A 461,373-nucleotide genomic window follows, 5' to 3' on the forward strand; every position below is an offset into this window, starting at 1 on the left:
GCGAACTCTGTTTACTGATACCTTTTAATATTTCTGGTTTCCAACGTCTGGCTAATTCTTTAATCGTACTAACATCTAGATAACGGTAATGAAAATACTTCTCTAAATTTGGCATGTAATTAAATAGAAAACGGCGATCTTGACCAATGGTATTACCACAGATTGGTGAACAGTTTTCAGGCACCCATTGTTTTAAAAATTCAATGGTTTGTTGTTCTGCTTGTTGTTCGCAAATGGTACTTTGACGTACACGATCAATTAATCCGGATTTGCCATGCGTTCTTTGATTCCAATCATCCATAAGCGCAAGTTGTTCATCTGATTGATGGATAGCAATGACTGGGCCTTCAGCGAGGATATTTAAATTAGAATCAGTTACGATGGTAGCGATTTCGATAATCCGATCGCTATTTGGATCAAGACCTGTCATTTCAAGGTCAATCCAGATAAGATTATTACTGTTTATATTTGATTGTGTAGTCATAATTTGTGGTATTAATTTTCTTTTTAATGCCGAGTAGTGTAGCATAAGTACTAAATCGTTTGAGCAAAAAATTAGTTATTGTGGCAAAAAAACAACTTTCAAAAAATCAACAAAGGCGTATGGCCGCTAAACATCAAAAGCGTTTGGAAACAAAGCTAGATGAGAATCTGTCTAATTTCTCTGCGCCACAAGAAGGAGTGGTGATTAGTCGCTTTGGCAAATCTGCTGATGTTGAAGATAACGCAGGGATTATTTATCGCTGTAGTATTCGTCGTACTTTACCATCATTAGTGACCGGCGATAAAGTATTGTGGCGTGAAAGTTTAGAACCGAATACTAATGGTATTATAGAAGCCGTTCATCCTCGTCATTCCGAGTTAGTACGACCTGATTTTTATGATGGGGTTAAACCTGTTGCCGCTAATGTCGATCAAATTGTTATTATTTCAGCGGTGTTACCTGAATTATCATTTAATATCATCGATCGTTATTTAGTTGCATGTGAAGCGACTAAAATTACACCGATTATCGTATTGAATAAAATCGATTTGCTTGATGAACAAAAAAAACAAGAAATTGAGCAACAGTTTCTTATTTACAGCAAAATTGGTTATCAAGTTTTATATGTCTCTTGCCAATCACAGCAGGGTATTGCGCCTTTGCAGCAGGTATTAGATGGCAAAATATCTATTTTAGTTGGGCAATCAGGTGTTGGTAAATCGAGTATTATCAATTTGCTATTACCTCATGACCAAGCTACGCTAACTGGCGAAGTGTCTGAAATATCGGGGCTTGGCCAACATACCACAACTTCAACTCGACTTTACCATTTACCTAATGGCGGCGATATTATTGATTCACCGGGAATTCGGGAATTCGGTTTATGGCATTTAGAGCCAGAGCAAGTTATTGGTGGTTTTGTTGAGTTTGATGATTATTTAGGGGGGTGCCAATTTCGGGATTGTAATCATTTAGATACCCCAGGTTGTTTATTGCAAAAAGCGGTTAGCGAAGGAGCGATAGCGCCATCAAGATTAGCTAATTATCATCGAATTTTGCAATCAATGCGTGAGGTTAAAGCGAAAACCAATAAGAGTTATAAATAGCCATTAATGATTAGCTGATTTTTATTTTTTATATGTAGTACAGTATTGCTCACAAGCTGTGTTGTGAGCAATAAAATTAGTTATCACACCTTAGTGATTTTTTAATGCGAAACCAATAGCAATATAGGCAAAACCTTGGAAAACTAGATCGATACCTAAAAACATTCCTAAAACCCAAACGCTATCATATGGCCAGCCAGCTATTAGCATAAATCCTAAAATGATGTTAATAATCCCAGAAAAAACGACCCATCCCCAACGAGGTATGTTGCGGTTACTCATTGCAGCAAAAATTTGGGTAAATCCACTAATAGTCAGCAATAATGAAATCAGTAAAGTTAGTGCTGATGAGACGGCAATCGGTTGGAAAAAAGCCATACCACCAACAAAGATATATAAAATTCCCATGATTGCCCACAAAGCTGTTTGACCAAAACCTTTGATATTAAAAGCGTGTACAACTTGGATAATACCAGCAATAAACAGCAATGAACCAATAAAATAAACTGAAAAAACGGTAGCTATAAATTGATAACCCAATGCCAAGCAACCGAGAACAATTAAAATCACACCAATTACAATAAACCAATTTGCTTTATGTTTAACATCTTGAATAGTGTTTTCATTAGTTATCATATTAATTTCCTATTGTTAATGTAATGGATTAAACGAGCACTATCTTGCAAGGCTAATTTTACTTATATTCTTTTGGAAAAGGACAAGGTATATGGGTGGAGCAAAATACTCAGTGAAAATCAGAGAATCTATTTTCACTGAGTATAGTATTTAAGCAATATAATAAAACCAATTGAGCTATTAGATTTTATCTTTCAGTGCTTCATCTAAAGTTGAATAGAACATTAATTTGTTTGCAATAGGTACAATTCTTGCTCGCGCTAAGGTTTTTAATGGTTGAAATTGTAGTTCGCAAATAGATAGATCGACTTGCGGTGGTAATTCATCAATAAAATGGATCAGTGCATTTAAGCCACCAGCATCAAGAATAGGTACTGCATCCCACTGTAAAACGATATGCTGATAACCATTTATTTTTTGGTATAGCTCTAAGAATGTTCGTTCAGCCGCAGCGAAGAACAATGGACCATTAATACGTAGAACTAAGGTTTGTTCATTGCCATGATTCAATTCGACCAAGCGGGTCATACGAGCAATACGACGCATAAATAAGATTGAAGCTAATACAATGCCAAGTGTAATAGCAATAACCATATCGAATAATACCGTAAGTGACATGCAAATAAGCATGATGATAATGTCGTCTTTTGGTGCGCATTTAATAATGTAGATTACACGTTGAATAGCACTCATATTCCATGCAACAATCAACAATAATGCTGCCATTGCTGATAATGGGATAAATGATAAAAGCGGGGCAAAACAGATAAGAGCTAATAATACGATTAATGAATGCAATACTGCGGCAATTGGCGATGTTGCGCCTGCTTTAACATTTGCAGCAGAACGCGCAATGGCAGCGGTTGCTGAAATTCCACCAAAAAATGGTGCAACGATATTACCTAAGCCTTGCCCTATCAGTTCGCTATTGGAGTGATGTTTAGTATGCGTCATTTCATCTAACACGACTGCACATAGCAATGATTCAATTGCACATAACATTGCCATTGTTAGCGAAATAGGAATTAAAGCAGTTAATGTAGTCCAATCCCATGTAAAGTTGGCATGTTCCCATGGTAAAATAAATTCTGGTAAAACTGGTGGAATACCATGTCCAACAGTGTTATCGGCTAATGTATAAGTGAATCGTGAGCCAATTGTTTCTATTTCGTAGCCAAAATGATTGAATATCAACATGGTTAAAATGCCTGCAACTAATGATGGTAAATGGCCGGATATTTTTACCCGAAATTTGGGCCAAACAATTAGAATAATCAGTGTAACGAAACCAACAAGAGTATCTGCTATATTAATAGTTGGAAAAGTTTTAACCAGTTCAATAACTTTATTGATATAGCTTTCTGGCATATGCTCTAGCGTTAAGCCAAAGAAGTCTTTTATTTGCATGGTGGCAATGGTTATCGCAATACCGCAAGTAAAACCTAATACTACAGGTAGTGGAATGTATTCGATTAATCGCCCTAAACGAATCACACCCATTAGTATCAAAAAAACGCCGGAAAGTAGTGTGGCAATTAACAATCCGGATAAGCCAAATTGTGTAGAAACAGGATATAGAATTACCACAAATGCCGCAGTTGGCCCTGAAACGCTAAAACGTGAGCCACCAGTAAGGGCTATCACAAACCCGGCGATAATTGCAGTATAGAGGCCATGTTGAGGCGCAACACCACTCGCAATAGCTAAAGCCATAGCTAGCGGAATAGCAATAATACCAACGGTTATTCCGGCAATGAGATCTTTAAGAAAACGTGTTGTGTTGTAAGGAGTATTTATGCAGGCTGATATAAACGCACAGCTAATTTTAGTACCAGAAAGACCATATAATTTCATTATGTTTTAAATCAATTTAATGAGTTATAAAAAAGTAGCTAATAAGATAATCTTTTTTTTAAAAATTGAAAGAGTGTTATTAAAATAATTGCATGATTTTCAGTTAAATTATGTCATTAATAGTATAAAATGATCTAAAAAGTACTCATATTTTCCACTTATATAATTGATTATAGGTAGGAGTCATTATGTCTTTTATAAAACAATCTTTTTTTATCCAGTTTTTAACCGTAGCGATTATATTGCTGATATTTTCACCTTTGAGTTTGGCAAAAATGATGACATCTGGCTCAAAGACAGCGTATCAATATGTTAAACAACCTATTTCTGCACCAGATGGCTATCAAGCGTTTTATATTGATCATATCGGTCGCCATGGTTCACGTTATCTTAGTAAGTCTAAATATGAAGATATTGCTTATAGCGTATTAATTTTAGCTGAAAAAAATAATCAATTAACCGAAATGGGAAAATCATTATTTAAGCAAATTATTCATATTAACGCACTGAATAAAAATCATTATGGAGAGCTTACTGATCTTGGTCGAAAAGATATTAGTTTGATTAGTCAACGAATGTTAACCAACTATCCGACAGTTTTTAAAGGACAAAAAATCGAAGTAATATCATCAACCTCGCCGCGAGCGAAAGAAACGGCTGAAATTTTTGTTAAATCGTTTAAAACAAACTATCCTAATATCAACATTAATCAACAACCCGAAAATCAACAAACGTTATTACGTTTTTTTGAGTATTCTCCGGCATATAACGCTTATAAGAAGAGTAAAAGTATTAAAACCGCGTTAAAATCGTTAGAACGTGCAACTAAAACCGCGGATATGAGCCAAGATGTTGCTCGTTTGATATTCACTGCTGATTTTATTCATCAATTGAATAATGGTGTTGCTTTATCTGAAAAATCTTCAATTAAAACGGCAGATTTTGTTATTGCCATTTATCAACTTTATCAAGAATTATTATCGTTTTCGCCAGAAACGCTAGCTGGTTACCACCTTGATTTTAGTAATTATTTTACTCAAGATCAGCTAGTGTGGTTTAATACGGTAGTTACAGCTAAAAATTTTTTACAAATTGGTCCTGCTTTTAATGCAAAGGGGATTCAAGTTAAAATTGCTGCCCCATTATTGTTGGATATGTTAAAAACAGCTGATAAAGCAATAACGGATAAGAATGTCGATGCTAACTTACGCTTTGCGCATGCCGAAACCGTTTCGCCATTAGCGACATTGCTTGAACTTGAAGGTGCATACACTGCGGTTAATTCAGTGGAGGACTATCCTTCCGTTTGGCAAGCTGAAAAAATTATTCCTATGGGAGCCAATATTCAATGGATTTTTTACCAAAGTAATCAATCTAATCAATCTAATCAACCTATATTAATCAAAGTGATGTTAAATGAACGAGAAGTCCATCTCCCTTTGCAAACCAATAATTTTCCGTACTATCGATGGGATGAAGTTAAACAGTACTATAAAAATAAACTGCATAAGTTAGGTCTGACTGATGAGAGCGCCTCATTGGAATGGTTAAATAAGGTAAAATAAGTTATTAAACTTGTAGCCAAAAAGTCACTGGGCCATCATTAATTAGCGCTACCTGCATGTCAGCAGCGAATTGCCCTGTTTGTGTTTCAATATGCTGTTGACACTGTTTGACAAAAAACTGGTAAAGCTCATTAGCCATAGCAGGTGGTGCACCTTTTGTGAAACTTGGCCGCATACCTTTTTGAGTATCAGCGGCTAGTGTAAATTGTGAAACAACCAATAATTTGCCATTTATTTGCTGAATATTGAGGTTCATTTTGTCATTATCATCACTGAAAATACGATAACCAAGTACTTTTTCCCGCAAACGTATCGCTTTTTGTTCATTATCGCCTTGCTCAATACCAAGTAAAACAAGTAATCCCTGATCTATTTGACCAATAATTTGATTATCAACAGAAACTGATGCTTGTTTTACACGTTGAATTAGGGCAATCATAATTGATACTACTCCAGTTTAGGTGAGTACTTTAACAGTACTTTTCTTTGTTTATTAAAGTCAGTTAGGGTGGCTGCAAACTCAGCGCCAAATAGCACTATACACCACGAGCAATAGATCCAAACCAACATAATAGGAATTGAAGAAACTACGCCATAAATTAGTTGATAAGTTGGGAAAGAAGTAACATACAGCGCAAAAGCACGTTTACCAATTTCGAATAATATTGCGGCAACTAAAGCACCAATTGCCGCTTCTTTAAACGGTATTGATTCGGTAGGAATAATGCTATAAAGCAACCAGAATCCAACAACCGATATGATAAATGGTAAGGTACTTAGTAGTAAATCACCACTAGCTGCATTTGACAACCATTTTAGCGAGAATATATAAGAACTGATTGCAACACTCGATCCAGCTAAAATAGGACCTAATGTTAAAATTGTCCAATACATGGTTAAGTTATACATGAATGAACGTTTGCGTTTGGTTCGCCAAATACGGTTTAACGCATTATTAATTGAATTAATCAGTAGTAAAGATGTCACCATTAAGCCGATAATTCCGACAAAAGTCATTTTTTTGGTGTTGGCAATAAATTGTTCAAGGTAATTTTGAATGGTGTCACTCGCAGTAGGGACAAGATTACTATAAATGAGTTGTTTCAATGATTGACTAACTTCGTTAAACATAGGGAAGGCAGAGAGTAAAGAAAAAATAACGGTTGTTAGCGGGACTAATGCAAGTATAGTTGTATAAGCAAGTTCTGCCGATGATGTTGTTAAACGATCATGATTTATACGAGACCATAACATTATCAAAAAGGCCTGTATATGCTTAAGTATATTCATAATATACCTTATTTAATTAGAAATAATACAGTTATTAATCCCATTCGTTTTTAATGTGTTTAACGTCTTTTGCGCGTCGTCTTTATTTGTATATGGCCCAACTATGACTCGATATAATTGCTGACTTGAAGATATATTACCACTAATACCAGTCATTGCCAGTGATGCTTTTAATGTATCTGCATTAGTTTTATCTCTAAATGCGCCACACTGTAGTAACCATTTACGATTATCAGTATTTGCCGATGTAGTTGCTGTGGTTGGCTTATTATTCATAAAACTATCTAATATTTGTTGTCTTTCACTTGTTGCTACATTGGGATTACCACTATCGTTAGGTGTTTCTAACTCTTTAAGATAGGTCCAACGTTCTTGTGGTTTCTCTGGCAAAGTTGCTGTCGGTGATTCCGTTTTTTCTTTTGGTCGTTCAACTGGTTTTTCTGGAGAATTAGTTGAAATATAATATAAAATAGAAGAAAACAAAATAATAATGATGATCGCAAGGAATATCATTAAAGATTGGAATATTCGTGACTTGTTTTTTTTAGCTTTTCCTTTTGATTGGCTCTTTTTTCTTACATAATCACGCTGAACCACAATATGCTCTCTTTTTTTAATTCATATAAATTCAAATAATAGTATATAAATAAAAAAAGTGGCTTACACCACTTTTTTCAATTTTGTTTAATTCTATTGCCAACAGATTATAACATTAAGCTAATGCTTTAATCTGTTTAATTAAATTCGCTTTGTGACGTGCAGCTTTATTTTTGTGGATTAGGCCACGAGCCGCCTGACGGTCAACAATTGCTTGCATGTCTTTGAATGCTACTTCAGCTGTTTGTTTATCACCAGCTGCTACAGCTGCGTAAACTTTTTTAATATAAGTACGCATCATTGAACGGTTACTAGCATTATGTTTACGGCGTTTTTCGGACTGAACCGCACGCTTCTTAGCTGATTTGATATTAGCCAAAGTCAACTCCCAAGTTTAGATAAAAATACATATTAATAAGGCGGGGAAATATGCCTGATTTTCTTTCTATTGTCAATGCTGTTACATAAAAAAATTTGCTATCAAAATATAAATGAATAATTTAAAGTAAATGTTTACTATATAACCGATAATGATTGTAACCTAAAAAGAAATTTTATGTTAGAATAGCAAAAATTTTATTGTATATATATTTATAAAGAGGAAGTCTCATGTCTATCATTAGAATGCAAGATCTTGATCTAAAAGGAAAACGTTTATTTATTCGCTCAGATCTTAATGTGCCAGTCAAAAATGGTAAGGTTACTTCAGATGCGCGAATTAAAGCATCATTACCTACTATTGAAGAGGCCATCAAAAAAGGCGCTAAAGTAATGGTTACATCTCATATTGGCCGCCCTACTGAAGGTGAATATAACCCTGAGTTCTCTTTACAACCGGTGGTTGATTATTTAAAAGAACATGTTTCTTTCCCTGTTCGTCTAGTTAAAGATTATCTTAATGGTGTTGACGTTAAAGAAGGCGAACTTGTCGTTCTTGAAAACGTACGTTTTAATGTAGGTGAAGGTAAAGATGATGAAACTTTATCTAAAAAATATGCAGCACTTTGCGATATCTATGTAATGGATGCGTTTGGTACCGCTCATCGTGCTCAAGCTTCAACTCATGGTGCAGGTAAGTTTGCGCCAGTTGCTTGTGCTGGACCATTATTAGCAGCAGAACTTGATGCATTAGGTAAAGCACTTGATAATCCAGCCCGTCCGATGGTTGCAATTGTTGCAGGTTCTAAAGTATCAACTAAACTTACTGTCCTTGATTCACTTTCAAAAATCGCAGACCAAATTATTGTTGGTGGTGGCATCGCTAATACCTTCATCGCAGCTGAAGGTTATAATGTTGGTAAATCACTTTATGAAGCTGATTTAATTCCTGAAGCGAAAAAATTAATGGCTAACTGTGAAATTCCTGTTCCTACTGATGTTCGTGTAGCAACTGAATTTAGCGAAACAGCGACTGCAACTGAAAAATCAGTTAAAGATGTGAAAGAAAATGAACAAATTCTTGATTTAGGTGATAAGTCAGCAGAAGTGTTAGCTGAAATTATCAAAAACGCAAAAACCATTTTATGGAATGGTCCTGTTGGTGTGTTTGAGTTCCCTAATTTCCGTCGTGGTACTGAAATTGTCGCTAAAGCAATCGCTGATAGCCAAGGTTTCTCAATTGCAGGTGGTGGTGATACATTAGCGGCAATTGACTTATTTGGTATTGAAGATAAAATCTCTTATATTTCAACTGGTGGTGGTGCCTTCCTAGAGTTTGTTGAAGGTAAAAAACTACCTGCTGTTGCAATGCTAGAAGAGAGAGCAAAAGCATAATCTTTTTTGATATGAAGGATGAGTCAATTACTCATCCTTTAATTTTTATATAAATAAATCTATAGGTATTAAAATGGCTACAAAGATTTCTGATGTCGTGAAACCTGGTGTTGTAACCGGTGATGATGTTCAAAAAGTGTTTCAAGTTGCTCGTGAAAATAATTTTGCATTACCAGCTGTTAACTGTGTTGACACTAATACAATTAATGCAGTAATTGAAACTGCAGCTAAAGTTGGTTCTGCTGTTATTGTTCAATTCTCAAATGGCGGTGCACAATTTATTGCAGGTAAAGGGTTAAAATTAGATGGGCAAGAAGCTGCTGTTTTAGGTGCGGTTTCGGGCGCTAAACATGTTCACCTTATGGCTGAAAAATATGGCGTACCGGTTATTCTTCATACTGACCACTGTGCTAAAAAACTTCTTCCATGGGTCGATGGATTACTTGACGCTGGTGAAGCTCATTTTGCTAAAACAGGTAAACCTTTATTCTCTTCTCATATGATCGATCTTTCAGAAGAATCTTTAAAAGATAATATTGATATTTGTTGTCAATACCTTGCACGTATGTCGGCAATGAAAATGACATTAGAGCTAGAACTAGGTTGTACTGGTGGTGAAGAAGATGGTGTAGATAATAGCCATATGGATAGTTCTGCATTATATACACAACCAGAAGATGTTGCTTATGCTTATGAGCGTTTAAGCGAAATTAGCCCACGTTTTACTATTGCTGCATCATTCGGTAATGTTCACGGTGTTTACAAACCAGGTAACGTGAAATTAACGCCAAAAATTTTAGATAATTCTCAAAAATATGTATCTGAGAAATTCAATTTACCAGCTAAATCATTAAACTTCGTTTTCCATGGTGGTTCAGGTTCAACACAAGAAGAAATTGCTGAAGCAGTTAGCTATGGTGTTGTTAAAATGAATATTGATACTGATACTCAATGGGCAAACTGGGCTGGTGTTTTAGATTACTACAAAGCAAATGAAGCTTATCTTCAAGGTCAATTAGGTAATCCTGAAGGTGTTGATGCTCCAAATAAAAAATATTATGACCCACGCGTATGGTTACGTAAAGGTCAAGAGTCTTTAGTTGCTCGTTTAGAACTTGCCTTTAAAGAACTTAATGCGATCGACGTGCTTTAATATTTTCTTATTAAGCAAAAGCAGGGCTATCCCTGCTTTTACTTTATCCACTAATAAATAAGTCTTGCATTTTTGTATTAGCTGTAGGATAATTTCGCCCTCATTTAACTTAGGGGAGCTGTCTATTTATTAATAGTTATTATTAATAGAGGCGTTTGCACCCGAGAAAAGGAAACTAAAATGGCAAAAAAAGTACAAGCTTACATTAAGTTGCAAGTTGCAGCTGGTGCAGCAAATCCTAGTCCGCCAGTTGGTCCAGCACTTGGTCAACATGGTGTGAATATTATGGAATTCTGTAAAGCGTTTAACGCTAAAACAGAAAGCATGGAAAAAGGTTTACCTATTCCTGTTGTTATTACTGTATATTCTGATCGTTCATTCACTTTTGTAACTAAGACTCCTCCTGCTGCAGTATTATTAAAGAAAGCGGCTAAAATCAAGTCTGGTTCTGGTGAACCGAATAAGAAAAAAGTCGGTAAAGTAACTAGCGCTCAAATCCGCGAAATCGCTGAATTAAAAGCTGCTGATATGAATGGTGCAACCATTGAAACGATGATGAGTTCTATTGAAGGAACTGCACGTTCAATGGGCTTGGAAGTGGAGGGTTAATTCATGGCTAAATTATCTAAAAAAGCTAAACTTATCCGCGAAAAAGTAAACGCAACTAAACTATATGATATCAATGAAGCAATCGCTTTATTGAAAGAACTTGCCACAGCTAAATTTACTGAAAGCGTTGATGTTGCCGTTAATTTAGGTATCGATTCACGTAAATCAGATCAAAATGTACGTGGCGCTATCGTTCTTCCACATGGTACTGGACGTAGTGTTCGTGTTGCTGTATTTACTCAAGGTGCAAACGCTGATGCTGCTAAAGAAGCGGGTGCTGAATTAGTTGGTATGGATGATCTAGCAGATCAAATCAAAAAAGGCGAAATGGACTTTGATGTTGTTATCGCATCTCCAGACGCAATGCGTGTGGTCGGTCAACTCGGTCAAATTTTAGGACCTCGTGGCTTAATGCCAAACCCTAAAGTTGGTACTGTAACACCTAACGTTGCTGAAGCAGTTAAAAATGCTAAAGCAGGTCAAATTCGCTACCGTAATGATAAAAATGGTATTATCCATACTACTATCGGTAAAGCTGATTTTGATGCAGATAAACTTAAAGAGAATTTAGAAGCATTACTTGTTGCTTTAAAACGTGCAAAACCAGCCTCTTCAAAAGGCGTATTTGTGAAGAAAGTTAGCCTTTCTACTACAATGGGCGCTGGTGTTGCTATCGATCAAGCAACTTTAAATGCATCTGTTTAATTAACAATTAAACAAAGAATCGGTTGGTGTCTGGCCTTAACCAGACCCCGTCCAAGACCGTAGGTGTAATTGATATTTAATTACTTAATTTTCCTACGTAGACGGTGACAGAACCTGATAAGATATAATACAGGAATTCTGCTCATCGTGATTGTGCTAGCTACATTTGTAGTTAGTTAAAGTAATTCTAGGCTTTGCCTAGTTTAATCCAGGAGCAATACCAATGGCACTAAATCTTCAAAATAAACAAGAAATTGTTGCTGAAGTTAATGAAATCGCCAAAGGTGCGCTATCTGCAGTTGTTGCTGATTCTCGAGGCGTAACTGTAGAAAAAATGACTGCATTACGTAAATCTGCTCGTGAAGCTGGTGTTTATATGCGTGTTGTTCGTAACACCTTATTACGCCGTGTTGTTGAGGGAACTCAATACGAGTGCTTAAAAGATACGTTTGTTGGTCCAACTCTTATTGCGTTTTCAAATGAGCACCCAGGTGCTGCAGCGCGTATTTTTAAAGCGTTTGCAAAAGAAAATGATAATTTTGAGATTAAAGCCGCAGCCTTTGAAGGTGAGTTGATTACTGCAGCGAACATTGATCGCTTAGCAACATTACCTACTTATGAAGAAGCATTAGCTCGCTTGATGTCAACCATGAAAGAAGCCGCAGCTGGCAAATTGGTTCGTACTCTTGCAGCGGTTCGCGATCAAAAACAAGCTGCTTAATTGCGGTATGATTGTGAATTTTATTAATTAAAAAAATGTAAATTTGGGAAACTATATTATGTCTATCACTAAAGAACAAATTTTAGATGCAGTTGCTGAAATGTCTGTAATGGATGTTGTTGAACTTGTATCTATGATGGAAGAAAAATTTGGCGTTTCTGCAGCAGCCGCTGTAGCAGTTGCAGCAGTGGGTCCAGCTGAAGCAGCAGAAGAAAAATCTGAATTTGATGTAATCTTAAAAGATGTTGGTGCTAACAAAGTAGCTGTTATCAAAGCAGTTCGTGGTGCAACTGGTTTAGGCTTAAAAGAAGCTAAAGACCTTGTTGAATCAGCTCCAGCAACTGTTAAAGAAGGTGTTAGTAAAGCTGACGCAGACGAACTTAAAAAGGCACTTGAAGAATCTGGTGCAGTTGTCGAACTTAAGTAAGTTTATCGATAACAAGCTAACTGGCTGGGGGTTTTATACCTCCAGCCTTTTTGCGCTGTAATAAGTCAAAATTTTTTTGAAGATTATCAATAAAAGATAATAAAGAAATAATATATTTATTAAGCCTAATCAATTGATATTTATAGATATTTTCGATGAGGTGTCAGGCGTTATTATTTCGTAGTACCCTGATGAATATTTAATCATGCTAAAATAGCAGATAAGCAAGTTGAGGAACTAATGGTTTACTCTTATACCGAGAAAAAACGAATTCGTAAGAATTTTGGTAAGCGTCCACAAGTCTTGGATATACCGTATCTTCTTTCTATTCAACTTGATTCGTTCCAGAAGTTTATTGAGCAAGACCCAGAGGGTCAATATGGCTTAGAAGCCGCTTTTCGTTCAATATTTCCGATAAAAAGTTATAGTGGTAGCGCTGAGTTACAATACGTGAGCTTTAAAATGGGCGAACCTGTGTTTGATGTAAAAGAATGTCAAATTAGAGGGATCACTTACTCCGCACCATTGCGCGTTAAATTACGTTTAGTTATTTATGATAAAGATGCGCCAGAAGGAACAGTTAAAGATATTAAAGAGCAAGACGTCTACATGGGCGAAATTCCTTTGATGACTGACAATGGTACGTTTGTGATTAACGGTACAGAGCGTGTTATCGTTTCACAATTACACCGTAGTCCAGGTGTGTTCTTTGATAGTGATAAAGGTAAAACACACTCTTCTGGTAAAGTTTTATATAATGCTCGGATTATTCCTTATCGTGGCTCTTGGCTTGATTTCGAATTTGATCCAAAAGATAATCTTTTTGCTCGTATTGACCGTCGTCGTAAACTTCCTGCAACAATCATTTTGCGTGCGTTAGGTTATGAAACTGAAGAAATTTTAGATATGTTCTTCGAAAAAACGATTTTCGAAGTAGGCAAATCAAAATTAAAAATGGAGCTCCTGCCAGAGCGTTTACGTGGTGAAACAGCGCTATTTGATATTGAATCTAAAGGTAAAGTTTACGCAGAAAAAGGTCGTCGTATTACAGCTCGTCATATTCGTGAGCTTGAAAAAGATAAAGTCACTAAAATCGACGTTCCAGTTGAATACATTGTTAATAAAGTACTAGCGAAGAATTATATTGATGAAGAAACGGGTGAAGTAATTGCTTTTGCCAATACTCCAATCTCGTTAGAGCTATTGCTTGAATTAACCAATGCTGGCTATAAGAAAATCGAAACTTTATTCACTAATGATTTAGATCATGGTCCATTTATTTCTGAAACCTTAAATGTGGACTCTACTCGAGATCGATTAGGTGCATTAGTAGAAATTTATCGAATGATGCGTCCTGGTGAGCCGCCAACAAAAGAAGCAGCTGAAGCTTTATTTGATAACTTATTCTTCTCTGATGAGCGTTATGACTTATCAGCAGTAGGTCGTATGAAGTTTAACCGTTCTTTAGGACGTGACGATATTGAAGGCGAAAGTGTCTTAACTAAAACTGATATCGTTGATGTAATGAAGAAATTGATCGGCATTCGTAATGGTCACGGTGAAGTCGATGATATCGATCACTTAGGTAACCGTCGTATCCGTAGTGTTGGTGAAATGGCAGAAAACCAATTCCGTATTGGTTTAGTGCGTGTAGAGCGTGCGGTAAAAGAACGTTTATCATTAGGCGATCTAGATTCACTAATGCCACAAGATATGATTAATGCTAAACCAATTTCAGCGGCTATCCGCGAATTCTTTGGTTCAAGCCAATTATCTCAGTTTATGGATCAAAACAATCCATTATCTGAAATTACGCATAAACGTCGTATTTCTGCATTAGGTCCAGGTGGTTTAACCCGTGAACGAGCAGGCTTTGAAGTACGTGACGTACATCCTACCCATTATGGTCGTGTATGTCCGATTGAAACACCGGAAGGTCCGAACATCGGTTTGATTAACTCATTAGCGGTATATTCTCGTACTAATGAGTATGGATTCCTTGAGACGCCATATCGCCGAGTGGTTGATGGTGTGGTAACTGATGAAATTAACTATTTATCAGCAATTGACGAAAGTGAATTTGTTATTGCTCAGGCTAACTCAAATCTTGATGACGATGGTCGTTTTAAAGAAGATTTAGTGACTTGTCGTTTAAATGGCGAGTCTGGTTTATATAGCCCTGAACAAGTCCACTATATGGACGTATCAACTCAACAAATCGTATCGGTTGGTGCTTCATTAATTCCATTCTTAGAACATGATGATGCGAACCGTGCATTGATGGGTGCAAACATGCAACGTCAAGCGGTACCAACGTTAAAAGCAGAAAAACCATTTGTTGGTACTGGTATGGAACGTGCAGTAGCAGTTGACTCAGGTGTAACTGCAGTTGCTCGTCGTGGTGGTACAGTACAATATGTTGATGCTTCACGCATCGTAATTAATGTCAACGATGATGAAATGTATGCTGGTGAAACAGGGATTGATATTTATAATTTAACTAAATATACCCGTTCAAACCAAAATACTTGTATTAACCAAATTCCATGTGTGGAATTAGGTGAAAAAGTTGAGCGTGGTGATGTCCTTGCTGATGGTCCATCAACTGACTTAGGTGAGTTAGCTTTAGGTCAAAACATGCGTGTGGCATTCATGCCATGGAATGGTTATAACTTTGAGGATTCTATTTTAGTTTCTGAAAAAGTGGTACAAGATGACCGTTTCACTTCGATTCATATTCAAGAATTATCTTGTGTATCTCGTGATACTAAACTAGGTGCAGAAGAAATTACCGCAGATATTCCAAATGTGGGTGAAGCGGCTCTTTCTAAACTAGATGAATCAGGTATTGTTTATATTGGTGCTGAAGTTAAAGGTGGCGATATTCTGGTTGGTAAAGTAACACCAAAAGGTGAAACACAATTAACACCAGAAGAAAAATTACTACGCGCTATTTTTGGTGAAAAAGCGTCAGATGTTAAAGATACTTCACTTCGTGTACCAAATGGTGTTTCAGGTACAGTTATTGATGTTCAAGTCTTTACTCGTGATGGTGTACAGAAAGATAAACGTGCTCTTGAAATTGAAGAGATGCAACTTAAACAAGTTCGCAAAGACTTAACCGAAGAGCTTAAAATCCTTGAAGCCGCGTTATTTGCTCGTATCCGTGATGTATTAATTTCTGGTGGCATTAAAGCAGATAAATTAGATGCGTTACCACGTGAAAAATGGTTAACCATTGGTATTGCTAATGAGAGCAAACAAGCGCAATTAGAGCAATTAGCTGAACAACACGAAGAAATTAAAGCTGAGTTTAACAAAAAACTTGAAGCTAAACGCATGAAGATCACTCAAGGTGATGATTTACAACCTGGTGTTCTTAAAATTGTTAAAGTTTACTTAGCTGTTAAACGTCAAATTCAGCCTGGTGATAAGATGGCTGGTCGTCATGGTAACAAAGGGGTTATCTCTAAAATCAACCCAATTGAAGATATGCCATATGATGATAAAGGTCGCCCAGTAGATATCGTATTGAATCCTCTAGGTGTTCCTTCTCGTATGAATATCGGTCAGATTTTAGAAACTCACTTGGGTATGGCGGCGAAAGGTATTGGTCAGAAGATCGATGCAATGCTAAAAGAACAGCAAGAGTTAGCTAAATTACGTGATTTTATCCAAAAAGCTTATGACCTTGGTTTAGGTGCAGCGCAAAAAGTCAATGTTGCTGAATTTACCGATCAAGAAGTGATGACATTGGCGCAAAATTTACGTAATGGTATGCCACTTGCAACACCAGTATTTGATGGTGCAAAAGAGCAAGAAATTAAAGCATTACTTGAGCTTGGTGATTTACCAACTTCAGGTCAAATTACCTTGTTTGATGGCCGTACCGGTGAGCAATTTGAACGTCCAGTAACGGTAGGTTATATGTACATGCTTAAATTGAATCACTTAGTTGATGATAAGATGCATGCTCGTTCTACAGGCTCATATAGTCTGGTTACACAGCAACCGTTGGGTGGTAAAGCTCAATTTGGTGGTCAACGTTTCGGTGAGATGGAAGTGTGGGCACTTGAAGCATATGGTGCCGCTTATACTCTACAAGAAATGTTAACTGTTAAATCAGATGATGTGAACGGTCGTACTAAGATGTATAAAAATATTGTAGATGGTGATCATCGTATGGAACCTGCGATCCCTGAATCATTTAATGTATTGTTAAAAGAGATTCGTTCGTTAGGTATTAATATCGAGTTAGATGAAGAGTAATCTTAGCTAACTAATATGATTTCTATTTATGGGATAACTTATCAGTAATGATAAGTTATCTAATTGGTTTAACTCCATAGGAGTCAATTGTGAAAGACTTACTAAAGTTTCTAAAAGCACAAACAAAAACTGAAGATTTTGATGCTATCAAGATAGGCCTTGCCTCTCCTGATATGATTCGCTCATGGTCTTTTGGTGAAGTTAAAAAACCTGAAACAATTAACTATCGTACGTTTAAACCTGAACGCGATGGATTGTTTTGTGCGCGTATTTTCGGGCCAGTTAAAGATTATGAATGTTTGTGTGGAAAATATAAACGTTTAAAACACCGTGGTGTTATTTGTGAAAAATGTGGTGTAGAAGTCACACAAGCTAAAGTACGTCGCGAGCGTATGGGTCATATTGAACTTGCATCACCAACTGCACACATTTGGTTTTTAAAATCATTACCATCTCGTATTGGTTTATTACTCGATATGCCACTTCGTGATATTGAGCGTGTGCTTTATTTTGAATCATTTATGGTTCTTGATGGTGGTATGACAAATTTAGAACGTGGGCAAATCTTAACCGAAGAACAGTATTTAGATGCGTTAGAAGAGTTCGGTGATGAGTTTGATGCGCGTATGGGTGCAGAAGCTATTCAAGAATTATTACGTAATATTGATGTTCAAGCTGAATGTGAAGCATTACGTGATGAACTATCAACCACTAATTCTGAAACAAAACGTAAAAAGTTAACCAAAAGAATTAAGATCATTGAAGCATTTATTCAATCAGAAAATAAACCTGAATGGATGATCTTAAATGTGTTACCTGTGTTGCCACCTGATTTACGACCATTAGTACCACTTGATGGCGGTCGTTTTGCAACATCAGACTTAAATGATTTATATCGTCGTGTTATCAACCGTAATAATCGTTTAAAACGTTTATTAGATTTAGCTGCGCCAGATATTATTGTACGTAACGAAAAACGTATGTTACAAGAATCTGTAGACGCATTATTAGATAATGGTCGTCGTGGTCGTGCAATCACTGGTTCAAACAAACGTCCACTAAAATCACTTGCCGATATGATTAAAGGTAAGCAAGGTCGTTTCCGTCAAAACCTATTAGGTAAACGTGTAGACTATTCAGGCCGTTCAGTAATTACTGTAGGTCCATACTTACGTTTACATCAATGTGGTTTACCGAAAAAAATGGCGCTTGAGCTATTTAAACCATTTATTTACGGTAAATTAGAGCGTCGTGGTTATGCAACAACCATTAAAGCGGCGAAGAAGATGGTTGAACGTGAAGATGCCGTTGTTTGGGATATCTTAGATGAAGTTATCCGCGAACATCCGGTATTATTAAACCGTGCACCAACACTTCACAGACTAGGTATTCAGGCGTTTGAACCTATCTTAATTGAAGGTAAAGCGATCCAATTGCACCCATTAGTTTGTGCGGCATTCAATGCTGACTTCGATGGTGACCAAATGGCGGTTCACGTCCCATTAACGTTAGAAGCGCAATTAGAAGCACGTGCGTTAATGATGTCAACCAACAATATTCTTTCACCAGCAAGTGGTGAACCTATTATTGTTCCATCTCAGGACGTGGTATTAGGTCTTTACTATATGACTCGTGATAAAGTCAATGCTAAAGGTGAAGGCATGGTATTAACCGGCCCTAAAGAAGCAGAAAAACTGTATCGTTTAGGTCTAGTTGAATTACATGCTAAAGTTAAAGTACGTATAACTGAAAGCCATCGTAACAGTATTGGTGAATGGGAAGATACAACTTCTGTAATTGATACTACTGTTGGTCGTGCTATCTTATGGTTAATTATGCCTAAAGGTATGAGCTTCTCAGTTATCAATCAGCCGCTTGGTAAAAAAGCGATTTCACGAATTTTAAATATTTGTTATCGCCAATTAGGCATGAAAGAAACTGTTATTTTAGCTGACCAGGTTATGTATACCGGCTTTGCTTATGCAGCTCGTTCTGGTGTATCGGTTGGTATTGATGATATGGAAATTCCTGCTAAGAAATTACAAATTATCAATGAAGCTGAAATCGAAGTTGCAGAAATTCAAGAACAGTTCCAATCAGGTTTAGTAACTGCAGGTGAACGTTATAACAAAGTTATCGATATTTGGGCAGCAGCTAATGAGCGTGTTGCTAAAGCGATGATGGATAACCTATCAACTGAAAAAGTTATTAACCGTGAAGGTGAAGAAGAAGTTCAATCTTCATTTAATAGCATCTATATGATGGCCGACTCTGGTGCTCGTGGTTCTGCAGCTCAGATTCGTCAGTTAGCGGGTATGCGTGGTTTGATGGCAAAACCAGATGGTTCAATCATCGAAACACCAATTACCGCAAACTTCCGTGAAGGATTAAACGTACTTCAATACTTTATTTCGACCCACGGTGCGCGTAAAGGTCTTGCTGATACCGCATTGAAAACAGCGAACTCAGGTTACTTAACTCGTCGTTTAGTTGATGTGGCTCAAGATTTAGTTGTTATTGAAGATGACTGTGGCACGTTAGAAGGTGTGGTAATGACACCTGTGATTGAAGGTGGTGATGTTAAAGAACCATTACGTGAACGTGTATTAGGTCGTGTAACAGCTGAAGACGTATTAAAACCAGGTAGTGCGGATATTTTAATCCCTCGCAATACATTACTTGATGAAAATTATTGTGATCTACTTGAAGAAGAATCTGTAGATAGTGTTAAAGTTCGTTCAGTAGTTTCGTGTGATACTGATTTTGGTGTTTGTGCGAAATGTTATGGACGTGACTTAGCTCGTGGTCACTTAGTGAACAAAGGTGAAGCAATCGGTGTTATCGCTGCTCAATCAATCGGTGAGCCAGGTACACAGTTAACCATGCGTACGTTCCATATCGGTGGTGCGGCATCACGAGCAGCAGCAGAATCTAGTGTTCAAGTTAAAAACAAAGGTAGTATTAAACTAACTAATGCTAAATTTGTGACTAACCCAGATCAGAAACTAGTTATTACTTCACGTAATGCTGAATTAACTATTATTGATGAATTAGGTCGAATGAAAGAAACGTATAAAGTTCCTTATGGTTCGATTTTAACTAAAGGTAATGGTGCAGCGGTTGATGCTGGTGAAACGATAGCAAACTGGGATCCACATACAATGCCAGTTATTTCGGAAGCGAAAGGTTTTGTTCGTTTTGTTGATATGATCGATGGTCAAACTATTACTCGTCAAACTGATGAGTTAACAGGTTTATCCTCTATCGTGATCTTAGATGTAGCAGAACGTACTGGTGTTGGTAAAGATCTACGTCCAGCAATTAAAATTGTTGATGCTAAAGGTAATGATATTTTTGTGGCAGGTACAGAAATGCTTGCGCAGTACTTCTTACCTGGTAAAGCATTAGTACAATTAGAAGATGGTGCGGAAATTAATGTTGGTGATACACTTGCACGGATTCCACAAGCATCTGTAGGTACTAAAGATATCACCGGTGGTTTACCTCGAGTAGCTGATTTATTTGAAGCACGTAAACCTAAAGAGCCGGCAATTCTTGCTGAAATTGATGGTATTATCTCATTCGGTAAAGAAACTAAAGGTAAACGTCGCTTAATCATTACGCCACTAGATGGTAGTGAACCATATGAAGAGATGATTCCAAAATGGCGTCAACTTAACGTATTCGAAGGCGAACAAGTTGGCCGTGGTGATGTGATTTCTGATGGTCCTGAATCAGCACATGATATTTTACGTCTGCGAGGGGTTAATGCAGTAACTCGTTACATTGTGAATGAAGTTCAAGAAGTTTATCGTTTACAAGGTGTAAAAATTAACGATAAACATATTGAAGTTATTGTTCGTCAAATGTTACGTAAAGCAACTGTTATTCATCCTGGTGGTTCTCGTTTACTTGATGGTGAACAACTTGAAGTTTCACGCTTGAAGATTATTAATCGTGAGCTTGAAGCACAAGGTAAAGAACCAATTGTTTACTTGCATGATTTACTTGGTATTACTAAAGCATCACTTACTACTGAGTCATTTATTTCTGCGGCATCGTTCCAAGAAACGACTCGCGTATTAACTGAAGCAGCAGTTGCAGGTAAAAATGATGAACTTCGTGGCCTGAAAGAAAACGTTATTGTTGGTCGCTTAATTCCAGCTGGTACTGGTTATGCATATCATAAAGAGCGTTTGCGTAAACGCGCAATGCCATCTGATGATGCAATTCAACCAACAACTGTTTCAGCTGAGGAAGCTACAGCTAACTTAGCGGAATTATTGAATTCAGCAGAAGAAAATCAATAGATTTTAGATAAATCGACTAAAGTAGCACGTGTTATCACGTGCTATTTTTTTGTCGAGTGTATGGTATATGAAAGGAATATTATATGTATATTGTCATGAATCGGTTTAAAATTAAGTTAGGTAGTGAAGACACTTTTATTGAAATATGGCGTAATCGTGATAGCCATTTAAAAGAGATGAAAGGTTTTAGTCGTTTTTATTTCCTTAAAGGTAAAACTTATGAAGATTACACATTGTTTTCATCATATGCTGAATGGGAATCAAAACAAGATTTTGAAAATTGGGTTAATTCTGCTCATTTCAAACATACTCACCGTAATACCGATAGCCGCCCAAATAACGCAGATATCTATTTTGAACCTGCTCAACTTGAATGTTTTGAAGTTATTATCTAAGTAATTTTTAAACTAAAAAATCAAATTTTAAAATAAACATTGTGAGCAATACCAATAAAAAATTACCGATGATAATTCTTCGCAAATTGCATAAAAAAAGATATAATCAAATAAAGTTACATGGGCATTATTAAAGAACTCGATCAGTCCATGTAAATTAAATCTACTATCTTAAAGTCTCTTCTTTGTATTTTATAGTTCATAATTATTTTTATAAAAAGTTGTAAAAATATATTCCTTAATTAAGCATTATAAGTTTGTTTAGTAACAAAATTTTTAGGCTACTGGTTAGTATTTTCTAATTATCATTGCTTTTTTAAGCTATTTGAAAGTTTAACTATTTACAGGGGCTCGTCATGAAATCCAAATTACTATTGCTTATTCTTATTTTAATTATTGTTGGTGGATTTTTCTTTTTTAAAGACTATAACAGTATTCAAACTCAAGACGAAAAAGTAGCGGCTTCTTGGTCAGAAGTTGTTAATCAGTATAAACGTCGAGCAGATTTAGTTCCGAATCTAGTCAATACAGTAAAAGGATATGCAACTCATGAAAAAGACGTTTTTACTCAGGTAACAGATGCAAGAGCGAAAGTGGGTTCTATCCAAATTAATGCAGATCAACTTAGTGATCCCGCTTTATTCTCAAAATTTCAACAAGCTCAATCAGAATTAAGTTCCGCTTTAAGTCGCTTAATTGCTGTTAGTGAAAATTACCCAGAACTTAAAGCAAATACACTATATCAAGATTTAATGAGCCAACTTGAAGGTACTGAAAATCGGATAACGGTTGCTAGAGGTCGATATATAGAAACAGTACAATCATTTAATACTTATATTCGTCAATTACCAACTAAATGGATTGCAAATATTATAGGGGTACAACCAAAACAACAATTTACTGTTGAAAACGAACAACAAATTTCTAATCCACCAGCAGTCAATTTTGGACAATAAGCATAATGAAAAAATATTATCTGCTCTTTTGTTTACTGTTTTTTAGTGCGGTAAGTTATGCATTAACTGAGATTCCTACATTTGATCGCCGTGTTATTGATACATCAGATACTTTAGAACCATCACAAATAGATGATTTGGAATCAAGCTTGATTGCTTTTGAAAAGACGCGAACTGATGGTGCACAGATCGCGGTATTAATGATCTCCAAACTCGATAATGAAACGGTTGAACAGTATGCTGATCGGGTGTTTATACAGTGGAAAATAGGTAAAAAAGAGCAAGATAATGGCATTTTATTATTAATTGTTAAAGATGATAAGTTGATGCGAATTGAAGTTGGTTATGGTTTTGAAGGCATCATTACCGACTTAATTGCTAGTCATATCATTCGTGAACAATTAGCGCCACAATTTAGACAAAATAACTATTATCAAGGTATACATGATGCGCTTTCAGTTTTAATTAATAAGTTGAATGATCCTCAGCAGGTACCGGCGACTAATAGTGATCCAGATCTCAAAACGGTACTTGCTGGTGATTTTGGTGCCAATTTATTTAATTATGGATTAGCATCCTTTTTTATTTGTTTCACTATTGCCAGCTTATTTTCGATTACTTCCACTAAACGAAGTGCTAGCCGAAGTTTAGGTACTGGTTTACTAAATGGTATATCAGTTGGTGGTTTTACTTTGTTCAATGGTTATTCATTACATATTGTCCTACCTCTAATATTTTTAGCATTTGTTGCCAGTGCGATTTTAAGTGGAATTTTAACTATGAGTGGTGGTAGCGGACGTGGTGGTCGAGGAGGCGGTTTCGGTGGGGGTAATGGTGGTGGTTTTGGCGGAGGTTCATTCGGCGGATTTGGTGGTGGCGGCGGTGGACGTAGTGGCGGCGGCGGGGCTTCTGGTAACTGGTGATTTTTAAGATAATAAAGTAATACAAGGAACTAGTTATAGGTCTTTTAACCAATATTACTTAATACGTTTAAGGTTTACATCAAAAAAACAATCATCTTTTGATAAAAAAGTTGAGGAACGGGGTTTTTTTATATTAATTTACGTTTTTATTGATTAAATTTAAAAGTAATCTACTGAATTACTAACCATATATAACAAAACAATGCTTGTTAGTAACAGCATTAATCTATTATGACAATAAATTTCCTTTTGCAATAGGAAAAAGTCTCTCTCCACATTGATAGTTATTTCATTTAGGCTAAGTCTTCTTATAAATAAACAAGAGAATTAGAATGACTATGCCACAAATGGAATTCCGCATGATCGAAGATGATTTAGATACCGAAGTTGTAACTGAGCAAACGATAAAAATCATTAATCGTTGGTTAGCTGATCATCAAATAATCCAAAATGATGTACAAAAAGCGATGTTGTTATCACATGTCAAAGCGATGGTAGAAAGGGCAAAAACTTTACAAAAACTCCCCGACGTCGATCCCACCTTATTTGATCAACTATCAGAAAAAGCTTTAGTACTTGCACGTAACACGGTAAAACTATTCAATAATCTTCCAATAGAAGAGGCTTATTTATTAGCCGTGCATTATGAAGTGGCAATGGCAAATTAAACAAATTATTAGATATAAAAAACAATAATTAACAGGAGAACAATTATGGCTGAAGTGCTCATTGTAATCGGCGATAGAATGGGAAAAGGACAAAAAATTGCAGAGGGAATTAATTCTATTGACGGATGTCGTGCAATTGTCATTTCTGGTATGGCCGCAGATATGAAATTAGGCGATGTAATGAACCAAGAAAATGCAGATTTGGGACTTTCGTTTTGTGGAAGTGGTGGGGCTGGTGCAATAACTGCTCAAAATAAGTATGGTTACTCTCAGCGACATGGTATGCGTTCAATTGAAGAAGGCGAAACAGCTATTAATGACGGTTGTAAAGTACTTGGTTTTGGTTTTATGGATACGGTGGAACTTGGTCAACGTATAGCTCAAGCATTTTTAAAAAAATATCCACGTTTTTAAATTAGGTTCGAAACATGAGAAAAATTGAGCAGGTACAAGTAAGAGTAACCGGGCAAGGAGATTCAAAGCAGCGAGCACTCGCTATAGCACTAAATCAGGTGCAAAAGCAAATGCTTAAAAATACTAATAATGTCATGCTACGAATTGAACCGCTTGATGTTAGTGTTGTTTCTGCTACGGAAAAGATAACTACTGAACGTTTTTTATTTATCTTTCTACCAAGAAAAAAGACATTTTATGATATCACACTTGATGTATCAGTAAATGTTACGTTTCTCGATCTGAACGATATTAAATTTATCTCTAAATAACGTAAAAGGAAAGTCATGGAAATTCTAATTATAGCATTGAAGTCTATTGTGATTGGTGGACTGTGTGGATTTGGAGTAGGCGCTGGCGCAGCTCGTATGTTTCATGCCCCAACTTACCAAGGTATGGGAGCATTTCGTACCCTAGGTGAACTTAATTCTTGTGAAGGCGATCCTGCTGCACATTTTTCATTTGGTTTAGGATTCTTTTTTAATGCTTGGGCTTCATCAGTGGCTGCCGGTTCATTTACCCAAGATGTTGATCATCGCATCATTCCAAACTGGGGTGCTGCACTATTGATGATAAAAAACCGAAATTTGACAGAAACGTTACATGATCCTAAAAAAATGGCCTTTGCTTGTGCATTTATTGGGGTGATTGTCGTGTTGTTCCTAAATACAACAACATCAGTTATTCCCGATTCTTTAAAAATTACCGCAACTAAAGTTCTAGTTCCAGCAGCAAATTTACTTGTGGCAACCGTGATGCCAGTTATTTTCTGGTTAGCAGCTTTAGATGCAGGTAGAAGAAGTGGTTTTTGGGGCACACTGTTTGGTGGGCTTGCGCAATTAATTATGGGTAATGCAGTACCTGGTTTGGTATTAGGTATTTTGATTGGTAAAGGGGTGGATGATAGTGGTTGGAATCGAGTGATGAAAATCATGTTAGTTGCGGTGATTGTTTTATTTGTCATGAGCGGATATTTCCGTGGATTTGATATGAAAATGATTAATTCATTTCGAGATGGTTTGTCTTATTGGTTTAAATAATATAGGGAACAACACATTATGAATACTCAAACAACCATTAATAAAAGTTTTTGGTATGCCGATTGGTCATTCCCTATTCTTTGTGGCTTACTCTCTGCTGGTATTTTCGCTGGAACACATACTTTTTATGTATATGGAATTGGTGCTTTTAATGAAATAGCCTTTGTTGCCATGCTTAAGTCAGGCATGACGACAGGTGATTATGGCGCAGTAGCAGCTTTTGGTGCTAGCTTTTTATTTGCACGTGTCATTGAAGGATCATTAGTTGGAATACTTGATATTGGTGGTGCGTTACAAACAGGTATTGGTTTAGGCGTGCCAGCGTTGTTATTAGCTGGTGGCTATACATTGCCAATTGAAAACTTTTTTGTGGCGTTATTAACTGGTTTATTACTCGGTATGATAATCGGTTTACTTATTATCCTTATCCGTAAATTTACCGTTAATAGTGGTGGAGGTTCAACCTTTGGCGCTGATGTCATGATGGGGGCGGGAAATGCATCAGGTCGATTTCTTGGTCCAATGATTATTTTATCAGCTATGGTTGCATCTATTCCTATTGGTATAGGGTCCTTGCTTGGTGCACTATTATTTTATGTATGGAAAAAACCTATTACTGGTGGTGCAATCCTAGGTGCCATGATTTTTGGTGGTATCTTCCCAATTATATAATGTTATGTCCCCTCTATCATGACTATGGTCGAGGGGTTGGATTAAATTATGTATGATTTAATTATAAAAAATGCCAAACTCATCGATAATTCAATAACTGATATTGCCATTCAACATGGCAAAATTGTGGAAATTGGCAAAAATATAATCGCAACGTCAAATCAAGTGTTGGATCTAAAAAAACAGCACTATATAAGTGCCGGATGGATAGATTCCCATACTCATTGCTTTGCTCGTTCACCAATTTACCATGATGAACCCGATCTCATTGGTGTTGAGTCTGGCGTGACGGCAGTGGTTGATGCTGGTAGTGTTGGTGCACTTGATATTGACGAGTTTTATGATTTAGCGATGCAGGCTAAAACTCATGTTTATTCCTTCCTAAATATCTCAAAAATAGGCTTAGTAAGGCAAAGTGAGCTTGCTGATATGCAAGATGTTGATGTGCCGTTATTTGACCAAACTTTAGCTAAATATCCTAATTTTATTATTGGAATAAAAGTTAGGATGAGTCGTAGCGTTGTTGGTGAAAATGGCATTTTACCGTTAATCAAAGCGAAAGAGATGCAGAAAAAGACTGGATTGCCACTAATGATTCATGTAGGAAATAATCCGCCTGAACTTGATGAAATTGCAGATTTGTTAACTAAAGGCGATATTATTACTCACTGTTTTAATGGTAAGCCAAACCAAATATTTGATAAGCAAAATAATCTGCGTGATTCAATTAAACGCGCCATTGAACGTGGGGTGATTTTAGATATTGGTCATGGTGGTGAAAGTTTCAGTTTTGCGGTAGCTGAGCGAGCAAAATGTTTAGATGTTTATCCAAACACAATCAGTTCTGATATCTATTCTAAAAATCGTTTGCAAGGCCCTGTATTTAGCTTAGCAAATGTGATGAATAAATTTATCTCTCTAGGTTATAGCAAAACTAGAATTATTGATAGTGTCACTAAAAATGCGGCCCAAATTTTGCATTTAAACAATAAAGGGGAAATAGCTATTGGCTATGATGCCGATTTGACTATTTTTGATATAAAACAGCAAACCGTCTCTTTAACTGATTCAGAAGGTGAGCAGAGGGAATGCCATGAACAGTTTGTTCCTTTAGCCGCTATCGCAACAAATACAACCAAAAAAGTTACACACATTGAAATAACACAAGAAGGTAGTAAAAATGAGATCAGAATCTCAAACTGAAAAAGAAATATATAGTAAATACCACTTGAAAAAAGTGATTAACGCTTCGGGGCGAATGACTATTTTAGGTGTTTCAACACCTAGAGCAGAAGTGGTTGATACTGTATCCCATGGATTAAATGAATATTTTGAAATAAAAGATTTAGTTGATAAAACTGGTCAATACATTGCTAAATTACTTAATGTCGAAAATGCTGTGGTCGTATCATGTGCCTCGGCTGGCATTGCCCAAGCTGTCGCTGGCTTAATCGTTAAAGATGATCGTGATTTATTATTTAATTTACATCATTCTGATAAATGGATAGCTAGGGAAATTATTGTGCCAAAAGGACATAACGTAAATTTTGGTGCTCCTATTAGTACGATGGTTGCTTTAGGTGGTGGAATTGTGGTTGAAGCAGGTTATGCAAATGAGTGTAAACCAGAGCATATTGAATCATTAATTAATTCTGATACCGCGGCTATTTTATATGTTAAATCACATCATTGTGTACAAAAAAGTATGCTATCAGTTGCGCAAGCTGTAACAGTGGCCAAGAAATATAATATTCCATTAATTGTTGATGCTGCAGCAGAAGAGGATTTACAAACCTATTATCAACAAGGTGCTGATTTAGTTATTTATAGTGGTGCAAAAGCAATTGAAGGACCAACTAGTGGCTTAGTTATTGGCCGTCATCAAGCCATTGAGTGGCTTAAACTTCAGTCTCAAGGCATTGGACGACCAATGAAGGTTGGTAAAGAGGGTATTTTAGGCTTAACCAAGGCAATTGAGTTATATATTAATGATCCAAAACAAGAAACTGGACAAGAGATGGTTGCCAAAATGACACCATTTATCGAAAAGTTAAATTCTATTAATGGTATATCGGCAAAAGTTGTCTGGGATGGTGCTGGACGAGATATTGCACGCGCAGAAATATCATTTGATGTAAAGGTAATTGGTAAAACTGCTGTTGAAATGATAGATCTAATGAAGCAAGGCGAGATTGCAGTCTATTTTCGGGAATATAAAGCCAATGAAGGTAAAGTAGACGCAGATGTTCGTAGTGTAACGGCTGAACAGCTTGATATTGTTTATAACAAAATTATAAAAATTATCCAAGGAGTAAAATAATGCAATTGACACCAAATTATTTTAACGATCGTGTTTGTTTAAACGTATTAGCCAATTCAATTGATAATGCTAGTGCTATTTATGAAGCTGCACAAAGCTATGTTGTTGTGGGTGTGTTATCTAAAAATTATCCAGATAATCAACAAGCAATAGAAGATATGAAAAAATATGCGTTAGCCATTGACAATGCGATTTCAGTTGGTCTTGGTGCGGGTGATCCTAACCAATCTACTATGGTGTCAGAAATATCTGCAGTTCTACAACCTCAACATATTAATCAAGTTTTTACAGGGGTGGCAACAAGTCGTGCTTTATTAGGACAAAAAGAGACGGTAATCAATGGTCTTGTATCACCAACCGGGAAAGTAGGATTAGTTAATATAGCTACAGGGCCACTAAGCTCAAAATCACCTGCTGCTATCGTACCGATTGAAACTGCTATTGCTTTATTAAAAGATATGGGGGGAAGCTCAATTAAATATTTCCCTATGGGCGGTTTAAAACATATAGATGAATATGAGTATGTGGCTAAATGCTGTGCTGAACATGATTTTTACCTAGAGCCGACTGGAGGAATAGATTTAGACAATTATGAAGCTATTTTAAAAATTGCCTTAAATGCAGGAGTGAAAAAAGTTATTCCACATATTTACACCTCAATTATAGATAGAGCAACGGGTAAGACTAAGACTGAAGATGTTAGACAACTTTTAGCGATTACGCAAAAATTAGCAGGATGAGTAATGGCATCTAAATTGCTGTTCCCATATCAACGACTAACTTATATTTTTGATACGATAAAAAACGAATTGCTACCTCAAAAAGAGTTAGCAAATCGTTTTTCGGTATCGATAAGAACAATTCGTTCGGATATTTCTACTTTGAATGATGTGTTACAAGTCTATGGCGCGCGAGTTAATTATATTAAAAACGTTGGTTATCATCTTGTTATAACTGATCCGAACCTTTATGAAACAATACCTATTGTTCAGGAAATAGAACGGGTTCCTCGCACTAATAAAGAACGTATTTCCGCTTTACTTATTGCATTTTTAACTCAATCAAAATCGGTAAAACTGGATGATATTGCTGGTGAATGGTTTTTGAGTCGTAATACATTACAAAATGATGTTATTGAAGTTAAGCAGTATTTAGACAAATACCATTTATCACTCGATAGACGTCCTTATTCAGGTATGCGATTAGTCGGTGAAGAATCAGCTATTCGAGCTTGTTTAACTGACATTTTATGGCAACACTATATAACAGGGGATACGATTAACGTTAATCGGTTAATACAAGTAATATTATCTGATATTGATTTAGATTATCTTCAAAATGTATTGCAAGACCAGTTTGAACGTTTTGAATTAAAACTAACTTCGGAAGGACAAGGATATTTGCTTTATTGTTGTGCCGTCTCGATAACCAGAATTACACAAGGTCATGAATTAGTAGAATATAAAGTGGATCATATTGATTCGACAGTTATAAGTGCTGCGCGTGAAGTTTCTGAGAGTTTCTCCTATTTTTTAGGTAGCACTCTTTCCGATGCTGAATTTAACTATTTATGCGTGCAGATTATGTCACGCACGATTATGGAATCGCCTAATCAAGCTAAAAGCATAGAGTTATTTGAACATATTTTATCTTATATTAATGATTCTTATCACTATAATTTGAAACAAGATATGAAACTACGCCAAGATATGCTAATTCATATCTCATCGATGCTATCTCGTATAAAATATCAAATTCATACTTCCAATCCACTATTACGTGAAATTAAACAATATTATCCTTTTGCCTATGATATTACTTTATCGGCATTAGCAAATATTCATAAGTTTACTGATGTGAAAATGACTGAAGATGAAATCAGCTATTTAGCAATTCATATAGGAGTTGCATTAGAACGTAACTATAGCGCAGGATATGAAAGATTAGTGGAAATCTTGCTGGTTAGTGAATTAGGTAATGCAACATTGCGTATGATTGAATCAAAAATTAAACGCGTCTTTCCTCATATTTTAATTAATCGAACGCTTTCTTATCGAGAGTATGACCAGTTAACGCATATTGAGGAAGATTTTGTGGTATCTACCGTTCGTTTAACTGAAAAAGATAAGCAAATTGTGAAAATAGCACCATTCCCCACGCCTTATCAACTTGAACAATTAGGTCGATTATCTATGGTCGATCGCACTATGCCATATATTATTGAGCGTTTTTTTAATGAAAAATTTTTCCTCATTATTGACAATCCGATGACGCAAAATGAACTGTTCCAGATAGTTTGCCAGCGTCTTGAAGAATCCGGATATGTAGGGCAGGACTTTTATCCATCGGTAGTAGAGAGAGAAAGTATTGTTTCAACCTTAATCGGTGAAAATATTGCCATTCCTCATTCAGTTGGGTTGTTGGCCAAAAAGACAGTAGTTACCACTATTTTGGCTCCTCAAGGTATTGAATGGAATAAAAATGAAATTGCATATGTTATTTTCTTATTAGCAATTAGCAAAGATGAATATGAAGATGCGATGCGAATTTATAACTTAGTAGTCAATTTTGTTAAAGAGAGATCAACTAAGCGGTTGTTAAATAGTCGTAATTTCGATGATTTTCAAGCTATTGTAAAAGATAGTTTTGGGCGTTTATCGTAATAAACTCGATTTAATTTGCAATTAAGAAAGGGATTCAACTAAGCGAGTAACACAAGTTATTTAGCGATTAAATAAATAACAATTTTGAGCGCTAAAAAACCCTGTTCCTCAAAATTTTTTGTTAAGAAATAAGTAAAATAATAATTATAAATATTTAAGAAATAATCAACAATTAAAACAAATTATCATGTGCTTGCCCATTGACGAAATGGTGATTTAAAGGTATTATGCGCGCCTTATGGCTTTGTGTGGTTTTTAGCTGCACTTAATAATTTTTAAGGTAGGCATGCATATCTTATGCAAAATAAATTACCATTAACAATTGACCCAATCAAAGCAGCACAAAAAAGACTTGATTATGTTGGATATTATCCAGCTCAAAGTGCAACAAGGATTGAAAGTCCAAAAAGTGATATCGAATGTCATTTGTCTTTTGATTTTGATGAGCAAAGACTTTGCGTTATCACCATTGATGCAAAAATGACGCTAGAACAAATTTGCCAGCGTTGTTTTAAACCTTTTATCACTGAAGTTCATGTGATGAATAAATTTAGTCCTGTTAAGAGCGATGCTCAAGCAGAGACATTACCGGAACATTATGAGCCCGTTTTGGTTAACGAGTTTGGTGAAGTAGATATATTAGCGTTAATTGAAGACGAAATTATTCTCTCATTACCAATTGCGCCGGTGCATGATAGTAAACACTGCGAAGTGTCAGAGGCAGATATGGTATTTGGTGAAATTCCAACGGAAAATGAAAAACCAAATCCATTTGCAATTTTAGTTAGTTTAAAGAATAAGGGGTAAATCCATGGCTGTTCAACAGAATCGTAAAACTCGTGCAAAACGTGGTATGCGTCGTTCTCATGATGCATTAACTGTTGCGAATATCTCAGTTGATGAATCAGGTAAAACACATTTACGTCATCACGTAACCGCTGATGGTTATTATCGCGGTCGTAAAGTGATTTCTAAATAATTACCTAGTAATTAGAAATCTTCAGGTGACATTTTGGATAATCTAACCATTGCGTTAGATGCTATGAGCGGGGACTTCGGTCCTCGTATTGTTGTTCCTGCTGCAATTCAAGCATTACACCATTATCCAAACCTCTCTATCTTCCTTATCGGTGATTTAAAGGAAGTCAATACCTTTTTGTCTAAAGAAAATGCAAAGCTGGTTAGCCAATATCAAGAAAGTGGTCGTTTGATGATAACTGAATCTACTTCCATTATTACTAATGATATGAAGCCATCATATGCAATCAGGCATAGTCAAGGTTCCTCAATGAGGATTGCATTGGAGTTAGTTAAAAGTAATGAGGCTCAGGCTTGTGTCAGTGCTGGTAATACTGGTGCGCTGATGGGGTTATCTAAGTTGTTGTTGCATTCTTTAACAGGCATTGATCGACCAGCTTTAGTCGCCACCATTCCTGCGTTAAACAATCAAAATACTGTTGTGCTTGATTTAGGGGCGAATGCTGAATGTGATAGCGATATGCTGGTTCAATTTGCCATAATGGGGCAAATTCTAGCAAAGTCAGTCCTTCAGGTTAAAAATCCGCGCGTTGCTTTACTTAATATTGGTGAAGAAGATATTAAGGGATTAGATAGAATTCGTGCTGCGGCGTCTGTTTTAAAAGCTAATGATCAAATTAATTATATCGGTTATTTAGAGGGTAATGAACTGTTAACCGGTAAAACTGATGTGCTTATTTGTGATGGTTTTGTTGGTAATGTGACGCTGAAAACAGTAGAAGGATTAATCAAAATTTTTATGTCATCATTCAAAATGCTGTTGGGGCACAATTCGTTAATTATGAAATTTTTAAGTCAGTGGCTGCAACGAAAAATAGTAAAAAATTTTGGTTATTTAGATCCTGGACGATATAATGGTGCCTGTTTACTTGGACTTCAAAGTATTGTGATTAAAAGTCACGGTAGTGCCAATCAAAAATCATTTTATGCAGCAATTGAGCAAGCTATTTTAGCTATCGAAACAAATATACCTGAGAAGATTGCCAGCAGTCTTTCTTCCGCACTACCTAAGAGCGAATAATTCGATGTATACAAAGATATTAGGAACAGGAAGTTATCTTCCAAAACAAATAAGAACCAATGCCGATCTTGAAAAAATGGTTGATACTAGTGATGAATGGATAACAACTCGTACTGGTATTAAAGAAAGACGTATAGCCGCACCTGATGAAACAGTAACAAGTATGGCTTATGAAGCGGCTATTAATGCAATTGAAATGGCGGATATCGATAAACAAGAAATTGGTTTGATTATTGTTGCAACAGCCACATCGGTTAATGCTTTTCCTAGTTCAGCTACAGAATTACAAGCTAAATTAGATATCGGTGATGTGGTTGCCTTTGATGTGTCGGCAGCTTGTTCTGGATTTATTTATGCATTAGATATCGCTGATAAATATGTAAAAAGTGGTGTAATAAAATATGCCTTAGTTGTTGGTTCAGATATGTTAACCCGTGGTGTTGATCCAAATGATCGCGGTACAATTATCATTTTCGGTGATGGTGCTGGAGCGGTTGTAGTTGGTGCTTCTCAAGAGCCTGGTATTATTGCCTCTCATTTACATGCCGACGGCCGATATGGTGAATTATTAAAATACCCATATGTTGATCGCCGTTCTCTTAATGACCCTGTCTATATGACAATGCAAGGTAACGACGTATTCAAAATTGCAGTCAAAGAACTTTCTAATCTAGTTGATGAACTTTTAACCGAAAATGCCTTTAATAAATCTGATTTAGATTGGTTAGTGCCACATCAAGCTAATTTACGGATTATTTCAGCTACAGCCAAACGTCTTGATATGGATATGAGTAAGGTGATTGTTACGCTGGATAAACAAGGTAATACTTCTGCTGCATCTGTGCCTTGTGCATTAGATACCGGGGTACGAGATGGACGTATTAAACGTGGGCAACTAATTTTATTAGAAGCTTTCGGTGGCGGCTTTGTTTGGGGCTCAGCACTCGTTAGATTTTAATTTTATAAATTATTTAGGTAATCAAGGATTTCAAAATGACCAAATTTGCAATGGTATTTCCAGGACAAGGCTCACAAGCTGTTGGTATGTTAAAAGATCTTGCTGAAAATTATCCAGTTGTGAAATCAACTTTCGATGAAGCATCACAAGTATTAGGTTATGATTTATGGACTTTAGTTCAAGAGGGTCCAGCTGATGAATTAAATAAAACTTGGCAAACGCAACCGGCATTACTTGCTTCATCGGTTGCGATTTACCGAGTGTGGCAAAGTATTAATGGCCCTCAACCAGAATTTATGGCGGGTCATAGTTTGGGTGAATATTCAGCATTAGTATGTGCTGGTGTGATTGATTTTAAAGACGCTATTAAATTAGTCGAGTTACGTGGAAAATTAATGCAAGAGGCAGTGCCAAGTGGTACAGGCGCGATGTTCGCTATTATTGGTTTAGATAACGATTCAATCCGTAAGGCTTGTGAACAAGCGGCTCAAGGTCAAGTTGTCGCGCCAGTTAATTTTAATTCACCGGGCCAAGTTGTTATTGCCGGTAATAAAGAAGCGGTTGAACGTGCTGGTGCTATTTGTAAAGAGGCCGGCGCTAAACGTGCGTTACCATTGGCGGTAAGTGTTCCTTCGCATTGTGCATTAATGAAACCAGCCGCTGATAAACTAGCGACAGCTTTAAATAACATGACGTTCAATGCACCTAAATTTGCTGTGATTAATAACGTTGATGTTAAAGTTGAATCATCGGCAGATAATATTAAATCTGCGTTAATATCTCAGTTATATAGTCCGGTTCGTTGGACTGAAACGGTTGAAGAAATGGCGAAAGAAGGCGTAACACTGTTAGTTGAAATGGGGCCAGGTAAGGTTTTAACAGGCTTAACTAAACGAATAGTTGACTCATTATCGGCTTGTGCAGTTAATGATAAAGCGTCATTAGATGTTGCAATTGAAAATACTAAATAGAATACAAAAGAGGTAGTTATGAACCTATCAGGAAAAATTGCTTTAGTTACTGGTGCCAGCCGAGGAATCGGTAAAGCCATTGCAGAAAAATTAGTTGCATGTGGTGCAACTGTTATCGGTACTGCAACGACAGAAAAAGGTGCGCAGGCTATAAGTGAATATTTGGGCTCTAACGGAAAAGGTTTAGCGCTAAATGTGACCGACGAAGCATCTATTGAATCAGTTATTAATGCAATTAAAACGGAGTTTGGCGATATTGATATTTTAGTTAATAATGCCGGTATTACCCGTGATAATTTATTAATGCGAATGAAAGAAGATGAATGGCAAGATATATTAGATACTAATTTGACGTCTGTATTCCGTTTATCGAAGGCATTAATGCGTACTATGATGAAAAAACGTTATGGTCGAATCATTACTATAGGATCTGTTGTAGGGACTATGGGTAATGCTGGTCAGGCTAACTATGCAGCTGCAAAAGCAGGATTGATTGGCTTTAGTAAATCACTCGCTCGTGAAGTTGCGTCTCGAAATATTACGGTTAACGTGGTAGCGCCAGGATTTATTGCTACTGATATGACAGAGGCATTAACTGATGAACAAAAAGCCTTAACTTTAGCGCAAGTACCAGCAGGACGTTTAGGTGAACCGGCTGAGATTGCTAATGCGGTGGCATTTTTGGCTTCTGATGACGCATCTTACATCACAGGTGAAACTTTACATGTCAATGGTGGCATGTATATGGTGTAATTGATCAAAATAGTGTAAAATGAACCAATAATTTGACGTTTAGAATAAAAAATAAGCAATTGGGTTGAAAAATGATTGGCATCTTTTTCAACATTTTATAAACTTACATTCACCGCCACTTTCGGCGATATTTATAGGAAAAAAAAGAGTATGAGCACTATTGAAGAGCGAGTTAAGAAAATTATTGTTGAGCAACTTGGTGTGAAAGAGGACGAAGTTAAAAATGAATCTTCTTTCGTTGAAGATCTTGGCGCTGACTCTCTTGATACAGTTGAATTAGTTATGGCTTTAGAAGAAGAATTTGATACTGAAATTCCTGATGAAGAAGCTGAAAAAATTACAACTGTACAATCAGCAATTGATTATATTACTGCAAATCAATAAGGTTAGCAGAGTTTTCATAATAGGCGGTCAAATGATCGCCTAGTTTGTATTTGTGACTCTATTTTTTATAGAGTGAATTTAATATAAATTAATTCTGAAAACTCACAACAAAATTTTCAATGATTCAAATTTCATTTCAATCCTTTTCTGGAGGACAATGTGTCTAAACGCAGAGTTGTTGTTACTGGAATGGGCATGATATCTCCAGTAGGTAATACAGTTGATTCCACTTGGCAAGCTTTATTAGCAGGTCAAAGTGGTGTAGAACTTGTAGAGCACTTTGATACAGCCCCTTTTGCAACGCGCTTCGCAGCGATGGTTAAAGACTTTAATGGCGAAGATTATAATATTTCACGTAAAGATGCACGCAAAATGGATTATTTTATCCAATATGGTATTGCTGCAGGTATGCAAGCAATGCAAGATGCTGGCATTGAAATTACGGAAGAAAACGCAGAGCGCATCGGTTGTGCTATCGGTTCAGGTATTGGTGGACTAGGATTAATTGAAGAAAATCATAGTGCATTAGTTAATGGTGGACCACGTAAAATTAGTCCATTTTTTGTGCCATCAACAATCGTCAATATGATTGCTGGTCATTTATCCATTATTTATGGATTAAAAGGTCCAAGTATTACTATTGCTACTGCTTGCTCTTCTGGTGTACATAATATTGGTCATGCAGCTCGAATGATTGCTTATGGTGATGCTGATGCGATGTTAGCGGGTGGTGGTGAAAAAGCGAGTACTCCTCTTGGTATTGGCGGTTTTGGTGCAGCTCGGGCACTATCAACTAATAATGATAATCCAAAAGCTGCAAGTCGACCGTGGGATAGAGATCGTGATGGTTTTGTGCTTGGTGATGGTGCCGGTATTATGTTCCTAGAAGAATATGAACATGCCAAAAAGCGTGGTGCCAAGATTTATGCTGAAGTAGTGGGCTTTGGTATGAGTGGTGATGCTTATCATATGACTTCGCCACCAGCTGACGGTAGTGGAGCAGCATTAGCCATGAAATGTGCGATTCGTGATGCAGGTATAACGCCTGAACAAATTGGTTATATTAATGCGCACGGTACGTCAACTCCTGCTGGAGACAAAGCTGAAACCCAAGCAGTTAAGAGTATTTTCCAAGAAAATGCTAATAAAGTAATGGTAAGTTCAACTAAATCGATGATTGGGCATTTATTAGGTGCTGCTGGTGCTGTTGAGTCTATTTTTACGGTGCTTGCATTACGTGATCAAGCTGTTCCACCAACAATTAATCTTGATAACCCTGATGAGGGTTGTGATCTGGATTATGTTCCACATACTGCTCGTCAAGTGAAAAACTTACAATATGCGCTTTGTAATTCATTTGGTTTTGGTGGCACTAACGGTTCAGTCTTATTCAAGAAAATCTAATCTTTTTTTCCCCATCACAATTAAGTGATGGGAATCATCTATTCTATTATCTTTATTTTTTGATAACACACTTCACAGATTAAAAAATGTGGCATATACCTCATTTTTAAAAATATTTAGTAGCTTAATATTAATAAAAGCGTATGTTTTAACTTAATACATGGATAAAAAATATTTTTCTTAATAATGGTAATAAGATTTATCTATGCAAGATTTTTTAATTTTTAGGAGTTGTTATTATGATTACTACTGCACTTTTCCCTAATCGTTACATTCAAGGTTTTAATGCGATTGAAAATAGTTTAGGTCAAGAATTAGCAAGGCTTGGTAAAAAAGCGTTATTGCTTGAAAGCCCATCTGCCCACAAAAATTTATCTAAAATTATCGAAAAATCACTATCAGGTAATGTTGATAGTGTAGTTGATATTTTTAACCGAGAATGTAGTGATGAAGAGATTACAAGAATAATTGAGTTAGCTAAAGCTCAAAATATTGATGTGATTGTCGGTATAGGTGGAGGGAAGGTTGTTGATACCGCAAAAGCGGTAGCAGCAACTATTAATTATCCTTGCGTTGTAGTGCCAACGCTTGCTTCAACCGATGCTCCTTGTAGTGCTTTATCAGTAATTTATACCTCAACAGGTGAATTTAAACGTTATTTTGTGTTACCTAGAAATCCTGATGTTGTTTTAGTCGATTCAAAAGTTATTGCTAATGCTCCTGCAAGGTTTTTAGTTGCAGGTATGGGTGATGCTTTAGCAACCTGGTTTGAAGCTGAGGATTGTAGACAATCAAAAGCAGGGAATATGACTGGTCGACCTGGTCCAATCACTGCATTTGCACTAGCAAAATTTTGTTTTGAAATTTTGTTAAAATATGGTGTACAGGCTAAAAATGCTTGTGAACAAAAAGTAGTAACCTCTGCACTGGAACATGTGATTGAAGCTAATACGCTACTTTCTGGATTAGGATTTGAAAGTGGCGGGCTTTCAGCTGCTCATGCCATTCATAATGGATTTACGGCATTAGAAGCGACGCATCAGTATTGGCATGGTGAAAAAGTAGCGTTTGGTACCCTTGCTATGTTAATGTTAATTGATAGCGATCCGAAGATGATTGAAACTGTTTATAATTTTTGTCAGTCCGTTGGATTACCAACTACACTAGCAGAAATTGGCTTAGCTAATGTTAGCGATGATGATTTAATGCAAGTGGCAATTTTAGCTTGTGCGCAAGGTGAATCTATTCATAATTCTCCTGCTGAAATCTCTCCAGACACAGTATTTGCTGCCATAAAAGCCGCAAATGCAGAAGGGGTACGACGCAAATAACGTTTTGCATTTATCAACACTAATTCGATTAACGTCCGTTGTTTTATAACGGACGTTTTTATAATTGATTAGTTGGTATATTTTGCGATAAGCAAAGACAATAAGAATATTCATCTAGTTTATGCTATAATTGTAGCTAATTTTTTGTGTAATCATTTTGGTAAATATGACCGAACCTAAGTTTATTCATCTTCATTTGCATAGCGATTTTTCAATGGTTGACGGCATCGCTAAAGTTGGCGCCTTAGTCAATGAAATAAGCAAATTGCAAATGCCTGCTTTTGCGATTACTGATTTTACCAATCTTTGCGGACTCGTTAAGTTCTATGGTTCTGCTATGGGAAAAGGCATAAAACCCATTATTGGTGCTGACTTAGCAATTAAAAGTTCACAATTAAGTGATGATATTTATCGGTTAACTATATTAGCGGCTAATAATACTGGTTATCAAAATCTTACAATGCTAATTTCAAAAGCTTATCAACGAGGTTATATCGATGATATGCCAGTTGTTGATCAAGAATGGTTAACGTTACATCGAGAAGGTTTAATCATATTCGCTGGCCGTGAAAGTGATATTGGTATTGGTATTATTCGTGATAATCAAGCGATTATTGATGAGGCGGTCAATTATTATTTAGATAATTTTAATCAACATTTCTATTTTGAATTAGTTCGTACAAATCGTGCTAATGAAGAGTTATTTATTCATAGTGCTATTAAATTAGCTGAACAATATGCCTTACCCGTTGTGGCAACTAATGATGTACGTTTCTTGGCAGCGTCTGATTTTGAAGCGCATGAGATTCGAGTAGCTATTCATGATGGTAATACTCTTGAAGATCCAAGTAGACCAAAAAACTATTCATCCGAGCAATATCTGCGTTCAGAACAAGAAATGTGTAAATTGTTTTCTGATATTCCAGAAGCCTTGGAAAATAGTGTTGAAATAGCTAAACGATGTAATGTAACTATCCGGTTGGGTGAATATTTTTTACCTCAATTTCCTACTGGTGATATGTCAACTGAAGATTTTTTGGTGCATAAATCACGTGAAGGTTTAGAAGAACGTCTAGAGTTTCTTTTTCCTGATCCAGAAGTGCGAAAGCAGCGACGTCCTGAGTATGATGAACGACTGGAAACTGAATTAAACGTGATAAATCAAATGGGGTTCCCTGGTTACTTTCTAATCGTGATGGAATTTATCCAATGGTCAAAAGATAATGATATTCCTGTTGGACCAGGTCGTGGTTCAGGAGCAGGTTCATTAGTTGCTTACGCTTTAAAGATAACTGATTTAGATCCATTAGCATTTGACCTGCTTTTCGAACGTTTTTTAAACCCAGAACGGGTTTCAATGCCGGATTTTGATGTCGACTTTTGTATGGAAAAGCGTGATATGGTTATTGATCACGTAGCTGATATGTATGGTCGAGATGCTGTATCGCAAATTATTACCTTTGGTACTATGGCAGCTAAAGCGGTTATCCGTGATGTAGGGCGTGTACTTGGCCATCCTTATGGATTTGTCGATCGTATATCAAAATTAATTCCTCTTGATCCGGGGATGACCTTAGCTAAGGCGTTTGAAGCTGAACCACAATTACAAGAGCTTTATGATAATAATGAAGAAGTTAAGTCTCTTATTGATATCGCAAGACAATTGGAAGGTGTGACTCGAAATGCCGGTAAACATGCCGGAGGTGTAGTAATATCCCCGACTAAAATTACAGATTTTTCACCTATTTATTGTGATCCAGAAGGCCATCATCCTGTCACACAATTTGATAAAAATGATGTGGAATATGCAGGGCTTGTCAAATTTGACTTCTTAGGACTACGTACTTTAACCATTATTGATTGGGCGATTAAAATGATTAATCAGCGCCAGTTAAGGGATGGTAAGGCCGCAGTTGATATTACTCGTATTCCATTAGATGATGAAGAATCGTTCCAATTACTACTAAAAGCTGAAACAACCGCGGTCTTCCAATTGGAATCGCGTGGTATGAAGGACTTGATCAGACGCTTAAAACCTGACTGTTTTGAAGATATGATCGCCTTAGTTGCTTTATTCCGACCAGGTCCATTACAATCGGGTATGGTAGATAATTTTATTGATCGTAAACATGGACGAGAAGAAGTATCATACCCAGATATCAAACATCAACACGAATCTCTTAAACCAATATTAGAACCAACCTATGGCATAATTTTATATCAAGAACAAGTTATGCAAATTGCCCAAACACTATCTGGTTATACGCTAGGTGGTGCAGATTTGCTTCGACGAGCGATGGGTAAGAAAAAACCAGAAGAGATGGCTAAGCAGCGCTCGGTTTTTAAAGAAGGAGCGGAAAAACAAGGTGTTGATGGTGAACTGTCCATGCACATCTTCGATCTGGTTGAAAAGTTTGCTGGATATGGTTTTAATAAATCTCACTCCGCAGCTTATGCGCTTGTTTCCTACCAGACTTTATGGTTAAAAACCCATTATCCGGCTGAATTTATGGCTGCAGTAATGACAGCTGATATGGACAATACCGATAAAATTGTTGGTTTAGTTGATGAATGTCTAAGAATGGGATTGCAAGTAAATCCTCCTGATATTAATAGTGGTCTTTACCATTTTCATGTCAATGATAAAGGAGAAATTGTTTATGGCATAGGTGCAATAAAAGGTGTTGGTGAAGGACCCATTGAGGCTATTGTTGAAGCGCGTAATAGCGGAGGTTATTTTAAAAATATCTTTGAGCTTTGCGCTCGAACTGATATGAAGAAAATTAATCGGCGTGTATTAGAGAAATTAACTATGGCTGGCGCTTTTGATAAATTAGGGCCACATAGAGCGGCTATTTTACATAGTATTAATGATGCCATGCAAGCGGCCGATCAATACGCTAAAGCGCAAAATATTGGTCAAGAAGATATGTTCGGCGTCCTTGCTGAAGAGCCAGAACAAGTTGAACATGCATATGCTGCTGTACCTGAGTTACCAGCACAAGTTTTACTTGATGGTGAACGCGAAGCATTAGGACTTTATTTAACCGGCCATCCGGTTACCCAATATTTAAAAGAACTCAATCGATATTCAGGCGGCGTTCGTATTAGCGAGGCCGCACCTACTGGATGGGGAAAAATCGCTACTTTTGCCGGTATTGTTGTTGATGCCAGAGTTCGAATTACCAAAAAAGGTAATAAAATTGGATTATTTACTTTAGATGATAGGTCTGGGCGAATTGATGGCATGCTTTTTTCTGAAGCATTAGATAAATTCGATCATTTACTGGTAAAAGATAAAATTCTAATTGTTTCTGGGCAAGTAAGTCATGATGATTTCAATGGTGGCTTTAAATTATCTGTTCGTGATATTGTTGACTTAAAAGATGCTAGAGCTAAATTTGTTAAGGGATTAGCCATTACCTTAACCGATGTTGAAGTTAATCGTGCTAATTTACAACGATTACAACAAATTATAGAACCTTATCGGCATGGTAGTGTGCCGATTAATCTCTATTATCATCGGGAAGATTCTGTGGTACGTCTTCAATTTGGTACAACTTGGCGAATTGTACCGGAAGATTCACTGATAATTGAATTGAAAACATTATTAGGCAATGATCGAGTGGATTTTGAGTTTGATTAATTAAGACAGAATTTTTATTAGAGTTAACCAGTCAAAACTAATTATATCATTTGATATGTTGATGCTCATTAATAATAAATATTGGTGACTTCAATGACAATTACATAGTAAAATTGGCTTAATTTTATTTTAATAAATAGTCAGTATACTAAATTTAGTAATGTATTTTAGTAAAATACAAATAATACAAGAGGCAATCATAAGCGTTATGAATAATTTTTTGGAATTTGAAAAGCCGATAGCGGAATTAGAAGCAAAAATTAATTCCTTAAAGAATATTGATTCGCAACAAGTTGAATTAGATATCTCTTTAGATAAAGAGATTAAACAGTTGAATCAAAAAAGTCGTGAATTGACTAAAAAAATATTTTCAAATTTATCGCCTTGGGATGTTGCTCAATTAGCTCGACACCCTAATCGCCCCTACACATTAGACTACATTAATGAAATTTTTACCGATTTTGACGAGTTGGCTGGTGATCGAGCATACGCGGATGATAAAGCTATTGTTGGTGGGATAGCTCGTATTGATGAGCGCCCTGTTATGGTTATTGGCCATCAAAAAGGTCGTGAAACTAAACAAAAAATTTATCGTAATTTTGGTATGCCAGCGCCAGAAGGTTATCGTAAAGCATTAAGATTAATGCAAATGGCTGAGCGATTTAAGTTACCAATTATTACATTTATTGATACTCCAGGAGCCTATCCTGGAATTGGTGCAGAGGAAAGGGGACAAGCTGAAGCAATTGCCCGTAACCTACGTGAGATGTCACGATTAAATGTACCAACAATTTGTACTGTCATTGGTGAAGGAGGATCCGGAGGCGCACTTGCAATTGGTGTCGCAGATAAAGTTAATATGCTCCAATATAGTACTTATTCTGTTATTTCACCTGAAGGATGTGCGTCTATTCTTTGGAAGAGTGCGGATAAAGCACCAGTGGCTGCTGAGGCGATGAATATGACAGCAGATAAATTGATAAAACTAAAACTTATTGATGCTGTTATACCAGAACCCCTAGGTGGTGCACATCGTGATTATGCGGCTGTAGCTGCTTCACTTAAAAAGCAATTATTATCTGATCTTGATGAATTAGAAGGTTTGGAATTATCGGTATTACTTGAAAGGAGATTCCAGCGTCTTATGAATTATGGTTATGTACGATAATATGGTATATAAAGATGAATAAATTGACAGGTTTGCAACGCATCATCAATGCAACAAAATACTCTTTGAAGGGATTTAAGTCGGCAATAAAGTATGAAACTGCATTTCGCCAAGAATTGATTTTATTAGTAGCTGCTTATGTAACAGTTATGCTAATTAACTTTACAATCTATGAAAGAATTTTGTTGCTTGGTTCTATTGGGGTTGTAATGATTGTAGAGCTAATTAATAGCGCGATTGAATGTATTGTTGATAGAATTGGAAGTGAAAGACATGAATTATCTGGTCGAGCAAAGGATTATGGTTCGGCATCCGTTTTTCTGTCATTGCTTTTGGCATTAATATTATGGATTTATCTCTTTGCTTGTCACTTTTTTTCTTAATTTAGTTATTTTTCTAAATTCTCTATAAAAAATGCGAAAATATCTCGCATTTTTTAACTTTTAAAATAGATTAAATCATTCTGAAACTAACTCTTTGATAAGATAATTTCCTGTTTTTTCTGTATCAAGAATGTTTTTTAACCAAGGTATAATTGTTTGCATTTGTTCGTGTAACTTCCATGGCGGATTAATCACAATCATACCTGAAGCCGTCATTCCTTTCTGATTATTATCAGGTTTTACTCCAAATTCAAATTGTGAAATTCTTTTAATACCGGAATTAACTATTTGATCTATCATTTTCTGTGTTTGAGTTCGAGAGACAACTGGGTACCAAATTAAATAAACTCCTGTTGCAAAACGTTTATATGCTTCAACCAACGCTTTCGGAATTTTTTGGTAATCATCTTTTATTTCATATGATGGATCTATCAAAATAATACCACGTCGAGATTCTGGAGGTAATTTTGATTTCAATTGTGCAAAGCCATCTTCTCTTAATACTCTAGCTCGCTTATCTTTACTGAATTCTTGTCTCAATAATTGATAATCTGTTGAGTGAAGTTCGGTAAGATTAAGCTTGTCTTGCTCTCTTAATAATTGTTTGGCAATTAAAGGTGAACCAAGATAATATTTCAACTTATCTGAAGGATTATATTGCTTCAAAACCGATAAATACGTGTTGAGTAATTCCGGCGTATCAGATTGTTGCCAAATTAGGTTGATTCCAGATAAAAACTCACCAGTTTTTTCAGCATGCTCACTTTGTAGCAAATAACGACCGGCACCAGAATGTGTATCTAAATATAAAAAAGGTTTTTGTTTTTCTTTCAATGCATTAAAACATAATGTTAATACAATATGTTTTAATACATCGGCATGATTTCCTGCGTGGTAGCTATGACGATAGCTTAACATGTTCTGTTCAACCTCTTTTGTTCATTTTTTTGCATATAAAATGTTGTAAATGCAAGGCTTAAAAGACAAGGTATTTCCATTAATTCTTCAATAAGATCTTTTCGTTGAGGATCTAAAACCAAAAATTGGTAACCTAAACGGCGATGCTCAGCAGTGTCGGCAATTCCTAAAAACAAAAATGCAAAAAACAGATGCCAAACAGGAATTGTTTCATATTTATATCGTCTAGCTATCTCGCGGCGAATAGGGGGTAAAAATATAGATAGTATTGGTATTGCCATGATAATGCTGGCAATGATTTTGTAATAAAAACGAGAGACATCAGGGAAAAAGTCTCTTCCCCAGCTAATTCCTCGACCAAAAAGCATAAACCACCAAAAAATTGTCCAAATCCAAAATTTGTAAAGATTTGCATGATTCTTCACATTTTTAGCATAATAATATGTGTAACAACACATAAATAATAAAAATAGTGATTGTAGATGTTCGACTACGCTAACTGTTAATTTTCCGTACAACGGAATGTAAAAGTTACCTGTGATATATAGAGAAAAGCTTAAAATCACAATGAAAATAGAACTTTTGTAAAAATGGGTATCAAAATTAGGCATGGTTTATTTAAAAAATTAAATACAGTTTTTTAGTTTTAGTATAGTACCGCATTTACGGCATTGATAACTAGTTTTATTCTTTCTAATTTTGTTATGTCTTATTAGTGATAAATAATGTTCTTGGCAATCGCAAATATAGACATAGTCGTTACGTTTAATATTAAAATTATGGGTAACTATTGGTTTTTTCTTCATTATTTCAGACATGACATATTGCCATTCTTTGCCATGTGGTCTTACTTTACCAAAATATTGAAAAGTAATCAGATGAGCTAATTCATGAGGCACAACTTCCTTAATAAAACCATCTCTATTATCATATAGCATTGTGCTATTAAGTTGTATTTCCCAAAGGGTTAAAAATGCGCAGCCAGCAACTGTCCCTTTAGGTTTGTAACTGATTTTAGGTTCTTTATAATTGGTTTTCAATATTTGATTGGCTTGAATTAAGTGGTTTCTTAAACAAGCCAATACTTGATTATGTAGATAAATTGGTATGCGTTTATAATCCTGCTGCATCGCGAAGAATAGCTGCCTTATCGGTTTTTTCCCAAGGGAAGATATCTCGACCAAAATGGCCATAGCTAGCCGTTTTTTGATAAATTGGCTGGATAAGATCAAGCATCTGAATTAGTCCATAAGGACGTAAATCAAAAAATTCTTTTATTAATGAGATAATTTTATCATGAGCAATTTTTTCAGTGCCAAAAGTATTAACATAAATAGAAGTTGGATGAGCAACACCGATAGCGTAAGAAATTTGTAATTCACATTTATCAGCAAGTCCTGCGGCTACAATATTTTTGGCAACATATCTTGCTGCATAAGCTGCTGAGCGGTCTACTTTTGAAGGATCTTTGCCAGAAAATGCACCACCACCATGACGTGCTGCACCGCCATAGGTATCAACAATAATTTTTCGACCAGTTAAACCACAATCTCCCATAGGTCCACCAATAACAAAACGTCCTGTAGGGTTGATAAAATATTTTGTTCTTGAAGTTAACCACTCATTTGGTAACGTTGGTTTAATGATCTCTTCCATAACCGCTTCATGCAACGCTTTTTGTTCAATGCCTTCTGAATGTTGGGTCGATAAAACTACAGTATCGACTCCTTGGATTTTTCCATCTTGGTAAATCAATGTGACTTGGCTTTTGGCATCAGGTCTTAACCATGGGAGAGTACCATTTTTTCTTACTTCAGCTTGACGACGCATAAGATCATGAGCATAACTAATTGCCGCTGGCATTAAATTAGGCATTTCATTGGTAGCATAGCCAAACATAATACCTTGGTCACCAGCACCTTGCTCCAGTGGATTTTGACGATCAACACCTTGATTTATATCCGGCGATTGCTTACCAATTGCATTGAGAACTGCACAAGAGTTGGCATCAAAGCCCATTTCTGAACTAGTATAACCAATATCATTAATGGTTTTTCTGGTTAATTCTTCAATATCAACCCATGCAGAAGTTGTAATTTCTCCACCAACTAATGCCATACCGGTTTTTACGTAAGTTTCACAAGCGACTCGTGCTTTAGGATCTTGTTCTAAAATAGCATCTAATACAGCATCAGATATTTGATCGGCGATTTTATCTGGGTGACCTTCTGATACAGATTCTGAAGTAAATAGAAATTCTGACATGTTTTACCTTCTTTAACTTATTTAGTGCAATTCTCTAAATATAAAATAATTTTGAAAGATGCTTGTGTTTAGCAGTTTTACCATCTAGACGTCTATTTTAATGATTTATTCTGAAAAAAGCCAGCACTACTGCAAACAAAATTACTTGCATAAAATTTTAATCAATTTAGGATATGGTTCGTTTATATTTTTAACCTTCATTAACTATATATGAATATTGTAAAACAATCTCCCACAGTATTAGTTTTTGATTCGGGTATCGGTGGATTATCTATTTATAATGAAATCTATAGTAAAATGCCGAATCTACATTATATTTATGTCTTTGATAATGAAGGATTTCCCTATGGCGATAAATCATCTGAATATTTAATTGCTAGAGTGAATCGTATTATTGCTACCATTTTACAATCATACTCTATTGATTTAGCGGTGATTGCATGTAATACCGCTAGCACTATTTGTTTACCAAGTTTACGGACAAACTTTCCTTTTCCAATTGTCGGTGTTGTACCTGCAATTAAGCCTGCCAGCAAAGTTACTAAAAATAAATGTATAGGGTTATTAGCAACCAAAGCAACAATACAAAGAGCATATACCAGTAATTTAATTCAGGAGTTTGCTCCAGATTGTGATGTTAAATTGCTTGGTTTATCTGAATTAGCCCATATAGCAGAAAATAAATTACAAGGTATTGCTGTTGATATGCAGCAACTTGAGACACTATTGCAGCCATGGCTTAAGTTATCTGTCATTCCAGATACAATTGTACTTGGTTGTACTCATTATCCGTTTATTAAGGATGAGTTAAGAATACTTTTTCCTAATACAACTTTTATCGATTCAGGATATGCAATTGCATCAAGAGTTAATACATTACTTAATGATCAGTATGATCTAAATAGCTTAAATAAACTATCTACTTTAGATAATATTGTGATAAGTACATTGCATAATCAGCAAGTTGAAAAATTAACTAAAAAATTCACTGAATATAATCTTAATAAATATCATTGTATTAGCGTTTGTGCTGATTAAAGCTTATTCGAACAAATAAATAATTGCAATTTTTCACTTGCCAAAAAAAATGAAGTGCCTATAATGCGCATCCACTGACACGGCGTCAGCGACGAGCAGACAAAAATAGTGTTAGTGAGCAAGATCAAAAATTTTAAAAAAAGATCTTGACGAATAAAAAGGTGTAGCGTAGTATACGCAGCCCTTGAGACAGCAAACTGAAACAAGCAATTGTGAAGTAAATTAAAATGCTGTCAGCTCTTTAAAAAGAAGAAACAGACAATCTGTGTGGGCACTTGCGAGACGAAAAATTAAAAGTCTACGGACTAAAAAAAATTAAGTCTTGATAAGTGACACTGAAGATTCATTTGAATATGTCAGAGACAGTTATTGAGCATCAAACTTTAAATTGAAGAGTTTGATCATGGCTCAGATTGAACGCTGGCGGCAGGCTTAACACATGCAAGTCGAACGGTAACATGAGTGCTTGCACTTGATGACGAGTGGCGGACGGGTGAGTAAGGTATGGGGATCTGCCGAATGGAGGGGGACAACAGTTGGAAACGACTGCTAATACCGCATAATGTTGAGAGACCAAAGCATGGGACCTTCGGGCCATGCGCCATTTGATGAACCCATATGGGATTAGCTAGTTGGTAGGGTAAAGGCTTACCAAGGCGACGATCTCTAGCTGGTCTGAGAGGATGACCAGCCACACTGGAACTGAGACACGGTCCAGACTCCTACGGGAGGCAGCAGTGGGGAATATTGCACAATGGGGGAAACCCTGATGCAGCCATGCCGCGTGTATGAAGAAGGCCTTCGGGTTGTAAAGTACTTTCGGTAATGAGGAAGGTGTTGTATCTAATAGGTGCATCAATTGACGTTAATTACAGAAGAAGCACCGGCTAACTCCGTGCCAGCAGCCGCGGTAATACGGAGGGTGCGAGCGTTAATCGGAATGACTGGGCGTAAAGGGCATGTAGGCGGATAATTAAGTTAGGTGTGAAAGCCCTGGGCTCAACCTAGGAATTGCACTTAAAACTGGTTAACTAGAGTATTGTAGAGGAAGGTAGAATTCCACGTGTAGCGGTGAAATGCGTAGAGATGTGGAGGAATACCGGTGGCGAAGGCGGCCTTCTGGACAGATACTGACGCTGAGATGCGAAAGCGTGGGGAGCAAACAGGATTAGATACCCTGGTAGTCCACGCTGTAAACGATGTCGATTTGGAGTTTGTTGCCCTGAGTGATGGGCTCCGAAGCTAACGCGATAAATCGACCGCCTGGGGAGTACGGCCGCAAGGTTAAAACTCAAATGAATTGACGGGGGCCCGCACAAGCGGTGGAGCATGTGGTTTAATTCGATGCAACGCGAAGAACCTTACCTGGTCTTGACATCCACAGAATCTAGCAGAGATGCGAGAGTGCCTTCGGGAACTGTGAGACAGGTGCTGCATGGCTGTCGTCAGCTCGTGTTGTGAAATGTTGGGTTAAGTCCCGCAACGAGCGCAACCCTTATCCTTTGTTGCCAGCGATTCGGTCGGGAACTCAAAGGAGACTGCCGTTGATAAAGCGGAGGAAGGTGGGGACGACGTCAAGTCATCATGGCCCTTACGACCAGGGCTACACACGTGCTACAATGGCGTATACAAAGGGAGGCGACCTCGCGAGAGCAAGCGGACCTCACAAAGTACGTCTAAGTCCGGATTGGAGTCTGCAACTCGACTCCATGAAGTCGGAATCGCTAGTAATCGTGAATCAGAATGTCACGGTGAATACGTTCCCGGGCCTTGTACACACCGCCCGTCACACCATGGGAGTGGGTTGCACCAGAAGTAGATAGCTTAACCTTCGGGAGGGCGTTTACCACGGTGTGATTCATGACTGGGGTGAAGTCGTAACAAGGTAACCGTAGGGGAACCTGCGGTTGGATCACCTCCTTACGAAGCGCTCGTAAGTGTTCACACAGATTGTTTGTTTATCGAAAAATAGTTAAGTCCCCTTCGTCTAGAGGCCTAGGACATCGCCCTTTCACGGCGGTAACAGGGGTTCGAATCCCCTAGGGGACGCCATAAAATGTGATGAAGCTATTTTTCAAAAAAATTATGTTTGTATTTATTTGATATTCGAATGAATAGAAAGATAAAGCTCTTTAACAATTAGGAACAAGCTGAAAGAAACGAGTTCTCGTTTTTATGGCAAGCTGATATATGAAAATATGTTGGATTGAGATAAGAAAGAGAAAAAAGCGTAATTTAAACCAAGACAACTGTGAGTTGTAAGGTTAAGAAATTAAGCGTACACGGTGGATGCCTAGGCAATCAGAGGCGATGAAGGACGTGTTAATCTGCGAAAAGCGACGGTAAGCCGATAAAAGGCGCTATAACCGTTGATGTCCGAATGGGGAAACCCAGTGTAGGTGACTACACTATCATCTGATGAATCCATAGTCAGATGAGGCGAACCGGGAGAACTGAAACATCTAAGTACCCCGAGGAAAAGAAATCAACCGAGATTCCCTAAGTAGCGGCGAGCGAAAGGGGAGTAGCCCAAGCGGGTAGCATAATGTATTAGTGGAAGCGTCTGGAAAGTCGCACGATAGAGGGTGAAAGTCCCGTACACGAAGATGCGTTATGTGGAAGCTTATAGAGTAGGGCGGGACACGTGATATCCTGTCTGAAGATGGGGGGACCATCCTCCAAGGCTAAATACTCCTGATTGACCGATAGTGAACCAGTACCGTGAGGGAAAGGCGAAAAGAACCCCAGGAGGGGAGTGAAATAGACCCTGAAACCGTGTACGTACAATCAGTGGGAGCTGTTGCCGTTGGGTAATAGTGACTGCGTACCTTTTGTATAATGGGTCAGCGACTTATATTCTGTAGCAAGGTTAACCGAATAGGGGAGCCGAAGGGAAACCGAGTATTAACTGTGCGTAAAGTTGCAGGGTATAGACCCGAAACCCGGTGATCTAGCCATGGGCAGGTTGAAGGTTGGTTAACACTAACTGGAGGACCGAACCGACTAATGTTGAAAAATTAGCGGATGACCTGTGGCTGGGGGTGAAAGGCCAATCAAACCGGGAGATAGCTGGTTCTCCCCGAAAGCTATTTAGGTAGCGCCTCATGAGTAACTGTTGGGGGTAGAGCACTGTTTCGGCTAGGGGGCCATCCCGGCTTACCAACCCGATGCAAACTCCGAATACTGACAAGTTTAATCATGGGAGACACACGGCGGGTGCTAACGTTCGTCGTGAAGAGGGAAACAACCCAGACCGCCAGCTAAGGTCCCAAAGTCATAGTTAAGTGGGAAACGAAGTGGGAAGGCTTAGACAGCTAGGATGTTGGCTTAGAAGCAGCCATCATTTAAAGAAAGCGTAATAGCTCACTAGTCGAGTCGGCCTGCGCGGAAGATGTAACGGGGCTAAAACTATGCACCGAAGCTGCGGCAGCGTATGTAAATACGTTGGGTAGGGGAGCGTTCTGTAAGCCGTAGAAGGTGTATTGTGAGGTATGCTGGAGGTATCAGAAGTGCGAATGCTGACATAAGTAACGATAAAGCGGGTGAAAAGCCCGCTCGCCGGAAGACCAAGGGTTCCTGTCCAACGTTAATCGGGGCAGGGTGAGTCGACCCCTAAGGAGAGGCCGAAGGGCGTATCTGATGGGAAACGGGTTAATATTCCCGTACTGGCTATAACTGCGATGGGGGGACGAAGAAGGCTAGGTTTACCACCTATTGGATGGTGGGTTAAGCGTGTAGGGGTGTGATTAGGCAAATCCGGTCACTGAAACCCTGAGGCGTGATGACGAGGCACTAAGGTGCTGAAGTAATTGATGCCCTGCTTCCAGGAAAATCCTCTAAGCTTCAGGTTATAGTTAATCGTACCCGAAACCGACACAGGTGGTCAGGTAGAGAATACTAAGGCGCTTGAGAGAACTCGGGTGAAGGAACTAGGCAAAATGGTGCCGTAACTTCGGGAGAAGGCACGCTGATGGTAATTGAAGTCCCATGCGGATGGAGGTGAAATCAGTCGAAGATACCAGCTGGCTGCAACTGTTTAATAAAAACACAGCACTGTGCAAACACGAAAGTGGACGTATACGGTGTGACGCCTGCCCGGTGCTGGAAGGTTAATTGATGGGGTTATGCGCAAGCAGAAGCTCTTGATCGAAGCCCCAGTAAACGGCGGCCGTAACTATAACGGTCCTAAGGTAGCGAAATTCCTTGTCGGGTAAGTTCCGACCTGCACGAATGGCGTAATGATGGCCAGGCTGTCTCCACCCGAGACTCAGTGAAATTGAACTTGCCGTGAAGATGCGGTGTACCCGTGGCAAGACGGAAAGACCCCGTGAACCTTTACTATAGCTTGACAGTGAACATTGAGCCTTAATGTGTAGGATAGGTGGGAGACTAAGAAGCATGCACGCCAGTGTGTGTGGAGTCAACCTTGAAATACCACCCTTTAATGTTTGATGTTCTAACCTATACTTCTGAATCGAGGTAAGGGACACTGTCTGGTGGGTAGTTTGACTGGGGCGGTCTCCTCCCAAAGAGTAACGGAGGAGCACGAAGGTTAGCTAATCCTGGTCGGACATCAGGAGGTTAGTGCAATGGCAAAAGCTAGCTTGACTGCGAGAGTGACGGCTCGAGCAGGTACGAAAGTAGGTCATAGTGATCCGGTGGTTCTGAATGGAAGGGCCATCGCTCAACGGATAAAAGGTACTCCGGGGATAACAGGCTGATACCGCCCAAGAGTTCATATCGACGGCGGTGTTTGGCACCTCGATGTCGGCTCATCACATCCTGGGGCTGAAGTAGGTCCCAAGGGTACGGCTGTTCGCCGTTTAAAGTGGTACGCGAGCTGGGTTTAGAACGTCGTGAGACAGTTCGGTCCCTATCTGCCATGGGCGTAGGAAAATTGAGAGGGTTTGCTTCTAGTACGAGAGGACCGAAGTGAACGCACCGCTGGTGTACGGGTTGTGATGCCAATTGCATTGCCCGGTAGCTACGTGCGGAATAGATAAGTGCTGAAAGCATCTAAGTACGAAACTAGCCTCGAGATGAGTTTTCCCTGATGAGAATCAGTAAGGTCCGTTTGAGACTAAGACGTAGATAGGTCAGGTGTGTAAGTGTAGTGATACATTGAGCTAACTGATACTAATGAACCGAGGGTCTTAACCTTACAACTCGGAGTTGTTTTGGATACGCGAAGATTGATTATGAGATAATCGAACAGTTTGTTCCGGATTGAGGGATTGGTGTGGATATGAGATAATACGCATCAATTGAGATAAGAGAAGACAGAATATGTCTGGCGGTAATAGCGCGGTGGTCCCACCTGACCCCATGCCGAACTCAGAAGTGAAACGCCGTAGTGCCGATGGTAGTGTGGGTATTACCCATGTGAGAGTAGGGTGCCGCCAGACTTTTAAATATACGAGCCCAGCAGCGATGCTGGGCTTTTTTGCATCTCAGGATTAAAAAAAGCATGTTCGTATTATTCAGATCCATTTGTCTTAGGAGTAAACAATGGATAATTTAAACTTTTTATATCAATTTTTTGGCTCAGATTTTATTGAGAAATATACAACAGTCCCACAGCTAATTGGTATATTAGGTTATCTCGTTGGTGTTAGTGCTTTTTTACAACGTAATGATAATGCCTTTCGATGGCAATTAACTATTGTTAACATCATTATGACGCTACATTTTTATTTATTAGGCCCAGAATCTTATCCAGCAGCTATTCTCAATATTGTAAATATTTTTAGAAATGTGACTTCTACTTATACTAAAAATTTTTTAGCAATGTTTTTCTTTATTGCATTGATGTGGATATTTTACTTTTTCACAACACCTGATTGGAAGCAATTTATTCATTATTTTTCGGTTATTGGTACTACATTAGTAACCATTGCTCTATTTCGATTCAAACAACAAAAGATGCGATTACTTATATTATTAAGTAGTGCTTTATGGATCATTTATAGTTTATGGATAGGATCTTTAGGAAGCCTAGCAATAGAAGTTACATTTGCGATAATTAATATTATCACTATTATTAAATTATCCAAAAAATCGCCCATATAATATTAGATTTACTCGATTAATATCATTTTGCTATTTATTTATTGCTGTATGTGTGAAACAATTCAGTTATATAAAAAAATAAATTTTTGAGGTAGTCAGTGATCGATAATGATGGCTACCGTCCAAATGTAGGAATAGTTATTTGTAATAGGTATGGCCAAGTACTTTGGGCTCGGCGTTATGGGCAAAACTCTTGGCAATTTCCTCAGGGCGGAATAAAATTAAACGAAACGCCTGAACAGGCAATGTTTCGTGAACTTAATGAAGAGGTAGGCTTACAACCCAAAGATGTAAGAATTTTGTCGATTACTAATGGTTGGTTAAGATATAAACTACCTAAACGAATGATTCGTTGGGATAACCAGCCAGTATGTATTGGTCAAAAGCAAAAGTGGTTTTTATTAGAGTTAATTTCTGATACCTCGGTAATAAACCTAAATATGTCACCCACTCCAGAATTTGATGATTGGAAGTGGGTAAGTTATTGGTATCCTATAAGGCAAGTTATTGCTTTTAAGCGCGATGTCTACCGCAAAGCGATGAAAGAGTTTTCTTTGCCTGTATTTACTATACAATCTGAGATAGAAGAACCTGTTGCTAATCTTCCTAAGAAAAAACGGTTTAACTTCTTTGCTCACAAACGAAAAAATAAACAGCGTGTTAAAAAATGAATCAATTTTTACAATTTCCTAATTTCGATCCAATTGCTTTTTCAATCGGACCCGTTTCTTTACATTGGTATGGCGCAATGTATTTATTTGGTGTACTTGGTGCTTTATATTTAGCCAAGCGTCGAGCAAATAAACCTAATAGTAATTGGACATCACAACAAGTTGAGAACTTATTATTTTGGGGATTTTTAGGTCTCTGTATTGGTGCACGATTAGGTTATATATTATTTTATAACTTTGATGCATTAATTGATGATCCAGCTATTTTATTTAGAGTTTGGGAAGGCGGCATGTCTTTCCATGGTGGTTTAATTGGTGCAATTTGTGTTATTACCATATTTGCTAAAAAAAACCAAAAGACGTTTATGCAAGTTGCAGATTTCGTTGCCCCTTTAGTACCGATTGGCTTAATGTTTGGTCGATTTGGTAATTTTATTAACGGTGAGCTTTGGGGACGTGTAACCAACTCTTCAATCGGCATGTTATTCCCAACTTCAACCCATGCTGATTTTATGTTTGTGCAATCACATCCCGAGTGGTTTTCTTTATATAGCCAATTGAATGGCGTTTTGCCGAGACATCCATCGCAACTTTATGAAATGGTATTTGAAGGCATAGTATTATTTATTATATTAAACCTCTTTATTCGTAAACCTCGTCCAACTGGTGCTGTGTCGGGACTATTTTTGATTTGCTATGGAACATTTAGATTTATCATAGAATTTTTTAGACAACCTGATGAACAGTTAGGATTATTTCTGAATTTTATTAGTATGGGACAAATCCTTTGTCTACCAATGATTATTGGAGGTCTCTTGATCCTTTTATATGCATATAGATTTAATAATAAGGCTATCTCGAAATGAAACAATATTTAGCTCTAATGCAAAAAATTTTAGATGAAGGAACACCTAAATCAGATCGAACTGGAACGGGTACATTATCGATTTTTGGTCATCAAATGCGATTTAATTTGCAAGATGGTTTTCCATTAGTAACAACAAAAAAATGTCATTTACGCTCAATTATTTACGAATTGCTTTGGTTTCTTAAAGGTGATACCAATATTAATTATTTAAAAAATAATAAAGTAACTATATGGGATGAATGGGCGGATGAAAATGGCGATCTTGGTCCAGTCTATGGTAAACAATGGCGAGCATGGGGAGCTGCTGATGGCCGTCAGATTGATCAAATATCTCAACTCATTGAACAAATTAAAAATGAGCCTGACTCAAGGCGAATGATAGTTTCTGCCTGGAATGTTGGTGAACTTGATCAGATGGCATTGGCACCTTGCCATGCTCTTTTTCAGTTTTATGTTGCTCAAGGTGAACTTTCTTGTCAACTTTACCAACGTTCATGTGATGTATTTTTAGGGTTACCTTTTAACATTGCCAGTTATTCGTTACTCGTTCATATGATTGCTCAGCAGTGTAATTTAAACGTGGGTGATTTTGTTTGGACTGGTGGTGATACGCATCTTTATTCTAATCATATGGAACAGACACATTTACAATTAAGCCGTGATCCGAAACCATTACCTAAACTTGTCATTAAACGTAAACCACCTACAATTTTTGATTATGAATTTGAAGATTTTGAAATTGTTGGTTATGACCCATATCCTGGAATTAAGGCTCCGGTCGCAGTGTAAAAAAGTTGAGGAACGGTCTTTTTGAGCATGTTTCACTCACAAAATAAGTAAAAATAAATAATAGGGGATTGATCAATTTAATCCCTAACATCTTTTTTAAAATATCATCTTTTCAAATAATCTAGTAATAAAAAGATTTTCCATCATGCTTAATTATTTTATTTTTCTGCCGCTTAACTCAAGATTGGTATATAATGACTAACTTTGCTTAAATGGTTATGTAATCTTAATATGAGTCAAAATCAAGAAATTCATCCTATTTTTACAAAACGGTTACTACACCCTCGTTATTGGTTAACGTGGTTTGGTATTAGCATTTTATATCTCGTCGTTTTGTTGCCATACCCAATTATTTATCAATTAGGAAAAGGTTTGGGATTGCTTTCTATGAAATTAATCGGTAAACGTAAGGAAACAGCGCGGCAAAACCTAAAGTTATGCTTTCCTGAAAAAACAGATCAAGAACGCGACAAAATATTGAGAGATAATTTTATTTCAACCGGGCTGGCGATATTTGAAACGGGTATGGCTTGGTTTTGGTCAGACAAAAGACTGGCTAAACACGCTTCAATTGTGGGTGATTCACACATCACCCAGATACAACAATCAGGGCAGGGTGTCTTATTAATTGGGATTCATTTTTTAACATTAGAATTAGGTGCTCGTATTTTAGGCATGAGTCATCCTGGCGTTGGGGTTTATCGACCCAACGATAATCCAGTTATGGATTATATTCAATTAAAAGGACGTCTAAAATCAAACAAATATATGTTAGATCGCTATAACACTAAAGGTATGATTAGAGCATTAAAAAATGGTGAATTGTTATGGTATGCACCCGATCACGATTATGGTCCTAAAAATAGTGTATTTGCACCACTTTTTGCCGTCGAAAAAGCCGCAACCACAATTGGGACACGAATTTTAGTTAAATTAGGTCAACCAGCAATTATCCCTTTCACTCCTAAACGTGAAAAAAATGGACATTATACCGTTTATGTTACACCTGAACTTAAAGGCTATCCTATTAATGATGATGTTCAAGCAGCGACGTTTATGAATAAAGCTATTGAACGAGAAATTTTGCAAGTGCCAGAACAATATATGTGGTTACATCGACGATTTAAAACTCGTCCTAAAGGTGACGCGCCTTTATATACCGATAATGTTCAATCAGATTAATATAATAATTTCGATTGTGAAAAACGAAAAAATACGATATGCATAAACTAAATAAAATAATTTTGTATTGCCGTCCTGGATTTGAAAAAGAATGTGCAGCAGAAATAACTGATAGAGCCGCACAAAAAGAGATATTTGGATTTGCTAAAGTTAAAGAAAATAGCGGTTATGTGATATTTGAATGTTACCAAGATGGTGACGCTCAATTATTAATAAAGGAAATTCCATTTCGAACCCTTATTTTTGCTAGACAAATGTTTGTTGCTGGAGAGTTATTAGCTGATTTACCAACGCAAGACCGTATTACACCAATAATTGATGCTTTATCTGGTATTGTTGATAAAGCGGGTGATTTGAAAGTAGAAGTCGCAGATACAAATGAAGGTAAGCAATTAGCGGGATTTTGTCGAAAATTTACGGTTCCTCTTCGGCAAGCTTTACGAAATAACCGTATCCTTTTAAAAGTTCCAAACTCCTCGCGACCAGTAATTCATCTATTATTTATTAGCAATAATAGTTGTTATGTAGGGTATTCCTTAAGTCAAAATAATTCACCTTTTTATATGGGAATACCAAGATTAAAATTTCCTGCCGATGCGCCAAGCCGTTCAACGTTAAAATTGGAAGAGGCTTTTCATATTTTTATTCCTTATGAAGAGTGGGATGAACGATTAAAAGGTGGTTTAAACGCCGTTGATTTGGGAGCGTCCCCGGGAGGATGGACTTATCAATTAGTCAAAAGAAGCATGATGGTATATGCTATAGATAATGGCCCAATGAATGAAAAACTGATGGAAACAGGGCAAGTTAAACATTATCGAGAAGATGGCTTCAAATTTGTACCTAAAAAGCATAATATTTACTGGTTGGTATGTGATATGGTTGAAAAACCAGCCAAAGTAACAGAGTTAATAGCCAAATGGCTTGTTAATGGTTGGTGCCGAGAGACAATTTTTAATCTCAAATTACCAATGAAAAAACGTTATGAAGAAGTAAAACAAAATTTACAATTACTAATAGAAAAACTAAATAATAATCAAATTAATGTACAAATTCAGGCTAAGCAGCTTTATCATGATCGTGAAGAAGTGACCGTTCACGTACAACGAATTTGGGGATAAAAAATTATAAGAGAATGGGTATGAAATTAAAACAATCCTTTTATGCTATTGTTATTTTAGCATTATTTTCACTTTTAGTTGGGTGTCATCTTAGCTCATCAAAAAGTGATAAATATGATGAAACTAAAGATTCCAATTATTATTTGTCGCAAGCTCAATCAAGCTCAGGAAATGCTAAGATCGATTGGCAGTTATTAGCAGTGCGTGCCTTAATAAATGAGAATAAATTGTCACAAGCGAATAAATTGTTATCTGAGCTACCGACTAACCTTAATGCTGAACAACAAAAAGACCAATTGTTATCTTTAGGTGAAATAGCAACTAAAAAAGGACAATCATTTGATCTTAATCAGTTATCTACTGATAAACTAAGTGATTCTCAATTATATCGTTATTACTCAATAAAATTAGCTTTAGATCGTAAAGCTAGAAATATTAATGAACAAGCACATGACTATTTATTTTTACAAAAATTTGCTCCAGAAAAACACAAAAAACAAATATTAAATAATACTTGGAACTTCTTTAGCAAATTATCTGCAAGTCAAATAAGTCAAGTTTCAGCTCTTGATCATGAAGTAACATTAAAAGGTTGGATTGATTTAAGTTATACATATAAAACTAATAGTAATGAAGCATCTGATCAATCAAATGATAGTACCGAAGCCTTTGATGCAAAAGATAGTGGCCAAAGGGGGCAATTAAAACAGGCTATTGAAAATTGGTCATCAAGATACCCCAATCATCCTGCTCAAGGACTTATTTCGGTGCTAATAGGTGGTCAACAGCTATCGGTTGATAATGTAAACACCAAAACAGTAGCTTTATTATTACCCTTAAGTGGTTCTTCTCGTATATTCGGTGATACAATTCGTCAAGGTTATGTTGATGCAGTTAAATTCTATCCGCAAGAACCGCAACAAAATGTTATTGTTTTAGATACGACTTCATTACCAATGGAGAGCTTAATTGAACAAGCTCAAGCACAAAATGTTGAATTAATTATTGGTCCATTGTTAAAAGAAGAAGTAATTAAAATAAAACAGTTAGCACCATCAATTGCTGTTCTAGCTTTAAATAAGGTTGATGATGGTATAGTTCCCTCTAATAAGATGTGTTTCTTTGCACTGTCACCTGAGGATGAAGCAAAAGATGCTGCTGATCATATTTTTGCTCAAAATAAACAAAAGCCACTTTTAATTGTGCCACAAACCGATTTAGGTAGACGAGTCGCGAGGAGCTTTGCTAAACAATGGTCACAAATTGCTAATGGTTCTCAAGCTTATGTTCAATATGTCGGTAGTATCGGTACTTTAAGAGGCAATATCAATAATAATAGCGGGATAAGCTTAACTGGTCGTCCAATCACTTTTGAGGATGGAAGTGAGACGACATTATCAAGTTCTGCTGGTTTTGACGCGATTTATGTATATGCATCATATGATGAGTTAACGTTAATTAAACCTATGCTTGATTTGGGTGCCGGAAAAACAGTTGGTAATGAACCTTCCTCAATCACGCTTTATTCAAGTTCTAAAAGTCATGTAGCAAGTGCTTCTAATGATTTTAAGTATGATATGAATAACACTCAATATGCTGATATTCCATTGATTATTAATTCATCTGATAGAACGTCTTTTCTTATACCTGGCAATATTCAAAAAGATTATTCTTTGACTCGATTGTACGCTATGGGCGTTGATGCATGGAGACTCGCTAATCGATTTAATCAATTAGATTCTTATCAACCTAATTTTTTAGATGGTTTGACAGGTAAATTGTCAACAAGTAATCAATGTGAAGTTATTCGATCGCTTTCTTGGCAACAATATGTCTATGAAACATCTGAACCGTCCGAACAACAAAGTGAATAGTAAAAAAATTGGCAAGCATTATGAACAAATTGCTTGCCAATTTTTGATCGAGCAAGGACTGGTATTATTAGCACAAAATAGCCAATATCAATTGGGTGAAATTGATTTAGTAATGCGTGACAAAACATGCTTAGTATTCGTAGAAGTTAGATATCGAAAAAATGCTAATTTTGGTGAAGCAGAGATGACAATATCGTTTAATAAACAGACCAAAATTACACATGCAGCACAACTTTGGATGTTAGAGAATAATTTTAATATTGAAGATACCGAATTTAGATTTGATGTTTTTGCCATAACCGGAAAAAATCAACAATGGATAATTAATGCGTTTTAATAGTTAGGTGAAAAACGTGCAAGATTTAATAAAGAATTATTTTACTGAAAGTATTCAAACTCAAATTGTTATGGCCGAATCGCTAGGCTCTGCAGTTGAAAAAGCCGCTAATATTATTGTTGGTGGCTTACTTAATGGTAATAAAATTATGGGATGTGGTAATGGCACTGCAGCAGCCAATGTGCAAAGCTTTACTTCACGCTTAATTACTAGTCTTGATATTGAAAGACCAAGTATTCCTGCTATTGCTTTGGTTTCCGACAATGTATTGTTAAGTGCGATATCAAATCATGAAGAGATATATGCGCGCCAAATTCAAGCTTTAGGACAACAGGGGGATATTTTGATCATATCAACTTGTGAAGGTAATAGCCGTTCAATTATTCGAGCAGTCCAAGAGGCTGTGATTAAAGATATGAAAATTGTTGCATTAACCGCATTTGATGGGGGCGAAGTAATAGGTTTACTTGGTCGGAATGATATTGAAATTAGAATTCCATCTTACAAAAAGGTGATGGCCTACGAAATGCATGCAATGATTTTAAACTGCTTGTGCCAATTAATTGAAAATACATTATTTATTCATACTGAATAAGTTGAATAAAAAACAGTTTAGTTCTGCATTAATAGCGATTTTTGTGCTATAATTATAAGCTATTTTGAGATTTAAATTAATAAGAGAACCTGGTGTTATGACCGAACTAGCCAAAGAAATAACCCCCGTCAATATTGAAGACGAATTAAAATCCTCTTATCTTGATTATGCGATGTCTGTTATTGTCGGGCGAGCTTTACCTGATGTACGTGACGGACTAAAACCTGTCCACAGACGTGTTTTATTCGCTATGCATGAAGCTGGATATGATTGGAATAAACCTTACCGAAAATCTGCTCGTGTTGTTGGGGACGTAATCGGTAAATACCATCCACATGGTGATTCTGCTGTTTATGACACAATAGTTCGTATGGCACAACCATTCTCATTACGTTATATGCTTGTTGATGGTCAAGGTAACTTTGGTTCTGTTGACGGCGACTCTGCAGCGGCAATGCGTTATACCGAAATTCGTATGCAAAAATTTGCGGGTGCATTGTTGACGGATTTAGACAAAGAAACAGTAGATTTTTCGCCAAACTATGATGGATCAGAAATGATTCCTGATGTGCTGCCAACGCGTATTCCTAATTTGTTAATCAATGGGTCATCAGGTATTGCTGTTGGTATGGCAACCAATATTCCTCCGCATAATTTAGCTGAAGTGATTAATGGCTGTTTGGCATTTATTGAAGATGAATCTATTTCTGTTGATGGATTGATGGAACATATTCATGGTCCTGACTTTCCAACCGCAGCTTTAATCAATGGTCGCAAAGGTATCGAAAATGCTTATCGAACTGGTCGGGGTATCATTTACATTCGTTCTAAAGCAACGATTGAAGTTGATGATCATAGTGGCCGTGAAACGATTATTGTCAACGAAATTCCGTATCAAGTTAACAAGAAAAAACTGATTGAGAAGATTGCAGAGTTAGTTAAAGACAAAAAAATTGAAGGCATTTCAGCGCTGCGCGATGAATCAGATAAAGATGGTATGCGTATCGTTATTGAAATTAAACGTGATGCCGTTGGTGAAGTTGTTCTAAATAATCTTTTCTCATTAACTCAGCTACAAGTCTCTTTTGGTATTAATATGGTGGCCTTACATAAAGGTCAACCAAAACTATTAAACTTACGAGAAATGATCGAAGCGTTTGTTCTTCACCGTCGTGAAGTGGTAACGCGTCGAACTATTTATGAACTTCGTAAGGCGCGTGAACGAGCACATGTATTGGAAGGTTTGGCTATTGCATTAGCTAATATCGATCCTGTGATTGAATTAATCCGAGCTGCCGCGACACCTTCTGAAGCGAAAGCTAAATTATTATCGCAAGCATGGCAACTAGGTAATGTTGCGGCAATGCTTGAAAAAGCGGGTAATGATGCCGCTCGCCCTGAAGATTTAGCGCCAGAGTTTGGTATTCGTGATGGTCATTATTATCTTTCTGAAGCTCAAGCCCAAGCTATCTTAGATCTTCGCTTACATCGTTTGACAGGCCTTGAACACGAAAAAATTCTTGATGAGTACAAAGAACTATTAGTTCAAATTGCTGGTTTGTTACATATTTTAGCGAGTCCAGAAAGACTAATGGAAGTTATTCGTGAAGAGCTTGAAGCGGTTCGCGATCAATTCCAAGATGCAAGAAGAACAGAAATTACCGCAAGTAGCGCTGATATTAATATTGAAGACTTAATTGCTCAAGAAGATGTTGTCGTTACACTCTCTCATCAAGGTTATGTCAAATATCAACCACTCTCTGATTATGAAGCGCAACGTCGAGGTGGTAAAGGTAAATCAGCAACCAAAATTAAAGAAGAAGATTTTGTTGAGAAGTTATTAGTTGCTAATACTCATGATACTATCCTTTGTTTCTCTAGCCGTGGTAGATTATATTGGATGAAAGTGTATCAATTACCTGAAGCCAGCCGAGGTTCTCGAGGTCGTCCAATTATTAACTTGTTACCACTTGAGGCTGATGAACGCATTACGGCAATTTTACCTGTTCGTGAGTTTGATGATGAACATTGCGTATTTATGGCAACAGCGCAAGGTACGGTCAAGAAGACTTCACTAATTGAATTTAGTCGTCCGCGAAGTGGTGGCATTATCGCTATTAACCTGCGTGATGATGATGAGCTTATTGGCATTGATTTAACCAGTAATGAAACGTCTGATACCGTTGATGATGAAGAACTGAATGATGATGTCGTTGGTGATGAGACTGATAATGATGAAGAAGTCTCGCAAATCTCTAATACAGAAGACATTATGTTGTTCTCTGCTAATGGTAAAGTTGTTCGATTCCCAGCTAATAAAGTTCGCTCTATGGGACGTACTGCGACGGGTGTTCGAGGTATTAAGTTAGAAGGCGATGATAAAGTCGTGTCACTCATCGTTCCTCGAGGAAATGGCGCAATCTTAACTGCAACTCAAAATGGTTATGGTAAACGGACTGAACAAGAATTATATCCAACTAAATCACGCGCAACTAAAGGAGTAATTTCTATTAAAGTCAGTGAGCGCAATGGCGCAGTAGTTGGTGCAGTACAAGTTGAAGAAACCGACCAAATCATGCTGATTACCGATGCAGGTACCTTAGTACGAACTCGAGTATCAGAAGTTAGTATTGTTGGTCGAAACACTCAAGGTGTAACTTTGATTCGAACTGCCGAAAACGAAAAAGTTGTCGGATTACAACGAATCGCTGAAACGGAAGATGATGATGAATCGCAATTGTCCCAAGAAAATTATGACAGCGATGATTCCGCTCTAGAATCCGAAGAATAATTTTTAATTATAAAAAAGGATTAGCCATACAGACTAATCCTTTTTTATTTTCGAAAACAGTGAAAAGGAATAGAATTATATGTCTTTCTTGATAAAAAAAATCTTAACTAATCTTGCATGGCAAATATTAATTGCCTTGATTTTAGGTGTAGCTGTTGGTGCTTTTCTGTATGAACTTGCCGATCCTAATCATACGTTACATTCATATTACCAATTTTCAATTGTGAATATTTTCCAACCAGCTGGTGATATTTTTATTCGTTTAATTAAGATGATTGTTTTACCAATTATACTTAGCACATTGACATTAGGTATTGCTGGAATTGGTGGTTCTAAACGTTTAGGGACATTAGGATTTAAAACCATTCTATATTTCGAAATCATTACAACAATTGCTATATTATTAGGCCTTTTATGGGGCAATGTTTTCGCGCCAGGTGCAGGAATCGATTCTTCAACTTTAGCCACCGCTGATATTAGTAAATACACTAAAGCAGCCGAAGAGTTAAGTGGCAAACCTCATGGTTTGATTGTTATGATATTGGATATGATCCCAGCAAATATATTTAAAGCGATGACTGATGGTGCGGTTTTACCGGTTATTTTCTTTTGTGTATTTTTTGGTTTAGGTTTAATGTCTTTACCAGATAAACAACGTGAGCCATTTGTATTCTTCTTAAAAGTAGTATCAGATACTATGTTTAAAGTGACCAATATGATTATGCGTTATGCTCCAATTGGTGTATTTGCATTAATTACCGTAACTGTTGCTAAATATGGTTTTGCTTCTTTACTACCGCTATTAAAACTGATTCTAACTGTATATTCTGCAATGATCATTTTTACATTAGTGATATTAGGTGGAGTTTGTAAACTATGTAAATTCAACATCTTTACCTTATTAAAAATATTGAAGGAAGAATTAGTTATTGCTTTTTCTACAGCAAGTTCAGAAACAGCATTACCAAAAATCATTGAAAAGATGGAAGCCTATGGGGCACCAAAAGCAATCACAAGCTTTGTTATTCCTACTGGATATTCATTCAATCTTGATGGCTCAACATTATACCAAAGTATCACGGTTATCTTCTTAGCACAGTTATTTGGTATGGATTTAAGTATCTTAGATCAAATTATCATTGTAATTACATTAATGATTGCATCAAAAGGAATTGCTGGAGTACCAGGCGCTTCTATTTTAGTACTATCAGCAACACTTGGTAGTGTTGGTATTCCACTTGAAGGCATTGGTTATATTATGGGTGTTGAACGTATTTTAGATATGGGTAGAACAGTTGTTAATGTTGTTGGTAACGCATTAGCAGCGATTGTTATTGCGCGTTGGGAACATGTTTTTGATGATAAAAAAGCAAAAGCGTATGAGCAAGAATATTTAAAATAATTCTGTTGTTAACTAATGTTGTAATTATTATATTATAAAATATAAAACTACCTGTAATGACAGGTAGTTTTATAACTTGTTTTTAATAACTTATTTTTATAATTATTAGAAATATTTTGTCATATCAAATTCAATTCTTTCTCCATCAGGACCACTAATAAGAAAAAAGCTTACTTCACAATGCTCTCTTTTCTCATAAATTGGCCCCTCATTGATCTCGTAACCAAGCTCTTTTATCTTATTAAGCATTCCGTCAATATCATTAACTTCTAGTGCAAAATGTTCAATACCATTGTGAGTTTGAGTTAAATCGGTATAAATATTATCAGGTAATTGATACAGTTCTAATGTAAGCTTTGGTGAAGTTAAAAACTCTACGTGCACTTCGCCACTTTGAACTTTTTTGGAAAATTTTTCTGTAACTATAAAACCTAACGTTTGATAAAAAGATGAGGATTTATCAATGTCACTAACTTTTAAACCCAAATGGGCAATGCCTGTAATTAAATTATTCATGTTAGATACCTTTTTTCGAACAATAGTAACCATAAAATGCAACGTAGATAAAACAGCATAGAGGTGCGGTAAATGCTATTTGCATATTTCCCTGATTTAAATCAGAAATAATTCCCATAATTAGTGGAATAACTGCACCACCAATAATTGACATAACGACAATAGATCCTGCAGTTTGAGTATCTTTACCCATTCCTTTAATGGTTAATCCGAAATTAGTTGGCCATCCAGGCGCCATACAAAAACTAATGGTAGTTAATGTTGCAATGGCCATGATCCCAGAGCTCATTATTGCTATTGCTAATAAGATAACTGCCAGAATAGCAAAGATACTCAATAACTTAGCAGGACTTATTTTTTTCATTAAAAATGTAGATACAACTTTCCCTAATGCATAGAAAAGTAGAGATATAAGTAACCAATAAGTAGCATTATGTTCAGATGTGCCCGTTTCTACTTGTTGGACGAAGCGAATAGTAAAACTCCAGACGCCGACTTGCGCACCGACATATAAAAACTGAGAAATGATACCTAAAGTAAAACGAGGAATAGCAAAAAGTCGTTTTAAAGAATGAATTAAATTTTCATTTTCTTGGTTTTCTATCGAACTAGCTTTACATGCAGGAAATTTGACAAAAATAAATAGCAACGCAATTAAAACTAATATTGAACCGATCATTAAATAGGGGGTAACTACCTGTCCAACCATTTGATGCCTTGCTTCATCTGCCGCTTCTGGTGTCATTTGCAACAATTCAGCATGGCTAGGATCATTTTTACCAAATACTAATTGTTGACCGATTAGAACACCTAATATAACTCCAACGGAATTAAAAATTTGTGAGAAATTAATTCTTTGTGTTGATGTTTCTATGGGACCTAACAAGCTTGAATAGGTATTACAAGATGATTCAAGAAATGACAAACCACAAGCGATAATGCCTAAGCAACCAAGAAATGCATAATAGGTCATTGATGAGGCTGCTGGTATAAATAAAAAGCATCCAGTCGCATATAACATTAAACCAATAACAATTGCTAATTTGTAAGAAAATTTTTTAATTATAGCTGCTGCTGGTAGTGCAATAAAAAAGTATCCTAAAAAAAATACTGATTGTACTAAAGCAGTTTGTGTATCAGTAAGATCAAACCCTTTTTTAAACTGTGCAATTAAAATATCATTTAAATTAACAGCCATTCCCCAGAGTGCAAATAAACAACATACTAGAATAAATTTTGCCCATGGCGTTTTTGTTAAATAAGCACTACTATCTAAAGTAGATGATTTATTAGTCGTATTCATAATAAAACCTTAATATCTAAAAATAATTAGTAATAATTTATTAATTACTACTAAATCTGTTCATACGTTCAATTGCCTGCTGATAGGTAGTCATACATGCCGCTCCAATATATTCGACACTCACGGCTGCAAAAGCAGAACTAAATAACGCAGCTTGTTTAATATTTTGTCCATTAGCAATTTGAGCAGCTAAGGCTCCGTTGAAAGCATCTCCAGCACCAGTTGTATCAACAGGATTTGCTGGAAAGCAAGGGATCCAAGTTTTGGTTGAATGATCTGAAAGTAGTGAACCTTTTGCTCCCATAGTGATGATGATTTTCTTAACACCTTTTTGGTGTAGATAATCAGCAGCATATTCTGCACTTTCTTTATCAGTGATTTTTTGACCTGTGAGAAGATAAGCTTCTGTTTCATTGGGGGTTAACAAATCAACTTTTGATAATAACTTATCACTAACAGGTTGAAATGGTGCTGGATTTAAAATAGTAAATGCATTGCTATTATTAGCAATATCAATTACTTGATTGATAGCCGAAAGATTATTCTCAAGTTGGACTAATACTACATCTGCACATTTTATTGCTGGTTCACATTTTTTAATTTCTTCTTCTGTTACAATCATATTTGTACCAGGATCGACAGAAATCATATTTTCAGCATTTTTTCCAGCAACATAAATTAATGCATTGCCTGTAGCTCGCTCATTTGAACTTAATATTGTTACAGCATTAAACCCGACTTCTTTGAGATGACGGCGAGCAAAATAACCAAAATCATCTTCTCCGATTTTCCCTATATAATGTACGTTTGCCCCAGCTTTCAATGCTGCTGTGGCTTGATTAGCACCTTTTCCTCCTGCAGAAATCTTACTTGATCTGGCAACTAATGATTCACCTGGCATGGGAAAACGCTCTAAAAATGCAGTTATATCAAGATTAAAAGATCCGAAAACACAAACTTTTCCTTTCATTTAATTGTCCTTTTACTATTTGATAGTTTTAATAGCGTTATTGATATCAGTCGTCATTCTTTTCCAAGCTTCATCTAAAGAGAGATTCTTTTTAAATAGTCCTGAGCTTCCCATAATTAATACTTCAGCTCCTGATGAGAGCAGTTGATGATAAGTATTTGCATTACAAGAACCATCAACCTCAATTAGAAATTTAAAATTATTATGTTTTTTCAATTCAGAAAGTTTTTTTATTTTTTGTTGCATTTCTGGAATAAATGGTTGACCAGCATAGCCTGGATCAACAGTCATTATGGTAATTTTATCAAGTAGATGAATATATTCTGATATGTATTCAATAGGTGTTGCTGGGTTTATGACAATTCCCGCTTTTTTATTTAATTGATGAATATGATTAATTACCCTAAAAGCATTAGTATTAATTGTTTCTGCATGAGGACAGATAAAATCAGCACCAGCATTTGCCATTTGATCAATAAAATCCGTAGGGTGTTCCACCATTAAATGGACATCTATTGGTATAGACGTGTGAGGTTTAATTTGTTCAATGAAGAAAGCTGAAAGTGTGATATTTTTAACAAAATGGCCATCCATGATGTCGATATGCAAAAAGTCAGCATGTTGATTAAAAAATGTTAATTGATCTTTTATATTAATTAAATCCATACACATCAAAGATGGGGAAATTTTATACTGCATAATTATTCTCCTTATTACTAGAACCACATTTTTATCTAGTTAAGAAGAGATATTTAATTAAGCTAATACAACCTCGACGCTGTGCCAATCCATTTCTTTTTGTAATAATTTATCGATATTTTTATCGGTAATCAGTACATCAATATCGCCTAAGTTACATATTTTTGCGTAGGCATTTTGATTAAATTTGGTTGAATCAGCTAATACAATGATTTTTCTTGCTGTTAAAATCATCTGTTTTTTCAAATGAGCATGATATTCATTGTTGTCACTTAAACCATTATCAAAATCTAATCCATCGCAAGAAATAAATAATGTATCTATAGTAAATTCTGCCAACATTTTTTCGGTTAATGTCCCAACCATATCTTCATTTTTGGCAAAATAGGCACCACCTAAAACAAAAATTTGAATTTGACTTTTTGCTGCTAATGTCTGAACAACATTTATTGAATGAGTAATAACTGTCATATCAACATTTGGCAGTTGTCGAGCTAAAAACCAGCAAGAAGAACTACTATCTAAAGCGATACGATCTGCATTATTTACAAACTGCAATGCTTTTCGAGCGATGCGGGTTTTTACCTCTGTGTTAACTAAAATCCGTTGGCGAAATGAGCGATTATTATTTAATATGGAAGGCACTATAGGTTCACTAGAGATAGTTGAGGTGAGAACTGCGCCTCCATGGCTGCGACGAATTAAGTCCTTTTCCTCTAAAGCCCTTAAATCTCTACGTAGTGTTTCTTTAGATACGCAACAGATTTTTGCCATATCATTTACTGTCATACTAGTGTTTTGACTTAGTAATTGAATGATCATTTGTTGCCGTTCTAGTATTAACATAATATCTCCTTAACTGCCTTGTCATTTTAACTTTGTAAAAATTACCATTTTGTGTATGGAATCTGTTTTGTTATCTGTTTTGTTTTGTTAATAATAAAATGTGATAAAGCACACAATTACCTTATTGAATAGTTCAATATTTGCTCAACTTTATTCCTATTATTATCTGAATCAAAAGCAATCGGTCAAAATCGGTGTATAAAATCATGTTTGATTTTGACTGAATTTGACCGAATTTTTTTAATAAACTAATAGTAGTCTATTTTGAAAGGTAATGCTTCTTAGCTGGGATTATTTTTGCTAAATATGTAATTGAGGGACTTTTTATTTGGGTGGTGGGAAATGATTTATTTTAATTATAAAAAAACCCAGTTTAAGCTGGGCTTTTTTATTTTTGAGTAAAACTATTTAATTTTAGCTTCTTTATAAACAACATGCTGACGAACAACGGGATCGTATTTTTTGATCTCCATTTTTTCAGGCATGGTTCTTTTGTTTTTGCTAGTGGTATAAAAATGACCGGTACCAGCAGAAGAAACTAATCTAATTTTTTCACGTACACCTTTAGCCATGATATGGTTTCCTTATTAGTACTTTTCACCACGGGCACGAAGTTCAGCTAAAACTGCATCAATACCCTTTTTATCAATAGTACGCATACCTTTAGCTGATACACGTAATTTTACAAAACGTTTTTCACTCTCAATCCAAAAACGGTGAGTTTGAAGATTTGGTAGAAAACGACGTTTAGTAGCATTCATCGCATGAGAACGATTATTTCCCACTAAAGGACCTTTTCCTGTTACTTGGCATACTCGTGACATGTCAATAATTCTCCGAAATTTCTATGCTTAAGCCTTGGGCGTAATATGTTAATGGAATTAACCTCGTCAGGCTTTTAGTTTGCTGCAGTTCTATTTGAGAAGCAGTCTAACCTCTCACACTACACCCATAATAATGAGGTAGCGAAGTATACGCTTTTACTGGCAATTTCTCAAGCATTATCTTATCTAAGCTTGAAAATAAGTTTTTAATTGAAAAAAGATTAATAAGGCTATATTGGTTATTATGGCGAAATAATTATCGCATAATACGTATTGTTTTTGTTCAATATATAATGATTTAATCTTATAATAATGATGTTTTAATAGTATAGATTTTATCTATTAGCCTTAATTTACTAACTTTCAAGGAGATAGTATGAGTCAGTTTACGCCATATAGTATCTATGGCATTATCGGTTATCCTTTGGGTCATAGTATGAGCCCACTTATTCATACTACATCATTTCAAGATTATGGTATTCCAGCCGTACTTGTGCCTTTTCCAACACCACCAGAAGAAATTGCGACACTTTTTAAGTCAGTTCGATTACTTAATATTCGGGGTTTATGCGTTACCATTCCTCACAAGCAAACCATCATTCCTTATTTAGATGAAGTCACCGATCACGTTAAAAAAGCTGGTGCTGCCAATTTAGTTTATTGGGATGGTGATAAACTTTGCGGTGATAACACAGATATTATTGGTTTCATGCAACCATTAGTACAAAAGAAAGTACCAGATGAATATAAAAAAGTCTTAGTACTTGGTGCAGGAGGAGCGGCTCGCGCGGCGGTTGTTGGCTTACATGATCTTGGATATAGCGATATAACGGTTACCGATATTGTCACTGATCTACCAGAAGCGTTAGCGAAAGAGTTTAATCTCAAAATAGCAGCTTGGGAGGATAGAGATAAAGTTGAAGCACAAATTATCATTAACTCAACGCCATTAGGTATGCAAGGTAAATTTGAAGAGCAAACCCCTTATGAACAAGCGTGGTTCAAAGGTAAAGGTATTGCTTATGATATTGTGTATACACCATATAACACGAAGTTTAGACAAGAAGCAGAAAAAGCAGGATGGGAATCGATTTCTGGACGTGAGATGTTTATTGGTCAAGCAAATGCTCAATTTAAAATTTGGACAGGAAAAGATCTTTCTGATAGAGCAAAACAAGCAGTGATTGATGCTTTAGCAGGAAAATAAACGTTAAAGACATCCACCTCATTGAATTGAGGTGGAGTTAATCTTCATCTTAAGAATTTACTAAATCTATAAAAGTAGTAAGTGTGATTAGTAAATTTAAAATGTGATTAAAAAGGAGTATTTATGACTAATTTAGAGTTACAAGCATTTCGCCGTTTTCTAATGCTAAAAGTATCAGAAGCAAGTGAGTATATTGGTAAAACTGATGTGAAGACCTGGCACGATTGGGAAAATGGCACTTTACCTATTCCTGAAAATGTAGCAACAGCAATGAGAGAATTAAAAAACCTTCGTAGTGAAAAAATAAAACTGATTATTAATAGCATTAATGACCGTGTTGGCAGCAATACTATTCGTTATTTCATGACATACCAAGAGTTTAAAAAGGTTAATCCTGAACTTGATGTTATTCAATGGCGGTTACATCAATCAATTGCTACTGAACTTTACTTTCGAGGTTTAGAAAAGTTGTGTTGATTTTTATGCGCAACGCTAAATTTACTTTAAACAATATTATGTAAATTGTAATAATTTATTTACACTCTCACTTTTTATTATTATTCATTAAATCAAATAGATAGTGTGTAAATAAATCATTCTGTAAAAAAATATTGCAAAAACAAAAATGAATCACTAGCATAGGTAGCTTATATTGAGAGCGGTTTATCAAGAAGGACCCAAAATGAAGAACACAATTTTTTTAGTTGGTGCAAGAGCTGCCGGTAAAACCACAATGGGTAAAATGTTAGCCAATAAGTTATCATTTTCTTTTATTGATACAGATTGTCATTTACTTGAAACTACACAAAAAACCGTTGCTGAGATTGTTGAAAAAGAGGGTTGGGAAGGTTTTCGTGCTAGAGAAAGCCAAGTTCTTATTGATACAGCTAAGCCAAATAGAGTGATTGCAACTGGAGGTGGTATGGTGTTAGCCGAGCAAAATCGACAGTTTATGAAACAAAATGGTATCGTCATTTTTCTATCTGCTCCGGCTGCAACATTAGCGGCACGTTTGATGAAAGATCCTAACGTTGCTCAACGACCATCGTTAACTGGTTTGTCCATTTCCGATGAGATGGAAAAAGTGCTTGCTGAGCGTTTACCATTATATCATGATGCTGCTCATTATATTGTCGATGTTGATCAAGACGAAAATTTGATTCTAAATCAGATGATTGAAAAACTGAAAAGTCACTAACGGATCTCCTTTCATTTTCTTACATCAATTGTCCATTAAGCTATTTCTATAAATTAGTTTTTATCTAATTTTATCTTTTTGAATTTTTCAAAAAATACTTGCCATTAAATGAAAAATAAATAAAAATACAAAAAATATGAATAAATATTCATTTCGAGTGGTGATGCGATGAAAGAAAGAACAACTGAACTTGTTGATGGTTTAAGGCATTCTGTGCCTTATATTAATGCCCATCAAGGAAAAACCTTCGTTATTTTATTAACTGGTGCAGTTTTAAAAAGTAATAATTATGCAAGTATCATTAGTGATATTGGTTTATTACATAGTTTAGGTATTAAACTGGTTATTGTTAATGGTGCACGTAACCAAATAGATGAATCGCTGAAAAATCATAATATCCAACCTAAATATCATAAAAATACTCGAATAACCGATGCCTCAACGCTAGAGATTGTTAAACAAGTAACTGGATTATTACAACTCAATATTACCGCCAGTTTATCAATGAGCTTAAATAACACTCCGTTACAAGGTGCCCATATTAATGTGGTTAGTGGTAACTTTGTTATAGCCCAACCATTAGGCGTCGACGATGGTGTTGATTATTGTCATACCGGAAAAATTCGGCGAATTAATAACGAAGCGATCGATGAGCAATTAAATCGTGGCTCGATTGTATTATTAGGTCCGGTTGGTGTGTCGGTGACTGGTGAAAGTTTTAACTTATCGTCAGAAGATGTTGCAGCCGAAGTTGCCATTCGTCTTAAAGCCGATAAGCTAATAAGTTTTTGTGCAGAACAAGGTGTACTTGATGAACAAAATCAGGTGATTACTGATCTGTTCCCAGTTGATGCTGATAATTATGTTAATAACAAACAACAAAGTGGTAAGCATCTATCTAGTGAGGCTCGTTTTTTACGTGCGGCATCTAAAGCATGTCGTAATGGGGTACGCCGTAGCCATTTGGTTAGCTATTTAGTGGATGGCTCTATTTTGCAAGAACTTTTTTCGCGCGACGGTATTGGAACACAAGTTGCAATGGAACATTCAGAACAAGTTCGCTTGGCAACAATCAATGATATAGGTGGAATATTAGAGTTAATACGACCACTTGAAGAACAAGGCATTTTAGTAAAACGTTCAAGAGAACAGTTAGAAATTGAAATCGATAAATTTACTATTATTGAACGTGATAATATGACCATTGGTTGTGCAGCACTTTATCCATATCCAGAAGAAAAGATGGGAGAAATGGCTTGTCTAGCCATTCATCCACAATACCGAAACTCATCACGCGGTGACTTATTGTTAGAAAAAATTGCAGAAAGTGCTAATAATTTAGGATTGGAAAAAATCTTTGTGCTTACCACTCGCAGTATCCATTGGTTCCGAGAAAAAGGTTTCAATCCAGCCGAAGTGGATGATTTACCGATTAAAAAGAAACAACTTTATAATTATCAAAGAAATTCCAAAATCTTAATGTTCAATTTGATGTAAAAACTTATCGCCAAGAAAAGGCCCGTATTGTAACGGACTTTTCTATTTGGATTAACTAAAGAGCCTTACAATGAATTCGGTGATTAACGATAATGATGTGAAATCAGGATCGGCAAAAGTCACACCTTCAACACCTAAAAATGCAAAGAGAGGCAATGCAAGCGCTGGTAATACACATAAAAGTAAACCGTTAACGAAAGCTGCAATAATCGCCCCTCTTGCCCCACCAGTTGAGTTACCAAAGATTGCGGCTGTACCACCGGTGATGAAACTTGCCATTATTCCGGGAATGATAATTGGCAAACCAATAAAAGGAAAAACAACTACGCAGGCTATTTCAGTAAAGAAGCTAACGATAAAACCTACTAATACACAATTTGGTGCTTTATCAAATAATACCATCGGATCGACCGCGGGAACACAACCCGGTGCGACAACTTGTGCAAATCCTTTAAAAGCGGGGATTATTTCTTCTGTAAAAATAGCGACACCTTTTTTAGCAATATAGAGACCACCGGCAAAGATTGCTGATTGTTCCAATGCAAAAATAATGAATGTGTTATTTTTGAGAATATCTTTTAAATAATCAGCAGAAGAAAAAGCACCAGATAAACATAGTAAGACAAACATAGTAATAAATGTCGCCACATCAGACTGCCTTAAAAAACTAAAACGATCATTGATTTTAATATGCTCAATATTATTCTTTTTATTTCCGAGCCATTTACCTAAATAAGATCCTATCAAATATGAAATGGTTCCGGCATGGGCAATACAGTAATCATTATTGCCTATTATTGTGCGGCTAAATTTAGAGAGTAAAGTTGGAAATACCGCCATATAAAGGCCAATAATAATTGCGCCAGAAGCAACAATAGTGTAGCCATTATAGCCCATCCCTTGTAAAACAGCGGTGAATGAAAAAGCCATAAATAGCACTAAGTGTAAGGATAAATAAATCGATTTAAAGCGGGTAAATCTTGCTAATAGTAGATTAATTATCATCGCAAAAAAGAGAATAAAAGCAGCGCTAGTTCCAAGTGATTCCATCGTCAACGCGGTAATAGCTTCATTACTTGGTACTACCCCATGCATTTTAAATGCGTGAGTAAACATGTTACTAAACATAATTAACACGCCACCCAAGATTTTACCGCCGGTTTTAATTAACACAAAGCCAATAAATGAAAGTAAGGTACCGGTAATAATTTTAGAAATTTTTGCTCGCTGTAAAACCAGACCGATAAATGCAACTAGTGCAATAATGATCGCTGGTTGGCCAAATATATTTAGAAAAAGCTCCATAATTTCACCTCAAACGCAATAATAAAATAATGAATCATTATAAGTAAAACGTTATTTCATTTTGTGTTTTCGATCACAAATTAACAAATGAAATATACAAATAATCAATTAGTAGCAAATTATTTATATTAATTGCTGATGATTAATTAATCTTATTTTAAATAACGCTTTCTTAAGGTTATTGCAGTTATTTTGTAAAAATAATTGAGGAGTCTATACCGCGTTACTAGTTTTGAGTATAGGAAACGGGTTATAAAGCAAGTGGCAGTGGGTAAAAGTGATTTTAGTTACGAATTAATGAGATAGAGGAAAAAGTCAACTATGGTTAATGCCTATTTTAGGTTAAAATCAATCAAAATATGAGTGTTATCTATTTTGATATTAAGGCGTCTAATCGACAATCAAAACAGGTAACACTCTTTTTATAGACTCTTTATTAAATTGGATCTGAACTAATCAGTTAAATGACTATTTGTTAGTTATTTGGCTACCTTTTTCTTTAATAACCTCTGGTCCTTTTTCTACTTTAATTTCAGTTTTACTAAACTCTACCGAGGCATTACGAACTTTAAAACCATTTTCAGCTTCAATATTGATGTTAGAAAATTTAATCTGATTGAACGGTTTTTCTGGCGTTCCAATGATAAAGCCTGCGTAATTAGTATTACCTTTTACAGTAAGGTTATTGAAGTTAATGTTATTGAAGTAAGGAGTTTCGTCTTTTTTATACGCTTTTGGTTGCTCACTATCAGCAGGATAAATTTGATCGCCTAACATAAATCCACCAGCAAATTCACCCTCTTGCAACGCTTTGATTCGCGCATCTTTTGTGGTTGGGGCTCCTTTGTAATAAGCAGACAAGACAATTGGTGTTTTTACATTTATCATTGTTGTATTGTTATATTGAATATCTTTGACTTCTCCACCTTTACCTCTTGGCGATTTTATTCGAATACCATACATTGCATCGGTAAAGGTATTATTTTCAGCCATTAAATTGCTCACACCGCCATTGGTTTCTGAACCAATAGATAATCCGCGACCAAGCATAAAGTTATTATCTGCAATATAAAAATCATGGCTATGGTTGCTGATTGTCGATTTTATTGCGACGTGATCATCGCCAACACTAATGTTATTTTTGGTGATGCTAACTCTTCGACTATTCATCGGATCGATTGCATCCGTGTTTTGCCACCAAGCCGGAGCGAATATGGTTGTTTTGTTAATCGTGATGTCTTCAACATTATTAAAAACAATATGGAAACTTGGTGAATTTTGTATGGTGACGCCTTCAATTAAGATATTGCTCGCGTCTTTAAAAAATAGCAGACGCGGGCGATTTGTTGGTCCTTTTTTACCCGCTTTACGAGTTGCCGCGCGATATTTTTCTAAAAGCGTTGAACCTTGCCCATCAATAATACCTTCACCTGTAATGGCTACATTTTTTTCTTCTGCAATATTAATAAATGCAATCCATTTATCTGCTAATGGCCATAATTTAGAGGAGCCTGACCATTTTTGTTGTTCTTCTGTCGGATGATAAGCGCTTTCTTCAGCTGCAGCTTGTAACACAGCACCTTTTTCTAAATGAAATTCAATATTACTTTTTAAAAATAACGGTTCAGATAGGTAATAACCAGCAGGGACAATAACTTTACCGCCGCCACTTTGTGCACAATCATCAATAGCGGCTTGAAATGCTTTGGTATCATACCAAATACCAGTAGCCTCAGCGCCATAGTCTCTAATATTACATTGCTTAGACGCAATATTCAGTTTGTCTAAAGTGACAGGAGAAAATGAAGGGGACGCTAAAACAGTAAAACTGGCGGTAAGTGTGAGTAAACTGATAGATAATCCATTTTTTATAGTTAATTGATACATGTTTTTCCTTAATGAAGAATAAAAAGATGAAATAGTGAATATAAAAATGATTATCTTGGTTTATAACTTAAGAATCTGTTAATGGAGTCACAAATATGAAAATTAATTTATAAAAATTGAAATGTCATTTTAATTTGTGATGTGCTGTCTATATATCGATTTATTAATAGAATTAATTAACTAATTGATTAGCCAATTCATCACTAATGATTAATATATCGATATAATTTGCATTTAATGCAGCAATCAAACTATTGAGTTTTTGAGGATCACCGCTAGCACATATTTTTAGCGGGATTTTTTTTAGATTTTCTAATGTTATGCCAATAATTTGATCATGAAATGGGGTTTGTAATTCCTCACCATTTTTGTCATAAAATCGCGATAAAATATCACCGACAATTTTTCTATTGGTAATTTTTTGAAAAAGCTCACCATAAAAACCATACCAAATTGAGCTTTTGGATATAGCTGGGCAGCCAATACTAAATAAAGCAACCGTGATTTTATCCCACCAATTATTGAGCTCTTTCATATGGTGAGTTTTTTCAATTTCAGTTTTTAGATTAGCAGTATCAACGATCGCAGGGTAATCAATTAATATCGCTTTGCTTTTAAGTTTATCTGAAAGTTTATAAGCAATATTATTGACGTGGTATTTAGTTTCGATCTTGCCAGAAGGGCCACCGATCATTGGCACGATAGTAACGTTTTCGAATGTAGTATTATCATTTTTTAAGCTATTTACAATATAATTGATAGATCGGCCCCAAGACACACCAATTACATCGTTATCGGTGATATTTTTGAGTAGAACATTTGAAGCCACATTACAAACAATCTGGTTTTTGCTTTCATTGTCGATATCAAGATTGACTGGCACGACAATTACTTGTTTCAAATGGTATTTATTACAAATTTTTTCCTCTAACGCGATATCTGGTAACAGATTATAATTAATCGAAATTGAAACAATGCCTAGCTCTCGGATTGTTTTTAACATTCGACTAATGCTTGATCGATGTATATTAACGATTTTTGCTATTTCCGATTGTGTTTTATTTTCTTCATAATACAGTTGGGCAATTTTTATTAACATCTTATGTTGTTCAAGCTCATCGTTGCTAAAATTTTGATTAATCATAGTAGCGTTATCTTATTATCTTTAGTTAGTAAAAAAACTCCGTATTTTTATTCACATCAAGAAGTCATTTATTTATGACAACTTGAAGTGAATAGAGTATACCAAAAAATCAAGAATCAATATCGGGAAAATAAGTTAAAACATAATCCTCGGCCTCTTTTGACCAAATACCATGATTTTTAGATAGTATTGTTTGTAAAGTAACATCATCCGTATTTTCATTTATCGATTTTAAACTTTTAAGATCGAATTTTTTGTGCGTATAAACTAGTTTCTTTCCACCTTTAATTTGATCCTGGATTTGAGAGACTTTACTCGCTTGATCGATTCCCATAATATGCGATACGATTTTTGCCACATCGACTGATCGTGATTCAATGAGTTTTACTGCTTCACGCATATCATTGGTATTGCCGCCCGAAGTACCAACAATATGGGTAAAGTTATAATGGACATCATAGAAATTAATTTCGGCTGAAAAGTTCTTATCTTGTGGACCGGCAAAAAAGTTAAGGCAACCGTCAATCGCCAATAATTGCGAGGCAAGTTGAATCAACTCTTTAGAAGGTAAGAAAACAAAAACATCATCAAAACTTCCAGTGGTGGATTTATCTTTTAATAATGAGGCTTGATCATCGATATTGGAAATATCTACAAATTCTAATTCAATACCATTACGAGATTGGTAAAGGGTTTTTAGATGTGCTATTTTTTCCTTGCTGCGACCAGTTACAACAACTTTTTTTGGCGCGATAGGACCACCTAATGCATAATCTATAGCCAACATTCCCATAGGACCGGTACCACCTAAAATAATCAGATTACCATTGGGTTTTATACCCATGATGTGTTCATAACTATTTGGTTTTAGATGAAAGTTAGCATTGAATGCACCAATGATACACGATAATGGTTCAATTAACGCGCCTTCAAAATAAGTTTGTCCATCATAAGGAATCAAACAGTCTTGCTTCAGTACATCATGATTAATTATCATGTAAGTCGCACAACCACCTGTATAAGGATAGGAATAACCCACGCAGTATGGACTATCGGCAAGTTGCAAATTAGCTTGAACGACATATTTTTGACCCGGTTTAAATTTATGTTGCCATTTTTTCCCAACTTTTATAATTTCACCGCAACATTCATGCCCAATAATAATCGGGTTATTTTTTAAATCCGGTGGTGTTTTTTTATGATTTTCACCTTGATTAACTAATTTTAATGAAGACATACACATACTATCAACAATGACGGTTACTAGAATTTCATCATCAGTAATTTCTGGAAGTTGAAATGACTCTAATCGCAAATCATTTTTTCCATACAATCTAACTGCTTGAGTTCTCATATATTCCTCTTATTTTTCAATTTGATTAAATTGCTTAAATTTGTTTAGTGGAAAGGTTCAAAGCGTGTTTGTTTTTTAGCAATCAAATCACTATTACTAACGTATTAGGTAATTCTGAACCCTTTTATTAATTTTGGACGATTAATTATTTTCTTTCTTTTTTCTCTCCCTAATGTTAGGCAAGAATACCTAAACCATAGCCAATAATACCCACCGCAAATAAGATAAAGATTAATATTATTGGACTTATTTTTTTCCTTAACAAATTCATCATTAAAAGTGTTAATGCTAGAGGTAGTAGGCCTGGCACAAGATCGTTAAAGATGCCTTGTACTGTCATAGTGACTTCTTCACCATTGATTCCGACAGTTTGTGACACAATTAGTGGGACATTTATTGAGGTCCATTTGGTGACCAATACGCCCATGATAAATAGGCCTAAAATTGTTGCACCTTCAGTTAATTTTGGCAGAATATTGCCTGAAAGATCTTTAACGATACCAATCCCTTTAGATAATCCATAAGTTAATCCATACCATTTCATTGCCAATCGAATTAAGTTAAATAAGACAAAAAACAATAATGGACCAGCGATATTTCCACTCAGTGCTAATGATGCACCCAGCGCCGCCGTTATTGGCCGTAACGTTCCCCAAACTAATGGATCACCTACTCCAGCTAAAGGACCCATTAAACCAACTTTTAAACTGTTAATTGTGCCATCAGAGATATCCGCACCATTTGCTCTAGCTTCTTCCATTGCCATGGTGACGCCGATAACAGGGCCACACATTGCTGGAGTTGTATTAAAGAATGTTAGATGTCTTTTTAATGCTTCGCGTTGCTCCTCTTTTGTTTTGTATACTCGTTTGATGGTAGGAATCATGTCAACACAAAAGGCTAGGGCATGAATTCGTTCATAATTAAAAGATGCTTGTTGAAAATTAGATCGAATAAACGTGCTAACAATATCTTTCTTTTGAATGGTATTTAACATTTCTTTCATAATAAAATCCTTATTTATTAATCGTCTAACTCATCATCAGCAATGATTGAATTATTATTTGCCACAATATTTTTTTCATTATTTTTAGTTGTGTTAAATTTAGAATTTAATTGGACATAAATAATGGCAAAAATAACGCCTAAAATACCGAATGACAGTAAGCTAAAGTTTAGATAACCACCAAGAACAAAGCCTAAGTAGAAGAAAGGTGCAAGGTATTTAACCATCATCATGTTTAATACCATTGCATAACCTACGACAACAATAAATCCACCAGCAACGGTAAGTCCTCCAGTAACAATATCTGGCAACATGCTTAATAAGGTATTAACTGTATTTGCATCAACATAAATAGCGACTAGCGTTGCGGGTATTGCTACTCGTAACGCTTGTACAAACAGTGCACTGTAATGTAAAAGTTCTATTTTTTTGAATTGAACTTTCTCAGCAGCATTATCAGCTTCATGTTGGAAGACCACAGTGATAGTTCTAGCAAATACGGTTAAAACTTGTCCTGCAGCGGCAACGGGAAGGGCGATTGCGATTCCGGTTTGAATATCTTGTTTACCAACCACGACTAAAATTGTCGAGATGACACTAGCTAGTGCTGAATCAGGTGATTGGGCTGCGCCAATATTCATCCAACCTAATGCTATCAATTCAAGCGTACCACCTAGAATAATACCTGTTTTTATATCGCCCAATATTAAGCCTATTACCGTACAGGCGATTAGTGGGCGGTGAGTTTGAAATTCATCAAGTACACTTCCCATACCGGCTATACATGAAAAGATGAAAATTAATACAATTTGAAATAATGAAATCTCCATTTTTGCCTCCTTTTTATTCCTATTAATTAATAGGGAAATTCTTGTTCAAGTAGTTTGATAAAATCGACGTTAGGATCGGTAATTACAACTTTTAAACAAAGTTCAACTCCCATTTGGTGCATTTTTCTAAATGCTGATACGTCGTTTTCATCTACTGAAACGGCTTTAGTAATCTGCTTTTTTCCAGTTTTAAAGGACATACCACCAATATTGATACTTTTAATTGGCACACCTTGTTCTATTAGTCGCATCACATCGGTTGGATTAGTAAACAGATAAAATACGGTATCGTTTTCATATTTTGGGTTTTTATAAACCGCTGCTGCTTTTTCAATACTCACAACGGAAACTTTAATTCCAGGAGGGGCAGCTTGTTTAACTAAAGTTGAACGGATTTCGTCGTTAGCAACATCATCGCTAACCACAATTATTCTTTCCGCTTTTGCTTCTTTGGTCCAAACTGTCGTGACTTGACCATGGATTAAACGGTCATCAATACGAACTAGATTTATAATCATTTAAAACTCCTCTTCTTTAGCGATGTCTTTAGATATTTTTTTGAAAGATTTGATGAAATCTGATTTGATGTCGTTAAGTTGTTCAAAAGTTTCTTCAAAGCTAATTGAAGAGTAATCAAGATGTAATAACGCTAAGCAAAGGGGTAAAGATAAGCCACTAATGACTTCAATATTTCCTAATTGCATTGCTAACATTGCCGCTGCGTTATAAGGGCTGCCGGAAAAAATATCAGTGATAATAATGAATGGTTGCTCAGTTGATTGATTTATAATATTTAGATATTTGTCTTTTAAAGTCTCGATACCATCACCTAATTGAAAAGTGATAGCGTATACGTTTGGGTATTCGCCAGCTATCATTTCAATGCTATTTTTCATTTCTACGGCAATGTTTCCATGACCAGCTAATATAAAGTTCATATAACACCTCTTTCACAAATTCTCATGTTGCTTCACAAATGTTTAAATGAATTTATATGCGCAAATGATCAAAGTAAATCACTAATGTGGAAAAATGTGACGCAGATTTGATTTTCTTGCAAAATAAAAGAAAATATTTTTTTCTTAACGAAAAAAGGAGTATTTTGTAAGGCTAAAAAAAATTAAGGTGTGATGGTCATTTTTTCTTAATTAAAATTGGAATTTTGTAGAATCTGTAGAGTAAATGACTTTTTAAGGTAGAATCCTCTTGGACGAGTTAAAATAATCTCGCCATTTTCACCAATCGCTTCAGTTAACGCTCTTCCATTGGCTGCTTTAGGTCGGATTTGTAAATAAGTACCATAGCGTGCTGTAATCTTTTCAACTTGACCAAGCGCAATCATATCCATCAATTCTTGCCAATCTTGCTTAAGCTGTTGCTCTTGTTCAAAAGTTGGTGTCCACAGTATGGGGTGTCCAACCTTTCTTTCAGCTAAAGGAATACTTCTTTCACCTTCGATTGGGATCCAAAGCACTTTGCTGAGTTTGTATTTGACATGACTGGTTTCCCAAATTACACCATGATTTGCCATTAAGGGAATAACACTGACGAAGGTAGTTTCTAAAGGTTGGCCTTGTTTATTGATTGGAATGGTTTTTAATTCGATACCTAAATTGGCAAAATCACGCTCGGCTTTGCTCCCAGCATTCGCACCTAGATAAGTTTCAATAAGATTACCAACCCATCCCTTTTGTTTATTAAGGTTATCTGGAATAGGGATATTTACGTATTGAGCTATCTCAGCGAAGCTGTAACCTGCAGCTAGTTTGGCGCGATTCAATAACTCTTGTTCATTACTAGGATAGAAATTAGGCATCTGTTTGAAATAAATTAATAATATCCACAATCAATTATATTGGTTGTGGATACTAAAATAAATCATTATTAACTTAGCTTTTCAACCCAGCTAGCATAATTGTCAATAATTAGTGAAAGAAAAGGCCTGGTTTTTTCATTAATATTGCCATTTTCATCAAATGCGGTATTAATACTACCAACATACGCTTCTGGTTGTTGTAAAGTAGGCATATCGAGGAAAACGAGCGATTGTCTTAGCTGGTGATTGGCGCCAAAACCGCCAATAGCGCCTTGCGATACCGAAACAACAGCAGCTGGTTTTTTTGACCAAACACTTTTACCATAAGGGCGTGAACCTACATCAAGTGCATTTTTAATGACGGCAGGTAATCCTCGATTGTATTCTGGCGTAACAAAAATGACACCTTCACAACTTGCAATTGCTTGACGAAAACGATTATAGGATTGTGGTGGTGTATCAACATCAATATCTTCGTTATAAAAAGGTAAATCGCCTATTTCAATAATATTGAGTGAAAGTGAGGCTGGAGCAATTTGTTGAAACACTTTGGCTACTTTTAGATTGTAGGAATCTTTACGTAAACTACCAACAAGTACGGCAATTTTTTTACTCATTTGTAATTATCCTTAATCAAAAGAATCAAAAGAGAAAGAGACACAAGAATGTGTCTCTTAGTTGCAATAAATTATTATTAATAATTTAATTTTTTAGTGACCTGAAGAGTCCAGTTTACGGCTTGTTTCAAATAAGAACCAAGCACGTTTTTCTGTTTGATCTATCCATTCTTCAATTAAACTTGCTGTTGCTGAGTCATTATATTTATCACAAATATCATGAGCTACACGCATACGAGTGGTAAGTTTAATATTATCTTGGCAGAGTTCAGCAATCATATCTGATGGTTCAACAAAATCAGCATCGTTATCAGAGATACTCTGTAATTTTGAAATATGACCAATTGAACGTAGAGTTGTACCACCTAATTTACGTACCCGTTCGGCAATTGGATCGGTCATTGCAAATAATTCTTCACCATGATCATCTAACATTAAATGGTAGTCACGGAAATGAGGGCCACTTACATGCCAATGAAAGTTTTTCGTTTTCATATAGAGAGCAAATACATCTGCTAATACAGAATTCATTGCGCCAGAAATATCTTTCGATGCTTTTTGACCTAAATCAGTCGGAAATAAAATTGCAGATTGTTGTAATTTTTTGGCAGAACTTACATTTTTTAGACTTTTTGGCGTTGTTGCAGATTTCGAAGTAGTAGTGCTTTTTTTAGTAGTACTTTTAGCCATGTAATATTCTCCTATAGGTGAATTAATTGATTACTTAACTAACATCAAATTACGCCAACTCTTTATCAAAGTCCAATCAAAATGAGCTATTTTTAACTATTACTGCTATATCAACTATCTATGAATGGTTAATTACTCTATTTTTTCTATTTATTTAAAAATATCTTTCAAAATAAAAGAAAATGTTTCAAATTGTGATCTAGTTAAAGTTTTTTTAATTTCACAATTGTTATTATTTTTTTGCAATTTAACTCAATAGGAGAAAATATGATTGATACAATTTCATTTGGAGCCGAATGGTTTATCGGTTTATTCCAAGAAGGCGGTAAAGTGTTAGTCGGGATGGTCACCTCGATTTTACCTTTATTAATTTCATTATTAGTTGTTATGAATGCGGTGATTAAATTTATCGGGCAAGAGCGTATTGAACGTTTAGCACAAGCTTGCGCTGGTAATCCAGTTTCACGTTATTTACTACTTCCTTTAATTGGTACATTTGTGTTTTGTAATCCGATGACATTAAGTTTAGGTCGCTTTATGCCAGAATTTTACAAACCGAGCTATTATGCAGCATCTTCCTATAGCTGCCACTCAATGAATGGGTTATTTCCACACGTAAATCCAGGAGAACTTTTTGTTTACCTAGGGGTTGCCGCTGGGTTAACCACCTTAAATTTACCATTAGGTCCATTAGCTGTTAGTTATTTCCTTGTCGGTTTGATTACTAACTTCTTTAGAGGTTGGATCACTGACTTTTGTACAGCCATTTTCGAAAGAAAAATGGGAATTAAATTAGATAGAAAAGTTCACTTATAACAATTCATCTATCACGATAAAAGGAAAATAAAAATGGCTAACTATATTCGTATTGAAAAAGGTGAAGCAGGTTGGGGTGGTCCATTAGAACTACCAATTGTTGCAGGTAAAAAAATTGTTTATATTGCAGCAGGAACTAGACCGGCAATAGTGGATACCTTAGTTGAATTAACAGGTTGGGAAGCGATTGATGGTTTTAAAGAAGGCGAACCACCTAAAGAAGAAATTGGCGTCGCGGTGATTGACTGTGGTGGTACACTTCGTTGTGGTATTTATCCAAAAAATCGAATCCCAACTATTAATATCCATGCAACAGGTAAATCAGGACCACTTGCTCAATATATTGTCGAAGACATTTATGTTTCAGCAGTTAAGCCAAACAATATCACCGTGATTGAAAAAGATGGTGATGTGGTTAACGAAGTTGCAGCGCAACCATCTCAACAAAATGCTAAAGCATCAGAATTTAAAAATTATGACAGTAATAAAAAAATCACTGAACAAAGTGATGGCTTATTAGCCAAAATTGGTATCGGTATGGGTTCTGGTGTGGCGGTTTTCTTCCAAGCTGGCCGTGATACCATTGATACAGTTCTTAAAACAATTTTACCTTTCATGGCCTTTGTGTCTGCCTTGATCGGAATCATCATCGCATCAGGATTAGGTGACTTTATTGCTCATGGATTAGTTCCTTTAGCGGATAATCCACTTGGTCTAGTGATATTAGCACTAATCTGTTCTTTCCCATTACTGTCACCGTTCTTAGGACCAGGTGCTGTAATTGCACAAGTTATTGGTACATTAGTTGGTGTTCAAATTGGGTTAGGTAATATTCCTCCTCATTTAGCATTACCAGCACTGTTTGCCATAAATGCTCAAGCGGCATGTGACTTTATTCCTGTTGGGTTATCACTTGCGGAAGCGAAACAAGATACTGTTCGTGTAGGTGTTCCTTCAGTTTTAGTTAGTCGATTTTTAACTGGCGCTCCAACCGTATTAATCGCTTGGGCAGTGTCATTATTTATATACCAATAAATCATATTTAAGTATTTAGGGATGAATATCATCCCTCATTAGTAAATTGGCGAGACATGAGCTTTCGCCTTAATTAAAAAATTAGAGAAGGTTAACGATGTCGAATGTTATCTATCAATCAACAATTAATCAAATTGGTGAGTTTGCCTCAGATGCTTTAGCTGATGGCATGCTAATACTATTTAAAAACGGTGCACCCTCAGACTTAGCGGATTACTGTTTTGTACATAGTCATGATGATTTAAAACAAGATCTACAAGTAGGTCAAGTATTTCAAATTGGCAAAAATACTTATCAAATTACATCCGTTGGCGATGTCGCTAACACTAATTTTCGTGAGTTGGGGCATATCACATTAAGGTTTGATGGCAGTAGTCAAGCAGAATTACCGGGAACCATCCATGTAAAAGGTGACATTCCAAAAGAACTTTTTGTGGGTGACGAAATTAAAATTTTAACTAATTAAGGAACAAAGAATGAAAAAAGTTGCAGTTGTTGTAGGTGGCGGTCAAACTTTAGGTGAATTTTTATGTAAAGGTATTGCTGATGCTGGTTATAATGTTGCCGTTGCCGATTTAAATATTGATAATGCAAACAAAGTAGCCGATGCTATTAATCAGAAACATGGAGCCGGTACGGCAAAAGGGTTTGGTGTTGATGCAACTAATGAAGAGAGTGTGATTAAACTTGCGCAGGATGTTGATAATACATTCAATCGTACTGATTTAATGGTTTATAGTGCAGGTGTTGCTAAAGCTGCTCCTATAACCAATTTTGCCTTAAGTGATTTTCAATTATCTGTAAATGTCAATCTTACTGGTTACTTTTTATGTGCCCGTGAGTTTGCTAAATTAATGCTTAAACATAAAACAGCTGGCCGAATTATTCAAATAAATTCAAAATCAGGTAAAGTTGGTAGTAAACATAATTCTGGTTATAGTGCAGCTAAATTTGGTGGTGTTGGTTTAACCCAATCACTTGCTCTAGATCTTGCTGATTATGGTATTACGGTAAATTCATTAATGTTGGGTAATTTATTGAAGTCACCAATGTTCCAATCATTAATTCCTCAATATGCTAAAAAATTAGGTATTCCAGAAAACGAAGTTGAGCAAGTTTATATTGATAAAGTGCCACTAAAACGTGGTTGTGATTACCAAGATGTGCTTAATGTATTACTGTTTTATGCAAGTGATAAAGCCTCTTATTGTACTGGGCAATCAATCAATATTACTGGTGGACAAGTCATGTTCTAATTAAAATAAAATGCGGAAGTGTTAATTAACACTTCCGCATTTTATTTAACCTAAATTATTAATGGAGATAACCATGAATATGACGACAACTTTAATTATTTTTGCGCTTATGGCATGGTGTGTCCAAATCGTTTTTAGCTGGTTGCAAATCCGACGATTTAATCAAGCCTTTTTAGCGATGAAAAAAGGACGATATTTAGGTGTTGGCCGTAGCCAAACCAAATGGTTTAAGCCAAGAGTTTTGATTGCTATTTCTTTGGATGGAAACCAGAATGTAATTGATTCAGTAAGAATGAAAGGTATTACAGTATTTGCATTACCTAAACCTATACCTCAATTACAAGGGCTTAATGCAAAAGAAATTATACCTGAAACAATATACCCGAACGATCCTGCTTCGCAAAGTGCATTATCGGTTGCATTAACTGCGAGCAAATAAGTAATTAACTTTGATTTCGAAAAGTATTTCCTATACTATCTTGCAAAGTAAATGATCTTATTTGCTATGAAAATGATGGAATCTTGGCATGAAAGTTAAACAAAGGCAAACTGCAATTTTAGAATACCTACAAAATCATGGACAGGTAAGTGTAGACGAACTAGTCGCACATTTTCAAACTACAGGTACGACAATAAGGAAAGATCTGACGCAACTTAATGAGAGTGGCTTAGTCCTGCGGACTTATGGTGGGGCAATGTTAAATCGCGAAATCGGTGACCGAGCGATCGATCATAAAACCTACATTAATACCGCCGCGAAAAAAGCGATTGCTCAGGAAGCCGCTAAATTGATCCATGAAGGCGATTCAATTATTTTCGATGCAGGCAGTACTGTTGCCCAGATGATTCCTATGTTAGCTCAATTTAATAATTTAACTATTATGACCAACAGTTTACATATGGTTAATGAATTGGTGGCAAATGATAATGATCAAACTATTATTTTAACCGGCGGTACATTTCGTCGTAAATCAGCTTCCTTCCATAGTAACAATGCATCAGCAATCGCTGCTTTTGAATCTTATACTTTTGATAAGTTATTTATGGGGGCTGATGGTGTCGATGTTGTTGGTGGGGTAACTACATTTAATGAAAGTTATCATGGTAGTGTGGCAATGAGTAAAGCTGCTGCCAAATTAATTTTACTGGTTGATTCAACCAAATTTGGACGACGCAGCCCGAATGTGGTTTGTGATATACAATCAGTTGATACCATTATCACAGACAATAATTTAGATGATAAATACTCTGATGCATTAATTAAAAAAGGTATTAAAGTAATAAAAGTGAAACCGTTAGATAAGTAAGATACTTTTAAAATCTAGAAAAGTTGAGGAGCGGGGTTTTTGATGCCTAAAATTGGCTCATAAGCTTGATAATTAAACGTATATTCTGGTAATTTGATTGATATTAACAAACATTTTGAAACGCTTAAATAATTTCTGAACGTGTTATTCTACGTTCGGACGCCAATATAACCGCCCGAACGACTTAGATTGATTAAAACAATAATCTTGCTCGAATTGTACCCGCTACATTTTTTAATTTAACTAATAGCTCTTCCGCCTTATTTTGTTCTACTCTGTCAATATCAATAACCACATAACCAATTTTTGAATCAGTTTGTAAATACTGAGCTGAAATATTTAGGCCTTGTTCAGCAAATAGTGTATTTATTGCGGTCAATACACCTGGTTGATTATGGTGAATATTAATAAAGCGACTAGATCCTTTTGCTGGAATGGGTAATGATGCTTCTGGGAAGTTAACTGCCGAAAGAGTTGCCCCCGTATCTGAATATTTGGCTAATTTGGTTGCAACTTCAATGCCGATATTTTCTTGGGCTTCGCTGGTTGAACCACCGATATGTGGAGTTATAATCACATTATCGAATTTACACAGTGGTGATTCAAAAGGATCACTATTCGTTGCCGGTTCGCTAGGAAAAACGTCAATGGCTGCGCCACTAAGTTTGTTGCTTTCTAGTGCTTGAGTTAAGGCCTCAATATCTATCACACTACCTCGAGAGGCATTAATCAATATCGAACCTGATTTCATCATATCGATTTCTGTTTTGCCAATCATTTTAATTGTCGTCGAATTTTCAGGAACATGCATGCTGACAATATCACTCATGGCAAGCAACTCTTTCATGGTCGAAATTTGTTTGGCATTGCCTAATGGTAATTTAGTTTCGATATCATAAAAATAGACATTCATGCCTAATGATTCAGCCAATACGCTTAATTGACTACCAATATGACCATAACCAATGATACCTAAATTTTTGCCGCGTGCTTCATGAGAGCCAGTAGCTAATTTATTCCATTTACCTTGGTGAGCCTTAGCATTAGCTTCTGGTACACGGCGAAGTAATAAGATTGCTTCAGCTAATACTAGCTCAGCAACAGAACGGGTATTAGAAAATGGTGCGTTAAATACAGGAATTCCTTTAACTGTCGCCGCTTCAAGTTCAACCTGATTGGTTCCAATACAAAAACAGCCTATTCCTGCAAGTTTTGGGGCGGCATCGATGATATCTTTGGTTAGATGCGTTCTTGATCGAATGCCAATAAATCTTGCATCTTTTATTGCCGCTTCAAGTTCGGATTTGGATAGTGCACCTTTATGATATTCAATGTTGTTAAAGCCTGCTGATTTAAGTGTTTCAATCGCACTAGGGTGGACACCTTCAAGTAATAGAAACTTGTTTTCATCTTTGGTTAATGCTTGAACAACCATTTTTTCCTCTCTATTTTTAATCTTTAAAACAATTTATGATGCAAATTTAAAAACGCAATCTATTTTACTTCTTTCACACCAGAACTCGTGCCAATTAAAGCAATATCCGCTCCTTTATTCGCGAATAATCCTACAGTGACCACACCAGCGATGCTATTAATCCGATCTTCTAATTCCATAGGCTTAGCAATGACAAGGTCATGAACATCTAAAATGACATTACCATTGTCGGTAATTACGCCTTGCCGATAGATAGGTTTGCCACCAAGTTTAAATAATTCTCGAGCAACATAGGAACGCGCCATCGGAATCACTTCTACTGGCAGTGGAAATTTACCAAGCACATCTACTACTTTCGATTCATCAACAATACAGATAAACTGTTTTGCTAGAGCTGATACAATTTTTTCACGAGTTAAGGCGGCGCCACCACCTTTAATCATCTGCATATTATGATTAATTTCGTCAGCTCCATCGACATAGATATCCAAACAATCAATATCATTACAATCTAATACTGGAATGCCATAGCTTTTCAATTTTTGAGTTGACACTTCTGAACTTGAAACAGTTCCTTTTATCTGATCTTTTATTGTCGCTAAAGCATCAATAAAGTGTGCTGCGGTAGAGCCTGTGCCTACGCCTACTAATGAATCAGGTTTAACAAATTTCAGCGCTGACCAGCCCACTGCCTTTTTTAATTCATCTTGTGTCATGTTATCACCGTGTGTAAATATAATTTTGATCAAAAAAATTAAAATTTTAAAAGCAAAATAGTTTAAGATATGGCATAGTAACCAATTGGAAAGCAAAAATCATTAGTATTTTAAGAAAATCTATAAAGTTTTAGATCGATTTCAAATTTTTTGCAAAATTAAAATAGCTTGATTGACCAAGCGAAGATCAAATCATTAGTAAAGAGATTATGAAGCGTCCAGATTATAGAGCATTACAAGCGTTAGATGCAGTGATAAAAGAGCGAGGATTTGAACGAGCAGCCGATAAATTGTGTATTACACAACCAGCGGTTTCGCAACGTATTAAGCAATTGGAAAGCTTTTTTGGTCAGCAACTATTAGTAAGAACGATACCCCCAAAAGCCACCAAACAAGGTGAGCATCTTTTAGGATTATTGCATCAAGTTGAATTATTAGAACAACAATGGTTAGGTGATAATGAACAAAATACTACACCACTGTCATTATCAATCGCTATTAATGCCGACTCTTTAGCTACTTGGTTTTTACCTGCTTTAAAACCAGTGTTAGATAAAAATATTTTACGTTTTGATATCCAAGTTAAAGATGAAGAGCATACTTTGGAACTTCTACGCTTAGGTACAGTTGTTGCGGCAATTAGTATTCAACCGAATCCTTTACCGGGCTGTTTATCTGATTTATTAGGCGCATTGGACTATATTTTTGTTGCTTCCCCCGAGTTTGCTAAGAAATACTTTCCTAATGGCGTAACCCGTTCATCGCTGTTAAAAGCTCCTGCGGTGGCTTTTGACCATTTGGATGATATGCATCAAGCCTTTTTGCAAGAGAATTTCAACCTTACTCCAGGCAGTGTTATTTGCCATATTACTAGTTCATCTGAAGCTTTTGTCCAATTAGCTAAACAAGGTTCTGCTTGCTGTATGATTCCGATGCTACAAGTTGAGCAGGAATTAAAAAATGGCGAATTAGTTAATTTAACGGAAGGTTTATTCCAAAGACGCATGCTGTATTGGCATCGTTTTGCTCCAGAAAGTAGTGTAATGCAAAATATCTCTGAAACATTGATTCGTTATGCTCAACGCATATTGTCGCAACCTCAAGATCGGAAATGATTGTCCCTTTAGCTATTTTTAGCTAATTATAGAACTGTCCTATGTACTTTACCTCATAATTTATAGAGTTAGAAAAATGAGCCAATTGAAAAACGATCGTTATTTACGTGCATTGCAATGTTTACCTGTTGATTACACCCCAGTTTGGATGATGCGTCAAGCGGGTCGATACTTACCGGAATATCGACAACTTAGAGCTAAAGCGGGTGATTTTATGACAATGTGCCAAACGCCAGAATTTGCCTGTGAGGCGACCTTACAACCAATACGACGATTTGACCTTGACGCTGCTATTATTTTTTCAGATATTTTAACCATTCCCGATGCAATGGGGCTTGGTTTATATTTTGAAACAGGCGAGGGTCCGAAATTTAAAAAAACAATTTCTTGTTTAAACGATATAGTGCAATTGCCAATACCTGATCCAGAGCAATCGCTTACATACGTAATGGATGCTATTCGCATAACTAAGCAAGAGTTAAATGGAAAAGTGCCATTAATTGGTTTTTCTGGAAGTCCCTGGACACTAGCAACTTATATGGTTGAAGGTGGAAGCAGTAAAACATTTACTAAAATAAAAAAGCTACTTTATTGCGAACCAAAAGCACTACATTTGCTATTAGAAAAATTAGCTAACAGTGTGGCTCAGTATTTAAATGCTCAAATAGAAGCGGGCGCGCAATCAATTATGATATTTGATACTTGGGGCGGGGTTCTCAGTCATCAAAGTTATCGTACGTTTTCTTTGCATTATATGCAATTAATTATATCGCAATTAAAACGAGGCAAGAAAAGCCAGAATATTACCTCTTATGTCCCTGTGACATTATTTACAAAAGGGGGCGGTTTATGGCTTGATGTTATTTACAAATCAGGGAGTGATGCAATCGGTGTAGATTGGACAGTAGATTTGAATCAATTAAACCAAAAAGGTAAGATTGCTATACAAGGTAATTTAGATCCAGCAATATTATATGCCAGTCAAGAAACTATTGCGTCTAACGTAGAGTTAGTTTTGGCGGAATTTGGTCATCATAATGGTCATATTTTTAATTTAGGTCACGGTATTCATCAAGATATTCCGATTGAGCATGTACAATATTTAGTTGATGCAGTACACAAACAGTCAAAAAGGTTTCATTCATGATTAAAAATCCAGTTCAATTAAGGCTAGCAAAGTTGCCAGTCTGGAAGCAGCGCTTATTTATGGTTTGTTTATGTGAACGAATGTATCCTAACTTTATTTATTATTGCAATTTGCAACAAGACGAACAGTCGGCAGTTGGATATAAAAAAATTCTGGATCTTATATGGGAATCATTATTAGTTGAAAATGTAAAAATCAATTTTGATTTACAACTTGAAAAACTAGAATCACTCATTCCATTCATCAATGATGATAGCCCATATATGGTTTATCCCGCTATTGATGCTTGTCAGGCACTTAGTGAAATTCTTCATTCTTACATAAGTGGCGAAATAGAGGAACATTCCGCCAAAGTTAGTAGCATTTCGGCAACTACCGTGGCTGAATTTGAAATGACTAAAGAAAATATTGAACTTTCGGGAGCCGAACAGTTATTTTTGCCTTGTGTAATTGAAGAATTTGATTTACAGTGGGAAATATTTCGATTGTTAAGTGATGATGATAATGAAATGTACGACTTGATTCGCGGCCTTAAAATCGACATACGAACTGCTCGGATTAGTAATATAGGTGTTTTTTTGAGCAATTAAATCAGTTGAAGTGTGGTTTTTTTAATTTTCATTAAATTTTTCTTTAACATTGGGTAAATATAGACTACATTTAACAGCTACGTAATCTAAGTCACGTTTACAGAGGCAGGGTTAGGTTTCAACTTTGTTTATAATGTTAACTTTAACAATAAAATAAATATGTAAGGATATTCTATGAATAAAACAGAACTTGTAGATGCTATCGCTAGTAAAGCTGATATTACTAAAGTTGCCGCTAAAACAGCGTTAGAAGCAACTCTTGCTGCTATCACTGAATCACTAAAAGCTGGTGAGCCGGTTCAACTAGTTGGTTTTGGTACATTTAAAGTTAATGCTCGTAAAGCTCGTACTGGTCGTAATCCAAAAACTGGTAAAGAAATTAAAATTGCAGCAAGTAAAGTACCAGCTTTCGTTTCGGGTAAAAGCTTAAAAGAAGCAATCAAATAATATTATTGCTTTCTATAAGGGAACTCTTTAAGACCATAGCTAGTAAGTTATGGTCTTATTGTATTAAACAAGACTTTTTTGAATCTGATTTTAATCTGTAATTTTTAAAACTATTTTTTATCGTCTAAACCGTTAATTTAGCGAATTTAGCATTTAATTGATTAGCCAAATCTTGCGGTGATATTTCGATTTCTAACCCTCTTTTACCACCAGAAATCACCATGGTTGCATATTGTTCGGCACTAATATCAATAAGTGTGGGTAATAGTTGTTTTTGCCCTAAGGGACTTATACCACCTACTATATAGCCTGTTCTTTTTTGTGCTAAATGCGGATCGGCTAACTCTACTTTTTTACAAACTAGAATTTTAGCAGTTTGTTTAAGATCTAATGTACAATCGACTGGTAATACACAAACGGCTAAGGTTTTATTGTTACCGTTCATAGTTACAACTAAGGTTTTAAATATTTGACCAGCAATAATATTAAGTTCTAACCCAAGTTTATCTACAGCTTCTTGGCCATAATGGCTTTGATGGCTATCGTGTTGATATTGATGAATGTTGAATTTAATTTTATGCTTTTTAAGCAATCTAATGGCTGGTGTCATGATAGTAAACAATATTATACGTGAGGAATGATTAACCCCTATTAACTGTTTTTAATAGGGATTTATATGATTAAACTAAATTATATATACATTAAAGATTTAATTAAGAGATGAGTTGTTGGTTGTTTTGATTATTTTTTGTTAATTCAACATTATTATATACGCTGTATAAGCGGAAGAAGAAGCTATATACAAAGAAACTAAGAAACGTAGATAATACTGAATAAATAAGCATTACAACAATACTATCACCCAGCATTGAAGTAATGAAAAATAGTACCGCATTTATAACCCAACTAATTAAAACCATTAACAAAGGCGCTTTCAATTGTGTTACCGCTAATTTATGGCAATCAGCAAATTTTTGAAAAAATCCTTTTGAATTTGGACGGACTAATGAAGCACAAAAATAATATATAATGACACTTAAAAATAACCCAATTGTCGCACCTAATAATATTAATAAAAAGGAGGTTGCTCGTGATGGTAAGATAAAACCGATAATTGCAAAAATTAAAGAAACCACAATAGTTATTACAATTACTATAATAGAATAAATACAGGAAAAACCTAAAAGATTTAAAAATGCAGGTAATAGTCGTTCTAATACTAATTTCAGATCAAATTTATCACTAGCTGATAAATTATAAATAACACCAATCATTACTGAAGAAATTAAGATATATACAATAAACAAAAGAAGTAATACTCCAAATACTGCACTAACTGTAGATGGATCGCCGTAATATATCAAACTTGGTGTAACGGTTGCTGAACCTAAAATAAGATAATAGGTTAATAGTGAACTAGTTAACGCAATTACTACGCTAGAGATAGCAATTGTTGTGAATCGATTACGAATAAAGTTAACTGTTTGTTCAAAAGTAGTTGAAAATGATAAATTATTTTGTGAGTTCATCGTTTTTCCTTATGGGTGGTAATACATCTATTACCACGGTATAGAGATTTAATTCAATAGTTATGATTGTAGCAAAGAAATATCGGCAACTTTCAAAAATAAATTTTGTAGTTTCTTTAAAAGCGCCAATCGGTTTAGTTTAATTTTTTCGTCATCAACCATAACCATTACTTTTTCAAAAAATGTATCAATAGGTGCTTTAAGTGATGCTAATTCAATTAAGGCATCTTGATATCTACCTTCAGAAAAGTAAGGTGCTAACTTGTCTGTCAATATTGCTATTTGCATGGCTAGATCGCCTTCAGCACCCGCTTCAAGAATTGAAGCATTAATATTTTCAGGGATAGCGTTTTCGATTTTAGACAAAATATTTGATACACGTTTATTCGCTTCGGCTAACGAAGATGCTTCAGGTAACGTTCTAAAATGTGTTACTGCATTAACGCGTTTATCAAAATCTGCAGGCTTGGTTGGATTGATTGCCAAAACTGCCTGAATGGTATCTATTGCAAATCCTTTTTCTTGATACCATGCTCGGAATCGACCTTGCATAAAGTTAACAATGTCTTGAACGACATTGTTGTTGGTTAATTTGTCACCATATAATGATGCGGCAAAATTTGCTAGCTCAACTAAATCAAGGGGTAAGCTTTTTTCAACAATAATACGTAATATGCCAATAGCTGCACGGCGAAGTGCAAATGGGTCTTTATCACCTTTAGGGTGTTGGCCAATACCAAAAATACCCGCCAATGTATCCATTTTTTCAGCAATAGATACCGCGCTAGACACAGCAGTACTCGGTAATTCATCACCAGAAAAACGTGGTTTATATTGCTCTTCAATAGCGGTAGCAACTTCAATCGTTTCACCATCTTTAATCGCTATATAACGACCAATAATACCTTGCGTTTCAGGAAATTCAAATACTGTATTGGTAACTAAATCACATTTAGTTAGTTTCCCTGCTCGTTTTGCTTGTTCAATGTCAGCATCAATTTTTTCAGCAGTAAAGCCTGATAAGGCCTCAATACGAAGCGCTTTGTCTTTGACTGTACCAAGTTGTTGTTGGAATAGAACCGTTTCAAGGCGAGGAAGGCGATCTTCCAAACGTTGTTTTAAGTCTGTTTTATAAAAGAATTCGGCATCAGCTAAGCGTGGACGAACCACTTTTTCATTACCAGAAATAACTATTTGTGGATCTTTTGATTCGATATTGGCAACAAAAATGAAGTTTGGTAACAGTTTTCCTTGTTTATCATAAACAGGGAAATATTTTTGATCACCTTTCATGGTATAGACCAATGATTCAGCTGGAACTTCTAAAAATCTCTCTTCAAATTTTGCTGTTAACACTACAGGCCATTCAACTAATGATGAAACTTCTTCAAGTAAGCTTTCGGTTAAGTCTGCTTTACCATTAAGTTTAGCAGCTGCTTCTTCAGCTTGCTGTTTAATGATGGATTTTCGCTTGTCATAGTCAGCGACGACTTTACCACGCTGCTCAAGAATTTCTGGATATTGATCCGCATTATCAATAGTAAATTGTTGCTCACCCATAAAGCGGTGACCACGAATGATTCGGTTTGATTGAATATCTAAAATGATACCAGGTACTAGCTCATCACCATATAACATGGTTACTGTATGGCTAGGACGAATAAATTCAACTTGACGAGCAGCCCAGCGCATTGGTTTAGGGATCGGTAATTTATTTAAAGCATTTTTAACCATATCACAAAGTAAATTGACAACAGGTTGACCTTTTTGATTATGAGTATAAGATAACCATTCGCCTTTATCGGTTTGAATTCGTTCTGCTTGTGATATATCAATCCCACAACCACGAGCCCAACCTTCTGCTGCTTTTGTCGGACTACCATTTGCATCGAATGCTGCACTTACTGCTGGTCCCCGTTTAACAATTTGGCTATCTGGTTGAGTGTCATTCAAATTTAGAACTTTTAAAGCTAAACGGCGTGGTGATGCGTACCAAAGCACTTCACCATGTTCCAAATTAGCATTATCAAGTTGTTCAATAAAATTAGCTGCAAAGCTTTCAGCCAAAGTGCGGAGTGATTTCGGTGGTAACTCTTCAGTACCGATTTCTACTAGAAATGTTTTTTGCATAATATATCAATTCCTACTTTGATGCATTTTGGTTAGAACTTGAATTTTGGCACATTGGAAAACCAAGCGCTTCACGAGATGCGTAATATGCTTCAGCTACCATTTTGGTTAATGTTCTGATACGCAATATATAACGTTGTCGTTCAGTTACTGAAATCGCTTTGCGGGCATCAAGTAAATTAAAACAGTGAGCTGCTTTTAAAATACGTTCATAAGCAGGTAGTGGTAGAGGTTTTTCTAATTCAAGTAGCATTTTGGCTTCTTTTTCATGTTGTTCAAAACAATAAAATAAGAAATCAATATTAGCGTATTCGAAATTATAGGTGGATTGTTCAACTTCATTTTGGTGGAAGACATCACCATAAGTGGTCTTACCAAAGGCTCCATCACTCCAGATTAAATCATAAACGCTATCTACACCTTGTATATACATAGCAAGGCGTTCTAAACCATAAGTGATCTCACCTGTAACAGGTTTACATTCAAGACCACCAACTTGTTGGAAATAGGTAAATTGGGTAACTTCCATACCGTTTAACCAAACTTCCCAACCTAATCCCCATGCACCTAAAGTTGGATTTTCCCAATTATCTTCTACAAAACGTATATCATTAATTGTCGGATCAAGACCAAGCTCTTTTAATGATCCTAAGTAAAGTTCTTGGATGTTGTCTGGCGATGGTTTTAAGATAACTTGAAATTGGTAATAATGTTGTAACCTATTAGGGTTTTCACCATAACGACCATCAGTAGGGCGACGAGATGGTTGAACGTAAGCGGCATTAATTGGTTCTGGACCAAGTGCTCTTAAACAGGTCATTGGATGAGAAGTACCTGCACCGACTTCCATATCTAATGGCTGAATCACTGTACAACCTTGATTAGCCCAATAATCTTGTAACGTAAGTATTAACCCCTGAAAGGTTTTGACATTAAACTTTTGCATGATGTTATCTTTGTGGTTGAATTAATTTTTTCTACAAATTAAATAGTGATACATTTTATACTTTTTCTTGGTGCTTGTGAAATGTCTAATTACTTTATATTGATTAAGCCACATTAGATAGTTTCATTTTGCATCTTTACCCATTTGTAGGTATAGTTAAGTTATCTATATTGCTTGGTAATAAATCATAAATAAAAAGGCCATGTCTATTTATCAAAAACTGTTGATTATTTTATTTATTGGATTAATCAATACACATTTTGTGTATGCTAATGACAATCAACAATTGGAGTCATTGCGTCGTTCAATTGAAGAACAAGAAAAGCGTTTAGCTGAACAAACAAAAGAACGAACTCAATTGATCAATGATCTTAAAGACCAAGAAACTGAAATTGCAAATTTACTTACATCGATTGAAAAAAATGGTCTTATCCTAAAAAAGCTAGATGGGGAAATTACCAATTTAATCAAACAAATTAATGAACTAACCATTAAGCAACAGCAACAACAAAATGAATTATCAAAACAGTTAGAAAGTGCGTTTAAATTAGGAAAGAATACTACCTTTAAGCTGATCTTTGCTAGCGAACAAAGTGAGCGTAATGAACGCCTTATTACTTATTTTCGTTATATCAATGAAGCAAGACAACAACAAATAAATAAGCTTCGTGAAACTCAATTACAACTTAATGAAAAGAAAAACGCTTTGCTAAAAAAGCAAACTACTCAAAAAAACTTACATAATAAGCAAAAACAAGAGCAAATAGCTTTAGAAAAAAATCATCAAAAACGTCAAAAAACTATCAATTCTCTTGAATCATCAATGCAAAAGAATCAGCAAAAATTAGCTCAGCTTAAAGATAATGAAGCAAAATTACAGGCTAAAATTGCGCAAGCAGAAAGAGAAAGTCGTCGAATAGCTGAAGAAGAAGCAAGACAAGCTAAAAATATTGAAGAAAAACAAAAGAACACAAATTATACCCTTAACGCGGATGAACGAGCATTAATGGCTCGAGTTAGTGGTGTCGGCAAACCACAACATCAATTTGTTTGGCCTGTAAATGGCACTGTTGCTCATCGATTTGGGGAGGCTTTACAAGGCGAACTTCGTTGGAAGGGAATGGTAATTAATGCCAAAGATGGTACGCAAGTTAAAGCCATTACTGATGGGCGGGTTATTCTTGCCAGTTGGCTGCAAGGTTATGGATTTGTAGTCGCTCTTGAGCATGGTAAAGGCGATATGAGTTTATATGGCTATAACCAACGAGTTTTAGTTGAAGTCGGTAATAACGTTCAAACCAATCAGCCAATTGCAATTGTTGGTTCAAGCGGTGGTCAAAATACGCCTGGGCTTTACTTTGAAATTCGTCGAGATGGTAAAGCATTAGATCCAAGCGGCTGGTTAAAATGATAAAACACCTGTTAAAAGTAGGAGTATTATTTTTACTATTTAACACTAATAGTGTATTAGCAGCAAAATTAGCATTAGTCATTGATGATTTTGGTTATCGCCAGCGTAATGAAGAACAAATTATTTCATTCTCACCCAACATCACTATTGCCGTTTTACCTCATTCACCTAACGCTAGAAGGATTGCAACTATTGCCCATGAACACGGTAATGATGTGATTATTCACTTACCTATGGCTCCTTTGGGAAAACAACCTTTAGAGAAAGATACTCTATTTCCCTATATGAGTGAATTGGAAGTCAAAAGAATCATTGATGAGGCGGTCTCCCGTGTGCCATATTCTATTGGGGTTAATAATCATATGGGCAGTATGATGACCTCAAATTTGAATGGTATGCTTAATGTGATGAAGGCGTTGAGCCACTATTCAATCTTTTTCTTAGATAGTAAAACGATAGGTAAGACCCAAGTAAAAAACGCAGCAAGTGAATACAATATAGCGGTTATTGGACGCGATGTATTTTTAGATGATCAGCAAAAAGAATATGCTATCGCTCAGCAGTTTGATTTAGCAGTAAAAATTGCCCAAAAAAATGGTTATTCGATTGCTATTGGCCACCCTCATCCACAAACAGTTAATGTTTTACGTTCAAAATTAGCTAATTTACCTGAGGATATTGAATTAGTAAAGGTTAGTCAATTGATTACATCACTTCCAACTAAAACTAAACTTAAACCGACATTTAAAGATATATTTGAAAAATATAAAAAACGATTAACAGATCTATCAAATGTTAATCCTATTGAGCAACAGTAGTTATTGTTTTTCAAGTGTTCGATGACGAATTTGAACTTGTTTATTTTTTGCTTTAAAAAATTTGGCCAATTGTTCAGCAATAAAAACTGAGCGATGTTGCCCACCGGTACAACCAATGGCAATAGTTAAATAGCTACGATTGTTTTGTTCTAACATTGGTAACCATTGTTGTAAATAATTGGCTGTTTGATAAATAAAATTAGTAACTTCATCGTGTTTTAACAAAAAGTTTTTAACTGGTTCATCTAATCCAGTTAATGATCGTAAAGTGATGTCCCAGTGTGGGTTAGGTAAAAATCTTACATCAAATACAAAATCAGCATCGACAGGTAAACCATGCTTAAAGCCAAATGATTCGAAAATCATGGTCAATTCACGTTCCTTCTTTCCTAAAATTCGGGAACGAAGAATATTGGATAACTCATGAACGGAGAGGTTATCGGTATTTATCATTAAACTTGCGTGAGACTTTAAGGGCTCTAAATATTTTTCTTCAAGATCGATGGCTTCTTCTAATGAATATTTTTGATTGGTAAGCGGATGTATTCTTCTCGTTTCGCTATAACGTCGGATAAGTGTATTTCGACTGCAATCAAAGAAGATTATTTCTGGAGTAACTGAGCAAGGTAATCGCTGCAATATATCATGCTCAAAATTAAAATTAGCTGGTAAATTGCGAATATCAACACTAACCGCAACGGGCGTATTGTTATTTTTTAATGATTCTGCAAGTTGTGGTAATAAAGCGACGGGAATATTATCAACACAATAAAAACCCATGTCTTCAAGTGCACGTAATGCAATTGATTTTCCTGAACCGGAGCGACCACTCACTATCAACAATATCACAATTTTGACTCCAAAATAACTGATGCACTAGTATATACTGTTTAGGTAAACATGTGCAATTCATGAAAAGAAACAATAAGCTAAATAAATTAACTAATAGTCGGTTTTTATTTTAGCTATTAACTGTTTTAAAGCCTGTCCACGATGAGAAATTTGACTTTTATGCTCTTTAGTTAGCTCGGCTGCACTGCAATTAAGCTCAGGAACATAGAATAAAGGGTCATAGCCAAAACCACCACTTCCATGCGGTTCATTCAAAATTAATCCATTCCATTTACCTAAACAGATGATTGGTGTTGGATCATTTTCGTGTCGCATAAAAGCGAGTGCACAATAAAAGTGAGCAGTTCTTTTTTCTTTAGGTACATCTTTTAATTCAAACAGTAACTTTTCATTATTGCTTTTATCATTACCATGTTCCCCAGCATAACGAGCCGAGTAGATACCAGGTTGACCGTTGAGGGCTTGAACAACTAAACCTGAATCATCTGCTATTGCTGGTAATTGAGTCACTTTTGCCGTATGTCTTGCTTTTAAGATGGCATTTTCAATAAATGTTAAACCAGTTTCTTCGACATCAGGAACATTGAAGGAATTTTGGGCTACAACATCAAATCCAGCGTTGGCTAAAAGCGTTTGTAATTCACTGACTTTGCCTTGGTTATTCGTGGCTAAAACAATTTTTTGCATTTTATGACTCCATGACATTTCTTTTATATCGTAATTAGTAAATCGAATATTGCAAGTAGATATGCACTCAAATTTTAAAAATCAGGTTCACAACAAAACGTCATACTTTCATCTGTTTTAGGATGATTTATTGTTAGGTGTTGAGCATGTAACAATAACCTTTTTGACATCGAAAAAGCTTCTGGATGAGCATAAAATTTATCTCCTAAAATGGGATGACCAATAGCTTGCATATGTACTCTTAGTTGATGGGAGCGTCCTGTAAACGGAAACAATGCAAGCCGAGTGGTATTATCATTATTGCGGGAAATAACTTGATAATGAGTTAATGCATATTTGCCATTTTGGTGATCTACCATCTGCCTTGGACGATTAGGCCAATCACAAATTAATGGTAATTCGACTTGACCGGTGTCGTCTTTCATATGACCATGAACTACAGCAATATACGTTTTTTTAGGTATACGCTCTCTAAATTGTTTTTTAATTTCTCTATCTGCTAATTTTGATAAAGCAGCAACCATAATGCCACTCGTTGCCATATCTAGACGATGGACAGATTCAACATAACTATATTTTTGTTGCAAACGGTGAATAATACTATCGATAAATTGCGGTTTATTTCCTGAAACAGACAAAATACCGGGCTGTTTGTTGACCACAACAATATGATCATCTTGATATAAAATAGTTAACCAAGGATCAATCGGGGGATGATATTCCAAAAGCATTTATGTGTGTTAATTTGTAAAATTAAATTACCACACATTCTAGCAAACTCGGCAAAAAGTGCCAGCTGAAATAGGTTTATTTACTCCAGATTGACTTTTTATTAGATGGAAACAATTGGCAAAATAGTATGGTTAAACTAACAAAAAGATAGCAAGCAAAAATGATGATCATCCATTGCGACATTTCAATAGTTAAAAACGACCAAATTTTCTCTGAACAAGAACCATAAGCATTAAACATACTTGGTAACCATTCATTCAATGGTAACCAAGATGGAAATTGGACATTGATAGCGCAAGTATCACTTAAATTTGGCTCAAATTGCAAATGGGCATGGAAAATTGCCAATCCTAAACCTTTAAGTGCACTAAATAACCAGATTAATATGCCAGCTAATCGAAGTATTAATTTATTTGGTGCTATAAGTCCAACGATGCTACCAAACATAATACCGTAAATGGCACAACGTTGATAAATACATAAAGTGCAAGGTGCTAGGCCTAAACCATGTTGAAAATAAAGGGCAGTTAATTCAAAAATTGCGGTGGAAAGGAACAATAAAAACCAAGCAAGCCTTCCTCGAGAGTATTGATTGAGTAGCGATAACATACTATTTTATTCCTCCATATTCCGCTATAATCATTTTATATTCAGGTTATTAAATAAACCAATCTTATTCTTTTAGCCAGTAGTGTAGTTTATTTTTAAGTAATATAAAACGACTTTTATTTATTAAGGGTGGATCAATCTTTTCTTATGGACTCAAACGTTCAAAAAACAAAATTACAAGTCTCATTTGTCACCATTACCGAAGAAAATGTGGCACAGCGAATTGACAACTTTTTAATAACTTATCTTAAAGGTGTTCCTAAAAGTATGATTTATCGCATACTTAGAAAAGGGGAGGTACGTGTCAATAAAAAACGTATTAAGCCAGAATATAAGTTAGCCATTGGCGATGAAGTTCGAATTCCTCCTATTCGTGTTTCAGAAAAAGCAGTACCTGAAATTTCAAAGAATCTAAATAAAGTTGCTGATTTAGAAAAATCCATTATTTATGAAGATGATGTGCTTTTAGCCATTAATAAACCATCTGGAATTGCCGTACATGGCGGTAGTGGTTTAAGTTTTGGAGTTATTGAAGGGTTAAGAGCGTTAAGACCTGAAGCCAAATTTCTAGAATTAGTGCATCGTATCGATCGTGAAACATCAGGTGTTTTACTTATTGCTAAAAAGCGTTCGGCATTAAAAGCACTACATGAACAACTTCGTTTGAAACAGATGCAAAAAAATTACTTAGCTTTAGTGAAAGGCAATTGGCCTTCTGAATGTAAAGTTGTACAAGCTCCATTATTAAAAAATGTACTTAAAAGTGGTGAACGCATAGTTAAAGTGAATGCCGAAGGTAAGCCATCGGAAACACGATTTAAAGTGGAAGAACGTTTTGGGTTTGCAACCTTAATAAAAGCTAGCCCTGTAACCGGACGAACTCATCAAATTCGTGTACATACTCAATACGTTAATCATCCGATTGCATTTGATGATCGTTATGGTGATAGCCAATTCGATGAGTTGTTAGCTAAAAGCAAACTTAATCGACTTTTTTTACATGCAGCTAACGTAAAATTTATTCATCCTAAAACTTTACAAGAAATGCAATTACATGCCCCAATGGACGATATATTACAAAATTGTTTAACCCAGATTAGAAATGATAAGTATCAACAATGATCAAAATGAGAAGGTAATTGATAATAATGAAAGATCTTAATTTATATTTAATTAGACATGGTCAGACCGAATGGAATATTAAAGATCAGATGCAAGGATCGAAAAATTCGCCTTTGACTGAAAATGGCGTTTTAGGTGCTAAAATAACTGGAAAGTACTTAAAAAACACGCCATTTATGCAAGCCTATTCCAGTCCTCAACAACGCGCGATGGAAACTCGGGATTATATTATTCATGAAAATGACAATGTCATTCCAACTGTTGAGCTTGATAATCTACGAGAAATGGATTTTGGTATTTGGGAAGGTAAACATGTCCCTTTATTAAAAAAAGAAATCCCCGAGTTCACGACATACTTAACTGATCCAGCAAACTTTGATTCATCTATTAATCAAGGTGAAAACTATCTTGATATACTTTCTCGAATGAAAAACGCATTAGACGATATTGTAAAAAATGCACCGCAAGATAATGGTAATATTTTAGTTGTATCACATGGTACTGTTTTACGAATATTGCTTTGTGTTTTAAATGGTGGAGATTGGCGTCGACATCGTGATGAAGATTATTTTCCACGAATGTTAAATACTAGTATTAGTGTGGTTAACTACAAACAAACTGATGATAAGTCAGAAGGTGAATTTTCGGTTAAGTTTTATAATAATGTTGATCATTTAAACAATTAATTACGGTTATTTTTATCATGTTTGCTCGGCTAATATTAATCAAACCATTAGCCGAGTAATCTTTAGATTACTTTTTGCTATAAACATCGTAACGTTTTTGTAATCGTTTTAATTGATTAATTCTTGCATCAATTTTAGAAATTAATATTTGATTACCTTTAGCTTGGACTTTAGCATTGGTTAACAATTTAATTGCATCAGGAAATTGACCTTTAAGCGCAATTAATTCTGCTGTGGCACTCATTTCTTGTGCTCTTGATTTTAATCCACCATAAGCGGTAACCAATAGCTCCCAACCATTAGTATCATCATTGTGGTCAAATGTATAACGATGTAATAAACTTACGGCCTGCTGATATTTGCCAGCTTTTATGTAAGCGTTAGCTAAGTTTATTTGTAAGGCAGTGCTATCCGGTGATCGCTTTAATGCCGTTTGCAAACGAGTAATCGCAGTACTACTATCATTACTGTCTAAATCAATATCGGTCATTAAATCAATATACCAAATATTATCAGGGTCATTATCTAATAACGGTTGTAATTCATTTTTGGCACGTGCTGTATCTTGATTATTGTAATAATTTAGTGCGATGGCGTAGCTCAGTGCTTTTTTACCCCGATCACTATTCAATTTACGATAATCATTAATCAACAGCTGAGCAGTATTATTCTTCCCCATGAGTATTGCTATTCGAGCCTTAGCTAAATAATAGCTTAATGAAGAAGGTATATTTTTTTTAGAATATTGCAAAGATCGATTACGGATATCTGACAAGCGGCTATTAGGTAATGGGTGAGTCATTAAAATTTCTGGTGGTTTACTACTAAAGCGACTTTCATCCGCGAGTTTTTGTAAAAATTCGGAAGAAGCATAAGGATCAAATCCTGCTTTAGCTAATGTTCTTAGCCCAACTCTATCCGCTTCTTGTTCGTTTGATTGAGTAAAACTAATCATACTTTGGGCTGAACTTGCCATGGTGGCTGTTATTCCCGTTATACCTGCTTCTGGATTAGCTAGGGTTAATAGTAATGAACCTAATGCTCCCGCCCATACATAAGGGCTATTTTTGTTTTGGGCCTCCATCGCGCGTGCTAAATGACGTTGCGTAACGTGACTAATTTCGTGAGCCATAACTGAAGCTAATTGACTTTCATTGTCGGTATCCATTATTAATCTAGAATGAATAACAACATTACCACCAAAAAAAGCAAAGGCATTAAGCACATTACTTTCCATCACATAAAAATGGAAGGGGGTTTGTACTGATTCTGACTTAGATACCAATTTTTTACCCAAATCATTAATATATTGATTCAAGACACGATCATTAATGATAGGAGCACTACTACGTAACAAGCGCATATAATAATCACCCATCTCATTTTCTTGTCCGATACTTAATGTGGATGCGGCTGCGGTTCCAATATCAGGTAATTTTATATTATCTGCTGCATAGACAATAGACGCATTTTGCAATAATAGTGATGTCGATAATACTAGCGCGATTGCTTTTTTTAACATACTTATGACTCATAAAAATAAAATTGATAGATAATCATTCTAGCTTAAAAAAAAGACAATATCACTTTGAATTTTTTCAAATTGAGCTATTTATTTGCTACGTAACCTTTTAATTGATTAAATTTAATAAATTAAATAATGACATTATTTGAATGCAGCTTGGTGAATGTGTTTTACGTCAATGTCTTGAATGTATTTTCGTATATCAGTTTAAACACTGTTATACTGGCCCAATTTTGTCTTCATTAACTTATCAATAACCTAGTGTTTGATACAATTTTGAAAGATTAATTGATACATCGCAGTAACTACACCAGCGAGGTCACAGCCATGCCAATAATGAATTAGTATTGGTTTAGTTGAGTTTTTAATTGTTTTAAGAATTTAGATAATTTTTTATCGACTATCTTACCTGTTTAAAGATTGATCAAAATCCCATCGATTCCAGTATTGACAACTAATAAAACACAAGCAGCACAACAAAAAGCTCACTATTTTGTCATTTTATATAATAGTGAGCCATTAATTGTTGCTTTTTACATTATTAAATTTAATTCTTAAGTTTATTGCTGACGTTTTTTGATAAATTCAACGATGTCGGCAACTTTTACCAATTCCTTATCGCCGCCACCCGCACGATGTTTATATTCTACGTCACCATTATCAAGGTTACGTTCACCAATAACAATAGTATGAGGAATACCGATTAACTCAGCATCAGCAAACATAACACCAGGGCGCTCTTTACGGTCGTCAAATAATACTTCAATACCGGCAGCTTGTAGATCGGCATAAAGTTTTTCTGCAGTCGCTTGTACTCTTTCAGATTTGTGCATATTCATTGGAATGATAACAACGCTAAATGGTGCTATGGCTTCTGGCCAAATAATTCCACGATCGTCATGGCATTGTTCAATTGCAGCAGCAACTATTCGGCTAACGCCAATACCATAACAACCCATGATCATCACATGATTTTGTCCATCTTCACCTTGCACTGTTGCTTTCATTGCTTCTGAATATTTAGTACCAAGTTGGAAGATATGCCCAACTTCAATACCACGCTTAATTTGCAATGTGCCTTTGCCGTCAGGGCTAATATCACCTTCGACTACATTACGAATATCTTCGACGCGAGGTAAAGCAACATCGCGTTCCCAATTGATATTAAAATAGTGTTTATGGTCAATATTGGCACCAGCACCAAAATCACTCATTACAGCAACATCACGGTCAATAATCATTGGCATATTTAGGTTTATTGGTCCTAAAGAGCCCGGTCCAGCATTGACTAACGCACGAATTTCATCTTCGCTTGCAAATTCAAGTGGAGACGCCACAATATCGATTTTTTCCGCTTTGATTTCGTTTAAGGTATGATCACCACGCACTAATAGAGCCACTAGTTGGTGACCACTCTCTTTAGTGGCTTTAACCATTAATGTTTTAACGGTTTTTTCAATTGGTAAATTGAATTGTGCGACTAATTCATCTATAGTTTTGGCATTTGGAGTATCAACTAATTGCATCTCTTTGGTTGGCGCTTGGCGTGTTTGGCTTGGCGCTTGAGCCTGTGCCATTTCAATATTGGCGGCATAATCGGATTCCGTTGAAAAGACGATATCATCTTCGCCACTATCCGCTAATACTTGGAATTCATGTGACCAGTTACCACCAATTGAGCCAGTATCAGCACGTACCGCTCTAAAATTTAAGCCAGCCCGAGTAAATACTGCACTATATGCCTTATACATATCATCATACGTCTCTTGTAATGATTCTTGCGAGGTGTGGAACGAGTATGCATCTTTCATAATAAATTCACGTGAGCGCATCACACCAAAACGAGGGCGGACTTCGTCACGGAATTTAGTTTGAATTTGATAAACATTTAGCGGTAATTGCTTATAAGAGCTTACTTCATTACGAAGTAAGTCAGTGATTACTTCTTCATGAGTTGGACCTAAGACAAAATCACGATCACCACGATCTTTAATACGTAATAATTCAGGACCATATTGTTCCCAGCGGCCACTTTCTTGCCATATATCGGCAGGTTGTACCACCGGCATTAATACTTCAATTGCACCGGCTTTATTCATCTCTTCACGAACAATATTTTCCACTTTTTTTAGTACACGATAACCAGTGGGTAGCCATGTATACAATCCGGCAGCAACTTTACGGATCATACCGGCACGTAACATTAATTGATGGCTAATTACTTCAGCATCTGCTGGTGTTTCTTTTAATGTAGATAGAAGATATTTACTGGTTCGCATACATTTATCCTGAAAAATAATTTATATATAAATATAATAAAAATGTTAGCTAGTTTAGCAGTACCAAGCGCAACACAAAAGTAATTTTATTAGTAAATATGGTTATAAATGTTTATATATGATAAATTTTCTTTTATTGAGAATAAGTTACTAAACAATATGGACAAATTGAATATACCTAAATTAAAACAACGTTTATTTTTTCTCTTCTTAGCTGTACTTATTTTATATTTACCGATTAAATGTAATAAATATCATCTGTTTGATTTAAGTTATCAAGAGGTATTAGAGTTTCATTGGTGAACTGATGGTTGTAGTCGACTGTCTAATACAACGGAATATATAATGGAATGTCCCTGTCCTGGTTTTATTAATCCTGATGACCGTATTACCATTACTGATGGTGGCGATTTATATTTTGAAAATAAGCTTTTTGGTAAATTGATATTAAAAGAAAAACCTAGTTTTTTCCACAACTCATCTGAAATATTGTCTAATGGCTTTATGGAAATTATACGGTCAGATTTAGGTATTATTTGTTACTACGATTCGATATAAAAATTTTGAGGGTTTTTAACAAAAATTAGTTGTCAAAAACCCCGTTCCTCAAAAATTTTTATGCTAATAATTTAATTTCAATTAATGGCTTGATTCGACAATTGTTATCACCATAATATAGCACTAAATATAAGTCGTTTTTAACTATAATTACGAGCAAGTCATTGATTACAAAAAGGGATAAAATGGGTTCAGTTTTTGATATATTCAAAATTGGTATAGGTCCTTCTAGTTCACATACCGTTGGTCCAATGCGAGCAGGTAAAGCATTTGTTGATGAGCTTATTGATAATGGGCAAATGTCGTTAGTGACAAAAATTGTGGCCGATATATATGGTTCTTTGTCGCTGACGGGCAAAGGCCATCATACTGATATTGCAATTATACTTGGATTATCTGGCGAAAAACCTGATACCGTTAATATTGACCAGATCCCGCATTTTATTCAAACTATTAATCAATGTTGTAAACTACCAATATATAATGGTAAATACCAAGTCGATTTTTCCAACGAGAGTATTATCTTTCACTCTACTTTTTTGCCACTACATGAAAATGCTATGACGTTAAGTGCTTACCATCATGACGAACTAATTGCGCAAAAGACTTATTATTCAGTGGGTGGTGGTAAAATTGTTGCAGAGGAATTGTTCGGTCTACAAGATCAGAATGCAATAGATGTACCTTATCCTTTTGCAACCGCCTCACAATTATTGCAGCATTGTGATGATAACTCATTGTCAATATCTAGTATTGTGTTAAAAAATGAGTTACAACACCATACTCATAAAGAAGTTGTAAATTACTTTTCTTTAGTTGGTCAAACAATGCTTGATTGTATTAAGCGAGGCATGAATACTGAAGGATTATTACCTGGAGCGCTTAAGGTTCCTCGTCGAGCAAATGCGCTTTATCGGCAATTATTGACTAGCAAAAGTAATAATGATCCAATGATTGTTATTGATTGGATAAATATGTTTGCGCTAGCGGTTAGTGAGGAAAATGCTGCCGGTGGCAGGGTAGTGACAGCGCCAACCAATGGCGCTTGTGGCATCATCCCTGCAGTACTTGCATATTATGATAAGTTTATTGATCCGGTATCCCCGGATATTTTTATTCGCTATTTTTTAACTTGTGGAGCCATCGGATTACTTTATCAAGAAAATGCCTCTATTTCTGGGGCAGAAGTTGGTTGTCAAGGTGAGGTTGGCGTGGCTTGTTCTATGGCGGCGGCAGGATTAGCTGAATTGTTAGGTGGTAATCCTCAACAGGTTTGTATGGCTGCGGAAATTGGGATGGAGCATAATTTAGGGTTAACTTGTGATCCGGTTGATGGTCAAGTGCAAGTTCCTTGTATAGAGCGCAATGCGATTGCTGCAGTCAAAGCAATTAATGCGACGCGCATGGCATTAAGGCGTACTACGGCGGCGATTGTATCGCTTGATAAGGTGATTGAAACAATGTACGAAACCGGGAAGGATATGAATGCCAAATATCGTGAAACTTCACGTGGCGGGTTAGCCATTATCGTTCATTGTAGTTAGTAATTAAGCTAACAACTCAAAATTCGCCGATTTTGTATTCGGCGACATATTATTATTATCATAATCCTTGATGATAAATCCTTACTCGATATACAAAATTATGTTTATTTTTATAACTAAACAGATAATATTTCGTTTAGACTGTCGATGATATCACTGGCTAATAAACTATATTTATTTTGTTTTTTTAGAGCCACGTCACCTGCTAGCCCATGTAAGTAAACACTTACTGGAGCAGCCGTAGTTGGCGGTAAATGTTGAGCGATAAGCCCAGCCATAATCCCAGTTAACACATCTCCACTACCGCCGGTTGCCATGCCACTATTGCCAGTTTGATTAATATAAGTAGCTTGTTCGGGTATTGTAACTATTGTTTTGGCATCTTTTAATACACAGATCAAGTGATAGTCGTTTGCGAATTTTTTAGCGGTAGATATTAGATTATCTTTTATTTTTTCAATAGGTTGATTAATTAATCTTGCCATTTCACCTAAATGTGGAGTAACAATAATTGTTGATTGAACTTGTTCCAATAATTTTATATTTTGCGCTAAAGTGTTAAGTCCATCAGCATCAATGATTATAGGAATCGTTGCATGATTTAATACATGCGATAAGATTGTGCGGGTATCATCGGATACTCCCATTCCGGGCCCAATAACAATGACAGAAGCCCAGTTTATTAGTTCTTCAAGTTTTTCTGTATCGATTTTGTTGGGAATAAATGGTGTGAATAATAGTTCAGGTAGTTGGGTTAATAAAATATCTCGATTACAAATTGGTGTGTAAATACGTACTAACCCTGCGCCGGTTTTATACGCGGCCTTAGCTGAGAAGTAGGCGGCTCCGGACATATTTTCTGATCCGGCAATAACTAACACTTTACCATGACTACCTTTATGACTGTTATTTGATCTGCACGGTAATAATTGATGCAATTCATTGGTTTGATAAGTGTAATGACTTGCAGGAACAGTTGCATAGATACCAATGTCCGCAATGGTGATTTCGCCAGCTAATTCAACGCCAGGATGGAGCGATAGACCAATTTTTGAATAAGCAAAAGTTACTGTTTGTTTAGCTTTAACTGCTGTACCAAGAATTTTACCTGTGTCACAGCAAAGTCCTGAAGGAATATCAATAGCAAGCACATCGACATTGCTTTGATTCATTTGTTCAATTGTATAAAGAAAATTGCCGGTAACTAGGCGATTAAGTCCTATACCAAAAATGGCATCAATAATAGTCGTATATTGACTAAAGGAATCGGCTAGGGACGTGATAAATTTAACATTATAATGTTGGGCAATTTTAATTTGTTGTAAGGTTTCGTCCGAAGCATTATCAACTTCACCAATCAAATACACATCAACATCAATATGCTGTAATTTAAGTAAGCGAGCTACAGCAATACCATCACCGCCATTATTACCATAACCACATACTACAGCAACTTTGTTTAAATTATAGTGATTTTTCTGAAGTTGATTTATTATCGCTAATGCGGCTCGTTCCATTAATACTAGTGAAGGTAAGCCAATTATATTTGCGGTGTAAGCATCATAATGCTTCATTTCAGATGAGGTGACTAAGTATTGCATGAGATTACCTCTCATTGTATATGAATGCCACGTTGCGTGGCAAAATCATATCGGTAAATAAATCAATTATTAGATTAAAGTTTGTTCATCTAATTGATCTTTTAATTGTTGTTTTTTTAAGTTTTCTAAAATCTTATTATGAATACCATTAAAACCACCATTACTCATAATCAAGATTGCATCGGATGGTTTAGCTGATTTAGTAATCATCTCGACTAATAAATCAATATCGCCGCTCCAATATGCAGGTTGAATACAAGCATCAACCACATCTGCAACTAACCAAGGTAGTTGTTCTGGTTGAAATATATATATTTCATCAGCACGACCTAATGAAGGTGCTAATTCATCTTTCGATATGCCTAGTTTCATGGTATTCGAACGAGGCTCTAAAACTGCTAATATTCGTCGATTTGCACCAATTTTGCTACGTAATGCCTCTAAAGTAGCTAAAATGGCAGTTGGATGATGGGCGAAGTCATCATAAATCTCAATATCATTAACTTCACCATATAACTCTAAACGTCTTTTAGCATTCAAAAACGATCCCAGTGCTAAACAAGCATCGGCCGGTTTAATACCTACATTATGTGCTGCTGCAATAGCCATTAAGGCATTATGCATATTATGCTCACCGACAAGCGAATAGTTAACTTCGCCAACCTGTTCATTGTTAAAGTAAACGGCAAACTGGCTCGCATCATTTGCGATTTTTTTCGCCATCCAGCCATTTTCTGATTCGGTGAATGATTGCTCACTCCAACAACCTTTTGCTAAAACTTGTTTTAAATTGATATCTTCTTGCGGTGAAATTATCAACCCTTTACTTGGTACTAAACGAACTAAGTGGTGGAATTGTTTTTGAATTGAACTAAGATCATCAAAAATATCTGCATGATCAAATTCTAAATTGTTCATAATTAACGTTTTTGGGCAATAATGCATAAATTTAGAACGTTTATCAAAAAAAGAACAATCATATTCATCGGCTTCAATAACGAAAAAGTTTCCTTCGCCTAACCTTGCTGATACTTCAAAATTACCTGGTACACCACCAATAACAAAACCTTGATTGTAACCCTGTTTTTCTAAAATCCAGTTAACCATTCCTGCTGTCGTTGTTTTGCCGTGCGTACCTGCCACAGCAATAACCCAGCGGTTTTTCAATACATTATCGTGTAACCATTGTGGTGCTGAAATATAAGGAATGTTGTTATCCAAGATATATTCAACACAAGGATTTCCTCTTGATAGAGCATTGCCAATGATGACCAAATCAGGTTTTGGCGTTAATTGTGAAGGATCGTCTCCTTCAATAATATCAATATGCTCTTTTTTTAATAGCGTACTCATTGGTGGGTAAACATTTTTATCTGATCCCGTTACTTTATGACCTAATGAACGAGCTATTAATGCAATGCCGCCCATAAATGTGCCACAAATCCCAAGAATATGAATATGCATTTTTTGTCCTTAATGTTGTATAAATTGTACTAATGATAAAACTGCTAGTCTTATTTTTATGGTTAACAGATCTGATTTTTGAATCTTGCAATTATAGTCGATTTTAATTGCTTATGCGATAGGCCAAATATGCCTTATCATTAATTTTAGGTTTTGATTTCCACGAAATTCATTTACATCTAAATGATAAACAATTTTTGCATTTTTTATCGTATGATCGGGCCATTGGGTTAAATTGGTATTAAAATAGATCCCTTCAATTATTGGCCCTCCATTTTTAGGTTCGAGTACCAGTTTAAGATGCTTCTCGCCAATTAAGCGTTGTTGATGAATAACAAATTCACCATCGAATGTGGGTTCGATAAATCCTTCGCCCCAAGGGCCAGATTCTTTTAATAACTTTGCTATTGAGTAATTAAAATCGTCATTATCTATTTCTCCGTCGGTTTCAATGGTTTTTTCAAGTACATCCAAATCAAGTTGTTCAGTTACCAAAGCTTCAAAAAGATCGCTGAATTGAGCTAAATCTTTTTCTTGAATACTTAATCCAGCTGCCATGGCATGACCACCAAAGCTAATTAGAATATCGGGATATCTTTGATTGAGTTCATAGAGTATATTTCGTAAGTGAATACCTTCTATTGATCGTCCCGAACCTTTTAATAATCCATCTTCCGTTGAAGCAAAACATATAGCAGGGCGATAATGTTTGTCTTTCAATCGTGCCGATACGATACCAATAATACCTTGATGCCACTTTGGATGATATACAACTAATGAATTAGGAAATGATTTTTTTTTCAGCTGTATTTGTTCAATATGGGTTAATGCTTCTTGATACATTGTTTGCTCAATTAATTTTCGATCATTATTAAGCGTATCAAGATCAGTAGCCAATTTAATTGCACTATCGTAGTCCTCACATAGTAGTAATTCTACGCTAAGCGACATACTATCCATTCGCCCAGCAGCATTTAGTCTTGGGGCTATGTAATAAGCAATATCTATGGAGGTTAACGTAAGCGGATCTCGCCTAGAGATATTTAATAATGCTTTGATTCCTTCACAACAATAACCGGCTCGAATACGTCTAATACCTTGATGAACCAATATGCGATTATTGAGGTCAAGTTTTACTACATCGGCAATGGTGCCAAGCGCAACTAAGTCTAGTAAGCTGGCAATGTTATATTCTGCTAAATTATGGTTAGCGAACCAGTTTTCCTTGCGTAGTTTTGCCCGTAACGCCAACATAAAATAAAAAGCCACGCCAACACCAGCTAAGTTTTTTGAAGGAAAAGTGCAGTTTGGTAAATTAGGATTGATAATCGCATCGGCAGCTGGTAGTTGTTCTGGGCATAAGTGGTGATCGGTAATAATGACTGCTAAATTGGATTGTTTGGCAAATTCGACTGCTTCAATAGCGGAAACCCCGTTATCAACGGTAATAATAAGATCCGCTTTTTGTAAAATTGCTTTTTTTACAACGTTGATACTTAGGCCATATCCATCATCAAAACGGTTTGGAATAATAAAATCGACAAATTGACAGCCCATTTTTTTTAACGCTATTACTGTTAATGCAGTACTTGTTGCGCCATCTGTATCAAAGTCTCCGACAATTATTATTCGCTGATTGTTCTTCATTGCTGAATAAAGGATGTCAACAGCGGTATTGGTACCATCGAGATTGTCGTAGTTACATAAGTTACGAGTGGTATAGTCCAACTCTTGCATAGACGTTATTCCACGTAAAGCATAAACTCGTTGCAATAATAACGGAATATCATTTGAAAATTCTGGTATCGTTTCGGGTAATTTACGGTGTATTAATTTATCTGCTTTCATATTATGAATGTTAGCGCTAATGCGCTAACATGCTTTTGTATTTTATATTTTAAAAATTATAAATTATACAATACTAGTTTTTAGCTTTCTTTTTTAGAATTTCGATTAACTTATCAGCAGGAACATAGCCTGAAACAAGCTGTCCATCAGGTAAAACTATTGCTGGTGTTCCATTAATACCTAATTTTTTACCAACATTAAATTGCTGCGTTACATAAGGAATCATGCTATTAGCTGGTGAAATTTTATTACCTTTATAGGCATTTTCAAAAGCAGCTTTACGATCAACCACACTCCAAATAGATTGCATATTTTTACCTACTTCACTATCCGCGCCTGCGCGTGGGAAGGCAAAATAGTGAACTGAGATACCTGCATCTAAATATTGATTAATATTTTCGTGTAATAATTTACAGTAGTGGCAAGTGTAATCAGTAAAAACTGAGATAACGTATTTTTCATTTGGTGCTTGGTAAACAATGGCATCTTTTTCAATTGATTTCATTAGTTTTAAGTTATTGTTGTTGGCAATATTTACCGGTTCACTGCCTTCAAGATTATATATTGGTCCTTGCGTTAAGAATTTACCATCATCAGTGATGTAAAAAATACCATCTGGAGTGGTAACACTTTTTAACCCTTGTATTGGGTTATTTTCGATAGTAATTTCTTTACTTGAAAACCCTAATTTTTCCATTGCTTTGTTAATGTCAGCGTTAGTTGCTAATACTGAAGTTGAGATCAACGCTAAACCTAAACTGATTACTAATTTTTTCATTCAATTATCCTTAGTTATCTAAACTGTTATGCACGAGGATGATGTTTGTTGTGCAACTGTTTTAATCTTTCTGTTGCAACATGTGTATAAATTTGTGTAGTTGATAAACTACTATGCCCAAGTAACATTTGTACCACTCGCAAATTGGCACCATGATTAAGCAAATGCGTTGCAAAAGCGTGTCTAAGTACATGAGGCGAAAGGGCTTCAATATTAATGCCCGTTAGTATGGCATAATATTTTATTCTATGCCAGAACGTCTGTCGTGTCATTTTTACCCAATCGACTCGGAAATAGCACATCAACTGGACCACTTTTTAGAAGGTCACTCCGGGCATATTTGAAATAGTATTCAAGCCAATAAATTGCTTCTTCTCCCAGTGGAACTAAGCGCTCTTTATTCCCTTTACCTACAACTCTGACCGAACCTTGTCTTAGGCTTACGTCGCTAATTTCTAAGTTAACCAATTCTAAAACACGTAATCCTGTTGCGTATAGCACTTCTAACATCGCTTTGTCACGTAACTCTAGTGGGCCCAATACTTGGCGATTCAAGTAGGGTATCAACTTGTAGCTCGGTTAGATCTTTGGGCAACTTTTTAGGTAATTTGGGGGGATGACAATATAGTTGATGGATCATCGGTTCGATAATTTTCTTGGTATAAGTATTGAAAAAACGTTTAGTTGCACTAAGTAAGCGAGCTGAGCGACTAGCTTTGTAACCATCTTTAACGCGTTGCAATGAAAATTCCTACAAATTACTCGATTGTGCTATGAGAAAATTAACTTGTTGTAATTGCAGTTATTGGCCTAATGCGAACAGATCAAGCTTATAAGAATCAATGGTATTTTCAGCGAGATTTCGTTCTAACCAAATTGAATCTAAAAATTGTTCAATCAGGATTTTATTCTGGGGTGATATATCTTTATCAGACATTAAATGCCAACTCTTTTTTCGACAGTTCTTTAATATTATATACTAACTGAGGACAAGTTGCTGATAGGTTCAGATTATAGGCTAGTATAATACTTTTTTGATATTCAATTAATATGCATTACATCATAGACATCTAAAATTGAAATGTTCTGATAATAACAAACATTAATAGGTTACATACCTTTTTGCTGCGTGTTTACACATTTCGCATTGCAATAAAAATCATTGAGTTTTTTCATATTGTTTAGATAAATGATGAAAAAAGTCAATTGATTTTCATAAGTTATCATCAATTCATTATTATCTAGCGATATAGATTACATAGATTTGATGAATCACCATTATCACTATAATAAAAAAGTTTACTAAAGCTATCTGTTGTCAAATGATAGTTTTCTAATTCATTTTTTTAATTTCTAAAAAAATCACTTAGGTTTGATCGATTATTAATCTCTTGCTTATTTTTTTAATGTTTAAAATCGCGTCATAAAAAATAAGATTTCTTTATGGTGACTAATTATTAAGTCACTTAAAACTTTTACGCTTTTTCATATTAAAATCTTTATTAAAAAAATGATTGAGAACTTTCTACTTTTTTACTGTTCTATTTTAGATAGATAATGACTATCATCATATCTTAAAATTTAACCTATTCATAAAATAATTCTTCATCTTTTGGTTGCCAAAAAAAAGCAAAGTAATTTTCACCGATAAAAAAGAGTTTATTGTCCATATAAATCGCCTGATTGCCATTCAATAAAAAATTAGTTAATCGGGTATTTTCGATATTTTGGAAAGTGATATATTCCAACTCATTACTTATATCAATACCTACTTTCTTAAAATTTTCAACCTGTTGTTGGTATAAGTTTTCATTATTAAAAAACTTTTTAGTATTGATTTTATTCAGAGTTATTGGGTATGACTGTTGATAATTGAGACAAAAAATATTTTCTTCTATATTTAGCGTCATAATCATATCATAAAAATTATTTTTATCCTCAAGATAAGAACGTAAATAGTTATTGGCTTGAAAGTTGGATAACAAAAGACTTTTTGAGGAGTGCTTTTTTTTATCTTTCGGTGGAAATTGATTATAACATTCCGATGTCACAGGAATTTCTTTAAATTTCCCATTTTGGTTTACTTGATAATGTTGGATTTCAATAGTTTCATCTTCAAAACGTTGCCAACGTTCAATTGAATAGTTTTTATCTATATTAAAATAACGATAGCCAACAGGAAGCCCGTATTCTCCAGGTCCACCCCTTGTCGTTGTCCTATAACTAAAAATCAATAGTTTATCTGAAACTTTATCATTGTCTGAAAATAAATATAAATATGAATCATCTTCTCCACTTTCCATAATATAACTAATAATATATGGATTAATATTTGAAGAAATTGAGGGTAATTTCGCTGCTAATATATAATCCCCTTCGTATGAAGGAATATCCAAATACTTTTTATAATGGGCAGGTATTTCTTTTAATGAGTTTTCCATATACAAGTTAAACACATCTTTATCATTTAAAGGAGCTTCAATAATTGGTAGTTGTGTCAACTCTTTTGAAAATGATTTGTCATTTGATATAGCGTATAAATTAGGTAAATGTAAAAATAATAGCAATAATAAAAATAATTTAATTTTTTTCATATCCACAAAATCCTTTATATAATGTTATATGAGACATACTGATTTTATTTGAAAAGCTAAAATTTAGTATTCAAAAATAAATTTCAGGAAAAATATTTATTATTTCCTATTTAATTAAAATAGTTAATCTTGTTTTCTTATATATATATTCATTACAATGAGTTATCTATAATGTTCTAAATTGCAAGACTAATTTCTACTCATTATTAATTCTTTCATTTTTGTGCCATTAACATCTTTTTCCGATATAGCAAAATATTGATCCTCTAAATACTCCAGTTCAAATGTACGAACATCATAATGGACCCAAGTACTTGCTATATTGCTCTTATCTTTTCCTTTTGTAGGATGATATTTTTTCTCGCTATTCTCTAAACCAATTCCATTCTTATGAAACCATCTATATTCGGCATTTGTCTTATCTGTCAAAAGATCTCGCACTAAATCGCAACAGTCGATACGTTCATTAGCTGTATGTATATTTTTAGCTTTTCCTTTTTTAAAAATATGTATATCAAAAGCTTTACCCATATGATTAGTACTATATCGTTTATAATAGTTATTATTTTTCCAACATCGATAACCAGAATAAACACAATCAAGTTTTAAATTATTATATTGCCCATCATTTTCAATATAAAACATGATAGTTCTTAAAACCCAAAATAATGTTCTATGAATACCTGGGTATTCATACTTTCTATACATTTCGCTTATTTTTTTATTTTGCTTTTGCTCTTTATAATTACCCTGACCAAATCCCGAACATGCATTTGACTTTATTAAACTTGAACATGGACACTTAGCTTCCTCTAAAAAAGTTCTTACTGAATATTTCTCTTGAAATTCATCAATTGCTTCAATCACTTCCATATCAACAACACCAGTTTCTTCAACAAGCATATAATCACGTTGGAATTGTTTTATCATATTTTCAGTTCTTTCAGTAAATTCATCTGTTGGTACATTTCCACCAAAACCAGCGAGTCTAATATTAATTTCTCGAATAATTTCATGTTTATCTCCTTTTCGGAAAAGAATTTTCACTCCATTGAACTGATTTATCAATGTAATTGGATGAATAAACCATGCTTTACCATCATCAGAAAGATTGCTTAGTGCCGGTGTTTTTGGGGTTGGTTGGGATTGTGCGACTTCTCGCCACCAAAGGGAGGGTTTAATACGTTGCTCTTTTTCCAACTGCCAAATTGAATTGGTTTTCTCATGCACGTCATCCACCATACTTAAGGCATAATCTCGCTTATAAGGTATCGTTATGTTATTTTCATCTAACTGTTTTTCAATTAAATTTTTTTGTTTCTGTTTTTCCTCCTCAAATAAATCATCTATTTCATTCCATTTGGTTAGCGCTTCGTCTGCATACCATTCACTTTCATATTTTATTATTAAGTGACCTATCATTTCAGCTGTCCAACTGTTGCGAAGGCCGTCTTTCAGATATTCAACAGTAAAAGGTGGCAGTGCTTTTTTTCGCTGAACAGAATATAAAAGGGATTGAGTCAATATTTTATGCAGCTCCTTCATTGAATCGGTATAATCTTCAATATCTAATGTCGCTGCTCGGTTGTCGTTGACTTTAGTATAAAATTCTCCCACAGCAGCTTTTTCGATTACTGTCTCAAATCCTTGCCAATGCCAAATGCTTATTCAGATGAATATTTATAATGTTTAAGATATTAATGAATGCCAGATAATAAGAATATTTCATCTGTTAACCATTAATTCTTTCCTTATTTTTGAAAAAGTTGCGTTTAAAAAAACACAACTTTTTCTCTGTAATCATCTAACTTTTTTTATGTTATTCTTCCAAATCCAACTTTCTGGCTAGTGAGCGAGTTGTTTTTCAATATCGGTTATTTCTTGTTTATAATTTTGGATCAAACAAAACATAACGTTAGATAAATAAGGATCGGTCTTTCTCCTATTACCAGTAACTGGAGGTGGTAATTCTAAGCAATCTGAAGCCATTTTTTGCTGTATTTTTGAATAAGATTTTTTTATTGTATTGTTATTTTTATTTAGTAAACTGATTTTTTGTTTTAATCTACTATTGTAATGGTTATAAACATCTATATAGCAACTATAATATTGTTCTGTGTCATACTTATCTTCACATGACTTAAGCTTTTTATGATCGATTTTTGTGACTGGTTTATTCAAAATAATATTGAATTGGTTTGGATAAATAATTTGATACAGTTCCCCATCTGTAACATTGAGTAACATATCTTGAAGTACAAACTTCATTTTTTGATTATCAATTTTATAGTGTTTCCAAAACATTGGAAAAATACCTTCTTCTACCTCTATCAAATATAATGTATATATCTCGCCCTGTGGAGATATAAAATAACGTTGATAAGCTACCCCAAAATCAGAAAGGTAAATAGAATTATTAGCCAAATAAACCTGATCTTTTACGATATTATCTTTAACTATTGATAGATATATACCACCACCAAAAATAGTAACGCCGGATTCAATATCATTATCTTCATTATCTTCTGACATACTTAATGTCAGTTGAAAATCTTGTCCGTTATAGATGATTACTGGCTCTTTATAAATAAATTTATATAATCCTTGAAAATCAAATTTGAGATTATTTAAAGGGCAAAGTTTATCTATTTCTTCTCGTTTTGAGTCACTTAATTGCCAATAATTTGGTGGATAAGTACAATCTTTTTCTAATTTATTCATGTCGATTTTTCTAAATAATGGATCGCCACGATATTTGTCTTCTATTTGATAGTGCTGACTGTAACAGTAGGAGCTGAATAGTAAACAAAGTGGTACTAGATAATGTGAGTATTTCATCTGTTAACCATTAATCCTTCCCTTATTTTTGAAAAAGTTGCGTTTAAAAATCACAACTTTTTCTATGTAATCATTTAACTTACTGGCTACAATATGATTTAATAAAAACACTACTAACCATTATGACATTTCACTATTCCTTTTCTATTACGATGTTCACATGATACAGATTCTAATAATTTAAAATGCCCTGTATTATCAATTTTATAATGTCGCCATTTTTCTATATCATAAGTTGAATCATCACCAACATAATTTAACAGCCAAATATTTTTGAATTCGTTATCAATATAGTAATATTGTATGAAAGCGGCCGATTCTAAAATATTTTCCTTATAGATGGGTAAACGGTCTATTAATTTATTATTTTTTTCAATATTCAAATATATTTCGTATTCAAATTCTTTTATTTGATTTCTAGTAAAATAGAATTTATCTTTATTTTTCTCAAAACTATATTCTTTTTCGGCGTCTAATTTATTTATTACACTAGCAAAATATATACCTAACTCTGTTAATGGACATTTGTTATAACTATCATACTCATAAGTACCATCAGCAGGATAATCACACTCTTTATTTATTTTTTTAACAATTTTTTTATCACTTAACATTGAGTGACCTAGCAAATTTAATGGTTGATTTAATCCTCTATACGTGGCTGATGATAATCTGTCTTTTTCTAAATTTTTTGAAAAAATAATTATATATCCTGGTTCGGTCATAAATACCATAAAGTTTCCTGTTTTTATTAAGGCGGTAAAATCCTGTTTAGAGCAGGGCGAACCTTTATCATTTAAGTCATTTTTTATTATGTGAATTTGGTTTTCGATTGGGATTTTTTCTTCTGAAAAAATTTTCTGGTACTTGTCTACTTGCTCTGGCGACTTCCAATACGATAATGGTGTAACGATTTCGTTCATTGCACCCTCTGGAATAGTGCAAGCTTTGTCGATTACTACCTCTTTGTCGGTTATTGTTAGTTTCGTTTGCCAATATCTATATATTAATCGCTCTCTTTCAAAAGTTGGCTCTCCGCCCAAGACAGTATTTTTTGAAACTTTATAAAAATACCATTTTTCGGGTGGTTCGGTTGCATAGGCGTAGCTTATTAACAGAGTTGACACAATAGTAATTTTTAAAATGATTTTTTTTAATTTCATAATTATTTTTTATTGTTAATAATCAATTATGTATATTTTGATAATTAAACTTAATTTATATGTATTTTTTCCATTATGCTTTGCATGTAAAGTAAAAATAGAATAAAGTTAATTATTAACTTATTTATTAACTAACTCAAATTTTCCTGTTTCGGGATTGATTTTATATTTAACCCAATCTTCCGCTGTTTTGGTTCTTAAATCATAAATAAAATACAGTGTCCATAAATTATAATTTTCTAGATAGTACAGTTTTTCTACCGCCAAACTATCATTTGGATCATTTTTGTATTCATAACATATTATAGAGTCTACTTTTTTATTATTTTTATATGAAATTAAGTTGATAGTTATTAAAAATTCGTTTTGAGTTTCTTCTTTTTTTAATTTTAATTCAATGTTATTCTTAAGTTTCGATATAGTTATTTCATCATTGCTTAGGTCACGAAATTGCTGATAATAACTTTTTTGTATCTTTGAAAGTGTACATTGGTTATTGTCTTTTTTACAAGTTCTATTCACAGATTGTACAAATTGTTTTCTTGATATTAATTTTTCTCCAGTAAACGAATTGGTTATTATAGTTTCATTACCTTTAGTCTTTGCCTCTACTATTTTAATATTACATTCAGCAAATACTGTTATTAATAGAATGATTGGGATATAAATAAAATTTTTCATATTTTTATTTCCTTTATAGAATCTAGTTTAAATTCTGAATGTAGATGAGTATTATGCAGTTCACCATCTTTTTCTTTTCTTGCATTATCAAATTTTTTCTTATCTTTTCCTGTTATTTGTTCATTAAAATTAAATTTATGCATGGCATTAATAAATTTTTGTTCATCTTTATCATTTAAATAAAGAGTATCAACGCTTTTTCCATTTACATGTTCAGAACTAGGAAAACAAGACCCTTCTGCAAAACAACTACCAGTAGTTGTTAACTGCAAACCGGTTTCAGCTAAAGCACCAATAAAACCAGCTAAAGGGCCTGGTCCTGTATAGCGTCTTTTCGTATTAGAAAAACTATACCTAACCTTAACATTACCTTTATTGTAATTGATTTCATCTGGCATCCTAACTATTTCGACATTTTTATTCAAAGCCTTATATAGTCGCCAAATCAATTTTTTTTGGGGATGATTACCATATTCTGCAATATCTCCATTTTTAAATTTTACTCTTTTTTGAGTATCTCCTTCATTTAAATTTTCTTTATATTCAATAATATTTGGATCTTTTCTATTCGGCGCGCTTACTATTACACCATCTGCTTTCTCCTTAGTAGTATGCCAATCACAAATACATATTTCATGTTCATTATTCTTTTCATCATGATAAACATACTTATATTTTTGCTCGTAACCTTTCGATATTTCCTGTGGTATGTGTTTTTCAATTTTTCCATCGTGATAAATATGATATGTCACTATACCTGGATTTATCAATTCACCCAGCATTGATACTGGATGAATAAACCATGCTTTACCATCAGCAGAAAGATTGCTTAGTTCAGGTGTTTGTGGGGTTGGCTGGGATTGTGCAACTTTTCGCCACCAAAGGGAGGGTTTAATACGTTGCTCTTTTTCCAACTGCCAAATTGAATTGGTTTTCTCATGCACGTCATCCACCATGTTTAAGGCATAATCTCGCTTATAAGGTATCGTTATGTTATTTTCATCTAACTGTTTTTCAATTAAATTTTTTTGTTTTTGTTTTTCCTCCTCAAATAAATCATCTATTTCATTCCATTTGGTTAGCGCTTCGTCTGCATACCATTCACTTTCATATTTTATTATTAAGTGACCTATCATTTCAGCTGTCCAACTGTTGCGAAGGCCGTCTTTCAGATATTCAACAGTAAAAGGTGGCAGTGCTTTTTTTCGCTGAACAGAATATAAAAGGGATTGAGTCAATATTTTATGCAGCTCCTTCATTGAATCGGTATAATCTTCAATATCTAATGTCGCTGCTCGGTTGTCGTTGACTTTAGTATAAAATTCTCCCACAGCAGCTTTTTCGATTACTGTCTCAAATCCTTGCCAATGCCAGGGGCTGATTCGTTTAACGTGCTCTTGAGCATCTTTTTTGATGTTTACCCAACCTTTTATTGGCATACCCTCTTCATTTCCTGCGGTCACATTTACCCATATTGAACCCGTACTTTCATCTTCTATAGCGATTAAATTCTCATTACTTAATGAATTTAATGACACCGTCCGTGGATAATGTACTGTGTTATCTTTGGTTAAGGTGGTAATTTTTTATCTGATGGCCGTTTTAACTTTGGTATCGGTAAGCTTTTTAATGCCTCAATATGGTCTTTTTGGCGTTGATTATGCCCAATATAACCGATAAAATCACCACTTGAAATCGCAATCGGTGATTTTAATACCACAATGTCATTGAATTTTACAGGTTTAAACGTGAATGAAGTCAGTGAGGTCACTTTGACATAACCTTTATGCGGTGCGTCTGAACTGCCATTTTCTTTTACTAATAGGTTTGGAACGTCACAATCATTAATTTTACGAATTTTAGCGTATCCGTTTTCTTGCCCATCTAATTCAATTGTTGCTTTTGGTGGTAAATAAGTCAATTTTTGTTTGTCATCTGCAGCTTCGTATACGGCTATTCCCTTTACGTTCACTTTTAAAATTCCCTGCAATATTTTTATAATTTTTCTATTTTTCAATGTGTTGAATTGATTATTGCTAATATAATTTGATAACCAAGTATTATGAAAGTCTTCTCTAATAGATGGTTATATAGAAAATCAGAAGACGAAAATAATCTATATTCCGCCTAGTAATAGAATTTTTATAAAAACTTAGAGCAATAGGGCGAGTTTACTTTTTTATAATACTTGAGTTCATTTTTAAAAGTATCTGCAATTGCATTGTTAATATTCTCTAACACAACCAAGCAAATAATTGGATAAATTAAGTCTTTTATGCTTTGATCTTTTTCATCCTATAAAATCATATATCCTAATAACAATTATAATCTTAGAGTTGGTAATTTGATAATTCAAATTTTAATCATCATAACTCAATAAAATCTAAATTTTCTTTATCTATTTTATAATGAAATGTATTTACTGAATCAATATGGTCGCCATATTCATCTAATGATAGTATGTAGATATCTCCATCATTATCAATATAGTAATAGTTACTACTTAAATATAAAGCAGCAATAGTGTTATAAGAATAGCTAGCTAATATAATTGTACTTTTGACTTGTTGTTTATAAACTAACGATAAATTCACTTCATATACAATTTTATTGAATGAAATATCAAAGTAATTGGCTGTTTCATCTTTTTTACTGTTCATAACAAGTTCAAAATCTCCATCCTGATAGATGGTCTTTTTTTTATCAATCAAATCATAGAGTTTAGTAAAATCAAATTTTGTGGTATTTAAAGGGCAACGTTTTCTATCTAATTCTCGTTCTTCATTGGTAAGTGTCATACTGGCTTCATAATCTATTGTGCAATTATCAATTAGCTCAGATAAATTAATATTTTTAATAAATGGAGCACCAGTATATTTTTCATCAATCATATAAGTGTCACTATAACAAAATGATGTATATATTAATAATAAAAAACCTAAATAATAAGATCTTTTCACCATCTCTCCTTAGTTATAAATAAAATTGAATTAATCAAATAAACATTTTTTGATTTTATCTGTTATTGATAACTGCTTCTTCGATTTTTTCAAAAATACCAGAACTACTCATCTGATATTCAAATTTTGTTAAAAAATTAATATCACCTGCTTTTAAGTTATTATCATGATCATCAATAAGCATTTGCTCCATCTTATTTACTGTTATTCGTCCATTAGCTTGTATTTTAAAATCACTCCACCTTATTGCTTCACCTTCAGCATTTAGCCGTTCATCTAAGGTTATAGCATCAATAAAATTTCCTTGTTTATCATAACTATTTAATTGAAAGAAAAATATTGCATCATCGCCATATCTTCCATATACCATATAAACAATACCCTTATATAAAATATTTTTATAATTAAAATGAATTGCAGGATAAAAAAAAGAATTTTTATAAGTGAATTGAGCTAATTTGGGTGTATAGGCGTATTCTTTAGCCGAAAACCTCATTGGTATTTTAGGATTTGGAGATATAAATAAAACATTGTTGTCACCTTTCCAATAGTAATATTCAGTTGTTTCATTTGATGAGTAAGGTAAGTTTATTTTTTTATAATGCTTAAGTTCATTTTTTATAGTATTTGCAATTGCTTTATTAACGTTTACAAACACAATAAAACAGATAATAATCAGATAAATTAACTGTTTCATTCTTTGATTTCCTTAACTTTCTTCATATCATAATATTGAACATGTAAATGATGTTCGTGATTTGTAGTTTCTTTCGGAATATGGTTCAAAAAGTGTTTCTTTCCTTTTAAGGTATAACTCCAACCTAACATATTTGTCCAGCCAAATTTATACAAAGCATTAATCCACTGATTTTGTCTATCAACATCCAGTTCTTCAGGATTAAATTTGATATTAAGACTTGATCCTTTCCCTTTATATAGTTTCTTATTTTTCCTTAAATATTTGAAATCTCCATGATAACCATTGATATGGCTTGCACTAACACCTGATCCACCATCTTTGGTACTAAAACCGTTACAACTGATATCAGTAAAATTCACTTCAAGCATTGCGCCAAAAAAGCTTGCAAGTGTATCACGATTCATAAAAAAACGAGGATCTTCAAAGCAATCCACATTAAAACAATACGTTAATCCATATTTTTCGTATTTTTGAGTTACTTCTCTTAAATCAATAAGATGAATATATTCAGTATTACCATATCTTTTATCAGACCTCGATAAATACTTATTTTTTATTATAATAAACTCATAAATACCTAATTGATGAAGCTTACTGTTTTTGTCGTGATAGACATATTTATATTTATTTTTATATTCTGTATTAATATTCTCGGGAATATGTCTTTCAATTCTGCCATCGTGGTAAACATGATATGTCACTATATCTGGGCTTATAACAAATCTACCCAGCATTGATACTGGATGAATAAACCATGCTTTACCATCAGTAGAAAGATTGCTTAGTGCCGGTGTTTGTGGGGTTGATTGGGATTGTGCGACTTCTCGCCACCAAAGGGAGGGTTTAATACGTTGCTCTTTTTCCAACTGCCAAATTGAATTGGTTTTCTCATGCACGTCATCCACCATGTTTAAGGCATAATCTCGCTTATAAGGTATCGTTATGTTATTTTCATCTAACTGTTTTTCAATTAAATTTTTTTGTTTTTGTTTTTCCTCCTCAAATAAATCATCTATTTCATTCCATTTGGTTAGCGCTTCGTCTGCATACCATTCACTTTCATATTTTATTATTAAGTGACCTATCATTTCAGCTGTCCAACTGTTGCGAAGGCCGTCTTTCAGATATTCAACAGTAAAAGGCGGCAGTGCTTTTTTTCGCTGAACAGAATATAAAAGGGATTGAGTCAATATTTTATGCAGCTTCTTCATTGAATCGGTATAATCTTCAATATCCAATGTCGCTGCTCGGTTGTCGTTGACTTTAGTATAAAATTCTCCCACAGCAGCTTTTTCGACTACTGTCTCAAATCCTTGCCAATGCCAAATGCTTATTCAGATGAATATTTATAATGTTTAAGATATTAATGAATGCCAGATAATAAGAATATTTCATCTGTTAACCGTTAATCCTTTCCTTATTTTTGAAAAAGTTGCGTTTAAAAATCACAACTTTTTCTATGTAATTATCTAACTTTTTTATCATTTTTATAATTTCATACTTTCAAATCCAACTTCCTCGCTAATGAATGAGTTGTTTTTCAACACGTGATAACTCTACTTTAAAGCCTTTTATTTCGCATGAATATAGATTATCAAGATAGCGATCAAGCCCATCATCATCAAACGGAAGCGGAGTAGCTAAACATTTTTTATCTAATTTCTGTTTGAATAGTGAAAAACGATTTTTTTTATCTTTTTGTTTTTTAGTCAATAACTCCATTTTTGATTTTAATTGATCTAGATAATAACGATAGACTTGGGAGCCAAAACACCCCTCACTTGTTTCATCTTTTAAACATTTTTTAAACTCTTTATCTTTATAGTTGTCCGTATCATTAGGTTGGCTTAGTTTAAAAAAACTATCTGGTAAGCTAATTTTAAAATATCTAGTATCAATTTGAATTAGCTTAAACTTCATAGTTTGTGTATCGATTTGATAATGCTTCCATATTGTAGGTAAAATTCCATCATCAGATTCTCCTAAATATAAAGTATATATATCGCCCTGTGGAGATATATAATAACGTTGATAAGCAACGGCATCATTGGAAAGATAAATATGATTGTCAGCTAAAAAAATCTGATCTTCTACAATATTATTTTTAACTATTGATAGGAATATATCACCACCATAAATAGTAGCACCGGATTCAATAACATTATCTTGATTATCTCCATTATCTCCATTATCTTGATTATCTTTAAACATACCTAAAGTCAGCTGAAAATTTTTTCCGCTATAGAGGATTACTGGCTCTTTAAAAATAAATTTATATAGGCCTGCAAAATCAAATTTGAGATAATTTAAAGGACAAAGCTTCCGTATTTTTTCTTGTTTTGAGTCGTTTAATTGCCAATAATTTAGAGGATAAGTACAATCTTTTTCTAGTTTATTTATATTGATTTTTCTAAAAAAAGGGTCGCCACGATATTTGTCTTCTATTTGATAGTGCTGACTGTAACAGTAGCTGCTAATTAATAAACATAATGGTGCAAGATAATATAAATATTTCATAATTTTATTCCTTAATTTCTTCAATTTTGGAGAGTGAAAATTCAGCATGAAAATGACCGTCATGTAATCCTCCACCATCAGCAACGCCGTTTAATTTTCTAAATTCAGCAAAATGCACATTTTGACCAACTAGAACTTTCTTAAAAAATAACAGCATCGCTTTTAAAAAAGCTTCGTCATCTTTATATTGTTGAGATGTATGTGGATGATAATTGCGCGCCCGAACTTTTTTACCGTTTATTTCGACTGTTTTGTATCCGTTAGATGACTTGTAGGTAAAATCAATACTCATACCATTAATATGTAAAACACTTGGAAAACAAGAGCCCCATTGAAATGCACTTCCTGTGGTAGTAATGCTTTTATTACAAACCGCAATACTGCCTAACATTGCAGCAAATAATCCTGGATTCGCATAACGTCGTTGGGAATTACTAAAACTATATTTTATATTGAAATTGTCAAATTGTTTATCTAAAGTATCGGGCATTTTTAATAACTCTACCTCATTATTGTTTACACCAAATACACGCCAAGTATATGGATTATCAAGTTTGGGGTTAAAATATTTACCATGTTTACCCCACTCAGCAATTTCTCCATTGGCGTAAATGATACGGTAATAAGTGTCACCATCACTTACATTTGAGGCAGTATCTCCGTGACCTGGGGTATAAAAATTTTTGGCTGTATTTGGATTAACTACTTTACTGTACTTTTCTTTAATTTTGAAATATTGCAAGTCACAAACTTTATGCTTTAGTCCATTATTATCAATAATAATATAACGGTATTTATTTTTATTCTCTTCACTGATAAATGAGGGGATATATTTTTTTATTTGACCATCTAAATATATATAATAGGTGGCAATGTCTTTTTCTAAAGAAAAAGAAAAATTAATCAATGTAATTGGATGAATAAACCATGCTTTACCATCAGCAGAAAGATTGCTTAGTTCAGGTGTTTGTGGGGCTTGGTTGTTTGATGATTGGGCTTGCTGGGATTGTGCGACTTCTCGCCACCAAAGGGAGGGTTTAATACGTTGCTCTTTTTCTAGTTGCCAAATTGAATTGGTTTTCTCATGCACGTCATCCACCATACTTAAGGCATAATCTCGCTTATAAGGTATCGTTATGTTATTTTCATCTAACTGTTTTTCAATTAAATTTCTTTGTTTTTGTTTTTCCTCCTCAAATAAATCATCTATTTCGTTCCATTTGGTTAGCGCTTCGTCTGCATACCATTCACTTTCATATTTTATTATTAAGTGACCTATCATTTCAGCTGTCCAACTGTTGCGAAGACCGTCTTTCAGATATTCAACAGTAAAAGGCGGCAGTGCTTTTTTTCGCTGAACAGAATATAAAAGGGATTGAGTCAATATTTTATGCAGCTTCTTCATTGAATCGGTATAATCTTCAATATCCAATGTCGCTGCTCGGTTGTCGTTGACTTTAGTATAAAATTCTCCCACAGCAGCTTTTTCGATTACTGTCTCAAATCCTTGCCAATGCCAGGGGCTGATTCGTTTAACGTGCTCTTGAGCATCTTTTTTGATGTTTACCCAACCTTTTATTGGCATACCCTCTTCATTTCCTGCGGTCACATTTACCCATATTGAACCCGTGCTTTCATCTTCTATAGCGATTAAATTCTCATTACTTAATGAATTTAATGACACCGTCCGTGGATAATGTACTGTGTTATCTTTGGTTGCAGGAGGTAGATTATCAAGTGATAATGGAAAATTATTCCAATAAGGAATGGCGTTATTGAATATTCCAATTTGTCCAAATAAGTGAGAGACATCTTTTGACGCTACCCAATAATGTTTAGTATCCACACAAAAACGTATTTTGACAGATGAGCTAGTGTGATCAATTTCAATCAGTTCAACCTTATCTGGAATATCTGAAATGGTTAACTGCGGATAAATGTCATTATATCTATTTTTTAACCAATATCTTTGGTCGGCAGTTAAATTAATTTCTTCATTCTTATTCGACAACGAGCCCGCAAGTTCTTCAATATTTATCAATCTATATCGTTGTGTTATTAGATTATTTTCAGCATAGTATTCCTTTGAATTTAAAGTATATTCCAGATTAATTTTAACGTAATAATTATCTTTATCACTAATAAACTTTATCCCTAATCCTGAATTTAAGTTACCATTTGCTTTTGATTCTTTTATCAATCTTGCCTTTTTTTCAACTAGAACTAGATTTTTTTCACTTTCCGGTAAACTATCGGCTAATTCTCGTGTTTTGGTAATAAATGTTGGTAAATCATCACAGGTAAATAATTCAACATGTAACAAAGGCGGTAATTTTTTATCTGATGGCCGTTTTAACTTTGGTATCGGTAAGCTTTTTAATGCCTCAATATGGTCTTTTTGGCGTTGATTATGCCCAATATAACCGATAAAATCGCCACTTGAAATCGCAATCGGTGATTTTAATACCACAATATCATTGAATTTTTCAGGTTTAAACGTGAATGAAGTCAGTGAGGTCACTTTGACATAACCTTTATGCGGTGCATCTTCACTGCCATCTTCTTTTTTTAATAGGTCTGGAACTTCACATCCTTCAATTTTACGAATTTTAGCGTAGCCGTTTTCTTGGCCATCTAATTCAAATGTTGCCGTTAGTGGTAAATAAGTCAATTTTTGTTTATCATCAGCAGTTTCATATACCGCTATGCCCTTTACCTTCACATTTGACCTGCCAACAGTGTTATTGTCTTCTTTTAAAACTTCATAATCTTGATTGGCATCAGCTGTGTTTCCGGTTGGTAGCGGCGATAGGTCCTTATGCCAAACATAACCGGTAATATTACCTAATTGTTGTTTAAATTCGGTTGTGGTTACCAATGTCCCTTTTGATATCGAAACAATTTTATACCAGCCTGCTTTTTTGTGTTTTTCACCTAAACGAATCTTACTTCCTTTTAACAACAGGCCAACCACTTCGGTTCCTTTGCCATCGGTTCTAATTACACTACCACAAACCGTATCCCCCTTATTCTCGTCAGCTTTTCCTGATTCAAGGTTCCAATAGTGAGGATATTGTACGTTTGTTGTTTCATCTTTCATTTTTCTCTGATAACCATACCAATCGAGCTGATGCATATACAAACTGTATAAGGTTAAAGTTAGGCAAGTCATCACAGGTAAAACATTCAAGATGAAAATTTGGTCTAAATTGGATTATCATCTTTAATCTGAAGATCTTTTCCACCAAGTGGTAAACGCATCGCCTTCAATCCATTTAATTATTTTTCCGTGTTTTTTACTGTTATAACTTATTTTAAAAAAACTTATTGTTTCTTCACATTTTTCTATATTGTCAGTACCCCAAATTTCATCCAAGATTGTAACAAAATCGTGTTGTACTAGGTACATATCTGTTGCTGAGCGATCAGTTGGTTTATTATAGAGTTTTGTTTTTTCATCATATTGTATATAAGATGTAATATTCCTTTTTATTGTCGATTTGTTTAATAATGCCGATAAGGCCTTTTTATTATAAAACTTGATATTCCCCTTGGAATCAATAATATCCAGACCAATAAAACATTCTGGAATAGCAGGATCACCCATTCGTTGATAAATTTTATCTTCTGACTTAAATCGGTATTCTTTTCTCTTGTTTGCTATAACAACCGTATATTTATTCAACTCATAATCTTTTATCGATGAATAACGACGGTAAAAACTGATATCATCGATTTTACCAATAAAAATATCAAATTTTTTGTATTGTAGACTCTCCTTACTTTCTGTAAAGTTTGAAAAATCATATGCTGATTCTAAATAAGACTCAGGAATTAACTCCTCAAATCTCTCATCTCCAAAACCATCTTCGACAATTTGCAAATCACCACAATAGGAATAAGTAAATTCCATTAAATTCTTTAACCTTTTATTGATATATATACAATTGACCATTAGATTATTATCTTTAATGATTATTGGCATATAAGCTGAGGTATATTTAATAAAATAAAAGAATACTGGTTTATGTTTATCATTCCATTTTGTAAACATGATAGATCTATTACCGGCCAGTCCAATAACATTTTTATATGTTTTATTAAAATTTTTGCCATGTATTTCTAAAATACCGGGTGTAGAAAAAAACACATCATCTTCATCTTCATCTTTATCTTCACATAAGTAAGAAGTGAATTTATAAGGTTGAGAGTTAATATTAAATTGATAATCTCTAACAAAGGTTTTATTGGTACAAGGCTCCTCGGCGTGACAAACCATACTGATTGTTATCAATAACAGTAATAAAAGAATTTTTTTCATATTAAAATGCCTCAATCAAATTTGATGTTTGCCTAAGTATTGCCTCAAAACATTCAGCATTTTGCGCAATATACTGAGCATAATTTTGGCCATTAATTACATATCTCGCGAGTTTGTAATCAATCTTATCTTCATTAATGTACTTTGATAATTTCTTATTAGAAAAAATGCCATTTATTGAACCCCAGATTAAAATTGGTACAGCATAATCAAGCTCAGCAGCTTTATTTGGTTGATTGATAAAATCAACATTCAAATATTCACTCGCTTTTTTGTAATTTGGTTTCCAAGTCATCTGCGCCAAACCTCTACCTCGATATTTTGAACCATCCCCTTCTTCTGTATTACCATTACTCTTTGCATTATCTCTTAGTGCTGGCGTACTCGCTAATACAGGATCATACTCACGACCATCATTACGCTCTACAAATGAATCAAACTCCTTAGCATAGGTAGTTTCCCAATGACCGGTTGCTAACATATAAGATAGATAATAAAGATTGGGAGGATATTCGGCGTTTTTCCGAAAGAATAGATTTATTCGTTTAAGTATTTCTCGCAATATCTCTATTGATTCTTGATCATATTTAGGCTCCTCTGTTTTAACTTTTCCAGTGCTAGAAACTTTGAAAGCTTTTATAATTTTATGATGCTCTAATTTATACATAGCAATAAAATTTTCGACATCAATCAAATCATTAGATATAACAATCCCTAACATTGCCATCGGATGGATAGACCATACTTTGCCATCTCGATTTAGTTTGGCTTGACTTTTAACAACATCACTCCACCATAATAGTTTTACAATCTTCTCTTTTTCTTTCTCCCATTTCATTACATCATTTTCTAGTGCGGTTAAATTTTTATAACTTTCCTTTTGCTTGTCATTAAGCTTTTGCTTTGGATTGTCTTTATAATCAGCAGGAAATGTACTAATAGTTTTTCTGTCTTTTTTGTGTTTATACGCCTCAAATAAATCTGTTGATTTACCAGTTTTATCTAAATAAGCATTTAATTTTGTCTCATCACCCGTTTGTAAATAACCCAATAAATTTTTATTATTTTCATTCATTTCACTGTTTAATTCTTCCCATTTCGGCATTTTACCCTCTGCATCTATCTCACTATACCATTCACTTTCATAGTGAATAAGTAATCGCGTAAGCGCTGAGGATAAATGCGGTTTAATAACGAGTCCATTAAAGCTTTCGGTATCAATCTTTGCATATTTTTTTTGATCCGGATGAAATTGCTTATCTAATATCACTAAAGTCTCTTTTAAAATCGGTTTGTACGATTCAAGGGCAGCATTATCTCGCGCTAAGGATTTTTCTATCTCTAAATAGATTTCTTTTAGAGATGCCGTTTCTTTAATCTGCTTAAAGTCAAACCAATCCCAACTACTGTACTTTTTCACCTTTTGGTTATCTATGGCAACCCAACCTTTGATTGCTGCTTGCCCTTTTTTTGACTTCTCAATCCTGTACCAAGCCTTACCTTGTTCGTCTTCGGCTTGATTGTCTCTTGATTGAAATTGTTTATCACTCAATTTTAATAATAAAGGTATAGCAACACTACTGGTGCTACTCGACAAGTCGCTAAATTGCAGAGGGTGACTAGTCCAAGCCTCTGTTTTTTCATCCAAGCTTATTTCACTTTTTGACATTATATCTTTGTTGTTTTCAATCCATAATGTCTTTTTTTCCGTTTCGGAGGTGGTGATTTCGATTTGTAACCATTTAATATTTCGTCTTTTACTTAGGATTTTTAGTTTTGTATCTTTATAAGGTTTGCCTACGTTAGTATCTGCTTTTTTGGCTGCCACCAACAATTTTGCTTGCTCCGATATGGCTAACAAGGTTTTATCTTTATCAGCTATCTTACTGGCTTCGGCTTGAGTTTGTGCAATAAAGTTAGGCAAGTCATCACAGGTAAAACATTCAAGATGAAAATTTGGTCTAAATTGGATTATCATCTTTAATCTGAAGATCTTTTCCACCAAGTGGTAAACGCATCGCCTTCAATCCATTTAATTATTTTTCCGTGTTTTTTACTGTTATAACTTATTTTAAAAAAACTTATTGTTTCTTCACATTTTTCTATATTGTCAGTACCCCAAATTTCATCCAAGATTGTAACAAAATCGTGTTGTACTAGGTACATATCTGTTGCTGAGCGATCAGTTGGTTTATTATAGAGTTTTGTTTTTTCATCATATTGTATATAAGATGTAATATTCCTTTTTATTGTCGATTTGTTTAATAATGCCGATAAGGCCTTTTTATTATAAAACTTGATATTCCCCTTGGAATCAATAATATCCAGACCAATAAAACATTCTGGAATAGCAGGATCACCCATTCGTTGATAAATTTTATCTTCTGACTTAAATCGGTATTCTTTTCTCTTGTTTGCTATAACAACCGTATATTTATTCAACTCATAATCTTTTATCGATGAATAACGACGGTAAAAACTGATATCATCGATTTTACCAATAAAAACATCAAACTTTTTGTATTGTAGACTCTCCTTATTCTCTGTAAAGTTTGAAAAATAGTATGTTGATTCTAAATAAGACTCAGGAATTAACTTGCCAAATCCCACTTCAACGTCCCCAAAACCATCTTCGACAATTTGCAAATTACCACAATAAGAATAATTAAATACCATTAAATTCTTTAACCTTCTATTGATATATACACAATCAACCATTAGATTATTATCCTTAATGATTATGGGTATATCAGCCTCAGTAGATTCTGATGATCTAATATAATAAAAAAATTCGGGTTTATTATTCCATTCCCAAAACATGATTCCATTCTGACCTGCTAACCCAATGACATTTTTGAGTGTTTTATTAAAATTTTTGCCATGTATTTCTAAAATTCCGGGTTTAGAAAAAATTGCATCATCTTCATCTTTATTTTTATCTTCACAATAGTAAGAAGTGAATTTATAAGGTTGAGAGTTAATATTAAATTGATAATCTCTAACAGAGGTTTTATTGGTACAAGGCTCCTCGGCGTGACAAACCGTGCTGGTTGTTATCACTAATAGTAATAAAAAAATTTTTTTCATATTAAAACGCCTCAATCAAATTTGATGTTTGCCTAAGTATTGCTTCAAAACATTTAGCATTAGCTGCGATCTCATTAGCATAATTTTGGACATTAATGACATATCTGGCGAGTTTATAATCAATCTTATCTTCATTAATATACTTTGATAATTTTCTTTTAGAAAATATGCCATTTATTGAGCCCCAAATCAAAATTGGTACAGCATAATCAAGCTCAGCAGCTTTATCTGGTTGATTGACAAAATCAACATTCAAATATTCACTCGCGTCTTTATAATTATTTTTCCAAGTCATCTGCGCCAAACCTCTACCACGATATTTTAAACCATCCCCCTTTACTGTATTACCATTATCCTTTGCCCTACCTCTTCCTGCTGGCGTACTCGCTAATACAGGATCATACTCACGACCATCATTACGCTCTACAAATGAATCAAACTCCTTAGCATAGGTAGTTTCCCAATGACCGGTTGCTAACATATAAGATAGATAATAAAGATTGGGAGGATATTCGGCGTTTTTCCGAAAGAATAGATTTATTCGTTTAAGTATTTCTCGCAATATCTCTATTGATTCTTGATCATATTTAGGCTCCTCTGTTTTAACTTTTCCAGTGCTAGAAACTTTGAAAGCTTTTATAATTTTATGATGCTCTAATTTATACATAGCAATAAAATTTTCGACATCAATCAAATCATTAGATATAACAATCCCTAACATTGCCATCGGATGGATAGACCATACTTTGCCATCTCGATTTAGTTTGGCTTGACTTTTAACAACATCACTCCACCATAATAGTTTTACAATCTTCTCTTTTTCTTTCTCCCATTTCATTACATCATTTTCTAGTGCGGTTAAATTTTTATAACTTTCCTTTTGCTTGTCATTAAGCTTTTGCTTTGGATTGTCTTTATAATCAGCAGGAAATGTACTAATAGTTTTTCTGTCTTTTTTGTGTTTATACGCCTCAAATAAATCTGTTGATTTACCAGTTTTATCTAAATAAGCATTTAATTTTGTCTCATCACCCGTTTGTAAATAACCCAATAAATTTTTATTATTTTCATTCATTTCACTGTTTAATTCTTCCCATTTCGGCATTTTACCCTCTGCATCTATCTCACTATACCATTCACTTTCATAGTGAATAAGTAATCGCGTAAGCGCTGAGGATAAATGCGGTTTAATAACGAGTCCATTAAAGCTTTCGGTATCAATCTTTGCATATTTTTTTTGATCCGGATGAAATTGCTTATCTAATATCACTAAAGTCTCTTTTAAAATCGGTTTGTACGATTCAAGGGCAGCATTATCTCGCGCTAAGGATTTTTCTATCTCTAAATAGATTTCTTTTAGAGATGCCGTTTCTTTAATCTGCTTAAAGTCAAACCAATCCCAACTACTGTACTTTTTCACCTTTTGGTTATCTATGGCAACCCAACCTTTGATTGCTGCTTGCCCTTTTTTTGACTTCTCAATCCTGTACCAAGCCTTACCTTGTTCGTCTTCGGCTTGATTGTCTCTTGATTGAAATTGTTTATCACTCAATTTTAATAATAAAGGTATAGCAACACTACTGGTGCTACTCGACAAGTCGCTAAATTGCAGAGGGTGACTAGTCCAAGCCTCTGTTTTTTCATCCAAGCTTATTTCACTTTTTGACATTATATCTTTGTTGTTTTCAATCCATAATGTCTTTTTTTCCGTTTCGGAGGTGGTGATTTCGATTTGTAACCATTTAATATTTCGTCTTTTACTTAGGATTTTTAGTTTTGTATCATTATAAGGTTTGCCTACGTTAGTATCTGCTTTTTTGGCTGCCGCCAACAATTTTGCTTGCTCCGATATGGCTAACAAGGTTTTATCTTTATCAGCTATCTTACTGGCTTCGGCTTGAGTTTGCGCAATAAAGTTAGGCAAGTCATCACAGGTAAAACATTCAAGATGAAAATTTGGTCTAAATTCTGTTTCTTTCAAAGGACGAGTGAGTGGTAATAAATCTATATCGATAGGTTTTTCAGTATCCTTATCAATTTCTTTAGTAATTGCAGTATTATATAAATTGATATGCCCAACATGCCCAATCAAATCGCCAGCTTTTATTGGGAAAGGTTTATCTAATATCACAACTTCATTATATTTTTGGGGGCGGACATGTTTTTTTAGTCCATCAAATAAAACTTTATTTTTCCCTTCTGGCAAGGGTATTGTTGGTTTCCCATTTCCAATAATTTCAATTAATTCAACTAAACTACCATTTTGGGTATCACCTGAAATTTTAATATCGGTGCCAACCGGTAGCATTGAGATGATTTTGTCATTTTCATCCTTTACCTGTAATCCTTTAGATTTTACGAGTAAAGTATCACCACTCTCTTTAACCTCAAATATTGGGTCATCTACCTTGTCGCCTGTATTAACCCATCCTAAAATATCCACAGTCTTTGTTTCATGTTGATACGGTATAGGCTCTAGTTGAGGTATCGTTGAATAGCCCTCCACTAAACTCGAAACTGCATACCACATTTTGCCACTTTTTCCTTCTCGATTAATATCAAGATTTAATTTAAGCTTTGTTCCAGTTTGTAATACAGCTAATCTATTTAGATTGTTTTGAGGGTCGGGTTCTTTTCGACAATTTAACCCTTTAATATATTGTAGATATTTATCCTTCACTTGATAAATATCTTGCTGCCAAAATGCTGGTACCGGCTCTTTAGAATTTTTTTCATAAAAAGCCTTATCTGCCAGATGCATATAAAGGCTATAAAAATAGAGACGATGTGGTGGCTGTTTTTGTTTTTCAGTTTTAGTTGAATTTGTCTCTTCTTCAACTCGCTCCATTTCAAGTAAATGACGCACCAGAACAAAGCCTGTTGAGAAAAATCCTACTTTATCACCATAGTCTAGTTTTTGATAAATATCGTTACAACGATAAGCAATCACTTCACCATCTGCGATACAATATATTTTACTATTTATTTGTTTTGGATTTTTAACACCCAGTTTTTTAAGCACATTTTCTTCAAAATGAATACCTTGATGTATAAATTTGTTAACACTTATTGGATAAAAACCAGTTGATGCTGACATCAATGCTTCATTATACTCATCTATACTTTTTATAGTTATTGGATATCGCCATCCTGTTACTGCTGACAATGTCATTTTTTAACTCCTTAACCTGAAAAATCACTATGCTTACTTTTTTTAAAACGCTTTAACGAGACATCTAGTTCATTTTTTGAAAAATTATGCTTTGTATTATCTAATGTTTTCGGCCCCATTTTCTGCATAGCATTACTTTTTATATAAACATTATCGGCGGTGCCCAGCTCAATCCCGGAACTGCTAATTTTGATGTATGAACCATCGCAGATTAATGTGATTTTTTCACTGGCGGTAATTGTCATTTCTCCATCAACACTGTCTATTTGAATATCTTGCTTGGCAGCCATATTCAAGTCGGCATTTTGTGCCTGCACCTCAACATCGCCCTGATTGGCAAAGATTTTCATGCCTGATTGATGGGCAAATAGACCGATGGATTCACCTGACGAGATAGTGATATTTTTTAATGCATTAATGTCAGTTTGGTTTTCACTGGTCACCGATACACTGTTCGAGGTTGACAGTTGGATGTTTTCCGGACTGGTTAAAGCTATCCCCTCTTGTGCATAAGCTATAATGCCACTTTGGGATAACTGGGTTAATGTCGCTTTAAGTTGCTCTTGACTGTCGGTATCAGCACCATGGGCTTCAGATTCGGTGGCGGCATTTTGTAAGGCTTTGGCAATCGATAGCGCATTTTCAAGCTGAGTAATGGCTGCTTGCATATCAAGCTGTTTGCCTCGTGCCTTAGGCGCGGTCTGACTGGTCAGGTATAAGCCTTTATTGGCAGCAATCGCTCCCCATTCATCAGTGCGCAGCTCAAACCCTTCACCACGTCGGATTTTGTTTTGGTCAACTAAATGCCCGATATTAAGCTGAGTTTTACCATATTCGGTCGCTAATTTGATGTGCTCTTGTCCGCGCTTATCATCCATCCGCAGTTTGTTGTTAGCTGGTGTACGAATTACATTACGATGTTTGTTTATGGTAGTCACATGGTCAGGATGACGACTGTCATGCATCGCATGCGCGATATAAGGTCGGTCCGGATTACCATTAGTAAAGGCAACTGCTACCTCTGTGCCGTCAATCAATGGAAAATGAAAACCATAAGTACTACCGGCATACGGTTTAGCTAACCTTAACCATAAGCTCTCTTTACCGTTTCGCCACTCTTTTAAGTCAAAGTTAAATTTAACTCGATAGCGCCCTTGGGTATCAATATAACCATACGTGTCATTATCCGGACTGGTCACCCGTGCCGGTAAGGTGCCATCAATGGTCGGGAAAGGAATTAGCTCCGGGCGGTAAGGTTTTAATGGCTGGTAAGGTATGGCGGTAAAACTCAGTTCATATGCATCACTACGGTTTCCCTGACCTTGCACCGTCAATATCATTATCCCTTCATCTATTCCGGCAATGGTACTGCCTTTAATGCGAATATGTTGTCCCGGCGCTAAATTGGCTTGGTTACTTTTACCCCGGATAAGAATTTGACGGCTTATTGCTCGCTCATGACGAATACGGGCATACCATTCACCACTTTCAACGCTCTTACCCGCCTTACCTATATTACCTATACTATCCGTATTACTTGCACTAACAAAACTAGTGCTAATAGAACGACTATTATCGCGACTATTGGCGTAATTATTATCGTTATTATTGTCGTTACTGTCTTGACTGTCGTCGGTATCGATATTGTCACTGTTTTCATCATCGTCATCATTATTATTTTGGGTGTCACTATCAATTCTATTATTGCTGTTACCATTGCTATTTAACCCTTTATAGTGTTCATCATAACGATAATCGGTGCCATAAGTGGTGTTATCTTTCGGTTGGCTATTAACTTCACCGAGTAAATTCGCCTGCGCATCCCGGTAGTTATACTCCTGTACTTTTACCGAAGTTTCCACCATTTGACTGTGTAATGACATATCCCAGACACTTTCAACGCTGTTATCCAGTGTGCCACTCGGTTGTTTGCAGACAATATCCGCCACCTGCTGATAGCCTTGTTCATAATCACTGATAACCATCACATCACAATTGTGTTCACCATGCGCTTCAAAGCGAAAATAGACCCCCACATCAGCAAGCAGCCTTTGAATAAACTCAAGGTCACTCTCCTGCCACTGGGTGATAAACTCTCGCTCCGGATATTGCTCTTTAAGCGCTAAGCGATAATCAATCCCGGTATAACCATGACCACGCAACACCTCTTCAACCACACTAATAACACTTTGATTTTGAAAAATGGCACAGTTATGACTTAATGTCAGTTTAGCCAATCGCGAAGACAAGACAACCTGGTAACGGGCTTCGTCGTTACTGACCGAAAGCTGACTAAACTCAGTAACCACACCATAAAGAGTGCGCGAGCCACCTTGAGAGAATAGTGAGTTTAATAAATTAAGCGGATTGAGTTGGCTTAAAGAGTTAAGTGAATCGAGCGGATGGGATGGTAGAAATTTATCTAACTGCTTTAATCGCTCAGGCTGCTTTAATGACTCAGGCGGTTTTAGTACATCTAACGAAGTAGTGGAGATTAGAGAGTTAAGCGCCTTAAGTCCTTTATTATCCAAACCACTTAAATTGCTAAGGCTAGCTGGGTTAAAAGTCAAATGGGCATTTTGATTAAGAAATGACGCAACAGACAGATGTTTATTCGAGCTAGTGAAGGTAATGGTATAATGCCAAGGCTGGTTAAGTTGCTCATTACCCTCAACCTGCAAGACTGAAACCTCAGCCAATAAACCATCAATATTTAACGTATAACGATTGTGACCTGCTCCATTAACTAAACCATGCTTTAGACCATGACTTAAATCATTGCCCAACTGACTGATCAAATTGGTTAATCCTTTATCCATGTTATCCTCAATATATTTTATGTATATAGCAAATACAATTGTGTTTTATTGAACTATTTTAAGATTATTAATAATTATTTAGTGTAATTCTTCACTAAGGATTTATTGTTATAAGTAAAACGATTTAATGAATTTACATTAAAAAAATAATCTAAATATGAATATAAAATACACTGTTGTGCGTATTTTTCAATATGCTTTACATTTCTTTAAATTTCAATCAAATGGATAACTTAATGATATTAATAATTAACCCCAAATAATTAAAATTTGCTGGCTAAGTATTATCAAAGAAGGATTAATGAAATTTTGCTTTTTTAGATTTTTTATAGAAAGTTATATCTATAAAATCATTTTCACTTAAACATACCTATTTTTTTGATAATTGGTTACACATTAATAAAAATAATTTTTTAAACTGTCGATAGGGTAGTGATTGGAATTTTAGTGAGTTTAATTTATTAAATTGAAATTAATTTAATAAATATTCAGGAGGGTAAATCGTTTCGTTATAAAAGTATATTAAATTTAAATGTTAGGTGTGAATCACAATAGTAAAAAGTGAGTAGCATTATGATTTGCTTAATTATTGCTTGGGATTTTGTATAAAATTTTATCGAATTTGTATGATTCAAAATCGATTATTACTGAAATATACTCATAAAACAAAACGTTTTGACTCTACTTTTATAAAAAATAACAAAGTAATCTATTTTTATATTTTCATTTTTTTAGATTAACTGATATATACTTTAATATGGTTTTATTTTTTATATATATTATGTTAAAACGAAATATTAATCTTTTTATTGCGTTATATGCTTTTTTAGTTATTGGTTTTGAAACTTATATTTATTGGCATTCGCAACTTCGTCCTTGGCAACCAAGCACGCCAATTGGCAGAATAATTTTTTACTATAGTTTTTTTACCGTGTTGTCTAATCTAATGTTGGCATTTAGCTGTCTATGGTTAACTTTCAATCCCAATTGTAGTCGATTTTTTTTCAAAGTAATTCGGTTAAATGGTCTAGTTGGGGTGATTATAACGGCGATAGTCTATAACTTGATCTTAAGAGGAATTCATAAACCACCAAACACATTGTTACAATTTGCCAATGAAAGTCTACATGTGATTTTACCTGTTGTTGGCATATTAAGTTGGCTTATTTGGGGACCGTTTCGACGTATTCATTTTAATGTCATTGTTGGTTCGTTTTTGTCGATGTTAATTTATGGTATTTATATCTTTATACGAGGTTATTTTACTCATCAATATCCCTATCCATTTATTAATGTGGTGAATGTTGGGTATGTAAAAGCGCTTTATTCCGCTGGGTTAGTTTTTATACTGTTTTTTTGTTTGGCTTTTTTATTATGGGGCATTGATTGCTTTAGGAGACGAATATGAAATTGTATATTTATGAACACTGTCCTTTTTGTGTACGCGCAAGAATGATTTTTGGGTTAAAAAATATTCCTGTTGAGCAACAGGTTTTTTTAAGTGACGATGCTAAATCACCAGAAAGCATGATTGGTGAAAAAATGGTACCTATCTTACAAAAAGAAGATGGTAATTATATGCCAGAAAGCCTGAATATTGTAGCTTATGTTGATAGTAATTATGGAGGAAGCCCTATTTTAACTGGTCCTAAAAATCCCCAAATTGAAGCATTGATAAAACAACTTCAACAATATGACTATAAGTTAGAGTGCCCACGTTATATAAAACTTGGTTTAGCTGAATTTGCTACTCAAGCTGCTATTGATAATTTTGTCACTAATAAGAGTAAGAAGTTGGGAACGTTTGAGGATTGCCTTGCTCAAACTGATTCATTAATAGCTAACGTAGCCGATTTATTAAATCAGTTAGATCCATTAATTGTTTCCGCTAATGCATGTAATGTAACGCTATCTTGGGATGATATTTGCTTGTTTCCTATATTGCGCAACTTAACTTGTGTTAAAGGGCTTAAATTCCCACCTAAAATTAAAGAATATGTTGAATCAATGTCTGAAAAAAGTAAGGTTAATTTATTTTTTGATAAAGCGGTTTGATTGAAGATATTGCAGAATTATAAATAAGTATAAAAAGGCAATCAGCTGATTTTGTTTTTAGTAAAAAGAGTACAAGTGAAAATAGGAAAAAGCTTGTACTCTTTTTATATTAAATCTTCGTAATTAATTTTATAAAAAATAATCAACTAATTACTTAATACAGGATCTATAATTTCAATCTTATCTTTACCACCGTAGACATCATACCAAGGTGTTGCATATTGTTTTAAAATTTTGTTTAGTTGCTCAACATTTTCACGGCCAATCGTATCAAGCCAACGTTTTAAGCCGTCTTTGCCGCCTTTAGCATATGCTTCTACACCTTCAAACCAAGTTGCACGACCACCTAAAATACCACTGTATTTAGCACCATGTTCACCGGCAAAGATAAGTTCTTCATGGAAAGTCTTAGTTGGTACGCCAGCACTTAAATAGATGAATGGGCGAGTAGCAGCATCACTTGCTTGTTGGAAATATTCGGCTGCTTGTTTTTGTGAATATACTACAGGATTAGTATCGTTAAAGCCTTCAACATTTTTAAATAGCACGGGCACTTCTACTTTTAAAATATCGATGTAATAATGATCTTTAGTAAATTCTTCAATGGTTTTGATCACTTTCTGTGGTTTAATTTTGGCAAATTCTGGACTTTTATCGTCAGCTATCGCATTATCATAGACAATCGGTTCCACAAATACCGGAATATCAGCCGCTCTTGCTTCGTTACCTAAACGTTCCAAAAATGCATGTTTTTTATCTAATATATCTTGCGGATCATCAGGATTATAATAAACAAGGACTTTTGCTGCATCAGCCCCTTTTTTCAATAAACGTTGAAGTGAATCTTCGGGTAATATATCAGGTAAACGCCCTGGGGTATTAGCATCGTAGCCGGTTTTTTCATAAGACATGATTAGACCAGCATTTTTACTTTTTGCTGCCATACCTTTAAAACCAAGTTCTTCATCGAGTAAAATGGCACTAACATATTTGGTTAATTCTTGAGAAACAAGCTCTTTAAATTCATACACCATGTCAATATTATAACGCTCTTGCCCAACGGCATTTTGCATCATTTTTACCATTGAACCACGCTGATCGATTGCTAATGCTGCAATTACACCATCTTGGTTAGATAATTGTTGTATACGGTTGAATTTCCCACGGGAAATGCGTTTTGTTGCCATTTTAGAACTCTCCATTTAATAAGATTTTTTCATTGTAGGTTTTTATGTGGTGAAATATTAATCATTTAGTGCTAGTTTTGATTTTTATTTACATTTAGATATTTTCTTTTAAATAACAGTTAGTTCCTGTATAGTAGTACAAATTATTAGACTATTTGTAAACAATTATTTACAAGGATGATCATGCCAGATTCAGCAATTGTCCCAAATGTGCGAACATTAACTCATCAGGATTATAAAACGTTAGCGCTTTCAGCATTAGGTGGTGCATTAGAGTTTTATGATTTTATTATATTTGTCTTTTTTTCAATAACGATTAGCCATCTGTTTTTTCCTGATGATATGCCAGCATGGTTAAGTCAAGTACAGACTTTTGGTATTTTTGCAGCTGGTTATTTGATTCGCCCTTTTGGTGGTATTGTGATGGCTCATTTTGGTGATATATTTGGCCGCAAAAGGATGTTTACACTTAGTATTTTGTTGATGGCTTTACCAACATTATTTATTGGTTGTTTACCGACTTATATCAATATCGGTATTTTTGCGCCATTATTACTGTTAATGATGCGCTTATGCCAAGGGCTTGCCGTTGGCGGTGAAGTACCTGGAGCATGGACATTTGTTGCTGAACATGTGCCAAAAAATAAAATTGGTTTAGCTTGTGGGATTTTAACCAGTGGTTTAAGTTTAGGTATTTTATTAGGTTCGCTAGTGTCGACAATAATGAGCAAAAGTGTCTCGGTAGAGCAAATGAATGAGTGGGGCTGGCGAGTTCCATTTATTATTGGTGGTATTTTTGGTTTAATTGCCATGTACCTTCGTCGTTGGTTAAAAGAAACGCCGATTTTTCTGGATATTCAAAAACGTAAAAACCAAGAATTAGCTAAAAAATTGCCAGTGATCACCGTCCTAACCCAATATTTACCGCAAACTATTTTATCAATGCTACTAACTTGGGTTTTATCAGCCGGTATTATGGTGATAATGTTGATGACACCAATTTTATTACAAAAACAATTTGGATTTTCAGCGATTGAAGCCTTGCAAGGCAATATATTAGCTATCATTGGACTTATCGTTAGTTGCACATTTTACGGCATGATGATGGATAGGTTTTCCATGGGCAAAGTACTGGTTATTGGTTGCTTCATTGCCGCTATCATGATTGCTATATTTTATCTATCACTGGATAATTCGAATCTTCTTTTTGTCACTTATTCATTAGCGGGCTTTAGTGTTGGAATTGTTGGTTCTTTTGCTTATTTTATGGTTAAAGTGTTCCCAACTGAGGTGCGTTATAGTGGTGTGTCGTTTTCATTTAATATGGCTTATGCCATCGCTGGGGGCTTAACGCCATTATTAATATCTTTTTTTAGTGATTTTGTTAGTAAAATGGCTCCTGCCATTTATGTTATTGGATTATTTTTATTAGGTGCATCAATTGGGCTATTTTTATTAATTAATAATAATCTCCAAAAATACCTAGCAAAAGATATTTCGTAAAATTCAATAGACAATAAAAAAGTTGAGGAACGGGGTTTTTTTAAGTTCCTCAAATAAGTGTATTTAGTCAATTTTACTTTTTTACTGTTTTTTCCCCAGTTCAACGGTTCGAATTACTCCCGCTTTAACACTTCGTTGTAATCCAGCTGCGAAGTCACTACTATTCAGTTCATATAAACTATGTATTCCAACACCTCCTGGTGAGTTATTAATATCAAGTAATTGTCTTGGGTGTTTTTGACTTAATTGAAGCATTGAGGCTGCACCATGTAAATTCTCAATTGCAATACGTTTTGCCATATCGCGTGGCAAACCAACTAAAACTCCAGCATCAACTAAGGATTCATAAAAATAATAGATATAATTAGGTCCGGCAACCGCATAACCAGTAAAAATATCAAGTAGTGATTCATCTATATATTCAAGTTTACCAAAGCTGTTGAAGAATTGTATGACAGATTTCTGTTTTGCAACGGCCTGATCATTAACGTCGGTAGCAATACCAGAATAACCAAACCCCGTATCGGTAAGAGTATTGGGAATCGTTCTAATAACAGGAACATCAATTTTTAGTGATTGTTTTATTTGGGCAATTGTCACACCAGCAATGATTGAAATAATAATGGTTTTATTCACTTTAAGTTGTTGAATAATGTCACTCCATGTATCTTGCGGTCGAACCCCTAACACAATAATATCTGCATTGACGATTTTGTCAGAAGGTGTAACACCGTAAGTTAATTGTAGATAGTCTAAACGAGATTTAACGATATCGTTTACTAAAATATTTTGTGGTTCATACGTTTTATTTTTTATTAGTGCCCTAATAATCGCCTCAGACATATGACCACTACCAATAAATAAAATTTTACTCATACTGGTAGTCCTTATTTATAATTGACTAAAAATCATAACAACACCATATGTTTCGCTGGCAGGTACAATAATCTTATCGTTTTGTAAATTGAACTTAATTTTCCCTTTTTCTAGTGCTTGCTGGGTTTGTGTTAATGATTTTGTTATCAATCCTAAAGCAACTTTACGATCATCGTCATTATTAGCTTTACTTAATGAAGCTCCAAAAAGACTCTCTGTTGCGTTTGGTGTAAGATAATCAATATATTTGTCATCAGCTTTTAGGCGTACTCCTCCGTCAATATCGATAATTTTTGCCGATGGGAAGGTGTTTTCAAGTAATTTAATTGAGGAACGGGGTTTTTGAGCCTCAATTATGACTTGATTAATATTGATTACCCCATTTGGATGTGTTTGCCACTCTTTTCGCCAAACGAGTTCTGGTGTGAGCTGGTCGCAAAAGAAGATCTGCCCATTTGGTGTATAGGAAGGATCTAATCTTACGGTTCTAAAACGCGCTTCAGGTTTTGTACCATCATTTAATTCAACAGGTCTAAAAAAGGATCGAGGACCTTTACCCTCAACTTTTATACCATTATTAACTAGATGTTGATAGAGTTCATTGGCATTTTGGGTTTTGAACACCAGTCCAGTTAGTCCATCAGCAAAACGCCAACTTTTATCTACTTTATCTGCATTTTTGGATTCGAAACCCAAAAGCTCAAGATAGGTAGTGGTAAATATTGCTAAATTGTTACTGGTTCCGAGTGAATGGTGTCCACGAGGCGTTGTTGTGAACCCCAATTTTTGATATTGAGCATTTGCTTGATCGAGCTGATCGGATACGGTTATTACAACATGATCAATTTGTGGAATAAGTGTTGTCATTATATTCACTCCTTAAATATGAATAGCGGGAGACATGTCGATTAATCGATGTGGATTCCATCCTTTACCAGGAACCGCATCTATTAGATCTTTGGTGTAAAGTACAGTCGGATTTAGAAAAATTTGTGAGGCAATACCTTGCTCAACGATTTTGCCCGATTTCATTACAATAATATGATCACAAATTTGTGCTGCAACTCGCAGATCATGGGTAATAAATAGCACCGTTAAACCGAGCTGTTTACGTAGTTGAGTTAATAATTCCAGAACTTGAGCCTGTACTGAAACATCAAGCGCAGATACAGGCTCATCAGCAATTAATATTTTGGGCTCTAATGCTAATGCTCGAGCAAGACCTATTCGTTGTCTTTGTCCACCTGAAAATTCATGAGGATAACGATTTAACGCCTCACTTTCTAATCCCACCATGTTGAATAACGCTTTTGCTTTCTTTATGGCTTCGTATTTAGTGGTTCCATGGAGTATTGGTCCGATAGTCACTTGATCGCCGACTTTTCGACGTGGGTTTAATGACGCATAAGGATCTTGAAAGACCATCTGGATATGGCGTGAATAGTGTTTAAGTTTTTTCCCTTTTAAATTGGTAATATCAACATTTTCAAAGTTGATTTGGCCGCTGTCTATTTCTAATAATTTAATGATGCATCTGGCTAATGTTGATTTGCCTGAACCGCTCTCTCCCACAATACCTAAAGTACTACCTCTATGTAGTTTGAAACTCACATTATCAACTGCATAGGTCGTTCGTCGATTTTGCTTAAAAAAACTATGGTTGTGATAGGTTTTTGATAGGTTGTTTACTTCAAGTATAATCTCTTTGTTAATTCGACGAACATCACCGGGAGTAAGAGGAGGAACTGCGGCTATTAATGCTTGGGTATAAGGATGTGTTGGCGCGTTTAATACTTCATTAGCAAAACCCTGCTCGACTAGCTTTCCTTGTTGCATTACCGCAATGCGAGTAGCAATATCGGCAACCACACCAAAGTCGTGAGTAATAAATAATACCGAGGTACCTTTACGTGATTGTAGTTCGCGAATCAATGCTAAAATACAAGCTTGAGTTGTCACATCTAAAGCCGTTGTTGGTTCATCAGCAATTAAAATAGCGGGTTCTAATGCTAACGCCATGGCAATCATGGCACGTTGACGTTGACCGCCAGAAAGTTGATGCGGATAAGCTTTAGCCACCGACAAAGGATTGGGCATTTGTACATCCGTTAATAATGAAATAACCTTTTGGTTAATTTCTTGTTTGTTTAACTTGGTGTGTATTGTGAACATTTCACCAATTTGGTTGCCAATGGTTTTTAAAGGATTTAATGCCGTCATAGGATCTTGAAAAACCATACCAATATGCGCACCACGAATTTTACGCATTTGTTCCTCATTGTAAGTGAGTAAGTTGTCACCATTGAAATCGATCTCACCTTGAGATGCAGTAACACCATCAGGTAGTAATCCCATTATTGCATTAGACAATAAAGATTTACCCGAACCACTTTCACCAACAACACATAAGATCTCATTAACGTAGAGATCGAGTGATACATCATTAACCGCAAATTTTCGATCGGAACCCTGAGGTAAAGTTATAGTTAAATTTTTAATAGATAGTCTTTTTCGATTCATCGTTTTTTTAACCTCGGATTGAGTGCATCGTTTATTCCTTGACCAACTAATGAAGCTGATAATACGGTTAATAATATTGCGATGCCCGGAATAGCTGAAACATACCATTGTTGGCGTAATACTAGCCGTCCATTGCCAACAAGATTCCCCCATGATGAGATATTGGGGTCGGAAAGACTCAAAAAGGCCAACGCGCTTTCCATTAATATCGCGGTTGATAAAATAACACTGGCATACATAATTACTGGTGGTAATGCATTTGGTAAGATCTCTTTAAACATCAGCCTAGTTGAGCTCATGCCTATGGTTTTTCCAGCCTGTACAAATTCACGATTACGTAATGATAAAAACTCGGCTCGAGTTAATCTGGCAACTGGTGGCCAAGAAACCACACCAATTGCTATCACCACAATATTAATTGTTGAACCAAATATCGCAACAGCAACTAATAATAGTAAAAAGTTAGGTAGAATTTGGAATGCCTCTGTAAGGCGCATCAGTATGTCATCAATCCATCTACCATAAAATCCCGAAATAGCACCAATCACCACACCAATAATAATTGCAATTAAGGTAGAGAAAAGTCCAATAATAAGTGATACTTTTGCACCATGAAATAGCTGCGCAGCAATATTTCTTCCCGCCTGATCGGTACCCAGTATAAATTTAGGATTGGCGAAAGGCCATTGCAATGATCGGCCAGCTAAGCGAAGGGGATTGCCGGGAAAAAACCAATCGGCAGTTAAGGCAATGATAATAATTAATAGTAGTAAAATTGTACCAATTCTAGCAATTGGACTACGAAAATAATCTTTTAATATCGCCATCTTTAATGTCCCGTAATGCGTGGATCGAGTTTTGCATAAAGCATATCGACAATAAAATTAATAATGATAACGAGTATTGCTGAAACAAATACACCGCCAAGTAAAGTATTTAGATCTCTTTGGACAACGGAATCATAGGCAAGGCGCCCCAATCCCGGAATAGCAAAGATTGTCTCAATAACAACTGAACCACCTAACATGGTGCCAGCTTGCAAACCGATTAAAGTGATCATTGGTAACATAGCGTTACGTAGAATGTGATTAACTAATATTTTGCGATGACTCAATCCTTTTGCTTTAGCCGTTTTAACAAAGTCTATGGTTGACACTTCAAGCAATGAAGCGCGCATAATGCGTAAATAGATAGCTAGGTAGACTAAGGCTAAGGTTGTAGTCGGTAAAATTAAATACCAAGCAATATCAACAATTGCAGCCATACCGGTTAGCGATTCGCCAATACTGCCAAATCCACTGGGTGGAAGCCAATTCAAATAAATGGAAAAGACGACAATTCCCATTAAAGCTAACCAAAATGATGGTGTGGAGTAGAATATAAGTCCTAATATTGAAATTAATGTATCTGGCCAACGGTTCACTTTTTGGGCGGATAAAATGCCAAGAATTGTTCCAAAGGTAAATGCTAATAGCATAGCGCAACCCATTAATAATAATGTAGCCGGTAAACGTTCTAAAATCATATCACTTACTGGCTTGTTATATATGGCTGACTGCCCTAAATCCAGATGAACTAATCGCCATAAATAGTTAATTAATCTCGAACTTGTTGATTGATCAAGTTCATAATGATGGCGCATTTCATCAATAACACTTGACTCAGCGCCACCAATTTGGGCAAGCAAAGCATCGACCGTATCGCCAGGCGCCAATTGTAATAATAAAAATAGGGCTATTAGAATGATCACCAGTGCTGGAATGGTGGTTAATAGTCGTCTAAATGCTAGAGTGAGAATATGCAACATCATTTCACCTTAACTTAGTGTTCTATCCATACATCAAACCAGCTACTTGATGGCCAACGTGCAGTATTATGATGATTGTGAACTTTGGTATTAATCACAGAGATAAATTCACGTTCTGTAGCAAACCAGAGAGGTAGTTCGCGATTAACAATATCCACTAATTGAACATAAAGCGCTTTACGTTTGACTGGATCTATTTCGGTAGCGGCATTATCGATTAATTGGTCAACGGTTTCTGATTTCCAGCCATATTGATTTGTCCAAGGAGCACCATCAGGGCTACCAGAACGTAACCAAACAGTTGTCGATACAGCAGGATCGCCTCTATATTGGTGCCAACCCGTTGCAATATCAAAATCGTGAGCTTTATAAACGGCATTCAACGCACCAGCAGTGTCAAGATTAACGATAACTACATTAATGCCGACTTCCGCTAAAGATTGTTGGATGAAAGTTGCAAAAAGTGGTACATCTTCACCATTATTAATGTGGACTAATTTTAAGGTGAAACGCGTACCATCAGCTTTTCGTTGATATCCCGCTTCATCTAATAATTGTTCAGCTTTTTCTCTATCAAAAGGGTAAATAATTTTACTGTCCTTAGGATAAAAAGCGTTTGAGGATGGAATAATACCGGTTGCTGGTTTACCAAATCCATATAAAAAGTCATCAGTAAAAAATGGAATATCGAGTGATTGAACAATTGCTTTACGGACATTCAAGTTAGCAATGATTGGATTGCGGAAGTTAAATTCTAAGGTATTATTGAAAATATTAGCTTGAGAACCTTTTGTTAATACTTCGAATTTTTCGTTCTGCTTGAATCGATTAATATCGGCAAGGCTGAGTTTTGAGTAACTACTTAAATCAATTTGTCCACTTTCAAGCGCCGCTGACGCTGACGAATTATCGTCAATAATGCGCCAGATTATTTTATCCAAATAAGGATAACCTTTTCGCCAATAGTCTGGATTACGTTCAACGATAATATGTTGTCCGCGTTGATATTCAACGAACTTGAATGGTCCAGTGCCAACCGGCGCGGTGTTATAAGGATTATTTAATACATCGGTTCCTTCATATAAATGTTTGGGAACGACATAACCAAGATCAACTAAGGCTCTTAATAGTAAATCTAATGGCATTGGTCGAGAATAGTTGAAGACTACGGTATAGTCATCAGGCGTATCGACAGAAGTTAGATTAAGTTGTAATGCAGTTGAAAAGTTTAATCTTTTTTTCCAAAATTCAAGTGCATTATATTTAACATCTTGTGATGTAAATGGTTTGCCATCATGCCATTTAACTCCTTCACGTAATTTGAAGGTTATTGTTTTTCCATTAGGTGATGATGTCCATGATGTTGCAAGCACAGGAACAACGTGACCATCAGCATCAAGATCGACCAATGATTCAACTATTTTCCCCGACACTTCGTAGACACCAGTTGAGGCACGTAAAGCAGGATTGAGCACTCTTTGTTCTCCGGAATAATGAACGACTAATGTTCCACCGCGTTGGGGTGTTTTTTCATCAGCCATTGAATAAAAGGGCAACAAAATTGAGAGTAGTCCTATAATAAATATTTGTTTGATATTAAATGATTTCATGCATGCTCCTTACAATTATTGCCACCACATTTTAGATATTTATAAATATTGAAAATATTTAGGTATTAACTATAAAAATTTTTGGTAAAGATGAGAAATGCCGATATCGCATATTTATATTACTTTTAGTTATATATTTAGTTATGAAGTTAATTGGTGGGTCCTTATAACTATTAATTATCTGTTTTTATATGTTGTTGAAATTTAAAAACTGCGAATAGGTACAAAATGAAAAATAATTCTCATTTTTATTGATAAATGTGAAATAACTCATATTTTTTCTCAATAAATAGGCTAAAATAACATCAGTTATATTTTCAAATTGTCATTATTTTAGGAGAAACAGATGAAAGCTGCAGTTATTAGACAAGAATGCGATGGTCAAGTCGAAATTAAAGATATTCCGGTTCGTCCATTAGAGGCTGGGGAAGCTTTAGTTGAGGTTGAATATTGTGGGTTGTGTCATACCGATCTTCATGTTGCAGCGGGAGATTTCGGTAAAAAACCTGGCCGAGTAATTGGTCATGAAGGTGTGGGGATTGTGACTAAAATTGCCCCTGATGTAAAAAGCTTAAAAGTTGGTGATCGTGTTAGTATCGCGTGGTTCCATGCTGGTTGTGGTACTTGTGAATATTGTATTTCTGGTAACGAAACATTTTGTCGTAGTGCATTAAATTCGGGTTATAGCGTTGATGGTGGTATGGCTGAGCAATGTATTGTTAAAGCTGATTATGCGGTAAAAGTGCCTGATGGCTTAGATCCAGCTCAAGCCACCAGTGTGACTTGTGCCGGGGTAACCACTTATAAAGGCATTAAAGTCGCAGACACTAAACCGGGTCAATGGTTGGCAGTATTTGGTATTGGTGGACTGGGTACTTTGGCTATCGAATATGGTAAAAATGTTTTTAACAATAAAGTGGTAGCAATTAGTAACAGCGATAGCCAATTAGAGTTATGTAAAAAATTGGGTGCTGATTTAGTGGTTAATCCTAAAAAAGTAGCTGATGTTGGAGCCTATATTAAAGAGCATACAGGTGGTGGCGTTCATGGTGCAGTCGTAACTTCAGTGACTAAAACCGCATTTAATCAGGCTATTGGTTCTGTACGCCCATTAGGTCGCGTTGTTGCCTTGGGTCTACCTTCTGAAACAATGGATTTAAGTATTCCTAAGACCGTTCTAGATGGCATCCAAGTTCTCGGTTCATTAGTTGGTACTCGAGAAGATTTAGCGGAAGCATTTCGTTTTAGTGCGGAAGGTAAAGTGGTACCAATAGTTGAAAAACGCCCACTTGAAGATATCAATGACATGATTGACGAAATGAAAGCCGGTAAAATTCGTGGTCGTATGGTTATTGATATGAAAATGAAGAAAAAATAAACATTATAACCCAGTCGTTAAAAGTCAGCTTTATGCTGACTTTTTTATCAAGAAAATTACCAATTATTCTATCATTTGAAAGGCTTTTTAAGATTAAGGTTAATCTCCCTTGTGTTTTATAAATAAAGTCCTATCATAAGCCAATTTTGCTCACTTAGTTATTAGGTTTAAGGGGTTGTTTATGTCTGAGCATAATTTAGAGAATAATTTACGAAAAGATCTTGGCTTAGTTTCTGCATTATCATTGGTTGTTGGAATGGTTTTAGGTGCGGGAGCGTTTATGAAACCTCCAGCGGTATTAGAAGTAGCTGGAGATTATAACTTAGCATTGTTAGCTTGGATAATTGGTGGTGTTTTTTCTATTTGTGGTGGTTTAACACTATGTGAATTGGGCGTTATGTTTCCAAAAACTGGGGGTATGTTGGTTTATTTAGAAAAAATTTATGGCGCAAAAGTTTCACATTTATATGGTTGGATGATTACTGTTTTATTTGCGCCATCATTAGTTGGTGCATTGGTTGGTTATTTTAGCTCGGTTTTTTGTTTATTATTCGATATTAATGACTCCTATCGAATGGCAGTTAGTGCTGGTGTTTTGGGGTTTATTGCCTGCATTAATTCAATTGGCGTAAAGCAGGCTGGATACCTGCAAACAATGGCTACTTTTTGTAAGCTCGTTCCGATCTTATTGCTAGCAATATTCGGATTATGGAAAGGAAATGGTCAAGTTGCATTATTTAGTTCAAGTGGACAAGGTATTGAAACTACTGCTCCGTTTGCAGTAGCAATCTTGGCGACGCTATTTGCATATGATGGCTGGGCACAAGTTGCATCCGTTGCGGGTGAAATTCGTAATCCATCAAAAGTATTACCTAAAGCAATTATTTTAGGCATAATATTTTTAGTTATTGTTTATGCTTGTATTAATATTGCACTATTCAAGATATTTCCGGTACAAGAAATGGTTACGCTTGGGCATGATGCATCAGCAGTTGCTTCACAACGAATGTTTGGCCATTTGGGTGGTAATTTAGTTGCGGTTGGTATTATGGTTTCAATTCTAGGCGGTATTAATGGCTATATCATGACATTATCTCGAACTATCTTTAGTATGGGTGAGAGAGGAACCATTATTGGAGCAAAATTCCTAAGTACAATTGATGACGATAGTCGTTCACCGGTGAATGCAATTATTATCCTAGTTGTGTTTTCCTTCCTTTATTCAACCCTACTTGATGCTGATCGTTTATCTGAAATTTCGATGTTCTCAATTTGGGTATTTTATTTGTTAACCTTTATTGGGGTAATTATCGCTAGGAAAAAATTTGCTGATATACCAAGACATTATAAAGTAATTGGTTATCCAATTATTCCTATTATCGCTATTTTAGGTGCAGGTTATGTTATATATGGTATGTTAATTCACCAAACTGTAAATGGGATTGCCTCAATTGTGTTAACCTTGATTGGTTTGCCTCTTTACTACTATTTTGATAATAAAAATAAACATATTGAACTCTCACTTGGTGAAGTGAAGAAATATCAATTCAAAACCAAGTATATGATTGCGATATCTTCAATTATTATTGTTTCTGGTTTAATCACCTATGGTTATTTTGCGATCAAATAATAGTTCATTTTGATTATTAGAGAATTATTAATGAAAACCGACTTAGGTCGGTTTTTTATCAGTAAATAATTAAACTTAATCAACAATCAAACCATAAATATTTTGATCATGAAAAGTTTCATTAATATTTTCAGCTTGTTTTAATGTACCTTCATAACTAAAACCACAGCGTTTGGCTAAAGCATTACTTTTCTCATTATAAACAGTACACTTAATAACAAATCGCCTAATTATTTTTTGCATAGCATAATGCTTTATTAATGCATTGAGCGCCTCGGTCATTACTCCATTGCCTTGCATTGAACCATCTAACCAATAACCGATATAAGCTGTTTTGTTATTTTTATCAATCTGATTAAAAGAGAGTAAACCAATAGCTCGATGTTTTAGTAGAATAACATAGGTTTTGCTTTCATTCTGTTGATGTTTTAGCCAACAAGAATCTAAAAACAGAGCGGTATCTGCTTGGTTTTTCACAAATTTAGGCCAAGCCATAAATTGGCTAAAGTTCTCCCTATTGGCCACAATAACTTCATAAATATCTGATGTATATTGATTATTTGCTGGTACTAAACAAAGATGTTGATTGACATCAATCGTAGTATTTAGACTATTGGTCATTATTTATTCCTTTAAAAAACCACATTTGTTCAATGATTTTAAATCTATTAGCAAGTCATGTATATTGAATAAACTTTATTACCGATAATTGATTGACTAAGTTGTAGCGTGATGAAGGGATAAAATTGCCAGACTAGCAAGTCTGGCCTTTATAAAAATAATAACTTATTTTTATTCTTTATCTTGTTTAGGTTTTGTTAACACATTATGTACAACTAATAGAGCAAAAATAGCAATGAAGATACCCATAATAATATCTTTATTGAACCATTTTGCCATGTTGCCAAGGATAATCCCAACACCACAAAAATCTACATCTGAGAAAGTTGTATTAGAAAAACCAAGTGATCCTAAAACAGGTAATAAAAGTACTGGTAAGAAGGTAACTAATAAACCATTGGCAAAAGCACCAAGCATTGCACCGAGACGGCCACCCATTGCGTTACCAAATACCCCAGCAGTTGCGCCACAGAAGAAATGAGGGACAACACCAGGTAAAATAAGCACGGCGTTTAGCTGTCCTAGTACAAATAATCCGACTAATCCACCAAGAAAACTAAATAAAAAACCAATCAATACTGCATTGGGTGCATAAGGGAAAACAACCGGGCAGTCTAAGGCAGGTTTTGCATTTGGTACTAATTTTTCTGAAAAACCAGTAAATGCTGGGACAATTTCGGCTAAAATAAGTCTAACCCCTTGAAGAATAATAAATACACCTGCCGCAAATGTGATTGCTTCAATAATCGCATAAACTAAATAATTATCGCCATTACTTAGGTTTGCTTGAATATACTCAGGACCGGCAAATATTGCTAGAATTAAGTAGATAATCATCATAGTTAATGAGATAGAGATTGAACTATCACGTAAAAAACTTAAATTTTTCGGTAAATTCATCTCTTCAGTAGAACGAGAACCTTTACCAAAAGCACAACCCAGCCAACCAGCTAATACATAACCTAATGTACCAAAGTGACCAAATGCAACATCATTGTTTCCAGTTATTTTACGCATTTGTGGTTGTGCTAAAGCTGGGAAGAATGCCATGATCAAGCCTAGAACCAATGAACCAGTAAATACTAATTGCCAACCTTCAAATCCAGCAACGGTTAAAATAATACTGATCATGCATGCCATATAAAAAGTATGATGGCCGGTTAGAAAAATATATTTTAAGCAGGTGAATCTGGCAACCACAATATTGGCAACCATACCGAAAGCCATAATTAATGCTGTTGCGGTACCATATTCATTCAGTGCCATTGAAACGATAGCTTCATTATTAGGTATGATACCTTGAAGTTTAAATGCCTGTTCAAACATTAATCCTAAAGGCGTAATTGCGCTGATTAAAACCGTTGCACCACCACCCAATACTAAAAATCCTAAAATTGTTTTAACCGTTCCTTTTACTGTATCAGTGAATGATTTTCGTTGTGCTAATAACCCAACCATGGCAATTAGACCAACAAGTATTGCTGGCACTTTTAAGATATCAACAACGAATTTAATTACTTCTTGAATCATAGCAATACCTCATAATTAGGCTTTGTTGAAGTGCTCAACGAGTTTTTCTTCTAAATCGTTGATATCAATAATATTATTTAAAACCACCAATTTATCTTGCGGAATGCCAGAACTTGCCGCCAAATCTTTAGTCATCACAAAAAGATCTGCTTGTTCTGGTGTTGCTGAGGCAAGATCAGCATGTGTTACCTCTGCATCAATATTTAATTTTTTGAGGACTTTTTTGATATTCATTTCTACCATGAAACTACTACCAAGACCTGAACCACAAACTGCCATAATTTTCATATTATTTATCCTTTTATTAGTTTAATTTGATTTAATAACGATTGATCACTGTTAAAATTTCGTCACTATTTTTTGCATTGAAAATTGTCTGAATATCTTTTGTTTCAGCGAACAGTGTTGCTAATTGGGTTAACAATTCGATATGACTCGTACTATCACTAGCGGCCAATAAAGTAATTAAATAAACAGGGTCATTTTCTTCTGAATTGAAATTAACGCCATTTTTGACAAGTAACATTGATAACCCCAATTTGTTTACTCCTTGTTCTGGTCGAGCATGCGGCATAGCAATGCCAGGAGCTAATACATAGTAAGGACCAATTGATTTATGTAATTGAAAAATAGCGTCAATATAGTTAGAAGAGATTGAATTGTTATTCAGTAAAGGGGCTGCACAAATTTTTATTGCTTCTTTCCAATCTTGGACTGAATCAATAGTTTTTACAGTTTGACTAGTTAACCATTGATTTAACATTTTTCCTCCGAAAACCGATTTGGTATATTGTCAATATTACGATGATAGAAAATTAACACATTGGCTAACAATAATAATTTAAAAAAAATAAAAATGTGATAGCGCTATCATTTTTTCATCAACAATTTTTCAATTTTGTGATTTGGGTAGCATTTTTGATATATAGTTGTAAAAAATTTGCACAGCATAATATTATAATGTTTTCGTTTTATGCTTAACTCTTTTAATTAATGATTTAACATATTGTAATTATTGGTTTTATGGAATTTAGGAGTATAAATTTAACTACTGGTTAGTTTTACTTGAGATCGAATATGTCGGATACAAAAAAACGCAGGAGTACAGGTCAAACCACTTTATTTGACGTCGCTAAATATGCTGGTGTTGGTACCATGACTGTTTCGCGAGCATTGCGAACGCCAGATAAAGTATCGGATAAACTGCGTCAAAAAATTCAACTAGCCGTTGAGACATTAGGTTATAAACCTAACATTGCCGCCAGTTTGCTAGCCTCAGCTTCTGCCAATAAAGTTATTGCGGTCATTACTACAAAAATTTATGAAGATTCAATACGAATCGCACTCAATGCACTGCAAGCCTATTTACTTAAAGAAGGTTATACCACGATTATCTTTGAATCTTACTTTTTCTATAAGCGTGAATCACAACTGCTGGAGACTATCTATAGTAATAATCTTGAAGCGATATTACTCTTTTATATTGAAGATGAAGATTTTATTGAAAATATATTAAACAATAAAACTATTCCTACTTTCAATATTGGTAAATCGTATGATGAAGTGGCAAATATACATATTGAAGTGGATGATAGTTTAGCAATGTGTATGTTGACTGAACATGTAATAAAAAAAGGCTATCGTCATATTGGTTTACTTTGTGCTGACCACCAATGTCATGTTTTTCAACAAAGGTTACATGGTTGGCATAAAGCTATGTTAAACAGTCATTTGCCAACACATAGAATAATTAATCCGGCAAAGCCGGCTAATTTTAGTACTGGTAGTGCATTGTTACCTGATATCTTGTTAAACTGGCCTGAAATAGATGCATTAGTTTGTACTACCGATGAGTTGGCGTGTGGTGTGCTCTATGAATGTCAAAGACGACATATTCGAGTTCCTTACCAATTAGCCGTTTGTGGCTTTGGTGATAGTGAATTTAGTCAAGTAAGCATTCCGACTCTCACGACGATTTCGTTACCGTCAAAGAGAAAAGGCGAGTATATTGGTAACTTATTATTGAATAAATTAACCGATAGAAAGGACAATTCAAATTTCGAATTATCAACACTAAAACCAACCATTTATTCAAGAGATAGTTTGTAATTTAACTATAAAAATCATTTTGTTAATGGACACTCTAAGTTTAAATTTACACAATAGTGTGATAATAAAAAGCCTACTCAAAATAGGCTTTTTATATAAAATTGGTCGGCAAAAGAGAATTCGAACTTATTAATGGAAAGAGACGATGAAACTAGTAAAAGCAGAAGAGATTGAATTCTTCTATATATTCCCTGAGGATGATTTAATAAAAGAGGAAACAACATTAATCAATAACCTTACTTTGCCCAAGAGCCCAGATTTTCCAAATCTCCCAATGGGTAAGTATGTACCTGAGAAACTTATTAAAACGCTGCAAAATGGCACAGATACACGATTAGCAATTTATACAACAAGCATACGAAAGGTTCATTCTATAAAAGATTATTTTTATGCTTATGAAACTCGTTGCCTATTTTGGACTAACAAAGATATTAATTTAAAGGAATTAGATCAGAAAATAAGGGAGGATAGTTACACCGATGAAGATTTTCATAGCGCAATTATCACTCGTTTGCAATATGTATTTTGCCATCGTAATTGTCTAAATAAATATTTAGCTCTTACTTATGATCCTGCGATATATGAGTTAATGTATTTTCCTATAGCTTTTGCTAAACATAAATCCTATAGCGATTACTTTGTAAAAAAAATTCATATGACAAAAACGCTTAGATGCCCAAATTGTAATGAATCCTTAGGTATCATTGTAATAAGATTCTTTGATAAAGAAGATAATCTGTTATTAAAAACAATGTAATAAAATATTATGAAAGTGGCGCAATCAAAGTTTGTAATTATAAATCGAGAAAAAATTACTAATTAGTTAATGAAAAAAGGTATCACGTCATCACGTCGTTATGAAACAAATAAAGTAATTAGCAAGAGAGGATTCAAACTTATTAATGGGGTGAAACCATGAAATTAATAAAAGTAGAAGAGATTGATTTCTTCTATATATTCCCTGAAGACGATTTAATAAAAGAGGAAACAATATTAATCAACAACCTTGTTATACCGGAGAGCCAAAATTGTTTTAATCGACGAATGGGGGGATATGCCTCAAAACAACTTATTGAAACGTTGCAAAATGGCACGGATACACGATTAGCAATTTTTAAAGTAAACGCGCGATTAGCAACTATTCCTATAAAAAAGGAATATGATGCTTATCAAACACACTGCCTATTTTGGACCAACAAAGATATTAATTTAAAAGAATTAGACCAGAAAATAAAAGATGATAGTTACACCGATGAGGATTTTCGTAGCGCAGTTATCGCTCATGTGCAATATGCTTTTTGTCGTCATTGTCGCAGTAAATATATAGCTCTTGTTTGTGATAAAGAAATCTATATGTCCATGTATATTCCTAAACATATACCATTGAGCGATAACTATTATAAAAAAATAGATATGATAAAAACGATTAGGTGTCCAAATTGTAATGAATTTATAGGTCTTTTTGTTTTAAGATTTTTTGATAAAGTTGAAGATGGTAATTAATTATAATTGGTATTAAAAACAATATAATCAAACCTTAGGAAAATAAGGAGTTAGTGTTGGTAATTATTTATGGATAAAAACCAAAATTACTAATAGTCATGAAAAAGAGTATCACGTCGTTATGAAACAAATAAAGTAATTAGCAAGAGAGGATTCGAACTTGTTAATGAGGTAAAACCATGAAATTAATAAAAGCAGAAGAGATTGAATTCTTCTATATATTTCCTGAAGACGATTTAATAAAAGAGGAAACAACATTAATCAACAGCCTTGTTATTCCAAACAATCGGGTTAATAGACTAATGGGAAGGTATGAGTCTAAACAACTTATTGAAACGTTGCAAAATGGCACGGATACACGATTAGCAACTTTTAAAGTAAACGCGCGATTAGCAACTATTCCTTTAAAAAAGGAATATGAAGCTTATCAAACACACTGCCTATTTTGGACCAACAAAGGTATTAATTTAAAAGAATTAGACCGGAAAATAAAAGATGATAGTTACACCGATGAGGATTTTCGTAATGCAGTTATCGCTAAAGTGCAATATGTTTTTTGCCGTCATTGTCGCAATAAATATATAGCTCTTGTTTATGATGAAGAAATCTATATATCCATGTATATTCCTAAACGTGTACCATTAAGCGATAACTATTATGAAAAAATAGATATGATAAAAACTATTAGATGTCCAAATTGTAATGAATTTATAGGTCTTTTTGTTTTAAGATTTTTTGATAAAGTTGAAGATGGTAATTAATTATAATTGGTATTAAAAACAATATAATCAAACATTAGGAAAATTACGGAGTTAGTTTTTGTAATTATTTATGGATAAAAACCAAAATTACTAATAGTCATGAAAAAGGGTATCACGTCGTTATGAAACAAATAAAGTAATTAGTAAGAGAGAATTCGAACTTATTAATGGGGTGAAACCATGAAATTAATAAAAGCAGAAGAGATTGAATTCTTCTATATATTTCCTGAAGACGATTTAATTAAAGAGGAAACAACATTAATCAATAGCCTTGTTATACCAGAGAGCCAAAATTGGTATAATCGACGATTGAAAGGATTTGCGTCTAAGCAACTTATTGAAATATCCAAAATGGTACAGATACACGATTAGCAATTTTTGGGATAAATATACGTCCCCCTCTAAAAGATAATTATGATGCTTATCAAACACACTGCCTATTTTGGATCAACAAAGATATTAATTTAAAAGAATTAGACCAAAAAATAAAAGATGATAGTTACACCGATGAGGATTTTCATAGTGCAGTTATCGCTAAAGTGCAATATGTTTTTTGCCGTCATTGCCGCAATAGATATATAGCTCTTGTTTGTGATGATGATATCTATACGTTCCTATATATTCCTATTGCAGTTGATAAACATGTATCATTTAGAGAATACAGTGATAAAAAATTAGATATGATAGAAATTGGTAGATGCCCAAATTGTAATGAATTGATAGGCATTTATGTTGCGAGATTTTTTGATAAAGTTGAAGATGGTAATTAATTATAATTGGTATTAAAAACAATATAATCAAACGTTAGGAAAATGAAGGAGTTAGTTTTTGTAATTATTTATGGATAAAAACCAAAATTACTAATTAGTCAATGAAAAAGAGTATCACGTCGTTATGAAACAAATAAAGTAATTAGCAAGAGAGGATTCGAACTTGTTAATGGGGTAAAACCATGAAATTAATAAAAGCCGAAGAGATTGAATTCTTCTATATATTCCCTGAAGACGATTTAATAAAAGAGGAAACAACATTAATCAACAGCCTTGTTATACCAGATAGCCAAAATTGGTATAATCGACGATTGAAAGGATTTGCGTCTAAGCAACTTATTGAAATTATCCAAAATGGTACAGATACACGATTAGCAATTTTTGGGATAAATATACGTCCCCCTCTAAAAGATAATTATGATGCTTATCAAACACACTGCCTATTTTGGATCAACAAAGATATTAATTTAAAAGAATTAGACCAAAAAATAAAAGATGATAGTTACACCGATGAGGATTTTCATAGTGCAGTTATCGCTCATGTGCAATATGCATATTGTCGTCATTGCCGCAATAGATATATAGCTCTTGTTTGTGATGATGATATCTATACGTTCCTATATATTCCTATTGCAGTTGATAAACATGTATCATTTAGAGAATACAGTGATAAAAAATTAGATATGATAGAAATTGGTAGATGCCCAAATTGTAATGAATTGATAGGCATTTATGTTGCGAGATTTTTTGATAAAGTTGAAGATGGTAATTAATTATAATTGGTATTAAAAACAATATAATCAAACGTTAGGAAAATGAAGGAGTTAGTTTTTGTAATTATTTATGGGTAAAAACCAAAATTACTAATTAGTCAATGAAAAAGAGTATCACGTCGTTATGAAACAAATAAAGTAATTAGCAAGAGAGGATTCGAACTTGTTAATGGGGTAAAACCATGAAATTAATAAAAACCGAAGAGATTGAATTCTTCTATATATTCCCTGAAGACGATTTGATAAAAGAGGAAACAACATTAATCAACAGCCTTGTTATACCAGATAGCCAAAATCGTATTAATCAACGATTGGGAGGATTTACATCAAAACAACTTATTGAAAAGTTGCAAAATGGCACGGATACACGATTAGCAATTTTTAGGATAAACACGCAATTACCTTTTCCTTTAAAAGATGGTTATGATGCTTATCAAACACACTGCCTATTTTGGACCAACAAAGATATTAATTTAAAAGAATTAGACCAGAAAATAAAAGATGATAGTTACACCGATGAGGATTTTCGTAGCGCAGTTATCGCTCATGTGCAATATGCTTTTTGCCGTCATTGTCATAATAAGTATATAGCTCTTGTTTGTGATGATGAGATCTATATGTACATGTATTTTCCTATTGCTCTCGCTAAACATATATCATACCAAGATTACTATTATAACAAGACAGGTATGATAAAAATTGTTAGATGTCCAAATTGTAATGAATTGATAGGTCTTTTTGTTTTAAGATTTTTTGATAAAGTTGAAGATGGTGATTAATTATAATTGGTATTAAAAACAATCTAATCAAACATTAGGAAAGTTGCAGAATCAGTTTTGTAATTATTTATAGATAAAATCAAAACTACTGTTTAACCAATAGGAAATGATGTCACGTCGTTATGAAACAAAAAGGTGGTCGGCGAGAGAGGATTCGAACCTCCGACCCACTGGTCCCAAACCAGTTGCGCTACCAAGCTGCGCTACTCGCCGTTAGGTAGCGCATAATACTGTGCTAGCTTTAATGTGTCAATAGCTGGTCTGCAAAATTTATAAGGTTTATTTTATTTTGATAATGAAACAGGCGTTTTACCGGTTCGTTGATAAAATTCTGTGACAAATTCTTCATATCGTTTATTTGCGACAGCTTCACGTATTTCAGTCATTAAGCGTTGATAATAGCGTAAATTATGAATAGTGTTCAAACGAGCGCCTAATATTTCCCCACACTTATCTAAATGATGAAGATAAGATTTAGTATAGTTTTTACAGGTATAACAATCACAATCTGGATCGAGAGGTGTTGTATCATCTTTATATTTGGCATTACGAATTTTAATCACACCATTAGTGACAAATAAATGTCCATTACGCGCATTACGGGTTGGCATGACGCAGTCGAACATATCAATTCCTCGACGTACACCTTCAACTAAATCTTCTGGTTTACCCACCCCCATTAAGTAACGAGGTTTATCTAAGGGTAGTTGTGGACAGGTGCCTTCTAATATTCGATGCATATCGGCTTTAGGCTCACCAACAGCAAGACCACCAACAGCGTAACCATCAAAGCCAATTTCAGTTAACCCTTTAATTGAAATATCACGTAATTCTTGGTGTATACCGCCTTGCACAATACCAAATAACGCATTTTTATTACCTAATTCATCAAAGCGTTGACGACTACGTTTAGCCCAACGTAATGACATCTCCATTGATTTTTTAACATAATTCCATTCAGCAGGGAAAGGTGCACATTCATCAAAAATCATCACAATATCTGAGCCAAGGTCATATTGGATTTCCATTGAAATTTCAGGGGATAAAAAAATTGAATCACCATTAATCGGATTACGAAAATAGACACCTTCTTCTTTAATTTTTCGAATATCACCAAGACTAAAAACTTGGAATCCACCTGAGTCGGTTAAGATTGGTCCAGACCATTGCATAAAGTCATGTAGATCGCCATGTTTGCGCATAATTTCTTGTCCAGGTCTTAACCATAGGTGGAAGGTATTTCCTAGTAAGATTTGTGCTCCAGTTGCTTTAACTTCTTCAGGCGTCATACCCTTTACAGTACCGTAGGTACCAACGGGCATAAATGCCGGTGTTTCAACTATATATTCAATTCCACGACGATTAAATTTCATACGTCCGCGACGAGCTAAGCCGTCAGTGTTATCTAACTCAAATTTCATTTTTATTTTGACCTCTTGCGACCAAATAAACAGTTTGGCGCGTTTTATTGATATAATACGTCATCGTATTATTAATTTGCGGTGCTTAGTTTATCGTGCTAAGCCTAAATAGACAATATTTGTAAGGATTTTGGGACATTTGAAAAATATTATTTTATTGTTTTCATGTTTGCTGATATTAATGGTGTGCGGATGTCAAAATCAAAATAAAATACCGCTAACCAGAGTGTCATTTGAAAAAATTAAACAATTATCTGATAATGACATTTTTGCCATTAGCCAACAAGCTTGCATCGAAAATGACAAGCGTGCGATTATTGCCCCTAATTATAATTTTCTTAGTAAACGATTATCTAATTTAACCAAAAGGTTACCACAAAAAATCAATAATGTTGAATTAAATTATCAAGTTTATTTTGATAGTGAACCTAATGCATGGTCTACAGTTAATGGTTGTATCCGGATAAATAGTGGATTGATGACTTTACTTGAGGATAATGAGTTACAAGCAGTCATTGCACATGAACAGGCTCACATTGCACTAAAACATGGAATAAGTATGATTCGACAAGCTCCTTATATTGAAATTACGGATAAAGCTAGCGAACTGGTGATTGTCGTAAAAGAAGAAATTTCACATCAATTTGAGATTGAAGCAGATAATTATGCTTTTGATTTGTTAGTTAACGAAAATTTAGATGCGAACGGATTGATCAATATGCTGATTAAAATGCCAATTCACGTTAAAAATCAACCAACTTCTCATCCAATAACTATGAAACGTATTGCTAATATTACTGACAGGTTAAGTCATCATTAGCTTTTTAATCTATAGCCAATAATTTTAGATGAAATTTATTGGCTATAGATTATCAAGTATTAGTAATTAGCATGGCATCGCCATAACTAAAAAATTGATATTTTTGGGTTACTGCATGTTGATAAGCTTGCATGGTATTTTCATAACCAGCAAATGCAGAAACCAGCATAATTAAAGTTGATTCAGGTAAATGAAAATTAGTGATAAGCGCATCAATTACCTTAAAATCAAAACCGGGATAAATAAATATTTGAGTATCATCAAAAAATGGCTCAATTTTACCCGTCGGTTTGGCTGCGCTTTCCAATGCTCTGACAGATGTGGTGCCAACAGCAATCACCTTATTGCCTCTAGCTTTGCATGCTAAAACCGCTTTAACAACAGAGTCTGGCACTTTGGCATATTCAGCATGCATAATGTGTGTTTCTATATTTTCCACTCTTACCGGTTGGAATGTTCCAGCGCCGACATGTAACGTGACAAATTCCATTTCGACCCCTTTATTTTTAAGTTTTTCTAATAAAGGTTGATCAAAATGAAGACCTGCTGTTGGTGCAGCAACTGCACCTGGTACTTTACTATATACAGTTTGGTATACCTCGCGATCTTGTATTTCATCAGGTCGATCTATATAAGGTGGTAAAGGAATATGGCCAATTTCATTTAGAATGTTAAGTACATCATCGGGAAACTGCAATTCAAATAAAGTATCATGGCGAGCCAACATGGTAACGCAAATATTGTCCTCTTCACCTAAAATGAGTTCAGCACCAACTTTAGGTGATTTAGACGCCTTTATATGAGCAAGAGCACGATTATCTGCTAACAAGCGTTCAATCAATATTTCAATTTTTCCACCTGATGCTTTTTTGCCATATAACCGCGCAGGAATCACTTTGGTATTATTAAAAATAAGTAAATCACCTTCATTGATGTAATCAATAATATCAGTAAAAACTTTATCTTCAATCTGTCCAGTATGGCTGTTAAGTGATAATAATCGGCATGAACTTCTTGTTTTTGATGGGTATTTTGCAATCAGTTCTTTGGGGAGAGTAAAATCGAAATCTGACAGTTGCATATTTATGTTCCTCAAAAAATGAGGCACTAGTCTAAAGTGCTAATAATGACTAAGCAAGTAATTATTTGTTGATTATTATTAAAGTTGCGTTAAAATTCCACCTATCTAACGTTAAGTTAGAAGAAAGTAAAATTTGTTAATATAAGGAAAGTATTATGAAAAAACATCAAAAAACATTGCTTGTTGCACTACCTTTAGTTGCAGCTATGTCTTTAGCTGGCTGTAAAAATATGAGTACAAGCGATTTAACTAGTCTCGGTTTTGAAGGTTTCAAAGCAGCAACGCTAAGTGATAATGATGTAAAAGCAATAAGTCAACAATCATGTGCACAAATGGATGCTCAATCAAAAATTGCTTCAGCTAAAAGCGCTTATACTAAACGTTTAAATAGGATCGCTAAATCTCTTGGTAATAATATAAATGGTACACCAGTTAACTATAAAGTATATATTACTAAAGATATTAATGCATGGGCGATGGCTAACGGTTGCGTACGTGTTTACAGTGGCCTAATGGATATGATGACAGACAATGAAATCAAAGGCGTTTTAGGTCATGAACTAGGTCACGTAGCATTAGGTCATAGTAAAAAAGCAATGCAAGTAGCTTATATGACACAAATTGCTCGTGATGCAGCAGCAGCATCTGGTAATGCAACCGTTGCCTCATTATCAAAATCTACTATTGGTGCATTAGCAGAAAAAGTTATCAATGCTCAATTTTCACAAACACAAGAACAAGAAGCGGATAACTTCTCTTTCGATTACTTAATCAAAAGAAAAATCAATCCAGCTGGTCTTGCAACTGGATTTGATAAATTAGGTGGTGGTGATTCATCAATTTTAAGTAGTCACCCATCATCAGAAAAACGTGCTCAAAATATTCGTAACAGATTAGCTGAGCTAAAAAAATAAATTAGTTTAAATAATTTGTTTATAAAGCGCCGTTTAAGGCGCTTTTTTATTAGTAACTAAATATTTAATTATTGTTTGTAGCTAGATAAGAAATTAGCAAAACGGCCAATGGCATCTTGCAATTCGCCGGTGTGAGGTAATGCGACAATTCTGACATGATCTGGCTTATGCCAGTTAAATCCACTTCCTTGAACTAACAATACTTTTTCTTGTAACAAAAAGTCTAAAACTAATTTTTGATCACTATGAATATTAAATTTTTTCTGGTCAAGTTTAGGGAAAAGATATAAAGCGCCTTGTGGCTTGGTACAAGAAATACCCGGAATATCATTTAATAGTCGCCATGCCAACATGCATTGATCATAGAGTCGACCGCCAGGCACAATAAATTCGTTAATACTTTGATAACCACCTAATGCGCCTTGAATTGCATGTTGCAATGGTACATTAGCGCATAGACGCATTGAAGCTAACATGTTTAGCCCCTCAATGTAGCCTTTAACATGTTGTTTTGGTCCACAAAGCGCCATCCACCCTTGTCTAAAACCAGCAACTCGGTACGTTTTTGATAAACCGCTCATGGTAATGACAAACAGATCCGGAGCTAAAGCTGCTATTGAATGATGTACAGCATCATCATATAAAATTTTATCGTAAATTTCGTCAGCAAAAATAATTAGATTACTTTGCCGTGCAATTTCAGCAATTTCGAGTAAAACTTCTTTGCTATATACTGCACCTGTAGGATTATTTGGATTAATAATCACAATCCCTTTGGTTTTAGGGGTGATTTTTTGTTTGATATCTTGTAAATCAGGTGACCAATTAGCTTCTTCATCACAAACATAGTGAACCGCGTTACCACCAGATAAACTAACGGCAGCAGTCCAAAGTGGATAATCAGGCATTGGTACTAAGATTTCATCACCACTATTAAGAAGTGCTTGCATTGATTGAACTATTAACTCTGAAACACCATTTCCGATATAAATATCTTCAACATCTAAATTAGTAATTCCTCTGGATTGATAATGCTGCATAATCGCTTTACGAGCAGAATAAAGACCTTTTGAATCACAATATCCTTGTGATGTTGGTAGGTTGCGAATAACATCCACTAATAGTTCATCTGGAGCAGTAAAACCGAAAGGGGCGGGATTTCCAATATTGAGTTTAAGAATGGTTTGACCTTCTTCTTCAAGCTTTCTTGCATGATCAAGAATTGGTCCACGAATGTCATAACAAACATGATCCAATTTATTGGATTTTTGAAAATTCACCATAATAACGCCCTTTCATTTTATCTTTTTGTTTTTTATTTTGATTAAAAAAACAATCTACTCCTATTTAGATAATTTTTGAAGGTGTTATTATAAACAACTCAATAAATATTTTTTAAGTGTATAAAATTTGTGCGGAGAGTGTGATGAAAACAATTTTAACGGTAATAGGTAAGGACCAAACAGGAATTATTGCAGGGATAAGCCAAAAGTTATATGAATTAAATATTAATATTTTAGATGTTAGCCAAACTATCATGGATGAGTATTTTACCATGATTATGTTATTAGATTTATCTAAAATTAACGCCACTTTTGATGAAATTAAAAATACTTTAGTACATACTGGTGAGCAGTTAAAAGTTAAAGTGAATATACAACGAGAAGAAATTTTTGATGCAATGCATCGTTTATAAGCTCAATTTCATATTTTTACGAAAGGATAGAACTAATGGAAACAAAACAGATCCTCGAAACAATTAAAATGATAGAGGAAGAAAAACTTGATATCCGCACAATAACCATGGGTATATCTCTTCTTGATTGTATTGATAGTGATGGTGCAAAAGCGCGTCAAAAAATCTACGATAAAATTACGCGATTAGCGAAAGATTTAGTTAAAGTTGGCGATCAAATTACTTCTGAATTTGGTATCCCTATTATTAATAAGCGTATTTCGGTTACGCCTATATCATTGATTGCAGGCGCAAGTGACGATAAAGACTATGTTGCTTTTGCTAAAACACTCGATGAAGCAGCCAAAGCGGTTGGTGTTAATTTTATAGGTGGATTTTCTGCATTAGTGCAAAAAGGTTACCATAAAGGCGATGAAATTCTTATTAAATCAATTCCACAAGCATTAGCACAAACCGAACGAGTTTGTTCATCTGTTAATGTCGGTTCTACTCAAACTGGTATTAATATGGATGCAGTAAAGCAAATGGGACAAATTATTAAAGAAGCGGCCGCATTAACCGCCGATAATAGTAGTATGGCTTGTGCAAAATTAGTGGTATTTGCTAATGCAGTTGAAGATAATCCATTTATGGCTGGTGCCTTTCATGGTGTTGGTGAAGCTGACTGTGTGATTAATGTCGGTGTGAGTGGGCCGGGTGTAGTTAAGCGAGCATTGGAAAAAGTTAAAGGTCAGCCTTTTGATGTTGTTGCTGAAACCATTAAAAAAACAGCCTTTAAAATAACTCGTATGGGGCAATTGGTAGGTAAAGAAGCGTCAGAACGGTTAGGGGTTAAATTTGGGATTGTTGATTTATCATTAGCGCCAACTCCTGCCATCGGTGACTCAGTAGCACATATTTTAGAAGAAATGGGACTAGAAGTTGTTGGAACACATGGAACTACCGCTGCGCTAGCGATGCTGAATGATGCCGTGAAAAAAGGTGGCGTAATGGCTTGTGGCCATGTAGGTGGATTAAGTGGTGCATTTATTCCTGTCTCAGAAGATGCAGGTATGATTGATGCGGTAAACAATGGGGCACTAAACCTTGAAAAATTAGAGGCCATGACTTGCGTTTGCTCAGTGGGGCTAGATATGATTGCTATTCCTGGTGATACACCAGCTGAAACTATTTCAGCAATTATTGCTGATGAAGCAGCAATTGGCGTAATTAATCATAAAACTACGGCGGTCAGAATTATCCCTGCGGTAGGGTTGAAAGTAGGCGATAATATTGAATTTGGTGGTTTACTTGGCCATGCGCCAGTAATGCCTGTAAATAAATTTAGTTCATGTGATTTTATTAGTCGTGGTGGGCGTATTCCAGCTCCAATTCACTCCTTCAAAAATTAATTTATTGTGACTCTGTCGATAATACTTATTTTTATGGCAGAGTCATAAATTATATCTCATTATAAAGCATATCGATAACATAGATTCAATGTTTAGTGTGCTTATTCTAAATTATTCATATATGCAATATTATTTGCTAATTAATTCTCGCTCTTGATTTATATTAAAAAAACAATTAGTTAAACTAAATACCATCAGGTTAATTGTCAATTATAGGGATGCCAATCAATATCAATAATTCTAAACAAATTAATGTTTCACTCTTGAAAAGGTATAATAGGAATAATATTAATGAATAAGTTATCAATAAAAGAGAATAAATATTCTCATCTAAAAAGGTTTGAGGAGTATATGGTGTTTAAACATAAACACTATCAGTAAATAATGATGAAAACAGAACTCTATTTTCAACGCTTTAGTGGTATCGCTAGACTTTATGGTGAACAGGCATTACAACGTTTCTCTCAAGCCCATATCTGTGTCATTGGTATTGGTGGTGTGGGGTCTTGGGTCGCTGAATCGCTTGCTCGAAGTGGTATTGGACAAATTACTTTGATAGATATGGATGATGTTTGTATTACCAATACTAATCGTCAAATTCATGCTTTAAAATCTAATATAGGTAAAGCAAAAACCTCGGTGATGGCAGAGCGAATCTTACAGATTAATCCTGAATGTATTGTTAATGAAATAGATGATTTTATTAATGCCGATAACGTTAATGATTATTTGGGGTCTAAACAACACCCTCGTTATAACTATATTATCGACGCAATTGACAGCGTCAAAGATAAAGCTGCTGTTTTGGCTTATTGTAAGCGACAAAAATTAAAGGTCATTACAATCGGGGGCGCGGGGGGGCAAAAAGATCCTACACAAATTAAAATTGCTGATTTAGCGAAAACAATACAAGATCCTTTAGCGGCTAAATTGCGTGAGCGATTGAAAAATGATTATAAACTTAACAAAGATAGTAAAGGCAAATTTACTATTCCATGTGTTTTTTCAACTGAACAATTGACTTATCCGGCATCTAATGGCCAAACTTGCTTAATGAAAAGCCAAGCACAAGGTGCAAAAAAAATGGACTGTGAATCAGGGTTTGGCGCAATCACCACTGTCACGGCAACATTTGGTTTTGTAGCAGTTAGTTATGTATTAAATAAGTTAATTAATGTTTGATTTTTTATTTAATTTAGCTAAAGAAACAATTTTGTTTCCTTTAGCTAATTTTTGATGGTAATTTTTCCGAACTTATCTACTCAAAACTAGTAATATTTTGAATTTTATCCGCTAAAGGTAATAAAAATATTTGCTCTTTTAACTAACATTCATTTTTCTTAAATATCTTATTGTATAAAGTAAAAAACTGATTTACGATATCCGACAATTTCGTTTTGCTATGATAAATATGCTTTATAATATGTTCAAGGAAGACGCCAAACGATCCCAGTTTATTTTTAATTTTCAAGGAGAAATCTATGGCAGTAACCAATATGAATGAGTTAAATGAGTTAATGACTCGAGTTAAAAAAGCTCAGGAAACTTATTCGACTTATACTCAAGAGCAAGTTGATAAAATCTTCGTGGCAGCAGCTACTGCTGCAGCCGCAGCTCGAATCCCTCTTGCACAGCAAGCTGTTGCTGAATCAGGAATGGGGATTGTAGAAGATAAAGTGATCAAAAATCTATTTGCTGCTGAGTATATTCTTAATAAATATCGCAACGACAAAACTTGTGGTGTTGTCGCTGAGAATGAGCCATATGGCACCATTACTTTAGCGGAGCCATTAGGGATTATTTGTGGTATCGTTCCAACAACAAACCCTACTTCAACTGCGATTTTTAAATCATTAATTAGTTTAAAAACTCGTAATGCTATCGTATTTTCACCTCATCCTCGTGCTAAAAAATCTACAATTGAAGCAGCTCGAATTGTGCTTGATGCGGCAATTAAAGCTGGTGCGCCAAAAGATATTATTGGCTGGATTGATGAACCATCTATCGAATTATCAAATGCATTAATGCATCATGATGATGTATCAGCTATCTTGGCTACTGGTGGTCCAGGTATGGTTAAAGCCGCTTACAGTTCTGGCAAACCAGCATTAGGCGTTGGTGCAGGTAATACACCTGTAATTATTGATGAAACGGCAGACTTAAAACGTGCTGTTGCATCAGTATTGATGTCTAAAACATTTGATAACGGTATGATTTGTGCGTCAGAACAAGCTATTGTTGTTGTTGATTCTGTTTATGACGAAGTGCGTCGTTTATTAACACAATATGGCGCTTATATTTTAAATGCTAAAGAAACTAAAGCTGTTCAGGGTATTATCTTAAATGATAAAGGTGCTTTAAATGCGAATATCGTTGGTCAACCAGCGACTAAAATTGCTGAATTAGCTGGATTTAAAGCGCCTGCAGGTGCAAAAGTGCTCGTCGGTGAAGTCAGTAAAGTTGATTTATCAGAACCTTTTGCTCATGAAAAACTTTCACCAACATTAGCTATGTTTAAAGCTAAAGACTTCAACGAAGCAGTAGATAAAGCTGAGAAACTCGTTGAAATGGGTGGTATGGGACATACTTCAGTACTTTATACTGATCAAGATAGTAATCGTGATCGTGTTGCTTATTTCGGCAGTAAAATGAAAACATGTCGTATTTTAATCAACCAACCAGCTGCTCACGGTGGTATTGGTGATTTATATAACTTTGATTTAGCACCATCTTTAACACTAGGATGTGGTTCTTGGGGTGGTAACTCGGTCTCAGAAAATGTCGGTCCGAAACACTTAATCAACAAGAAAACAATCGCTAAGAGAGCAGAAAACATGTTATGGCACAAATTACCAAGTTCTATCTATTTTAAACGTGGCTCACTTCCAGTTGCTTTAAATGAAGTGATTGAGCAAGGTGCCAAACGAGTATTTTTAGTAACCGATAAATTCTTATTTAATAATGGTTACTCAAAACAAATTACTGATCAACTTGAAGCACAAGGCGTGATTTGTGAAACCTTCTTTGATGTTGAAGCTGACCCAACATTAAGTGTCGTCCGTAAAGGTACTGATTCAATGACAGCATTCCAACCGGATACTGTTATTGCTTTAGGTGGTGGTTCACCAATGGATGCGGCGAAAATCATGTGGGTTCTTTATGAACACCCAGAAACTAAATTTGATGAATTAGCATTGCGTTTTATGGATATTCGTAAACGTACTTGTCACTTCCCTAACATGGGCAAAAAAGCTAAATTAATTTGTGTGACAACTACATCTGGTACTGGTTCTGAAGTGACACCATTTGCGGTGGTGACTGATGATGCAACTGGTCAAAAATATCCATTAGCGGATTATGCAATTACTCCAAATATGGCAATTGTTGATGCTAACTTGGTTATGAATATGCCTAAATCACTTTGTGCTGCAGGTGGTTACGATGCGGTAACCCACGCTTTAGAAGCTTATGTGTCAATTATGGCAAATGACTTCTCTGATGGGCAAGCATTACAAGCATTAAGCATATTGAAAGCATATCTACCAGCAAGCTATAGAGAAGGATCTAAAAACCCGATAGCTCGCGAAAAAGTGCACAGTGCGGCAACATTAGCCGGTGTTGCTTTTGCGCAAGCATTTTTAGGTGTATGTCACTCTATGGCGCATAAAATTGGTGCTGCATTCCATATTCCTCATGGCGTGGCAAATGCGATGCTGATTAGTAATGTTGTTCGTTTCAATGCAACTGATAAACCAACTAAACAAGGTACATTTAGCCAATATGGTTACCCTCAAGCAGTTAGACGTTATGCTGAAATTGCTGACCACTTAGGTTTAACAGCTGCAACAGATAAAGATGAGAAGAAAGTTGAGAAATTAATTGGTTGGTTAGATCAATTAAGAAAAGATCTTGATATTCCATTCTCTATCAAAGAGTTTGGAGTTGATGAGAAAGCTTTCTTGGCTCAAGTTGACCAACTTGCTGTTGATGCATTTGATGACCAATGTACAGGTGCTAACCCACGTTATCCTTTAATTGCAGAATTAAAACAAATTTTGCTTGATACTTATTATGGTCGTGCGTATCAGGATAAAGGGGATATCAGTGAAGATGTGGCTGTACATACAGCAGCTAAAGGCGTTAGTTCTACTGAGAAAAAAGTAACTAAAAAGAAATAATTTAAATAATCATTATTTGATTAAATAAAAACCTGGAATAGCCTATATTTCAGGTTTTTTTTATATTTTTGATTTATTTTTAAGCAAACAAGAAAAAAATGTTTATTTTTGCTTGCAACCTTAAATGTTCTAGTACATAATGCGCAGCACTTAGGCCGGCTTAGCTCAGTAGGTAGAGCAACTGACTTGTAATCAGTAGGTCGCCAGTTCGATTCCGGCAGCCGGCACCATTTTCCTAAGTAAACAGTTTATAATGATTCGGGGTGGGGTTCCCGAGCGGCCAAAGGGAGCAGACTGTAAATCTGCCGTGTCACACTTCGAAGGTTCGAATCCTTCCCCCACCACCATTATCTAACATTAGCAATTGCTAATTGAAGCATTTAGGTAGCCGAGTTTGAACATGCGGGCATCGTATAATGGCTATTACCTCAGCCTTCCAAGCTGATGATGCGGGTTCGATTCCCGCTGCCCGCTCCAATTGCTGATATAGCTCAGTTGGTAGAGCGCACCCTTGGTAAGGGTGAGGTCGGCAGTTCAAATCTGCCTATCAGCACCATTCTTGTTATTTTCCTAAACTTCTAAAAATAGATTTGGCTGCTTTAGAGCTTGTCACCTGATGGCTTTATCTGTTATCATGCAAAGCTAATTTTAAGTTAGTATTATGTTAAAACTAAATATGATACTTGGTTAATGTGGTGATTCACCACCGATTTGTATTACATTGAGGGACGATAAATGTCTAAAGAAAAATTTGAACGTACAAAACCCCACGTTAACGTTGGTACAATCGGCCACGTTGACCATGGTAAAACAACTTTAACTGCAGCGATCACATCAGTATTATCTAAAAAATACGGTGGTCAAGCTCGTGCATTCGATCAAATCGATAACGCACCAGAAGAAAAAGCTCGTGGTATCACCATCAATACTTCACACGTTGAATACGATACACCAACTCGTCACTACGCACACGTAGACTGCCCAGGCCATGCTGACTATGTTAAAAACATGATCACTGGTGCGGCACAAATGGACGGTGCTATCTTAGTAGTAGCAGCAACTGATGGTCCAATGCCACAAACTCGTGAGCACATTCTTTTAGGTCGTCAAGTAGGTGTACCTTACATCATCGTATTCTTAAACAAATGTGATATGGTTGATGATGAAGAGTTATTAGAATTAGTTGAAATGGAAGTACGTGAACTTCTATCTCAATATGATTTCCCTGGTGACGATACACCAGTAATTCGTGGTTCAGCGCTTAAAGCGTTAGAAGGCGATGCAGCATGGGAAGACAAAATTGTAGAATTAGCAGAAGCATTAGACAGCTACATTCCAGAACCAGAGCGTGACATTGATAAACCATTCTTATTACCAATCGAAGACGTATTCTCAATCTCAGGCCGTGGTACAGTAGTAACAGGTCGTGTAGAGCGTGGTGTAATCAAAGTTGGTGAAGAAGTTGAAATCGTTGGTATCAAACCAACAACTAAAACAACTTGTACTGGTGTTGAAATGTTCCGTAAATTACTAGACGAAGGTCGTGCTGGTGAGAACGTAGGTGTGTTACTACGTGGTACAAAACGTGAAGAAATCGAACGTGGTCAAGTATTAGCAAAACCAGGTTCAATTACTCCACATACTGATTTTGAATCAGAAGTGTATATTCTAAGTAAAGATGAAGGTGGTCGTCATACTCCATTCTTTAAAGGTTACCGTCCACAGTTCTACTTCCGTACAACAGACGTAACAGGTACTATTGAATTACCAGAAGGCGTAGAAATGGTAATGCCAGGTGATAACATCAAAATGACAGTATCATTAATTCACCCAATCGCAATGGCAGACGGTTTACGTTTCGCTATCCGTGAAGGTGGTCGTACTGTTGGTGCTGGTGTTGTTGCTAAGGTTATTAAATAATTTAAGCAAGTACGATCTAGAAAGGGTATCGTTTGATGCCCTTTCTTATCTAGTCTGTTTAGCAAAATGTTTTTAGATAAAGAGCATTTTGGAAAATGGATAATATTATAAATAACATAATCATAGGTTCTATATGCTAGTAAGTAACGAGAGTCAAGATACAAGCACTGTTCTAGACAAATTTAAATGGGTTTTGGTTCTAGTATTAATTGCGTTAATTGTTTGGGGAAATTCTTATTTTTCTGCGCCTAATGATATATATCAACCAAATACGATTGTTCGAATTATTGCGGTTGTTGTGATTTCGCTTTTAACCTTATTTATTGCATTTACAACCAATAAAGGAAAATCATTTATAACATTTCTGCAAGAATCACGCAAAGAGCTAAGAAAAGTTGTATGGCCTACCCGTAAAGAAACAGTACAAACAACCTTATTAATATCTGTAATTACAGTTATTGTTGGTACAGCACTTTGGGGGATGGATTCTTTGTTCCGTTCAATCATCTTTTATTTAACTTCAATAGGGCGTTAATATGAGTGAACAAAAACGCTGGTATGTGATCCAAGCTTATTCTGGCTATGAGGCACGTGTTGCACAATCATTACGTGAATATATTAAATTACATAATATGGAAGATTCTTTTGGCGAAGTTTTAGTACCAACCGAAGAAGTTGTTGAAATGAAAAGTGGACAGCGCCGTAAAAGCGAACGTAAATTTTTCCCAGGTTATGTTTTAGTTGAAATGATGATGAACGATGCGACTTGGCATTTAGTTAAAAGTGTTCCAAGAACTTTAGGGTTCATTGGAGGTACATCAGATAGACCCGCGCCAATTAGCCAACGTGAAGTTGAAGCTATCATGAATCGTTTACAACAAGTTGGAGATAAACCACGTCCGAAAACATTATTTGAGCCAGGTGAACTTGTTCGTGTTAACGAAGGTCCATTTGCTGACTTTAATGGTGTTGTTGAAGAAGTTGATTATGAAAAGAGCCGCTTAAAAGTATCGGTTTCTATTTTTGGTCGTTCTACTCCAGTTGAACTTGATTTTAGCCAAGTAGAAAAAAGTTAATCTATTTGTTATCTAATTAAAAAAATCACAGCTATATGCTGTGATTTTTTGTTTTTAGGTATTTAAATTTTACTAAATTGATGGTTAACCTCCCCCGAACTCTTCCAATTGTTGCTGTAGCTCTAGCCATTTTGATTCTGATTCATCTAATTCAGCCTTTAAATTACTTTGATTAAGTAATAATTGCGTTAATTCTGATTTTTTATCCGTTTCGTAAATCGATGAATTAGCTAATTGCTCTTCAATGACTTTTAACTGATCATTTAAACGAGCAATAGTTTGTTCTTCTTTATGTAACTGTTTTTTCAATGGTTGTATTTGTGCTCTGGCTTCTGCATCTTTTCGTTTCTGTTCTTTACGTTCTTGTGCAGAAACTTTAGGCAACACTTCTTTTTTTACTGGTTTATCTTTTTCTTGCGGTTGATTTTCAGCCTTTTGCTCATCGGTCAACCATTTATGATAGTCATCAAGATCACCATTAAAAGGTTCAACTTTATGATCATGAACTAAGTAAAACTCATCAGTGGTAGAACGTAATAAATGCCTATCATGCGAGACCACAACTAATGCACCTTCAAAATCGATTAATGCTTCAGTTAATGCTTGTCGCATATCTAAATCTAAGTGGTTTGTTGGTTCATCGAGTAACAGTAGATTTGGTTTTTGCCAAACTATTAACGCTAAAACTAATCGAGCCTTTTCGCCACCAGAAAATGTTTTTACTGGCTCACTAACTTTATCACCATGAAAATCAAAACCTCCCAAATAATTACGTAATTCTTGTTCGGTATTTTTCGGTTCTGCAAGTTGTTTTAAATGCCATAAAGCTGATTCATCAGCCCGTAAGTATTCTAATTGGTGTTGCGCAAAATAGCCTAATTGTACCCCTTTGGCTAAACTAATCTGCCCTTGCATCGGTGTTAATTCACCTGCCAATAACTTAATGAGTGTCGATTTACCCGCACCATTACGACCTAATAAACCTATGCGAGAACCTGGAACTAAATTAAGTTTAATCTGTTCTAATACAATTTTGTCACCATAGCCGGCAACGATATTTTCCATGGTTAATAATGGACTAGGTAAGAATTCTGGTCGTCGAAATTTAAAATGAAAAGGATTGTCAACATGAGCTGGGGCAATCAATTCCATTCTCTCTAACATTTTTATTCGACTTTGAGCCTGTTTTGCTTTGGTTGCTTTAGCCCTAAAACGATCGATATAGCTTTGCAAATGAGCAACTTTAAGTTGCTGACTTTCATACATGGATTGTTGTTGCGCCAGTTTTGCCGAGCGCTGTGTCTCAAATGATGAATAGTTACCGGTGTATTCAAATAATTTCTTCTGTTCAATATGAATGATTTTATTAACCAATGGATCTAAGAAATCACGGTCATGTGAAATTAAAATAAGTGTACCTTGATAATTACTTAACCATTTTTCTAACCACATCACTGCGTCTAAATCAAGATGGTTGGTAGGTTCATCAAGAAGAAGTAAATCAGAACGGCACATTAACGCTTGCGCTAGATTAAGTCGCATACGCCAACCACCAGAGTAGGATTTAACCGGTAACGTTAATTGTTCATTGGAAAAACCTAAACCATGTAATAATGTTGCCGCCCGAGAGCGGATAGTCCAAGCATCAATGTTATCAAGTTTTTCATGAATAAGCGCAATTTGCTCGCCGTTATTTTTTTCGTAAGCAATCTCTAAATCTTGCTCTAATTTTCGAAACTCTCGATCACCATCAATAACATATTCAATAGCCGCTGTATCTAATGCTGGAGTTTCTTGATTTACCCAGGCTAATTGCCATTGGGCAGGAATAAAAACACTGCCTGCATCTGTTTGAATTTCACCTTTAATTAAAGAAAAAAGTGTGGACTTACCACAGCCATTTTTACCGACTAATCCAACTTTCTGTTTAGGATTTATTGTTGCAGAGGCATTATCTAAAAGTAGATTAATACCTCTACGAATTTGGATAGAATCAAACACTATCATGACGAAGTCACCTATGATTCAATATAAAATGTGTTATGCTAACAAAAAATAAAGCGTATGCAAAATGATAATAGGAAATTTAACATGGTAATGAATTCTTATAGCCTAACCCCTAAAATTGCTCAACAGATTGTCGAAAGAACCATGAAAATTATTGATTGTAATATCAATGTAATGAATGGGGATGGTTGTATTATTGGTAGTGGTGATTTAGAACGTATTGGGGAATTACATGAAGGCGCAATATTGGCTATATCTCAAAAAAGGACTGTTTCAATTGATGGCACAATGGTTAAACGTCTGAAAGGCGTTAAACCGGGTATCAATTTACCATTAAAACTTAATAATCGTATCGTTGGTGTTATTGGTTTAACTGGTGAACCATCCGATATAAGGCAATTTGGTGAATTGGTTTGTATGTCAGCAGAAATGATGATGGAACAAACCCAATTATTACAAGAATTATCTTATGATAATCGTTTAAAAGAAGAATTAATTCTTACTCTAATTGAAAAAGAAGTCTTGCCTGAAAGTATGGTGCAATGGGTTAAACGATTAGATATTAATTTACAATTACCGCGGGTAGTGTGCATGATTGAAGTCGATAGTGGCCAATTAGGCATTGATACTGCTATGAGCGAATTGCAACATCTACAAAATCAAATACAACATGTTAGCCAACATAATTTAGTTGCCATTAAATCTATTACTGAGTTAGTTATTTTAATTCCTGCTTTAAATCGTTATGGTCGATGGGATTTACTAGAGCACAAAAAGAAATTAGAACAATTAGTGATTACCATCAAAGATTCCACTCATTTAGATATTCGAATTTCATTAGGTAATTATTTTGAACAACATCCTTATCCATTAGTTAAATCTTATCAAACCGCTAAAACAACAATGCTAATTGGTAAGCAAAGAATGCCGAATATCCGTAATTATTATTACCAAGAGCTTATTCTTCCTGTTTTATTACATGGTCTAAGTTATGATTGGCAAGCTGAAGAATTATTATTACCTTTGAAAAAGTTAAGAATGGGTGATAATAATGGTGTATTGCAAAAAACATTGCAAACATGGTTTAAGAATAATGTAAAAAATGGTGATACGGCCAATGAGTTGTTTATTCATCGCAATACATTAGAATATCGATTAAATAAAATTGCTAATTTGACCGGTTTAAATCTAGCCAAATTTGACGATCGTTTATTATTATATATTGGATCACAGTTGGACAGAAACGAATAAATTCTAAATACACTTTTTATTTTTTAATAATTAAGGTGTATTTAGAATCGCAATTAATAATAGATTTATATGTATTTTATTTTTTTAGGTCACTGGCGCCGGATTAAAAATAGCTAGTGGATTGTATAATTTCCAATGATCTGACCATGGTTGTTTGCGCCCACTAGCCACATCTAGGATTAAATGGAAAAGTCGCCAACCGATATCCTCAATAGTTGCTTCGCCTAAAGCAATATCTCCAGCACTAATATCAATAAGGTCGAACCATTGTTCTGCGACAATATTACGGCTAGACATTTTAATGACAGGTACCATCGCTAATCCATATGGTGTTCCACGGCCAGTAGTGAAAACTTGCAATGTGATACCTGATGCAACTTGTTGAGCACCACAAACAAAATCACTAGCCGGCGTTGCAGCAAAAATCAGACCTTTTTTGGTAGGTCTTTGACCAGGAGATAACACTTCGACAATCGGACTTGTGCCTGATTTTGCAATAGATCCCATTGCTTTTTCAACTATGTTATTTAAGCCACCTTTCTTATTGCCAGGTGTAGTATTGGCACTACGATCAACTTTTCCGGCAGCAAGATATTCATCATACCATTGCATTTCTCGAATTAATGCTTTACCGACTTCTTCATCAGCTGCTCTTGGCGTCAGCAAATGAATACCATCACGCACTTCGGTTACTTCAGAAAACATAACTGTTGCTCCACATCTTACTAATAAGTCAGAAGCAAAGCCAACTGATGGATTAGAGGTAACACCTGAGAATGCATCACTACCACCACATTGCATTCCGACGATTAATTCTGATGCAGGCACTGTTTCACGTTTGCGTTGATTTAGACGTTGTAAGTGTTTTTCTGCTACACGCAAAATATGATCAACCATGGCTTTAAACCCATGTTCATCTTGTAAAGTAACAAGGTCATCATCTTCTAATTTTATCGGAATAGTATCGTGAGTACCTTTAAGTAGTCTTTCTGGTTGTAACTTTTCACATCCTAAACTGATCACCATAATTTCACCACCAAAGTTAGGATTCTTAGCTAAGTTATGAATAGAACGAATTGGTACAATAGCTGCTGGAGCGTCAATGGCTACACCACAACCATATAAATGGGTTAGTGGCACGACGCCATCTACATTAGGATATTTTGGTAATAAATCACGTTCAATGATTTTAGCAACATATTCAACAACGCCCGAAACACAATTAACACTCATGGTAATACCAAGTATATTCCTAGTGCCTACCGAACCATCTTTGTTTCGGTAACCTTCAAAAGTATAACCTTCTAAAGGCGGTAATGGATCCGCTTTTTTCGTTGCTATTTCTAATTCATGCAGTTCAGGTGCGGTTGGCATTAGTGTTACAGCTTCATTTATCCAGCTACCTTGTTTAATGTCTTTTTTGGCGTAACCAATGGTTTCACCATAACGTACTATAGCTTGTCCTTGGTTGATATCATTTAATGCAACTTTATGTCCTTGAGGTACATCTTCAATTAATTGTAATCCATTGTCAAAAATCGTACCTTTGGGTAATCCATTATTATTGACAACAATCGCAACATTATCAATTTCTTTAATTTTGATAAAGAGCGGCTTGTTAATTTGCTTCTCCATTATTCAGCTCCCACTATGCTATTTAACCTTTTTATATATTAATTAATAGCAAATTAAATTTTATAACATTTCTAATAATTTCTTCGTTATATCTTAAATCCGAATAAAATAAATAGCATTGTGCATATTCACAATTATTATTTGATAAATCAGCTAAATATCATAAAAATACCCATAAAAGTCGCTTTATATCACAAAATTTTGCCATTTTAGTAAATTTTTGTGAAGAAAGTAACATTTATTTGTGTATTTGCATATAAATAAATATGATTGGTGCGGATATTTTGTGGTTTTGTCCAATGATATTTTATGGTGAACCCTCCATACTTACTCACCATTAGTGGATTATCTTAGAAACGTAAAAAGTCTATTTATTTTCTACTGCAGCTATACCTTTTACATTTAATAATTAACTTTAGGAAATTATAAGTTTAGGAGCTAAACATGGAAATAAACAAAACCAAACAGAAAAGGACGAATGCCAGATGGATGACGGTCGTTTTTTTATTTATCGTTACAGCTATTAACTACGGCGATAGAGCAACATTAGGTATAGCCGGAAAAGCAATGTCGGGGGAATTAGGATTTGATGCAGCAGCCATGGGGTGGGTGATGTCATCATTTGGTATTGCTTACGTAATAGGACAATTACCAGGAGGATGGTTACTAGATAGATTCGGTTCTAAACGAGTTTATTTTTGTAGTATTTTATTTTGGTCTATTTTTACTCTATTACAAGGGACTGTGCACTTTTTTATTGGTGCTTGGGCACTAATTATGCTTTTTACCTTCCGTTTTTTAATGGGGCTTGCCGAAGCACCTTCATTCCCTGGAAACAGCCGTATTACTGCCGCGTGGTTTCCAGCCAAAGAAAGAGCAACGGCAGTTGCCATTTTTAACTCAGCACAATATTTTGCAACCGTTATTTTTGCACCAATTATGGGTTGGTTGACTCATGAGTATGGTTGGCAATCAGTATTCTTCTTTATGGGGGGATTGGGTATCTTTGTCAGTGCTGTTACTTTGTTTGTTATTCGCAACCCTAAAGATCATCCTTTAGCTAATCAAGCTGAAGTTGATTATATCGTTGAGGGTGGTGCTTTAGTTGATATGGATCAGAAGAAAGACAATGGTAAACAAGAAGGTCCAAAATTAGGTTATTTATTGCAATTATTGACTAATAGAATGTTGCTTGGTGTTTATTTAGGTCAATATTGTATTAACTGTTTAACATTTTTCTTTATTACTTGGTTCCCTATTTATTTAGCAACTCAACGTGGAATGAATATTAAAGAAGTAGGCTTTGCTGCTGCAGTTCCTGCTATTTGTGGCTTTATTGGTGGAATTAGTGGTGGGGTTATTTCTGATTTCATTATGCGCAAAACCAATTCTTTATCAATAGCCCGTAAAACACCAATTATTTTAGGCATGTTATTTTCAATGACTATGATCATGTGTAATTACGTTGATTCAATTGGACTAGTTATTTTATTTATGTCGATGGCTTTTTTCGGCAAAGGTGTTGGTGCGTTAGGTTGGGCAGTAATGGCAGATACAGCGCCAAAAGAGATGAGTGGTCTAGCTGGTGGTTTATTCAATATGTTTGGTAATGCATCAAGTATCATTTCTCCAATTATTATTGGTTATATTGTGGCATGGACAGGGCGCTTTGAATGGGCATTAGTATTTGTTGCCGGTCATGCGTTTGTTGCTGCTTTCAGTTATTTAGTTCTTGTTGGTCCAATTAAACGAATGGAATTAAAGAAAAAGGATTAAATAATAACGAAAAAAATTTATGAAATGGAGAATCGTAATATGAATACTCAATCAGTGCCAATTATTAGTTCAATGCAAGTTATACCTGTTGCAGGTTATGACAGTATGTTAATGAACATTGGTGGTGCTCACGGTCCATACTTTACCCGTAATATTGTTATATTAACAGATAGTGCTGGTCATGTTGGTGTTGGTGAGGCTCCTGGTGGTTCAACGATTGAAAATGCATTGAAGGAAGCTTGTGCACATGTTGAAGGTAGACCTATTTCGATTCTTAATCGTATCGTAAATGATATGCATCAAGGCTATTTAGATTCTGATTATGATACTTTTGGTAAAGGTGCATGGACATTTGAACTACGAGTTAATGCTGTAGCAGCTTTGGAATCAGCACTGTTAGATTTAATGGGGCAATTTTTAAATGTGCCTGTGGCTGAATTATTGGGTGGTGGCAAACAAAGAGATGAAGTAACTGTTTTAGGTTATCTGTTTTATATTGGTGATGATAAGAAAACTGATCTACCTTATGACCAGCCACTCAAAAACGGCCATGAATGGTACAACATTCGACGCCGCGAAGCGATGACAGTTCAGTCGGTAATAGAATTAGCTGAAGTAGCAAAAGATCGCTATGGTTTTAAAGATTTCAAAATGAAAGGTGGTGTATTAGCTGGTGAAAAAGAGATTGAAACGGTCACTGAGCTAAAAAAACGTTTTTCAGATGCTCGAATTACTTTAGATCCTAATGGCGGTTGGTTATTGGAAGATGCTATACGATTATGTAAAGGGCTTAACCATGTCCTGACCTATGCCGAAGACCCTTGTGGTACGGAAAATGGTTATTCGGGACGTGAAGTAATGGCTGAGTTTCGTCGTGCCACAGGTCTACCAACAGCAACGAATATGGTTGCAACTAACTGGCGAGAAATGAGTCATTCTATTATGTTACAAGCCGTTGATATACCTTTAGCAGATCCGCATTTTTGGACTTTAACTGGTGCAAGTCGGGTTGCTCAGCTTTGTCATGAATGGGGATTAACTTGGGGTTGCCATTCTAACAATCATTTTGATATCTCATTAGCGATGTTTAGTCATGTTGGTGCATCGGCACAAGGCAATCCAACTGCACTTGATACTCATTGGATATGGCAGGAAGGACAGGCCAGATTGACTAAAAATCCATTACAAATTAGCAATGGTAAAATTAAATTACATGATAAACCGGGATTAGGCATTGAATTAGATATGCAACAAGTTATGAATGCTCATGAATTATATAAAAAGTTAGCAAATGGTGCACGTAATGATGCTATTGCAATGCAGTATTTAATCCCTGGTTGGCAGTTTGATCGTAAACGACCTTGCATGGTTCGTTAAAACAGAATTAGAGAAATACAAGAAATTTAAGAGGTTAATATTATGAGTTTATCAACACCAATTATAACGGAAATGCATGTTTATCCAGTCGCTGGATTTGACAGTATGCTACTTAATTTAAGTGGTGCACATTCACCGTATTTTACTCGGAATATTGTTATCCTAAAAGATAACTCAGGCAACATTGGTGTCGGCGAAGTACCGTGCGTCGGAACAGTTACTAAGACATTAGAAGATGCTAAATCATTAGTTGTTGGTCAATCTATTGGCCAATATAAAAATGTGATGAATCGAGTACGCCTTCAATTTGCTGATCGTGATGTCGGTGGACGAGGTAATCAGACATTTGATCAACGTTCAACAATTCACGTTGTTACTGCGATTGAAGCAGCTATGTTAGATCTACTAGGTAAACATTTAGGCGTTACTGTGGCATCATTACTTGGCGATGGTCAACAACGTGATGAAGTGGAAATGCTAGGATACTTATTTTATGTCGGTGATCGCAACAAAACAGATTTACCTTATCAAAGCCAAAATAATGAAAAATGTGATTGGTATCGCCTACGACATGAAGAAGCACTAACGCCTGAAAAAATTGCTCAATTGGCTGAAGCTACTTATGAAAAATATGGTTTCCGCGATTTTAAATTAAAAGGCGGTGTTTTATCAGCAGAAGATGAAGCAGAAGCAGTAATAGCAATTAAAAAGAAATTCCCAGATGCTCGAGTAACACTTGACCCTAACGGAGGATGGTTATTAGAGGAAGCGATTCGTATTGGTAAATATTTGAAAAATACTTTGGCTTATGCAGAGGATCCTTGTGGTGCTGAACAAGGTTATTCAGGGCGAGAAGTCATGGCTGAATTTCGTCGAGCCACGGGTTTACCGACTGCTACCAATATGATTGCAACCGATTGGCGTCAAATGGGACATACATTATCGTTACAATCTGTTGATATTCCATTAGCTGATCCACATTTTTGGACCATGAATGGCTCAGTTCGTGTTGCGCAAATGTGCCATGAATTTGGTTTAACATGGGGTTCACATTCTAATAACCATTTTGATATCTCTTTAGCTATGTTCACACACGTAGGTGCAGCAGCACCAGGCAATCCAACTGCACTGGATACTCATTGGATTTGGCAGGAAGGTAACCAACGTTTAACGAAAGAACCATTACAAATTATCAATGGTAAAATTAAGGTTCCTGAAAAACCAGGATTAGGCATTGAAATTGATATGGATCAAGTAATGAAAGCTCATGAGTTATTTAAGAAAATGGGTCTTGGTAACCGAAATGATGCCATGGCCATGCAATATTTAATTCCTGGTTGGCAGTTTGATAATAAAAAACCATGTTTGGTTAGATAATTGAACTATTATTATCAAAAATAACTCGATAATTTAAAAGGTAAATTATGAAAAAAATAACCTGCCACAACCAATTTAAACAAGATATGCTAGAACGTAAAAAACTTATTGGTTGTTGGGCTGCTTTAGGAAATCCAATTTCAACAGAAATACTTGGTTTAGCTGGTTTTGATTGGTTGTTACTCGATGGTGAACATGCAATTAATGATGTTACCACATTTGTACCGCAATTGATGGCATTAAAAGATAGTAGTAGTGCACCAATAGTTCGTCCTGCTTGGAATGATCAAGTTTTAATTAAGCGATTACTTGATATTGGGTTTTATAATTTCTTAATCCCCTATGTTGAAACAGTAGAACAAGCCAAATCAGCAGTAGCTTATACCCGTTATCCACCTGAGGGGGTAAGAGGGGTTTCTGTTTCCCATCGTAGTAATGGCTTTGGCACTATTACTGATTATTTTACCAAAATTAATCAAAATATTTGTGTTGTGGTACAAATTGAAACTCAACAAGCAGTTGATAATGTTGAAGCAATAACTGCAGTTGATGGTATTGATGGTATTTTTGTTGGGCCAAGTGATCTCTCTGCTTCATTAGGTCATTTTGGTAATCCTAAGCATCCTGAGGTGCAAGCCGCGATAAAACATGTTTTTGATGTCGCTAAAGCACAAGGTAAAGCATGTGGTATTTTGGCACCGATAGAAGCTGATGCTCATCATTATATTGATATGGGGGCAACATTCGTTGCTGTAGGTAATGATCTAGGTTTATTAAGAAGTTCAACCCAAGCACTAGCAGATAAGTTTTTAAAGTAACGAATATTATTTTAGTCGTAAAAAAAGGAGAGTAAAATGAAAATTGGTTTTATTGGTTTAGGTATTATGGGTAAACCGATGAGCAAAAACCTGTTAAAAGCAGGTTATTCATTAGTAGTTTGTGATAAAAATCAATCTGCAGTGGACGAAGTAGTGGCTGCAGGGGCACAAAGTGCCGTAAATGCTAAAGAAGTCGCTAAACTTTGTGATGTGATTATTACCATGTTACCAAATTCACCGCATGTAAAAGAGGTTGTATTAGGTGAAGATGGGATAATTGATGGTGCTAAATCTGGTACTACGATTATTGATATGAGTTCAATTGCGCCGTTAGCAAGCCGTGAAATTCATGATGAAGTCGTTAAAAAAGGTTTGGCAATGTTAGATGCGCCAGTGAGTGGTGGAGAACCTAAAGCAATTGATGGTACTTTATCGGTCATGGTAGGTGGTGATAAAGCTATCTTTGATAAACATTATGACATAATGAAAGCCATGGCTGGTTCAGTGGTTTACACTGGTGAAATTGGTGCTGGTAATGTAACTAAATTAGCAAATCAGGTCATTGTTGCTTTGAACATTGCTGCTATGTCAGAAGCATTAGTCTTAGCAACTAAAGCTGGCGTAAATCCAGAATTAGTTTATCAAGCAATTCGCGGTGGATTAGCAGGAAGTACTGTACTAGATGCTAAAGCACCAATGGTTTTAAATCGTAATTTTAAACCTGGTTTCAGAATTGATTTACATATCAAAGATTTACAAAATGCTTTAGATACCTCTCATGGTGTTGGAACATCATTACCATTAACTGCATCTGTAATGGAAATGATGCAAGCCCTTAAAACTGATGGTCTGGGTGATTGTGATCATAGTGCATTGGCACGTTACTATGAATCTTTAGCAAAAATAGAAATTAAATAACTAAGCTTAAAATTGAGTATGGCGACATACTCAATACTTTGACTAATTGCATAAGGATAGATATGAAAATTGTCATTGCTCCTGATTCTTTTAAAGAAAGCCTAAGTGCTATTGAGGTTGCTAGTATAATTAAAAATGGATTTTTAAATGTATACCCAAAAGCTGAATATTTTTTGATTCCAGTTGCTGATGGCGGTGAAGGTACTGTTGATGCAATGGTTGATGCATTAAATGGTAATAAAATCACAGTATCGATTACCGACCCATTAGGTGAAAAAGGTTTGGCTTTTTATGGTATTTCAGGAGATGGACAAACAGCGGTAATTGAAATGGCCGCAGCAAGCGGTCTTGAACGAGTTCCAGTTAATAAACGAGATGCGAAAATTACGACCTCATATGGTACTGGAGAATTAATCAAAGACGCGCTCAATAAAGGTTGTAAAAAATTTATTATTGGCATTGGCGGTAGTGCTACCAATGACGGCGGCGCTGGTATGTTACAGGCTCTAGGTGTCAAGCTTCTTGATAAAGCTGGAAACCAAATTGGTTATGGTGGCGCTTCATTAAGTGAGCTTGATAAAATTGACATCAGTGAAATTGACCACAGAATTAAATTCTGTGATTTTGAAGTTGCTTGTGATGTTACTAACCCTTTAACCGGTGCGAATGGTGCTTCATTTATATTTGGCCCGCAAAAAGGCGCGACACAAGACGATGTTCGTTTACTTGATGAAAATCTCAAACATTTTGCTCAAGTAATAAAACGTAGTTTTAATATGGATATTGAATTTGCCCCAGGGACGGGAGCTGCTGGTGGAATGGGGGCAGCTTTATTAGCATTTATGAATGCTAAATTAAGACCTGGAATTGAAATCATTACTGAAACACTAAATCTAGATAAGCTTATTTCTAATGCTGATTTAGTTATTACCGGTGAAGGGCGATTAGATTACCAAAGTATCAATGGTAAAGTCCCTGTTGGGGTTGCTAGTATTGCCAAAAAATATCAAAAACCAGTAATTGCTATTGTTGGTAGTTTGGGCGACAAGGCCGAAACCATTTATCCTTATGGTATTAATGCTATGTTCAGTATTTTAAGTAAAGTTGCGACTTTATCGGAAGTACTAGAACCAGCAACGGCAAAAGCGAATCTTTATCAAACTTCGATGAATATTGCCTTAACACTTAATTTAGGCTGTAACCTTAAATAATTATAAATACCCTTTATTAGTCTTCTAATAAAGGGCATCATAATAATATTATCGTTTAATTACTGAAAGAGCTCTGCGAATAAAAAGCCAACAAATAAGGATAAATACAAATAAACCTAAATACTGTGGTATATTTCCTAGATTATTAAATATTGCAAGTGGCGCATCGCTTCCACCATTAGTTATACTCACTACAATGACTACCGCTAAGATAACCCCAATTAGACTTTCACCAACGATTAAGCCTGATGCAATTAAAGCTGCTTTGCGATCCACTTTTTTAAACTGTGCCTTTGGATCTAGATTATTTTTCTTGGCGTTAACATAAGTATAACGTTTAATAATCCATGATAATAATGTACCAGCAAAAATTGGTGTGGTGACACTAGGCGGTAGATAAATTCCTAATCCGACAGCGAGTGCTGGTAATCTAAATTTCGCGTGGTGTTTTGCTAAAATTAAATCAGTGATAATAATTATGACTCCTAATACTAATCCAATAAAAATCATAGTCCAATCAAGTTGATGCGAAAAAATTCCTCGTGCAATAGTTGTCATTAGCGAAGCTTGAGGGGCGGCTAGAACTTGTGAAAGATCCATATCACTACGTGGTACAGCACCGGTGAAACCATAGGCGTGATATAAAGTCTCTAAAATAGGCGCTATAACTAAAGCACCAACCAAACAACCAATTAATAAAGCAACTTGTTGTTTCCATGGGGTTGCATTGACTAAATGACCCGTTTTTAAATCTTGTAAATTATCATTCGATATACAAGCTATTGCTAAAACCGTACTTGTCGTAAATAGGGCTAATGCGGTAGCAAAATTCGATCCTTCAATCGTTGACAACATACCATTAACTTCACCCAGTCCTAATAAAATAAGCGAAACAACAATAACTGCAACTATCGCAATACCAGACATTGGGCTTGCTGATGAACCAACTAAACCAGCCATATATCCGCAAGCAGCGGCAACTAAAAAACCCATAATAAAAGAGAACAACACTGCGCAAGCAACTAATGAACATGCCACGCCAGTTGATAAACCACTATCATCAATAAAGGAATAAAAAGTCGCAACTAAAATGACTAACATTGCTGCCATAATTGAAAAAATCCATTTCGGAGACAGATCGCGTTCTGCTGTAGGGACGTCTTGTATCGATACATCTGAACGTAAGGTCTTAAAAGAAATTTTCAATCCTTCAATAACGGGTTTTATTAATGAAAACAGTGTCCAAACAGCTGAAATAGCAATAGTTCCTGCACCAATAAAACGGATATCAGTATCCCAAAATTGCATAGCAACTTGAGATAACGGTAAACTTGTATCATAACCATTTATTGCGGTTAGAATAGGTATACCAAACACCCAAGCAATGATTGTTCCAATCAGTATTGCAATACCTGAAATAATACCTATTAGATAACCTGCACTTAATAAAGCTAAAGAAAATCCTAAAGGAATTTGAAATATTGCCTTGCCCGCTGAAAACCAATAAGCTGAGCTTCCTGACAGCAATTTAAATCCATTGGTAAATAAACTGACTAAAGACGCAATTATTCCGCCAAATAAAATATCTTTTAGTCCATCATTAGCATCATTACCTTCGGTCTTTGACCCAGCTTTTAATATTTCCGCAGCAGCGACCCCTTCTGGATAAGGTAGATTACTTTTGACAACCATGACATGTCGAAGCGGTATAGAAAACAACACACCTAACATACCACCAGCCAAACATACAGCAAAGGTCAACAAAAATGGAAAATGATGCCAATATCCCATCATTAATAAGCCGGGTATAACAAAAATAATTGAAGATAGTGTTCCTGCTGCCGAAGCTTGCGTTTGAACCATATTATTTTCAAGAATGGTTGAATCAGGGAAAAGACGTAAAATCGCCATAGAAATAACGGCCGCAGGAATAGCAGATGAAAAAGTTAAACCGACTTTTAAGCCAAGATAAACATTTGATGCCGTAAAAATAATTGTTATTAATGCACCAAGAATAATCCCTCTAAATGTAAGTTCTCGTAGTTTATTCATGTTTTTAATGTGATTTTAGTTGAAGTTAAACGTATTATATACTTAATTAGATTTATTTGTGTGTAAAACTGTTTGTATCCAGTGTTTTTCTGTTTTTTGGTTTGTTTTTAAATGAAATTATTTTTTATTAAATTTTGATTTTTTATTGTTTAGTTCTTAAAGCATTACTATTTTGTTTTGAAACCATTACAATGCTATTTAACAATGACTACTTTGTGAGAGATATCGTGAGCCAATTAGAACGTTTACAAGCTATTACTAAACAATTACGAAATCCAATTAAAGGTTGCGAATGGGACCGCAAACAAACTTTTGATTCATTAAAATCATATACTTTAGAAGAAACTTATGAAGTCTTAGATGCCATAGAAAAAAAAGATATGGTCGAACTTAAAAATGAACTGGGTGATCTACTATTTCAGATTGTTTTTTATGCTGATTTAGCGAGTGAACAAGGTTTATTTAATTTTGAAGATATTTGTCACTCTGTAGCTGATAAGCTAGTTAGTCGTCATCCACATATTTTTTCAAATGATACAACTATTAAACCAAATTGGGAACAACTTAAACAACAAGAACGTGATAAACGAGAACAATATTCGCTATTAGATGATATTCCCAATGCTATTCCGGCATTAATGAAGGCTGAAAAAATACAAAAACGTTGTGCATCTGTCGGCTTTGATTGGACTGAACTACAACCAGTTATAGGTAAAGTTAAAGAAGAACTTAATGAAGTTGAACAAGAATTAGCACAATCAACTATTGATGAATCAAAAGTTACAGAAGAAATGGGCGACCTGTTATTTGCTACCGTCAATTTGGCAAGACATCTAAAAGTTAAATCAGAGTTATGCTTACAAAATGCTAATAACAAGTTTATTAGGCGATTTAAACAAGTTGAATTGCTACTAAAGCAAAAAAATCGCAATTTAGTTGATGCAACACTTGAAGAAATGGAAGATGCATGGCAAATTGTCAAGCGAACAGAAAAATCATCTAGCGAAGTAAATAAAAATGACTGAACAAAAAAATGAATTATATCAAGAAATAGAGGCTTGGTCTCAAAATGCTATTTTACATAGCCCAACTTGGAGTATTAATCAATTGGATTATTCTGAAAAGAGTATTACTGTTGTTGAAATGATTATTGGTGAAATGGCAGATAAAAGCTTTGGTCTTCCTGAAGAACAACTCAATATGATATCACAAGAATATGGCTGTTATCTGTTACTAACTGCACATAAATTATATGGTGGTCAGTTCTATTGGAATCAGGAATTTGAACAACCAATGTTAATTTGTTGTGAGCCCGACGCCACTATTGCGTTATTAACATGGAATAAAGTAAAAGGACGTTTATTGGGTGATAAAACCGATCATATTGCTTATTTTTTGGATGAATTTGGTAAAGCTACTTTTCAACCAGAAAAAGGCACTCAACGTGTCTATTTATAAAAAATGACTTATATTTCATAAATAAACCCGCCATAAATTAGCGGGTTCAAATGTTGAATTGGAATTCAAGCGTCGTTTTTAAACTTCTAAGTAATCCAAGATTCCTTCAGCAGCTTTACGCCCTTCACTTATTGCCGTAACGACTAAATCAGAACCACGCACAGCATCTCCGCCAGCAAAGATTTTGGTATTCGAGGTTTGATAACCTTTGCTTTCTGGGGCAATTATCCGTCCTCTATCGTCAAAATCAACTCCATGTTCAGCTAACCACGGCATCGCATGCGGTTTAAAGCCAAATGCCATTACCACCGCATCCGCCGGTAACACAAATTCTGAGCCTTCAATAATCACTGGTGAGCGACGACCTTTCGTATCGGGTTCGCCAAGCTCTGTTCTCACCATTTTTACGCCAGTAACATGCCCTACATTGTTAATTTCAATACTCAGCGGTTGTACATTGAATTGGAACTGCACGCCTTCTTCTTTGGCATTTTTAACTTCACGTTTAGAACCAGGCATATTAGCTTCATCACGGCGATATGCACACGTCACTTCAGTCGCACCTTGACGGATAGACGTTCTTACGCAGTCCATGGCAGTATCACCACCGCCTAATACCACGACACGTTTATTTCTCATATCTACATAAGGCGCATCGTCAGTTTGTTGGTGCTGCATAATATGTTTCGTATTAGCAATTAAAAATGGTAATGCATCATAGACACCATCAGCATCTTCATTTTCAAGCCCGGCACGCATTGATTGATAAGTACCAGCCCCAACAAAAACGGCAGCAAACTCAGCAAGAAGATCGGCTAATTGTACTGTTTTACCCACTTCAGTATTAAGGTGGAACTCAACGCCCATTTCGCTAAAGACATGTCTCCGATGAACTAAGACCTCTTTATCTAATTTGAAGGCTGGAATACCGAATGTTAATAAACCACCAATTTCAGGATGGCGATCAAAAACGACAGGGGTGACACCATTACGTACTAAAACATCAGCACAAGCCAAGCCGGCAGGGCCAGCGCCAATAATTGCGACTCTCAACCCGGTTTTTTCCACGTTAGAGAGATTTGGTCTCCAGCCCATTTTAAAGGCTTCATCAGTAATATAACGCTCAATACTACCAATAGTTACCGCACCAAATTCAGCATTCAAAGTACAAGATCCTTCACACAGACGATCTTGTGGACAAACTCGACCACATACCTCAGGTAAACTATTAGTTTGATGAGATAATTCAACTGCTTCTAAAATTTTGCCTTCATTGATTAATTTTAACCAATTTGGAATGTAATTGTGGACTGGACAACGCCATTCACAATAAGGGTTACCACAAGCAAGGCAACGATCTGCCTGTGCTTGAGATTGCGAAGCTGAAAAGCCTTCATAAATTTCTACAAATTCAATTTTACGAATGTTTAGCGATTTTTTAGGCGGATCGACACGTTGTAAATCGATAAACTGATAAACATTTTGACTCATATCGTGTTTTCTCCTTACTGTGCCTGAACACGTAGTTCAGCTGCTGACCGACTACGGTGACCTAATAATGCTTTAACATCGCTAGATTTTGGTTTAACTAATACAAATTGTTTAGCAAAATCTTCCCAATTAGCTAATATTTCTTCAGCCCAAGTAGAGTGAGTTAGTTGTGCGTGCTCCATAATTAAACCACGTAGATGCTCTTCATGAATTGAATAGTCAGCAACATCTAACATTTCGACCAACTCTTTATTGATTCGCTTATGTAAATCACCATCAGTATCTAAAATATAAGCAAAACCACCGGTCATACCTGCACCAAAGTTAACGCCTGTTTTACCTAAAACACAGACAATACCGCCAGTCATATATTCACAGCCATTATCACCAATGCCTTCAACCACACTTATAGCGCCTGAGTTACGCACTGCAAAACGTTCACCTGCTCGGCCAGCAGCAAATAATTTACCTCCAGTGGCACCATACAAACAGGTATTACCAGCAATGGTCGCTTCATGGCTTAAAAATGCCGAACCTTGTGGTGGACGAATGACAATACGACCGCCAGCCATACCTTTACCAACATAGTCGTTAGCATCGCCAGTAAGCGTTAAATCAACACCGCCTGCATTCCATACACCAAAGCTTTGTCCGGCAGTACCGTTGAAATTCAATGAAATAGGGGACGTGACTAAGCCTTGATCGCCATATTTTTTAGCAATATAACCAGATAAAGTTGTACCAACAGAACGATCAGTATTTTGAATGTCAAAGTAGAAACTTTTACTTTGACGATTATCCACTGCTTGTTGTGCTTGGGTTATAATCTCTTTATTCAGCACACCTTTATCAAATGGTTTATTGTCTTCAATACAGTGAACCGGTTTACCTTCTATTGGGGTTGCCGTTTCAAGCAAGCTTGATAGATCCAATTTCTGTTGTTTTGCTGTAATGCCATCAAGTTCAAGAAGTAAATCAGTACGACCGATCAAATCAACGATTCGACTAACGCCTAGTTCTGCCATAACTTCACGAGTATTACGAGCAATAAAACGGAAATAGTTCATGGCTTTTTCTGGTAGACCGTGATAATGCTCACTACGTAACTTCTCATCTTGAGTGGCAACACCGGTTGCACAGTTATTAAGATGACAAATACGGAGATATTTACAACCCAATGCCACCATTGGTCCAGTACCAAAACCAAAGCTTTCAGCACCTAAAATTGCCGCTTTAACAATATCGGCACCAGTTTTTAGGCCTCCGTCAACTTGTAAGCGTATTTTATGACGTAAACCATTAGCAACTAATGATTGTTGGGTCTCAACTAGACCAAGTTCCCAAGGAGAGCCGGCATATTTAACCGAAGTTAATGGACTGGCTCCTGTACCACCGTCGTAACCTGAAATAGTGATTAAATCAGCATAGGCTTTGGCAACACCGGTTGCGATAGTACCTACTCCTGGTTCGGACACTAACTTAACTGAGATCATCGCAGTTGGATTAATCTGTTTCAGGTCAAAAATCAATTGCGCTAAGTCTTCAATTGAATAAATATCATGATGCGGCGGTGGTGAAATTAATGTCACACCCGGTACAGAAAAACGTAATTTTGCAATATAAGGTGTTACTTTATCACCTGGTAATTGACCACCTTCACCCGGTTTTGCACCTTGGGCAACTTTGATTTGAATCACGTCAGCACTCATTAAGTAACCCGGTGTTACACCAAATCGGCCGGAAGCCACTTGTTTGATACGTGATACTTTGATGGTGTTATAACGGGCAGGATCTTCACCGCCTTCACCAGAATTAGAAAAACCACCTAAGGTATTCATTGCTTCAGCTAATGATTCATGCGCTTCTGGACTTAATGCACCAATTGACATAGCTGCCGAGTCAAATCGTTTAAATAATGACTCTTCAGGTTCCACCTGATCAAGTGCGATAGCTGCGTTTTCAGGTGGATTAAGTTTTAATAGATCTCGCAAGGTTGCAGCTGGTCGATTATTTACGATATCTACATAGCGCTTATAATCTTCATAATTACCATTATTTACCGCTTTTTGTAGTGATTGTACTACATCAGGATTGTAAGCATGGTATTCACCGCCATGTACAAATTTTAATAAACCACCTTGTTCTAATGGTTTACGCCGTAGCCATGCTTTCTTAGAAAGATTGAACTGATCTTGAGCAAAATCATCAAAATTGGCACCACTAATACGGCTTGTTACTCCTTGGAAGCAAAGTTCAACTACTTCTTCATTTAGACCTACGGCCTCAAATAGTTTAGAACAGCGGTAAGAGGCAACAGTTGAAATGCCCATTTTGGACATGATTTTGTATAAGCCTTTATTAATACCATTGCGATAATTAAGAATAGCTTCTCGATAAGACTTATTCACAGTGCCATTATCTACCATTTGAGCTAGGGTTTCATAGGCTAAATATGGATAGATTGCTGTTGCACCAAAGCCAAGTAACACGGCGAATTGATGTGGATCTCGACAACTTGCTGTTTCAACAATGATATTGGCATCACAGCGCAAGTTTTTTTCCACTAAACGTTGTTGTACGGCACCGACCGCCATTGGCGCAGGAATCGGTAAACGATCAGGGGCAATATTTCTATCTGATAAAATCAGTAATACTGTTCCTGCACGTACTTTTGCTTCGGCATCACCACATAATTGTTCAATTGCGTCACGTAAACTGCCGTCAATTTCATATGTGATATCAAGCGTTTCTGATTTGTAATAACGTGATTCTAAAGTAGTTAATTGTTTGAAATCAGAATGAACCAATACTGGATATTTAAATGCAACCCGATGTGCCTGACCTTCTGCTTCGGCAAATACATTCATCTCACGACCGATACTAGTCGACAGTGACATGACATGTGCTTCGCGTAATGGATCTATCGGTGGATTGGTTACCTGAGCAAATTTTTGTCGGAAGTAATCATAAATTAAGCGCGGACGGCTTGATAGCACGGCAAATGGTGTATCATCACCCATTGAGCCAGTTGCTTCTTGACCGTTTTCACCTAAAACGCGAATACATTGGTCGAGCTCTTCGGCACTATAACCAAATTGTTTTTGGTAAGTTGCTAGTAATGTATCATCATAATCACGAGAACCGATATCATCATCAGGAAGATCTTCAAATGGGATCAGACGTTTTACATTTTTAGCCATCCACTCTTTATATGGATGACGTTTTTGGAGATCATTATCAGTTTCTGAAGATTGTAAAATGCGACCTTCTTCAGTATCAATTACCAGTAATTCGCCCGGACCAACTCGCCCTTTGGTGACGACTTCATCTGGTTGATAGTCCCAAATACCGATTTCTGAAGCACAAGTGATGAGTTTATCTGTAGTAATAACATAACGAGCAGGACGTAAACCATTACGGTCTAAGTTACAAGCAGCATAACGACCATCTGACATAACAATACCAGCAGGCCCGTCCCATGGCTCCATATGCATAGAGTTAAAATCAAAGAAAGCACGCAGATCTTCATTCATATCAGGGTTGTTTTGCCATGCAGGTGGTACCAATAGACGCATAGCACGGACAATATCCATACCGCCGACTAAAAATAGTTCCAGCATATTATCTAGCGAGCTTGAATCAGAACCGGTGACATTAACAAACGGTGCCGCATCTTGTAGATCTGGAATCAATGGTGTTTTAAATTTGTAAGATCGCGCTTTTGCCCATTGGCGATTCCCCTCAATGGTATTAATTTCACCATTATGGGCTAAATGTCTAAATGGTTGCGCCAGTGGCCAACGTGGTACAGTATTGGTTGAGAAACGTTGATGGAATAAACAGATTGCGGTTTCCATACGAATATCAGCCAAATCTAAATAGAATCGAGGTAAATCCTTTGGCATACATAAGCCTTTATAGATATTAACCTGATTTGAAAAACTACAGACATAAAACGTATCATCTTGCACTCGTTTTTCAATACGACGGCGAACCATATATAGACGGCGTTCTAAATCGATTTTGGTCCAACCCGCCGGGGCATTGACAAATACTTGTTCAATTCTTGGTAATGATGAGAGTGCGATTTCACCAAGCACACTTTTATCAATTGGTACTTCACGCCAACCTAAAACATATAAGGTTTCTTCTGCTAGCTCCTCTTCGACAATTTTACGGCTAGCTTGAGCTTCTGCTTCATCTTGACTTAAAAATAGCATGCCAACGGCATAATTAGCGGCTAAGCGCCAACCGGCGTCTTCGGCGACTAATCGGAAAAATCGATCAGGTTTTTGCATTAAAAGACCACAGCCATCACCGGTTTTACCATCCGATAATATAGCACCACGGTGTTGCATGCGAGCAAGTCCGTGAATTGCGGTACGCACCACTTTATGACTTGGTTGCCCTTCAATGTGAGCAATTAAACCAAATCCGCAGTTATCTTTTTCATGATGCTGGTTATATAACATATCATTGCCTCAAATTCATCGTTATTATTTTTTGTGAAGGTATAGGCATTAATCCCATATTAGGTGTGAAGGTAATTAAAAATAGGTTTTAGGTCAAATAAATATTATTTATAAGTCAATATTTTAATCACTTAACCCATATATATTAATGAAGCTTATATCTTGTGTTAAATGATTGTTTTTATTGGTTTTAAATTTTTTTTAAGATTAAGGCTATTTAATTTAAAAATTTTTTCATAATAAGAATTAATATCTGATTAAAAAAAGTTTGAGGAAAGGGGTTTTTTAGCCATAAAAATTGACTATATTTGCTGATTTTTTCCAAAATCAGGGAGTTATAATCACCAGATTTATGCTGTTATAATAGATTATCGATTATTGGTTATAGATGAAATATGCAAACTAAAATTACAATTATAGGTGCTGGAGCTGCAGGGCTTTTTTGTGCTGGTCTGTTGGGACAACAAGGTCATGATGTGACAGTCATTGATAACGGTAAAAAATTAGGTCGTAAAATCTTAATGTCTGGCGGTGGTAAATGTAATTTTACTAACCTAAATGTTGAAGCTACCCATTATATTTCTCAAAATCGCCATTTTTGTAAATCTGCTTTAAAACGGTTTAGCCAATGGGATTTTATCCAACTGGTTAATCAATATGCTATTGCCTATCATGAAAAAGATCATGGTCAGCTATTTTGTGATAATTCAGCGCAAGATATTGTCGATATGTTGGTCAAAGAATGCCAAAAAGGACAAGTTAAATTTATGTTAAAAACACAACTTGAAGATGTTGTTGAAGAACAACAAGGATTTAAGTTATCTACTTCACAGGGGTGTGTTTATACTGATAAATTAATTGTGGCAACGGGTGGACAATCTATGCCTGCACTTGGTATGACCGCTATTGGTTATAAAATTGCTGAAAAATTTTCTATCCCAGTGGTATCTGTAAAAGCAGGGCTAGTGCCGTTTACCTTACATAAACCTTTGTTAGCTGTATTATCGACGTTAGCAGGAATTGCGTTACCAGTTGAAGTATCGAATGAACGCATTAGTTTTAAAGAGAATCTATTATTTACCCATCGAGGATTATCTGGACCAGCTATTTTACAAATATCCAGTTATTGGCAAGCAGGAGAAGCCATTATGATCAATTTATTGCCTGACTTTAACTTTGAGGATGATTTTAAACCTCTGTTAGATAATAATCGTAATCAAAGTCTCAAAAATTGTTTAGCACAAATATTACCTAAGCGGTTAATTGAAGCGTTAATGCAACTAAATTTGATTGTTGATTCAACTGTTAAACAGTTAACTCCTACTCAGCAACAAGCGCTGTATCAAACATTAACAACATGGAATGTAATACCAAATGGAACGGAAGGTTATCGCACCGCAGAAGTAACTTTAGGTGGGGTAAGTTGTGATGCGTTATCCTCAAAGACGATGGCGGTAAAAAATCAGCCTAATCTCTACTTTATTGGTGAAGTTGTAGATGTAGCCGGTTGGCTTGGTGGTTATAATTTCCAATGGGCTTGGAGCAGCGCATTTGCCTGCGCCCAAGCCTTGAGTCAAGTATAATCAACTATCAATAACACCCATTTGGATATGATATTTTTTCACTTTATATTGTAATGTCGTTCGTGAGATATTGAGTAATTTTGCCGCAGTAATAATTTTACCATTGGCTTGATTTAATGCATCAATGATAAGTTGCTTTTCATAGTTTTCAACTTGTTCGGTTAGATTGCCGGTTATCTCTTTAATATTTGGCTTTTCAAGCTTAGCTTCTTCTTGTGAAGAAGGGCTTGGAAGGTCAAATAACTCGTCATCAAGAACAATTTGTTGTAATTCTCCTGGCTCATTTTGTAAAACCATACTACGGACGATAGCATTCTCTAGCATTCGTACATTACCTGGCCATGGAGCTGACATTAATTGCTGCAATGCATGTTCACTGATGCCGCTGATCACCATATTGACATCAGTTTTATGTTTATCGATAAAATATCGTGCCAATACAGGGATATCTTCTTGTCTTTCCCGTAAGGCTGGAAGTTTAATTAAACCAACATTTAATCGATAAAATAAGTCACTGCGCATTTTACCGCTTTTTAACAATTCCGCTGGAGACTCATTCATCGCCGCTACAATTCGTACATCGGCATGTTGCTCTTTATTACCGCCTAAAGGCCAATAAGTTTTTTCTTGCAAGAAGCGCAATAGTTTACTTTGCATATCAAGTGGCATTGCATTAAGTTCATCAAGAAATAAAGTTCCACCATTAGCCAGTTCAAGATAACCTTGGCGATTTTCAGCACCGGTAAAGGCTCCTTTAACTGTCCCAAATAACGTACTTTCAATCAATGTGGTTGGTAAAGCGCTACAATTTAGTGAAATGAATGCTTTATCGCGGCGTTGACTGGTTTGATGAATTAAGCGAGCAAATAGCTCTTTCCCTGTACCAGTTTCACCAACAATTAATACCGGAACATCATTACTGCCTAAAATATTGGTTTGATCGATAACCTCTTGCATTTTGTTCGACGCAAAAACAATTTCCGGTAGCGGTTGTTCTTTATTTTGATATAACTTTCTATTAAGGCGAAAAACTTGATCTTGTAACTGCCTAACATTGGATATATTTCGACCTATTTCAACCGCACCGATAATCTCTTTATTATGATTATAAAGCGGTACCGTTGTATGTTGATAATCGACTAACTTGCCCACATGATTAAAGTAAGTTTGATAAGTATCTTGATATTCTTTACCTTGTAAAGCTTGTAGCATAGTACTATCTTCTTTTTTCAAATTAGGGTAAACTTTAAGCATTGGTTTACCGATGGCTTGCTCCATTGAATAACCATCAAGTTCTGCGCTTTCCTGATTGTAATAAATATATTTACCTTCTTTATCAATAATGGCCATTGGCTGATGTATTAGATCAAAAAAATGTTTAAATATTTCCAATGCTTGTAATAATTCAGGATCAATTATCATGATTCTAAAGCCTTTTAAAAATGGATTATTGTTAAGTATAGCTAGCGTTGATTTAAATATCTTTCAAGTATTACTAAAAATAGTGACAAATTTTCGTCAGAAAAACGTATTTCTTACTAAATGACTAGTATTTTATTTGTAATTATTTCGTTAAGATATTGATTATTTGTGTTTTTATAAGTTGGCACGTTGATTGCATTGTAAGTGAGTAATCTTTTTTACTTACCTTTTTTATGTACTAATTAACTGGAGGTCATATGTCCGACACAATTATGTCAAATTATAACAAATTACGTACCGATCTAATAACAAAAGATCGTCGTTTCAGTGCGCAAAACGGCAAACTTTGTTTTGACGGTGTGAATTTGGAAGAATTAGCCAAGAAATATCCAACACCTTTTTATGTATTTTCTGAAAAAGAAATCGATCGTAATATTCAGGAAATCAAAGATTCGTTCAAAGCTCATCCAAACACTAAAATTTTCTATGCATCAAAAACTTGTTCAGTAATGGGTGTTCTTAAAGCGATTAAAGATGCAGGTATCTATGCAGAAGCGAACTCAATGTTTGAAGTGCGTAAATGTTTAGAAATTGGTTTTCCAGGTAGTCAAATTGTTTTCAACGGTGTGGTTAAAAAACCGGTTGATTTAGAATTTGCCATCCAAAACGATCTTTACATCATCAACGTTGATAGCTTATATGAATTAGATATCATCGATGAAATTTCACGTCGCTTAAAGAAAGTAGCCAATGTTTGTGTGCGTGTTGAACCAAATGTTCCATCAGCAACTCACGCAGAATTAGTTACTGCTTATCACGCTAAATCAGGTATCGATTTAGAACAAGCTGAAGAAACTTGTCGTCGTATTCTTGAAATGCCTTATGTACATTTACGTGGTTTACATATGCACGTGGGTGACCAAGTGCCAGAAGCAGAACCATTTGCTAAAGCAACCAAAGTATTAGTTGATGAATCACGCCGTTTAGAAGAAGTTTTAGGCATTAAATTTGATTTAATCAACGTAGGTGGTGGTATTCCAGTTCCTTATAAATACGATGATGAAAATGGTAATCCATTACAAGACAACATGTATGCTGGTATTACTGCACAAGATTTCGCTGATGCGGTAATTAGTGAAGTTCACAAATGGCGTACAGACGTTGAAATCTGTATCGAACCAGGTCGTAAAGTTACCGGTTCAGCAGGTGTGCTTTTAACTGAAGTTGCTTGTGAAAAACGTAAAACTAACTACGATTTAGACGGTAACATTGAAGAACATGTTGAATGGAAATTTGTTGATGCTGGTTATAGCGTATTATCTGACAGCCAACACTTTGATTGGTTCTTCTATGTTTATGATGCGTCAAAAATTACTGAACAACATGATGAGTACATTAAATTAGCTGGTCCATTATGTGATGGTGGTGACTATTTCCATGTTGGTGTTAAAGGTGAAGAATTCTTATTACCTAAAGATACACAAATTGGCGATATCATTGCTTTCCTTGATGCTGGTGCTTATACCATTGAAAGCCAAACCGTTTATAACAATCGTCCACGTACAGCTGTTGTTATGATCGATAAAGAAGGCAAAGACCGATTGATTCGCCGTGAAGACACTTACGAGGATATGGTTGGATACGACGTGTATTAATCATGAGCTATCTGGGGCACTTAGTGCTCCAGATATTATAATGTGAGGTTATTTTATGAGTGATTCTAAAGATTCAAGTTTACTTGGTATTAAAGACATTGTGTTTATGAATGTCATTGCGATTCTAAGTTTACGTCAAATTCCTAATGTTGCTCCTTATGGAGCGTCAGCAATGGTGCTTTGGCTACTTGCTGCATTTTGTCTGTTTTTCCCATTAGCTATGGTTTGTGGTGAACTTTCTACTGGTTGGCCAAAAGATGGTGGGATATTTGTTTGGGTAAAAGAAGCGTTTGGTAAACGAATTGGCTGGATAGTAGTCGTTTGTTTCCTATTTTCATGCGTGCTTTTCTTCCCACTTATGTTGCAATTTGGTTTTACTGCAATTGGTTACATGTTTAGTCCTGAATTAGCGCAAAATCAGGTGTTTATTGGTGTTGGCTCCATGGTGGTATTCTGGGTCTTAACATTAATGAATATCAAAGGGATGAAATGGACTAAAATCATTAACAGTGTTAGTGCTTGGTTAGGGGTATTTATTCCTGCTGCTATTATCGTGTTATTAGCTATTGTCTGGTTAATGACAGGTCACCCAATGGCAACTGATTATAGTCATGTTAGTGATTGGATTCCAGATTTAAGTAGCTGGGATACTATTGTATTTTTATCAAGCATGATGTTCGCTTTTGCTGGACTTGAAGTTGCACCAATGATTGCTGGTCGTACTCGTGATCCACAACGTGACTTCCCTAAAGCAATGGCAGTATCTGCAATTGTTATTGTCGGTATCTATATGATCGGTACTTGGGCAATTAATACTTTATTACCTGCTGCTGATACTGATATTGTTGCCGGTGTAATGCAAGCGATGGAAGCTGCCGCTCAAGAGTTGCATATGCCTTGGTTATTACCTGTGATGGCAATCTGTTTATTCTTTGGTGCATTGGGTCAAATTAACTCATGGTTAGTTGGTCCTATCTATATGTTACAAGAAGCATCAAAAGAAGATAATTTACTTGGCGAACGTATTGGTCGTTTACATCCGGTATATCAAACACCAGCATTTGCTTTAGTTATCCAAGCAATCATTGTAACGGTACTTTGTTTCTCAACATTTGTATCACCAAGTATTGCTGCTGCATATTGGATGTTAACTGCATTAACAACCATTTGTTACTTTATCCCTTATTTAGTGATGTTTATTGCTTACTATCGCTTACGTATTACTCAACCAGATGTACCACGTAGCTTTAAGATCCCAGGTAAAGTATTACCAATTGTTTTACCAGGTTTAGGATTCTTATCTACATTATTTGCGGTGATCTTAGTGTTTATTCCACCAGCACAAATTGATATGGGTGGATATGTTGAGTATATCGCGAAAATTGTTGGTGGTGCAGTGCTTGCAATTGTATTAGCTGAATGGATATACCATCGCGCACAAAAACGTAATCGCTTGCAACAACAATAAGATATAGAGGAGTAATTTATGTACAAACCTATATTAGAAATTGATTTAGGTAAATTAAAAGACAATGCTCGTGTTGAAAAAGAGCTACTAGCTAAACACGGCATTGAAGTAATGGCAGTAAATAAAGTCTTTGACGGTTGTGTGGAGACCGCCAAAGCGGTACTTGATGGCGGTATTGATGTTATCGCCGAATCAAGAACCTACAATTTGAAGAAACTTAAAGATGCTTTAAATTGTAAAACTTGTTTACTACGTAGTCCTTGTTTAAGCGAGATCAGCGAAGTAGTTAAATATGCTGATATTAGCTTGAACAGTGAAAAACAAGTTATCCAAGCACTTTCTGATGAAGCGGTAAAACAGCAAAAAGTCCATCAAGTTTTATTAATGGTTGATATGGGTGATTTGCGTGAAGGTATTTGGTTTGAACATGTAGACGATATTATCGAAACGGTCAAACTGATCCTTTCTTTACCCGGTGTTGAACTTTATGGGCTTGGTACTAACTTTAACTGCTATGGTACGGTGCTACCGACAGTGAAAAATGGCGTAGATTTTTTACACATAGCACGCAAAGTAGAAGAAGCTTGTAATATCAAGATCAAATATCTATCTGCTGGTAACTGTACAAGTTACCATCTACTTGATAAAGGGATCTGGCCAGAAGGGCTTAATCACATTCGTATTGGTGGTTTACATGAGTTTGGTATTGAGTATGTCGATATGAAATATCTTGATGAGTTTCATCACTCAAACAAACCTGTCGAGAAAGCTTGTAGTGACATGTATAAATTATATGCACAAGTTATCGAACTTAATAGTAAACCTACCGTGCCTGTTGGTGAATTAGGTGTTGATGCCTTTTTGAACAGCAAAACCTTTGTTGATCACGGTACTCGTAAACGAGCTTTACTTGCTTTTGGTCGTCAAGATGTGCCGGCGGAAAGCTGTGTACCGGTTAATGATAACATTACGGTATTAGGTCAAACGAGTGATCATACTATCGTTGATATTGAAGATGTTTCTGAAACATTGCGAGTTGGCGATATGATCGTTTTTGAGCTTGATTATACAGCTCTGCTTATGGCTTGCCAAACCAACGGCGTAGAAAAACGATTTGTTTATTAATATATAACTGCTGCTGGGTAACCAGCAGCTATTATTGATTACTAGGCGGTTTATATGGCAACATCAGAATCTCAAGAAAGTCCTTATCCCAGTACCTTAAAGAAAAACTTAAAGAATCGTCATTTATTGATGATTTCATTAGGTGGTTCAATTGGTACCGGATTATTTATTGGTATTGCAGCGCCACTTAGCACGGTTGGGCCTTTAGGGACCATTATCGCGTATCTACTTGCCGGCAGTATTATGCTGTCAACCATGCTTTGCTTAGGTGAACTTTCTTGTGCATTCCCTCATGCAGGGTCTTTCCAGCATTATGCATTAATGTTTATTCCACATCCTATCTGGAGTTATACTATTGGCTGGTTATATTGGTTAAGCTGGGTACTATCTATGGCTGCTGACTTAACAGCGGCGTCTATGATTGCTCATCAAGTTTTTTCCTCTATTCCTATCTACATTCTTAGTCTAATTATTCTAACTGTTATCACTTGTGTTCATTTAACCTCTGTTCGAGCTTTTGGTGAAAGTGAATACTGGTTTTCAACGATTAAAGTATTAGCTATTATTGCGTTTATAGCAGTTGGTCTATATCTACTTTATCAACAATATAATCAAACACATGTATTACCAACCTTCAAGACAGAGCAGGGCTGGTTTCCTAATGGATTTTTATCAATCTTTGTCTGTATGACTATTGTGACTTATTCATTTCAGGGGGTGGAATTAATTGGTAGTGCCGCCGGTGAAGCGCAATCACCTCAAACGGTATTACCGAAAATTATCACCGGTGTGGCGTTTCGGATAATTTTGTTTTATGTGTTAGCGATTGCCGTGTTAGCACTGGTATATCCCTATGGTACAACACATGATGAAATTAGCCCATTTGTTTGGGTATTCAATAAAGCAGGGATAACCTTTGCATCTTATGCAATGCTGTTTGTTATCTTTTGCGCGGCGATTTCGGCTGCTAATTCGGCAATTTATGCTAGTTCTAGAATGTTATGGTCGATGGCCCAGGATAATTTAGCGCCAAAATCTTTTTCAGAAGTGAATAAACGTGGCGTGCCAACCAAAGGAATATTATTTATTGCTATTATTGCTTTAGTTTCGCTATTTTCCAAGTATATCGCAGCTGAAAAATTATACCTCTATTTAGTAGCAAGTACCGGGCAAGTTGGCTGTTTTGCTTGGATTATTATTGCTTGGTGTCAGTATCAATTTCGCAAAGGAGTAAATGAAGGTAAATACAGTAAAGATATGATTAAATTTAAATCCCCACTATTTCCTTGGTTAGCGATGATCTCCATTACCGTTAACATTATTATTATTGTTGGCGTCTGGTTTGGTGAGTCAGGGCATTTTATTTTATTATCAGAAGTGCTTTTAATTTTTGTTATCTTGAGTTCATACTACTTTTTCAAAAAACGAAAAGTTAAGTTAGATAACTAAATAGATTAATCATATTCATTATATATGTAATCACCTAATGATTAATTATCGGTGATTACATACAATCAAATATTAATATTTGCTGACTATACGCAAATTTTATTTCTAAACTATTATTAGCCAAATTATTTTAAGAATGCACAGACGCCTGTAAATACCACTTGCGCTGCAATAGCCGATATTAATAACCCCGTTAGTTTTGATAGAATAGCAATACCTGTATTTTTTAATACTTTAGCAATGCTTTTAGCGCATAATAGCATGGCATAAATACCACTAGAGGCAATTAATAGAGAAATTGCACCAATCAAATTTTGCATAATACCAACTGAACTTGTGCCCATTACAATAATTGTACCGATTGATGCTGGCCCCATACATAATGGTATTGCTAGTGGTACGACACTAATATCATCATCGTCACTATGAATTTTATTTTTTTCCGGTGAATCATTCATTAAAGCAACAGCGGTAATAAACAGTAATGCTCCCGAGCCAATTCTAAACGCATCGAGTGTAAAACCGAATACACTAAACATGGCATTACCAAAAAAGAATAGCACAATACCAATAATGAACACCGCACACGATGTTTTAAGTGCCGTTTTACGGCGTTGTGCTTCATCATACTGCTTAGTGCCACTTAAAAATGCACTTAGCACAGCTGGTGGCGTCATCAATGCAAATAACTTGGTTGTGGTGGCAAGAATCTCAACAAGATAGTTGTCCATAGTGTTACCTTTTTTTATCACTAGAAGTTGCTTGAAATGTGTCAACGATTGTTGGCGGGAATGAACTATAATACTCATAAAAACGGTCACCATAAAGGTGACCTTTTTAATTGGATATATTTTAATTAGTTTATTAAATATGAACCAATTGGAATTAGTTAAGGCGCTCTTTGATACGCGCTGCTTTACCACGAAGTTCGCGTAAGTAGTAAAGTTTAGCTTGACGTACTTGACCACGACGTTTCACAGTAATTGAATCAACAATTGGTGAGTGAGTTTGGAATACTCGTTCAACACCTTCGCCATTCGAAATTTTACGTACTGTAAATGCAGAATGTAAACCACGATTACGAATAGCTATAACTACACCTTCATATGCTTGAAGACGTTTTTTGTTACCTTCAACAACCCATACTTTAACTTCTACCGTATCACCCGGGCGAAAAGACGGGATGTCTTTTTTCATTTGTTCTTGTTCTAATTGCTGAATAATTGCATTTTTCATAATTTTGTCTCTTACTAGTTATACTGAAATATTATTGGCTCGGTTTATCACGATATTCCTGTTGGAATTCAGCGAGTAAACGTTGCTCTTCATCAGTCAGAGCTAGATTTTCAAGAAGATCTTCTCTTCTCAACCAAGTTCGTCCTAGTGATTGTTTTAATCGCCAACGACGAATCGCTTCATGGTGACCAGACATTAATACATCGGGCACCGCCATTCCATCTAACACCTCTGGACGAGTATAGTGAGGGCAATCAAGTAAACCGTTAGCAAAAGAGTCTTCTTCTGCTGATGATTCATGATTTAATACACCCGGAATAAATCTGGCTAATGCATCAATCATTGTCATCGCCGGTAATTCACCGCCACTTAACACGTAATCCCCAATTGACCATTCTTCATCAATTTCGGTTTGGATAACGCGTTCATCTATACCTTCGTATCGTCCACAAATCAAAATCAATTTTTGATATTGTGACAACTCGCAAACTCCCTGTTGGTTTAATTTGCGCCCTTGTGGGGAAAGATAGATTACTTTAGTATCTTCACCTGCTACAGCTTTGGCTGCATGAATCGCATCTCTAAGTGGTTGTACCATCATTAACATGCCGGGACCACCACCATAAGGTCTATCGTCGACAGTCTTATGCTTATCATGCGCAAAATCGCGCGGGTTCCAATAATCTACTGTTAACAGCCCATTTTTAACGGCTCGACCAGTTACGCCATAACAGGTAATAGCTTGGAACATTTCGGGAAAAAGGCTAATTACGCCAATCCACATATTCTTACCTTACCAATTAAAATGCAGGATCCCAATCGACCACAATCATTTTTGTTGTTAAATCAACTTGTTTAATAAATTGTTCTTCAACAAAAGGGATTAAACGTTCTGTTGCTCCAAATGCATCTTTTAGATTTGCTTTAACAACCAATACATCATTAGAACCGGTTTCCATTAAATCAGTTACCTGACCTAAGTCATAACCACTAACTGTTTTTACTCGACAGCCAATGAGATCTTTCCAATAAAAATCACCTTGATTTAGTTCAGGTAATTTTTCGGCATCAACAAATACTTCAGCATTGGTTAACGCATTAGCTTGGTCGCGATCATCAATGCCTTTGAGTTTGACAATCATGTCCTGATTATGCGGTTTAAAGCTCTCAACGATTACTTCTTGCCATTTACCAGCACGCTGGATATACCAAGGTTTGTAATCAAAAATACTATCTGGAAATTCTGTAAACGAAAAAATTCTGAGCCATCCACGAATGCCGTAGCTTGAACCAAGTTTACCAACAACAATTAGATTCTCAGTATTCATCATCACAGTTACTATTACTTAATTAAGCAGCTTTTTGTGCTTGTTTGATCAATGCATTAACACGATCAGAAACAGTTGCACCTAAACCAACCCAATGATTTACGCGATCAAGATCTAAACGTAATTCTTCTGCTTTACCTTGTGCAATTGGATTAAAAAAGCCAACGCGCTCAATAAAACGACCATCACGTGGGTTACGGCTATCAGTGACAACTACTTGATAAAAAGGGCGCTTTTTAGAGCCACCACGAGCTAAACGAATAGTTACCATAACATCCTCTTAAATTAAAAAATAATCTTTCTTTTGCCCAACATGGACAAAATCAAAGCCCCAGAATTATACTCTTTCTAGCAAAAAGTGCAATGATTGATTGAGTGTGTAGAAGCGCGGTAGTAGCGGTTATCCGCAAGTTTTACCATAAATGAACATAAATTGATCTGGTTAACCCAGCGTATTGCAGACAATTCGCTTAATTGATAATAGTTGGCTTGAGCTACTGAAATATTGCTGTCTAATAGATGATTTATTTTTAGGATTTTTTACGCCGAAAAGCACGAATTAAGACGTCGAAAAATCCTAATGATTTGACCATTTTTTGGCTATCAACATAGACTCGTATTGCTCTTAATACTTTCTTCGGCTCTTTGGAGGCAAAAGCAAATGTCCCATCTCTTTTGGTTTGTATGGAGTACCGAGATATCCACTTACCTTTAAAAAATACCGATGCGATAACATAATCGACTTCTTCCCAAGGAATTTGAATATATTTGCGCGGATCACGTTGATGATAGAATTCAAATGCTTTGTCTCCAATCATAATGTTGCCATATTCTGAAAATCCTGAAAAAGCAGTCGCTTTAACTGTTAAATCTATTTTGGTATTTAATGATTGCACCATTTAATTGCTTGTTTCCATTATGCTAATCTGAGTTAGTTATTTCACCCTTTTCCTGTTATTGATGGCGAAAAGGGTGAGTAATGTTTGAGAAGAGTGCAATTTTTACTTAAAAAGTGCCTTCCTCAACTTTTTTAATTAACATTCTTTATTCTATAAAAGACCAACAACGTGACCAATAATACCGACTAAGAATAGTCCAAGAATAATTAAAATAGGTGATATTTTTTTACGAAGTAACCACATACATAAGAAAGTTAATAGTAATGGCACCAGTCCAGGAATTAACTGATCTAAGTTATTTTGTAAGGTAGTTACTTTTTCTTGGCTAAGCGCAAGTCCACTTTGCATTTGGATCAATGCTTGGTGAATACCTTCAGCACCAGCGGGTAGTGAATTCCAATCAATAAATGCACCATTATCTAATTTTACTGTTGATACAACAGGTTGGAATTTTATCGATACCCACCTTTGTACTAAAGCTGCTAGTACAAACATCCCCAAGATAGAAGCACCTTTAGTGATTTTTTGCAGTAAACCACCACCTAAATTATCGGTAATTTTCGAACCGGTACGGTAACCAAATTCTTGGGTGAACCACATAAAGGACCAGCGAATAATATTCCAAAGTAAGAAGAATAAAATTGGTCCTAAAATATTACCACTTAAGGCAAGTGAAGCGCCTAACGCACCAAGCATAGGACGAACGGTAAACCAGAATACTGGATCACCAACTCCGGCTAAAGGTCCCATCATTCCCACTTTAACCCCTTGAATAGCGACATCATCAACTGGCGCACCATTAGCACGTTCTTCTTCAAGGGCTAAAGTCACACCAAGCACAGGTGATGCTAAATAAGGGTGAGTATTAAAAAATTCTAAATGACGTTTAAGCGCGGCTGAACGATCTTCTTTTGTGGTATATAATTTTTTGATAGCCGGAATCATTGAATAAACCCAACCACCATTTTGCATACGTTCGTAGTTCCAAGAACCTTGAAGGAAAGTTGAACGCCAAGCTACCGTTAAACGGTCTTTTTTGGTTAAATGAATTTTATTTGTTTTACTTAACTCAATTTTATCTGTCATATTCTGCTCCAAATTCCTAGTAATCATTCAAAATATCATCAAGTGGATCGCCTTTGTTACCACCATTTGACGAATTGCCGCGTTCAGAAAGATTGAGATAAATCAGTGCTAAAGCAATACCTAGTGCACCTAGTGCAATCAAGGTTAATTGTGATATCGCGGCAACGACAAAACCGATAATAAAAAATGGCCAAACTTCACGGTTTGCCATCATATTGATTACCATAGCATAACCAACAGCAACCACCATACCGCCACCAATAGCCATACCCGTTGTTAACCATTCAGGCATTGAGTTTAACGCTTCCTTAACTGCTTCGGCAGGAATAAACAATAGTGCTGCTGCTGGGATTGCGATACGTAAACCTTGTAAACAAACGCCGAATATTTGTAGCCATTCTATTTTGCGAATATTACCTTCTTCAGCTGCGGCATCCATTAAGTGTACTAATGGTACGGCAATCGTTCGCACAATCATAGTTAAAAATAGACCAGCAACCGCAAGTGGGATAGCAATAGCGATAGCTGTCGCTACACCCGCTTCACCTTGCCCACCAAGTACTAAAATAATTGACGAAGCAACGGCAGCAAGTGCAGCATCAGGAGCAACGGCGGCACCAATATTGGCCCAACCTAGTGCTATCATCTGTAATGAGCCACCTAACATAACACCCGCTTCTAGATTTCCTGTTACAAGACCAATTAATGAACAAGCAACTAATGGTTGATGGAACTGGAATTGATCCAAAATACCTTCCATCCCCGCTAGGAACGCAATAACTATCACTAAAATGATAGCAATAATCGATAAAGTCATAATAATAACCTCTTAATTAAACTAATTTTTCTGTCCGGCTAATTCTTGCTTCGCTTTCTTTAATAATTCATCCATATTATCGTTAGAATCATTAGGTACTTTGCGAACGTCAAATTTCACATTTTTTGCTTTTAATTTTTCGAATGTATCAACATCTTGAGCACTCATAGACAGCACTTTATTGACCATTACCTTGCCAACAGAGTGAGCCATGGAACCAACATTTAATGTTTGAATATCAACGCCACCTTCGACAGCACGAAGTACATCTTCAGGGTTTTCGAAAAGTAATAGAGCTTTAGTGTTACCAAAACGAGGATCATGCGCAACTTCGATAATTTTTTTAATTGGCACGACATTAGCTTTAACTCCAGGAGGTGCAGCTTCTTCAATCAGTTTTTTTCTTAACTCATCTTTGGCAACTGAGTCTGAAACCACGATGATACGATTAGGGTTAGTGGTTTTAGTCCAAGCTGTTGCCACTTGTCCATGTAACAAGCGAGAGTCAACGCGCGCTAATACAATTTTCAACTTACCATCACCTATTACGGTACCTTCTGGGATCGTACCTGACTGTTGCTTGTTTGGTGTTGGTTTAGCTGCCACTTCAACCGTAGCTTTAATACCATCTTGGGCTGATTCAATAATGGCGGCTGCTACTTCTTTGGCGGTATCCATCGATAAACGTGATGAATAAGCTTCAATCAACATGGGAAGGTTCAAACCGGCAACAATAGCCCAATTGGGGTTATCGCCACAAAGTGTATTAGCTTGATTAAATGGCGTACCGCCCCATAAATCCACTAAAAACAGTACTTCGTTTTGGTTATCGAAAGTAGCTATTGCTGCTAGCATCCGTTCTTTCAAACTTTCAGGACTATCACTTGGGTGCAAAGTAACGGCTTTAACGTTTTCTTGCTCGCCAAATATCATCGTCCCTGATTGTAAAATACCTTCAGCAAACTCACCATGAGTTGCTAGGATAATTCCAACCATAACGTACCTCCTAGGTTTCTATATTATTGCTAATATAAATGTTATAAAATAAATTATTAAAATTGTAATTATTTAAAATATATATAAAACAGTTAAACCAAATAAAACGAAAAAATTTGTAGCTTAAATATACTAAAATAGGAACATCTAGCAATATTTTAATTTAATACTTAATTGATTATTTAATCCATAGTGATTGGTTTTTATATTGGTTATCAAGCTGTTGACTAAACCATCGACCATTTAACACTTGTGATATGATTGTTTTTTTACTTTCGGGGCTAATTGACTGATCTTTTTCCATTTTATCAATTACTTCCTGATATGTATAACTTTGACCTCCCATTGATATAATTGCTTCGTTTTTATCAGCTGTTAAATACAATAATGCTTTATTAGCTTTTTTATTATCTTGTGACCAATTATCCCAGTATACTAGATTGTTCCCATTTGGATTACCTGAATAGATAAAATTATGTATATATTTTTTGTAGATTGTACTAAGTTGTTTTGCACCTTTAGTTTTGTAGGCATCACCAATAAACCAATTGTAATTTTTTGAATTAGAATCCATTAATGGTAAAAATACACCATGAAATGCCCCATAAAGCCCCATTGTTTTTCCAACCGTTTTTTCATCTTCTCCAAATTTGATTTCCATCCCATAAATATTTGCATGATAGTAAGGTTCCATTTTTTCCGCAGAATCGGCAACATTAAATAATTCATATAAATGGCTACCATATTTATTTGCAAATTTAAATTCAGTTAATTTTTTTCCTGTTGGTAATCCTTTCTCAAAAGAAGCACTAAAATAAGGAGAAGATTTGGCGAATAAAGAAAATTCTCCCGTACCTGTTAACATAATTAACGGTACAGAATTATATTTTGAGGTATTAAATCCTTCATTAGGGATAACATAGCCGTCATTATATAGATGAGGGAAAACGCTCATTCTTATCCCAGCATTACCCATCAGGGACACTAAACGTTCTGAAGATAAGCTATATAAATATTTCTTGACGTCGGACTGATTGGTTAATAGCCAATTATATGCTTCTTCTTCAGTCTGTTTTATTTTGTCTTGTACGGCTAAGGGAGCTATTGCTTTAGCAAATACTTTTACGCTGTCATTTTTATCGGCTATTGTCATACCACCACTAAAAGAAATGGCCTTTTGAAATTTATCTTTGAATATAGGTGAGATTAACATTGCCATAACGTCACGTCCTCCAGCTGAAAAGCCAGAGACTGTAATATTATTTGGGTTACCACCAAAATCAACAATATTGGCTTTTATCCAATCAAGTGATTTAGCTATATCCAATAATGCATAATTACCGGAGTCTTCTAGTTTATCCCCTGTTTGCAGTGCTGGTAATGGATTAAATCCTAAAGGGCCTAACCGGTAGTTGATAGAGATGAAAATGGCATCTACATCATTAACAAAAGTATTACCTGTTATTTCTTCTGCTTTCCCAACTTGATTGTTGCCTCCATGTATATAAACAATTACCGGTAAATTTGTTGTTTTATTATTGGGTCGATAAATATTAAGATTCAAGCAATCATCAGAACCAATTATTTTATTCTCACTTAATTGAAATGCTATATTGCTTGCTTTTGTTGTATTTAATATTCCATCCCATTTATCAGGATCGACTGGTTTTTTCCATCTTAGTTCACCAGTTGGTGTTTTTGCATAAGGAATTCCAGTCCAAACAATAACATTATTAATTTTATCGATTTTACCTTTAATTAGGCCATATTGCGTTTTGATTACCGTAGATTCGTCAATTTCTTTTATTTGAGTTGAGGTGTTGTCTGTTGAAAGAGTATTATTTTTATCATTTGCTAAACTAGGTGTAGATAACATTAAAGCACCTAACAATATAGCAATATTATTAATTTTAAAAATTGATTTTTGCATATGGTATCCTTTCACTTTGAATTGACTAATTACATAATTAGCTGTTATAACTTAATTATATATTTTTAATAATTAAAAATAGTTGTCAACAATCCTAACTCAAAAATTAGATACATGTTGTAAAATCAATAATTGAATTTGACTTTTTTGATTTATTTCTATCATTAAAGATTATTTATTACTTTTCTAATAAATCCATTATTATTTAATAACTTTTTTGTTGCTTCTTCGGCTGTTAATCCGGCAAGAATCATTAAAATAGCTGTTTTACAATGTTGATTACATTGGTTTAACGTTGTTATAGCGCTATCTCGGTTGCAATCGGTGGCTTGCATAACAATTGATATTTGCCGCTCAACCAGCTTAGCGTTAGTGGCTTCAACATCAACCATTAAATTACCATAAACTTTGCCGATTTTAATCATACTGGCTGTTGTTAACATATTGAGGATCATCTTTTGTGCAGTGCCTGCTTTCATTCTTGATGAACCGGTTATGACTTCGGCTCCGACAATAGGGGTAATGGCAATATTAGCCAAACTAATCATTGGTGCATTAGGATTGCAACATAAACTTACCACTGTAGCGCCAAGTGATTTTGCATATTGCATGCCACCAATAACATAAGGTGTGCGCCCACTAGCCGCGATACCAACTAAGATATCTTTACCACTAAAATTAATATGTTTTAGATCATTAATCGCCAATTCAGGTGAATCTTCTGCGTTTTCTACCGCTTTAAATATGGCAGGGTGCCCGCCAGCAATTAATCCAACCACTTGCTCAGGTGATGTTCCGTAAGTAGGAGGGCACTCGCTGGCATCTAAAATTCCTAACCTCCCCGAGGTGCCGGCACCAAGGTAGATTAAACGGCCATGATTTAGGAAAGCATGGCTGATTGCATCAACTGCAATAGCTATATTGGGTAGCTGTTTTTCGACTGCGATTGCTACTCGTTTATCTTCATTATTAATAATTTGCAGAATTTCAAGTGTCGATGCGCAGTCAATATTTTCACTAACACTATTACGATTTTCGGTGACCATAGCCGATAGATTAATGTTTGGCATGTGATTTTAATCCTAACCATACAAAAGCAATAAGAATGGCAAATAGCATACCAAAACCGACGCCGATTGTAATGACTGATAATTCACAAGCGACTGCTAAAGTATAAGCACTAAGCATAATCATCATTGCACTATACTCACTTAAGTTCTGTATCGAAATAACACTACCTGCACCGATAAGCTCTTTACCTATTTTTTGAATTGACGCATTTAATGGAACTAAAAAATAACCGCCTAATGCACCAATAATCACTAATAGTATATAAGAACTAATCATATTACTTTGCAGCGTAAATGCGATAACAGCAAATCCCATTAATATTCCTGCTGGGATACAGCGAAGTGTATTGGATATTGAAACCGTAGCACTAGCGAGCCCTGCGCCAACAACAATACCTATTGCGACAACTGCGTTTAGATTAGTTGGTGTTGAATTGTCAGTAATTTCTAATACAATTGGCACCCAACTAATTAATAGAAAACGCAAGGTAATACCTGCGCCCCAAAATAGGCTGGTACCAAGCAAAGTATAAAGTGTTTGTTTAGTGTTAAAGATGATTTTAAATGTCTTAGCAAAATCTTTTATCATACTCATAAACTTCCACTCAATATCTTGTCGAGCAGTAGGTAGTTTAGGAATAAAAAGATTCGCGATAACAGCTAATCCATATGTTATTACACAAGTAAGTAATGCGTATGTGATGTTTAAGTCAGCAATATGACCGCCAGCAAGTGAGCCAAGTAAAATAGCTGCAATGGTTGATGCTTCAATTAAACCGTTAGCTTTCACTAAATTATCACTAGACGTGAGGTCACCTAAAATACCATATTTTGCTGGTGAATAACCCGCTGCCCCCACACCAACTAGAAAATAGCCTAAAAATGGATTGATATTTAGGAAAATGGCGGTGGCACCTAATAATTTTACACCATTTGTAATCATCATTACTTTGCCTTTAGACATACTGTCAGCGAACTGACCAACAAAAGGTGAAAGAAGGATGAAAGGGATAACAAAACCGATTTGCAATGCTGATTGGCTCCATTCTGGATAATTGAGCTGTTTAATAAAAGCAAGTATCGCAAAAAAAATAGCATTGTCAGCAAAGGCAGAAAAAAACTGGGCTAGCATGGTTGCAGCCATGCCAATCGTTATTAGCGGTTGTTTACTCATATCGTATCCTTGCTGTTATTGATTCTCATCGGCCATTTTGCGTAAGGTAATAAAATCGATTTTACCTGTACCAAGTAATGGTAACTCTTTAACCAAACGAATATCCCTAGGGATGGCTAAGGCAGGAATACCTAAATCTTGCGCTGCTTGATTAAGCTGTTCACGAGTTAATTTAGTTGAAGTTGTAAATAGCACAATCGCTTCACCTTTGGCGGCATCAGCTTTTACTGTCGCGCCATGCATGGCATCAGCATCGACCTTTTTGGCTAAGGCTTCAACACTTTCAAGAGAGACCATTTCACCAGCAATTTTGGCGAAGCGTTTTAATCGTCCTTTAATTGTTAAAAATTCGTCTTTATCAATTGCAACAATATCGCCAGTATCATACCAATCTTTATCTGCATTACCGTTTTCATCAATGGCAACTGGTGCTTCAAGTACGCCAGGTTTTTCAACGCGTAAGTAACCTTTCATCACGTTAGGTCCTTTAAGCTGTAATTCACCACCATTGGTAATGCCTGAAACGGGTATTAATCTCGATTCCATTCCCGGTAATAAACGACCAACGGTTCCTGCTTTAAATGCCATCGGCACATTAAGGGCAACAACTGGTGCGCACTCGGTTACGCCATAACCTTCTAAAATTCGGATACCGTATTTATCTTTCCACTGCTCACGCACCGCATCGGACAGTTTTTCAGCACCGGCAACTACATAGCGTAAGCGCATAAAATCATAAGGGTGGGCATATCGGGCATAGTTAGCTAAAAAAGTTGGTGTACCAAACAATACGGTACAGTTTTGGTCATAAATGATTTCTGGCACCATACGATAATGTAATGGGTTTGGATATAAGAAGGTTCGACTGCCGGAAAATAACGGTAAAAATAAACCAGCCGTAATACCAAAGGCATGAAAAAGTGGTAATGCGGACATAAAACGGTCAGCAGGTGTTGGGTCGATAACGGTACGAATTTGTTCAACATTTGCCAATAAACTACCATGGCTATGCACAACGCCTTTAGGATTGCCTTCCGATCCTGAAGTGAATAACACTAAAGCCTCATCATCACTTGATTGTTGACGTTTCACTAACCGCGGAATGTATTGATGCACTGCAACGTATAGTTTATCAAAAAAGTTCAAACTGCTACGCAAGTCTTCGAGGAAATACCAATTGACATCCTTAATTTCTTCCAATAGATAATCAAGTTTACCTTTTTTAATAAATTTACGTGAAGTTATGATCGTTTTAATTTCTGCTGCTGTAACTGCACAAGTTACCCCTTTCGTTCCCGCAGTATAGTTAAGCATAGCGGGAATACGATTTTTAACCGATAGACCAAAAATAGTCGCAACAGTAATCGTTGCATTTGGTAGCAATAAGCCAACCCGCTCTTTCGGTTTGGTAATTTTAGCAATAATGCAACTTACACCGATGATCTGCTTAAGTAAGTTTCGATAGGATGCTTCATGAGTGGTAGGGTCTTGAACCATTCGTGATTTTACGCCATAACGCACTTGAGCCTCAAGTAGAGCCTCAAAAAGAGTTAATTTAGGGCGACTTGCCATTCTGGCATTCATCATAATTTGATGTAATTTTTCACCAGCAATATATCTTCGATCACTTGCTTTTGCTGCGTCAGGCATTGGGATTGATTTTGGTTCCAATACATGAATAGTAATTTTTGGAAATAGACGACGTTTAAATAGTCCTTTTAAGCGACTGGTTAAGGTAAATTCGGCACCTTCTATCCAAACAGGTACAATGGTCGCCTGAGAACGCGCGGCAACAAATGCCGCACCGTCATAAATCTTCATTAATGATCCGGTTATGGTAATTCGACCTTCCGGGAAAATAACAATTGGTCGTCCTTTTTCAATTTCACGAACTAACTTTTTAATCGCCATTGGACTTAATGGATCCATTGGCACAAAATCAACATAGCGTTTGGCTAAACGAACTAGCCAGTGATTAATATATCCTGCATAGATAGCAAATACTGGTTTTACTGGTAAAAATACGCCGATTAAAACGCCATCTAGAAAGGAAACATGATTAGGGGTGATAAGAAGTCTGTCTTGTTTTAGGTTATCAAGATTACCTTGAACCTTGACATGGAATAAAATCTTTAAAAAAAATTTCAATATTTTAAATAACATCTGATTTCTCAATTTCCGTGCAAAATTGCACTCTGTCATAATAGTGAAAATAATTGCAATATACAAGAAGCTAAATTTCAATTGAATTTAATTTAAATTAAACAATTTGTTATGCGAATTCTTCTAGTTTGAAATATTAATTAATAGACAATAAATAGTAAAAAAGTAAAATAAAAGTTAAATAACAGTAAGGAATAAAAATGTTAATTTTAACAGCTCAAGATATCCAACAATTTTATACCATGAAAGATGCCATCGCCGCTGATAAACAAGCATTAAAAATTTATACTCAGGGTAATAGTGAAGTGCCTTTACGTATCAACTTTGATATGCAAAAAGGACAATGCCTAGTTATGCCTGCCCATATTAAAGAAAACGATGTTGTTGGTTTAAAGATTGTCTCGGTTTTTCCTGATAATCCTAAATTGGGCAAACCATCAGTTCCGGCACAAGTGTTTATGATCGATCCTCAAACGGGCGAAGTTTGTGCGATATTAGATGGCACATTTGTTACTCAATTGCGAACCGGTGCGGTACAAGGTGCTGCTACGGATTTATTAGCTAAAAAAGATGCTAAAAGAGCAGTATTAATTGGTACTGGAGGGCAAGCTGCTGCACAATTAGAAGCTATGTTAACGGTACGGCAGTTAACCGATGTAGCTATTTATGGGCTTGATGCCAAAAAAGGCAAGCAATTTACTGAAGAGATGAAAAAACGATTTAGTCATTTTTCGGCTAACCTCTATTTTTCACAAGATTTAGATGAAGATATTCGCCATGCTGATATTATTACCTCAGTGACTACATCAAAAGAAGTGACTTTCAATGGTGAGCTAGTTAAACCCGGAACTCATATCAATGGTGTAGGGGCTTACACACCCGAGATGCACGAAATCCCAAGTAATATAGTGGCAAAAGCAGATATTCGTGTACTTGATACTAAAGATGGTGTATTTGCTGAAGCTGGTGATATTATCGACCTAATTAATCAAAATTTAGTCACAAAACAAGATTTTTATGAATTGGGTGATTTAGTTATCGATCCGCAAAAATGTCGTCATAACGATCAGCAAATCACGTTATTTAAAACAGTGGGAACGGCAGTTTTAGATGTCTATGTCGGTTATGATATTTATCAGAAAGCTAAACAAAAGGGTATTGGAACTACTATCTAATAATTGTTTTTAACTCCAAATTACCCCTTAACCAAAAATTTGAGGAAAGGGGTTTTTTAATGTCTAAAATTGGCATTAATAGTGCTTCTTATGAATATTAATAATAAGTTAGTTCTATAAAATAAAAAATTATAGGAAAGGTTTTTTTAGCGCTTAAAATTGTCGTTAATGGTATTACTTATTAACATCAACAATAGATTAGCCATAAACAATAAAATAATGCGAGGTAAGGGCGGTTCTAAGATCGAAACTTAGCTTTTCAGCTCTTCTTTTTGTGAGCGACCCAGTAATGACATGGCTGCCTGTTTTGGATCTTTATGTTCGTAAAGTACTTTATAGATTTGTTCAGTAATAGGCATATCGACATGATATTTTTGTGCTAATGACCAAACTTCTTTGGTATTTCTACAGCCTTCAACCACTTGAGCAATGATCTCTTGTGCTTCTTGAATTGATTTTTTTTGACCAAGTAAAATACCAAAACGACGATTGCGAGATTGATTATCGGTACATGTCAGCACCAAATCACCTAATCCTGCCATCCCCATAAAAGTGGCGGGATCGGCACCAAGTGCTTCGCCTAATCGCATCATTTCAGCTAATCCACGAGTGATTAATGCTGTTCTGGCATTAGCACCAAAACCAAGTCCATCCGATAAACCAGCACCAATGGCAATCACATTTTTGACCGCTCCGCCAAGTTGAACACCGATAAAATCTTTACTGCTGTAGACTCGAAATGATTTACTACAGTGGAATAAATTTTGTAGTTCTGTTAAAAATTGTTCATCAGTTGAGGCAACAGTAACTGCAGTGGGTAAACCAGATGCCACTTCTTTAGCGAATGTAGGACCAGAAATAACCGCTAATGGAATTTTGTCACCCAAAACTTCGCGTGCAACATCTTGTAATAATCGTCCAGTATCAACTTCAAGCCCTTTTGTTGCCCAAACAATTTTACTATCCTTTCTTAACAATGGTTTTATTTGTTTGAGAATGCTGCCAAAAACGTGGCTAGGTACAACGATTAATAAAATAGGTGCAGCAGCAACAGCAGTGGCTAAATCAGCTTCAATTTGCAGTTGCTCTGGGAAAAGGATTTCAGACAAAAACTGTCTATTTTGTCTATCATGCTGCAAAATAGCCATCTTATCTGGGTTATGTCCCCACAATAAAGTTTCATGGCCATTACGTGCTAGTAATATAGCTAGTGAGGTTCCATAAGAACCGGCACCAATTACAGTCACTGCAGCATCTTTACTCATATATAATCCAATAGACTCGATTAACCAAACAATTACAATTATTGTAAGGTTTCAGTTGCACTATTTTGCGCTTGTTGTTGTTGTAAATAGTTAATGAACAATGCTTCAAAATTTACTGGCTCTAAATTAACTTGTGGGAATGTCCCTTTATTCACTAGGCTTGAAATAACTTCACGCGCATAAGGGAATAAAATGTTTGGACAATAAGCACCAACACAATGTTGAATTTGTGCATCATCAAAACCAATAAGAGAGAAAATTCCTGATTGGGTAACTTCACAAATATACACAACTTCTTCTTGCTGTTTTACCGTTACGGTTACACGTAAAGAAACTTCATGCACTTCATCACTTAATGCTTGTGATGCTGAATTTAGCTCTAAATTCATTTCTGGTTGCCACTGCTTAGTAAAAATTTCAGGGACATTATTGGTTTCAAAAGAAACATCTTTAGTGTAAATACGTTGAATTGCAAATTGTGTTTCAGGTGTATTGTTTTGTTCTGTCATGATAAAACCTTATTTTAAAATTATATTATTTTCTAACTAATGGTAAGTTTTCGCCGTTCCAACCAGCAATACCATCTTTTAATGTAAATACATGTAAAAAACCTTGTTTGACTAATACTTCACCAATACCTGCTGATGTTAAGCCATTTTCATCAATCACAATAATGATACTTTCTTTAAATTTTTCTATATTTTTAGCACTAGCATTCTTTATATCAACGGGTAGGATGTTGTGTGATTCAGTAATATGCCCTTTTTTGAAGCTATCTGCTGAACGAATATCAATAATAACCGCATTTTGTTTATTGATCATATTAATTGCTTGCGCGTTATTAATTATTTTCACTTTTGACAATTTACTTTTTACGGTTAATACAATGATTGCAACAAATAACACAACCCAACCCAATGAAAGTAAAAGATGATTTTTGACAAAAGGTATAATTTCGAGCGTAACAAAGTCCATACTTTTATGATTACCTAGTTTTATTAAAAATAAGCTAAGATTATAACGATATTGTCTACTGAAATACAGATCTAAAGGGAGAAATCTTATTTTAAGCTAAATAAGAACTAAAGAATCCTAAGAAGAGAATTAATGTTATTTAAGCGATTTATCTTACTGCCATTACTTTTAATTACTGTAATCCCGTCTGTTTTAGCCGATCTAAATAATTTATCGACAAGTAAAACCGCAAACCTAGCTCAAAACATGCAAATAACTTTTGAGCCATTACTGTTTAACCCAAATTTAACCTGTCGAGATTTTTTTCTGAAAATTGATGCCAATGCCCCCGATTATTTTCAATATCATGATAGGCAACAATAAAATCCAGTAATGATCGTTAATTGAAAAGATAACTTAAATAACTTTATGTGACATTTTGGTGCATTATTTTGGTGCCTTATGCATTATTTTGGTGCATAAATGTTATTTTTTGCTATTATCTAACCAATAACAACCATGCAAAAATAGTGGTTAAAAATTGGCATCATATTTGCATATAATTTAATAAATAGGCGAATGTGCCTTTGAACTGAACACTTATTTTATATGTCCTCAATGGAGAAGCTACATGTCTACACAAAAAGTTTTAACACTAATAAAAGAAAACGATGTTAAGTTTGTTGATTTACGTTTTACTGATACTAAAGGTAAAGAACAACACGTTACAATTCCTGTAAGTCAAATCGACGCTGATTTTTTTGAAGATGGTAAAATGTTTGATGGCTCTTCCATTGCTGGTTGGAAAGGCATTAACGAATCAGATATGGTTTTAATGCCAGATGCATCAAGCGCAGTGATTGATCCATTTTTTGAAGACGTAACATTAAATATTCGTTGTGACGTTTTAGAACCAGCGACATTACAGGGTTATGATCGTGACCCTCGCTCAATTGCTAAACGTGCTGAAGAGTTTTTAAAATCATCAGGTATTGCTGATACCGTTATTTTTGGACCAGAACCTGAGTTTTTCTTATTTGATGATGTTCGTTTTGGTACGCCAATGTCTGGTAGCTTTGTCCATATTGATGATATCGAAGCAGCTTGGAACTCTGGTACTAAATACGAAGAAGGTAATAAGGGGCATCGTCCTGGCGTTAAAGGTGGTTATTTCCCACTTCCTCCGGTTGACTCGTCACAAGATATTCGTTCTGAGATGTGTTTAATCATGGAACAACTTGGTTTAGTGGTTGAAGCTCATCACCATGAAGTTGCAACTGCAGGCCAAAATGAGATTGCTTGTCGTTTCAATACATTAACTAAAAAAGCTGACGAAGTTCAAATCTATAAATATGTTGTCCAAAATGTTGCTCATGCTTATGGTAAAACTGCGACATTTATGCCTAAACCAATGTTTGGTGATAACGGTTCTGGTATGCACTGTCACCAATCGCTTGCTAAAGATGGTGTAAACCTGTTTGCTGGTGATAAATATGCTGGCCTTTCTGAAATGGCATTATTCTATATTGGTGGTATTATTAAACACGCTAAAGCAATTAACGCTTTTGCTAACCCAGCAACTAACTCTTATAAACGTTTAGTACCGGGTTATGAAGCCCCCGTTATGCTTGCCTATTCTGCGCGTAACCGTTCTGCATCAATTCGTATTCCAGTGGTTACTAGCCCTAAAGCGCGTCGTATTGAAGTTCGCTTCCCAGATCCAGCAGGTAACCCATACTTATCATTTGCTGCGCAATTAATGGCTGGTTTAGATGGTATTATCAATAAGATTCATCCGGGTGATGCGATGGATAAAAACTTATATGACTTACCACCAGAAGAGTCTAAATTAATTCCACAAGTTGCTGGTTCACTTGAAGAAGCGCTAAATGCTTTAGATGCGGATCGTGAATTCTTAACTCGTGGTAATGTATTTACTAATGACACCATTGATGCTTATATTGACTTAAAACGTCAAGATGTTGATCGTGTTCGTATGACTCCACATCCGGTTGAATTTGAGTTGTACTATAGCCTATAAACCATTGTTTTACTATTTAGAGCGTCTACCACTGCTATTTGGCGGTGGTATCTAATGAGAACGGAGAGCCAACGATGACATTTGATAATGAATCTGATGCAAATCTTGTTCTCGACTCAATGATTACCAATATTTTATTACTTGATAAAAAACTCAATATTCTTTATGCCAATACGGCGGCACAACAGTTACTTGCCCAAAGTTCAAAAAAAATATTAGATAGTTATCTTCCTGATTTATTGGGGTATTTTTCATTAGACCTTGAGTTGATGCAAAATGCCTTAGATCAAAACCAAGGTTTTACTGATAGTGAAGTAAATTTGGTGATAAACAATGAATTGCATATTTTATCACTGACGGCACAATTATTGGCTAATGGTCGCATTTTGATCGAAATGGCACCATTGAATAGTCATAAAAAGCTAAGCCAAGAGCAATTACAGCAAGCGCAACAAAATGCGGCACGTGAACTCGTTCGTGGACTTGCACATGAAATTAAAAATCCATTAGGTGGGCTTAGAGGTGCAGCACAATTGTTATCGCGTGAACTGCCTAAAAATGAGTTGCAAGATTATACACAAATTATTATTGAACAAGCAGATAGATTAAGAAATCTTGTTGATAGGTTATTAGGCCCACAACAACGGTTGCAGCAAAAACAACAGAATATTCACCAAGCTATTGAACGAATCTATGCACTTTTATGTTTAGAAAAACCGTTAAATGTTGAGATTATCCGCGACTATGATCCTAGTTTGCCGGAATTGGCACATGACTCTGAGCAAATCGAGCAAGTCGTTTTAAATATTGTCCGTAATGCAATACAAGCCATTGGTTCAAAAGCAGGTGCTGTCACAATTAGGACCCGAACAGCATTTCAGGTCACCTTGCATGGTCAACGTTACCGACTTTGTGCGCGTATCGATATTGAAGATAATGGCCCTGGAGTACCAGTGCATATTCAAGATACATTATTTTACCCAATGGTTAGTGGTTATGAAGGCGGTACCGGCATTGGTTTGTCGATTGCCCATAATATTATTGACCAGCATAATGGTAAGATTGAATTTAATAGTTGGCCTGGTCATACTGAGTTTTCTATCTATTTACCAATCAAACAATGAGGTTAATGACAATGAATGTTTGGATTGTTGATGATGATAGTTCGATTAGATGGGTTTTAGAAAAAGCGCTTACTAACGCTCATTTTAACTGCATCAGTTTTTCAAGCGGTCAAGAAGTAATTGATGCTTTAGTTAATCATCCACAGAAGCCAGCAGTATTATTATCCGATATTAAAATGCCGGGTATTGATGGGTTATCTTTGCTTAATTATATCAAAGAGCAAATGCCTAATTTACCGGTGATTATTATGACTGCTCATTCAGATCTTGATGCTGCAGTGAATGCTTATCAAAAGGGAGCTTATGATTATATTCCTAAACCTTTTGATGTCGATGAAGTAATCCAATTGGTTGAGCGGGCTATTTTACAAACGCAGAGCAATAAATCGAGTAATTCTTCCAATAGTAAAGCCTCTACCGGTATTATTGGTGAAGCTCCCTCAATGCAAGAAGTGTTTCGTATTATTGGTCGGCTTTCCAAATCATCCATTAGTGTGTTAATTAATGGTGAATCAGGAACGGGTAAGGAGTTAGTGGCAAAAGCACTGCATACTCATAGTCCTCGTTCGCAGTCACCTTTTATTGCATTAAATATGGCTGCTATTCCTAAGGATTTAATTGAATCGGAACTATTTGGTCATGAGAAAGGAGCATTTACTGGTGCAGCCCAAATAAGGCATGGCCGATTTGAACAAGCTAATGGTGGGACGCTATTTTTAGATGAAATTGGTGATATGCCATTAGATGTGCAAACGCGATTATTAAGAGTGCTTGCTGATGGACAATTTTATCGAATCGGTGGTTATTCACCAGTAAAAGTTGATGTACGTATTATTGCCGCTACGCATCAAGATTTACAAGCTAGAGTAAGGGAAGGTAAATTTAGAGAAGATTTGTTCCATCGGCTAAATGTGATTCGTATTTTATTGCCACCATTACGTGATAGAGCGCAAGATATACCTAAATTAGCTGAACATTTTTTACGTACCACCGCCAAAGAATTAGGTGTTGAAAGTAAAGTGCTAAGCCCTGATGCTCTTAATCTTTTATGTCTGTTCAATTGGCCGGGTAATGTAAGGCAATTAGAAAATGTTTGTCGTTGGGTAACAGTAATGTCATCCAATAATGAAGTTTATGTGCAAGATTTACCTCCAGAACTATTACAATTATCGGCTTCTGATGGCTCAGCTAATTATGAGGTTCTTACCAATGTAACCAATCAGATATTACCAGAAACCGATTGGAAAAAACTGTTAGAACAGTGGGCTAAACAAGCATTATTAGCTGGTCAAACCGGAATTTTGACGCAAACAGTGAGTGATGTTGAAAAAATTTTATTAAAGTGTGCACTTAATTTTACTCGTGGACATAAGCAAGATGCAGCGAATCTGCTTGGCTGGGGGAGAAATACTTTAACAAGAAAACTCAAAGAATTATCAGATGATAATTGATTATGATAGCATGCCGATTTTTTCGGCAATAAGTCATAATATTATCATCTAATCGTTTTACCCATTTATTTATTATTATTTTACTGTTTGCTTAAAGTTCATTGAACACTTATTTATTTTTAGTTACAATCGAATGCAAATGATAATTATTCTATTTATCATCCATTCGCTTTTGGACTAAGCTAATAACTAGGAGTTACAATGTATTCATCTATCAAAGTTAAATTTTTAGTATTACTAGCCGCTTTATTTGTGTTAGCTGGCTGTGACGATAAAAAACAAGAAGCACCAGTAGCTAATAAAACTATAGCTGTTGAACATGCTCAAGGTAAAACAGATGTTCCTGAAAACCCGAAAAAAGTGGTAGTTTATAACACAGCGACACTGGATATTATTGATGCATTAAAAATTCCTGTAACCGGTGTCCCACAATCGGATGTACATTTCCCAGAATTCTTATCTAAGTATGCTGATAAAGCTTATACCAATGTTGGTACTTTATTTGAACCAAATTATGAAGTGTTAAGTTCATTACAACCTGATGTGATTATCGCAGGTGGCCGTGCCAATGATGTTTATAAAAAATTAAGTGATATTGCACCAACTATTTCACTTGATATTGATCCTAATAATTTCGTTGCTAGCTTAACCGAGCGTACTGAACAGTTAGGCGATATTTTTGGTAAACAAGCAGAAGCTAAAAAATTAATTGCTGATTTTAACCAAAAAATTGAAACACTAAAACCTAAAACAGATACAGCAGGAACTGCCTTAGTAATTATGGTTAATGGTGGTAAAATGTCAGCTTATGGCCCTAAATCACGTTTTGGCTTTATCTTTGATGTATTAGGTTTCAAACCTGCAACAACCTTCCAAGAAGCCGGTCGTCATGGTAATGCAGTAACTTCTGAATTTGTGTTAAGTGTTAATCCACAATGGTTATTTGTGTTAGATAGAGACAATGCAATTGGTAATAAAGAAGCGCAATCAGCACAACAAGTTCTAAATAACGAATTAATCCAAAAAACTGATGCATGGCAACAAAATCATATTGTTTATTTAGATTCAACTTCAATGTATATCTCTGGCGGTATTCAAACTTATAGTCAATTAATCGACCAAATAAGTGATGTTTTACAAAAAACATCAGCCAACTAATCATAAGTTATGACAAAAATGGTTTATTTTATTGCAGGCATTGCTCTTTTAATAGCAATGGCTGCATTAAGTCTGTTTATTGGTGCTGGGCATGTGACGTTGGCTGATCTTTGGTCTGACAGTAATATGCGACAAATCTTTTTTGTTAGTCGTGTTCCTAGAACGGTAGCATTACTATTAGCCGGTAGCGCTATGAGTGTTGCTGGCTTAATTATGCAATTACTTACGCAAAATCGGTTTGTTGAACCTTCATTAGTGGGAACAACCCAGTCTGCAAGTCTTGGGCTATTAGTCATGATGGTATTTGCTCCTGGCGCAACTGTAATGATGAAAATGGTGGTGGCCAGTTTATTTGCAATGGCTGGCACGATGTTGTTTATGTTTATCTCACGTAAAATCATCTTTAAATCTGCCTTAATGGTACCACTTATTGGGATTATGCTTGGCGCAGTAATCAATGCAATTTGTACTTTTTTTGCCATGTATTTTGATTTATTACAATCACTAGGTGGTTGGGAATCAGGTGATTTTTCTGGCATTTTGCAAGGTCGCTATGAACTATTGTGGTTAGTTGGTGGTATTACCTTACTTGCCTGTTGGAGCGCCGATCGTTTTACTGTCGCTGGATTAGGGCGGGATTTTTCCGTCAATGTCGGACTTAATTATAATAGAGTAATGTTAACTGGTCTAATTGTCATTGCACTTATTGGTGGAATTGTAGTTGTGGTGGTGGGGGTACTACCATTTTTGGGCTTAATCGTTCCTAATATTGTGAGTTTATTGTTTGGCGATAATGTTCGTAAAACTATTCCGTGGATTTGTCTGCTAGGTAGTGGTCTGGTTTTACTCTGTGATATTATTGGACGAGTTATTCGCTATCCCTTCGAAATTCCAGTTAGTGTAATCCTTGGTGTAGTTGGTGCTGTTATATTTTTAGTATTGTTGAGTAAAAAACGTCATGCTGGTTAATCAAAAACGCTTTATTTCAAGTCGAAATACGGTACTGATATTACTGGGTATTGCGCTATTTTGTGTCATTTTTTTCATGACATTCAATTTAAAAGGCAATATTAGTTATATATTGACTCATCGTACTTGGATTGTTTTAACGATGATTTTAGTGGCTTTTTCTGCTGCAACGTCGACTTTGCTTTTTCAAACTGTTACTAATAATCGAATTTTAACACCTTCAATAATGGGATTTGAATCTTTGTTTGTATTGATTCAAACAGTTGTAATATTTTTTATTGATGCGCAAGGTATTCCTTATATTGGTATTGTGGGTAAATTTATTTTCGAATCATTATTATTAATTTTATTTTCTCTATTTCTGTATCGAGGATTATTTACCAAACTTAAACAAAATCTTCATTTGGTTTTATTAATTGGCATTATTTTAGGAACACTATTTCGTAGTTTCTCTAATTTATTACAACGATTAATGACGCCAACGGAATTCGCTGTTTTGCAAAGCCGTATTTTTGCCACATTTACCCGAGCAGAACCTGTCTTAATCGTGTTTTCATTAATCATTGCCTCAATTATTGGTCTGTTTTTATGGCGAATGCGCTTTCGCTTTGATGTATTAGCATTAGGACGTGATAATGCCATTAATCTTGGGGTCGATTATCAGAAAAGTGTCACTATCATTCTATTACTCGTTTCGGTATTAATTTCAATATCAACCGCGTTAGTTGGGCCTTTTACATTCCTAGGTCTACTTATTGCTAATTTAGCTTATAGTATTAGTGGCTCTAGCCAGCATCGTTTTTTATTACCGACAGCATTTTTATTAGGCGTGATATTTCTTGTTGGTGGACAGATGTTTTTAGAGCGGGTCCTAAATATGGTGGGCGCATTATCGATAGTCATTGAGTTTATTGGTGGTTCATTGTTTATCTTCTTATTATTGAAAAAGGTTCCGATGTGATAGAAATTGATAATATTAGTAAAAAGTATCAAACCATACCTGTATTAAAAAATGTGAAAGCAACCATACCTCAAGGTGGTATTACGGCAATCATTGGTCCAAATGGTGCAGGCAAATCAACCTTATTATCAATTATTAGCCGTCTATTACTTGCCGATGAGGGACAAGTAAAAATTCAGAATATGGATGTGGTTAATACCCCGAGTGATAAACTTGCGACCTATTTATCTGTGTTAAGACAAGAGAACCGTTTTACCAGTCGATTGACCGTGTTTGAGTTGGTTGGATTTGGCCGTTATCCTTATTCAAAAGGCCGATTAAATAAAGATGATTTAGTCTATATTAATCGTGCGCTAGAATTTTTAAATCTAACTGAATATAAAGATAGATTTTTAGATGAACTTTCAGGTGGACAACGGCAGCGTGCTTATGTGGCAATGGTACTTTGTCAGGATACTGAATATGTATTACTGGATGAACCGTTAAATAACCTTGATATGAAGCATGCAGTGACCATGATGAAACAATTACGGCGAGCGGCTGATGAGCTTGGTAAAACAATTGTTATTGTTATCCATGATATTAATTTTGCTTCTGTTTATTCTGACTATATTTTAGCAATGAAAGATGGCGAGTTGGTTTATCAAGGTAACCCTAAACAAATTATGGATTCAGAAATTTTAGAAAATATCTTTGAAACCCGCGTACAAATAGAAAAAATTCATAATCAAAATATTGCTATCTATTATTAACAACTAATCACATTGAACTGAAAGGATTTAGATATTAACTAAATCCTTTTTTATTTATAATTTGTTTAATTATATAGAGATAATATATCGTTAAGTTAAAATGATAACTTTTGTTTACATTTAATTTAAGTTCAGGTTAAATAGCTGAAAATTTTTTTATTGAGATATATTCATGAAATTAGAACAAATTGCACTGTTAGCCGGCGTGTCGAGAACGACAGCCAGTTACGTGATAAATGGTAAAGCTAAACATTATCGGGTTAGCGATAAAACCATTGAAAAAGTGATGGAAGTGGTGAAACAATACAATTATCAACCAAATGCAGTGGCTGCTGGGCTCAGAGCAGGTAAAACGCGTACTATTGGTCTCATTATTCCAGACTTTGAAAATATGAGTTATACTCGAATTGCTAGCTATTTAGAGCAATTGTTAAGAAAAGAGGGGTATCAACTACTACTTTCTTGTTCTGAAGATAATCCTGAAATCGAAAAAGAATGTGTTAGACATTTAAAACAACGTCGAGTTGATGCTTTAGTCATTTCTTCTTCGTTTGTTGCTGATGACGATTATGCGTTTTATGATAGCTGGCAAAACAGTGATACTCCTTTATTTGCCCTTGATAGAATCCTCTCAACTTCTGAATTTAGAAATGTTATTGGGTCTGATAAAGAAGATGCTAAAATGCTTGCTAATACATTTAACCAATTTGTTAATGGAACAGTCGCATACATAGGTGCCTTACCTGATTTATCTGTTAGTCAGCTACGAATGGAAGGTTTTAAAGAAATTGCTTTAAATCGTAGCAATAAAGTTGATTTTTTATGTGCAAATAATTATAGTCGTCGCGATGCCGAAGCTACTTTTAGTCAATGGTTGGCGAACAATGATTTACCAAACGGCATTTTTTCCACTTCTTTTTCTTTATTACAGGGCACTATTGATGCAATTTTGAAAAAGTTTGGTCATTTACCTGATAATTTAACGATTGCCACTTTTGGTGATAATGAGTTACTTGATTTTTTACCTTGTAAATTGATAGCGCTATCTCAAGATCATAAAGCGATATCTGAAGTAACCATCACGTTATTACTAGACAGTTTACTTAATAAGAGTTATCAACCAGGGACAACCGTTATTCCACGGCGTTTGATTTATCGAGGTAGTTTGAGCCGAGAGAATACGACTAAACGATCAGAGTAAATAGTCACAGAGTTAGACAAATTTACTCAAAAAGCAGATCTAGATCACATTTTAGGAATTAATAGATATAATTTATTTGATAATTAAAAATTTTCTATCCATTATTGCTGAAACGATTCAATAACGATTGTGGGATTGCTGAGTTGTTTTTAGTTGACCCAACATTATAACCCAGAGGTATTTATTTTATGTTTCATTTAGTTAAAGAAGATATTCATTTAAATGAACAAGCAACCAATAAAACGGAGGCAATTAAAAAAATTGCTGCTGCATTAACTGGTGCAGGTTTTGTTGAAGAAGGCTATGTTGATGGTATGCTTGAACGTGAAGGGCAGGCAGCAACTTATTTAGGTATTGGTATTGCTATACCCCATGGTACACCTAAAACTCGTCATTTAGTTAAAAAAACCGGTGTTCAAGTTTTCTGTTTTCCTCAAGGCGTAGAGTGGGGGGATGATGGTGAAAAAGCCTATCTTGCTATTGGTATTGCTGCAAGTTCTGATGAACATTTAGAATTACTTCGCCAATTAACTCATGTTCTTGGTGCTGATGGTGTCGAAGAACGAATCAAACAAATTCAAACAGCAGATGAAGCTTTAGCTATTTTAACTGGTAAAGAAAGTGTCGAAGATAGTCAATTTAAAATTGATGAATCTTCATTATTATTGGATATTCAAGCTGATAGCTTAGCTACATTACAAGCTTTAAATGCTTCGCGTTTAAAACAACATAATGCGGTTAATGCTAGTTTTATTACGAATGTACTTGACAACAAACCAAATTATTTAGGCAATGGGGTATGGTTAAATGACAGTCGCGAAGGTAATCTAAAAAATGCGATTGCTATTAGCCGAACTGTAAATGATCTTAATCAAGATGGTAAACCAGTTAAAATTCTTATTACTATTTCAGCTGTTGATGATAGTGTTGCAACTATCGTGAATAATATTGCATCGTTGGCTTATAATCAAAAATTAGCGTTATTAATTTCAGCAAATGGCGTTGATTTTAATGATCTGCTTTTATCCGGCATTCAGTCGGTATCATCTGAAAAATCTGAAACTGTTAATGATTCATCAAACAGTAGATCTAATGATGAAGAATTAAGCCGAGTATTTATCATTCCAAATGAAAATGGTTTACATACTCGTCCATCATCAGTTCTTGTCAAATTGGTTAAAGAGTTCAATAGTAAAGTGACTGTTACTAATCTCGATGGTAAAAATGAACCAGTTAGTGCAACCAGTTTAATGAAGATTGTTGCATTAGGTGCAAAAAAAGGCAGTCGTTTACAATTTACAGCAGTTGGTGATGATGCCGAACAAGTATTAGATGCAATCGGTAAAGCTATTGAAAGCGGCTTAGGTGAGGGTGTTTAATCATGACTTATCGTGTTGCAACTATCACTTTAAATCCTGCTTATGATCTATTAGGTTTTTGCCCTAAAGTTGAGTTAGGTGATGTTAATTTAGTGCAAACTAATGCTTTACTGCCAGCAGGCAAAGGTATCAATGTTGCTAAAGTTTTGTCTGACTTGGGGATTAAATTAACCGTTGGTGGTTTTTTAGGGAAAGAGAATCGTGATGGTTTTAATTTACTGTTTGAATCATTAAATGTTACTGATAAATTCCAAACAGTCGAAGGCCGTACTCGTATTAATGTTAAATTAACCGAAGAAAACAGTGAGGTCACTGATCTTAATTTTTCTGGTTTTACTATTAGCGAGCAAGATTGGCAAACATTTGTGACTACTTCATTGGAATGGTTGAAAGAGATTGATATGGTTGCCATTAGTGGCAGTTTACCTGCAGGCGTATCTCTTGAAAAGTTCACTGAGTGGATGAAACAAGTAAAAGCAATTTGTCCTAAAGTTGTGTTTGACAGTAGCCGTGATGCTTTAGTTGCTGGACTTAAAGCTAATCCATGGCTAATTAAACCAAATGATAAAGAACTTGAAATGTGGGTTGGTAGAAAACTAACTACATTATCAGAAATCAAAACTGCTGCTATGGAGCTTATCGATGGTGGCGTAGAAAACGTAGTAGTTTCACTAGGAAGCAAAGGTGCTTTATGGGTAACTAAACATGAAGCATGGTTAGCTAAACCGCCTAAATGTAAGGTGGTTAGTACGGTTGGTGCTGGTGATTCAATGGTTGGTGGATTAATGTATGGTTTATTAACTAATCAATCAATTAAAGACACTTTAATATTTGCATCAAGTGTTGCCGCTTTATCGGTTGAACAAGCAGGTGTTGGTGTGTCAGACCGTCAAGCGGTTACCAACATGTCGGAAAAAATTGAAATAATCGCGGGATAGGAGTATTCATGAACATATACATTGTTGAAGGTAACAACTCAGGCCCAGTTAATGGGCGTTTAGCTAAAGCGGAATTAGCGTTAGCTGCTAATTCTTTAAATTTTAAAATAGTTGATAATGCAACATCAGCTGACACAATCATTTCGGTTGGTAATGGTGATATCAGCGATAAATCAGTGATTGGCAAAAAAGTTTATGTGGTAAATGATCTCAATGAAGTTTTTGCTGATCCTAAAAAAATCCTAAATGATGCACAAAGTAAAGCAACTGTTTATCAACAATCTGCTAATTCTGCTGCTGTTGCGACTTCAAACAACGGACAAAAACGTATTGTTGCGGTAACAGCTTGTCCAACTGGTGTTGCTCATACATTTATGGCTGCTGAGGCGATTGAAGAAGAAGCGAAAAAACGTGGTTGGTGGTGTAAAGTTGAAACGCGTGGTTCGGTTGGTGTTGGTAATGAATTAACTCCAGAAGAGGTGGCTTCAGCTGATGTAGTGATTGTAGCATGTGATATTGATGTTGATTTAAGTAAGTTTGCAGGTAAAAAAATGTACCGAACTAAAACCGGTCCAGCCCTTAAAAAAACTGCACAAGAATTAGATAGAGCTTTTGAAGAAGCTACAATTTATCAACCAACTAGTTCTGCTTCAACAACAAAATCAAGTAACGAGAAGAAAGGTGTCTATCAGCATCTATTAACTGGTGTATCTTACATGTTACCAATGGTGGTTGCTGGTGGATTAATCATTGCCTTATCATTTGCTTTTGGTTCATTTGAAATGGTTGATGGCGTACAAAAACTGGTAGGTGAATCTCATTTAGCACAAATCGGTGGGCTAGCATTCTCACTCATGGTACCTTTACTTGCTGGTTATATTGCTTATTCTATTGCTGATAGACCAGGTTTAGCCCCTGGGCTTGTTGGTGGTTTGCTTGCTGTCTCTACTGGTGCGGGCTTTTTAGGTGGTATAATCATTGGTTATTTTGCCGGTTACTTAGCAATGTTAATCACTAAGTATTTACCATTACCAAAAACACTTGAAGCATTAAAACCAATTCTTATTGTACCATTACTTGCTACATTAGCTACAGGCTTAGTTATGCAGTTTATTGTTGGTACTCCGATAGCATGGCTAATGGAAGCTTTAACTGAATGGTTGAAATCAATGGGAACAGCCAACGCTGTTCTGTTAGGTGCACTTTTAGGTGGTATGATGTGTACTGATATGGGTGGACCAATCAATAAAGTTGCTTATGCGTTTGGTACAGGCTTAATTTCGGCTCAAGTATATGCACCAATGGCAGCGGTTATGGCTGGTGGTATGGTTCCACCGTTAGCAATGGGATTAGCAACCTTAATTGCGCGCAAAAAATTTGCCAAAGCAGAACAAGAAAGTGGTAAAGCTTCATTAGTATTAGGCTTATGCTTTATTTCTGAAGGGGCAATTCCTTTCGCTGCTCGTGATCCATTACGTGTTATTCCTTGTTGTATTATTGGTGGGGCAATCACTGGTGGTTTATCATTAGCATTTGGTTCTGAGCTTATGACACCACATGGTGGTCTATTCGCTTTAGCAATCCCTGGCGTAGTTAAACCAGTTGGTGGTTATTTACTATCAATTGTTGTTGGTTCGGTTATTGCGGGTGTCGCTTACGCATTGATTAAAAAACCTGATGCACAGACTTCTGAATTAGTAAGCGCATAATACATTATGCAACTAAAAACGCCATCATCTGATGGCGTTTTTTTATTCTTGCCTTAATCTATTTTTTTACCCAACGCTGTAAATCTTTTGGGATAAAATTATCCATTCTCTCTAACATTTCATCAGCAACATCTGCTACGATCAATGTTCGATAAAAACTGTCTCGGATAAAGCCTTCTTGTACTGCGTGTTCTAAAAAATTGAGCATAGGTTGCCAAAATTGACTATTTAATAAGGCAACAGGTTTTTCATGATAACCAATTTGCATACCTGTCCATACCTCAAACAGCTCTTCTAATGTTCCCGTACCTCCTGGCATAGCAATAAAACCATCAGCTAGCTCAGTTAATCTTGCTTTGCGTTGATGCATATTTTCAACAACTTCCAAACGCGTAATACCATGGTGTGCAGTTTCAGCTTTAACTAACCGCTCAGGAATAATGCCAATAACTTCACTACCATGAGCGAGAACGGCATTAGCAATTACACCCATTAGTCCTTTATTGCCACCACCATAGATTAATCGTCTATTTTGTTTGGCAATGGTCATACCTAATTGCTCTGCTGCCATACGATATTCTGGACGATTACCTTCACTCGCACCACAAAACACACAAATATTTTTTTTCATCAGTTTTACTCTACTCGTTATGTCATATTATCAATATTTTAGCATAGGATTCATTAAATTTGTTCATAACCTGAGCGATCAAACTAAATTAATGTTTTATAGATTGACAGAATCCTCATAGATAGTTAATATTCTGTCCACTAAGTGTTCCTCCATAGTTCAGTCGGTAGAACGGCGGACTGTTAATCCGTATGTCACAGGTTCAAGTCCTGTTGGAGGAGCCAATTTCAGTTTTTAAGAACCTGCTTATATAGCAGGTTTTTTTATATCTACTTTTCAATAGATACTTCAAGATCACTTTTATCTGCATAAACATTATTAATTCGCCGTTTAACCATGTTTGAACAGCGATATATAATTATTTTTTATAAGGCGTATTTTAGCTGGAAAGCCTTATACTTGCAGAGTATAATTCAGCCTCCCTCCAATTAATACCAAAGTGTGAAATCAACATGAAACATAACGTAGTAATTGCAGTATTAATGGCAACTAGCTTATCTTGTGCCGCTATAGGACATTCATCTCATTGGGGATATGAAGGTCAAGAAAAACCAGAAAACTGGGGTAAATTATCAGCAGAGTATTCTACCTGTGAGAATGGTAAAAATCAGTCACCGATCAATATCGATCATGCATTAAAGACAGAGCATGAAAACTTAAAGTTCTCATTCAAACCAAGTAAACAAGAAATTATTAATAACGGACATACTATTCAGGTTAACGTTACTGGTGATAATCAGTTAATATTAGATGAGCAAACCTTTACGTTACAACAATTCCATTTTCACAGCCCAAGTGAAAATACCATTAAAGGTAAAAGTTATCCAATGGAAGCCCACTTTGTTTACAAAAATAAAACTGGTGAGCTTACCGTTGTCGCCTTAATGTTTAATAGTGGCGAAGCGAATTCTGAAATTGCGAAGGCTTGGCAGCAAATGCCTGCGGAAGTGGATAACAAAGCAACGTTAGACAAAACTGTTGATATTAGTACATTATTTCCTAAAACCCTCGATTATTATCGCTTTAGTGGATCATTAACAACACCACCGTGTACTGAAGGTGTAAGATGGATTGTGTTAGAACAACCTGTAACAGTCTCAGAACAACAAATTGAAAAATTCCACTCAATCATGCATCACAACAACAACCGCCCAGTACAGCCATTAAATGGAAGAGTTATTGTTGATTAATAAATGAGTTTTAATTGGCTTTATTAATATTTATTATAAAGCCAATTTCGATTGTTATACTGATTAAAAAATATCAATTAATGATAGCTAATCACAAGGAGGATGACTTTTTAGTGTCTATTTTTTAGTGATTTTTTTATTTAAGTATTAGTATAATCCCAATCAAAAACTTTTATTTCACCAGTTTGATAAAACTGCTTAACTAACTTAATATAGTTATTAAAATCTTTATTTTCTCTAGCAAGACGACTGCAATAGTCCCAATCAATAATAGTTTTTTCTTGAGCAGGAATTAGAATTTAACTTTCTGATGGATTATCTACCTCTAATTTAATAACGCCAATACCGTGTACTGCGCACAGTACTCTGAGTTCTTTTAATGTATCACTACCAGTAATTTGTGAAGCCACCAAATAACCAAAATTATCCCATGAAGAATTAGATACAGCTTGAAAAAATGATTCTCTAACATTTGACATATTAAGTAATATTTTAACTTCAAATGACCATAGTTTACTTTGCTGATCGGCATAAAGTTTAACGCAATCTTTGACTAAGTTATTCCAATCAGAACTGAGATCTTCTAAGCCAACAATATCAGGATGTAGCCATATATTGCCATTTTTACCCATTCTATTTGATGAGGTTTTTTCATCAATACGTTTAGAGTACACATTAAGTTCATCATAAAGATATTTACTTAATAATGGATAGAGAGAGTGTTCACCATGACCATTATTTTCTGTTTGGGCTTGAGTGGGCTGTTTCTTTGTAGATAAATACTCAGCGTCTAGTACTTCTACTTCATCCGATTTTTGCGAAAAGTAATACTTTTTAGAACGACCCTCTGTGGTTTTTATTTCTGGATGTTTTTTTTGTAAAAGTGGTCGCTGGGCACTAATTTCAGCTGCAATTTGGGCAATAACATCATCATCAGTCATTAAACGCTCACTAGCCTGTTTTTTTCAGCACAGGCATAAATATCAACTGAGCCAATTGTCTAGCGGTAAACTGTTTTTGCGGTTGCTGTTTAAGTAGATTAAATATTGTCTTCCTGAGATTTAATGACATAATGTTTAATAACTCTTTGTAATAATGATTAATATACACCTAATATATAATTTAATTAGCTAGTGCTATCAATTCAATGTTAACTTTAATAGTTCTAAGAAATCATATAATCATTATTGATAGTTATAAATTCAAAAATAATTTATTGCTTATAAGATTATTAGCTACATAGTTATATTTAAAACGGCACTAGTTTTGACATACATGAAATGCCAAACATAATGGAAAAATTGGATTTTACTTAATAAAGAATGGAGAATATCTAATATGGCATCTATTAATGAAATAAGAATATATTTCGCTCGCTACGTCATTTTAAAAAAAGATATTAATAACTATGAAAAAAATACGATAGATGAGATATCCGCTGAATTAGAGAAGATTTATCAAGAAAATAAAGAATATATTTTAGGTAGTATAGCAATCGAATTTTCTTCGACAAGTGCATATTATGCCACAATGTATCTTAGCGCTAAACAAGAAAAAAATTCCTATTTATGCGGTTATGTTTCGACATCTGCATTAAGTTTGTTACTTGATTACTATAATATCTATCCCCAGCAAGACTGTTTTTTAAAAGATCTCTCATATCATGGCGAAATCTTACTAATGATGTTTGCCTGTAATCGATTTGAGTTAATTGAACCTTGCTACCCAAAAATTGTTGAAAGTATTCTCAATGGTAATATGAGCCGAAGTTTACCTTGGGGTGGAGATGGTAGGGGTAATGTTGTACCACCACGACCACAGCGCTTAGGGGTATTAGCGATTGAAATGATGGCAAGTGAGCGTAAACAAAGCATTGATTGGGATGGCGCAAATATCCCTGTCGATCCATTTTATCATCGTTTTTGTCAGGAAGCGCTGTACAGCACCGATGAAAATGAGTTGACTGATTGGTTAACCAAGCTTTGTGATAATCATTTAGAATGGGTATGTTTGTTTTTTGATAATGACGAAAAGCAACCATCAACAGGTTATGAAATTCATGATGAGATGTTACTTCTATGGCCATTTGAATATCACGCCGTCAAAAATTTTCGAGCTCGTCATGGCCTTTCTACCCCAGAAATCGATCACCCTCTGTTAAAGACACCAATGGCAATTGACCATTTCCCTAATTTTGCAAAATGGCAAAAGCCAATATGGTATAACAAAATGGTTGATAAAGTGATAGAGGTCAATCCAGAGTTAAGCTTTATCCGAGAATTATTTAATTCGTGAGAGTAGCCTCAAAGCGTTTTTATTACTACTTTTAACACAATATTAAATGCAAATGTAATAAAAAATAATTGGATTTTATTTAGTAAATTATGGAGAACAACGAATATGGCCTCTATTAATGAGATTAATAAGTATTATAATAAATACATTATACTGAAAAAAGATCTTAGTATTGCTGAAAAAAATACAATAGATAGTATTGAAACTAAATTAGAGGATATTTATTTAAGAAATAAAGATGATATTTTAGCTGATATATCAATTGAATTTCTTCAAACGATGTATTATTACACTATATTTTATTTTAATAACAAAAAAGAAAAGATCCCTTATTTATATGGTTATATTGTTACATCTGCATTAAGTTTGTTACTTGATTACTATAATATCTATACAATTCAAAATCGTTTTCTCAAAAATCTATCAAGTCAGGGACAAATCTTACTAATGATGTTTGCCTGTAACCGATTTGAGTTAATTGTGCCTTGCTACCCTAAAATTGTTGAAAGTATTCTCAATGGTAATATGAGCCGAAGTTTACCTTGGGGGGGGGATGGTAGACCACCGAGACCACAGCGCTTAGGGGTATTAGCGATTGAAATGATGGCAAGTGAGCATAAACAATCCATTGATTGGGATAATGCAAATATCCCAATTGATCCATTTTATCATCGTTTTTGTCATGAAGCACTATATAGTACCAATGAAAATGAATTGATATACTGGTTAACAAAGCTTTGTGATAATCATTTAGAATGGGTATCACTATTTCTTGATAATGATGAAAAGCAGCCAGCAACTGGTTATGAAATTGATGATGAGATGTTATTTCTTTGGCCGTTTGAATATCAGGCAGTCAAAAATTTTCGAGCTCGTCATGGTCTTTCTACCCCAGAAATCGATCACCCTCTGTTAAAGACACCAATGGCAATTGACCATTTCCCTAATTTTGCAACATGGCAAAAACCAATGTGGTATAACAAAATGGTTGATAAAGTGGTAGAGGTAAATCCAGAGTTAAGCTTTATCCGAGAATTATTTAAATCGTGAAAGTGGCTTCAAAGCGTTTTTTATTGCTACTTCTAACATAATATCAAATGCCAAATGTAATAAAAAATAATTGGATTTCATTTAGTAAATCATGGAGAACAGCGAATATGGCATCTATTAATCAAATCAATAAGTATTATAATAAATACGTTTTTTTGAAAAAAGATATGAATGAATATCAAAAAGCTGAAATTGATATGATTGAATCTGAATTAGAGAATAATTATAAAGAAGATAAAGAAAAAATTCTAAGTTATACATCAACTGATATGTTTCATGTGAAATTTTTTTATTCTATCCTTTATCTAACCTCTAAACAACAAAGGAATCCTTATTTATGTGGTTATATTGCTTCATCAGCATTATATTTGTTACTTGATTATTATAATATCTATCGACATCAAGACTGTTTTCAAAATGATCTATCACGTCAAGGTCAAGTCTTACTAATGATGTTTGCCTGTAATCGATTTGAATTAATTGAACCTTGCTACCCTAAGATTGTTGAAAGTATTCTTAATGGTAATATGAGCCGAAGTTTATCTTGGGGTGGGGATGGTAGAGGTAATGTTGTACCACCGAGACCACAGCGCTTAGGGGTATTAGCGATTGAAATGATGGCAAGTGAGCGTAAACAAAGCATTGATTGGGATGGGGCAAATATCCCAATTGACCTATTTTATCATCGTTTTTGTCAGGAAGCGCTGTATAGCACCGATGAAAATGAGTTGACTGATTGGTTAATCAAGCTTTGTGATAATCATTTAGAATGGATATCACTATTTCTTGATAATGATGAAAAGCAGCCAGCAACTGGTTATGAAATTGATGATATCATGTTATTTCTTTGGCCGTTTGAATATCAGGCAGTCAAAAATTTCCGAGCTCGTCATGGCCTTTCTACCTCAGAAATCGATCATCCTCTGTTAAAGACACCAATGGCAATTGACCATTTGCTGAACTTTGCAACATGGAAAAAACCAATGTGGTATAACAAAATGGTTGATAAAGTGATAGAGGTAAATCCAGAGTTAAGCTTTATCCGAGAATTATTTAAATCGTGAAAGTGGCTTCAAAGCGTTTTTTATTGCTACTTCTAACATAATATCAAATGCCAAATGTAATAAAAAATAATTGGATTTCATTTAGTAAATAATGGAGAACAACGAATATGGCATCTATTAATCAAATAAATAAGTATTATAATAAATACGTTTTTTTGAAAAAAGATATGAATGATTATCAAAAAGCTGAAATTAATAGGATTGAATCGAGATTAGAGAATAATTATAAAAAAAATAAAGAATATATTCTAAGTTATACATCAACTGTTATGTCTCATGTGAAATTTTTTTATTCTATCCTTTATCTAAACTCTAAACAAGAAAGGAATCCTTATTTATGTGGTTATATTGCTTCATCAGCATTATATTTGTTACTTGATTATTATAATATTTATTCGATTCAAGACTGTTTTCAAAATGATCTATCACGTCAAGGTCAAGTCTTACTAATGATGTTTGCCTGTAATCGATTTGAGTTAATCGAACCTTGCTATCCCAAAATTATTGAAGGTATTCTCAACGGTAATATGAGCCGATGTTTATCTTGGGGGGGGGATGGTAGAGGTAATGTTGTACCACCAAAACCACAGCGCTTAGGGGTATTAGCGATTGAAATGATGGCAAGTGAGCGTAAACAAAGCATTGATTGGGATGGGGCAAATATCCCAATTGACCTATTTTATCATCGTTTTTGTCAGGAAGCGCTGTACAGCACCGATGAAAATGAGTTGACTGATTGGTTAATCAAGCTTTGTGATAATCATTTAGAATGGATATCACTGTTTCTTGATAATGATGAAAAGCAGCCAGCAACTGGTTATGAAATTGATGATATCATGTTATTTCTTTGGCCATTTGAATATCAGGCAGTCAAAAATTTTCGAGCTCGTCATGGCCTTTCTACCCCAGAAATCGATCATCCTCTGTTAAAGACACCAATGGCAATTGACCATTTGCCGAACTTTGCAACATGGCAAAAACCAATGTGGTATAACAAAATGGTTGATAAAGTGATAGAGGTAAATCCAGAGTTAAGCTTTATCCGAGAATTATTTAATTCGTGAGAGTGGCCTCAAAGCGTTTTTTATTGCTACTTCTAACATAATATCAAATGCCAAATGTAATAAAAAATAATTGGATTTCATTTAGTAAATTATGGAGAACAACGAATATGGCATCTATTAATGAGATTAATAAGTACTATAATAAATATGTTTTTTTGAAAAAAGATCTGAATGATTATCACAAAGCTGAAACTAATAGGATTGAATCTGGATTAGAGGATAATTATAAACAAAATAAAGAAAAGATTCTAAGCTATACATCAACTGATATGACTCATGTGATATTTTTTTATTCTATCCTTTATCTAAACTCTAAACAAGAAAGGGATCCTTATTTATGTGGTTATATTGCTTCATCAGCATTACAATTGTTACTTGATTATTATAATATTTATTCGATTCAAGACTGTTTTCAAAATGATCTATCACATCAAGGTCAAATCTTACTAATGATGTTTGCCTGTAATCGATTTGAGTTAATTGAACCTTGCTATCCCAAAATTATTGAAGGTATTCTTAACGGTAATATGTGCCGAAGTTTACGTAGAGGTAGTGTTGTACCACCAAAACCACAGCGCTTAGGGGTATTAGCGATTGAAATGATGGCAAGTGAGCGTAAACAAAGCATTGATTGGGATAATGTAAATATTCCTGTCGACCCATTTTATCATCGTTTTTGTCAGGAAGCACTGTACAGTACTAATGAAAATGAATTGATATACTGGTTAACAAAGCTTTGTGATAATCATTTAGAATGGGTATCACTATTTCTTGATAATGATGAAAAGCAGCCAGCAACAGGTTATGAAATTGATGAAGATATATTATTTCTTTGGCCGTTTGAATATCAGGCAGTCAAAAATTTTCGAGTTCGTCATGGTTTATCTACCCCAGAAATCGATCACCCTTTGTTAAAGACACCAATGGCAATTGACCATTTCCCTAATTTTGCAACATGGCAAAAACCAATGTGGTATAACAAAATGGTTGATAAAGTGGTAGAGGTAAATCCAGAGTTAAGCTTTATTCGAGAATTATTTAAATCGTGAAAGTGGCTTCAAAGCGTTTTTTATTGCTACTTCTAACATAATATCAAATGCCAAATGTAATAAAAAATAATTGGATTTCATTTAGTAAATCATGGAGAACAGCGAATATGGCATCTATTAATCAAATCAATAAGTATTATAATAAATACGTTTTTTTGAAAAAAGATATGAATGAATATCAAAAAGCTGAAATTGATATGATTGAATCTGGATTAGAGGATATTTATAAAGAAGATAAAGAAAATATTCTAAGTTATACATCAACTGATATGTCTCATGTGAAATTTTTTTATTCTATCCTTTATCTAACCTCTAAACAAGAAAGGGATCCTTATTTATGTGGTTATATTGCTTCATCAGCATTATATTTGTTACTTGATTATTATAATATTTATTCGATTCAAGACTGTTTTCAAAATGATCTATCACGTCAAGGTCAAGTCTTACTAATGATGTTTGCCTGTAATCGATTTGAGTTAATCGAACCTTGCTATCCCAAAATTATTGAAGGTATTCTCAACGGTAATATGAGCCGAAGTTTACGTAGAGGTAGTGTTGTACCACCAAAACCACAGCGCTTAGGGGTATTAGCGATTGAAATGATGGCAAGTGAGCGTAAACAAAGCATTGATTGGGATGGGGCAAATATCCCAATTGACCTATTTTATCATCGTTTTTGTCAGGAAGCGCTGTACAGCACCGATGAAAATGAGTTGACTGATTGGTTAATCAAGCTTTGTGATAATCATTTAGAATGGATATCACTGTTTCTTGATAATGATGAAAAGCAGCCAGCAACTGGTTATGAAATTGATGATATCATGTTATTTCTTTGGCCATTTGAATATCAGGCAGTCAAAAATTTCCGAGCTCGTCATGGCCTTTCTACCCCAGAAATCGATCACCCGCTGTTAAAGACACCAATGGCAATTGACCATTTGCCGAACTTTGCAACATGGCAAAAACCAATGTGGTATAACAAAATGGTTGATAAAGTGATAGAGGTAAATCCAGAGTTAAGCTTTATCCGAGAATTATTTAATTCGTGAGAGTGGCTAGATCTGTATTCAGCCAGCGAAATCTTAACAAAAGTATTAAAAAACTTGTAAATACTGGATTTCTATTTTATTAAAATTGTTTATATATCTAAATGAAAAGTGACCTATAAAATTGAGTATTTATAACTAGCTATTTACTATTGTATATTCAACATATGCACCAAATAAATTACGAGTCTTTAACCTATTTTGTGTTATTTTCTTATTACTAATAACTGATAACTAGATGATTAAAAATTAGTTTATAAGTATTGTTATTTTAAGTTTTCTATATCATTTTTACCAAAATGATATAGTCATCATAATTTAATGTTTTTTAGCTGTATAAGCTTGTACTTCAATTTTTATGACGCTAATTGGTCTAACATCGCCTTCGGTAAAAGAGAAAGTTTTATTAGGATCAAATTTATTCATCATTATTTTTAACGCCGCTATTTTTGCGGTGGGTTCTTCAATAAAGGTTGCATATCCATTGCCGATAACACTGGCATAATTGAAGGAATATTTGCAGGCTTTTTCATTAGTAATTAACTGGTGCCCTGTATCTAACTCAAAGCTAAGTAAAGGATTTTGTCTGAGTAGTTCAACTTTAGTACCAACTTTTGCGCCATGAATATAAAAAATAAGTTGATTATTTGTTGTTAGTTCATAACAAAAATTGACAGGAACAATATACGGAAAATCGCCATTATTCATCGCTAAACGAATAACATCAGTATGCTCTAAAATATCGATCACTTGATCAAGATTAGTTATTTCTCTATCTTTGCGTCTCATAAATATCCTTTTTTATGTCATAGATAATTTAGTATAAAGTAACAATAGCGCTAACTCATTAATACGTTTGCTATTATTGTTAGGTCTTATATTAAATCTAAATTGAAATTTTCACAAAATTTTAAACCATGCTAAAACTTCAGTTAAGCAGTAAATATTATTTTTAATGACTTAATTTATTTTATATTAGTCGATATATAACTTCACCTTTAAATAAACCATGGTTTTATTGTTTGGTTAAATGTGTTTTTAAAGGAATTAAAAGAAAATTACTAAATAGTGGATGACAGGATCTGTAGATCGTTATCGATTTTGTAATTACTCAATTATAAAGAAAATATGTTATTTTTTCGTTGTCTAATTTTAGCGTCAATGAGAGGAGTTAGTTGAACTGATTTTTGGGGTTGATAAAAGATGATTTACAAAATACAGTATTATAGTTTATTTGTGGTAAATTTAAATTAGTTGTTTATTTCCATGGCTAAAACCCTCGAATATATATTGTTTTTCGATTAAATAATATTGAAGAAATACCTTAATTTGTGATTTAGATCACAGAAACAGATCAATACCTCTAGATTTTTACTATGTAGCTTAATTTTTGCGAGCAGTATCGCAAAATTCCTGTATATTATTTATATTGTTTAGCATGAAAATGTAGTTCATGACTACAACTTTAAACACTATTGCATAGCAATAGAAATCAAAATCACTCATGTTAAATGCCAAATATCAGGTGGATCTTTGGTGATTCATAATAGTCTAGCCCGTTGTACTATTTATTATTACTTATGTGATAAAAGGTGGCAGAGGCGAAAAAAGTAGCTTTAAGTAGCTTGTAGCTGTTGTGCAAAATGGTGGTGAAATCATGGAGAAACTAGACTAGGATGTTATAGGAAACAGTTTTTCTTATCTAAAATCAAAGAAAATTATTTGCCAGATAATAATGATAATTATACAGAGTCACATTATAGGAAAATTATAGCCTTATTATTGAATGTAAAGCATTATATAGGGATTAGTAAATGATTAAGTGTGCATTAATTTATGATTTCGATGGAACGTTAGCCGAAGGCGATTGCGCTCAGCATGGACTTATGCCTGCATTAGGTATTACTGATATAGCAAGCTTTTGGGCTGAAGTGAAACAACGTGCCATACAAGATGATGGTGATGAAATACTCGCTTATCTTGGACTCTTAGCAGAAAAAGCCAATCAACTTGGTTCTGATGAATTAAGTGAAGATAATTTAAAAAAACATGGTAAATCAATTCCTCTTTTTCCCGGTGTTAATACTTGGTTCGAGCGTATTAATCAATATGCAACGGCTAATGAGATAGAACTACACCATTACATTATTTCAAGTGGTTTAGATGCGATGATCCGTGGTACAGAAATTGGTCATCAATTTAACCAAATTTACGCCTGTAAATATCATTATTCCTCGAATGGAAAACAAGTTATTTGGCCAGCGCAAGCGATAAACTATACAACCAAAACCCAATTTTTATTTCGAATTAACAAAGGCATCTTAAATTCCTGGGACAATACTGAAGTTAATAAATTTATTGAGTTAGAAGAACGAGATATTCCTTTTGAACGAATGATCTATTTTGGTGATGGTGATACCGATATCCCTTCAATGAAAATGGTTAGATACCAAGGCGGGTTTTCATTGGCGGTGTTTGATGAGCAAAGATGGAAGGAACAACGTACACAAGAAAAAGTTGAAAAACTTATTGCTGAAGAACGAGCTAATTATGTTGTTCCTGCTAATTATCAGCAAGGTAGCCAGCTAGAAGTTACAGTAAGAGGTTTACTGCAATTGTTCAAACGTAAGCAATAAGATTAAACGATTTTCTTCTTAATGGAATATATTCCCTATTAAAAGGACTGAAAGTAATGATTTCTATCTATATGAATGGCGAAAATAAAACCAAGCAAATCAGCGACTGGTCTCTCTACTATGATAATAAAGATCAAGAACTCAAACTCACTAGCCATTTTCCTTCTGGCAAAAAATATACTCAGCCACTATCACAATGCCAAGTGAATCCATTTGAGCAAATAAAGGGAAATCTTCTTATTGTTAAGGATAAACCGAAAATAGATTGGATTGAAAAAGCTGAAAGTTATGGGCGAAAGTATACTGTTGTCTATTATCCTAACAATTCTCGCCCCTACGTTATGCTTAGTGAGAATATTCAGATTGTATCTAAGAGCAATCTTAAAAATGAAGATATTTTTCAATACCTTACACAAGTAGCGCAAGCTCGTATTGAACATGCCGATGAGCACAATAAAGGTATTGCCGAAAATGTGTTACGACAACTGGATAAAATCACTCCCCATCCTGATACGGTGCTCCATGCTTATTGCAGTGTAACAAACCAAAAACGCCAGCCTCCTCAACATCTTATTTATCCTTTTGGAATTAATGAAAGTCAGTTAAAAGCAGTAAAACAAGCTTTCGCTTCACAAATCAGTATTATTGAAGGCCCGCCTGGAACCGGCAAAACCCAAACTATTTTAAATATTGTGGCGAATATTTTGATAAATAATCGCACGGTTGCGATTTTATCCAATAACAATTCTGCGGTAGAAAATGTCTATGAAAAATTAGCTAAAGATCAGCTTGATTATCTGGTTGCTAAATTAGGCAGTAGTGATAAACGAAAAAACTTCTTTGGCGGTGAACTAGAACTGAGTCTTGAAAAACAAGAGCAAACAATAACTTTACAAAGAATAAGCGAGCTTTCAAATACATTAGTCGAACATCTCCAAGCACAGAATCAAGTTGCTTTCTTGCAAGCGCAAATTGACGAATTGACTATTGAAAAGGGGTATTTACAACAGAGCCAAAGTGAAAACTTATCGTTTGACCCGCAGCAACTAAGTAAATATCAGTTTTCCAAAGAGAAAATTACCGATTTATTGGCTTATTTACATTACCTTGATCAACGTCGGATTACATTTAAAGACCGCATACAACTTCTGCTTAATTTTAAGATAATACGCACAAAATTCATTAGTAATTGGCAAAAGCGCCAAACAATTTTTAATCTTTTACAGTTGGCTTATTATGATCAGCAATTGAATGAAAAAAACAGCCTACTTAAACGGTATCAAGAGCGACTTGAACAAAATCAATTTCACTCGTTATTGGCTGATTTAACCCGTTTTTCAATGCAATATTTGAAAGCACATCTTTCACAAACCATCGACCATAAAGTGACCTTTACCGACAAAGACTATCAACAACGTTTTAGTGAATTTACTAAACGTTTTCCAATTATAGGTAGTAGTACTCATTCCATTATCAACTCTTTGGGTCAAGGTGCCTTAATAGACTACTTAATTATTGATGAAGCTTCACAGCAAGATATTATTCCCGGTATTCTAGGTTTGGGGTGTGCCAAGAATGTGATTATTGTCGGCGATCGTAAACAGCTACCTCATGTACCTACCAAACTTGATATCAAACCACCTCATGAATATTATGATTGTGAAAAATATAGTCTACTTGACTCTTTTATTGGCTTATTTCAAGACAAAATCCCCATCACTTTACTGAAAGAGCACTATCGTTGTCATCCGAAAATCATTCAGTTTTGTAATAAGCAATTTTACAATGATCAGCTTATTCCGATGACCAAAGATAATGGAGAACAAGCACTTACATTAATTGTTACTGCACCGGGTAATCACACAAGAAATTTAACAAATTTGCGAGAACTTGACTCTCTCAATAAAGTAGGTTGGCAAGATTTTACAGAAGAAAATACCGGTTTTATCGCGCCCTACAATAACCAAATTGATTTATCGCAAGAACATTTACCATCTGGTATTATCAAAGCTACAACGCATAAATTTCAAGGTAGAGAGTGTGATAATATTATCTTTTCTACTGTATTGGATAAAAAGCTCAGCAGCCAACAGCTGCTCAATTTTGTTGATGATCCCCATTTAATTAACGTAGCGGTTTCGCGGGCTAAAAATAGGTTTATGCTTGTCACGGGTAATGATGTCTTCACTAAAAATAACCAGAGTATTGCCGCCTTAATTCGTTATATTAACTATTACGCGCATAACGATCATATTTACCAAAGTCCGGTTATTTCGGCTTTTGATTTACTTTATCAAGATTACGATAAGTCGTTAGAGGCACTTAACTCACGGTTAAGAAAAAATGACTCAAAATATAAATCCGAACAGATTATAGCCCAATTACTGCGTGATATATTGAAAGAAAGTACTTATCAAACCATGTTATATCATAAACAAGTTCTTTTAGAACAGCTGGTTTCAAAAAACAACAACAGCTTTACCGAGCTTGAACTTGAATATATGCACCATAAAGCCAGTTGTGACTTTGTCCTCTATTTCAAAACCGGTAAATACCCTATAGCAGTAATTGAAGTGGATGGTGATGATCACAGTAAACCAGAACAGAGAAAACGAGATCAGCTAAAGAATGCCATTCTTGATAAAGCTGGTGTGCCTTTATTACGACTTAAAACTATTGAAAGTCAAATAGAAGATAAAATAAAGCAGTTTCTAAGTCAAAGTATGGTGGTTGAAAGAGAGAAATTTACGGGGTATTAGAGCTGGATAGCGAATCGATTTTAAATGGATTTTGAGGTTTTTCATCTTATATGATTACTTATAAAACCTCTTCAATAAAACACTAAATGGAACAGGAGATATTCGATGAATATTTGGTCAAAGGTATTCCCTCATATTATTCAATACTATATAGAAAATATTTTAATTTAAATATAGCCATCAATGTTTAGCTAAAAATTAAATCATTTCTTTGTTATCTAATTAAAGTATAAAATCTTTTTGCTAAAAATTTAATTTTATCATTTAGGTTCTTCATAGATTTAATTGCTATCTTAGCCTGAAGTAAAACTGGAAAGATAGATATAGTGAAACTCTGTCTCCATAAAATATCCCAAATCTTTCATAAAATTGTCAGGATTATCGACAAGCTCAAATAAAGATATCAAAGGAAACTTATCCATTATATCGTTAATGAAATTTGAATCTTCATCAAGATACATGCAATATCTATAATGTTGATATAAATCATATTGTTATACATGTGATCTAAAAAGCATAGATGTATGTATAGTAATGAATACTTATGAACACTTAAAAAATAAGTATATAATATATTAATATATATCAAGTTTTTTGCATTTATGTATAGTTATCTGATAAATTCTAAATTAATGGGAGGGAATTAAATAAGCAAAGTATAGGAGCATATTCCCCCATTAGGGCAGAATCTAGGAATGCATAATAATAAATTATAGGTAACTCAAATTTGAGTGACGGGTTTTATCAATGGAGAGAGCGTAACTCAAATATGGGTTACGGCATTTAGATAGGGTTAATGATTAACTAGCTTTAAATTGTGATTACCTGACAATGAGACATTCCCTTTACTGGCTTGCTCGACAAAGTCGCCCCACCAGTCTAACATTATCCTTCGTTGTTCCAAATAAGTGGCTCTGTTATAAGCCCGTCTAACGCTATTACTATCAACATGAGCAAGCGCGGCTTCAATAACATTAGGGTCAAAGCCTTGCTCGTTTAATATTGTGCTCGCTAAAGCTCTTAATCCATGCGCCACTAACTTATCTTTATATCCCATTCGTTTAATTGCCATATTCGCTGTTTGGCTATTCATGGGAGTGGAAAAGGGAGGTTTTAGACTTGGGAAAATGTGTTCCCTGTGACCGCTTATAGGTTTCATGATTGATAGAAGTGCCATAGCTTGCTTATTAAGAGTGATAGTATGTTCTCTTCTCATCTTCATTTTTTCAGCAGGAATTACCCACAAGCAATTATTAAAGTCAATTTCCTGCCATTTCACCCCTACAGCTTCATTAGGTCGGGTCATTGTTAATAGTTGCCATTCAATTAAGCAACGCGTCTGTAATTCAATTCTAGCCATAGCAAGAGCCTGCATAAATTCAGGTAGATCTTGTGCTTTGATTGTTGGCATTTGTCCTTTTGTAGGGCTTTCAAATGCATCTTTAATCTTGACGGCTGGGTTAGCCTCGATTAAGCCTATATTCACAGCATAAAACATGATTTCATTAATGCGTTGGCAAAGCCTTTTAATCGTTTCTAATTTGCCATTTGCTCTTAATGGCTCCATAACTTTTATGAAGTCCTTTGCCTTTAATTTGAAGATGGAACTATTCCCGATGTAAGGAAAAATATGTAACTCTAATGAGTTCCAAGTACCTTTTAATGTAACTTCAGTTAGTCCTTTACTGCTCTTAACTTTGAACCAGTCAGTAGCTACCTTTTTAAATGTACTGGTTATTTCGTCTTGCTTGCGCCGTTCTAGTTCTGCTTTATGTTCTTGAGGATCTCTGCCTTGTTTAATTAATTCGCGCGCTTCGTCCCGTTGTTTTCGCGCTTGCTGTAGTGAAACTTCGGGATAACTGCCAAAACTTATTAATGCCCCTTTTTTGGTATACGGGCGCGTATACTTAAAACGCCAAATCTTAGAGTTATTCGCTTTGATTAAAAGATACATACCGCCACCATCAAATAAAGAATAATCCTTATCTCTTGGTTTGGCTGCTTTTATTTGTGTGTCGGTTAATGGTAGAGTCTTTCTTGCCATAATGATTTTAGGTATACGGGTTTTAGGTATATTGCATTCGTATACTTAAGCATATACCTAAAAATTCTGGTTGTAAATGTATCTTACTGATGCTTAATGAATAACAAAATAGGCTTTAAGCCTTGTATTTGTTAGTTTTGATGTGTTTTAAAGGATTTAAAAGAATGTTACTGAATAGTGAATTGGTGGAGCTGGCGGGAGTTGAACCCGCGTCCGAAATCTCTACATCCTTGGTACTACATGCGTAGTTTGTCTTTGAATTTCGCTTACCTGCTGCGGACAAACACGCCACTGATAAACTAGCTTGATTAAATTTAATGCTTCCGCCCCAAGCAAGGCTTCCACACGATCTCGTTTAGGTTTGACTCCTCTTGATCCCCGTCCTACGAGCGGAGGCTAGGGAGAGAAGGCTCTATACAGGTTATTAAGCTGCTAGTGCGTAGTTTTCGTCGTTTGCGACTATTTTTTTGCGGTTTATTTACGAGGCCTACCGCACCTCGGCATGCACCTTGGGTTTCGCAAATCCCGTCGAATCCAGAATCAGCCCCAATTGTGGTTGGTATTTATAGAAAATATTGGGGCATTATAGGTGAATTCAAGCTGTAAAACAAGTTAACTTATTTTACAACTTGATTTGTTTCTTGTCGGTTTTGCATATTTTAAAGCAACTATAAGAATATCAATGAGATGTTTTAGTTTTTATGCGGATTGTTAATGGCTAATATTGTCGCATATATTGCAGTAAATAGTGGCAATTGAAGATTTATTCGAATTTGCGCAGTTATTACAGTAGATTAATCAAAGAGAGGGAGTAATAATAAAGTTATCAATCCCTCAGATTTATTAGTTAATAGACATTGTGCGTTCTTTGCGCGAGATCTTTGATGATGTCAGGATAAATTTTTTCTAAAGTATAAAAACGTAATAATAGAATAGTGATAGCACTCAATACTAACGGGGAATAGATAAATAAAACTTGTAAAGTAGTTAGTACACTTTCAGGTTGATTAGTAACATTAGTGGCAATATAGCCGGCCATACCTAAAACCCAGCCAATACCACCGGAAGCAATACCACTGCCTAATATGGCACTAAAACTTCCGCCACTGTAGACTAAACCATCGTTTCTAATGCCAAATTTCCATTCACCGTAATCAATGGTGTTGGCTAACATGGAATACGCATTTCCCATAATCGGTGCGAAACCGGCTCCGCGTAAAATAGTGCCAATTATAGCAACATAAGTATCATGCGGAGCAATTGCCATAATAACGCTACCTAAAATAATGGTTGCCATACCGACAATAATAAAGGTTAAACGACTCATGATTTTTAAGATATAAGCGGAACACATCAAAACCATCACTAACGGTAAGGCAAAAGCCATATTGATTAAACCAATGAGTTGACTGTCAGCCAAAAGATATTTTGCATAATAGACACCCACCCCATTGATTAGTCCTAAAATACTGAAACTGACTAACATGGTGAAAAACATAGTTACCCAATACTTATTTGCTAGCAGGGTTTTTAATGACACACCAAGTGATGGCGCATTATATTTGAATTGATTAATCGGTTTAATACGTTCTTTAGTATTAAAAAAAGTATAAAAAAAGGTAAGAATTAAAATTGCTGCATAAATTATCATGGTTAACTGCCAACCGCGTTCACCTCCACCAAAAAAATCGACCATAGGCAGTGTGATATAGGGAATGATCAGCATACTTGCAAAATAGCACAGCATACGATAAGTATTTAAACGACTACGTTGATAAGAGTTTTGTGTCATTAATGCAGCTAGCGTACCATAAGGAATATTACTTGAAGTATAAATAATCCAATGGATGTTAAGTGTAATGGCGGCGAAAATTAGTAATGCAAACTCACTCCAATTTTCTGGTGCACTAAATACCATTATCAATGATAAACCAAACGGAATTGTTGACCATAAGATCCAAGCCCGAGCTTTACCATGTTTACTTTTTGTTCTATCAACAATAAAACCCATAACGACATTAATTACAGCATCAAAAACACGTGAAAATAGTAGCACAGCTCCAAGTAAAGTCGCTGAAACGCCTACAATATCGGTATAATAGTAAAGTGCAAAAGTTCCCACAGTCACACCCGAGAACCCCGTTGCAAAGTCACCAAGTCCATAGGCAAGTTTTTCTTTAAATGAGATGTCTTGGTCAGCCTGTTGACCATTATTATCAATTACTGTTGTATTCATTATGATATCTCCAGAGAAGTTTCCATGTTTAGATTACTGATGATAGTCGCCTATCTAAACCAAGGCTTTGATCACAACTAGCCGATAAAAGCCTTGATAATGGTGATCATCTAACTTGCTAGTTAAACGGTCTGATAAGTGCGATTACCATTTTTCTGGAAAACATCCTTCATTTGAAAAAGTATTATTTTTACAGGTTACTGTTCCATCACTGACAGCGATTGCTAAGCCACTACCTAATTGATCATAACCACGGACATTGAGTGCAGTGCCATCAATGTATAAAGTAAATAGCGTATCATCGGCAATGATCTGTAAGTCATATTCGCGATCAGCTTGAAGATGAATAGGACGCTCTAAACCTTTATTCATTACCCGATACCAAGGGTAACAAGGAGTTTTATCAAAAGTTAAACGGTTATCAACCAGTGAAAAAATAAAGTCATAGGATTCGCCAGTATGTTTATCTTTCATTAAACGAATTGAAAAATCACGAGTATCCTTACTAAATTTTAGCGTTGTAGAAAAACGGAAGGTTTTATCGGTATTTTCAATTAATAACTGTTCTTTGCGTGCATAAGGTGATGAGAGGGTAAAGTCATCAATTTTTTTCGGATGAGTAAAGCAGTTCCACAAACTGTCAACTACTTTTACCCCAAGGGTATGATCCGCTTTTTGATAAACTTCATGAGGAACAAAAGTACCCGCCCATTGGAAATTTTTTAAATCATCATTGTCTTCTTTGGTTGGAACCCAACCGAACAGGATACGGCGTTTACCGTCAAAGGCGGTTCTCGCGGCATAATAAGCACGACCGTCAAAGGCATCATCTTTAGGGGTAATCCATGGACCTTCTAAAGATTGGCTCATGACGTAGCGAGTTTTACTTTGATCGCTATATTCGGTATAAACTAAATACCACCAATCGCCAATTTTGAATAAGTCAGGCATTTCAATCATGGTGTATTTACCGGCTACCCAAAAATCGCCTTGGAATTGCCAATTTTTAAGATCTTTTGAAGTGAATGCCACCACTCGACCTGATTGTTCCGTTTTCGGGCCTTGTAATCTCGCGCCTAATATCAATAAATATTCTTGTTTTTCATCATTCCAAATTACCCATGGATCTCGCCAATCGCTAATGTCATAACCTGGTTGGGGAGTTAGAGTTATCAGTTCTGAGGATTTATGCCATGTTTTAAAATCGTCACTCCAGGCATGTAACAAGACTTGTGAGGTTTTTCCCTCTTTTTCCCAATTACGATTGTAACCAGTGTAAAAAGCGTGTCCTTTACCTTTTGCTTCAAACACACAGCCAGCATAGATAAACTGATCAACATCTTGTTCACCACCTTTCTTAATCGAATCGCCTAAATTTTGATAATTAACAAAATCAGTGGTAGTCGCCAGTGACCAACCAAAAGGTTCACCGAAAGGGCAAGGATTGCGATTGTCACGTTGATCATAAAGATAGAAAACGCCATTCTTGCCAAATGGCATAATATCGCCAACCCAATAACCTTTTGGTTGATAATGTAATTTTTGCATTTTTTTACTCCTTTTTTAGGTGTGAGGAAATGACATTGCGTTGTCATTTAATACTGAAACAATTTATTTCATTTCATGTCAACCGCGTTCATATGTCAACCGCGACCACAATTAAAATGCTAAATTTGTGAGGGACATCACTTATTCGAAAGTGAATTTGTGATCAATGTCACTAAAATATTGGCTGACAAAGAGGTAAAGCAATTCAATTACAATGATTTACCTCATAACAAAAAGCTTTATAATTATCAGCGAATAATATTAATAATGATTAAAGGATGATTATGAAACTAAGTAGAGATGATGTGGCTAAGTTAGCAGGGGTTTCTCCAACCACGGTTTCTCGAGTATTAAATAATCGTGGCTATATTAGCGCAACAACTCGTCAACGTGTTCAAGAAGCGATGGAAACCTTGGGCTACTATCCCAACGAATTAGCCCGTTCATTATCAAATAATAAAAGTAATTTGATTGGTTTAATTTTTCCCAGTTTAACTAATCCCTTTCAAATGGAATTAATCAGTTATTTAGAAAGAATATTATCTCGTCAAGGTTATAAAATATTAATTTGCAATAGCCATCATAACCAAGAAGAGGAAAAGAATTTTTTATCTATGCTGAGGCGTCATCAGGTTGAAGGGGTAATTGTTAACTCCATGAATGAAAATTTAGCTGATTACCTAATCCCAGATCTCAATATCGTATCGATAGATCGTAAAATTAATGAAACGATACCGGTTATTTCTTGTGACAACTACGCTGGGGGATATCTGGCTAGTCAACATTTGATCAATCAGGGTTGTAAAAAGATTCTGTATATTGGTTCGATTACCAATGATAAACATGTTGATATGGATGCTAACAAGCGCTATCAAGCTTATAAAGATAGCATTAAAGTTGCCGGACTTAAGCCAATCACACTTGATATGGATTTTTCAATTAGTTATCAAGAAAAATATCAGTTAATCAAACAACGTTTACAGTCGCAATCTATTGATGGGGTACTTGCTGATGATTCCTCAGCCATCGCGACAATTAATGCCGCAAGAGACTGTAAATTATTTTTACCTTCACAATTAAAAGTAGTGGGATTTGATGGTGCAGAATTAACGCTACAACATATGCCATTTTTGACGACAATCCGTCAACCAATTTTACAAATTGCCCAAAATGCAGTTTCGATATTGTTAGCAATGATTAATGGTGAACCCTATCAGAGTATAACCAATTTACCCATTAGCTTGTATCAAGGGTACGACAATTGCATTTAAGTAATTTACTCGCTAAAAAATGGTATTTGGGTTATTTAATCTGGGGGAGATCTGATAAAAATGAAAAAAAATTGAAAATTAAATCATTATAAATCAAACAAATAATAAATTTTTTAGAAAAATATGAATTTTTTTTTAAATCAGTTGGAACTTTTTGTGATTTAGTCTGTCTATATATTCAGATTACGTTAATTCATTTTTTTGCCCTCCACTCAATTCGTTGAGTGGATTTTTTTTATCTACAATTCTAGTTAGATCTCAAACACCTTGCAATATCCGCACTCTTATACTGCACCATACCACGGATAAAATAATTGCTATATCAAACTTATTGAACAATAATTAACAGTAAGTTAACATCTAGCGATTTTCATTATTCTAATAAATCCTGTTATTTTTATTTTTATCAAGCCTTTTATCTATTCTCAATTTATTTGGTATATTTAGTCTGGTAACTAAATAATAAGGTAATGGATGGTGCTTAAATACTAATAAGTGAGCAGAGAGAATTTTTATGTTATTTTCATCAAGGACAAAAGGCCACCTAATCGCACTGATGACAGTGTTTATTTGGGGGATCACTTATATTGCCACCAAAGTTTTACTGACAGATTTTAAACCGATTGAAATTCTCTTTTTCCGATTTACCTTAGGCTATGCCACGCTTTGGTTGTTAGCGCCTCGCTTTTTTGCTTGGCAAGGGATTAAACAAGAGTTGATGTTTCTTGGCGCTGGATTTTGTGGTGTCACTTGTTATTTTCTTTGTGAAAATATTGCTTTAACCTATACTACCGCATCAAATGTTGGTGTGATCACCACACTAGCTCCAGTCTTTACTGCTATATTGGCTATCTTCTTTCTTAAGGCCGAAAAACCAGCGAAAGTGTTTTATATTGGCTGTCTATTCGGCATGATAGGTATAGCCTTAATTAGCTTCAATGGGCAGTTTGTATTATCGGTTAATCCGCTTGGTGATTTATTGGCGGTGTTTGCTTGCCTATTTTGGGCCTGTTATTCAATTTTAACTAAAAAAAGTAGTAACTATGGTTACAATATTATTTTGTTGACGCGAAGATTCTTTTTTTACGGTCTAATGTTTATGTTACCGGCACTGTATTTATTTAATTTTGAATGGAATTTTTCGAGATTTGAACAACCAATAAACTTAATAAATATCTTATTTTTAGGCGTCGGTGCTTCAGCTATCTGCTTTGCCTCTTGGAACTATGCGGTAAAATTAGTGGGTGCGGTCAAAATTAGCATCTATATCTATTTAGTGCCAATTTTGACAATTATTAATGCAGTATTAATTTTAGATGAACCTTTTACTTGGATTGCAGCAATAGGTACCTTATTTACACTTGGCGGCGTATTCTTATCAGAAGGGAAAATCAAATTTAAAAAGCATTAATATTTTATAATTTTTATTAATGCTTTTATTTAAAAAATAATACCTAAAGTGCCACATTTATTGCATACGTTTATCGATAGCTTGCATAATAATTTGCCCTAAGTGCTGATAATTTTCATCAAAATGATGGCCACCCGGTAGTTGAAATGCTTCGCCTTTCATTTCCGGTTGTAGGCAACCGCTATCGTCTTTCTCTTCTGCGCCATAGATACAGAATAATTTCTTTTCCGGAATCTGCGCAACCTCTGCTGCTGTTTTCATTTCATCGCCAGATTGTCCCAGCCAACCACTAACTTCTATTTCAAAATTAGCATCTTTAGAAAAAGCAATCATGATCAATGCTTGCACACTTTGTTGATCTACTTTGGATAAGCGATTATATAGTGCTGGTAAAATGTCACCACCAAAAGAATAACCCGCTAGTACAAATTTATTCACACCCCATTTATCACGGTATTCTTGCATTAAATAAGTCAGATCTTTAGCACTACGTTCAACCGAGCGATGTTGCCAAAAAAGTTTTAACGCATCGACCCCAACCACCGAATAACCATGTGAAGCCATATATTCTGCTGAAACTTTATCTAAATCTCGCCAACCACCATCACCTGAATAATAAAAGGTAACACTATTCGGATGTTGTGGATTAGCTTTAGCTGGTAATTCAATGACAGGTAATGGTTCATGTTCACCAAATAAAATCGAGGATAAATGTAAACTTAACAACTCAGTTGGTGATGCCTGATACTCACCAATTTTGGTGGTAACTTTGATCTGTTTTTGTTGGCGAGGAAAAATGGCAACTTGTTCATCAGGTGGATTATTCCAAATCACTTGCCATGTTCCATGGCTGGCCTGTGCAGGTAAAGGTGCGTCGCAATCTTTATGATCTAAAGTAAACTCAATGGATAAAGCTTTAGCATCATCATCTTGTTGTTTGCTTAACCAACGATAAGCGAAAGCTGCACCTTCTTGCATGCCGGCAACAGTAAATTTATCCTCATTTAAGATCTTCTTTGCTTGTTCAAAGCGTGTTTGTTGTTCGGCACAACTTCCTTGTGGTTGTAATTCAAATTGCACCAATTTAGCACCCATTGATTCAGATAAGGTTAATAATTGATTAGCGGTAAAGTGATTATCTTGTGTCGCAACAATTATTGCTGAAGCTTCTGCTGACTGTCTAGGGCTAGCAGATAAGATAGTAAAGTTTTTATTAATTGTAACAGTATTAACCGAAGCAGTTCGTTGGTTTTTATAATTGTACCAACCTATAACAATACAAAATGTAATGAATACTAAAATAATGAATAATAAAACATAAAGTATGATTTTTTTCATTTGATTAGTTCTTCTGATTAGTTAATGTTGTTTTGCCACCTGAAATTAACATCGTGGTGTCAATTAAGGCGACCAAAGGATCAAGTCCTGCCGGAACTGCCATATAACGTGGTTGCCAATGGGTGGCAAATTTTTCTTTAAAGCGACGCAAACCTTGGAAGTTATAAAATCGGCCACCTCGGCGAAAAACTAACGCGCCTAAGCGTTGGATCATCGGGGCACCACGTCGCCTTTGCATGCCGGCAAGTGGCACCATGCCTAAGCTAAAGTATTGATACCCTTTTTCCTGATAATGTAAAATTAAACCAACCATTAAAAACTCCATGGTCGATTTTGGAATATCTTGTAAAACTCGCATTAGATCAATACTAGCACTATAGTTTTGCTTGGTTTCTAATAAATTCACAAAAGCAATAATGCGACCTTGGTACTCAACCGCGGCAATGGTGAAATTATCTAAATAGGACTGCGAAAAAGCGCCTAATGAGAATTGCTTTTCTTTTGCCTGTTTATTTTTTAGCCATGCGTCCGAGACTATTTTTAGTTGATCCAGCGGTGCAGTACCAGGCGGATAAAATCTTAAACTAAGCCCATCTCGTTGCCCACGGTTCCAAGTATATCGTAGATCTTTATAACCTTTTGATGTTAAATCAAACTCTTGTAAATTCACCAATGCTTCCTCGCCAAGTTTGACAATACGAAGACCGATATCCATATAGAATGGTAAATTGTTTGCTTTAACTTGGTAAAAAACCGGACGTAAATGGTGTTGATCACAAAGATCTCTAAATGCCCAGATTAAATCAGCCCGAGCAGCGCTATCATTACCAATAGGATCATATAGTGCAACCATGCTTCTTCCTCGCCTTGCATACATAATAAAAGCAGTATGTGATTGATTGAAGAGCAGTGACTTATCACCACTCATCGCTAATCCGCCTTCAGGTTGTTTTGAGTTAAGCATGATTTGATAGGCTTCACTTAATTCCTCTTCAGTCGGAATCGTTAAGATAGGTAATGCCGGTTTAAATGACCAAAATAACATTACGCCACTTAATAAGATAAAACTACCTAATGCTGCCCGTAATGCTCGGGGAACTCGGCTATCTAACTCAAATTGCCACCATAAATCATGGCTATAAGGAATATCTTGATAAATAAATAAGATTAGCCAAACAAATAAGGCAATTAAACCAAAACTGATAACAAAGGATTTTAGTGAAAAAGGCAAAATACTTAATCGGCTTTTACGATAAAAAGCATGCCTAAAATTGATTAATAGTATGGCTATTACTAATAATGTCGCTGCTTCGATCCAGTGTAAACCTCTTAGCAATGAGCAGAGACTGCCTAATATCAATAATATAACCGATACTCCCCATGCAGAATAAAGTCTGCGACGTAATCCTACTGCCATTAGTAGGCATAAAACCCCGATTAAACTTACGGTTAAATGAGCAAAATTGACAATTTTTTTCGGAAAAAAAGTGCCGACAAAATCATGATTAAAGCCAGGTATGACACTTGAAAACATCATGACTACTCCGGCAAAAAATACCGCGGCGGCCATAATCGTTGCCGCAATACCGGTGTCGGTTTCCTTAACTTGTGGTGCGGTTAAAAAGTTTTTTCCTTCATTAATTAGCAGTAAAATTCCGGCAGGAATCAATGGTAATATGATATAAATTAAACGGTAAATGACTAATGCAACCGTTAATGATGCGGTATTAATTTGTGATGAAAATGCCGCTAATATAACCGCTTCAAATATGCCAACTCCACCTGGGACATGACTAAGTACCCCAGCAACTAATGCCAAGATATAAATCATGATAAAGGTAATAAAGTTTGGTTGATTCGGGAGTAAAAAATAGAGAATAGCACCGGCTAAAATGGCATCGATTAAGGTAATTAAAAATTGTCCACCGGCTAATTGCCAGTTAGGTAGACGGATCTGCCAATGGAAAATTTGATATAGCCAAGTATCTTTATTGGGTTTTTCTGCTAATCGGTGCGCATGTAAAAATAACAATACACCCGCATAAATGATCAATACTGCACTAGCGATTAATTCGATAGTGATTGCCGAGATATGTAGCGCTAGCATGGTATTTTGTATATGTATTAATGCAGCAATTGTGGCGATTAAGGGTAATGTAAGGCCTAACGAAAGGCTAACAAAAATCGACATGCGAGCAACATCTATGGTGGTTAATCCATATTTAAAATAGAGCCGACAACGAATTGCACCGCCGGATAGGGCGGATAACCCGACTGCATTACCAATGGCGGAGGCACAAATTGCACCAGTAGCTATTGTCGATGGTTTTAAATCAACGCCTGCATATCGTGCAGCTGACCATTCATAACCCATCAACATAATATAACTCGCTATCGCCGATAGACATGCTAGTAAAATTGCATGGTAAGGCAGTTTATGCAGAGCTGATTGTAAATCACTAAGATTAATTGATTGTAATAAATGCCAACACACTACCAGTGCGATACAAAAAATAGTGAGGCCAAATAGTAGAGCGATAAATTGACGATATCGAGTGAAACATTCTATAAGTTGCCAAGGCAAAACTTTGCGTGCTGATATTTTCACTTAATCAACTCCAGTTATTTGCATTGATAATAAATTGTAATTAGAGCATTCTACCTTTCGCAATTAGTGAAAACAATCGAAAGAAATTAAAAAAAATATAAAAAAAACATTAAATGCAAGGGATTTTTTGATAAATAAGTCTAAACAATCATCAATAATGATATTAAATATGATTTTTAACTCATTTTAAATTGATTTTGGTGGTTTTATGCAAGAATAAATGTCTGACTTATAAAGTGTTAATTAAAACCATCAATGGTGATTAGATTTTAACTGCGGTAATATACATAATATCTCGATAAAATATAATCTATCATTACCATTTGTAATTAAGCCTAATAAAATGACCAACCGAATAACTGCTCAACAACAACTAATTCTTAATTCGATTAAACTATTTGTTCAACAAAAGCTTTCGCATGATTTTTCCGGCCATGATATGGCGCATATTGAACGAGTTGTAAAATTAGCCGAAAAAATCCTTAATGATCAGCTACAAGCAGATGCATTTATTGTATTGATGAGTGCTTACTTACATGATGTCATTGATGAGAAAGTAGTTGAGGATGTTGATAAAGCAATAATTGAATTGCGTGATTATCTGCAATTATTAAAGGTAACCAATAACGAGATTAATGCTATTTTTGCTATTATCGAAAATATGTCTTATCGGAAAAATCTTTCACAAAAAAACGAGTTATCGTTGGAAGGACAAATAGTTCAAGATGCTGACCGACTTGATGCTATTGGCGCAATAGGTATTGGTCGTACTTTTTATTATGGTGGTAATAAGCATAATATTATGCACGATCCAAACATTCCACCGCGAACGAAACTTAATGAAGACAATTATAAACAGCCCAATACAGTAATAAATCACTTCTATGAAAAGTTATTTTTACTCAAAGAGATGATGAATACTGACACAGCTAAACAGATCGCCGAACAACGGCATAAAATTTTAGTTGAATTTGTTAATCAATTTGAGCAAGAGTGGCTGAGTAACGATTAAATTTTATCAAGACTAAATCCTGACGATTAATCAGGATTTAACTAGCTGATTTTCAAACTCTTTGATGCATCGCTTCTATTTAAAAAGGAATTGGTGCACCAACTAAAGAGAGTACGATTGGTAATGTAATTAAACTCAATAAAGTACTGACTAAAGTAGCACTTGATACCAGTGCTGGGTTAGTATCAAATTGAACTGACATTAGTGTGGTATTGGCAGCACTTGGCATTGCTGCTAGAACAATAAGGATTTGTTTTGCCATTGGAGTAATAGGCATAAAATAGACCATTGCAAAAGCGACCAGCGGTGATATAACCATCCTCGTTACTAAAGCAAAAGAAAGTTTTGGATAATCAAGTTGTTTAATTTTGATTTTGGCCAATTGCATGCCCAAAATAATCATAATTATCACAATGGAAGAATCACCGATCATACTAATCGAAGTCATAATCGATTTTGATAATGGTATTTGACACAGTTGGAAAAGAATACCAGCAAAGGCACCATAGGCAACCGGCATTCTAATTACTTTGTTAATAACGTCTTTTTGACTGACAATATCACTATGTGTACTGCCTTTGGCTGCATAATAGATGCCAACAGTGCTCATAACAAATTGTTGTAACACCATCATTATGACACCTAGATCAAAACCGATCGTGCCAAAAAAAACCAGTAATACAGGTGTACCATAATTACCATTGTTCATAAAACACGAACTTAAAATCATTGCACAGCGTTGTTTGACCGAATACTTCATTATCATTGACCAGATGCTGACAATAACTACCAAGGAAAAACAGAGTCCAATAAGATAAGCAATATAGATTAAATAATCGCTGGTTAAGGTATGCGTATAAAATGTTTTAAATGCCAAAAAGGGCGATAACACATATAGCGACATTTTTGAAAGATTAGCAACATCAAAATTAAGAATCTTTTGGCCAATAAATCCAACAATAAAAATACAAAAAATAGGAAACAAAATAAGGAAAAATTGCATAATTTTAACTTTAAACTTTTTGGTTAATTAATTTATTGAATCAATAGTTTCAACTATCGATTCGGTTAGTTTTTGACAGGTGTTATCATCAAGGGCTTTATTGTGTTTATCGGTTAGAATAAACAGATCTTCAATATGTTCGCCAATTGTGGCTATTTTAGCACTGCTTAGCGATAAGTCTAATTTTGCAAACACTTCACCAACGCAAGCAAGTAAACCTGGTTTATCAAGCGCAATGAGTTCCATATAAGTTTGATTTTCGTTAAATGACGAAATAAAGTTGACTTGTGTTGGTACAGAAAATGAACGTAGTCGCTGTTTAGCGGGTTTTATTGTCACACCTTTGTAGACCGATTGATGTAGTACTTTATGCAGCGCTTGGATAATATCTTGGTGTCGATTTTCTGGCACAATTTGTCCATTAGGTTCAAGCACAATAAAGGTATCTAATGCAAATCCATTTTTATTGGTAATAATCAATGCATCATGAATACTCAAATTTAACATACTTAACGCATTACATGCTGCGGCAAATAAAAAAGGTCTATCAGATGAGTAAATGATGATTTCGCTGCCACCATGATATGGATTGGGATTAATCGAAACTAATGTTTGACTCAAATCATGATTTAATAATAGTTGAGCGTGCCAAACGATCTGTTCAGCACTATAGCGCAAAAAGTAATCGACGCGATAATCTTGCCAAAGGTTTTTTATCATTTGCTCATCGTAATTTTGTGCCAGTAGTTCAGTTAGTGCTTGCTGTTTATGTTGACGAGCAATACTTCGTTGTTCTGGTATTTGATGAATGCCAGAATCAAATGATCGTTTAGCGGTTAAGTAGAGCTCACGCATTAAGCTCTGCTTCCAACTATTCCATAAGGTTTCATTGGTGGCACAAACATCGGCAACCGTTAAACAGAGTAAATATTGTAAACGGCGTTTGCTTTTTACTAATTGAATAAATTCGCGAATAACATCGGGATCTTGGAGATCTCGACTTTGCGCAGTTACCGACATCAATAAATGATAACGAACTAACCAAACAATCAAATCGGTATCTTTCGCATCGAGTTCATGTAATTGACAAAAAGATTCGACTAATTTAGCGCCTATTTCCGAATGATCACCATGTCGACCTTTGCCGATATCATGAAATAATCCGGTAATAATTAGCAATTCTGGTTTGGATAATTTGGCAAATACCGTTGAACTATTTGGGTGTTTTTGTTTACCTTCTTCTGAGCGTAAAAGATTGAGTTCTAACAATAATCGGATCGTGTGCTCATCGACAGTATAGGTGTGAAACAAATCAAACTGCATCATCCCTGAAATTTGTTGCCAATCAGGAATATAAACCGCCAAAATCCCATATCGATGCATGGGCAAAATAGCTTTTTTAATTGCGTCAGGATGTTTGATTATTTTCATAAACAACGTTCTGGCTTCAGGTTTTTCACACAATAAATAGGTCAGTTTCCGCCTTGCTGAACGAAGTTGCCGAATGGTATTCGAGTAAAGCCCGGTAATTTGAGGATTAAGCAAAAGTGTATAGAACAGTTTAAGAATCATCACCGGATCATCAGTAAAGATACTATTATGTTTAACATCAATTAGGTTATCTCTGCTCTGGAAATGCTCATCAATATCATAGGTTTTATATTGTGAATTACGTTTTAATAGTGACTCATCAAATAATTGCAACAGCATCTGATTGAGTTCGGTAATATTATGTGCCACCCGATAATAATCATGCATCATGTTTTCAACCGGTGTATTGCCTTCACCACTATAGCCCAACATTTTAGCGATACTTAGTTGACGATCGAATAACAAACGATTGTCATAGCGGTTGATAACGCAGTGAAGAGCAAAACGCATGCGCCATAGAAATTTGCGACATGTTTTAAATTCTTCAACTTCTTCGGGTGTTAAATAGTCAAAATGGGCAATTTTTTGCAAAAACTCGCCACCAAAATGGCGGATAGCAATCCATTGGATAATCTGCATATCACGCAAGCCACCCGGACTATTTTTTAAATCGGGCTCTAAATTATAGGTGGTACTATGATACTGTTGGTGCCTTTCTTGTTGCTCTTTAATTTTGGCTTGATAAAACGCCGGTGAAGGCCAAATTTTATCACTAAAAATGTGAGTTTGAAGTTCCTTAAGTAATGACTCACTTCCTGCAATCAGTCGTGATTCAATTAAATTAGTCATGATAGTGATATCATTTTTAGCTTCTTGCAGACAGGTCTTTAATGTTCTGACACTATGACCAATATCTAGATGAAGATCCCAAAGTATACGAACCAAATCACCTACCTGTTTTTCAAGCTCTTTGGTGAGTGAGTTATCGCTTAATATCAAAATATCAATATCTGACAAAGGATGTAGCTCACAACGTCCATAACCACCAACAGCAATAAGTACAATGCGATTTTTTTTAAAGAGTGATGAAACGTGTTCTGGAATTTGATAGTAAAGCCATAATCGTTTAAGTAGCTGATCGATAAATTGACTACGTAAATGGACTAAATCATCAATATCAACATGGTTTTCGAATTGAGTGATCGACCATTGTTGAAACGTATCGAGTTGCTGTTTTAGATAGGGGACAGTGATTTGCTCATCACTAAAATCAAGCGGAGAGATAGAATAATGCGTGTCAGTCATAGTCATCATATCAAATTAAGCTAATTTAATAGCCTTATCGTCCCGCGATTTTAAAGTAGTGTCAAGTTGCAATATCTCCACTTTTTCCTAAATGTCATTGGTGTCTTTTAAAAATAATTATTTACTCTTGTTGTAAAAATAATTGAGGAGTCTATACCGTCAGCCGGTATTAGTTGAGGAAAATTTAAGTGGAATTGATGTGACTGAGTTATTTTTAGTAGTTTCTTAGGTTGATGTAGCAATGATTGAATTTGAAGATGATTGGGCAAATGCTTACAAGATATTATCTTTTAATAATCTGATTTCATTAAATATATTAGAAATTATGCTGTTAAACAAAGTAAGAGGGCTAGATTTTTATTACCACAAAAGCTCGTTAGTATTTTTTTACATTAGGAAAAAGAGGAGTGTAGAGAACTATTTACTCATCAAGGAGGAATATGCAAACTGAGGGGGAATATTGCAAAATATTGGTCACCGGTGGTGAATACCTCAGTTAGCCAAGCAGTTTAATTCCGACCAACCAAATATTGCTTGGTTAAGCGACATCAGTCACCTCAATAGCAATGGTGGTTGGTTATGTCAGTGGCTGATTATCGATTTGTATAAACGACATATGGTTAGTCTATAAACCAGTCGTTATCTATCTTTTGGTAGAAGTTAATGTTGTTTGCGTTGTCGTTCCTTCTAAAGCATCATTTTCAGTGGTTGTAACAGATTTTAGCGCCACAGCACCAACAGGTAATGCTTTTTCAATTGTTAAGTATGAACCTTGTTTGGCTAACCATTGCTGTAACTTATGAAAATCACCACACCAAAGGGTTTCTATGTCGTTATCACGTTGTTGATTATTTTCGCCAGTCAATTTAACAGCTCGTATCTGCATGCGTGCAGCTTCTGCTTTACCAGCTAACTCAATACCGTAGCCTGGTGTAGATGGATTACGTAAAACTAATCGTCCATCTTTCACCCACTTAGTATCCATACCATGTCGAACTTCATACCCAAGACTAGCCAATCCTTGCAAAATAGCTTGTTGTCTGTAAGTTGCTACGGTTTTTTCGGTTATATGTGCCAGTGTTTGTTCACAGCTATCAATTAATTCTTTCAATTGGTTAATATTAATCGTATCGAGTGTATTTAAATCAAAATCTAAAGGCTCCACTGTTTTTTGATTTAATTCAGCTATTAATAATTCCAATTGTGTCTGTAATGCATTGCGCTCCTTGGCCTCTTTAACCGCTTGAGCCAAGTCTAGCACAATACTATCAAGCAGTAGTTTTTGACGGCTATCTACTGGTTGTTTCTCAATGGCATTTGAACGCTCAATAAATACCTCATAAATTTCTCTTTGTTCAAATGATAATTCAGCAAGGTAGTGCTCAATTTTTTGAATATAAGGATCTTTCTGTAATTCAATATGTTGTTTTTCTAGCAAACTTGCAAAGGTTTCCGTAGTGTTATCTTCCACCATACGATTTAGCAAAGCTTGTTGCTGTTGTGATAGTTTTGTGGTGTCGTTAGGTTTGAGTAAACTAAAGGCTTTAGTTAAAAGCTGATTAATATTACCCTGATATTTTCCTTTAATTGCAGCCTGTAATTCGTTATTGAATTCATCTGAGATAGCTATTTGTTTATGATTTAATAAATTAACCAGAGCTTTGATATTTTCTTTGGCTTGCTTTACTTCAATAGCATGCTGGCTTTTCGCAGCTATCTTTAATTGTCGACGTTTAGCAATATCATCGTCTAGATTGGATATTGCCACCAAAACCTGTTTGGGTATTTCTGAGAAAAGTTTCTCTTCAAACATCTGATCAAAGTTTTTTCGTGTTGCAAGGATCGCTTCATAATAATTTTCATCTGTTTCTCCCAGCTTGACCATCGATTTTTGCCATTGTTTGATCGCTTGATCAAGACGGGCTAAATGGCCTTTACAGGTAGCCGTGATTTCTTGTTTCGTAGTAATTCTGACAACTTTTGGTCCACTCATTGACTTACCTCAGGTGTTAATACTGTTTCAACTAACGTTTTTAAACGTTGCTTTTCTTGTTCTTTATTTGCATACCAATTACGTGATGAAATGCGTAAAATGTTAGGAATTGCCTGTTTTAAAACTGATTGTCGCCAAATATCACGAGCTCGAGCATGGGTTAATAATGGATTAATCGGGGCATCACATTCAATGCCGATACTGTAGAGTTTGGTCGCCGGATCCTCAATCGCAAAATCAAGCGCGAATACGTCATTACAGGATTGTCGCATATATCCAACACCCAAGGACTGGATAAAGGCTTCAACATCATCCAGAAAGGCATCTTGTTGCTTAGTCTCAGCGTTTTCGAGAACAAGCTGACCATTGCCTGCAACTCGATTAAGTAAATCGTTACTATAGTCAAAATGACCCTCTGATAGCGCTTTAGCATAAGCTAAATAGCATTGTAAATAATCTCTTGGGTTAGTGGCGATCTGTTTACCGGATAACATGTCAGAAATATCGTTTATTGGCATAGAGGAGACCAGAACGACTTTTTTACGAGCTCGTGTAATGGCAACATTGAGCCGTCTTTCCCCCCCTTGTTGACTTAATACACCGAAATTACGTCTAAAAATTCCTTTCTCATTACAGCCAAAGGTTGTCGAAAATACAATAATATCACGCTCATCACCCTGTACATTTTCAACATTTTTAATGAAAATGGACATATCTTCGCCTCTATCCATCCGTTGATTTTCTTCTTTATAAATGTAGGCAAACTTTTCATCGTCAGCGGCTTTTTCATAAAAGAGTTTCTCAATTAAATCTGCCTGTTTTTTATTAAAGGTAACGACGCCTATAGAAGGACGTTCATCCAAAGAGTGTTGCCAAATTTTCGATACTACTTGAACCACTTTTTGGGCTTCTTTAAGATTGGTTTGCTGTTCATAGACACCATCTGCCCAAATATATTCTATAGGCTGAGCTTGTTTAATCGTATCTAAAGGATGACGAACCGGTATATTTAATTGATTCATATAAAAAGCGGCATTTGAATAATCGATTAACTCTCGATATGCCGAACGATAGTGAATTTGTAAGCTCGTGGTAGGTAACACCGAACGTGCAAGTTGCAATAAATCAGGGCAATCCATAATTTCTTTTGAGTTCCATTGACCTTGCAATACCTCTTGCTGCTCTTCAGCGGTTAATTCAGCGGTTAAGTTTAGATCTAAATCTTCCTCAAGCTCCACTTGAGAACTAAAGAAAGAGCTAGGTGGCATTTGCTTTTCATCGCCACTGACGACCGCTGCCTTACCGCGATAAAGTGCTGGTATTGCATATTCGATCGGCATTTGAGAGGCTTCATCAAAAATAACCACATCAAATAAGCCTGATTTTAATGGTAATAGTCGGCTCACAATATCGGGATTCATTAACCAAATAGGCCTTAAACTCATGAGTCCTAACGGTTCACCTTGCTCGATAAACTCGCGTAATCTTCTTGCGCGTTGCCCGGTTAATCGTGTGATATCCTCCCATTGTCTAGCACTCGCTAACTTTTTGACAGGAATGTTGTGCCTAAACAGAGTCTTATTTAACTCGCGGATCTTTTGATCGGCCGTAGCTAAAGCCTGAATTTGTTGTTGTATTTCATCCTCATCAGTCAGCAGTACGGGGTTGTCTTGCTCAATACGGGTTTTCCATGTCTGTTTAGCCTCATAATCTAATAATTGTCTAAAACTTTTATCGAGCGCAGTCACAGCTAAATTGCTTAACTCTTGCTGATAATGCCTTAAACGTTCAAACAATTTCATCGCTTTGGTTGATAATTGCGGAACTCGTTTTCTAAAGTATTGGTAAGCTTCAAGGGTATCAAGCACACGGTTAATTTCTACCAGTAATATAGGTGAAACAGCATTGTTTTCGATGGCTGTTTTGCAGTTTGCATAGAATGCATCTTCAAAATAATTTATTAACGGCAGTAATGCCTCTAATGAGGCTTTGCGTACAGCATATCTTTCAAAAGCGGTATGATAATCATTTAATAAGTGTTGAAATGCCACTTTACTTTGTAGAACTGACTTTTCCACTTCTTCACTGTGCGGGGCAGCCATAATCCTTTCTGCCCACTTTTTTACCTCTTGTAAACTTATTAATGTTTCATTGACAACATTTTTAATATTAAGATTGCTATGGTCGTCAGGCACTGGCAGTTGTAGTTTAGCGAAAATCGCCTGTATTTCTTGACGAATGGGGCGATATTCTTGTTCAAGCACCAAAGCATTATAAAGCTTAACAATAGCCTCTACATTCGGCAGTTCGCCTTGTGATATTAAATAAGCTAATAACGTCCGTTTTGCTTTATAGCGTTTAATACTTAAAAAACTATACCAAGGCTTAGGCATGACCATCAGTCTTGCTTTGTTTGTTAAATCATTTAATACATCAGACTCTAGTAAACATAGTCTAAGCGATAAATTACACCGACTGCTTTCAGTTAACAGAGCTAAGCGCTCTTGCAGTAGAGTCAGTTGCCTTATCAGTGAGTCACCGTCTAGCTCAGCTGAAGTCTGGGCACTTTGTTTAAACAAAATTAACCATTTAACTAACCGCGATCGAATACTTTCTGAAATGGTTAAAAAATGATTTCCCTCAGTTTCAATCCATTGCTGGTAGGGTTTGGGATTGTCTATTTCAAACCGCGCGCTGCTACTCAACTTATTGATTCTTAGTTGTTCAACGGTTAAAAAATAGCTAAAGAATTTTTTAAAATCCTCTAGCGTTGCTAAATCATGGGAAAATGCTTTTAGATGAATTAATGGGCTATTTTCATAACTGGCTGGTAACCAAAAACGCACCAACGGTGCACACTCATTTTTCAAAGCCATTAACTGTTGTGGATTGCAATCACTCAGCACTGGTCTTAACAGAGGTGCCGCAAATAACTGATAGTGTTGACTTATGCCAATTAAATCAGCAAGTAACTCTCTATAACTTAACTGTGTTTGCGGGTCTGTTTGATGTAGTGCCTGATGATAACTATCTAAACGATTTTCTAAATCGGTAATTTGGGCGGCAACTTGTTTACGTTTTTCGATCCAATCGGTTCTTTTAGGAGATTTAAATAATAAATCCAGTTGTTCACGGATACTATTAATCACAGAATTTCTATTCGCATTAATATCATTGATCATAATACTGCGTGCATCTAGTCCTTCGGCGACTAAGCGTTTATATACGACCTCTAAGGCGGCTTTTTTCTGGCAAACTATCAACACGGTTTTATTTTGGCCAATCGCATCACCCACCATATTTACAATTGTCTGGCTTTTACCTGTCCCTGGTGGTCCTTCAATTAATAGCCCTGATTGCTGTCTGGCTTGTAAAACGGCATTTTCTTGCGAAGGGTCACTAGCTACTGAAAAATAGCGATCTAACTCTTCAGGTTTTTCTGGAGTCTGTGCAACTGCTTGATAAGGTTTTAATCGCAATGCTGTCTCTAATGCGGTATTAACCGGTGATAATTTCTTTAAGCGATTAAGATCTTCACCGATGGATTGACCTAAGAAGTTTACATCAAATAAGACCGCTGAACATGCAAAGCACAATTCACCACGCTCAGCTTCAACGCTAATAGGTAGGTTTTGTACTTGTTGAGACAATACATGCCCTAAAGTAGCCAAGGCATCCATGACTTCAAGTGTCGTCAGTGCAGATCTAGCGAGTAACTCATCTATAACGCCTTTACAATTCTCATACAACGTCTTTCCTAATATGCCTTCTAATGCAGGATTAACTCTAATCTCTTCACGTTCATTATCAAAAGCTAACGTAATACGATTGCGAGTGCCCATGTCATAATTGAGTTTAATCGGCCAAAGTAATAGCGGAGCAATACGAGGTAGTCGATAGCTATTAGGCTCTTGATAAAGTAAAAAGGGGAACCCCATGTATAATCCATCAATTCCGGTATCTCTTTTATAGAGATTGGATTGACGGTGTAAATTACGCAACTGATACTCTATGAGGTTGTTGGCTTGAAAAGCGGCTACATCGATGGCTTGCTGTCGGTTATTGCGCTGAACAATATGATCGAGCAATTTACTCGCTGACGTTGCTTGGGTACCCAATAAATGAATATCGACACGTGCAGTGTACATTCCTAGGCGCATTCTCACCAAAGGACCTTGCAAGATAGATGTAGTGACTTTTTTATGGAAAAAATCAATAATCTGTGAGGTATACTGCCGTTTATGTGGTTGTACCCATTTTTCTGGGGCAATACTTAATAAAACCAACAACCTTGATAATGGCATGCGTTTTTCAAGGCGGTATTGTTCTGCCCACTGATCTACTTCATCCAAACCTGTACTGGCAAATCCGGTGATCCTTTCATTTAGCTGTTGATAAAGTGTTAAACGAGGCTTGGCGATTAACGCTGTTAACGCTTCATCATCAGCTATATCAATACGCAATTTTTTTCCTAATGCTCGTGACTCCTTAATGACGGTATCTAAGGATTTAAACTGCCCAAGTTCAGCACTGAGTAAAACAATTAAATCTTCTTCGCTAATGGTTCGTCGCTCTAATAATGACAATATCCCCGCATTATTCGCAGCGGGAAACAGGGCATTTTTCTCTAACCATAACGCGGCTAATTGGGCACGTGAAGCTGATAACAAATGAATTCTTAAAATTTCTTCATCAAGTTTTATTTGTAAATTTAATGCGCGCTGGCGAACCACATTAGCACGCTCATGTAAACGCCATAACCACACTTCAGACGTTTTTAGTAAGCTTGGAATAACGCCTGTAATAAGTTGGTAACCGTCATTAGGATGTTGCAATAGCCAATTTGGTGTGACAATATCACCGTTGAGAATGAGCGGCATATCTGGATTTAAGATCTTTAAAACCACCATCAATTGCATATCTGGGGTTAAATCCTGCTTACGCATCACCTCTCTAATAGTAGCTAAGTTAGTTGCGTCAAAAGCTGTTTGCTCCAACCATGTAATCAAATTACCTCGGGACAAAAGCTCAGTTGCTTCCTGCCAATTAACTGGGTTAGCCGCATTTAACGCAAATAATTTAATTCTATGGTAGCTTTTTCCTGCTAAGAAAATACTCTTATCAAGATCAACTTCTTGCACCGTCGATGGCAAATTTTCGGCGGCTTCTACCGCTTCGCCATTAATCCATGCTTGAACTTCAGGCCATTGCCAACGCTGATGATGGTCTTTGGTCAGCAGTCCTCTTAATAGCAACTGTAACCGTGGATCTAAAGTGGTTGGTATATCTATACCATTGGCCAATACTTGAATGATAAATGCTTGGGTGTTAAGTCCGACAAAGCAATTACCTTGGGTCAATTGCTCCAGTAGAATCATGCCCAAACTCCACCAATCGGAAGCAACACTTACACCACCGGCGACGACTTCTGGTGAGGTATAAAAGGTAGTTGCCAAAGGCGATATGACTTCTAAATCAAATTCGGAGAGCCTAGATGAACCAAAGCCAGTGATCACCAAATCCAAAGGCTCTTTGGTACGTACTAATAAGTTATTTGGTCGTAAATCACAATGACGTAAACCTGCAGCGGTAAATGTATTGAGTGCTTGACCTAACTCAGTCATGACATGACGAATAGTATCCATGTCATTTATGACCATACCAAGGTCAGCTAACATACCACCGGTTAACTCTTCTGCCACAACATAAGCCTGATCGTTCCAACGACCTTTAGCAATAATTTCTGGCACATGTTCACGAGGCAGGTTACGTAACACCTCATACACCTCAATATTAGGCTCAGCACCAGCATGATAAAGTGTTAATACCGCCCGTTTTTCATCATGCAATCTTTTGACTAAGTAACGTTGACGCACTCCATCAGTTTGGTTAATGAGTTGCAGTAATTGCCAATCATCAATGGTCGTAATTTGGGCGTCGGTTACGTGTTCTTCTTGGTCAGAAGGTAGTTGTTCTCTATTTTCTGAACTATCTATCTCGGTTGTCTCGGCTAAATCTGCACCACACTCCATGCAAATTAAATCACCAGCCTCCATGATATGACCATTAACACAGAGCGCTACATGATTTTGTGGTAACACATCATTAACCGTTACAACACTTTGCGGGCGCCATCCTGCTTCACTAATAGTAACGGCTGACAAATCCCAACCGCAGGGTTGACCATTGATAGTTCCTTCACAAAAAATCTCTTGAAGAGATCGCTCGGTTTGACAATTAGGACAAAACCGCATCATCGCCATGCTAAAATCCTTAATTCTTTACTTTGTCAGCGGTCACTTTTAATTGGTGTCCTTGCCGCTTTAAAAGGGTTTCTAATTTTATGAAATCATCACGTCTAGGAATGCCTGCGAACCAGATGACACCTTCTGCATCAAACATGACATCTAATACTTTATCCTCAGTTGTCACGGCTTGTTGATAATAAGCAAATTTTTCTTTTGCTTGTGATGTAAAACAGTGTAAGCGTTGATTATCACTGCCCCTTAACCTTAAAGTTTGTGAACTTTGTCGTTGAAAAGGATCACTGATTAATACATCAATATAAGGTTTAATCTGTTGTAACTGATCGTTGATATCTTCGATGCTATAGCCGGTATACACTAAAATATCAACTTTGGTTTTTTCTCGTAACTGGCTCACAATGGCTAACAAGGCATCAAATTGATCGAAGGGTTCGCCGCCAGAAATAGTAATGCCATCAACCAAAGGCAGGTAAGTGGAGAGCCCCATCATCAGTTTATCGATGGGAATAAACGTTTTTGCAGTTGCCCAAGTATCAACTGAAATACATCCCTCACAACGTAAACTACAGCCTTGAAACCAAATGCCCAGTCGCCTACCAGGGCCTAGTGTTGTAACCGGAAAATGAACACGTGATATACCAACTGTTAACACCATTTACTCCAAGGTTAATCGACCCATTTGCAACTGAGTAACCACTAATGATTGACCGACTTGAGGGTTTAACTTAAACAACTCACGCGCCAATGGATTTAATAGATAAGCCTCAATTTGATTACGTATTCCTCGACCACCATTAGATAAATCAGCTAAAGCTATCTTTTTCAAACTTTCTAATGCTTCGGGCGTAAAAGATAAAATTAGCCCTTGTGTTTGTAAATCTTCAATCACACCATCGATCATTTGTTGGAATATTTGGTCGGCTACATCAGGGCGAATAAAGTCAAATACAATGATATTTTCACCTATTCGATTTAAGATTTCCGGGCGATTTAAAACAAATTTAAAATGCCGCTCAATCTCATTTTTAACTTTTGCTTGAACTTCATCAAATTGGTCCTCGGCCGATACATTAGCAATACGCTCCTCGGTTTCGCTCAGTTTAAAAATCCCCAGATTGGAAGTGAAAATAATGAGTGCCTCGGAAAAATATACCCGTTCGCCTCGTCCGGATGTAAGAACACCATCATCTAAAATCTGTAAAAATTTATCCATAACACGAGGATGGGCCTTTTCAATCTCATCAAATAATACGACACTAAATGGTTTTTCACGGATCGCATTGGTTAGCTCTCCCCCCACGTCATACCCAATATAACCAGGCGGTGAACCAATTAAGCGTTGATCGGCAAATTCTGAACTAAACTCAGACATATCAAAGCGAATATAAGCGCTTTCATCATTAAAGAGTAAACTGGTAATTGTCTTGGCAAGCTCTGTTTTACCTACACCAGTTGGACCTGCTAAAAAAACTACTCCGCGGGGTCTATTGCCTTTTCGGTTAACGCCTACTCCCGTAATAGCCCGCTTTATAATGTCGAGCATATGGACAACCGCATGATTTTGTCCTTTAACTCGTTGATATACAAAGTCATCTGCTTGTTCTATTTTTTGCCGTTCGATTTTCTGCCAAGGGTCTTCGGTTACACCTACTTTATAACGTCTTACGGCATCAGAGATATCATTAATGGTCAATCCCTCAACTCTCGCTAATGTGGTAATAGCATTCATATCAAGCAATAACATGCCTTCGGTGCTATTAACAAAGGTTGCTTCCGCTTTCGCCAGCAATTCTGGAGTGGCTTGTTGCCAACCAGAAAGGCCTTTTATTAATGCAGAGGCTAATGCTCGACGAAAGGTGCTGTCTGGTTTAGAAACTGGAATATGACGAATTCGTGGATTATTTACTAATAACCAGTCAGGTAAATCCCCCTCTTTTTCTACCAACCAAATTAGTGTATTAAAAAAAGGGTTACGATTTGTTCCGGCAGGTCTTGCACGCGCTTGATGGGAAAGGACTAATGCTCGGGTAAACAGTTGATGCTCTGCGGCAGTGAGGTTATCAGCACGAATGGTTAGCTGTGAGGCAAAATCAATAATTAATGCCACAGGTTCGTCATTATTAAGATTAACAACGTTTTCTAAAGTGTTTGCCAATGAATCAATGCCCGCAGCGGCTCGTCCTCCTTCAGGTATTAATCCTATTTGATGTAATAACTCATCAATACCAACAGCTGGTAAATCAGGCGTTTGTAAACCATAAAGCCCCAGTAAAGGATTCCAAATAAGTACTTGACTATATCCTACTTCACGAAGAGCACGATATAAAGTTAACTCAAATGTTTGTGGTGTAATAACTTCAGGAGCCACTTCACACGCTTGTAAATCCCTAATGTTACCCGACAATACAAACTGACTTTTTAACGGCAAAAACCTTAATAGATCACGTAGCCAACGTGGTTTATTAAACTGATTTGTCATGTGCAAAAACCTTTAATAATAACCCCTGAATAATTCCTATAATCTATTATATAGAATCAGATAGAGATAACTAGTATTTCTTTTTAATTATCAATGATATTGATCATACTCACTAACTTAGCTTTCCACTCTTTTGATTGAGTTAAGCACAAAAAGCTATGACTGACAATCAGTCAATAAATCTCAATCATCTTACCTCAAATTATTTATTTTTGACTTTAATAACCGCTTCATCCTAAAACACACCGATTATCAAGCTGCGTGAATCGTAAGTACTCATTGCTTATAAGAAAATAGTTTACACAATAATCTATCATCCCTTTAATCTTATCGGTTTCTCAATGATGTATCATCTGTAAATAAATGTGTTTGTCATTAGCTTTTTGTTCTTCCATCCAAAATTTATAGGTATTTATATAATCGCCGCATATTCAGCTTGTTTTATAAATCATATATAAATAGCTTTATTCAAAAAACATTATGATTTTCATCAATCTTGGCGATGTTTGCCAAGATTATTAGAGAGGTATCTAAAATGAGTACAATGAATATTCCACGACCAGAATCACAACGTGTTGACGTTGAGCAAAGGGTTTAAAAAAGTTTTTATAGTACTCATAGTGAATATGCCAAAGCTGTCATCCGTAAAGATTTTGCGTATAAATAATTGAGAGATTTAATTATGGAAGGGATTAACTCACCAACAGGTTCAGTTATTAAGGAAAATCATTTGGTTTTATTAAAACGCAGAATGGAAGGATAGACTAGATAATGGCAAAAATGTTTATCTAAAAAAATGCCGAACAAGATGTTGAACAGACTATTGTTTATTATGAAGGAAAATCTAAAGCATTAGTTAATAAGGTTTATAATGAACTATATTTGAGCATAATTTACGCAAAGCAACCTAAATTTATTTCCTATTTTTGGTTGATCATGACACTTCTTTATTAACTCTTTTTTAAATGAAAGCTTGATGTATAGGATATTTTGAATAACGTTTTAAGCTTTCAATGTTCGATCCATTTTCGAAAGCAGCTACGACGATTAGTCCCATGCCAAAAAGTTTACTTATATCTGTTTGGCTTAGATTTACTTTAATTCGATAATTGCGAATTTTATTGCCTGTTATACAACTGGTTGTGAGCTGTATATCTAATTTTTTATTATAGTTAAAGCTAAAATATACGTTATAACCAATCAATTCAATACTTAGGTTATAGCGTATTAAGTCAATTGAGACCAAGCTCTAATGTCGAAAAATAAAAGTTGTTTCTACTATTCTTCAAATAGCTTTCTTATCTCTATTTTTATGCCACTATAATTACCTGTAACAAACCTCAGGATCTGGCTAATAGTCCACTAAATTTGTCCACAACATTTTTGCCATTCTAGTGTTGCATCGATTTCAACACCACCAGAGCGTACTGGCTCGACTGAGGACAGGAAGAGGCGGTCACCTTCGATGCGTGCTCGGCGCAGCTGTCGTTGACCGCACCAGTTTGGGAAAAGCGATACATCCATGCCGTGAATGATCGTTCCGGGTTGCTCGCCAAGTTGCCATGGGCCACTATAGGCGATATAGGTGGTTGCTTCCGCTTTGAACTCCTCAGGAGAAGCGACGAACCAGTCTCCCGATGCAAAATGCGAGCGCTCTGGAGTACAGAGTTGTGCTGACATGTAGCCATCTGGCGTGTAAAGGATCAACCCTTCAGGCCGATCGGTCATAGGTTGGCGTATCGGCGAACCGTCTCGCGGTCGCTCTATATAACTTACTAGGCGCCACGCCCCGATTAATTGTTCACGAAGTATATTGGTCATTAGAAATTTCCTCTTTTTGGGCATGGAGCCCGTTAGTATTGGTCAATTTAAAGTTTCTTTAACGGTACAAGGAGATAACTGTCACGCTCTGCACCGAAATTGATATGATGAACCCCCTTGTTACGGGACGGTGGCATCACCTCTTGCGCCTTGGCCCATGCCGGCATCGTTGCCGGTCCACCACCAACGAGATGGATCATCTCCGGCTGCGTACCGGGTTCAAACGTAAAGCTGTTCTTCGGCAGATCAATCGCCGCCTGTCCGAAAGGTAGGTTGACGGGATCGTTGCGGAAAGGTTTGATCGTTAGTTTCAGCTGTTCACCTGGATGAAACTTCATTGCCAACGGCCAGATACCTATATCAACTGGTACCACTTCTTTAGGTGAAAGTCGCTGTTCCCCTTGTAAAAGAAGTACTGGGTCTGCTTCAGTTGAGAGGGCAGGATCCAGAGCTCGGCGTGAAACCCTCAGATAACTTGCCGTACGGGTCGGTGCTGCGCCACCGGGATAGGTCTCGCGAATAATGGTTCGCCCCGCAGAATCCACTTTTTCTAAATAAACACTAAGATCCATGTCATTCGCCCCATTAGCTTCGACAAACAACCGAAGTTTGCTGTAGCCAATAAGCTCTGCCTCATGATCGATCGGCATTAAAAAGGTAGCTGAGCCACCATCCACCTTGTAAGAAACCACACCGGGTTTTGGGGATGATGTGGCTGACAATGAAGAGGTATCAGTTAGATGAAGCTTGATATGCTCATAACCTTTTGGCGGAAATTCCTCGACAATGCGGTCAACCTCATCCTTATGGCCGGGATCGAGAACCGAGATACGAACTTTTGGTGTTTCTTCCCAGCCATTTTTCTCGCCTTTCAGATATCGATCGAAAAAGCGTTTAAGCTCGGCTTGGTGAGCAGGATCATAGAAATCCGGCCACTCCTGCGTATTATGAACACGTAACCATTTCTCTTTAGAAGAAATTCTGCGCCACGCATCAAACGTTCCATATGTATGAGCAACATTATCGTAGCTGGCAACGATGTAGGCCGGGACTTCGATGCGTTCAAGGCGTGCAGCTTTATCTGCCCAGTAAGGTGTCATATCCTGTTCAGTCGCAGCCATGCGCGGCATATCTTCCAAAAGGTGTTCACCACCAAAGCTTTGGATTAGCGCTTCCGGGAATGCCGTGCGGGGGATGCCCCCACGGAGAAAATCACCACGAGCAATATCGGTGCAACCCTCCCACGGAGCTATAGCAGCTAAGTGTGGAGGTTGTTCTGCTGCGATAAACCACTGCGAAACGCACAGCCAGCTATTACCGGCCATACCGACTTTACCATTAGACCAACTTTGAGCTGCTATCCAGTTAATTACGTCGCAGCCATCTTCGGCGGTCTGCCGACCCCAACCGACGATATTTCCACCTGAACGATAGGCACCACGAATGTCGGGATTGATCACGGCGTAACCAGCATTAACCCAGTAGGCTGGATCAGGACCTTCCCATTTCATCATTTCAGACGTCATGCTTAATTTAACGCCATATCGTTCTGGAATTTCGTCCAACCATTGGCCACCAATCTCTTTGCCGTATGGACTCCAAGCGAGAATTGCCGGATGGATAGCATCGCCGATAGGACGGAAAACATCCGAGTAGATCACTGTACCATCACGTAGGGTGATCGCCACATCACGCTCAAACATAATGTCGCAGGGTAATGGCATCGCGCCCTTGCGTCGAATCGTTCCTTTACGCAGAATTTCTGATGAGGGTTTGAAGCCGGGATAACGCACTCGAGGTGCATCCAAAGGTAACGGACGACGGAAGTAGGTCGGGTAGCATCATTGCCATAGACGCGTAGCGGTAGCTTTTCGGAAAAAGGAACCTCATTTTTTGATGATGCTGCAAATGCCGAGCTAATAGGCTTTCCGATAAATGGCAAGCCGAACTGGCTGGCAGCAAGCGCTCCGCCGGCGATCCCCATAGCGCTCAGGAAGCGTCGTCGGCTTATTGATTCGCTAGTATCGACGCAAGATAGAAGTATTGTCGGAGACTGTTTTGATTTAGTCATAGCAGATCCTTTTTGAGTGTCGTATGTTGTTGACAATAATAAAAGTCGCTTCATATAATGTCTAATGACATTATGTTCCCCCTGTAATTCCAAGAGGTAATAATGGAACTCCGCCATCTGAAATCTTTCGTCGTACTGGCTGAGGAGCTGCATTTTGGAAGAGCGGCAAAGCGCCTGCACATCGTCCAGTCGGCGCTGAGCAAGCAAATGCTGCTCCTTGAGGAAACCGTAGGATGCCGCTTACTCAATCGCAATCACGCTTAGCGAAGCGGGTAAGGTGTTTCTCGGAGAGGCAAATCAAGCACTTGAACATATTGAACGCGCGATGGAAACTGCGTGTCGTGTTAGCAAAGGGCTATTGGGGTGTGTACGGATTGGCTATTCAGCCATCGCGGTTCATTCTGGTATTCTAACATCAGCTCTCACCCGAATAGAGGATGCCATGCCTGAGGTTGAAGTAGTGCTGCAACAAATCGAGCCATGGGAACAAAATGATAGGCTTATGACCGATAAGGTTGACTTCGTACTAGCCCCTGTCCTTGAAAATTATCAGCAGACGCTTCGAGTGCATCAACTTGCAAAATTGCCAGTAGTTGTGGGTATGTCGGTTCGTCATGTACTTGCTTCCAAATCCGTAATTGAACTTGAAGATCTCAAGAAAGAGGTGTTTATCGAATTTGCCAATAGTGAGGGTGAGGCCTTTGATGTAGTGAAAAGTCTTATTGGCCTTAATCCGCAAACCGTCATCGCCAAATCCGACCCGATCGCCGTTCAGGCTCTTGTTCAAGCGCAGCGAGGTATCTGTGTGTTACCTACAGTACTTCAGCTACCGAATTTTCCACAGGTCACCTATAAACCCCTTAAAACTAACTGCACGGTTCGGCTTTCACTTATCAGCCGACGAGATGGAGATGATCCTTTACTTAACAAGCTCAAGGAGATCTTGATCGCATCAACTATTTTGCCACACGATCACTCCAACCCTGTAGTGGTCAAGTAAATTAGGATACACACTTTGCGTTATTTTAAAAAATAGATTTAACATCAGAGATGTTAATTCTCCATTGTATTGATGAGACCTAAGTGGAGTTAATAGAGACAATTTTCTCATTATGAGAAACTAGAAGACATCTGTATTCAAATTTAATTATGATTTTTTTGTATATTATCTTTAATAGCAGCGGCTTTCGCTACTTAACGATTAGTGACTCATTCCAAAGTGCAGTATAACGGCGGCTTAGTAATTCATCTTTAATATGCCAAAAGGCTCGCTATCTAACTTCACCATAATTAATAACTACACTCTTTTGGTAAAAATAGGACTGTAATTACTTTCTAAAATAAAATAGCCCACTCATAAAATTTTTTTAAAATAAACCAAATCAGTTTTAAGATGAGCAAATTTATGCTAGAAAGGCAATTGTAGCGATTTTGAAAAATAGTAAAACGAGGATATCTACTAAAAATATATGCCGTAAATATACAATAGGTAATTCAATATGTTATAAATAAATTGTAAAAAGCTAGTTCAAAATGGAATTAGCCTGAAATGCAGTCTGTCACTTATCTTTTGCTAAAAAAACAATCTTCATTATCCTCCAGAAATAGTGGATGAATTTGCAAAAAAATCGCTGATTTTAAATCCCATTTTTCTGTTTAATTACACAACTTTATCAACAATAATCTTTTTCGCGGTTAGATACTGCTCATCTTCAATTCTAATTGCATGATCGGTAATTACCCGATGAATTGATTCGAGTGTCGATAGTTGATATGGCTGTTTTTGACCAAATTTCGATGAATCAGTAATAATGATGTTTTCGCTGGGTTTGGTTAAAATGGTATTTACTAATTCAGTACGCATGTGGTTTCGACCAGAAAACCCTGTAGAAGGTAAAAAACCGTCAATACCAATAAAGGCTTTGTCAAAATGTAGATGTTTTATTGCAAGGCAAGCAAGTTCACCGACTACACTTTCACTTTTCTTCTGATATTCGCCACCTATTACAATCACTTTCAAATCGGTATTTTTCAGTAATTGAGCGATGTAGTAGCTTGATGTAATTAAGGTAATTCGACGAGTGTAAGCTAAATGCCTGGCAAGCAGGGCATTGGTACTACCACCTTCAATAAAAATGTGCTCATCATTATTGACAAGTGACGCTGCATATTCGGCTATTTTTTGTTTCAATGGGAACTTGATTTTCATACGAGCATCGAGATTATCACTGTCGACCGCAACAGCATAACCATGTTCTCGTTTTAAATAACCGTTTTGTTCTAAAAAATTAAGATCATGACGAATGGTAACAACAGAAACATTAAATTGCTGAGCTAAATCATTGACACTAACTTGATTGAGTTCATTCACTTTATAAATAATCTCTTGTTGTCGTTCATTCATTAAATAAAGCATAGTCACCTGCTATTAAATCATCATATCTTTATATTTAAATATAAGTAGTTACTTTACAGAAAGATAGTAATGAATTAAATCGTATTTGTCATTATAAAAGTGGCACAAAAGACGTTTGTCGGTCTTTGAATGGATTTATAAATTAGACTTCTTTTTTGACAATAATATTATCTAGTATCACAGTTTGTCATACCTTAAAGGACGCTGAATGATCAGTAGCAATAACAGCTAAATTACGTTATAGAAAACTTGTTATTGTAAGTATGGTTGAAACAATTAATATGGCTAAAGCCGCAAAGGATAAATAATTTTAATAAGTCTCAATCAGAAAGGTATATTAAGAATGAGAATACAATGAGGATAGATCAGTGAATAAAAAAATACTATTTTTAATTATGTTGTTTATCAGCCGCTTTGCACAAAGTGCTGAAGTCACTTGGGCGCTCACTTTTGATGACAAATATAATTTACCTTTAATCATGATGGATTTTCAAGGTGGACAAATTGCCATGACCTTGGATACGGGGTCTAAAGAAGCTTTACATCTACCCATGGATTTAATTAATAAGATTGCTAATAAAACGGAAAAACCTGAAAAAATCAGAAATACTGATCTTTCTGGTAGTGTCACAGAACTGCGAGCATTTATCATCGATAAGTTAGCGTTAAATTCTTTTATCTTTAATAATGTGCAAGTGGTTGAATATAAAGACTGGGGATTATATATCTCGAGTGATCCGATGGATAATGATAATAGTGAGGATAGCAGTGCAGTTAAAGCTGTTATTGGCCTTAAATTGTTTGATAATTATGTATTAACTATCAATTATCCTGAAAGTAATTTAACAATATCCGATGATACTTCAACCGACTTAAATCCAAATTGGGTTGCTATCCCCTTTGATTTAAATGGTGAAGGTTTGGTTGTTAATCTGTCCGATGGTATAAAGAATTATAAAATGGTTTTAGATACAGGAGCGACGGTATCACTCATCAAAGAACAATCACTTTCACCAGAATCAATTAAAATAAGCGATCCTGAAGATAATTTTAAATCTATATCACTTGATGTGAATAATGTCGCGAATGATAGCGTTCTGCCAATAATAATTGATTCATTTCCTAATGAATTTCAATCTGACGGATTATTAGGCGCTGACTTTTTAAGTAAAAACAGAGTTAAAATTGATTTTAAAAATAGGCAAATGTGGATTCAACCGGTTGTGGCTAAATAATTTTAGCTTTAATTTATATCGATAATTAAATCATTAAAAAAGACCTACGATAGTAGGCCTTTAAATTGGTTTCTAAATTAGCTATTAATTAGATAACGTGCTCTGTTCTGGCGATAATATCATCTTGTGTATCAGGTGATAGTGCAGTAAAGAATGCTGAATAACCAGCAACACGGACAACTAAGTCACGATACTGATCCGGATGTGCTTTAGCTGCAAGTAAGGTATCACGCGATACAACGTTATATTGAACATGCCATCCTTTATGAACTTCAAAAAATGTTCTTAACATCATCATGAGTTTTAACTTATCACGCGGATTGTCTAAGGTTGATGGGTTAAGTTTTTGGTTTAACAGTACACCACCAAGAATTTTATCCGTTGGTAATTTACCTAATGAGTTAAATACCGCTGTTGGCCCTAAGGTATCAGTACCTGATGATGGACTTGCTCCTTCTGCTAAAGGTGTCCATGCTTTACGTCCATCAGGTGTTGCTGCAGTTTGTGCACCAAATGGCACATTGGCAGAGATAGATGAAGTACCAGCATAATACGTACCACCAATTGGACCACGACCATAGCGAGGGTTGCGATAATTTTTTAACTCGTCAATATAGTAGTTATAAAGTTCAGCTAAAAGATAATCAACTTCATCGTTATCATTACCATATTTTGGTGCACCATTGAGTAGACGTTGACGTAGTTGCTCGCCAGCAGAACCTTCAAAGTTTTCCGCTAATGCTTTAGCTAAATCTGATTGTTTAATGGTGTGTTCATCAAAAATCAGTTTTTTAACTGCTTCAAGACTGTTAGTGGTGTTGGCAAGTCCTACTTGTAAGCCTGATACCCAATCATATTTCGCGCCACCTTGTTTAAGGGTTTTACCGCGTTCAATACAATCATCGACTAACACTGAGCAAATAATGTCGTGAGCATTTTCTTCTAAGATAGTGTCAATCACATACTCAATTTCGATTGATTTTCGCGTATAGTAGCGAATTTGTTTGTCCCATTGTGCTTTGACTTCATCAAAACTTTTGAAGTTATTTTTACTTAATGCTTGTTCTTGTGGTAAATAAACGACACCACTGGTTGCATCTTTACCACCTTCTAACGTTGCTAGCGCAACACGAGCAAAGTTGATAAAACTCATACCGGTACAACGATAACCCCATTTACCAGGGACTGCTGTTTCAATACAACCAATAGCCGAATATTCATAAGCATCTTGACGTTCTACGCCGAGTTTAATAAATTCAGGGATAACTATTTCATCATTATTAAACGCCGGCATACCAAATCCGCAGCGAATAACTTGCACACAAGCATCTAAAAAGTCATCGCTCATTCCAGCATGATAGCGGACACTTAAGTTAGGTTGGGTGGATTTTAATCGTCCACAAGACTCTAAAATAGCATAAGATAATGCGTTTACTGCATCAACCGCAACATCATCTACTAGCTTTTGACCACCAATTGTTACGTTTTGATACATAGGGCTACCGGCTGAGCTTTTAGAGTGTGAACCCGAACGGATTTTATTGACTTCTAACAGTTTTAACCAACAGCTATGTAATAACTCAATGGCCGCTTCGCGAGATAAAGTTTTATCTTGTTCAACATCTTTTTCGTACCATGAAGAAAGATATTGGTCCATACGACCAAATGATACAGAGTGACCATTCGATTCGATTTGTAACAATAACATCACAAAATAGCATAACTGGATTGCTTGCCAGAATGTTTGCGGTGGTTTATGAGCGATAACATCACAGTTTTTAGCAATTTGTAATAATTCATCTTTACGCCATGAACGTTCCTCTTTAGCTGCCATTTCACACGCTAATTCGGCATAACGTTCAATATATTTACTCATGGCTTGCATTGAGATTTCAGACGCTTTTAAAAAGTGATCTTTATGGAAATCGTCAAAATCAGTGGTATTAATTCGACTACGACGTTCTTTAATTTTGTCAATAATTCCATCAATTCCTTTTTCCAAAATAAATGGGAAATTAACGGCAAGGTGAGCATCACCAGAATTCATATTACCTTCAGCTTTGATCATAACTGTATCAAGTAATGATTTATGCTCATCGCTAAATAGTGCATAACAGCGATCAAGTACGGTTTGACCATGCCACCAAGGACAAATGCGATGAAGAACTTCTTTGTCATGGTCAGTGACTTCAAATCCTGCACCAGGGCGATCACCTAATACATCGATTTCTTTTTCAACCCAGCCAACAGTGTATTCAGGAAATATGGGCGCGGCTCTTGGTGAAGAAGCTTGGTTACCAACGATTAATTCATCGTGCTTTATCCAAATTGTTTTTTTACTTAGATGGTTAGCTAATGCATAAGCGCGGCGTAATACAACCGGTTGTGCCAAATATTCTTGATAAGATTCGGTATAATGCTCTGCGCGTTCTACACAAATCGGCGGTTTAATAATATGAATCAATGCATTTTTATGTGCTTGAATCCTCGGTGTGACGGTAGTCAGATCTAGAGTAGACATAAGGTTCTCCTTGGTTATCCTCGTAAAACAGCGGTTAACTGTTTTTGTTTGGCATAGTTAGTTGCAAAATCGATGATATTTGCGTCGTTTAGTGGCTCTTTAGGTGCGTGATAAGGCAGATCGAGCATTTTGTATTTATTGATACCTAATGTGTGATACGGTAAAAAGTGGATCTCATCAGTCGGTATTTCGTTAGCGACAAAATCAACAATACCTTTTATCGATTTCTCATCAGCATTAAATCCTTGAATTAATGGCACTCGGATAGTGATCTGTTTGTTAGCATTAGCTAAGTGCTGAAAATTTTTTAAAATCCGTTTGGCTGAACCTTTGGTCCATGCATAAAAAATAGATTCGTCAGTATGTTTTAAATCCGCCAAAAAAAGATCTAAATATGGCAATGATGTTTCAATATTCTTCCATGGTACATGCATACACGTTTCAACGGCGGTGTGATAGCCTTGTAGCTTACAAGCCGCAAGTATTTCTTGACTCAATTTAGATTGCATAAAAGGTTCACCACCCGATAAAGTTACTCCACCACCGGTACGCTGATAAAACGGGCTATCTTTATTGATAGTTTGCATTACTTCTTGTACCGATAGTGATTCACCACATACAGTTAAGGCTAAACTTGGACAAACATTTTGTATTTTTTGATAATCATTTTGTTCGTCTGCTTTTCGATTAATTTGAATGTGTCCATTTGTTTTTTTGATTAAATTTGGGCAAGATGCTGAACAAAGATCACAATCACTCAAGCAAAGCCTTTCATCAAACAGAATTTCTTGCTTAGCCGATTGACTTTCTGGGTTTTGACACCAAAAACACCCTAAAGAACAACCTTTTAAGAAGACAACTGTTCGAATTCCTGGTCCATCATGAGTGGAATATCGTTGTAAATTAAAAATCATACATTGCTCCCTTGTCTTTGATACATGATAATAACTTTCGAACGAAAGTGTCTGTGATCTAGATCACAAATATAATATGAAAATTATGGGGAACTGTTATAAAAAATTGTGAGGAAATGGGTTTTTAGGAGAGGATCTATTTTGATGATACTGTATTATCTTTCTGTTTTAGAAAAAAATAGTCATTTTTATCTTCCAATAAATTTTAAAATAAAGATTGTATCTAACTAAAAATTTGAAACTAAAAGGAACCATTAAGGCTCCTTTGTTAAAAAAGTTGAGGAAAGGAGGGATTTGTGACTAATATTTATAATGAAAAATCGCTTAAATCTTCTTCACTGATTTCTGAATCAATTTGTCCAACAAGATATGAGCTCATTTCCGCTTCTTGTGGGGCGACCTGTACATTGTCGGAAACTAGCCAATTATTGATCCAAGGAATTGGGTTGGATTTCACTTCAAATGGTAATTTAAGCCCAACCGCTTGCATGCGGATATTGGTAATGTATTCAACATATTGGCAAAGGATGTCTTTATTTAAGCCAATCATTGAACCGCCTTCAAATAGGTATTCAGCCCATTCTTTTTCTTGATTGGCTGCTTGTAAGAAGAGGTCATAGCAATCTTGTTCGCATTCTTTAGCGATTTCAGCCATTTCAGGATCGTCTTCACCACTTCGTAGTGTGTTGATCATAAATTGGGTACCAGTTAAATGAAGGGCTTCATCACGGGCAATCAGTTTAATTATCTTGGCGTTACCTTCCATTAACTCTCGCTCTGCAAAGGCAAATGAGCAAGCAAAGCTCACATAGAAACGAATAGCTTCAAGGGCATTAACGCTCATTAGACAAAGGTAAAGTCGCCTTTTTAGTTCACGTAAGTCGATAGTAATGGTTCGATTATTGACAGTGTATTTGCCCTCACCAAGTAGGTTATAGTAACTGGCGTAGCTAATTAGATCATCGTAGTAACCAGCAATATCACCAGCCCGTTTTTGGATCTCTTTATTAGTTACTATGTCGTCAAATACCACTGATGGATCATTGACGATGTTGCGAATTATATGCGTATAAGAGCGTGAATGGATAGTTTCTGAAAATGACCAAGTTTCTACCCATGTTTCGAGTTCGGGAATTGATATTAAAGGAAGTAAAGCAACATTTGGACTTCGACCTTGTATAGAATCAAGCAATGTTTGATATTTTAAATTGCTAATAAAGATATGCTTTTCATGTTCGGGTAGGGCGGCGTAATCGATACGATCTTGAGATACATCGACCTCTTCAGGTCGCCAAAAGAAGGAAAGTTGTTTTTCAATTAACTTTTCGAACATTTCATATTTTTGTTGATCATAACGAGCAACATTTACCGGTTGTCCTAGGAACATTGGTTCTTTAAGTTGGTCATTGTGGACGTGTGAAAAGGTGCTGTAACTCATACTCATAATTGAACTCCTAAATTTGGTCACTTTTTCATGAAATATTAAGAAAAAGTAGCAATAGTAAGGATAACTAATTGGCTATCCTCTACGTTTAGTTTAGTGTTAAGCAAGGCAATTAGATTTTGCATGCTCCGCCTTCACAGCCATCATCACTTGATGCGGGTTGAATATCACCTTGGATATCTTCAGCACCGTCGCGTGTATTATGATAATAAAGAGTTTTTACGCCGTATTTATAAGCTGTTAATAAATCAGCTAAGAGCTGTTTCATTGGTACTTTGTCATTCGGGAATTTTGTTGGATCATAATTGGTATTCGCCGAAATTGATTGATCAATGAATTTTTGCATTATACCAACTAAATGCAGATAACCAGTGTTATTCGGAATTTCCCAAAGTAATTCATAGAGATCTTTTAATTTTTTATATTCAGGCACAACTTGTTTTAAGATACCGTCTTTTGATGCTTTGATACTGATATAACCGCGTGGTGGTTCAATACCATTGGTGGCATTGGAGATTTGCGATGATGTTTCCGATGGCATTAATGCTGATAAAGTTGAATTACGTAAACCATGCGTTTTTATTGATTCACGTAATGATTCCCAATCGTAATGTAGCGGTTCTTTAGTGATGGTATCAAGATCTTGTTTATAGGTATCAATAGGTAAAATACCTTGTGAATAAGTGGTTTCATTAAATAGTGGACAGGCACCTTTTTCTTTAGCTAAATTATTGGATGCTTTTAATAGATAATATTGCATCGCTTCAAAAGTACGATGAGTGAGGTTGTTAGCACTGCCGTCAGAATATTTAACGCCATGTTTAGCCAAATAATAGGCATAGTTAATCACACCAATGCCAAGGGTACGGCGATTAAGCGATGCGTTTTTAGCCGCTGGGACAGGGTAATCTTGATAATCAAGTAATGCATCAAGAGCACGTACCGTTAAGTCAGCTAGCTCTTCAAAATCATCAAGCGATTCGATTTTACCTAAATTGAAAGCCGACAAAGTACAAAGTGCGATTTCACCTTTCTCATCATTTACATTATTTAGTGGTTTGGTTGGTAACGCAATTTCCATACATAAATTGGATTGATGTACTGGTGCTAGTTGTGCATTAAATGGGCTATGAGTGTTACAATGATCGACGTTTTGTATATAAATTCGACCAGTCGATGCGCGTTCTTGCATTAATAATGCAAAAAGTTCTACCGCTTTAACGACACGTTTTCGAATATTAACATCTTGTTCATATTGATGATAAAGTGCATCAAATTTGTCTTGATCAGCGAAAAAGGCATCATAAAGTCCCGGTACATCAGAGGGGCTAAATAGTGTGATGTTTTCGTTTTTGATCAGGCGTTGGTACATTAATTTATTGATTTGTACACCGTAATCCAGATGTCGAACACGATTTTCCTCAACGCCACGGTTATTACGTAACACTAATAAACTCTCTACTTCTAAATGCCAGATTGGATAAAATACTGTTGCCGCGCCACCGCGTACACCACCTTGGGAACAAGACTTTACCGCGGTTTGGAAATATTTGTAAAAAGGAATACAACCGGTATGAAATGCTTCACCACCACGAATTGAACTACCTAATGCTCGAATTCGACCAGCATTAATACCAATTCCTGCGCGTTGTGATACATATTTGACAATAGCACTAGCGGTAGCGTTGATAGAATCTAAACTATCATCACATTCAATTAGAACACAAGAACTAAACTGCCGAGTTGGAGTACGAACACCCGCCATTATTGGGGTTGGTAAAGAGATTTTAAATGTCGAAACGGCATCATAGAAGCGTTTAATGTAATCTAGTCGAGTATCTTTAGGGTAATTTGCAAATAAACACGCTGCCACTAAGATATATAGAAATTGGGCGCTTTCATAAATTTCACCAGTTACACGGTTTTGAACTAAATATTTACCTTCAAGTTGTTTGACCGCAGCGTAAGAGAAGTTCATGTCGCGCCAGTGATCAATAATTTTATCCATTTTCTCAAATTCTTCTTGGCAATAATCTTCAAGAAGATGTTTGTCGTAACGTTCGCTAGCAACCAGTTTTTTTACATGCTCATAAAGCGGTGGTGGAGTAAATTGGTTATAGGCTTTTTTACGTAAATGGAAGATAGCTAAACGAGCAGCTAAATATTGGTAATCTGGAGCATCTTGCGAGATTAGATCCGCCGCTGCACGAATAATGGTTTCATGAATATCCGAAGTGCGAATACCATCATAAAATTGAATATGTGAGCGTAATTCAACTTGAGAAACCGAAACATTATCTAATCCTTCAGCAGCCCAAGTAATCACTTTATGGATTTTATCTAGGTTGATGGGTTCTTTTTTCCCATCACGTTTTGTGACTAGCATTGATTTGTTCATTTTTTATCCATTTCTCTGGTTTTTAATAGTGATTATAATAATTGATATTTATCAAAATATACAATATATAGTGCCTATTAATCATTTTGTTACTATATATAGTGTGTTTAATAAACAACAATCTTTAATTTATTAGCGAAAATCAATGACTACGGGTGGTATTTAGTAATATAGGCTTGTTTTTATAAAAATGATAATTGTAGGTAGTAGCAGAAAAAAATATAAAAAGTGGATGATAAGCTCTACCTATGAATCAAGTAATTTATTATTTAATGTACTAAATCTAATCTATTTCTTTTTGGTTTTATAGCGTTGATTAGTACTGGTTTTATTTTGTTCCTCTAACCAAGCTAGTTTTTCAGCATAATTTTTTTCAGCACCTCGCTGAGTTGGGTTGTAATATTTAGTGTTGGCCATTTCTGGTGGAAAATAGTTTTCACCAGCTGCGTAGGCATTAGGTTCATCGTGGGCATAACGATACTGTGCGCCATAACCTAGATCTTTCATTAAACTGGTTGGTGCATTGCGTAGGTGTTCAGGGACATCATAATCAGGTTTTGATGTTGCATCTTTCATCGCTTGGTTGAATGCAAGATAAACTGCATTGCTTTTAGGTGCGCAAGCAAGGTAAATAATTGCTTGTGCGATAGCTCGTTCCCCTTCTGCAGGCCCGACTCGAGTAAAGCAGTCCCAAGCAGCTAGAGCTACTTGCATTGCTCTTGGATCGGCATTACCAACATCCTCTGATGCAATAGCCAATAATCGGCGTGCAACGTAGAGCGGATCTCCACCAGCCGAAATGATTCTTGCATACCAATAAAGTGCGGCATCAGGGGCTGATCCTCTAATTGATTTATGCACAGCGGAGATTAAATCATAATAACGGTCACCTTGATTATCAAATCTTGCACTACGTTCACCAATGACTTCTTTTAGTAATTCAGAGGTAAGTGTTTTGCCATCTGACATGTCAACCAATAATTCAAGTGTATTGAGTGCTCGTCTGGCATCACCACCAACAAATTCCGCTATCTGTTTTTTGGTCTCTTCAAGTAGGGTAATATTTCGATTGCCATAACCACGCTCAGGATCATCCATCGCTTGTTGTAATATTTGCTCAATATCTTCGTTGGTTAGTGATTTGAGCAGATAGACTCTAGCACGAGATAATAGTGCAGAATTTAACTCAAAAGAGGGGTTTTCAGTGGTAGCACCAATAAAGGTTACCGTACCATTTTCAACATAAGGTAAAAAAGCATCTTGTTGGCTTTTATTAAAACGATGAACTTCGTCAACAAATAAGATTGTTCTTAACCCTGATTGTTGATTAACTTTGGCTCGTTCAATCGCTTCACGAATATCTTTTATACCAGACGTGACTGCTGAAATACGTTCAACTTTGGCGTTGGCATGATGTGCAATAATTTCTGCTAATGTTGTTTTGCCTGTACCAGGTGGTCCCCAAAGGATCATTGAATGTAAATGACCCGCCTCAATAGCTTTAGGTAATGGCTTGTCTTTGCCAAGTAATTGGCTTTGGCCAATATATTGAGATAAATTACGTGGACGCATCCTTGCTGCTAAAGGTTTAAATTCATCTGAGCTAAATTCAAAAGAGAGACTAGGCATAGTACATCGTTATCCAAATTGACAAAATATAATTATTATATACTGCTTAACTGATAAGTGAAAAAGAAAAGAAAATATCTTCCACAGCTAACCGAAAAACGGTAATATTTTGACCTAAATTAATATGAGTGTTTAATTTATTGCATTAAACAAAACGCATAAGGATTGGTAATGAAGAAGTTTTTAATTTTAATTGGATTACTGACAAGTGTTACAGCATGGGCTGGTGATAAAGAGGTATTGCAAGAACGATTAGCTAAAATTGATGGATTTTATGCTCGTTTTTCACAAGATGTAAAAACGGTAGATAAACAACCTGTTCAACAGGGTAAAGGTGATTTATGGGTGACAAGACCTTATTACTTTAACTGGACAATGACTGAGCCGGACGAAACTTCAATCATTTCAGATGGACGTAATATGTGGGTATATACTCCTGCGGTTGAGCAAGTTAGTGTAATGAGCCTGAAAAAAGCAGTAGATAATCGTTTAATGCTTTTGATTACTGATAGTCATAACCCTATTTGGAATGCATATACTGTTACCCGAAAACAAGATTCCTTTACGTTGAAACCAACGGATGGTTCTAACCAAGATTTTGTTATCTCTGTTTTACCAACAGGGATGATTTCAAATTTTACAATTATTGAAGAAGACGGCCAGCGTAGTTTTTATGATTTATCTCGTCAAACTCTTGGTAAAGTAGCGCTTGATAAATTTAAGTTTACTCCACCGGTAGGGGTTACTGTTGATGATCAGCGTTGATTGTATATAAAAATGATTTTGGAGATGTACAGTTAGTTACATCTCCAATTTAATTCAGTTTTTTGTGTTTTTGCTTTTTTGAGGCGTTATTAATAAAGTTAATAATGAGTGTAATGAAGTTGAATGTTTTTCGATAATAATATCAGATAAATTATTGTCATTATGTGAATGAGCATTTTTTATCTGAACTTTATTATATTCATTTAACTCACCAGCTGTAATCATTAAGTATTTTTTTAATGTTGTTTCCAGTTTACCTTCTTTAAAATTAATCTGCTTAGCATTAAAATCAAAAGATTTAGGTTTAAAAAATAACAAAGATTCACTATTGCCTAAGCTATCAAGAAAAATGAACTGCTTACTTTCTAGCTTGTCAGAATAATTTTCAATCATTCTAATACCGTATTGATTTGAGCAACCTCCATCAAATAATACAAAAGCAACTTTCTTTTTTTGGTATTTATCCATTTTATTAATGGTATTTAACATAACTAAAATACTTGAAGTATTACAAACAAAATTCTTTTTATTAGAAATACCTTTTTTAAATTTCAAAATAATATAGAAGGCAGATAGGGTAACGATAGCAGCTAATACACCAGGTATACTATAAATTCCTGATACTTCAATATTGGGAAGAAAAATAAATAGGTTTAATGTAATAGCTATTGCTAATAGTATAAAAATTGGGATAATGCCCAAAAAGTAACGTAATTTATTAAAATGTTGTTCAAATGCAAAAATTTTTGTTAAATTAAAGTAATTGACTCCTGTATCATAATAAGTACAAACAATAACCTCCGCATTATCTAAATCTCCAATATAAGCATTGTAATAATTTTCATACTTTTTTTTAGCTAATTGCAATTTAGCTATTTTTGCATCAACATAATAATCTAATTGGATCAACTCTTTAGAAATAACCCTGAGAAAACTTATTTTTTCTCTATAAGAAAATCGTTTACCAAATAAAACACAGTATCGAAATATTAAATCTTTTAAGCTATCCATATTTACTTATTACCATTCAATTACAAAAACTAATAAAATATTAAAATGACTGATAGCATTTTGACTACTATCAGTCAGTATTAGTAACAACCGATGTTAAATTATTTTACTTATTAATAATCGTCACAATTTACATCCTTTTTTGACGATTTATGTTCTGAAATAACATCCTTGATATCTTGTTGTCCAGCTTCAATCATCTCTAGGGTTAAATCTGTTACTGTTGAGAAATCACGATTACAAATTGCTGTAATCGTCATAGGTAAATTCATACCCGAGATCACCCGTGTATCTATACCTTCTTTTTCCCATTCCGGAATGCATGCCATTGAAGCATTGTATGGAGATGCCCCATACAAATCGACTAAAATAATTACGCCTTTACCAGAATTTAATAACTTCGATTTTTTTAGAATATTAGCTTTCAACTCTTCAGTGTCTTGTCCGGGAATTAATTCCAATGTTTCAAATTGTTCAACATCGCCAACAATCATTTTTACACTGTCTTTAATACCCTCAGCCATTTTTCCATGACTTACTAATAAAATTCCAATCATGTTAACTTCCTAGTATTTATGAAAATAATTTAATGGCTTCGGCTAGAGTCACTTTTTTTAGTGAAGGCGTTGCCTGGAAGAAAATATTCATATTAGGATAACTATTCTGTAAGTCCACTAATAGATCTAATTGAGACTTAGTTATTGCAACTTGACTAATCACAGGTGTTGTTCCAGGAGACTGTGGTATTCCTCCAAGATTCAGATTTTCAACTGGCACACCACCTTTAATAATTTTATGCATAATTTCGATACTTTTAGTAATTAGCATCACGTTGAAATCATCATATTTTCTGTCATTCCAATATCTCACAGCACCATCTTCTTTTAGTACTCTGATTTTGTAACCAGTACGTGATGCAGCACCCAAAATGATATTTTTTGTAAACTCATCGTGTGCAGATACATCATCAGCAACAAAGAGAGCATTTGCTCCAACCGATTTTGATACATTTGTTGCAACCTGTCCATGAATTAGACGACTATCGACACGAGCTAAAACAACTTTACCCATAATTTAATTTCTTCCTTTTTTATAATAGTTTAAATTACAAAATTCCTACTGCTGCTAACACACCTAAAATTATTGTCAGACCAATTAATGCATTAGTAACTTTTAAACCTTTTTTAGCGAAGTAGAAATATAATCCACTAACAACAACTAACGGTAAAACTCCTGGTAGAATCTTATCTAACGTTTCTTGGATAACGAAATTTTTACCTGAGAGTTCAAAAGATAAGCTTGATGTTACTTTGATATAATTAGCGGCCAAAATACCCATCATGAATAATCCAAGAATAGATAGCCCCTCAATAAGCATTTGCATGCTATTACCAACTACTTCAGTTGCTGCATTTCTGCCAAGCTTAAAGCCTAATTGACTGAAATAATAACCAATCAATATTTGATACAATGAAAATGCAATGAATGGGAATAAAGCACCTATTGCCATACCCTCTTGCGCCCATGGTAATGCGATTGCAATAAAAATATATTGCATAGTTCCAGAGTCTATTGAGTCACCGATTCCTGCTAATGCTCCCATCAGACCAGCTTTAGTGTTATATAACAAATTATCATCGATACTAAGTGGTTTGCCTTCATAAGTATCATTAGCGCGCACTGATTCAAGCGAAGCCATGATACCAGTAATAGTACCTCCCCCCCATGCTAACTGTGTGTTAAAAAATAATAAATGTCTTTGATAAGCAGCAACTAAGTCGTTTTTATCTTTATAAAGCTTTTTCAGAATGGGAATTAATGCCCATAAAAGTGAAGCCGCAATATATCGATCAAATGCATGTGGAATTTCATTAGCATAATAAAATCTTAACCATGCAATCACGACATCTTTTTTTGTGATTTCTTCTGGTTTTAAATCTATACTTTTTTGTTGAATTTCTGTCATTGTATATACCTTCTAAATTTTGCTTATTAAGCTAATACTATTAATAATCATCTTCGTCTTGGCTAGCACCTGATCCTACGCCACCTGAACCAAAACTATCTTTAATGGAATTAAATGTTTCAGATTTTGCTAGAACAAAGATGAAAGCAATAATTGCACCAAGAATTGCATAAGTAACCATCGTAATATTTAATGGTTTAGCAATAACAGCAACAAAATATGCTAATAAAAAGAAAATAATATAACTGCGTTTACCGATAACATATACTGTTACAGCTATACCCACAGCTGCCAAACCGCCGCCTATAACATTAAGAATATGGAATATAAAACTACTTGAATTAGTTTTGATTAGATCAGCTATGAACGGTGCGCCATAATATAAAGCAGTAAACATAAATGGTATAAAGATAATGAAAGCGATGATGATCGGAATACCAATAATAGAGAAAGTTAATCCAGAACTACTACCTTTAGCTGCATATTTATCTGTAAATTTTTGCATAGCAAATGTATTAGCAAAAAACCTTAATTGATATAAATATGAGCCTAATAGACCTACAGGTACAGCAACACCAACAGCCGTTTCTGGTGACATATTACCAAGTAATGTGACAGGTACGGCTATTGCAGTTGCAATTGCTGGTTCTGATGGCATTTGCCCGCCAGGTGAAAAAACACCCATATAAATTAGCTGAATAGCAGCAGTGGCAATCATTGCATTATGAACATCATTAAATACTATACCCACTACTAAACCAGTCATCATTGGAGAAAATCTAAGAGTTGTAGTAGCACCGCCAAGAAAAGCTCTTGACATAACTAGTGCTATCCATATAGCGACTAGTAATGCTTGAAGAAAAGTTACATGCATATGTTTATTCCATTTTTTAAATATTTATTCTGATAAGTTGATTTAAAAGTACTTAACAGAAATAGATAACTAAAATTTATTAATGTTCTTATTAATCCTATTATGCTAAATCTTGGGCACCTTCGACCGCTTCTCTAGCCAATTTAGTTATTCCTGAGAAATTTCCATCTCTAATGAAATCTGTTGGAACAAACCAAGAACCGCCTACACAGATTACGTTTTTAAGTGTAAGATAATCACGGTAGTTTTTTATGTTAATTCCACCAGTTGGGCAAAATTTTGCATCTGGAATTGGACCAGAAAATGCTTTAAGAGCTGCAGTTCCGCCATTTATTTCAGCCGGGAAAAATTTAAATGCCGTTAATCCCGCTTCTTTAGCTGTCATCAATTCGCCAATTGTGGCTATACCCGGAATTACCGGTACCGGACCTTCAATAGCAGCTTTTAGAATAGCCGACGTTAATCCTGGTGTGATAATAAACTCAACCCCCGCTTTTGTGACTTCGTTAAGTTGTTCAACCGAGGTGACCGTTCCTGCGCCTACTACAGCTTCAGGAACTTCTGCAATAATCTTTTTAATTGCCTCAAGCCCACATGCAGTACGTAAAGTCACTTCTAACACTTTTACCCCTCCAGCAATAAGTGCTTTTGCTAATGGCACGGCATCATTAAGATCTTCAATTACAATTACCGGAACTACTGGCCCTAAAGATAAAACTTCTTCTGCTGATTTTTTCCAATTTTTCATGTTATTAACCTCTAATAATGAATGAAATTTTATTTGTCTTATACCAAAATCATCAATATTGAATATATTGACTTTTCATGGCTAATTTTTACTGATTTATTGAATATAATGGCTTATTGCCGTTAAGTACTCTGACAACGTCTTGCGCTGCCATAACTAATGTTTTTACAATGGCATCTTGGGTAAATGCCCCTGTATGCGGTGTTAAAATGACATTTTTATGATTAAAAAATCGAGAATCGGTGAAAGGTTCTTCGGTGAAGGTGTCTAGGCCAACACCACCGACATAACCACTGGTTAAAGCATCATAGAGATCATCATTATTAATTAAATCACCACGCGCGGTATTAATGATGTAAACACCTTTTTTCATTTTGCTGATGTTTTCTTGGTTGATCATTCCTCGAGTTTGTTCGGTTGCCGGAAGATGCAGGGAGATAAAATCTGCTAATTCGAATAACGGTGTCATAGAGTCATAATATGTCACACTATATTTTTCTTGAAGTTCTACATTCGGATAGAGATCATATGCAATAACCTTCATACCAAATGCCGAACAACGGATAGCAAGGTTTCGACCAATAGAGCCGGTTCCGAAAATGGCGATAGTTTTACCACTTAATTCAACACCATCTTCTCTTTTCCATGAACCAGAACAAACACTTGTGTCCATCACATGGATTTTACGTGCCAATCCGGTAATAAAGGAAAAGGCTAGTTCACAAACTGATAGACTGTTTGTACCTGGCGTGACGGTAACGACGATGTTATTTTTTTTAGCTGCAATTAAATCTACACGATCATAACCGACCCCATTTCGGGCAATGATTTTTAAATTTGCTGAGGCATTAATCACATCAGAAGTTATAAAATCTAAACCAGCTATAAGGGCATCAATATCTTTTACTAAAGGTATTAATTCTTCAGCTTTCAATGGTTTATCTGGAGTAACAATGCGGATCTCGTGTCCGGCATCCTCTAAAACTTTTTTTGCCGCATCGCATGTTGCAAATGCTCTAGCTGTGGTTAAAACTACTGCCATTGGTAGTGCTCCTATTCATCTCTATATCGAGTCAATTTAATTTTGGTTTTAAAAAAATAACTGCTGGAAATTCCTTGAAATTTCCAATGAAACCGGTTTCTTTTGCAAAGAAACCGGTTTCATTAGTTATTTATATTTTTTAAGTATATTAAATTGGAAAGGTAAAATCTGTTGGCGAGATCACATTTTTAAAAAAATTATAAAAATAGATCAAATTTAAATAACTTTTATATTAAGGCCTAGTTAACGCAATTATTAGCCTAATTTTTTAAGAAGATCTGTTTTATTGAATCTATTTTTAGTGATTACTTTTATTGTGATCTATTTTCTGATATGCACAAATAATTGTTTTTTGGCGTTTTATAATATTTAGTGCTATTGGTTCATGAAAACCTATTTTGATGATGTTTATAGGGTCATGTTGGTTAATTTTTGCAATATACCTATTATATCTATCTAGATATTTCTAATCAAAATAGTTGATAATTATCAGTGATTAACCCTGATAGTTAGTTATGCTCTCTCCTTCAATATATTGGACAGGAAGTTCAACTACATTAGACGATATAAGTTTTCCATTTAACCGTTTGAGTAATATTTCTGCGGCAATTTTTCCCATTTCGAACTTCGGTGTTAAAACCGATGATAGTTTGGGATTTACCGATTGCCCGATATCATATCCATGAAAACCGGCTATGGCGATTTGTTGAGGAATAGCAATATTACGTCGTTGGCAGGCAAAAAGTACCCCTAAAGCAAGACTATCATTGCTGCAAAATATGCCATCAACTTGCGGGTATTCATTCAATACTTGATTGAGTAATTGTTCGCCAAGTACATAAGAAGTGACTTCATTTGATAAGATAGTAAAGGTCTCTAAGTTATGTTCAGCCATTGCCGCTTGGTAACCCTCTTTACGTAAAGCACCTCTTTCATTTAATTGACTACTTAAATAGACAATATTTTTTTTATTGGCTTTTATCATACGTTCAACCATATTTTTTGAGGCTTCAAAATTATCATAGCCAACCGCCATATCAATACAAGGAGTAATACAGTCCATTATTTCAACCACGGGGATGTTGGCTAATTGGATCATTTTCAGAGATGTGGGGGAATGATTTCGTTCTGTGAGAATTAAACCATCAATATTATAAGACAGTAGTGAACGTAGCCTCATCTCCTCTTTATCTTTGCGACGTCCAGTATGGGCTATCATGACTTGATAATTATTTTGGTCAGTAATTGTTTCGATACCTTGTAAGACTTCAGTGAAGATTTGATTGGTTACTGACGGCAAAATGACACCTATTGCGTGACTTTTTGCATGGGATAACATATTGGGGACTTTATTGGGTAAATATCCTAGTGTTTCAATAACTGTCGAAATTCGTTTTTGTAATGAGGGTGATACAAGATCAGGCGTATTTAAATAACGACTTACTGTAGCTTTGCTTACTCCAACTTGTTTAGCTATATCTAATAATCCGGTTCTTCGTTTTATCATTATTATACTCATTATTGTGCAATATAAAGGCTATCATCTCACATAAGTGAATTTTTTATATGTTAATGTGCATAGTTTATCATCATTTCATTTCTTATCTATTGTTATTAATATTTGTTTAATAATCATTAAGTTAATTTTAATCCTTATATTTCGAATTATTATTTGGTGATTTTGTTTTAATGATGTTAAAGAATTTTTTCAAATAAATTAATATAAAAACTGTGGTGATATTTTAGCTTGTTTAGTGAAAAAAATTAACTATTAGTATCTACAAGTCTAAAGAAAATAACTGAAGATTAATAGGAAAAATTGTTGAATTATCGATACCTAAAAATGCAATTTTTTAAAACATAAATTACCATTCATTTCAATGTATAATTCATCGAGTTTATCTATAAAAGCGATTTTAAGTTTAAGGTTGAATTATTATTACTGAAATGTAACTCTATTTAAGAGTTACTTAATTTAATTTTCATTAATACTAATAACTGGATTGTCAGAAAATAGATAATGATCGCGTTTGGTTTCAAAATCTTCACTTGCGGAATCAAATAACATTTTTTTGGTATTTTCCAAATGTTGCCACATGGCTAATTTAGCCGCTTTAGGATCACGATTAATGAGCGCCTCTAATATTTTATCATGTTCATTCCACCAACTTTCAATGTCTTGTTGTTGTACGTGTTCATGCAGTTTTTTCCATAAAGGGTTCAATGTTCGTTGTTGCCAAGCTTCTTGAACAATGGTAATTAATGCGGTATTGCGGGTAATCATGGCAATTTGCGTATGGAATTTTAGATCCCAATCTGAATCTCGATAATGATCTTCTTTTTTAGCATTATGCTGAATTTCTAATAATTTGACGATATCATCTTTGGTGATTTGCGTTGCCGCAAATTCGGCAATATTACTTTCAATAAGTTGGCGCGCCTGTAATAATTCAAATGGTCCTGTAGTTGAGAAATTTAAGCCTTGTGAAGTTGTCAGAATATTGGTCTGTAAACTATTGGCGATAACATGAATCCCCGAGCCTTTTCTTGCGTCAACATAACCTTCAACTTCAAGCATAATAATTGCTTCTCTAACAACTGAACGGCTTACTTTTAGCTCTTCACAAATCAATCTTTCAGATGGTAGTTTACTTCCAACCGGATAAATTCCGTCAATAATTCGGTTTTTAAGTTCTGTGGCGATAACTTGGTAAAGTCTTTGATATTCGTTCTGTTGTTCGGTCATGATGAATTTTGTATAAGTCCTTTAGATTTTCCAGACTTTTAAAATAACATCTAATTGCTTCAAATTAAATAATATTCCTGCATTTTTTTATTAAAGATTTTTGTTAGCCAACTTTTTCGTCTAAAAAATATCCCTTTAATTATTATGGGTATAGTTTATTTTTGTGATGTATGTCAACTTTTTTAGTTGTCAGGCATGTTATTATACGCCAAAATATCTATATATATTTAGGAGCAATTAAAGATGTACAAAACGATAAAGAACCTGCGGTGGTATATGATAGCGTTAGTCACCGTAGGAACAATACTTGGTTACCTTACTCGAAATTCAATTGCGGTAGCCGCCCCCGTTTTAAATGAAGTGATGGGGTTAACAACACAACAATATTCATATGTGGTAGCTGCGTACTCAGCTTGTTATACCATTATGCAACCAATTGCCGGATATATTTTGGACTTGTTAGGCACAAGGATGGGATATGCAGTGTTTGCTATTCTATGGTCAGTATTTTGTGTAAGTACTGCGTTTTCGGGTAGTTGGATCGGACTGGCTTTTGCTCGAGGTGCGGTGGGTGCAACTGAAGCGGCAATGATTCCAGCAGGACTCAAAGCAACCAGTGAATGGTTTCCTGCTAAAGAAAGATCGATTGCGGTAGGTTGGTTTAATTTAGGTTCGTCTGTGGGGGCAATGATTGCACCGCCATTAGTTGCTTGGGCAATATGGTTCCATAGCTGGCAATGGGCATTTATTTTATGTGGTTTATTAAGTTTTATTTGGGGAATTTTTTGGTTAATCCTTTATCGCCATCCAACAAAACAGAAACGCCTTTCTGAAGAAGAGAGAAAATATATCTTATCTGGTCAAGAAGCGAGTCATCAAACATCAAATAATGAAAAATTACCAACGAGTAAAATTTTAACTAGTCGACGTTTTTGGGGTATCGCTTTACCAAGATTTTTAGCCGAGCCTGCTTGGGGAACTTTTAATGCTTGGATTCCATTATTTATGTCCACCGCTTATGGCTTTGATTTAAAACAAATCGCTATTTTTGCTTGGATGCCGATGCTTTTTGCTGATGTTGGCTGTGTCCTAGGTGGTTATATGTCACCATTCTTCCAAAAACATTTTAAAGTAAGCTTAATCAATTCAAGAAAAATGGTAGTGACAGTCGGTGGCATTCTTATGATTGCCCCTGGTCTGATAGGTTTATTCTCAAGCCCTTATGTTGCTATCTTTTTATTCTGTATTGGTGGTTTTGCTCATCAAGCATTATCCGGCGCATTAATTACATTATCTTCTGATGTATTTGGCCGTAATGAAGTTGCAACCGCAAATGGTTTCACTGGTATGGCGGCATGGTTAGCAAGTACTATTTTTGCCCTTATTGTTGGTGCACTTGCAGATACTGTTGGATTTAGTCCGCTATTTGTGATTTTATCTTGTTTAGATCTATTAGCTGCGTTAGCGGTTTGGACAATCTTAAAAGAACCCGCAGCAGATCAAAAATAATTAATAAATTAATTAGATTACAGAAATATATATTTCTGTAATCTTTAATAGTTAACTACTATTTATGGAGAATAAAATGAGTTTTTTAACTGAAAACTTTTTACTAGATACTGAATTTTCTCGTCAGCTTTATCATGATTTTGCTGCTGATCAACCTATTTTTGATTATCACTGTCACTTACCACCAGAACAGATTGCTAAAGATTATCAATTTAAAAATCTGTATGACATCTGGTTAAAGGGTGATCATTATAAATGGCGTGCAATGCGTACTAATGGTGTTGCTGAAAAATTCTGTACTGGTACTGATGTGAGTGATTTAGACAAATTCAAGGCTTGGGCGGAAACAGTTCCTCATACCATTGGTAATCCTTTATATCATTGGACTCATTTAGAACTGCGTCGTCCTTTTGGAATTGATAATGTTTTATTATCGCCAGCTACAGCAGAGCAAATTTGGAATAGTTGTAATGAGATGCTTGCCACTCCAGAATTTTCAGCTCGTAGCATTATGAAAAAAATGAATGTTAAAATGGCCGGTACCACAGATGATCCTATTGATGATTTAGCTCATCATAAAACTATTGCCGAAGATAGCTCATTTGAGGTTAAAGTTTTACCAAGCTGGCGTCCAGATAAAGCATTTAATATCGATTCAGAATTTTTTGCCCAATATATGGAAAAACTTTCTGCAGTAGCTGATGTGGAAATTTCTAACTTCCAAGCGCTTTGTCAGGCATTATCCAAACGTATGGACCATTTTGCATCTCATGGCTGTAAGATTTCTGACCATGCATTAGATACCGTTGTTTATGAAGAAGCCTCTGAAAAAGAGTTGGATACCATTTTAACTAAACGTTTATCTGGTGAGGTTTTAACTGCTAAAGAAGTTGCTCAATTTAAAACGGCAGTACTTATTTTCTTAGGTGTTGAATACCACAAACGTCAATGGGTTCAACAATATCATATCGGCGCATTGCGTAATAATAATTCAAGAATGTTTAATTTAATGGGGCCAGATGTAGGGTTTGATTCTATTAATGATTCACCAATTGCACAGCCACTTTCTCGATTATTAGATGCGCAAGCAAAACAAGATGCGCTACCTAAAACAATTTTATATTGTTTAAATCCTTCTGATAATGAAATTCTAGGCACTATGATTGGTAACTTCCAAGGTGCTGGTATTCAAGGAAAAATGCAATTTGGTTCTGGTTGGTGGTTTAACGATCAAAAAGACGGCATGATTCGTCAAATGACACAGCTTGCCCAACTTGGTTTATTAAGTCGTTTTGTTGGTATGTTAACTGATAGCCGTAGCTTCTTATCTTATACTCGTCATGAATATTTTAGACGTATTTTATGTCGCATGATTGGACGTTGGGTTGAAGATGGTGAAGCTCCTCGTGATATCCAATTATTAGGACAAATGGTTAAAAATATTAGTTTTGATAATGCTAAAAACTATTTTGGTATTGAATTGAGTTAAGAGTATTAAGTCGTAGTAATTAGAGTAATTAAATAAGAGTTAGAGTAATGAAAACATTAAATAGAAATGATTTTCCGGGAGCAAAATATACGACGCGTGTTGTTCAGTTTGGCGAAGGTAATTTTTTACGGGCATTTTTAGATTGGCAATTAGATATTCTTAATGAGAAGACTGATCTTGATGCCGGCGTGGTTGTGGTGCGTCCATTAAATACCGATTTTCCGCCATCATTGAGTATCCAAGATGGTTTATATACCACATTAGTTCGTGGGTTAAATGAACAAAATGAAGCCATAAAAGAGTTTAGGCTGATTCGTTCAGTGAATAATGAAATCAATGTGTATACTCAATATGATGAGTATCTTGAGTTAGCAAAAGATCCAAATATTCAATTTATATTTTCAAATACTACCGAAGCGGGTATTAGTTATGTTGAAAGTGACAAATTAACCGATAAACCTGCAACTAGCTATCCAGCTAAATTAACCGCTTTTTTATATGAAAGATTTGTTCACTTTGCGGGTAGTAAAGAAAGCGGTTTGATTATTATTCCTTGTGAATTAATTGATTATAACGGTGATGCACTTAAAAAATTAGTACTGAAATATGCAAACCAATGGAACTTGTCAGACAAATTTATACACTGGCTTGAAAATGATAATTTATTCTGTTCAACCTTAGTTGATAGAATTGTTCCTGGTTATCCAAAAGCGCAAATTGCAGAACTTGAAGCTGAATTGGGTTATAAAGATAATTTTATTGATTCAGCAGAGTATTTTTATCTGTTCGTTATTCAAGGGCCTCAATGGTTGGCAGACAAGTTATGCCTTGATAAATGCGATATAAATATCAAAATTGTTGACGATATTAAACCATATAAAGAGCGTAAAGTGGCTATTTTAAATGGTGCACATACCGCTTTAGTCCCTGTTGCTTATTTATCAGGTATTGATACTGTTGGTGAATCAATGAATGATCCACAGATCTTATCTTATATTAAAGAAACTATATTTGAGGAAATTATTCCTGTTTTAGATTTGCCTCATCAAGAATTAGTTGATTTTGCTCAGTCAGTTATTAGTCGTTTTAAAAATCCATTTATTGAACATCAACTGATGTCGATTGCCTTAAATAGTATGACGAAGTTTAAAACCCGTATTCTTCCTCAATTAATCAATTATCAAAAAGCGAAAGGAGTATTACCTAAACATTTAGTGTTCTCTTTTGCTGCATTAATTGCGTTTTATCGAGGTATGTGTAATGGGCAAAACTATCCATTACAAGATGATGCAATTTGGTTAGAGCGTTTTGATAATAGCTGGACAGCCATTGCTGAAGGCAAAAGTTCATTAGAGGATTTAATCAAAGTAGTATTAGGTGATACAACTCATTGGGAGCACGATCTATTAAGTATTCCTCAATTAGCGCAAACGTTAACACACTATTTAACAGTTATAACGGAAGAGGGGATGCGTCAAGCAATTGAAAAATGTGTTGCTGGTAGCGAATAACATGAGTGATTTAATGGTTAAATATATAAAAATCAATAATAAAGATAATGTCGGCGTGGCATTATCTGATTTAGAAGCACATGAAAAAAATATTGTCGTTGATGGCCAGGTTATTGACCTACAAGAGCCGATTAAACAAGGGCATAAGTTTGCACTTATCGATATTGAGCAAAACGAGAATATTATTAAATATGGTTTACCAATAGGCCATGCTACCCGCTTAATTAAAGCGGGTGAGCATATTCATTCGCATAATTTGAAAACCAATTTAAGTGATATTAATGATTACCAATATCAACCTACTTTATCAAAAAATGAGTTGTTGCATGAGATAGCTGATAAAGAAGTACAGATTTATCGACGTAACAATGGTGAAGTTGGTATTCGTAATGAACTCTGGATTATTCCTACTGTCACTTGTATTAATGGTATCGCCGAACAAATTGTTAAACAATTTTGTGATGAGTTAAATAATCAATTAGATATCGACGGTATTACGGTACTTGAGCATCCTTATGGTTGTTCTCAATTAGGACAAGATCATCAAAATACTAAAACTATTTTACAAAATTTAGTTAAACATCCTAATGCTGGTGCCGTCTTAGTGATAGGACTTGGTTGTGAAAATAATCAGGTTTCAGAATTTAAGGCAGATTTAGGGGAGTATGATGAATCTCGAGTTAGATTTTTAATCGCTCAACAAGAGAACGATGAAGTTGAATCAGCGCTAGTTCATTTAAGAGAACTTTATGCCATTATGCAACAAGATAAACGTGAAGCAGGACGTTTAAGTGAATTGAAATTTGGTTTAGAGTGTGGTGGTTCAGATGGTTTTTCCGGTATCACTGCCAATCCAATGCTTGGTCTGTTTTCTGATTATGTTATTGCTCATGGTGGCACAAGTGTGCTTACTGAAGTACCAGAAATGTTTGGTGCTGAAAATATTTTAATGTCACATTGTATTGATGAGTCCACTTTTGACAAAACAGTACATATGATTAATGATTTTAAACAATATTTTATTGCAAATAATCAACCTATCTATGAAAACCCTTCTCCTGGTAATAAGGCTGGTGGCATTACAACGTTAGAGGAAAAATCTCTCGGTTGTACCCAAAAAGCCGGCGGTAGTGAAGTTATTGATGTACTCAAATACGGTGAAATGTTAACTAAACATGGACTGAACTTACTAAGTGCACCGGGTAATGATGCAGTAGCTACTGGTGCGTTATCAGCCGCTGGTTGCCATATGGTACTTTTCACTACAGGCAGAGGTACGCCTTATGGCGGAATTGTGCCAACCGTCAAAATTGCAACCAATACTCAATTGGCAGGTAAGAAAACCAATTGGATCGATTTTAATGCCGGTAAACTTATACAGGGCGTATCAATGCAATCTTTGCTGTTAGAGTTTATTGAGTATATCGTTCTGGTTGCCAATGGAAAACAAACACGTAACGAAATCAACAATTTTAGGAATTTAGCCATTTTGAAAAGTGGTGTAACCCTCTAGGCAAAAATTCAAAATAAATATCTATGTCATTAAGTTCTTCGAGACTTAGTGCGAGGGATCGTTTTTTATAAATATTATAGGTATCTTTTATGGGCAAAAAAAAAGAGAATAAAATTACATGGTTAGTAAGATTCTCATACGGTAGTGGTAATTTAATTGGTAGTGGCGCATTAGCCATTAGTGGAGCTTGGTTACTCTATTTTTATACCACTTTTTGTGGTTTAAGCGTGGTGCAAGCTGCATTAATTTTTTCGATCGCCACTTATTTGGATGTCATACTTAATCCATTGATGGGATTTATTACTGACAATTTCTATCAAACTAAAATCGGACAACGTTTTGGCAGACGGCGATTTTTTATTTTGATTGGTATACCGTTGATGATTATCTATCCTATGCTATGGATTGATGGTATGGGATTTTGGTACTACTTAATCACGTATATTTTATTTGAGATTATTTATACCAGTATTATGATTCCATTTAATACCTTACCGGTAGAAATGACCGCTAACTTCTCTGAACGTACTTATTTGACTGGTTCAAAAGCGATGTTTGGTAAAGTAGCTAATTTCTTAGGTGCCGCAATACCGGGGGTATTTTTCTATTTCTACAGTAAAGAATCCGCAACACCATTTTTATTAACTGGTATCACTTATGCAACGATCATGATGCTAGCGTTAATTTTACTCTATTGCAATAGTTGGGAAAAACCTAAAGAAGAAGTAAAAGATGAATCTGTTCATAGCTTTTTTGAAGCAATCAAGAAGCTTTTCATCGACATATTATCGACTTTCCGTATCAAAACATTTAGAACCCATTTAGGCATGTATCTATTTGGGTTTGGAGCTGAATGGTTGTTTACCGCGGTATTTACCTATTTCATCGTATTTAGTTTAGGTGAACCTCGCTCATTTGTGGCTTCAATGAATTCATTAAGTAGTATTTGTCAGTTAGTTTCAACTGCATTTTTTATGATGTACTGTGCTAAAAAAGGCTTTAAAAAACCATTTATTATCGCACTATTAATTGTTATTTCATCAATGATGGGGTATATCGGTATTTATTATTTGAATCTGCCTCATATTACCTGGATTGTTGTCGGTATTACTATTTGGTTTGGCTTGGGAACTGGTGGTGTTTACTATATTCCTTGGAGTGTATATGTGTTTCTTGCGGATGTAGATGAAGTGGTAACCAATCGTCGTCGTGAAGGGGTATATGCAGGTGCAATGACGATGGCCGGTAAATTAGTTCGAGCTTCAATTGTTTTTGTACTTGGTGTGATATTAAGTGCCTATGGATTTGAATCAAAATCACATATTCAACCACAAAGTGCGATTGATGCTATTAATGGTATTATTTTGTATGGGGTAGTTGGTATGGCATTAATTGGAGCTTTCTTTGCTTGGCGAATGAAGCTTGATCACGCTACTCACTCCATCATTATTAATGAAGTTGCCCGTATCCGCCAAGGTGGCAAAATGGAAGATGTTACTCCTGAAACTCGAAAAGTGGTTGAAGAACTATCAGGCATCGCTTATGACAAATGTTTTGGTAATAATAATATTGGCTTTAAGCAAAAAGAGACCACAACGAAATAAAGAATATATTTATCAGGATCAGCATGCTGATCCTGCGGTTATACACTAAAACAACAAACATTAGAGCTAAACTAAAAGATTTATGTTTGTAAAAATAGAAGGGACAAACTTATGACGACTATATCTGTAAAAGATTTTGGCGCTATTGGTGATGGAAAATCAATAAATACTCAAGCTTTTGCCAAAGCAATTGAACATATTGAACAATTAGGTGGTGGAACATTAATTGTTCCTATTGGCACCTATTTTACTGGTGCAATTAAACTTTGCAGCAACCTAACTTTAGTTATTGAACAAGGGGCTACTTTACTATTCTCTGATGATGCTAATGATTATCCGGTGGTTAATTCTCGTTGGGAAGGTGTTAAGCAAGATGTGTATATGCCGTGTATATATGGCCAAAATATCAAAAATGTGGTTATAACCGGTAATGGTAAAATTGATGGAAATGGTCAAAAATGGTGGCATATATTTCGTCATGATCGAAGCAATCTTAAATACCCACGACCTTATTTAATTGGTTTTGATTTCTGTGAGCGAGTGACTATTGAAAAAGTATTTTTGACTCAATCACCGAGTTGGACAGTTCATCCAATGGAATCGAATAATGTTGTTGTCGATAATATTTCAATTCTAAATCCTGCTGATTCACCCAATACCGATGGTGTCAACCCTGAATCTTGTCGTAATGTGAGAATTTCAAATTGTTATATTGATGTTGGCGATGATTGTATTGCCATTAAAGCCGGCACGGAAGAAACAGCAGAAAAAAGCCCATGTGAAAATATTTTGATTACTAATTGTAATATGATTCATGGGCATGGTGCCGTGGTTCTTGGTAGTGAGATGAGTGGTTGCATCCGTAATGTCACGATTACCAATTGTGTATTCCAAAAAACCGATCGAGGGGTAAGATTTAAAACTCGTCGAGGTCGAGGGGGCACGATTTCTGATATCACATTTAGTAATATTGTTATGGACGAAGTTCTATCTGCTTTTGTGATGAACTATTACTATTATTGTGGTCCGAAAGGGAATGATCCTATTGTTTGGAATAAAGAGCCGATGCCAATAAATGAAGCAACTCCAGCTTGCCATAACATCAGTTTTTCAAACATTATTGCTAAAAATGTACGTGCTTATGCTGGCTTTTTATATGGAATTCCTGAGTCACCAATTTCAAATATCTCTTTTGATAATGTCCGCGTATCAATGCAACAAAATGCGCAACCAGGTGAAGTTGATATGTTTAAAGATGTCAAACCTGAAGCGGGCAAAGGATTCTTTATTGAGAACGCCCAGAGCGTGTTATTTAATAATGTAATTATCGATAATATTGTCAGTGAACCGCTATTTGTTAAAAATAGTGAAGACGTTCATGTTAATCAATCCTTTGTTAAGCAAGATGGTAAATTAATCAGCTTGAAGGCTTAAGTATGATCGCTAAAATAACCGCGGCATAAAGTCAGCGGTTATTTTATTTTTATTTATGAGTACTATTCAGTGACGCCATTTTTGAAAATGGTTAAATCACGAAATTCATTAATTTCGTTACATGTTTGTTTGCCATTGGTTATATCGACAATTAAATTAATAAATTGATCAAGTAATTGCTCCATTTTTATTTCATTGACTAATTGACCGGCATCAAAGTCTATCCAATGTTTTTTTCTTTGTGCAAGAGCCGAATTTGTCGATATTTTAACGGTAGGAACTATTCCGCCATAAGGTGTACCGCGACCGGTTGAAAATAGTACCATATGACAACCTGAAGCCACTAAAGCACCTGTTGCCACCGCATCATTGCCCGGAGCGGATAACAAATTAAGCCCTGATTTTTCAAGCATGTCGCCATATTCTAAGACATCCATAACCTTACTCATTCCAGCTTTTTGGGTACAACCTAGTGATTTATCTTCAAGTGTTGTAATGCCACCGACTTTATTACCTGGGGACGGGTTTTCATAAATGGGTTGGTTATATGACATGAAATATCGTTTGAAATTATTAATCATGCTTACCGTTTTGTCAAAGACTGATGAGTCAATACAATGAGACATTAATATCGTTTCTGCACCAAACATTTCAGGTACTTCAGTCAGTACGCTGGTGCCGCCATGAGAAATAACATAATCTGAGAATTTTCCTAATAAAGGATTAGCTGTGATACCGGATAAACCATCGGAACCACCGCATTCAAGCCCAAATTTGAGTTCACTTAACTTACCAGTCTCGCGTTTATCTGATTTCATAGTTTGATATAGCTCATGTAAGTAACAGACCCCTTGTTGAATTTCATCTTCAACTTCTTGAGCAATCATGAATTTTACTCGGCTACTATCATATTCACCTAGACTCTCTTTAAAAGCATTTAGTTGATTATTTTCGCAACCTAAACCGATTACTAACACACCGCCAGCATTGGGATGCTTAACCATGTTTTGTAATATTTTTTTAGTTGCTTGATGGTCGGCTCCTAACTGGGAACAACCATAAGGATGAGAAAGTAAGTGAATACCATCAAAGAATGATTGATTGAGTAAAATATCTTGCTGAATTTCAGACAAAAATTGTTTGCGTATTTGATTGGCAATACCATTTACACAGCCGACAGTTGGAATAATCCATAATTCGTTCCTAATTCCGATATCATGGTTTTTTCTTCGATATATTTTAACCTCTCTATCAGGTAAGGTAGTTGAAATTATTTCATCAACTGGTTGATATTGATATTGATTAAGTTCGGCAAGATTGGTTTTTATATTAAATGTGTGAACATGTTCACCCGCTTGAATAATTTGGGTAGCATGGCCAATTGGAAACCCATATTTGATAATGTTTTCACCAATTGTTATTGGTTCAATGGCTACTTTATGTCCAAAAGGTATATTTTGTAATATGGTTACTTCGTTCTGCTGCTTCGCGTCTTGGTAGATTACTTTATCGCCCGGATACAATTCTTCTAATGCAATAATAACATTATCATTGTTATTAATTTTAATTGTTTTTTTCATTCATTCTTCCTTTAAATACGCATTTCCGTTACTTACTAATGAAGTAGTAACGGAAATGATTAAAAGAGTATTTAATTTATTTTTATCACTGATTTTAATCGATTACTTGGATCATCCCGCATTTCTTTGAAAGCATTTTCAGCATTTTCTAATTCGTAAATATCGGTAATGATTTTTTTGACGTCACATTTTCCTGAGCGGACTAAATCAATTAATTCAACAAAATCTTTTTTCAATGCGTTACGAGAGCCAAATATATCTAATTCTTTGGTTTGAATTTGAGTAAAGGCAAAGTCTAGTTTTTGTTTACTCACGCCTACTAAGCCAACTCTACCTCGATATGCGGCAGCATCGATACAATTTTGGAATGTTTGTGGTAACCCTGCACACTCAATACAGACATCAAAGCCATCGCCATTAGTGATTGATTTAACACATTCTGCAAAATCTTCCTTATCGGTTCTGATAATGCCTTTTGCCCCTAGTGATAGCGCTTTGTCTAGTCTTGATTGCATTACATCACTAACATATACCTCAGCCCCTTTTAATACAGCAGCCATGACAGCAAACAAACCGATCGGCCCAGCACCGACAACTAATACTTTATCGCCTTGTTTAACCGCGGTGCGTTGAACTGAGTGATAACTAATGCAGAAAGGTTCGATCATTGATAATGTTAAAGCATCTAAGCCTTTACCATCATAAATACGCTCAATTGGCATACTATAATATTGTCGGAAAATACCATCACGTTGAGCGCCGAGTGTCTGATTACTGGTGCAACAGTTAACAAATCCACGTCGGCATGAATAGCATTTACCACAATTGAAGTAAGGATTTGCGGTAACAATCATACCTGGTTTTATGCCATAATCGTTATCGGCAACTTCAACGACTTCGGCTGAAAATTCATGTCCCGGGATACGAGGATAACTAGCATAAAGGAAGGTTCCTTTATAGGTCCCCATATCGGAACCACAAATTCCGCCATAAAGTACTTTTAGAATCGCTTCTCCTGGTTGTAATAGCGGTTTATCCATTTCCTTTACTTCAACTTTACCGGGTTCAGGAATTACAATATATTTCATTTTAGTCATGTTTTTTGCTCCTATAATTTAATTTTTTGGAATATAAAGTTTGATATCGCTTGATAAAATCTTTTCGAGATACTCAGTGACTAACTCTGTTAACCCAGCAATTTCATTTAAATTACGGTCCCAATGCTCACTTAATCCCAAAATATTAGTGACGAGTGTTTTGCAGTCATTTTTATAGAGAGGTTGCCACTGTTTAAATTTATCGAGTAAATGAGCATCATCAGTGAGTTCAATAGCTTGACCTTGATATTCGCCTTGATAAAAGGCGATAAGCGCCGCTAATGAAAATGAAATGTAAGTTGGTGGCTTTTTGAATTTTTGACTATAGGTCAATAATTGTGGCAATAAGCGAGTTTTAAATTTTGTTAATGAATTTAATGCAATAGACATTAATTCATGTTTAATAAATGGATTTTTAAATCGTTTTAAAACTTCGTCAGCGAATTTTTCTAGCTTTTCTTTATCTAATGATAGTGTAGGTATGACTTCTTGATTAAGTAAATTCTTGATGAAAGTTGCAATTTGCGGATGGTTCATACTTTCGCCAACAGTGCGTAAACCAGAAAGATAGGCAACCGGTACCATGGCGGTATGAGCACCATTTAAAATACCAACTTTTCTTTCTTTATATGGTTTGATATCTTCAACGACTAATATATTGAGATCGACCTGATCTAACTTCAGTTTTTGTTTTAACCAATTTGGACCTTGGATAACAAACAAATGAAAATATTCACCGGTATCTAAAAAACGATCTTGATAACCAAGATCATTTGTAATTTGTAGAGCTTCGTCTTTTGGATAACCGGTGACGATACGATCGACCAGTGTTGAGCAAAATGTATTGTGTTCATTTATCCAAGTGATGAAATCATCATTGAGTTGCCATAATTTTGCATATTTAAGAATTAATTCTTTTAATTTATCTCCGTTATAATCAATAAGTTCACATGGAATAATGATTAATCCTCTGTTTTTTTCACCTTTAAAAAATTGGAAACGGTGATATAAAAAAGCGGTTAATTTAGCTGGGAATGATGATGGTGGCGTGTCACTTAGTTTATCGTTATTATTAAATGATATGCCGGCTTCAGTCGTGTTAGAGAAGATAAACTCTAATTCAGGATTTTCAGCAGATTTTAAAAATTGTTGGTATTGTTTATAAATCAATATTTCTTGGTTAACAGAATAAATAATTCTTGGTGTGGCTATCGTTTCACCTTGTTCGTTGATACCTCGAATAATGGTGGTATAAAGACCGTCTTGTTCATTGATAGATGGTTGATGGGTATCTATTGGTCTTACAATCGTCACTCCACTATTGAAGTCGGTTTTCTCATTGAGAATATCTATAATCCAATCAACAAAAGCTCTTAAAAAATTACCTTCGCCAAATTGAATAATTTTTTCAGGGTATACCGGTCCAGGGAAATTGGTTCGATTTAATTGTTTATTCATATAATGTTCTCTTTATCTAATTGATTAGTAGGTAAAGAGAACTATAAAAGATGACAAATTATGCGATGTTTTTTTTAGTGGTTTCGTGTTGAAGATATAACTTTTTTGTTTTTTATCTGTTTTTTATTGTTGATGTTCTTCCAATTGATTCTTGCATTGACTTTTTAGCAGTATTGAGATGTCGACATAATGCTGTTGTAGCTGCTTGCTCATTTTTTTGTAGAATTGCTGTTAACACTGCAATATGTTCAGATACGGCAATACTATTTCGTTGTTTTAAATCACTACTATCCCATTGATAATGAAAATGAAATATGACGGATATTAAATCAAAAGATTGCATAAAAAAAGGGTTGTTATTACAAGATAAAATCAGTTCGTGAAAATCGCGATCAAGCATTGAAAATAGCCTGTATTCATGTTGTATATTTGTTTGAAGTTGTTTATGTCGTTCTAATAACTCTTTAGCTTTAATCCAGTTGATATGGTCATCAGGTTGAGCCATGAAGGTTTTAAGGGCAAAAACTTCTAATATACAACGAAATTCATATAATTTTTCAGCATAGTCATTAGCGAAGGTCTCTAATTTCCATTCGCCTTTTTTTACATTATCAATTAGTCCATAATGTAAAAATCGTAATAAAAATTCACGAACCACAAATGGGCTAACATTGGTATCTTTAGCTAATTGGATTTCATTAAAATTATCTCCAGGTAGGATTTTTTTACTATTGATTAAATGGTAAAAATAGTGCTCAAATTTTTTATCTTGAATATCTTTTTTTTCAAATACACATGCAATTTTATCTTCTGGGGTTGGTTGTCTTAGTTGATGATATTCTCCTTCTTCAAAGACTAAAATTCCGGCTTGACATAAATAATCTAATACCGCTCTTATTGTCGTGCGACTGACATTAAAAGCATCAGCAAGAATAGATATAGAGGGAAGAGGAAAAGATAATATTTTGTCATTGATGCAATCAATAAATTGATTAATTGTATTTTGTCTTAATGTTTTACTTCTGCCCATATTACGTTTCTCAATAATTTTTTATTATAAAAATTTGAGTTTATGAAAATTCTACACAAAAATTTTGGTAGAATTTTCAGACATAATGGTTAATTTCTTAATGTTATTAAATCGATTCGTTTACGGTAATCGGCTTAATATCTTTTAATACTAATAAATAAACCAGCGCTCCTATTGCACAAGCGCATCCAGAAACAACTAAAGCATACATAAATGAACCTGTTGCTCCGATAATGTATCCTGTTACAATTGGTCCTAAAATACCACCACAATTTGATACGGTATTTTGAATGCCGCCTAAAACTGATGTCATATTTCTTGGTGCAATATCTCCAGGTAAACACCAGATTGCTGAACCAGCAAAAGCTAAACCTATATAAGATATACATAATAACAGCATCATAACTGATATCGAATCGACTAATCCAGCAAGTGAGATTGAAGTTGCAACTAGCATGCCACAAACTAAATTCACTTTTCGGGCAACATTGATATTATTGGTTTTTATATAAATAAAATCAGTTAGCCAGCCACCAACCCATTGGCCAATTATCCCACATAGTGGAGGTAGCATCGCTAGGAAGCCCATTTCTGTTAGACTTAAACCTCTTTCTTTCATTAAGTAAGTAGGGAACCAAGTAATGAAAAAATAGACAGCATAATTAAGCATGAAGAATCCAATACACATAGCAATGACATTACGGTATTTTAATAATTGATACCATTTCATTGGTTGTATTTTGTCGATTCCTTCTTTTTTTACTTGTCCATCGCGAATGTATTTAAGTTCTGTTTCACTAATCTTTGGGTGTTGTTCAGGGTCTTGATAGATACATAACCACCAAACCACCCAAATCAGTCCTAATCCTCCGCAAATAAAGAATGCTGCATGCCATCCCCAACAAGCAATGATCCAAACAACCAGAGGCATGGCAAAGGCGGTGCCAAATCTTGAACCACTATCAAATAGTGAAGTGACACGTCCTCTTTCTCTATCTGGGAACCATTTGGCCGTTATACCACCATTACAAGGATATGCAGCTGCTTCTCCAACGCCCATAAATACTCGAGCAAAAATAAAACCAATAGGTGTGGTTGCTAATGCTGTTGCACCTGTGGCTAAAGACCACCAAGTTACCGAACCGGCTAACGTCTTTCGCTGTCCAAATCTATCCGCAAGGAAGCCGGCAGGTATTTGGCAACAAGCATAACTTAAGAAAAATGCAGACATTATCCATCCCATCGCTTCAGGTGAAATATTTAAATCTGTAGCAATAATTGGAGCAGCAGCAGACATTACAGTTCTATCTAAATAATTAATTATTATGGCAAATAGCATAAGTATTGCTATATGAAATCGAACACGACTATTCTGTTTAGGCATAAAAAACCTCTTTTTACAAATGGTTAAATAATATATTCGTTTAATTATCATTATTAATAATTGAACTAATAAAGGGGTAACTTTTAATAAGTCATTTTTTTAATAATGATTATTTTGATATTAAAAAATTATTAGCTTTAGATAAGGAATTATTTCCTTGATTGTGGTTGGGATAATATTTTTCTGTTTTTTATCTGTTTTTTATAATTATTGCGCTGTTAACAAATTATATTTTTTTTAAGATAAATAAAATAATTTTGAAGTTGATCACATTTATCTAATAAAGCCGTTAAAGCTAAATTTTTAGCTATTCATACTCCAATCAGTACTTAACTCTTTATAGGATAAATTATGACAAGTGCATTTTATAAAAAACCAACTTATTGGTTTGCTTCGTTTTATAGCATTATGTATTACGCGGCAGGTAGTTTTGTTTTTTCTTTTTATGCAATATGGCTTAGTAAAGAGATTGGTTTAACAGCAAAACAGACCGGTATTATCTATTCTTTTAACTATTTTATCTCGTTGATTATCATGATTATTTATGGTGTGTATCAAGATAAATTAGTTTTAAAGAAACATCTAATCTGGTTTCAAAGCATCATTATAACTTGTGCAGCACCTGCGCTAATTTATGTTTATGAACCGCTGTTACGACATAATTTTTATGCTGGTGTTATTTTTGGTAGCTTCTTCTTAGGTTTTGGTTGGGTTGCCGGTATGGGCTTAATCGATTCTTATTGTGAAAAAATCAGCCGGGCGTTTGATTTTGAATTTGGACAATGCCGAACTTGGGGCTGTATTGCCTATGCCGTTGGTACTTTTATTGCAGGTATATTGATTAGTATTAATCCACACCTTAACTTTTGGGCAGCTTCAGTAGTTGGTGTCTGTTTTATGGTGTTAAATCTGAATTTCAAACCAGATTTAAGTAAATCATCGGCAGCTGTATTCCAAAAGAAAGATAAACTAAGTTTTAACGAGATTGTCTCAGTATTTGGTCTTAAAAAGTTTTGGATATTTGTTGTTTATGTACTTGGTACTTATAGTTTGTACAACATTTATGACCAACAGTTATTCCCAGTCTTTTTTACGCAGCAATTTACTGATGTAAATGATGGTTATCGTCTATATGGTGTTTTAAATTCTTTCCAAGTCTTTTTAGAAGCAGCAGTTATGTTTTGTGTACCATTTGTGGTTAATAAAGTTGGTGCCAAAAATGCATTAATCTTTGCGGCATTTATTTCTGCAACACGAATATTTTTAACCGGACATGTGGAAAGCATTGTAATTATCTCGGTAATAAAACTGATGCACTGTTTGGAGATCTCAACTATTTTAGTCTCAGTGTTTAAATATATTGATAATAATTTTAATTCTCGTCTATCAGCCACCGTGTTTTTAATCGGTTATCAAGTAGCTGGTTCAGTAGGTGTGATATTGTTCTCTACCTATGTTGGTGATTTCTATGATACCGAAGGTGCTGCTACCACATTTAATTATTTAGGTTTAGTTGTTTTAGGCTTCATGTTATTTGCTATGGGGTTCTTGAGCCGCGATAAAAAGTCAGACAAGCCAGAAATTGAAAACGAAAGTAAATAAGCAAACGAATTTATTTTTAATAGATAGTATTTGATAAAACATATTAAGGATGCAAAATGAATATATTTGATTCAGTAACACAATTTCACTTTGAACAAACTAGAACCATTTCGCCTGAAAATTTGACTGGTGAAAAGGGTAAATCTTGTATGAAAGGCAGTGCTTTAGGCCCATGTAGGAAAGGGCAAGGCTTTATATCTATTCCATCTGGTGAAAAAGTCACTATTGCTGAAATTACTGGACCAGCTGAAATTCGTCATATGTGGTTTACTTTAACAGATAAGACTCATCGAGGTAGCTTTGTCTTGCGTGATGTGGTTATTCGAATTTATTGGGATGATGAAACCGTTCCTTCAGTTGAAAGTCCTATCGGTGACTTTTTCTGTAATGGCTTTGGTGCAAGATGTGATATTAATTCAATGCCAATAGTTGTTAACCCTACAGGTGGCTTTAATAGTTATTTTAGAATGCCATTTAATAAAAAAGCCAGAATTGAAATTCATAATGAGCATGAAGCTGATTTGCAACATTTCTTCTTTGCTATTAATTACGCGATAATGCCAAAACCGTTCGAAAATCCGCTTTACTTCCATGCTCAATGGCGTCGTCAACGTGTAACTAATTATGCTCAAGATTATGTCATTTTAGATAATGTTCAAGGTTATGGTTATTATGTGGGTACTTATTTAGCGCTTACTGCTTTAGAGCGATATTGGTGGGGTGAAGGGGAATTTAAATTTTACCTTGATGATGATAGTGATTACCCAACACAACATTCAACCGGATCGGAAGATTATTTTGGTGGTGCATGGGCATTCCATAATCGTGATAGCCAAGGCCGACCAAAAGCAAAATGTTTCCAAACAATGTTTATGGGCTATCCTTATCAAACAAACCGTGATGCGACACGTGACTTTTTCCAAACCGGTGACTCTAATCCTGTACATGGTTTTGGTGATGATGGCTTGCCAATGCATGGTTTATATCGTTGGCATCTTCCAGATCCAGTGGCATTTCACAAAAATATCAAACTGGCGTTTCAACAAATCGGTAATGATGATATCAGATTGTATGAACGTTGTGATGATATTGCCAGTGTTGCTTATTGGTATCAAAGTCCATCGGTGAATAACAATCCGGTATTCCCAAATAAACAACAACGCACCCCACGTTAATATTAAGGTGATTAGTATATGGCGAGTAATAAACTGAAAATTAATGATATTGCTCGTTTGGCTGGCGTGTCGGCAACGACCGTCAGTCATATATTTAACAAACGAGATAAAAAATATCGTATTTCTCCACAAACTCGACAAAAGATTTTATCGATTGCTGAAAAATACAGTGATCAACCTCATATTCGTCAATATTTGGTTAAAGCTAACAGCACTAATACTATTGGTGTTATTGTACCAGATATGTCAAATTCATTTTTTTCGATGTTTTTGCATCATCTTGAATCTGCTTTTAGGCAAAAGAATATTCAATTACTCATTACTTGTAGCCATTATAATAAAGAGGTCGAAATTAAAGTAGCTCAAAATTTAGTTGAGCGGAAAGTTGATGCAATGATTGTGGTAACCTCATTAGATAGTGACCATTTTTATGTAGATATTAATGAAAATACTCCCGTACTGCTTTTTGACCGTTATTTAAAAGATACAATATTACCGTTTATTACAAGTGAGTCATTACAATCTGTAGGTGATTTAATCAAATCTTATGCCAAAGAAGTAGATGAGTTTTATTTTATTGGTTGTGATATCCAGTTAAGTTCAATACGAGCTAGGTTAAAAGGGTTTAAGCGAGGTTTAGAAAGTGTAGGTTTAACGGTAAAGCCAGAATGGATTGTGAGTGATGATTATTGTCCTAATAAAGGCTTTGAATTACTTAAAGGTGTTCATGAAAGATTAGGTCGAGTACCGAAAGCTATTTTTACTCCATCCGGTAATTTATTGGAAGAAGTTTTGGGGTATTTAGTCACAGCTAAAATTGATCCAAAGCAGGTGTATTTGTGTTCTTACGATTACAATAACTATCTTGATTATTCTTATTATCCAATTGATGCTATTGTACAAAATATTGAAAATATGGCACTGACTTGTGTTGATGTAATTGATGATTTGTTACATTTTAATGAATTAAAACATCAAACATTTTTTATTAAGCCACAAATCATACGCCATCGTTAATTTACATTTTTTACTTATCGATTTGCATTTTTCATTATACGCGCTTTATCAACTTGCCATTGACGTTCTTTGATATCAGTACGTTTGTCGTACTCTTTTTTACCTTTTGCAATGCCAATTTTTACTTTTGCCCATGCATTTTTCCAGTACAAAGAAAGTGCGACAACAGTGTAACCTTGTCGATTTATTTGTCCAAAAAGTGAGTTTAATTCTCGTTCTTTTAACAGTAATTTTCTTGTGCGCATAGGTTCACATACGACATGTGTAGACGCGACATTCAATGGGGTTATTGTTGCACCAAATAGCCATGCTTCGCCATTTTTTAGTAACACATAACTGTCACTAATATTCGCTTTGCCTGCTCGCAGTGATTTAACTTCCCAACCTTGTAAGGATAAACCTGCTTCAATTTCCTCTTCAATAAAGTACTCATGACGCGCACGTTTATTTAAAGCAATAGTAGCCGAACCCGGCTTATGTGATTTTTTCTTAGTCATAATATGCGTTATTATAGAGTTACATGTTACTATATGCCACTAATTTTAACTTTTAATTTTATTATTATGGCACATGTTTTTCATGAAGTGATCGAGCCTTATTCAATCGAGCAAATGTTTGCATTGGTGAACGATATAGCTAGATACCCTCAGTTTGTTCCTGATTGTATCGCAACAGGAATTATTAGCAAACAAGATAATTATTTAACCGCATTTATTGAGGTTGAAAAATTGGGATTTAAAAAATCTTTCACCACGATAAACCAAATTAATGAGCCGCATTCAATTGATATGGCATTGATAGATGGTCCATTTAAACATTTGAAAGGACGATGGGAATTTACTGAACTTGATGGGCAAAAAAGTAAAATCAGCTTAAATTTGAATTTTGAGTTTAATAATAAATTAATGAGTGCTGTTTTTACGCCAATATTTAAGGAAGTGATGACCAATATGGTTAATGCATTTTCACAAAGGGCAAGGCAGATATATTAATATGATAAATATTCAAGTGGTATATGCGCTACCTAACCAACCGACAATCATTGATTGCGCGGTTGATGAGCAAACGAATGTCTTGCAAGCGATTACAAAATCCAATATCTTATCAATATGCAAAATTGAATTAGATGAACGTTTTGTTGGAATTTATGGAAAACGTTGTGAGCTTAGTGATCAAGTCAAAGATGGCGATCGTATTGAAATATATCGAGCTTTAATCAATGATCCAAAAGAAATTAGACGAAAAAAAGCTGCATTGAAAAGTAATAAATAAAGCGAAGGAAACTTAATTGAATGCATAATATGCTGATTGAAAAAATTGAAACTTTATGCAAAAAACGTGGTATTAAGCTAACAACTCAGCGTAAAACCGTTTTAGATATCATGCTTAAAGCGAATAAAGCCATGAGTGCATATGATCTTTTAGATCTTTTAAAAGTCAGTGAACCTCAAGCGAAACCTCCCACAATTTATCGAGCTCTTGAATTTTTGCTTGATCAGGGCTTTATTCATAAAGTTGAATCAACTAATTGCTATATTATTTGCCCTCATTTTCAAGATCCGCAGCATATATCAATTTTATTTATATGTGATAATTGCCAGCAAATTATCGAAAAGCACTCTGAAAATATTGAATCGCAACTAAAACAATTAGCTAGTCAAAGTCAGTTCTTAATAAAGCATAGTGTGCTTGAAATTCATGGAATTTGTCAATCATGTCAACCTTAATCTTTTTTTTATGGTTAATTAATATTACCTGTGACACAGTAGGGCAAATTGCTTTTAAATATGCGGCTATTACTTCTAATGATAAACAAGGTTTAAATTATTGGCAAAAATTATTTGGCAACATGTGGTTGTGGTTAGGTTTTGGGGCTTACTTCATTGGTTTTGTATTTTGGTTGGCTTTTTTAAGTAAAGTCTCTTTGTCTAAAAGCATACTATTAGGTTCTTTCAATATTATTACAGTAATGATTGCTGGGCGTGTGTTATTTAAAGAACATTTAACTCCATTTCGATTAATTGGTATTTTTTTTATTACTCTTGGTGTAGTACTAGTAGGATTAACTCAATGAAAAAGTTTTACATTATTGGTTTTATTTTACTCCTTTTTTTTGATACGTTTGGCCAAACCAGTTTTAAACTTACTGCTCTTTCGGCATTACCGTTTGAACCAGATATTGCTTGGTTATTAAGAGTTTTTAGTCATGGTTGGGCATACTTAGTTATGATTGGTTATGCAGGTGCATTTATTACATGGATGGTGTTATTACAAAAAGCGCCAGTTGGTCCTGCGTTTGCGGCTTCTCATCTACAAGTAGTAACAGTTATGTTAGTATCTGTCATTGCTTTTAACGAACAGATTACCTTATCGCGACTATTAGGTGCTTTGTCTATTATTGTGGGAATTATTTTTCTTGCGTTGGCGGAACAACGCTTACACAAAAAAACTGCGAATTAATTATTTTGGCTATTTTCAGGAATCAAAATAATCTAGATATTGATTCCTGATTTGCTTTAGGAAATAATATTTTCTATTTCAATTAACTAACGATCTCGCTCCATCACAATTAGATAAGCTTCACGTTGCCAGAATAAGAATAAGCGACGCATATCTTTTTGCATTGTAATTACCCGCCAGCCTTCTTTGGCAGTATCATTTAAAAAACCGGAAAATTTGTCAGCATTTGAATTAGCTGCACCAAAAACTAATGAAGACAAAGCGCCTTCTTGATAAATAACTACTTTATATTCTTTCATCTATTTTTAGAACCTTATTAAAATATTATAATAAAACAAAAAAAATTCCTAACATAAAACTACATTAAGAAAAATCTTGTACACAATATACTTTTTTGGTCATTTTATCCAGTATATAAATTAACAATATTTACAATTGAAAATTATTAGCTAGTTTCCAATAGTAATATTCAGATTTACAACGTATGAATAAAGTCATGCCAATACGTGGATGACGCTTGGATTTCAATATGGCAGTTATGTTGAAAAACGTTATGCAAAAATTTGCATAATGAAATAAATTAAATTTGTTTATCTAAGTTTTTAAGCATTTCTATAATTGGTCTATTCGCATCTGGAAATTCATCGGCATTGAGATCTTCCTGATCTATCCAACGACTTGGTTGTCCTTCTTTAGCGAAAGGAACGCCATCCCACTCTTCTACTAAGTAAGCATGAATAGTGATATCACGATCATCATAACTATATTCAAAAGTTTTTAAAAATTGAGATTGATGAATATGAATATCAACTTCTTCAGCAATTTCACGTTCTAAGGTTTGATAAGGTGTTTCACCGGCTTCAATTTTTCCTCCTGGAAATTCCCAAAAACCAGCAAGATGGGAGTCTTCACCGCGTTGGGTGATAAAAATTTGACAATCTTGTGAACGAATGATACCTACAGCAATTTCAGTATGTTTTCTCATGATCCTATCTGTATGTGACTAAAATTTGGGAAAGCGACGGCTTTCCCATTTGTTGTTCGTAACCTTAATCGGTTATTTAAACATCAACGATAGTTAATCATACTAAATTTTTGATTTAATTAACAGCACCATGACAATGTTTATATTTTTTACCTGATCCACAAGGACAAGGATCGTTACGTCCAACTTTTGCTTGTGTACGAACAATTGGTTGTTGTGAGTTTGTTGATTGTTCGTCACCGTCTATACCACCCATTGATTCATGATTGGCTTGTTGCTTAGCCATTAATCTTTCGGTTTCAGCTTGGCGTTGGCGTTCAGCTTCATCCACTTCTTCTTGTGAACGTATTTGCACTCGACTTAATATACCAATTACATCATATTTTAGGGTATCTAACATGTTGGCAAACATATTGAAAGATTCACGTTTGTATTCTTGTTTAGGATCTTTTTGAGCATATCCTCGTAAGTGAATACCTTGGCGTAGATAATCCATAGCTGCTAAATGTTCTTTCCATAGGGTATCAAGTGTTTGTAACATAACACTTTTTTCGAATTGTCTAAAGGCTTCAGCGCCAGCGGCATTTTCTTTTTCAAGATATTTATCTTGAGCAAGTTGTAAAATACGTTCACGTAAAGTTTCTTCGTGGAGATTTTGTTCTTCATCAAGCCATTTAGTAATAGGTAAATCTAAGTCAAAGTCGCTTTTTAATGCCGTTTCAAGCCCAGAGACATTCCACATTTCTTCAATAGATTGTGGTGGGATATATTGATCAATAACAGTTGTAAATACATCTCCTCGTATTGAATCAATAGTTTCTTTAATATCTAAGTTATCTAATAAATCATTACGTTGGCTATAAATAGCTTTGCGTTGATCATTGGCAACATCGTCGTATTCAAGTAATTGTTTACGAATATCAAAATTGCGGCTTTCAACCTTTTTCTGAGCATTGGCGATGGCTTTAGTGATCCAAGGATGTTCAATTGCTTCGCCTTCTTTCATGCCGAATTTACGCATCATATTGCCAACACGCTCTGAAGCAAAGATACGCATTAAAGGATCTTCTAAAGACAGGTAAAAACGTGATACGCCCGGATCACCTTGACGACCAGCACGACCACGTAGCTGATTATCAATACGACGAGATTCATGACGTTCTGTACCTAAAATATAAAGCCCCCCAAGTTGAATAACTTCTTCATGTTTAACTTGCCACGCTTGTTTGGCCTTTTCGATATCAGCATCAGTTGGATTTTCTAATTTCGCGATTTCACTTTGCCAATTACCTCCAAGCATAATATCGGTACCACGACCAGCCATATTCGTTGCAATGGTTACCGCGCCTTTACTACCTGCATTAGCAATAATTTCAGCTTCTTGAGCATGGAATTTGGCATTAAGTACATTATGCTTGATACCCGCTTTTTTAAATGCATGAGAGACAAGTTCTGATTTCTCGATTGATGCAGTACCGACTAATACAGGTTGTCCACGTTTAACACATTCTTGTACATCAGCAACAATTGCATTAATTTTCTCTTTTTCTGTCATATAGACCAGATCGGGTAAATCTTTCCTAACCATTGGTCGGTTAGTTGGAATAACAATAGTATCTAGTCCATAGATTTGGTTAAATTCGAAAGCCTCAGTGTCAGCAGTACCTGTCATACCGGCTAACTTTTCATATAAGCGGAAATAATTTTGGAAAGTGATAGATGCTAACGTTTGATTTTCATTTTGAATTTTAACATGTTCTTTAGCTTCTACTGCTTGGTGTAAACCATCAGACCAACGGCGCCCGTCCATGGTACGACCTGTGTGTTCATCGACGATGATAATTTCATTATCTCGAACAATATAATCTACATCACGATGGAATAAATGATGAGCTCGAAGAGCGGCATTAACATGGTGCATCAACACAATATTACTAGGCGCATAAAGTGATTCATCACCTTTCATAATACCTTCTTTTATTAATAGCTCTTCAACTTTAATTAAACCTCGTTCAGTAAGGTTAACTTGACGTGATTTTTCATCAATTGAAAAATCACCATCACCTTGGAACTGTTCTGAATCTTCTTTTTCTTGACTAACTAAATAAGGAATAATCTTATCAATACTGACATATCTATCTGAGCTATCTTCAGCTTGGCCTGAAATGATAAGTGGTGTTCTTGCTTCATCAATTAAAATTGAATCGACCTCATCGACTAAGGCATAGTGAAGAGGGCGTTGAACACGAGACTCTTTATTAAAGACCATATTATCTCGTAAATAGTCAAAGCCATATTCGTTATTAGTGCCATAAGTGATATCAGCATTGTAAGCCTCACGTTTTAAATGTGGAGGCATATTTGGTAAGTTAATACCGACAGTCAAACCTAGAAATTCGAATAAAGGGCGATTATTTTCAGCATCACGTTGTGCTAAATAGTCATTAACTGTAACAACATGAACGCCTTTGCCAGTTAAGGCATTTAAATAAGCGGGCAAAGTTGCAGTTAATGTCTTACCTTCACCTGTACGCATTTCAGCTATACAACGTTCATTTAAAACCATGCCACCAATTAATTGAACATCAAAATGACGCATACCAAATACACGTTTACTTGCTTCACGAACTACGGCAAAAGCTTCTTCTAATATGTCATCTAACTTAGTGCCATCAGCAATTTTTTGCTTAAATTCATTGGTTTTTGCTTTAAGTTCATCATCAGTTAATGCTTCCATTGATGGTTCAAGCGCATTTATATTTTCAACACGTTTACGCATAGATTTTAAAACGCGTTCGTTACGGCTACCGAATACTTTTGTTAATAATTTTAATAACATAATTGTTCTCTTGTTCTTTTTTATAATGGGCGTGTTAAGGAGTGAACCTTATTTAAAAAATTAATTTAATTATATAAAAATATGTTATACGGTAGCTTTGGGGCCGGCCCTTATTCCATTATAAGCTGATAATCGAATAACGGTATTAAAACTAACTTTGTCATAATTAAGCGAAATAATTTGTTTATTATAATGCTGTTTTTGTGACAAAGGTAAAGTTTGAGATTCTTTTCTTATCGGAGTTTGGTGATCTTGTACAATTGCCGTAATCGCAATAATACCCACCTGTGTGGAAGATGATTGAACTGGTAGTACATTTTCTTCGTAAAAACCGAATCCAGCAGCAATTACACCTAATAATAAGTGCGATAGTGCAGTTTTAATGATGAGGCGTTTACTAATTTGTTGCCAGTAATTAATCATGGTCATAACTGCAATATCTTAGCATTTTTTGTCAAAATGAAAAACTATTATTATAAATAGGTTATTGTTTGTTATTTAAGATTAATTTATATATAAAATGAAATGAATTTTTAAATAGATTTTAGACGTAATATTCAATTTTAAAACCACTCACAAAATAAGTGGTTTTAAAATAAATTCTTATACTACTATTCTAAACTAGCATGTCGTTGTGCCATATCGTTATTACTACTTTTTTGTTTTTTACTCATAACTAAAATAACAGTATCAAATATAATCAGTAACATTTGTTCAAAAAGGCTACCTAATGGTTGTTTGCTAACTTGTGACTTATTAAACTTAGTTCCAGATTGTAATAATATATTTGGTGTTTGGAGTTTTGCTAGTGTAGATGTGTTAGATGCGCAAATTATAGCTAAATCAATTCCTTGATTGAGTGCTGATTTCGCCATTATATTTACGCTTTCTGTTTCACCAGATGCAGATGCTAAAATGAGTAAGTCTCCTTTTTGAACCGCTGGAGTTGTCGTTTCACCGACCACAAAGGAGTTTAAACCCAGTTGCATCAGTCTCATTGCAAATGCTTTAAGCATAAGACCTGAGCGCCCGGTACCATACACAAAAATACGTTTATGCTGTTGTATTTTTTGTATTAGATCAATGATGTCATCATCGGTCAATGTTTTAACTGAATGATTCAATTCATCCATAATTAATTGTGATTGCACTTTTATCTCCTATCGAAAAATAGTTACTGCTATTTTTCGATCATAAAATGTATACTAAATGTTTAACTGTTGAATGATTAATTCTTGAGTTTGTTGGCAATTAGATTGTTGGCATTTATTCACAAAAGACTCATCTTGAAATAAAGTAAATAGACGTCTGAGAATTGATAAATGTTGATCACTTGTTGCCAATGCTAAATTGAAAATTAATTGGCAAGATACCATTAAGTTGGCATCCTCCATTTGACCGAAAATTACTCCTTTTGTTGAGCGTACCAAACTAATTGAATCTGATTTAACTAATTGATAATTAGCATGTGGTATAGCAATCCCTATGCCATTGTTCATCAGTAATCCAGTTGGATATTCCTTTTCTCGATTGATACACGCTGAAATATAGTCAGGTGTAATATAGTTTTTTTCTAATAAATATGAACCTGACTCTAATATAGCATCTTGATAAGTTTTAATTTTTTCATCTAAATCATGAACTAAAATGTGCATGGTTAAATTCCTACTTATTGAGTTAAAGTTTGTTTAACTGCTTCAAAAATGGCATCTTCTCCGAGACCAGTTAATAAACCAGCTCCAACAATAACCTTGGTAGTTATATCAGGATTATCAATTTTTGTTGATGAAACAACTAAATCATAACTATTAAAAATATCAGCATTGCAAGCCATAAGTGAAGATTTATCTACTTGAGCTTCAATATGCTGTTCTTTCAAATAATCTTGCAAAATTGAAACCATGATTGATGAAGAAGCAATACCATTACCACATACCACTAATATTTTTTTCATTTTGAAACCTCACTTGTATTATTTTTGGAATTTTTTTCTTTTTTCTTTAATAGATAGCCTACTGATAGCAAAATTAAGCCAATTAATATGTAACCAAATATTCCCACATGACTAGTTGCTGCAAATAGTCCAGTAAATGGATTTGCTGATGGATTTAATGAGGTATACATTACAGATGCATCAGGGTTAGAACCAAATGCTTGGAATACTTCGTTAGTTGCAGGTGTCATCCATGAGGCAATATATAATCCGCCTCCAAATAAAAATATTGATGTAACCCAGGTACGGATAATATTGCCTTTGAATACAGGAACCATACAAGCAATAAAGAAGACAAATTGTGATAAATCACCTAATGGCATAACCTTATTGCCGGGTAAAATAACGGCTAAAATAACAATAATCGGAATTAGTAATAAAGCAGGAGCGATAACGGAAGGGTTACCAACAATTAATGCAGTATCCATTCCAACGGTAATATCTCGATTAGGGAAACGTTTAACTAGTTTTTTTCTTGCTACATTTGATAATGGCACTAAACCTTCCATCATAATTGATGTCATGCGTGGTAACAATAACATTACTGCCGCTAAGTACATACCTAATTGTAAGCTTGAAATGATGGTGTGATATGGACTTTCCCAAGAGTAACCAAAAAAACCAAGTAATACACCAATAATAAAGCCGACTATAGTTGGATCGCCAAGAACACCAAAACGTTTTTGAATAGTATCGGCTGTAACAGTTATATTTCTAAAGCCCGGAATACGATCATAAATCCAATTAAATGGATAAGCAAAAATAAGGTAAGTGTTTGCAACAGGATGTGAAATTGAGACACCTTCTGGAAGGTTAAAAAATTTCTCATTATTTTTTGCGCCTAGATCAGCTGCAATTAATGCCCAAACGTGAAATAGTGCAGCTGTTAATACACCATATAAGAAACTACCTGAATAAACACCTACGATTGCACCCATCGAGGCATTTTGGTGTAAATTAAAAACATCGACATTAACGCAATCAGTGATTTTTAGTATAAGTAATAAAATATTAACTGCAACGCATAGTGGAATAATGATTGGTCCCATACTTGAGCCAAATCCCATTACAGCAGTTGCTGCACCACCAACGTCAATTGCACTGAGTGAAGATCCTGTGCTTTCGGCGAGTCCTGTAACAGCAGGAGCCATTTTATCTAACATAAATTTAATTGTCATACTTAATGCAATAAAGCCAATACCGACTTTCATTGCAGAAGCAATACATTCAGAAATAGGCCTTCCGAGCGCAGCCATTAAGATTAAAAATATTATAGGAATAAAAATAAAGTTTCCTAAGTCATTGATAAATTGTGTAATTAATTCCATATGTGACTCCTTTTATCGTTACTCATTGGCTCGAAAGCCCATATTCCAAGCAATATGAGCTGGTTTGATCAATAACGCATTGTCGTTACATTCAGCTTCAAGCAAGTTTTTCTTCGAATTTTCACGCGCAGTAGTAAAATCAAATGGTTGGTCGTACCATGCGTCTAAGATCATTTTGGTATATTCAAGGCTATTGACTCGACAACCTAGTCCTATGATTTGAGCATTATTGCTTAGCCTAGCTCGTTTAGCTGAATAGGGATTAGTGACAGCAACAGCACGAATGCCCCAGTGTTTGTTAGCTTGGCAGGTAAAACCAATACCTGTTCCACAAATATATATTCCTAAACGACAAACATCTTTCTGTATCAAGATTGACATTTCATCAGCCAATTTGGCATAAGTATTAATACCATCTGCTTTAACTTTTACTGGGTCATAAACAACATCGGCATTTTTTTCATTAATCAAGTATTTTTTGATTTCTTCTTTATATTCAAATCCTAAGTCGTCGCTAGCTATAGCAATTTTTGTTTTCATTTTTTTTCCTCTATTAAATTAATAATCATTTTATAATTGGTTTTTATTGGTAAGTCAATGTGATATAGATCACAAAAATAATAAGATATTGATTTATAATATTAAAAAAACCAATATAAGCCAATTTTAATTTGTTTTTTATAATATGTTATTTAATTTGAGATCAGGAAAGATATGATGAGTTATGAATGAATCATGTGGACTTTTTGCTAAAATATTGGTAATAATCAGACATGGTTAGTCATATCTAAATCAATATTTGAGATTGTGAACAATGCAATTAATGAATGAAAGACGAGAATTAATTTTAGAAGAATTAATAACGGCTGGGACTGTATATGTGAGTGAATTGGCTCGTAAATACGCAGTTACTTATGAAACCATTCGAAAAGATTTATCCGATTTAGAAAAAAAAGGATATTTAGTCAAATGCCATGGCGGGGCAACGCTAAAACAAGGGGCTATTGAACATCCATTTCAAATCAGAGAGAAGGAAAACGCTAGCTTAAAGAAAAGCATTGCTCAAAAAGCACTTACATTATTACCTGATAATTGTTCTATGATTATTGGAACAGGCAGTACTACATTAGAATTAGCCAAATTATTAATGTATCGTTCTGGATTTAAGATTTTTACCGATTCATTACCTGTTGCCAATGCTCTTATTTCATCAGACAATCAAGTTTTCTTATTTGGTGGTGAACTACGTAATAAAAGCTCATCTGTTTATGGTGGTTGGACATTATCTATGATTAATGAAATTCAGGTTGATATATGCTTTTTAGGCACAGATGGTTTTAGTAATTTAACAGGCCCTTCCAGTCCTTCATCTTCTGATGCTTATATCGATAAAGCCATCATTTCTCATGCTGAAAAAAAGTATATTTTAGGTGATTACACAAAATTTAATAGAAAAAGTCTGTATAAAATTTGTGATTGGAATGAAATAACGGCATTAATTACTAATAAGTTAGCTGATCCGGCTCAAGTTTTGAAATTAGAAACTAAAACTAAAGTTATTTTGTGTTAAAAATTTTGCGGTTTTCTATAAACAATGAAAATCTCCCTTATCTTTATGCAATTGTTAAGAGAAGGGAGAGAATTTATTAGGATTATTTAACCATTAATTGCCCCATCATACCAAGTGTTTCATGTTCAACAATATGGCAATGATACATGCGTAATCCTGGCATATTTTGTTGAATTTTTATGGTGATTTTTTCGTGGGGACGTAAGTTGATGGTATCTTTTAATGCGACATATTCTGGTGGGTATTTTTTACCATCGAATTCATGCGATACAACCGTGAATTGCGTACCATGAATATGGAAGTTATGGTCCATATGTGAATTATTTGTTATTGTCCACTCTTCAACTTCATGTATTTTGCTTTCTAAATCAATACGTTTCATATCATGACGTTTACCGTTAATTAAAAATAGCATCCCACCTCTAGGTTCGCTTTTATCCATTACTTCGGTATATTCAAGTGATTTATGGGTTTTTGCTTCGGCCATTTTTGGTAGGGTACGTAATGTTGATGGTAAGACAATTGAATTGGCCTGATGAAGTTCTAATTCAGCAAGTATTATATCTTGTTCTACTGGCACATTTCCCATTTTGCCGCGATCATAACCAATTGATTGTAGATAAACAGTACCCGTTTGCTTTGGTAAAATTACCAATTCAGCACGTTCAGCTGGCGATAACAGGAGTGGTTTTTCAAGGGATATAGGTTCAGGCATTAATCCACCATCACTCCCGACTAAAAAGACATCACAACCGGGGATGGAAAGGTTAAGATAACGCCCAGAACAAGCATTCCAAACACGAACACGAGTTGCGGTATCAATTTTCATTTTTGGTCGATAACCACCATTAATTAACACAAATTGCCCTTCTCTGCCATTCATCCAATCTGTCATTGAATTGTCAGCAATTTCCCCCTTATCAGTCAGTTTTAAATCCGAGAAGAACCAATTTAATTCAGGTAAAGAGGCTAATGGATCGTTTTTACTTCGAACAATGAATACACCAGCTAAACCTCGAGCAATTTGCTCTGCGACAGTGTTATGTCCGTGTGGATGATACCAGTAGGTACCAGCACTATCTTCAGGAATGGTAAATTCATAAATGCGTTCACTGCCAGCAGGTATTTCATCTTGTGGATTGCCATCCTGATTTGACGGAACAAGTAAACCATGCCAGTGCACAGTTGTTGATTGTGATAGTTTATTTTTTACCGTCAATTTGACTTTATCGCCTTCATAAACTTCAATGAGTGGGCCAGGGATTGAATTGTTGTAAGCCCAAAATTCTGTAGAAATATTAGGCGTTAGAGCGATCTTTACTGGTTTTGCCTCAATAGTGGCTTCAAATAAACCAGATTGATTACTATTATTTTTTAAATGTTTGAATTTGGGTAAATCGTGACCTTTTGGTAGTGCTGAAGTAGATAATAGTTTTTGTGGCTTTTTGTTGCTCATATTCATATTCATATTCATATGATCGTGCATGTTGTCCCCCTTATCACAATTATCAGATTTAACATCACAAACCAAGTCAGACATTGATGAATCATCCAATTTGGCAATAGCTTTCGTTGCAATTAAACCACCAACGGCGGCGGTAATATTCATTATAAAATTTCGGCGTTTCATGGTATTCCTATTATCATTTATTACGTTAAACAATAAGCTATACTCAGCCATTAGAACTACAAAGTGTAGAGACTGTATTATTGATTTTCGATACTTATTACTAATATTTAACAGCGTAAATTAGATAAATTTTGGTGGTTTTAATTCAGGAATAAACTCTTTATATTCAGGAATAAATATGCTTGGCAGATATTGTTTTGGGTGAATCGGGTAATCAACATTAATGATATAATTATCTATTATCATACCGCAGGCACTGCAATGATTAACTGATTTAACAGATTTACTAATAAAGGGTTTTGTTGATTTAGAAGTCGGCGAATCTTTAGTTGGATAATCAAGATTTGTGTTCGCGGTTAATAACATCGCATTTGATGAATGATGATTCGAACAGCGCTCGAATATAATTAAAGGAAAATGCCAAATTGAAGAAAAAAACAAAAAGATTGCTAGTATAATTAAAATATAAAACTGTTTTTTGTTAATCATTAGCGACATTTTTCATCACATAATTAATCTTCTTGTTACCATTCTACTAAAAAAAGCACTAAATATATACAATTTTAACTCTTAGTATACTGATTCAATTTTCATGCAGTAGAGTTAGACGCGTTTTGATCTTTAATAATCAATATTTGAAAATCATTTATTCGTTATGAGGTAATCATAAAATAAATAAGCCAAATATAAAAGGTTCTGGTATTATATTTGCATAAAAATAATATTCCGAATAAAAACGATATGAAAATTCTTTACGGAGTTCAAGGAACAGGAAATGGCCATATTAGTCGTTGTAGAACTTTAGCTAAAGCTTTAAAAAAGGCTGGAGCTGATGTTGATTACATTTTAAGTGGCCGTGATCCTAAAGATTATTTTGATATGCAGGCTTTTGGCAATTATCGGACTTATAGTGGTCTGTCTTTTGCAACACTTAATGGAAAAATCAATTTTCGTAAAACCATTCAAAGAATTCGTGCTTTTAGATTAATTAAAGATGTTCGAGATCTCGATTTATCCAAATATGATTGCATTATTAGTGATTTTGAACCAGTAAGTGCATGGGCTGCACATCATCAAAATAGAGATTGTTTAGGTATTAGCAACCAATCTACTTGCCATTACCTTAAACCTAAAGACTATGGCATGATAGCCAACGTGATTATGAAGTATTATGCACCAGTTACTAAACCAATTGGTTTGCATTGGTTTCATTTTGGTCACAAATTAATTCCGCCAATGATTGATTCATTTGAAACTATAGCAACTGAAGAGGATAGAATTGTAGTTTATTTACCTTTTGAAGATTTGAATGAAATTGCTGAATTGGTCAATCAATTTCCACAATATCAATTTTGCTGCTTCCATCCTGATGTAAAACAGAGAACGGAGCGTAAGAATTTATTGTTACAACCTTTAAGTCGAGATAATTTCACACAAGCTTTGCTCAGTTGCTCTGGTATTATTTCTAATACTGGGTTTGCATTAATTTCCGAAGCATTATCTTTAGGTAAGAAAATTCTCACTAAGCCAGTAGCTGGTCAATTTGAACAAGTTTACAATGCTCAATGTTTGCAATCTTTAGATATGGCAACCGTGATGGAAAATCTTAATAGTATGAAACTCAAATATTGGCTTAGTTTACCTTCACCTAAGCCTATTGTTTATCCAGATGTTGCAACTGAATTAGCTAATTGGATTGTGTCTGGTCAAAAAGAGACATTACTATCTTTAAGCCAAAGACTTTGGCAAAAAACGGTATTTCCTGACAATGTGATTGAACGTATCAAATCTCTAGGATATGTGTAAAGGAACAAGAATGATATTAAGTATAATTGTTGCTATGGCAAATAATCGAGTTATTGGACTAAATAATCAAATGCCGTGGCACATGCCAGCAGATTTAGCTTGGTTTAAAAAAAATACATTAAATAAACCTGTTATTATGGGGCGAAAAACATTTGAATCTATTGGTAGACCATTGCCTAATCGCCACAATATTGTGATCAGTCGTCAAGCTAATAACAAAGCCTCGATTAATCCTAATGTCACTTGGGTACAATCGATTGATGAAGCAATATCACTTGTTAATAAACAGCAGGTTGAAGAGGCCTTTATTATAGGTGGAGGTAATATTTATAATCAGGTATTACCTTTAGTTAATCGCCTTTATTTAACGCATATTGATGCCCAATTAGAAGGTGATACTTATTTCCCTAATTATTCACAGACATCATGGCGACAAATCTATTTAGAAGAACATAAAGCTGATGAAAATAATCGTTATGATTATCAATTCGAGATATTGGAAAGGAATTAATTAATCAATGTATAAGTTGCCACCTAAAATTTGTGGCAACTTAATTAATAATTATCCTTGTAAACGTTTTGCTTCAATCACATCTGGTAGTTGTTTAATTTTATTCAATACTCGTTCAAGTGAATTTTGATCAAAAATTTGCATATCCATATCTATAGTTGCTATTTGCTGCTTCATTTCAATTCGACTTGATACACCTAAAACATTTACTTTTTCATTGGCTAATATTGTGGTGATGTCTCTTAATAAACCACTTCTATCGTTTGCTATGATTCGAACGACCATTGTATAACTAGAATTATGATTGCCACTCCATACCGCACTTGTGATACGTTCTGGTGCATGATTTTTTAACTCTTGCAATTGTTCACAGTCGGCTCTATGAATTGAAATGCCTCTTCCTTGTGTTACAAAACCAACAATCGGATCGCCAGGAATAGGGCGACAACAATTAGCAATGGTGTAAAGTAAATTATCAACACCTTCAATAATGATTTCACCACCTTTTATGGCTGTCGATTTTCCCGTATTTTTTGCTTGAGATGATGATTTTTGGGTAATTTGTTTGAGAGCTGCTTCGTCTTCTTCTTCTGCCGTTGGTTTGTTGAATTGAGCATTAATAAAGTTAACCAGCTGGTTAATTCGAACATCGCCACTACCTATACCAGCAAGTACTTCGTTAAAAGAGTGGGCATTGTATTTACTAATAAGAATCTTTTCGACACTTTTTAAGCTAATATTTAATGGTTCTAATTCGTTTTCTAGAATTTGTTGTCCGGCTGCGATATTTTTATCTCTATCTTGCTTTTTGAACCAAGCTTGTATTTTTGCTCGAGCTCGGCTGCTATTAACAAATCCTGTATTTGGATTTAACCAGTCACGACTTGGATTAGGTTGTTTTTGTGTGATAATTTCGACTTGATCACCTGTTTTCAATATATAGGTAAACGGTACTATACGGCCGCCGACTTTGGCACCAATACAGCGGTGTCCAACATCACTGTGAATATGATAAGCAAAATCTAAAGGCGTTGAGCCAGCTGGTAAATCTACTACGTCACCTTTAGGGGTAAATACATAAACGCGGTCATCAAAAATTTGGCTACGAACAGTTTCTTGAATTTCGCCACTTTCTGACATTTCTTGTTGCCAAGTTAATAATTTACGTAGCCAAGAAATTCGTTGATCGTAAGCTGTCATCTTATCGGTACTGCCTTCTTTATACTTCCAGTGTGCAGCTACACCTAATTCAGCATCATTGTGCATTTGCTCAGTACGAATTTGAATTTCAATAGTTTTATCTTGAGGGCCATAAACAACCGTATGGATCGATTGATAACCATTTGGTTTTGGGTTTGCCACGTAGTCATCAAATTCTTTAGCTATATGTTTATAATGACTATGCACAATACCTAAAGCGTTATAGCAATCTTCAATTCGATCGCAAATAATTCGTACTGCCCGAATATCATATAATTCCTCAAATTGTAGATGTTTACGCTCCATTTTTCGCCATATGCTATAGATATGTTTTGGCCGACCGTAAACTTCTGCCCGAATATGATCTTGATTCATCATATTCTGTAAATGCTTAACAAATTGATTAATGTATGATTCACGATCTAGGCGTTTTTCATGTAACTTATGAGCAATAAAGCGATATTGATCTGGATGTAAGTAGCGGAAGCAAAAATCTTCAAGTTCCCATTTTAATTGCCCGATTCCCAATCGATTTGCTAGAGGTGCATAGATATTAAAACACTCTTTAGCAGCAAGCACTTGATCTTCTTTTGGTGCCTGCATTAGGTTACGTAAATAAGTAATACGCTCTGCTAATTTTATTACCACACTACGGAAATCATTCACCATAGCAAGTAACATACGGCGAATACTATCAATCTGTTCTGTTGTGGCATGTCCATTACGAATAGCTCGCAGTTGTCTGATTTCCTTCATTTTAACAACACTGGAAAGAATGTGAACGATTTCCCGGTCGAAATTTTCAGGAAGATCTTCTCGACAAATAATCTTAGTATCAAAAAAAGGCAATAAAAGGGCAGTACATAAACTATTAATATCCATGTTTAAGGTCGATAAAATCTCAACCATTTCAATGGCATTTTGGAAGCAATAGGCTTGTTCTGGCTCACCAGCACTATGTTCAAAACAAAAATCCCAGATATCTTTGAACTTTTGATAGGAGTCAAGGTTGGTTAATAGTAGTTCCTGTTTTGCCCATTGCTCAACATCGAATTGTGTTAGAGTATAATGCTCGTCATTTTGTTGATGGGCGCCTCTAATTGATACCATAATTATTATCCTGATCTTGTTAACATCAACATTGATTCAATGTGCTTAGTTTGTGGAAACATATCCAAAATAGCAATCTTTGCAATGTTGTATCCTTCCTCAATAAATAGCTTGCAGTCCCTTGCTAATGTAGCAGGATTACACGAAATATAAACTAATTTTGATGGTGAAATCTTAACAATTTCTGCGCTAGCATTATAAGCGCCGGCTCTCGCAGGATCTAATAATATTTTGTCATATATTATTTGATTCCATAGCGAAGATTGTTGCTTATCTTCTAAATTACAGGTGAAAAATTGTGTCTTAGCTTTAACTTTATCTTTATTCAATTTGGTATTGAATTTCGCTTTTTCAACTAATGCCTCAACGCCCTCAATACCGGTTACTGACTGGCAAATTGTTGCCATAGGTAATGAAAAATTACCCATACCACAAAATAGATCAAGTATTTTGTCATTTGATGATACATCTAACCACTCAAGTGCTTTATCGATCATCTTTTGATTAATTCGACTATTAACCTGAATAAAATCGAGTGGACTAAAGGTTAATTTTAATTGATTAACTAGGTAGTAATGCTCTTTTGTACCAAATACGTGAACGAGCTTATCACCATGAAAATAGAGAGAAATGTTATGAACTTCGGCAAATTGTATAAGTAATTGGCTATCTAGCTCAGATAGTGGCAATGTGTGCCTTAAAACTAAGATAATTCCACTATCAACCGCAATTAATTCAATATGCCCCAGTGTTTTTTTCTGTTTAATTTGTCTTAAACAAGATTGTAATGGAATTAATAAATCATTTAATTGTTTAACCAATATTGGACAATTTTCGATATTTACAATTTGGTTTGATTCTGATTGCCTAAAACCGACAAATAACTCACCTTTGACTAAATTAATTGATAATCTTGCACGTCTACGATAATGATAAGGTTGATCTGCAATGATATTAGGTAAATTATCTTCCAATAACACACCAGCTTCTTTTTGTAATAGTTTGATTAACGCTTCATATTTGGCTTGTTGTTGTAAAGTTGATGAAATATGCTGTAATTCACAGCCACCACATTTCGTATAATATTGACATTGTGGTTTGACGCGCTGATGACTGTAATTGTGGTATTTTATTACTTTTGCTTTAGCATAATTTTTTTTATCTTCAGTCAGTTGAATATCGACAGTTTCATCAGGCAAGGCTGATTTTACAAAGATCGTTTTACCGTTATGATTTGCCACTCCTTGACCAAAGGCATCTAATTTTGTGACTGTAACCGTCAGTTTTTGGGAGACTAGCTTTTTTTTCGCAGGAGTATAAAAATTAACCATATTAATAAATCGACATTATGTTAACCGTTTAAGTAGCTCTGTTTTAACATGCAACGGTACTAAATTGGATATATCACCACCATGGTAAACGACATCTTTAACAATAGTTGAGGAAATAAATCCCATCGCTATTGAAGGCATTAAAAAAATGGTATCCAAATCTGGTTTTAATGCTCGATTCATTTCAGCAAGTTGTCTTTCATATTCAAAGTCATGAGTGGTTCTAACCCCTCTAACAATGACGGTTGCAGCATGTTTTTGAGCAAAGTCCGCCATAAGATTATCAAAGCCAATTACTTCAACATTCAATAAGTGTTCAACTGATGTCGAGGCTAGGTTTACTCGCTCTTCTAAAGCAAATAGTGTTTTTTTGTTGGGATTTTCTGCTATAGCGACAATTAAACGAGGAAACAGTTGGGAAGCTCGAGTAATCAAATCAATGTGACCATTGGTAATCGGATCAAATGTTCCTGGAAAAATAGCCGTAAGAGTTTTATTTTTCATCTATATTATTATCCATCAGCGAATAGGAGAATATCATACCTAATTTTGACTTAGATTGTTAGCTTAAGTCTGTAAAATCTTCGTTTTTTTATACTCAAAAACCCCGTTCCTCAACTTTTTTTATTATTTAGATCTATTTGAGGAAAACCTAGATTTGTTGATCTGTTTTATTATTGATGAAGTTATTTATTCTTCATCAATAATAAAAAAATAGAGGGAGAATTTATCAGTTTATACAAAACTGATAACAAATTTGCTGAAGATAAGTTTGCCCTGGCTCTAAAAAACAGCTTGATTGTGGCCAGGTTGGGTGATGTGGGCTATCAGGTAGAAACTGCGCTTCTAATGCCACTCCTGCAAAATTAGCATATACACCATTATGGCGGTTTGGTGTGTGAGTTAAAAAATTACCGGTATAAACTTGTAAGGCAGGGTAAGATGTTGTTAAGTTCATGGTTACTTTTTTATCTGATGAGACAAGTTGAGCTGCAACTGGTTTTGAGCTGTCCAATAAATAAGCATGGTCATAGCCACCAGTGATTTTTCGAGCTGAACTTCCGAATAAATTATCAGATAATAATCGCAACTGTCTTAAATCCATATCATCTTCAGTCACATTAAGTAAATCATTACTCGGAATACCATTTGCATCAACAGGTAGATAATAGTTAGCATTCACTTTTAAACTGTGTCCAAGGACATTGTTGGTTTCACCATCTAAATTAAAATAGGCATGGTTAGTTAAGTTAACCGGCGTGCATTTAGTGGTATTCGCATGGTATTCAATGATCACTTGATTATCGTCTGTTAAAGTATAACTAGCTGCAACCTTAAGTTCGCCAGGATAGCCTTGGTCACCATCAGGTGAAATTAAGCTAAATATGACTTGTTGTTCTGATTGTGATTCAATCTTCCATAATTGCTTATCAAAGCCTAATTTTCCACCATGTAACTGATTAACACCTTGATTGGCCGTAAGCTGATAGTGTTTACCCGCTATATCTATTTCAGCATTTGCAATGCGATTGGCATATCGGCCAATGGTTGCACCTAAATAGGCGTCTTGCTGTTGGTATTGTTCAAATGTTTGGCAACCAAGTAGTAACTCGCGCTTTTCTTCGGCAATTGGTACGACACAAGAAAGCCAAGTAGCACCCCAATCAGACAATTTAATTTGCATGCCTTGTCTATTTGTCAGTGTAATAATGTGTTTTACAGACATAGTTTATGTGCTCCTTCACTTGGCTGGCAGATATAAAAATCTTCCTTGATTCCAAATTTTTTATAATAGTTTTGGCTCACAGCACCTTTGACCTCATCAACTTTATCCTTAGGTACTAAGGCAACAACACAGCCACCAAAACCACCACCAGTCATTCGAGCCCCGCCTTGATTGCCAATAACGGCTTGAACAATTTCAACTAGATAGTCAATTGCAGGTACGGTGATTTCAAAATCATCACGCATAGAATTGTGACTCTTAGCCATTAATTTAGAGAGTAATGGATAATCTTCATTGGCAAGCGCGTGAGCCGCTTTGAGGGTACGTTCATTTTCTGTTATGACATGATGAGCACGTTTATAAACGACAGGATCGAGCGAGGATTGGATTTGCAATAAATCAACTATTGAAGCATCACGAAGGGCTTTGACACCAAGTGCTTTTGCGGCAGCTTCACATTGCTTGCGACGAGTATTATATTCACTATCAACTAATCCACGTTTGATATTGGAGTTAATAATTACAACCGCTAGATCTTTAGGAATTGAAACTGGTAACACCTCAAGTGATCGGCAATCAATTAACAAAGCATGTTGTGCTTGACCAAGTGAGGATATTAATTGATCCATTATGCCGCAGTTACAGCCAACAAATTGATTTTCAGCTTCTTGACCGATTAAGGCTATTTTTTTTCCATCCAATGGTAAATCATAAAGAACCTGTAACATTTTGCCAATTGCAACTTCAAGTGAAGCGGATGAACTTAATCCTGCACCTTGAGGTACATTACCACTAATAGCGAAATCAACCCCGCTAATATTTTTGGTATATTTAATGATATGTTTAATAACCCCACGGACATAATTAGCCCATTGATAATTCGGATGTTTGTCAATTTCTGAATCAAGTGAAAACTGATCGAGATCATTATTGTAATCAACAGCAATTACTCGTATTAAGTTGTCAGAACGTTTGTGACAACTAATAACCGTTTGATAATTGATAGCGCAAGGTAAGACAAAACCATCATTATAATCAGTATGTTCACCAATCAAGTTTACTCGTCCTGGTGCTTGGACAACCGTATCAGGTTTATAACCAAATCTATCTTCAAATGCTTGAGTGGTTTTATTGATTAATGCTCTCATTTATTTGTCCTTTTCATCTTTATAATGCACATCACTAACGTTGCGCAGCCTTTCGGCTGCTTGTTCTGGCGTTAAGTCCCGTTGTACTTCAGCTAACATTTCATAACCAACCATAAATTTTTTGACAGTAGCTGAACGCAATAGTGGCGGGTAAAAATGGGCATGTACTTGCCAATAATTAGTATTACCATCCACAAACGGTGCGCCATGCCATCCCATAGAATAAGGAAAAGCGCAATTAAACAAATTATCATAGCGACAGGTTAATTTTTTTAATGCAATGGCTAAATCCTTTTGCTCAGGTTGGCTTAGCGTTGTTAATCTAGCGATATGTTTTTTAGGTAATAGCAGTGTTTCAAATGGCCATACAGCCCAAAAAGGCACAACAACTAGCCAATGTTCTGTTTCAACCACGGTGCGTTCTTGGTTAGTTAACTCTTTTTCTACATAATCAACTAATAAATTTCTTCCATATTTTTGAAAATAGTTGCGCATATTGCGATCTTCTCGCACAATTTCATTAGGGACAAAACTATTTGCCCAAACTTGCCCATGTGGATGCGGGTTTGAACAGCCCATAGCTGAACCTTTATTTTCAAATATTTGTACCCAAGGATAGTGTTCTCCTAACTCTTTTTGTTGAGTGATCCACGTTTTTATTACATTTTCGATTGCTGTTAGTTCTAGTTCTGGCAGGGTTTTACTGTGATCAGGTGAAAAGCAGATAACTCGACTTGTGCCTTTAGCACTTTGAATTTGAAATAGTGGATCGTTACTATTGGGTGAGTTAGGTGTATCTTCCATTAATGCAGCAAAATCATTTGTGAAGACATATGTTCCCGTATAGTTAGGATTTATATCACCGGTGACTCGTTTATTGTTCGGACATAAATAACAATTAGGGTCATAATGGGGTTTTTGTTCTTCATTTAAGGTCTCTTGTTGACCTTGCCAAGGACGTTTTGCTCGATGAGGCGAAACTAATACCCATTGATCGGTCAATGGGTTATATCGGCGATGAGGATGGTTAACTGGGTTAAAAATATCCATTTTTGCCTCTCTAATTATGAATTTGCTGCTATTGTAATGTACATACTACCTTAATCTGGATAACCTTGAGGATTCTTAGATTGCCAATTCCACGAATCTTTCACCATATCATCAAGGGTTAATTTGGTTTTCCAGCCTAACTGTTGTTCAGCTTTCTTTGCGTCAGCCCAAAACGCAGGTAAGTCGCCAGCACGCCTTGGTGCGAAATGCCAATTAAGGGGTTTACCGGATGCCTTTTCAAAGGCCTTAATCACTTGCAAAACACTGAAGCCTACACCAGAACCTAAATTGTAGATATGAACTCCAGCTTTATTTTGGTCAGCTTTAAGTGCTGCAATATGACCATCTGCTAAATCAACAACATGAATAAAGTCACGCACGCAGGTCCCATCAACAGTTGGATAATCATTACCAAACACTGATAATGACTCTCGCTTACCTACGGCAACTTGAGTAATAAATGGCATAAGATTATTAGGTACGCCAAGCGGATCTTCTCCCATCAAACCACTAGGATGAGCACCGACAGGATTAAAATATCGTAATAAAGTTAAGGACCAATCAGGCTCAGCAACAGCTAAATCCATTATACATTGTTCAACCATGAGTTTACTTTTACCGTACGGGCTAGAGGGTAAACCCTGTGGTAAGGTTTCGACGTACGGAACAGGTGCTAATTCACCGTATACCGTCGCAGATGAACTAAATACCAACTGTTTAACGCCTGCATCACGCATTGCTTTCATTAAAACAATACTGCCATAGACGTTATTTTCATAATATTCAAGAGGTTTATAGACTGATTCACCAACAGCTTTTAAGCCAGCAAAGTGGATAACGGCTTTGATATCATGCTCTTTAAAAATTCTTGCTAGTATTTTTGCATCACAAACATCACCATGATAAAAATCGACGGATTGCCCAGTGATGGTTTTTATTCTTTCTAATACCGAGGCTTTACTATTAAATAAATTATCAATGATAATTGGTGTATATCCGGCAAGAATTAATTGAACACAAGTATGACTACCTATATATCCACAACCACCTGTTACTAATATTTTCATCTTAATACCTTAATCTAATTTTATGTTAAGAGAATTTAAATTAATTTTCAGATTCTTCAATTTTTTTATGTTTAAATAGATCCCAGGGTCCGCGACCTGATAGCGTGAAAGAAGAGATTAGTGTAAAGCTAAATGCGATTAAGCCAAGCACCAAATAAGCTCCCTCAAACCCAATTTTAACATACATTTGCCCTGCAAAGGTGGACATAAACATAATAGATAGTTGTTTTGCGAAACAGAACGCAATTAAATATACCGTTGCAGAAAAACGAATCGGAAAATGTTTGGTAATGTATTTAAATGCACCAACAAGCAATAGTGGAGCTTCAAACATATGCAGTGTTTTTAAAATAACCACTTCGACAGCTGTACTTGCGAAAGCAGAACCTGTTATACGAATTGACATGATCGCCCCAGCGACCAATAAGGTATTTTTACTACCAATTTTCATCACGATAACCGGAGCAAAAAACATCACAGTAGCATTTAAAAATTCACCTAATGTGGTGACATAACCAAATGCTTCACGACCTACTTGTTCACTGGAGAAGAATGAAGTAAAGAAATTAGCAAATTGTTGGTCAAATACTTCATAAGTACACGCAACCCCAATAATGTAAAGCATAAAAAACCAAATCTTGGGCATTTTCAGTAAATCAACTGCCAACTTTAAATTGAAAGATTCAGGTTTATTTAAACCCATTTGTTCAACAACATCTGTGGTTGGTGTTTTGGCAGGATCAGCTATTTTAACTAAAAGTAACAAAATTAAAGCAAATCCCGAACATAACCAATAAACGGCATTAACATTTTTTGAAATCATGATCCCAACAAAAGAAGCACAAATTGCCCAGCCAAAACAACCAAACATACGGCAACGGCCGAATTCAAAACCACTTCGTCTACTGATTTTTTCAACCAATGCTTCAATTGCCGGTGCACCGCCACTAAATACCATACCAAGATATAAGCCACCAGCAGTAGCACCCAGCGTAATATTTAATTTAAGCAAAGGACCTAATACAAAAATAAAAAATGGTCCAAATAACACTAAAAGAAAAGTGATAATCCAAAGAAGGTGTTTTCTTAAACCTAATTTATCGGATATTAGTCCAAATAAAGGTTGGAAGAATAATGCAAATAAAGAGATAAAAGAAAAAACATATCCAGTATCTGCTTGATCCAAGCCAATCATTTTTAACCATACAGGGAAAAATGGGAAATAAGCCCCCATAATAAAGAAATAAAGAAAAAAGTAGAGGCTAAATACCCAATAATTTTTATTATGCATTGCAGACTTAATTTTCTGATTCATAGTGAACTTCCTTTGCTAAGCTTTTAATGATTACCAAATCATTTAGAAATCGTTTACATTCTAAATAAACAAAAAGCTATAAATTGCTGAGGATAATAGCATTAAAAAAATCCCAAAAAAGTGATCTAGTTAACATTTTATGAAATCGATTACATTTTTTGTGAATTTATTTTGGATAAGTTAAACAACGATTGAATCGAAAATATTAAAACTCAATACACACCTAACAAAAATAGTATTTAATAATCTATTAAAATAGATTGTTAATTAATGAATTTGTCTAATGGTTGAGGATTTAAAAGATGGATTATTAATTTTATGGTATCGATTACATTTGTCAGCGATTAGATTAAATAAACGGGTATGGTGAAATTATACCGAGGGCATTAGTTACCTCTAGATTGTCTATTGATTTTAAATTTATAATCATATAGACAATCTAATTAACATTAATAGTTATTGAAATGCTTTTAGGCGTTTTTCAAAATCTTGCCATGAGTAAAAACCATCACTGTTTTGCATTGCATCTAACAACTCAAGTTGATAATGCTGTGGTGGATTATTCATATCAATCGCTTCACCAGTATATAACTGTTCAAAACTTTGATAGATGTATTCAGCTTTAAAGAAGTACTCACCTGATGATGTATGGCGGTAACGTTGAAAGATAACCATTCCGCCAATTGGAGTATTTTCAAATTGGTTAGGAAGCTGATACTGAGCAAAATCCAAAGCACCAAGTAATGAGGCAATGGTACTGTCATGACCAACCAGTAGATTGACTTTGTGAGGTTTGTTGTGTAATAAATTATCTATCTTATTGATTAATAATTTACTATTATGCCGAGCAATCGTTTTAGTATGGAATACTAAATCAATATAGTGGTTACGAATTTGTATTATTTGTTGCCATTGTTCTTGGCTAGTTATCCTTCCCCAAGCGATTTGTTCTTTTGGAAATGCAGAATAATACTGTAATAAAAAAGCATCAACGGCACAAATACCGATTGCTAGTGGACCTCTTAATTCAGGCTCTTCGTTTTTTACAAAATGAAGTTCATACGGGATATTAGCAAAGTCACATTTAAGTTCGCAATATAATTGTGAGTGTCGATAGTCTAATATATCTGATACTATTTTATAAGCTGGTGCTAAATTTTTGAAAATAGCACTTGCTTTGTCAGCTTCATCAATTTCTTTTAATACCTTTTGTTTAATTTCCGATGAGTCGTCTTGAACACTTGGATCAAAAATAGGATCCATTTTTTCAATGGTATATTTGTGATGTATTGGAATATCATAACCAGCGTAAGCACCACTAACTAAGAACTGGGCGGTGGCGACTGTTCTTTGAAGGCTATTTGCATAAACATATATATCAGGGTTCTCGGGTAAGAGTCTAATATTTCTTTGTTCGAGCCATTGTGATAGATAATGTCCAAAGAACGTTTCTAAAACCCCTCCTCTTGTTGTTAAATAACCATAGGCATGATCCCAACTTGGCCATTTAAAAGGGCTGGATTTTTCTAAAAATGCTATCGTATTTTCTAACGGCGTACGAATACCGTGACGGCTTAATATAACGACTTTGTCTAATTGGTATTGATTGTTGTTCATTTAGTTACCCATCCTTGTTTATGCAAATAATTTAAAATGAAATCTCGTTGCCCTTTGATAATTGTTTCTGCAATTTTATCACTCCAACCACTCGTTTTTTGATTTGTTTGTCGATGACGATAGTATTCACGCATTTGAGTATCATATTGCGCTAATAACTGATGATTGATTGGTTGATAGTGATTTTCAAAAAAAACTAATTCTTTTGGTAATCTTGGTTTTATATCTGGATTTTGGTCAGGATAACCAATACAAAGCCCAAAAAGCGGAAGAACATATTTAGGTAAGGCAAGTAATTGTGTTACTTTCTCAATATTGTTGCGTAATCCGCCAATATAAACCGTGCCTAAACCTAATGACTCCGCCGCAATAACGGTATTTTGTGCCATAAGCGCCGTATCAATGCAACCCACTAACAGCTGTTCTGCTTTTTCAAGAGGAATAGTTGGATCAATTTGAAAATGCCGATTAAAATCGGCACAGAACACCCAAAATTCAGGAGCTTGATTTATATAATTTTGATCTCCTGAATAATCTGCTAGTTTTGAGCGATTCTCGCTATCAGTAATTCTAATTATTGTCGCGCATTGTAGGAAATTGGAACTTGGAGCCGATTGTGCCGCTTGTACAAGTGATTCTATCTGCTCTATAGTTAATGCCATTGATAGGTAAGACCGAATTGAACGACGATGACAAATTAAATCAATTGTTTCATTTTGCATAATGGCTCCTTGATATTTCTATTTTTTTATAAATTGTAAATCCCAAACACCATGCCCCAGATTTTGCCCCCGTTTTTCAAATTTGGTAATAGGTCTGTCATCAGGTTTTGGAATATAATCATTAGTGGTGGATAAATTTGTAAATCCATCAGCTTGACTCAAAACTTCTAGCATATGCTCTGCATAGTGTTGCCAGTCAGTCGCTAAATGTAAAATACCATTAGCTTTTAATTTTTTATAAATTAATTTAACAAACTCAGGCTGAATAATTCGGCGTTTATTATGCCGTGCTTTATGCCAAGGATCCGGGAAAAAAATTTGTACTTTATTTAATGATTCATTAGGTATCATGTTTTCTAACACTTCAACAGCATCATGACACATGAGGTGTAAATTGGTTAATTGATTTTCGTCGATTGCCATTAAACAAGCGCCAACACCAGGTCGATGGACTTCAATACCTATAAAATTCTTGTCTGGAGCGGATTTGGCCATTTCAATTAATGAAGCGCCCATACCAAAACCGATTTCTAAAACTACTGATTTATTATGTTCAAAAGTAATTGGCGAATTTGCATTATATTCAATGCCATATATAGGCCATAAATGAGTCAAAGCCTGTTGTTGCCCTTTAGTTAGGCGGCCTTGTCTCAATACAAAACTGCGTATTGTTCGTTTAGACTCTGTCTTTTGGTTATTCGTTTTTAATTGTTCACTCATTGCGTATCTGCTGTTAAAGTTAAATAGTTTATTAAGATAGTTGTCTATCTTTGTTGTACAGTAGTTTAACCGATTTTTTATCCACTTCAAAAAACATCTTATTAACTTATTTTTCTATATATTATTGTGATAGATATAAAATATTTGTGATAATTTTTTATAATGTGGTTGAGGATGATCTGTAAATGATTATATAATTATTGCTCCGATTTAACCGATTACGTTTTATGTAATCATGATTACATGCTTGAGGATTTCTCGTGCCTGATATGAAGCTTTTTGCTGGTAACGCCACACCCGAACTAGCAAAACGTATAGCTAATCGTCTTTATACTTCTCTTGGTGATATTATTGTTAGCCGTTTTAGTGATGGTGAAGTCAATGTCCAAATTAATGAAAATGTCCGTGGTGAAGATGTTTTTATTATTCAATCAACTTGTGCGCCTACTAATGACAATTTAATGGAATTATTAGTTATGATTGATGCAATGCGCCGAGCATCTGCTGGTCGTATTACTGCTGTTATTCCTTATTTTGGTTATGCAAGGCAAGATCGCCGTGTGCGTTCAGCGCGGGTTCCTATCACGGCTAAAGTTGTTGCAGACTTTTTATCAACGGTTGGCGTTGATAGGGTTTTAACTGTTGATCTTCATGCTGAACAGATTCAAGGCTTTTTCGATGTACCAGTTGATAATGTATTTGGTAGTCCTGTAATTTTAGAAGACATGTTACAACGTGATTTTGAACGCCCAATTGTGGTATCTCCGGATATTGGTGGTGTTGTTCGTGCGCGCGCGATAGCTAAACTTTTAAATGATACAGACATGGCGATAATCGATAAACGTCGTCAACGTGCTAATGAAGCAGAAGTGATGAATATTATCGGTGATGTTGCTGATAGAGATTGTATTTTAGTTGATGATATGATCGATACTGCGGGAACACTTTGTAAAGCGGCTGATGCATTAAAAGCTCGCGGTGCAAAACGTGTCTTCGCTTATGCAACTCATCCAATTTTCTCAGGAAAAGCTGTAAGTAATATTAAAGATTCTGCTATTGATGAAATTGTAGTTTGTGACACTATTCCATTAACTGCTGAAGTTAAAGGATTAAATAATGTGCGTCAACTTACTTTATCAGGCATGCTTGCTGAAGCAATTCGACGTATTAGTAATGAAGAATCAATTTCAGCAATGTTCCATCAATAACCTGTCGTCTCAATTAGATAAACGCCCCTTATAGGGGCTTTTTACTAATCGTAATTAATGATTAAACTATTATTATGACAACAATCAAACTTATTGTAGGTTTAGCAAATCCCGGTAATGAATATGCTGCAACTCGCCATAATGCGGGTGCTTGGTATGTGGATCTTCTTGCTGAACGTTATAATCAGCCACTAAAAAACGATCCTAAGTTTTTTGGATACAGTTCACGAATTAATATTAATGGTCATGATGTTCGTTTGTTAGTACCAACTACCTTTATGAATTTGAGTGGTAAAGCTGTTCAAGCAATGGTTTCTTTTTATCAAATTAAGCCCGATGAGATATTAGTTGCTCATGATGAATTAGATCTTAATCCGGGGATTGCTAAATTAAAATTTGGCGGTAGCCATGGTGGTCATAATGGATTAAAAGATATCGCCAGTAAACTCGGAAATAATTTGAATTTTTACCGATTGAGAATTGGTATTGGACACCCAGGCGATAAAAATAAGGTAGTCGGTTACGTTTTAAATAAACCATCCAAACCTGAACAAGAGTTAATTGATAAAGCTATTGACGAGTCAGTATATTGCACGGATATTCTATTAACAGATGGCATAGAAAGTGCTATGAATCGTTTACATTCATTCAAAGCTTAACTTTGCTAAGAAAACCTGCTGCATAATAAACTGAATATAAAAAATCCACCTGATGAACAGGTGGATGACAAATCACGTATCCATTTCAGATTAAGAAAATAAGTGAGAAACGTTACCGCCTTTTTCAGCAATTTTCTTCATTACTTCTTTGATTAACCATGTATTCATTGCTGCGGTATCGTCTGTACTACCGGTATAATTAAGTTCAGTTGCTAGTTTTTTACGTGCATCTAAACTATTATCAATACCTAATAATTTCAACAAATCAACAATTGATGTCTTCCAATTAAGTTTTTCAGGAAACTTTTTAGCTAAATTATCTAAAATTGACATTACATCGACTTCAGATATCGGAGACTTGTTTTCTGATGGGTTTTGTTGAGTTTGATCGGTATTACTATTACTATCACTAGCAGTCGTATTGTTTGAAGTTTTATCTTTGACGGTGTCTGTGATTTTATCAACTTGCTCTTTCACTGCGTCTTTTGCATGACCTACAGCGGCTTGTGCGCTTGGAAATATTTTAGAAAAAATATTATTTAAGATACCCATTTTACACCCCTTAAGTTTAAACTGCTTATTAAAAACTGCTTAACGATATAGATGTAGAAAATAGCCCTTTAAGTATAGCGGTTAAATATAAATAGTGTCAAAGCCACAATTAACCAATAGCATTTTTTGTAATATCACTTTTGCGTATCTCTTAATTCCATACCAATCTATTTTTCCTCAAATCATTTTGGTTAATTCATTCATATTATTATTAATAAGTTGTAATTAAATTAGCTAAGATGTTATACCAATATTGGTCGTAATGTGATCTACATCACGATTTTGATTAATTTTGGAATACTAACATCAAAAATAAAGCTAATATTTGGTTTACCAATTTTGGTAAAAAATTATTTATTAGAAATTTACATTACAACTAGAGGTTATTATGAGTGCCATATTGAAGTCAGGAGGATATATCCGTTGGCTGATGATTATTTTATTTGCTACAGGAGTTATTCTTAATTATGTTGATAGGAATGCCTTAGGCATTATGGCTCAGGAAATTATTAAAGATTTAGATATTACACCAAAAGAATACTCTTATATTACAGGTGCTTTCCAATTAGCTTATACTATTTTCCAACCAATTGTTGGCTGGTTTGTAGATGTAATAGGCTTACGTATTGGTTTTGCAATTATGGTTGTAATATGGTCGGTTATGTGTGTACTCCACGCTGGTGCAGGAGCTTGGGTTCATTTAGCTATTCTACGTTTTGTTATGGGCGGAGCTGAATCTGTTGTTGCGCCTGCAAATGCTAAAGTAATTAGTTTATGGTTTCCTAAGAAAGAACGAGCTGTGGCTAATGGTTGGAGTATGGTCGGTTTTTCTTTAGGTGCTATGATCGCTCCTCCTTTGATTTATACTATTCACCAATTTGGTGGATGGCAATTAGCATTTTTGATACCAGGTTCATTAGGAATCATTTGGGCTGGTATTTGGTTTTTCTTCTTTAGCGAACCATCAAAAAGTCGTTATCTATCAGAAGCTGAAAAGAAATATATTATTGCAGATCAAGATGATAACGAAAGCCAACAAAATAAAAATATTTGGGTAGCAATTAAACAAGTTGTGGTTAAAAAGAAATTTTATGGTATTGCTATTCCTGCATTTTTAGCTGAACCAGCTTGGGCTGCAGTTAATTTTTGGGTGCCATATTACTTATTAACTGAACGTGGAATGCAATTAAAAGAGATGGCATTGTTTGTTTGGATTCCATTTCTTGCTGCAGATTTTGGTGGATTATCATCTGGATATTTTTCCAGAATGCTAAATAAAAATTTTGGTCTTTCTCGAATAAATGCTGCATGTGCCACTTATTTAGGTGCGGCTTTTTTCATGTTATCGATGGCGTTTGCTAGTTTGACTGAAAGTCCATATGCGGCGATAGCTTTGATTGCAATTGGGGCATGGGGACATCAAATGCTATCTGCAATGCTTACTATCCAAGTTATTGAAAATTTTTCAGGAAGAGAAGTTTCAACGGTGAATGGTTTACGCGGAAGTTCTGCTTGGATTGCTAGTTTCTTATTTACTATAATTGTCGGTCAATTTGTTGCAACTATAGGTTTTAAACCATTTTTTATAACTATGGGCTTTTTAGATATCATTGGTGCAATCATTATGTGTACTTTGTTATATCAACGTAGTCAAAAAAATAGTAATTAATTTAATAATAAATTCTATGTAGAAACACATCCTAACTACAAAGTATGTAAGAGAAAATAGTGTGTATATCACGCTATTTTTATGTGCAAATTAAGAAAATAATAGAGCCCATTATTATGGGCCCTTTAACTAAGATAACTAAGAAATTAAGATAATTAAAAGATACTTAAGTTTTACTCAAAAAATGCACGTCTAATTGCATATTCAACGCCACGAATTTCTGCTAAACCTCTTAAGCGACCTATCGCTGAATAACCTGGATTAGTTTTTTTATTCAGATCATCAAGCATTTGGTGACCGTGATCTGGACGAACCGGTATTGAACGTTTAATTCCCGCTTTTTTACGTCGTTCTTCTTCAGTAATAAGCACTTTAATCACGCCATACATATCAACATCCCCGGCTAGATGATCGCCTTCATGAAAAGATAATGGATTATCTTCACGAACCGTTGCGCGTAGATGAATAAAATGTACTCGATCAGCAAATTTTTCAGCCATTGTAACTAGATCATTATCGCTACGAACACCATAAGAACCAGTACAAAAACAGAACCCGTTATGGATACTATCAACAGTCTCTTTCATCCATTGCATATCTTCGATGGTCGAAACAATGCGTGGTAAACCTAAAATTGGTCTAGGAGGATCATCTGGATGAACGGTTAGAACTACGCCAACTTCTTCTGCCACTGGAACGATGGCTTTTAAGAAATAAGCAAAATTTTCGCGCAATTTAGCTTTATCAATACCGTCATAAGTTGCAAGATGTGCTCGGAATTGATCGAGTGAATAACCTTCTTCAGCACCTGGTAAACCTGCAATAATATTTCCAACCAGTTTATCTTTATCGGTTTGAGTCATATTTTCAAAATAAATTTTTGCTGAAAGCAGGTCTTCTTGTGAATAATCTTTTTCAGCATTAGGTCGTTTTAAAATATGAATATCAAATGCTGCAAAAGCAATTTGATCAAAACGTAATGCTCGAGAACCATCCAGTAATTGATAACCAAGATCGGTACGTGTCCAATCTAATACAGGCATAAAGTTGTAACAAACTGTATCAATACCACAAGCAGCTAAATTACGAATCGACTGTTGATAGTTGGCAATATGTTGTTCAACATTACCAGAATGGGTTTTAATTTCTTCATGAACAGGAATACTTTCAACAACAGACCAAGTAAGGCCACTGTCTTCAATCACTTTTTTTCGTTTTTCAATCTCATCAATTGTCCAAACTTCACCATTAGGTATATGGTGTAAGGCTGTAACAATTCCTGTTGCCCCTGATTGTCTAATATCGGCCAATGATACAGGGTCGTTAGGTCCAAACCAGCGCATTGTTTGTTCCATCTAAAATCTCCTCAATGATTTTTCATTTACTAATTTATTCTAAAATGAAGATCCATAAACAATGCATATTTGTTTCTATTGGTTAACAATAGTGACTGGAATAGAGTCAAATAAATAACCATCAAAATTTGGATCTTCACTGTCAGAAACTGTCATTAATGTTTGTTTAACATTTTCCAAGTGTTGCCACATAGCGTGGCGTGCCGCCATTGAATCTTTTAATTGTAGTGCCTGTAGAATTCTTTCATGATCATATAACCATTTTTTTCGATAACTATGATCAATTATTCTACTTTGCAATTGGTCCCACATTTTACTTGATGAACGTTTTGACCATAAGTCTTCTAACAGACGCTCAAGTATTGAGTTTTTTGTGGCTCGAGCTATTGCAACATGAAACATTTCATCAGCACTATAGTCATCAAGTACTTCTTGTTCTAATGTTTGCCGTTCTTGTTCAATTATATTTCTTAACTCAATAATATCGGACTTTACAATTTGTGACGCAGCAAATGCGGCAATGTTACTTTCAAGAAGTTGTCTTGCTTGTAACAGCTCAAATGGGCCAAAATCTTCTTCCTCTATTTCTCTATCTTTTTCGGATAAGAACTCGTCAGGTAAACCAATAACATAAACACCAGAGCCTTTTTTTACGGCAATTAATTTTTCAAGCTCTAACATAATTAATGCTTCTCGAACTACCGTTCGACTAACATTAAATGTTTCAGCAATATCTCTTTCTGGTGGTAGTCGGTCACCAATTTTAAAGGTCCCACTAGTTAATAATGATTTTAACTCATTACCAATTTTTTGATAGAGTCGATTGACTCTTGGCATAATCTATAATCCTCAGAATTCTATTAAGTTTGTTGCAGATAATTATACGCTAATTATCACAACTCCTCTAAGTGAATGATAAAAGAAATATATAATACCGTTAAATTGGTGTACCAATGTTATTATACATTATAGAGATTTTAGCAAACATCCTCATAAAATAAACCAAAAAATGTGACGAAAGTCACAAAAGTTAAAAAATATAGATGAAAAATTTGTCAACAAATGAAAATATGTCTAACCAATAAATGTTGTTAACTAGTCAATCATGGTATAAAAAATGCTCAATTTATTAAAAACCCCACAATCAATTAAAAATAAACCTTTATACAATAGGAAAACAATGACTGCTCGTATTGTTCATATCGGTTTCGGCGCCTTTCATAGAGCACATCAGGCATTATTTACTGATCGCCTGTTAAATAAAGGCAATAGTGATTGGGCTATTTGTGAAGTGAATATTGTTGGAGGTGAAGAGTTAATCAATGATATTCGCAAACAAGATCATCTCTATACAGTATTAGAAAAAGGGGCAACATCTAAACAAGCCTATATTATAGGTAGTGTTAAAGAGTCATTGTTAGCTCCAACTGACGGTATAGAAACAATTTTAGAAAAAATGGCGGATCCGCTGGTGGAAATTGTTTCGTTAACAGTAACAGAAAAAGGTTATTGTATGTTGCCTGGTGGGACGGGATTGGATTTGAATAATGAATTAATCAAAGCCGATTTAGCTTCACCAAGTAAACCTATGTCAGCGCCGGGCGTTATTGTTGAAGCATTACATAGAAGAATGCAACGAGGTTTAAAATCATTTACTGCTTTATCCTGTGATAACATGCCAGAAAACGGCTTAGTATTGCGCAAAGCTATTTTAGATTTAGCTAATGCCCGTGATCCAGAGTTAGCAAAATGGATTGAAACCAATACCACTTTCCCATGTACGATGGTTGACCGTATTGTTCCTGCTGCAACTTCAGAGACCTTAGAAGAAATTCAAGAGGTATTAGGAGGCGTGTTTGATCCTTGTGGTATTGCTTGTGAGCCATTTATTCAATGGGTTATTGAAGATAATTTTGTGACATCTCGACCTAATTGGAATGAAGTTGGTGCGGAATTTGTTGATAATGTTGTTCCATATGAAGAAATGAAACTTCGAATGTTAAATGGTAGCCATTCATTTTTAGCTTATTTAGGTTATTTAGCTGGTTATGAGCATATTAATGATTGTATGAATGACGAAAATTATAAAAAAGCGACTTTATCATTAATGCTGCAACAACAAGCACCAACCTTAAATGTTCCTTCGCACGTTAATTTACAACAATATGCTGAAAAACTTATTGAAAGATTCAGTAACCCATCACTAAAACATAGAACATGGCAAATTGCTATGGATGGTACCCAAAAATTACCACAACGCATGCTTGATTCTATTCGTTGGCATATCAAACATAATTCTGATTTTTCATTACTCGCTTTAGGGGTAGCTGGCTGGATGCGATATGTTGGTGGTATTGATGATCATAACCAAATAATTGATATTCGTGACCCAATGGTTGATGAATTGAAACGACTTGTTGCTGCTAGTGATGATGGTGTAGAGCGAGTTAACACGTTATTAAGTTTGGAAGCTGTTTTTGGCTCTGATCTGCCTAATAATCCATTATTTAAAGACAAGATAACCAAACATTATCTTTCATTAATGGAGAAAGGCGCTAAACAAACTATTAAGGATTTATCTTTATAAATTGGACTGAAAACAATGAAAAAATTTTTAGATGATAACTTTTTGTTACAAACTGATGTGGCTGAAAAACTGTATTTTGATTACGCTAAAGATCAACCTATATATGATTATCATTGCCATTTACCGCCAAAAGATATTGCGGAAAATAAAAATTTTGGTAATTTAGCTGAAATTTGGTTAGCCGGTGATCACTATAAATGGCGAGTATTACGCACAGCAGGTATCGATGAAAAATTTATCACAGGTGATGCTTCTGATTATGAAAAATATCTAACTTGGGCAAAAGTTGTTCCTTTGACGCTTGGAAATCCAATTTATCATTGGACTCATTTAGAGTTAAAAAGACCATTTGGTATAAAAGATATTCTTCTTAATGAAAAAACAGCAGATAAAATTTGGACAGAGGCAAATGCTAAATTAGCGACGGCTGAATTTTCAACACGTGGTATTTTGACGCAAATGAATGTCAAAGCAGTAGGCACAACAGATGATCCTATTGATTCACTTGAATATCACAAACAAATTGCATTAGATAGTTCATTTCAAACTAAAGTGAGGCCTAGTTGGCGACCAGATAAGGTCTTTAAAATCGAACTAACAGGCTTTGTTGATTATATTGCTCAATTAGGCCAGGTTACTGATATCGAAATTAATAATTTTGAAAAACTACTTTGTGCATTAACCAAACGGCTAGATCACTTTGAACAACATGGCTGTGAAGCAGCCGATCATGGCATTGAAATTTTACGTTATGCAGATATTCCTTCTGAAAAACAGCTCGATCAAATAATAACAAAACGTCTTGCCAATCAACCTCTTTGTGAATTAGAAATTGCACAATTTAGTACCGCTGTATTGGTTTGGTTAGGTAAGCAATATCATAAACGTAATTGGGTAATGCAATTACATTTAGGTGCGCTACGTAATAATAATCAAAGAATGTTTAAAGTTCTAGGTCCAGATACTGGATTTGACTCGATCGGTGATAGGCCAGTTGCTGAACCTCTCTCTTCATTATTAGGTATCTTAGATTTAACAGACGAACTACCTAAAACTATTTTGTATTGTTTAAACCCTCGTGATAACGAAGTTTTAGCGACAATGGCTGGCAACTTTCAAGGTTCAGGTATTGCCGGAAAAATTCAGTTTGGTTCGGGCTGGTGGTTCAATGACCAGAAAGATGGCATGGAACGCCAATTAATGCAACTTTCTCAAATGGGATTATTAAGTCAATTTGTTGGTATGTTAACTGATTCCCGTAGTTTCTTATCATTTACCAGACATGAATATTTTAGACGGATTCTTTGTAATCTGGTCGGTAATTGGATGAAAAATGGAGAAATTCCGGCTGATTTTGACTTGGTTGGCAACATGATAAGCAATATTTGTTTCAACAATGCAAATCGTTACTTTGGTTCTCATTAATTAAGTTTATTTTTGTCTAAAAGATAGAAATATTAGAATCAGACGATTGGTATTGGAAAAGAGTTATTAATTTTTAGGATAGTTATATGAAAACATTAAAGACATGGATTTTTAAGCAGGATCAAAATAATTGCATTGAATTATTGGTGGATAATCGATTTAATTTTTGCCTGTATGTGCTTGAAGAAAAGATGTTTCGTGTTTTAATTAAACGAAATAATAGTTTATCACTTGATAGAACATGGAGTATTGCTCCTAATCAAGATACGCCATTAGAAGGTCGTGATCGATTAAGCACCAAAGGTTTTTCTTTACCAAAATATGAATTATTGCAACAAGACAATAAAGTTATTATTAGTACAAGCCAGTTAAGAGTAACTATTGATCAACCATTATCACTAAAATGGGAATTTAAGAATGAATTTGGTGAGTGGCAATTGCTGGTTGAGGATAGAAGTACTAGTGCTTATTTAATTAATCCTCATGGTGATGGTATTGCTCATTATCAACGAAGATATAAAGATGAACATTATTATGGTTTGGGTGAGAAAGCGGGCGACCTTAATCGTGCTGGCCGCCGCTTTGAAATGCGTAATCTTGATTCAATGGGTTATAATGCTAAGGATACTGATCCTCTATATAAGCATATACCGTTTACCATTACCCATCGAAACGAAGTTAGTTTCGGGTTATTTTATGATAATTTAAGCAGTTGTTGGATAGATTTGGGAATGGAACATGATAATTATCACCTTTCATATCGTCGTTACCAAGCTGAAGCAGGGGATATTGATTTCTATTTCTTCTTAGGGCCGAAAATTATTGATGTTACTAAATCTTTCATTAAGTTAACCGGTAAAACGTTTTTTGGCCCTAAGTGGAGTTTAGGTTACAGCGGTTCAACAATGTTTTATACTGATGCGCCTAATGCTCAAGAGCAGATGCAAAATTTTATTGATCTGTGTCAAGAGCACGGTATTCCATGTGATTCATTTCAATTGTCATCAGGCTATACCTCGATTAATGGTAAAAGGTATGTCTTTAATTGGAATTATGATAAATTCCCTGATCCGAAAGCTTTCACAAAATCTTATCATGAGGCAGGTTTAAGAATTGCTGCTAATATAAAACCATGTTTGTTACAAGATCATCCTAAATATAAGGAAGCTGTGGAGAAGGGACTTTTTATCAAAGATTCAGAAAGTGATAATCCGGAACGTTCAATGTTTTGGGATGATGAAGGTTCTAATTTAGATCTTACTAATCCAGCAACATTTAATTGGTGGAAAAACAATGTCACCAAGCAACTTCTTGAAATGGGTATTGATTCTACTTGGAATGATAATAATGAATTCGAAGTTTGGGATGCAGAAGCTCGTTGTAATGGTTTCGGTAAGGAAATAGCCATTAAACATATCAGACCAGTAATGCCATTACTAATGTGTAGAGCATCAATGGAAGCGCAACAAAGTTATAAACCAGATATTCGCCCTTATTTAATATCTCGTTCTGGTTGTGCAGGTATTCAACGTTATGTGCAAACATGGTCAGGAGACAATCGAACAAGTTGGCAAACGCTTCGATATAATACCCGTATGGGATTAGGTATGAGTCTATCAGGACTGTACAATGTTGGTCATGATGTAGGTGGTTTTTCTGGTGATAAACCTGAACCCGAACTTTTTGTACGTTGGGTGCAAAATGGTATTATGCATCCTCGTTTTACCATTCACTCTTGGAATGATGATCATACTGTTAATGAACCTTGGATGTACCCGGAAGTTACGCCGATAATTCGAGATACTATCTGTTTTCGTTATCAATTACTACCTTATTTCTATAATTTATTATGGCAAGCTCATTACAATGATGAACCAATGTTGAGACCTACTTTTTTGGATCATGAACATGATGCAAATACGTTTACCGAAACTGACGATTTTATGATTGGTAAAGATTTGTTAGTTGCTAGCATTGTTGAGCCAGGTCAAAGAGAGCGTGAAGTTTATTTACCAGAAAATAATACCGGTTGGTATTGTTACCATACACATCAATGGTTTAGTGGTAAACAATCAATAACTTTACCTGCCCCACTTGAATCATTCCCTTTATTAGTTAGGGCTGGTGCTATAATTCCTATGTCTAAGCGCATGGCTTACGTTAATCATCAATTAGATGATTATAGAGAATTTAAAGTTTTTCCAGCGAAAGGTGTTCATTCGACAAAAGGCAGTTTTTTTGAAGATGATGGTGAAAGTTATGATTATCAAAAAGGTAAAGCATTATGGATATCTTGGGAGTTAACATCTAATAATCAACGAATTGATCTTCAAATGCAAGCAAAAGGGGAATATCAGCCAGCTTGGAATGAAATTAAGATTACTTTACCGAAAGGTGAATCTCGCACACTATTCATTAATGGTCATCAAATGGATAAAGTATCTTTAGAATTAATTAAATAATTTGGTTATCTCTCAACCTAATACTAATTAGGTTGAGAAGTTAAACTAAATTAAAATTGAAGCATATTTCTTTCAAAAAAATTTTGGGATTAAGTTAATTTATCGGCAGGTTAACTAATCCTCGTAGTTTCTTATTATTTACCAAACATTAATATTTTAGGCATATTCTTGGTGATCAGCTTAGCAATTGGATGGTAAATGGCAAAGTTCCCGCTGATTTTGACTCAATTGGCAACATTATTAGCAATATTTGTTTTAACAATGCAAATCATTATTTTTCTAAATAGTAATAATACGAATTAACATTAAATAGGACGAAGGAAACGAAATGAGAAAAATTCCAAAATTTCGATGGTGCATGATTTTACTTGTCTGCGCTATTACAATTATCAATTATCTTGATCGAACGGCATTAGGCGTTGCTGCGCCGACAATTTTAGAAACTACGGGTATTACTAAAGAGCAATATTCTTGGATCGTCAGTGCATTCCAGTTAGCTTACACAATAGGTCAACCTATCATGGGCTTCTTTATTGATACTATTGGCCTAAGACTTGGATTTGCTATCTGTGCCGTAATTTGGGGGCTAGCAACCATGGGGCATGCTTTGACAGGTACTTGGCAAGGTTTAGCTTTCATGCGTGGGGTGATGGGCTTTAGTGAAGCATCAGCTATTCCAGCAGGAATAAAAACTGCATCAATATGGTTTCCAGCAAAAGAGAGGGGTATTGCGTCAGGTGTGTTTAATATGGGTACCTCTTTCGGTGCTATGTTAGCTCCACCTTTAATTGCTTGGTGTATTTTATTTAAAGGTTGGCAATTTGCTTTTGTTGTTTCTGGCTCTCTAGCATTACTTGCTGCATTTGCATGGTTTAGTTTTTATCGTGATCCTAAAGATTCAAAAATATTATCTCCTGAAGAAAAAGAGTATATTGAAGCAGGGCAAGAAAAATATTTGGACAGCAATAACAAAAAAGAAAAAGTATCTATTAAAACAATCCTTAGTCAGCGTAATTTCTGGGGTATTGGTATAGCTCGTTTTCTTGCTGACCCTGCATGGGGAACAATCAATTTTTGGGTACCAATATTCTTTGTTGAAACATTGCATTTTAGTTTAAAAGAAATTGCTATGTTTGTTTGGTTACCATTTTTAATGGCAGATCTAGGTTGTCTAGCAAGTGGTTTTGTTGCTAAGTTTTTTAATGACCGTGGAATATCATTAATAAATTCAAGATTAATTACCTTTACTATCGGCGCGGTGTTAATGATGACAATTGGCTTTGTTAGTATAGTTGAAAATCCATACTTAGCAGTATTTTTAATCAGTCTTGGAGGGTTCTCTCATCAATTATTATCTACTGTTGCATCAACTTTAGGTGGCGATTTATTCAAGAAAAATCAGGTTGCGACAGCTGTTGGAATGGCAGGTGCTTGTGCTTGGACAGGCCAGCTAATATTTAACCTTTTCATTGGCGCATTTGTAGGTATAATTGGTTTTGGTCCTTTCTTTATTGCACTAGCTTTCTTTGATGTAATTGGTGCAATTGTCCTTTGGACATTTATTCGAGAAAAACGAGTTAGAGCTACTGATTAATCACTAATAAATAATTAATAATAATATAGGTAGGATCAAATTTTTTTGATTCTACCTATTATTTTTTTAGGATGTCTAATTATTTTGTTTAGTCTTTCTATTCATTTTCAATAATTCAAATAAACTGTAAATATTATTTTTTTACACGACTTTTTTAACTAGATCAGGTAAATTACTAAGTATTGAGTTGTTTATGTTAAAAATTAACTAGCATTAATTTTAGCAAAAGAGAAGGATAAAACTAATTCATGCGTGATAATGAGCCAAAAATGTTGACCAGTCTTTTGTCACAAGGGTCTTTATTATCCCAGATACATGAAAGGACATTAGCATTGAGTCAATTAGCGAAAGTTGTTGATGAATTACTTCCAACGCCGTTAAACCAGCAATATAGAGTTGCAAATTATCGTCAAGGTGTTCTTATTCTTGAGGTTAGTTCGGCTAACTGGTTAACAAGAATAAAATATGAACAAAGTAATTTAATTTCAGCTATACGTAAAAAAATCTTACCTTCGTTATCCTCTATTCAATATAAGATCAATCCTGCTATTGCGACAAATTATTCGCAATCAGTTAATTTTTTTGATAAGAATGCTAAAATTAATAATGTGATTACAATCCAAACAGCAAAATATTTAAATGCAGTGGCAGAGCATGCGCCTGAAAAACTAAAAAAACAATTGATTAAACTTGCTAACCATGCAAAATAAGTTAAACAATATTTATAATTATGCAAAGATACAGGAGTGAGATATGGACAAAAGTATGATGACCTATATTGTCATAGGCCTAATAATCGGATTCATTATAGGTATGATATTCATGAATTTTGTTTCTCAAAAAGGACGTAAATACACAAAAGTTAAACGTGAATTGGAACAAGCTCAAGAAGAATTAGCATCTCAAAAACAAATGATGGTTAAACATTTTTCGCATAGCGCTGAAATATTGGACAATATGGCCAAAGATTTTCGCCGCTTATATGAACATATTGCTGAAACTTCAGGACAATTTGTAACTTCCGATGACATGCCGATGATTGATTTAGAAGCAGTCAATAATGATATAATTGTTAAAAACGAACTAACGCTTGAAAAACAGCCTAAAGACTATGCAGATAATCCTTCAGGATTATTCAAAAGTGATGATGTTAAATCTTAATTAATCTTAAATATTTCCTAGTCTGATTAGATTAACGAAATTTATGTTTTAAATATAAATTCTTTAAATAAGAGAGTTTCATGATGAGTCATTCTTTACGAAAACCCAAAAAAGTATTGAGCGTAATTGCATTAAGCTTAGGTTTAAGTTTAACCACATTATCTAATGCTTATGCTGCATTCCCATTTTTACCAACAGATAATAATCAACAGCAACCATCGTTGGCTCCAATGTTGGAAACTGTCTTACCTTCAGTAGTCAGTATTAAAGTTGAAGGTACGGCTAAAATGCAAAATAATATGCCGGAAGAATTTAGACGGTTCTTTGGTTATCCAGATAGCCAGTCAAGAGCATTTTCAGGGTTAGGATCTGGTGTAATTATTGATGCCGAAAAAGGTTATATTGTTACTAATAATCATGTTATTGATAACGCTGACAAAATCACTGTTGTCTTAAACGATGGTCATGAATATCAAGCAAAATTAATTGGTAAAGATCCGCAAAGTGATATTGCTTTATTAAAAGTAGATGATGCTAAAAAATTGATCGCAATTAAACTTGCTGATTCAGATAAAGCTCGAGTTGGAGATTACGCCGTTGCAATTGGTAATCCATTTGGTATCGGTCAAACAGTTACATCAGGTATTATTTCAGCCTTAGCACGTAGTGGTCTAAGTATGAATGGATTTGAGAATTTCATTCAAACCGATGCTTCAATTAACCAAGGTAATTCAGGTGGTGCTTTAGTTAACTTAAACGGTGAACTAGTTGGGATAAATACCGCTATTATTGCACCAAGTGGTGGTAATGTAGGCATTGGTTTTGCTATACCTAGTAATATGGTTAAGAGTTTAACTTCTCAACTTATTGAATATGGTGAAGTTAAACGAGGTGTTTTAGGTATAAAAGGTAACGAATTAACATCAGATATCGCTAAAGCATTTGACCTTGAAATACAGAAGGGTGCCTTTGTTAGTGAAGTGATGGACGATTCAGCCGCGAAAGATGCAGGTATTAAATCTGGTGATGTCATCATCTCAATGGATGGTAAACCGGTTGATAGTTTCGCAGAATTACGTGCTAAAATCGCAACAACTGGTGCTGGTCGTACCGTTAAATTAGGTTTAATTCGTGATGGTAAAGAGATTTCTGTTGAAGTTAAATTGAAGAACAGTGACCAATTAAGTACCGAGGCTAAATCTCTTCATCCAGCGCTTGATGGAGCTACATTGACTAATGGTGATGTAAAGGGTCAAAAAGGTGTATTGATTGAAAGTATTGCTAAAAATTCACCTGCTTCTCGTTTAAGCTTACAAGAAGGCGATATTATCACAGGCGTTAATAAGACGAGAGTCGAAAGTATTTCCGATCTACGTAAAATTATTGATAGCAATCCTTCGGCAATTGCTTTAAATATTGTCAGAGGTGATAGCCGTCTATATCTTATTTTACGCTAAGTGATTATCTCGCTATAAATCGTCGATGCTTTTGCATCGACGAAAACTCCATTTTAACCCTCAGTTAGTTATGATAGAATCCTATCAACTATTCTCTTCTTGCTAATAATAATTATGCTTAAAAAGTTTCTTTGGCCAATATTAATTGGTGCTGTTTTAGCGATAGTGTTACTCATTATTTTTCCTTCTTTAAGAAATGGAACCCAATCTGATTTTTCAAGATCTATTTTTAATGATGAGCCTATGAGTTATTCTGATGCGGTTAAGATTGCTGCTCCAGCAGTCGTTAATATATATAGTCGCTCAATCAGTTCCATTCCAGAACAATCGCAAGAACCCCCAATCACACCATTAGGATCGGGTGTAATTATGAGTGAGCATGGTTATATCGTCACCAATTATCACGTTGTTGATGGCGCCGAACAGATTATTGTTGCATTGCAAGATGGTCGAATTTATGAAGCATTGCCTATAGGTTCTGATAAGTTAGTTGATATTGCTGTACTTAAGATAGAGGCAACTAATATCCCAACTATACATATAAATCCTAAACGAGATCCGAAAATTGGTGATGTAGTGTTAGCTATTGGTAATCCATACAATATTGGTCAAACCATTACCCAAGGAATTATTAGTGCGACAGGGCGTGATGGACTCAGTCCATATCGTCGACAAAATTTTATTCAAACTGATGCGTCCATTAATCATGGTAATTCTGGTGGTGCTTTAGTTAACACTAAAGGTGAATTAATGGGTATTAATACTCTGACATTTGCCAAAAATCTAGGTAATGATGTTCCTGAAGGTATTGGTTTTGCTATTCCAACAGCATTAGCTGTTAAAATAATGAATAAATTAATTCAAGATGGTAAAGTGATACGAGGCTATATTGGCATTGATGGTTTAGAATTTGCTCCAACACAAAATACTAGTGATCTCCCAAAAGTGTTAGGTATTTTAGTCACTAATGCTGAAGGTCCTTCTTTGCAGGCAGGTGTACAAGCTAATGATATTTTAATAATGGTTGATAATAAACCAGTAAGATCGATTGTTGAAACAATGGATCAAATTGCTGAGTTGAAACCAGGAACAATCGTCCCCATAATAGTTTTGCGTAATGGAGAAAAGATTGAACTTCAAGTAACCATAGGCCAGTTACCTGTTTAGCTTGGTCTTTTATTACTTGATTATCTTTAATATAGGACGTATAATTCGCACCCTTATCATGTTATTTAACACTCGTATGGTGTATAGATTTTGCAATTGAGCCATTTATATAGCGATACGAACAAACTTTAGAGGTTTATTATGAAAGAAGGTATCCATCCAGAATACACTGCAATTACAGCAACTTGTTCTTGCGGTAACAAAATTGAAACTCATTCTACTATTGGTCATGATATTCATCTTGACGTATGTGGTGAATGTCACCCGTTTTATACTGGTAAACAACGTGATGTAGCAACTGGCGGACGTGTTGATAAATTCAAACAGCGTTTTGCAATGGTTGGTGGTAAAAAATAATTTTGCTAAGCTAAGGTTGTTAAAAAGGCGCTTAAAGCGCCTTTTTCGTATCTGTTATTTTAGTGAATTTAATTATTCGTCGATTAAATCAGGGTCGATGCCTAAATCTCGCATCATTTTCTGTGCTTGTTGTGGAATGCCATCATCACGATCTTTCTGTAGATCTTCATCACAAGGTAATGGTTGACCGGTATAAGCATGTAAAAAGGCTTCACATAACAATTCACTATTGGTTGCATGACGTAAGTTATTGACCTGTCGTCTTGTGCGCTCGTCAGTTAATATTTTTAGTACTTTCAACGGAATTGAGACTGTTATTTTTTTTACTTGTTCACTTTTTTTGCCGTGTTCGGCATAAGGGCTGATATAATCGCCGTTCCATTCCATCATATTTTTTTACCAAATCGCATCACAAATAATGTGGGTAATTTTAGCGTTTTTTTTGCTTAGCTGCAATCTATACACCAAGATAGTTAGACGTCTAGACATGTTGACGTCTTTTTTTGTTGTGTTATTCTTATACAACTGAGTTCTAAAAATAAATAAAATGTTTGGTAAGGAAGGTTGTTATGGCTAGTAATTCTAAAAATTTAGGCCAAGACGCTAATTTTAGTCAAGGTACTATAGCGGTTCGTGGCGGATTAAATACAGATGCACAATTTGGTAGCGTAGTTCCTGTTATTACGCCATCAACATGTTATCGTTATGAAGAGTTTGCAACACCAAGGAAGTTTGATTATGGTCGCAAATCTAATCCAAGTAGACGATTAGTTGAAGAAACCGTCGCAAAATTAGAAGATGGGGTAGATGCTATTTTAACTAATTGCGGTATGTCAGCAATACATCTGGTCAGTGTAGCCCTACTTGGTCCAAATGATGTCGTGATTGCACCCCATGATTGTTATGGTGGCAGTTATCGATTATTTAATAGTTTGAGTCAAAAAGGGTATTTTAAAACAAAATTTGTAGACCAATCCGATCCTGTTGCTTTAAAAGAAGCGCTGAATTTAAAACCTAAATTAGTATTGATTGAATCGCCAAGTAATCCATTATTAAGAGTCGTTGATATTACTGATATTGCACGTCAGGCGCATGAGGTTGGCGCGTTAGTTCTGGTTGATAATACCTTTATGACACCAATTTTACAAAAACCACTGGAATTAGGGGCTGATATTGTTAGTCACTCTTGTACTAAATTTTTAAATGGCCACTCAGATCTATTAGCCGGAATATTAGTATTTAAAGATCAACAATTAGCTACAGATGTATTGTGGTGGGCAAATAATATCGGAACATCAACTTCATCATTTGATAGTTATTTATTATTGCGCGGTTTAAGAACCCTTACTGCAAGAGTTAGATTACAACAAGAAAATGCACAAAAAGTCGTCGAATTTTTAGTTAATCATCCTAAAATTGCTAAAGTTTTTCATCCTTCGTTACCAACAAATTTAGGTCATGACATTGCCAAAAAACAACAAAAAGGCTTCGGTTCACTATTGAGTTTTGAATTAGCTTGTGCTGCCGATGATATGCCTAAACTCTTAGATGCGTTGAATATTTTTACCTTAGCGCAATCACTTGGTGGCGTAGAAAGTTTGATATGTCATCCAGCTACAATGACCCATTCAGGAATTAGTGCTGAAGCACGTAAAACAGCGGGTATATCCGATCAATTATTACGTATTTCTGTGGGTCTCGAGGATATCGATGATCTGATTGGTGATTTAGAGCAAGCGTTAGCAAATATTTAACCGTCATCAATTTATCAATAGAGTTGGAAAATAGCTTATTTTTCGACTCTATTAATATAGATAGCTATATATTTAAGCTCGTTTCATTATTTCGATAATCATTAACTTTATTGGCAATGGCGCTGAGGATCTCGTTAATTGAATGCCGTTTACTTCGACCACAAATTTTAGCATTATCATGGCAAACTAAACATTGTCGAGAATGATGCTCGAATTTAGACCGAGAAATACTTTTTTGTGTAATAGGGTCAATGACATCAATATCCCATAATCGTCCTAAAAAATGCCTCTCCTCAATTTTTATACACAGTTGTTTAAGCATATCAACGTTATGATCAATTGATAATAATGCTTCATCACCAGTTATGCTTTCATAAAGTTTTTCATGGATAATAGAAATATTATGTTGGTTTAACATCTGATGGATAGCTTTTACAGCTTCATTAAATAAGAATACAGTGCCACTACTTTTCTTGATTGGTCCAGGTATTACTAAACTTAATGATATTAGCGGATAAGGGTATTGCGCAAAAACTTGTTGCTGATTGTTTACGCGATTTTCTTTAGCCATTAACATTTGCTCAAGCGTTATGTTAATGCCATCGTCGAATCTTAATGTTGGATTATTCATAATGATGTTGAGTAATAGCATAACTAAGAATTTTGTTATGCTATTACTATTACAAAGTTAATTAGTCTTTGACTTGACGAACAACATCAATAATTGAGCCGTCACGGAAGTGAACAATCCCAACAATTTTATCGTTAAATTCAATTGGTTTTGGTTCACCTGTTAATGCAATAGCACGTTGATAAAGTTCTTCAATAGTCATTACTGGTAAATTAGCCGCTTTTAATCGTTCGGCGATTTCAGGACGAGCAGGATTTACCGCTATACCATGGTCAGTGACTAACACATCTACACTTTCTCCTGGTGTGACAATTGTCGTTACTTTTCTTATTACCGTTGGAATTCGGCTACGAATTAGTGGCGCAACGATAATAGTTAGATTTGCTCCAGCGGCTGTATCACAATGACCACCGGATGCACCACGCATAACACCATCAGATCCTGTTAGTACATTAACGTTGAAATCTAAATCTACTTCGAGTGCGCTAAGAATGACAATATCTAATTCATCAACACTCGCACCTTTTGAGGCTGGATTAGCGTAAACGTTGGTTGAAACTTCAATATGATCTTTATTCTTACCTAAAGATTGTCCCGCAGCTCCATCAAAACTTTGTGTATCAAGTAAACGTTTTACTAAGCCTTTCTCATGAAGATCGACGATACTTGCTGTAATACCACCTAGAGCAAATGATGCTGTGATATTTTTCGCTCGCATTCGATTTTCTAGAAAGCGTGTCGCTGCAGTTGATGATGCGCCAGAACCAGTCTGAATTGAGAATCCATCTTTAAAATAACCTGAATTTTCGATAACATCAGCGGCATAGCGGGCAATCATTAATTCTCTAGGGTTACTGGTGATACGTGCTGCACCAACGCTAATTTTAGTTGGGTCACCAACTTCGTCAACTTTAACAATATAGTCAACTTGATCTTGGCGGATACTTGCTGGATGGTTAGGATAACCAACAATATCTTCAGTAAGTAAAACCACTTTCTTAGCAAATTGAGCATCAACCATAGCATAACCAAGGGCGCCACATTGTGATTTACCTGATACGCCATTAGCATTACCTTGTTCGTCAGCAGTTGATACAGCCAAGAATGCGATATCAATATTAATTTCTCCGCTTTGGATTAATTTGACTCGACCACCGTGAGAATGGATATGTACCGGATTTTCCATTAGGCCGTGTGAAATCGCATCAGCTAATTTTCCACGTAATCCTGAGGTATAGATTTTAGTAATTACCCCAGATTCAATGTGAGGAATCAATGCGGCATTACAGCTTAATAATGAGCTTGAAGCTAATGTAAGGTTTTTAATACCTAATTTACTAATGGTTTCAACAACTTTGTTGATAACTTTATCACCTTCACGAAATGCGTGGTGAAAAGAGATAGTCATTCCATCACGAAGTTCACACTTTTCTATTGCTTGCTCTATTGACTCACACAATTTACGGGTATACTTAGACTCATCTTTTAGATAAGGTGTGGTTGCATTAGCATCAATAAATGGTGTGATATTTTTAAGATCAGGATGCTGTTTTAATAAATCAGCAATTTTTTGGTTTATAGAAGTTGTCATGTTTCAATCCTATCAAATTTCTTTACGTACACCGGAGTATTTAGCTAGTTCAATGATTTTTTGCGCACGAGCAATAATTGGTGCATCAATCATTTTGCCATTCAAAGAAACAACTCCAAGCCCTTTTCTTTCACCTTCTTCAGCGGCTTCAACGACTTTTTTAGCATTTTCTACTTCACTAGCAGTAGGTGCATAAGCATTATGTAATAGCTCAATTTGTCGTGGATTAATCAATGATTTACCGTTGTATCCTAATTTTTTAATTAGGCTGACTTCTTTTAAAAAGCCTTCATCATCATTAACATTTGAATAAACAACATCAAATGCATCAATACCGGCTACGCGAGCAGCATGTAAAACAGCACAGCGTGCATAAAATAGTTCAGTACCATCCCCGCGTTCTGTTTGCATATCGACTAGATAATCAAATGCCGCAAGAGCGATACCAATTAAACGTGGCGATGATTTGGCAATGGATACGGCATTAACTACTGCTTGAGCTGATTCAATAGCCGCCATTAATTTAGTGCTACCCACTTCTCGACCACACTCTTTTTCAATTCGTTCAACATGCGCTTCAAGTTCATGAATATCTTCAGCACTATTGGTCATTGGTAAGCGAACAACATCAACACCAGCTCGCACAACGGCTTCTAAGTCTTTAAGACCAAATGGTGTATTTAATGCATTAATTCTAACTACAGTTTCGATGCCATGTTCTTTATAAACAGGTAATTTTAATGTTTGCGCGACGAGTAGACGTGCTGAATCTTTTTCTTTGATAGACACGGCATCTTCAAGATCAAACATAATTGAGTCTGGTTTATAGACAAAAGATGTAGATAACATTGCTGCATTTGCACCTGGAAGAAACAGCATACTTCGACGTAATTTTTTCATAGTAATTTACTCCAATCTAATTCAGTTTCTTCTGCACCACGTAACACAGCACATTGTACCCGTGCTTTTATTGCACAATCTAAAGCGCCTTTATCGTCAATAATGATTAAACCATCAGTTACATTCAGATCATTTAAAGTCTGATTGACAACTGCACGTATTTGATCGCCAAATTGCTTATTAACATCACTATTAATAACAATTTCAATCCCCGTATTTGGCATGACTTTAACTAACAAATCGCTCGATTCGAGAGTGCCAGCCATAGCTTCTTTTTGTATTTTCATTTTTTTACCTTTTAAAACGTATTAAATTTTAAATTTATCCAAATTAGCCGAAAGATAATTCCATGTTGTTGGAGGAACCAACGTTTTTACCTGTTCATATTGCCCAGTAGCTAGTAGCTTTCTTACTAATGAAGCCGAAACAACACAATTGCTTGCGGTTATACGTTCAACTTCAACAACCGTAATGGCTGGTAGATTACTTACCGTATTATCTTCAAGCCAATATCGCATTGCTTGGTTATAGGCTTTGGTTACTTCATTAATAGGTTCAGTCCCTACAAATCGGTGAGTGATATTGAGCGCTGGAGCAATATAATTTCGGAAAATCAACAGATCGATACCCATATAAGCTTGATCAATTTTTGTCTTATCTTTTAGGAAATAAGTAGGAAATGTTGCTCTAGAAATAATATAGGGTGAGCTTGCATGCACAGTGACATTGTTTATCTGATTTGTGCCATCTTTAACTAGTTTTAAACGTGTATCAAATGAAAATTGCGAGGCATTTTCATTGACAACAAATACATGTAACCAGTCACATTGACTTGCTGCATATTGTACTAAGTATTGATGACCTTTAGTAAAAGGATTGGCATTCATAACAATGCTGCCAATTTTTTTTCCTTCTTTTTTCTGTGCATTAAGTTGTTTACAATATTGCTTTATTCCGACCGGATTGTTTTCCATTAAAACAACTAAATCGGTTATTTCAACAATAGGGTAAAAACCGCATCCTTTGAAGAAATCTATATTTTCAGGTTTAGTGTATAAAAAAAGGTGAAAATAGCCGTTTTCATTGGCATATTTTATGGTTTGATCCATTAAAGTCAGATTTAGTTGATTACCGCGATATTGAGGATCAATAGCAACACATTTAATAATATTGCGATCCATTCCGGCACAAGCAATAATTTTATCGTGAATTTTCGCTACCATAAAAAGAGTAACTTGTGAGTCTAAATCAAGATCAGATCGAGACAATAATAGCTTAATTTCTTGATAGTCTTGTTCTGATTTAGAAATATTAACGATGATATAATCAACTAAATCATACATAAAATTACCCTCTTTCTGCTACTACATAATTGGTTAAACGACCAATTCCTGTAATTTCGACTTCAATCTTATCGCCATCTTTCATAAATACTGGAGGGTTACGTTTTTTTCCGACGCCACCAGGTGAACCAGTAAGGATGACATCTCCAGGCGATAAACGAGTAAATGTACTAATGTAAGAAATAAGTTCTGGTACAGTGTGCACAAGATTTTTAATACAGTCGTGTTGCATCTCCTGACCATTTAGATAAGTGGTTAAAGATAAAACTGTTGGATCAGGGATTTCATCACTGGTTGTGATGCATGGACCGAATGCACCAGTACTTGGCCAGTTTTTACCTGCTGTGAACCAAGTATATTGCCAGTCACGGATAGACCCATCCATATAACAACTATAGCCGGCGACATAAGATAAGGCTTCTGCTGGTTTTATGTGGAAGGCCTCTTTACCCATTACAATTGCTAATTCGCCTTCATAATCGAGTTCATTGCTGATCGTCGGTTTAATAATATTTGTCTTATGTCCTGTTTGAGAATCTGGAAAACGAACAAATAACGTTGGCGCAGAACTAGTTTCGTTAAATTCCGCGCGTTTTTCCGCATAATTCATACCAACACATAAAATTTTGTTTGGGTTGGCAATGACGGGTAAATAAGTTATTGCTTGTTCATCGATATCACTCGGTGAATCTAAAAAGTTTTTTGCGTTAGCTAATCCGTCTTTATCAGAAAGAAGGGATTTTAGATCTTGATATTGATCGCCTAGTTTTTGGCCTAAATCTACGATGCCATGCGCAGTATATAAACCATAACTTGGTCGACCAGATACAAGATAACTGACTAGCTTCATGAATACTCCTTAAAAGCTGGTTATTGAAACGCTAAATGAAAATTGCGCAAACTTAGTAATAACTAAGACTGCTTTTTAATAAACTAAACTAAGAAATTACCTAGAATTAGTAAGGATACCGATACATTGATCGCCCCACCTATGCGAGTTGCAATTTGAGCAAATGGCATCAATTCCATACGCTCTGCGGCGGTCAGTATTGCGACGTCACCGGTTCCGCCTTGGCCACTTTGGCAACAAGAAATAACAGCGGCATCGATGGGATACATACCTAATTTCTTAGCAACAAAAAATCCAGTTGTGACTAAGCTCACTACTGTACAGACAATGACTATTAGGTTGATTACAGTGAATGCCGAAACGATTTTATCCCATGGTGTGATGGCTACGCCTACCGCAAATAAAATTGGATAAGTTACCGATGTTTGGAAGAACTTGTAAACTACTTGCGAACCACTTAACACTTTTGGTGAAACACCTGATACTAATTTTACCAACACGGCAGCAAATAACATCCCGACAGGAGCTGGAATGCCAGTTACTTTGTGACCAATCATACCAACCATATAAAGAATAGCGGCTAATAAAACACCTGAAGCAAACGTTGTCACATCAATAACTGATTCTGTTTTAGCCGTTTTATTGATAATTTGATCTTCTTCTGATGCAGGTAACAAGCGACCATTACCAGTTAAATGTGGATAAGTTTTACCAAGACGGTTAAGAATTCCTCCACAAATAATACCAGTTAAACCACCTAACATAACGATTGGTAAAACTCGACCGAGTGCTTCGCCTTGTTCCATTCCTAAAATAGAGGCATAGCCGATAGATAATGGTATAGCACCTTCACCAACACCACCAGCCATAATGGGTAATACTAAGAAGAAGAATGTTTCAAATGGTGATAAGCCTAATAAATAACCCACACCAACACCAACTAGCATACCAACAATTTCACCACATACCATTGGTCCAAAGATTTTTAAGAAACCTTGAATAAGCGTTTTCTTATCCATGTTCATAATACTACCAACGATAATACAACAGATATAAAGATATAAAATATGAGTATCTTTATAAAACTTAGTTGTTGCTTGTACCACAGGAGTAGGCAAAATGCCATAATAGACCAATGCTGATGGAATAAAGGTTGCGCAAATAGCTGCGGCCCCCATTTTTCCAACTACCGGTAAACGTTTACCAATTTCACCACATAAAAAACCAAAAAATGCACACGTTACTACCATGACAACTATTTCACTTGGTAATTTACCTGTTACTAATACTTCAGCAAAGATAAGCATACCTGCGATTATAAATAATGGTAAAGGAATTACACCAATTTTAAAATCATCCATAAGTTTCCACCATCCAGATGGCCAAAACTTTTGTCTTTGATTTTCATGTTTCATCTTATCTTGTTCATTAACGTTATGTGTTTTTTCAACTGAATTTAAACCCACCATATTTTTATCTCCAAAATAATTTTGCTTTGTTTTAATGGTGGCTATAGTGACAAAATATTTATATCAATTTTGTGATGTAAATCATGGATTAATTGTGGTTTTTAAGGTTTTAAAGGCTCTAAGTTTTTTTACGCTGTGTTACACTTTCTAGCAGATACAGCAATTATTAACAAAATATAAAAATGCGAAAACGAATCCATTTTTCATTCACGACAAAGTTATTCTTATCTCTTTTGCTCTTTTCATTGGCCGTTTTGCTATTACTGCAAAGCTATATTTGGAATGTGACAGAAAACGCCTTATATCGTAGTTTAGGAGAGAAGGCGCAAATTCAAGCTAAAGAGTTAGCGGTTATTCCTAGCTTGATAAAATATGTTGAGGAAAAAGATACTGATCAGATAGCTAATCTTGTTTCGGATATTTTTAAACAAAGTGATGCAAGTTATATTGTTATTGGTGATGCAAATGCTTATCGACTTTATCATACCGCTAATAATTCTATATATTTACCCATGGTTGGTAATGACAATCATAATGTTTTAAATGGAATTAGTAGTACCACCATCAGTGAAGGATCTTTAGGTCTCGCTCTAAGAGGTAAAGCGCCGATTATAAACCATGGAAAAGTAATCGGTATTGTTTCTGTAGGCTATATGGTTGAAGGTATTTCTTCATCACAAACACAGCAATTTATTCCTTTCATTATTTTTTGTTCATTTTTATTTTTTTCCTTATTTATATTTTCTTTATGCTTTGCTAAAGCTATAAAAAAACAGATGTTTAATTTAGAACCTCAAGAAATTGTACTATTAGTGAAAAGTCAGAAATCAATAATGGAATCAATTTTTGAAGGAATTATTGCGATTGATCTTGATTATAAAATTATAAATATTAATCAATCAGCAAGACGTATGTTAAATATTGATATTGATGATAATAGTCTACTGAATCATGATTTATCTGATTTTATTAAGTCAACAGATTTTATTTATGGTTGTACCAATCAGACTAAAGATGTACATGACCATATTTGCTATTTCAATAATATTATTGTCATTGCGAATCGTATTCGCGTGATTGTTGATGATGAGATTCAAGGGTGGGTGATTACTTTTCGAAATTATGATGATATAAATTTACTAAGTATGCAATTAACTCAAGTGACACAGTATGTGGATAATTTGCGAGCGCTAAGGCACGAACATCTTAATTGGATGGCAACGTTATCTGGTTTAATTTATATGAAACGATATGAAGAAGCCGAATCATTTATTGCATTACATTCTGCAGATAATCAACAAAATCTCGATTTCATTACCAGTCATTTTCAAGTTCCAGCTATTTGCGGCTTATTAATTGGTAAATATTCTAAGACGCACGAAATTGGTTTGAAGTTAGTATTTGATCCCGCTTGTCATTTAGAAGCATTACCAACCAAGATAACAGAAGCAGAATTTATGTCAATATTAGGTAATCTACTGGATAATGCGTTTAATGCTTGTTTAAAAAATAATCAAGGCGATAAATCTATCTATTTATTTTTAAGTGATAGAACCGATGAAATTGTTTTAGAAGTCAGTGATCAGGGCTGTGGTATAGACGATAAAATCCGCAATTCAATTTTCCAACCGGGGGTAACCTCACAACATTCGAACGAACATGGTATAGGTTTACATTTAGTTTCAACTTATGTGAAAAAAGCTAATGGTTATATCACATTTGAAGATAACAAACCTTATGGAACGATTTTTTCTGTTTTTATACCTAAATAGTTAACAGAGGTAAATGAAATATGTATGAAATAAAAGAAGATACAATTAAAGTTCTCATTGTTGAAGATGAGCCTATTTTAGCTGAATTAAATGCCGAATTTATTCAACGGGACACTAAAGTAGAAGTTATTGGTATTGCATCTTCATTGGAAGAAGCCAAAATAATGATTGAAAAGTTAAGACCAACGTTAATTTTACTAGATAATTATTTACCAGATGGTAAAGGTATCGAATTATTTGAACATATTATTAATAATAGCTTAAATTGTTATGTTATTTTTATTACTGCCGCGAGTGATATGGATACCTGTAGTAAAGCGATACGTTTTGGTGCTTTTGATTATTTAATCAAACCGGTATCTTATCAGCGCTTGAAACATTCACTTGAACGTTTTGAACTATTTTTATATCGTCAAAGCCTACAAAAACATGTTAATCAAAGACGAATTGATGAACTTTTTAATTTACAAACTAAAGATTTTGCTGATATTAACCGTCACTCCAAAGGTATTGAAGAAATTACCTTACAAAAAGTGAAAGATCTGTTTATGCATACAAATCAACCACAAACGGTAGATCAAATTGTTGAAAAAGCAAATATTAGTAAAACTACCGCTAGACGTTACTTAGAATATTGTGTGCAAACTAAATTGTTAACGGTTGAGCTTAACCATGGCAAAATAGGCCGTCCTGAAAGGCTCTATAAACGCTTAGGAAAGTAACTGTTTTCACAGATTTGATTATTAATCCTAGATTATATAATTTATGATTATATAAATATGCTTATTCGTTATTTTATCGCGCAAATATATGATGTTAGATTGAATTAATTCAATTGTTGGATAGTTTAAATTGCAGTATTAAATGATAGAAGTAAGCGTATGTCTATAGGAAGAGTCGTAACTACTGAAAATAATTAAATCAGTAAAGATGGTACTTTTACTTTTATCCGTCAAAAAAATCGATCTGACACTCTATTTGTTAATAAAACATGATTAGGGCTTGACGATAAAACATTAACAAAGTGCTGATCACCCTATTGGGTTAATCAATTTAATGGTGAGATTATTTTGATTTTTTTTGATGTATTAGTTCTTTTTTATCGGGTTAATTCGTTTTCTAAACAGTATGGTATTATTAAACTCAATTTTCTAATAAATAAATACACATTTTAAATTCTATTTACCCTTGTCACGGGATTATATTTATTCAAGTTAGACTGTAAATAATTCAATAACATTTGATCATTTTGACTGATTAAATTCATAAACTATATGTTAATTTTTTATTAAGAAACAATTTATGTGCATCTCACTTTTATTTACGTTATCTTGCTTCAAAACGCATGTATATTATTTGTAAAAATAATTGAATTGTTAAAAAAAATAGCTTATTTTACATAATATTGGTTATTGTTACCAATTAACTAAAACTAATAGAAAAATTATAATATAGTGAGAAATATGGATGACTATAATAAAGCAAATGGAAAATGCAGTTAATACATTGGTAGATAGTCATCCCTCTAACCGTTATCATTTAACGATTGACGGCCAACTTATTACCACCACTTTATCCTTTCTATCACTCTCTGGGTGGGATGATTTAAACCAACCATGGCGTTATGAAATCAACTTTACCTGCACCGATAAACAAATCTCTGTTGATGCCATTCTTCGCCAATCTAATAGTCTTACTTTCCAAAAAACTCATATCGCACAACAACTCATCTGCGCAAGAGAAAATCGAAGTAGTCCATTCTGGCTATGAGGAAGCGGAAGTTAAATTTAGATATAAAAATAATTAAAGGATGGTTTTATGTGTTGCTCAAAAACAAATATGGATCAATTTACGAGAGCAAAAATAGATGATAAATCGAGAGCAAAGAAAATTGATAAGCTAGTAACTGACGAAGATAAAATTGAGCATGCTATGGTTCGAGCTCGTACCAATGGTTTAACAGAAGCTGATATGAATGACTTGCATATTAAATATAGTAAACCTAATAGGTACCGAGAAAGCTATGGCTGGTTCCCTTCCGAACTAGTTGCCAATCCAATCAATATTTTTCATGATAAATTAATCGTATCAAATAATGGAATTTTATTATTAATTATATAATTACATTAAGAAAGCTTGTTAGGAGATAATATGAAAAGCTTAATAAAGATATACTTGTTTCCTTTTATGCTATGGATAATAACGGTTGATTATGTTTATGCAGAGGTAAGAATGAATGAACATCAAATAAAAACCATAGAACAGTTAAAAAAACAATCAATTTTACCTAATAAAATTTATTATCAATATGATTTTATGACAGCCTTTGAAAATGAAGATAGCGTCCCAATGGAACATTTATTTTCATCATTATCAGGTTTAGAAACTCACCCAGACATGTATGAATTAGCAATTCAAAGCATTGCAGAAGTAAAATTAAATAAAAATTATCAATATAATGAAGTATTACAACGCAATCGAAATATTATCGAAGTTATCTACCCTACTGATTCATTTCAATCATTAAACGATGGCGTTTATTTTTATACCTTAGATGAAAATAAACAGTTACAAAAAAAAGATTCATTTAACGAGGTCTACAAATTACCCTGTTATTTAAGAGTCGAAAAGAAACACGGCATTGTGGTAAGTATTCAAAAAAGGCCTTTAGCTACCATTTCTCATTATAAGTACGATTATTGGCCGAATAACAGTCTAAAATATCTTAAAATAGAAATGACTGATAATAATGACAATATTATCTATATCTCAGAAACATTTTTTAATGATTATGGAAAAATAGAGAAAAATATTAGGAAAAATACTGTAACCGGGAATTTGGCTATTGAATCAATCCAGCATGATGGGGATGTTTATTCTATTGAAGAGTATTTTAATAATAAAAATACCAAAACTAACCGCGTAATTCACTATGAGAATTCGTTCCGTGTAAAAAATGAGGTATTAAATAAAAGTGGTAACGTAATAAAAATAAATAATATAAATCCACTATTATTCGATTTTGAAAAAGATTTGGAAGAGCCTTACCCTTACAATAAGTTAGTAATGAACGTCGAAAAGAGTAATGCATTACTGACCGATTCAATGTTTGAGCAAGGTATTCGTGATAATCCTAAGTACGACGAAGAAGCGCTTAAAAGAGCCCAGTATTTAGGTATTAAACCGAACCAAGTTTACTATCATAAACTACCTTTCCCGAGTTTTATGGCTGAACGCTATAAGAACTATCCTCATCAAGCACCTTTAACGCTAATTGAAGCCGAAAATCAATCGCCTCAAGAAAAATACAGTGATTTAATAAAAGTTGAAATAGATAATAATTATCAATATAAGAAAATTGATAAAACTAAATGGCAACAAGTAGCTATCTCATTACCTTCAGCCCAACTTAAATCTCTCGAAAATGGTATTCATTTTTTTGTGATTAATAACAAAGGTCAGTTGACACCGTTAAACAGTGTTGAAGAAGCTATAGTTCAACCTACTTATGTTCGTGTGGAAAAAGTCATGGGCAAAATTGTCGCAACATTACAAAAAACACGAGTGCAGTGGTTAACAACCGAGTTTGATTACAAAAAGAATTCCCCTATACGAAGTAAATTAATTGTCATTGAAAGCCATGTTGTCCCGAAATTGGTGATAGAGTCGGAATATGAAAGCGGGCAGTATTTGCCGGTCTCACAAGTCATAAAAAATGCTCAAGGTAATATTATCCGAACGTATAAAACGGTTAAAAAGAAAAATATTATCGCTATTTTAGAAAGGTTCAATGAACAAGGCGTTAAAACTAACCATATTGAGATATCCAAACAAAGGGATATAGAAAATCAATACCTTGATAATAAAGAGCATGTGCGATTTACAACAAGTGATATTCAAGATAAAGAGCATCCGCAACTTTATGATAAGTTACCATTTAATCCGGATGGATTTGAAATGATGCTATTTGAACATTTTAAAAAATAACAGTACACGCTAAATAACATAATATAACAATAAGTGCTGATAGAACTTACTGTTATCGTAATAATAAACTGATTAGTCATAGTTCAATTGAGCAATACATTGAGTGTTTTACCTCTACTTTATTACTCAATTAGTATCATTGACAGAAGAACTGGAAAGTATATGAAGACTTTAGTTAAAATCTGCTTAGTTCCTTTTTTATTGGGGATAGGATCAACTCAATATGTGATCGCAAAGGTAAAAATGAACGAGCAACAAGCACCAATCGTCAAACAATTAAAAAAACAGGGAATTTTACCTAATAAAACTTATTACCAACTTGATTATTTGCCAGCTTTGGATAATCAAGACAGTTTCCCTGAAAAAAGTTTACATTCATCAGTAAATGAATTAGAAACCAATCCAAATATGTACATAATGGCGACTCAAAGCATTGCACAAGTGCAGTTAAATAAAAACTACCAATATAGCCAGGTAACACAACTAGATCGAAATATTGTTGAAGTTATCTATCCTACTGATTCATTTCAATCATTAGACGATGGCGTTTATTTTTATACCTTAGATGAACATAAACAGTTACAAAAGAAAAACTCATTCAACGATGTCTACTTATTACCAAGCTACTTAAGGGTTGAAAAAAAACACGGCATTGTGGTGAGTATTCAAAAAAGACCTTTAACTTCTATTACCCATTATAAATATGATTATTGGTCTAATAACAGCTTAAAATATCTTAAATTAGAAATGTATGATAACAATAAAAAAGTTATTTATAATTCTGAGGTATTCTTTGATGAAAAAGGAAAGATGGTAAAAGCGATCAGAAAAAATATAGAAACAAAACAATCTTCTATTGAAACTATCGTGCATCAAGAAGATATTTACTCAATAGATGAGTTCTTTGATAATGAAGGCATTAAAACTAATAAAGTCAGCCATTATGAAAACTCGTTGCGCGTAAAAAATGAGATATTAAATAAAAACGGTAAAGTAATAAAAACCAATAACGCCGAACCTGAAATATTCGATTTTGACAAGGATTTGGAAGAGCCTTATCCTTACAATAAGTTAGTAATGAACGTCGAAAAAAGTAATGCATTACTGACCGATTCAATATTTGAGCAAGGTATCCGTGATAACCCTAAGTACGATGAAGAAGCGCTTAAAAGAGTTCAGTATTTAGGTATTAAACCAAAACAAGTTTACTATCATAAACTACCTTTCCCGAGTTTTATGGCTGAACGCTATAAGAACTATCCTCATCAAGCACCTTTAACGCTAATTGAAGCCGAAAATCAATCACCTCAAGAAAAATACAGTGATTTAATAAAAGTTGAAATAGATAATAATTATCAATATAAGAAAATTGATAAAACTAAATGGCAACAAGTAGCTATCTCATTACCTTCAGCGCAACTTAAATCTCTTGAAAATGGTATTCACTTTTTTGTGATTAATAACAAAGGTCAGTTAACACCGTTAAAAAGTGTTGAAGAGGCAATAGCTCAACCTACTTATGTTCGAGTGGAAAAAGTCATGGGCAAAATTGTCGCAACATTACAAAAAACCCGTGTGCAATGGTTAACAACCGAGTTTGATTACAAAAAGAATTCCCCTATTCGAAGTAAATTAACTGTCATTGAAAGCCATGTTGTCCCGAAGTTGGTGATAGAGTCGGAATATGAAAGCGGGCAATATTTACCTGTCTCACAAGTCATAAAAAATGCTCAAGGTAATATTATTCGAACATTTAAAACTGTTAAAAAGAAAAATATTATCGCTATTTTAGAAAGATTCAATGAACAAGGCGTTAAAACTAACCATATTGAGATATCCAAACAAAGGGATATAGAAAATCAATACTTTGATAATAAAGAGCATGTGCGATTTACAACAAGTGATATTCAAGATAAAGAGCATCCGCAACTTTATGATGAGTTACCATTTAATCCGGATGGATTTGAAATGATGCTATTTGAACATTTTAAAAAATAACACTACAGATAAAACAATTTATTTGAGTTGAAGACATGATCGGCAGAGTGATTATAAATCGGAAATGGTAAGTTCCTAAATAAAATAAATGGAGATAGAACAAAATTAATCAATAAACTACTTCCCTAAAAACTAAACAATTATTGAAAAATAGGCAAGTAAAATAAAGAACTGTATTGGAGAAAATATGCAGAAATTAGTGAAAACATTCTTACTTCTTTTTTTAGTAGGGATTGGCTCAACTCAATATGTGATTGCAAAGGTAAAAATGAACGAGCAACAAGTACAAATCGTCAATCAATTAAAAAAACAGGGAATTTTACCCCAAAAGGTTTATTTTCAATATGAATTTACACCTGTTCTAAATAATAAATATAGTTTCCCTAAAGAAAATTTATATTCATTAGTATCAGATTTAGAGACTCCCCCACCAGATATGTATAACGTAGCAATTCAGAGCATTGCAGAAGTAAAATTAAATGAAAATTACCAATATAGTGATGTATTACAACGTAGTCGGAATATGATCGAAATTATCTACCCGACTGATTCATTTCAATCATTAGACGATGGTGTTTATTTTTATACCTTAGATGAAAATAAACAGTTACAACCAAAAGAGTCATTTAACGAGGTCTACAAATTACCCTGTTACTTAAGAGTCGAAAAGAAACACGGCATTGTGGTAAGTATTCAGAAAAGACCTCTAGCAGCCATTTCTCATTACAAGTATGATTATTGGTCAAATAACAACCTAAAATATCTGAAAATAGAAATGTTAGATAATAACAATAATATTATTTATGATTCAGAGGTGTTTTTTGATGATAAAGGAGAGATGGTAAAAGCAATCAGGAAGAATATAAAATCTGGGCAGTATTCTATTGAAAATATTATTCATCAGGATGATATTTATTCTATTGAAGAGTATTTTAATAATAAAAATACCAAAACTAACCGTGTAATTCACTATGAGAATTCGTTCCGTGTAAAAAATGAGGTATTAAATAAAAGTGGTAACGTAATAAAAATAAATAATATAAATCCACTATTATTCGATTTTGGCAAAGATTTGGATGAACCTTACCCATATAATAAGCTAGTCTCGATCGGCAGAGTGATTATAAATTGGGAATGGTAAGTTCCTAAATAAAATAAATGGAGATAGAACAAAATTAATCAATAAACTACTTCACTAAAAACTAAACAATAATAGAAAAATAGGCAAGTAAAATAAAGAACAGTATTGGAGAAAATATGCAGAAATTAGTGAAAACATTCTTACTTCTTTTTTTAGCAGGGATTGGATCAACTCAATATGTGATTGCAAAGGTAAAAATGAACGAACAACAAGTACAAATCGTCAATCAATTAAAAAAACAGGGAATTTTACCCCAAAAGGTTTATTTTCAATATGAAGTTATACCTGCTCTAAATAATAAATATAGTTTCCCTAATGAAAATTTATATTCATTAGTATCAGATTTAGAGACTCACCCAGATATGTATAACTTAGCAATTCAGAATATTTCACAAGTAAAATTAAATGAAAATTACCAATATAGTGATGTATTACAACGTAGTCGGAATATTATCGAAATTATCTACCCGACTGATTCATTTCAAGTATTAGACGATGGTGTTTATTTTTATGCCTTAGATGAAAATAAACAGTTACAACCAAAAGAGTCATTTAACGAGGTCTACAAATTACCCTGTTACTTAAGAGTCGAAAAGAAACACGGCATTGTGGTAAGTATTCAGAAAAGACCTCTAGCAGCCATTTCTCATTACAAGTATGATTATTGGCCAAATAATAGCCTAAAATATCTGAAAATAGAAATGCTAGATAATAACAATAATATTATTTATGATTCTGAGATATTTTTTAATGATAACGGAAAAATGGTCAAAGCAATCAGGAAGAATATAAAAACTGGGCAGTATTCTATTGAAAATATTATTCATCAGGATGATATTTATTCTATCGAAGAATATTATAATAATTCAGATATAAAAACTAATCGTGTGACTAATTATGAAAACACTTCTCGCGTAAAAAATGAGGTATTAAATAAAAACGGTAAAGTAATAAAAACCAATAGCGCCGAACCTGAAATATTCGATTTTGACAAAGATTTGGAAGAGCCTTACCCTTACAATAAGTTAGTAATGAACGTCGAAAAGAGTAATGCATTACTGACCGATTCAATGTTTGAGCAAGGTATCCGTGATAACCCTAAGTACGATGAAGAAGCGCTTAAAAGAGTTCAGTATTTAGGTATTAAACCAAAGCAAGTTTACTATCATAAACTACCTTTCCCGAGTTTTATGGCTGGACGGTATAAGAATTTTCCACATCAAGCACCTTTAACGTTAATTGAAGCCGAAAATCAATCACCTCAAGAAAAATACAGTGATTTAATAAAAGTTGAAATAGACAATAATTATCAATATAAGAAAATTGATAAAACCAAATGGCAACAAGCAGCTATCTCATTACCTTCAGCGCAACTTAAATCTCTTGAAAATGGTATTCACTTTTTTGTGATTAATAACAAAGGTCAGTTGACACCATTAAACAGTGTTGAAGAAGCTATAGCGCAACCAACTTATGTTCGTGTGGAAAAAGTCATGGGCAAAATTGTCTCAACATTGCAAAAAACACGTGTGCAATGGTTAACAACCGAGTTTAATTACAAAAAGAATTCCCCTATTCGAAGTAAATTAACTGTCATTGAAAGCCATGTTGTCCCGAAGTTGGTGATAGAGTCGGAATATGAAAGTGGGCAATATTTACCTGTCTCACAAGTCATAAAAAATGCTCAAGGTAATATAATTCGAACGTATAAAACTGTTAAAAAGAAAAATATTATCGCTATATTAGAAAGATTCAATGAACAAGGCGTTAAAACTAATCATATTGAGATATCCAAACAAAAAGATATTGAAAATCAATATTTTGATAATAAAGAGCATCCGCAACTTTATGATGAGTTACCATTTAATCCGGATGGATTTGAAATGATGCTATTTGAACATTTTAAAAAATAACAGTACAGATAAAACAATTTATTTGAGTTGAAGACACGATCGGCAGAGCGATTATAAATCGGAAATGGTAAGTTCCCAAATAAAAGAAATAGAGATAGAACAAAATTAATCAATAAACTACTTCCCTAAAAACTAAACAATTATTGAAAAATAGCTAAGTAAAATAAAGAACTGTATTGGAGAAAATATGCAGAAATTAGTGAAAACATTCTTACTTCTTTTTTTAGTAGGGATTGGATCAACTCAATATGTGATTGCAAAGGTAAAAATGAACGAGCAACAAGCACCAATCGTCAAACAATTAAAAAAACAGGGAATTTTACCTAATAAAACTTATTACCAACTTGATTATTTGCCCGCTTTGGATAATGAAGATCGAATCCCTAATAAAACTTTATATCCATCATTATCTCATTTAGAAACCATCCCAGAGATGTATATAATGGCAATGCAGAGCATTGCACAAGTACAGTTAAATGAAAATTATCAATATAGCAAAGTATTGCGACTTAATCGAAATATTATCGAAGTTATCTACCCGACTGATTCATTTCAATCATTAGACGATGGCGTTTATTTTTATACCTTAGATGAAAATAAACAGTTACAACCAAAAGGGTCATTTAACGAGGTCTACAAATTACCTTGTTATTTAAGAGTCGAAAAAAAACACGGCATTGTGGTCAGTATTCAAAAAAGAGGCTTAGCATCCATCAGCCGTTATATTTATGATTATTGGCATAATACTAATCTGAAATATCTTAAAATAGAAAAATACGATACTAAAAATAATATTATTTATGATTCAGAGGTGTTTTTTGATGATAAAGGAGAGATGGTAAAAGCGATCAGGAAAAATACAAAAACCGGGCTATACTCTATCGAAAATATTATTCATCAAGGAGAGATCTACTCAATTAATGAATTCTTTGATAATGAAGGCAATATAACTAATCGTGTGACTAATTATGAGAACACTTCTCGCGTAAAAAATGAGATATTAAATAAAAACGGTAAAGTAATAAAAACCAATAACGCCGAACCTGAAATATTCGATTTTGACAAAGATTTGGAAGAGCCTTATCCTTACAATAAGTTAGTAATGAACGTCGAAAAGAGTAATGCATTACTAACCGATTCAATGTTTGAGCAAGGTATCAGGGATAACTCTAAGCACGATGAAGAAGCGCTTAAAAGAGCTCAGTATTTAGGTATTAAACCGAACCAAGTTTATTATCATAAACTACCTTTCCCCAATTTTATGGCTGAACGCTATAAGAACTTTCCTCATCAAGCACCTTTAACGCTAATTGAAGCCGAAAATCAATCACCTCAAGAAAAATACAGTGATTTAATAAAAGTTGAAATAGATAATAATTATCAATATAAGAAAATTGATAAAACCAAATGGCAACAAACGGCTATCTCTTTACCTTCAGTGCAACTTAAATCTCTTGAAAATGGTATTCACTTTTTTGTGATTAATGACAAAGGTCAATTAACACCGTTAAACAGTGTTGAAGAGGCAATAGCGCAACCTACTTATGTTCGAGTGGAAAAAGTCATGGGCAAAATTGTCTCAACATTACAAAAAAACCGTGTGCAATGGTTAACAACCGAGTTTGATTACAAAAAGAACTCCCCTATTCGAAGTAAATTAACTGTCATTGAAAGTCATATTGTGCCGAAGTTAGTGATAGAGTCGGAATATGAAAGCGGGCAATATTTACCTGTCTCACAAGTCATAAAAAATGCTCAAGGTAATATTATTCGAACGTATAAAACGATTAAAAAGAAAAACACTATCGCTATTTTAGAAAGATTCAATGAACAAGGTGTTAAAACTAACCATATTGAGATATCCAAACAAAGGGATATAGAAAATCAATACCTTGATAATAAAGAGCATGTGCGGTTTACAACAAGTGATATTCAAGATAAAGAGCATCCGCAACTTTATGATGAGTTACCATTTAATCCGGATGGATTTGAAATAATGCTATTTGAACATTTTAAAAAATAACAGTACAGACTAAATAACATAATATAACAATAAGTTTTGATAGAACTTACTGTTATCGTAATTATAATAAGTATTATTTTTCTAACAAAGGTAAATAAACATCCGTTATCATCTGTTCAGGTTTTACGCTTGTACCAACATTAACATGATGAAAAATTGGGGGAAAATCTCCCAGTTTTTCTCCACTATTTGGTAACCATTTTTCCAGTAAATAAATAATAGCTTGATTATGATATCTCGAACCTATATCTCTGGCTTTTGCACAGCGAAGTTGAGGAATCGTTTTATTTATTACTCCATAAATGTTATTAGCAATAGGTTGGTTAATAGCAATACCAAAATCGACATGATGTTTTTCCGCTGGTGTTATTTTAGGATTGGTATAATGAATGCCGTAGTTTCTATATTTATTATCTAAAAGCTGATTTTCTTGTCGCCATTTTATCAGTTTGTTTACTGATTCATGTTCTAACTCGGGCGCGCCATAATGCTCAATAACGGCTAACTGTGTCATCGGGAAGAGTACAATTTCGACATCCATATAAACCTCATAATTTATCAATGGTAATCATCTTGTTGAATCTTAACACTTATTGCGTGTATAAAAAATCCAATTTTACTTGACAATATATCCGCTGAAAATAATAATGGCGCCGTTTTTTAAGTCTAATATTTAATTTTTTGTGAGGTGGCAAATTGCCTGTATTCAATACTTTATCTTAATGCCGACATGGTATCTTCTATTATATTGTCTTTCAGCTTTTTCTAAAGCACTTACGTTGCAGTTCAATCTATAGATCTTCAGATCTTCGCCTTGTCGGTTTTCCCTAATTTTTCGGAGAAAACAAAATGACAATGGAAACTTATATTCAAAAATTAGAATTAATTAAATACCCACGAACTCCACATTTGCAAAGTTCACGCTTACAATTGGGTGATAGTGAGCATGGCCAGCTACCCTATAACCAATTAATAGGGCAATATATTGTGGTTGAAGAAAAACTCGATGGCGCTAATTGTGCAATTAGTTTTTCGCAAAGTGGTGAGCTATTATTACAATCACGCGGTCATTACTTAATAGGGGACAGTCAAGAACGTCAGTTTAATCTATTTAAACACTGGGCAACCGTTCATGAAAACTGGTTAATTGAACGTTTAGAAGATCGCTATATTATGTATGGTGAATGGTTACATAAAAAACATTCTATTTTTTATGATGCATTACCACACTATTTTTGTAAATTTGATATTTGGGATAGACATAATAACTGTTTTTTATCAACCCAAAAGCGTCATCAATTATTGCTAATGGTCCTATTTTATCTGTTCCCGTATTGTATTCGGGAATCGCACCGCAAAGATTGGGTGACTTATTAGCGTTAGTTATATATGCTTTAGTTAAAACAGATGAATGGAAAAGTTATTTTGAAAAAAATTATACAAGAAAAATTTGATTTAATTAAAGCTTGGCAATAGTGTGATAACACTTATGCGATAGAAAGTGTATATTTAAAGATTGAATCAGAATATACCATAATGGGATGTTTAAAATGGCTAAGACAAGATTTTGTACAATCTATTTTAGATGCAGGGCAATACCCTTTACAACAATGGTTTATTCTTAATCAATAAGTTAAAAAAACGAGATTAAACGCCACAAATAACAATAAATTGGAATAATATTTGGATGTGATTTATGAGTTATTCGCAATTACAACAAGAGATCGCCTACAGTATCAGCAAAGATAACTTTGATCAGTGGTTGGAATGTATCCCTTCGTTGAATAAACTGATGACGACACCACAAGACTCTACTTATCATGGCGAAGGAAACGTCTGGATTCATACTCAAATGGTATTAAGATCCTTGATAGCTCAAGATCAGTTTGCAAAATCTTCCGATGATCAAAAGTTTGTGCTATTTATGGCCGCCTTATTACATGATATCGCCAAACCAGAAACCACCATTATTGATGAAAACAGTGGTCGAATTTCACAACCAAGACATTCCCTAAAAGGATCGATTAGTAGTCGAATACTATTATGGCGATTGGGCATTGATTTTGAGTTAAGAGAGAAAATTTGTCGGATTATTGGATCACATCAAGTGCCATTTTATGCTTTGAATGATGATAGCAATAACAAATCACCGCAATGGTTAATTCATCGGCTATCATGGGAACTTCCTGTCTGGATGTTATGTATGCATGCAAAGGCTAATATCCAAGGTCGTATTTGTGATGATAAGCATCGACTACTTGATGAGGTTGAACTTTTCAAGCAATTAGCTTTGGAAGAAGGGTGTTTATATCAAGCGCGGCAATTTATAGATGATTACATCCGAGTACACTATTTTCGAAATAGTAAAATGTTGCCTGATTATGTATTTTATCGCCAATCAGGACCTAAGGTTATTTTAATGTCAGGTTTGCCTGCCTCAGGTAAAAATAGTTGGGTAACTAAATATTATCCGCAATTACCAGTTGCCTCATATGATGATGCAAGGAGTGAACTGAAATTAAAGCATGGTCAAAATGAAGGATTAGTGATCCAATTTGTATTAGCTAAAGTAAAACAATATTTAAGAGACAATCAACCATTTATTTGGAATGCTACTCATTTATCGCGAGATATACGCCAAAAAGCATTGGATTTACTTTATGCATATCATGCAGAAGTTGAAATTGTTTATCTTGAGCAGCCAGAAAAAACATTGTATCAACGCAATTCAAACCGAGATACTAGCTTACCAAATAAGAAAATTACCCAAATGCTTTCTAAATGGCAAGTGCCATTACCGACTGAGGTGCATAAAGTGACATATTTAGTAAATTTATGATATTTAATATGAGTTATGATGGGCTTTTTTAAAGCCCATCTTTATATTGTATTAACTATTCTTTTATCCCATTGTCTTTGATGACTTGTTGATACCAATAAAAACTATCTTTTTTAATTCGATTAAGGGTTTTTAGGTCATGATCATCTCGATCAACATAGACAAAGCCATAACGTTTTTTAAAACCTTGATGTGAGCTTAATAAATCAATTACTGACCATGGACAGTATCCGAATAGTTCAACACCATCTTCAATCGCATTATGACAAGCTAAAATATGTGATTTGATATAATCAATTCGATAATCATCATGTACTTTATTGTCATCGGTTAAGATATCAGGAGTGCCTAAGCCATTTTCAGTAATAATTAACGGTAAACGATATTGGCGATAATATTCATTTAGTACAAGGCGTAATCCCATAGGATCAATTTGAGCACCATAAGTTGAGGTGACCAAGTTTGGATTCTTCTCGATCCTGAAATAACCATAAAGATCAAAATCGATATATTTTTCTTTGCTACCAAATGGATGGTTTTCATCTTCGGGTAGGTAACTAGCCACTAAAGTCCGATAGTAATTTACAGCAATAAAATCCGGCTTTGCTTGTTTTAAAATTTGTGCATCTTCTACCTGAGTAATAGGGTAAATATCGCAGCGATTTAAGTAATTTTTATAATAGCCTGGATAATCACCAAAACAGTACATTTCAAGTGCGTAATTGGTTTTGAAATTATCATTCATTTTGGCGGCCCAAACATCCATCGGTTTGTTACTTGCAGGGTAGGTCATGGTTGATGATACCGCTGGTCCTACTTTACTGTTAGAAATTAATTCATGGCAATCATTGGTCGCCATCGCATGAGCAACAAACATATGATAATCCATTTGCGCCCTTACTTTTTCAACATCATGCGGAGCAACTTTATACATGTTCATTCTTTCGTTGACACGGATCATCAGATTTTGTTCATTATTAATTTGCCAATGTTTCACTCGATCGCCAAATGCCTTATAACAGATTTGCGCATAACGTCTAAATGCATCAACACAACGACGATCTTGCCAGCCATTATATTTATCAACTAAGGCGAATGGTAAGTCAAAATGATAAAGAGTGATAAATGGAATGATATCGTTCTTGATTAATTCATTGATGACTTTGTTGTAGAAATTAATTCCCGCTTGATTTATTTCACCATCTCCATCGGGAATAATACGCGCCCATGATATTGAAAAACGATAAGTTTTCAGTCCTAACTCTTTAAATAAAGCAATATCGCTTTCGACATGATGATAGAAATCACTAGCGACTTTACTATCTGCTTGTATAGCAGAACGTTGAAATGAATTATAATCGGCAACGGTCATTCCTTTGCCATCTGTATCCCATCCACCTTCAATTTGAAATGCTGAAGATGATGCACCCCACCAAAAATCCTTAGCGAAAGCTTTCATAACTAAACCTCTAAACTTGAATAAATAATAAATCGTCTTTTTCACTAACCTGAGCTTGTTGACAATATTCTATATGTTTATATTGATCGGAATTAACCACAATAATCGAAGTGGTTAAATCAAATTGTTGTTTTATTTTATCAATATCAAATGAAATTAATTTGGTTCCTTTAGTAATATGTTGACCAGCGTGAACATAAGACTGGAAGTATTTACCTTGTAAATTAACCGTATCAATACCAATGTGAATTAGTAATTCAATACCATTATCTAATTTTAGCCCCATTGCATGTAAAGTTGGGTAGAGTGCTGTAACGGTACAATCTTCAGGGGCAATAATTTCACCAACTTTAGGATAAACTGCGATTCCTTTTCCCATGGCACCTGAGGAAAATGCTTCATCTTTGACTTGATTTAGAGGAATCACATCACCTTCAACTGGTGATAGAATGGTTGTATCGTTTGTTAGTGGTTTACTAGATGATGTTTGAATTATCTTTGTCTCTTCTTCATTTGGTATATCGCTAAATCCAACAATCATCGTCATAATGCATGACCCAAAAAATGCGAAACCTATACCAATTAAGTAACATAAGAACGCTTTTGTTCCGGCTTCAGCATAAACCGGTATTGTTAATACGCCTTGGTTAGCAAAGGCTGTACCATAAGATCCACCCCAGCCCATTAATCCACCGGCAAGCGCACCACATATAACTGCACAAACCATTGGTTTTTTTAATCTCAAGTTAGCGCCATAAATTGCAGGTTCGGTAATACCGAACAAAGCTGTAATTGTAGCGGATGCGGCAACTGTTTTTAAATTTTTATTTTTTGTTTTGAAAAATACACCTAATGCTGCCCCCGCTTGAGAAAAGTTTGCTGCCCCAGCAAACGCAAGTAAGCTTTGACGGCCAGTTTGAGCTACGTCATTAATGCCGATTGGTACAATAGCACGGTGTGCACCAAAGATGACTAAAATACACCATACACCCCCAATAAATGCACCTAATAAGATAGGGCTAACTCCCATAATGTAGTAATAGATCCAATTTATAAATTCACCGATATAGATACCAATTGGGCCGAAAATAAGTAGTGTAGCAGGGATCATGATGAGTAATGAAAAGGTTGGCACCATGATAATTTTTAATACTTCAGGGATGATATAATCTAAGAACTTTTGCACATAACTTAAAATAAACACCGCCAATATAATTGGAATAACGCTAGATGTGTAACTTGCTTTAGTCAGTTCAATGGTAAACAGAGTGACTTCGGTTTTACTTGCCATTAAATTGACGATTGATGGATAACATAATGTTGCACCGACGATCATTGAGATAAATTCATGAGCTTTAAATACTCTAGCCGCAGTGTAACCTAATATAATTGGCATAAAATAGAAAACCGCATCCGATGCGGCATGTAAAATCGTATAGGTGTTATAGGTTTTGATATCAGTTTGATAGTAATAATTACCTATCATAACAGCTATAGCTAAAATTCCCTTTAACATACCGGAAGCAGCAATAGCAGGGATTATCGGTGTAAAAATAGCCGCAAAGGCATTCAATATTTTTACTCCAAAAGATACTTTAGGTTCTGTTTGCTTATTTTGTGATAATTCACCGATTAAAGGGAGTAATTGATCATAAATTTTGTCGACTTTGTTACCTAGTACGACTTGGTATTGCCCGCTGCTTTCAACGACCGAAATCACGCCTTCTGTCTGTAATAATTTTTCGCGATTAGCCAGTTTATTGTCATTTAATTCGAATCGTAAGCGAGTAAAGCAGTGTGTTAAGCTGATAATATTCTCTTTACCGCCCACCAATTCAAGTATTTGCTGTGCAATTTTTTGATAGTCCATTATTTTCTCCATTACTTAAAGAATGGTTATACACTGATAAAAAAGACTAAATACACTAAAAATTATCGTTATAATATCATTTATAAAGTTGAGTTTAGTATGTCTTTAGTGAGATTAATTTTTATCACGTTATTAACTCATTTCAAGCTAGCATAGTTTAAAAAATTAGACAAGTTTGCCTTAAATATTGCTAAATAATTTATTTAGATATATTTTTAGAACCAATAATTGTACGTATTAAATTGTGAATAAATGAAATCAGCCAAAAAGAAGTCATACTTACTATTGTGTATCGTGTTTTTTTTCTGGTATGCACAATATATCTATATTCCTTATCAAACACCTTATCTTGCGGCGATAAATCTATCGACAAATTTAATTGGAATGGTGGTTAGTGCTTATGGTTTTTCACAATTATTTTTAAGATTGCCAGTTGGAATATTGGCCAATGTAAAAGAAAAACACAAAATTTTCATTATATTAGGTGCTTTTTTGGCTGGAATTGCCTCTGTGATTAGGGTTATTGAACCAAATGGCACCGGCTTTTTTATCGGTAATATAATTTCTGGTTTCGCAAGTGCAATGTGGATATCTTTTATGGTGCTTTTTTTAGGTTTTTATCCTAAATCTAAAAAAGGGTATGCAACCAGTTTAATCATAATGGTGAATAACCTTGGTGTGTTTTTAGCTTTTCTAACTAGTACATTGTTATATGATTACATTCATATGGTAGGGATTTGTTTACTCAGCTGTTTAAGTGGATTATTGGCTTTTATCTTAGCAATAAAACTCAAATATCCTGAAAAGATCCATCATGATTTTAATTATCATCTTTTATTTAGTGCATTATGTAATCGAAAATTATTATTTTTTTCATTTCTTGCTTTAATCCAGCAAGGAATTCAAATGTCTACCACAATGTCTTTTACCAATCAGATACTAAGTGATTTAGGGGGTAACGCCTTTTTAATTGGCATTTCCTCAATTGTCTATATGTTATCATCAGTTTTATTTGCTAGATTAGGTGCGACTAAGTGGATTGATTTATTAAGCACTTCAAGCTGGGTTATTTCATCTTTTTTATTATTGGCACTTTATTGTATTTTCATACCTCAAGTATCGCACGTTTACGCTATTTTGCTCTTACAAATTATTCCTGGTATAGGGACAGGTATTCTATTTTCATTTTTAAATTTTGAAGCAATGATAGATGTGCCATCGTACGCTCGTTCAGCTGCTATGGGATTGTTTCAAGCTATTTATGCATTAGGTATGACTCTTTTCCCTATTATTGTTGGCGTGATCAGTTTGAAATGGTCGATGACTATGGCTTATTTTAGCTTAGCCGGCATAGCCATCATTGCTGCAATTTTATCAATAATCTATTGGATAAAATTTAAAAGCGACATTGGCTAAAATTTTTATAAAAAAATAGGCTAATTAGATAGATAAATTTTTTTAGTATTTGAAGGATAGATATTATTTTGAATAGTTAGCTAGGAACCAAGTAACGGCAATTAGATCCGCTGAACCGCCGGGGCTTAAATTACGTTTTATTAGTTCGTCATCTAATCTTAGCATTTTTTCCCTACCATTTTGTTGCATGATGCCACCTTGATTGATTAAATCCCTAGCCTCTTTATGTACAAATTTTAAACCTTCAAGTCCTCCTCGGGAAACTAAGTTGGTATCTTGATTGTAGGCTAATAAATATAACATCGCTTGTAATAAAGCAGATTCCTCACTGTAACCACTATTTAACATTTTTTGATAAACTGGTAATGATATCTGTTTAACCGTCTTATAACCTGATTCTGCTTCACCCCTTGCTCCAGTAAGATTATGTTGTTTAAAAAGTCGTTCTCCTACTGAATTATGGTGGTTATTATGTGATAATTCGTTTTCGACCATACCTTGACAAATATTGGCTACCTCGTTACAGATTATAGGCGCAGTAACTGGTAATTTAAGTTGCGTTAATTTACCAATAGTACTCAGCAATAAACCAAAAGCAAATATTCCGCCTTTATGGGTATTAACTTGGTTAGTTGCATCAAACATCGCTTTTTCACATTCAAGACCAATCGGTCTAATATTGACTAAAAAATCAGAAGTAGACATGTTGGCATTGCTTTTACCGTACTGATAAAAATTCTCAAACCAACTTGAAATGGCACTAATACTTTTTATGAATGTTTGAAAATTCATATCTTGATGTGCGCCATTATTATTCATATCAACCAATCCAGGTTTAGGTGATAAACAGATCTCTCGAATCAATGCTTTTAAAGCTAGTACAGGCGGTAAACTTAAAGCTTGATGATTAAGTAATTCTGATTCTAAGCGACTAATTTGTGATAAGTAATTACTCATTAACAGGTTTGCCTTCAAACTTGAGTTTAATAATCGTTAGGTGATGTTTGCGCAAGAACTTCACGATTACCATTATGGCTTGGTGCACTTATAATACCTTCAACTTCCATTTGTTCTACAATTCGTGCCGCGCGATTATAACCGATTCTGAATTTGCGTTGGACGCTAGAAATTGATGCTCGACGAGTTTCAACTACAAATGCGACTACTTGATCGAAAAGTGGATCGAGTTCTTGGTCGATCATATCAAAGCTACTACCTTCATTATCATCGCTTGAAACTGTCACATTTTCGATATATTTAGGCGTACCCCGTGCTTTCCAGTCTTGTACGACTGCATGAACTTCTTCGTCACGAACAAAGGCACCATGAACACGAATAGGAATAGAGCTATTAGGTGCTAAATAGAGCATATCACCCATACCAAGCAGAGATTCCGCGCCCATTTGATCTAAAATGGTTCGCGAGTCAATTTTACTTGAAACTGTAAATGCAATTCGGGTTGGTATATTGGCTTTAATTAAACCGGTAATAACATCAACAGAAGGTCTTTGAGTTGCTAGTACCAAATGAATACCTGCAGCTCGGGCTTTTTGGGCAAGTCGAGCAATTAACTCTTCTACTTTTTTACCAACAGCCATAATTAAATCGGCAAATTCATCAACCATAACCACAATATATGGAAGTTTTTCAAGCGTCGGCATTTCTAGATCCATACTATCGGTTGGTTTCCAGAGTGGATCTGGAATTGGCCGTTCCATTTCTTCAGCAAGCTTGATTTTCTCATTAAAACCAGCGATGTTACGAACGCCCAGAGCTGACATTAATCGATAGCGGCGCTCCATTTCATTAACACACCAATTAAGCGCATTAGCCGCATCTTTCATATCAGTTACCACTTGGGTTAATAGATGAGGTATTCCTTCATAAATCGACAGTTCTAACATTTTCGGGTCGATCATTATAAATCTAACATCTTCCGGTTGTGATTTATATAAAATGCTTAATATCATGGCATTAACACCAACTGATTTACCTGAACCCGTTGTTCCTGCAACCAATAAGTGTGGCATTTTAGCTAAATCGGCAACAACAGATTGACCTGCAATGTCTTTCCCTAATACGACTGTTAGTGGTGATTGTGCATCCTTAAATTGTGGACTATCTAAGACTTCTCGGAAATAAACGGTTTGTCGATTTTGATTAGGTAGTTCAATACCGACATAAGGTTTACCAGGTATAACCTCGACAACACGCACAGAAGGCATTGATAATGAGCGGGCTAAATCTCGATCCAGTGTTGATATTCTGGCAGCTTTAATACCCGGTGCCAGTTCAATTTCGAAGCGAGTGATAACAGGTCCTGGTAGATAATCGACAACTCTAGCTTTAACTCGATAATCGGAGAGACTTTTTTCGATTTGCTCTGACATTGCGTTTAACGCCGCATGATCAACTTCAATACGAGTTGTCGGCGGTGGCGTTAATAAATTTAACGAAGGTAGTGGTGTCGTTGGTTTTTTTAAAGGCTTATCATTGCGCTTTAATAAAGGATGAATAAAACTATCTTCCTCAACTTCAACTTTTTTTATTTCATTATTAATTGGTTGCTGATTTTCTTCAATAACAACCTCATTTTGATAAATATCATCGATGAGTGGATTTTCTTCTTTAAGAAGTGATATATCAACATCTTCGGGTATCTCAAAATTGTTTGGAATATCATTAGTATTATTATATTGATGTGTAATACTTGGTGTTATTTTGTCCGCTAGCATTGGCTCAATTGATTCTTGAGACGTAATATTTAGATTAATTTCTGGTTCTTGTCTCATAGTGAATAAAGGTTTGCTTGGTGCATCGGCAATAGCGTACTTATCTTCTTCAAAAGGTTGTATGACCTCACGATTATTAGCTTGTCCATCAAATGAACTTATGTCGTTTGTCGTGCCTTCATTCATATTTTTTAGAATTTTTTCCATTCGCGCTAAGATTGCGTCAGGATCCATTTCTTTTTTAGATACGTTTTCAGTCGATTGAGTGTTTTCGCTGGTTGACGTATTTGCCTCAATTGTTTGCAATAATTGCGCTGCGGTTTTTATGAATTTTTCATCATTTTTTAATAAACTAGGGTTTAGTTGAGTTGTATCCGATTCTGCTAATATTGCTGAATTATTTGTCGTCAATTTGATTAAATCAATACCTTTATTATCACTACCATCAGCATCAATAGATAAATCAAACTTCGGCTGCATTTCTGTTACAGATTCGTTATCCTGATTCGAATCGGTAGGTTGTGGAACTTTATCTGGCGTAAATAGCCATTTTATTGGTGATAAAATTAACATAACTAATGCGCCAATTTTTTCAAACAGATAAAGCCAAGAGAAACCAGTTAGTAATGTTACGCAAGCTAACGTTGTTGCTAGTAAGGCTAATGAGGCGACTAAGCTGCTTATAACAGGTAAAAGGCTTTCAACGACTATTGAGCCTAGATAACCACCAGCTTGAAATTGTTCTGGGTCGCGAATATTAAGTGTAAAAAAGCCACAACAGCTAAGCACAAAGGCTAAAATTCCAATAATTCGAAACGAGACACTGAAATAGTTAATTGGATCATTGGCATGACGATAAAAATACGCCATTAATTGTAAACAGAAGAAGATAATAATGACGGGCAGGCTATAGGCGATTAATCCAAAAAATTGAAATAAAATGTCAGTAATATATGCACCAATATAACCACCGAAATTGCTAATAGGATAGTGCCAAGCTGTACGTGACCAACCAGGATCAGATGGGTTGTAAGTAAACAGTGATAAAAATAAGCAAACAGACAATCCTATTAATGATAATAGGATTAATTGCGCGATAATCTGCCTTCTTGTTATTTTAGATATTTTCAAACAAGTACCTAAAAGCTATCTTAATTATAAATTTCGAATATTTTATCATAAATTGGACCTACTGATAGTGTGAATGGTGGATAAAAACCTATTTATTAGTCAGTATCAATTCAATAGGGTTAAGGTTTGCTTGAACCTTTTTGCATTCAATACATAATGTTGTGCATTTTTGATATTAGCTTGAATTTCTTCATCCGTAAGTTTACGAATAATTTTAGCTGGAGACCCCATAATTAAACAACCTTCCTCATAAGGCAAGCTATGTGTAACCAGTGAGTTAGCACCTACTAAACAGTTTTTGGCAATTCTCGCATTATTTAAAATAGTGCTCCCCATACCAATTAAGGCATTATCTTCGATAGTACAACTGTGTAAAATAACATTATGACCAACAGTGACATTTTCACCAACAAGACATGGGATATCGGTTTCTATATGAATTGTGCTGTTATCTTGCACATTGCTATTTTTACCAATATGAATGGTTGCAATGTCACCGCGTAAAACCGCATTAAACCAGATGGATACACTTTCTTCTAAAATAACATCACCGATAATCTCAGCTGATTTGGCAATGAAACAAGTAGGATTAATTTGCGGTTTTAAGTCACCTAATTGATAAATCATCATTATTTCCTTTTTATATTTTTGACACTCAAAAATAGTCCAGTAGCAAGAAAGTTGCAAATTATCATTGATCCCACCATTAACCATTCGGTTAAATTGCTCGTTACTGTTGATGTGGTATGTGTTGAAACGAGGGCGGAAAGCAATACTCCCATAGCCCCAGCAACAGCAAAACGCAGAGTGCCAGCAAGTGAAGAGGCGGTACCTGCTATATGCGAATAACAATCGAGAATGACTGCCATACAATTACCACCTATGGTTGAGATGCATCCGATATAACCGGCAATGCAGGCTACTAAAAAAATAAAACCTAAGTCAAATAAACTCACTATTGCCATGCCGATGGCTGTGGTGAACTGGAGGAATAAACCTAACTGTATCATGTTAATCGAACCAACTCGTTTCACTATCCGGCTATTAAGCGTATTCATCGAAACCATAATGATAACATTAATTGCAAAGTAATAACCGAAATTAGTTGATGCTACACCGTGTAAGTTCATATAGACAAATGGCCCTAAACTTAAGAAGGAAAATAAACCTGCTCCAGAAAATGCCCCAATCATCATATAAGTAAATACTTGCCTATGTCTAAACAGTGCGATGAAATTACTCAATATTCGGGTTAGACTGAATTTATCACGTTTGGCTTTAGCTAATGTTTCAGGGATATTGATTATCACCATGGCAAAACAGACGATAGCCATCAAGCAGAGGGCATAAAAGTTAGCTTGCCAGTCAAACCAAAATAGAATAAAACCACCTATAATTGGTGCGAGTAATGGGGCTACATTAGATATCAACATCACAAAAGACATCATTTTAGAAAATTCATCACGATCGCGATAGATATCTTTCATTAGAGCATTAATGACAATTGTGGTTGCTGATGCTGCTATTCCATGAAAAAAACGCGCAGTGATTAATTGATTGATACTGGCAGCTAGACCGCAACACAGTACAGCGATTATAAAGATAATTAAACCGCTAGTTAGAACTTTTCGTCGTCCATAACTATCAGTCAGTGGGCCAAATAATAGTTGACCTAACGAAAATCCTAATAAATAACAGCTGATTGTCAGTTGAACAGTGGAGTCAGCGACATTAAATTGCTTGGCAATAGTAGGCATACTTGGTAAATACATATCAATTGATAATGGCATCAACATTGATATGAAACCAAGAATAAAAATCAGTGCTTGTTTAGAAACTTTAATGTTAACTTGTGGCGCTTGTTTTTGCACGTCGTCATTCCTATGGAGCTAAACATTTATTTTGCTAAGTCCTTGACTGGAATACTTAGCAAAAGAGAGTATTAATTACGGGTTCTAATGAAAAATACTACTTAAACGAATTGATCTCATCTTGAGTAAGAGGTCGATATTCGCCTTCTGGTACATCAAGAATGATATTGCCAATCTGTTTGCGATGCAACTTAGTGACATGATTATTTACAGCGGCGAACATTCGTTTTACTTGGTGATATCGCCCTTCACTTATTGTGAGTTCGGCATGGTAATCATCGAGGATAACCAATTTAGCGGGTTCAGTCAGGGTCTTTTCACTTTTGAGTTGAATGCCTTGTTTAAATATCTCAATAAGATTAGCATTAAGTGGTTGCTCAACCATCACGTGGTAAATTTTTTCACAATGATGTTTAGGGGAGGTGATCCGATGTGACCACTTACCATCATCGGTTAATAAAACTAGCCCGGTAGTATCAAGATCTAATCTTCCTGCCGAATGCAGTTTTTCCGACATAGGTTCATCAATAAAATAGAGGATAGTTGGATGATCAGGATCATCAGTTGAACAAACATAACCTTGTGGTTTATTGAGCATAAAGTAGCGATTTTCAGTAATAGGAACAATTTCAAAGCCGTCATATTCTACAATTTGATCCGGTGAGATATGATAAGCTCCTGATTTTACAATATCCCCATTAACAGTAACTTTTTGGGCTTTGAGTTCTTTATTGACTATTGTTCGGCTTACTCCTAGATGGTGAGCCAGAAATTTATCCAATCGCATATTTAAATACTATTCCTATATACAATCTGATGGTGTGTAAATATCAAAACGGTGATTTTTAGTTTTAATCTCAGCCGTTGGTTTTTGATTAGCTAAAAATGGTGCATAATCAGGTCGTTTAACCACAACTCGCTTTTTAGCTAATCGCCTTGCGGGCTCAAGCAACTCTTCTGCATCGAGGTCATTACCGACTAATTGTTGAAAAATACGCATCTCTTTTTTGACTAATGCGCTTTTTGGTCGATGTGGAAACATCGGATCAAGATAAACAACGTCAGGTTTATCTTGATATAAGCTCAGTCCATGTAAGCTTGAATTATAAATTAAACGTAACTGTTTTTGTAATAATTGACCAATAGTCGGATCTTGATAAGCGCGATCAAGTCCATCGGCTAATAAGGCTGCGACCACCGGATGTCGCTCAAACATAGTAACCTGACACCCAATCGAAGCTAATACAAATGCATCTCGGCCTAATCCAGCGGTGGCATCAACCACGGTTGGTAAGTATTTACCTTTGACCCCAACAGCTTTGGCGATAGCTTCACCACGACCACCACCAAATTGACGACGATGAGCCATTGCACCAGACACAAAATTGACCGCAATTGTACCTAATTTCGGTTCATCTGTTTTTTTTAACTCAAGTTGATGGTTTCGAATAACGAGAGTAAATGGCAGCTCGGCATGATCGGATAACCACTGCTCAGCTAACTCTTTTAGCTGAGCAGTGTTAGCATTAGTGGATACCATAGTGACGTAGTAATGCCTCAAGTTGTGGTTCACGGCCACGGAAATTCTTAAATAATGTCATTGGTTCATCACTGCCGCCTTGGGATAAGATATTATCAAGAAAAGCATTACCAGTAGTTTCATTGAAAATACCTTCTTCCTCAAAGCGAGAAAATGCATCAGCCGATAGAACTTCAGCCCATAGATAGCTGTAATAACCAGCAGCATAACCACCAGCAAAAATATGACTAAATGCGTGAGGGAATCGCCCCCAATCGACAGTTGGTACCACTGCAACTTGTTGTCTGACTTGATTTAAGGTTTCTAAAATATCTGGCGTTTTATCACTATGTAATTTGAAATCAAATAATCCAAATTCTAGTTGACGTAAAATAAATAGTGCGGCTTGGAAGTTTTTGGCATCTAGCATTTTATCTAACATCTCTTTAGGTAAAGGTTCTCCAGTTTGATAATGACCGGAGATAAATTCTAAAGCCTCAGGTTGCCAGCACCAATTTTCTAAAAATTGACTTGGTAATTCAACCGCATCCCATGGCACACCATTAATACCTGCTACCGACGATACCTCAATTTCAGTCAACATATGATGTAATCCATGACCGAATTCATGGAATAATGTGGTGACTTCATTGTGGGTGAATAATGCGGGTTTATCGCCAATTGGACGATTGAAATTACAGGTTAAATAGGCCACAGGTTTTTGGATATGACCATCAGCAAAACGCATTCGACCGATACAATCATCCATCCACGCACCACCACGTTTATGTTCACGGGCGTATAAATCAAGATAAAAACTACCTTTTAATTCACCTTTTGCGTCATAAAGATCATAAAATTTGACTTCTGGTGCCCAAACTTCAACATCATGCCGCTGTTTGGCAGTAATACCAAAAATACGCCGAACAACAGCAAATAATCCGTTAACGACGCGCTGTTCTGGAAAGTAAGGACGAAGCTCTTCATCATTAATGGTGTAAAGATGTTGCTTTTGCTTTTCACTGTAATAAGCGATATCCCATGGTTTAATATCACTTGCACCAAAGTATTCATAAGCATATCTTTTAAGATCGGCTAACTCTTTTTCGCCTTGTGGTTTAGCTTTGCTGGCTAAATCGGTCAGAAATTCAGTAACTTGAGTCGTTGTTTCAGCCATTTTAGTTGCTAATGACTTGTCGGCATAAGTGGCAAAACCAAGTAATTGCGCAAGTTCAGCACGAAGCGATAATATTTGCTTGATGATTTCAGTGTTATCCCATCTACCCGCATTAGGACCTTGGTCTGATGCGCGGGTATTATATGCTTGATAAAGTTCAAAGCGTAAATCTCGATTATCACAGTAGGTCATTACCGGTAAATAACTCGGAATATCAAGTGTTAATAACCAACCTTCTTGATCTTTTGCTTTCGCTTGTTCTTTTGCAGCAGCTAATGCACTTTCAGGCATTCCAGCTAAATCTTCAATATTAGTGATGAGTTTTGACCAACCCATAGTTGCATCTAATACGTTATTACTATATTGAGAGGATAATTCTGAAAGTTTGGCAACGATTTCACCATAACGTTTTTGTTTATCGTCCGATAATCCAATACCTGATAATTCAAAATCACGCAGAGCATTGTCGATCACTTTTTTTTGTGCTTTGCTTAAATTATCATAGTGTTTGCTATCTTTAAGTTGTTTATAGGCTTGGTATAAAGGTTTATGTTGTCCTACCCATGTGCTGTACTCAGAGAGTAATGGTAAGCATGCTTCATAGGCCTCACGTAATTCAGGACTGTTTTTCACTGAATTAAGATGACTAACCGGTGACCAAGCTCGGCTAAATTTTTCATCCATCTCATCAATGGGTTGAATTAAGTTATCCCAAGTGTATTCACTGTCTTGTTCAAGCACTGATTCAATTGTTTTACGACAATTGTTTAGTGTCTCTTTGATAGCGGGTAAAACGTGCTCAGGTTTGATTTGGGAAAATAGGGGTAATGATGAATTGCTTAATAATGGGTTAGTCATACTGCGATACCTTATGCAATGATTATGTTTCTTAATAAAACAATATGTTGTGGCTAAAAAAACTAATTCAAGTCTCTATGTTCATTGGGTTTAATTATAAACCCATTAATTTGCGCTCACGTTGCCATTCAGTCGGTGTATAGGTTTTGATTGATAATGCATGAATTCGATTATCATTAATAAATTCGGCTAAAGGTGCATAAATAGCTTGTTGTTTTTTTACTCGACTTAATTCAGCAAACATTTCGCCAACGGCAATAACTTGAAAATGGCTTCCATCATCGGTCATTACATGAACCTCGTCAAGGTTAAGTGAATTTTTTAATTTAGCTATAATTTCTTGCTTATCCATTATGAAACTCAGTATTTATTTTCTATTTATAAAAAGTTGAGGAACGGGGTTTTTGAACTATCAAATTGCATGATTTACTATTGATTAATAACGGTTTGCAAATCATACAGCTTAATTAGTGTTTGTAATTGAGAGCTGATCCCTATCAATTTTAGATTATATTGATTACAGAAATAGACAAGAGTCGCGAGCCCAGAAGAATCAACCCGCGTTACTCTAGATACATCAATATGATTCACATTACTTAATAGCGTATCTTGAGTTCTCCATAGATCATTTAAAGAGTGAACATCAAGCTCACCCATTAAATTAAGCGCATTTTGTTGTTTTTCTGTTTGGATTGGCGACATAATGAACTAACCTTTTTGTTTAGCGTTTGGGTCAATTTTGCGATTGGATAGATCATTTAATTGTTTGGTTAATGCATCAATACCATTTTGACGTAAAATAGTTGCCCATTCGTTTTGTTTAGTAGTAACCATGCTTACCCCTTCAGCTGTTAAGTCATAAGCTTTCCATTCACCAGTTACTGTATTTTTTCGCCATTGGAAATCGATTCGTATAGGTTGTTGATTTTTATCTGGCTGATTTAAAAGCACGCGAATTGAAATAAGTGATTTATTGGTTAAATCTTTTGCTGCTTCAACTTGGTAAGTTTGACCGTTGTACATTGAAAGCGCTTGAGCAAAAGCTTGAACTAAATAGTTTTCAAAAGCTTTGAAATAAGCTGTTCGTTGTGCATCAGTTGCTGATTTATAAGCATCACCTAATATTAATGCGCCAGCATATTTAACTTGTACGTACGGTAATAAATCCGTTCTTACAATATCTTTAAGTTTGTTTGGATTTGACTTAATTGAAGCTGATTGTGTTTTCATTGTGTTAAAAATTTTGTCAGCAGCAACTTGCATATCGTTATATGGGTTGTTCGCGAATGCTGAAGTACTTATCACTAATGCAAGTACTAAAAAAAGGGTTTGTTTAAATTTGGTTAACATAGTTACTCCTTACTGTCATTGGTATCTTGTTTTTTGTCTTTATCTGATGAGCCACCAGTACTGTATAAAAATTGTCCGATTAAATCTTCGATCACCATAGCTGGTTTGGTGTTGTTAATAACATAACCGTCTTGAAGATAAGCTGGTTTACTATTATTATTGCTGTTATTAGTGGTGTCAGAATCTAATGAATCAAGTTCATGTTCAATATTTTGATCTAACCCAAAGTTGATATCAATAAATTGTTCACCTAGTAGACCTGAGGTTTTGATTGAAAGCGAGCTGGAACTTGGAATTCTATCATATTGAGCATCTAGATCCATCGTCACATAGGGTTTATAAGTATCACCATTTTCTGATTTAAGGCTAATATTACTTACACGCCCAATCACAACGCCACCGATTTTAATCGGTGATCTTACTTTTAATCCACCAATATTATCAAATACAGCATAAACACGGTAGGAATTATGACTAGCAAAAGATGTTGGGTCGGTAACTCTAAAGCATAAAAACAGTACTGAGCAGATCACCAGTACCATAAATAATCCTACTGTAATTTCAACTTTACGACTCATGTTTAATGACCTCAATTACTAAACATTAATGCGGTTAAAATAAAATCTAACCCCAAAATAACTAATGATGAATAGACAACGGTGTTGGTTGTTGCCCGACTGATTCCTTCTGATGTTGGCACGCAATCATAACCATTAAATAGTGCAATCCAAGTACTGGCGATTGCAAATGCGAAGCTCTTAATAAAACAATTGCCTAAATCGTGCCACCAATCAACGTTGCTTTGAATGGATGACCAAAAAAATCCAGCATCAATACCTTTCCATTCAACACCGACTAGAACACCACCTAAAATGCCAACCGCAACAAAAATTGCGGTTAAAAATGGCATACAGAAAAATCCCGCCCAAAAACGTGGAGCAATAATTCGTCTTAGCGGGTCAATGGCCATCATTTCCATACTTGATAGTTGTTCGGTGGCTTTCATTAAACCAATTTCAGCTGTTAAAGCTGAACCGGCACGACCAGCAAATAGTAATCCTGCAACTACAGGTCCGAGTTCTCGTAATAGTGCAAGAGCAACTAACATCCCTAAACTGGCTTCAGCACCAAAGGTGGTTAAAATAAAGTAACCCTGTAGTGCTAGTACCATGCCTATGAAAAGACCGGATACGATGATAATGGATAGCGATTGTACACCGACGAAGTAAAATTGTTTAACAAGTAATGGGAATTGTTTGCTAAATTGAGGCTTACCAATAAGTGCACCAAATAGCATTATCCCTGAGCGACCTAACATAGCAATGATATTGATTATTGATCGCCCAAGTTTTGCAATTAAGTCTAACATTAGTTTGCACCTCTACTTAGGTCTAATTTGTAATCAATTGCAGGATAATGAAATGGTACTGGACCATCTGCTAATCCTTCAAGAAATTGTTTTACTCGTAAATCATCATTATTGCGTAATTCTTCAGAAGTACCGCCAGCAATAATATGCTGCTCTGCAACAATATAAGCATAATCGGCGATACTTAATACTTCATTAACATCATGGCTAACTACAATACAGGTTAAGCCCAGCGATTGATTGAGTTCAGCAATAAGCTTAACGATAACTCCCATTGATATAGGATCCTGTCCAGCGAATGGTTCATCAAACATAATGAGATCCGGATCAAGAGCGATAGCTCTGGCTAACGCTGCACGCCGAGCCATACCACCAGATAATTCGGAGGGCATCATATTGGCTGCGCCACGTAGGCCTACTGATTGTAGCTTCATCAAGACTAAATTATGTAAAACTGGTTCAGGTAAATTTAGGTGCTCACGTAATGGGTAAGCAACATTATCAAATACCGATAAGTCAGTGAATAATGCACCTGATTGAAATAGCATGCTCATGCGTTTACGGACTTCATATAGCCGTGATCGCGTCATACTAGGTACATCTTCACCATCAAATAAAATTTGACCAGCTTGTGGTTTTAATTGCCCACCAATAAGTCTTAATAGCGTAGTTTTACCGATCCCTGATGGCCCCATAATGGCAGTGACTTTGCCTTTGGGTACCGTTAGGTTCATATTTTTATAAATAGGCCGAGTACCACGATAAAAAGACATATCGTGAATTTCGACCAAATTTTGCTGTAATGTGTCAGTCACAATAAATCCCTACACTACCATAATTGAATTTTGAGTATTTTACTTGATTATTGTAAATAAACAAATGCGTTAAATGAATTGATAATTTTAGTTATTTTAATTATAAAACATGAAGAATTTTATTGTTCGTCATTTTATGCTAAAAATTTACCTAGAAAACTTATTAATAATTAACGTGATCGGAGTTTTATTCAAATTTGATAGTGGTACAATTAATCCAGCACCACCATATATCAATTTATTATAGGTTGTTATTCATGTCGAGCTTTGCGAGCTAAATAATTCCCTATGCTTTGTACAGTTTGTATTGCGATAACTAAAATCGCGACACAAATATAGATAACTGTATCATCAAAGCGTTGGTAACCCTGTGAATAGGCTACATCACCAATACCGCCTGCGCCAATAGCACCGGCCATCGCTGTAGCACCAATTAAACCAATAGTGGCGGTAGTGAACGTTAAAATCAAAGAGCTAAATGCTTCGGGTAGCATAAAATGCCAAATAATTTGTATTGGTGTTGCGCCCATCGATTCGGCTGCTTCAATAATACCACTCTTCACTTCTAATAATGAGTTTTCAACTAATCTAGCGATATATGGAGCAACATAAAATGTTAAGGGCACAATTGCTGCTGTCGTACCGATAGAGGTGCGGACAATAAAGTAAGTAAATGAATGAAGTGAAAAGAGTAAAATAATAAAAGGTAATGATCGAACAAAATTGATAATTGGATTGATAATTTGATAAACCCGTTTATTTTCAAGTAAGCCAGAAGGTCGAGTGGTAACTAAACAAATTGCTAATGGAATACCAATTAATGCGCCTAATATTAAAGAGAAAGCAACCATATATAGAGTGTCTAACGAAGCTTGTGCGTATTGTTCAACCGTTACTCGGCTTAAAAAATTAGTATTCAAATAATTGATAAAATCATTTACTACTTCCATTAGTTGTTCTCCCAATGTTTGATTTGCGTAACGTTAACCCCATTTTCGCGCAAAAATTGCACTGATTGTTCAATATTATCATCACTTCCTTTTAATTGAACAAACATGCTGCCTAACACAGTTTTTTCAATTTCCGACATATGGGCAAACAAGATATTTACTATCACTTTTTGTTGTAATATCAGGGCATTCATAACTGGCTCTGATGCCGAACGGCCTAAAAATTCTAACTTAAACAACTTAATATTGTGTTTATCACCCTCAATTTCTATCAGATTTTCAACAATTCCTTCGGGAATCTGATCATTAATTACTGAACTAACAAAATTTTGTGTAGTTTTATGTTTTGGATGACCAAACACATCAAGCACATTGCCATGTTCGATAATTTTACCTTTTTCCATCACCGCGACTTTATGACAAACCTGCTCTATAACATGCATTTCATGGGTAATTAATACCACCGTAATTTTATATTGATCATTAATTTTTTTGATTAATTCCAAAATCGATTGCGTGGTTTGCGGATCGAGGGCTGATGTTGCTTCATCACAAAGTAAAATATCGGGATCATTGGCCAAAGCCCGGGCAATGCCAATACGTTGTTTTTGGCCTCCTGATAGCTCTTTAGGGTAGCTATGAGCTTTATCACTTAAGCCAACAAACTCAAGCAGTTCATAGACTTTCTGTTTAATCGCTTGTTTGTCTTTTTTGATTAATACTAAAGGGATTGCAATGTTTTCATATACAGTTTTCGATTCAAGTAGATTGAAATGCTGAAAAATCATACCAATTTTACGACGTACTTGCCGTAGTTGTGGATTTGATAATTGATTTAATGATTGGTTTTGAATAATAACATCGCCTTGTGTCGGTTTTTCCAGAAAATTTATAAGACGTACAAGTGTACTTTTTCCTGCACCACTATAGCCAATAATGCCATAAATATCGCCTTTTTGGATGGTTAAATTAATGTTTTGTAATGCTTGAGTCGTAATTCCATTGCGTTCATATTGTTTCGATACATTTTCAAATTTTATCATTATGTTATACCTATCAATGTTTGGCTAATTCAATCAATCCGAGTTGCGCAAGATTTGCGAGATAATTAGCTGCTGGCATTATCATATTACGATTAACTAAAAATTTTGGATGGTGTAGTGCATAGGGGCTTTGCGAGCCAAGATTGATAAATGCACCGGGGACATGATGTAAGTAGTGAGCAAAATCTTCACCGCCGAGTTGTGGTTGAAAGTCAACCACCTCATAACCTTCCTGTTTAGCAATGTTTTGGCAAAAATTGACCCATTTAGCCACATTTATGATTGATGGTGGTCCATCAAACCATCTCAACTCGGCTTCAGCGCCCATACTAAAGGCAATATTTTCGACAATGCTGGTTAGTTGTTGCTTGACCTTTAGCCTTATATCGGGGGTAAGTGTCCTTACGGTACCTTCCATTTCAACTGTTTCAGGGATCACATTCCAAGTGTTTCCACCTAAGAATTTGGTAATGCTAACCACAACTGGGTCGAGTCCACTTATTGTACGACTGGAAATTGTTTGTATCGCATTAACAATCTGTGCACCAATGACAATTGGATCAATACCTGATTCAGGTCTTGCAGCGTGTGCTCCAATTCCCTTTACCGTAATTTCAATACGATCTACATTAGCCGAAAATGGGCCTGCTCGTGAAGCCATTTGGTTAATGGTTAGGTTAGGATTATTATGCATACCAAAAATAGCATCAACACCATTGAGTGCACCAATTTCGATAAAATGTAACGCGCCACTAAAATTTTCTTCGGCGGGCTGAAAAAGTAACCGAACTGTCCCTTTTAGTTGCTGTTCATTGGCTTTTAATAAATAAGCAGCCCCCATTAACACAGATGTATGCAGGTCATGACCACAAGCATGCATAACGCCTTGTTTGGTTGAACGGTATTGACAGTCAGATTGTTCATCTATGGGTAGGGCGTCAATATCTGCTCGTAAGGCAACAACTGGGCTTCCTGAGCCAATTTCGGCGATAACACCAGTTTTTGCCCCCAGTTCTAAAATACGAATGTTAGCTTGTTCTAGGCAAGCTCTTAACTTTTTTGTTGTTTCAAATTCTTGATTGGAAAGTTCTGGATTTTTATGTAAATCAAGAAAAAGCTGCTCAATAATAGGGGCAATCGTGTCAGTCATGGCATATCCAATAGCTATCAATTTTTGATACTTTTACGGTAGCACAGCTGACTTTTTTGCTCTAATAATCGTTTTTTATAACTTATTCCAAAAAGTTATAAGATAGAAGTACATGGAATAAATGAATTGTTATTTCTATGTTAGAGTGTTTGTTAAATTTACATTTCACTGAGGATAGTTCAAATGAAAATAAGTTTTATCAAACAAAAATTTGTTAACAATGTTGCACTATTAGCATTATTTAGTTCTATTTTTTTAATTACTGCATGTGATAACTCATCATCTAAGGTTGATAATCAAACTAAAAAAGAGATCAGTATGGGGGTATCACCCGGGCCGTATAATGATCTGTTCAAAGATGCAGTTAAACCAATACTTGAAGCTGAAGGATATAAAGTTAAATTAGTTAATTTTCCGCATTTATTAGAATCTGATGTAGCATTAAGCGAAGGCAGTATTGATTTAACTGTCGCTCAGCATACCGCTTATATGGATGTCTTTAATAGTCAACGTAAAGCTAATTTAAAACCGGTAGTGCATGTACCTTCAGTGCCTGCGGCAATATTTTCGAATAAATATACTTCCATCAAAAATATCTTTTCTGGTGCTAAAATTGGTATTCCTCAAGATGCCTCAAATGCGGCTCGCTCATATAATTTATTGGAAAAAGCCGGTTGGATTAAGTTAAAACCAAATACTAATCCAATTATTGTTAGCAAAAATGATATTGCCGAAAATATTGCTGGTGTGGATATTGTTGAAATGGATTCTGCCAATATTCCTAGAGTCTTAAATGAGTTAGACTTTGCTGTTATTCCTGGAAGTATCGTTTATTCTGCCAATATAGATTCGAAAAAAGCACTGTTATCAGAAACAATTATCCCTGATTTAGAAATCATGGTGGTGGTTAATGGTGGTAATGAAAATAGCCAGTGGGCAAAAGATATAAAACGTATTTACCAATCACAACAATTTAAAGATTATATGCAAACACATAATCAAAATGGTTATTGGGTTATGCCACAAGAATAATAAATTTGCCCGTTTAAACACGGGCTATTTAATATTTAGGCATACTGGTATCAATGAGTTGTGCCCACGCATCAATGCCACCAGTCAAATTATATAGAAAATCACTATCAAAACCGTTCTCGACCAGATAGTTAGCCACATTGAGGCTTCTTACGCCACGATGACAATAAATCACAATATCTACTTCGTCAGGAATTTTATCTAAATAAAGTGGTATTAAATTCATTGGAATATGATTGGCGCCGTCAAGCATACAAATGGCGACTTCATTAGCTTCTCGGACATCAAGTAAATAGAGTGGTGCTTTACTCTCAATTTTTTGTTTTAGTTGTAATGGGCTAATTTCTTTTATCATTGTCATTTTTCAAACTCATTTTAATTTCAGCAAAAATTTTGAGGAACAGGGTTTTTGGCAGCAAATTTACTGTTGTTTAATTAAAAATCCCACCTTAACTGAATCTTATTGATCAATAACAAGGTGGGATTTTGCTCCTTATAATGCTGTTAATTTATTATGCAGCTAACGCTTTAGTGATTTTTTCATAGAGATCTTTAGATAAGTTATCTAGTTTTAATAAGCTTTCTAAAGCAGCTGTCATTTTTTTCTGACGATTTTCGTCATAACGTTTTAATCGAATAAGTGGATCAATAAGTCTTGATGCTACTTGTGGGTTTTTCTGGTTTAGTTCCATTAATATTTCAACTAAGAAATGGTAGCCACTGCCATCTTCAGCATGAAAAGCGACAGGATTATTGTTAACAAAAGCACCAATTAAACTTCTTATTCGATTTGGATTATTGAGTGAAAAAGAGCGATGATTAAGCAGTTTTTTCACTGTTGATAATACATTTTGCTCTGGACTGGTAGCATTTAAAGCCAACCACTTATCCATCACTAAACCATCTTGATGCCATTTATTGTCGAAATCGGAGAGTAATGTATGTCGACATGTTAATTGCGCTTTGACTGCTGTGGTAAGCGCCGCTAATGAATCTGTCATATTATTGGCTTGTTGATATTGTTGTTCGACCAATGTATTCGCTAGCGATTTATCATTAGCGTAAGCTAACAACGATAAACAGCAGTTTTTCAGCATGCGTTTGCCAATATCTGCATGTTCAATCTGATATTGTGCAGTCTGATTATGATGATAAACCGCGGTTAGTTCATCATAGAGTTCATTAGCAAAGACATTTAATAAGAATTGGCGAACTTGATAAATAGCCATCGGATCAACGATATCAAATAGATTTGCCAATTCATTTTCCGAAGGTAAAGTCAGTATTTGTGCTATAAGTGCTGGTTCAGCGGTATCTGATAGTAATATTCCTCTAAAAGCATCTAATACTGGCACAGGAATTGTCATTGATAAATTCTGATGATAATTATTTACATTCATACGCACATATTTTGCTAATAACATTTGCGCTGCATCGTAACGACTAAAAGCATTGGTGGCATGTTGCATTAAGAATATAAGATCGTGATCTTGATAATTGTAATTGAGTTTTACCGGTGCTGAAAAATCTCTTAATAGTGAAACAATTGGTTTTTCTGAAACATGATCAAAAACAAATTCTTGTCTGGATTGAGTTACATTTAGTACGTGATGAATAGGTTTATTTTGATATTGCAATGCAATCACATCACCATTTTGTTGATAAAGTTCGATATCTAATGGAATATGTAGCGCCTGTTTTTGACTTTGATCTTGCGTTGCCGGCGTATGTTGCTCAACAGTTAAGGTATATTGTTGATTTTGTGGATTGTAACTGTCAGTTACTGTTAACACTGGCGTGCCTGATTGACTATACCATAATTTAAACTGAGTTAAATCAATTCCCGATGCATCTTGCATAGCTGCAACAAAATCATCACAGGTTGCTGCACTACCATCATGGCGTTGGAAATAAAGTCTCATACCAGCCTGAAAGTTATCTTCACCTAATAATGTATGCATCATACGAATCACTTCTGCACCTTTTTCGTATACGGTAACAGTATAAAAGTTATTCATTTCAATCACTTGTTCTGGACGAATAGGGTGAGACATTGGGCTTGCATCTTCAGCAAATTGTACGGTGCGAAGGAGTTTGACATCGGCAATGCGTTTAACTGCTCTAAGTCCTTGGTCAGAAGTAAATTCTTGATCTCTAAATACTGTTAGTCCTTCTTTTAAACTAAGTTGGAACCAATCGCGACAAGTGACTCGATTACCCGTCCAATTATGAAAATATTCATGACCAATTACGGATTCAATACCGATATAATCATCATCGGTTGCGGTTTCGGGTTTAGCAAGGACATATTTAGAATTGAAAATGTTAAGGCCTTTATTTTCCATTGCTCCCATGTTGAAAAAATCAACGGCTACAATCATAAAGATATCTAAATCATATTCTAAATCAAAACGGCTTTCATCCCAGCGCATGGCATTTTTTAAACTGGTCATTGCCCATTGTGAACGATCTAAATTGCCTTTATCGACATAAATTTCTAAATCAATTTTTCGATTAGAACGACTGATAAACTGATCCTTTAAAATATCAAAATCACCAGCTACTAATGCGAATAAATAGGCCGGTTTAGGAAATGGATCTTGCCATTGCACCCAGTGTCTACCGTCGGAAAGTTCTCCTTGTGCAATGCGATTACCATTAGATAATAAATAAGGATATTGTTGTTTATTAGCGGTAATTCTAGTTGAAAATCGTGCTAGAACATCTGGTCTATCGAGGTAGTAAGTAATGTGGCGGAAACCTTCTGCTTCACATTGCGTGCATAATGCATCACCAGAAACATATAATCCTTCAAGTGCTGTATTATCGATAGGCTTAATTTGATTAACAATAGTTAAGGTAAATTCAGAAGGGACATTATTAATCGTTAATCCCGTTGTTGTGATTTGATAATCAGACCATGGTTGTTCATCAATATTTATTGAAACCAATTTAAGTTCTTCACCATCTAATACTAAATCGTTAGCTTGAGAATTTTTTTTGATGATATGACTACGGGCGATAACTGTAGTTGTTTCTGCCGCTAAATCGAAATCAAGGTCAATGTCAGTAATCGTAAAGTCGGGTGTTTTATAGTCGTGACGATATTTTGCAGTTGGTTGGATATCAGATGTACTCATTTTTCTATGCCTTATTAAATGAAGTGCTTTTCATGTATTTGAACCAATCTAAATTGGTGTTAATTACTCGTGTTATCATTGATTATTAAGATAAAAGTGAATAAATTATCTTTGTTAATCATTTTGGAGTGGGTTTAGATTAATTTACCAAAATTCTTTCATTAAATATTATAGCCTATTAAAAATAATCTTATTAGATAATTAAGCTATATCTTAATAATTATTCTGCTATAATCTCTAGAATTTTCTTTAAAGAACTGATAATAGATAGACATGTTACCCGCAATAATTACATCAATATTAGATACTGATGCTTATAAGTTGCATATGCAGCAGGCCGTTTTTCATCATTATCCTGACGCGACTGTCGTTGCACAGTTTCGCTGTCGTAGTGATGATCTACTTGGTCAATATGCCGATCAAATTGCCCATCAAGTTAAATTAATGGAGTCTTTAACACTTACCGATGATGAGTTCGCCTATTTATCTGGTATTACCTTTTTTAAATCTGACTATTTAAACTGGTTAAAAAACTGGCGTTTTAATAGTCAGTTATTAACCATTAAAAACGAAGATGGTTTGCTGGTGATTCAAATTGAAGGTAAATGGGTTGATGTTATTTTGTGGGAAGTGCCATTGCTAGCGGTTATTAGCGAAATAGTTCATAAAGATCGTTCGCCAAATATCGGTGTTGAACAAGCATTAGCAAGACTCAAAGATAAATTAGCTAGATTTGATGATCAAACTCATGATATCGATATGTCAGGTTTTAATTTGATGGATTTTGGCACACGACGACGCTACTCTTTTGCAGTACAAGAAGCGGTAGTGAGTTATTTACAAAATCATTTTGCCAATTTTCATAGTACTAGTAATTATTTATTGGCATATCGTTTAGGATTGACGCCAGTTGGTACTCAAGCTCATGAATGGTTCCAAGCCCATCAACGTTTAAGTCCAAATTTACATGAATGTCAAAAAACGGCATTGCAAGTTTGGTTAGATGAATATCCAGATGATTTGGGTGTTGCGTTAACAGATTGTATTACTATGGATGCTTTTTTACGTGATTTTGACTATTATTTCGCGTCTCATTATCAAGGTCTACGTCATGATTCGGGCCATCCAATTGAATGGGGTGAAAAAGCGATTAGCCATTATCAGCAATTAGGCATTGATCCTAAAACCAAATTACTAGTGTTTTCTGATAGCCTAAACTTTGATAAAGCGCTTAGAATTTATCGACACTTTAATCATCGAGTCAAATTATCTTTTGGTATCGGTGGTTTTTTAGCTTGTGATATTCCTTCTACCGACGTAAATACCAAATCGTTGAACATTGTGTTAAAACTAACGGAATGTAATAATCAAGCAGTTGCGAAATTATCAGATAGTCCTGGTAAAACAATTTCGCAAGATTTAGCTTTTATTGATGAATTAAAAAGAACGTTTAAAGTCAATCACTAATAATCATATTGATGATTAATGTTAACAATTGAAAAAGTAGTATAGTCTTATAAAAAATCGGTATTATCAATCCTAGATAACACTTAAATCAATATTAAGATTCAACTTATATATTACTTTTAATATTACTTACTATATAAATAATAAATAGAGATGGATAATTAAAATGAATTCAGTTGCTCCTATTGTTGATGTACTACAAGGCAAAATTGCTGTTGGTAGTACTATTTCAGTTCAAGGTTGGGTTAGAACCCGCCGCGATTCAAAAGCCGGTATCTCATTTTTAGCGGTGTATGATGGATCTTGTTTTGACCCAATCCAAGCGGTAATCGAAAAAGACTTACCAAATTATGAGCAAGATATTTTGCGTTTAACTGCTGGTTGTTCAGTAAAAGTGACAGGTAAAGTGGTTGAATCTCCAGGTCAAGGTCAAAAATATGAACTGCAAGCAACGCAAGTTGAAATTTATGGTTTTGTTGACGACCCTGAAACTTATCCAATGGCGGCTAAGCGTCACTCGATTGAATATCTTCGTGAAGTTGCTCATTTACGCGCGAGAACTAATATCGTTGGTGCAATTACTCGTGTTCGCCATACCTTAGCGCAAGCTATTCACCAATTTTTTGATGAACGAGGTTTTTTTTGGCTTTCAACACCAATTATTACAGCCTCTGATACTGAAGGTGCCGGTGAGATGTTTCGAGTTTCAACACTCGATATGTTAAACCTGCCTAAAACAGATAATGGTAAAGTTGATTTTGATAAAGACTTTTTTGGTAAAGAGGCGTTCTTGACTGTTTCAGGGCAACTTAATGCAGAAACTTATGCATGTGCACTTTCAAAAGTCTATACCTTTGGCCCAACCTTTAGAGCTGAGAACTCAAATACTACTCGTCATTTAGCAGAATTTTGGATGATGGAACCAGAAGTGGCGTTTGCCGATCTTAACGATAATGCCAAACTTGCTGAAGATATGTTGAAATATGTCTTTAAAACAGTACTTGACAAACGAGCTGATGATATGCAGTTTTTCGCGCAGCACATTGATAAAGATGCCATTAATCGTCTTGAAAGCTTTATTAATGCTGATTTTGCCCAAGTGGACTACACTGATGCTATTACTATCTTACAAAACTGTGATGCTAAATTTGAAAATCCTGTAAGTTGGGGGATTGATTTGGCGTCTGAACATGAACGTTATTTAGCTGAACAGCATTTTAAAGCGCCAGTCGTTGTTAAAAACTATCCTAAAGATATCAAAGCGTTTTATATGCGTATGAATGATGACGGTAAAACTGTTGCAGCAATGGATGTATTAGCGCCGGGGATTGGTGAAATCATTGGTGGTTCACAACGTGAAGAACGTTTAGATATGTTAGATAAGCGGATGGATGAACTAGGCCTTAAAAAAGAAGATTATTGGTGGTACCGTGATTTACGTCGTTATGGCACTGTACCTCACTCAGGTTTTGGATTAGGTTTTGAGCGCCTCATTGTTTATGTCACTGGCGTGCAAAATGTTCGTGATGTGATCCCATTCCCAAGAACTCCACGTAATGCAAATTTCTAAAATTTGTGCAAATTATCAACTGACTTTGGTCAGTTGATAGCAAAATTCGTATTAACAAAACTTTACAAATGTATAAAAATCAATCAAACGAACACTATTTTAAGCTTAGACATCACGTTTAACGAAAAGTTCACTTGATTTTAATAAATTTTTATACATAATTTACACTACTGTAAAAAGTAAGATGAAAATAATAGTTAAAAACGTTAGTTATAAACATTATTTTTGGATGAATAATCATTGTAACAAAAATGACACAACCCAAAAGAAGTGTCTTTTTAGAAAATAACCATGAGGGTAAGAAATGAAACGTAATCTATTAGCAATCGCTATCCCTGCTCTTTTAGTAGCAGCTGGTGCCAATGCTTCTATCGAAGTATGGAACAAAGACGGTAATAAAGTTGACTTTTATGGCCGAGTAAAAGCAGCTAACCACATTACTGACCGTGGTCAAGCAGATGAAGGTGATGATACTTCAGCTCGTTTAGGTATGTCTGGTCAAACTCAAATCACTGACGGCATTACTGGTTATGGTCGTTGGGAATATGAAGCTAAAGCTGGTAAAAATTCAAGTAACGAAGTTCGTTACGCATTTGCTGGTTTAAACTTTGGTGATGCAGGTTCATTCGACTATGGTCGTAACGACGGTGTGTTAAAAGCTATTACTGCTTATACTGACGTATTACCGGAATTCGGTGGTGACGCAGCAAACAACGATTGGAACGTACTTTCAGCTCGTACTAAAGCTGTTGCGACTTACCGTAACAACAACTTCTTCGGTTTAACTGATGATTTAAGCTTTGCATTACAATATGCTGATAATGGTGATAACTCTCTATATGACGATCGTAAATATGGTTTTGGTTTCACTGATAGCATTAAAGATGACGATGTATCTCGTGAAGCATATGGTGCAAATGTTCAATGGCGTATTTTTGATACAGGTTTAACTGCTGGTGCAGGTTATGCTCAAACTTCAACTAGTCATAATCGTCAAAGTACTTGGGCTGCTGGTATTAAATATGATAACTACAATTTATATTTAGGTGCTAACTATTTCCAAAGTAAAATTAAAAATCTAATGAGATATTCATTAGTAAATCAAAATAATCATGAAACATTATATGAAACATATGTTGATGGTAAAGTTAGAGGTTTTGAATTAGTCGCTCAATATGGTATTGATTTACCAGTTGGTCGTTTAACGCCATCTTTAGCTTATGTTCAACATAAATTTAAATATGATTCAGCTGAATTCGTATATAACAACACTCGTTATATTCGTCATGGAGTAAATTCTCCTTTAACTAAATATGTATCTTTAGGTGCAACTTACGATCTTAACAAAAACTTCAGTGCGATTGTTGAATATAAATTCAACTTGTTAGATCGCAAAGATGTTGGTGCAGCATTAAATACTGAGACTCAACGTGATCGTCACTTAAATAAACCAGGTACTAAAGATGTGTTAGGTGTTGGTTTAATTTACCAATTCTAATCGCTTGATATCTTAAATATCTAAAAAGGCACTTAAGTGCCTTTTTTTTCAGCTATTGAACGTCACATCATCTAAAAAAACATTTTATGCTTAAAAAAATATTATTTTAAGTCATAAAATAGTCATAGTTCGCAGAATAATGTCTTACAAACGTTATTAATCCATAATATTTGCAATAAAAATCTAGTATTTAACAATAATAATAGATATCCCAGTAATAATTTAGTTGCTAGTTAATAGCAGCTATTTATTAGACCAAGAACAAAATAGTTTGTATCTTTTTTATAATAAAATACCTAAGAGGGTAATTAAATGAAACGTAATCTATTAGCAATTGCTATTCCTGCTTTATTAATTGCAGGTACAGCTAGCGCTTCTATTGAAGTGTGGAACAAAGATGGTAATAAAGTTGACTTTTATGGTCGAGTTTATGCGTTAAACTATCTTACAGATCGAAATAATCAAACTGGCGAAGGTGATAAAACTACCGCTCGCTTAGGGATGTCAGGGCAAACACAAATCTCTGATAGTTTGAGTGGTTATGGTCGTTGGGAATATGAAGCAAAAACCGGATCAGATGCTGATAACGAAACTCGTTATGCTTATGCAGGCCTAAATTTTGGTGACTTCGGTTCATTTGATTATGGTCGTAACGACGGTGTATTAAAAACCCTAACTTCATATACTGACGTTTTACCTGAGTTTGGTGGTGATGCTTCAAATAATGATATCTATGCATTAACTGCAAGAACCAAAGCTGTAGCGACTTATCGTAACTCAGATTTCTTTGGTTTAGTTAACGGTCTACGTTTTGCTGTTCAATATGCAGATAATGGGGACAATAGTTCAACTCAATATCTAAATCATCACGAACGTACTGGTCATGACAGTGCTGAAGCTTGGGGGTCGGTAATTGATTGGGATGTATTAGATACAGGTTTATCAATCGGTGCCGGTTATGCACAAACTGGTGGTCATAAAGATGCTAAAGCATGGTCAGCAGGCGTTAAATATGATAACGACAATCTTTATTTAGCAGCCCTTTATATTCAAGGTAAACAAAAATATGGTTGGGACAATGCCTCAACTACCCGTAAGGCTGATGATTTAAAAACCAAAGGTTTTGAATTAGTTGCGCAATATGGTATTGATTTTGATATTGGTCGTTTAACGCCTTCTGTTGCGTATATTCAACACAAAGTTAAAGATGCATCTAGTTTAACTAATGACAGTGGTCTTAAAGGTAATGATTTAGCTAAATATATTGATGTTGGTTTAACTTATGACTTCAATAAAAACCTATCAGCGATTGTTGATTATAAAATCAACTTGTTAGATAAGGATGATATTGGTGCACGTCGTGCTTTATATGAAGATGGTACATTCACTAAATCACAAATTAAAGCAACCGCTAAAGATACTGTAGCATTAGGATTAATTTATCAATTCTAATTATCTTTAAATTTAATAAAAGGCACTTAGGTGCCTTTTTTGCTGTCCTTTTTTTCATCAAATATCGCTTGCGCTTTAATAAATAGTCTGATAAAAATAAATAAATAATAATCAATTAGGACTATTTTGATGCATTATATTACTCGAAAATTACCTGCGAAAAAAAATATTGCTTTAGTGGCACATGATCACCTAAAAGAAGCATTATTAAATTGGTGCATAAAAAATCGTGAAGAGCTTTCACATCATAACTTATGTGGAACAGGGACTACGGGCACATTAATTAAAAAAGAGACTGGGTTAGATATTACGCCAATGCTTAGTGGCCCAATGGGCGGAGATCAGCAAATCGGTGCGCTAATTGCAGAAGGTAAAATAGATATTCTTATATTCTTTTGGGATCCTTTAAATGCCGTTCCTCATGATCCAGATGTAAAAGCACTGCTACGTTTATCAACGGTTTGGAACATTCCTGTTGCCACTAATCAAGCTACTGCTAATGCACTGATACAATCCTCAGTCTTTACAAAAGAAGTTGAAATTGAAATTCCCGATTATCAAGGTTATCTGATTAAAAGAATACAATAAATGCCAATTCCTTCACAAGTTCGTAAAACGGGTAGATATATATTATTACTTGATAATTTGTTTATTGTATTGGGATTTTATGTTGTATTTCCGTTGGTTTCCACACACTTTGTTAGTCAAGTTGGCTGGAGTGCACTATTCGTGGGTTTTGCTTTAGGTTTTCGCCAATTTGTTCAACAAGGGTTTGGTTTAATTGGTGGCGCAATCGCCGACCGCTTTGGTGCAAAACCAATGATTATAACCGGTATGTTTTTGCGGTCAATTGGATTTATTTCAATGGCATTAGCAACTGAACACTGGTTGCTATTAGTTTCTTGTTTGCTCTCAGCATTGGGCGGTTTGTTATTTGATCCGCCTCGAATGGGATTAACAATTAAATTCACCAGACCTCACGAACGAGGCAAGTTCATTTCGCTATTAATGATACAAGATAATGCAGGTGCCGTTATTGGTGCACTTATTGGGGGTATCTTAATAGATTATGATTTTCAGCTAGTTTGTTGGTGTGGTGCTTTTATCTTCTTTCTATGTGGTATTTTTAATCTGATTTTTTTACCGGCTTATCATATTGCAATTGGTAAAGCTCCGATTATTAATGGCATGAAAATGGTTTTGAAAGATAGAAAATTTACCCATTATGTACTTACCTTAACTGGTTATTATGTGCTTTGGGTACAAATCATGTTGATGTTACCTTTAACCATTACTAATGTCTCAGGTAATCCAAGTTATGTAAAATGGATGTACGCTATCCAAGCGACCATTTCATTGATTCTGCTTTATCCCCTGGCACGTTTTAGTGAAAAATATTTTAGGTTGGATCAACGCCTTAAATTTGGTTTATTGTTGATGTCATTTGCTTTTATAATTATTGGCTTTACAACACAATTGTCTATTTTATTATCTCTCATCGCACTTTTTTACCTAGGGGCTATTATTGCAGAGCCAGCTAGAGAGACCTTAGCCACTGTTTTGACTAACCCAAAAGCAAAAGGTAGTTATATGGGCTTTAGTCGATTAGGGCTTGCTTTAGGTGGATTTATTGGCTATACCGGTGCAGGTTGGCTTTATGATATGGCTATTCAAATTGGTTTACCACATTTACCTTGGATTGTACTAACTTTAGTTGGTTTATTAACTTTAGGTTATTTAGAATATTTATTTAAAAATGAACCACCCATGACCAAAGTTAAGATGAGAAAGATTGGCTGATTTCTCCATTTTTAAATAAAATAGCTTCTCCAACAGCTAATTTAGTCCATACTTCGTTTGATGTTAACGGCATGGTTGAAATAATGGTTACGATGTCATTTGGAGTAGTATGTTTTTGAAAATCTATCTCAACATCTTCATCAATTAATTTAGCCTTACCAAATGGTGCTTTACGAGTGATCCAGTGCAAATTAGTTGAACAATAAGCAAATACATATTCGCCATCTGAAAGTAACATATTGAAAATACCAAGTTTGGTTAATTTAATCGCACACTCTCGAATATAATCAAATAGCTCGATATCATTGGTCGGTTTTTGGGGGTATTTTTTATGTAATTGATTGATTAAATAACAAAAAGCATACTCACTATCCGTTAATCCGACAGGCTCAAAAATTCCTGTATCTAATGTTTGATAGTCAGTTAATTGCCCATTGTGGGCGAATGTCCAATTTTTACCCCATAGTTCGCGAGTAAAAGGATGAGTATTTTCTAAAGCAACCCCGCCTCGGTTAGCTTGACGAATATGAGCAATTACTGCTGTTGATTTTATTGGGTATTGTTGAACCAATTTGGCGATAGGTGAAAAACTACAAGGCTGCGGATCTTTAAACGTTCGACATCCTTTACCTTCATAAAATGTTATACCCCAGCCATCTTTATGAGGGCCTTTATCGCCCCCACGTTTGATTAAGCTGGTAAAACTAAAACAAATATCAGTCGGCACATTGGCACTCATACCCAATAATTCGCACATATTAAGCCATCTCTTTTTCAATAAGTAGAATCAAAATATGAATCACTTTAATATGGATTTCTTGAACACGATCAGCATAGCCAAAATGAGGCACACGAATATCAACATCAGCTAATCCATTCATTTTCCCGCCATCTTTACCTGTCAGTGTGATAATTTTCATACCTTTTTGTTTAGCAGCTTCAATTGCTTTAAGTACATTAGCTGAATTTCCTGAAGTTGAAATGCCTAATAATACATCACCTTTTTGTCCAACGCCTTCAATGTAACGAGAAAATATGTAATCGAAACCATAATCATTGCCCACGCATGAGATGTGACTAACATCAGATATAGCAATTGCTGGATATGAAGGGCGGTTATCACGGAAACGTCCGGTTAGTTCTTCAGCAAAGTGCATCGCATCACAATGAGATCCGCCATTACCGCATGAAAGTACTTTTCCACCTTGTTTAAACGAATCAGCAATTAAAATGGCAGCTTGCTGGATTTGTTTAAGGTTTTCATCATTTGAAACGAAATTGGCCAATACGTCAATGGCCTGATTTAATTCGTCTCGAATAGTGTTAATGTACATCAATATTACCTCTATATGTAGACAGCTTTCTTCTTACCATTGTAATTGGTTAATAATAGCTTGCAAGCAATAAAACCAAAATTTCTTATAACGGTTAAACGCTTTGAGCCAAATATTAAAAATTTATAACTTTTTTATCAGATGAATGATGATTTATTAATTTATAACTTTAACAATTACATTTTATAAACAACAAATTTTCAAATAATAACTTTTAAATAATCAACCTTAATAATGCCAGTTATGAACATGCTAATTCCCGGTTTTTGCCAATAGGATAACCTTTTAATTTGTGGTATAATTAAATAAAAATTTATTCACAAAACGTGATAATAAAAATTGCTTCTAGAATCAGTTAATAAGGAATGAATATGCAATCAGTTAAAGGTAAAGTTGCTGCCCCAAAAGCCAAAGTAGCTATTATTGTGGCGCGTTTTAACCAATTTATTAATGAGAGTTTAGTCAATGGTGCAGTAGATGCACTAACGCGTATTGGTCAAGTTGAAGATAAAAACATTACGGTTATTTGGGTACCCGGCGCTTATGAGATTCCTTTGGCGGCAAAAGTTGCTGCTCAATCAAAGAAATATGATGCTATTGTTGCATTAGGTACGGTTATTCGTGGCAGCACAGCTCATTTCGATTTTGTTGCTGGTGAGTCAAGCTCCGGTTTATTAAATGCTAGTTTAGAGTATTCGATACCTGTTGGCTTTGGTATTTTAACGACGGAGAGTATTGAACAGGCAATTGAACGAGCTGGAACTAAAGCCGGTAATAAAGGTGCTGAGGCAGCATTAACTGCACTTGAAATGTTAAATGTTATTAAAACAATTAAGGAGTAATTTAGTGGCGTTAGTTAATCCTCGTCGTCGAGCAAGAGAATGTGCCGTTCAAGCCATTTATTCTTGGCAAATTTCTAGAAATGATCTTGCTGATGTTGAGAGCAGCTTTCTGGCTGAACAAGATATGAAAGGTGTTGATAGCAAATATTTTAGAGAATTACTTAATGGTGTTGCTAAAAATACCGCAGAGTTAGATGAAAAAATGACACCTTACCTAACAGAAAGAACAGTTGATGAGTTGGGACAAGTTGAATTAGCGGTACTACGAATTGCAATTTATGAATTAATGAAAAGACATGATGTACCTTATAAAGTCGTTATCAATGAAGCTATTGATCTGGCGAAAACGTTTGGAGCAGAAGAAAGTCACAAATTTATAAATGGTGTTTTGGATAAAATTGCACCAACAATCCGTACACGATAACTGCCTTTAATTGGGAATAATATGAACGACACTAGCGAAAAAAGTAAGCCCACAATCTTCTATGCCAAAAATAGCTATGCTAAAAATAGTCAATCAAATGTGAAATCTGCAAAAGATAAAGATAATGATCAGCGGAGCAAACGTAAACATGATGGCTTTCGGTCTAATTCTAAAGCAAAACATGATCGAATCGAAACATTTAGACCAAAAACCACAAATAAAACTATAAAATCATCGAAAGCTCGATTTGATTTAACTGATGAACATGATTCTCCATGGCAAAAGAAAGTTCGCGATAACGAACAAACACCTACATTTGGTTACGATGAGTATCGACAAAAAAAAGAAGAGACTTTAGTTTATAGTGAAAACAGTTGTAAAGCGGTATTTAAGCATCGGCGCTCGGCTATTGTAAAGTTATTTATTACCCAAGAAATGACATACCAATTTAAGGATTTAATCAATTGGTTAGTCAAACAACGACTTGGTTATGATGTTGTATCAACAGAGCAAATTACTAAAATAACCCAAACTCCACATCATGGTGGTGTTTGTTTAATTGTCAAAAAACGGATACCGCTCACTTTACTCGATTATTTGCATGAACATGATGATAATGTTCGCGATTGCATCATTGCTATTGACGATGTTAATAATCCTCATAACCTAGGGGGATTAATTCGCAGCGCTGCTTTTTTTGGTGTTAATGGGGTTATTCTGCGTCAAACCAATTTACTTGATAGTGGTTCGGCAATGCGTGTTGCTGAAGGTGGTATTGAAGCAATTGAGCCAATTAAAAGCGATGATTTTATTGTATCTATAGATATATTAAAACAACATGGTTATCAAGTGGTGGCTTTATTACCATGTCAGTTAAAATCCATTACATCAACCGAATTGTCACAGTTCACATTTAAAAATAGAGTAGCATTAGTTATTTTCCAACAAATTAATACAAAATTAATTAATTGTGCTGATAACGTTGTACATTTGAAAGGTAATGATAATATGTCGGCATTAAATATATCTGTTGCAGCAGGAATTGTTTTATCCACTATTAAATATCAATCTTAATTGATATGATTCTAATCATTGGTGAATTTTTTGATGAAGTTAACACTTTTATCTTCTCACTATACTAAATAGCATCAATTGGTTAGAAAATGATTGTTTTTTCTGTACATTAGTATCCAGTTTTTAAATGTATTGGTAATTATTATGTCATCAAAACATCAAGTTGGTTTAATATTTGGTAAGTTCTATCCGTTACACAGTGGTCATATCTATCTTATAGAAAAAGCGTTAACGCAAGTTGATGAATTACATGTAATGCTTGGTTGTGAAGAAACACGCGATAAACAACTGTTTGAAAAAAGCCATCTTCCTAGACAGCCACAAGTTAGCGACCGTTTTTCGTGGTTAAAAGAGACCTTTAAAGATAGACATAATATTCATATCCATATTTCTGATGAAGCTGGAATTAACTATTATCCTAATGGTTGGCAAGATTGGAGTGATAGTATTAAACGGATTTTATCCGAACACAAAATTGAACCTTCGGTGGTGTTTACCAGTGAACCTCAAGATGTTAAAGAACATGAACGCTATTTTGGTTGTCGAGTTGTTGTTGTCGATGCTGAACGTGAATTCTTTAATATAAGCGCAACTAAAATTCGAGAAAATCCTTATCAAAACTGGTCTTTTATTGCAAAGGCAGCTAAACCATTTTTCATTAAAAAAGTCGCAATTATCGGACATGATAAATTTAATGAATTACCTATACAATTAGCCAATATTTATAATACACAGTATGTCTCTAATGGTTATGTAAATTATATTCAACGAGAAATTTCAACACCAGAAAATAAACGTTACTTAAGTGAAAATGATTATCTAAGAATTGCAATGTTACAAGTAGAGAGAATAACTAAAGCTGTTGAAAATGCTAATAAACTCCTCTTTACTTCTATTGATTTTGGAACATTAGCTAAGTACTATGATCTAATTTTTGGTAAATCTAATGAAGTTCTAAATGGATTAAAAAGTAGTTATCAATTTGATTTAATTGTTCATGAAAACCAACTACCTGCAAATTCCACCCCTTTACAACATTTTGAAATTGTTTCTAAAATGGTTGACTCATTATTGATTTAGCTTATCACATTTAAGTTAGCTTATGCTAAAATGAGCTAACTTTTTGTGATAGGTGAATTTTTATGTCTCAATCTTCTCAGCCGAATGAAGACCAAGATAAAATTGATTTTGGTTATACACAAGTATTAAAACAAGATAAAGTAAAACGTGTTGCAGAAGTTTTTCATTCTGTCGCAGATAAATACGATATCATGAATGATTTAATGTCATTTGGTATTCACCGGATTTGGAAAAAAATTACTATTGAGTATAGTAGTGTTAGAAAAGGGCAAAAAGTTCTCGATCTTGCAGGTGGAACCGGAGATTTAACGGCTAAATTCTCTCAGATTGTTGGTGATGATGGTTTAGTAGTATTAGCCGATATCAATGAATCGATGCTTAAAGTAGGTAGAGACAAGTTACGAAACAAAGGTCTATTTAAAAATATTGAATATGTACAAGCAAATGCAGAAGAGTTGCCATTTGCTGATAATTACTTTGATTGTATTACTATCTCATTTGGTTTACGAAATGTGACCGATAAACAAAAAGCGTTACAATCCATGTGGCGAGTATTAAAACCAGGTGGACGCTTATTAATTCTAGAATTTTCAAAACCTCAATATCAAATTTTAAATAAAGCCTACGATCTTTACTCATTTACCATGTTGCCGTTAATGGGCAAGATTGTGGCTAATGATTCAGATAGCTATCGATATTTAGCTGAATCTATCCGAATGCATCCAGATCAAAAAACATTGAAAAAAATGATGGAAGATGCTGGATTTGTCGATGTTAAATATCACAATATGACAGGTGGTATTGTCGCTTTACATACTGGTTTTAAATTTTAATGTGATAAAAAATAATGACATTTTTTCGACTTTATAAAATATTAACCGTATTTCGAGCTTATCGATTAGATAAACTATTACCAAAACACCGTTCCTCAAAATGGTTGCGAATATTGTTGTTTAGCTTTTTTTGGATTAGACCTAAAGCAAAGCAACAAGATATTGGTGAAAGGTTGCGTCAAGCCTTACAAGAACTAGGTCCTATTTGGATAAAGTTCGGTCAAATGGTCTCAACAAGGCGGGATATATTGCCAAAACATCTGGCTGATGCATTAGCTAAATTACAAGATCAAGTTGACCCGTTTGATGGCAAAATTGCTAGACAAATAATAGAGACAGCTTTAGGGTGCCCTGTTGATTATTATTTCTCAGATTTTAATGAGCAACCCTTAGCTTCTGCGTCCATTGCACAAGTGCATACTGCAACGTTAAAAAGTAGCCAAGCTCAAGTCGTAATCAAAGTGTTGCGGCCAAATATATTACCTATCATCAAATCAGACATTCGTTTGATGTATTGGGTTGCTAATCAATTTACTAAACGGATAAAATTTGGTGAAAAATTACGCGCTGTAGAAATTGTTAGTGATTATGAAAGTACGCTTTTAAAAGAATTGGATCTACTCAAAGAAGCTTATAACACCGCGCGTTTGCGGGATAATTTTATTCATAGCGAGATTCTTTATATTCCTTATGTTTATCAAGATCTCTGCCGTAAAAATATCCTAGTTGAGGAACGAATCTATGGTACACCGATCGCTAATATTGACGAACTAAAAAGAAGTAACGTCAACATGAAATTACTAGCCGAACGAGGTGTTCAAGCTTTCTTTACACAAGTATTTCGGGATAATTTCTTCCATGCCGATATGCACCCAGGTAATATCTTTGTGGATATAAGCGAACCACAGAATCCGCGTTATATTGGCATCGATTGCGCTATTGTTGGTATTTTAACTGAAGATGATCAACGCTATCTAGCTGAAAACTTTCTTGCCTTTTTTAACCAAGATTATCGAAAAATTGCGCAAATTTATATCACATCAGGTTGGGTTCCAGAAACCACTGACGCCGTGGCATTAGAAATGGCTATGCGTAATGTGTGCGAACCAGCATTTGCCAAACCATTAGGTGAGATCTCTTTTTCGCAAATTTTATTAGCGCTATTTCAAGTGGCTCGTCAATTTGAGATGGATATTCAACCTCAGTTAACCTTACTTGAAAAAACGTTATTTTATATAGAAGGATTAGGCCGTCAACTCTATCCTGAGCTCGACTTATGGCAAAGCGCTAAACCATTTTTAGAAAAATGGTATGAAGATAAATATAGTGCTAAAAAGTTACTACAACAAGTTTGGACATCTCTACCTGAATGGAAAAATCTTGTTGTTGAACTACCGGTAAAATTGCATGATCAGGCTCGGATGACTAAACAGATGCATATTCAACTAAAACAGATTAATCAAGAACTTCAATGTAGTAAAAGAAGTCAGCGTAGATTAATGTTTGTCGTTGGTCTGCTTAGCGTTTTATGTATTATTATGTTTGTTATGCATTGAATGAGTTATTTTTTGGAATATCACTGTTTAAGTGTATAATTTGACTATTTTAAGCTATTGGAGATAGTTATCATATGCCAAGTTTGCCCAAACTACTCATATTTGTAGCGGTTATCGTCCTATTATTTGGAACAAAAAAATTGCGTTCATTGGGTTCAGACCTTGGAGCTTCAATTAAAGGCTTCAAAAAAGCTATGAACGACGATGATGATAAAAAAGAGACAGATGATTCACAAAAAGTTGAACATCTTAACTCATCTGATGATAATCACGCCAATAAAGAGTAACCTGTGTTTGATATTAGCTTTGGTCAGCTACTCTTAGTTTTAATCATTGGGCTGGTGGTATTAGGACCAGAGCGTTTACCTATTGCAATCAAAACAGTTGCTAGCTGGATAAAAGTGCTTCGCCGTATGTCAGCAACAGTCCAGTTAGAATTAAATAAAGAGCTTAAACTGCAAGAGTTACAAGATAGCTTAAAAAAAGCAGAGCAAAGTGGTTTAAAGACGCTTACACCCGAAATCCAAGAATCCATTGATGAATTAAAACGAGTAACCGAATCACTACAAAAAGAGATTGATTCAGTCACTCAAATAGATACAACAATTCATTCAGATAAAGATAAATTATGACAGACGACGCAACGCAACCACTTATTGGTCATCTTGTAGAACTAAGAATGCGACTTTTACGATGCATTATCTGTATATTACTCGTATTAGCGTGTTTACTTTATTTTTCGAATAATATTTATCATATTGTTGCTAATCCGCTTATTAGTCAATTACCAAAGGGTAGCAGTATGATTGCAACTGACATTGCGGCACCTTTTTTTACTCCTATTAAACTGACCGCAGTTGTTTCAATATTTGTTTCGATTCCTTATATTTTGTATCAAGTATGGGGATTTATTGCCCCAGCACTATATCAGCATGAAAAACGTCTTATTATGCCGTTAATCATTTCAAGCACAGTACTTTTTTATATTGGCATTGCGTTTGCTTATTTTGCAGTATTTCCTCTCGCTTTTTACTTTTTTATTCATACGGCCCCTGTTGATGTTGCAATAAATACTGATATAACTAAGTATCTTGATTTTGTTATGACCCTATTTATTGTTTTTGGCTTTGCATTTGAAGTCCCGGTTGCAATTATCTTACTGTGCTGGACTGGTGTAACCACCCCTAAAAATTTACGTAAAAAAAGGCCTTATATAATTGTCGGTGTTTTTGCCGTGGCAATGTTTGTTACACCTCCTGACGTATTTTCTCAAATCTTATTAGCTGTACCTATCTGTTTATTATTTGAAATAGGGACGTTTTTTGCCCGTTTTTATCAACCTAGAAAAAAAATCCAACCAGACGATGAATGTGTTGGGGATTAATAATAAATTGATAAGTGATTTACTGAATAACAAGTAAAGGATATATGACCATAATGAAAACTTCACTTCCTGAGTTTACTCAAGCAAATGTTCTGGTTGTTGGCGATATCATGTTAGATCGCTATTGGTATGGAGGTACTAACCGTATATCACCAGAAGCACCAGTGCCAATTGTTAAAGTTGATGCTCTAGAAGAACGCGCTGGCGGTGCAGCCAATGTAGCTATGAATATAACCTCTTTGGGCGGTAGCGCAAGATTAATTGGTTTTACCGGTATTGATGAGCCAGCCAAAGTACTTGATGAACAACTGACTAAACGTAATGTCCATTGTGATTTTGTATCAGTCTCAACTCATCCAACAATTACCAAATTAAGAGTTTTATCTAGAAATCAACAACTCATTAGAATCGATTTTGAAGAGGGTTTTAATAGTGTTGATCATACACCTATTTTAGAACGTATTGAAAGTGCGCTTTCAACCTCTAAAGTATTAGTGTTATCTGATTATGCTAAAGGAGCCTTAACAGCTGTACAAGCAATGATTAAACAAGCTCAGAAAGCAAATGTACCAATATTGGTTGATCCGAAAGGTACTGATTTTGAGCGTTATCGTGGTGCAACACTATTGACGCCAAATATGTCTGAATTTGAAGCGGTTGTCGGTGTTTGTAAAACAGAGCAAGAGATTATCGAAAAGGGCTATCAACTAATTAAACAGTATGATCTCAAAGCTTTACTTGTCACTCGCAGCGAAAAAGGGATGACGTTATTACAGTTAGATAAGCCTGTTTATCATCTACCTACGCAAGCCAAAGAAGTATTTGATGTTACTGGCGCCGGTGATACGGTGATAGCGACCTTAGCTGCTTCATTAGCCGCAGGGCAATCTCTTGAAGAAAGCTGTTTTTTAGCTAATGCAGCTGCAGGTGTTGTGGTTGGCAAGTTAGGGACATCTACGGTATCTCAAGTTGAATTAAGTAACGCTATCCGTGCTCGTACTGATGATGGTTTCGGCGTAATGACTGAAAAGACATTAAAAGAAGAAATTAACAAAGCACGCCTTCGAGGTGAAAAAATTGTCATGACTAATGGCTGCTTTGACATCTTGCATGCTGGACATGTTTCCTATCTTGCTAATGCTCGCAAACTTGGTGATCGCTTAGTTGTTGCGGTAAATAGCGATGCCTCAGTAAAACAATTGAAAGGGCAATCCCGACCTATAAATTCATTAATGCAAAGAATGATTGTATTAGGCGCGTTAAATTCAGTAGATTGGGTCGTTCCTTTTGAAGAACAGACGCCACAACGATTAATTGCCAGTATTTTACCTGATGTATTAGTAAAAGGTGGTGATTATAAACCTGAAGATATCGCAGGTGGAAAAGAAGTTATTGAGGCCGGTGGAGTAGTTAAAGTCCTCAATTTTGAAGATGGTTGTTCCACAACTAACATCATTGATAAAATTAAACAACAATAAATAATATCTGGTAATAATTGGCTACTTATTTAAGTAGCCATGTATTTAACTAGATGATTACTCTTATTTAATTTTTTTCCATTATTTTTATCTTTGTTTTATCTCAATTAAGATTTATTTTAGTATCAATAAAGATCACATATTTAATGACTAATAAGGAATAAAATAATGAAACTAAAAATTACAGTGTTGTTAATGATATTAATGAGTGTCGCTTGTCATCGAGTACCTGTTCAAAAATATCTATATGAAGCAAATCTCCATGACCCAGAACTGATATTCACCACTGAAACTTATTATCCTACCTATTTTTCTTTAAACATTTATGATGGTAAAACTAGCAACTGCACTAATTTTCAAAGTCTTGGCTATGTATTTCCACATAAAATTGTACCATTTAATATTTATCCTAAATACGTTCCCTCAATTGAAACTAAATCTCCAGCCAATAAACTTGTTACGGTTATTGGCAAATCACGAGATGATAAAGTTTCTTGTACCACAAAATATCACCAATTTACCGCTGAATTGGGTAAAACATATAATATTTTATATAAACTTGAAGACAGAAAATGTTATCTTGAGATTACTGAAAAATTGAATTCTAAACCTGTCAATTTTCAGGCATTGAATGAATGTGTGAAATAATCATATTAAAAATATTAATATGATTATGTTAATGAATAAAACTATTCTCCAAAACTAATCAATAGGTAATAACTATCATTAAATTTCATAATTAGTACTTTTTTTATTTTTGGCTTTATGCAAAGCTATCAATCATCAATTGCTAATTTGTTTTAAGGATTTCTTATATGACTAAACACTATGACTATATTGCTATCGGTGGTGGCAGTGGTGGTATTGCCTCTATTAACCGTGCTGCATCATATGGTAAAAAGTGCGCTATTATTGAGGCTAAATTATTGGGCGGAACTTGTGTAAATGTTGGCTGTGTGCCGAAAAAAATCATGTGGTATGGTGCACAAATTGCCGAAGCGATTAACCACTATGGGCCTGATTATGGATTTGATACCACGATTAATCATTTTAATTGGGATAAACTCATTGCAAGCCGAACGGCTTACATTGATCGTGTTCATCAATCTTATGATCGGGTGTTAAACAATAATAATGTTGATGTGATCCATGGATATGCCAAATTTATTGATAGCAAAACGATTGATGTTAATGGCGAGCGCTTTAGTGCCGATCATATTCTTATTGCGGTCGGTGGTAAGCCAACTATTCCTAATATTCCCGGTGCACAATATGGTATTACTTCTGATGGGTTCTTTGAATTAAAAGCATTACCTAAACGAGTTGCAGTTGTTGGTGCAGGTTATATAGCTTGTGAAATTGCCAGTGTTTTACATTCATTAGGTGCCCAGACTCATCAATTTGTTCGACAAGGTACCCCATTACGTGCTTTCGATCCACTAATTGTTGAAACACTAATGGAAGTGATAACCAAGGATGGCCAACATTTGCACACCTTTGCTATTCCCTCTTCTGTCAGCAAAAATAGTGACGAATCATTAACATTAACATTAGAAAATGGCGAAAGCTATACTGTTGATTGTTTAATTTGGGCCATCGGTCGAGAGCCAGCAACCAAAGCAATGAACTTATCTGCGGCGGGTATTAAAGTTGATAGCAATGGATTTATTGTTGTTGATGAATATCAAAATACTAACGTACCAGGCATTTATTCGGTTGGCGATGATACTGGTGCGGCTGCATTAACGCCTGTTGCTGTGGCTGCAGGTCGTCGCTTATCTGAACGACTTTTCAATAATAAACCAAATGAACATTTAGATTACTCTAATATTCCAACTGTAGTATTTACTCATCCACCGATAGGTACGGTTGGTTTAAGTGAACCACAAGCTATATTGCAATATGGGCCTGAAAACGTAAAAGTGTATAAATCCACGTTTACGGCTATGTATACTGCCGTAACTTCTCATCGTCAACCATGCAAAATGAAATTAGTTTGTATTGGTGAACAAGAAAAGATAGTCGGTATTCATGGTATTGGTTATGGTATGGACGAGATTTTACAAGGTTTTGCCGTGGCATTAAAAATGGGGGCAACCAAACAAGACTTTGATAACACCATTGCCATACACCCAACAGCGGCAGAAGAGTTTGTTACAATGCGCTAATATTTGAGTTAATACATGAAAGGTTCATCACATCTTTAATTAAAAACAGGGTAATTGCCCTGTTTTTAATTAGTCTTTTAAGTCATTAATTTATTAATTATCAGCTCTATTTTGCCAGCCTTTCTGGGCTAAAGTTGAAAAACTAACTAAAACAGCAAGTAACGCGACAGCTGAAATATAAATACCTGCGCCCAGATAACTATATTCACCTAATATATGATCAGGACTTAATAAATAGATCGTTAAAGTAGGCGTGATTGCACTAAATAGCGCATAAGCCAAATTATAAGATAGCGATAATCCAGAATAACGAATGGCCGGTGGAAATGTTCTGGTACCGATAATTGGGGTCATGGCAATCGATCCAATAAATAAGCCAAATAGTGCCCAAATTGAATAAAGTTTCGTTAATGACATATCAGCGCTTAATGAACTGTAAAAATAGATGCTTACAACAGCTAAACCGCCCCAAGTTACGATGACTGTTTTGACTGTACCTAATTTATCATCTAACCAACCAGAAATAACACAGCCAATAGATAATGTTAAGGCTGCAATACATCCACCAATACGCCAATCAAGATTGGCGAAGTGATACATACCGCCCACAATACGACTAGGGGTAATTAAAATACCAACCATAATAGCGGTTGACAATGACCAAGTTAATAAAGCGACAATCAAACAAGCTGTTTTATGTTTTTTTAGAACGGTCACGACAGGAATACTCTTTTCTAATGCTTTACGTGCAGCTAATTCCTTGAAGATCGGCGTTTCAGATAAAAATTTACGTAAGTAGACCGAAATAACTCCAAAAATACCGCCTATAATAAAAGGAATACGCCAAGCATAATCTAAAATATTTTGACTAGTAAAATAGAGATCAACAATAATTGTGACGAAAAAACCAAGTAAAATACCACCGGTAATACCTGACGTTAACGTACCAACCCCCAAACCATAGCGTTGTTTGGGGGTGTGCTCTGCGATAAACACCCATGCGCCCGGCATTTCACCACCAATCGCCGCACCTTGCAACATACGCATCAATAACAATAATAATGGTGCTACAATGCCAATTGTCTCATAAGTAGGTAAAATACCGATGATAAAAGTAGGTAAAGCCATCATCGCTACACTTAACGTAAACATCTGTTTGCGACCAACTTTATCCCCAAAATGGGCCATAATAATTCCACCAACCGGGCGAACCAAATAGCCAGCAGCAAAAATACCCCAAGCAAATAAATCTAAGGTTAATGGCGATAAGGTATGCGGTAAAAACAGCGGTTTGACAATAGTATCAATATATAGCGCATAAATAACAAAGTCATAAAATTCAAGTGTTCCACCTAAAGATGACAATACTAGTGTTTTAAAATCCTTACTATTCAATGGTCTTGCGACCGGTTTCCATTCAGCATTAATTTCAAATTGACTCATGAAAAAACCTTATTTTTATAGTTAAATGAATATAGCCAGTAAAGAAAATGACTGTTGTTTGACTAAATCTTAATTTTGAAAAATCATTCTGCCATAAAAAATAGTATTTTTTTTAATCATAAAAAAATTTAATCAATAACAACGATATGTCTGTTTGATTTATAATCTGTATAAAAATGATATTAAATGATAATTCTATTTAATCATCGCGTATAATATTTTTAAAACATAAGGATGAAATAATAATGACAAAACGATGCAGTTGGGTCTCAAATGACCCGTTATATATTGATTATCATGATAATGAATGGGGTTATCCGCAATATGATAGCCTTAAATTATTTGAAAAAATTTGTCTTGAAGGACAACAAGCCGGATTATCTTGGATCACTGTACTAAAAAAACGAGACGAATATCGTCGATGTTTTTTTAATTTTGAACCGGAAAAAATTATCCAATTAACCGCAACTGATATAGAATTATTACTCGAAAATACAGGCTTAATTCGCAATCGCTTAAAGCTTAATAGCATCGTAAAAAATGCCCACGCTTACTTAGCTATGAAAAACAATAATGAGGACTTCTCGCAATTTATTTGGTCATTTGTTGATGGTAAACCCATCATCAATCATTATAAGGATATAAGTGAAGTTCCTGTTAGCACGGAAATATCTGATAAAATGTCAAAAGCATTGAAAAAGAAAGGATTTTCATTTGTTGGCACAACAATTTGTTATGCATTTATGCAATCGATGGGGTTAGTTAACGACCATTTCGAAGATTGTTTTAAAAAATAAGGGGAAAAATTAATGACAATTATGAATTTAATAAAATATTGCCTAATAGCACTATTAGTTTATTTTATCATTTGTAACGTTATTATTTTTATCTATGCTAAGCAAAAACCAGCTGCCAATGCTGATACGCTAGTCGTTTTAGGATCACAAGTGGTCGGTACTCCCGCTCAAGTCCCACCTACCTTACAAAATCGTTTAGATACTGCATTTGATTATTTGCAAAGTAACCCGAATACTAAAGTCGTTGTTTGTGGTGGACAAGGGAGCGATGAATCTGCCACCGAAGCGAGTGTGATGGCTGATTACCTAGTCAAAAAAGGAATCGATTCTTCAAGAGTGCATCTTGAAGATAGATCTAGGCGGACAGCTCAACAATTTGTTTACGCCAATCAAGTATTACCATTAGGCAAAACCGTTGTTGTGACCAACGACTTTCATATCCTTCGTTCCATCATGCTAGCTAAACGTTCTGGTATAAATGATATTTCTGGCTTATCTGCACCGATAGCTTATAACAATTTTGATAAATACTATGCGATGATAAGAGAGCCATTAGCCTTACTTAACTCATGGTTGTTTGACCATCCTTTAGATTATGTTGATAATTAACCGTTCTAATAGACAGTTCCCCTTTACAGATTTTTAATGATAGTCATGGTATGATTAATCATTACTATTTTTAATTGACAATTAATAAATATGAATTCAGACACAATAGTTGCGCAAGCTACACCACCCGGTCGAGGCGGAGTTGGCATATTGCGTATTTCTGGCCCTAAAGCACAAGAGGTTGCCAAAGCGGTGTTAGGTATTTTACCTAAACCTCGATATGCGCATTATTTGCCTTTTTTAGACGGTGATGGTACAACGTTAGATGAAGGTATCGCTTTGTTCTTCCCAAATCCACATTCGTTCACGGGTGAAGATGTACTTGAACTACAAGGCCACGGTGGTCCTGTTATCTTAGATTTACTCTTAAAACGGATTTTAGCAATTTCTGGGGTGCGCATCGCAAGACCGGGTGAATTTTCCGAGCGAGCTTTTTTAAATGATAAATTAGATCTTGCCCAAGCCGAAGCCATTGCTGATCTTATTGATGCAAGCTCAGAGCAAGCTGCTAAATCAGCCTTATCTTCTTTACAAGGGGTATTCTCTAAAAAGATTAACGATCTAGTTGAATCACTTATTCACCTACGTATTTTTACCGAAGCTGCTATTGATTTTCCCGAAGAAGAAATAGACTTTTTATCTGACGGTAAAATAGAAACTGAGCTTGACCAAGTCATTCAACGACTAAATGACGTTCGTCAAGAAGCCAAACAAGGTTCGTTACTACGTGAAGGAATGAAAGTAGTTATTGCTGGTCGACCTAATGCAGGTAAATCGAGTTTACTTAATGCGTTAGCAGGCCGTGACGCGGCTATTGTTACTGATATAGCCGGAACAACGCGTGATGTTTTGCGCGAACATATTCATATTGATGGTATGCCTTTACATATCATTGATACTGCAGGACTGCGTGAAGCTAGTGACGAAGTTGAACGAATTGGTATTGAACGAGCATGGCAAGAAATTGAGCAAGCGGATCGGGTATTATTTATGGTCGATAGCACAACAACTAATGAGACTAATCCTGAAAAACTCTGGCCAGAATTTATTGAACGCTTACCTAATAACATGCCAGTTACCGTTATTCGCAACAAAGCCGACTTAACTGGTGAACCATTAGGCTATAGTGAACAAAATGGCTATTGTCTTATCCAACTATCAGCACGAACTGGTAAAGGTATTACATTATTACGTGATCATCTTAAACAAGTTATGGGCTTTACTAGCAGTACAGAAGGTGGCTTTTTGGCTCGTCGTCGTCATTTGCAAGCACTTGAAAAAGCTGCTGAGCATTTAAATAATGGTAAATATCAGCTTACAACCTTTCATGCTGGCGAGCTGTTAGCGGAAGAATTGAGATTAGCGCAAGAAGCGCTAAGTGAAATTACCGGCGAATTTACATCTGATGATTTATTAGGCCGAATATTCAGCTCATTTTGTATTGGCAAGTAATCTAACCATACATTTTTCGAAAAATAGGGATAGATGTAAAAAGTGCTATCCCTACAGAGAACTTCAAAATTACAGTAAATCTACACTAACTTATTTATTTTTGCCGGCATTATTGGGCACCAAAATTAAAATTGAAATAAAACATAACAGACAAAATCCAACATTAATCCATAATCCGATTGCAGCGCCCGTTGCTACGCTTTGGCCACTAGCAATAATCGCTGCATAAGTGGATGCCGAAATGGCGATACCGAATGCACCGCCTAATGAGCTTGCCATTTTATATATCCCTGATGCAATACCAACTTTATCTTCTGGAGCATTGGATATTGCCGTATCGATTGATGGCGTTGCATAAAAACCTAAGCCAAGACCAAATAAAATATAGCCCCCCAACACTGAAACAATATAATGCGTATCTGGTAAAAAAGTTAGCGTCATCAACGCAATTCCTGAGCCAGTAATTAATGGCCCGAGTAACATCGGTTTTTTCGCGCCGACTTTTTGTAAGATCTTTTCACCTACTCGAATCATACATAAAACCGAAACTAAATAACCAATGGTCAATAATCCATTTTCGAAAGAGGTAAAACCGCGTCCTTGTTGGGTATAAGTACTGGCAACAATTAACGTACCAGCAACAGAATTGAGCAGAAAGTTAGATAAGGTAGCACCACGATAAGGGACGTTCTTAAATAGTGAAAAATCTATAAATGCGCCATTCGCTTTACGATTTTCAATAACAAAAAATAAAATCAGAAAAAACAAGCATATCGTAGCGAGTGATAATGTCGTTACACTAGTCCAACCAAAAGTAGATCCTTTGGTGATGACAAGGTTTAACGTTACCAAAGTAATAACAAAAACAAATAGCCCAGCATAATCAAATTTGGGCAAGCTTGATGGATCGTCAATTTTAGTTTCTGGTGTCCCTTTCAATAATAGCATACCTAACAGAGCACAAACGATAGAGATAATAAAAATCCATTGCCAACCTAAATAAGTTGCTATCGCACCACCGGCAAGCACACAAGTACCTGAACCGCCCCAAGAACCAATCGACCAAAAGCTCAATGCACGCTGGCGGTCTTTGCCCTCATAATAGGTTTTCACTAAGGCTAAAGTTGATGGCATAATACAGGCAGCAGATAGGCCTTGGATAATACGACCAGTAATAAACAGCACTTCACCTTGCGCGCAGATCAAACAAAGACAACCAATAATACTTAAAATAAAACCAAAATAGGTAAAACGAACTCGTCCAAAGCGATCAGCAAGTCCGCCAGCAACCACAATAAAACAGCCAGAAAATAGGGCGGTTAAACTCACCGCTAAATTAAACGATGCTGGCGTAATACCGACAGCGTGCTGAATAGCTGGCCCGACATTGACGATTGATTGAGCAAAAAGCCAAAAAGTAATAACGCCTAAAACAATGCCTAATGTTAACCTATTATGACCTTTAAACAATTTCGCTCCTGAAATTTTGGTATTTGACATATTTAAATTTGACATAGATGCGCGTTATCCTTATTTACTTAAATAGGTTTCAGTTAATGCAACCCAATATGACGCCGCTGTAACAATACAATTATCATTAAAATCATAACCTGGATTATGGACATTACAATAATCTGGTTCATCGCCATTGCCGATAATCATGTAACAGCCATTTGGGTTGCTTTCTAACATAAAAGCAAAATCTTCACTGCCCATAAACGGATGGCAATTATCATGAACGCGATCTTTACCTACTAATTTTTCGGCAACGCCGAAAGCAAATTTTGTTGCATCTACACCATTATGTAAAACAGGGCTACCATTGACATGCTCAATTTTAACTGATGCCCCAAAACTCTCTGCCTGAGCAGTGGCAATTTCGGTAATACGTTTAAGTAATAACGTTCGGGCATTATTATCTAATGCTCTAACGGTTAACTTCATAATTGCATCGCTATTAACTACATTCGGCGCTTCACCAGACTCAATACAACCAATTGTGATAACAGCTTGTTCAAAAGGTGAAACATTGCGAGAAACGATACTTTGCAACGCGGTGCCGATATAACAGGCAACAAGGGTGGCATCAATTCCTCGTTCAGGCATAGCCCCATGAGCCCCTTTTCCTTTTATATTGATATGAATGGTATCGGATGAAGCCATAAGCGCACCAGATCTGAAATAAAAATGGCCTTCCTTGAATCCTGGCATATTGTGAATACCGAAAATAACATCACAAGGAAATTTCTTAAATAAACCATCATCAACCATCACTTTTCCACCATATAATAACTCTTCTGCTGGTTGGAAAATGACATGCAACGTACCATCAAAATTACGGGTTTTGGCAAGATATTTCGCTGCACACAGTAAAATAGTGGTGTGTCCATCATGACCACAACCGTGGAATTTGCCATGGATTTTACTACTCCAAGGTTTACCTGATGCCTCAACAATTGGTAAAGCATCCATATCAGCCCTAATACCAATCTTTTTATGACTAGTACCATTTTTCAAAACACCAACCACCCCTGTTTTTGCTAAACCACGGTGAACTTCATAGCCCCACTCAGCCAATTTACTTGCAACTAAATCGCTGGTTTTATTCTCTTCAAAACCTAATTCAGGATGTTGATGAATTTGATGGCGAATATCAATAAACTCTTGTTCTGTTTTGCTAATCGTTTCCATAATATGCTGCATTTTAGGCTCCTAATTAACCTGAATATCGTTTATGAAAAAAATAAAAAAAGAAGGGAACTACTCATCTAAGCGAAGATCAAATTGAAAAAATCCAAACAACTTAATCACCAAAACCACGTAGATGCACAAATATACAATAACCTCTAATTTTGTATATGTCGATAATTTCTATTAATCAATTATTAATGAAATTGGTAGAAAGCGAGTTTCAACAGTTAAATAGTGAAGTAATTGATTGGAACAACATCTTATCTGGTAAAGTTGAAAGTGATTTAGATAAAACTAAGCTAACTTTATTTGACCTATTTAGCCAATATTTTAAATCGTTTTATAAATGCGTTGAATTTGCCCTCAATGAATTTAAAGATTCGGAGATTTATTATCCTATAATGATTAGCATAACTACAAAATCTGATTACTTAACTTATGGTGAAATCCCGTTACCGGTTTTTGACGACTTAAAGGATGACGATAAACCAATTTGGTGGACAAAAAAGTTCCTAAAACATTGGAATAAGAACTTTTTAGCAGATCCACACAGCTCAACAACATCCAATGAGAACAATAAAACAAATAGAAAATACTTATCATTACTATTTTTGTGTATAGCAATGCCTTTAATGTTGTTTTTTACTATTTTAATAATGAGCTTAGTGTTTTCAATTTTATTTTATTTTAAAATAAATGAATTTGTAATTGACATTAAAGATATATATTTAGCTTGCAAAATAGCTTCTTTGGGTATCCCAGCCGGTATCTGGTATTTAGAATGTTGTCGTTTAGGAATTAAGATCTTTGGTAAATAATTAAGAACCCAGCCTAAAAACTGGGATTGTTTATATTTGCGATCAAAAATGGTATTTTTAATGAATGAGTGAAATCAAATAGAAACCATAAAAACATAAAAATGAACGCGATTTGTTTTCAGATTTCCAACAAAATCCATTGCATTACAAAAAAACTGAGGCATAAATGAGAAATCAAAACATACGGCGATAATAGAAAATAAGCATCTTGGTAGATTAAAGGAGAATTATCGACTCCACATTCTACAACCTAGAGGTGTGAATTTTTTGTGGTTAAATAGCCATTTACTCTATAGGTACAGTATTATAATATTAAATCTAAAGATGAAATAATCAATACAACTATAAGGAAATTTTATGTTAAAAAAATGCTGCCTTTTACTTACTGCTCTATTTTTTATTCCAATTTGTTTTGCTAACAGTTTATCTGAAAAAAACGCTAAAACATTTGAACTAGCTGGAGTTAAGCTAGGAATGACAGAATCTGAATTGATACAACTGTTTAAAAATAAATATCAACTTGCTGATACTGACATTACTATCGAAGAACAAAAAATGAAATTACCACCATCAGAACTAGGGAAACAATCTACAATCATTGGCACGCTAAAAACTTACAAAGTAACGTTAGATCCGAATAAGTCTGTGGCATTAAATGTTAGACTGGAAGAGGATCTCATGCATGATCCTGTTCAAATGGTTGTCTTTGGTGTCGCTAAAACGATACCCTATTCTAGTGAAGCAGAACAACATGAGTATGAAGCACTAGTCAAAAAATATGGTAAAGAACAATCCAAAAACTCTATGGGTGATGAAATGTGGAAATTCACCGTGGATGATGTGAATGGTAGTAACAATACTTTATTTTTCTCTTCATCAATAAATGAGAAGATCAGCATATCATTTGTTACCGATCAATATCGCAAACAAAAGATAAAATAGCATTTTTTTTTATAATTACGCTATTTTATTTTGATCGGTAAAGTATTTTTGTTTTGAGTTTTCTTTAAAATATCGAGATAAATAAAAAGTTGCGGGAAATACACTAACTCTTACTCTTAAAATGAATTAGCCTAGCTTACCTAGTATTCTAAATGGCAAAGCTAGGTCAATTAGTCTTATAAATTTCTATAAATCAAGCATAATTCGATTTTGGAAAAAGTTGAAGCTATGGCAAATGATGGCGCATTGTTTATTATCAAACTTGATAGTCAAAGTAATGAACCCCATTTAACCCAGCTGTTAAAACGGGTGCGGCTCAGCTTTGGTCAAATAAAGAGAAAGTAAACCATGTTAAACAACAACAGAGGGTAAGATAAGATTTATACCCGTAGAGGCTTTATCCACAAACCCATCACATAACGGTCTTAATAGTGAGTATCTTGATAAATGTGGTAACGAATAGGTAAAGAGCGAATCTCGTACAGCTGTTCAAGCTTTTGAATGGGATGGTCAGTTTTCATCTAAAGATGGATCGCAAATTGGTTTGGTAAGTCTTGATGGTTCACATTTAAACGTATCTTTAGTTAGAAAATAACACATAAATAGTTGAGATTGCTATGATAAATAAAATTGATTTTTATCCAGAAGTTGAAGTTATTCCTACTACCAAGTATTAACAATATTCTTGAAGAAAAGGTGTAATTATAGTGAGGAAGATGATATTTTATATGGTTATGCAGTATTATTGTATGATAAAGATACAATAGATTGTTTTGATATAGAAGATCTTATTCTTACAGCTAAAAAGTTTAAACGCGAAGATTTTTATTGAGTTATCGCATGATCTTGGCTTACTCGGCGTATTATATATGAAAAGTTGGTAAAGCTAACGATTGATATTTAATTATTTTATCAATCTTCTCAGTATTTAGGGAGATAAATAATTTAGTTTGGTTATTAAATGAAATATTATGCAAAATTAATATCTATAAATGAAAATGTTGAAGAAGAAGTTATTTTCGCTTTTGGAGAATATAACATTTGTTGTTTTGTTAATTTTTCTTCCGTACCGCTTCGCGTGGGAAATATTTATTTAGTAGAACTTGGTTTATGGTTTAACGATGATATGCAAATTGAAGCATCGAAAGATAAATATTTTTTTATTAAAAGAGAAGGAGAAACATTTGAACATATTATAAATGGTTATTTATTTGAAGATAAATTAATATTATCAAATTTGATCTTTCAAGATGAATCATTCTATGATTTTTCTTATTTTGAGAATGATTTTATTACACTTAGATCTGATAGAATGACTGTATCAATCATTGATTAATAGTAAAACTAAAAAAGATAACTCTGTCTTATAAATAAAGTGATCACGATTGAGAAAAAACGTCTTTGTTTAAAGTAGCGAGGTAGATTTAATCCATTAATAGAGAAAAATACATAATAGAATATATTGCATCACGAAGTAATTTAATATTAATAGTAAAAATTTGGATTATATTATAATTACACCATTTCAACCACATTATAACTGCCCATACCCTATTGATTTAGTGTGACAAAATACTTATTAGACCTCGCTAACGCAATAATTTAAAACAACTCAATAGGATTAAATAAATTCTGTCCAAGAACAGAATCTAATAAAAGAACGATCCGGATAATATCTAATGGATATAAGGTTTCAAATGGAGCAGATACAGTAACATAATGCCTAAAACAGCTTTTACCGACTTTTGCCTACATTATAACCTGTTTATTAATGCTCAAACACAATATAATGGTATAGACTCCTCAATTATTTTTACAGAAAAACTTGACTAAACCAAAATAATCAAACAATTAGAGTTTTTTTCAGCATATGATATTATGTCGGCAATAACACTGACTTAAAAAGTATAGTGATTGCCTTCGAAACCGAAAAACTTACTATGAAAAAAATATATTTACTAAGAACAACATCAGAAAGTACTTGCATATTTATTCAAAATTATCCTAATGGTGAACAAGGCATTATGGGAAGGGCGATGGATCAACGCTGGAAACCATTTGGTAACGACTATCAGCCCATTAGACTTGAATTAGGGCGAAGTGATTCGGGTAAGAAGAATTATCAGTTTGATTTCAGCGGTTTTTTGGGGCCATTTTTAGTGTTTAGTGAATCAGCATTAACGGCACTGGCAGATATTTTAGAGCCACGCGGGCAGTTGTTACCGGTTATCACGGAGAGTAAACGTAAACAGTTCTTTGGTTATTATCCTACCAATCCGTTATCCGGTTGTTTTGACAAGGAAAAATCAGTCTATGATGAATGGCCAAATGGTTTAATGATCAGAAAACTATTTTTAATTGCCCAAAATATTACCGATGAATATTTATTCTCCATTGAAGAAGATATCAGCTTTGTCTTTGTGACAGATAAATTTAAACAACGCGTTGAAGACGCTAACTTATTGGGGTTTGATTTTTCTACTGAAATATCAACATTATAAATAAAACCACCCAAAAGCGCCAACAGATACCCATGGTATTATAATCAATACCGATACTAAGCGCCTGATAATATAAATGACGCTAATTATTCAACGAGAAAAATAGGTGTTATTAAAGTGCTGAAGACAAAAAAATGGTCTTCGTCAAGCAAATTAAAACTCAACTGGGTATATAAGATTATTATGAAAAAAATATATTTATTGAAATCAACATCAAAAAATACTGGCTTATTTATTCAAGATTATCCTAAGGGCGAAGAAAGCATTATGGGAAGGGCGATGGATCAACGCTGGAAACCATTTGGTAACGACTATCAGCCGATTAAACTTGAATTAGGACGAAGTGATTCGGGTAAAAAGAATTATCAGTTTGATTTCAGCGGTTTTTTGGGGCCATTTTTAGTGTTTAGTGAATCAGCATTAACGGCACTGGCAGATATTTTAGAGCCACGCGGGCAGTTGTTACCGGTTATCACGGAGAGTAAACGTAAACAGTTCTTTGGTTATTATCCTACCAATCCGTTATCCGGTTGTTTTGACAAGGAAAAATCAATCTATGAAGAATGGCCAAATGGTTTAAAGATCGAGAAAACATTTTTAATTGCCAAAAATATTACCGATGACTATTTATTCTCGATTGAAGAATCTATTAGCCGTGTCTTTGTGACAGATAAATTTAAACAACGCGTTGAAGACGCTAACTTATTGGGGTTTGATTTTTCTACTGAAATATCAATATTATAAATAAAATAGCTCAAAAGTAACGCTAACACACTCCAATAATATTATAATTGCCAGCTTTACTATGTCCTTTACACCATCATTATATTAGCCAAGACTATTGGATTAACTGGCGACGAAAAAGCCTATAGTTATGTTGTTAATCCAATAATTGAGAACGATCGTTTCGGGCTGAATAAAATATGTCCAGTAGAAGTAGCAATGAGGAATGCATGATATTTAAGTAAGCTAGAGCAAGGTGGCACATTAAATGTTGGTGCAGGAAATAAGCCAATTGAAGGTGCTTATAATATTTATATCAATAGCATGTAGGAGATGCCCATAACTTGTCAAGTTTAACAACAGTTTCTCAAAGAGTCATATCTATTAAAGGTTATTTTCATTCAAATGGTGAAACACTTAATAATCCAACGATTATAAACATGCATTTATTGGAAAATAGTTAAGGAAATTAATATTGAATATAAACTAGATATAACTCAATTGGATTTTATTTTTGAAGAATCGGATATTATAATTCAAACAATAGATCTTCAAAACTATATTAAACAGCATAAAGTTGAATTTATTAACAAATATCAAGAATTAATTGTAAAAATTAAAAATAGAGATATTAGTAAGTTAAATTTGAATAATATTTCTTCTAATTTCTTGCAATATGATTTTTCGAAAAATTATTTTATAAGTAATGCGAAAAAAATATTGCATTTAAAAATTATAATAAATTTATCAAATAATTATAGATCAAGGTAAATTAATTAAAGAAGATGCTTAATAAGCGCGGTGTCAATCCTTCTTGATGAAAAAGGCAATTTAATAACAGCAACGCCAGGGAGTATAAAGAAACATGAAAGATTATGAATCAAAAGAAAAAATATTAGATGATTTTAGGGAATTAGAAGAAAACCATATTTTCCCTTTTTTAAGAGAAGAGTTTGGTGTCATTCATACAGCTTATCTTTTATATAATGCTATAGATCAAGGTGTAGATATTTATGCTTACCTTGTAAATAGTAAAAGTGTTATTGAATTTGATGTATCAATCAAAGATAACAGTATCATTAAAAATGAAATTATAACTGTTGAAGAATACGCAAAAAGTATACAAGGTAAAGGAAAAGACAATTTGGCCTCTCGTAATAGATTAAAAGCTCTTTTAAAAAAATCTATTAGCTAATAGATGAGGAATTAAACTTTTTAAATCCCCTCCTATCAGGGGAATCTTGTTTTAGCTCTTAACTCACCCTCTCCCCAAATATTTAAGTGAGCCAGAACACGGGGGCACATTAAATATTAATGCAGGATTAAATCCAATAGAAGGCGCATATAATATCTATCTCCCCGCTCATTCAATGGCAGCGAGGGTACATTCTGGAGATGTCAATAACTTGAAAAATATAGCAGATCGCTCACAAAATAAAATTATTATGGATAATCCTTTTGGATATTATCCTTTGAATGATGAAGTACTTCGGGTTTTAAGTGATGAAGGAACCATAATTATTCGTGGAGTCGATGGCAAAATAAATAAATATATGAAAAATTTAGAAGCAATAGCTGAAACAGCAGGATTGAATTTGACGAATAAGCAAAGAATTCTTAGCAAAGGATATTTACATACCAATGGAACAACACCTATTAAATCTGAATTTATAGATAAATATGAGTTTAAAAGAAAATCAGAGTAATATTATGAAATATAAAATAGATCTAACTAATTGGTATTGTATTGATTTTGATGGTTTAAGTGGGATAAAAAGTTACTCATCTTTACCAATTATAGAAAAAGAGACTTCAACCTTTCGAATGCGTTTAGAAAATGTATCGATAACTATGGATGAAGACATATGTCGAAACCAGATATTATCTGTTAACCCGAAAAGTATCATTAATATTGATGAAGATTTAATCATATTAGCTAAAAAAGCCTTACTTATTATTGAAAATATTCGCTGCTACGACTTAAGAGTTATCCATAATAATCATGATTATTATCACTCATCTGGCTTAAAGTTTAATATAAAAGACCGATTTGTAGAATGTGGTGGTAAAGATACACAACATTTAGATTCAGATATTTTTAGTCAAGTGATCTTTAATGGTAAAGTTTTTTTAGAACTGGAAGAAGAGAATATCCTACCATTTATCATTGGATGTGATGATTTGGTGGGTGGTTATGAAGGTATAACCAAAATAAATCACCAAAAAGAATCAGAAGTAGCAATGAAGAATAAATCTTTAGATATTAGTAGGTTTAATAATATTAAGTCACCAATATGGGATTTTGACTTTTTAATAGAGTATTTTTCTAGTCGTGATGGTTATAGTGAAGCTGTTAAAAGTTTTCCTCTGACTAACGGCTAGTCATAAGTAAAGTTAAATGAATAAAAAAGTTATTCCTTGAAGATAGTACAGCAATCTGACAAAGCTGCAAATTAGAATACAACTATAATTTTAACTAATTTAGAAAAACTATAAATAATATAATGAAATATAGAATAGATCAAACCGATAGTTATCGGTATTGTATTG

General features: G+C 35.1%; 398 protein-coding genes, 7 tRNA genes, 3 rRNA genes, 1 other RNA gene and 6 pseudogenes (2 of these 415 cut by a window edge). 216 read left to right on the forward strand and 199 right to left on the reverse strand.

From position 1 onward, the window contains the following. On the reverse strand, window positions 1-484 hold the 5' portion of the coding sequence (gene orn, locus AC5LXI_RS03065; protein ID WP_493443473.1) for an oligoribonuclease. It extends 83 nt beyond the left edge of the window; 484 of the gene's 567 nt are visible here — the first part of the coding sequence; its start codon is at window positions 482-484; the stop codon falls past the left edge of the window. Between the two features lie 80 nt (window positions 485-564). Between orn and rsgA the strand changes: the two genes are divergently transcribed. Next, complete coding sequence (rsgA, locus tag AC5LXI_RS03070; protein WP_493444242.1) at window positions 565-1,590, forward strand: small ribosomal subunit biogenesis GTPase RsgA; 1,026 nt, start codon at window positions 565-567, stop codon at window positions 1,588-1,590. Between the two features lie 90 nt (window positions 1,591-1,680). Here the strand turns inward: rsgA and AC5LXI_RS03075 are convergent, their stop codons facing one another. Both AC5LXI_RS03075 and dauA read right to left on the reverse strand, forming a co-directional pair. Next, window positions 1,681-2,226 (reverse strand): HdeD family acid-resistance protein, encoded by a 546-nt coding sequence (locus AC5LXI_RS03075; protein ID WP_493443474.1) that lies wholly within the window; start codon window positions 2,224-2,226, stop codon window positions 1,681-1,683. Window positions 2,227-2,406: 180 nt separating this feature from the next. Next, complete coding sequence (dauA, locus tag AC5LXI_RS03080; protein ID WP_493443475.1) at window positions 2,407-4,080, reverse strand: C4-dicarboxylic acid transporter DauA; 1,674 nt, start codon at window positions 4,078-4,080, stop codon at window positions 2,407-2,409. Window positions 4,081-4,268: 188 nt separating this feature from the next. On the opposite strand from dauA, the gene AC5LXI_RS03085 reads away from it, so the two are divergent. Beyond that, on the forward strand, window positions 4,269-5,645 hold the full coding sequence (locus AC5LXI_RS03085; RefSeq protein ID WP_493443476.1) for a histidine-type phosphatase: 1,377 nt from the start codon (window positions 4,269-4,271) through the stop codon (window positions 5,643-5,645). 4 nt (window positions 5,646-5,649) lie between these two features. On the opposite strand, the gene dtd is transcribed toward AC5LXI_RS03085, so the two are convergent. From dtd to rpsT, 4 genes are all read right to left on the reverse strand, one after another. Then, the gene (gene dtd, locus AC5LXI_RS03090) at window positions 5,650-6,084 is read right to left on the reverse strand and encodes a D-aminoacyl-tRNA deacylase (protein ID WP_493443477.1); all 435 of its coding nucleotides are present in this window, start codon (window positions 6,082-6,084) and stop codon (window positions 5,650-5,652) included. An 8-nt stretch (window positions 6,085-6,092) separates the two neighbouring features. Continuing rightward, window positions 6,093-6,935 carry a virulence factor BrkB family protein gene (locus AC5LXI_RS03095; protein WP_493443478.1) on the reverse strand — a complete coding sequence of 281 codons (843 nt, stop codon included), beginning with the start codon at window positions 6,933-6,935 and terminating at the stop codon, window positions 6,093-6,095. Window positions 6,936-6,947: 12 nt separating this feature from the next. After that, a complete protein-coding gene (locus AC5LXI_RS03100; RefSeq protein WP_493443479.1) occupies window positions 6,948-7,532 on the reverse strand; it encodes an SPOR domain-containing protein in 585 nt (194 codons plus the stop codon). A 115-nt stretch (window positions 7,533-7,647) separates the two neighbouring features. Then, window positions 7,648-7,911, reverse strand: coding sequence for a 30S ribosomal protein S20 (gene rpsT / locus AC5LXI_RS03105; RefSeq protein WP_493443480.1), 264 nt, complete (start codon window positions 7,909-7,911; stop codon window positions 7,648-7,650). 230 nt (window positions 7,912-8,141) lie between these two features. Here rpsT and pgk point away from each other — a divergent pair, with 230 nt between their 5' ends. From pgk to AC5LXI_RS03265, 32 genes are all read left to right on the forward strand, one after another. Next, window positions 8,142-9,305: a phosphoglycerate kinase gene (pgk, locus tag AC5LXI_RS03110; protein ID WP_493443481.1), complete on the forward strand. Its 1,164-nt coding sequence runs from the start codon at window positions 8,142-8,144 to the stop codon at window positions 9,303-9,305. 73 nt (window positions 9,306-9,378) lie between these two features. Continuing rightward, window positions 9,379-10,458 (forward strand): class II fructose-bisphosphate aldolase, encoded by a 1,080-nt coding sequence (fbaA, locus tag AC5LXI_RS03115; protein ID WP_493443482.1) that lies wholly within the window; start codon window positions 9,379-9,381, stop codon window positions 10,456-10,458. Window positions 10,459-10,638: 180 nt separating this feature from the next. Further along, window positions 10,639-11,067, forward strand: a complete 429-nt coding sequence (gene rplK / locus AC5LXI_RS03120) for a 50S ribosomal protein L11 (protein WP_493443483.1) — start codon at window positions 10,639-10,641, stop codon at window positions 11,065-11,067. Between the two features lie 3 nt (window positions 11,068-11,070). Next, complete coding sequence (rplA, locus tag AC5LXI_RS03125; protein WP_493443484.1) at window positions 11,071-11,772, forward strand: 50S ribosomal protein L1; 702 nt, start codon at window positions 11,071-11,073, stop codon at window positions 11,770-11,772. Between the two features lie 223 nt (window positions 11,773-11,995). Further along, window positions 11,996-12,493, forward strand: coding sequence for a 50S ribosomal protein L10 (gene rplJ, locus AC5LXI_RS03130; RefSeq protein WP_034901673.1), 498 nt, complete (start codon window positions 11,996-11,998; stop codon window positions 12,491-12,493). A gap of 58 nt (window positions 12,494-12,551) precedes the next feature. Continuing rightward, window positions 12,552-12,920 (forward strand): 50S ribosomal protein L7/L12, encoded by a 369-nt coding sequence (gene rplL / locus AC5LXI_RS03135; RefSeq protein ID WP_493443485.1) that lies wholly within the window; start codon window positions 12,552-12,554, stop codon window positions 12,918-12,920. 240 nt (window positions 12,921-13,160) lie between these two features. Then, complete coding sequence (gene rpoB / locus AC5LXI_RS03140) at window positions 13,161-17,189, forward strand: DNA-directed RNA polymerase subunit beta (protein WP_493443486.1); 4,029 nt, start codon at window positions 13,161-13,163, stop codon at window positions 17,187-17,189. Window positions 17,190-17,278: 89 nt separating this feature from the next. Continuing rightward, window positions 17,279-21,499 carry a DNA-directed RNA polymerase subunit beta' gene (rpoC, locus tag AC5LXI_RS03145; protein WP_493443487.1) on the forward strand — a complete coding sequence of 1,407 codons (4,221 nt, stop codon included), beginning with the start codon at window positions 17,279-17,281 and terminating at the stop codon, window positions 21,497-21,499. Window positions 21,500-21,582: 83 nt separating this feature from the next. Further along, a complete protein-coding gene (locus AC5LXI_RS03150) occupies window positions 21,583-21,894 on the forward strand; it encodes an antibiotic biosynthesis monooxygenase family protein (protein ID WP_198198877.1) in 312 nt (103 codons plus the stop codon). A 356-nt stretch (window positions 21,895-22,250) separates the two neighbouring features. Continuing rightward, on the forward strand, window positions 22,251-22,850 hold the full coding sequence (locus tag AC5LXI_RS03155) for a LemA family protein (protein WP_065578358.1): 600 nt from the start codon (window positions 22,251-22,253) through the stop codon (window positions 22,848-22,850). A 5-nt stretch (window positions 22,851-22,855) separates the two neighbouring features. Then, complete coding sequence (locus AC5LXI_RS03160; RefSeq protein ID WP_493443488.1) at window positions 22,856-23,773, forward strand: TPM domain-containing protein; 918 nt, start codon at window positions 22,856-22,858, stop codon at window positions 23,771-23,773. 332 nt (window positions 23,774-24,105) lie between these two features. Continuing rightward, window positions 24,106-24,441 carry a transcriptional antiterminator gene (locus tag AC5LXI_RS03165; protein WP_493443489.1) on the forward strand — a complete coding sequence of 112 codons (336 nt, stop codon included), beginning with the start codon at window positions 24,106-24,108 and terminating at the stop codon, window positions 24,439-24,441. A gap of 45 nt (window positions 24,442-24,486) precedes the next feature. Next, on the forward strand, window positions 24,487-24,855 hold the full coding sequence (locus AC5LXI_RS03170) for an SFCGS family glycine-rich protein (protein ID WP_493443490.1): 369 nt from the start codon (window positions 24,487-24,489) through the stop codon (window positions 24,853-24,855). A gap of 14 nt (window positions 24,856-24,869) precedes the next feature. Beyond that, window positions 24,870-25,166 (forward strand): DUF4312 family protein, encoded by a 297-nt coding sequence (locus AC5LXI_RS03175; protein WP_493443491.1) that lies wholly within the window; start codon window positions 24,870-24,872, stop codon window positions 25,164-25,166. A gap of 15 nt (window positions 25,167-25,181) precedes the next feature. Further along, on the forward strand, window positions 25,182-25,934 hold the full coding sequence (locus tag AC5LXI_RS03180) for a DUF4311 domain-containing protein (protein ID WP_493443492.1): 753 nt from the start codon (window positions 25,182-25,184) through the stop codon (window positions 25,932-25,934). Between the two features lie 18 nt (window positions 25,935-25,952). Further along, window positions 25,953-26,606, forward strand: a complete 654-nt coding sequence (locus tag AC5LXI_RS03185; protein WP_493443493.1) for a DUF4310 family protein — start codon at window positions 25,953-25,955, stop codon at window positions 26,604-26,606. Window positions 26,607-26,654: 48 nt separating this feature from the next. Beyond that, window positions 26,655-27,809, forward strand: coding sequence for an amidohydrolase/deacetylase family metallohydrolase (locus AC5LXI_RS03190; RefSeq protein ID WP_493443494.1), 1,155 nt, complete (start codon window positions 26,655-26,657; stop codon window positions 27,807-27,809). Continuing rightward, the gene (locus AC5LXI_RS03195) at window positions 27,787-28,926 is read left to right on the forward strand and encodes a DgaE family pyridoxal phosphate-dependent ammonia lyase (protein ID WP_493443495.1); all 1,140 of its coding nucleotides are present in this window, start codon (window positions 27,787-27,789) and stop codon (window positions 28,924-28,926) included. The genes AC5LXI_RS03190 and AC5LXI_RS03195 overlap by 23 nt, the downstream gene beginning before the upstream one ends. Continuing rightward, window positions 28,926-29,666, forward strand: a complete 741-nt coding sequence (dagF, locus tag AC5LXI_RS03200; RefSeq protein ID WP_493443496.1) for a 2-dehydro-3-deoxy-phosphogluconate aldolase — start codon at window positions 28,926-28,928, stop codon at window positions 29,664-29,666. The genes AC5LXI_RS03195 and dagF overlap by 1 nt, the downstream gene beginning before the upstream one ends. A gap of 3 nt (window positions 29,667-29,669) precedes the next feature. After that, entirely contained in the window at window positions 29,670-31,589 is a 1,920-nt protein-coding gene (locus tag AC5LXI_RS03205; protein WP_493443497.1) for a BglG family transcription antiterminator, read from the forward strand. 297 nt (window positions 31,590-31,886) lie between these two features. Continuing rightward, the gene (yceD, locus tag AC5LXI_RS03210) at window positions 31,887-32,396 is read left to right on the forward strand and encodes a 23S rRNA accumulation protein YceD (RefSeq protein WP_493443498.1); all 510 of its coding nucleotides are present in this window, start codon (window positions 31,887-31,889) and stop codon (window positions 32,394-32,396) included. A gap of 4 nt (window positions 32,397-32,400) precedes the next feature. Continuing rightward, window positions 32,401-32,568, forward strand: coding sequence for a 50S ribosomal protein L32 (gene rpmF, locus AC5LXI_RS03215; RefSeq protein ID WP_025316508.1), 168 nt, complete (start codon window positions 32,401-32,403; stop codon window positions 32,566-32,568). A 33-nt stretch (window positions 32,569-32,601) separates the two neighbouring features. Next, window positions 32,602-33,648, forward strand: coding sequence for a phosphate acyltransferase PlsX (plsX, locus tag AC5LXI_RS03220; protein WP_493443499.1), 1,047 nt, complete (start codon window positions 32,602-32,604; stop codon window positions 33,646-33,648). A gap of 4 nt (window positions 33,649-33,652) precedes the next feature. Then, a complete protein-coding gene (locus AC5LXI_RS03225; protein ID WP_493443500.1) occupies window positions 33,653-34,606 on the forward strand; it encodes a beta-ketoacyl-ACP synthase III in 954 nt (317 codons plus the stop codon). Between the two features lie 35 nt (window positions 34,607-34,641). After that, the gene (fabD, locus tag AC5LXI_RS03230) at window positions 34,642-35,577 is read left to right on the forward strand and encodes an ACP S-malonyltransferase (RefSeq protein ID WP_493443501.1); all 936 of its coding nucleotides are present in this window, start codon (window positions 34,642-34,644) and stop codon (window positions 35,575-35,577) included. 18 nt (window positions 35,578-35,595) lie between these two features. Then, on the forward strand, window positions 35,596-36,330 hold the full coding sequence (gene fabG, locus AC5LXI_RS03235) for a 3-oxoacyl-ACP reductase FabG (RefSeq protein ID WP_493443502.1): 735 nt from the start codon (window positions 35,596-35,598) through the stop codon (window positions 36,328-36,330). A 150-nt stretch (window positions 36,331-36,480) separates the two neighbouring features. Then, a complete protein-coding gene (acpP, locus tag AC5LXI_RS03240) occupies window positions 36,481-36,714 on the forward strand; it encodes an acyl carrier protein (protein WP_025316503.1) in 234 nt (77 codons plus the stop codon). Window positions 36,715-36,873: 159 nt separating this feature from the next. After that, on the forward strand, window positions 36,874-38,118 hold the full coding sequence (gene fabF / locus AC5LXI_RS03245; RefSeq protein WP_493443503.1) for a beta-ketoacyl-ACP synthase II: 1,245 nt from the start codon (window positions 36,874-36,876) through the stop codon (window positions 38,116-38,118). Between the two features lie 239 nt (window positions 38,119-38,357). Beyond that, entirely contained in the window at window positions 38,358-39,449 is a 1,092-nt protein-coding gene (locus tag AC5LXI_RS03250; RefSeq protein WP_493443504.1) for a glycerol dehydrogenase, read from the forward strand. 166 nt (window positions 39,450-39,615) lie between these two features. Then, the gene (gene dnaE / locus AC5LXI_RS03255; RefSeq protein WP_493443505.1) at window positions 39,616-43,095 is read left to right on the forward strand and encodes a DNA polymerase III subunit alpha; all 3,480 of its coding nucleotides are present in this window, start codon (window positions 39,616-39,618) and stop codon (window positions 43,093-43,095) included. Between the two features lie 208 nt (window positions 43,096-43,303). Further along, a complete protein-coding gene (gene accA, locus AC5LXI_RS03260) occupies window positions 43,304-44,263 on the forward strand; it encodes an acetyl-CoA carboxylase carboxyl transferase subunit alpha (RefSeq protein WP_493443506.1) in 960 nt (319 codons plus the stop codon). 14 nt (window positions 44,264-44,277) lie between these two features. Further along, window positions 44,278-44,646, forward strand: coding sequence for a diacylglycerol kinase (locus AC5LXI_RS03265; protein WP_493443507.1), 369 nt, complete (start codon window positions 44,278-44,280; stop codon window positions 44,644-44,646). A gap of 75 nt (window positions 44,647-44,721) precedes the next feature. Here AC5LXI_RS03265 and AC5LXI_RS03270 read toward each other — a convergent pair whose 3' ends face one another. From AC5LXI_RS03270 to metK, 4 genes are all read right to left on the reverse strand, one after another. Next, complete coding sequence (locus AC5LXI_RS03270; protein WP_493443508.1) at window positions 44,722-45,564, reverse strand: 23S rRNA (adenine(2030)-N(6))-methyltransferase RlmJ; 843 nt, start codon at window positions 45,562-45,564, stop codon at window positions 44,722-44,724. Then, on the reverse strand, window positions 45,558-45,932 hold the full coding sequence (locus tag AC5LXI_RS03275; protein ID WP_493443509.1) for a hypothetical protein: 375 nt from the start codon (window positions 45,930-45,932) through the stop codon (window positions 45,558-45,560). Before AC5LXI_RS03275 ends, AC5LXI_RS03270 begins: the two co-directional genes overlap by 7 nt. 258 nt (window positions 45,933-46,190) lie before the next feature. Then, complete coding sequence (locus tag AC5LXI_RS03280) at window positions 46,191-46,694, reverse strand: SprT family zinc-dependent metalloprotease (RefSeq protein WP_493443510.1); 504 nt, start codon at window positions 46,692-46,694, stop codon at window positions 46,191-46,193. Further along, window positions 46,678-47,829, reverse strand: a complete 1,152-nt coding sequence (gene metK, locus AC5LXI_RS03285; protein ID WP_065614592.1) for a methionine adenosyltransferase — start codon at window positions 47,827-47,829, stop codon at window positions 46,678-46,680. The genes AC5LXI_RS03280 and metK overlap by 17 nt, the downstream gene beginning before the upstream one ends. A 210-nt stretch (window positions 47,830-48,039) precedes the next feature. On the opposite strand from metK, the gene murI reads away from it, so the two are divergent. From murI to gltP, 16 genes are all read left to right on the forward strand, one after another. After that, window positions 48,040-48,867, forward strand: a complete 828-nt coding sequence (murI, locus tag AC5LXI_RS03290; protein WP_493443511.1) for a glutamate racemase — start codon at window positions 48,040-48,042, stop codon at window positions 48,865-48,867. 385 nt (window positions 48,868-49,252) lie between these two features. Next, window positions 49,253-50,790: ribosomal RNA gene (locus AC5LXI_RS03295) — 16S ribosomal RNA — on the forward strand. Between the two features lie 53 nt (window positions 50,791-50,843). Further along, a tRNA-Glu gene (locus AC5LXI_RS03300) sits at window positions 50,844-50,919 on the forward strand. Window positions 50,920-51,129: 210 nt separating this feature from the next. Then, a 23S ribosomal RNA gene (locus AC5LXI_RS03305) occupies window positions 51,130-54,028 on the forward strand. Window positions 54,029-54,156: 128 nt separating this feature from the next. Then, window positions 54,157-54,272 (forward strand): 5S ribosomal RNA (rrf, locus tag AC5LXI_RS03310). The 16S, 23S and 5S rRNA genes sit together here with 1 tRNA gene alongside, the layout of an rRNA operon. A 103-nt stretch (window positions 54,273-54,375) precedes the next feature. Beyond that, window positions 54,376-54,936 (forward strand): YgjV family protein, encoded by a 561-nt coding sequence (locus tag AC5LXI_RS03315; protein ID WP_493443512.1) that lies wholly within the window; start codon window positions 54,376-54,378, stop codon window positions 54,934-54,936. Between the two features lie 98 nt (window positions 54,937-55,034). Then, complete coding sequence (rppH, locus tag AC5LXI_RS03320) at window positions 55,035-55,607, forward strand: RNA pyrophosphohydrolase (protein WP_493443513.1); 573 nt, start codon at window positions 55,035-55,037, stop codon at window positions 55,605-55,607. Beyond that, the gene (lgt, locus tag AC5LXI_RS03325; protein WP_493443514.1) at window positions 55,604-56,473 is read left to right on the forward strand and encodes a prolipoprotein diacylglyceryl transferase; all 870 of its coding nucleotides are present in this window, start codon (window positions 55,604-55,606) and stop codon (window positions 56,471-56,473) included. The genes rppH and lgt overlap by 4 nt, the downstream gene beginning before the upstream one ends. After that, the gene (thyA, locus tag AC5LXI_RS03330; RefSeq protein ID WP_493443515.1) at window positions 56,470-57,264 is read left to right on the forward strand and encodes a thymidylate synthase; all 795 of its coding nucleotides are present in this window, start codon (window positions 56,470-56,472) and stop codon (window positions 57,262-57,264) included. Before lgt ends, thyA begins: the two co-directional genes overlap by 4 nt. 231 nt (window positions 57,265-57,495) lie before the next feature. Continuing rightward, window positions 57,496-58,446: an LpxL/LpxP family Kdo(2)-lipid IV(A) lauroyl/palmitoleoyl acyltransferase gene (lpxL, locus tag AC5LXI_RS03335; RefSeq protein WP_493443516.1), complete on the forward strand. Its 951-nt coding sequence runs from the start codon at window positions 57,496-57,498 to the stop codon at window positions 58,444-58,446. A gap of 38 nt (window positions 58,447-58,484) precedes the next feature. Beyond that, window positions 58,485-59,567, forward strand: a complete 1,083-nt coding sequence (gene rlmM / locus AC5LXI_RS03340) for a 23S rRNA (cytidine(2498)-2'-O)-methyltransferase RlmM (protein ID WP_493443517.1) — start codon at window positions 58,485-58,487, stop codon at window positions 59,565-59,567. 20 nt (window positions 59,568-59,587) lie between these two features. Then, entirely contained in the window at window positions 59,588-61,441 is a 1,854-nt protein-coding gene (locus AC5LXI_RS03345) for a penicillin-binding protein activator (protein WP_493443518.1), read from the forward strand. Continuing rightward, window positions 61,434-61,778, forward strand: a complete 345-nt coding sequence (locus AC5LXI_RS03350) for a YraN family protein (protein ID WP_493443519.1) — start codon at window positions 61,434-61,436, stop codon at window positions 61,776-61,778. Before AC5LXI_RS03345 ends, AC5LXI_RS03350 begins: the two co-directional genes overlap by 8 nt. A 16-nt stretch (window positions 61,779-61,794) precedes the next feature. After that, on the forward strand, window positions 61,795-62,373 hold the full coding sequence (locus AC5LXI_RS03355; protein WP_493443520.1) for an SIS domain-containing protein: 579 nt from the start codon (window positions 61,795-61,797) through the stop codon (window positions 62,371-62,373). A 97-nt stretch (window positions 62,374-62,470) separates the two neighbouring features. After that, a complete protein-coding gene (gene gyrA / locus AC5LXI_RS03360) occupies window positions 62,471-65,164 on the forward strand; it encodes a DNA topoisomerase (ATP-hydrolyzing) subunit A (protein ID WP_493443521.1) in 2,694 nt (897 codons plus the stop codon). A gap of 91 nt (window positions 65,165-65,255) precedes the next feature. Beyond that, on the forward strand, window positions 65,256-66,566 hold the full coding sequence (gene gltP, locus AC5LXI_RS03365) for a glutamate/aspartate:proton symporter GltP (protein WP_493444243.1): 1,311 nt from the start codon (window positions 65,256-65,258) through the stop codon (window positions 66,564-66,566). Window positions 66,567-66,671: 105 nt separating this feature from the next. On the opposite strand, the gene AC5LXI_RS03370 is transcribed toward gltP, so the two are convergent. From AC5LXI_RS03370 to rpmB, 7 genes are all read right to left on the reverse strand, one after another. Next, the gene (locus AC5LXI_RS03370; RefSeq protein WP_493443522.1) at window positions 66,672-67,082 is read right to left on the reverse strand and encodes a VOC family protein; all 411 of its coding nucleotides are present in this window, start codon (window positions 67,080-67,082) and stop codon (window positions 66,672-66,674) included. Window position 67,083: 1 nt separating this feature from the next. Continuing rightward, window positions 67,084-68,385, reverse strand: coding sequence for an L-fucose:H+ symporter permease (fucP, locus tag AC5LXI_RS03375; RefSeq protein ID WP_493443523.1), 1,302 nt, complete (start codon window positions 68,383-68,385; stop codon window positions 67,084-67,086). A 40-nt stretch (window positions 68,386-68,425) separates the two neighbouring features. Beyond that, complete coding sequence (locus AC5LXI_RS03380; RefSeq protein WP_493443524.1) at window positions 68,426-69,355, reverse strand: ribokinase; 930 nt, start codon at window positions 69,353-69,355, stop codon at window positions 68,426-68,428. A gap of 15 nt (window positions 69,356-69,370) precedes the next feature. After that, entirely contained in the window at window positions 69,371-70,054 is a 684-nt protein-coding gene (gene alsE / locus AC5LXI_RS03385) for a D-allulose 6-phosphate 3-epimerase (RefSeq protein WP_493443525.1), read from the reverse strand. Between the two features lie 57 nt (window positions 70,055-70,111). Further along, window positions 70,112-70,900: a DeoR/GlpR family DNA-binding transcription regulator gene (locus tag AC5LXI_RS03390; RefSeq protein WP_493443526.1), complete on the reverse strand. Its 789-nt coding sequence runs from the start codon at window positions 70,898-70,900 to the stop codon at window positions 70,112-70,114. Between the two features lie 404 nt (window positions 70,901-71,304). After that, a complete protein-coding gene (gene rpmG / locus AC5LXI_RS03395; protein ID WP_034884348.1) occupies window positions 71,305-71,472 on the reverse strand; it encodes a 50S ribosomal protein L33 in 168 nt (55 codons plus the stop codon). 15 nt (window positions 71,473-71,487) lie between these two features. Further along, on the reverse strand, window positions 71,488-71,724 hold the full coding sequence (rpmB, locus tag AC5LXI_RS03400; protein WP_034884345.1) for a 50S ribosomal protein L28: 237 nt from the start codon (window positions 71,722-71,724) through the stop codon (window positions 71,488-71,490). 376 nt (window positions 71,725-72,100) lie between these two features. Here rpmB and aroE point away from each other — a divergent pair, with 376 nt between their 5' ends. The 4 genes from aroE to argA all read left to right on the forward strand — a co-directional run bounded on the left by aroE (window position 72,101) and on the right by argA (window position 75,626). Then, the gene (gene aroE, locus AC5LXI_RS03405) at window positions 72,101-72,931 is read left to right on the forward strand and encodes a shikimate dehydrogenase (RefSeq protein ID WP_493443527.1); all 831 of its coding nucleotides are present in this window, start codon (window positions 72,101-72,103) and stop codon (window positions 72,929-72,931) included. Between the two features lie 123 nt (window positions 72,932-73,054). Next, on the forward strand, window positions 73,055-73,408 hold the full coding sequence (locus AC5LXI_RS03410; protein ID WP_493443528.1) for an Aca2/YdiL-like domain-containing protein: 354 nt from the start codon (window positions 73,055-73,057) through the stop codon (window positions 73,406-73,408). 205 nt (window positions 73,409-73,613) lie between these two features. Further along, complete coding sequence (aroL, locus tag AC5LXI_RS03415; protein WP_493443529.1) at window positions 73,614-74,129, forward strand: shikimate kinase AroL; 516 nt, start codon at window positions 73,614-73,616, stop codon at window positions 74,127-74,129. A gap of 168 nt (window positions 74,130-74,297) precedes the next feature. Next, on the forward strand, window positions 74,298-75,626 hold the full coding sequence (gene argA, locus AC5LXI_RS03420) for an amino-acid N-acetyltransferase (protein WP_493443530.1): 1,329 nt from the start codon (window positions 74,298-74,300) through the stop codon (window positions 75,624-75,626). 51 nt (window positions 75,627-75,677) lie between these two features. On the opposite strand, the gene ulaA (AC5LXI_RS03425) is transcribed toward argA, so the two are convergent. From ulaA (AC5LXI_RS03425) to AC5LXI_RS03475, 11 genes are all read right to left on the reverse strand, one after another. Further along, window positions 75,678-76,931 (reverse strand): PTS ascorbate transporter subunit IIC, encoded by a 1,254-nt coding sequence (gene ulaA, locus AC5LXI_RS03425; RefSeq protein ID WP_493443531.1) that lies wholly within the window; start codon window positions 76,929-76,931, stop codon window positions 75,678-75,680. Between the two features lie 468 nt (window positions 76,932-77,399). Next, a complete protein-coding gene (locus AC5LXI_RS03430) occupies window positions 77,400-78,818 on the reverse strand; it encodes a glycoside hydrolase family 28 protein (RefSeq protein ID WP_493443532.1) in 1,419 nt (472 codons plus the stop codon). A 172-nt stretch (window positions 78,819-78,990) separates the two neighbouring features. Next, window positions 78,991-79,962, reverse strand: a complete 972-nt coding sequence (locus AC5LXI_RS03435) for a sugar-binding transcriptional regulator (RefSeq protein ID WP_493443533.1) — start codon at window positions 79,960-79,962, stop codon at window positions 78,991-78,993. Window positions 79,963-80,071: 109 nt separating this feature from the next. After that, entirely contained in the window at window positions 80,072-81,316 is a 1,245-nt protein-coding gene (locus AC5LXI_RS03440) for a zinc-binding dehydrogenase (RefSeq protein WP_493443534.1), read from the reverse strand. Window positions 81,317-81,491: 175 nt separating this feature from the next. Then, window positions 81,492-82,313, reverse strand: a complete 822-nt coding sequence (locus tag AC5LXI_RS03445) for a mannose/fructose/sorbose PTS transporter subunit IID (protein WP_216819418.1) — start codon at window positions 82,311-82,313, stop codon at window positions 81,492-81,494. Window positions 82,314-82,339: 26 nt separating this feature from the next. After that, window positions 82,340-83,152, reverse strand: coding sequence for a PTS mannose/fructose/sorbose transporter subunit IIC (locus tag AC5LXI_RS03450; protein ID WP_086359233.1), 813 nt, complete (start codon window positions 83,150-83,152; stop codon window positions 82,340-82,342). Between the two features lie 26 nt (window positions 83,153-83,178). After that, entirely contained in the window at window positions 83,179-83,670 is a 492-nt protein-coding gene (locus AC5LXI_RS03455) for a mannose/fructose/sorbose PTS transporter subunit IIB (RefSeq protein ID WP_493443535.1), read from the reverse strand. Continuing rightward, window positions 83,671-84,090 carry a PTS sugar transporter subunit IIA gene (locus AC5LXI_RS03460; RefSeq protein ID WP_493443536.1) on the reverse strand — a complete coding sequence of 140 codons (420 nt, stop codon included), beginning with the start codon at window positions 84,088-84,090 and terminating at the stop codon, window positions 83,671-83,673. A gap of 206 nt (window positions 84,091-84,296) precedes the next feature. Beyond that, window positions 84,297-84,968 (reverse strand): DNA mismatch repair endonuclease MutH, encoded by a 672-nt coding sequence (mutH, locus tag AC5LXI_RS03465; protein ID WP_493443537.1) that lies wholly within the window; start codon window positions 84,966-84,968, stop codon window positions 84,297-84,299. Window positions 84,969-85,036: 68 nt separating this feature from the next. Next, complete coding sequence (locus AC5LXI_RS03470; protein ID WP_493443538.1) at window positions 85,037-85,585, reverse strand: NADPH-dependent FMN reductase; 549 nt, start codon at window positions 85,583-85,585, stop codon at window positions 85,037-85,039. Window positions 85,586-85,678: 93 nt separating this feature from the next. Next, a complete protein-coding gene (locus AC5LXI_RS03475; protein ID WP_493443539.1) occupies window positions 85,679-86,275 on the reverse strand; it encodes a Dps family protein in 597 nt (198 codons plus the stop codon). 267 nt (window positions 86,276-86,542) lie between these two features. Between AC5LXI_RS03475 and srlA the strand changes: the two genes are divergently transcribed. The 6 genes from srlA (at window position 86,543) to srlR (ending at window position 90,689) form a co-directional block, all read left to right on the forward strand. Continuing rightward, window positions 86,543-87,091 (forward strand): PTS glucitol/sorbitol transporter subunit IIC, encoded by a 549-nt coding sequence (gene srlA, locus AC5LXI_RS03480; protein ID WP_493443540.1) that lies wholly within the window; start codon window positions 86,543-86,545, stop codon window positions 87,089-87,091. A gap of 33 nt (window positions 87,092-87,124) precedes the next feature. Beyond that, window positions 87,125-88,126, forward strand: a complete 1,002-nt coding sequence (gene srlE / locus AC5LXI_RS03485; protein WP_493443541.1) for a PTS glucitol/sorbitol transporter subunit IIB — start codon at window positions 87,125-87,127, stop codon at window positions 88,124-88,126. A gap of 97 nt (window positions 88,127-88,223) precedes the next feature. After that, entirely contained in the window at window positions 88,224-88,592 is a 369-nt protein-coding gene (gene srlB, locus AC5LXI_RS03490; RefSeq protein ID WP_493443542.1) for a PTS glucitol/sorbitol transporter subunit IIA, read from the forward strand. Window positions 88,593-88,602: 10 nt separating this feature from the next. Next, window positions 88,603-89,382, forward strand: a complete 780-nt coding sequence (srlD, locus tag AC5LXI_RS03495) for a sorbitol-6-phosphate dehydrogenase (RefSeq protein ID WP_493443543.1) — start codon at window positions 88,603-88,605, stop codon at window positions 89,380-89,382. A gap of 73 nt (window positions 89,383-89,455) precedes the next feature. Then, window positions 89,456-89,821 (forward strand): transcriptional regulator GutM, encoded by a 366-nt coding sequence (locus tag AC5LXI_RS03500; RefSeq protein ID WP_493443544.1) that lies wholly within the window; start codon window positions 89,456-89,458, stop codon window positions 89,819-89,821. A gap of 88 nt (window positions 89,822-89,909) precedes the next feature. Beyond that, window positions 89,910-90,689: a glucitol operon DNA-binding transcriptional repressor SrlR gene (srlR, locus tag AC5LXI_RS03505; RefSeq protein ID WP_493443545.1), complete on the forward strand. Its 780-nt coding sequence runs from the start codon at window positions 89,910-89,912 to the stop codon at window positions 90,687-90,689. A 193-nt stretch (window positions 90,690-90,882) separates the two neighbouring features. Here srlR and serA read toward each other — a convergent pair whose 3' ends face one another. Together serA and rpiA are read right to left on the reverse strand one after the other, a co-directional pair. Further along, window positions 90,883-92,124, reverse strand: coding sequence for a phosphoglycerate dehydrogenase (serA, locus tag AC5LXI_RS03510; protein ID WP_493443546.1), 1,242 nt, complete (start codon window positions 92,122-92,124; stop codon window positions 90,883-90,885). A 59-nt stretch (window positions 92,125-92,183) separates the two neighbouring features. Then, window positions 92,184-92,840 carry a ribose-5-phosphate isomerase RpiA gene (rpiA, locus tag AC5LXI_RS03515; RefSeq protein WP_493443547.1) on the reverse strand — a complete coding sequence of 219 codons (657 nt, stop codon included), beginning with the start codon at window positions 92,838-92,840 and terminating at the stop codon, window positions 92,184-92,186. A gap of 209 nt (window positions 92,841-93,049) precedes the next feature. Between rpiA and AC5LXI_RS03520 the strand changes: the two genes are divergently transcribed. The 4 genes from AC5LXI_RS03520 to AC5LXI_RS03535 all read left to right on the forward strand — a co-directional run bounded on the left by AC5LXI_RS03520 (window position 93,050) and on the right by AC5LXI_RS03535 (window position 96,139). Next, window positions 93,050-93,955 carry a LysR family transcriptional regulator ArgP gene (locus tag AC5LXI_RS03520; protein ID WP_493443548.1) on the forward strand — a complete coding sequence of 302 codons (906 nt, stop codon included), beginning with the start codon at window positions 93,050-93,052 and terminating at the stop codon, window positions 93,953-93,955. A gap of 76 nt (window positions 93,956-94,031) precedes the next feature. Then, the gene (gene hemE / locus AC5LXI_RS03525; protein ID WP_493443549.1) at window positions 94,032-95,102 is read left to right on the forward strand and encodes a uroporphyrinogen decarboxylase; all 1,071 of its coding nucleotides are present in this window, start codon (window positions 94,032-94,034) and stop codon (window positions 95,100-95,102) included. Continuing rightward, complete coding sequence (locus tag AC5LXI_RS03530; protein WP_493443550.1) at window positions 95,099-95,692, forward strand: YjaG family protein; 594 nt, start codon at window positions 95,099-95,101, stop codon at window positions 95,690-95,692. The genes hemE and AC5LXI_RS03530 overlap by 4 nt, the downstream gene beginning before the upstream one ends. A gap of 174 nt (window positions 95,693-95,866) precedes the next feature. Then, complete coding sequence (locus tag AC5LXI_RS03535) at window positions 95,867-96,139, forward strand: HU family DNA-binding protein (protein WP_065558407.1); 273 nt, start codon at window positions 95,867-95,869, stop codon at window positions 96,137-96,139. 124 nt (window positions 96,140-96,263) lie between these two features. Here the strand turns inward: AC5LXI_RS03535 and ybaK are convergent, their stop codons facing one another. From ybaK to glyQ, 4 genes are all read right to left on the reverse strand, one after another. After that, window positions 96,264-96,749 carry a Cys-tRNA(Pro) deacylase gene (ybaK, locus tag AC5LXI_RS03540; protein WP_493443551.1) on the reverse strand — a complete coding sequence of 162 codons (486 nt, stop codon included), beginning with the start codon at window positions 96,747-96,749 and terminating at the stop codon, window positions 96,264-96,266. Between the two features lie 103 nt (window positions 96,750-96,852). Next, window positions 96,853-97,668 (reverse strand): hypothetical protein, encoded by an 816-nt coding sequence (locus tag AC5LXI_RS03545; protein ID WP_493443552.1) that lies wholly within the window; start codon window positions 97,666-97,668, stop codon window positions 96,853-96,855. A gap of 60 nt (window positions 97,669-97,728) precedes the next feature. After that, window positions 97,729-99,801, reverse strand: a complete 2,073-nt coding sequence (gene glyS / locus AC5LXI_RS03550) for a glycine--tRNA ligase subunit beta (RefSeq protein ID WP_493444244.1) — start codon at window positions 99,799-99,801, stop codon at window positions 97,729-97,731. Window positions 99,802-99,811: 10 nt separating this feature from the next. Then, window positions 99,812-100,744 carry a glycine--tRNA ligase subunit alpha gene (gene glyQ / locus AC5LXI_RS03555; RefSeq protein WP_493443553.1) on the reverse strand — a complete coding sequence of 311 codons (933 nt, stop codon included), beginning with the start codon at window positions 100,742-100,744 and terminating at the stop codon, window positions 99,812-99,814. Window positions 100,745-100,946: 202 nt separating this feature from the next. Here glyQ and envC point away from each other — a divergent pair, with 202 nt between their 5' ends. Together envC and AC5LXI_RS03565 are read left to right on the forward strand one after the other, a co-directional pair. Then, window positions 100,947-102,155, forward strand: coding sequence for a murein hydrolase activator EnvC (gene envC / locus AC5LXI_RS03560; RefSeq protein WP_493443554.1), 1,209 nt, complete (start codon window positions 100,947-100,949; stop codon window positions 102,153-102,155). Beyond that, window positions 102,152-102,973 (forward strand): divergent polysaccharide deacetylase family protein, encoded by an 822-nt coding sequence (locus AC5LXI_RS03565; protein ID WP_493443555.1) that lies wholly within the window; start codon window positions 102,152-102,154, stop codon window positions 102,971-102,973. Before envC ends, AC5LXI_RS03565 begins: the two co-directional genes overlap by 4 nt. On the opposite strand, the gene rapZ is transcribed toward AC5LXI_RS03565, so the two are convergent. The 4 genes from rapZ to dsbB all read right to left on the reverse strand — a co-directional run bounded on the left by rapZ (window position 102,974) and on the right by dsbB (window position 105,853). Further along, on the reverse strand, window positions 102,974-103,822 hold the full coding sequence (gene rapZ / locus AC5LXI_RS03570) for an RNase adapter RapZ (RefSeq protein WP_493443556.1): 849 nt from the start codon (window positions 103,820-103,822) through the stop codon (window positions 102,974-102,976). Between the two features lie 93 nt (window positions 103,823-103,915). Further along, window positions 103,916-104,512 carry an XTP/dITP diphosphatase gene (locus AC5LXI_RS03575; protein WP_493443557.1) on the reverse strand — a complete coding sequence of 199 codons (597 nt, stop codon included), beginning with the start codon at window positions 104,510-104,512 and terminating at the stop codon, window positions 103,916-103,918. 74 nt (window positions 104,513-104,586) lie between these two features. Beyond that, window positions 104,587-105,243 carry a bifunctional tRNA pseudouridine(32) synthase/23S rRNA pseudouridine(746) synthase RluA gene (rluA, locus tag AC5LXI_RS03580; RefSeq protein ID WP_493443558.1) on the reverse strand — a complete coding sequence of 219 codons (657 nt, stop codon included), beginning with the start codon at window positions 105,241-105,243 and terminating at the stop codon, window positions 104,587-104,589. Between the two features lie 76 nt (window positions 105,244-105,319). Then, the gene (dsbB, locus tag AC5LXI_RS03585) at window positions 105,320-105,853 is read right to left on the reverse strand and encodes a disulfide bond formation protein DsbB (RefSeq protein ID WP_493443559.1); all 534 of its coding nucleotides are present in this window, start codon (window positions 105,851-105,853) and stop codon (window positions 105,320-105,322) included. 147 nt (window positions 105,854-106,000) lie between these two features. On the opposite strand from dsbB, the gene rluC reads away from it, so the two are divergent. Beyond that, window positions 106,001-106,975: a 23S rRNA pseudouridine(955/2504/2580) synthase RluC gene (gene rluC / locus AC5LXI_RS03590; protein ID WP_493443560.1), complete on the forward strand. Its 975-nt coding sequence runs from the start codon at window positions 106,001-106,003 to the stop codon at window positions 106,973-106,975. Between the two features lie 26 nt (window positions 106,976-107,001). Then, complete coding sequence (locus tag AC5LXI_RS03595; RefSeq protein WP_493443561.1) at window positions 107,002-107,661, forward strand: histidine phosphatase family protein; 660 nt, start codon at window positions 107,002-107,004, stop codon at window positions 107,659-107,661. Window positions 107,662-107,728: 67 nt separating this feature from the next. Here AC5LXI_RS03595 and bepA read toward each other — a convergent pair whose 3' ends face one another. After that, a complete protein-coding gene (bepA, locus tag AC5LXI_RS03600) occupies window positions 107,729-109,183 on the reverse strand; it encodes a beta-barrel assembly-enhancing protease (protein WP_493443562.1) in 1,455 nt (484 codons plus the stop codon). Between the two features lie 563 nt (window positions 109,184-109,746). Further along, on the reverse strand, window positions 109,747-111,465 hold the full coding sequence (gene proS / locus AC5LXI_RS03605; RefSeq protein ID WP_493443563.1) for a proline--tRNA ligase: 1,719 nt from the start codon (window positions 111,463-111,465) through the stop codon (window positions 109,747-109,749). 345 nt (window positions 111,466-111,810) lie between these two features. Between proS and AC5LXI_RS03610 the strand changes: the two genes are divergently transcribed. Further along, window positions 111,811-112,023 carry a hypothetical protein gene (locus AC5LXI_RS03610; protein WP_493443564.1) on the forward strand — a complete coding sequence of 71 codons (213 nt, stop codon included), beginning with the start codon at window positions 111,811-111,813 and terminating at the stop codon, window positions 112,021-112,023. Window positions 112,024-112,208: 185 nt separating this feature from the next. Beyond that, the gene (locus AC5LXI_RS03615) at window positions 112,209-113,567 is read left to right on the forward strand and encodes an L-serine ammonia-lyase (protein ID WP_493443565.1); all 1,359 of its coding nucleotides are present in this window, start codon (window positions 112,209-112,211) and stop codon (window positions 113,565-113,567) included. Between the two features lie 116 nt (window positions 113,568-113,683). Here the strand turns inward: AC5LXI_RS03615 and AC5LXI_RS03620 are convergent, their stop codons facing one another. The 23 genes and pseudogenes from AC5LXI_RS03620 to AC5LXI_RS03730 all read right to left on the reverse strand — a co-directional run bounded on the left by AC5LXI_RS03620 (window position 113,684) and on the right by AC5LXI_RS03730 (window position 146,110). After that, window positions 113,684-115,168, reverse strand: a complete 1,485-nt coding sequence (locus tag AC5LXI_RS03620) for an NAD(P)H-hydrate dehydratase (protein ID WP_493443566.1) — start codon at window positions 115,166-115,168, stop codon at window positions 113,684-113,686. 69 nt (window positions 115,169-115,237) lie between these two features. Then, the gene (mpl, locus tag AC5LXI_RS03625) at window positions 115,238-116,632 is read right to left on the reverse strand and encodes a UDP-N-acetylmuramate:L-alanyl-gamma-D-glutamyl-meso-diaminopimelate ligase (protein ID WP_493443567.1); all 1,395 of its coding nucleotides are present in this window, start codon (window positions 116,630-116,632) and stop codon (window positions 115,238-115,240) included. 111 nt (window positions 116,633-116,743) lie between these two features. Continuing rightward, window positions 116,744-118,480 (reverse strand): single-stranded-DNA-specific exonuclease RecJ, encoded by a 1,737-nt coding sequence (recJ, locus tag AC5LXI_RS03630; RefSeq protein WP_493443568.1) that lies wholly within the window; start codon window positions 118,478-118,480, stop codon window positions 116,744-116,746. A 73-nt stretch (window positions 118,481-118,553) separates the two neighbouring features. Then, complete coding sequence (dsbC, locus tag AC5LXI_RS03635; RefSeq protein WP_493443569.1) at window positions 118,554-119,258, reverse strand: bifunctional protein-disulfide isomerase/oxidoreductase DsbC; 705 nt, start codon at window positions 119,256-119,258, stop codon at window positions 118,554-118,556. A 26-nt stretch (window positions 119,259-119,284) separates the two neighbouring features. After that, a pseudogene (locus AC5LXI_RS03640) lies at window positions 119,285-119,988 on the reverse strand (site-specific tyrosine recombinase XerD); the annotation flags it as partial. Between the two features lie 75 nt (window positions 119,989-120,063). After that, window positions 120,064-120,195 (reverse strand): annotated as a pseudogene (locus tag AC5LXI_RS03645) (site-specific integrase); the annotation flags it as partial. Window positions 120,196-120,844: 649 nt separating this feature from the next. Further along, window positions 120,845-121,852 carry a hypothetical protein gene (locus AC5LXI_RS03650; protein WP_493443570.1) on the reverse strand — a complete coding sequence of 336 codons (1,008 nt, stop codon included), beginning with the start codon at window positions 121,850-121,852 and terminating at the stop codon, window positions 120,845-120,847. Between the two features lie 189 nt (window positions 121,853-122,041). Next, entirely contained in the window at window positions 122,042-123,469 is a 1,428-nt protein-coding gene (locus tag AC5LXI_RS03655) for a peptidoglycan-binding domain-containing protein (protein WP_493443571.1), read from the reverse strand. Window positions 123,470-123,697: 228 nt separating this feature from the next. Beyond that, window positions 123,698-124,690, reverse strand: coding sequence for a hypothetical protein (locus AC5LXI_RS03660; RefSeq protein ID WP_493443572.1), 993 nt, complete (start codon window positions 124,688-124,690; stop codon window positions 123,698-123,700). Window positions 124,691-124,803: 113 nt separating this feature from the next. After that, window positions 124,804-125,853, reverse strand: coding sequence for a hypothetical protein (locus AC5LXI_RS03665; protein WP_493443573.1), 1,050 nt, complete (start codon window positions 125,851-125,853; stop codon window positions 124,804-124,806). A 120-nt stretch (window positions 125,854-125,973) separates the two neighbouring features. Then, window positions 125,974-126,534, reverse strand: a complete 561-nt coding sequence (locus AC5LXI_RS03670; protein WP_493443574.1) for a hypothetical protein — start codon at window positions 126,532-126,534, stop codon at window positions 125,974-125,976. Further along, window positions 126,531-128,072 carry a hypothetical protein gene (locus AC5LXI_RS03675; RefSeq protein ID WP_493443575.1) on the reverse strand — a complete coding sequence of 514 codons (1,542 nt, stop codon included), beginning with the start codon at window positions 128,070-128,072 and terminating at the stop codon, window positions 126,531-126,533. Before AC5LXI_RS03675 ends, AC5LXI_RS03670 begins: the two co-directional genes overlap by 4 nt. Window positions 128,073-128,104: 32 nt before the next feature. Further along, window positions 128,105-128,506, reverse strand: coding sequence for a hypothetical protein (locus AC5LXI_RS03680; RefSeq protein ID WP_493443576.1), 402 nt, complete (start codon window positions 128,504-128,506; stop codon window positions 128,105-128,107). Window positions 128,507-128,900: 394 nt separating this feature from the next. Next, on the reverse strand, window positions 128,901-129,494 hold the full coding sequence (locus tag AC5LXI_RS03685) for a hypothetical protein (RefSeq protein ID WP_493443577.1): 594 nt from the start codon (window positions 129,492-129,494) through the stop codon (window positions 128,901-128,903). Between the two features lie 55 nt (window positions 129,495-129,549). Beyond that, a complete protein-coding gene (locus AC5LXI_RS03690) occupies window positions 129,550-130,191 on the reverse strand; it encodes a hypothetical protein (RefSeq protein WP_084390397.1) in 642 nt (213 codons plus the stop codon). Beyond that, the gene (locus AC5LXI_RS03695) at window positions 130,188-131,477 is read right to left on the reverse strand and encodes a hypothetical protein (protein ID WP_493443578.1); all 1,290 of its coding nucleotides are present in this window, start codon (window positions 131,475-131,477) and stop codon (window positions 130,188-130,190) included. Before AC5LXI_RS03695 ends, AC5LXI_RS03690 begins: the two co-directional genes overlap by 4 nt. A gap of 238 nt (window positions 131,478-131,715) precedes the next feature. Next, window positions 131,716-132,711: a hypothetical protein gene (locus tag AC5LXI_RS03700; protein WP_493443579.1), complete on the reverse strand. Its 996-nt coding sequence runs from the start codon at window positions 132,709-132,711 to the stop codon at window positions 131,716-131,718. 4 nt (window positions 132,712-132,715) lie between these two features. Continuing rightward, complete coding sequence (locus tag AC5LXI_RS03705; protein WP_493443580.1) at window positions 132,716-135,847, reverse strand: hypothetical protein; 3,132 nt, start codon at window positions 135,845-135,847, stop codon at window positions 132,716-132,718. Between the two features lie 87 nt (window positions 135,848-135,934). Then, a complete protein-coding gene (locus AC5LXI_RS03710; protein WP_493443581.1) occupies window positions 135,935-137,032 on the reverse strand; it encodes a hypothetical protein in 1,098 nt (365 codons plus the stop codon). A gap of 1 nt (window position 137,033) precedes the next feature. After that, window positions 137,034-139,010 carry a hypothetical protein gene (locus tag AC5LXI_RS03715; RefSeq protein ID WP_493443582.1) on the reverse strand — a complete coding sequence of 659 codons (1,977 nt, stop codon included), beginning with the start codon at window positions 139,008-139,010 and terminating at the stop codon, window positions 137,034-137,036. Window positions 139,011-139,012: 2 nt separating this feature from the next. Further along, on the reverse strand, window positions 139,013-140,119 hold the full coding sequence (locus tag AC5LXI_RS03720; RefSeq protein WP_493443583.1) for a hypothetical protein: 1,107 nt from the start codon (window positions 140,117-140,119) through the stop codon (window positions 139,013-139,015). A gap of 1 nt (window position 140,120) precedes the next feature. Continuing rightward, on the reverse strand, window positions 140,121-143,291 hold the full coding sequence (locus tag AC5LXI_RS03725) for a hypothetical protein (RefSeq protein WP_493443584.1): 3,171 nt from the start codon (window positions 143,289-143,291) through the stop codon (window positions 140,121-140,123). An 11-nt stretch (window positions 143,292-143,302) separates the two neighbouring features. Further along, window positions 143,303-146,110, reverse strand: a complete 2,808-nt coding sequence (locus AC5LXI_RS03730; RefSeq protein ID WP_493443585.1) for a type VI secretion system Vgr family protein — start codon at window positions 146,108-146,110, stop codon at window positions 143,303-143,305. Window positions 146,111-146,891: 781 nt separating this feature from the next. On the opposite strand from AC5LXI_RS03730, the gene AC5LXI_RS03735 reads away from it, so the two are divergent. Together AC5LXI_RS03735 and grxB are read left to right on the forward strand one after the other, a co-directional pair. Next, window positions 146,892-147,518 carry a Pr6Pr family membrane protein gene (locus AC5LXI_RS03735; RefSeq protein ID WP_493443586.1) on the forward strand — a complete coding sequence of 209 codons (627 nt, stop codon included), beginning with the start codon at window positions 146,892-146,894 and terminating at the stop codon, window positions 147,516-147,518. Continuing rightward, entirely contained in the window at window positions 147,515-148,165 is a 651-nt protein-coding gene (gene grxB, locus AC5LXI_RS03740) for a glutaredoxin 2 (RefSeq protein ID WP_493443587.1), read from the forward strand. The genes AC5LXI_RS03735 and grxB overlap by 4 nt, the downstream gene beginning before the upstream one ends. A 146-nt stretch (window positions 148,166-148,311) precedes the next feature. On the opposite strand, the gene AC5LXI_RS03745 is transcribed toward grxB, so the two are convergent. Then, window positions 148,312-149,352 (reverse strand): tagatose 1,6-diphosphate aldolase, encoded by a 1,041-nt coding sequence (locus AC5LXI_RS03745; RefSeq protein ID WP_493443588.1) that lies wholly within the window; start codon window positions 149,350-149,352, stop codon window positions 148,312-148,314. Window positions 149,353-149,535: 183 nt separating this feature from the next. Here AC5LXI_RS03745 and AC5LXI_RS03750 point away from each other — a divergent pair, with 183 nt between their 5' ends. Continuing rightward, window positions 149,536-150,855 carry an MFS transporter gene (locus tag AC5LXI_RS03750; protein WP_493443589.1) on the forward strand — a complete coding sequence of 440 codons (1,320 nt, stop codon included), beginning with the start codon at window positions 149,536-149,538 and terminating at the stop codon, window positions 150,853-150,855. Window positions 150,856-150,936: 81 nt separating this feature from the next. On the opposite strand, the gene AC5LXI_RS03755 is transcribed toward AC5LXI_RS03750, so the two are convergent. The 6 genes from AC5LXI_RS03755 to AC5LXI_RS03780 are packed head-to-tail and all read right to left on the reverse strand — an operon-like array spanning window position 150,937 to window position 157,668. Further along, window positions 150,937-151,731: a pyrroline-5-carboxylate reductase family protein gene (locus AC5LXI_RS03755; protein WP_493443590.1), complete on the reverse strand. Its 795-nt coding sequence runs from the start codon at window positions 151,729-151,731 to the stop codon at window positions 150,937-150,939. A gap of 15 nt (window positions 151,732-151,746) precedes the next feature. Then, window positions 151,747-152,598, reverse strand: a complete 852-nt coding sequence (locus AC5LXI_RS03760) for a VOC family protein (RefSeq protein WP_493443591.1) — start codon at window positions 152,596-152,598, stop codon at window positions 151,747-151,749. 12 nt (window positions 152,599-152,610) lie between these two features. Further along, window positions 152,611-154,251: an ABC transporter ATP-binding protein gene (locus AC5LXI_RS03765; protein WP_493443592.1), complete on the reverse strand. Its 1,641-nt coding sequence runs from the start codon at window positions 154,249-154,251 to the stop codon at window positions 152,611-152,613. Next, a complete protein-coding gene (locus AC5LXI_RS03770; RefSeq protein ID WP_493443593.1) occupies window positions 154,248-155,078 on the reverse strand; it encodes an ABC transporter permease in 831 nt (276 codons plus the stop codon). Before AC5LXI_RS03770 ends, AC5LXI_RS03765 begins: the two co-directional genes overlap by 4 nt. A 2-nt stretch (window positions 155,079-155,080) precedes the next feature. Further along, window positions 155,081-156,055: an ABC transporter permease gene (locus AC5LXI_RS03775; protein ID WP_493444245.1), complete on the reverse strand. Its 975-nt coding sequence runs from the start codon at window positions 156,053-156,055 to the stop codon at window positions 155,081-155,083. 17 nt (window positions 156,056-156,072) lie between these two features. Further along, a complete protein-coding gene (locus AC5LXI_RS03780; protein WP_493443594.1) occupies window positions 156,073-157,668 on the reverse strand; it encodes an ABC transporter substrate-binding protein in 1,596 nt (531 codons plus the stop codon). 346 nt (window positions 157,669-158,014) lie between these two features. Between AC5LXI_RS03780 and adhP the strand changes: the two genes are divergently transcribed. Both adhP and AC5LXI_RS03790 read left to right on the forward strand, forming a co-directional pair. Then, the gene (adhP, locus tag AC5LXI_RS03785) at window positions 158,015-159,046 is read left to right on the forward strand and encodes an alcohol dehydrogenase AdhP (protein WP_110434691.1); all 1,032 of its coding nucleotides are present in this window, start codon (window positions 158,015-158,017) and stop codon (window positions 159,044-159,046) included. Window positions 159,047-159,227: 181 nt separating this feature from the next. Continuing rightward, window positions 159,228-160,676, forward strand: a complete 1,449-nt coding sequence (locus AC5LXI_RS03790) for an APC family permease (protein WP_493443595.1) — start codon at window positions 159,228-159,230, stop codon at window positions 160,674-160,676. Window positions 160,677-160,751: 75 nt separating this feature from the next. On the opposite strand, the gene rimL is transcribed toward AC5LXI_RS03790, so the two are convergent. From rimL to AC5LXI_RS03810, 4 genes are all read right to left on the reverse strand, one after another. Beyond that, a complete protein-coding gene (gene rimL, locus AC5LXI_RS03795; protein WP_493443596.1) occupies window positions 160,752-161,297 on the reverse strand; it encodes a 50S ribosomal protein L7/L12-serine acetyltransferase in 546 nt (181 codons plus the stop codon). 171 nt (window positions 161,298-161,468) lie between these two features. After that, window positions 161,469-162,827, reverse strand: a complete 1,359-nt coding sequence (gene ulaA / locus AC5LXI_RS03800; RefSeq protein WP_493443597.1) for a PTS ascorbate transporter subunit IIC — start codon at window positions 162,825-162,827, stop codon at window positions 161,469-161,471. Window positions 162,828-162,842: 15 nt separating this feature from the next. Continuing rightward, window positions 162,843-163,115: a PTS sugar transporter subunit IIB gene (locus AC5LXI_RS03805; protein WP_110434695.1), complete on the reverse strand. Its 273-nt coding sequence runs from the start codon at window positions 163,113-163,115 to the stop codon at window positions 162,843-162,845. Between the two features lie 31 nt (window positions 163,116-163,146). Next, entirely contained in the window at window positions 163,147-163,590 is a 444-nt protein-coding gene (locus AC5LXI_RS03810; protein WP_493443598.1) for a PTS sugar transporter subunit IIA, read from the reverse strand. Between the two features lie 314 nt (window positions 163,591-163,904). Here AC5LXI_RS03810 and AC5LXI_RS03815 point away from each other — a divergent pair, with 314 nt between their 5' ends. The 8 genes from AC5LXI_RS03815 (at window position 163,905) to AC5LXI_RS03850 (ending at window position 169,522) form a co-directional block, all read left to right on the forward strand. Beyond that, window positions 163,905-164,936 carry a LacI family DNA-binding transcriptional regulator gene (locus AC5LXI_RS03815; RefSeq protein WP_493443599.1) on the forward strand — a complete coding sequence of 344 codons (1,032 nt, stop codon included), beginning with the start codon at window positions 163,905-163,907 and terminating at the stop codon, window positions 164,934-164,936. A 145-nt stretch (window positions 164,937-165,081) separates the two neighbouring features. Next, entirely contained in the window at window positions 165,082-165,693 is a 612-nt protein-coding gene (locus AC5LXI_RS03820; RefSeq protein WP_493443600.1) for a hypothetical protein, read from the forward strand. Between the two features lie 158 nt (window positions 165,694-165,851). Beyond that, window positions 165,852-166,439 carry a hypothetical protein gene (locus AC5LXI_RS03825; RefSeq protein ID WP_493443601.1) on the forward strand — a complete coding sequence of 196 codons (588 nt, stop codon included), beginning with the start codon at window positions 165,852-165,854 and terminating at the stop codon, window positions 166,437-166,439. Between the two features lie 179 nt (window positions 166,440-166,618). Further along, entirely contained in the window at window positions 166,619-167,200 is a 582-nt protein-coding gene (locus AC5LXI_RS03830) for a hypothetical protein (RefSeq protein ID WP_493443602.1), read from the forward strand. 180 nt (window positions 167,201-167,380) lie between these two features. Then, window positions 167,381-167,572, forward strand: coding sequence for a hypothetical protein (locus AC5LXI_RS03835; protein ID WP_493443603.1), 192 nt, complete (start codon window positions 167,381-167,383; stop codon window positions 167,570-167,572). Window positions 167,573-167,739: 167 nt separating this feature from the next. Continuing rightward, window positions 167,740-167,970 (forward strand): hypothetical protein, encoded by a 231-nt coding sequence (locus tag AC5LXI_RS03840; RefSeq protein ID WP_493443604.1) that lies wholly within the window; start codon window positions 167,740-167,742, stop codon window positions 167,968-167,970. 182 nt (window positions 167,971-168,152) lie between these two features. Beyond that, window positions 168,153-168,743, forward strand: coding sequence for a hypothetical protein (locus tag AC5LXI_RS03845; protein WP_493443605.1), 591 nt, complete (start codon window positions 168,153-168,155; stop codon window positions 168,741-168,743). 182 nt (window positions 168,744-168,925) lie between these two features. Next, on the forward strand, window positions 168,926-169,522 hold the full coding sequence (locus AC5LXI_RS03850; protein ID WP_493443606.1) for a hypothetical protein: 597 nt from the start codon (window positions 168,926-168,928) through the stop codon (window positions 169,520-169,522). A 136-nt stretch (window positions 169,523-169,658) separates the two neighbouring features. On the opposite strand, the gene AC5LXI_RS03855 is transcribed toward AC5LXI_RS03850, so the two are convergent. Both AC5LXI_RS03855 and tgt read right to left on the reverse strand, forming a co-directional pair. Then, window positions 169,659-169,735, reverse strand: a tRNA-Pro gene (locus tag AC5LXI_RS03855). 71 nt (window positions 169,736-169,806) lie between these two features. Beyond that, window positions 169,807-170,943 carry a tRNA guanosine(34) transglycosylase Tgt gene (gene tgt / locus AC5LXI_RS03860; RefSeq protein WP_493443607.1) on the reverse strand — a complete coding sequence of 379 codons (1,137 nt, stop codon included), beginning with the start codon at window positions 170,941-170,943 and terminating at the stop codon, window positions 169,807-169,809. 139 nt (window positions 170,944-171,082) lie between these two features. Here tgt and AC5LXI_RS03865 point away from each other — a divergent pair, with 139 nt between their 5' ends. Then, entirely contained in the window at window positions 171,083-171,763 is a 681-nt protein-coding gene (locus AC5LXI_RS03865) for a M48 family metalloprotease (protein ID WP_493443608.1), read from the forward strand. A 52-nt stretch (window positions 171,764-171,815) separates the two neighbouring features. Here AC5LXI_RS03865 and queA read toward each other — a convergent pair whose 3' ends face one another. Continuing rightward, a complete protein-coding gene (queA, locus tag AC5LXI_RS03870; RefSeq protein ID WP_493443609.1) occupies window positions 171,816-172,844 on the reverse strand; it encodes a tRNA preQ1(34) S-adenosylmethionine ribosyltransferase-isomerase QueA in 1,029 nt (342 codons plus the stop codon). A 155-nt stretch (window positions 172,845-172,999) separates the two neighbouring features. Between queA and loiP the strand changes: the two genes are divergently transcribed. Beyond that, window positions 173,000-173,758, forward strand: a complete 759-nt coding sequence (gene loiP, locus AC5LXI_RS03875) for a metalloprotease LoiP (protein ID WP_493443610.1) — start codon at window positions 173,000-173,002, stop codon at window positions 173,756-173,758. A gap of 68 nt (window positions 173,759-173,826) precedes the next feature. On the opposite strand, the gene AC5LXI_RS03880 is transcribed toward loiP, so the two are convergent. Further along, window positions 173,827-175,041: a pyridoxal phosphate-dependent aminotransferase gene (locus tag AC5LXI_RS03880; protein WP_493443611.1), complete on the reverse strand. Its 1,215-nt coding sequence runs from the start codon at window positions 175,039-175,041 to the stop codon at window positions 173,827-173,829. 143 nt (window positions 175,042-175,184) lie between these two features. On the opposite strand from AC5LXI_RS03880, the gene AC5LXI_RS03885 reads away from it, so the two are divergent. The 11 genes from AC5LXI_RS03885 to nusG all read left to right on the forward strand — a co-directional run bounded on the left by AC5LXI_RS03885 (window position 175,185) and on the right by nusG (window position 184,019). Beyond that, the gene (locus tag AC5LXI_RS03885) at window positions 175,185-175,454 is read left to right on the forward strand and encodes an ACT domain-containing protein (protein WP_493443612.1); all 270 of its coding nucleotides are present in this window, start codon (window positions 175,185-175,187) and stop codon (window positions 175,452-175,454) included. A 35-nt stretch (window positions 175,455-175,489) separates the two neighbouring features. Next, the gene (locus tag AC5LXI_RS03890; protein WP_065578304.1) at window positions 175,490-176,845 is read left to right on the forward strand and encodes a PFL family protein; all 1,356 of its coding nucleotides are present in this window, start codon (window positions 175,490-175,492) and stop codon (window positions 176,843-176,845) included. Window positions 176,846-177,232: 387 nt separating this feature from the next. Then, window positions 177,233-178,027 carry a tRNA cyclic N6-threonylcarbamoyladenosine(37) synthase TcdA gene (tcdA, locus tag AC5LXI_RS03895; RefSeq protein WP_493443613.1) on the forward strand — a complete coding sequence of 265 codons (795 nt, stop codon included), beginning with the start codon at window positions 177,233-177,235 and terminating at the stop codon, window positions 178,025-178,027. 299 nt (window positions 178,028-178,326) lie between these two features. Beyond that, window positions 178,327-181,023 (forward strand): bifunctional acetaldehyde-CoA/alcohol dehydrogenase, encoded by a 2,697-nt coding sequence (gene adhE, locus AC5LXI_RS03900; protein WP_493443614.1) that lies wholly within the window; start codon window positions 178,327-178,329, stop codon window positions 181,021-181,023. A 154-nt stretch (window positions 181,024-181,177) separates the two neighbouring features. Further along, window positions 181,178-181,253: transfer RNA gene (locus AC5LXI_RS03905), tRNA-Thr, on the forward strand. A 32-nt stretch (window positions 181,254-181,285) separates the two neighbouring features. After that, a tRNA-Tyr gene (locus tag AC5LXI_RS03910) sits at window positions 181,286-181,370 on the forward strand. A gap of 55 nt (window positions 181,371-181,425) precedes the next feature. Beyond that, window positions 181,426-181,500: transfer RNA gene (locus tag AC5LXI_RS03915), tRNA-Gly, on the forward strand. Between the two features lie 3 nt (window positions 181,501-181,503). Next, window positions 181,504-181,579 (forward strand) — tRNA-Thr (locus tag AC5LXI_RS03920). A gap of 179 nt (window positions 181,580-181,758) precedes the next feature. Continuing rightward, on the forward strand, window positions 181,759-182,943 hold the full coding sequence (gene tuf, locus AC5LXI_RS03925; RefSeq protein WP_034900851.1) for an elongation factor Tu: 1,185 nt from the start codon (window positions 181,759-181,761) through the stop codon (window positions 182,941-182,943). A 133-nt stretch (window positions 182,944-183,076) separates the two neighbouring features. Continuing rightward, a complete protein-coding gene (secE, locus tag AC5LXI_RS03930; RefSeq protein WP_493443615.1) occupies window positions 183,077-183,478 on the forward strand; it encodes a preprotein translocase subunit SecE in 402 nt (133 codons plus the stop codon). Window position 183,479: 1 nt separating this feature from the next. Next, window positions 183,480-184,019 (forward strand): transcription termination/antitermination protein NusG, encoded by a 540-nt coding sequence (nusG, locus tag AC5LXI_RS03935; protein WP_493443616.1) that lies wholly within the window; start codon window positions 183,480-183,482, stop codon window positions 184,017-184,019. Window positions 184,020-184,103: 84 nt separating this feature from the next. On the opposite strand, the gene AC5LXI_RS03940 is transcribed toward nusG, so the two are convergent. Beyond that, window positions 184,104-186,026 carry an ABC transporter ATP-binding protein gene (locus AC5LXI_RS03940; RefSeq protein ID WP_493443617.1) on the reverse strand — a complete coding sequence of 641 codons (1,923 nt, stop codon included), beginning with the start codon at window positions 186,024-186,026 and terminating at the stop codon, window positions 184,104-184,106. 90 nt (window positions 186,027-186,116) lie between these two features. Between AC5LXI_RS03940 and AC5LXI_RS03945 the strand changes: the two genes are divergently transcribed. Next, on the forward strand, window positions 186,117-187,277 hold the full coding sequence (locus AC5LXI_RS03945) for a sugar diacid recognition domain-containing protein (RefSeq protein WP_493444246.1): 1,161 nt from the start codon (window positions 186,117-186,119) through the stop codon (window positions 187,275-187,277). 84 nt (window positions 187,278-187,361) lie between these two features. Here the strand turns inward: AC5LXI_RS03945 and garD are convergent, their stop codons facing one another. Further along, window positions 187,362-188,900 carry a galactarate dehydratase gene (gene garD, locus AC5LXI_RS03950; protein WP_065577678.1) on the reverse strand — a complete coding sequence of 513 codons (1,539 nt, stop codon included), beginning with the start codon at window positions 188,898-188,900 and terminating at the stop codon, window positions 187,362-187,364. A 456-nt stretch (window positions 188,901-189,356) separates the two neighbouring features. On the opposite strand from garD, the gene AC5LXI_RS03955 reads away from it, so the two are divergent. The 6 genes from AC5LXI_RS03955 to AC5LXI_RS03980 all read left to right on the forward strand — a co-directional run bounded on the left by AC5LXI_RS03955 (window position 189,357) and on the right by AC5LXI_RS03980 (window position 196,389). Continuing rightward, entirely contained in the window at window positions 189,357-190,688 is a 1,332-nt protein-coding gene (locus tag AC5LXI_RS03955; protein WP_065577658.1) for an MFS transporter, read from the forward strand. A gap of 39 nt (window positions 190,689-190,727) precedes the next feature. Continuing rightward, window positions 190,728-192,065, forward strand: a complete 1,338-nt coding sequence (locus tag AC5LXI_RS03960) for an enolase C-terminal domain-like protein (RefSeq protein WP_493443618.1) — start codon at window positions 190,728-190,730, stop codon at window positions 192,063-192,065. 42 nt (window positions 192,066-192,107) lie between these two features. Beyond that, a complete protein-coding gene (gudD, locus tag AC5LXI_RS03965) occupies window positions 192,108-193,442 on the forward strand; it encodes a glucarate dehydratase (RefSeq protein WP_493443619.1) in 1,335 nt (444 codons plus the stop codon). Between the two features lie 47 nt (window positions 193,443-193,489). After that, window positions 193,490-194,260: a 2-dehydro-3-deoxyglucarate aldolase gene (gene garL, locus AC5LXI_RS03970; RefSeq protein WP_493443620.1), complete on the forward strand. Its 771-nt coding sequence runs from the start codon at window positions 193,490-193,492 to the stop codon at window positions 194,258-194,260. Window positions 194,261-194,296: 36 nt separating this feature from the next. Further along, a complete protein-coding gene (garR, locus tag AC5LXI_RS03975; RefSeq protein ID WP_034900830.1) occupies window positions 194,297-195,178 on the forward strand; it encodes a 2-hydroxy-3-oxopropionate reductase in 882 nt (293 codons plus the stop codon). Window positions 195,179-195,240: 62 nt separating this feature from the next. Beyond that, window positions 195,241-196,389, forward strand: coding sequence for a glycerate kinase (locus AC5LXI_RS03980; protein WP_493443621.1), 1,149 nt, complete (start codon window positions 195,241-195,243; stop codon window positions 196,387-196,389). 48 nt (window positions 196,390-196,437) lie between these two features. Here the strand turns inward: AC5LXI_RS03980 and AC5LXI_RS03985 are convergent, their stop codons facing one another. After that, the gene (locus AC5LXI_RS03985) at window positions 196,438-198,441 is read right to left on the reverse strand and encodes an OPT family oligopeptide transporter (protein WP_493443622.1); all 2,004 of its coding nucleotides are present in this window, start codon (window positions 198,439-198,441) and stop codon (window positions 196,438-196,440) included. Window positions 198,442-198,668: 227 nt separating this feature from the next. Between AC5LXI_RS03985 and mazG the strand changes: the two genes are divergently transcribed. After that, a complete protein-coding gene (mazG, locus tag AC5LXI_RS03990) occupies window positions 198,669-199,466 on the forward strand; it encodes a nucleoside triphosphate pyrophosphohydrolase (protein ID WP_493444247.1) in 798 nt (265 codons plus the stop codon). After that, window positions 199,459-199,899, forward strand: coding sequence for a hypothetical protein (locus tag AC5LXI_RS03995; RefSeq protein ID WP_034900816.1), 441 nt, complete (start codon window positions 199,459-199,461; stop codon window positions 199,897-199,899). The genes mazG and AC5LXI_RS03995 overlap by 8 nt, the downstream gene beginning before the upstream one ends. Before the next feature lie 78 nt (window positions 199,900-199,977). On the opposite strand, the gene AC5LXI_RS04000 is transcribed toward AC5LXI_RS03995, so the two are convergent. After that, window positions 199,978-201,390, reverse strand: coding sequence for an FAD-dependent oxidoreductase (locus AC5LXI_RS04000; RefSeq protein ID WP_493443623.1), 1,413 nt, complete (start codon window positions 201,388-201,390; stop codon window positions 199,978-199,980). A gap of 14 nt (window positions 201,391-201,404) precedes the next feature. Beyond that, the gene (gene gltB, locus AC5LXI_RS04005) at window positions 201,405-205,862 is read right to left on the reverse strand and encodes a glutamate synthase large subunit (protein ID WP_493443624.1); all 4,458 of its coding nucleotides are present in this window, start codon (window positions 205,860-205,862) and stop codon (window positions 201,405-201,407) included. Between the two features lie 395 nt (window positions 205,863-206,257). Between gltB and AC5LXI_RS04010 the strand changes: the two genes are divergently transcribed. Continuing rightward, window positions 206,258-207,445 (forward strand): BaiN/RdsA family NAD(P)/FAD-dependent oxidoreductase, encoded by a 1,188-nt coding sequence (locus AC5LXI_RS04010; RefSeq protein ID WP_493443625.1) that lies wholly within the window; start codon window positions 206,258-206,260, stop codon window positions 207,443-207,445. Here AC5LXI_RS04010 and AC5LXI_RS04015 read toward each other — a convergent pair whose 3' ends face one another. Further along, window positions 207,446-208,867 (reverse strand): sigma-54 interaction domain-containing protein, encoded by a 1,422-nt coding sequence (locus AC5LXI_RS04015; protein ID WP_493443626.1) that lies wholly within the window; start codon window positions 208,865-208,867, stop codon window positions 207,446-207,448. Between the two features lie 257 nt (window positions 208,868-209,124). Between AC5LXI_RS04015 and dokD the strand changes: the two genes are divergently transcribed. The 4 genes from dokD to AC5LXI_RS04035 are packed head-to-tail and all read left to right on the forward strand — an operon-like array spanning window position 209,125 to window position 214,564. Beyond that, window positions 209,125-210,522, forward strand: a complete 1,398-nt coding sequence (gene dokD, locus AC5LXI_RS04020; RefSeq protein ID WP_034900801.1) for an ornithine/lysine decarboxylase DokD — start codon at window positions 209,125-209,127, stop codon at window positions 210,520-210,522. 55 nt (window positions 210,523-210,577) lie between these two features. Then, a complete protein-coding gene (locus AC5LXI_RS04025; RefSeq protein WP_034900800.1) occupies window positions 210,578-211,990 on the forward strand; it encodes an APC family permease in 1,413 nt (470 codons plus the stop codon). An 18-nt stretch (window positions 211,991-212,008) separates the two neighbouring features. Then, entirely contained in the window at window positions 212,009-213,115 is a 1,107-nt protein-coding gene (locus AC5LXI_RS04030) for an alanine/ornithine racemase family PLP-dependent enzyme (RefSeq protein WP_034900798.1), read from the forward strand. A 54-nt stretch (window positions 213,116-213,169) separates the two neighbouring features. After that, on the forward strand, window positions 213,170-214,564 hold the full coding sequence (locus AC5LXI_RS04035) for an amino acid permease (RefSeq protein ID WP_493443627.1): 1,395 nt from the start codon (window positions 213,170-213,172) through the stop codon (window positions 214,562-214,564). Window positions 214,565-214,689: 125 nt separating this feature from the next. Here the strand turns inward: AC5LXI_RS04035 and AC5LXI_RS04040 are convergent, their stop codons facing one another. The 13 genes from AC5LXI_RS04040 to aas all read right to left on the reverse strand — a co-directional run bounded on the left by AC5LXI_RS04040 (window position 214,690) and on the right by aas (window position 227,263). Then, window positions 214,690-215,295 carry a MarC family protein gene (locus AC5LXI_RS04040; protein ID WP_086360548.1) on the reverse strand — a complete coding sequence of 202 codons (606 nt, stop codon included), beginning with the start codon at window positions 215,293-215,295 and terminating at the stop codon, window positions 214,690-214,692. Window positions 215,296-215,449: 154 nt separating this feature from the next. After that, the gene (rplS, locus tag AC5LXI_RS04045; protein ID WP_034900792.1) at window positions 215,450-215,800 is read right to left on the reverse strand and encodes a 50S ribosomal protein L19; all 351 of its coding nucleotides are present in this window, start codon (window positions 215,798-215,800) and stop codon (window positions 215,450-215,452) included. Between the two features lie 31 nt (window positions 215,801-215,831). Next, window positions 215,832-216,584 (reverse strand): tRNA (guanosine(37)-N1)-methyltransferase TrmD, encoded by a 753-nt coding sequence (gene trmD / locus AC5LXI_RS04050; RefSeq protein WP_065577644.1) that lies wholly within the window; start codon window positions 216,582-216,584, stop codon window positions 215,832-215,834. A 16-nt stretch (window positions 216,585-216,600) separates the two neighbouring features. Then, complete coding sequence (gene rimM, locus AC5LXI_RS04055; RefSeq protein WP_244895196.1) at window positions 216,601-217,128, reverse strand: ribosome maturation factor RimM; 528 nt, start codon at window positions 217,126-217,128, stop codon at window positions 216,601-216,603. A 22-nt stretch (window positions 217,129-217,150) separates the two neighbouring features. Further along, window positions 217,151-217,399: a 30S ribosomal protein S16 gene (rpsP, locus tag AC5LXI_RS04060; RefSeq protein WP_034900786.1), complete on the reverse strand. Its 249-nt coding sequence runs from the start codon at window positions 217,397-217,399 to the stop codon at window positions 217,151-217,153. A 259-nt stretch (window positions 217,400-217,658) separates the two neighbouring features. Then, entirely contained in the window at window positions 217,659-218,027 is a 369-nt protein-coding gene (locus AC5LXI_RS04065) for a DUF956 family protein (protein WP_493443628.1), read from the reverse strand. Window positions 218,028-218,177: 150 nt separating this feature from the next. Continuing rightward, window positions 218,178-219,113, reverse strand: coding sequence for a PTS system mannose/fructose/sorbose family transporter subunit IID (locus AC5LXI_RS04070; protein ID WP_493443629.1), 936 nt, complete (start codon window positions 219,111-219,113; stop codon window positions 218,178-218,180). 16 nt (window positions 219,114-219,129) lie between these two features. After that, a complete protein-coding gene (locus AC5LXI_RS04075) occupies window positions 219,130-219,930 on the reverse strand; it encodes a PTS mannose/fructose/sorbose transporter subunit IIC (protein WP_493443630.1) in 801 nt (266 codons plus the stop codon). A 21-nt stretch (window positions 219,931-219,951) separates the two neighbouring features. After that, entirely contained in the window at window positions 219,952-220,926 is a 975-nt protein-coding gene (locus AC5LXI_RS04080) for a mannose/fructose/sorbose PTS transporter subunit IIB (protein WP_493443631.1), read from the reverse strand. A gap of 178 nt (window positions 220,927-221,104) precedes the next feature. After that, entirely contained in the window at window positions 221,105-222,856 is a 1,752-nt protein-coding gene (locus AC5LXI_RS04085; protein ID WP_493443632.1) for a carboxylesterase family protein, read from the reverse strand. Window positions 222,857-223,020: 164 nt separating this feature from the next. Continuing rightward, entirely contained in the window at window positions 223,021-223,926 is a 906-nt protein-coding gene (murQ, locus tag AC5LXI_RS04090; protein WP_493443633.1) for an N-acetylmuramic acid 6-phosphate etherase, read from the reverse strand. Beyond that, entirely contained in the window at window positions 223,913-225,100 is a 1,188-nt protein-coding gene (lplT, locus tag AC5LXI_RS04095; RefSeq protein WP_493443634.1) for a lysophospholipid transporter LplT, read from the reverse strand. Before lplT ends, murQ begins: the two co-directional genes overlap by 14 nt. 15 nt (window positions 225,101-225,115) lie before the next feature. Further along, on the reverse strand, window positions 225,116-227,263 hold the full coding sequence (gene aas / locus AC5LXI_RS04100) for a bifunctional acyl-ACP--phospholipid O-acyltransferase/long-chain-fatty-acid--ACP ligase (RefSeq protein ID WP_493443635.1): 2,148 nt from the start codon (window positions 227,261-227,263) through the stop codon (window positions 225,116-225,118). Between the two features lie 200 nt (window positions 227,264-227,463). Between aas and AC5LXI_RS04105 the strand changes: the two genes are divergently transcribed. Next, on the forward strand, window positions 227,464-228,438 hold the full coding sequence (locus AC5LXI_RS04105; RefSeq protein ID WP_493443636.1) for an ornithine cyclodeaminase family protein: 975 nt from the start codon (window positions 227,464-227,466) through the stop codon (window positions 228,436-228,438). A gap of 251 nt (window positions 228,439-228,689) precedes the next feature. Here AC5LXI_RS04105 and gpsA read toward each other — a convergent pair whose 3' ends face one another. The 3 genes from gpsA to AC5LXI_RS04120 are packed head-to-tail and all read right to left on the reverse strand — an operon-like array spanning window position 228,690 to window position 230,678. Next, window positions 228,690-229,703 (reverse strand): NAD(P)H-dependent glycerol-3-phosphate dehydrogenase, encoded by a 1,014-nt coding sequence (gene gpsA / locus AC5LXI_RS04110; protein ID WP_493443637.1) that lies wholly within the window; start codon window positions 229,701-229,703, stop codon window positions 228,690-228,692. 38 nt (window positions 229,704-229,741) lie between these two features. Continuing rightward, window positions 229,742-230,212 (reverse strand): protein-export chaperone SecB, encoded by a 471-nt coding sequence (secB, locus tag AC5LXI_RS04115; RefSeq protein ID WP_493443638.1) that lies wholly within the window; start codon window positions 230,210-230,212, stop codon window positions 229,742-229,744. A gap of 25 nt (window positions 230,213-230,237) precedes the next feature. Further along, window positions 230,238-230,678, reverse strand: a complete 441-nt coding sequence (locus AC5LXI_RS04120; RefSeq protein WP_493443639.1) for a rhodanese-like domain-containing protein — start codon at window positions 230,676-230,678, stop codon at window positions 230,238-230,240. A 132-nt stretch (window positions 230,679-230,810) separates the two neighbouring features. On the opposite strand from AC5LXI_RS04120, the gene AC5LXI_RS04125 reads away from it, so the two are divergent. From AC5LXI_RS04125 to fruA, 12 genes are all read left to right on the forward strand, one after another. Next, the gene (locus AC5LXI_RS04125) at window positions 230,811-231,041 is read left to right on the forward strand and encodes a hypothetical protein (protein WP_493443640.1); all 231 of its coding nucleotides are present in this window, start codon (window positions 230,811-230,813) and stop codon (window positions 231,039-231,041) included. A gap of 247 nt (window positions 231,042-231,288) precedes the next feature. After that, window positions 231,289-232,698 (forward strand): glutamate--ammonia ligase, encoded by a 1,410-nt coding sequence (gene glnA, locus AC5LXI_RS04130; RefSeq protein ID WP_493443641.1) that lies wholly within the window; start codon window positions 231,289-231,291, stop codon window positions 232,696-232,698. A 74-nt stretch (window positions 232,699-232,772) separates the two neighbouring features. Beyond that, window positions 232,773-233,822 (forward strand): nitrogen regulation protein NR(II), encoded by a 1,050-nt coding sequence (gene glnL, locus AC5LXI_RS04135; RefSeq protein ID WP_493443642.1) that lies wholly within the window; start codon window positions 232,773-232,775, stop codon window positions 233,820-233,822. Window positions 233,823-233,827: 5 nt separating this feature from the next. Further along, complete coding sequence (glnG, locus tag AC5LXI_RS04140) at window positions 233,828-235,273, forward strand: nitrogen regulation protein NR(I) (protein WP_493443643.1); 1,446 nt, start codon at window positions 233,828-233,830, stop codon at window positions 235,271-235,273. Window positions 235,274-235,474: 201 nt separating this feature from the next. After that, window positions 235,475-236,431 (forward strand): siderophore ABC transporter substrate-binding protein, encoded by a 957-nt coding sequence (locus tag AC5LXI_RS04145; protein ID WP_086320455.1) that lies wholly within the window; start codon window positions 235,475-235,477, stop codon window positions 236,429-236,431. A gap of 9 nt (window positions 236,432-236,440) precedes the next feature. After that, window positions 236,441-237,400: an ABC transporter permease gene (locus tag AC5LXI_RS04150; protein WP_493443644.1), complete on the forward strand. Its 960-nt coding sequence runs from the start codon at window positions 236,441-236,443 to the stop codon at window positions 237,398-237,400. Then, window positions 237,390-238,361, forward strand: a complete 972-nt coding sequence (locus AC5LXI_RS04155; RefSeq protein WP_493443645.1) for an iron chelate uptake ABC transporter family permease subunit — start codon at window positions 237,390-237,392, stop codon at window positions 238,359-238,361. The genes AC5LXI_RS04150 and AC5LXI_RS04155 overlap by 11 nt, the downstream gene beginning before the upstream one ends. Next, window positions 238,358-239,113 (forward strand): iron ABC transporter ATP-binding protein, encoded by a 756-nt coding sequence (locus AC5LXI_RS04160; RefSeq protein ID WP_493443646.1) that lies wholly within the window; start codon window positions 238,358-238,360, stop codon window positions 239,111-239,113. Before AC5LXI_RS04155 ends, AC5LXI_RS04160 begins: the two co-directional genes overlap by 4 nt. A 172-nt stretch (window positions 239,114-239,285) precedes the next feature. Further along, window positions 239,286-240,314 carry a catabolite repressor/activator gene (gene cra / locus AC5LXI_RS04165; RefSeq protein WP_493443647.1) on the forward strand — a complete coding sequence of 343 codons (1,029 nt, stop codon included), beginning with the start codon at window positions 239,286-239,288 and terminating at the stop codon, window positions 240,312-240,314. Between the two features lie 188 nt (window positions 240,315-240,502). Then, the gene (fruB, locus tag AC5LXI_RS04170; protein ID WP_493443648.1) at window positions 240,503-241,693 is read left to right on the forward strand and encodes a fused PTS fructose transporter subunit IIA/HPr protein; all 1,191 of its coding nucleotides are present in this window, start codon (window positions 240,503-240,505) and stop codon (window positions 241,691-241,693) included. Between the two features lie 2 nt (window positions 241,694-241,695). Then, on the forward strand, window positions 241,696-242,631 hold the full coding sequence (gene fruK, locus AC5LXI_RS04175) for a 1-phosphofructokinase (protein ID WP_493443649.1): 936 nt from the start codon (window positions 241,696-241,698) through the stop codon (window positions 242,629-242,631). An 8-nt stretch (window positions 242,632-242,639) separates the two neighbouring features. Then, the gene (gene fruA / locus AC5LXI_RS04180) at window positions 242,640-244,340 is read left to right on the forward strand and encodes a PTS fructose transporter subunit IIBC (protein WP_493443650.1); all 1,701 of its coding nucleotides are present in this window, start codon (window positions 242,640-242,642) and stop codon (window positions 244,338-244,340) included. Between the two features lie 58 nt (window positions 244,341-244,398). Here fruA and AC5LXI_RS04185 read toward each other — a convergent pair whose 3' ends face one another. Continuing rightward, a complete protein-coding gene (locus tag AC5LXI_RS04185; RefSeq protein ID WP_493443651.1) occupies window positions 244,399-244,971 on the reverse strand; it encodes an LOG family protein in 573 nt (190 codons plus the stop codon). A gap of 148 nt (window positions 244,972-245,119) precedes the next feature. On the opposite strand from AC5LXI_RS04185, the gene AC5LXI_RS04190 reads away from it, so the two are divergent. Continuing rightward, window positions 245,120-245,195, forward strand: a tRNA-Asn gene (locus AC5LXI_RS04190). 228 nt (window positions 245,196-245,423) lie between these two features. Further along, window positions 245,424-246,161, forward strand: a complete 738-nt coding sequence (locus AC5LXI_RS04195) for a carbonic anhydrase (RefSeq protein ID WP_493443652.1) — start codon at window positions 245,424-245,426, stop codon at window positions 246,159-246,161. Window positions 246,162-246,301: 140 nt separating this feature from the next. Here AC5LXI_RS04195 and AC5LXI_RS04200 read toward each other — a convergent pair. Next, window positions 246,302-247,232: pseudogene (locus AC5LXI_RS04200) on the reverse strand (COG2958 family protein). 267 nt (window positions 247,233-247,499) lie between these two features. On the opposite strand from AC5LXI_RS04200, the gene AC5LXI_RS04205 reads away from it, so the two are divergent. The 6 genes from AC5LXI_RS04205 to AC5LXI_RS04230 all read left to right on the forward strand — a co-directional run bounded on the left by AC5LXI_RS04205 (window position 247,500) and on the right by AC5LXI_RS04230 (window position 253,732). After that, window positions 247,500-248,456, forward strand: a complete 957-nt coding sequence (locus AC5LXI_RS04205) for a hypothetical protein (RefSeq protein WP_493443653.1) — start codon at window positions 247,500-247,502, stop codon at window positions 248,454-248,456. Between the two features lie 105 nt (window positions 248,457-248,561). Then, window positions 248,562-249,506, forward strand: coding sequence for a hypothetical protein (locus AC5LXI_RS04210; RefSeq protein ID WP_493443654.1), 945 nt, complete (start codon window positions 248,562-248,564; stop codon window positions 249,504-249,506). A gap of 107 nt (window positions 249,507-249,613) precedes the next feature. Further along, the gene (locus AC5LXI_RS04215; RefSeq protein WP_493443655.1) at window positions 249,614-250,570 is read left to right on the forward strand and encodes a hypothetical protein; all 957 of its coding nucleotides are present in this window, start codon (window positions 249,614-249,616) and stop codon (window positions 250,568-250,570) included. A 107-nt stretch (window positions 250,571-250,677) separates the two neighbouring features. Next, window positions 250,678-251,634: a hypothetical protein gene (locus AC5LXI_RS04220; protein WP_493443656.1), complete on the forward strand. Its 957-nt coding sequence runs from the start codon at window positions 250,678-250,680 to the stop codon at window positions 251,632-251,634. A 107-nt stretch (window positions 251,635-251,741) separates the two neighbouring features. Next, complete coding sequence (locus AC5LXI_RS04225; RefSeq protein WP_493443657.1) at window positions 251,742-252,683, forward strand: hypothetical protein; 942 nt, start codon at window positions 251,742-251,744, stop codon at window positions 252,681-252,683. A gap of 107 nt (window positions 252,684-252,790) precedes the next feature. Beyond that, window positions 252,791-253,732, forward strand: coding sequence for a hypothetical protein (locus AC5LXI_RS04230; RefSeq protein WP_493443658.1), 942 nt, complete (start codon window positions 252,791-252,793; stop codon window positions 253,730-253,732). A 315-nt stretch (window positions 253,733-254,047) separates the two neighbouring features. On the opposite strand, the gene AC5LXI_RS04235 is transcribed toward AC5LXI_RS04230, so the two are convergent. Then, window positions 254,048-254,518 (reverse strand): pyridoxamine 5'-phosphate oxidase family protein, encoded by a 471-nt coding sequence (locus tag AC5LXI_RS04235; RefSeq protein ID WP_493443659.1) that lies wholly within the window; start codon window positions 254,516-254,518, stop codon window positions 254,048-254,050. Window positions 254,519-255,546: 1,028 nt separating this feature from the next. Here AC5LXI_RS04235 and AC5LXI_RS04240 point away from each other — a divergent pair. Beyond that, window positions 255,547-256,365: an HAD family hydrolase gene (locus AC5LXI_RS04240; protein WP_493444248.1), complete on the forward strand. Its 819-nt coding sequence runs from the start codon at window positions 255,547-255,549 to the stop codon at window positions 256,363-256,365. A gap of 56 nt (window positions 256,366-256,421) precedes the next feature. Continuing rightward, window positions 256,422-259,124 carry an AAA domain-containing protein gene (locus AC5LXI_RS04245; protein ID WP_493443660.1) on the forward strand — a complete coding sequence of 901 codons (2,703 nt, stop codon included), beginning with the start codon at window positions 256,422-256,424 and terminating at the stop codon, window positions 259,122-259,124. 793 nt (window positions 259,125-259,917) lie between these two features. On the opposite strand, the gene AC5LXI_RS04250 is transcribed toward AC5LXI_RS04245, so the two are convergent. The 4 genes from AC5LXI_RS04250 to AC5LXI_RS04265 form a co-directional block, all read right to left on the reverse strand. Beyond that, window positions 259,918-261,168, reverse strand: coding sequence for an integrase domain-containing protein (locus tag AC5LXI_RS04250; RefSeq protein WP_493443661.1), 1,251 nt, complete (start codon window positions 261,166-261,168; stop codon window positions 259,918-259,920). Between the two features lie 183 nt (window positions 261,169-261,351). Then, window positions 261,352-261,716, reverse strand: a transfer-messenger RNA (tmRNA) gene (gene ssrA, locus AC5LXI_RS04255). Window positions 261,717-262,015: 299 nt separating this feature from the next. Continuing rightward, complete coding sequence (locus tag AC5LXI_RS04260; protein ID WP_065577621.1) at window positions 262,016-263,404, reverse strand: MFS transporter; 1,389 nt, start codon at window positions 263,402-263,404, stop codon at window positions 262,016-262,018. A gap of 144 nt (window positions 263,405-263,548) precedes the next feature. Next, a complete protein-coding gene (locus AC5LXI_RS04265; RefSeq protein ID WP_493443662.1) occupies window positions 263,549-264,952 on the reverse strand; it encodes a glycosyl hydrolase family 32 in 1,404 nt (467 codons plus the stop codon). Between the two features lie 284 nt (window positions 264,953-265,236). On the opposite strand from AC5LXI_RS04265, the gene AC5LXI_RS04270 reads away from it, so the two are divergent. Both AC5LXI_RS04270 and AC5LXI_RS04275 read left to right on the forward strand, forming a co-directional pair. Next, a complete protein-coding gene (locus AC5LXI_RS04270) occupies window positions 265,237-266,223 on the forward strand; it encodes a LacI family DNA-binding transcriptional regulator (protein WP_065577619.1) in 987 nt (328 codons plus the stop codon). A 514-nt stretch (window positions 266,224-266,737) separates the two neighbouring features. After that, on the forward strand, window positions 266,738-267,634 hold the full coding sequence (locus tag AC5LXI_RS04275) for a DMT family transporter (RefSeq protein ID WP_255518719.1): 897 nt from the start codon (window positions 266,738-266,740) through the stop codon (window positions 267,632-267,634). A 57-nt stretch (window positions 267,635-267,691) separates the two neighbouring features. Here the strand turns inward: AC5LXI_RS04275 and AC5LXI_RS04280 are convergent, their stop codons facing one another. Together AC5LXI_RS04280 and mprF are read right to left on the reverse strand one after the other, a co-directional pair. Next, window positions 267,692-268,972: a virulence factor family protein gene (locus AC5LXI_RS04280; RefSeq protein WP_493443663.1), complete on the reverse strand. Its 1,281-nt coding sequence runs from the start codon at window positions 268,970-268,972 to the stop codon at window positions 267,692-267,694. Between the two features lie 4 nt (window positions 268,973-268,976). Next, window positions 268,977-271,580, reverse strand: a complete 2,604-nt coding sequence (mprF, locus tag AC5LXI_RS04285) for a bifunctional lysylphosphatidylglycerol flippase/synthetase MprF (RefSeq protein WP_493443664.1) — start codon at window positions 271,578-271,580, stop codon at window positions 268,977-268,979. A gap of 343 nt (window positions 271,581-271,923) precedes the next feature. Here mprF and AC5LXI_RS04290 point away from each other — a divergent pair, with 343 nt between their 5' ends. Further along, complete coding sequence (locus AC5LXI_RS04290) at window positions 271,924-272,592, forward strand: HD domain-containing protein (protein WP_493443665.1); 669 nt, start codon at window positions 271,924-271,926, stop codon at window positions 272,590-272,592. A 79-nt stretch (window positions 272,593-272,671) separates the two neighbouring features. Here the strand turns inward: AC5LXI_RS04290 and AC5LXI_RS04295 are convergent, their stop codons facing one another. The 9 genes and pseudogenes from AC5LXI_RS04295 to AC5LXI_RS04335 all read right to left on the reverse strand — a co-directional run. After that, window positions 272,672-273,595: an AEC family transporter gene (locus AC5LXI_RS04295; protein WP_065577615.1), complete on the reverse strand. Its 924-nt coding sequence runs from the start codon at window positions 273,593-273,595 to the stop codon at window positions 272,672-272,674. Window positions 273,596-273,622: 27 nt separating this feature from the next. Beyond that, window positions 273,623-276,271 (reverse strand): bifunctional uridylyltransferase/uridylyl-removing protein GlnD, encoded by a 2,649-nt coding sequence (gene glnD, locus AC5LXI_RS04300; protein ID WP_493443666.1) that lies wholly within the window; start codon window positions 276,269-276,271, stop codon window positions 273,623-273,625. A 643-nt stretch (window positions 276,272-276,914) separates the two neighbouring features. Beyond that, window positions 276,915-278,264: a hypothetical protein gene (locus tag AC5LXI_RS04305; protein WP_493443667.1), complete on the reverse strand. Its 1,350-nt coding sequence runs from the start codon at window positions 278,262-278,264 to the stop codon at window positions 276,915-276,917. After that, on the reverse strand, window positions 278,261-284,527 hold the full coding sequence (locus tag AC5LXI_RS04310; protein WP_493443668.1) for a protein kinase domain-containing protein: 6,267 nt from the start codon (window positions 284,525-284,527) through the stop codon (window positions 278,261-278,263). Before AC5LXI_RS04310 ends, AC5LXI_RS04305 begins: the two co-directional genes overlap by 4 nt. A 10-nt stretch (window positions 284,528-284,537) precedes the next feature. Next, window positions 284,538-285,182, reverse strand: coding sequence for a 4Fe-4S single cluster domain-containing protein (locus AC5LXI_RS04315; protein ID WP_493443669.1), 645 nt, complete (start codon window positions 285,180-285,182; stop codon window positions 284,538-284,540). Between the two features lie 3 nt (window positions 285,183-285,185). Then, window positions 285,186-287,009 (reverse strand): AAA family ATPase, encoded by a 1,824-nt coding sequence (locus tag AC5LXI_RS04320; RefSeq protein ID WP_493443670.1) that lies wholly within the window; start codon window positions 287,007-287,009, stop codon window positions 285,186-285,188. Window positions 287,010-288,371: 1,362 nt separating this feature from the next. Next, window positions 288,372-288,830, reverse strand: a complete 459-nt coding sequence (locus tag AC5LXI_RS04325) for a lipocalin-like domain-containing protein (RefSeq protein WP_493443671.1) — start codon at window positions 288,828-288,830, stop codon at window positions 288,372-288,374. Between the two features lie 47 nt (window positions 288,831-288,877). Then, window positions 288,878-290,623, reverse strand: coding sequence for a CocE/NonD family hydrolase (locus AC5LXI_RS04330; RefSeq protein ID WP_493443672.1), 1,746 nt, complete (start codon window positions 290,621-290,623; stop codon window positions 288,878-288,880). Between the two features lie 152 nt (window positions 290,624-290,775). Further along, window positions 290,776-291,054, reverse strand: a pseudogene (locus AC5LXI_RS04335) (twin-arginine translocation signal domain-containing protein); the annotation flags it as partial. Here AC5LXI_RS04335 and AC5LXI_RS04340 point away from each other — a divergent pair. Both AC5LXI_RS04340 and AC5LXI_RS04345 read left to right on the forward strand, forming a co-directional pair. Further along, a complete protein-coding gene (locus AC5LXI_RS04340) occupies window positions 291,004-291,165 on the forward strand; it encodes a LysR family transcriptional regulator (RefSeq protein WP_493443673.1) in 162 nt (53 codons plus the stop codon). The pseudogene AC5LXI_RS04335 and the gene AC5LXI_RS04340 overlap by 51 nt on opposite strands. A 13-nt stretch (window positions 291,166-291,178) precedes the next feature. Further along, complete coding sequence (locus AC5LXI_RS04345) at window positions 291,179-291,901, forward strand: LysR family substrate-binding domain-containing protein (protein ID WP_493443674.1); 723 nt, start codon at window positions 291,179-291,181, stop codon at window positions 291,899-291,901. A 660-nt stretch (window positions 291,902-292,561) separates the two neighbouring features. Here the strand turns inward: AC5LXI_RS04345 and AC5LXI_RS04350 are convergent. After that, window positions 292,562-293,305 (reverse strand): DeoR family transcriptional regulator, encoded by a 744-nt coding sequence (locus tag AC5LXI_RS04350; protein ID WP_493444249.1) that lies wholly within the window; start codon window positions 293,303-293,305, stop codon window positions 292,562-292,564. Window positions 293,306-293,685: 380 nt separating this feature from the next. Between AC5LXI_RS04350 and AC5LXI_RS04355 the strand changes: the two genes are divergently transcribed. Continuing rightward, window positions 293,686-294,552 carry a hypothetical protein gene (locus AC5LXI_RS04355; protein ID WP_493443675.1) on the forward strand — a complete coding sequence of 289 codons (867 nt, stop codon included), beginning with the start codon at window positions 293,686-293,688 and terminating at the stop codon, window positions 294,550-294,552. An 88-nt stretch (window positions 294,553-294,640) separates the two neighbouring features. Here AC5LXI_RS04355 and AC5LXI_RS04360 read toward each other — a convergent pair whose 3' ends face one another. From AC5LXI_RS04360 to AC5LXI_RS04380, 5 genes are all read right to left on the reverse strand, one after another. Next, entirely contained in the window at window positions 294,641-297,073 is a 2,433-nt protein-coding gene (locus tag AC5LXI_RS04360) for a formate C-acetyltransferase/glycerol dehydratase family glycyl radical enzyme (RefSeq protein ID WP_493443676.1), read from the reverse strand. 14 nt (window positions 297,074-297,087) lie between these two features. Beyond that, complete coding sequence (locus tag AC5LXI_RS04365) at window positions 297,088-297,987, reverse strand: glycyl-radical enzyme activating protein (RefSeq protein WP_493443677.1); 900 nt, start codon at window positions 297,985-297,987, stop codon at window positions 297,088-297,090. A 307-nt stretch (window positions 297,988-298,294) separates the two neighbouring features. Next, window positions 298,295-299,425 carry a class Ia ribonucleoside-diphosphate reductase subunit beta gene (gene nrdB / locus AC5LXI_RS04370; protein ID WP_493444250.1) on the reverse strand — a complete coding sequence of 377 codons (1,131 nt, stop codon included), beginning with the start codon at window positions 299,423-299,425 and terminating at the stop codon, window positions 298,295-298,297. A 118-nt stretch (window positions 299,426-299,543) separates the two neighbouring features. Beyond that, entirely contained in the window at window positions 299,544-301,829 is a 2,286-nt protein-coding gene (gene nrdA, locus AC5LXI_RS04375) for a class 1a ribonucleoside-diphosphate reductase subunit alpha (RefSeq protein WP_493443678.1), read from the reverse strand. Between the two features lie 288 nt (window positions 301,830-302,117). Beyond that, window positions 302,118-303,458, reverse strand: a complete 1,341-nt coding sequence (locus tag AC5LXI_RS04380; RefSeq protein WP_493443679.1) for a replication-associated recombination protein A — start codon at window positions 303,456-303,458, stop codon at window positions 302,118-302,120. A gap of 171 nt (window positions 303,459-303,629) precedes the next feature. Here AC5LXI_RS04380 and lolA point away from each other — a divergent pair, with 171 nt between their 5' ends. Continuing rightward, window positions 303,630-304,223: an outer membrane lipoprotein periplasmic chaperone LolA gene (gene lolA / locus AC5LXI_RS04385; protein WP_493443680.1), complete on the forward strand. Its 594-nt coding sequence runs from the start codon at window positions 303,630-303,632 to the stop codon at window positions 304,221-304,223. 54 nt (window positions 304,224-304,277) lie between these two features. Here the strand turns inward: lolA and AC5LXI_RS04390 are convergent, their stop codons facing one another. The 9 genes from AC5LXI_RS04390 to exuR form a co-directional block, all read right to left on the reverse strand. Then, the gene (locus tag AC5LXI_RS04390) at window positions 304,278-305,234 is read right to left on the reverse strand and encodes a hypothetical protein (RefSeq protein WP_493443681.1); all 957 of its coding nucleotides are present in this window, start codon (window positions 305,232-305,234) and stop codon (window positions 304,278-304,280) included. A gap of 113 nt (window positions 305,235-305,347) precedes the next feature. Continuing rightward, window positions 305,348-305,791 (reverse strand): PTS sugar transporter subunit IIA, encoded by a 444-nt coding sequence (locus AC5LXI_RS04395; protein ID WP_493443682.1) that lies wholly within the window; start codon window positions 305,789-305,791, stop codon window positions 305,348-305,350. A 16-nt stretch (window positions 305,792-305,807) separates the two neighbouring features. Beyond that, a complete protein-coding gene (locus tag AC5LXI_RS04400) occupies window positions 305,808-306,305 on the reverse strand; it encodes a PTS sugar transporter subunit IIB (protein ID WP_493443683.1) in 498 nt (165 codons plus the stop codon). 34 nt (window positions 306,306-306,339) lie between these two features. Further along, window positions 306,340-307,200: a PTS system mannose/fructose/sorbose family transporter subunit IID gene (locus tag AC5LXI_RS04405; protein WP_493443684.1), complete on the reverse strand. Its 861-nt coding sequence runs from the start codon at window positions 307,198-307,200 to the stop codon at window positions 306,340-306,342. A 40-nt stretch (window positions 307,201-307,240) separates the two neighbouring features. Further along, window positions 307,241-308,074 carry a PTS mannose/fructose/sorbose/N-acetylgalactosamine transporter subunit IIC gene (locus tag AC5LXI_RS04410; protein WP_493443685.1) on the reverse strand — a complete coding sequence of 278 codons (834 nt, stop codon included), beginning with the start codon at window positions 308,072-308,074 and terminating at the stop codon, window positions 307,241-307,243. Between the two features lie 100 nt (window positions 308,075-308,174). Continuing rightward, the gene (locus AC5LXI_RS04415) at window positions 308,175-308,822 is read right to left on the reverse strand and encodes a bifunctional 4-hydroxy-2-oxoglutarate aldolase/2-dehydro-3-deoxy-phosphogluconate aldolase (protein WP_493443686.1); all 648 of its coding nucleotides are present in this window, start codon (window positions 308,820-308,822) and stop codon (window positions 308,175-308,177) included. Window positions 308,823-308,910: 88 nt separating this feature from the next. After that, a complete protein-coding gene (locus AC5LXI_RS04420) occupies window positions 308,911-309,864 on the reverse strand; it encodes a phosphoglycerate dehydrogenase (RefSeq protein ID WP_493443687.1) in 954 nt (317 codons plus the stop codon). Between the two features lie 496 nt (window positions 309,865-310,360). Continuing rightward, window positions 310,361-311,371, reverse strand: a complete 1,011-nt coding sequence (locus tag AC5LXI_RS04425) for a substrate-binding domain-containing protein (RefSeq protein WP_493443688.1) — start codon at window positions 311,369-311,371, stop codon at window positions 310,361-310,363. Window positions 311,372-311,839: 468 nt separating this feature from the next. After that, window positions 311,840-312,610: a transcriptional regulator ExuR gene (gene exuR / locus AC5LXI_RS04430; RefSeq protein ID WP_493443689.1), complete on the reverse strand. Its 771-nt coding sequence runs from the start codon at window positions 312,608-312,610 to the stop codon at window positions 311,840-311,842. A gap of 243 nt (window positions 312,611-312,853) precedes the next feature. Here exuR and AC5LXI_RS04435 point away from each other — a divergent pair, with 243 nt between their 5' ends. From AC5LXI_RS04435 to AC5LXI_RS04460, 6 genes are all read left to right on the forward strand, one after another. After that, window positions 312,854-314,119, forward strand: coding sequence for an MFS transporter (locus tag AC5LXI_RS04435; protein ID WP_493443690.1), 1,266 nt, complete (start codon window positions 312,854-312,856; stop codon window positions 314,117-314,119). Between the two features lie 76 nt (window positions 314,120-314,195). After that, the gene (gene uxaC, locus AC5LXI_RS04440) at window positions 314,196-315,608 is read left to right on the forward strand and encodes a glucuronate isomerase (protein WP_493443691.1); all 1,413 of its coding nucleotides are present in this window, start codon (window positions 314,196-314,198) and stop codon (window positions 315,606-315,608) included. Window positions 315,609-315,655: 47 nt separating this feature from the next. Beyond that, window positions 315,656-317,119, forward strand: coding sequence for a tagaturonate reductase (locus tag AC5LXI_RS04445; RefSeq protein ID WP_493443692.1), 1,464 nt, complete (start codon window positions 315,656-315,658; stop codon window positions 317,117-317,119). A 13-nt stretch (window positions 317,120-317,132) separates the two neighbouring features. Next, window positions 317,133-318,632: a UxaA family hydrolase gene (locus AC5LXI_RS04450; protein ID WP_493444251.1), complete on the forward strand. Its 1,500-nt coding sequence runs from the start codon at window positions 317,133-317,135 to the stop codon at window positions 318,630-318,632. An 89-nt stretch (window positions 318,633-318,721) separates the two neighbouring features. Then, window positions 318,722-320,236: an MFS transporter gene (locus AC5LXI_RS04455; protein WP_493443693.1), complete on the forward strand. Its 1,515-nt coding sequence runs from the start codon at window positions 318,722-318,724 to the stop codon at window positions 320,234-320,236. Window positions 320,237-320,347: 111 nt separating this feature from the next. Further along, a complete protein-coding gene (locus AC5LXI_RS04460) occupies window positions 320,348-321,670 on the forward strand; it encodes a glycoside hydrolase family 28 protein (protein WP_493443694.1) in 1,323 nt (440 codons plus the stop codon). A gap of 62 nt (window positions 321,671-321,732) precedes the next feature. Here the strand turns inward: AC5LXI_RS04460 and AC5LXI_RS04465 are convergent, their stop codons facing one another. The 5 genes from AC5LXI_RS04465 to AC5LXI_RS04485 form a co-directional block, all read right to left on the reverse strand. Continuing rightward, window positions 321,733-323,250 (reverse strand): UxaA family hydrolase, encoded by a 1,518-nt coding sequence (locus AC5LXI_RS04465; RefSeq protein ID WP_493443695.1) that lies wholly within the window; start codon window positions 323,248-323,250, stop codon window positions 321,733-321,735. Window positions 323,251-323,321: 71 nt separating this feature from the next. Continuing rightward, complete coding sequence (locus AC5LXI_RS04470; protein WP_493444252.1) at window positions 323,322-324,338, reverse strand: zinc-binding alcohol dehydrogenase family protein; 1,017 nt, start codon at window positions 324,336-324,338, stop codon at window positions 323,322-323,324. Window positions 324,339-324,365: 27 nt separating this feature from the next. Then, a complete protein-coding gene (locus tag AC5LXI_RS04475; RefSeq protein ID WP_493443696.1) occupies window positions 324,366-325,805 on the reverse strand; it encodes a tagaturonate reductase in 1,440 nt (479 codons plus the stop codon). 112 nt (window positions 325,806-325,917) lie between these two features. Beyond that, window positions 325,918-326,835 (reverse strand): GntR family transcriptional regulator, encoded by a 918-nt coding sequence (locus AC5LXI_RS04480; RefSeq protein ID WP_493443697.1) that lies wholly within the window; start codon window positions 326,833-326,835, stop codon window positions 325,918-325,920. A gap of 106 nt (window positions 326,836-326,941) precedes the next feature. After that, the gene (locus AC5LXI_RS04485) at window positions 326,942-328,219 is read right to left on the reverse strand and encodes an MFS transporter (RefSeq protein ID WP_493443698.1); all 1,278 of its coding nucleotides are present in this window, start codon (window positions 328,217-328,219) and stop codon (window positions 326,942-326,944) included. A gap of 351 nt (window positions 328,220-328,570) precedes the next feature. Between AC5LXI_RS04485 and AC5LXI_RS04490 the strand changes: the two genes are divergently transcribed. Genes AC5LXI_RS04490 through AC5LXI_RS04500 form a run of 3 tightly spaced genes read left to right on the forward strand, consistent with a single transcriptional unit; the run spans window position 328,571 to window position 332,013 of the window. Then, the gene (locus tag AC5LXI_RS04490; RefSeq protein ID WP_493443699.1) at window positions 328,571-329,821 is read left to right on the forward strand and encodes an oligosaccharide MFS transporter; all 1,251 of its coding nucleotides are present in this window, start codon (window positions 328,571-328,573) and stop codon (window positions 329,819-329,821) included. Between the two features lie 56 nt (window positions 329,822-329,877). Further along, entirely contained in the window at window positions 329,878-330,996 is a 1,119-nt protein-coding gene (locus AC5LXI_RS04495) for a glycoside hydrolase family 172 protein (protein ID WP_493443700.1), read from the forward strand. Between the two features lie 18 nt (window positions 330,997-331,014). Continuing rightward, a complete protein-coding gene (locus AC5LXI_RS04500) occupies window positions 331,015-332,013 on the forward strand; it encodes a LacI family DNA-binding transcriptional regulator (protein ID WP_493443701.1) in 999 nt (332 codons plus the stop codon). 14 nt (window positions 332,014-332,027) lie between these two features. On the opposite strand, the gene smpB is transcribed toward AC5LXI_RS04500, so the two are convergent. Continuing rightward, complete coding sequence (gene smpB / locus AC5LXI_RS04505; RefSeq protein WP_493443702.1) at window positions 332,028-332,510, reverse strand: SsrA-binding protein SmpB; 483 nt, start codon at window positions 332,508-332,510, stop codon at window positions 332,028-332,030. A gap of 33 nt (window positions 332,511-332,543) precedes the next feature. On the opposite strand from smpB, the gene AC5LXI_RS04510 reads away from it, so the two are divergent. The 5 genes from AC5LXI_RS04510 to AC5LXI_RS04530 are packed head-to-tail and all read left to right on the forward strand — an operon-like array spanning window position 332,544 to window position 334,473. After that, the gene (locus AC5LXI_RS04510) at window positions 332,544-333,005 is read left to right on the forward strand and encodes a type II toxin-antitoxin system RatA family toxin (RefSeq protein WP_493443703.1); all 462 of its coding nucleotides are present in this window, start codon (window positions 332,544-332,546) and stop codon (window positions 333,003-333,005) included. Further along, window positions 333,001-333,285 carry an RnfH family protein gene (locus tag AC5LXI_RS04515; protein WP_493444253.1) on the forward strand — a complete coding sequence of 95 codons (285 nt, stop codon included), beginning with the start codon at window positions 333,001-333,003 and terminating at the stop codon, window positions 333,283-333,285. The genes AC5LXI_RS04510 and AC5LXI_RS04515 overlap by 5 nt, the downstream gene beginning before the upstream one ends. Window positions 333,286-333,305: 20 nt before the next feature. After that, window positions 333,306-333,740, forward strand: coding sequence for a zinc uptake transcriptional repressor Zur (gene zur / locus AC5LXI_RS04520; RefSeq protein WP_493443704.1), 435 nt, complete (start codon window positions 333,306-333,308; stop codon window positions 333,738-333,740). After that, window positions 333,728-334,087, forward strand: coding sequence for an EamA family transporter (locus AC5LXI_RS04525; RefSeq protein ID WP_493443705.1), 360 nt, complete (start codon window positions 333,728-333,730; stop codon window positions 334,085-334,087). Before zur ends, AC5LXI_RS04525 begins: the two co-directional genes overlap by 13 nt. Beyond that, the gene (locus AC5LXI_RS04530; RefSeq protein WP_493443706.1) at window positions 334,084-334,473 is read left to right on the forward strand and encodes a DMT family transporter; all 390 of its coding nucleotides are present in this window, start codon (window positions 334,084-334,086) and stop codon (window positions 334,471-334,473) included. Before AC5LXI_RS04525 ends, AC5LXI_RS04530 begins: the two co-directional genes overlap by 4 nt. Before the next feature lie 86 nt (window positions 334,474-334,559). Here the strand turns inward: AC5LXI_RS04530 and AC5LXI_RS04535 are convergent, their stop codons facing one another. The 9 genes from AC5LXI_RS04535 to AC5LXI_RS04575 form a co-directional block, all read right to left on the reverse strand. Next, window positions 334,560-334,772: a DUF4177 domain-containing protein gene (locus AC5LXI_RS04535; RefSeq protein ID WP_493443707.1), complete on the reverse strand. Its 213-nt coding sequence runs from the start codon at window positions 334,770-334,772 to the stop codon at window positions 334,560-334,562. 281 nt (window positions 334,773-335,053) lie between these two features. Next, window positions 335,054-335,458 carry an 8-oxo-dGTP diphosphatase MutT gene (mutT, locus tag AC5LXI_RS04540; RefSeq protein ID WP_493443708.1) on the reverse strand — a complete coding sequence of 135 codons (405 nt, stop codon included), beginning with the start codon at window positions 335,456-335,458 and terminating at the stop codon, window positions 335,054-335,056. A 115-nt stretch (window positions 335,459-335,573) separates the two neighbouring features. Beyond that, on the reverse strand, window positions 335,574-338,297 hold the full coding sequence (gene secA / locus AC5LXI_RS04545) for a preprotein translocase subunit SecA (RefSeq protein ID WP_493443709.1): 2,724 nt from the start codon (window positions 338,295-338,297) through the stop codon (window positions 335,574-335,576). 84 nt (window positions 338,298-338,381) lie between these two features. After that, entirely contained in the window at window positions 338,382-338,726 is a 345-nt protein-coding gene (locus AC5LXI_RS04550) for a hypothetical protein (RefSeq protein WP_493443710.1), read from the reverse strand. Between the two features lie 182 nt (window positions 338,727-338,908). After that, window positions 338,909-339,448 (reverse strand): 6-phospho-3-hexuloisomerase, encoded by a 540-nt coding sequence (hxlB, locus tag AC5LXI_RS04555; protein ID WP_493443711.1) that lies wholly within the window; start codon window positions 339,446-339,448, stop codon window positions 338,909-338,911. A 54-nt stretch (window positions 339,449-339,502) separates the two neighbouring features. After that, complete coding sequence (locus AC5LXI_RS04560) at window positions 339,503-339,952, reverse strand: PTS sugar transporter subunit IIA (protein WP_493443712.1); 450 nt, start codon at window positions 339,950-339,952, stop codon at window positions 339,503-339,505. 14 nt (window positions 339,953-339,966) lie between these two features. Further along, window positions 339,967-340,251 (reverse strand): PTS sugar transporter subunit IIB, encoded by a 285-nt coding sequence (locus AC5LXI_RS04565; RefSeq protein WP_493443713.1) that lies wholly within the window; start codon window positions 340,249-340,251, stop codon window positions 339,967-339,969. After that, window positions 340,248-341,618: a PTS galactitol transporter subunit IIC gene (locus AC5LXI_RS04570; RefSeq protein WP_493443714.1), complete on the reverse strand. Its 1,371-nt coding sequence runs from the start codon at window positions 341,616-341,618 to the stop codon at window positions 340,248-340,250. Before AC5LXI_RS04570 ends, AC5LXI_RS04565 begins: the two co-directional genes overlap by 4 nt. Window positions 341,619-341,636: 18 nt before the next feature. Further along, complete coding sequence (locus tag AC5LXI_RS04575) at window positions 341,637-342,158, reverse strand: RpiB/LacA/LacB family sugar-phosphate isomerase (RefSeq protein WP_493443715.1); 522 nt, start codon at window positions 342,156-342,158, stop codon at window positions 341,637-341,639. 274 nt (window positions 342,159-342,432) lie between these two features. On the opposite strand from AC5LXI_RS04575, the gene AC5LXI_RS04580 reads away from it, so the two are divergent. Further along, window positions 342,433-343,188, forward strand: a complete 756-nt coding sequence (locus tag AC5LXI_RS04580; protein WP_493443716.1) for a DeoR/GlpR family DNA-binding transcription regulator — start codon at window positions 342,433-342,435, stop codon at window positions 343,186-343,188. A gap of 82 nt (window positions 343,189-343,270) precedes the next feature. Here AC5LXI_RS04580 and AC5LXI_RS04585 read toward each other — a convergent pair whose 3' ends face one another. Together AC5LXI_RS04585 and AC5LXI_RS04590 are read right to left on the reverse strand one after the other, a co-directional pair. Continuing rightward, a complete protein-coding gene (locus tag AC5LXI_RS04585; RefSeq protein ID WP_493443717.1) occupies window positions 343,271-344,818 on the reverse strand; it encodes a multicopper oxidase family protein in 1,548 nt (515 codons plus the stop codon). A 120-nt stretch (window positions 344,819-344,938) separates the two neighbouring features. Next, window positions 344,939-345,316 (reverse strand): hypothetical protein, encoded by a 378-nt coding sequence (locus AC5LXI_RS04590; protein WP_493443718.1) that lies wholly within the window; start codon window positions 345,314-345,316, stop codon window positions 344,939-344,941. A 243-nt stretch (window positions 345,317-345,559) separates the two neighbouring features. Here AC5LXI_RS04590 and AC5LXI_RS04595 point away from each other — a divergent pair, with 243 nt between their 5' ends. Beyond that, entirely contained in the window at window positions 345,560-346,624 is a 1,065-nt protein-coding gene (locus AC5LXI_RS04595) for an MJ1255/VC2487 family glycosyltransferase (protein ID WP_493443719.1), read from the forward strand. A gap of 10 nt (window positions 346,625-346,634) precedes the next feature. Further along, the gene (gene folA / locus AC5LXI_RS04600; protein WP_493443720.1) at window positions 346,635-347,135 is read left to right on the forward strand and encodes a type 3 dihydrofolate reductase; all 501 of its coding nucleotides are present in this window, start codon (window positions 346,635-346,637) and stop codon (window positions 347,133-347,135) included. Between the two features lie 51 nt (window positions 347,136-347,186). Here the strand turns inward: folA and relA are convergent, their stop codons facing one another. The 11 genes from relA to trmB form a co-directional block, all read right to left on the reverse strand. After that, on the reverse strand, window positions 347,187-349,445 hold the full coding sequence (gene relA, locus AC5LXI_RS04605) for a GTP diphosphokinase (protein ID WP_493443721.1): 2,259 nt from the start codon (window positions 349,443-349,445) through the stop codon (window positions 347,187-347,189). A gap of 5 nt (window positions 349,446-349,450) precedes the next feature. Then, window positions 349,451-350,776, reverse strand: coding sequence for a 23S rRNA (uracil(1939)-C(5))-methyltransferase RlmD (rlmD, locus tag AC5LXI_RS04610; RefSeq protein ID WP_493443722.1), 1,326 nt, complete (start codon window positions 350,774-350,776; stop codon window positions 349,451-349,453). Between the two features lie 15 nt (window positions 350,777-350,791). After that, complete coding sequence (gene coaD / locus AC5LXI_RS04615) at window positions 350,792-351,280, reverse strand: pantetheine-phosphate adenylyltransferase (protein WP_493443723.1); 489 nt, start codon at window positions 351,278-351,280, stop codon at window positions 350,792-350,794. A 226-nt stretch (window positions 351,281-351,506) separates the two neighbouring features. Continuing rightward, window positions 351,507-352,502, reverse strand: coding sequence for a galactose-1-epimerase (gene galM, locus AC5LXI_RS04620; protein WP_493443724.1), 996 nt, complete (start codon window positions 352,500-352,502; stop codon window positions 351,507-351,509). Then, window positions 352,493-353,650, reverse strand: a complete 1,158-nt coding sequence (gene galK, locus AC5LXI_RS04625) for a galactokinase (protein WP_493443725.1) — start codon at window positions 353,648-353,650, stop codon at window positions 352,493-352,495. The genes galM and galK overlap by 10 nt, the downstream gene beginning before the upstream one ends. Beyond that, complete coding sequence (galT, locus tag AC5LXI_RS04630; RefSeq protein WP_493443726.1) at window positions 353,651-354,700, reverse strand: galactose-1-phosphate uridylyltransferase; 1,050 nt, start codon at window positions 354,698-354,700, stop codon at window positions 353,651-353,653. It abuts the gene before it with no gap. Window positions 354,701-354,750: 50 nt separating this feature from the next. After that, window positions 354,751-355,767 (reverse strand): UDP-glucose 4-epimerase GalE, encoded by a 1,017-nt coding sequence (galE, locus tag AC5LXI_RS04635; protein WP_493443727.1) that lies wholly within the window; start codon window positions 355,765-355,767, stop codon window positions 354,751-354,753. A gap of 40 nt (window positions 355,768-355,807) precedes the next feature. Continuing rightward, entirely contained in the window at window positions 355,808-357,082 is a 1,275-nt protein-coding gene (locus AC5LXI_RS04640) for an MFS transporter (protein WP_493443728.1), read from the reverse strand. Window positions 357,083-357,538: 456 nt separating this feature from the next. Beyond that, window positions 357,539-358,699 (reverse strand): histidine-type phosphatase, encoded by a 1,161-nt coding sequence (locus tag AC5LXI_RS04645; protein ID WP_493443729.1) that lies wholly within the window; start codon window positions 358,697-358,699, stop codon window positions 357,539-357,541. Beyond that, window positions 358,696-359,421 (reverse strand): oxygen-insensitive NADPH nitroreductase, encoded by a 726-nt coding sequence (gene nfsA, locus AC5LXI_RS04650; protein WP_493443730.1) that lies wholly within the window; start codon window positions 359,419-359,421, stop codon window positions 358,696-358,698. The genes AC5LXI_RS04645 and nfsA overlap by 4 nt, the downstream gene beginning before the upstream one ends. 18 nt (window positions 359,422-359,439) lie before the next feature. Beyond that, complete coding sequence (gene trmB, locus AC5LXI_RS04655) at window positions 359,440-360,141, reverse strand: tRNA (guanosine(46)-N7)-methyltransferase TrmB (RefSeq protein ID WP_493443731.1); 702 nt, start codon at window positions 360,139-360,141, stop codon at window positions 359,440-359,442. Between the two features lie 260 nt (window positions 360,142-360,401). On the opposite strand from trmB, the gene AC5LXI_RS04660 reads away from it, so the two are divergent. Both AC5LXI_RS04660 and pth read left to right on the forward strand, forming a co-directional pair. After that, on the forward strand, window positions 360,402-361,349 hold the full coding sequence (locus tag AC5LXI_RS04660; RefSeq protein ID WP_493443732.1) for a ribose-phosphate pyrophosphokinase: 948 nt from the start codon (window positions 360,402-360,404) through the stop codon (window positions 361,347-361,349). Window positions 361,350-361,423: 74 nt separating this feature from the next. After that, window positions 361,424-362,008 carry an aminoacyl-tRNA hydrolase gene (gene pth, locus AC5LXI_RS04665; protein WP_493443733.1) on the forward strand — a complete coding sequence of 195 codons (585 nt, stop codon included), beginning with the start codon at window positions 361,424-361,426 and terminating at the stop codon, window positions 362,006-362,008. 90 nt (window positions 362,009-362,098) lie between these two features. On the opposite strand, the gene AC5LXI_RS04670 is transcribed toward pth, so the two are convergent. Further along, on the reverse strand, window positions 362,099-362,560 hold the full coding sequence (locus AC5LXI_RS04670; protein WP_493443734.1) for a DUF3597 domain-containing protein: 462 nt from the start codon (window positions 362,558-362,560) through the stop codon (window positions 362,099-362,101). Window positions 362,561-362,990: 430 nt separating this feature from the next. On the opposite strand from AC5LXI_RS04670, the gene AC5LXI_RS04675 reads away from it, so the two are divergent. Beyond that, on the forward strand, window positions 362,991-364,229 hold the full coding sequence (locus AC5LXI_RS04675) for an MFS transporter (protein ID WP_493443735.1): 1,239 nt from the start codon (window positions 362,991-362,993) through the stop codon (window positions 364,227-364,229). Window positions 364,230-364,402: 173 nt separating this feature from the next. Here AC5LXI_RS04675 and uxuA read toward each other — a convergent pair whose 3' ends face one another. Beyond that, window positions 364,403-365,584 (reverse strand): mannonate dehydratase, encoded by a 1,182-nt coding sequence (gene uxuA, locus AC5LXI_RS04680; RefSeq protein WP_493443736.1) that lies wholly within the window; start codon window positions 365,582-365,584, stop codon window positions 364,403-364,405. A 75-nt stretch (window positions 365,585-365,659) separates the two neighbouring features. Further along, on the reverse strand, window positions 365,660-366,421 hold the full coding sequence (locus AC5LXI_RS04685) for a GntR family transcriptional regulator (RefSeq protein WP_493443737.1): 762 nt from the start codon (window positions 366,419-366,421) through the stop codon (window positions 365,660-365,662). Window positions 366,422-366,701: 280 nt separating this feature from the next. On the opposite strand from AC5LXI_RS04685, the gene AC5LXI_RS04690 reads away from it, so the two are divergent. The 10 genes from AC5LXI_RS04690 (at window position 366,702) to rpmE (ending at window position 377,794) form a co-directional block, all read left to right on the forward strand. After that, the gene (locus tag AC5LXI_RS04690; RefSeq protein WP_493443738.1) at window positions 366,702-368,171 is read left to right on the forward strand and encodes a mannitol dehydrogenase family protein; all 1,470 of its coding nucleotides are present in this window, start codon (window positions 366,702-366,704) and stop codon (window positions 368,169-368,171) included. Between the two features lie 15 nt (window positions 368,172-368,186). Then, entirely contained in the window at window positions 368,187-369,596 is a 1,410-nt protein-coding gene (gene uxaC, locus AC5LXI_RS04695) for a glucuronate isomerase (RefSeq protein ID WP_493443739.1), read from the forward strand. 86 nt (window positions 369,597-369,682) lie between these two features. Beyond that, a complete protein-coding gene (locus AC5LXI_RS04700) occupies window positions 369,683-372,058 on the forward strand; it encodes a glycoside hydrolase family 31 protein (RefSeq protein ID WP_493443740.1) in 2,376 nt (791 codons plus the stop codon). A gap of 164 nt (window positions 372,059-372,222) precedes the next feature. Then, a complete protein-coding gene (locus tag AC5LXI_RS04705) occupies window positions 372,223-372,345 on the forward strand; it encodes a glucuronate isomerase (protein WP_493444254.1) in 123 nt (40 codons plus the stop codon). Window positions 372,346-372,386: 41 nt separating this feature from the next. Continuing rightward, window positions 372,387-373,652, forward strand: a complete 1,266-nt coding sequence (locus AC5LXI_RS04710) for an MFS transporter (protein ID WP_493443741.1) — start codon at window positions 372,387-372,389, stop codon at window positions 373,650-373,652. Between the two features lie 248 nt (window positions 373,653-373,900). Beyond that, window positions 373,901-374,362, forward strand: a complete 462-nt coding sequence (locus AC5LXI_RS04715) for a DUF721 domain-containing protein (protein ID WP_493443742.1) — start codon at window positions 373,901-373,903, stop codon at window positions 374,360-374,362. Window positions 374,363-374,420: 58 nt separating this feature from the next. After that, window positions 374,421-374,813, forward strand: coding sequence for a Z-ring associated ZapG family protein (locus AC5LXI_RS04720; protein ID WP_493444255.1), 393 nt, complete (start codon window positions 374,421-374,423; stop codon window positions 374,811-374,813). Window positions 374,814-374,896: 83 nt separating this feature from the next. Further along, window positions 374,897-376,270, forward strand: a complete 1,374-nt coding sequence (locus tag AC5LXI_RS04725) for a Do family serine endopeptidase (RefSeq protein WP_493443743.1) — start codon at window positions 374,897-374,899, stop codon at window positions 376,268-376,270. A gap of 114 nt (window positions 376,271-376,384) precedes the next feature. After that, on the forward strand, window positions 376,385-377,437 hold the full coding sequence (gene degS / locus AC5LXI_RS04730; RefSeq protein ID WP_493443744.1) for an outer membrane-stress sensor serine endopeptidase DegS: 1,053 nt from the start codon (window positions 376,385-376,387) through the stop codon (window positions 377,435-377,437). A gap of 141 nt (window positions 377,438-377,578) precedes the next feature. Continuing rightward, complete coding sequence (rpmE, locus tag AC5LXI_RS04735) at window positions 377,579-377,794, forward strand: 50S ribosomal protein L31 (protein WP_034904595.1); 216 nt, start codon at window positions 377,579-377,581, stop codon at window positions 377,792-377,794. Window positions 377,795-377,866: 72 nt separating this feature from the next. On the opposite strand, the gene metJ is transcribed toward rpmE, so the two are convergent. Next, a complete protein-coding gene (gene metJ, locus AC5LXI_RS04740; protein WP_065563626.1) occupies window positions 377,867-378,184 on the reverse strand; it encodes a met regulon transcriptional regulator MetJ in 318 nt (105 codons plus the stop codon). Window positions 378,185-378,363: 179 nt separating this feature from the next. Here metJ and metB point away from each other — a divergent pair, with 179 nt between their 5' ends. Next, a complete protein-coding gene (gene metB / locus AC5LXI_RS04745) occupies window positions 378,364-379,548 on the forward strand; it encodes a cystathionine gamma-synthase (protein ID WP_493443745.1) in 1,185 nt (394 codons plus the stop codon). A 64-nt stretch (window positions 379,549-379,612) separates the two neighbouring features. Here the strand turns inward: metB and citX are convergent, their stop codons facing one another. The 7 genes from citX to AC5LXI_RS04780 form a co-directional block, all read right to left on the reverse strand. Further along, on the reverse strand, window positions 379,613-380,179 hold the full coding sequence (citX, locus tag AC5LXI_RS04750; RefSeq protein WP_493443746.1) for a citrate lyase holo-[acyl-carrier protein] synthase: 567 nt from the start codon (window positions 380,177-380,179) through the stop codon (window positions 379,613-379,615). Between the two features lie 61 nt (window positions 380,180-380,240). Further along, on the reverse strand, window positions 380,241-381,770 hold the full coding sequence (gene citF, locus AC5LXI_RS04755) for a citrate lyase subunit alpha (RefSeq protein WP_081298768.1): 1,530 nt from the start codon (window positions 381,768-381,770) through the stop codon (window positions 380,241-380,243). Between the two features lie 12 nt (window positions 381,771-381,782). Continuing rightward, entirely contained in the window at window positions 381,783-382,670 is an 888-nt protein-coding gene (gene citE, locus AC5LXI_RS04760; RefSeq protein WP_065577565.1) for a citrate (pro-3S)-lyase subunit beta, read from the reverse strand. Further along, the gene (gene citD / locus AC5LXI_RS04765) at window positions 382,667-382,957 is read right to left on the reverse strand and encodes a citrate lyase acyl carrier protein (protein ID WP_493443747.1); all 291 of its coding nucleotides are present in this window, start codon (window positions 382,955-382,957) and stop codon (window positions 382,667-382,669) included. Before citD ends, citE begins: the two co-directional genes overlap by 4 nt. A 21-nt stretch (window positions 382,958-382,978) precedes the next feature. Beyond that, complete coding sequence (citC, locus tag AC5LXI_RS04770; protein ID WP_493443748.1) at window positions 382,979-384,013, reverse strand: [citrate (pro-3S)-lyase] ligase; 1,035 nt, start codon at window positions 384,011-384,013, stop codon at window positions 382,979-382,981. 4 nt (window positions 384,014-384,017) lie between these two features. Next, complete coding sequence (locus tag AC5LXI_RS04775) at window positions 384,018-384,863, reverse strand: fumarylacetoacetate hydrolase family protein (protein WP_493443749.1); 846 nt, start codon at window positions 384,861-384,863, stop codon at window positions 384,018-384,020. A gap of 83 nt (window positions 384,864-384,946) precedes the next feature. After that, a complete protein-coding gene (locus tag AC5LXI_RS04780; protein ID WP_493444256.1) occupies window positions 384,947-386,278 on the reverse strand; it encodes a 2-hydroxycarboxylate transporter family protein in 1,332 nt (443 codons plus the stop codon). A 236-nt stretch (window positions 386,279-386,514) separates the two neighbouring features. Between AC5LXI_RS04780 and AC5LXI_RS04785 the strand changes: the two genes are divergently transcribed. From AC5LXI_RS04785 to AC5LXI_RS04825, 9 genes are all read left to right on the forward strand, one after another. Further along, window positions 386,515-388,104, forward strand: a complete 1,590-nt coding sequence (locus tag AC5LXI_RS04785) for an ATP-binding protein (protein ID WP_493443750.1) — start codon at window positions 386,515-386,517, stop codon at window positions 388,102-388,104. Between the two features lie 29 nt (window positions 388,105-388,133). After that, window positions 388,134-388,826 carry a response regulator gene (locus AC5LXI_RS04790; protein ID WP_493444257.1) on the forward strand — a complete coding sequence of 231 codons (693 nt, stop codon included), beginning with the start codon at window positions 388,134-388,136 and terminating at the stop codon, window positions 388,824-388,826. 745 nt (window positions 388,827-389,571) lie between these two features. Beyond that, a complete protein-coding gene (locus AC5LXI_RS04795) occupies window positions 389,572-389,874 on the forward strand; it encodes a hypothetical protein (protein WP_493443751.1) in 303 nt (100 codons plus the stop codon). 48 nt (window positions 389,875-389,922) lie between these two features. Continuing rightward, entirely contained in the window at window positions 389,923-390,225 is a 303-nt protein-coding gene (locus tag AC5LXI_RS04800; RefSeq protein WP_493443752.1) for a hypothetical protein, read from the forward strand. Between the two features lie 30 nt (window positions 390,226-390,255). After that, on the forward strand, window positions 390,256-392,091 hold the full coding sequence (locus AC5LXI_RS04805) for a hypothetical protein (RefSeq protein ID WP_493443753.1): 1,836 nt from the start codon (window positions 390,256-390,258) through the stop codon (window positions 392,089-392,091). A gap of 162 nt (window positions 392,092-392,253) precedes the next feature. Beyond that, entirely contained in the window at window positions 392,254-394,089 is a 1,836-nt protein-coding gene (locus AC5LXI_RS04810; protein WP_493443754.1) for a hypothetical protein, read from the forward strand. Between the two features lie 187 nt (window positions 394,090-394,276). After that, window positions 394,277-395,230 carry a hypothetical protein gene (locus tag AC5LXI_RS04815; protein WP_493443755.1) on the forward strand — a complete coding sequence of 318 codons (954 nt, stop codon included), beginning with the start codon at window positions 394,277-394,279 and terminating at the stop codon, window positions 395,228-395,230. Between the two features lie 116 nt (window positions 395,231-395,346). Further along, a complete protein-coding gene (locus AC5LXI_RS04820) occupies window positions 395,347-397,143 on the forward strand; it encodes a hypothetical protein (protein WP_493443756.1) in 1,797 nt (598 codons plus the stop codon). Window positions 397,144-397,330: 187 nt separating this feature from the next. Continuing rightward, window positions 397,331-399,166: a hypothetical protein gene (locus AC5LXI_RS04825; protein ID WP_493443757.1), complete on the forward strand. Its 1,836-nt coding sequence runs from the start codon at window positions 397,331-397,333 to the stop codon at window positions 399,164-399,166. Window positions 399,167-399,239: 73 nt separating this feature from the next. Here the strand turns inward: AC5LXI_RS04825 and AC5LXI_RS04830 are convergent, their stop codons facing one another. Beyond that, window positions 399,240-399,707 (reverse strand): AraC family transcriptional regulator, encoded by a 468-nt coding sequence (locus AC5LXI_RS04830; protein WP_493443758.1) that lies wholly within the window; start codon window positions 399,705-399,707, stop codon window positions 399,240-399,242. 308 nt (window positions 399,708-400,015) lie between these two features. Between AC5LXI_RS04830 and AC5LXI_RS04835 the strand changes: the two genes are divergently transcribed. Together AC5LXI_RS04835 and AC5LXI_RS04840 are read left to right on the forward strand one after the other, a co-directional pair. After that, window positions 400,016-400,543, forward strand: coding sequence for an RNA ligase family protein (locus AC5LXI_RS04835; protein WP_493443759.1), 528 nt, complete (start codon window positions 400,016-400,018; stop codon window positions 400,541-400,543). A 319-nt stretch (window positions 400,544-400,862) separates the two neighbouring features. After that, complete coding sequence (locus AC5LXI_RS04840) at window positions 400,863-402,005, forward strand: AAA family ATPase (RefSeq protein ID WP_493443760.1); 1,143 nt, start codon at window positions 400,863-400,865, stop codon at window positions 402,003-402,005. Between the two features lie 55 nt (window positions 402,006-402,060). Here the strand turns inward: AC5LXI_RS04840 and AC5LXI_RS04845 are convergent, their stop codons facing one another. Together AC5LXI_RS04845 and AC5LXI_RS04850 are read right to left on the reverse strand one after the other, a co-directional pair. Continuing rightward, window positions 402,061-403,464 carry a glycoside hydrolase family 1 protein gene (locus tag AC5LXI_RS04845; RefSeq protein WP_493443761.1) on the reverse strand — a complete coding sequence of 468 codons (1,404 nt, stop codon included), beginning with the start codon at window positions 403,462-403,464 and terminating at the stop codon, window positions 402,061-402,063. A gap of 10 nt (window positions 403,465-403,474) precedes the next feature. Then, on the reverse strand, window positions 403,475-405,334 hold the full coding sequence (locus tag AC5LXI_RS04850; RefSeq protein ID WP_493443762.1) for a beta-glucoside-specific PTS transporter subunit IIABC: 1,860 nt from the start codon (window positions 405,332-405,334) through the stop codon (window positions 403,475-403,477). Window positions 405,335-405,586: 252 nt separating this feature from the next. On the opposite strand from AC5LXI_RS04850, the gene AC5LXI_RS04855 reads away from it, so the two are divergent. Next, window positions 405,587-406,750, forward strand: coding sequence for an MFS transporter (locus tag AC5LXI_RS04855; protein WP_493443763.1), 1,164 nt, complete (start codon window positions 405,587-405,589; stop codon window positions 406,748-406,750). Window positions 406,751-406,813: 63 nt separating this feature from the next. On the opposite strand, the gene citG is transcribed toward AC5LXI_RS04855, so the two are convergent. From citG to AC5LXI_RS04935, 16 genes are all read right to left on the reverse strand, one after another. After that, window positions 406,814-407,707, reverse strand: a complete 894-nt coding sequence (gene citG, locus AC5LXI_RS04860) for a triphosphoribosyl-dephospho-CoA synthase CitG (protein WP_493443764.1) — start codon at window positions 407,705-407,707, stop codon at window positions 406,814-406,816. Window positions 407,708-407,733: 26 nt separating this feature from the next. Then, window positions 407,734-410,613: a DNA translocase FtsK 4TM domain-containing protein gene (locus AC5LXI_RS04865; RefSeq protein WP_493443765.1), complete on the reverse strand. Its 2,880-nt coding sequence runs from the start codon at window positions 410,611-410,613 to the stop codon at window positions 407,734-407,736. A 105-nt stretch (window positions 410,614-410,718) separates the two neighbouring features. After that, the gene (locus AC5LXI_RS04870; protein ID WP_493443766.1) at window positions 410,719-411,240 is read right to left on the reverse strand and encodes a gamma carbonic anhydrase family protein; all 522 of its coding nucleotides are present in this window, start codon (window positions 411,238-411,240) and stop codon (window positions 410,719-410,721) included. A gap of 2 nt (window positions 411,241-411,242) precedes the next feature. Beyond that, window positions 411,243-412,484: a Bcr/CflA family multidrug efflux MFS transporter gene (locus AC5LXI_RS04875; RefSeq protein WP_493443767.1), complete on the reverse strand. Its 1,242-nt coding sequence runs from the start codon at window positions 412,482-412,484 to the stop codon at window positions 411,243-411,245. Between the two features lie 97 nt (window positions 412,485-412,581). Next, entirely contained in the window at window positions 412,582-413,271 is a 690-nt protein-coding gene (gene rsuA, locus AC5LXI_RS04880; protein WP_493443768.1) for a 16S rRNA pseudouridine(516) synthase RsuA, read from the reverse strand. 15 nt (window positions 413,272-413,286) lie between these two features. Continuing rightward, window positions 413,287-414,024 (reverse strand): class I SAM-dependent methyltransferase, encoded by a 738-nt coding sequence (locus AC5LXI_RS04885; RefSeq protein ID WP_493443769.1) that lies wholly within the window; start codon window positions 414,022-414,024, stop codon window positions 413,287-413,289. Further along, the gene (gene prlC, locus AC5LXI_RS04890) at window positions 414,011-416,038 is read right to left on the reverse strand and encodes an oligopeptidase A (RefSeq protein WP_493443770.1); all 2,028 of its coding nucleotides are present in this window, start codon (window positions 416,036-416,038) and stop codon (window positions 414,011-414,013) included. The genes AC5LXI_RS04885 and prlC overlap by 14 nt, the downstream gene beginning before the upstream one ends. A 94-nt stretch (window positions 416,039-416,132) precedes the next feature. Further along, window positions 416,133-416,390 carry a BolA family iron metabolism protein IbaG gene (gene ibaG / locus AC5LXI_RS04895; RefSeq protein WP_493443771.1) on the reverse strand — a complete coding sequence of 86 codons (258 nt, stop codon included), beginning with the start codon at window positions 416,388-416,390 and terminating at the stop codon, window positions 416,133-416,135. A 77-nt stretch (window positions 416,391-416,467) separates the two neighbouring features. Further along, a complete protein-coding gene (locus tag AC5LXI_RS04900) occupies window positions 416,468-416,740 on the reverse strand; it encodes an STAS domain-containing protein (RefSeq protein ID WP_493443772.1) in 273 nt (90 codons plus the stop codon). Between the two features lie 6 nt (window positions 416,741-416,746). Then, the gene (gene mlaC, locus AC5LXI_RS04905; protein ID WP_493443773.1) at window positions 416,747-417,388 is read right to left on the reverse strand and encodes a phospholipid-binding protein MlaC; all 642 of its coding nucleotides are present in this window, start codon (window positions 417,386-417,388) and stop codon (window positions 416,747-416,749) included. 2 nt (window positions 417,389-417,390) lie between these two features. Beyond that, entirely contained in the window at window positions 417,391-417,966 is a 576-nt protein-coding gene (gene mlaD / locus AC5LXI_RS04910; RefSeq protein ID WP_493443774.1) for an outer membrane lipid asymmetry maintenance protein MlaD, read from the reverse strand. An 11-nt stretch (window positions 417,967-417,977) separates the two neighbouring features. Next, window positions 417,978-418,757 carry a lipid asymmetry maintenance ABC transporter permease subunit MlaE gene (gene mlaE, locus AC5LXI_RS04915; RefSeq protein WP_493443775.1) on the reverse strand — a complete coding sequence of 260 codons (780 nt, stop codon included), beginning with the start codon at window positions 418,755-418,757 and terminating at the stop codon, window positions 417,978-417,980. Next, window positions 418,757-419,572, reverse strand: coding sequence for a phospholipid ABC transporter ATP-binding protein MlaF (gene mlaF, locus AC5LXI_RS04920; RefSeq protein WP_493443776.1), 816 nt, complete (start codon window positions 419,570-419,572; stop codon window positions 418,757-418,759). The genes mlaE and mlaF overlap by 1 nt, the downstream gene beginning before the upstream one ends. A 251-nt stretch (window positions 419,573-419,823) precedes the next feature. Beyond that, window positions 419,824-420,423 carry a methionine ABC transporter permease gene (locus AC5LXI_RS04925; protein ID WP_065577664.1) on the reverse strand — a complete coding sequence of 200 codons (600 nt, stop codon included), beginning with the start codon at window positions 420,421-420,423 and terminating at the stop codon, window positions 419,824-419,826. A gap of 98 nt (window positions 420,424-420,521) precedes the next feature. Continuing rightward, window positions 420,522-421,565, reverse strand: coding sequence for a methionine ABC transporter ATP-binding protein (locus tag AC5LXI_RS04930; protein WP_493443777.1), 1,044 nt, complete (start codon window positions 421,563-421,565; stop codon window positions 420,522-420,524). Between the two features lie 13 nt (window positions 421,566-421,578). Then, a complete protein-coding gene (locus AC5LXI_RS04935) occupies window positions 421,579-422,715 on the reverse strand; it encodes an amidohydrolase (RefSeq protein ID WP_493443778.1) in 1,137 nt (378 codons plus the stop codon). A 183-nt stretch (window positions 422,716-422,898) separates the two neighbouring features. Between AC5LXI_RS04935 and AC5LXI_RS04940 the strand changes: the two genes are divergently transcribed. Next, window positions 422,899-423,747 (forward strand): MetQ/NlpA family ABC transporter substrate-binding protein, encoded by an 849-nt coding sequence (locus tag AC5LXI_RS04940; protein WP_493443779.1) that lies wholly within the window; start codon window positions 422,899-422,901, stop codon window positions 423,745-423,747. A 28-nt stretch (window positions 423,748-423,775) separates the two neighbouring features. Here AC5LXI_RS04940 and AC5LXI_RS04945 read toward each other — a convergent pair whose 3' ends face one another. Both AC5LXI_RS04945 and pepN read right to left on the reverse strand, forming a co-directional pair. Further along, a complete protein-coding gene (locus AC5LXI_RS04945; protein WP_493443780.1) occupies window positions 423,776-424,108 on the reverse strand; it encodes a rhodanese-like domain-containing protein in 333 nt (110 codons plus the stop codon). 151 nt (window positions 424,109-424,259) lie between these two features. After that, the gene (gene pepN / locus AC5LXI_RS04950) at window positions 424,260-426,887 is read right to left on the reverse strand and encodes an aminopeptidase N (protein ID WP_493443781.1); all 2,628 of its coding nucleotides are present in this window, start codon (window positions 426,885-426,887) and stop codon (window positions 424,260-424,262) included. A 273-nt stretch (window positions 426,888-427,160) separates the two neighbouring features. On the opposite strand from pepN, the gene pncB reads away from it, so the two are divergent. The 6 genes from pncB (at window position 427,161) to mdtH (ending at window position 434,674) form a co-directional block, all read left to right on the forward strand. Then, window positions 427,161-428,354: a nicotinate phosphoribosyltransferase gene (pncB, locus tag AC5LXI_RS04955; protein WP_493443782.1), complete on the forward strand. Its 1,194-nt coding sequence runs from the start codon at window positions 427,161-427,163 to the stop codon at window positions 428,352-428,354. A 166-nt stretch (window positions 428,355-428,520) separates the two neighbouring features. Then, window positions 428,521-429,924 (forward strand): asparagine--tRNA ligase, encoded by a 1,404-nt coding sequence (asnS, locus tag AC5LXI_RS04960; RefSeq protein ID WP_493443783.1) that lies wholly within the window; start codon window positions 428,521-428,523, stop codon window positions 429,922-429,924. A 304-nt stretch (window positions 429,925-430,228) separates the two neighbouring features. Next, complete coding sequence (locus tag AC5LXI_RS04965) at window positions 430,229-431,422, forward strand: porin (RefSeq protein WP_493443784.1); 1,194 nt, start codon at window positions 430,229-430,231, stop codon at window positions 431,420-431,422. Window positions 431,423-431,734: 312 nt separating this feature from the next. After that, window positions 431,735-432,874 (forward strand): porin, encoded by a 1,140-nt coding sequence (locus AC5LXI_RS04970; RefSeq protein ID WP_493443785.1) that lies wholly within the window; start codon window positions 431,735-431,737, stop codon window positions 432,872-432,874. A gap of 129 nt (window positions 432,875-433,003) precedes the next feature. Further along, the gene (locus tag AC5LXI_RS04975; RefSeq protein ID WP_493443786.1) at window positions 433,004-433,462 is read left to right on the forward strand and encodes a methylglyoxal synthase; all 459 of its coding nucleotides are present in this window, start codon (window positions 433,004-433,006) and stop codon (window positions 433,460-433,462) included. Then, window positions 433,463-434,674 carry a multidrug efflux MFS transporter MdtH gene (gene mdtH, locus AC5LXI_RS04980; protein WP_493443787.1) on the forward strand — a complete coding sequence of 404 codons (1,212 nt, stop codon included), beginning with the start codon at window positions 433,463-433,465 and terminating at the stop codon, window positions 434,672-434,674. It abuts the gene before it with no gap. On the opposite strand, the gene AC5LXI_RS04985 is transcribed toward mdtH, so the two are convergent. Together AC5LXI_RS04985 and lpcA are read right to left on the reverse strand one after the other, a co-directional pair. Beyond that, complete coding sequence (locus AC5LXI_RS04985) at window positions 434,652-435,431, reverse strand: class II glutamine amidotransferase (RefSeq protein ID WP_493443788.1); 780 nt, start codon at window positions 435,429-435,431, stop codon at window positions 434,652-434,654. The two genes, mdtH and AC5LXI_RS04985, sit on opposite strands and share 23 nt — an antisense overlap. 1 nt (window position 435,432) lies before the next feature. After that, window positions 435,433-436,008: a D-sedoheptulose 7-phosphate isomerase gene (gene lpcA / locus AC5LXI_RS04990; RefSeq protein ID WP_493443789.1), complete on the reverse strand. Its 576-nt coding sequence runs from the start codon at window positions 436,006-436,008 to the stop codon at window positions 435,433-435,435. 371 nt (window positions 436,009-436,379) lie between these two features. On the opposite strand from lpcA, the gene ribH reads away from it, so the two are divergent. The 12 genes and pseudogenes from ribH (at window position 436,380) to gorA (ending at window position 446,847) form a co-directional block, all read left to right on the forward strand. Beyond that, window positions 436,380-436,850 carry a 6,7-dimethyl-8-ribityllumazine synthase gene (gene ribH / locus AC5LXI_RS04995; RefSeq protein ID WP_493443790.1) on the forward strand — a complete coding sequence of 157 codons (471 nt, stop codon included), beginning with the start codon at window positions 436,380-436,382 and terminating at the stop codon, window positions 436,848-436,850. A gap of 4 nt (window positions 436,851-436,854) precedes the next feature. After that, window positions 436,855-437,274, forward strand: a complete 420-nt coding sequence (gene nusB / locus AC5LXI_RS05000; protein ID WP_493443791.1) for a transcription antitermination factor NusB — start codon at window positions 436,855-436,857, stop codon at window positions 437,272-437,274. A 21-nt stretch (window positions 437,275-437,295) separates the two neighbouring features. Beyond that, complete coding sequence (locus tag AC5LXI_RS05005) at window positions 437,296-438,348, forward strand: TrmH family RNA methyltransferase (protein WP_493443792.1); 1,053 nt, start codon at window positions 437,296-437,298, stop codon at window positions 438,346-438,348. 144 nt (window positions 438,349-438,492) lie between these two features. Continuing rightward, window positions 438,493-439,428: a multifunctional transcriptional regulator/nicotinamide-nucleotide adenylyltransferase/ribosylnicotinamide kinase NadR gene (gene nadR / locus AC5LXI_RS05010; protein WP_493443793.1), complete on the forward strand. Its 936-nt coding sequence runs from the start codon at window positions 438,493-438,495 to the stop codon at window positions 439,426-439,428. A gap of 62 nt (window positions 439,429-439,490) precedes the next feature. Further along, window positions 439,491-440,261 (forward strand): bifunctional demethylmenaquinone methyltransferase/2-methoxy-6-polyprenyl-1,4-benzoquinol methylase UbiE, encoded by a 771-nt coding sequence (gene ubiE / locus AC5LXI_RS05015; protein ID WP_493443794.1) that lies wholly within the window; start codon window positions 439,491-439,493, stop codon window positions 440,259-440,261. Between the two features lie 14 nt (window positions 440,262-440,275). Continuing rightward, the gene (gene ubiB, locus AC5LXI_RS05020) at window positions 440,276-441,817 is read left to right on the forward strand and encodes a ubiquinone biosynthesis regulatory protein kinase UbiB (protein ID WP_493443795.1); all 1,542 of its coding nucleotides are present in this window, start codon (window positions 440,276-440,278) and stop codon (window positions 441,815-441,817) included. Between the two features lie 74 nt (window positions 441,818-441,891). Further along, window positions 441,892-442,104, forward strand: coding sequence for a twin-arginine translocase TatA/TatE family subunit (tatA, locus tag AC5LXI_RS05025; RefSeq protein WP_493443796.1), 213 nt, complete (start codon window positions 441,892-441,894; stop codon window positions 442,102-442,104). Window positions 442,105-442,107: 3 nt separating this feature from the next. Then, window positions 442,108-442,431 (forward strand): annotated as a pseudogene (tatB, locus tag AC5LXI_RS05030) (Sec-independent protein translocase protein TatB); the annotation flags it as partial. Window positions 442,432-442,445: 14 nt separating this feature from the next. Further along, on the forward strand, window positions 442,446-443,201 hold the full coding sequence (tatC, locus tag AC5LXI_RS05035) for a twin-arginine translocase subunit TatC (protein ID WP_493443797.1): 756 nt from the start codon (window positions 442,446-442,448) through the stop codon (window positions 443,199-443,201). 53 nt (window positions 443,202-443,254) lie between these two features. Then, a complete protein-coding gene (hldE, locus tag AC5LXI_RS05040) occupies window positions 443,255-444,679 on the forward strand; it encodes a bifunctional D-glycero-beta-D-manno-heptose-7-phosphate kinase/D-glycero-beta-D-manno-heptose 1-phosphate adenylyltransferase HldE (RefSeq protein ID WP_493443798.1) in 1,425 nt (474 codons plus the stop codon). 168 nt (window positions 444,680-444,847) lie between these two features. Continuing rightward, window positions 444,848-445,327, forward strand: a complete 480-nt coding sequence (locus AC5LXI_RS05045) for a hypothetical protein (RefSeq protein WP_493443799.1) — start codon at window positions 444,848-444,850, stop codon at window positions 445,325-445,327. A gap of 167 nt (window positions 445,328-445,494) precedes the next feature. Next, a complete protein-coding gene (gene gorA, locus AC5LXI_RS05050) occupies window positions 445,495-446,847 on the forward strand; it encodes a glutathione-disulfide reductase (RefSeq protein WP_493443800.1) in 1,353 nt (450 codons plus the stop codon). A 93-nt stretch (window positions 446,848-446,940) separates the two neighbouring features. Here the strand turns inward: gorA and AC5LXI_RS05055 are convergent, their stop codons facing one another. Further along, a complete protein-coding gene (locus AC5LXI_RS05055; RefSeq protein WP_493443801.1) occupies window positions 446,941-448,290 on the reverse strand; it encodes an MFS transporter in 1,350 nt (449 codons plus the stop codon). Window positions 448,291-448,535: 245 nt separating this feature from the next. Between AC5LXI_RS05055 and AC5LXI_RS05060 the strand changes: the two genes are divergently transcribed. From AC5LXI_RS05060 to mnmE, 3 genes are all read left to right on the forward strand, one after another. After that, on the forward strand, window positions 448,536-449,087 hold the full coding sequence (locus tag AC5LXI_RS05060; protein ID WP_493443802.1) for a DNA-3-methyladenine glycosylase I: 552 nt from the start codon (window positions 448,536-448,538) through the stop codon (window positions 449,085-449,087). A gap of 12 nt (window positions 449,088-449,099) precedes the next feature. Beyond that, window positions 449,100-449,696 (forward strand): YdcF family protein, encoded by a 597-nt coding sequence (locus AC5LXI_RS05065; RefSeq protein WP_493443803.1) that lies wholly within the window; start codon window positions 449,100-449,102, stop codon window positions 449,694-449,696. A gap of 90 nt (window positions 449,697-449,786) precedes the next feature. Further along, window positions 449,787-451,148: a tRNA uridine-5-carboxymethylaminomethyl(34) synthesis GTPase MnmE gene (gene mnmE, locus AC5LXI_RS05070; protein WP_493443804.1), complete on the forward strand. Its 1,362-nt coding sequence runs from the start codon at window positions 449,787-449,789 to the stop codon at window positions 451,146-451,148. Between the two features lie 90 nt (window positions 451,149-451,238). Here the strand turns inward: mnmE and AC5LXI_RS05075 are convergent, their stop codons facing one another. Together AC5LXI_RS05075 and AC5LXI_RS05080 are read right to left on the reverse strand one after the other, a co-directional pair. After that, window positions 451,239-452,663 (reverse strand): MFS transporter, encoded by a 1,425-nt coding sequence (locus AC5LXI_RS05075; RefSeq protein WP_493443805.1) that lies wholly within the window; start codon window positions 452,661-452,663, stop codon window positions 451,239-451,241. A gap of 15 nt (window positions 452,664-452,678) precedes the next feature. Continuing rightward, window positions 452,679-453,851, reverse strand: coding sequence for a M20 aminoacylase family protein (locus AC5LXI_RS05080; protein ID WP_493443806.1), 1,173 nt, complete (start codon window positions 453,849-453,851; stop codon window positions 452,679-452,681). 185 nt (window positions 453,852-454,036) lie between these two features. On the opposite strand from AC5LXI_RS05080, the gene AC5LXI_RS05085 reads away from it, so the two are divergent. From AC5LXI_RS05085 to AC5LXI_RS05135, 11 genes and pseudogenes are all read left to right on the forward strand, one after another. After that, window positions 454,037-454,657 carry a hypothetical protein gene (locus tag AC5LXI_RS05085; RefSeq protein WP_493443807.1) on the forward strand — a complete coding sequence of 207 codons (621 nt, stop codon included), beginning with the start codon at window positions 454,037-454,039 and terminating at the stop codon, window positions 454,655-454,657. A 357-nt stretch (window positions 454,658-455,014) separates the two neighbouring features. Further along, a complete protein-coding gene (locus AC5LXI_RS05090; RefSeq protein WP_493443808.1) occupies window positions 455,015-455,599 on the forward strand; it encodes a hypothetical protein in 585 nt (194 codons plus the stop codon). A gap of 210 nt (window positions 455,600-455,809) precedes the next feature. Beyond that, window positions 455,810-455,944 (forward strand): hypothetical protein, encoded by a 135-nt coding sequence (locus AC5LXI_RS05095; RefSeq protein WP_493443809.1) that lies wholly within the window; start codon window positions 455,810-455,812, stop codon window positions 455,942-455,944. 133 nt (window positions 455,945-456,077) lie between these two features. Beyond that, window positions 456,078-456,194: pseudogene (locus AC5LXI_RS05100) on the forward strand (polymorphic toxin type 17 domain-containing protein); the annotation flags it as partial. Window positions 456,195-456,560: 366 nt separating this feature from the next. Then, window positions 456,561-456,935, forward strand: a complete 375-nt coding sequence (locus AC5LXI_RS05105) for a UCP019853 family protein (protein WP_493443810.1) — start codon at window positions 456,561-456,563, stop codon at window positions 456,933-456,935. Window positions 456,936-457,539: 604 nt separating this feature from the next. After that, window positions 457,540-458,100: a hypothetical protein gene (locus tag AC5LXI_RS05110; RefSeq protein ID WP_493443811.1), complete on the forward strand. Its 561-nt coding sequence runs from the start codon at window positions 457,540-457,542 to the stop codon at window positions 458,098-458,100. 183 nt (window positions 458,101-458,283) lie between these two features. Then, window positions 458,284-458,844, forward strand: coding sequence for a hypothetical protein (locus tag AC5LXI_RS05115; protein WP_493443812.1), 561 nt, complete (start codon window positions 458,284-458,286; stop codon window positions 458,842-458,844). Between the two features lie 844 nt (window positions 458,845-459,688). Next, complete coding sequence (locus tag AC5LXI_RS05120; RefSeq protein WP_411638092.1) at window positions 459,689-460,018, forward strand: hypothetical protein; 330 nt, start codon at window positions 459,689-459,691, stop codon at window positions 460,016-460,018. 211 nt (window positions 460,019-460,229) lie between these two features. Further along, a complete protein-coding gene (locus AC5LXI_RS05125) occupies window positions 460,230-460,529 on the forward strand; it encodes a hypothetical protein (RefSeq protein WP_493443813.1) in 300 nt (99 codons plus the stop codon). A 4-nt stretch (window positions 460,530-460,533) separates the two neighbouring features. Next, window positions 460,534-461,205, forward strand: coding sequence for a hypothetical protein (locus AC5LXI_RS05130; protein ID WP_493443814.1), 672 nt, complete (start codon window positions 460,534-460,536; stop codon window positions 461,203-461,205). Window positions 461,206-461,327: 122 nt separating this feature from the next. Then, window positions 461,328-461,373 carry the 5' end (the start) of a hypothetical protein gene (locus AC5LXI_RS05135; protein WP_493443815.1) on the forward strand. The gene runs 656 nt beyond the window's last position, so 46 of the gene's 702 nt are visible here — the first part of the coding sequence; the start codon lies at window positions 461,328-461,330; the stop codon falls past the right edge of the window.

The sequence above is a fragment of the Gilliamella sp. LMG 34361 genome (assembly GCF_984569075.1).

Excerpts from the sequence above, each read along its gene's own strand:
- hemE (WP_493443549.1), top strand. The coding sequence starts at position 94,032 with ATGAGCCAATTGAAAAACGATCGTTATTTACGTGCATTGCAATGTTTA.
- mutT (WP_493443708.1), bottom strand. The coding sequence starts at position 335,458 with ATGAGAAAACATACTGAAATTGCTGTAGGTATCATTCGTTCACAAGAT.
- AC5LXI_RS04830 (WP_493443758.1), bottom strand. The coding sequence starts at position 399,707 with ATGGATGTCGAAATTGTACTCTTCCCGATGACACAGTTAGCCGTTATT.
- AC5LXI_RS03735 (WP_493443586.1), top strand. The coding sequence starts at position 146,892 with ATGTTAAAACGAAATATTAATCTTTTTATTGCGTTATATGCTTTTTTA.
- nadR (WP_493443793.1), top strand. The coding sequence starts at position 438,493 with ATGTCATCAAAACATCAAGTTGGTTTAATATTTGGTAAGTTCTATCCG.
- AC5LXI_RS03715 (WP_493443582.1), bottom strand. The coding sequence starts at position 139,010 with ATGATAATCCAATTTAGACCAAATTTTCATCTTGAATGTTTTACCTGT.
- AC5LXI_RS04295 (WP_065577615.1), bottom strand. The coding sequence starts at position 273,595 with ATGCAATTTTTCCTTATTTTGTTTCCTATTTTTTGTATTTTTATTGTT.
- mlaE (WP_493443775.1), bottom strand. The coding sequence starts at position 418,757 with ATGTTAGACTTAATTGCAAAACTTGGGCGATCAATAATCAATATCATT.
- citD (WP_493443747.1), bottom strand. The coding sequence starts at position 382,957 with ATGAAAATACAAAAAGAAGCTATGGCTGGCACTCTCGAATCGAGCGAT.
- ubiB (WP_493443795.1), top strand. The coding sequence starts at position 440,276 with ATGACATTTTTTCGACTTTATAAAATATTAACCGTATTTCGAGCTTAT.
- AC5LXI_RS04965 (WP_493443784.1), top strand. The coding sequence starts at position 430,229 with ATGAAACGTAATCTATTAGCAATCGCTATCCCTGCTCTTTTAGTAGCA.
- AC5LXI_RS03670 (WP_493443574.1), bottom strand. The coding sequence starts at position 126,534 with ATGAAAAATTTTATTTATATCCCAATCATTCTATTAATAACAGTATTT.
- AC5LXI_RS03085 (WP_493443476.1), top strand. The coding sequence starts at position 4,269 with ATGTCTTTTATAAAACAATCTTTTTTTATCCAGTTTTTAACCGTAGCG.
- AC5LXI_RS04120 (WP_493443639.1), bottom strand. The coding sequence starts at position 230,678 with ATGGACTTTGTTACGCTCGAAATTATACCTTTTGTCAAAAATCATCTT.
- gltB (WP_493443624.1), bottom strand. The coding sequence starts at position 205,862 with ATGTTATATAACCAGCATCATGAAAAAGATAACTGCGGATTTGGTTTA.
- thyA (WP_493443515.1), top strand. The coding sequence starts at position 56,470 with ATGAAACAATATTTAGCTCTAATGCAAAAAATTTTAGATGAAGGAACA.
- AC5LXI_RS04800 (WP_493443752.1), top strand. The coding sequence starts at position 389,923 with ATGTGTTGCTCAAAAACAAATATGGATCAATTTACGAGAGCAAAAATA.
- AC5LXI_RS03880 (WP_493443611.1), bottom strand. The coding sequence starts at position 175,041 with ATGGTGAATTTTCAAAAATCCAATAAATTGGATCATGTTTGTTATGAC.
- rluA (WP_493443558.1), bottom strand. The coding sequence starts at position 105,243 with ATGCTTTTGGAATATCATCCCCCGATTGATCCTTGGTTAACTATTTTA.
- AC5LXI_RS04085 (WP_493443632.1), bottom strand. The coding sequence starts at position 222,856 with ATGCAAAAATCAATTTTTAAAATTAATAATATTGCTATATTGTTAGGT.
- adhE (WP_493443614.1), top strand. The coding sequence starts at position 178,327 with ATGGCAGTAACCAATATGAATGAGTTAAATGAGTTAATGACTCGAGTT.
- AC5LXI_RS04080 (WP_493443631.1), bottom strand. The coding sequence starts at position 220,926 with ATGGTTGGAATTATCCTAGCAACTCATGGTGAGTTTGCTGAAGGTATT.
- rluC (WP_493443560.1), top strand. The coding sequence starts at position 106,001 with ATGGACTCAAACGTTCAAAAAACAAAATTACAAGTCTCATTTGTCACC.
- coaD (WP_493443723.1), bottom strand. The coding sequence starts at position 351,280 with ATGAAAAATAAAACTCTTACGGCTATTTTTCCAGGAACATTTGATCCG.
- AC5LXI_RS04000 (WP_493443623.1), bottom strand. The coding sequence starts at position 201,390 with ATGAGTCAAAATGTTTATCAGTTTATCGATTTACAACGTGTCGATCCG.
- AC5LXI_RS05115 (WP_493443812.1), top strand. The coding sequence starts at position 458,284 with ATGAAAAAAATATATTTATTGAAATCAACATCAAAAAATACTGGCTTA.
- AC5LXI_RS04585 (WP_493443717.1), bottom strand. The coding sequence starts at position 344,818 with ATGAAACGCCGAAATTTTATAATGAATATTACCGCCGCCGTTGGTGGT.
- AC5LXI_RS03765 (WP_493443592.1), bottom strand. The coding sequence starts at position 154,251 with ATGAATCGAAAAAGACTATCTATTAAAAATTTAACTATAACTTTACCT.
- dauA (WP_493443475.1), bottom strand. The coding sequence starts at position 4,080 with ATGAAATTATATGGTCTTTCTGGTACTAAAATTAGCTGTGCGTTTATA.
- AC5LXI_RS04065 (WP_493443628.1), bottom strand. The coding sequence starts at position 218,027 with ATGGTGCAATCATTAAATACCAAAATAGATTTAACAGTTAAAGCGACT.
- AC5LXI_RS03165 (WP_493443489.1), top strand. The coding sequence starts at position 24,106 with ATGACTATGCCACAAATGGAATTCCGCATGATCGAAGATGATTTAGAT.
- AC5LXI_RS04940 (WP_493443779.1), top strand. The coding sequence starts at position 422,899 with ATGAAAATAAGTTTTATCAAACAAAAATTTGTTAACAATGTTGCACTA.
- gpsA (WP_493443637.1), bottom strand. The coding sequence starts at position 229,703 with ATGAGTAAAGATGCTGCAGTGACTGTAATTGGTGCCGGTTCTTATGGA.
- AC5LXI_RS04775 (WP_493443749.1), bottom strand. The coding sequence starts at position 384,863 with ATGAAGCTAGTCAGTTATCTTGTATCTGGTCGACCAAGTTATGGTTTA.
- AC5LXI_RS04970 (WP_493443785.1), top strand. The coding sequence starts at position 431,735 with ATGAAACGTAATCTATTAGCAATTGCTATTCCTGCTTTATTAATTGCA.
- AC5LXI_RS04125 (WP_493443640.1), top strand. The coding sequence starts at position 230,811 with ATGTTATTTAAGCGATTTATCTTACTGCCATTACTTTTAATTACTGTA.
- AC5LXI_RS04720 (WP_493444255.1), top strand. The coding sequence starts at position 374,421 with ATGACCTATATTGTCATAGGCCTAATAATCGGATTCATTATAGGTATG.
- AC5LXI_RS03180 (WP_493443492.1), top strand. The coding sequence starts at position 25,182 with ATGGAAATTCTAATTATAGCATTGAAGTCTATTGTGATTGGTGGACTG.
- AC5LXI_RS03980 (WP_493443621.1), top strand. The coding sequence starts at position 195,241 with ATGAAAATTGTCATTGCTCCTGATTCTTTTAAAGAAAGCCTAAGTGCT.
- srlA (WP_493443540.1), top strand. The coding sequence starts at position 86,543 with ATGATTGATACAATTTCATTTGGAGCCGAATGGTTTATCGGTTTATTC.
- garR (WP_034900830.1), top strand. The coding sequence starts at position 194,297 with ATGAAAATTGGTTTTATTGGTTTAGGTATTATGGGTAAACCGATGAGC.
- tatA (WP_493443796.1), top strand. The coding sequence starts at position 441,892 with ATGCCAAGTTTGCCCAAACTACTCATATTTGTAGCGGTTATCGTCCTA.
- citG (WP_493443764.1), bottom strand. The coding sequence starts at position 407,707 with ATGAGTAATTACTTATCACAAATTAGTCGCTTAGAATCAGAATTACTT.
- AC5LXI_RS03370 (WP_493443522.1), bottom strand. The coding sequence starts at position 67,082 with ATGAATAATTTAATTACAGGCATTGCCCATTTGGGTTTAAAAGTTAGT.
- AC5LXI_RS04280 (WP_493443663.1), bottom strand. The coding sequence starts at position 268,972 with ATGAAAAAAATCATACTTTATGTTTTATTATTCATTATTTTAGTATTC.
- AC5LXI_RS04075 (WP_493443630.1), bottom strand. The coding sequence starts at position 219,930 with ATGACTTTATCGATTATTGCTATCATTTTAGTGATAGTTATTGCGTTC.
- AC5LXI_RS04725 (WP_493443743.1), top strand. The coding sequence starts at position 374,897 with ATGAGTCATTCTTTACGAAAACCCAAAAAAGTATTGAGCGTAATTGCA.
- AC5LXI_RS04220 (WP_493443656.1), top strand. The coding sequence starts at position 250,678 with ATGGCATCTATTAATCAAATAAATAAGTATTATAATAAATACGTTTTT.
- AC5LXI_RS03380 (WP_493443524.1), bottom strand. The coding sequence starts at position 69,355 with ATGAAAGGAAAAGTTTGTGTTTTCGGATCTTTTAATCTTGATATAACT.
- AC5LXI_RS03460 (WP_493443536.1), bottom strand. The coding sequence starts at position 84,090 with ATGAACTTTATATTAGCTGGTCATGGAAACATTGCCGTAGAAATGAAA.
- AC5LXI_RS04405 (WP_493443684.1), bottom strand. The coding sequence starts at position 307,200 with ATGACAGAAATTCAACAAAAAAGTATAGATTTAAAACCAGAAGAAATC.
- secE (WP_493443615.1), top strand. The coding sequence starts at position 183,077 with ATGCTAGTAAGTAACGAGAGTCAAGATACAAGCACTGTTCTAGACAAA.
- AC5LXI_RS03440 (WP_493443534.1), bottom strand. The coding sequence starts at position 81,316 with ATGAGAACTCAAGCAGTTAGATTGTATGGAAAAAATGATTTGCGATTA.
- rpoB (WP_493443486.1), top strand. The coding sequence starts at position 13,161 with ATGGTTTACTCTTATACCGAGAAAAAACGAATTCGTAAGAATTTTGGT.
- AC5LXI_RS04835 (WP_493443759.1), top strand. The coding sequence starts at position 400,016 with ATGACAATGGAAACTTATATTCAAAAATTAGAATTAATTAAATACCCA.
- galT (WP_493443726.1), bottom strand. The coding sequence starts at position 354,700 with ATGGATATTTTTAACCCAGTTAACCATCCTCATCGCCGATATAACCCA.
- aroL (WP_493443529.1), top strand. The coding sequence starts at position 73,614 with ATGAAGAACACAATTTTTTTAGTTGGTGCAAGAGCTGCCGGTAAAACC.
- prlC (WP_493443770.1), bottom strand. The coding sequence starts at position 416,038 with ATGACTAACCCATTATTAAGCAATTCATCATTACCCCTATTTTCCCAA.
- dtd (WP_493443477.1), bottom strand. The coding sequence starts at position 6,084 with ATGATTGCCCTAATTCAACGTGTAAAACAAGCATCAGTTTCTGTTGAT.
- AC5LXI_RS04820 (WP_493443756.1), top strand. The coding sequence starts at position 395,347 with ATGCAGAAATTAGTGAAAACATTCTTACTTCTTTTTTTAGCAGGGATT.
- AC5LXI_RS04265 (WP_493443662.1), bottom strand. The coding sequence starts at position 264,952 with ATGCAAAAATTACATTATCAACCAAAAGGTTATTGGGTTGGCGATATT.
- fabG (WP_493443502.1), top strand. The coding sequence starts at position 35,596 with ATGAACCTATCAGGAAAAATTGCTTTAGTTACTGGTGCCAGCCGAGGA.
- AC5LXI_RS04570 (WP_493443714.1), bottom strand. The coding sequence starts at position 341,618 with ATGGAATTAATTACACAATTTATCAATGACTTAGGAAACTTTATTTTT.
- AC5LXI_RS04340 (WP_493443673.1), top strand. The coding sequence starts at position 291,004 with ATGGAACTCCGCCATCTGAAATCTTTCGTCGTACTGGCTGAGGAGCTG.
- AC5LXI_RS04810 (WP_493443754.1), top strand. The coding sequence starts at position 392,254 with ATGAAGACTTTAGTTAAAATCTGCTTAGTTCCTTTTTTATTGGGGATA.
- mdtH (WP_493443787.1), top strand. The coding sequence starts at position 433,463 with ATGCCAATTCCTTCACAAGTTCGTAAAACGGGTAGATATATATTATTA.
- AC5LXI_RS04480 (WP_493443697.1), bottom strand. The coding sequence starts at position 326,835 with ATGGGCAGAAGTAAAACATTAAGACAAAATACAATTAATCAATTTATT.
- exuR (WP_493443689.1), bottom strand. The coding sequence starts at position 312,610 with ATGACCGAACAACAGAACGAATATCAAAGACTTTACCAAGTTATCGCC.
- hldE (WP_493443798.1), top strand. The coding sequence starts at position 443,255 with ATGAAAACTTCACTTCCTGAGTTTACTCAAGCAAATGTTCTGGTTGTT.
- rlmD (WP_493443722.1), bottom strand. The coding sequence starts at position 350,776 with ATGGTTAATTTTTATACTCCTGCGAAAAAAAAGCTAGTCTCCCAAAAA.
- metK (WP_065614592.1), bottom strand. The coding sequence starts at position 47,829 with ATGTCAGAATTTCTATTTACTTCAGAATCTGTATCAGAAGGTCACCCA.
- AC5LXI_RS03275 (WP_493443509.1), bottom strand. The coding sequence starts at position 45,932 with ATGCTTTTTGGTCGAGGAATTAGCTGGGGAAGAGACTTTTTCCCTGAT.
- AC5LXI_RS04675 (WP_493443735.1), top strand. The coding sequence starts at position 362,991 with ATGATTATTTTATTTGCTACAGGAGTTATTCTTAATTATGTTGATAGG.
- AC5LXI_RS03810 (WP_493443598.1), bottom strand. The coding sequence starts at position 163,590 with ATGTTAAATCAATGGTTAACTAGTCAAACTGTAAAAACTATTGATTCA.
- AC5LXI_RS03500 (WP_493443544.1), top strand. The coding sequence starts at position 89,456 with ATGAATATGACGACAACTTTAATTATTTTTGCGCTTATGGCATGGTGT.
- srlR (WP_493443545.1), top strand. The coding sequence starts at position 89,910 with ATGAAAGTTAAACAAAGGCAAACTGCAATTTTAGAATACCTACAAAAT.
- AC5LXI_RS03690 (WP_084390397.1), bottom strand. The coding sequence starts at position 130,191 with ATGAAACAGTTAATTTATCTGATTATTATCTGTTTTATTGTGTTTGTA.
- AC5LXI_RS03610 (WP_493443564.1), top strand. The coding sequence starts at position 111,811 with ATGGAATGTCCCTGTCCTGGTTTTATTAATCCTGATGACCGTATTACC.
- AC5LXI_RS04350 (WP_493444249.1), bottom strand. The coding sequence starts at position 293,305 with ATGAATGAACGACAACAAGAGATTATTTATAAAGTGAATGAACTCAAT.
- AC5LXI_RS03885 (WP_493443612.1), top strand. The coding sequence starts at position 175,185 with ATGAAAACAATTTTAACGGTAATAGGTAAGGACCAAACAGGAATTATT.
- fabD (WP_493443501.1), top strand. The coding sequence starts at position 34,642 with ATGACCAAATTTGCAATGGTATTTCCAGGACAAGGCTCACAAGCTGTT.
- AC5LXI_RS03835 (WP_493443603.1), top strand. The coding sequence starts at position 167,381 with ATGAAATTAATAAAAGCAGAAGAGATTGAATTCTTCTATATATTTCCT.
- AC5LXI_RS03665 (WP_493443573.1), bottom strand. The coding sequence starts at position 125,853 with ATGAAATTAAAAAAAATCATTTTAAAAATTACTATTGTGTCAACTCTG.
- fruB (WP_493443648.1), top strand. The coding sequence starts at position 240,503 with ATGTTTCATTTAGTTAAAGAAGATATTCATTTAAATGAACAAGCAACC.
- grxB (WP_493443587.1), top strand. The coding sequence starts at position 147,515 with ATGAAATTGTATATTTATGAACACTGTCCTTTTTGTGTACGCGCAAGA.
- trmD (WP_065577644.1), bottom strand. The coding sequence starts at position 216,584 with ATGTGGATTGGCGTAATTAGCCTTTTTCCCGAAATGTTCCAAGCTATT.
- AC5LXI_RS03660 (WP_493443572.1), bottom strand. The coding sequence starts at position 124,690 with ATGAAATACTCACATTATCTAGTACCACTTTGTTTACTATTCAGCTCC.
- AC5LXI_RS03520 (WP_493443548.1), top strand. The coding sequence starts at position 93,050 with ATGAAGCGTCCAGATTATAGAGCATTACAAGCGTTAGATGCAGTGATA.
- AC5LXI_RS04470 (WP_493444252.1), bottom strand. The coding sequence starts at position 324,338 with ATGAAATATATTGTAATTCCTGAACCCGGTAAAGTTGAAGTAAAGGAA.
- galE (WP_493443727.1), bottom strand. The coding sequence starts at position 355,767 with ATGAAAATATTAGTAACAGGTGGTTGTGGATATATAGGTAGTCATACT.
- AC5LXI_RS05080 (WP_493443806.1), bottom strand. The coding sequence starts at position 453,851 with ATGCAGCATATTATGGAAACGATTAGCAAAACAGAACAAGAGTTTATT.
- rpmB (WP_034884345.1), bottom strand. The coding sequence starts at position 71,724 with ATGTCACGAGTATGCCAAGTAACAGGAAAAGGTCCTTTAGTGGGAAAT.
- AC5LXI_RS03390 (WP_493443526.1), bottom strand. The coding sequence starts at position 70,900 with ATGTTAATACTAGAACGGCAACAAATGATCATTCAATTACTAAGTCAA.
- nusG (WP_493443616.1), top strand. The coding sequence starts at position 183,480 with ATGAGTGAACAAAAACGCTGGTATGTGATCCAAGCTTATTCTGGCTAT.
- AC5LXI_RS03825 (WP_493443601.1), top strand. The coding sequence starts at position 165,852 with ATGAAATTAATAAAAGTAGAAGAGATTGATTTCTTCTATATATTCCCT.
- ulaA (WP_493443597.1), bottom strand. The coding sequence starts at position 162,827 with ATGATTCAAGAAGTAATTAAATTCGTTGTTGATATCTTAAAAGTGCCA.
- AC5LXI_RS04580 (WP_493443716.1), top strand. The coding sequence starts at position 342,433 with ATGCAATTAATGAATGAAAGACGAGAATTAATTTTAGAAGAATTAATA.
- AC5LXI_RS03185 (WP_493443493.1), top strand. The coding sequence starts at position 25,953 with ATGAATACTCAAACAACCATTAATAAAAGTTTTTGGTATGCCGATTGG.
- AC5LXI_RS04410 (WP_493443685.1), bottom strand. The coding sequence starts at position 308,074 with ATGCATGTAACTTTTCTTCAAGCATTACTAGTCGCTATATGGATAGCA.
- ybaK (WP_493443551.1), bottom strand. The coding sequence starts at position 96,749 with ATGACACCAGCCATTAGATTGCTTAAAAAGCATAAAATTAAATTCAAC.
- AC5LXI_RS04780 (WP_493444256.1), bottom strand. The coding sequence starts at position 386,278 with ATGAAACATGAAAATCAAAGACAAAAGTTTTGGCCATCTGGATGGTGG.
- AC5LXI_RS04590 (WP_493443718.1), bottom strand. The coding sequence starts at position 345,316 with ATGTCGCTAATGATTAACAAAAAACAGTTTTATATTTTAATTATACTA.
- AC5LXI_RS03815 (WP_493443599.1), top strand. The coding sequence starts at position 163,905 with ATGTCGGATACAAAAAAACGCAGGAGTACAGGTCAAACCACTTTATTT.
- AC5LXI_RS03945 (WP_493444246.1), top strand. The coding sequence starts at position 186,117 with ATGAATTCTTATAGCCTAACCCCTAAAATTGCTCAACAGATTGTCGAA.
- trmB (WP_493443731.1), bottom strand. The coding sequence starts at position 360,141 with ATGAGTGAACAATTAAAAACGAATAACCAAAAGACAGAGTCTAAACGA.
- AC5LXI_RS04535 (WP_493443707.1), bottom strand. The coding sequence starts at position 334,772 with ATGAAAGAATATAAAGTAGTTATTTATCAAGAAGGCGCTTTGTCTTCA.
- pncB (WP_493443782.1), top strand. The coding sequence starts at position 427,161 with ATGTTACCCGCAATAATTACATCAATATTAGATACTGATGCTTATAAG.
- acpP (WP_025316503.1), top strand. The coding sequence starts at position 36,481 with ATGAGCACTATTGAAGAGCGAGTTAAGAAAATTATTGTTGAGCAACTT.
- rlmM (WP_493443517.1), top strand. The coding sequence starts at position 58,485 with ATGCATAAACTAAATAAAATAATTTTGTATTGCCGTCCTGGATTTGAA.
- AC5LXI_RS03095 (WP_493443478.1), bottom strand. The coding sequence starts at position 6,935 with ATGAATATACTTAAGCATATACAGGCCTTTTTGATAATGTTATGGTCT.
- AC5LXI_RS04900 (WP_493443772.1), bottom strand. The coding sequence starts at position 416,740 with ATGTCGCCAATCCAAACAGAAAAACAACAAAATGCGCTTAATTTAATG.
- lolA (WP_493443680.1), top strand. The coding sequence starts at position 303,630 with ATGAAGAAGTTTTTAATTTTAATTGGATTACTGACAAGTGTTACAGCA.
- AC5LXI_RS04785 (WP_493443750.1), top strand. The coding sequence starts at position 386,515 with ATGCGAAAACGAATCCATTTTTCATTCACGACAAAGTTATTCTTATCT.
- AC5LXI_RS04530 (WP_493443706.1), top strand. The coding sequence starts at position 334,084 with ATGAAAAAGTTTTACATTATTGGTTTTATTTTACTCCTTTTTTTTGAT.
- AC5LXI_RS04845 (WP_493443761.1), bottom strand. The coding sequence starts at position 403,464 with ATGAAAGCTTTCGCTAAGGATTTTTGGTGGGGTGCATCATCTTCAGCA.
- lpxL (WP_493443516.1), top strand. The coding sequence starts at position 57,496 with ATGAGTCAAAATCAAGAAATTCATCCTATTTTTACAAAACGGTTACTA.
- AC5LXI_RS04400 (WP_493443683.1), bottom strand. The coding sequence starts at position 306,305 with ATGGGTAAAGTTGTTTTAGCTCGTGTCGATAGTCGTCTAATTCATGGA.
- AC5LXI_RS03820 (WP_493443600.1), top strand. The coding sequence starts at position 165,082 with ATGAAACTAGTAAAAGCAGAAGAGATTGAATTCTTCTATATATTCCCT.
- citF (WP_081298768.1), bottom strand. The coding sequence starts at position 381,770 with ATGACAACTTCTATAAACCAAAAAATTGCTGATTTATTAAAACAGCAT.
- nfsA (WP_493443730.1), bottom strand. The coding sequence starts at position 359,421 with ATGCAAAATGAAACAATTGATTTAATTTGTCATCGTCGTTCAATTCGG.
- lplT (WP_493443634.1), bottom strand. The coding sequence starts at position 225,100 with ATGAGTAAACAACCGCTAATAACGATTGGCATGGCTGCAACCATGCTA.
- AC5LXI_RS03780 (WP_493443594.1), bottom strand. The coding sequence starts at position 157,668 with ATGAAATCATTTAATATCAAACAAATATTTATTATAGGACTACTCTCA.
- AC5LXI_RS03270 (WP_493443508.1), bottom strand. The coding sequence starts at position 45,564 with ATGTTAAGCTATCGTCATAGCTACCACGCAGGAAATCATGCCGATGTA.
- AC5LXI_RS04700 (WP_493443740.1), top strand. The coding sequence starts at position 369,683 with ATGAAAACATTAAAGACATGGATTTTTAAGCAGGATCAAAATAATTGC.
- gorA (WP_493443800.1), top strand. The coding sequence starts at position 445,495 with ATGACTAAACACTATGACTATATTGCTATCGGTGGTGGCAGTGGTGGT.
- aas (WP_493443635.1), bottom strand. The coding sequence starts at position 227,263 with ATGTTATTTAAAATATTGAAATTTTTTTTAAAGATTTTATTCCATGTC.
- rplJ (WP_034901673.1), top strand. The coding sequence starts at position 11,996 with ATGGCACTAAATCTTCAAAATAAACAAGAAATTGTTGCTGAAGTTAAT.
- AC5LXI_RS04230 (WP_493443658.1), top strand. The coding sequence starts at position 252,791 with ATGGCATCTATTAATCAAATCAATAAGTATTATAATAAATACGTTTTT.
- AC5LXI_RS04380 (WP_493443679.1), bottom strand. The coding sequence starts at position 303,458 with ATGCCTAGTCTCTCTTTTGAATTTAGCTCAGATGAATTTAAACCTTTA.
- AC5LXI_RS04850 (WP_493443762.1), bottom strand. The coding sequence starts at position 405,334 with ATGGACTATCAAAAAATTGCACAGCAAATACTTGAATTGGTGGGCGGT.
- rpmG (WP_034884348.1), bottom strand. The coding sequence starts at position 71,472 with ATGGCTAAAGGTGTACGTGAAAAAATTAGATTAGTTTCTTCTGCTGGT.
- AC5LXI_RS04025 (WP_034900800.1), top strand. The coding sequence starts at position 210,578 with ATGAGTGATTCTAAAGATTCAAGTTTACTTGGTATTAAAGACATTGTG.
- glyQ (WP_493443553.1), bottom strand. The coding sequence starts at position 100,744 with ATGCAAAAGTTTAATGTCAAAACCTTTCAGGGGTTAATACTTACGTTA.
- pth (WP_493443733.1), top strand. The coding sequence starts at position 361,424 with ATGACAACAATCAAACTTATTGTAGGTTTAGCAAATCCCGGTAATGAA.
- AC5LXI_RS03175 (WP_493443491.1), top strand. The coding sequence starts at position 24,870 with ATGAGAAAAATTGAGCAGGTACAAGTAAGAGTAACCGGGCAAGGAGAT.
- AC5LXI_RS04270 (WP_065577619.1), top strand. The coding sequence starts at position 265,237 with ATGAAACTAAGTAGAGATGATGTGGCTAAGTTAGCAGGGGTTTCTCCA.
- AC5LXI_RS04930 (WP_493443777.1), bottom strand. The coding sequence starts at position 421,565 with ATGATAAAATTTGAAAATGTATCGAAACAATATGAACGCAATGGAATT.
- AC5LXI_RS04840 (WP_493443760.1), top strand. The coding sequence starts at position 400,863 with ATGAGTTATTCGCAATTACAACAAGAGATCGCCTACAGTATCAGCAAA.
- AC5LXI_RS04155 (WP_493443645.1), top strand. The coding sequence starts at position 237,390 with ATGCTGGTTAATCAAAAACGCTTTATTTCAAGTCGAAATACGGTACTG.
- zur (WP_493443704.1), top strand. The coding sequence starts at position 333,306 with ATGCATAATATGCTGATTGAAAAAATTGAAACTTTATGCAAAAAACGT.
- AC5LXI_RS05090 (WP_493443808.1), top strand. The coding sequence starts at position 455,015 with ATGTTAAAAAAATGCTGCCTTTTACTTACTGCTCTATTTTTTATTCCA.
- AC5LXI_RS03205 (WP_493443497.1), top strand. The coding sequence starts at position 29,670 with ATGGCATCTAAATTGCTGTTCCCATATCAACGACTAACTTATATTTTT.
- secB (WP_493443638.1), bottom strand. The coding sequence starts at position 230,212 with ATGACAGAACAAAACAATACACCTGAAACACAATTTGCAATTCAACGT.
- AC5LXI_RS03265 (WP_493443507.1), top strand. The coding sequence starts at position 44,278 with ATGAATAAATTGACAGGTTTGCAACGCATCATCAATGCAACAAAATAC.
- AC5LXI_RS03960 (WP_493443618.1), top strand. The coding sequence starts at position 190,728 with ATGAATACTCAATCAGTGCCAATTATTAGTTCAATGCAAGTTATACCT.
- murQ (WP_493443633.1), bottom strand. The coding sequence starts at position 223,926 with ATGCCAAACATTAATCTATCGGCTATGGTCACCGAAAATCGTAATAGT.
- AC5LXI_RS03890 (WP_065578304.1), top strand. The coding sequence starts at position 175,490 with ATGGAAACAAAACAGATCCTCGAAACAATTAAAATGATAGAGGAAGAA.
- AC5LXI_RS04070 (WP_493443629.1), bottom strand. The coding sequence starts at position 219,113 with ATGACAGATAAAATTGAGTTAAGTAAAACAAATAAAATTCATTTAACC.
- AC5LXI_RS04690 (WP_493443738.1), top strand. The coding sequence starts at position 366,702 with ATGCTCAATTTATTAAAAACCCCACAATCAATTAAAAATAAACCTTTA.
- AC5LXI_RS03595 (WP_493443561.1), top strand. The coding sequence starts at position 107,002 with ATGAAAGATCTTAATTTATATTTAATTAGACATGGTCAGACCGAATGG.
- adhP (WP_110434691.1), top strand. The coding sequence starts at position 158,015 with ATGAAAGCTGCAGTTATTAGACAAGAATGCGATGGTCAAGTCGAAATT.
- AC5LXI_RS03195 (WP_493443495.1), top strand. The coding sequence starts at position 27,787 with ATGAGATCAGAATCTCAAACTGAAAAAGAAATATATAGTAAATACCAC.
- AC5LXI_RS03170 (WP_493443490.1), top strand. The coding sequence starts at position 24,487 with ATGGCTGAAGTGCTCATTGTAATCGGCGATAGAATGGGAAAAGGACAA.
- AC5LXI_RS03770 (WP_493443593.1), bottom strand. The coding sequence starts at position 155,078 with ATGGCGATATTAAAAGATTATTTTCGTAGTCCAATTGCTAGAATTGGT.
- uxaC (WP_493443691.1), top strand. The coding sequence starts at position 314,196 with ATGAGTTTTTTAACTGAAAACTTTTTACTAGATACTGAATTTTCTCGT.
- murI (WP_493443511.1), top strand. The coding sequence starts at position 48,040 with ATGAATATTGTAAAACAATCTCCCACAGTATTAGTTTTTGATTCGGGT.
- AC5LXI_RS04185 (WP_493443651.1), bottom strand. The coding sequence starts at position 244,971 with ATGAAAAAAAATATTTGTGTGTTTTGTGGTGCGAGTGAAGGTAATCGT.
- AC5LXI_RS05085 (WP_493443807.1), top strand. The coding sequence starts at position 454,037 with ATGAAATTGGTAGAAAGCGAGTTTCAACAGTTAAATAGTGAAGTAATT.
- AC5LXI_RS03750 (WP_493443589.1), top strand. The coding sequence starts at position 149,536 with ATGCCAGATTCAGCAATTGTCCCAAATGTGCGAACATTAACTCATCAG.
- AC5LXI_RS03190 (WP_493443494.1), top strand. The coding sequence starts at position 26,655 with ATGTATGATTTAATTATAAAAAATGCCAAACTCATCGATAATTCAATA.
- AC5LXI_RS04710 (WP_493443741.1), top strand. The coding sequence starts at position 372,387 with ATGAGAAAAATTCCAAAATTTCGATGGTGCATGATTTTACTTGTCTGC.
- AC5LXI_RS04550 (WP_493443710.1), bottom strand. The coding sequence starts at position 338,726 with ATGACCATGATTAATTACTGGCAACAAATTAGTAAACGCCTCATCATT.
- fbaA (WP_493443482.1), top strand. The coding sequence starts at position 9,379 with ATGGCTACAAAGATTTCTGATGTCGTGAAACCTGGTGTTGTAACCGGT.
- srlD (WP_493443543.1), top strand. The coding sequence starts at position 88,603 with ATGAAAAAAGTTGCAGTTGTTGTAGGTGGCGGTCAAACTTTAGGTGAA.
- AC5LXI_RS04935 (WP_493443778.1), bottom strand. The coding sequence starts at position 422,715 with ATGACTGACACGATTGCCCCTATTATTGAGCAGCTTTTTCTTGATTTA.
- rsuA (WP_493443768.1), bottom strand. The coding sequence starts at position 413,271 with ATGCGATTGGATAAATTTCTGGCTCACCATCTAGGAGTAAGCCGAACA.
- AC5LXI_RS03075 (WP_493443474.1), bottom strand. The coding sequence starts at position 2,226 with ATGATAACTAATGAAAACACTATTCAAGATGTTAAACATAAAGCAAAT.
- AC5LXI_RS04435 (WP_493443690.1), top strand. The coding sequence starts at position 312,854 with ATGTACAAAACGATAAAGAACCTGCGGTGGTATATGATAGCGTTAGTC.
- AC5LXI_RS04525 (WP_493443705.1), top strand. The coding sequence starts at position 333,728 with ATGTCAACCTTAATCTTTTTTTTATGGTTAATTAATATTACCTGTGAC.
- garL (WP_493443620.1), top strand. The coding sequence starts at position 193,490 with ATGAAAAAAATAACCTGCCACAACCAATTTAAACAAGATATGCTAGAA.
- pgk (WP_493443481.1), top strand. The coding sequence starts at position 8,142 with ATGTCTATCATTAGAATGCAAGATCTTGATCTAAAAGGAAAACGTTTA.
- alsE (WP_493443525.1), bottom strand. The coding sequence starts at position 70,054 with ATGCAGTATAAAATTTCCCCATCTTTGATGTGTATGGATTTAATTAAT.
- AC5LXI_RS04495 (WP_493443700.1), top strand. The coding sequence starts at position 329,878 with ATGAATATATTTGATTCAGTAACACAATTTCACTTTGAACAAACTAGA.
- AC5LXI_RS04145 (WP_086320455.1), top strand. The coding sequence starts at position 235,475 with ATGTATTCATCTATCAAAGTTAAATTTTTAGTATTACTAGCCGCTTTA.
- AC5LXI_RS03995 (WP_034900816.1), top strand. The coding sequence starts at position 199,459 with ATGACTGAACAAAAAAATGAATTATATCAAGAAATAGAGGCTTGGTCT.
- degS (WP_493443744.1), top strand. The coding sequence starts at position 376,385 with ATGCTTAAAAAGTTTCTTTGGCCAATATTAATTGGTGCTGTTTTAGCG.
- mpl (WP_493443567.1), bottom strand. The coding sequence starts at position 116,632 with ATGCATATTCATATTCTTGGGATTTGTGGCACATTTATGGGCGGCATT.
- AC5LXI_RS04260 (WP_065577621.1), bottom strand. The coding sequence starts at position 263,404 with ATGAATACAACAGTAATTGATAATAATGGTCAACAGGCTGACCAAGAC.
- mlaC (WP_493443773.1), bottom strand. The coding sequence starts at position 417,388 with ATGTTAACCAAATTTAAACAAACCCTTTTTTTAGTACTTGCATTAGTG.
- AC5LXI_RS04985 (WP_493443788.1), bottom strand. The coding sequence starts at position 435,431 with ATGTGCGAATTATTGGGTATGAGTGCCAATGTGCCGACTGATATTTGT.
- serA (WP_493443546.1), bottom strand. The coding sequence starts at position 92,124 with ATGGTTGTTCAAGCATTAACCAAAGATGAAAACAAGTTTCTATTACTT.
- AC5LXI_RS04040 (WP_086360548.1), bottom strand. The coding sequence starts at position 215,295 with ATGGACAACTATCTTGTTGAGATTCTTGCCACCACAACCAAGTTATTT.
- dsbC (WP_493443569.1), bottom strand. The coding sequence starts at position 119,258 with ATGAAAAAATTAGTAATCAGTTTAGGTTTAGCGTTGATCTCAACTTCA.
- mlaD (WP_493443774.1), bottom strand. The coding sequence starts at position 417,966 with ATGAGTCGTAAAGTTGAAATTACAGTAGGATTATTTATGGTACTGGTG.
- tgt (WP_493443607.1), bottom strand. The coding sequence starts at position 170,943 with ATGAAATTTGAGTTAGATAACACTGACGGCTTAGCTCGTCGCGGACGT.
- cra (WP_493443647.1), top strand. The coding sequence starts at position 239,286 with ATGAAATTAGAACAAATTGCACTGTTAGCCGGCGTGTCGAGAACGACA.
- AC5LXI_RS04500 (WP_493443701.1), top strand. The coding sequence starts at position 331,015 with ATGGCGAGTAATAAACTGAAAATTAATGATATTGCTCGTTTGGCTGGC.
- AC5LXI_RS04365 (WP_493443677.1), bottom strand. The coding sequence starts at position 297,987 with ATGATTTTTAATTTACAACGATATTCCACTCATGATGGACCAGGAATT.
- pepN (WP_493443781.1), bottom strand. The coding sequence starts at position 426,887 with ATGAGTACATCTGATATCCAACCAACTGCAAAATATCGTCACGACTAT.
- AC5LXI_RS03530 (WP_493443550.1), top strand. The coding sequence starts at position 95,099 with ATGATTAAAAATCCAGTTCAATTAAGGCTAGCAAAGTTGCCAGTCTGG.
- AC5LXI_RS04855 (WP_493443763.1), top strand. The coding sequence starts at position 405,587 with ATGAAATCAGCCAAAAAGAAGTCATACTTACTATTGTGTATCGTGTTT.
- AC5LXI_RS04885 (WP_493443769.1), bottom strand. The coding sequence starts at position 414,024 with ATGGTATCCACTAATGCTAACACTGCTCAGCTAAAAGAGTTAGCTGAG.
- AC5LXI_RS04490 (WP_493443699.1), top strand. The coding sequence starts at position 328,571 with ATGACAAGTGCATTTTATAAAAAACCAACTTATTGGTTTGCTTCGTTT.
- AC5LXI_RS03850 (WP_493443606.1), top strand. The coding sequence starts at position 168,926 with ATGAAATTAATAAAAACCGAAGAGATTGAATTCTTCTATATATTCCCT.
- AC5LXI_RS04205 (WP_493443653.1), top strand. The coding sequence starts at position 247,500 with ATGGCATCTATTAATGAAATAAGAATATATTTCGCTCGCTACGTCATT.
- rplS (WP_034900792.1), bottom strand. The coding sequence starts at position 215,800 with ATGAAAAATGCAATTATTCAGCAATTAGAACAAGAACAAATGAAAAAA.
- AC5LXI_RS04575 (WP_493443715.1), bottom strand. The coding sequence starts at position 342,158 with ATGAAAACAAAAATTGCTATAGCTAGCGACGACTTAGGATTTGAATAT.
- AC5LXI_RS04390 (WP_493443681.1), bottom strand. The coding sequence starts at position 305,234 with ATGGATAGCTTAAAAGATTTAATATTTCGATACTGTGTTTTATTTGGT.
- AC5LXI_RS04105 (WP_493443636.1), top strand. The coding sequence starts at position 227,464 with ATGTTAATTTTAACAGCTCAAGATATCCAACAATTTTATACCATGAAA.
- AC5LXI_RS04150 (WP_493443644.1), top strand. The coding sequence starts at position 236,441 with ATGACAAAAATGGTTTATTTTATTGCAGGCATTGCTCTTTTAATAGCA.
- AC5LXI_RS04305 (WP_493443667.1), bottom strand. The coding sequence starts at position 278,264 with ATGAGTGGACCAAAAGTTGTCAGAATTACTACGAAACAAGAAATCACG.
- fucP (WP_493443523.1), bottom strand. The coding sequence starts at position 68,385 with ATGAATACGACTAATAAATCATCTACTTTAGATAGTAGTGCTTATTTA.
- AC5LXI_RS04485 (WP_493443698.1), bottom strand. The coding sequence starts at position 328,219 with ATGCCTAAACAGAATAGTCGTGTTCGATTTCATATAGCAATACTTATG.
- AC5LXI_RS04030 (WP_034900798.1), top strand. The coding sequence starts at position 212,009 with ATGTACAAACCTATATTAGAAATTGATTTAGGTAAATTAAAAGACAAT.
- rplL (WP_493443485.1), top strand. The coding sequence starts at position 12,552 with ATGTCTATCACTAAAGAACAAATTTTAGATGCAGTTGCTGAAATGTCT.
- AC5LXI_RS03650 (WP_493443570.1), bottom strand. The coding sequence starts at position 121,852 with ATGAAAAAAATTAAATTATTTTTATTATTGCTATTATTTTTACATTTA.
- metJ (WP_065563626.1), bottom strand. The coding sequence starts at position 378,184 with ATGATGGAATGGAACGGCGATTATATCAGCCCTTATGCCGAACACGGC.
- AC5LXI_RS04195 (WP_493443652.1), top strand. The coding sequence starts at position 245,424 with ATGAAACATAACGTAGTAATTGCAGTATTAATGGCAACTAGCTTATCT.
- AC5LXI_RS03435 (WP_493443533.1), bottom strand. The coding sequence starts at position 79,962 with ATGATTAATCAAAATTTTAGCAACGATGAGCTTGAACAACATAAGATG.
- AC5LXI_RS03565 (WP_493443555.1), top strand. The coding sequence starts at position 102,152 with ATGATAAAACACCTGTTAAAAGTAGGAGTATTATTTTTACTATTTAAC.
- AC5LXI_RS05105 (WP_493443810.1), top strand. The coding sequence starts at position 456,561 with ATGAAATATTATGCAAAATTAATATCTATAAATGAAAATGTTGAAGAA.
- rimM (WP_244895196.1), bottom strand. The coding sequence starts at position 217,128 with ATGAATACTGAGAATCTAATTGTTGTTGGTAAACTTGGTTCAAGCTAC.
- AC5LXI_RS04320 (WP_493443670.1), bottom strand. The coding sequence starts at position 287,009 with ATGACAAATCAGTTTAATAAACCACGTTGGCTACGTGATCTATTAAGG.
- accA (WP_493443506.1), top strand. The coding sequence starts at position 43,304 with ATGAATAATTTTTTGGAATTTGAAAAGCCGATAGCGGAATTAGAAGCA.
- AC5LXI_RS04640 (WP_493443728.1), bottom strand. The coding sequence starts at position 357,082 with ATGAATCAGAAAATTAAGTCTGCAATGCATAATAAAAATTATTGGGTA.
- AC5LXI_RS03545 (WP_493443552.1), bottom strand. The coding sequence starts at position 97,668 with ATGAACTCACAAAATAATTTATCATTTTCAACTACTTTTGAACAAACA.
- AC5LXI_RS04245 (WP_493443660.1), top strand. The coding sequence starts at position 256,422 with ATGATTTCTATCTATATGAATGGCGAAAATAAAACCAAGCAAATCAGC.
- loiP (WP_493443610.1), top strand. The coding sequence starts at position 173,000 with ATGAAAAAACATCAAAAAACATTGCTTGTTGCACTACCTTTAGTTGCA.
- AC5LXI_RS04425 (WP_493443688.1), bottom strand. The coding sequence starts at position 311,371 with ATGATAAAACGAAGAACCGGATTATTAGATATAGCTAAACAAGTTGGA.
- relA (WP_493443721.1), bottom strand. The coding sequence starts at position 349,445 with ATGGTATCAATTAGAGGCGCCCATCAACAAAATGACGAGCATTATACT.
- ibaG (WP_493443771.1), bottom strand. The coding sequence starts at position 416,390 with ATGGATAAGCAAGAAATTATAGCTAAATTAAAAAATTCACTTAACCTT.
- citX (WP_493443746.1), bottom strand. The coding sequence starts at position 380,179 with ATGAATAATCCAACATTAAGATTCGACGATGGCATTAACATAACGCTT.
- ulaA (WP_493443531.1), bottom strand. The coding sequence starts at position 76,931 with ATGGAGCTTTTTCTAAATATATTTGGCCAACCAGCGATCATTATTGCA.
- AC5LXI_RS05120 (WP_411638092.1), top strand. The coding sequence starts at position 459,689 with ATGAAAGATTATGAATCAAAAGAAAAAATATTAGATGATTTTAGGGAA.
- AC5LXI_RS03155 (WP_065578358.1), top strand. The coding sequence starts at position 22,251 with ATGAAATCCAAATTACTATTGCTTATTCTTATTTTAATTATTGTTGGT.
- rpsP (WP_034900786.1), bottom strand. The coding sequence starts at position 217,399 with ATGGTAACTATTCGTTTAGCTCGTGGTGGCTCTAAAAAGCGCCCTTTT.
- glnG (WP_493443643.1), top strand. The coding sequence starts at position 233,828 with ATGACAATGAATGTTTGGATTGTTGATGATGATAGTTCGATTAGATGG.
- uxuA (WP_493443736.1), bottom strand. The coding sequence starts at position 365,584 with ATGGAACAAACAATGCGCTGGTTTGGACCTAACGACCCTGTATCATTG.
- AC5LXI_RS04945 (WP_493443780.1), bottom strand. The coding sequence starts at position 424,108 with ATGACAATGATAAAAGAAATTAGCCCATTACAACTAAAACAAAAAATT.
- recJ (WP_493443568.1), bottom strand. The coding sequence starts at position 118,480 with ATGAAAGCAGATAAATTAATACACCGTAAATTACCCGAAACGATACCA.
- glnA (WP_493443641.1), top strand. The coding sequence starts at position 231,289 with ATGTCTACACAAAAAGTTTTAACACTAATAAAAGAAAACGATGTTAAG.
- secA (WP_493443709.1), bottom strand. The coding sequence starts at position 338,297 with ATGTTATTAAAATTATTAACAAAAGTATTCGGTAGCCGTAACGAACGC.
- AC5LXI_RS04015 (WP_493443626.1), bottom strand. The coding sequence starts at position 208,867 with ATGATAATTGATCCTGAATTATTACAAGCATTGGAAATATTTAAACAT.
- fruK (WP_493443649.1), top strand. The coding sequence starts at position 241,696 with ATGACTTATCGTGTTGCAACTATCACTTTAAATCCTGCTTATGATCTA.
- rplA (WP_493443484.1), top strand. The coding sequence starts at position 11,071 with ATGGCTAAATTATCTAAAAAAGCTAAACTTATCCGCGAAAAAGTAAAC.
- dokD (WP_034900801.1), top strand. The coding sequence starts at position 209,125 with ATGTCCGACACAATTATGTCAAATTATAACAAATTACGTACCGATCTA.
- AC5LXI_RS04235 (WP_493443659.1), bottom strand. The coding sequence starts at position 254,518 with ATGAGACGCAAAGATAGAGAAATAACTAATCTTGATCAAGTGATCGAT.
- AC5LXI_RS04975 (WP_493443786.1), top strand. The coding sequence starts at position 433,004 with ATGCATTATATTACTCGAAAATTACCTGCGAAAAAAAATATTGCTTTA.
- tcdA (WP_493443613.1), top strand. The coding sequence starts at position 177,233 with ATGAAAACAGAACTCTATTTTCAACGCTTTAGTGGTATCGCTAGACTT.
- yceD (WP_493443498.1), top strand. The coding sequence starts at position 31,887 with ATGCAAAATAAATTACCATTAACAATTGACCCAATCAAAGCAGCACAA.
- AC5LXI_RS04290 (WP_493443665.1), top strand. The coding sequence starts at position 271,924 with ATGACCAACCGAATAACTGCTCAACAACAACTAATTCTTAATTCGATT.
- AC5LXI_RS04565 (WP_493443713.1), bottom strand. The coding sequence starts at position 340,251 with ATGAAAAAAATATTAGTGGTATGTGGTAATGGTATTGCTTCTTCATCA.
- AC5LXI_RS03225 (WP_493443500.1), top strand. The coding sequence starts at position 33,653 with ATGTATACAAAGATATTAGGAACAGGAAGTTATCTTCCAAAACAAATA.
- glnL (WP_493443642.1), top strand. The coding sequence starts at position 232,773 with ATGACATTTGATAATGAATCTGATGCAAATCTTGTTCTCGACTCAATG.
- AC5LXI_RS03315 (WP_493443512.1), top strand. The coding sequence starts at position 54,376 with ATGGATAATTTAAACTTTTTATATCAATTTTTTGGCTCAGATTTTATT.
- rplK (WP_493443483.1), top strand. The coding sequence starts at position 10,639 with ATGGCAAAAAAAGTACAAGCTTACATTAAGTTGCAAGTTGCAGCTGGT.
- metB (WP_493443745.1), top strand. The coding sequence starts at position 378,364 with ATGGCTAGTAATTCTAAAAATTTAGGCCAAGACGCTAATTTTAGTCAA.
- mnmE (WP_493443804.1), top strand. The coding sequence starts at position 449,787 with ATGAATTCAGACACAATAGTTGCGCAAGCTACACCACCCGGTCGAGGC.
- AC5LXI_RS03845 (WP_493443605.1), top strand. The coding sequence starts at position 168,153 with ATGAAATTAATAAAAGCCGAAGAGATTGAATTCTTCTATATATTCCCT.
- AC5LXI_RS04420 (WP_493443687.1), bottom strand. The coding sequence starts at position 309,864 with ATGGCAGTAGTTTTAACCACAGCTAGAGCATTTGCAACATGCGATGCG.
- glnD (WP_493443666.1), bottom strand. The coding sequence starts at position 276,271 with ATGACTGACACGCATTATTCTATCTCTCCGCTTGATTTTAGTGATGAG.
- AC5LXI_RS03790 (WP_493443595.1), top strand. The coding sequence starts at position 159,228 with ATGTCTGAGCATAATTTAGAGAATAATTTACGAAAAGATCTTGGCTTA.
- AC5LXI_RS04035 (WP_493443627.1), top strand. The coding sequence starts at position 213,170 with ATGGCAACATCAGAATCTCAAGAAAGTCCTTATCCCAGTACCTTAAAG.
- AC5LXI_RS03805 (WP_110434695.1), bottom strand. The coding sequence starts at position 163,115 with ATGAAAATTATGGCAGTTTGTGGTTCAGGTCTTGGTAGTAGTTTCATG.
- AC5LXI_RS04925 (WP_065577664.1), bottom strand. The coding sequence starts at position 420,423 with ATGGTTGCTTTCTCTTTAATATTAGGCGCATTAATTGGTATTCCATTA.
- rpmE (WP_034904595.1), top strand. The coding sequence starts at position 377,579 with ATGAAAGAAGGTATCCATCCAGAATACACTGCAATTACAGCAACTTGT.
- AC5LXI_RS04510 (WP_493443703.1), top strand. The coding sequence starts at position 332,544 with ATGCCACTAATTTTAACTTTTAATTTTATTATTATGGCACATGTTTTT.
- AC5LXI_RS03430 (WP_493443532.1), bottom strand. The coding sequence starts at position 78,818 with ATGTATCAATTAACTATAAAAAATGGATTATCTATCAGTTTACTCACA.
- rimL (WP_493443596.1), bottom strand. The coding sequence starts at position 161,297 with ATGACCAATAGTCTAAATACTACGATTGATGTCAATCAACATCTTTGT.
- uxaC (WP_493443739.1), top strand. The coding sequence starts at position 368,187 with ATGAAAAAATTTTTAGATGATAACTTTTTGTTACAAACTGATGTGGCT.
- AC5LXI_RS03620 (WP_493443566.1), bottom strand. The coding sequence starts at position 115,168 with ATGCAATACTTAGTCACCTCATCTGAAATGAAGCATTATGATGCTTAC.
- AC5LXI_RS03725 (WP_493443584.1), bottom strand. The coding sequence starts at position 143,291 with ATGACATTGTCAGCAGTAACAGGATGGCGATATCCAATAACTATAAAA.
- lpcA (WP_493443789.1), bottom strand. The coding sequence starts at position 436,008 with ATGTACATTAACACTATTCGAGACGAATTAAATCAGGCCATTGACGTA.
- AC5LXI_RS03280 (WP_493443510.1), bottom strand. The coding sequence starts at position 46,694 with ATGCAGCAGGATTATAAACGCATACCAATTTATCTACATAATCAAGTA.
- nrdB (WP_493444250.1), bottom strand. The coding sequence starts at position 299,425 with ATGAGTTACAGCACCTTTTCACACGTCCACAATGACCAACTTAAAGAA.
- AC5LXI_RS03955 (WP_065577658.1), top strand. The coding sequence starts at position 189,357 with ATGGAAATAAACAAAACCAAACAGAAAAGGACGAATGCCAGATGGATG.
- envC (WP_493443554.1), top strand. The coding sequence starts at position 100,947 with ATGTCTATTTATCAAAAACTGTTGATTATTTTATTTATTGGATTAATC.
- AC5LXI_RS03730 (WP_493443585.1), bottom strand. The coding sequence starts at position 146,110 with ATGGATAAAGGATTAACCAATTTGATCAGTCAGTTGGGCAATGATTTA.
- citE (WP_065577565.1), bottom strand. The coding sequence starts at position 382,670 with ATGAAAAAATTACGTCGAAGTATGCTGTTTCTTCCAGGTGCAAATGCA.
- AC5LXI_RS03250 (WP_493443504.1), top strand. The coding sequence starts at position 38,358 with ATGATTACTACTGCACTTTTCCCTAATCGTTACATTCAAGGTTTTAAT.
- tuf (WP_034900851.1), top strand. The coding sequence starts at position 181,759 with ATGTCTAAAGAAAAATTTGAACGTACAAAACCCCACGTTAACGTTGGT.
- AC5LXI_RS03475 (WP_493443539.1), bottom strand. The coding sequence starts at position 86,275 with ATGGCTAAAAGTACTACTAAAAAAAGCACTACTACTTCGAAATCTGCA.
- AC5LXI_RS03160 (WP_493443488.1), top strand. The coding sequence starts at position 22,856 with ATGAAAAAATATTATCTGCTCTTTTGTTTACTGTTTTTTAGTGCGGTA.
- AC5LXI_RS04450 (WP_493444251.1), top strand. The coding sequence starts at position 317,133 with ATGGTTAAATATATAAAAATCAATAATAAAGATAATGTCGGCGTGGCA.
- AC5LXI_RS03445 (WP_216819418.1), bottom strand. The coding sequence starts at position 82,313 with ATGTTAAATACCATTCAAAAGAAAGATATTGTTAGCACGTTTATTCGA.
- AC5LXI_RS03700 (WP_493443579.1), bottom strand. The coding sequence starts at position 132,711 with ATGAAATATTTATATTATCTTGCACCATTATGTTTATTAATTAGCAGC.
- AC5LXI_RS03345 (WP_493443518.1), top strand. The coding sequence starts at position 59,588 with ATGAAATTAAAACAATCCTTTTATGCTATTGTTATTTTAGCATTATTT.
- AC5LXI_RS04395 (WP_493443682.1), bottom strand. The coding sequence starts at position 305,791 with ATGATTGGAATTTTATTAGTAAGTCATGGAAAAATGGCTGAGGGTATT.
- AC5LXI_RS04685 (WP_493443737.1), bottom strand. The coding sequence starts at position 366,421 with ATGCCAAGAGTCAATCGACTCTATCAAAAAATTGGTAATGAGTTAAAA.
- AC5LXI_RS03615 (WP_493443565.1), top strand. The coding sequence starts at position 112,209 with ATGGGTTCAGTTTTTGATATATTCAAAATTGGTATAGGTCCTTCTAGT.
- AC5LXI_RS04445 (WP_493443692.1), top strand. The coding sequence starts at position 315,656 with ATGAAAACATTAAATAGAAATGATTTTCCGGGAGCAAAATATACGACG.
- AC5LXI_RS04870 (WP_493443766.1), bottom strand. The coding sequence starts at position 411,240 with ATGATTTATCAATTAGGTGACTTAAAACCGCAAATTAATCCTACTTGT.
- dnaE (WP_493443505.1), top strand. The coding sequence starts at position 39,616 with ATGACCGAACCTAAGTTTATTCATCTTCATTTGCATAGCGATTTTTCA.
- rpmF (WP_025316508.1), top strand. The coding sequence starts at position 32,401 with ATGGCTGTTCAACAGAATCGTAAAACTCGTGCAAAACGTGGTATGCGT.
- AC5LXI_RS04275 (WP_255518719.1), top strand. The coding sequence starts at position 266,738 with ATGTTATTTTCATCAAGGACAAAAGGCCACCTAATCGCACTGATGACA.
- ribH (WP_493443790.1), top strand. The coding sequence starts at position 436,380 with ATGCAATCAGTTAAAGGTAAAGTTGCTGCCCCAAAAGCCAAAGTAGCT.
- AC5LXI_RS03455 (WP_493443535.1), bottom strand. The coding sequence starts at position 83,670 with ATGATTATAAATCTAGTTCGTATTGATGACCGTTTAATCCATGGTCAA.
- AC5LXI_RS04460 (WP_493443694.1), top strand. The coding sequence starts at position 320,348 with ATGACGACTATATCTGTAAAAGATTTTGGCGCTATTGGTGATGGAAAA.
- lgt (WP_493443514.1), top strand. The coding sequence starts at position 55,604 with ATGAATCAATTTTTACAATTTCCTAATTTCGATCCAATTGCTTTTTCA.
- AC5LXI_RS03940 (WP_493443617.1), bottom strand. The coding sequence starts at position 186,026 with ATGATAGTGTTTGATTCTATCCAAATTCGTAGAGGTATTAATCTACTT.
- AC5LXI_RS04795 (WP_493443751.1), top strand. The coding sequence starts at position 389,572 with ATGACTATAATAAAGCAAATGGAAAATGCAGTTAATACATTGGTAGAT.
- tatC (WP_493443797.1), top strand. The coding sequence starts at position 442,446 with ATGACAGACGACGCAACGCAACCACTTATTGGTCATCTTGTAGAACTA.
- ubiE (WP_493443794.1), top strand. The coding sequence starts at position 439,491 with ATGTCTCAATCTTCTCAGCCGAATGAAGACCAAGATAAAATTGATTTT.
- AC5LXI_RS04415 (WP_493443686.1), bottom strand. The coding sequence starts at position 308,822 with ATGAAAAATTGGAAAAAATCAGCAGAAGAAGTTTTATCTTTAGGGCCA.
- AC5LXI_RS03710 (WP_493443581.1), bottom strand. The coding sequence starts at position 137,032 with ATGAAAAAAATTCTTTTATTACTGTTATTGATAACAATCAGTATGGTT.
- AC5LXI_RS05055 (WP_493443801.1), bottom strand. The coding sequence starts at position 448,290 with ATGAGTCAATTTGAAATTAATGCTGAATGGAAACCGGTCGCAAGACCA.
- srlB (WP_493443542.1), top strand. The coding sequence starts at position 88,224 with ATGTCGAATGTTATCTATCAATCAACAATTAATCAAATTGGTGAGTTT.
- AC5LXI_RS04560 (WP_493443712.1), bottom strand. The coding sequence starts at position 339,952 with ATGCACATTTTAGTTCATGATTTAGATGAAAAAATTAAAACTTATCAA.
- AC5LXI_RS03720 (WP_493443583.1), bottom strand. The coding sequence starts at position 140,119 with ATGAAAAAAATTTTTTTATTACTATTAGTGATAACAACCAGCACGGTT.
- AC5LXI_RS04210 (WP_493443654.1), top strand. The coding sequence starts at position 248,562 with ATGGCCTCTATTAATGAGATTAATAAGTATTATAATAAATACATTATA.
- AC5LXI_RS05110 (WP_493443811.1), top strand. The coding sequence starts at position 457,540 with ATGAAAAAAATATATTTACTAAGAACAACATCAGAAAGTACTTGCATA.
- mutH (WP_493443537.1), bottom strand. The coding sequence starts at position 84,968 with ATGCCTAATTTCTATCCTAGTAATGAACAAGAGTTATTGAATCGCGCC.
- AC5LXI_RS05130 (WP_493443814.1), top strand. The coding sequence starts at position 460,534 with ATGAAATATAAAATAGATCTAACTAATTGGTATTGTATTGATTTTGAT.
- AC5LXI_RS05005 (WP_493443792.1), top strand. The coding sequence starts at position 437,296 with ATGAACGACACTAGCGAAAAAAGTAAGCCCACAATCTTCTATGCCAAA.
- argA (WP_493443530.1), top strand. The coding sequence starts at position 74,298 with ATGAAAGAAAGAACAACTGAACTTGTTGATGGTTTAAGGCATTCTGTG.
- AC5LXI_RS04225 (WP_493443657.1), top strand. The coding sequence starts at position 251,742 with ATGGCATCTATTAATGAGATTAATAAGTACTATAATAAATATGTTTTT.
- AC5LXI_RS04360 (WP_493443676.1), bottom strand. The coding sequence starts at position 297,073 with ATGTCTACTCTAGATCTGACTACCGTCACACCGAGGATTCAAGCACAT.
- AC5LXI_RS04805 (WP_493443753.1), top strand. The coding sequence starts at position 390,256 with ATGAAAAGCTTAATAAAGATATACTTGTTTCCTTTTATGCTATGGATA.
- fruA (WP_493443650.1), top strand. The coding sequence starts at position 242,640 with ATGAACATATACATTGTTGAAGGTAACAACTCAGGCCCAGTTAATGGG.
- queA (WP_493443609.1), bottom strand. The coding sequence starts at position 172,844 with ATGCAACTGTCAGATTTCGATTTTACTCTCCCCAAAGAACTGATTGCA.
- AC5LXI_RS04825 (WP_493443757.1), top strand. The coding sequence starts at position 397,331 with ATGCAGAAATTAGTGAAAACATTCTTACTTCTTTTTTTAGTAGGGATT.
- AC5LXI_RS04715 (WP_493443742.1), top strand. The coding sequence starts at position 373,901 with ATGCGTGATAATGAGCCAAAAATGTTGACCAGTCTTTTGTCACAAGGG.
- AC5LXI_RS04475 (WP_493443696.1), bottom strand. The coding sequence starts at position 325,805 with ATGAATAAACAATTAAATCGAACCAATTTCCCTGGACCGGTATACCCT.
- AC5LXI_RS04010 (WP_493443625.1), top strand. The coding sequence starts at position 206,258 with ATGCAAACTAAAATTACAATTATAGGTGCTGGAGCTGCAGGGCTTTTT.
- AC5LXI_RS05045 (WP_493443799.1), top strand. The coding sequence starts at position 444,848 with ATGAAACTAAAAATTACAGTGTTGTTAATGATATTAATGAGTGTCGCT.
- AC5LXI_RS04670 (WP_493443734.1), bottom strand. The coding sequence starts at position 362,560 with ATGGGTATCTTAAATAATATTTTTTCTAAAATATTTCCAAGCGCACAA.
- gudD (WP_493443619.1), top strand. The coding sequence starts at position 192,108 with ATGAGTTTATCAACACCAATTATAACGGAAATGCATGTTTATCCAGTC.
- AC5LXI_RS05075 (WP_493443805.1), bottom strand. The coding sequence starts at position 452,663 with ATGTCAAATTTAAATATGTCAAATACCAAAATTTCAGGAGCGAAATTG.
- AC5LXI_RS03830 (WP_493443602.1), top strand. The coding sequence starts at position 166,619 with ATGAAATTAATAAAAGCAGAAGAGATTGAATTCTTCTATATATTTCCT.
- rpiA (WP_493443547.1), bottom strand. The coding sequence starts at position 92,840 with ATGACACAAGATGAATTAAAAAAGGCAGTGGGCTGGTCAGCGCTGAAA.
- citC (WP_493443748.1), bottom strand. The coding sequence starts at position 384,013 with ATGTATGATTTAGTTGATTATATCATCGTTAATATTTCTAAATCAGAA.
- galM (WP_493443724.1), bottom strand. The coding sequence starts at position 352,502 with ATGTCTGTAAAACACATTATTACACTGACAAATAGACAAGGCATGCAA.
- AC5LXI_RS04645 (WP_493443729.1), bottom strand. The coding sequence starts at position 358,699 with ATGAACAACAATCAATACCAATTAGACAAAGTCGTTATATTAAGCCGT.
- AC5LXI_RS03450 (WP_086359233.1), bottom strand. The coding sequence starts at position 83,152 with ATGGAGATTTCATTATTTCAAATTGTATTAATTTTCATCTTTTCATGT.
- dagF (WP_493443496.1), top strand. The coding sequence starts at position 28,926 with ATGCAATTGACACCAAATTATTTTAACGATCGTGTTTGTTTAAACGTA.
- proS (WP_493443563.1), bottom strand. The coding sequence starts at position 111,465 with ATGCGAACCAGTAAATATCTTCTATCTACATTAAAAGAAACACCAGCA.
- AC5LXI_RS04465 (WP_493443695.1), bottom strand. The coding sequence starts at position 323,250 with ATGAAAAAAACAATTAAAATTAATAACAATGATAATGTTATTATTGCA.
- AC5LXI_RS05060 (WP_493443802.1), top strand. The coding sequence starts at position 448,536 with ATGACAAAACGATGCAGTTGGGTCTCAAATGACCCGTTATATATTGAT.
- AC5LXI_RS04455 (WP_493443693.1), top strand. The coding sequence starts at position 318,722 with ATGGGCAAAAAAAAAGAGAATAAAATTACATGGTTAGTAAGATTCTCA.
- galK (WP_493443725.1), bottom strand. The coding sequence starts at position 353,650 with ATGAGAGCATTAATCAATAAAACCACTCAAGCATTTGAAGATAGATTT.
- AC5LXI_RS03705 (WP_493443580.1), bottom strand. The coding sequence starts at position 135,847 with ATGCATCAGCTCGATTGGTATGGTTATCAGAGAAAAATGAAAGATGAA.
- AC5LXI_RS04595 (WP_493443719.1), top strand. The coding sequence starts at position 345,560 with ATGAAAATTCTTTACGGAGTTCAAGGAACAGGAAATGGCCATATTAGT.
- AC5LXI_RS03755 (WP_493443590.1), bottom strand. The coding sequence starts at position 151,731 with ATGAGTAAAATTTTATTTATTGGTAGTGGTCATATGTCTGAGGCGATT.
- dsbB (WP_493443559.1), bottom strand. The coding sequence starts at position 105,853 with ATGTTATCGCTACTCAATCAATACTCTCGAGGAAGGCTTGCTTGGTTT.
- AC5LXI_RS03535 (WP_065558407.1), top strand. The coding sequence starts at position 95,867 with ATGAATAAAACAGAACTTGTAGATGCTATCGCTAGTAAAGCTGATATT.
- AC5LXI_RS03760 (WP_493443591.1), bottom strand. The coding sequence starts at position 152,598 with ATGACAACACTTATTCCACAAATTGATCATGTTGTAATAACCGTATCC.
- srlE (WP_493443541.1), top strand. The coding sequence starts at position 87,125 with ATGGCTAACTATATTCGTATTGAAAAAGGTGAAGCAGGTTGGGGTGGT.
- AC5LXI_RS03745 (WP_493443588.1), bottom strand. The coding sequence starts at position 149,352 with ATGGCAACAAAACGCATTTCCCGTGGGAAATTCAACCGTATACAACAA.
- AC5LXI_RS03410 (WP_493443528.1), top strand. The coding sequence starts at position 73,055 with ATGACTAATTTAGAGTTACAAGCATTTCGCCGTTTTCTAATGCTAAAA.
- smpB (WP_493443702.1), bottom strand. The coding sequence starts at position 332,510 with ATGACTAAGAAAAAATCACATAAGCCGGGTTCGGCTACTATTGCTTTA.
- AC5LXI_RS03150 (WP_198198877.1), top strand. The coding sequence starts at position 21,583 with ATGTATATTGTCATGAATCGGTTTAAAATTAAGTTAGGTAGTGAAGAC.
- AC5LXI_RS04815 (WP_493443755.1), top strand. The coding sequence starts at position 394,277 with ATGCAGAAATTAGTGAAAACATTCTTACTTCTTTTTTTAGTAGGGATT.
- AC5LXI_RS04250 (WP_493443661.1), bottom strand. The coding sequence starts at position 261,168 with ATGGCAAGAAAGACTCTACCATTAACCGACACACAAATAAAAGCAGCC.
- AC5LXI_RS03575 (WP_493443557.1), bottom strand. The coding sequence starts at position 104,512 with ATGCAAAAAATTGTTTTAGCCACGAATAACCAAGGCAAAGTCAGTGAA.
- asnS (WP_493443783.1), top strand. The coding sequence starts at position 428,521 with ATGAATTCAGTTGCTCCTATTGTTGATGTACTACAAGGCAAAATTGCT.
- nrdA (WP_493443678.1), bottom strand. The coding sequence starts at position 301,829 with ATGAACAAATCAATGCTAGTCACAAAACGTGATGGGAAAAAAGAACCC.
- AC5LXI_RS04325 (WP_493443671.1), bottom strand. The coding sequence starts at position 288,830 with ATGACCAATATACTTCGTGAACAATTAATCGGGGCGTGGCGCCTAGTA.
- AC5LXI_RS03470 (WP_493443538.1), bottom strand. The coding sequence starts at position 85,585 with ATGAGTAAAAAAATTGCCGTACTTGTTGGTAGTTTACGTAAAGATTCC.
- folA (WP_493443720.1), top strand. The coding sequence starts at position 346,635 with ATGATATTAAGTATAATTGTTGCTATGGCAAATAATCGAGTTATTGGA.
- AC5LXI_RS05065 (WP_493443803.1), top strand. The coding sequence starts at position 449,100 with ATGACAATTATGAATTTAATAAAATATTGCCTAATAGCACTATTAGTT.
- AC5LXI_RS04215 (WP_493443655.1), top strand. The coding sequence starts at position 249,614 with ATGGCATCTATTAATCAAATCAATAAGTATTATAATAAATACGTTTTT.
- AC5LXI_RS03985 (WP_493443622.1), bottom strand. The coding sequence starts at position 198,441 with ATGAATAAACTACGAGAACTTACATTTAGAGGGATTATTCTTGGTGCA.
- AC5LXI_RS04310 (WP_493443668.1), bottom strand. The coding sequence starts at position 284,527 with ATGGCGATGATGCGGTTTTGTCCTAATTGTCAAACCGAGCGATCTCTT.
- gyrA (WP_493443521.1), top strand. The coding sequence starts at position 62,471 with ATGACCGAACTAGCCAAAGAAATAACCCCCGTCAATATTGAAGACGAA.
- aroE (WP_493443527.1), top strand. The coding sequence starts at position 72,101 with ATGAGTCAGTTTACGCCATATAGTATCTATGGCATTATCGGTTATCCT.
- bepA (WP_493443562.1), bottom strand. The coding sequence starts at position 109,183 with ATGTTAAAAAAAGCAATCGCGCTAGTATTATCGACATCACTATTATTG.